General features: G+C 47.1%; 460 protein-coding genes, 2 tRNA genes, 1 other RNA gene, 10 pseudogenes, 3 riboswitches and 1 other annotated feature (1 of these 477 only partly in view). Of the genes and pseudogenes, 134 read left to right on the forward strand and 339 right to left on the reverse strand.

Annotated features, from left to right (window positions below; all coding sequences use genetic code 11):
• Nucleotides 1-217: 217 nt before the first annotated feature.
• Nucleotides 218-318, forward strand: a riboswitch (TPP riboswitch).
• 100 nt (nt 319-418) lie between these two features.
• Nucleotides 419-1,000, forward strand: a complete 582-nt coding sequence (gene thiT, locus NSQ37_RS00005; RefSeq protein WP_253612788.1) for an energy-coupled thiamine transporter ThiT — start codon at nt 419-421, stop codon at nt 998-1,000.
• Between the two features lie 30 nt (nt 1,001-1,030).
• On the opposite strand, the gene NSQ37_RS00010 is transcribed toward thiT, so the two are convergent.
• Together NSQ37_RS00010 and NSQ37_RS00015 are read right to left on the reverse strand one after the other, a co-directional pair.
• Nucleotides 1,031-2,560 (reverse strand): flotillin family protein, encoded by a 1,530-nt coding sequence (locus NSQ37_RS00010; RefSeq protein WP_326365049.1) that lies wholly within the window; start codon nt 2,558-2,560, stop codon nt 1,031-1,033.
• Nucleotides 2,561-2,579: 19 nt separating this feature from the next.
• Nucleotides 2,580-3,110, reverse strand: a complete 531-nt coding sequence (locus NSQ37_RS00015) for an NfeD family protein (protein WP_007410165.1) — start codon at nt 3,108-3,110, stop codon at nt 2,580-2,582.
• 146 nt (nt 3,111-3,256) lie between these two features.
• Here NSQ37_RS00015 and NSQ37_RS00020 point away from each other — a divergent pair, with 146 nt between their 5' ends.
• On the forward strand, nt 3,257-3,745 hold the full coding sequence (locus tag NSQ37_RS00020; RefSeq protein ID WP_043021198.1) for a DinB family protein: 489 nt from the start codon (nt 3,257-3,259) through the stop codon (nt 3,743-3,745).
• Here the strand turns inward: NSQ37_RS00020 and NSQ37_RS00025 are convergent, their stop codons facing one another.
• From NSQ37_RS00025 to betB, 3 genes are all read right to left on the reverse strand, one after another.
• Nucleotides 3,746-4,327, reverse strand: coding sequence for an MOSC domain-containing protein (locus NSQ37_RS00025; protein ID WP_003152182.1), 582 nt, complete (start codon nt 4,325-4,327; stop codon nt 3,746-3,748).
• Nucleotides 4,328-4,398: 71 nt separating this feature from the next.
• On the reverse strand, nt 4,399-5,607 hold the full coding sequence (gene gbsB / locus NSQ37_RS00030) for a choline dehydrogenase (protein WP_003152181.1): 1,209 nt from the start codon (nt 5,605-5,607) through the stop codon (nt 4,399-4,401).
• Between the two features lie 17 nt (nt 5,608-5,624).
• A complete protein-coding gene (betB, locus tag NSQ37_RS00035) occupies nt 5,625-7,097 on the reverse strand; it encodes a betaine-aldehyde dehydrogenase (RefSeq protein ID WP_032876872.1) in 1,473 nt (490 codons plus the stop codon).
• A gap of 200 nt (nt 7,098-7,297) precedes the next feature.
• On the opposite strand from betB, the gene cudC reads away from it, so the two are divergent.
• The 3 genes from cudC (at nt 7,298) to NSQ37_RS00050 (ending at nt 9,384) form a co-directional block, all read left to right on the forward strand.
• The gene (gene cudC, locus NSQ37_RS00040; RefSeq protein ID WP_007410170.1) at nt 7,298-7,852 is read left to right on the forward strand and encodes a choline uptake/conversion transcriptional regulator CudC; all 555 of its coding nucleotides are present in this window, start codon (nt 7,298-7,300) and stop codon (nt 7,850-7,852) included.
• 160 nt (nt 7,853-8,012) lie between these two features.
• Nucleotides 8,013-8,552, forward strand: a complete 540-nt coding sequence (gene bslA / locus NSQ37_RS00045) for a biofilm surface layer hydrophobin BslA (RefSeq protein WP_015240450.1) — start codon at nt 8,013-8,015, stop codon at nt 8,550-8,552.
• Between the two features lie 163 nt (nt 8,553-8,715).
• Complete coding sequence (locus NSQ37_RS00050) at nt 8,716-9,384, forward strand: potassium channel family protein (RefSeq protein ID WP_014418723.1); 669 nt, start codon at nt 8,716-8,718, stop codon at nt 9,382-9,384.
• A 33-nt stretch (nt 9,385-9,417) separates the two neighbouring features.
• Here the strand turns inward: NSQ37_RS00050 and NSQ37_RS00055 are convergent, their stop codons facing one another.
• Both NSQ37_RS00055 and hmpA read right to left on the reverse strand, forming a co-directional pair.
• Nucleotides 9,418-10,263, reverse strand: coding sequence for a glucosaminidase domain-containing protein (locus NSQ37_RS00055; protein WP_025285168.1), 846 nt, complete (start codon nt 10,261-10,263; stop codon nt 9,418-9,420).
• Between the two features lie 141 nt (nt 10,264-10,404).
• Nucleotides 10,405-11,580 (reverse strand): NO-inducible flavohemoprotein, encoded by a 1,176-nt coding sequence (gene hmpA / locus NSQ37_RS00060; protein ID WP_025285169.1) that lies wholly within the window; start codon nt 11,578-11,580, stop codon nt 10,405-10,407.
• 217 nt (nt 11,581-11,797) lie between these two features.
• On the opposite strand from hmpA, the gene NSQ37_RS00065 reads away from it, so the two are divergent.
• A complete protein-coding gene (locus NSQ37_RS00065) occupies nt 11,798-12,439 on the forward strand; it encodes a cupin domain-containing protein (protein ID WP_012118280.1) in 642 nt (213 codons plus the stop codon).
• 60 nt (nt 12,440-12,499) lie between these two features.
• Here the strand turns inward: NSQ37_RS00065 and NSQ37_RS00070 are convergent, their stop codons facing one another.
• The 5 genes and pseudogenes from NSQ37_RS00070 to NSQ37_RS21185 form a co-directional block, all read right to left on the reverse strand.
• A complete protein-coding gene (locus NSQ37_RS00070; RefSeq protein ID WP_015240452.1) occupies nt 12,500-12,820 on the reverse strand; it encodes a hypothetical protein in 321 nt (106 codons plus the stop codon).
• Between the two features lie 391 nt (nt 12,821-13,211).
• On the reverse strand, nt 13,212-13,634 hold the full coding sequence (locus NSQ37_RS00075; protein ID WP_043020773.1) for a hypothetical protein: 423 nt from the start codon (nt 13,632-13,634) through the stop codon (nt 13,212-13,214).
• Nucleotides 13,627-14,172, reverse strand: coding sequence for a type II toxin-antitoxin system PemK/MazF family toxin (locus NSQ37_RS00080; RefSeq protein WP_052495559.1), 546 nt, complete (start codon nt 14,170-14,172; stop codon nt 13,627-13,629). Before NSQ37_RS00080 ends, NSQ37_RS00075 begins: the two co-directional genes overlap by 8 nt.
• A 14-nt stretch (nt 14,173-14,186) precedes the next feature.
• The gene (locus NSQ37_RS00085; protein WP_162533099.1) at nt 14,187-14,444 is read right to left on the reverse strand and encodes a hypothetical protein; all 258 of its coding nucleotides are present in this window, start codon (nt 14,442-14,444) and stop codon (nt 14,187-14,189) included.
• A gap of 265 nt (nt 14,445-14,709) precedes the next feature.
• A pseudogene (locus NSQ37_RS21185) lies at nt 14,710-14,798 on the reverse strand (peptidoglycan-binding domain-containing protein); the annotation flags it as partial.
• A gap of 133 nt (nt 14,799-14,931) precedes the next feature.
• Here NSQ37_RS21185 and NSQ37_RS00090 point away from each other — a divergent pair.
• Nucleotides 14,932-16,800 (forward strand): ribonuclease YeeF family protein, encoded by a 1,869-nt coding sequence (locus tag NSQ37_RS00090; protein WP_043020771.1) that lies wholly within the window; start codon nt 14,932-14,934, stop codon nt 16,798-16,800.
• Nucleotides 16,801-16,806: 6 nt separating this feature from the next.
• Nucleotides 16,807-17,106, forward strand: a complete 300-nt coding sequence (locus tag NSQ37_RS00095; RefSeq protein WP_341123017.1) for a contact-dependent growth inhibition system immunity protein — start codon at nt 16,807-16,809, stop codon at nt 17,104-17,106.
• Nucleotides 17,107-17,151: 45 nt separating this feature from the next.
• Here the strand turns inward: NSQ37_RS00095 and NSQ37_RS00100 are convergent.
• The 5 genes and pseudogenes from NSQ37_RS00100 to NSQ37_RS00120 form a co-directional block, all read right to left on the reverse strand.
• A pseudogene (locus NSQ37_RS00100) lies at nt 17,152-17,391 on the reverse strand (peptidoglycan-binding domain-containing protein); the annotation flags it as partial.
• A 300-nt stretch (nt 17,392-17,691) separates the two neighbouring features.
• Entirely contained in the window at nt 17,692-18,243 is a 552-nt protein-coding gene (locus NSQ37_RS00105) for a tyrosine-type recombinase/integrase (RefSeq protein WP_253612787.1), read from the reverse strand.
• Between the two features lie 141 nt (nt 18,244-18,384).
• A tRNA-Ala gene (locus NSQ37_RS00110) sits at nt 18,385-18,457 on the reverse strand.
• 128 nt (nt 18,458-18,585) lie between these two features.
• Complete coding sequence (locus NSQ37_RS00115; RefSeq protein WP_007613337.1) at nt 18,586-19,416, reverse strand: undecaprenyl-diphosphate phosphatase; 831 nt, start codon at nt 19,414-19,416, stop codon at nt 18,586-18,588.
• 91 nt (nt 19,417-19,507) lie between these two features.
• Nucleotides 19,508-20,668: an AI-2E family transporter gene (locus tag NSQ37_RS00120; protein WP_007408629.1), complete on the reverse strand. Its 1,161-nt coding sequence runs from the start codon at nt 20,666-20,668 to the stop codon at nt 19,508-19,510.
• Nucleotides 20,669-20,847: 179 nt separating this feature from the next.
• Between NSQ37_RS00120 and NSQ37_RS00125 the strand changes: the two genes are divergently transcribed.
• Entirely contained in the window at nt 20,848-21,834 is a 987-nt protein-coding gene (locus tag NSQ37_RS00125; protein ID WP_040238957.1) for a Gfo/Idh/MocA family protein, read from the forward strand.
• Between the two features lie 31 nt (nt 21,835-21,865).
• Here NSQ37_RS00125 and NSQ37_RS00130 read toward each other — a convergent pair whose 3' ends face one another.
• The 5 genes from NSQ37_RS00130 to tlpB (NSQ37_RS00150) all read right to left on the reverse strand — a co-directional run bounded on the left by NSQ37_RS00130 (nt 21,866) and on the right by tlpB (NSQ37_RS00150) (nt 30,849).
• Complete coding sequence (locus NSQ37_RS00130; protein ID WP_003152143.1) at nt 21,866-22,390, reverse strand: type 1 glutamine amidotransferase domain-containing protein; 525 nt, start codon at nt 22,388-22,390, stop codon at nt 21,866-21,868.
• A 65-nt stretch (nt 22,391-22,455) separates the two neighbouring features.
• Nucleotides 22,456-24,558 (reverse strand): methyl-accepting chemotaxis protein TlpB, encoded by a 2,103-nt coding sequence (gene tlpB, locus NSQ37_RS00135; RefSeq protein WP_437339753.1) that lies wholly within the window; start codon nt 24,556-24,558, stop codon nt 22,456-22,458.
• Nucleotides 24,559-24,577: 19 nt separating this feature from the next.
• Nucleotides 24,578-26,563 carry a methyl-accepting chemotaxis protein TlpB gene (tlpB, locus tag NSQ37_RS00140; protein WP_059367948.1) on the reverse strand — a complete coding sequence of 662 codons (1,986 nt, stop codon included), beginning with the start codon at nt 26,561-26,563 and terminating at the stop codon, nt 24,578-24,580.
• A gap of 127 nt (nt 26,564-26,690) precedes the next feature.
• The gene (tlpB, locus tag NSQ37_RS00145) at nt 26,691-28,679 is read right to left on the reverse strand and encodes a methyl-accepting chemotaxis protein TlpB (RefSeq protein ID WP_047936064.1); all 1,989 of its coding nucleotides are present in this window, start codon (nt 28,677-28,679) and stop codon (nt 26,691-26,693) included.
• A gap of 184 nt (nt 28,680-28,863) precedes the next feature.
• Nucleotides 28,864-30,849: a methyl-accepting chemotaxis protein TlpB gene (gene tlpB, locus NSQ37_RS00150; protein WP_061581469.1), complete on the reverse strand. Its 1,986-nt coding sequence runs from the start codon at nt 30,847-30,849 to the stop codon at nt 28,864-28,866.
• 141 nt (nt 30,850-30,990) lie between these two features.
• Between tlpB (NSQ37_RS00150) and NSQ37_RS00155 the strand changes: the two genes are divergently transcribed.
• Nucleotides 30,991-31,728, forward strand: coding sequence for a protein-glutamine gamma-glutamyltransferase (locus NSQ37_RS00155; RefSeq protein ID WP_007408635.1), 738 nt, complete (start codon nt 30,991-30,993; stop codon nt 31,726-31,728).
• Between the two features lie 17 nt (nt 31,729-31,745).
• Here the strand turns inward: NSQ37_RS00155 and NSQ37_RS00160 are convergent, their stop codons facing one another.
• The 7 genes from NSQ37_RS00160 to NSQ37_RS00190 form a co-directional block, all read right to left on the reverse strand.
• Nucleotides 31,746-31,997 (reverse strand): hypothetical protein, encoded by a 252-nt coding sequence (locus NSQ37_RS00160; protein ID WP_007408636.1) that lies wholly within the window; start codon nt 31,995-31,997, stop codon nt 31,746-31,748.
• A gap of 25 nt (nt 31,998-32,022) precedes the next feature.
• A complete protein-coding gene (locus NSQ37_RS00165; protein ID WP_099567043.1) occupies nt 32,023-33,054 on the reverse strand; it encodes an NAD(P)H-dependent flavin oxidoreductase in 1,032 nt (343 codons plus the stop codon).
• A complete protein-coding gene (locus NSQ37_RS00170) occupies nt 33,047-33,469 on the reverse strand; it encodes a secondary thiamine-phosphate synthase enzyme YjbQ (protein ID WP_076424902.1) in 423 nt (140 codons plus the stop codon). Before NSQ37_RS00170 ends, NSQ37_RS00165 begins: the two co-directional genes overlap by 8 nt.
• A gap of 121 nt (nt 33,470-33,590) precedes the next feature.
• Complete coding sequence (locus NSQ37_RS00175) at nt 33,591-35,249, reverse strand: glycoside hydrolase family 13 protein (protein ID WP_122504164.1); 1,659 nt, start codon at nt 35,247-35,249, stop codon at nt 33,591-33,593.
• An 89-nt stretch (nt 35,250-35,338) separates the two neighbouring features.
• Nucleotides 35,339-36,628, reverse strand: coding sequence for a hemolysin family protein (locus NSQ37_RS00180; protein ID WP_052827778.1), 1,290 nt, complete (start codon nt 36,626-36,628; stop codon nt 35,339-35,341).
• 42 nt (nt 36,629-36,670) lie between these two features.
• Nucleotides 36,671-37,348, reverse strand: a complete 678-nt coding sequence (locus tag NSQ37_RS00185) for a zinc metallopeptidase (protein WP_003152125.1) — start codon at nt 37,346-37,348, stop codon at nt 36,671-36,673.
• 46 nt (nt 37,349-37,394) lie between these two features.
• Nucleotides 37,395-37,658: a hypothetical protein gene (locus NSQ37_RS00190; protein WP_015418085.1), complete on the reverse strand. Its 264-nt coding sequence runs from the start codon at nt 37,656-37,658 to the stop codon at nt 37,395-37,397.
• A 132-nt stretch (nt 37,659-37,790) separates the two neighbouring features.
• Here NSQ37_RS00190 and NSQ37_RS00195 point away from each other — a divergent pair, with 132 nt between their 5' ends.
• Together NSQ37_RS00195 and NSQ37_RS00200 are read left to right on the forward strand one after the other, a co-directional pair.
• Nucleotides 37,791-38,045, forward strand: a complete 255-nt coding sequence (locus NSQ37_RS00195; RefSeq protein WP_341123026.1) for a protein mistic — start codon at nt 37,791-37,793, stop codon at nt 38,043-38,045.
• Nucleotides 38,042-39,028: a potassium channel family protein gene (locus NSQ37_RS00200; protein WP_015240465.1), complete on the forward strand. Its 987-nt coding sequence runs from the start codon at nt 38,042-38,044 to the stop codon at nt 39,026-39,028. Before NSQ37_RS00195 ends, NSQ37_RS00200 begins: the two co-directional genes overlap by 4 nt.
• On the opposite strand, the gene NSQ37_RS00205 is transcribed toward NSQ37_RS00200, so the two are convergent.
• From NSQ37_RS00205 to NSQ37_RS00215, 3 genes are all read right to left on the reverse strand, one after another.
• Nucleotides 39,025-39,429: a YugN-like family protein gene (locus NSQ37_RS00205; protein WP_012118292.1), complete on the reverse strand. Its 405-nt coding sequence runs from the start codon at nt 39,427-39,429 to the stop codon at nt 39,025-39,027. The genes NSQ37_RS00200 and NSQ37_RS00205 overlap by 4 nt on opposite strands.
• A gap of 22 nt (nt 39,430-39,451) precedes the next feature.
• Nucleotides 39,452-39,805 carry a hypothetical protein gene (locus tag NSQ37_RS00210; RefSeq protein ID WP_059367934.1) on the reverse strand — a complete coding sequence of 118 codons (354 nt, stop codon included), beginning with the start codon at nt 39,803-39,805 and terminating at the stop codon, nt 39,452-39,454.
• Between the two features lie 65 nt (nt 39,806-39,870).
• Nucleotides 39,871-41,223 carry a glucose-6-phosphate isomerase gene (locus NSQ37_RS00215; RefSeq protein ID WP_015240467.1) on the reverse strand — a complete coding sequence of 451 codons (1,353 nt, stop codon included), beginning with the start codon at nt 41,221-41,223 and terminating at the stop codon, nt 39,871-39,873.
• A gap of 397 nt (nt 41,224-41,620) precedes the next feature.
• On the opposite strand from NSQ37_RS00215, the gene NSQ37_RS00220 reads away from it, so the two are divergent.
• Together NSQ37_RS00220 and ycaC are read left to right on the forward strand one after the other, a co-directional pair.
• On the forward strand, nt 41,621-42,187 hold the full coding sequence (locus NSQ37_RS00220; RefSeq protein WP_059367932.1) for an NADPH-dependent FMN reductase: 567 nt from the start codon (nt 41,621-41,623) through the stop codon (nt 42,185-42,187).
• Between the two features lie 124 nt (nt 42,188-42,311).
• On the forward strand, nt 42,312-42,956 hold the full coding sequence (ycaC, locus tag NSQ37_RS00225; protein WP_015240469.1) for an isochorismate family cysteine hydrolase YcaC: 645 nt from the start codon (nt 42,312-42,314) through the stop codon (nt 42,954-42,956).
• Between the two features lie 296 nt (nt 42,957-43,252).
• Here the strand turns inward: ycaC and NSQ37_RS00230 are convergent, their stop codons facing one another.
• Nucleotides 43,253-44,425, reverse strand: a complete 1,173-nt coding sequence (locus NSQ37_RS00230; RefSeq protein WP_341123028.1) for an iron-containing alcohol dehydrogenase — start codon at nt 44,423-44,425, stop codon at nt 43,253-43,255.
• A gap of 86 nt (nt 44,426-44,511) precedes the next feature.
• Nucleotides 44,512-45,675 (reverse strand): iron-containing alcohol dehydrogenase, encoded by a 1,164-nt coding sequence (locus NSQ37_RS00235; protein WP_025285178.1) that lies wholly within the window; start codon nt 45,673-45,675, stop codon nt 44,512-44,514.
• A 230-nt stretch (nt 45,676-45,905) separates the two neighbouring features.
• Here NSQ37_RS00235 and NSQ37_RS00240 point away from each other — a divergent pair, with 230 nt between their 5' ends.
• Nucleotides 45,906-46,142, forward strand: a complete 237-nt coding sequence (locus tag NSQ37_RS00240; protein WP_003152104.1) for a DUF378 domain-containing protein — start codon at nt 45,906-45,908, stop codon at nt 46,140-46,142.
• A 47-nt stretch (nt 46,143-46,189) separates the two neighbouring features.
• Here NSQ37_RS00240 and yugI read toward each other — a convergent pair whose 3' ends face one another.
• The 3 genes from yugI to NSQ37_RS00255 form a co-directional block, all read right to left on the reverse strand.
• Nucleotides 46,190-46,582, reverse strand: a complete 393-nt coding sequence (gene yugI / locus NSQ37_RS00245) for a S1 domain-containing post-transcriptional regulator GSP13 (protein ID WP_007408653.1) — start codon at nt 46,580-46,582, stop codon at nt 46,190-46,192.
• Nucleotides 46,583-46,779: 197 nt separating this feature from the next.
• Nucleotides 46,780-47,949: an aminotransferase gene (locus tag NSQ37_RS00250; RefSeq protein ID WP_151296143.1), complete on the reverse strand. Its 1,170-nt coding sequence runs from the start codon at nt 47,947-47,949 to the stop codon at nt 46,780-46,782.
• A complete protein-coding gene (locus NSQ37_RS00255; protein ID WP_088461329.1) occupies nt 47,950-48,450 on the reverse strand; it encodes an Lrp/AsnC family transcriptional regulator in 501 nt (166 codons plus the stop codon).
• A gap of 152 nt (nt 48,451-48,602) precedes the next feature.
• On the opposite strand from NSQ37_RS00255, the gene NSQ37_RS00260 reads away from it, so the two are divergent.
• Nucleotides 48,603-49,424, forward strand: a complete 822-nt coding sequence (locus NSQ37_RS00260) for an alpha/beta fold hydrolase (RefSeq protein WP_007408654.1) — start codon at nt 48,603-48,605, stop codon at nt 49,422-49,424.
• 24 nt (nt 49,425-49,448) lie between these two features.
• On the opposite strand, the gene NSQ37_RS00265 is transcribed toward NSQ37_RS00260, so the two are convergent.
• Nucleotides 49,449-49,709, reverse strand: a complete 261-nt coding sequence (locus NSQ37_RS00265; protein WP_003152094.1) for a DUF1871 family protein — start codon at nt 49,707-49,709, stop codon at nt 49,449-49,451.
• A gap of 86 nt (nt 49,710-49,795) precedes the next feature.
• Here NSQ37_RS00265 and NSQ37_RS00270 point away from each other — a divergent pair, with 86 nt between their 5' ends.
• From NSQ37_RS00270 to NSQ37_RS00280, 3 genes are all read left to right on the forward strand, one after another.
• Complete coding sequence (locus NSQ37_RS00270; protein ID WP_015240471.1) at nt 49,796-50,959, forward strand: MalY/PatB family protein; 1,164 nt, start codon at nt 49,796-49,798, stop codon at nt 50,957-50,959.
• 122 nt (nt 50,960-51,081) lie between these two features.
• Entirely contained in the window at nt 51,082-52,365 is a 1,284-nt protein-coding gene (locus NSQ37_RS00275; protein WP_015240472.1) for a sensor histidine kinase, read from the forward strand.
• 47 nt (nt 52,366-52,412) lie between these two features.
• Nucleotides 52,413-52,799, forward strand: coding sequence for a kinase-associated lipoprotein B (locus NSQ37_RS00280; protein ID WP_015240473.1), 387 nt, complete (start codon nt 52,413-52,415; stop codon nt 52,797-52,799).
• A 24-nt stretch (nt 52,800-52,823) separates the two neighbouring features.
• On the opposite strand, the gene kapD is transcribed toward NSQ37_RS00280, so the two are convergent.
• Nucleotides 52,824-53,441 carry a 3'-5' exonuclease KapD gene (gene kapD, locus NSQ37_RS00285; RefSeq protein WP_025285184.1) on the reverse strand — a complete coding sequence of 206 codons (618 nt, stop codon included), beginning with the start codon at nt 53,439-53,441 and terminating at the stop codon, nt 52,824-52,826.
• A gap of 151 nt (nt 53,442-53,592) precedes the next feature.
• Here kapD and NSQ37_RS00290 point away from each other — a divergent pair, with 151 nt between their 5' ends.
• The 3 genes from NSQ37_RS00290 to NSQ37_RS00300 all read left to right on the forward strand — a co-directional run bounded on the left by NSQ37_RS00290 (nt 53,593) and on the right by NSQ37_RS00300 (nt 57,236).
• Nucleotides 53,593-54,837 carry a multidrug efflux MFS transporter gene (locus NSQ37_RS00290; protein WP_007408659.1) on the forward strand — a complete coding sequence of 415 codons (1,245 nt, stop codon included), beginning with the start codon at nt 53,593-53,595 and terminating at the stop codon, nt 54,835-54,837.
• 89 nt (nt 54,838-54,926) lie between these two features.
• A complete protein-coding gene (locus NSQ37_RS00295; RefSeq protein ID WP_012118304.1) occupies nt 54,927-56,801 on the forward strand; it encodes a transglycosylase domain-containing protein in 1,875 nt (624 codons plus the stop codon).
• 21 nt (nt 56,802-56,822) lie between these two features.
• Nucleotides 56,823-57,236, forward strand: a complete 414-nt coding sequence (locus tag NSQ37_RS00300; protein ID WP_014305710.1) for a thiol-disulfide oxidoreductase DCC family protein — start codon at nt 56,823-56,825, stop codon at nt 57,234-57,236.
• A 14-nt stretch (nt 57,237-57,250) separates the two neighbouring features.
• Here NSQ37_RS00300 and NSQ37_RS00305 read toward each other — a convergent pair whose 3' ends face one another.
• Nucleotides 57,251-57,808: a YufK family protein gene (locus NSQ37_RS00305; RefSeq protein WP_007408662.1), complete on the reverse strand. Its 558-nt coding sequence runs from the start codon at nt 57,806-57,808 to the stop codon at nt 57,251-57,253.
• Between the two features lie 174 nt (nt 57,809-57,982).
• Between NSQ37_RS00305 and malK the strand changes: the two genes are divergently transcribed.
• From malK to nupQ, 6 genes are all read left to right on the forward strand, one after another.
• Nucleotides 57,983-59,584, forward strand: coding sequence for a malate sensor histidine kinase MalK (gene malK, locus NSQ37_RS00310; protein ID WP_012118305.1), 1,602 nt, complete (start codon nt 57,983-57,985; stop codon nt 59,582-59,584).
• Complete coding sequence (locus NSQ37_RS00315; protein ID WP_029326021.1) at nt 59,577-60,284, forward strand: response regulator; 708 nt, start codon at nt 59,577-59,579, stop codon at nt 60,282-60,284. The genes malK and NSQ37_RS00315 overlap by 8 nt, the downstream gene beginning before the upstream one ends.
• Nucleotides 60,285-60,685: 401 nt before the next feature.
• A complete protein-coding gene (locus tag NSQ37_RS00320) occupies nt 60,686-61,759 on the forward strand; it encodes a BMP family lipoprotein (protein WP_007408665.1) in 1,074 nt (357 codons plus the stop codon).
• Between the two features lie 141 nt (nt 61,760-61,900).
• Nucleotides 61,901-63,433, forward strand: a complete 1,533-nt coding sequence (locus NSQ37_RS00325) for an ABC transporter ATP-binding protein (RefSeq protein ID WP_341123034.1) — start codon at nt 61,901-61,903, stop codon at nt 63,431-63,433.
• On the forward strand, nt 63,426-64,472 hold the full coding sequence (locus NSQ37_RS00330) for an ABC transporter permease (RefSeq protein ID WP_012118308.1): 1,047 nt from the start codon (nt 63,426-63,428) through the stop codon (nt 64,470-64,472). Before NSQ37_RS00325 ends, NSQ37_RS00330 begins: the two co-directional genes overlap by 8 nt.
• On the forward strand, nt 64,473-65,432 hold the full coding sequence (gene nupQ / locus NSQ37_RS00335; protein WP_003152071.1) for a guanosine ABC transporter permease NupQ: 960 nt from the start codon (nt 64,473-64,475) through the stop codon (nt 65,430-65,432).
• A gap of 43 nt (nt 65,433-65,475) precedes the next feature.
• Here nupQ and NSQ37_RS00340 read toward each other — a convergent pair whose 3' ends face one another.
• Nucleotides 65,476-65,694: a hypothetical protein gene (locus NSQ37_RS00340; RefSeq protein WP_007408668.1), complete on the reverse strand. Its 219-nt coding sequence runs from the start codon at nt 65,692-65,694 to the stop codon at nt 65,476-65,478.
• 243 nt (nt 65,695-65,937) lie between these two features.
• On the opposite strand from NSQ37_RS00340, the gene NSQ37_RS00345 reads away from it, so the two are divergent.
• From NSQ37_RS00345 to mnhG, 7 genes are read left to right on the forward strand one after another with little or no spacing between them, the layout of a single operon-like run.
• Nucleotides 65,938-68,340, forward strand: coding sequence for a Na+/H+ antiporter subunit A (locus NSQ37_RS00345; protein WP_326365048.1), 2,403 nt, complete (start codon nt 65,938-65,940; stop codon nt 68,338-68,340).
• On the forward strand, nt 68,337-68,768 hold the full coding sequence (locus NSQ37_RS00350; protein WP_007408670.1) for a Na(+)/H(+) antiporter subunit B: 432 nt from the start codon (nt 68,337-68,339) through the stop codon (nt 68,766-68,768). The genes NSQ37_RS00345 and NSQ37_RS00350 overlap by 4 nt, the downstream gene beginning before the upstream one ends.
• A complete protein-coding gene (locus NSQ37_RS00355) occupies nt 68,768-69,109 on the forward strand; it encodes a Na(+)/H(+) antiporter subunit C (RefSeq protein WP_003152063.1) in 342 nt (113 codons plus the stop codon). The genes NSQ37_RS00350 and NSQ37_RS00355 overlap by 1 nt, the downstream gene beginning before the upstream one ends.
• Nucleotides 69,102-70,583: a Na+/H+ antiporter subunit D gene (locus tag NSQ37_RS00360; RefSeq protein WP_043020757.1), complete on the forward strand. Its 1,482-nt coding sequence runs from the start codon at nt 69,102-69,104 to the stop codon at nt 70,581-70,583. Before NSQ37_RS00355 ends, NSQ37_RS00360 begins: the two co-directional genes overlap by 8 nt.
• Before the next feature lie 5 nt (nt 70,584-70,588).
• The gene (locus NSQ37_RS00365; protein WP_007408672.1) at nt 70,589-71,065 is read left to right on the forward strand and encodes a Na+/H+ antiporter subunit E; all 477 of its coding nucleotides are present in this window, start codon (nt 70,589-70,591) and stop codon (nt 71,063-71,065) included.
• Nucleotides 71,065-71,349 (forward strand): Na(+)/H(+) antiporter subunit F1, encoded by a 285-nt coding sequence (locus NSQ37_RS00370; RefSeq protein ID WP_012118311.1) that lies wholly within the window; start codon nt 71,065-71,067, stop codon nt 71,347-71,349. The genes NSQ37_RS00365 and NSQ37_RS00370 overlap by 1 nt, the downstream gene beginning before the upstream one ends.
• Nucleotides 71,333-71,707, forward strand: a complete 375-nt coding sequence (gene mnhG / locus NSQ37_RS00375) for a monovalent cation/H(+) antiporter subunit G (RefSeq protein WP_003152056.1) — start codon at nt 71,333-71,335, stop codon at nt 71,705-71,707. Before NSQ37_RS00370 ends, mnhG begins: the two co-directional genes overlap by 17 nt.
• A 39-nt stretch (nt 71,708-71,746) precedes the next feature.
• Here the strand turns inward: mnhG and NSQ37_RS00380 are convergent, their stop codons facing one another.
• The 6 genes from NSQ37_RS00380 to degQ form a co-directional block, all read right to left on the reverse strand.
• Nucleotides 71,747-72,130, reverse strand: a complete 384-nt coding sequence (locus tag NSQ37_RS00380; RefSeq protein ID WP_012118312.1) for a hotdog fold thioesterase — start codon at nt 72,128-72,130, stop codon at nt 71,747-71,749.
• Nucleotides 72,131-72,151: 21 nt separating this feature from the next.
• Nucleotides 72,152-72,796 carry a response regulator transcription factor gene (locus NSQ37_RS00385; RefSeq protein WP_003152052.1) on the reverse strand — a complete coding sequence of 215 codons (645 nt, stop codon included), beginning with the start codon at nt 72,794-72,796 and terminating at the stop codon, nt 72,152-72,154.
• 80 nt (nt 72,797-72,876) lie between these two features.
• Nucleotides 72,877-75,186: a sensor histidine kinase gene (locus NSQ37_RS00390; protein ID WP_341123036.1), complete on the reverse strand. Its 2,310-nt coding sequence runs from the start codon at nt 75,184-75,186 to the stop codon at nt 72,877-72,879.
• A 19-nt stretch (nt 75,187-75,205) separates the two neighbouring features.
• Nucleotides 75,206-75,382, reverse strand: a complete 177-nt coding sequence (locus tag NSQ37_RS00395) for a competence pheromone ComX (RefSeq protein WP_007408675.1) — start codon at nt 75,380-75,382, stop codon at nt 75,206-75,208.
• Nucleotides 75,382-76,266: a polyprenyl synthetase family protein gene (locus NSQ37_RS00400; protein WP_032865221.1), complete on the reverse strand. Its 885-nt coding sequence runs from the start codon at nt 76,264-76,266 to the stop codon at nt 75,382-75,384. The genes NSQ37_RS00395 and NSQ37_RS00400 overlap by 1 nt, the downstream gene beginning before the upstream one ends.
• A gap of 184 nt (nt 76,267-76,450) precedes the next feature.
• Nucleotides 76,451-76,591, reverse strand: a complete 141-nt coding sequence (degQ, locus tag NSQ37_RS00405; RefSeq protein ID WP_003152043.1) for a degradation enzyme regulation protein DegQ — start codon at nt 76,589-76,591, stop codon at nt 76,451-76,453.
• Nucleotides 76,592-77,056: 465 nt separating this feature from the next.
• Here degQ and NSQ37_RS00410 point away from each other — a divergent pair, with 465 nt between their 5' ends.
• Nucleotides 77,057-77,398 (forward strand): hypothetical protein, encoded by a 342-nt coding sequence (locus NSQ37_RS00410; RefSeq protein WP_025285192.1) that lies wholly within the window; start codon nt 77,057-77,059, stop codon nt 77,396-77,398.
• 6 nt (nt 77,399-77,404) lie between these two features.
• On the opposite strand, the gene NSQ37_RS00415 is transcribed toward NSQ37_RS00410, so the two are convergent.
• The 16 genes from NSQ37_RS00415 to NSQ37_RS00490 form a co-directional block, all read right to left on the reverse strand.
• Entirely contained in the window at nt 77,405-78,628 is a 1,224-nt protein-coding gene (locus tag NSQ37_RS00415) for an EAL and HDOD domain-containing protein (RefSeq protein ID WP_007408678.1), read from the reverse strand.
• A gap of 129 nt (nt 78,629-78,757) precedes the next feature.
• On the reverse strand, nt 78,758-80,224 hold the full coding sequence (locus tag NSQ37_RS00420; protein WP_020954301.1) for a nicotinate phosphoribosyltransferase: 1,467 nt from the start codon (nt 80,222-80,224) through the stop codon (nt 78,758-78,760).
• Between the two features lie 17 nt (nt 80,225-80,241).
• Nucleotides 80,242-80,793, reverse strand: a complete 552-nt coding sequence (locus NSQ37_RS00425; protein WP_003152033.1) for a cysteine hydrolase family protein — start codon at nt 80,791-80,793, stop codon at nt 80,242-80,244.
• 96 nt (nt 80,794-80,889) lie between these two features.
• Nucleotides 80,890-81,288: a YueI family protein gene (locus NSQ37_RS00430; protein ID WP_003152031.1), complete on the reverse strand. Its 399-nt coding sequence runs from the start codon at nt 81,286-81,288 to the stop codon at nt 80,890-80,892.
• A gap of 65 nt (nt 81,289-81,353) precedes the next feature.
• The gene (locus NSQ37_RS00435) at nt 81,354-81,602 is read right to left on the reverse strand and encodes a YueH family protein (protein ID WP_003152028.1); all 249 of its coding nucleotides are present in this window, start codon (nt 81,600-81,602) and stop codon (nt 81,354-81,356) included.
• 72 nt (nt 81,603-81,674) lie between these two features.
• Nucleotides 81,675-81,896 (reverse strand): spore germination protein, encoded by a 222-nt coding sequence (locus NSQ37_RS00440; RefSeq protein WP_100001588.1) that lies wholly within the window; start codon nt 81,894-81,896, stop codon nt 81,675-81,677.
• A gap of 61 nt (nt 81,897-81,957) precedes the next feature.
• Nucleotides 81,958-83,064 (reverse strand): AI-2E family transporter, encoded by a 1,107-nt coding sequence (locus NSQ37_RS00445; RefSeq protein ID WP_015418110.1) that lies wholly within the window; start codon nt 83,062-83,064, stop codon nt 81,958-81,960.
• A 136-nt stretch (nt 83,065-83,200) separates the two neighbouring features.
• Nucleotides 83,201-83,437, reverse strand: coding sequence for a DUF2642 domain-containing protein (locus tag NSQ37_RS00450; protein WP_003152023.1), 237 nt, complete (start codon nt 83,435-83,437; stop codon nt 83,201-83,203).
• A 137-nt stretch (nt 83,438-83,574) separates the two neighbouring features.
• Nucleotides 83,575-84,105 carry an HD domain-containing protein gene (locus NSQ37_RS00455; protein ID WP_007408684.1) on the reverse strand — a complete coding sequence of 177 codons (531 nt, stop codon included), beginning with the start codon at nt 84,103-84,105 and terminating at the stop codon, nt 83,575-83,577.
• Nucleotides 84,106-84,268: 163 nt separating this feature from the next.
• Nucleotides 84,269-85,000, reverse strand: a complete 732-nt coding sequence (locus NSQ37_RS00460; RefSeq protein WP_061581460.1) for a (S)-benzoin forming benzil reductase — start codon at nt 84,998-85,000, stop codon at nt 84,269-84,271.
• A 60-nt stretch (nt 85,001-85,060) separates the two neighbouring features.
• Nucleotides 85,061-85,534 (reverse strand): type VII secretion protein EssA, encoded by a 474-nt coding sequence (gene essA, locus NSQ37_RS00465; RefSeq protein ID WP_341123042.1) that lies wholly within the window; start codon nt 85,532-85,534, stop codon nt 85,061-85,063.
• 7 nt (nt 85,535-85,541) lie between these two features.
• The gene (esaA, locus tag NSQ37_RS00470; RefSeq protein WP_160223247.1) at nt 85,542-88,667 is read right to left on the reverse strand and encodes a type VII secretion protein EsaA; all 3,126 of its coding nucleotides are present in this window, start codon (nt 88,665-88,667) and stop codon (nt 85,542-85,544) included.
• Entirely contained in the window at nt 88,664-93,139 is a 4,476-nt protein-coding gene (gene essC / locus NSQ37_RS00475; RefSeq protein ID WP_160223248.1) for a type VII secretion protein EssC, read from the reverse strand. The genes esaA and essC overlap by 4 nt, the downstream gene beginning before the upstream one ends.
• Before the next feature lie 54 nt (nt 93,140-93,193).
• On the reverse strand, nt 93,194-94,480 hold the full coding sequence (gene essB, locus NSQ37_RS00480) for a type VII secretion protein EssB (protein ID WP_015240490.1): 1,287 nt from the start codon (nt 94,478-94,480) through the stop codon (nt 93,194-93,196).
• A 14-nt stretch (nt 94,481-94,494) separates the two neighbouring features.
• Nucleotides 94,495-94,734, reverse strand: coding sequence for an EsaB/YukD family protein (locus tag NSQ37_RS00485; protein ID WP_007408690.1), 240 nt, complete (start codon nt 94,732-94,734; stop codon nt 94,495-94,497).
• 75 nt (nt 94,735-94,809) lie between these two features.
• Nucleotides 94,810-95,103: a WXG100 family type VII secretion target gene (locus NSQ37_RS00490; protein ID WP_003152013.1), complete on the reverse strand. Its 294-nt coding sequence runs from the start codon at nt 95,101-95,103 to the stop codon at nt 94,810-94,812.
• 315 nt (nt 95,104-95,418) lie between these two features.
• Between NSQ37_RS00490 and NSQ37_RS00495 the strand changes: the two genes are divergently transcribed.
• The 3 genes from NSQ37_RS00495 (at nt 95,419) to NSQ37_RS00505 (ending at nt 98,678) form a co-directional block, all read left to right on the forward strand.
• Nucleotides 95,419-96,648, forward strand: coding sequence for a PucR family transcriptional regulator (locus tag NSQ37_RS00495; protein ID WP_007408691.1), 1,230 nt, complete (start codon nt 95,419-95,421; stop codon nt 96,646-96,648).
• A gap of 103 nt (nt 96,649-96,751) precedes the next feature.
• A complete protein-coding gene (gene ald / locus NSQ37_RS00500; protein WP_003152011.1) occupies nt 96,752-97,882 on the forward strand; it encodes an alanine dehydrogenase in 1,131 nt (376 codons plus the stop codon).
• Nucleotides 97,883-98,000: 118 nt separating this feature from the next.
• Complete coding sequence (locus NSQ37_RS00505) at nt 98,001-98,678, forward strand: YukJ family protein (protein ID WP_007613467.1); 678 nt, start codon at nt 98,001-98,003, stop codon at nt 98,676-98,678.
• 44 nt (nt 98,679-98,722) lie between these two features.
• Here the strand turns inward: NSQ37_RS00505 and NSQ37_RS00510 are convergent, their stop codons facing one another.
• The 8 genes from NSQ37_RS00510 to NSQ37_RS00545 form a co-directional block, all read right to left on the reverse strand.
• Nucleotides 98,723-98,938: an MbtH family protein gene (locus tag NSQ37_RS00510; protein WP_025285196.1), complete on the reverse strand. Its 216-nt coding sequence runs from the start codon at nt 98,936-98,938 to the stop codon at nt 98,723-98,725.
• An 18-nt stretch (nt 98,939-98,956) separates the two neighbouring features.
• A complete protein-coding gene (locus NSQ37_RS00515) occupies nt 98,957-106,084 on the reverse strand; it encodes an amino acid adenylation domain-containing protein (RefSeq protein ID WP_341123044.1) in 7,128 nt (2,375 codons plus the stop codon).
• Between the two features lie 14 nt (nt 106,085-106,098).
• The gene (locus NSQ37_RS00520; protein WP_032867164.1) at nt 106,099-107,025 is read right to left on the reverse strand and encodes an isochorismatase; all 927 of its coding nucleotides are present in this window, start codon (nt 107,023-107,025) and stop codon (nt 106,099-106,101) included.
• Between the two features lie 17 nt (nt 107,026-107,042).
• Nucleotides 107,043-108,668: a (2,3-dihydroxybenzoyl)adenylate synthase gene (locus tag NSQ37_RS00525; RefSeq protein WP_032867162.1), complete on the reverse strand. Its 1,626-nt coding sequence runs from the start codon at nt 108,666-108,668 to the stop codon at nt 107,043-107,045.
• Between the two features lie 18 nt (nt 108,669-108,686).
• Entirely contained in the window at nt 108,687-109,883 is a 1,197-nt protein-coding gene (gene dhbC, locus NSQ37_RS00530) for an isochorismate synthase DhbC (RefSeq protein ID WP_032867158.1), read from the reverse strand.
• A 23-nt stretch (nt 109,884-109,906) separates the two neighbouring features.
• On the reverse strand, nt 109,907-110,692 hold the full coding sequence (locus NSQ37_RS00535) for a 2,3-dihydro-2,3-dihydroxybenzoate dehydrogenase (RefSeq protein ID WP_015240494.1): 786 nt from the start codon (nt 110,690-110,692) through the stop codon (nt 109,907-109,909).
• Nucleotides 110,693-110,827: 135 nt separating this feature from the next.
• Nucleotides 110,828-111,697 (reverse strand): alpha/beta hydrolase, encoded by an 870-nt coding sequence (locus NSQ37_RS00540; protein WP_012118332.1) that lies wholly within the window; start codon nt 111,695-111,697, stop codon nt 110,828-110,830.
• A gap of 175 nt (nt 111,698-111,872) precedes the next feature.
• A complete protein-coding gene (locus NSQ37_RS00545; protein WP_020956283.1) occupies nt 111,873-112,469 on the reverse strand; it encodes a sulfite oxidase-like oxidoreductase in 597 nt (198 codons plus the stop codon).
• 99 nt (nt 112,470-112,568) lie between these two features.
• Here NSQ37_RS00545 and NSQ37_RS00550 point away from each other — a divergent pair, with 99 nt between their 5' ends.
• Nucleotides 112,569-113,162, forward strand: a complete 594-nt coding sequence (locus NSQ37_RS00550) for a biotin transporter BioY (RefSeq protein ID WP_341123046.1) — start codon at nt 112,569-112,571, stop codon at nt 113,160-113,162.
• Between the two features lie 45 nt (nt 113,163-113,207).
• On the opposite strand, the gene NSQ37_RS00555 is transcribed toward NSQ37_RS00550, so the two are convergent.
• Entirely contained in the window at nt 113,208-114,536 is a 1,329-nt protein-coding gene (locus tag NSQ37_RS00555; protein ID WP_025285203.1) for a Na+/H+ antiporter NhaC family protein, read from the reverse strand.
• A 132-nt stretch (nt 114,537-114,668) separates the two neighbouring features.
• Entirely contained in the window at nt 114,669-116,159 is a 1,491-nt protein-coding gene (locus NSQ37_RS00560; protein ID WP_007613484.1) for a leucyl aminopeptidase, read from the reverse strand.
• 147 nt (nt 116,160-116,306) lie between these two features.
• On the opposite strand from NSQ37_RS00560, the gene NSQ37_RS00565 reads away from it, so the two are divergent.
• The gene (locus NSQ37_RS00565) at nt 116,307-116,783 is read left to right on the forward strand and encodes a divergent PAP2 family protein (protein WP_025285204.1); all 477 of its coding nucleotides are present in this window, start codon (nt 116,307-116,309) and stop codon (nt 116,781-116,783) included.
• Nucleotides 116,784-116,812: 29 nt separating this feature from the next.
• Here the strand turns inward: NSQ37_RS00565 and NSQ37_RS00570 are convergent, their stop codons facing one another.
• The 4 genes from NSQ37_RS00570 to NSQ37_RS00585 form a co-directional block, all read right to left on the reverse strand.
• Entirely contained in the window at nt 116,813-117,454 is a 642-nt protein-coding gene (locus NSQ37_RS00570) for a 3D domain-containing protein (RefSeq protein ID WP_341123047.1), read from the reverse strand.
• Between the two features lie 100 nt (nt 117,455-117,554).
• The gene (locus NSQ37_RS00575) at nt 117,555-117,875 is read right to left on the reverse strand and encodes a YuiB family protein (RefSeq protein ID WP_003151989.1); all 321 of its coding nucleotides are present in this window, start codon (nt 117,873-117,875) and stop codon (nt 117,555-117,557) included.
• A gap of 68 nt (nt 117,876-117,943) precedes the next feature.
• Complete coding sequence (locus NSQ37_RS00580) at nt 117,944-118,069, reverse strand: YuiA family protein (RefSeq protein ID WP_142302797.1); 126 nt, start codon at nt 118,067-118,069, stop codon at nt 117,944-117,946.
• A 173-nt stretch (nt 118,070-118,242) separates the two neighbouring features.
• Nucleotides 118,243-119,463 carry an NAD(P)/FAD-dependent oxidoreductase gene (locus NSQ37_RS00585; protein WP_012118337.1) on the reverse strand — a complete coding sequence of 407 codons (1,221 nt, stop codon included), beginning with the start codon at nt 119,461-119,463 and terminating at the stop codon, nt 118,243-118,245.
• Between the two features lie 311 nt (nt 119,464-119,774).
• On the opposite strand from NSQ37_RS00585, the gene yumC reads away from it, so the two are divergent.
• Entirely contained in the window at nt 119,775-120,770 is a 996-nt protein-coding gene (yumC, locus tag NSQ37_RS00590; protein ID WP_003151984.1) for a ferredoxin--NADP reductase 2, read from the forward strand.
• A 40-nt stretch (nt 120,771-120,810) separates the two neighbouring features.
• On the opposite strand, the gene NSQ37_RS00595 is transcribed toward yumC, so the two are convergent.
• Complete coding sequence (locus NSQ37_RS00595; RefSeq protein ID WP_003151982.1) at nt 120,811-120,954, reverse strand: hypothetical protein; 144 nt, start codon at nt 120,952-120,954, stop codon at nt 120,811-120,813.
• Between the two features lie 216 nt (nt 120,955-121,170).
• Between NSQ37_RS00595 and guaC the strand changes: the two genes are divergently transcribed.
• Nucleotides 121,171-122,151, forward strand: a complete 981-nt coding sequence (gene guaC, locus NSQ37_RS00600) for a GMP reductase (protein ID WP_015240502.1) — start codon at nt 121,171-121,173, stop codon at nt 122,149-122,151.
• Nucleotides 122,152-122,212: 61 nt separating this feature from the next.
• Here guaC and NSQ37_RS00605 read toward each other — a convergent pair whose 3' ends face one another.
• From NSQ37_RS00605 to NSQ37_RS00635, 7 genes are all read right to left on the reverse strand, one after another.
• Nucleotides 122,213-122,434 carry a DUF5970 family protein gene (locus NSQ37_RS00605; protein WP_003151978.1) on the reverse strand — a complete coding sequence of 74 codons (222 nt, stop codon included), beginning with the start codon at nt 122,432-122,434 and terminating at the stop codon, nt 122,213-122,215.
• Between the two features lie 16 nt (nt 122,435-122,450).
• Entirely contained in the window at nt 122,451-122,978 is a 528-nt protein-coding gene (locus tag NSQ37_RS00610; protein ID WP_025285208.1) for a stage II sporulation protein M, read from the reverse strand.
• A complete protein-coding gene (locus tag NSQ37_RS00615; protein ID WP_076424470.1) occupies nt 122,975-123,679 on the reverse strand; it encodes an ABC transporter ATP-binding protein in 705 nt (234 codons plus the stop codon). The genes NSQ37_RS00610 and NSQ37_RS00615 overlap by 4 nt, the downstream gene beginning before the upstream one ends.
• The gene (locus NSQ37_RS00620) at nt 123,672-125,327 is read right to left on the reverse strand and encodes a hypothetical protein (RefSeq protein ID WP_326365042.1); all 1,656 of its coding nucleotides are present in this window, start codon (nt 125,325-125,327) and stop codon (nt 123,672-123,674) included. Before NSQ37_RS00620 ends, NSQ37_RS00615 begins: the two co-directional genes overlap by 8 nt.
• A gap of 82 nt (nt 125,328-125,409) precedes the next feature.
• Nucleotides 125,410-125,745, reverse strand: a complete 336-nt coding sequence (locus NSQ37_RS00625) for an uberolysin/carnocyclin family circular bacteriocin (RefSeq protein WP_003151973.1) — start codon at nt 125,743-125,745, stop codon at nt 125,410-125,412.
• Nucleotides 125,746-125,812: 67 nt separating this feature from the next.
• Nucleotides 125,813-126,385 carry a hypothetical protein gene (locus NSQ37_RS00630; RefSeq protein WP_007408715.1) on the reverse strand — a complete coding sequence of 191 codons (573 nt, stop codon included), beginning with the start codon at nt 126,383-126,385 and terminating at the stop codon, nt 125,813-125,815.
• Nucleotides 126,386-126,643: 258 nt separating this feature from the next.
• Nucleotides 126,644-127,183, reverse strand: coding sequence for a GNAT family N-acetyltransferase (locus NSQ37_RS00635; RefSeq protein WP_043020742.1), 540 nt, complete (start codon nt 127,181-127,183; stop codon nt 126,644-126,646).
• A gap of 376 nt (nt 127,184-127,559) precedes the next feature.
• On the opposite strand from NSQ37_RS00635, the gene NSQ37_RS00640 reads away from it, so the two are divergent.
• The gene (locus NSQ37_RS00640) at nt 127,560-128,321 is read left to right on the forward strand and encodes an SDR family oxidoreductase (RefSeq protein ID WP_007408717.1); all 762 of its coding nucleotides are present in this window, start codon (nt 127,560-127,562) and stop codon (nt 128,319-128,321) included.
• A 142-nt stretch (nt 128,322-128,463) separates the two neighbouring features.
• Here NSQ37_RS00640 and NSQ37_RS00645 read toward each other — a convergent pair whose 3' ends face one another.
• From NSQ37_RS00645 to NSQ37_RS00660, 4 genes are all read right to left on the reverse strand, one after another.
• On the reverse strand, nt 128,464-128,826 hold the full coding sequence (locus NSQ37_RS00645; RefSeq protein ID WP_003151967.1) for a HesB/IscA family protein: 363 nt from the start codon (nt 128,824-128,826) through the stop codon (nt 128,464-128,466).
• Between the two features lie 78 nt (nt 128,827-128,904).
• Complete coding sequence (gene dapF, locus NSQ37_RS00650; RefSeq protein WP_012118345.1) at nt 128,905-129,759, reverse strand: diaminopimelate epimerase; 855 nt, start codon at nt 129,757-129,759, stop codon at nt 128,905-128,907.
• A gap of 123 nt (nt 129,760-129,882) precedes the next feature.
• Nucleotides 129,883-131,100, reverse strand: coding sequence for a NupC/NupG family nucleoside CNT transporter (locus tag NSQ37_RS00655; protein ID WP_012118346.1), 1,218 nt, complete (start codon nt 131,098-131,100; stop codon nt 129,883-129,885).
• 133 nt (nt 131,101-131,233) lie between these two features.
• On the reverse strand, nt 131,234-131,470 hold the full coding sequence (locus tag NSQ37_RS00660; RefSeq protein WP_341123052.1) for a YuzB family protein: 237 nt from the start codon (nt 131,468-131,470) through the stop codon (nt 131,234-131,236).
• A 266-nt stretch (nt 131,471-131,736) separates the two neighbouring features.
• Between NSQ37_RS00660 and NSQ37_RS00665 the strand changes: the two genes are divergently transcribed.
• Nucleotides 131,737-132,804 (forward strand): NAD(P)/FAD-dependent oxidoreductase, encoded by a 1,068-nt coding sequence (locus NSQ37_RS00665; RefSeq protein WP_025285213.1) that lies wholly within the window; start codon nt 131,737-131,739, stop codon nt 132,802-132,804.
• A 37-nt stretch (nt 132,805-132,841) separates the two neighbouring features.
• Here the strand turns inward: NSQ37_RS00665 and NSQ37_RS00670 are convergent, their stop codons facing one another.
• Nucleotides 132,842-133,168, reverse strand: coding sequence for a YuzD family protein (locus tag NSQ37_RS00670; protein ID WP_015240509.1), 327 nt, complete (start codon nt 133,166-133,168; stop codon nt 132,842-132,844).
• 79 nt (nt 133,169-133,247) lie between these two features.
• Here NSQ37_RS00670 and NSQ37_RS00675 point away from each other — a divergent pair, with 79 nt between their 5' ends.
• Nucleotides 133,248-133,583 carry a NifU family protein gene (locus NSQ37_RS00675; protein ID WP_169510385.1) on the forward strand — a complete coding sequence of 112 codons (336 nt, stop codon included), beginning with the start codon at nt 133,248-133,250 and terminating at the stop codon, nt 133,581-133,583.
• 40 nt (nt 133,584-133,623) lie between these two features.
• On the opposite strand, the gene NSQ37_RS00680 is transcribed toward NSQ37_RS00675, so the two are convergent.
• The 5 genes from NSQ37_RS00680 to yutH all read right to left on the reverse strand — a co-directional run bounded on the left by NSQ37_RS00680 (nt 133,624) and on the right by yutH (nt 140,206).
• The gene (locus NSQ37_RS00680) at nt 133,624-135,600 is read right to left on the reverse strand and encodes a S9 family peptidase (RefSeq protein WP_341123055.1); all 1,977 of its coding nucleotides are present in this window, start codon (nt 135,598-135,600) and stop codon (nt 133,624-133,626) included.
• A 102-nt stretch (nt 135,601-135,702) separates the two neighbouring features.
• The gene (thrB, locus tag NSQ37_RS00685) at nt 135,703-136,632 is read right to left on the reverse strand and encodes a homoserine kinase (RefSeq protein ID WP_341123056.1); all 930 of its coding nucleotides are present in this window, start codon (nt 136,630-136,632) and stop codon (nt 135,703-135,705) included.
• On the reverse strand, nt 136,629-137,687 hold the full coding sequence (gene thrC, locus NSQ37_RS00690; RefSeq protein ID WP_341124637.1) for a threonine synthase: 1,059 nt from the start codon (nt 137,685-137,687) through the stop codon (nt 136,629-136,631). Before thrC ends, thrB begins: the two co-directional genes overlap by 4 nt.
• Nucleotides 137,687-138,988: a homoserine dehydrogenase gene (locus NSQ37_RS00695; protein ID WP_003151938.1), complete on the reverse strand. Its 1,302-nt coding sequence runs from the start codon at nt 138,986-138,988 to the stop codon at nt 137,687-137,689. Before NSQ37_RS00695 ends, thrC begins: the two co-directional genes overlap by 1 nt.
• Before the next feature lie 201 nt (nt 138,989-139,189).
• Entirely contained in the window at nt 139,190-140,206 is a 1,017-nt protein-coding gene (gene yutH / locus NSQ37_RS00700; protein ID WP_020956292.1) for a spore coat putative kinase YutH, read from the reverse strand.
• A gap of 154 nt (nt 140,207-140,360) precedes the next feature.
• Here yutH and NSQ37_RS00705 point away from each other — a divergent pair, with 154 nt between their 5' ends.
• Nucleotides 140,361-140,861: a phosphatidylglycerophosphatase A family protein gene (locus tag NSQ37_RS00705; protein WP_003151934.1), complete on the forward strand. Its 501-nt coding sequence runs from the start codon at nt 140,361-140,363 to the stop codon at nt 140,859-140,861.
• A 27-nt stretch (nt 140,862-140,888) separates the two neighbouring features.
• Here NSQ37_RS00705 and NSQ37_RS00710 read toward each other — a convergent pair whose 3' ends face one another.
• The 4 genes from NSQ37_RS00710 to lipA form a co-directional block, all read right to left on the reverse strand.
• Nucleotides 140,889-141,659 carry a TIGR01457 family HAD-type hydrolase gene (locus NSQ37_RS00710; protein ID WP_007408728.1) on the reverse strand — a complete coding sequence of 257 codons (771 nt, stop codon included), beginning with the start codon at nt 141,657-141,659 and terminating at the stop codon, nt 140,889-140,891.
• Nucleotides 141,660-141,692: 33 nt separating this feature from the next.
• Entirely contained in the window at nt 141,693-142,127 is a 435-nt protein-coding gene (locus NSQ37_RS00715) for a DUF86 domain-containing protein (RefSeq protein ID WP_012118353.1), read from the reverse strand.
• Nucleotides 142,128-142,152: 25 nt separating this feature from the next.
• Nucleotides 142,153-142,428, reverse strand: coding sequence for a YutD family protein (locus NSQ37_RS00720; protein WP_003151928.1), 276 nt, complete (start codon nt 142,426-142,428; stop codon nt 142,153-142,155).
• A gap of 216 nt (nt 142,429-142,644) precedes the next feature.
• Complete coding sequence (gene lipA, locus NSQ37_RS00725) at nt 142,645-143,541, reverse strand: lipoyl synthase (RefSeq protein ID WP_003151923.1); 897 nt, start codon at nt 143,539-143,541, stop codon at nt 142,645-142,647.
• A 202-nt stretch (nt 143,542-143,743) separates the two neighbouring features.
• On the opposite strand from lipA, the gene lytH reads away from it, so the two are divergent.
• A complete protein-coding gene (gene lytH / locus NSQ37_RS00730) occupies nt 143,744-144,721 on the forward strand; it encodes an L-Ala--D-Glu endopeptidase (RefSeq protein ID WP_326365041.1) in 978 nt (325 codons plus the stop codon).
• A 37-nt stretch (nt 144,722-144,758) separates the two neighbouring features.
• On the opposite strand, the gene yunB is transcribed toward lytH, so the two are convergent.
• From yunB to NSQ37_RS00760, 6 genes are all read right to left on the reverse strand, one after another.
• Complete coding sequence (yunB, locus tag NSQ37_RS00735; RefSeq protein ID WP_020954305.1) at nt 144,759-145,517, reverse strand: sporulation protein YunB; 759 nt, start codon at nt 145,515-145,517, stop codon at nt 144,759-144,761.
• 126 nt (nt 145,518-145,643) lie between these two features.
• On the reverse strand, nt 145,644-147,038 hold the full coding sequence (locus tag NSQ37_RS00740) for a bifunctional metallophosphatase/5'-nucleotidase (protein ID WP_167340846.1): 1,395 nt from the start codon (nt 147,036-147,038) through the stop codon (nt 145,644-145,646).
• A 17-nt stretch (nt 147,039-147,055) separates the two neighbouring features.
• Entirely contained in the window at nt 147,056-147,877 is an 822-nt protein-coding gene (locus tag NSQ37_RS00745) for a sulfite exporter TauE/SafE family protein (RefSeq protein ID WP_007613562.1), read from the reverse strand.
• A gap of 19 nt (nt 147,878-147,896) precedes the next feature.
• Complete coding sequence (locus NSQ37_RS00750; protein ID WP_007408735.1) at nt 147,897-148,748, reverse strand: DUF72 domain-containing protein; 852 nt, start codon at nt 148,746-148,748, stop codon at nt 147,897-147,899.
• 26 nt (nt 148,749-148,774) lie between these two features.
• A complete protein-coding gene (locus NSQ37_RS00755) occupies nt 148,775-149,152 on the reverse strand; it encodes a YunG family protein (protein WP_326365332.1) in 378 nt (125 codons plus the stop codon).
• 72 nt (nt 149,153-149,224) lie between these two features.
• Nucleotides 149,225-150,589, reverse strand: coding sequence for an allantoinase (locus tag NSQ37_RS00760; protein WP_319936851.1), 1,365 nt, complete (start codon nt 150,587-150,589; stop codon nt 149,225-149,227).
• 180 nt (nt 150,590-150,769) lie between these two features.
• Between NSQ37_RS00760 and NSQ37_RS00765 the strand changes: the two genes are divergently transcribed.
• Nucleotides 150,770-152,365 (forward strand): PucR family transcriptional regulator, encoded by a 1,596-nt coding sequence (locus NSQ37_RS00765; protein ID WP_218791355.1) that lies wholly within the window; start codon nt 150,770-150,772, stop codon nt 152,363-152,365.
• Between the two features lie 452 nt (nt 152,366-152,817).
• Here the strand turns inward: NSQ37_RS00765 and NSQ37_RS00770 are convergent, their stop codons facing one another.
• The 6 genes from NSQ37_RS00770 to allC all read right to left on the reverse strand — a co-directional run bounded on the left by NSQ37_RS00770 (nt 152,818) and on the right by allC (nt 159,403).
• Nucleotides 152,818-153,948, reverse strand: a complete 1,131-nt coding sequence (locus tag NSQ37_RS00770; protein WP_099567065.1) for a Rap family tetratricopeptide repeat protein — start codon at nt 153,946-153,948, stop codon at nt 152,818-152,820.
• Between the two features lie 135 nt (nt 153,949-154,083).
• Entirely contained in the window at nt 154,084-154,263 is a 180-nt protein-coding gene (locus tag NSQ37_RS00775; protein WP_007410112.1) for a hypothetical protein, read from the reverse strand.
• A 118-nt stretch (nt 154,264-154,381) separates the two neighbouring features.
• A complete protein-coding gene (locus tag NSQ37_RS00780) occupies nt 154,382-155,515 on the reverse strand; it encodes a hypothetical protein (RefSeq protein WP_099567066.1) in 1,134 nt (377 codons plus the stop codon).
• A gap of 56 nt (nt 155,516-155,571) precedes the next feature.
• Nucleotides 155,572-156,768, reverse strand: coding sequence for an MFS transporter (locus NSQ37_RS00785; RefSeq protein WP_071181963.1), 1,197 nt, complete (start codon nt 156,766-156,768; stop codon nt 155,572-155,574).
• 121 nt (nt 156,769-156,889) lie between these two features.
• The gene (locus NSQ37_RS00790) at nt 156,890-158,101 is read right to left on the reverse strand and encodes a pyridoxal-phosphate-dependent aminotransferase family protein (RefSeq protein ID WP_301296503.1); all 1,212 of its coding nucleotides are present in this window, start codon (nt 158,099-158,101) and stop codon (nt 156,890-156,892) included.
• A 60-nt stretch (nt 158,102-158,161) separates the two neighbouring features.
• On the reverse strand, nt 158,162-159,403 hold the full coding sequence (gene allC / locus NSQ37_RS00795) for an allantoate deiminase (protein WP_099567068.1): 1,242 nt from the start codon (nt 159,401-159,403) through the stop codon (nt 158,162-158,164).
• Between the two features lie 199 nt (nt 159,404-159,602).
• On the opposite strand from allC, the gene NSQ37_RS00800 reads away from it, so the two are divergent.
• Nucleotides 159,603-160,472, forward strand: coding sequence for an endonuclease I family protein (locus NSQ37_RS00800; protein ID WP_007410107.1), 870 nt, complete (start codon nt 159,603-159,605; stop codon nt 160,470-160,472).
• A 49-nt stretch (nt 160,473-160,521) separates the two neighbouring features.
• Here the strand turns inward: NSQ37_RS00800 and NSQ37_RS00805 are convergent, their stop codons facing one another.
• On the reverse strand, nt 160,522-161,628 hold the full coding sequence (locus NSQ37_RS00805; RefSeq protein ID WP_163113448.1) for an ABC transporter ATP-binding protein: 1,107 nt from the start codon (nt 161,626-161,628) through the stop codon (nt 160,522-160,524).
• Between the two features lie 156 nt (nt 161,629-161,784).
• On the opposite strand from NSQ37_RS00805, the gene NSQ37_RS00810 reads away from it, so the two are divergent.
• A complete protein-coding gene (locus NSQ37_RS00810) occupies nt 161,785-162,513 on the forward strand; it encodes a GntR family transcriptional regulator (protein WP_150941389.1) in 729 nt (242 codons plus the stop codon).
• Nucleotides 162,514-162,537: 24 nt separating this feature from the next.
• Here NSQ37_RS00810 and NSQ37_RS00815 read toward each other — a convergent pair whose 3' ends face one another.
• The 5 genes from NSQ37_RS00815 to NSQ37_RS00835 form a co-directional block, all read right to left on the reverse strand.
• Entirely contained in the window at nt 162,538-163,392 is an 855-nt protein-coding gene (locus NSQ37_RS00815; RefSeq protein ID WP_007613586.1) for a PfkB family carbohydrate kinase, read from the reverse strand.
• A gap of 13 nt (nt 163,393-163,405) precedes the next feature.
• Nucleotides 163,406-164,290 (reverse strand): carbohydrate ABC transporter permease, encoded by an 885-nt coding sequence (locus NSQ37_RS00820; protein WP_218791356.1) that lies wholly within the window; start codon nt 164,288-164,290, stop codon nt 163,406-163,408.
• 3 nt (nt 164,291-164,293) lie between these two features.
• On the reverse strand, nt 164,294-165,184 hold the full coding sequence (locus NSQ37_RS00825) for a carbohydrate ABC transporter permease (protein ID WP_012118373.1): 891 nt from the start codon (nt 165,182-165,184) through the stop codon (nt 164,294-164,296).
• A 24-nt stretch (nt 165,185-165,208) separates the two neighbouring features.
• Nucleotides 165,209-166,474: an ABC transporter substrate-binding protein gene (locus tag NSQ37_RS00830; protein WP_038456488.1), complete on the reverse strand. Its 1,266-nt coding sequence runs from the start codon at nt 166,472-166,474 to the stop codon at nt 165,209-165,211.
• Nucleotides 166,475-166,547: 73 nt separating this feature from the next.
• Nucleotides 166,548-167,534 carry an SIS domain-containing protein gene (locus tag NSQ37_RS00835; RefSeq protein ID WP_032867108.1) on the reverse strand — a complete coding sequence of 329 codons (987 nt, stop codon included), beginning with the start codon at nt 167,532-167,534 and terminating at the stop codon, nt 166,548-166,550.
• A 196-nt stretch (nt 167,535-167,730) separates the two neighbouring features.
• Between NSQ37_RS00835 and NSQ37_RS00840 the strand changes: the two genes are divergently transcribed.
• Nucleotides 167,731-168,657, forward strand: a complete 927-nt coding sequence (locus tag NSQ37_RS00840; RefSeq protein ID WP_069007325.1) for a MerR family transcriptional regulator — start codon at nt 167,731-167,733, stop codon at nt 168,655-168,657.
• Nucleotides 168,658-168,690: 33 nt separating this feature from the next.
• On the opposite strand, the gene NSQ37_RS00845 is transcribed toward NSQ37_RS00840, so the two are convergent.
• From NSQ37_RS00845 to NSQ37_RS00855, 3 genes and pseudogenes are all read right to left on the reverse strand, one after another.
• Complete coding sequence (locus tag NSQ37_RS00845; protein ID WP_341123064.1) at nt 168,691-169,281, reverse strand: sporulation delaying protein family toxin; 591 nt, start codon at nt 169,279-169,281, stop codon at nt 168,691-168,693.
• An 84-nt stretch (nt 169,282-169,365) separates the two neighbouring features.
• A pseudogene (locus NSQ37_RS00850) lies at nt 169,366-170,182 on the reverse strand (sporulation-delaying protein SdpB family protein); the annotation flags it as partial.
• A 32-nt stretch (nt 170,183-170,214) separates the two neighbouring features.
• On the reverse strand, nt 170,215-170,745 hold the full coding sequence (locus NSQ37_RS00855) for an SdpA family antimicrobial peptide system protein (protein ID WP_025285231.1): 531 nt from the start codon (nt 170,743-170,745) through the stop codon (nt 170,215-170,217).
• Nucleotides 170,746-170,868: 123 nt separating this feature from the next.
• Here NSQ37_RS00855 and NSQ37_RS00860 point away from each other — a divergent pair, with 123 nt between their 5' ends.
• The gene (locus tag NSQ37_RS00860; protein ID WP_015240532.1) at nt 170,869-171,141 is read left to right on the forward strand and encodes a DUF1648 domain-containing protein; all 273 of its coding nucleotides are present in this window, start codon (nt 170,869-170,871) and stop codon (nt 171,139-171,141) included.
• 38 nt (nt 171,142-171,179) lie between these two features.
• On the opposite strand, the gene NSQ37_RS00865 is transcribed toward NSQ37_RS00860, so the two are convergent.
• The 3 genes from NSQ37_RS00865 to NSQ37_RS00875 all read right to left on the reverse strand — a co-directional run bounded on the left by NSQ37_RS00865 (nt 171,180) and on the right by NSQ37_RS00875 (nt 173,474).
• Nucleotides 171,180-171,554 (reverse strand): nucleotide excision repair endonuclease, encoded by a 375-nt coding sequence (locus NSQ37_RS00865; protein ID WP_007410094.1) that lies wholly within the window; start codon nt 171,552-171,554, stop codon nt 171,180-171,182.
• 65 nt (nt 171,555-171,619) lie between these two features.
• The gene (locus NSQ37_RS00870; protein WP_253612777.1) at nt 171,620-172,735 is read right to left on the reverse strand and encodes an NAD(P)/FAD-dependent oxidoreductase; all 1,116 of its coding nucleotides are present in this window, start codon (nt 172,733-172,735) and stop codon (nt 171,620-171,622) included.
• A gap of 37 nt (nt 172,736-172,772) precedes the next feature.
• A complete protein-coding gene (locus NSQ37_RS00875; RefSeq protein ID WP_132105871.1) occupies nt 172,773-173,474 on the reverse strand; it encodes a class I SAM-dependent methyltransferase in 702 nt (233 codons plus the stop codon).
• 77 nt (nt 173,475-173,551) lie between these two features.
• On the opposite strand from NSQ37_RS00875, the gene NSQ37_RS00880 reads away from it, so the two are divergent.
• Together NSQ37_RS00880 and csn are read left to right on the forward strand one after the other, a co-directional pair.
• A complete protein-coding gene (locus tag NSQ37_RS00880; protein WP_025285234.1) occupies nt 173,552-174,013 on the forward strand; it encodes a DUF2691 family protein in 462 nt (153 codons plus the stop codon).
• 136 nt (nt 174,014-174,149) lie between these two features.
• On the forward strand, nt 174,150-174,986 hold the full coding sequence (csn, locus tag NSQ37_RS00885; protein ID WP_015240537.1) for a chitosanase: 837 nt from the start codon (nt 174,150-174,152) through the stop codon (nt 174,984-174,986).
• 35 nt (nt 174,987-175,021) lie between these two features.
• On the opposite strand, the gene sufB is transcribed toward csn, so the two are convergent.
• The 19 genes from sufB to NSQ37_RS00980 all read right to left on the reverse strand — a co-directional run bounded on the left by sufB (nt 175,022) and on the right by NSQ37_RS00980 (nt 191,806).
• Nucleotides 175,022-176,419 (reverse strand): Fe-S cluster assembly protein SufB, encoded by a 1,398-nt coding sequence (gene sufB, locus NSQ37_RS00890; protein WP_007410090.1) that lies wholly within the window; start codon nt 176,417-176,419, stop codon nt 175,022-175,024.
• A 19-nt stretch (nt 176,420-176,438) separates the two neighbouring features.
• Nucleotides 176,439-176,882, reverse strand: coding sequence for a Fe-S cluster assembly sulfur transfer protein SufU (sufU, locus tag NSQ37_RS00895; protein WP_003151877.1), 444 nt, complete (start codon nt 176,880-176,882; stop codon nt 176,439-176,441).
• Nucleotides 176,872-178,092, reverse strand: coding sequence for a cysteine desulfurase SufS (gene sufS / locus NSQ37_RS00900; protein WP_007410089.1), 1,221 nt, complete (start codon nt 178,090-178,092; stop codon nt 176,872-176,874). Before sufS ends, sufU begins: the two co-directional genes overlap by 11 nt.
• Nucleotides 178,092-179,405: a Fe-S cluster assembly protein SufD gene (gene sufD, locus NSQ37_RS00905; RefSeq protein ID WP_015240539.1), complete on the reverse strand. Its 1,314-nt coding sequence runs from the start codon at nt 179,403-179,405 to the stop codon at nt 178,092-178,094. The genes sufS and sufD overlap by 1 nt, the downstream gene beginning before the upstream one ends.
• A 17-nt stretch (nt 179,406-179,422) precedes the next feature.
• Nucleotides 179,423-180,208, reverse strand: a complete 786-nt coding sequence (gene sufC, locus NSQ37_RS00910; RefSeq protein ID WP_003327022.1) for a Fe-S cluster assembly ATPase SufC — start codon at nt 180,206-180,208, stop codon at nt 179,423-179,425.
• A gap of 176 nt (nt 180,209-180,384) precedes the next feature.
• The gene (locus tag NSQ37_RS00915; protein WP_003151857.1) at nt 180,385-180,537 is read right to left on the reverse strand and encodes a hypothetical protein; all 153 of its coding nucleotides are present in this window, start codon (nt 180,535-180,537) and stop codon (nt 180,385-180,387) included.
• A 192-nt stretch (nt 180,538-180,729) separates the two neighbouring features.
• Nucleotides 180,730-181,107 carry a carboxymuconolactone decarboxylase family protein gene (locus NSQ37_RS00920; RefSeq protein ID WP_029973602.1) on the reverse strand — a complete coding sequence of 126 codons (378 nt, stop codon included), beginning with the start codon at nt 181,105-181,107 and terminating at the stop codon, nt 180,730-180,732.
• Nucleotides 181,108-181,200: 93 nt separating this feature from the next.
• Nucleotides 181,201-182,016 (reverse strand): methionine ABC transporter substrate-binding lipoprotein MetQ, encoded by an 816-nt coding sequence (gene metQ / locus NSQ37_RS00925; protein WP_012118382.1) that lies wholly within the window; start codon nt 182,014-182,016, stop codon nt 181,201-181,203.
• A 13-nt stretch (nt 182,017-182,029) separates the two neighbouring features.
• Nucleotides 182,030-182,698, reverse strand: coding sequence for a methionine ABC transporter permease (locus NSQ37_RS00930; protein ID WP_012118383.1), 669 nt, complete (start codon nt 182,696-182,698; stop codon nt 182,030-182,032).
• A complete protein-coding gene (gene metN / locus NSQ37_RS00935) occupies nt 182,691-183,716 on the reverse strand; it encodes a methionine ABC transporter ATP-binding protein MetN (protein ID WP_003151850.1) in 1,026 nt (341 codons plus the stop codon). The genes NSQ37_RS00930 and metN overlap by 8 nt, the downstream gene beginning before the upstream one ends.
• Before the next feature lie 105 nt (nt 183,717-183,821).
• Nucleotides 183,822-183,928: riboswitch (SAM riboswitch) on the reverse strand.
• A 110-nt stretch (nt 183,929-184,038) separates the two neighbouring features.
• Nucleotides 184,039-184,389 (reverse strand): SCP2 sterol-binding domain-containing protein, encoded by a 351-nt coding sequence (locus NSQ37_RS00940; RefSeq protein ID WP_007410085.1) that lies wholly within the window; start codon nt 184,387-184,389, stop codon nt 184,039-184,041.
• A 96-nt stretch (nt 184,390-184,485) separates the two neighbouring features.
• On the reverse strand, nt 184,486-184,806 hold the full coding sequence (locus tag NSQ37_RS00945) for a thioredoxin family protein (RefSeq protein ID WP_003151847.1): 321 nt from the start codon (nt 184,804-184,806) through the stop codon (nt 184,486-184,488).
• Between the two features lie 2 nt (nt 184,807-184,808).
• Entirely contained in the window at nt 184,809-185,174 is a 366-nt protein-coding gene (locus NSQ37_RS00950) for a toprim domain-containing protein (RefSeq protein ID WP_081211918.1), read from the reverse strand.
• A 69-nt stretch (nt 185,175-185,243) separates the two neighbouring features.
• Nucleotides 185,244-185,480, reverse strand: a complete 237-nt coding sequence (locus NSQ37_RS00955) for a YusG family protein (RefSeq protein ID WP_003151845.1) — start codon at nt 185,478-185,480, stop codon at nt 185,244-185,246.
• Between the two features lie 54 nt (nt 185,481-185,534).
• The gene (gcvH, locus tag NSQ37_RS00960) at nt 185,535-185,918 is read right to left on the reverse strand and encodes a glycine cleavage system protein GcvH (protein ID WP_003151844.1); all 384 of its coding nucleotides are present in this window, start codon (nt 185,916-185,918) and stop codon (nt 185,535-185,537) included.
• A 59-nt stretch (nt 185,919-185,977) separates the two neighbouring features.
• On the reverse strand, nt 185,978-186,334 hold the full coding sequence (locus NSQ37_RS00965; protein WP_003151843.1) for an arsenate reductase family protein: 357 nt from the start codon (nt 186,332-186,334) through the stop codon (nt 185,978-185,980).
• 113 nt (nt 186,335-186,447) lie between these two features.
• On the reverse strand, nt 186,448-188,232 hold the full coding sequence (locus tag NSQ37_RS00970; protein WP_007613612.1) for an acyl-CoA dehydrogenase family protein: 1,785 nt from the start codon (nt 188,230-188,232) through the stop codon (nt 186,448-186,450).
• 18 nt (nt 188,233-188,250) lie between these two features.
• Complete coding sequence (locus NSQ37_RS00975) at nt 188,251-189,426, reverse strand: acetyl-CoA C-acetyltransferase (RefSeq protein WP_003151841.1); 1,176 nt, start codon at nt 189,424-189,426, stop codon at nt 188,251-188,253.
• Between the two features lie 10 nt (nt 189,427-189,436).
• Nucleotides 189,437-191,806, reverse strand: a complete 2,370-nt coding sequence (locus NSQ37_RS00980) for a 3-hydroxyacyl-CoA dehydrogenase/enoyl-CoA hydratase family protein (RefSeq protein ID WP_038464257.1) — start codon at nt 191,804-191,806, stop codon at nt 189,437-189,439.
• Nucleotides 191,807-191,996: 190 nt separating this feature from the next.
• Between NSQ37_RS00980 and NSQ37_RS00985 the strand changes: the two genes are divergently transcribed.
• Nucleotides 191,997-192,137, forward strand: a complete 141-nt coding sequence (locus NSQ37_RS00985; protein ID WP_003151836.1) for a YuzL family protein — start codon at nt 191,997-191,999, stop codon at nt 192,135-192,137.
• A 29-nt stretch (nt 192,138-192,166) separates the two neighbouring features.
• On the opposite strand, the gene NSQ37_RS00990 is transcribed toward NSQ37_RS00985, so the two are convergent.
• Nucleotides 192,167-193,075, reverse strand: a complete 909-nt coding sequence (locus NSQ37_RS00990) for a proline dehydrogenase family protein (RefSeq protein WP_038459767.1) — start codon at nt 193,073-193,075, stop codon at nt 192,167-192,169.
• A gap of 89 nt (nt 193,076-193,164) precedes the next feature.
• Between NSQ37_RS00990 and NSQ37_RS00995 the strand changes: the two genes are divergently transcribed.
• The 4 genes from NSQ37_RS00995 to NSQ37_RS01010 all read left to right on the forward strand — a co-directional run bounded on the left by NSQ37_RS00995 (nt 193,165) and on the right by NSQ37_RS01010 (nt 195,982).
• Nucleotides 193,165-193,422 (forward strand): hypothetical protein, encoded by a 258-nt coding sequence (locus NSQ37_RS00995; protein WP_015418171.1) that lies wholly within the window; start codon nt 193,165-193,167, stop codon nt 193,420-193,422.
• A gap of 11 nt (nt 193,423-193,433) precedes the next feature.
• Entirely contained in the window at nt 193,434-193,766 is a 333-nt protein-coding gene (locus tag NSQ37_RS01000) for a spore coat protein (RefSeq protein WP_003151830.1), read from the forward strand.
• Nucleotides 193,767-193,904: 138 nt separating this feature from the next.
• Nucleotides 193,905-194,366: a MarR family winged helix-turn-helix transcriptional regulator gene (locus tag NSQ37_RS01005; protein ID WP_032868005.1), complete on the forward strand. Its 462-nt coding sequence runs from the start codon at nt 193,905-193,907 to the stop codon at nt 194,364-194,366.
• Nucleotides 194,367-194,386: 20 nt separating this feature from the next.
• Complete coding sequence (locus NSQ37_RS01010) at nt 194,387-195,982, forward strand: MDR family MFS transporter (protein WP_007410079.1); 1,596 nt, start codon at nt 194,387-194,389, stop codon at nt 195,980-195,982.
• Between the two features lie 114 nt (nt 195,983-196,096).
• On the opposite strand, the gene NSQ37_RS01015 is transcribed toward NSQ37_RS01010, so the two are convergent.
• Nucleotides 196,097-196,984, reverse strand: a complete 888-nt coding sequence (locus NSQ37_RS01015) for a LysR family transcriptional regulator (protein WP_218791358.1) — start codon at nt 196,982-196,984, stop codon at nt 196,097-196,099.
• Between the two features lie 121 nt (nt 196,985-197,105).
• Here NSQ37_RS01015 and NSQ37_RS01020 point away from each other — a divergent pair, with 121 nt between their 5' ends.
• Both NSQ37_RS01020 and NSQ37_RS01025 read left to right on the forward strand, forming a co-directional pair.
• Entirely contained in the window at nt 197,106-197,852 is a 747-nt protein-coding gene (locus tag NSQ37_RS01020; RefSeq protein WP_218791359.1) for an acetoacetate decarboxylase, read from the forward strand.
• A 13-nt stretch (nt 197,853-197,865) separates the two neighbouring features.
• Nucleotides 197,866-198,906, forward strand: coding sequence for a ketopantoate reductase family protein (locus NSQ37_RS01025; RefSeq protein ID WP_025285238.1), 1,041 nt, complete (start codon nt 197,866-197,868; stop codon nt 198,904-198,906).
• Nucleotides 198,907-199,098: 192 nt separating this feature from the next.
• Here NSQ37_RS01025 and NSQ37_RS01030 read toward each other — a convergent pair.
• From NSQ37_RS01030 to NSQ37_RS01045, 4 genes and pseudogenes are all read right to left on the reverse strand, one after another.
• Nucleotides 199,099-199,366: pseudogene (locus NSQ37_RS01030) on the reverse strand (YusU family protein).
• Between the two features lie 2 nt (nt 199,367-199,368).
• The gene (locus NSQ37_RS01035) at nt 199,369-200,193 is read right to left on the reverse strand and encodes an ABC transporter ATP-binding protein (protein ID WP_012118397.1); all 825 of its coding nucleotides are present in this window, start codon (nt 200,191-200,193) and stop codon (nt 199,369-199,371) included.
• 155 nt (nt 200,194-200,348) lie between these two features.
• Nucleotides 200,349-200,786, reverse strand: coding sequence for a YusW family protein (locus NSQ37_RS01040; RefSeq protein WP_205164376.1), 438 nt, complete (start codon nt 200,784-200,786; stop codon nt 200,349-200,351).
• Between the two features lie 118 nt (nt 200,787-200,904).
• Nucleotides 200,905-202,686: a M3 family oligoendopeptidase gene (locus tag NSQ37_RS01045; RefSeq protein WP_341123071.1), complete on the reverse strand. Its 1,782-nt coding sequence runs from the start codon at nt 202,684-202,686 to the stop codon at nt 200,905-200,907.
• 130 nt (nt 202,687-202,816) lie between these two features.
• On the opposite strand from NSQ37_RS01045, the gene NSQ37_RS01050 reads away from it, so the two are divergent.
• Both NSQ37_RS01050 and NSQ37_RS01055 read left to right on the forward strand, forming a co-directional pair.
• On the forward strand, nt 202,817-203,659 hold the full coding sequence (locus NSQ37_RS01050) for an oxidoreductase (protein ID WP_341123072.1): 843 nt from the start codon (nt 202,817-202,819) through the stop codon (nt 203,657-203,659).
• Between the two features lie 89 nt (nt 203,660-203,748).
• A complete protein-coding gene (locus NSQ37_RS01055; RefSeq protein ID WP_060561932.1) occupies nt 203,749-204,213 on the forward strand; it encodes a Dps family protein in 465 nt (154 codons plus the stop codon).
• 46 nt (nt 204,214-204,259) lie between these two features.
• On the opposite strand, the gene NSQ37_RS01060 is transcribed toward NSQ37_RS01055, so the two are convergent.
• Nucleotides 204,260-205,621 carry a S1C family serine protease gene (locus NSQ37_RS01060; protein ID WP_341123074.1) on the reverse strand — a complete coding sequence of 454 codons (1,362 nt, stop codon included), beginning with the start codon at nt 205,619-205,621 and terminating at the stop codon, nt 204,260-204,262.
• A gap of 276 nt (nt 205,622-205,897) precedes the next feature.
• On the opposite strand from NSQ37_RS01060, the gene NSQ37_RS01065 reads away from it, so the two are divergent.
• On the forward strand, nt 205,898-206,575 hold the full coding sequence (locus NSQ37_RS01065; RefSeq protein ID WP_032876594.1) for a response regulator transcription factor: 678 nt from the start codon (nt 205,898-205,900) through the stop codon (nt 206,573-206,575).
• Complete coding sequence (locus NSQ37_RS01070; RefSeq protein WP_007410068.1) at nt 206,572-207,927, forward strand: sensor histidine kinase; 1,356 nt, start codon at nt 206,572-206,574, stop codon at nt 207,925-207,927. Before NSQ37_RS01065 ends, NSQ37_RS01070 begins: the two co-directional genes overlap by 4 nt.
• 27 nt (nt 207,928-207,954) lie before the next feature.
• Here NSQ37_RS01070 and spxO read toward each other — a convergent pair whose 3' ends face one another.
• Entirely contained in the window at nt 207,955-208,119 is a 165-nt protein-coding gene (spxO, locus tag NSQ37_RS01075) for an anti-adapter protein SpxO (protein WP_003151811.1), read from the reverse strand.
• A gap of 178 nt (nt 208,120-208,297) precedes the next feature.
• Here spxO and NSQ37_RS01080 point away from each other — a divergent pair, with 178 nt between their 5' ends.
• Nucleotides 208,298-209,173, forward strand: a complete 876-nt coding sequence (locus NSQ37_RS01080) for a TetR/AcrR family transcriptional regulator (RefSeq protein WP_098081733.1) — start codon at nt 208,298-208,300, stop codon at nt 209,171-209,173.
• Nucleotides 209,174-209,209: 36 nt separating this feature from the next.
• Here the strand turns inward: NSQ37_RS01080 and fumC are convergent, their stop codons facing one another.
• Nucleotides 209,210-210,598: a class II fumarate hydratase gene (gene fumC, locus NSQ37_RS01085; protein WP_007410064.1), complete on the reverse strand. Its 1,389-nt coding sequence runs from the start codon at nt 210,596-210,598 to the stop codon at nt 209,210-209,212.
• Nucleotides 210,599-210,665: 67 nt separating this feature from the next.
• A complete protein-coding gene (locus NSQ37_RS01090) occupies nt 210,666-210,851 on the reverse strand; it encodes a YvzF family protein (RefSeq protein ID WP_003151806.1) in 186 nt (61 codons plus the stop codon).
• A gap of 116 nt (nt 210,852-210,967) precedes the next feature.
• On the opposite strand from NSQ37_RS01090, the gene NSQ37_RS01095 reads away from it, so the two are divergent.
• Genes NSQ37_RS01095 through NSQ37_RS01105 form a run of 3 tightly spaced genes read left to right on the forward strand, consistent with a single transcriptional unit; the run spans nt 210,968 to nt 214,594 of the window.
• Nucleotides 210,968-212,410, forward strand: a complete 1,443-nt coding sequence (locus NSQ37_RS01095) for a spore germination protein (RefSeq protein WP_012118404.1) — start codon at nt 210,968-210,970, stop codon at nt 212,408-212,410.
• Nucleotides 212,385-213,485, forward strand: a complete 1,101-nt coding sequence (locus NSQ37_RS01100) for a spore germination protein (protein WP_025285244.1) — start codon at nt 212,385-212,387, stop codon at nt 213,483-213,485. The genes NSQ37_RS01095 and NSQ37_RS01100 overlap by 26 nt, the downstream gene beginning before the upstream one ends.
• On the forward strand, nt 213,482-214,594 hold the full coding sequence (locus NSQ37_RS01105; RefSeq protein WP_012118406.1) for a Ger(x)C family spore germination protein: 1,113 nt from the start codon (nt 213,482-213,484) through the stop codon (nt 214,592-214,594). The genes NSQ37_RS01100 and NSQ37_RS01105 overlap by 4 nt, the downstream gene beginning before the upstream one ends.
• Nucleotides 214,595-214,636: 42 nt before the next feature.
• Here the strand turns inward: NSQ37_RS01105 and NSQ37_RS01110 are convergent, their stop codons facing one another.
• The 11 genes from NSQ37_RS01110 to NSQ37_RS01160 all read right to left on the reverse strand — a co-directional run bounded on the left by NSQ37_RS01110 (nt 214,637) and on the right by NSQ37_RS01160 (nt 224,472).
• Nucleotides 214,637-215,269, reverse strand: a complete 633-nt coding sequence (locus tag NSQ37_RS01110) for a response regulator transcription factor (protein WP_012118407.1) — start codon at nt 215,267-215,269, stop codon at nt 214,637-214,639.
• The gene (gene liaS / locus NSQ37_RS01115) at nt 215,247-216,329 is read right to left on the reverse strand and encodes a two-component system sensor histidine kinase LiaS (protein ID WP_003151796.1); all 1,083 of its coding nucleotides are present in this window, start codon (nt 216,327-216,329) and stop codon (nt 215,247-215,249) included. Before liaS ends, NSQ37_RS01110 begins: the two co-directional genes overlap by 23 nt.
• The gene (liaF, locus tag NSQ37_RS01120) at nt 216,326-217,057 is read right to left on the reverse strand and encodes a cell wall-active antibiotics response protein LiaF (protein WP_341123075.1); all 732 of its coding nucleotides are present in this window, start codon (nt 217,055-217,057) and stop codon (nt 216,326-216,328) included. The genes liaS and liaF overlap by 4 nt, the downstream gene beginning before the upstream one ends.
• Before the next feature lie 26 nt (nt 217,058-217,083).
• Complete coding sequence (gene liaG, locus NSQ37_RS01125; protein ID WP_341123076.1) at nt 217,084-217,953, reverse strand: LiaG family protein; 870 nt, start codon at nt 217,951-217,953, stop codon at nt 217,084-217,086.
• A 105-nt stretch (nt 217,954-218,058) separates the two neighbouring features.
• Entirely contained in the window at nt 218,059-218,736 is a 678-nt protein-coding gene (gene liaH / locus NSQ37_RS01130) for a stress responsive protein LiaH (protein WP_007410057.1), read from the reverse strand.
• Between the two features lie 13 nt (nt 218,737-218,749).
• Nucleotides 218,750-219,130: a protein liaI gene (locus NSQ37_RS01135; protein ID WP_007410056.1), complete on the reverse strand. Its 381-nt coding sequence runs from the start codon at nt 219,128-219,130 to the stop codon at nt 218,750-218,752.
• A gap of 166 nt (nt 219,131-219,296) precedes the next feature.
• Nucleotides 219,297-220,565: an MFS transporter gene (locus NSQ37_RS01140; RefSeq protein WP_007410055.1), complete on the reverse strand. Its 1,269-nt coding sequence runs from the start codon at nt 220,563-220,565 to the stop codon at nt 219,297-219,299.
• Between the two features lie 164 nt (nt 220,566-220,729).
• Nucleotides 220,730-221,299 carry a cob(I)yrinic acid a,c-diamide adenosyltransferase gene (locus tag NSQ37_RS01145; RefSeq protein WP_007613687.1) on the reverse strand — a complete coding sequence of 190 codons (570 nt, stop codon included), beginning with the start codon at nt 221,297-221,299 and terminating at the stop codon, nt 220,730-220,732.
• Complete coding sequence (locus tag NSQ37_RS01150) at nt 221,296-222,522, reverse strand: ABC transporter ATP-binding protein (RefSeq protein ID WP_341123077.1); 1,227 nt, start codon at nt 222,520-222,522, stop codon at nt 221,296-221,298. Before NSQ37_RS01150 ends, NSQ37_RS01145 begins: the two co-directional genes overlap by 4 nt.
• Nucleotides 222,519-223,565: a FecCD family ABC transporter permease gene (locus NSQ37_RS01155; RefSeq protein WP_341123078.1), complete on the reverse strand. Its 1,047-nt coding sequence runs from the start codon at nt 223,563-223,565 to the stop codon at nt 222,519-222,521. The genes NSQ37_RS01150 and NSQ37_RS01155 overlap by 4 nt, the downstream gene beginning before the upstream one ends.
• On the reverse strand, nt 223,528-224,472 hold the full coding sequence (locus NSQ37_RS01160) for an ABC transporter substrate-binding protein (protein WP_082998484.1): 945 nt from the start codon (nt 224,470-224,472) through the stop codon (nt 223,528-223,530). Before NSQ37_RS01160 ends, NSQ37_RS01155 begins: the two co-directional genes overlap by 38 nt.
• A gap of 187 nt (nt 224,473-224,659) precedes the next feature.
• On the opposite strand from NSQ37_RS01160, the gene NSQ37_RS01165 reads away from it, so the two are divergent.
• Nucleotides 224,660-225,451, forward strand: coding sequence for an SDR family NAD(P)-dependent oxidoreductase (locus tag NSQ37_RS01165; protein WP_160223267.1), 792 nt, complete (start codon nt 224,660-224,662; stop codon nt 225,449-225,451).
• 51 nt (nt 225,452-225,502) lie between these two features.
• On the opposite strand, the gene NSQ37_RS01170 is transcribed toward NSQ37_RS01165, so the two are convergent.
• The 5 genes from NSQ37_RS01170 to NSQ37_RS01190 all read right to left on the reverse strand — a co-directional run bounded on the left by NSQ37_RS01170 (nt 225,503) and on the right by NSQ37_RS01190 (nt 229,846).
• Nucleotides 225,503-226,381 carry an SMP-30/gluconolactonase/LRE family protein gene (locus NSQ37_RS01170; protein WP_138092918.1) on the reverse strand — a complete coding sequence of 293 codons (879 nt, stop codon included), beginning with the start codon at nt 226,379-226,381 and terminating at the stop codon, nt 225,503-225,505.
• A gap of 63 nt (nt 226,382-226,444) precedes the next feature.
• Complete coding sequence (locus tag NSQ37_RS01175) at nt 226,445-228,187, reverse strand: HAMP domain-containing sensor histidine kinase (protein WP_015240563.1); 1,743 nt, start codon at nt 228,185-228,187, stop codon at nt 226,445-226,447.
• Nucleotides 228,184-228,903: a response regulator transcription factor gene (locus NSQ37_RS01180; RefSeq protein WP_003151779.1), complete on the reverse strand. Its 720-nt coding sequence runs from the start codon at nt 228,901-228,903 to the stop codon at nt 228,184-228,186. The genes NSQ37_RS01175 and NSQ37_RS01180 overlap by 4 nt, the downstream gene beginning before the upstream one ends.
• Nucleotides 228,904-229,076: 173 nt before the next feature.
• Nucleotides 229,077-229,313: a sigma-O factor regulator RsoA gene (gene rsoA / locus NSQ37_RS01185; RefSeq protein ID WP_003151778.1), complete on the reverse strand. Its 237-nt coding sequence runs from the start codon at nt 229,311-229,313 to the stop codon at nt 229,077-229,079.
• Entirely contained in the window at nt 229,310-229,846 is a 537-nt protein-coding gene (locus tag NSQ37_RS01190) for a sigma-70 family RNA polymerase sigma factor (protein WP_087920805.1), read from the reverse strand. Before NSQ37_RS01190 ends, rsoA begins: the two co-directional genes overlap by 4 nt.
• A gap of 242 nt (nt 229,847-230,088) precedes the next feature.
• Here NSQ37_RS01190 and NSQ37_RS01195 point away from each other — a divergent pair, with 242 nt between their 5' ends.
• The 3 genes from NSQ37_RS01195 to NSQ37_RS01205 all read left to right on the forward strand — a co-directional run bounded on the left by NSQ37_RS01195 (nt 230,089) and on the right by NSQ37_RS01205 (nt 232,011).
• Complete coding sequence (locus tag NSQ37_RS01195) at nt 230,089-230,244, forward strand: YvrJ family protein (protein ID WP_341123082.1); 156 nt, start codon at nt 230,089-230,091, stop codon at nt 230,242-230,244.
• 117 nt (nt 230,245-230,361) lie between these two features.
• Nucleotides 230,362-231,522 carry an oxalate decarboxylase family bicupin gene (locus tag NSQ37_RS01200; protein ID WP_069007335.1) on the forward strand — a complete coding sequence of 387 codons (1,161 nt, stop codon included), beginning with the start codon at nt 230,362-230,364 and terminating at the stop codon, nt 231,520-231,522.
• 66 nt (nt 231,523-231,588) lie between these two features.
• The gene (locus tag NSQ37_RS01205; protein ID WP_218791363.1) at nt 231,589-232,011 is read left to right on the forward strand and encodes a regulatory YrvL family protein; all 423 of its coding nucleotides are present in this window, start codon (nt 231,589-231,591) and stop codon (nt 232,009-232,011) included.
• 37 nt (nt 232,012-232,048) lie between these two features.
• On the opposite strand, the gene NSQ37_RS01210 is transcribed toward NSQ37_RS01205, so the two are convergent.
• The 3 genes from NSQ37_RS01210 to NSQ37_RS01220 are packed head-to-tail and all read right to left on the reverse strand — an operon-like array spanning nt 232,049 to nt 234,918.
• A complete protein-coding gene (locus NSQ37_RS01210) occupies nt 232,049-232,852 on the reverse strand; it encodes an ABC transporter ATP-binding protein (protein ID WP_012118422.1) in 804 nt (267 codons plus the stop codon).
• Between the two features lie 18 nt (nt 232,853-232,870).
• Nucleotides 232,871-233,881 carry a FecCD family ABC transporter permease gene (locus NSQ37_RS01215; protein WP_020956329.1) on the reverse strand — a complete coding sequence of 337 codons (1,011 nt, stop codon included), beginning with the start codon at nt 233,879-233,881 and terminating at the stop codon, nt 232,871-232,873.
• A complete protein-coding gene (locus tag NSQ37_RS01220; RefSeq protein ID WP_031378357.1) occupies nt 233,881-234,918 on the reverse strand; it encodes a FecCD family ABC transporter permease in 1,038 nt (345 codons plus the stop codon). Before NSQ37_RS01220 ends, NSQ37_RS01215 begins: the two co-directional genes overlap by 1 nt.
• A gap of 247 nt (nt 234,919-235,165) precedes the next feature.
• On the opposite strand from NSQ37_RS01220, the gene NSQ37_RS01225 reads away from it, so the two are divergent.
• Entirely contained in the window at nt 235,166-236,104 is a 939-nt protein-coding gene (locus NSQ37_RS01225; RefSeq protein WP_012118425.1) for an iron-hydroxamate ABC transporter substrate-binding protein, read from the forward strand.
• A gap of 174 nt (nt 236,105-236,278) precedes the next feature.
• Here NSQ37_RS01225 and NSQ37_RS01230 read toward each other — a convergent pair whose 3' ends face one another.
• Together NSQ37_RS01230 and sspJ are read right to left on the reverse strand one after the other, a co-directional pair.
• Nucleotides 236,279-237,691: an amino acid permease gene (locus NSQ37_RS01230; protein WP_043020704.1), complete on the reverse strand. Its 1,413-nt coding sequence runs from the start codon at nt 237,689-237,691 to the stop codon at nt 236,279-236,281.
• A 110-nt stretch (nt 237,692-237,801) separates the two neighbouring features.
• Nucleotides 237,802-237,982, reverse strand: a riboswitch (Lysine riboswitch).
• 121 nt (nt 237,983-238,103) lie between these two features.
• Nucleotides 238,104-238,244, reverse strand: a complete 141-nt coding sequence (gene sspJ / locus NSQ37_RS01235) for a small acid-soluble spore protein SspJ (RefSeq protein WP_007410034.1) — start codon at nt 238,242-238,244, stop codon at nt 238,104-238,106.
• A gap of 183 nt (nt 238,245-238,427) precedes the next feature.
• On the opposite strand from sspJ, the gene NSQ37_RS01240 reads away from it, so the two are divergent.
• Both NSQ37_RS01240 and NSQ37_RS01245 read left to right on the forward strand, forming a co-directional pair.
• Complete coding sequence (locus NSQ37_RS01240) at nt 238,428-238,910, forward strand: metal-dependent hydrolase (protein WP_341123083.1); 483 nt, start codon at nt 238,428-238,430, stop codon at nt 238,908-238,910.
• A gap of 41 nt (nt 238,911-238,951) precedes the next feature.
• Complete coding sequence (locus NSQ37_RS01245; protein ID WP_119001916.1) at nt 238,952-240,808, forward strand: LTA synthase family protein; 1,857 nt, start codon at nt 238,952-238,954, stop codon at nt 240,806-240,808.
• A gap of 30 nt (nt 240,809-240,838) precedes the next feature.
• On the opposite strand, the gene NSQ37_RS01250 is transcribed toward NSQ37_RS01245, so the two are convergent.
• Nucleotides 240,839-241,765 carry a substrate-binding domain-containing protein gene (locus NSQ37_RS01250; RefSeq protein WP_119001917.1) on the reverse strand — a complete coding sequence of 309 codons (927 nt, stop codon included), beginning with the start codon at nt 241,763-241,765 and terminating at the stop codon, nt 240,839-240,841.
• 117 nt (nt 241,766-241,882) lie between these two features.
• Between NSQ37_RS01250 and modA the strand changes: the two genes are divergently transcribed.
• The 7 genes from modA to NSQ37_RS01285 all read left to right on the forward strand — a co-directional run bounded on the left by modA (nt 241,883) and on the right by NSQ37_RS01285 (nt 248,515).
• Nucleotides 241,883-242,680 carry a molybdate ABC transporter substrate-binding protein gene (modA, locus tag NSQ37_RS01255; protein WP_032869691.1) on the forward strand — a complete coding sequence of 266 codons (798 nt, stop codon included), beginning with the start codon at nt 241,883-241,885 and terminating at the stop codon, nt 242,678-242,680.
• Nucleotides 242,661-243,344, forward strand: coding sequence for a molybdate ABC transporter permease subunit (gene modB / locus NSQ37_RS01260; protein ID WP_014305804.1), 684 nt, complete (start codon nt 242,661-242,663; stop codon nt 243,342-243,344). Before modA ends, modB begins: the two co-directional genes overlap by 20 nt.
• A 94-nt stretch (nt 243,345-243,438) precedes the next feature.
• Complete coding sequence (locus tag NSQ37_RS01265) at nt 243,439-244,086, forward strand: response regulator transcription factor (protein ID WP_119001918.1); 648 nt, start codon at nt 243,439-243,441, stop codon at nt 244,084-244,086.
• A complete protein-coding gene (locus NSQ37_RS01270; protein ID WP_218791365.1) occupies nt 244,083-245,195 on the forward strand; it encodes a sensor histidine kinase in 1,113 nt (370 codons plus the stop codon). The genes NSQ37_RS01265 and NSQ37_RS01270 overlap by 4 nt, the downstream gene beginning before the upstream one ends.
• A gap of 119 nt (nt 245,196-245,314) precedes the next feature.
• A complete protein-coding gene (locus NSQ37_RS01275) occupies nt 245,315-246,250 on the forward strand; it encodes an ABC transporter ATP-binding protein (RefSeq protein WP_020956334.1) in 936 nt (311 codons plus the stop codon).
• 23 nt (nt 246,251-246,273) lie between these two features.
• On the forward strand, nt 246,274-247,368 hold the full coding sequence (locus tag NSQ37_RS01280) for an ABC transporter permease (protein ID WP_253612776.1): 1,095 nt from the start codon (nt 246,274-246,276) through the stop codon (nt 247,366-247,368).
• Between the two features lies 1 nt (nt 247,369).
• A complete protein-coding gene (locus NSQ37_RS01285) occupies nt 247,370-248,515 on the forward strand; it encodes an ABC transporter permease (RefSeq protein WP_012118435.1) in 1,146 nt (381 codons plus the stop codon).
• 33 nt (nt 248,516-248,548) lie between these two features.
• On the opposite strand, the gene NSQ37_RS01290 is transcribed toward NSQ37_RS01285, so the two are convergent.
• Entirely contained in the window at nt 248,549-249,379 is an 831-nt protein-coding gene (locus NSQ37_RS01290; RefSeq protein ID WP_007410023.1) for an aldo/keto reductase, read from the reverse strand.
• Between the two features lie 221 nt (nt 249,380-249,600).
• Here NSQ37_RS01290 and NSQ37_RS01295 point away from each other — a divergent pair, with 221 nt between their 5' ends.
• On the forward strand, nt 249,601-250,086 hold the full coding sequence (locus tag NSQ37_RS01295; RefSeq protein ID WP_341123086.1) for a stress protein: 486 nt from the start codon (nt 249,601-249,603) through the stop codon (nt 250,084-250,086).
• A 39-nt stretch (nt 250,087-250,125) separates the two neighbouring features.
• Here the strand turns inward: NSQ37_RS01295 and NSQ37_RS01300 are convergent, their stop codons facing one another.
• From NSQ37_RS01300 to NSQ37_RS01320, 5 genes are all read right to left on the reverse strand, one after another.
• Nucleotides 250,126-252,141 (reverse strand): Na+/H+ antiporter, encoded by a 2,016-nt coding sequence (locus NSQ37_RS01300; protein ID WP_012118437.1) that lies wholly within the window; start codon nt 252,139-252,141, stop codon nt 250,126-250,128.
• Between the two features lie 348 nt (nt 252,142-252,489).
• On the reverse strand, nt 252,490-254,205 hold the full coding sequence (cysI, locus tag NSQ37_RS01305) for an assimilatory sulfite reductase (NADPH) hemoprotein subunit (RefSeq protein ID WP_003151735.1): 1,716 nt from the start codon (nt 254,203-254,205) through the stop codon (nt 252,490-252,492).
• A gap of 27 nt (nt 254,206-254,232) precedes the next feature.
• Entirely contained in the window at nt 254,233-256,041 is a 1,809-nt protein-coding gene (locus NSQ37_RS01310) for an assimilatory sulfite reductase (NADPH) flavoprotein subunit (protein ID WP_332286435.1), read from the reverse strand.
• 174 nt (nt 256,042-256,215) lie between these two features.
• Nucleotides 256,216-258,531, reverse strand: a complete 2,316-nt coding sequence (gene helD, locus NSQ37_RS01315) for an RNA polymerase recycling motor HelD (protein WP_341123090.1) — start codon at nt 258,529-258,531, stop codon at nt 256,216-256,218.
• A 170-nt stretch (nt 258,532-258,701) separates the two neighbouring features.
• Nucleotides 258,702-259,310 carry a trimeric intracellular cation channel family protein gene (locus NSQ37_RS01320; protein WP_007410017.1) on the reverse strand — a complete coding sequence of 203 codons (609 nt, stop codon included), beginning with the start codon at nt 259,308-259,310 and terminating at the stop codon, nt 258,702-258,704.
• 221 nt (nt 259,311-259,531) lie between these two features.
• On the opposite strand from NSQ37_RS01320, the gene NSQ37_RS01325 reads away from it, so the two are divergent.
• Entirely contained in the window at nt 259,532-260,332 is an 801-nt protein-coding gene (locus NSQ37_RS01325; protein ID WP_007410016.1) for a zinc-dependent metalloprotease, read from the forward strand.
• 33 nt (nt 260,333-260,365) lie between these two features.
• Here NSQ37_RS01325 and NSQ37_RS01330 read toward each other — a convergent pair whose 3' ends face one another.
• The 6 genes from NSQ37_RS01330 to csoR form a co-directional block, all read right to left on the reverse strand.
• Entirely contained in the window at nt 260,366-260,785 is a 420-nt protein-coding gene (locus NSQ37_RS01330) for a disulfide oxidoreductase (RefSeq protein WP_007410015.1), read from the reverse strand.
• Nucleotides 260,775-261,446 (reverse strand): DsbA family protein, encoded by a 672-nt coding sequence (locus NSQ37_RS01335; RefSeq protein WP_327943355.1) that lies wholly within the window; start codon nt 261,444-261,446, stop codon nt 260,775-260,777. Before NSQ37_RS01335 ends, NSQ37_RS01330 begins: the two co-directional genes overlap by 11 nt.
• A 117-nt stretch (nt 261,447-261,563) precedes the next feature.
• Nucleotides 261,564-263,675, reverse strand: a complete 2,112-nt coding sequence (locus tag NSQ37_RS01340) for a heavy metal translocating P-type ATPase (RefSeq protein WP_327943357.1) — start codon at nt 263,673-263,675, stop codon at nt 261,564-261,566.
• 149 nt (nt 263,676-263,824) lie between these two features.
• The gene (locus tag NSQ37_RS01345) at nt 263,825-266,254 is read right to left on the reverse strand and encodes a heavy metal translocating P-type ATPase (RefSeq protein WP_341123095.1); all 2,430 of its coding nucleotides are present in this window, start codon (nt 266,252-266,254) and stop codon (nt 263,825-263,827) included.
• 83 nt (nt 266,255-266,337) lie between these two features.
• A complete protein-coding gene (copZ, locus tag NSQ37_RS01350) occupies nt 266,338-266,544 on the reverse strand; it encodes a copper chaperone CopZ (protein ID WP_015240581.1) in 207 nt (68 codons plus the stop codon).
• 75 nt (nt 266,545-266,619) lie between these two features.
• The gene (csoR, locus tag NSQ37_RS01355) at nt 266,620-266,925 is read right to left on the reverse strand and encodes a copper-sensing transcriptional repressor CsoR (protein WP_003151723.1); all 306 of its coding nucleotides are present in this window, start codon (nt 266,923-266,925) and stop codon (nt 266,620-266,622) included.
• 138 nt (nt 266,926-267,063) lie between these two features.
• Here csoR and NSQ37_RS01360 point away from each other — a divergent pair, with 138 nt between their 5' ends.
• Nucleotides 267,064-268,104, forward strand: coding sequence for an oxidoreductase (locus NSQ37_RS01360; protein ID WP_341123096.1), 1,041 nt, complete (start codon nt 267,064-267,066; stop codon nt 268,102-268,104).
• A gap of 44 nt (nt 268,105-268,148) precedes the next feature.
• Here NSQ37_RS01360 and NSQ37_RS01365 read toward each other — a convergent pair whose 3' ends face one another.
• Both NSQ37_RS01365 and NSQ37_RS01370 read right to left on the reverse strand, forming a co-directional pair.
• Complete coding sequence (locus NSQ37_RS01365) at nt 268,149-268,784, reverse strand: FMN-dependent NADH-azoreductase (protein ID WP_015240584.1); 636 nt, start codon at nt 268,782-268,784, stop codon at nt 268,149-268,151.
• 354 nt (nt 268,785-269,138) lie between these two features.
• Nucleotides 269,139-269,990, reverse strand: coding sequence for a helix-turn-helix transcriptional regulator (locus tag NSQ37_RS01370; protein ID WP_007410007.1), 852 nt, complete (start codon nt 269,988-269,990; stop codon nt 269,139-269,141).
• A 103-nt stretch (nt 269,991-270,093) separates the two neighbouring features.
• Here NSQ37_RS01370 and NSQ37_RS01375 point away from each other — a divergent pair, with 103 nt between their 5' ends.
• Genes NSQ37_RS01375 through NSQ37_RS01385 form a run of 3 tightly spaced genes read left to right on the forward strand, consistent with a single transcriptional unit; the run spans nt 270,094 to nt 272,516 of the window.
• On the forward strand, nt 270,094-271,311 hold the full coding sequence (locus NSQ37_RS01375) for an MFS transporter (protein ID WP_192452697.1): 1,218 nt from the start codon (nt 270,094-270,096) through the stop codon (nt 271,309-271,311).
• The gene (locus NSQ37_RS01380) at nt 271,311-271,727 is read left to right on the forward strand and encodes a carboxymuconolactone decarboxylase family protein (RefSeq protein WP_341123098.1); all 417 of its coding nucleotides are present in this window, start codon (nt 271,311-271,313) and stop codon (nt 271,725-271,727) included. The genes NSQ37_RS01375 and NSQ37_RS01380 overlap by 1 nt, the downstream gene beginning before the upstream one ends.
• A gap of 3 nt (nt 271,728-271,730) precedes the next feature.
• The gene (locus NSQ37_RS01385) at nt 271,731-272,516 is read left to right on the forward strand and encodes an amidohydrolase family protein (RefSeq protein WP_341123100.1); all 786 of its coding nucleotides are present in this window, start codon (nt 271,731-271,733) and stop codon (nt 272,514-272,516) included.
• A 201-nt stretch (nt 272,517-272,717) separates the two neighbouring features.
• Here NSQ37_RS01385 and NSQ37_RS01390 read toward each other — a convergent pair whose 3' ends face one another.
• Genes NSQ37_RS01390 through NSQ37_RS01430 form a run of 9 tightly spaced genes read right to left on the reverse strand, consistent with a single transcriptional unit; the run spans nt 272,718 to nt 279,776 of the window.
• The gene (locus NSQ37_RS01390; protein ID WP_341123102.1) at nt 272,718-274,046 is read right to left on the reverse strand and encodes an LLM class flavin-dependent oxidoreductase; all 1,329 of its coding nucleotides are present in this window, start codon (nt 274,044-274,046) and stop codon (nt 272,718-272,720) included.
• Nucleotides 274,043-274,330 (reverse strand): glutaredoxin family protein, encoded by a 288-nt coding sequence (locus NSQ37_RS01395; protein WP_012118454.1) that lies wholly within the window; start codon nt 274,328-274,330, stop codon nt 274,043-274,045. The genes NSQ37_RS01390 and NSQ37_RS01395 overlap by 4 nt, the downstream gene beginning before the upstream one ends.
• A gap of 11 nt (nt 274,331-274,341) precedes the next feature.
• Nucleotides 274,342-275,349, reverse strand: coding sequence for an LLM class flavin-dependent oxidoreductase (locus tag NSQ37_RS01400; RefSeq protein WP_012118455.1), 1,008 nt, complete (start codon nt 275,347-275,349; stop codon nt 274,342-274,344).
• Entirely contained in the window at nt 275,346-276,125 is a 780-nt protein-coding gene (locus tag NSQ37_RS01405; protein WP_069007347.1) for an amino acid ABC transporter ATP-binding protein, read from the reverse strand. Before NSQ37_RS01405 ends, NSQ37_RS01400 begins: the two co-directional genes overlap by 4 nt.
• Nucleotides 276,122-276,829 carry an amino acid ABC transporter permease gene (locus tag NSQ37_RS01410; protein WP_020956345.1) on the reverse strand — a complete coding sequence of 236 codons (708 nt, stop codon included), beginning with the start codon at nt 276,827-276,829 and terminating at the stop codon, nt 276,122-276,124. Before NSQ37_RS01410 ends, NSQ37_RS01405 begins: the two co-directional genes overlap by 4 nt.
• A gap of 15 nt (nt 276,830-276,844) precedes the next feature.
• Nucleotides 276,845-277,567 carry an amino acid ABC transporter permease gene (locus NSQ37_RS01415; protein WP_012118458.1) on the reverse strand — a complete coding sequence of 241 codons (723 nt, stop codon included), beginning with the start codon at nt 277,565-277,567 and terminating at the stop codon, nt 276,845-276,847.
• A 22-nt stretch (nt 277,568-277,589) separates the two neighbouring features.
• Nucleotides 277,590-278,402, reverse strand: a complete 813-nt coding sequence (locus NSQ37_RS01420) for an amino acid ABC transporter substrate-binding protein (RefSeq protein ID WP_012118459.1) — start codon at nt 278,400-278,402, stop codon at nt 277,590-277,592.
• Between the two features lie 25 nt (nt 278,403-278,427).
• Nucleotides 278,428-279,240: an amino acid ABC transporter substrate-binding protein gene (locus NSQ37_RS01425; RefSeq protein ID WP_069007348.1), complete on the reverse strand. Its 813-nt coding sequence runs from the start codon at nt 279,238-279,240 to the stop codon at nt 278,428-278,430.
• Nucleotides 279,237-279,776: a GNAT family N-acetyltransferase gene (locus NSQ37_RS01430; protein WP_003151702.1), complete on the reverse strand. Its 540-nt coding sequence runs from the start codon at nt 279,774-279,776 to the stop codon at nt 279,237-279,239. Before NSQ37_RS01430 ends, NSQ37_RS01425 begins: the two co-directional genes overlap by 4 nt.
• A gap of 151 nt (nt 279,777-279,927) precedes the next feature.
• Here NSQ37_RS01430 and NSQ37_RS01435 point away from each other — a divergent pair, with 151 nt between their 5' ends.
• Nucleotides 279,928-280,809, forward strand: a complete 882-nt coding sequence (locus NSQ37_RS01435) for a LysR family transcriptional regulator (protein WP_023357134.1) — start codon at nt 279,928-279,930, stop codon at nt 280,807-280,809.
• 51 nt (nt 280,810-280,860) lie between these two features.
• Here the strand turns inward: NSQ37_RS01435 and NSQ37_RS01440 are convergent, their stop codons facing one another.
• From NSQ37_RS01440 to NSQ37_RS01475, 8 genes are all read right to left on the reverse strand, one after another.
• On the reverse strand, nt 280,861-281,655 hold the full coding sequence (locus NSQ37_RS01440) for an SDR family NAD(P)-dependent oxidoreductase (RefSeq protein WP_015418226.1): 795 nt from the start codon (nt 281,653-281,655) through the stop codon (nt 280,861-280,863).
• Between the two features lie 114 nt (nt 281,656-281,769).
• On the reverse strand, nt 281,770-282,075 hold the full coding sequence (locus NSQ37_RS01445; protein ID WP_218791374.1) for a barstar family protein: 306 nt from the start codon (nt 282,073-282,075) through the stop codon (nt 281,770-281,772).
• A 77-nt stretch (nt 282,076-282,152) separates the two neighbouring features.
• Nucleotides 282,153-282,515, reverse strand: a transfer-messenger RNA (tmRNA) gene (gene ssrA / locus NSQ37_RS01450).
• Nucleotides 282,516-282,683: 168 nt separating this feature from the next.
• Nucleotides 282,684-283,154, reverse strand: a complete 471-nt coding sequence (gene smpB, locus NSQ37_RS01455) for an SsrA-binding protein (protein WP_003151688.1) — start codon at nt 283,152-283,154, stop codon at nt 282,684-282,686.
• Nucleotides 283,155-283,293: 139 nt separating this feature from the next.
• Nucleotides 283,294-285,627 carry a ribonuclease R gene (gene rnr / locus NSQ37_RS01460; protein WP_341123112.1) on the reverse strand — a complete coding sequence of 778 codons (2,334 nt, stop codon included), beginning with the start codon at nt 285,625-285,627 and terminating at the stop codon, nt 283,294-283,296.
• A gap of 18 nt (nt 285,628-285,645) precedes the next feature.
• Nucleotides 285,646-286,386: an alpha/beta hydrolase gene (locus NSQ37_RS01465; protein ID WP_341123114.1), complete on the reverse strand. Its 741-nt coding sequence runs from the start codon at nt 286,384-286,386 to the stop codon at nt 285,646-285,648.
• 118 nt (nt 286,387-286,504) lie between these two features.
• Nucleotides 286,505-286,735 (reverse strand): preprotein translocase subunit SecG, encoded by a 231-nt coding sequence (gene secG / locus NSQ37_RS01470; protein WP_003151681.1) that lies wholly within the window; start codon nt 286,733-286,735, stop codon nt 286,505-286,507.
• A gap of 123 nt (nt 286,736-286,858) precedes the next feature.
• Nucleotides 286,859-287,044, reverse strand: coding sequence for a helix-turn-helix domain-containing protein (locus NSQ37_RS01475; RefSeq protein ID WP_087920807.1), 186 nt, complete (start codon nt 287,042-287,044; stop codon nt 286,859-286,861).
• A 195-nt stretch (nt 287,045-287,239) separates the two neighbouring features.
• On the opposite strand from NSQ37_RS01475, the gene NSQ37_RS01480 reads away from it, so the two are divergent.
• The 3 genes from NSQ37_RS01480 to NSQ37_RS01490 all read left to right on the forward strand — a co-directional run bounded on the left by NSQ37_RS01480 (nt 287,240) and on the right by NSQ37_RS01490 (nt 288,505).
• Nucleotides 287,240-287,650, forward strand: a complete 411-nt coding sequence (locus NSQ37_RS01480) for a helix-turn-helix domain-containing protein (RefSeq protein ID WP_003151677.1) — start codon at nt 287,240-287,242, stop codon at nt 287,648-287,650.
• A 24-nt stretch (nt 287,651-287,674) separates the two neighbouring features.
• Nucleotides 287,675-288,106: a helix-turn-helix domain-containing protein gene (locus NSQ37_RS01485; RefSeq protein WP_003151674.1), complete on the forward strand. Its 432-nt coding sequence runs from the start codon at nt 287,675-287,677 to the stop codon at nt 288,104-288,106.
• An 81-nt stretch (nt 288,107-288,187) separates the two neighbouring features.
• Complete coding sequence (locus NSQ37_RS01490) at nt 288,188-288,505, forward strand: winged helix-turn-helix transcriptional regulator (RefSeq protein ID WP_003151672.1); 318 nt, start codon at nt 288,188-288,190, stop codon at nt 288,503-288,505.
• 84 nt (nt 288,506-288,589) lie between these two features.
• On the opposite strand, the gene NSQ37_RS01495 is transcribed toward NSQ37_RS01490, so the two are convergent.
• The 9 genes from NSQ37_RS01495 to NSQ37_RS01535 form a co-directional block, all read right to left on the reverse strand.
• Nucleotides 288,590-289,993 (reverse strand): sensor histidine kinase, encoded by a 1,404-nt coding sequence (locus tag NSQ37_RS01495; RefSeq protein ID WP_020956352.1) that lies wholly within the window; start codon nt 289,991-289,993, stop codon nt 288,590-288,592.
• Nucleotides 289,984-290,646: a response regulator transcription factor gene (locus tag NSQ37_RS01500; RefSeq protein WP_007613820.1), complete on the reverse strand. Its 663-nt coding sequence runs from the start codon at nt 290,644-290,646 to the stop codon at nt 289,984-289,986. The genes NSQ37_RS01495 and NSQ37_RS01500 overlap by 10 nt, the downstream gene beginning before the upstream one ends.
• Nucleotides 290,647-290,667: 21 nt before the next feature.
• The gene (locus NSQ37_RS01505) at nt 290,668-291,438 is read right to left on the reverse strand and encodes a lantibiotic immunity ABC transporter MutG family permease subunit (protein ID WP_015240598.1); all 771 of its coding nucleotides are present in this window, start codon (nt 291,436-291,438) and stop codon (nt 290,668-290,670) included.
• Nucleotides 291,435-292,169 carry a lantibiotic immunity ABC transporter MutE/EpiE family permease subunit gene (locus tag NSQ37_RS01510; RefSeq protein ID WP_015240599.1) on the reverse strand — a complete coding sequence of 245 codons (735 nt, stop codon included), beginning with the start codon at nt 292,167-292,169 and terminating at the stop codon, nt 291,435-291,437. Before NSQ37_RS01510 ends, NSQ37_RS01505 begins: the two co-directional genes overlap by 4 nt.
• Nucleotides 292,166-292,879: a lantibiotic protection ABC transporter ATP-binding protein gene (locus NSQ37_RS01515; RefSeq protein ID WP_007409980.1), complete on the reverse strand. Its 714-nt coding sequence runs from the start codon at nt 292,877-292,879 to the stop codon at nt 292,166-292,168. The genes NSQ37_RS01510 and NSQ37_RS01515 overlap by 4 nt, the downstream gene beginning before the upstream one ends.
• A gap of 111 nt (nt 292,880-292,990) precedes the next feature.
• On the reverse strand, nt 292,991-293,668 hold the full coding sequence (locus NSQ37_RS01520; RefSeq protein WP_015240601.1) for an ABC transporter permease: 678 nt from the start codon (nt 293,666-293,668) through the stop codon (nt 292,991-292,993).
• An 18-nt stretch (nt 293,669-293,686) separates the two neighbouring features.
• Nucleotides 293,687-294,604: an osmoprotectant ABC transporter substrate-binding protein gene (locus NSQ37_RS01525; RefSeq protein ID WP_015240602.1), complete on the reverse strand. Its 918-nt coding sequence runs from the start codon at nt 294,602-294,604 to the stop codon at nt 293,687-293,689.
• A gap of 14 nt (nt 294,605-294,618) precedes the next feature.
• Complete coding sequence (locus NSQ37_RS01530; RefSeq protein WP_069007593.1) at nt 294,619-295,272, reverse strand: ABC transporter permease; 654 nt, start codon at nt 295,270-295,272, stop codon at nt 294,619-294,621.
• A gap of 16 nt (nt 295,273-295,288) precedes the next feature.
• Complete coding sequence (locus NSQ37_RS01535) at nt 295,289-296,434, reverse strand: betaine/proline/choline family ABC transporter ATP-binding protein (RefSeq protein ID WP_014418902.1); 1,146 nt, start codon at nt 296,432-296,434, stop codon at nt 295,289-295,291.
• Nucleotides 296,435-296,719: 285 nt separating this feature from the next.
• Between NSQ37_RS01535 and NSQ37_RS01540 the strand changes: the two genes are divergently transcribed.
• A complete protein-coding gene (locus tag NSQ37_RS01540; RefSeq protein WP_003151660.1) occupies nt 296,720-297,253 on the forward strand; it encodes a GbsR/MarR family transcriptional regulator in 534 nt (177 codons plus the stop codon).
• 34 nt (nt 297,254-297,287) lie between these two features.
• Here NSQ37_RS01540 and opuCD read toward each other — a convergent pair whose 3' ends face one another.
• Genes opuCD through opuCA form a run of 4 tightly spaced genes read right to left on the reverse strand, consistent with a single transcriptional unit; the run spans nt 297,288 to nt 300,724 of the window.
• Entirely contained in the window at nt 297,288-297,962 is a 675-nt protein-coding gene (gene opuCD, locus NSQ37_RS01545; protein WP_012118473.1) for a glycine betaine/carnitine/choline/choline sulfate ABC transporter permease OpuCD, read from the reverse strand.
• 17 nt (nt 297,963-297,979) lie between these two features.
• Nucleotides 297,980-298,873 (reverse strand): osmoprotectant ABC transporter substrate-binding lipoprotein OpuCC, encoded by an 894-nt coding sequence (opuCC, locus tag NSQ37_RS01550; protein ID WP_087920808.1) that lies wholly within the window; start codon nt 298,871-298,873, stop codon nt 297,980-297,982.
• A gap of 37 nt (nt 298,874-298,910) precedes the next feature.
• A complete protein-coding gene (locus NSQ37_RS01555) occupies nt 298,911-299,564 on the reverse strand; it encodes an ABC transporter permease (protein WP_003151654.1) in 654 nt (217 codons plus the stop codon).
• A 20-nt stretch (nt 299,565-299,584) separates the two neighbouring features.
• Entirely contained in the window at nt 299,585-300,724 is a 1,140-nt protein-coding gene (gene opuCA, locus NSQ37_RS01560) for an osmoprotectant ABC transporter ATP-binding protein OpuCA (RefSeq protein WP_003151651.1), read from the reverse strand.
• Between the two features lie 260 nt (nt 300,725-300,984).
• On the opposite strand from opuCA, the gene NSQ37_RS01565 reads away from it, so the two are divergent.
• The gene (locus tag NSQ37_RS01565; RefSeq protein WP_007409974.1) at nt 300,985-301,542 is read left to right on the forward strand and encodes a GbsR/MarR family transcriptional regulator; all 558 of its coding nucleotides are present in this window, start codon (nt 300,985-300,987) and stop codon (nt 301,540-301,542) included.
• Nucleotides 301,543-301,562: 20 nt separating this feature from the next.
• Here NSQ37_RS01565 and NSQ37_RS01570 read toward each other — a convergent pair whose 3' ends face one another.
• Nucleotides 301,563-302,195 (reverse strand): NAAT family transporter, encoded by a 633-nt coding sequence (locus tag NSQ37_RS01570; protein ID WP_007409973.1) that lies wholly within the window; start codon nt 302,193-302,195, stop codon nt 301,563-301,565.
• A gap of 437 nt (nt 302,196-302,632) precedes the next feature.
• Here NSQ37_RS01570 and NSQ37_RS01575 point away from each other — a divergent pair, with 437 nt between their 5' ends.
• A complete protein-coding gene (locus NSQ37_RS01575; RefSeq protein ID WP_007409971.1) occupies nt 302,633-303,343 on the forward strand; it encodes a hypothetical protein in 711 nt (236 codons plus the stop codon).
• Nucleotides 303,344-303,384: 41 nt separating this feature from the next.
• On the opposite strand, the gene NSQ37_RS01580 is transcribed toward NSQ37_RS01575, so the two are convergent.
• A complete protein-coding gene (locus NSQ37_RS01580) occupies nt 303,385-305,175 on the reverse strand; it encodes a zinc ribbon domain-containing protein (RefSeq protein WP_099567096.1) in 1,791 nt (596 codons plus the stop codon).
• A 131-nt stretch (nt 305,176-305,306) separates the two neighbouring features.
• Between NSQ37_RS01580 and NSQ37_RS01585 the strand changes: the two genes are divergently transcribed.
• Nucleotides 305,307-305,768 carry a GNAT family N-acetyltransferase gene (locus NSQ37_RS01585; protein WP_007409969.1) on the forward strand — a complete coding sequence of 154 codons (462 nt, stop codon included), beginning with the start codon at nt 305,307-305,309 and terminating at the stop codon, nt 305,766-305,768.
• Between the two features lie 43 nt (nt 305,769-305,811).
• Here NSQ37_RS01585 and NSQ37_RS01590 read toward each other — a convergent pair whose 3' ends face one another.
• From NSQ37_RS01590 to NSQ37_RS01670, 17 genes are all read right to left on the reverse strand, one after another.
• Nucleotides 305,812-307,047, reverse strand: coding sequence for an MFS transporter (locus tag NSQ37_RS01590; protein ID WP_144463896.1), 1,236 nt, complete (start codon nt 307,045-307,047; stop codon nt 305,812-305,814).
• Nucleotides 307,022-307,942 carry a sugar phosphate isomerase/epimerase family protein gene (locus NSQ37_RS01595; RefSeq protein ID WP_053104518.1) on the reverse strand — a complete coding sequence of 307 codons (921 nt, stop codon included), beginning with the start codon at nt 307,940-307,942 and terminating at the stop codon, nt 307,022-307,024. The genes NSQ37_RS01590 and NSQ37_RS01595 overlap by 26 nt, the downstream gene beginning before the upstream one ends.
• 7 nt (nt 307,943-307,949) lie before the next feature.
• On the reverse strand, nt 307,950-308,627 hold the full coding sequence (locus tag NSQ37_RS01600; RefSeq protein WP_053104519.1) for a PIG-L deacetylase family protein: 678 nt from the start codon (nt 308,625-308,627) through the stop codon (nt 307,950-307,952).
• Nucleotides 308,590-309,348: a WbqC family protein gene (locus tag NSQ37_RS01605; RefSeq protein WP_007409964.1), complete on the reverse strand. Its 759-nt coding sequence runs from the start codon at nt 309,346-309,348 to the stop codon at nt 308,590-308,592. Before NSQ37_RS01605 ends, NSQ37_RS01600 begins: the two co-directional genes overlap by 38 nt.
• The gene (locus NSQ37_RS01610) at nt 309,321-310,202 is read right to left on the reverse strand and encodes a GNAT family N-acetyltransferase (protein WP_032867000.1); all 882 of its coding nucleotides are present in this window, start codon (nt 310,200-310,202) and stop codon (nt 309,321-309,323) included. The genes NSQ37_RS01605 and NSQ37_RS01610 overlap by 28 nt, the downstream gene beginning before the upstream one ends.
• A gap of 11 nt (nt 310,203-310,213) precedes the next feature.
• Nucleotides 310,214-311,470: an aminotransferase class V-fold PLP-dependent enzyme gene (locus NSQ37_RS01615; protein ID WP_341123123.1), complete on the reverse strand. Its 1,257-nt coding sequence runs from the start codon at nt 311,468-311,470 to the stop codon at nt 310,214-310,216.
• A complete protein-coding gene (locus NSQ37_RS01620) occupies nt 311,436-312,365 on the reverse strand; it encodes an NAD-dependent epimerase/dehydratase family protein (RefSeq protein ID WP_020956362.1) in 930 nt (309 codons plus the stop codon). Before NSQ37_RS01620 ends, NSQ37_RS01615 begins: the two co-directional genes overlap by 35 nt.
• Nucleotides 312,362-313,492: a DegT/DnrJ/EryC1/StrS family aminotransferase gene (locus NSQ37_RS01625; RefSeq protein ID WP_012118481.1), complete on the reverse strand. Its 1,131-nt coding sequence runs from the start codon at nt 313,490-313,492 to the stop codon at nt 312,362-312,364. The genes NSQ37_RS01620 and NSQ37_RS01625 overlap by 4 nt, the downstream gene beginning before the upstream one ends.
• A 48-nt stretch (nt 313,493-313,540) precedes the next feature.
• Nucleotides 313,541-314,875 (reverse strand): nucleotide sugar dehydrogenase, encoded by a 1,335-nt coding sequence (locus tag NSQ37_RS01630; protein ID WP_032867007.1) that lies wholly within the window; start codon nt 314,873-314,875, stop codon nt 313,541-313,543.
• Nucleotides 314,876-315,138: 263 nt separating this feature from the next.
• Nucleotides 315,139-316,419, reverse strand: a complete 1,281-nt coding sequence (locus NSQ37_RS01635; RefSeq protein ID WP_341123126.1) for a M20/M25/M40 family metallo-hydrolase — start codon at nt 316,417-316,419, stop codon at nt 315,139-315,141.
• Between the two features lie 168 nt (nt 316,420-316,587).
• A complete protein-coding gene (gene eno, locus NSQ37_RS01640; RefSeq protein ID WP_007409956.1) occupies nt 316,588-317,880 on the reverse strand; it encodes a phosphopyruvate hydratase in 1,293 nt (430 codons plus the stop codon).
• A 27-nt stretch (nt 317,881-317,907) separates the two neighbouring features.
• On the reverse strand, nt 317,908-319,443 hold the full coding sequence (gene gpmI, locus NSQ37_RS01645) for a 2,3-bisphosphoglycerate-independent phosphoglycerate mutase (RefSeq protein ID WP_007409955.1): 1,536 nt from the start codon (nt 319,441-319,443) through the stop codon (nt 317,908-317,910).
• The gene (gene tpiA / locus NSQ37_RS01650) at nt 319,436-320,197 is read right to left on the reverse strand and encodes a triose-phosphate isomerase (RefSeq protein ID WP_003151618.1); all 762 of its coding nucleotides are present in this window, start codon (nt 320,195-320,197) and stop codon (nt 319,436-319,438) included. The genes gpmI and tpiA overlap by 8 nt, the downstream gene beginning before the upstream one ends.
• Before the next feature lie 25 nt (nt 320,198-320,222).
• Nucleotides 320,223-321,407: a phosphoglycerate kinase gene (locus NSQ37_RS01655; protein WP_003151616.1), complete on the reverse strand. Its 1,185-nt coding sequence runs from the start codon at nt 321,405-321,407 to the stop codon at nt 320,223-320,225.
• Nucleotides 321,408-321,728: 321 nt separating this feature from the next.
• On the reverse strand, nt 321,729-322,736 hold the full coding sequence (gap, locus tag NSQ37_RS01660) for a type I glyceraldehyde-3-phosphate dehydrogenase (RefSeq protein WP_003151611.1): 1,008 nt from the start codon (nt 322,734-322,736) through the stop codon (nt 321,729-321,731).
• A gap of 33 nt (nt 322,737-322,769) precedes the next feature.
• On the reverse strand, nt 322,770-323,804 hold the full coding sequence (cggR, locus tag NSQ37_RS01665) for a gapA transcriptional regulator CggR (RefSeq protein ID WP_003151607.1): 1,035 nt from the start codon (nt 323,802-323,804) through the stop codon (nt 322,770-322,772).
• 264 nt (nt 323,805-324,068) lie between these two features.
• Complete coding sequence (locus NSQ37_RS01670) at nt 324,069-325,463, reverse strand: sugar porter family MFS transporter (RefSeq protein WP_003151605.1); 1,395 nt, start codon at nt 325,461-325,463, stop codon at nt 324,069-324,071.
• A gap of 256 nt (nt 325,464-325,719) precedes the next feature.
• Between NSQ37_RS01670 and NSQ37_RS01675 the strand changes: the two genes are divergently transcribed.
• Nucleotides 325,720-326,808, forward strand: coding sequence for a GntR family transcriptional regulator (locus tag NSQ37_RS01675; protein WP_007409953.1), 1,089 nt, complete (start codon nt 325,720-325,722; stop codon nt 326,806-326,808).
• 35 nt (nt 326,809-326,843) lie between these two features.
• Here the strand turns inward: NSQ37_RS01675 and NSQ37_RS01680 are convergent, their stop codons facing one another.
• Complete coding sequence (locus NSQ37_RS01680; RefSeq protein WP_007613877.1) at nt 326,844-327,851, reverse strand: LLM class flavin-dependent oxidoreductase; 1,008 nt, start codon at nt 327,849-327,851, stop codon at nt 326,844-326,846.
• 275 nt (nt 327,852-328,126) lie between these two features.
• On the opposite strand from NSQ37_RS01680, the gene NSQ37_RS01685 reads away from it, so the two are divergent.
• Nucleotides 328,127-328,534 (forward strand): hypothetical protein, encoded by a 408-nt coding sequence (locus NSQ37_RS01685; RefSeq protein ID WP_003151600.1) that lies wholly within the window; start codon nt 328,127-328,129, stop codon nt 328,532-328,534.
• A 33-nt stretch (nt 328,535-328,567) separates the two neighbouring features.
• Here NSQ37_RS01685 and NSQ37_RS01690 read toward each other — a convergent pair whose 3' ends face one another.
• A complete protein-coding gene (locus tag NSQ37_RS01690) occupies nt 328,568-329,446 on the reverse strand; it encodes a LysR family transcriptional regulator (protein ID WP_007613879.1) in 879 nt (292 codons plus the stop codon).
• A gap of 97 nt (nt 329,447-329,543) precedes the next feature.
• Between NSQ37_RS01690 and NSQ37_RS01695 the strand changes: the two genes are divergently transcribed.
• On the forward strand, nt 329,544-330,461 hold the full coding sequence (locus NSQ37_RS01695; protein WP_032876372.1) for a DMT family transporter: 918 nt from the start codon (nt 329,544-329,546) through the stop codon (nt 330,459-330,461).
• Between the two features lie 34 nt (nt 330,462-330,495).
• On the opposite strand, the gene NSQ37_RS01700 is transcribed toward NSQ37_RS01695, so the two are convergent.
• The gene (locus NSQ37_RS01700; RefSeq protein ID WP_007407366.1) at nt 330,496-331,836 is read right to left on the reverse strand and encodes an amino acid permease; all 1,341 of its coding nucleotides are present in this window, start codon (nt 331,834-331,836) and stop codon (nt 330,496-330,498) included.
• Between the two features lie 62 nt (nt 331,837-331,898).
• Nucleotides 331,899-332,138, reverse strand: a binding site (T-box leader).
• A 679-nt stretch (nt 332,139-332,817) separates the two neighbouring features.
• Here NSQ37_RS01700 and NSQ37_RS01705 point away from each other — a divergent pair.
• Nucleotides 332,818-334,125 (forward strand): N-acetylglucosamine-6-phosphate deacetylase, encoded by a 1,308-nt coding sequence (locus NSQ37_RS01705; protein ID WP_038459911.1) that lies wholly within the window; start codon nt 332,818-332,820, stop codon nt 334,123-334,125.
• Nucleotides 334,126-334,154: 29 nt separating this feature from the next.
• On the opposite strand, the gene NSQ37_RS01710 is transcribed toward NSQ37_RS01705, so the two are convergent.
• The 3 genes from NSQ37_RS01710 to NSQ37_RS01720 form a co-directional block, all read right to left on the reverse strand.
• Nucleotides 334,155-335,129, reverse strand: a complete 975-nt coding sequence (locus tag NSQ37_RS01710) for a LacI family DNA-binding transcriptional regulator (RefSeq protein ID WP_341123131.1) — start codon at nt 335,127-335,129, stop codon at nt 334,155-334,157.
• A gap of 68 nt (nt 335,130-335,197) precedes the next feature.
• A complete protein-coding gene (locus tag NSQ37_RS01715) occupies nt 335,198-335,866 on the reverse strand; it encodes a YczE/YyaS/YitT family protein (RefSeq protein ID WP_063094168.1) in 669 nt (222 codons plus the stop codon).
• On the reverse strand, nt 335,863-336,750 hold the full coding sequence (locus tag NSQ37_RS01720) for a Cof-type HAD-IIB family hydrolase (RefSeq protein ID WP_015240623.1): 888 nt from the start codon (nt 336,748-336,750) through the stop codon (nt 335,863-335,865). The genes NSQ37_RS01715 and NSQ37_RS01720 overlap by 4 nt, the downstream gene beginning before the upstream one ends.
• 491 nt (nt 336,751-337,241) lie before the next feature.
• On the opposite strand from NSQ37_RS01720, the gene NSQ37_RS01725 reads away from it, so the two are divergent.
• The 3 genes from NSQ37_RS01725 (at nt 337,242) to NSQ37_RS01735 (ending at nt 341,171) form a co-directional block, all read left to right on the forward strand.
• Entirely contained in the window at nt 337,242-338,099 is an 858-nt protein-coding gene (locus NSQ37_RS01725) for a MurR/RpiR family transcriptional regulator (RefSeq protein WP_015240624.1), read from the forward strand.
• 172 nt (nt 338,100-338,271) lie between these two features.
• Nucleotides 338,272-339,816 (forward strand): gluconokinase, encoded by a 1,545-nt coding sequence (gene gntK / locus NSQ37_RS01730; protein ID WP_007407372.1) that lies wholly within the window; start codon nt 338,272-338,274, stop codon nt 339,814-339,816.
• Between the two features lie 26 nt (nt 339,817-339,842).
• Nucleotides 339,843-341,171, forward strand: coding sequence for a GntP family permease (locus NSQ37_RS01735; RefSeq protein WP_007407373.1), 1,329 nt, complete (start codon nt 339,843-339,845; stop codon nt 341,169-341,171).
• Nucleotides 341,172-341,217: 46 nt separating this feature from the next.
• On the opposite strand, the gene NSQ37_RS01740 is transcribed toward NSQ37_RS01735, so the two are convergent.
• The 3 genes from NSQ37_RS01740 to NSQ37_RS01750 form a co-directional block, all read right to left on the reverse strand.
• Entirely contained in the window at nt 341,218-341,430 is a 213-nt protein-coding gene (locus tag NSQ37_RS01740; RefSeq protein WP_060562545.1) for a hypothetical protein, read from the reverse strand.
• 94 nt (nt 341,431-341,524) lie between these two features.
• The gene (locus NSQ37_RS01745; RefSeq protein ID WP_045208953.1) at nt 341,525-341,809 is read right to left on the reverse strand and encodes a hypothetical protein; all 285 of its coding nucleotides are present in this window, start codon (nt 341,807-341,809) and stop codon (nt 341,525-341,527) included.
• 118 nt (nt 341,810-341,927) lie between these two features.
• Nucleotides 341,928-342,698, reverse strand: coding sequence for a putative immunity/bacteriocin fusion bifunctional protein (locus NSQ37_RS01750; protein ID WP_060562544.1), 771 nt, complete (start codon nt 342,696-342,698; stop codon nt 341,928-341,930).
• 400 nt (nt 342,699-343,098) lie between these two features.
• On the opposite strand from NSQ37_RS01750, the pseudogene NSQ37_RS01755 reads away from it, so the two are divergent.
• A pseudogene (locus tag NSQ37_RS01755) lies at nt 343,099-343,583 on the forward strand (T7SS effector LXG polymorphic toxin); the annotation flags it as partial.
• 201 nt (nt 343,584-343,784) lie between these two features.
• On the opposite strand, the gene NSQ37_RS01760 reads toward NSQ37_RS01755, so the two are convergent.
• The 5 genes from NSQ37_RS01760 to NSQ37_RS01780 form a co-directional block, all read right to left on the reverse strand.
• Nucleotides 343,785-344,507, reverse strand: a complete 723-nt coding sequence (locus NSQ37_RS01760) for a LutC/YkgG family protein (RefSeq protein ID WP_060562542.1) — start codon at nt 344,505-344,507, stop codon at nt 343,785-343,787.
• Nucleotides 344,507-345,937, reverse strand: coding sequence for a LutB/LldF family L-lactate oxidation iron-sulfur protein (locus NSQ37_RS01765; protein ID WP_007407375.1), 1,431 nt, complete (start codon nt 345,935-345,937; stop codon nt 344,507-344,509). The genes NSQ37_RS01760 and NSQ37_RS01765 overlap by 1 nt, the downstream gene beginning before the upstream one ends.
• A gap of 27 nt (nt 345,938-345,964) precedes the next feature.
• Complete coding sequence (locus tag NSQ37_RS01770; RefSeq protein ID WP_060562541.1) at nt 345,965-346,681, reverse strand: (Fe-S)-binding protein; 717 nt, start codon at nt 346,679-346,681, stop codon at nt 345,965-345,967.
• 182 nt (nt 346,682-346,863) lie between these two features.
• The gene (locus tag NSQ37_RS01775) at nt 346,864-348,054 is read right to left on the reverse strand and encodes an aminotransferase-like domain-containing protein (protein WP_341123135.1); all 1,191 of its coding nucleotides are present in this window, start codon (nt 348,052-348,054) and stop codon (nt 346,864-346,866) included.
• A 30-nt stretch (nt 348,055-348,084) separates the two neighbouring features.
• Entirely contained in the window at nt 348,085-348,804 is a 720-nt protein-coding gene (locus NSQ37_RS01780; protein ID WP_015240627.1) for a FadR/GntR family transcriptional regulator, read from the reverse strand.
• 205 nt (nt 348,805-349,009) lie between these two features.
• Here NSQ37_RS01780 and lutP point away from each other — a divergent pair, with 205 nt between their 5' ends.
• Nucleotides 349,010-350,686: an L-lactate permease LutP gene (gene lutP / locus NSQ37_RS01785; protein ID WP_326365158.1), complete on the forward strand. Its 1,677-nt coding sequence runs from the start codon at nt 349,010-349,012 to the stop codon at nt 350,684-350,686.
• A gap of 37 nt (nt 350,687-350,723) precedes the next feature.
• Here the strand turns inward: lutP and rpoN are convergent, their stop codons facing one another.
• On the reverse strand, nt 350,724-352,034 hold the full coding sequence (gene rpoN / locus NSQ37_RS01790; RefSeq protein WP_225649650.1) for an RNA polymerase factor sigma-54: 1,311 nt from the start codon (nt 352,032-352,034) through the stop codon (nt 350,724-350,726).
• Nucleotides 352,035-352,111: 77 nt separating this feature from the next.
• On the opposite strand from rpoN, the gene yvfG reads away from it, so the two are divergent.
• Complete coding sequence (yvfG, locus tag NSQ37_RS01795; protein ID WP_003151570.1) at nt 352,112-352,330, forward strand: protein YvfG; 219 nt, start codon at nt 352,112-352,114, stop codon at nt 352,328-352,330.
• Nucleotides 352,331-352,343: 13 nt separating this feature from the next.
• Here the strand turns inward: yvfG and NSQ37_RS01800 are convergent, their stop codons facing one another.
• The 15 genes from NSQ37_RS01800 to NSQ37_RS01870 form a co-directional block, all read right to left on the reverse strand.
• On the reverse strand, nt 352,344-353,309 hold the full coding sequence (locus NSQ37_RS01800; RefSeq protein WP_341123137.1) for a polysaccharide pyruvyl transferase family protein: 966 nt from the start codon (nt 353,307-353,309) through the stop codon (nt 352,344-352,346).
• Nucleotides 353,288-354,460 carry a DegT/DnrJ/EryC1/StrS family aminotransferase gene (locus NSQ37_RS01805; RefSeq protein ID WP_007407381.1) on the reverse strand — a complete coding sequence of 391 codons (1,173 nt, stop codon included), beginning with the start codon at nt 354,458-354,460 and terminating at the stop codon, nt 353,288-353,290. The genes NSQ37_RS01800 and NSQ37_RS01805 overlap by 22 nt, the downstream gene beginning before the upstream one ends.
• A gap of 4 nt (nt 354,461-354,464) precedes the next feature.
• The gene (locus tag NSQ37_RS01810) at nt 354,465-355,112 is read right to left on the reverse strand and encodes an acetyltransferase (RefSeq protein ID WP_326365156.1); all 648 of its coding nucleotides are present in this window, start codon (nt 355,110-355,112) and stop codon (nt 354,465-354,467) included.
• A complete protein-coding gene (locus NSQ37_RS01815; RefSeq protein ID WP_012118505.1) occupies nt 355,109-355,717 on the reverse strand; it encodes a sugar transferase in 609 nt (202 codons plus the stop codon). The genes NSQ37_RS01810 and NSQ37_RS01815 overlap by 4 nt, the downstream gene beginning before the upstream one ends.
• Complete coding sequence (locus NSQ37_RS01820) at nt 355,714-357,231, reverse strand: MATE family efflux transporter (protein ID WP_341123140.1); 1,518 nt, start codon at nt 357,229-357,231, stop codon at nt 355,714-355,716. The genes NSQ37_RS01815 and NSQ37_RS01820 overlap by 4 nt, the downstream gene beginning before the upstream one ends.
• A complete protein-coding gene (locus NSQ37_RS01825) occupies nt 357,228-358,262 on the reverse strand; it encodes a glycosyltransferase (protein WP_124692717.1) in 1,035 nt (344 codons plus the stop codon). Before NSQ37_RS01825 ends, NSQ37_RS01820 begins: the two co-directional genes overlap by 4 nt.
• The gene (locus tag NSQ37_RS01830; protein WP_341123143.1) at nt 358,259-359,335 is read right to left on the reverse strand and encodes a polysaccharide pyruvyl transferase family protein; all 1,077 of its coding nucleotides are present in this window, start codon (nt 359,333-359,335) and stop codon (nt 358,259-358,261) included. The genes NSQ37_RS01825 and NSQ37_RS01830 overlap by 4 nt, the downstream gene beginning before the upstream one ends.
• 4 nt (nt 359,336-359,339) lie before the next feature.
• Nucleotides 359,340-360,377: a glycosyltransferase family 2 protein gene (locus NSQ37_RS01835; protein ID WP_025285316.1), complete on the reverse strand. Its 1,038-nt coding sequence runs from the start codon at nt 360,375-360,377 to the stop codon at nt 359,340-359,342.
• Between the two features lie 18 nt (nt 360,378-360,395).
• On the reverse strand, nt 360,396-361,499 hold the full coding sequence (locus tag NSQ37_RS01840) for an EpsG family protein (RefSeq protein WP_025285317.1): 1,104 nt from the start codon (nt 361,497-361,499) through the stop codon (nt 360,396-360,398).
• A gap of 3 nt (nt 361,500-361,502) precedes the next feature.
• Complete coding sequence (locus NSQ37_RS01845; protein WP_341123145.1) at nt 361,503-362,639, reverse strand: glycosyltransferase family 1 protein; 1,137 nt, start codon at nt 362,637-362,639, stop codon at nt 361,503-361,505.
• Complete coding sequence (locus NSQ37_RS01850; protein WP_012118512.1) at nt 362,632-363,474, reverse strand: glycosyltransferase family 2 protein; 843 nt, start codon at nt 363,472-363,474, stop codon at nt 362,632-362,634. Before NSQ37_RS01850 ends, NSQ37_RS01845 begins: the two co-directional genes overlap by 8 nt.
• Nucleotides 363,471-364,610: a glycosyltransferase family 4 protein gene (locus NSQ37_RS01855; RefSeq protein ID WP_136396634.1), complete on the reverse strand. Its 1,140-nt coding sequence runs from the start codon at nt 364,608-364,610 to the stop codon at nt 363,471-363,473. The genes NSQ37_RS01850 and NSQ37_RS01855 overlap by 4 nt, the downstream gene beginning before the upstream one ends.
• Nucleotides 364,611-364,625: 15 nt before the next feature.
• On the reverse strand, nt 364,626-366,443 hold the full coding sequence (locus NSQ37_RS01860; RefSeq protein ID WP_169509962.1) for a polysaccharide biosynthesis protein: 1,818 nt from the start codon (nt 366,441-366,443) through the stop codon (nt 364,626-364,628).
• A 221-nt stretch (nt 366,444-366,664) separates the two neighbouring features.
• Entirely contained in the window at nt 366,665-367,345 is a 681-nt protein-coding gene (locus tag NSQ37_RS01865) for a CpsD/CapB family tyrosine-protein kinase (protein ID WP_007407393.1), read from the reverse strand.
• Between the two features lie 5 nt (nt 367,346-367,350).
• Nucleotides 367,351-368,058, reverse strand: a complete 708-nt coding sequence (locus NSQ37_RS01870) for a YveK family protein (protein WP_031378299.1) — start codon at nt 368,056-368,058, stop codon at nt 367,351-367,353.
• A gap of 244 nt (nt 368,059-368,302) precedes the next feature.
• Here NSQ37_RS01870 and slrR point away from each other — a divergent pair, with 244 nt between their 5' ends.
• The 3 genes from slrR (at nt 368,303) to NSQ37_RS01885 (ending at nt 370,628) form a co-directional block, all read left to right on the forward strand.
• Entirely contained in the window at nt 368,303-368,758 is a 456-nt protein-coding gene (slrR, locus tag NSQ37_RS01875; protein ID WP_003151541.1) for an HTH-type transcriptional regulator SlrR, read from the forward strand.
• A gap of 80 nt (nt 368,759-368,838) precedes the next feature.
• A complete protein-coding gene (locus NSQ37_RS01880) occupies nt 368,839-370,287 on the forward strand; it encodes a carboxylesterase/lipase family protein (protein ID WP_341123148.1) in 1,449 nt (482 codons plus the stop codon).
• A gap of 140 nt (nt 370,288-370,427) precedes the next feature.
• A complete protein-coding gene (locus NSQ37_RS01885) occupies nt 370,428-370,628 on the forward strand; it encodes a hypothetical protein (protein ID WP_069007621.1) in 201 nt (66 codons plus the stop codon).
• Between the two features lie 31 nt (nt 370,629-370,659).
• On the opposite strand, the gene NSQ37_RS01890 is transcribed toward NSQ37_RS01885, so the two are convergent.
• Nucleotides 370,660-371,190: a dihydrofolate reductase family protein gene (locus NSQ37_RS01890; RefSeq protein ID WP_015240641.1), complete on the reverse strand. Its 531-nt coding sequence runs from the start codon at nt 371,188-371,190 to the stop codon at nt 370,660-370,662.
• A 79-nt stretch (nt 371,191-371,269) separates the two neighbouring features.
• Nucleotides 371,270-371,899, reverse strand: coding sequence for a YczE/YyaS/YitT family protein (locus NSQ37_RS01895; protein ID WP_015418276.1), 630 nt, complete (start codon nt 371,897-371,899; stop codon nt 371,270-371,272).
• Between the two features lie 133 nt (nt 371,900-372,032).
• Between NSQ37_RS01895 and NSQ37_RS01900 the strand changes: the two genes are divergently transcribed.
• A complete protein-coding gene (locus tag NSQ37_RS01900; protein WP_132105786.1) occupies nt 372,033-372,551 on the forward strand; it encodes a GNAT family N-acetyltransferase in 519 nt (172 codons plus the stop codon).
• A 41-nt stretch (nt 372,552-372,592) separates the two neighbouring features.
• Here the strand turns inward: NSQ37_RS01900 and NSQ37_RS01905 are convergent, their stop codons facing one another.
• The 4 genes and pseudogenes from NSQ37_RS01905 to NSQ37_RS01920 form a co-directional block, all read right to left on the reverse strand.
• Nucleotides 372,593-373,081, reverse strand: coding sequence for a phenolic acid decarboxylase (locus NSQ37_RS01905; RefSeq protein WP_007407400.1), 489 nt, complete (start codon nt 373,079-373,081; stop codon nt 372,593-372,595).
• Nucleotides 373,082-373,102: 21 nt separating this feature from the next.
• On the reverse strand, nt 373,103-373,261 hold the full coding sequence (locus NSQ37_RS01910) for a DUF3237 family protein (protein WP_007407401.1): 159 nt from the start codon (nt 373,259-373,261) through the stop codon (nt 373,103-373,105).
• 254 nt (nt 373,262-373,515) lie between these two features.
• Nucleotides 373,516-373,796 (reverse strand): annotated as a pseudogene (locus NSQ37_RS01915) (DUF1433 domain-containing protein).
• Between the two features lie 227 nt (nt 373,797-374,023).
• Complete coding sequence (locus NSQ37_RS01920) at nt 374,024-374,311, reverse strand: DUF1433 domain-containing protein (RefSeq protein WP_007407403.1); 288 nt, start codon at nt 374,309-374,311, stop codon at nt 374,024-374,026.
• Between the two features lie 241 nt (nt 374,312-374,552).
• Here NSQ37_RS01920 and NSQ37_RS01925 point away from each other — a divergent pair, with 241 nt between their 5' ends.
• The gene (locus NSQ37_RS01925) at nt 374,553-374,792 is read left to right on the forward strand and encodes a hypothetical protein (RefSeq protein WP_323740631.1); all 240 of its coding nucleotides are present in this window, start codon (nt 374,553-374,555) and stop codon (nt 374,790-374,792) included.
• On the opposite strand, the gene NSQ37_RS01930 is transcribed toward NSQ37_RS01925, so the two are convergent.
• Nucleotides 374,724-375,074 (reverse strand): DUF1433 domain-containing protein, encoded by a 351-nt coding sequence (locus NSQ37_RS01930; RefSeq protein WP_007407404.1) that lies wholly within the window; start codon nt 375,072-375,074, stop codon nt 374,724-374,726. The genes NSQ37_RS01925 and NSQ37_RS01930 overlap by 69 nt on opposite strands.
• Before the next feature lie 66 nt (nt 375,075-375,140).
• Here NSQ37_RS01930 and NSQ37_RS01935 point away from each other — a divergent pair.
• Nucleotides 375,141-375,251 (forward strand): annotated as a pseudogene (locus NSQ37_RS01935) (sporulation transcription factor Spo0A); the annotation flags it as partial.
• A 180-nt stretch (nt 375,252-375,431) separates the two neighbouring features.
• Here NSQ37_RS01935 and NSQ37_RS01940 read toward each other — a convergent pair.
• Nucleotides 375,432-375,746, reverse strand: a complete 315-nt coding sequence (locus NSQ37_RS01940) for a DUF1433 domain-containing protein (RefSeq protein ID WP_020954330.1) — start codon at nt 375,744-375,746, stop codon at nt 375,432-375,434.
• Between the two features lie 21 nt (nt 375,747-375,767).
• Here NSQ37_RS01940 and NSQ37_RS01945 point away from each other — a divergent pair.
• From NSQ37_RS01945 to NSQ37_RS01960, 4 genes and pseudogenes are all read left to right on the forward strand, one after another.
• Nucleotides 375,768-377,228: pseudogene (locus NSQ37_RS01945) on the forward strand (lipase).
• A gap of 16 nt (nt 377,229-377,244) precedes the next feature.
• Nucleotides 377,245-377,556: a hypothetical protein gene (locus NSQ37_RS01950; protein WP_015240649.1), complete on the forward strand. Its 312-nt coding sequence runs from the start codon at nt 377,245-377,247 to the stop codon at nt 377,554-377,556.
• A gap of 5 nt (nt 377,557-377,561) precedes the next feature.
• Nucleotides 377,562-377,717: pseudogene (locus tag NSQ37_RS01955) on the forward strand (DUF6262 family protein); the annotation flags it as partial.
• Nucleotides 377,718-377,812: 95 nt separating this feature from the next.
• Complete coding sequence (locus NSQ37_RS01960) at nt 377,813-378,664, forward strand: pentapeptide repeat-containing protein (protein WP_160242325.1); 852 nt, start codon at nt 377,813-377,815, stop codon at nt 378,662-378,664.
• A 269-nt stretch (nt 378,665-378,933) separates the two neighbouring features.
• Here the strand turns inward: NSQ37_RS01960 and NSQ37_RS01965 are convergent.
• The 5 genes and pseudogenes from NSQ37_RS01965 to NSQ37_RS01985 form a co-directional block, all read right to left on the reverse strand.
• Nucleotides 378,934-379,395, reverse strand: a pseudogene (locus NSQ37_RS01965) (tyrosine-type recombinase/integrase).
• 317 nt (nt 379,396-379,712) lie between these two features.
• Nucleotides 379,713-379,919, reverse strand: a complete 207-nt coding sequence (locus tag NSQ37_RS01970) for a hypothetical protein (protein WP_236659139.1) — start codon at nt 379,917-379,919, stop codon at nt 379,713-379,715.
• Nucleotides 379,920-380,111: 192 nt separating this feature from the next.
• Nucleotides 380,112-380,187, reverse strand: a tRNA-Arg gene (locus NSQ37_RS01975).
• 215 nt (nt 380,188-380,402) lie between these two features.
• Nucleotides 380,403-381,872 carry a glycoside hydrolase family 32 protein gene (locus tag NSQ37_RS01980; RefSeq protein WP_043020619.1) on the reverse strand — a complete coding sequence of 490 codons (1,470 nt, stop codon included), beginning with the start codon at nt 381,870-381,872 and terminating at the stop codon, nt 380,403-380,405.
• A gap of 14 nt (nt 381,873-381,886) precedes the next feature.
• Complete coding sequence (locus NSQ37_RS01985) at nt 381,887-383,119, reverse strand: MFS transporter (RefSeq protein ID WP_025285330.1); 1,233 nt, start codon at nt 383,117-383,119, stop codon at nt 381,887-381,889.
• A 390-nt stretch (nt 383,120-383,509) separates the two neighbouring features.
• Between NSQ37_RS01985 and NSQ37_RS01990 the strand changes: the two genes are divergently transcribed.
• A complete protein-coding gene (locus tag NSQ37_RS01990) occupies nt 383,510-384,484 on the forward strand; it encodes a LacI family DNA-binding transcriptional regulator (RefSeq protein ID WP_025285331.1) in 975 nt (324 codons plus the stop codon).
• A gap of 251 nt (nt 384,485-384,735) precedes the next feature.
• A complete protein-coding gene (clpP, locus tag NSQ37_RS01995; protein ID WP_003151513.1) occupies nt 384,736-385,332 on the forward strand; it encodes an ATP-dependent Clp endopeptidase proteolytic subunit ClpP in 597 nt (198 codons plus the stop codon).
• 43 nt (nt 385,333-385,375) lie between these two features.
• Here clpP and NSQ37_RS02000 read toward each other — a convergent pair whose 3' ends face one another.
• Nucleotides 385,376-386,236, reverse strand: coding sequence for a LysR family transcriptional regulator (locus NSQ37_RS02000; protein WP_043020617.1), 861 nt, complete (start codon nt 386,234-386,236; stop codon nt 385,376-385,378).
• Nucleotides 386,237-386,409: 173 nt separating this feature from the next.
• Between NSQ37_RS02000 and NSQ37_RS02005 the strand changes: the two genes are divergently transcribed.
• Nucleotides 386,410-387,540, forward strand: a complete 1,131-nt coding sequence (locus NSQ37_RS02005; protein WP_007407413.1) for a 2-methylaconitate cis-trans isomerase PrpF family protein — start codon at nt 386,410-386,412, stop codon at nt 387,538-387,540.
• A gap of 43 nt (nt 387,541-387,583) precedes the next feature.
• Nucleotides 387,584-388,960, forward strand: a complete 1,377-nt coding sequence (locus NSQ37_RS02010; protein ID WP_015240656.1) for an MFS transporter — start codon at nt 387,584-387,586, stop codon at nt 388,958-388,960.
• A gap of 243 nt (nt 388,961-389,203) precedes the next feature.
• Here the strand turns inward: NSQ37_RS02010 and NSQ37_RS02015 are convergent, their stop codons facing one another.
• The gene (locus NSQ37_RS02015; protein ID WP_015240657.1) at nt 389,204-389,779 is read right to left on the reverse strand and encodes an LOG family protein; all 576 of its coding nucleotides are present in this window, start codon (nt 389,777-389,779) and stop codon (nt 389,204-389,206) included.
• Nucleotides 389,780-389,894: 115 nt separating this feature from the next.
• On the opposite strand from NSQ37_RS02015, the gene NSQ37_RS02020 reads away from it, so the two are divergent.
• Nucleotides 389,895-390,215 carry a MazG nucleotide pyrophosphohydrolase domain-containing protein gene (locus NSQ37_RS02020; RefSeq protein WP_003151506.1) on the forward strand — a complete coding sequence of 107 codons (321 nt, stop codon included), beginning with the start codon at nt 389,895-389,897 and terminating at the stop codon, nt 390,213-390,215.
• 44 nt (nt 390,216-390,259) lie between these two features.
• On the opposite strand, the gene NSQ37_RS02025 is transcribed toward NSQ37_RS02020, so the two are convergent.
• Nucleotides 390,260-391,849 (reverse strand): SulP family inorganic anion transporter, encoded by a 1,590-nt coding sequence (locus NSQ37_RS02025; RefSeq protein ID WP_025285335.1) that lies wholly within the window; start codon nt 391,847-391,849, stop codon nt 390,260-390,262.
• Between the two features lie 2 nt (nt 391,850-391,851).
• Complete coding sequence (locus NSQ37_RS02030) at nt 391,852-392,433, reverse strand: beta-class carbonic anhydrase (RefSeq protein WP_003151503.1); 582 nt, start codon at nt 392,431-392,433, stop codon at nt 391,852-391,854.
• Nucleotides 392,434-392,833: 400 nt separating this feature from the next.
• Between NSQ37_RS02030 and NSQ37_RS02035 the strand changes: the two genes are divergently transcribed.
• Complete coding sequence (locus NSQ37_RS02035; protein WP_032867047.1) at nt 392,834-393,799, forward strand: 2-hydroxyacid dehydrogenase; 966 nt, start codon at nt 392,834-392,836, stop codon at nt 393,797-393,799.
• Nucleotides 393,800-394,003: 204 nt separating this feature from the next.
• Nucleotides 394,004-394,393: a ribonuclease gene (locus NSQ37_RS02040; protein WP_223204413.1), complete on the forward strand. Its 390-nt coding sequence runs from the start codon at nt 394,004-394,006 to the stop codon at nt 394,391-394,393.
• A gap of 59 nt (nt 394,394-394,452) precedes the next feature.
• Here NSQ37_RS02040 and NSQ37_RS02045 read toward each other — a convergent pair whose 3' ends face one another.
• From NSQ37_RS02045 to NSQ37_RS02140, 20 genes are all read right to left on the reverse strand, one after another.
• Nucleotides 394,453-395,199: an arylamine N-acetyltransferase family protein gene (locus NSQ37_RS02045; RefSeq protein ID WP_007407420.1), complete on the reverse strand. Its 747-nt coding sequence runs from the start codon at nt 395,197-395,199 to the stop codon at nt 394,453-394,455.
• Nucleotides 395,200-395,223: 24 nt separating this feature from the next.
• On the reverse strand, nt 395,224-395,481 hold the full coding sequence (locus NSQ37_RS02050; RefSeq protein ID WP_003151495.1) for an HPr family phosphocarrier protein: 258 nt from the start codon (nt 395,479-395,481) through the stop codon (nt 395,224-395,226).
• A gap of 23 nt (nt 395,482-395,504) precedes the next feature.
• Entirely contained in the window at nt 395,505-396,455 is a 951-nt protein-coding gene (gene whiA / locus NSQ37_RS02055; RefSeq protein ID WP_007407421.1) for a DNA-binding protein WhiA, read from the reverse strand.
• Between the two features lie 26 nt (nt 396,456-396,481).
• Complete coding sequence (locus NSQ37_RS02060; protein ID WP_007407422.1) at nt 396,482-397,435, reverse strand: gluconeogenesis factor YvcK family protein; 954 nt, start codon at nt 397,433-397,435, stop codon at nt 396,482-396,484.
• The gene (gene rapZ / locus NSQ37_RS02065) at nt 397,432-398,319 is read right to left on the reverse strand and encodes an RNase adapter RapZ (protein ID WP_012118535.1); all 888 of its coding nucleotides are present in this window, start codon (nt 398,317-398,319) and stop codon (nt 397,432-397,434) included. Before rapZ ends, NSQ37_RS02060 begins: the two co-directional genes overlap by 4 nt.
• Nucleotides 398,320-398,344: 25 nt before the next feature.
• On the reverse strand, nt 398,345-398,812 hold the full coding sequence (locus tag NSQ37_RS02070) for an 8-oxo-dGTP diphosphatase (protein WP_003151491.1): 468 nt from the start codon (nt 398,810-398,812) through the stop codon (nt 398,345-398,347).
• A 273-nt stretch (nt 398,813-399,085) separates the two neighbouring features.
• Nucleotides 399,086-400,036, reverse strand: coding sequence for a thioredoxin-disulfide reductase (trxB, locus tag NSQ37_RS02075; protein WP_007407423.1), 951 nt, complete (start codon nt 400,034-400,036; stop codon nt 399,086-399,088).
• 206 nt (nt 400,037-400,242) lie between these two features.
• Nucleotides 400,243-401,655 carry a C40 family peptidase gene (locus NSQ37_RS02080; protein ID WP_012118537.1) on the reverse strand — a complete coding sequence of 471 codons (1,413 nt, stop codon included), beginning with the start codon at nt 401,653-401,655 and terminating at the stop codon, nt 400,243-400,245.
• Between the two features lie 397 nt (nt 401,656-402,052).
• The gene (locus tag NSQ37_RS02085; protein WP_341123152.1) at nt 402,053-403,507 is read right to left on the reverse strand and encodes a tetratricopeptide repeat protein; all 1,455 of its coding nucleotides are present in this window, start codon (nt 403,505-403,507) and stop codon (nt 402,053-402,055) included.
• A 115-nt stretch (nt 403,508-403,622) separates the two neighbouring features.
• Nucleotides 403,623-404,684, reverse strand: a complete 1,062-nt coding sequence (locus NSQ37_RS02090; RefSeq protein ID WP_014418966.1) for a sensor histidine kinase — start codon at nt 404,682-404,684, stop codon at nt 403,623-403,625.
• Nucleotides 404,681-405,358, reverse strand: a complete 678-nt coding sequence (locus tag NSQ37_RS02095) for a response regulator transcription factor (RefSeq protein ID WP_012118540.1) — start codon at nt 405,356-405,358, stop codon at nt 404,681-404,683. Before NSQ37_RS02095 ends, NSQ37_RS02090 begins: the two co-directional genes overlap by 4 nt.
• Before the next feature lie 196 nt (nt 405,359-405,554).
• Nucleotides 405,555-407,324, reverse strand: coding sequence for an ABC transporter ATP-binding protein (locus NSQ37_RS02100; RefSeq protein ID WP_168984800.1), 1,770 nt, complete (start codon nt 407,322-407,324; stop codon nt 405,555-405,557).
• Nucleotides 407,325-407,535: 211 nt separating this feature from the next.
• Nucleotides 407,536-408,156 carry a bifunctional phosphoribosyl-AMP cyclohydrolase/phosphoribosyl-ATP diphosphatase HisIE gene (hisIE, locus tag NSQ37_RS02105; RefSeq protein ID WP_025285339.1) on the reverse strand — a complete coding sequence of 207 codons (621 nt, stop codon included), beginning with the start codon at nt 408,154-408,156 and terminating at the stop codon, nt 407,536-407,538.
• A complete protein-coding gene (gene hisF / locus NSQ37_RS02110; protein WP_099567117.1) occupies nt 408,153-408,911 on the reverse strand; it encodes an imidazole glycerol phosphate synthase subunit HisF in 759 nt (252 codons plus the stop codon). The genes hisIE and hisF overlap by 4 nt, the downstream gene beginning before the upstream one ends.
• Nucleotides 408,908-409,645, reverse strand: coding sequence for a 1-(5-phosphoribosyl)-5-[(5-phosphoribosylamino)methylideneamino]imidazole-4-carboxamide isomerase (gene hisA / locus NSQ37_RS02115; protein WP_020956401.1), 738 nt, complete (start codon nt 409,643-409,645; stop codon nt 408,908-408,910). Before hisA ends, hisF begins: the two co-directional genes overlap by 4 nt.
• Nucleotides 409,642-410,280: an imidazole glycerol phosphate synthase subunit HisH gene (hisH, locus tag NSQ37_RS02120; RefSeq protein WP_099567118.1), complete on the reverse strand. Its 639-nt coding sequence runs from the start codon at nt 410,278-410,280 to the stop codon at nt 409,642-409,644. Before hisH ends, hisA begins: the two co-directional genes overlap by 4 nt.
• Nucleotides 410,281-410,865 carry an imidazoleglycerol-phosphate dehydratase HisB gene (hisB, locus tag NSQ37_RS02125; RefSeq protein WP_015240671.1) on the reverse strand — a complete coding sequence of 195 codons (585 nt, stop codon included), beginning with the start codon at nt 410,863-410,865 and terminating at the stop codon, nt 410,281-410,283.
• Nucleotides 410,831-412,144, reverse strand: coding sequence for a histidinol dehydrogenase (gene hisD / locus NSQ37_RS02130; RefSeq protein WP_136396644.1), 1,314 nt, complete (start codon nt 412,142-412,144; stop codon nt 410,831-410,833). Before hisD ends, hisB begins: the two co-directional genes overlap by 35 nt.
• Complete coding sequence (gene hisG, locus NSQ37_RS02135; RefSeq protein WP_012118547.1) at nt 412,141-412,782, reverse strand: ATP phosphoribosyltransferase; 642 nt, start codon at nt 412,780-412,782, stop codon at nt 412,141-412,143. Before hisG ends, hisD begins: the two co-directional genes overlap by 4 nt.
• Complete coding sequence (locus NSQ37_RS02140) at nt 412,775-413,947, reverse strand: ATP phosphoribosyltransferase regulatory subunit (RefSeq protein ID WP_007407436.1); 1,173 nt, start codon at nt 413,945-413,947, stop codon at nt 412,775-412,777. Before NSQ37_RS02140 ends, hisG begins: the two co-directional genes overlap by 8 nt.
• Before the next feature lie 241 nt (nt 413,948-414,188).
• On the opposite strand from NSQ37_RS02140, the gene NSQ37_RS02145 reads away from it, so the two are divergent.
• Nucleotides 414,189-414,914 (forward strand): C39 family peptidase, encoded by a 726-nt coding sequence (locus NSQ37_RS02145; RefSeq protein ID WP_012118548.1) that lies wholly within the window; start codon nt 414,189-414,191, stop codon nt 414,912-414,914.
• Between the two features lie 20 nt (nt 414,915-414,934).
• Here NSQ37_RS02145 and NSQ37_RS02150 read toward each other — a convergent pair whose 3' ends face one another.
• The 4 genes from NSQ37_RS02150 to hprK are packed head-to-tail and all read right to left on the reverse strand — an operon-like array spanning nt 414,935 to nt 417,892.
• Nucleotides 414,935-415,450 (reverse strand): acyltransferase, encoded by a 516-nt coding sequence (locus NSQ37_RS02150; RefSeq protein WP_012118549.1) that lies wholly within the window; start codon nt 415,448-415,450, stop codon nt 414,935-414,937.
• Between the two features lie 3 nt (nt 415,451-415,453).
• Complete coding sequence (gene ppaX, locus NSQ37_RS02155; RefSeq protein WP_043020609.1) at nt 415,454-416,104, reverse strand: pyrophosphatase PpaX; 651 nt, start codon at nt 416,102-416,104, stop codon at nt 415,454-415,456.
• A gap of 25 nt (nt 416,105-416,129) precedes the next feature.
• Nucleotides 416,130-416,945: a prolipoprotein diacylglyceryl transferase gene (lgt, locus tag NSQ37_RS02160; protein WP_012118551.1), complete on the reverse strand. Its 816-nt coding sequence runs from the start codon at nt 416,943-416,945 to the stop codon at nt 416,130-416,132.
• Nucleotides 416,946-416,959: 14 nt separating this feature from the next.
• Nucleotides 416,960-417,892, reverse strand: coding sequence for an HPr(Ser) kinase/phosphatase (gene hprK / locus NSQ37_RS02165; RefSeq protein WP_003151456.1), 933 nt, complete (start codon nt 417,890-417,892; stop codon nt 416,960-416,962).
• A 169-nt stretch (nt 417,893-418,061) separates the two neighbouring features.
• Between hprK and nagA the strand changes: the two genes are divergently transcribed.
• The 3 genes from nagA to NSQ37_RS02180 are packed head-to-tail and all read left to right on the forward strand — an operon-like array spanning nt 418,062 to nt 420,719.
• Nucleotides 418,062-419,252, forward strand: a complete 1,191-nt coding sequence (gene nagA / locus NSQ37_RS02170; protein ID WP_059367727.1) for an N-acetylglucosamine-6-phosphate deacetylase — start codon at nt 418,062-418,064, stop codon at nt 419,250-419,252.
• Nucleotides 419,249-419,974: a glucosamine-6-phosphate deaminase gene (gene nagB / locus NSQ37_RS02175; protein WP_007407442.1), complete on the forward strand. Its 726-nt coding sequence runs from the start codon at nt 419,249-419,251 to the stop codon at nt 419,972-419,974. The genes nagA and nagB overlap by 4 nt, the downstream gene beginning before the upstream one ends.
• A 13-nt stretch (nt 419,975-419,987) precedes the next feature.
• Complete coding sequence (locus NSQ37_RS02180; RefSeq protein ID WP_012118554.1) at nt 419,988-420,719, forward strand: GntR family transcriptional regulator; 732 nt, start codon at nt 419,988-419,990, stop codon at nt 420,717-420,719.
• Between the two features lie 144 nt (nt 420,720-420,863).
• On the opposite strand, the gene NSQ37_RS02185 is transcribed toward NSQ37_RS02180, so the two are convergent.
• The 6 genes from NSQ37_RS02185 to NSQ37_RS02210 form a co-directional block, all read right to left on the reverse strand.
• A complete protein-coding gene (locus NSQ37_RS02185; RefSeq protein ID WP_341123155.1) occupies nt 420,864-421,439 on the reverse strand; it encodes a TetR/AcrR family transcriptional regulator in 576 nt (191 codons plus the stop codon).
• A gap of 166 nt (nt 421,440-421,605) precedes the next feature.
• Nucleotides 421,606-425,475 carry a metallophosphoesterase gene (locus tag NSQ37_RS02190; RefSeq protein ID WP_163113491.1) on the reverse strand — a complete coding sequence of 1,290 codons (3,870 nt, stop codon included), beginning with the start codon at nt 425,473-425,475 and terminating at the stop codon, nt 421,606-421,608.
• A 93-nt stretch (nt 425,476-425,568) separates the two neighbouring features.
• Entirely contained in the window at nt 425,569-425,928 is a 360-nt protein-coding gene (locus tag NSQ37_RS02195) for a phage holin family protein (protein ID WP_007407446.1), read from the reverse strand.
• Entirely contained in the window at nt 425,929-426,123 is a 195-nt protein-coding gene (locus tag NSQ37_RS02200) for a PspC domain-containing protein (protein WP_003151448.1), read from the reverse strand.
• 4 nt (nt 426,124-426,127) lie between these two features.
• Nucleotides 426,128-427,225: a DUF4097 family beta strand repeat-containing protein gene (locus NSQ37_RS02205; RefSeq protein WP_007614045.1), complete on the reverse strand. Its 1,098-nt coding sequence runs from the start codon at nt 427,223-427,225 to the stop codon at nt 426,128-426,130.
• A 24-nt stretch (nt 427,226-427,249) separates the two neighbouring features.
• Nucleotides 427,250-427,576, reverse strand: coding sequence for a hypothetical protein (locus NSQ37_RS02210; protein WP_003151444.1), 327 nt, complete (start codon nt 427,574-427,576; stop codon nt 427,250-427,252).
• Nucleotides 427,577-427,773: 197 nt separating this feature from the next.
• On the opposite strand from NSQ37_RS02210, the gene NSQ37_RS02215 reads away from it, so the two are divergent.
• Nucleotides 427,774-428,034, forward strand: a complete 261-nt coding sequence (locus NSQ37_RS02215) for a hypothetical protein (RefSeq protein ID WP_012118557.1) — start codon at nt 427,774-427,776, stop codon at nt 428,032-428,034.
• A 25-nt stretch (nt 428,035-428,059) separates the two neighbouring features.
• On the opposite strand, the gene uvrA is transcribed toward NSQ37_RS02215, so the two are convergent.
• The 3 genes from uvrA to NSQ37_RS02230 form a co-directional block, all read right to left on the reverse strand.
• Complete coding sequence (uvrA, locus tag NSQ37_RS02220) at nt 428,060-430,933, reverse strand: excinuclease ABC subunit UvrA (RefSeq protein WP_020954334.1); 2,874 nt, start codon at nt 430,931-430,933, stop codon at nt 428,060-428,062.
• A gap of 7 nt (nt 430,934-430,940) precedes the next feature.
• Entirely contained in the window at nt 430,941-432,926 is a 1,986-nt protein-coding gene (gene uvrB / locus NSQ37_RS02225; RefSeq protein WP_341123158.1) for an excinuclease ABC subunit UvrB, read from the reverse strand.
• A 175-nt stretch (nt 432,927-433,101) separates the two neighbouring features.
• On the reverse strand, nt 433,102-433,338 hold the full coding sequence (locus tag NSQ37_RS02230; RefSeq protein ID WP_003151438.1) for a CsbA family protein: 237 nt from the start codon (nt 433,336-433,338) through the stop codon (nt 433,102-433,104).
• A gap of 301 nt (nt 433,339-433,639) precedes the next feature.
• On the opposite strand from NSQ37_RS02230, the gene NSQ37_RS02235 reads away from it, so the two are divergent.
• The 3 genes from NSQ37_RS02235 (at nt 433,640) to NSQ37_RS02245 (ending at nt 438,149) form a co-directional block, all read left to right on the forward strand.
• Nucleotides 433,640-436,144, forward strand: coding sequence for a PEP/pyruvate-binding domain-containing protein (locus NSQ37_RS02235; protein WP_337681158.1), 2,505 nt, complete (start codon nt 433,640-433,642; stop codon nt 436,142-436,144).
• 71 nt (nt 436,145-436,215) lie between these two features.
• Nucleotides 436,216-436,839 carry a TetR/AcrR family transcriptional regulator gene (locus tag NSQ37_RS02240; RefSeq protein ID WP_015240677.1) on the forward strand — a complete coding sequence of 208 codons (624 nt, stop codon included), beginning with the start codon at nt 436,216-436,218 and terminating at the stop codon, nt 436,837-436,839.
• Nucleotides 436,812-438,149 carry an MFS transporter gene (locus tag NSQ37_RS02245; protein WP_341123159.1) on the forward strand — a complete coding sequence of 446 codons (1,338 nt, stop codon included), beginning with the start codon at nt 436,812-436,814 and terminating at the stop codon, nt 438,147-438,149. Before NSQ37_RS02240 ends, NSQ37_RS02245 begins: the two co-directional genes overlap by 28 nt.
• A 699-nt stretch (nt 438,150-438,848) precedes the next feature.
• On the opposite strand, the gene NSQ37_RS02250 is transcribed toward NSQ37_RS02245, so the two are convergent.
• The 5 genes from NSQ37_RS02250 to ctpB form a co-directional block, all read right to left on the reverse strand.
• Nucleotides 438,849-439,535, reverse strand: coding sequence for a thioesterase II family protein (locus tag NSQ37_RS02250; protein ID WP_341123160.1), 687 nt, complete (start codon nt 439,533-439,535; stop codon nt 438,849-438,851).
• Nucleotides 439,536-439,585: 50 nt separating this feature from the next.
• A complete protein-coding gene (locus NSQ37_RS02255; protein WP_327943406.1) occupies nt 439,586-440,653 on the reverse strand; it encodes a DUF3810 domain-containing protein in 1,068 nt (355 codons plus the stop codon).
• Between the two features lie 278 nt (nt 440,654-440,931).
• Nucleotides 440,932-442,122: a S1C family serine protease gene (locus tag NSQ37_RS02260; protein ID WP_007407459.1), complete on the reverse strand. Its 1,191-nt coding sequence runs from the start codon at nt 442,120-442,122 to the stop codon at nt 440,932-440,934.
• A 74-nt stretch (nt 442,123-442,196) separates the two neighbouring features.
• Nucleotides 442,197-442,550, reverse strand: coding sequence for a swarming motility protein SwrAA (swrA, locus tag NSQ37_RS02265; protein WP_012118562.1), 354 nt, complete (start codon nt 442,548-442,550; stop codon nt 442,197-442,199).
• Between the two features lie 372 nt (nt 442,551-442,922).
• Complete coding sequence (ctpB, locus tag NSQ37_RS02270; RefSeq protein ID WP_371833989.1) at nt 442,923-444,281, reverse strand: carboxy-terminal processing protease CtpB; 1,359 nt, start codon at nt 444,279-444,281, stop codon at nt 442,923-442,925.
• 209 nt (nt 444,282-444,490) lie between these two features.
• On the opposite strand from ctpB, the gene NSQ37_RS02275 reads away from it, so the two are divergent.
• Nucleotides 444,491-445,897: a right-handed parallel beta-helix repeat-containing protein gene (locus NSQ37_RS02275; protein ID WP_341123163.1), complete on the forward strand. Its 1,407-nt coding sequence runs from the start codon at nt 444,491-444,493 to the stop codon at nt 445,895-445,897.
• A 46-nt stretch (nt 445,898-445,943) separates the two neighbouring features.
• Here NSQ37_RS02275 and ftsX read toward each other — a convergent pair whose 3' ends face one another.
• The 17 genes from ftsX to flgK all read right to left on the reverse strand — a co-directional run.
• Nucleotides 445,944-446,834 (reverse strand): permease-like cell division protein FtsX, encoded by an 891-nt coding sequence (gene ftsX, locus NSQ37_RS02280; RefSeq protein WP_007407464.1) that lies wholly within the window; start codon nt 446,832-446,834, stop codon nt 445,944-445,946.
• Nucleotides 446,827-447,513: a cell division ATP-binding protein FtsE gene (gene ftsE / locus NSQ37_RS02285; RefSeq protein WP_007407465.1), complete on the reverse strand. Its 687-nt coding sequence runs from the start codon at nt 447,511-447,513 to the stop codon at nt 446,827-446,829. The genes ftsX and ftsE overlap by 8 nt, the downstream gene beginning before the upstream one ends.
• A gap of 218 nt (nt 447,514-447,731) precedes the next feature.
• The gene (gene cccB / locus NSQ37_RS02290) at nt 447,732-448,073 is read right to left on the reverse strand and encodes a cytochrome c551 (RefSeq protein WP_003151417.1); all 342 of its coding nucleotides are present in this window, start codon (nt 448,071-448,073) and stop codon (nt 447,732-447,734) included.
• A 35-nt stretch (nt 448,074-448,108) separates the two neighbouring features.
• Nucleotides 448,109-448,957: a YitT family protein gene (locus NSQ37_RS02295; protein ID WP_012118565.1), complete on the reverse strand. Its 849-nt coding sequence runs from the start codon at nt 448,955-448,957 to the stop codon at nt 448,109-448,111.
• Nucleotides 448,958-449,126: 169 nt separating this feature from the next.
• A protein-coding gene (prfB, locus tag NSQ37_RS02300; protein WP_099567126.1) for a peptide chain release factor 2 occupies nt 449,127-450,228 on the reverse strand; the annotation gives its coding sequence in 2 pieces (ribosomal slippage) (nt 449,127-450,155 and nt 450,157-450,228; 1,101 coding nt in all).
• Between the two features lie 74 nt (nt 450,229-450,302).
• Complete coding sequence (gene secA / locus NSQ37_RS02305) at nt 450,303-452,828, reverse strand: preprotein translocase subunit SecA (protein WP_253612763.1); 2,526 nt, start codon at nt 452,826-452,828, stop codon at nt 450,303-450,305.
• Nucleotides 452,829-452,994: 166 nt separating this feature from the next.
• The gene (gene hpf / locus NSQ37_RS02310) at nt 452,995-453,561 is read right to left on the reverse strand and encodes a ribosome hibernation-promoting factor, HPF/YfiA family (protein ID WP_003151413.1); all 567 of its coding nucleotides are present in this window, start codon (nt 453,559-453,561) and stop codon (nt 452,995-452,997) included.
• Between the two features lie 194 nt (nt 453,562-453,755).
• Complete coding sequence (locus NSQ37_RS02315) at nt 453,756-454,133, reverse strand: hypothetical protein (protein WP_003151412.1); 378 nt, start codon at nt 454,131-454,133, stop codon at nt 453,756-453,758.
• A gap of 9 nt (nt 454,134-454,142) precedes the next feature.
• A complete protein-coding gene (fliT, locus tag NSQ37_RS02320; protein ID WP_007407472.1) occupies nt 454,143-454,487 on the reverse strand; it encodes a flagella biosynthesis regulatory protein FliT in 345 nt (114 codons plus the stop codon).
• Nucleotides 454,487-454,888, reverse strand: coding sequence for a flagellar export chaperone FliS (gene fliS / locus NSQ37_RS02325; RefSeq protein ID WP_032869562.1), 402 nt, complete (start codon nt 454,886-454,888; stop codon nt 454,487-454,489). The genes fliT and fliS overlap by 1 nt, the downstream gene beginning before the upstream one ends.
• 19 nt (nt 454,889-454,907) lie before the next feature.
• The gene (locus NSQ37_RS02330) at nt 454,908-456,455 is read right to left on the reverse strand and encodes a flagellar hook-associated protein 2 (protein ID WP_025285350.1); all 1,548 of its coding nucleotides are present in this window, start codon (nt 456,453-456,455) and stop codon (nt 454,908-454,910) included.
• A gap of 251 nt (nt 456,456-456,706) precedes the next feature.
• The gene (hag, locus tag NSQ37_RS02335; protein ID WP_007614094.1) at nt 456,707-457,537 is read right to left on the reverse strand and encodes a flagellin Hag; all 831 of its coding nucleotides are present in this window, start codon (nt 457,535-457,537) and stop codon (nt 456,707-456,709) included.
• 143 nt (nt 457,538-457,680) lie between these two features.
• Complete coding sequence (gene csrA / locus NSQ37_RS02340) at nt 457,681-457,905, reverse strand: carbon storage regulator CsrA (protein ID WP_003151402.1); 225 nt, start codon at nt 457,903-457,905, stop codon at nt 457,681-457,683.
• On the reverse strand, nt 457,899-458,330 hold the full coding sequence (gene fliW, locus NSQ37_RS02345) for a flagellar assembly protein FliW (protein WP_007407475.1): 432 nt from the start codon (nt 458,328-458,330) through the stop codon (nt 457,899-457,901). Before fliW ends, csrA begins: the two co-directional genes overlap by 7 nt.
• 29 nt (nt 458,331-458,359) lie before the next feature.
• Nucleotides 458,360-458,929 (reverse strand): DUF6470 family protein, encoded by a 570-nt coding sequence (locus tag NSQ37_RS02350; RefSeq protein ID WP_007407476.1) that lies wholly within the window; start codon nt 458,927-458,929, stop codon nt 458,360-458,362.
• Nucleotides 458,930-459,019: 90 nt separating this feature from the next.
• On the reverse strand, nt 459,020-459,937 hold the full coding sequence (gene flgL, locus NSQ37_RS02355) for a flagellar hook-associated protein FlgL (protein ID WP_007407477.1): 918 nt from the start codon (nt 459,935-459,937) through the stop codon (nt 459,020-459,022).
• A gap of 11 nt (nt 459,938-459,948) precedes the next feature.
• Nucleotides 459,949-461,373, reverse strand: the 3' portion of a protein-coding gene (gene flgK, locus NSQ37_RS02360; protein ID WP_025285351.1) for a flagellar hook-associated protein FlgK. 93 nt of this gene lie beyond the right edge of the window; only the last 1,425 of its 1,518 coding nucleotides appear in the window; its start codon lies off the right edge, out of view; the stop codon is at nt 459,949-459,951.

Genomic DNA, 461,373 nt, shown 5'->3' on the forward strand with positions numbered 1-461,373 from the left:
ACTTTTTTTACGTTGTTTCCGAAGCTTTTTGTTGTTGTCTGCTGTTCATCAGCGACGTTTAATAATATAACACCCTTTTGAAAATATGACAATAGTTTTTTTAAAAAAATCATTAATTATTTTCTTTCATACTTATTTCAGTTTCTCTTCTATAGAAAGATAAGCTGTCTTGTGGTTTGGCATATTTTCTTGTATAGTAAGATTGAACTAAATACTTGATGACCACAAGGGGAGCATTAAAGCTGAGAGTGAACATTTTGTTCTGACCCTTTGAACCTGTTAGTTAACGCTGGCGTAGGGATGTGGCAAAGCCAAATGATTTGCAGTTTATGCAAGCAGCGCGCGGACCTTTTCCCATCCTTCCCCGCGCTGCTTTTTTGTTTATCCTTGTTACGGTTGTCTGACCAGGGGGAAAACTATGAATCATTCAACACGGCTTGTGCGCTTAATTGAAATAGCGATTATGACCGGGGCGGCTGTCATTCTGGACATTGTCTCAGGTATGTTTCTCCGGATGCCCCAAGGCGGTTCGGTCTCTATTATGATGATTCCGATTTTTTTGATTTCATTCCGCTGGGGAGTGAAAGCCGGGCTTACGACAGGCTTTTTGACAGGGATTGTCCAGATCGCCATCGGCAATTTGTTTTTGCAGCACCCGGTGCAGTTATTACTTGATTACATCGCGGCATTTGCAGTCCTCGGTTTCAGCGGCTTGTTTGCTTCCGGTGTACGGGAATCGGCATTGAATAAAAAAAGAGGCGCTTTAACGATGTATGTTATAGGCGGTGTTTTCATCGGCAGTGTGTTGCGCTATGCGGCGCATGTGGTCTCCGGAGCTGTCTTTTTCGGAAGCTATGCTCCGAAGGGCACGCCGGTATGGATTTATTCGTCCGTCTATAACGCGACTTATATGATTCCTTCTTTTATCCTTTCGGCCATTGTCCTTATCTTATTATTCATGACTGCGCCGCGGCTTCTTGAAGCTAAGCGGACGAACTGAAACAGCAGGCGGTTTACGCCTGCTGTTTTTTTATTCCGGGCTGTGCCGTTCGTTTGAATCACTCAGTTCTTTTGTAAGTTCATTTATACTTTGTTTTATGTTTCCTTTACCTGAAAAATTCTCAATAAGCTCTTTTACATTGATTCCGGAAGATGCTTTTAAGCTTTCCTGAAGACCGGCCATTAAATTGGTTGCGTAGCCTGTGACTTTATTGGCCCCGCTGTTTTCACCGCTTCCTCCCGTATCAACGACGGTTATTTTATCAATGTTGGAAAGAGGCGCTGAGACTTGCTTCGCATATTCAGGCAGCATTTTCACAATCATATCAAGGATTGCAGCCTGCCCGTATTTTTCGAATGCTTCGGCGATTTTTTCTTTAGCTTCCGCTTCTGCGAGACCTTTCAGGCGGATGACTTCCGCTTCGGTTTCTCCTCTCGCCTTTTCAGCCTCCGCTTTAGCAAGACCGTCAATTCTCACGCGTTCCGCTTCCACCTTGGCCATCGCTTCGATACTGTACTGCTCGGCATCCGCTTCCGCGAGCTGCTTCGCTTTTGCGGCTTCGGCCGCTTGTTCCACCGAGTAACGGTCGGCATCGGCTTTTTTCTTCACTTCAGAGTCATATTGGCGCTCACGGCGCAGAATTTCTTTTTCTTCCAATTCAATCTGCTTTTGCCGCTCAATAATTTTAATTTGCATTTCCTGCTCTGTCACCTGCTGGCGGGCTTTTGCTGTTTCAAGATCATATGCCTGGTCGGCATTGGCTTTTGCTGTATCCTGCTCTCTTCTGTATTCCGCCATTTTCAGCTGATTGATTTTTTCCGCTTCAGCTATTTCCGTCGCCCGCTCCAGCTCTGATTTTTTTGCGTCTTTATCAGCGGCCGCACGTTTAATCCTCGTCTCTTTATCCGCTTCTGCCGTGGCAATGTCCGCATCCCGCTTGACTTGGGCGATTCTCGGCTTACCTAATGATTCAAGATAGCCGTTTTTATCGCGGACGTCTTTAATCGTAAAAGAAACGATCACGAGCCCCATTTTAGCAAGATCCTGAGACGCGACCCGCTGGACTTCCTGAGAAAACTTTTCCCTGTTTTTATAAATCTCTTCAACGGTCATGGAGCCGAGGATGGAGCGCAGATGGCCTTCCAGCACCTCCCGCGCCTCCTGCTCACGGTCGTCCTTAGATTTCCCCAAAAATTGTTCAGCTGCTGTGGCGATTTCACCGATGGAGCCTCCGATTTTAATAATGGCGGTTCCGTCGGCCATTACCGGCACGCCTTGTTCTGTATAGACTTCAGGTGTAGAGACATCAAGTTTGCTTGACAGTAAACTGAGAGGTTCTGCCTGCTGGAATACCGGGAGCACGAACGTTCCCCCGCCCCGGACGATTTTCAGACGATTTCCGCCTTCATCAATGTGAACGTTCTTATTTCCCAAATAACTTCCGGTCACGATAAGGGCTTCGTCCGGCCCCGCCGTCCGGTACTTCGTAATAAATACAGCAATAAGTGCGATGAGTAAAAAGAATACGATTCCGATAACGATGATAATCGGCATAGTCATAACAGTTCCCCCTTAGATATCAGATTGGTTCATGCGGCGTCACAAAAAGCACACCGTCTTTCACGTCAATCACTAATACGGCAGTTCCGTACTTGATCTGTTCTTGATCAAAGCTGACGGCTGATTTAGAAATGGCGCCCCCTATTCCCTCTATGATCACTTCTCCATAGCCGTCTTTCGGGACGGAAGTAATGACCCTGCCGACTCTGCCCTTTAAATCCGTCTCCCGATAAGCGAGCGATTCTTCCGCTGATGAAAGCGGGACAAGGACGAAGAAGTGAAGCAGGCTGACCAAAAGAACCGAAAGAACAAATGAAAGCAACGCAATGACAGAACTTGATAGCGGAGCGGCGATTTCGCCGATATAACCTGAGGCTGAAAAGATTGTTAAAAAAGACAGAATCAATGCAGGGTTTAAAAATGAAACAGGAATGGCTTCCGAGAGGCCGTGAAACACATCTTGAAAAAACAGAATCAAAAGCGTGAGACTTCCCGAAATAATCAATGTGTAAAGATAGACCGTTTCAAGCGGCAGATGAAATATGTCCATCTTCTATCCTCCTTTCGGCTGAGGTGTCGGAGTGTTACTTTATATACGGATGTAAAGGTAAATGGTTTCAATTTTCTGATAAGGAAGGCTGATTACATGATTATCCAATCCGGATATGATATGTTTACTCTAAAGGAGGAGATAGGATGAGCATTTTTAATGAAGCCAGACAGCAGATCTGGGAAGAACTGAAAGGACTCTCTGATGAGGAATTCAACCGAAAGCCCGCGGCTGATGAGTGGAGCGTGCGGGAAGTCCTTGACCATTTAAAGAAAATTGACGAAACAGCGCAGACCCTTTTATCAAAGCAGGCAAAAGACGCACCGTTAAAAGAAATAGAAGAAAAACCGATGGAGTTTATAGAGGACAGAACAGATAAACGGCCGGCGCCGTCACACCTCGAACCTGAGCAAAACCGAATATCAGTCATTGAAGCAAAACAAGAATTAGATACGGCAAGACAACAGCTGACCGCAGTTATTTCATCATTAAACGAGGAAGACTTTGAACGTGTGCTTCCGCATCCTGTTTTTCAAGAACTGACGATCCGCCAGTGGATTGATTTTATCGGCCATCATGAAAAGCGTCACATCAATCAAATAGAAGAAATCAAACAAAAAATCAAGAAGGTCTAGTCAGACCTTCTCGATTTTTTTCTTGGCGCGTTTCGGTTCATAAGAATGGATGGTGACCGCATCGCCCGTGCATATGTCACCCGGGCGTTCAACAATACAGACAATTCCTCTTCTGCCCATCGCGTGCCTCACAAACGCCGCGGCGAGTTTTGGCTGATCCGGATAAAAGGATTGAATGACTTCTCCCGGCTGAATGCACGGATCATTTTCTCCCTCGCACAACAGAGACGCACCGCTTGGAAATATCATTCTGCTTCCTTCTTTAAGCGGCGTCAGTGCAGAAAAACCGCTGATTGCGATGTTAGCGCCGAGCCATTCGGGAAAGATATGAGAAATCCCCATCTTCTCCGCAATGTCATCACATTCCTCCATGGACACGATTGAAATCTGTCTCCGGTTAAAAATTTCTGTTCCTCTTTCATACATCGGCTCACGCGCGCCGGCCTTTTTTGTCAGTCCGAAATGCAAGTCACCGGGAAACCCGCCGTATTCCGCACGAAGCTTGTCCATCTTTTTGGTAACAAATTGTTCGGTATCCGCTATATATACGCCTTCCGTCTTTGCTGTTATGCGTTTCCACATCAGCCACCACCGCCTTTTTCTTGACATTATCCTTAAAAAACCCCGCTCTGTAAAGGAGCGGGGTTCATTTATTATACCGTTTTCGGCGTTAAGTCAAAGCAGCGTTTGTAAATCCAGTTGTATGCTTTCTCATTCAAATCTCTTGGATTCCCGAAAGTTTGTGGATCTTTCATGGCTTCTTTTGATAAACGTTCAATCATGTCCGGAGACACACCTTGTTCTTCTAAACTCGGCACCTCTAAATCTTTTACAAGATCATACATCCAGTTGACGGACGCTTTTGCCGCTTCTTCGGTTGTCATGTTGCTTGTATCGATTCCGAATGCTTTGGCGATGCGGGCGAATTTTTCCGGATAGCCTTTCCAGTTGTATTCCATTACCGGCCCCATCATAGCTGCGACGCATTGTCCGTGAGCGACAGGGATGATGCCGCCGAGCGTCTGGCTCATCGCATGCGCCGCGCCTGCTGATTCACTGCCGTATGAAAGGCCGGCAAGCATCGCCGCCTGCGCCATGCCGTATCTTGCTTCCAAATCCTCTCCGTCCGCAAACGCGCGCTTAATATAATGCGCCGCATATTCAATGGCCATTAAAGCGACGGCATCAGTGATCGGCTGCGCGAATTTCATCGTATAGCACTCGATGGCGTGCGCAAGTGCGTCAATACCTGTCATGGCCGTCACATGCGGAGGCATGGACGTGTGCAGCTCAGGGTCAATGACCGTTAAATGCGCGGCGATAAGCGGTCCGCCCGTATTGAATTTAAATTCTCTTTCCTCATCTGTAATGACCGCCCATTGTGTGACCTCTGAACCTGTTCCCGCAGTCGTCGGGATCGTTGTCAGCGGAGGAATACGGTTTTCCAGCGGCTTTTTGCCTTCCGCGGCTTCATAATCAAGCACGCTTCCTTCGTGTGTCGCTTCTACCCCGATGGCTTTCGCTGTATCCATGGAGCTTCCGCCGCCGACAGCCACAAGACCGTTGCAGTTTTCTTTTTTATACAGTTCTGATCCTTCGTTTACAAGACGTACAGGCGGGTTCGGCTCCACTTTGTTAAACAGGACGACTTCGATGCCCGCTTCCTGTAAAGATTCAATGACCGGGTTTGCCACTCCCGCGTTATAAATTCCCGGGTCTGTTACGAGCAGCGCTTTTGTGACGCCAAGCGCTCTGACTTCACTTCCCGCGTGCTGAATCGCGCCGATTCCGTGTTTAATGACTGTCGGGATTTCGAATGTATGGAATTTATGCATGCTTTCTACTTTCATATTTAATGTCATATTGTATCTCCTCCTCGTTATGCTTGAAACCAGTTCACAGCCGCAGGTTTCGTGTTGCGGTAAATATGTTTGATTTCCGTGTATTCTTCCAGACCGATTTTGCCGAGTTCGCGGCCGAAGCCCGATTGTTTGTACCCGCCCCATGGCGCTTGCGCGAAATACGGGTGGAAATCATTGATCCATACCGTTCCCATCCGCAGTTTGGCGGCTACGCGTTCGCATTTTTCAATATCCTTTGACCATACCGCTCCGGCCAGCCCGTAAATGGTATCGTTGGCAAGTCTGATCACTTCTTCTTCAGAAGAAAATGACTCAACTGTTAAAACGGGGCCGAAGATCTCCTCTTGGACTATCCGCATATCAGACTTGCAGTTTGAGAAAATAGTAGGTTCATAGAAGAAACCGTTTTGAAGGGCGGGATCATCAGGACGTTTGCCGCCTGTTTCCAGTTTTGCCCCTTCTTCGATGCCGATTTCTACGTATTTTTCGACTTTAGCCCGATGCTCGGCGGAAATCAGCGGACCGCTTTCCGTATCTTCATGAAAACCGTTTCCTAATTTTATGCGTTTCGTGCGCTTGATCAGCTCGGCTAAAAATTCATCATGAATGGCTTCGTCCACCAAAAGACGGGACCCTGCCGAACATACTTGGCCGGCATGGAAAAACACGGCGTTCAGCGCTTGATCTGCAGCTGTTTCGAGATCTGCATCTTGGAATACGATATTCGGATTTTTGCCGCCAAGCTCCAGAGCAATCTTTTTCACATTGCCGCTTGCCGCCTGCATGATTTTTTTGCCTGTTTCAATTCCGCCCGTAAAAGAGACCAAATCGACGTCGAGGTTTCTCGCCAGCTCGTCGCCGACAGAGGCGCCCGGCCCCAGCACGAGATTGGCGACCCCTTTCGGAATACCGGCTTCTTCTATTAATTGAAAGACTTTAATGGTTGTCAGCGGAGTAATCTCACTCGGCTTTAAAACGATCGTGTTTCCGGCCGCAAGAGCGGGAGCGATTTTCCAGCTCGCCTGAAGGAGCGGATAGTTCCACGGCGTAATTTGTCCGCATACGCCAATGGGCTCTCTGACGATTTTACTTACGGAATCGGGAATCGGAGATGAAATGACCTCGCCTCCGTCTTTATCCGCCAAACCGGCATAATATTGAAATACATTTGCGATATCATCCATATCGGCTTTACTTTCTTCAATCGTTTTTCCTGTATCAAGCGATTCCAGCTCAGCTAATTCGTTCAGATCGCGTCTGATTAATTCCGCAATTTTCAGAACAAATTGTCCGCGCTCGAGCCCGGAAAGCACCGGCCACTCCCCTTCATCAAATGCTTTTCTGGCTGCGGCGATGGCTTTCACCGCATCGTTCCGGTCTCCTTCGCATACCGTTGCAATTTCTTCTTGATTAAATGGATTAATGATACGGCGCGTCTGTTTTTTTTCTGCACTGATCCATTCGCCGCCGATATAAAGCGTTTTGCTCATAAGAGTCCTCCTTACCGAAAAGTAAGTTTGTTAAATAAAAATTTAATGTTTTTAACAATATTAATTTAACACATGTTTTTTTGCCTGTCAAAACCCGGTCAGTCCGTTTAGATTTTGACATTTTGTCATGATTCGTTAAGATTAAGAACATAAAGAAATGACTTAACAAATTTAAACTTCAAGAGGAAAAGAGGGACAGTATGGATGAGAATCCAGAATTCGCAGCTATAGAACAAGCCAGGGATCTTGTCATTGATTCCATTGCAGAGACGATGGATCTTTACGGAATCACACGGAGTGTCGGGATTTTATACGGAACAATGTATATGAGGGATGAAATGACGCTTGACGAAATGCGTGAGGAACTGCAGATGAGCAAACCGAGTATGAGCACAGGCGTCAAAAAGCTGCAGGATTTAAATGTGGTCAAAAAAACCTTTCACCGCGGCACACGGAAGCATACGTTTGTAGCGGAAAAAGATTTCTTTACGTTTTTCACGAATTTCTTCCCGCCGAAATGGGATCGTGAAGTTCAGGTGAATTTGTCCGCCATCGAACAGGCCCAGGCGGATTTGCAGTCCGTTTTGCTGGCCGAGGAAGGCAACGCGGAATTACAGGAAGAAGCGCGGCAGTTATATGATCAGCTTGAAAGTTCGAAAGCTTATTATCATTGGCTGAAGCGGCTCGCCGACTCGGTTCAGAGCGGGGAGATTTTTAAATTTATCCCGATAGAAACGGACGAAAAAAACGCCTGAATCAAAATCAGGCGTTTTTTGTCGTGTTTTGATTATTTTTGAGAAAATATAGGAACATAACCCCATTTACTTCCATTAAAATTGATGGTAAATTTTTATAGGTATGGTCGTTCTTTTTTAAGAACAATCAACAAATTTTTTTTTAGGGGGATTCATGAAAATGAAACAGAAATTTTTCTCAACTGTCATGGCAAGTTTATTCGGCCTGGTTTTGCTTCTTTCTCTGCCGACAGCGTCATTCGCCGCTGAGTCAGGCTCAACCGTTCACGAGCCGGAAATGTCCACGAAAGCGACTGCTACCTTATTTGCAAAATATACAGGTGCCAGCCAGCAGGAATGGTCATTTTCTGATATCGAATTGACGTACCGTCCGAACACGATCCTGAGCTTAGGCGTTATGGAATTTACCCTTCCTAGCGGATTTGCGGCTACAACAAAAGATACAGTCAACGGACACGCTTTGCGTGAAAGACAGATTCTGAATAACGGCAAAACAGTCAGACTTCCGTTAAACATTGATTTGCTCGGCGCAGCGGAATTCAAGCTTTCTCTTAATAATAAAACATTGCCTGCTGCAGGTACATATAAGTTCCGTGCAGAAAATAAATCATTAAGCATCGGCTCTAAATTCTATGCTGAGGACACAATTGTTGTTCAAAAACGCAGCACACCGCCGACACAGCCTTGCAACTGCAAATAATTGCGAAAAACGGACCGGCACAAGCCCATCGCTTGTCAGCCGGTCTTTTTTTGTGCTGTTTTCTTTCTTCCGGCCCTCGCATTGACAAACCCTTGAAACAGGAGTACATTCTTGTTTGTTGTATTTGGAGTGACGAAAACAGTTTCTTAAGGAGTTATGAGGATTGGGAAAAATCAAAAATAAACAATTTGCCGTCATCGGACTCGGCCGTTTCGGCGGAAGCATCTGTAAAGAGCTTTTTAAAATGGGGCATGAGGTGCTTGCGGTCGATATCAGCGAAGAGCGGGTCAACGCATACTCCTCTTATGCCACGCATGCTGTGCGGGCAAATTCAACGGAAGAAAGCGAGCTTCAGTCGCTCGGCATCAGAAATTTTGAATATGTCATCGTAGCAATCGGCGCCAACATTCAGGCAAGCACGCTGACGACGCTGTTATTGAAGGAGCTGAACATCCCTAATATTTGGGTGAAAGCGCAAAACTATTATCATCACAAAGTGCTTGAAAAGATCGGTGCTGATCGTATTATCCATCCCGAAAAGGATATGGGCGTGCGGATTGCGCAAAGCCTTTCGGATGAAAATGTCTTAAATTACATTGATTTGTCAGATGAATACAGCATTGTGGAGCTTTCAGCCACGAAAAAGCTGCATTTAAAATCCATTCTTGATCTCGGCGTCCGGGCCAGATTCGGCTGCACCATTCTCGCCGTGAAACATAATGGAGACATTCAGCTGTCCCCTTCTCCGGAGACTGTCATTCATGAATGTGACTGCCTTGTGCTGATGGGGCATAAACGTGATATTAAAAGGTTTGAAACTGAAGGAATGTAAAAAAGCCGGCGGGCTGCCGGCTTTTTTTGATGCTTATGTTTCTTCACTTAACTGGACGGCGGTTTGGTCAACCCAGCCGATCAGCTCATCTTTCACTTGAATTTGGTACCAGACGGATTCTCCGTTTTGTTTTTCAGATACGACTTTAATATGCTGGCCGGTAAACTTTTGCGCCGATGCCAGTTTAATAGAATGCTGCTCTTTTGACGGCTTGGACCACACGTCTTCAATGGCGTGGTCTTTGATGGCGCCTTTCATATCAACTGCCTTAAGAGAGGCATTGATTTTGTCATATTCATTCAGATTATAGGTTTCTATGACATCTTTAATTTTTTCAGCATAGCCGGGGTCTGTGGCGTAGCCGGATTTTTGAAGGGCAGCCGCCGCTGTTTTATAATTGTCCGCTTCAATGACGGGCTTATACTTCTTTTTATTCCAAGACGTTCCGTTGACAAATAATTTGGCATGGTCATCCATTGATTCAAAAAACGTGCTGTATTTACGGAATTTTGCCCGAATCGTTTTTCGTTTTCCTTTTTCAAATTCATCCGTTTTCATCGTGACGTGTTTTCCTTTATAATCACCTTTTACACCGAACAGGTTGCGCGCTTTCCCCGCAAGCTCACTGTTCCCCCAGTCCGATTCGAGAATGGCCTGTGCGAGGGTGATGCTCGGAAGGACATGATATTTCTCATATAAAATCTGAGCATGCCCGGAAAGGCTGTCAATAAAGACCTGCTGCTCGTCCACCTCTTCAGGCGGTTTTTCTTCCGTCACTATGAATTTCGAAAACACCATTGATACCAGAAATAATCCGAATATAAGAGATACAGCAAAAAGGCACCCAAGCCCCCTTTTGGTCTTTGCTTTCTTTTTCATATCAACCTTCCTTTAATTCCGGAATCACTAGATTTATAATTTTACTGGTCATTGATGAAAATTTCAATAAAATAGGGAAAAAGACGGAGAAAGAACACATTGTGCAAATAAAAAAGACTCCTCTTTGAGGAGTCTTTTTTGTTATGCCATGCTCAGCTGAGGGCCGAACAATTCATATTGAACGGAATCAGAGTCAAACCCGAGTGCAAGAATCATATCTTTCATTTGCGTCATAAACTGCGCTGATCCGCACAAGTAAAATTCAGCATCTTGATTCAGATGAAGCTGCTCCAAGAAGGTTTGATCAATCCTGCCGCTGTAAAAAGGCTTGTCTCCTGAGCGGTCTTGTTCTGCCGGTTCACTGTATACATAAATGACGTTAATATTCGGATGATTCTCCGCAGCTTGTTCAGCCTCTTTGCGGAACGCGGCGTACTCTCCGTTTTTTGCGGCATGAATAAAAGTAACGGAACGCTCCGGCTGTTTTTCGGCGGCTGTTTTCAGCATGCTCATCATCGGCGTGATTCCGGAACCGGCACTGATAAGAACAACCGGTTTTTCGGCAGAAGACAGCTTGAAATCCCCGGCGGGTGCGCTGACTTCAAGTTTATCTCCCTCTTGAACTTCATTGTGGAGATGAGAAGAAACCGCTCCGTCCTTTTTCACAGAAATCCGATATGCCCCTTTTTGAGAAGCATCAGACAGGCTGTACTGGCGAATGTGCGTATAAGGAGAATCCGCAATCCGCACTTTAATGCTGATATATTGTCCCGCTTCAAATCCAGGAAGCGAAGAACCGTCACTCGGTTTGATATAAAATGATGTGATATCTTTGCTTTCTTTCGTTTTCTGTATAACCGTAAATTCTTTATACCCCTGCCATCCGGCTTCATTGTACATGTCTTTTTCAATGCCGATGAAAGCCTCCGCAATCACACCGTAAGCTTTTTCCCATGCCTGCATAATCTCAGGAGTTGCGGCATCCTGCAGCACATCCTTAATTGCCAGAAGCAGATACTTTCCGACAATCGGATAATGTTCCGGTTTTACACCGATGCTTGTGTGTTTATGGCCGATCTGTCTGACCGCCGGAATGATTTGTTCTAATTGATCAATATTCGCCGCAGCCGCAATGACTGCATTTGCCAATGCTGCGCGCTGAGTCTGTTTCTTTTGGTTCGTTTGGTTAAACATATTTAACAGTTCGGGATGATCTTGAAACATCAGGTTATAAAAGCGTCCGGTGATGTTTTCTCCATGTGTTTGCAATACGGGTACTGTGCTTTTGATGATGTCTATTGTTCTCTCATCCAGCATGTTAATCCTCAACCCTTCTAAAGATGTATTTTCAATATATCTTTATAGTAAGAGATATTTTGAATAAAAGATATATTAAAAATGAATCTTTAAAAAAGTCGTCACAACATTGTGTTAGATTTGGAATTTATGGATTTTACCTCCTTTTTTATCACCCGGTGAAACAGGGACACATATATTTGGGAATATACGTTTAAAGATGAAAGCGGGGGAGTGCATGGTTTCCGATATCGATTACACGTCTCCGAATACACAGTTCACTTATAATGTGAATGAGAGCCGTTTTTTTACGAAAGATGCTCGGAACTTTATCAATGTATTGGGGATTAAACAGTTAAACACGCTTGAAAATATTTCATTATTAGATATCTTTCTGAGCAAAACAAATGTGATTGAACCGCATACCCATCAAAATGCCGCTGAATTGGTGTACTGTATTTCGGGTTCCGCGGTGGTGTCGATGCTGAATCCGTTCACCCAGAAAATACGGAATTATCCGATCTCTTCAGGACAAGTGGCGAATGTTCCGCAGGGGTGGTGGCATTATGAAGTCGCCACTTCAGACAAAACCCACCTTTTGGCCATATTTGACGCCCCTTCGCCTGAAGTGATATACGGCTCGGATATTCTCCGTCTGACGCCGCCTGAGATCATGGCACATACGTACTGTCTGAATGAGCATGAGTGGGAAAAAGCCGTTTCACCGATCCGGCAATCAACTGTGATAGGTCCCGATAAATACTGCGGACAGACTGAAAACACGGGGATTCATGATATGAATACGCCTTATCAGCCAAATACGCATTATCCGAATGATCCGTATCGGCATTATGATACGCCGTTATATTGGGGATATTAAACGGAGAGCCAGAGCGGCATCGACAGAAAGAGCCCCTCATTGGAGAGGGGCTCTTGATCATTACGGTCCGGTTCCGCAGCTTACTTTGTACTCGCCTTCGGACGATTTTTTTGAATAACATACGTGCGGCGTCTGTCCGGTATCATCTTTCCAATTGAACCAATTTACATAATAAAGGTTCCCGGCCTCTCCGCCGCCTTCTTCTTTTCGAAGAATCGCAAAGTAGCTTTGATACGGATATCCTTTTTTATAAATGTCATGCCTGATGGCTCCTTTTTCTGAAGCAGACGTGAAGACGACGGGAGAAAGAGCCGGGAGCGCTGTTAAAAGAAGTGCCAGTGCCGCTGAAAGAGTTAGTAGAAGATAGATTTTCTTTTTCATTTTCTCTCTTTCCTTTATTTTGAGTTGTTAGAAATGAAGCAGAACATAGAGGCTGCCGCAGAAGATGAAAAAACAAAAAAACCCTTATTTATAGAATAAGGGTTTAAAGGTATGGAGCCAAGGGGGCTCGAACCCCTGACCTCTACGCTGCCAGCGTGGAGATGCTTTTCTGATAGGAACAGACGTTTTATATTTAAACCCTATTTTATTAGGTTTTGCCGCTGATGATTCTGAAGAAAAATTATATACTCTGACCAAAAATGAATAACTTGGTCCCCAATTCGTCCCCAACTGTCCCCAAATTCCAATTCACCGACAACGAAACTTACGTTCGGTTGTCATCTTTGCAGAGGTTGAATCGCAATCACCAAATTTGAGCGTTTGGAGAGCTTCAATTATATAAGGAATCAACAAGATCAGCGATATTACGAGAAGCCTTGAATAAAAAATCTACTGCATCGTTTAATTCATAACCCTTTTTGTCTACGGATATTTCTTCGCCTTCGCTATCTTTCTCAATAAGATATAGAAAAATCTCAACGGATTCATTTAAATTTTCTAAAGCTTGTATCCAAGTATCAAAAAGAGCGTATTCACTCTTCGTTATGTTTGGGTCTAAATATGAACGCACTGGTGCCATGAATTTTTTTGTATGTATACTGAGTTTTCCTACTTTTAATAATAATTCTCTAGAAATTTTATTAGAGTTTTCAGCGTCTTTTGTTGCATTGATCATATCATTAACGGAATTTGTAAGTGGCGGTAATATTTCTAGCAGAGCATCTGCAATTGTTTCCTTTAGTTCTTTACTCATCAGAAGCACCTCCACTCCCTTTAGTCCCACAGTGTGGACAGAAATTGAAATCACTACTAATTTCCTCTGTGCAATTCCTACAAATTTCAACAAGAATAGATTTGCAATTTACACAGTGCTTTTTATTTGGCATTAATACATGAGAACATGTCGGACAAGTTTTTAATTGTAAACAAGTTTCAAGTGCAGCGTCTACCTTTTGCATCACTTGATCACTAACTTTCCCAACATAATCGCTTAATCTCTTTTCAATGTCGAGCACCCTTATTTGAAAGCAGTCAATTAATGCATCTTTGGTTTGCCCGTTTTCTGAGGACATTTTTAAGTCAACATACATGGGCATCCTTTTTCTTTTTTCAGTAACCTCACCAGTTATAGGAACTGCGATTACTACAGGTGATCTAGGATGACTATTTCCAACGTCATTTGAAATAATTAAGACCCTTCTTTTTTTGCTTTGTTCAGCTCCTAAAGAAGGGTCTAAGTTTGCTATAAAAATGCTGCCTCTTCTGAGTTTATCTCTATCTTTAAACGCCATAATTACTCACCAATTCACTCGAAGTGAGGATAATTATTAGAATTAACTTCATCTGCAGTAGCGTTTGATGAATCAGCTGTTTCTAATAATTCATTTTCATTCTCTTCAAAGTATGCTCCCATTAAGTTAAATGCTTCTTCGTCTTCCAGCATTTCTAACATAGGTTTTTTATGTTTTTCATAGTATAAATTCATTTTCTCTCTCGTTGTTTCTAATATTAATCCGGTTGTCATAAGCTTAAGATACAGGTTATGATCGTATTTGATTCTCATAAACAGATCCCCCTCCGTTACCATAATTTTCACCTCCTAATTGTCACTTGTCAAGAAGTAAACAATATATTTTATGTTTTTTAATAAAAGGGTTTCCTCTTTTGTCAAAAAACAAACTACTGAGCTTATTTTTCACTTAGACTTCCTACATCATTCTTCATCAGTAGCCTTGGTGAGCATAAACTCCAACCTCATAAAGGAGTTCTTAATTATAAGTGGCAACTGTAGGACACAAAAAACCTTTTTCTTATCAGAAAGCCATTTTTCACATCAATAATGCTTCAAGTTTCGCTTTTGTTTTCGGCCCATAAATCCATCAAGATTTAGTCCATTCATAAGCTGAAACCGTCTTAAAACAAGAATTTCAAATAGGAAAAATAGCACAGATCGAATTAATCATTTCATACTTTAGAATCACCCCCCTTCTGTTTCTTCATTTTCCCATGGTAAAATCTTGTTGAAGTATTTCGTATGAAAGGATATGGTCATGAAAGTTTTCGAAGCAACCACCCTCCTCGCCGCCGCCAAAAAGCGCGCGGGTGAATATAAAAAACTGCGCGGTCAAATGATCAATCTGAAAAAAGCGTTTCAAGGCATGGCTGATCTTGGTGACAATGATTTCTCCGGCCGGGGCGCAAATAATATCAAAGCTTTTTTCAAGGACCAAGCAGGCGTCACAGACAGCTGGCTTGATCTGATCGACATGAAAATCGCATTTCTCACAAGCCTTCCCGGCAAGGTCGAAAACGCCGGACTTTCCAATTCACATGTGGAGGAATCATTTCTGGAGCACGAGCTCACCCACGCCCTCAGTAAATCAAAGGCGATTATGGAAGAGCAGAAAAAGGACATGCGCTCCATCCTCGGAGAGATCGATGACATTATCTCGCTTGATCTGTTTTCAACCGAAAACACGGATCAGAAGCTCTCTTCAGCTGATAAAAAAAGAAGCGAAACGATACATAAACTCGGCAAGCTTGATCACGATCTAATGAAAGAATACGCTGAAACCGAAGAAAATGAACATTTTATCCAAGCCGACTTCCAGCAGCTTCAAAACGCCACAGGCAAAGGAAAAAGCGCCACGCCGCTTCACTACAATGCCAAGGCGTACCGAGAAAGTGACATCCATAAGAAAAAAGACGAGATTTCAAGACATTCGGATGCTTATTTGACGATTAAAAAGGAAGAAGCGAAAGAGCGGGAGATTAAGGATCTAAAGAAAAAGCTGGCTGATGGTGTCACCGATCCGGATGAGTATTTGGAAATAGCGAAGAAGATCGGCTATGAAAACCTTGAACCTGCTCAGGTGGAATATGTGATGCAGCTTGAACAAGCAAAACAGCTAGAAGAAGTCGGAGAAACGGCTTGGGACATCGTCAAAGGAGTAGGCGTCGGCCTTTATGATGTCGGGAAAGACACAATAACAGGCATCAAAGATCTGGCTGTCGGCGCATGGGATTTTTACCATCTCTCTGATGAACAAAAAGTCGCGAAAACCATATCGGCTGTATTGAACACACCCTCCTACGCAAAAATCATATGGACAAACCTGGCGGACTCATGGAATGATAAAATGGTTAACGGGGATGCGTATTCAAGATCACATTACATCACCTACGCCATCGGGAGCATTGTCGGGCTCAAAGGTTCCGGCTCAGCCGTAAAAGTATCAAGCAAGCTCGCGAAAACAGGCGCCGCCAAAGTGGATAACGTCTTGGAAGCCGGTGAAAAAGCGGCTGCAAAACATGTAAAAACCGGGGTTGAAAAAGGACAAAACTACATCAATTCCTTTTCGAAAAACAAGTACGAACCCGCGCTTGCCGGAATAGCACAGGATATTGAAAATACTCATAACGTGAAGAATACGCCTTTGTTGAAAAGTATTATTGAAGATCAGAAAGAGAATGTGCTCAGTAAGTCTGTGACTTCTGACAATAGCGGTATACATAGTGTTAAACAAGGAGACAACAGCCTTCTCGCACCTGGCGGGGGTCTAGCTGCTCATGAAGCAAAAGGCGGACACCTTATAGAAAGACATGTTGGTAAGACCAATGAAGAGTTATTACAGAGGCTACAGATAAACAAGAAGATACGTGCCTCTTCTAGTTTCACTGATAGGCCAACTGCAGAAAGAGTCGCTAATGAAACATTAACTAAACATAAAAAGGAAATTGAAGAGTGGTTAAAAAGTGATGTTAATGATCCATTACCGTTACCTTATAGAGGAACCGAAGTTATAGGTAGAGGAGTTCGTAAAGGTTCAAATGAAGTTAAAGATATGACTAATGCTAGAATAGTATTAAAGAAAAATGAAGATGGTAGCTTTATACTAACAGGCTACCCAACGAGGTGATATATAATGATTGAAATTAAAGTTTCTGATCCTGTATTTAGATTTCTCGGTGGACATTTCCACCAAGATATAGAGTCTCCGGAAAATGCACTTGATGAATATTTAAATGAAGCATCACAAAAACTAAAAGAAAGAGATTTAATAGCACTAACTGAGTTTGTAAATAGTGATCATTCAGAAGAAGACAAGAATGAATTTATAGAGGAAGCAGCGGATGGTATATACTTTCCTGAAGATGATATAACTCCATTAGAATGGCTTAAGCAAGTCACTGAACAAATTAAAAAACATCTTAAAACAATATAGTTAGAGAAAAAGAGCCCTCTTATAAGAAGGGCTTCTTTTATTAATTCAATTTCGCTTCAAGCTTGCTTTCGTTTTTGGTCCGTAAATGCCGTCAGCAGTCAGGCCGTACATGGACTGGAATCGTTTAACTGCATTTGCTGTCTTCGCACCATATGCGCCGTCTATTCCGAAATTCTTTGCGTTTTTATCCGGGTATTAATGAAGAGCCGCCAGCGCCGTTTGAATCTGTTTTACAGCCTCCCCTCGGGTCAATGGGCTTGTGACTTTAAAAATACCCTCCGGCAGACTGAATTTTGATTTTTGAGTGGTTTGAGGGTTTGAGGCTGTCACCTTCTTTTTGCCGCCGCTTTTCAGCTCGTTATCTTACAAACGGTAGTTTGTGGCTTGGCGATACGACAGCCAGAGCATCTGACACAGCAGAATTTACAATCAGAAAAATTCAAATAAGAGAAGGAGACGTCCGGAGAGAATTTGCTCTAAGCCCATATGATACTCAGCTGATTGATGGCTCTGTTACATCTTCCATAATTCAAGATGCAGCCATAACAAGTGCGAAAGTAGCTGAAGCGGCAATCGGGACAGCGGCTACCAGGTCAACGCAACGTAATCTCTAAATTCAACGAAAGATCGCTGATCCATCGCATTAAGAATCGCCCGCATCTCATCAGGAGAAAGGATATTTATCGGGCTCTCCGGGTTCGTGATTAACGTAACCTCTTCGAACGGGTTATCGTCGGCATACGCCTCTTTAATTGCAAAACGAAAGAACGTCCGTATGGTCTTAATATAGTCGTTAACTGACCGCGGAGATAACCCCTGCGTCTTATGCTCGTCTAATTTGAAACTGTGACCGTCGAACTTTATTTTATCGTTAATCAGCCACGATACAAAGCCGCGCGCAAAGTCAACGTCAATATGACGTATGTCTGCGGACACTCTGATCTCCTCCGCGTACTTCGTTAGATACCGACAAGCACGCATGTACTTATCAATCGTTTCCTGAACGACATTTTCAGCGCGCTTGGCATCGCACAGCCTATCGAATATGTATTCGAGATCATACGTACCTTTTCGCGTTGTCTTTACCGAGTCCCTTCCGGCCTTCACACGCTTACCTTTTCGATTTTCTGAATGCATAAAAAATCGCCTCCCATTTCGTATGGAAGACGATTGAAAAACGGTGCGCCACGCTGTCCGAATCGGAAGCGCTACGCTGTTTTAATCACCGGATAAGTCATCGTTTAGTCAACGTTGATATACCGCGGTTTCATTCGGGTATGGAGCCAAGGGGGCTCGAACCCCTGACCTCTACGCTGCCAGCGTAGCGCTCTCCCAGCTGAGCTATGGCCCCGTGCTGTAACGTCATGTTTTATTATAGACGACTCTTCTATGAATTTCAAGCAGAAAATTCAGTTTGCTCATATTTTCCTGAGACATTTTTCGAACATAAAAAGAAGACCCTCCGGGGGGCCTCTTCGTTTATCGCACGAGCATGATTAAAATGATGCCGAGGATGACACGGTAAATGGCGAACGGGACAAGCTTAATCCGGTTAATAAGCCGAAGAAAAAACTTGACGACTAAGAGGGCGACGACAAAGGCGCAGATAAAGCCGACAAGAAAAAATGGAATCATGTCATAAGAAAGACTGCTCCAGTATTTCACCAGCTTCAAAAGGCTTGCGCCCGCCATAATCGGAATAGCCATAATAAATGTGAAGTCTGCGGCTGCCCGGTGATTCAAGCCGACAATGACACCTCCGGCAATCGTTGAGCCTGAGCGGGAAAATCCGGGCCATAAGGCGAGACACTGGAATAATCCGACACAGAAAGCCTGTTTGTAGGTGATTCTGTCTACCGTATCGATCGTTTCTTTCCTTTTATTGATCCAGTCCGCTATAAGCATAAGCACGGCTCCGGCAATTAATCCGTAAGCGACCGTTCTGACGGAGAATAAATAGCGGTCAATGAAATCCTCAAATAAAAAGCCGAGCACCGCCGCCGGAACAAGACCAACGGCGATTTGCGCGATGGTCAGCCTGTATCCCTTCTGCTGATCGCGCGTGACGTTTTTTTTGAGGCCGAGTAAATGTAATATCCGATCCTTAAACACAATGGCCACCGCCAGAATCGAACCGAGCTGAATCACCACTTTGAAGGAATTGGCGGCTTCCGGATTCATCAGGCTTCCGGATTTCAGCCAGATGTCATCCGCTATGATCATATGTCCCGTGGAAGAAACCGGCGCGTACTCCGTCAGCCCTTCCACGATTCCCAAAACGGCTGCTGTGAACATCTCCCATAGTGTCATCCCATTCTTCCCTTCATTCATCATTTACAAAAGAGAAGCTCTCCTCTGAAGGAAAGCCTGTCTTATAATAAATATCATGTCCGTTCCGATTTTATGACTTCGATCCAGCATCATTTTTTTCTTCTTCATATAGATGCGAACGCATTTTGAACCAATCAAACAGATGGGTCGTGACCACTTTGATGACCGCATACCCCGGGATGGCTAAAATAATGCCGACAACCCCGAACAGCTTTCCGGCGGTTAACAGAACAAAGATGATGGTAATCGGGTGAATGTGAAGATTTTTCCCCATGATCTGCGGCGAAATTAATTTCCCTTCCACGAGCTGGACAACGGTCCATACAATCGCAAGCTTCAGCAGCATAAGGGGCGAAGTGACCAACGCGATAATAATCGCCGGCGTGATGGCAATGGTCGGCCCTAAATACGGAACAACGCTCGTACAAGCGGCAATGACCGCAAGCAGTGACGCATAATCAAGTCCGATAATCAGATAGCCGATAAATAATAAAAACCCGATGCAGAAGCTGACGATGACCTGTCCTCTGATATAGGAGCTTAATCTGTGGTTCATTTCACTAAGCATCGTATACGTTTGTTCTTTCAGACGGGTGGGCACAAACTTTAAGATATAAATCGGCAGTTTTTTGCCGTCTTTCAGCAAATAGAACAGAATAAACGGCACGGTCACAATTGAAATAATCACTTCCGTCAGCGCGCCGATAAAATTCCCGACTCCGGTAAATGTGCTGTTTGCAATTGTCGCCGCCTGCGCCGATACTTTATTAGCAAGATCGGAAATGTTGATATTCATCGTCTTTTGCGCCTGATTTACAAAATCGCTTCCGATCAGGCTTTTCGTCTGATCTTCAACGATATCCACATATTTCGGCAGATTGTCGATCAGGCTCATGATCTGTTCCTTTAAAAACGGAATAATTGAAACGACCGTAATCGTAATCAGCCCTATAATAATGAGGTAAAGGAGCAGGATGGAATAGACTCTTTTCACTCTTATTTTTTCCAATATATCTACGATCGGATTAAGCAGATAATAAACAATTCCTGTCAAAATGACGGGGAGCGCAATCGTTTTGAGCAGGACGATAATAGGTGTGAAAATAAATGATGTCTTCATAAAGACAAGGATATTGAGACCGATGAGCAGCAATACAAGCAAAAACAAGACAAATTTATTGTCTAAGAAAAACTGTTTAAATCTGCCGCCCCATGTTTGCAATGTTTCCACTATTGTTCCTCCATCATATGTATTTTACTTAAATTGTACACTATCGTTCCTGTAATGAAAAATAATAACCGGTCTCTATGGGAATTTTTCCTATCCCTTTAGCTGGCAGCCTTTTTTCCATTTATGTTTCTCAGAAAAAAAGCTATAATGTAAGCCAATACATAGAAGGAGCGATAGCAATGATTCGATTTGCAACAGTCGGAACGAATTGGATTACAGAACGATTTCTGGAGGCGGCTTCTGCTATTGATGATTTTCAATTAACGGCGGTTTATTCCAGAACTGAGGAACGCGCGGCGGAATTCGCCGGCAAACACGGCGCTGCTCATTATTTTACCAGCCTGAAAGAAATGGCGGAAAGCAAAGCCTATGACGCGGTGTATCTCGCCAGCCCGAATGCATTTCACAAAGAGCAGGCGGTCCTTTTTATGGAACACGGCAAGCATGTACTGTGCGAAAAACCGTTTGCGTCTAACGCAAGGGAAACGGATGAAATGATTCACGCAGCCAAAACGAACGGCGTTCTCTTGATGGAAGCCATGAAAACAACGTTCCTGCCGAACTTCAGCATGCTTCAAAACCACTTACATAAAATCGGACCCGTCAGGAGATTCACGGCAAGCTACTGCCAATATTCATCACGATATGATGCATATAAGAACGGTACGGTGCTAAACGCGTTTAAGCCTGAATTATCGAACGGTTCGTTAATGGACATCGGCGTGTACTGCATTTATCCGGCCGTCGTCCTGTTCGGCAAACCGAAAAACGTCATTGCGACCGGTCATAAACTCTCATCCGGCGTTGACGGCGAAGGCACGGTCATTCTGTCATACGACGGATTTGAAGCGGTGCTGATGCATTCGAAAATCTCAAATTCGTTTGCCCCGGCGGAAATTCAGGGTGAAGACGGCACGATCGTTCTGGACAGCATTCACGGACCGGAACGGGCGGAAATCCGCTATCGTGACGGCCGGACGGAAGACATTTCAGTCCCTGATCTGAAACCGTCGATGTACTACGAAACGGCTGAATTCATCAATCTTCTTCGAAACGGACAGCGGGAGTCTTCCGAAAATACTTTTGAACGTTCTTTCATTACGGCAAGCATTATGGAAGAAGCGAGAAAACAAATCGGAATTGTCTTTCCCGCCGATCAAAACTAAAAACATCCGCCCGGATTCGGGCGGATGTTTTTTATTTGGACGCTAACAGGTCAGCAAACGCTTTTGCATACTGCGGAAGGTCGGGCGGGCGGCGGCTTGATACAATGTGTCCGTCAGTTACGACAGCTTCATCCAGCCACTGTGCCCCTGCATTTGTCATGTCGTCTTTGATGCCGGGCGTGCTCGTTACTTTTTTTCCTGCGAGAATTCCGGCAGATATGAGCACCCAGCCCGCATGGCAGATCTGGCCGATCGGCTTTTTCTGCTCGTTCATCGTACGAATGATGTCCAAAACTTCGGGATATCTTCGCAGTTTGTCAGGTGCCCAGCCGCCGGGCACGAGCACGGCATCATACTCCTGAATAATCAGGCTCTTAAAATCGTAATCCGCCGTCGCAGGCACACCGTATTTTCCTTTGTATGAACGGCCCGCTTCTTCTCCTATTAAATGAACGATCGCGCCTTCCTCTCTCAGCCGGTAGACGGGATACCAAAGCTCTAAGTCTTCAAAATCGTCACTGACAAGCGCTATGACTTTTTTGCCTTCTAATCTCATCACTGCCACTCCCTTCTTTTATACTAGTGTATCGCTTTTTTAAAATGAGGAAAAGAAACAGCTCGCTACAGCTGTTCTTCGTCTTCAGACTGAATCGTAAATTTCCGTGTGACCTGCTGCAGTTCTTCAGCCATATGCGCAAGCGTTTCGGCGGATGAACTGATTTCTTCCATGGAGGCCAGCTGCTCTTCAGCTGAGGCGGCGATGTCTTGAATGCCGGCGGACCCTTCTTTGGCGACTGAGGTAATGTCCTCCACCGCGTTTGTCACATTTTGCGACCCGGCTGCAAGCTTCTCAAGCGTTCCGTTCATATGCTGCAAGGCGCCTGAAATCTGAGTCGTCATTTCTGAGATTTTTTTGAAGCTTTCGGCCGTCTGATCCGTAATATCGAGGCCTTCCTTCACATCTTGATTCACCGCTTGGAATACGGAAAGCGATGTGGCGATTTCTTTGACGATTTCCTGAATCAGCGTTTCGATTTCCTTCGCGGAGCCGGCTGATTGTACGGCAAGCTTTCTCACTTCTTCCGCAACGACGGAGAAGCCCCGCCCGTATTCGCCTGCTCTGGCCGCTTCAATGGCAGCGTTTAAGGCAAGCAGATTTGTTTGATCGGCAATGCCGTTAATGACGTTGAGGATGCTCTTAATGTCGTGCGACTTCGTTTCCAGCCCTTTTACGACCGCTTCCGCCTGCTGTACGGAACGATCAATTGTTTTCATCTGGCCGACCGTTTTCGCCACTAATTCTTCTCCGCTTCCGGCGGTTTCAGAGGTTTGGATGGCGGATTCAGTGATTTCCGCCGATACATTCGCCGTCTCGGCAATGCCCGCATTCATTTGGGAAAGGTGATCAGCACTTTCTTCCAATTTCTCGCTTTGTGATTCGTTTCCGTTTGAGAATTGTTCAATCGCCAGTGTAATATGCTCTGTCGCCTTGCTTGTCTGTCCGGCGGATGCCGTCAGCTCTTCGGATGAAGAAGCGACATGTTCGACGGATGACTGGATGACGCCGATGACAGACCGGAGTGACGCCGACATCTCATTGAAGCTTTGGCTGAGCTGCCCGAATTCATTTTTCGACTTGATGTCAATGACTTCCGTTAAATCGCCGTCACTGATTTTAGCTGATGTCGAAACAAGTTTTTTGAGCGGTTTTGCAATCGAGCGAATGATAAAAACGATTAAAATACCGCCGACGATAAGAGAAACCGCCAGGATGATCAGCGCCATTTTCATGACAGGCGAGGCTGCGTCATGGATCTCACTGACAAAAAATGTGCCGGCGATTTTCCAGCCCGTCAGTTTGTTTGTCGTGAAGGCCATTTTCTTCTGCTGTCCTTCAAACATGTATTCAAACGATCCGCTTGATTTGGAAAATACTTCTTCCGTCCACTCTCCGGAGCCTTCCGTTCCCGCTTTTATAGTCGGATGGGCGATGTATTTTTTATCTCCCGTTGTAATGAAGGCAAAACCTTTATGACCGATCTGGACGCGTTGGGAGGCATTCAGCAGGTCGCCCAGATTAATATCAAGCGCCACAACGCCTGATCCGTCTTTTGTCTGCTGGGCAATCGTAACGACCGTCTGTCCGGTTGCAGCGTCTTTATAAGGCTCGGTAAACACTGGCTGTCCGCTTTTTTCAACCGCTTTTGTATACCACTCGCGCGTGAGCGGATTATAATCGGACGGCATGTCAACGGACGGATATTTCACGAACGCTTTGTCGCGAGACGCGGCGTAAATTGACGCGACATCGTCATTTACGGTGACATACTGCTTCATTTTGTCAAGCAGTACCGATTTATTTTTCGTCTCCAGTTTTTCCTTTGTGATTGATTCGCTGTAGTAGTCAATCGCTTTCAGCTTACCCTCAAGCATGTTTTCCAGCACGCTGTTCAGTTCGCTGACATTTCCCTGGGCGCTGTGGGTCAGTTCGCTTTCTAGTGAATTCCCCGCCGTTTGGTAGCTGAAGTAGGCGAGTATGCCGACCGGAAGCACCAATACGGCTAAAAATGCCGCGATCAGCGGCTTGCTGATGGATGGCTGTTTGATCCAATGTATCAGTTGTTTCATTTTTTCAGTCTCCTTCTTTGAAAAGCTAAATCTAATATCGTCAGATAGGACAAAAGATTTATTAAAAAAACTAAAAAAAACACCCAAACAGCACATTTGGGTGTTCTATGACCTATTAATCTATTTTAAATCGTTTCGTCATATCACGTAATTCTTCCGCCATTTGGGATAACGTTTCCGAAGACGAACTGATTTCTTCCATTGAAGCCAGTTGTTCTTCGGCGGAGGCCGCAATATCCTGAATGCTGGCGGAGCTTTCTTTTGCGATGGACGCGATTTGCTCAGAAGCTCCTGAAATCTGCTGAGATCCTGCTGTCAGCTGTTCTACCGTCGCATTCATATTTTGAATTTCTCCGGCGATCTGGTTCGTCATTTCAGAAATCCGTTTGAAGCTCGTTTCGGTCTGATTCGTAATATCCAGTCCGCTTTCCACCTCTTTGTTGACGGATTGGAACATGCCGAGAGATGTATTGATTTCGTTGACGATTTCTATAATTAAGCTTTCGATTTCTTTCGCTGAATCGGCAGACTGGACCGCAAGTTTTCTGACCTCTTCGGCGACGACTGAGAAGCCCCGGCCGTATTCACCCGCACGCGCGGCTTCAATTGCCGCGTTCAGCGCAAGAAGGTTTGTCTGATCAGCGATTCCGTTAATGACACGGAGAATGTTTGTAATGTCTTTTGATTTTGTTTCAAGTCCGCGCACCACTTGTTCAGCTTCTTTCACTGACCGGTCAATGACGTTCATTTGGCCGACCGTCTGGTGGACGAGCTTTCCGCCTGAATTGGCGACTTCCGCTGATGTGGCGGAGGATTCGGTAATGACGGCAGATGCTTTCGCCATATCTTTAAGCCCGCTGTTCATTTGGTAAATATGTTCCGCCGCGCTTTCAATATTTTCACTTTGGCTTTCATTTCCGTTAGAAAATTGTTCGATCGCCAGTGTGATATGTTCGGTTGCCTTGCTTGTCTGCTCCGCTGAAGCCGTCAGCTCCTCTGAGGAAGATGCGACGTTATTCACGGAATCCTGGATGGCATGGATGAGAGACCTGAGCGAAGCGGCCATATTGTTAAAGCTTTTGCCAAGCTCGCCTAATTCATCTTTTGACTGAATCTCGATCGTTTCTGTTAAGTCGCCTTCACTGATCTGTTTCGATGATGTCACAAGCTGCTTGAGCGGTTTTGTGATTGAACGGATAATCAGCACCATGACGATGGTTCCGATCACAATCGCTAATACGAGAACGAGCAGGGACAGATGAAGGATCGGCAGGGCCGCTTCATGAATTTCGTCCAGATACATTGTTCCGGTAATCTTCCAACCTGTCAGCCCGTTTGTATCATAAGCCATTTTCTTTTCCTGGCCGTCGTATTTGTATTGAAAATCACCTTTTTTGCTGGTGAACAGCTGTTCAGCCCACTCCCCGTTTAATACTGTGCCTGACGTGCGGTTCGGGTGGGCGACCACTTTTTTGTCTTTCGTCAGGATAAAAGCGTAGCCGGATTTCCCGATGTTCACTTTCTTTGTCGTTTTCAGAAGCTCATCGATTTTCATATTGATGGCGACGACTCCTGAGCCGTCTTTCGTCTGCTGAACGACCGTCACGACCATCGTATTGGTGGAAGCCGTGCGGTAAGGATCTGTTACAACAACCTTCCCCTTATTTTCCACGGCCTTTTTGTACCAGTCTCTTTCAAGCGGATTATATCCTTTAGGCATCTGCAGATCCGGATACCGTGTGAAATGTCCTTCCGTGTCACTCGTATAAATGGATTCCACGTCTTTATTGATCCTCATGTACTCTGTGAATTTATCGGTAATTTGCGATTGGTTTTTCGGCTTGTACCGATCCTTTGTGAGCCAATCGCTGAAATATGCCGTTCCGTCTTCCTTTTGGCTGATGCTTGTGTTGATCATATCGTTAATCTGCTGCACATTATCTAGTGCGCTTCCCATCATCTGCCTGTCAAGCGTGCTTACCGCCGATTGATAGGCGATAAAAGCCAGCGTTGAAATAGGAAGAATGAGAATGGCCAAAAAAGAAATGAGCAGTTTTCTTGTAAGCGATCTCTGCTTGATGATTTGCACAATTTTTTTCATCTGCTATATCTCCTCTTGCGTGTTTACCCTTCATATCGGCAATTATGGGTAAATATACACATCCAAAAAGAAGAAATATAATGAAACATACTTTTTACCTATCGTAAAATTAGTCTTTTAGACTTAATTAAGAGTTTATCTTAAAACGCTTTGTCAGTTCGCGTAATTCTTCCGCCATTTTTTCCAGCGTGACGGCGGAGGAACTGATTTCCTCCATGGACGCAAGCTGCTCTTCAGCTGAAGCCGCGATGTCCTGAATGCCGGCCGCGCTTTGTCTGGAGACGGCCGCGATATCCTCTGAAGCGTTTGATACTTCCTGAGACCCGGCAGAAAGCTGTTCCACGGTTGCATTCATATTTTGCAGTTCACCGGCAATCTGATTTGTTTTAACGGAAATGTCCCGGAAGCTTTTTTCCGTTTCGTCCGTTAACTGAAGTCCGCTTTTCACCTCGTGATTGACGGATTCCAGCATTCCGAGCGAAGTATGAATTTCTTTGACGATTTCATGAATTAAGGATTCGATTTCTTTCGCTGAATCGGCGGATTGGACGGCAAGCTTTCTCACTTCTTCGGCAACGACTGAAAAACCGCGTCCGTATTCTCCCGCTCTTGCCGCTTCAATGGCTGCATTTAAAGCAAGGAGATTCGTTTGATCGGCAATGCCGTTAATGACGCGCAAAATGCTGGTGATGTCCTGCGATTTGAGTTCGAGCCCTTGTACGACTTGCTCCGCTTTACTTACGGATTGGTCAATGGCGCCCATCTGGCCGGCTGTTTTCTTGACAAGCCGCTCACCGGCGCCGGATATCTCCGCCGATTCAATTGACGTTTCCGTCACCACGGCTGCCGCTTCCGCCAGATCACTGAGCCCGTCTTTCATCTCATTCACTTGGGCTGTCGCTTTATCAATACTCTCACTTTGGTCTTCCGTTCCATTAGAAAACTGTTCAATCGCAAGGGTGATATGTTCCGTTGCTTTGCTCGTCTGCTCAGCCGAAGCCGTCAGCTCCTCTGAGGAAGAAGCGACATGTTCAACAGAGTCCTGAATTCCCTGAATAAGCGAACGGAGTGAATCTGTCATATGATTAAAACTTTTACCGAGCACGCCCAGCTCATCTTGAGAGCTGACATCAATGGTTTCCGTCAGATCTCCGCTGCTGATTTTTTCCGCTGATGCTACGAGACGTTTTAACGGTTTGGTAATTGAGCGGATGACAAAATAAATGAAAATCATCCCTGCGGCAATGGCTATCGCCAATATGATAACGGCCAGAGTCAGAACCGGTCTTGCCGCATCCTTGATTTCTTCCACGGACATGGTTCCGCTGATCTTCCAGCCCGTCGCTTCATTGGTCACGTACGCCATTTTTTTCGCTTTCCCGTTCAGCGTATATTCAAAGTCGCCTTTTTGCCCGCTGAATAATGTATCAACCCATTTTCCCGATACCGCCGCGCCGGCTTTTTCATCACTGTAGGCAACGGCTTTTTTATTTTTGCTGAGGATAAAGGCGTATCCTTCTTTTCCGATGTTCACTTCTTTTGTCATCGTGATGAGATCGTCGATTTTTATATCAATGGCGACGACGCCTGATCCGTCTTGCGCCGCGCGGGCCATGGTGACGACCATCTTTTTGTTTGAGATGGACTCATAAGGGTCTGTGATGATGGTTTGGCCTTTATTCTCCATAGCTTCCTGATACCAGCTTCTTTCAAGCGGATTGAAATCGGCCGGCATATCGGCATGCGGATAACGGGTAAACGTTCCTTCCTTGCTGCTTGAAAATACGGCGGATGCTTTATCATTGCTTTCAATAAACTGTTTGAACCTTTCTTGCATTTCCGTTTGGTTTTTTTCTTTAAATTTAGCGCTTGTCGCCCATTCGCTGAAATATGCTGAGCTTTTTGTAAACATTCCGATCCGGTCATCAATCATATTGTTTAAGATTTGCACATTTCCTTCGGCGCTTTCCATCATTTGCTTTTCAACGGATGAAGCCGCCGAACGGTAGGCGCCGGCAGCCAATACTGCTACCGGAATGATTAAGATCAGTAAAAATGAAATGATCAGTTTTTTGGCTATTGATTTTCTGGCGATTTTTTTTGCTGTTTTTTTCAATTTTGTAAACCTCTTTCAATCATTTACTGTTTATATCGGCTGACTCCCTTTTTATTACATTGAAAATTAAGTCATAAATGAAAAATAGTTCTATGTACTCCCTTTGTATGCAAGACTTTTTATTTAATTATCCGGCTGTCACTATAAAAAAGGACGCCTTCCATCCGGAAAGCGTCCTTTTTTACTAGTTGATTTTAAATTGTTTCGTTAATTCCCGCAGTTCTTCGGCCATTTGCGCCAAAGTATCGGCGGATGTGCTGATTTCTTCCATTGATGCAAGCTGTTCTTCTGCGGATGCGGCAATATCCTGAATGCTTGCTGCGCTTTCCCTAGATACGTCCGCAATATCCGTCACTGCGGCTGAAACGTGCTGGGAGCTGTCTGACAGCTGTTCAACCGTGCCGTTCATCGATTGAAGCTTCTCGGCGATATCGTTTGTCATGCCGAAGATATTCTGGAAGCTTTCTTTCGTGCGGTCCGTCACGGCAAGTCCTGATTGAACTTCTTCATTAACGGATGTGAACATGTGAAGTGATGTATTAATCTCAGCCGTGATTTCCTGAATGAGTTTTTCAATCTCTTTGGCAGAACCGGCGGATTGGACGGCAAGCTTGCGCACTTCTTCGGCTACTACTGAGAAGCCCCGCCCGTATTCACCGGCTCTTGCCGCTTCAATGGCTGCATTTAAAGCAAGCAGGTTTGTCTGATCGGCAATACCGTTGATGACTCTTAAAATATGAGTGATGTCTTTTGATTTGGCTTCAAGGCCTTTTACAACCGCTTCCGCCTGCTGGACCGATTGATTGATGAGATTCATCTGCCCGACGGTTTGCTGCACATATTCTTCCCCGGTGCCGGCAGCTTCCTTCGATTGTTTAGATGCTTCCGTAATGGATGATGATGTGCGGGAAACGGCGGTGAGTCCGTCATTTATATGATTCAGCTTGGCTGAGCTTGAATCGACTTTTTCGCTTTGCTCTTCGTTTCCGTTTGAAAACTGCTCAATGGCCATTGTAATATGTTCCGTCGCTTTGCTTGTCTGCGAAGCTGAAGCGGTCAGCTCTTCCGATGACGCGGCCACGTTGTCGACAGAGTTTTGGATCGCGCTGATCAGTCCGCGCAGAGATTCTCCCATTTCATTAAAGCTCGCGCCGAGTTCGCCCAATTCATCTTTCGAGCGGATATCAATGGTCTCGGTCAAGTCTCCGCCGCTGATTTGTTTAGAAGAGCGGACAAGCCGTTTCAGCGGTGACGTAATGGATCTGACAATCAACAGAATTAAAATTCCCCCGATGATAATGGATGCTGCAAGGACGATCATTCCCATCGTCAGCACCGGTTGTGAGGCGTCTTTAATTTCGTTGAGCTCCATGCTCCCCTCTATTTTCCATCCGGTCAGTTTATTTGTCGTAAACGCCATTTTTTTATTTTGATCATCGAGCTTGTATGAAATAATGCCGCTGTCTTTGCTGTATACCTCATTCAGCCACGGGGTTGAAACTTTGTCGCCCGGTTTGTGGTCTTTATGCGCGACATAGGTTTTATTTTTGGATGTGATAAACACGAATCCTTTTTGCCCGATTTTGATTCCCTGCATCTGCTTCAGCAGCTGGTCAATTGTAATATCCATGGCCACTACGCCTGTTCCGTCCTGCATCTGCTTTGCCACGGTAACGACCATGCTGCCGTCGCTTGCCGCGGTGTAAGGGTCGGTGACAACGAGCGTGCCGCCGGCCTTCACAGCGTCTTTATACCAAGTGCGTGTTCTCGGATCGTAATCGGCCGGAGTATTCTCCTTAGGCGCCTGTGCGTAGCTGCCGTCTTCGGTTCCTCCGTAAACGCGGGCTACGTCCTTATGAATAGACGTGTATTGCCCGAACTTTTCTTCAAGAGCAGACATGTTTTTCTTTGAGAAGGATGACCCTTTTAACGTTTCACTGAAAAATTCAATCGCCTTTGCTTTTGCGCCGATATCATTTGTAATGGTTGTGTTAAAAGATTCGATGTTATTTTTCGCGTTGCCTGAAATCTGATCATCCAGCGAATTGCTCGCCGTATGGTATGAACTGAATTCTAACACGAGAATCGGTATGATTAAGATCACGATAAATGAAATGATTAATTTACGTGAAATCGATGCCTTTGTGCACCAATTGATGAATTTTTTCATATTAAGCTGCTCCCTCAAGTGTGATACCTTATATATCGGCTCAGTCTTCACATTTTGTTAACATTTCCTCCTTTTTTATGTCTTGATTTTCATTGCCCAAGCTTCCTGCATATCTTATAAAAAAAGATAGGGGGCGCGCAGATGATTATCATATCCGGCCAAGTGCTTCGTCCTCAGGACATCGCGAACTGGCAGACGGAAGAAAGCCTTGTTCCGTATATAAATGAACTGCTCAATTCTCCCGTACAATTCGATTACGGGTCGATTGCTGAACTGATGTTCGAGGTGCGGCTGCGCCGCCATATTGTGGAAGCCGCAAGAGAACTGCACGGATCAGGTGTGAAATTTGCAACTTTCGCCAAAACATACGGAAATACGGCTTATTGGAGAGTGACGCCGGAAGGAGCCTTGGAGCTGAAGTACAGAATCCCCGCTTCAAAAGCGATTCGGGACATTATTGAAAACGGGGCGTTTTACGCATTTGAATGCGCTACCGCCATTGTTGTGATTTATTATCTGGCCGTCTTAAAGACAATCGGTGAAGAACGGTTTAACCGGCGTTTCCGGGATATCACTTTGTATGACTGGCACTATGAGCATCTGCCGATCTACACGGAAACCGGCAGCCACTTTTTACGGGGAGATTGTTTATATTTTAAAAACCCTGATTTTAATCCTGCAAAGGCTCAGTGGCGGGGAGAGAATGTCATTGTGATGGGGAATGATCAATATTTCGCCCACGGTCTCGGGATTCTGACCGCTGAACAAATCATCCAGAGATTGAATTCTTTAAGAAAAAAAAATGCCGTGCAGCCGGCTTATCTGCTTAACCAGGCAACAAGGCTTGATGCACCCGCGCTTTATCAGATCATGCATTAAAACAATCCCATCGTCTGTCATTGTGACGATGGGATGCGGAATGCTTTTCTTTTCCGGTAAAAAGCCGTCGTGCCGAGCGCTTGATTTGCAGCCCATTCAAACTTCTCTAAATCATGGCGGGTGACGGCTCTGTCCCGTCGGCTCCATTTAATGGCGCGGACAAAGTAATACCCTTTAATCGGCGCCATGGTGACTTTGGAATGCGGAAAATCTTCAAAGACAAACTCAATAGTCCCTCTTTTTTTGTAGGACATTTGAAGAATCTTCATCATCCATCACCTCACGATTTCTGAATTATGATTCGCACAATCTGTCCAAAACGGTTTTCACGTCTGTCGGCCCTTCAAGTTTCGCGGCGGACTGGCCGGCCCATAAAGACATATACTCCGCGTCTCCTGATTGAGCCGCGTGCCCGCGCATCGGCTTTGTCAGCGTATTATGCAGCGGATAAGGCAGCGTATTTCCCTCGTCAGCCTCATATGTTTTCATGAACTGATTCACGATTCCCCGCGCCTGTTTTCCCGAAAACAGGGTGGTCAGCCGCGTGTCGGCTCCTTTTGATTCGGCAATGGCTTTTTGATATGCCGGTGAGGCGCTGCTTTCTTCACAAAGGAGAAACGGTGTTCCTACTTGAACGCCGTCCGCACCCAAACACCGGGCGGCCTGCACGCCGCGGCGGTCAAAAATGCCGCCTGCCGCAATCACCGGGATATTCAGCGCGTCTTTAGCCTGCGGAATCAGCGCCATAAGGCCGAGAGCCGGTTCTCCTTTAACCGGCAGAAACGACCCGCGATGCCCGCCGGCTTCTATTCCCTGAAGAATAACGGCGTCCATCCCCCGTTCTTCAAAGACCTTCGCTTCCTCCGGCGTTGTCGCCGTGCCGAAAAGGAAACATCCGCTTTTCTTCAGCTTTTCCGCCGTTTCTTCCGGCGGCAGGCCGAAGGTGAATGAACACGCTTTGACTCCGTAACGGATCAGAAGCTCCGCTTTTTCCTCGAAATCATTCCATTCTTCTTTCAGATCAGAGAACGGCTTGGCGTCTTTTGCCCTCGGGATGCGGGCTTTCCATTTTTCAACAAGTTCCGCCTCAGGCATCTGCCTTTCTTCCGGAACGAAAAGATTTACTTGATAGGAGCGGTTCGTCAGCTCTTTCATCTCGATAAGCTGTTTTTCAAGCGCTTGCGGGCTGACGTATCCTGAAGCGAGGCTTCCGAGCGCCCCTTCATTTGATACCGCCGAAGCCAGACGCGGCGTGACCAGCCCGCCGGCCATCGGCGCCTGAATGACGGGCTTTGTTAATGATAATGCACTCATCCACTCACTCATTTGTGTTTTCCTCCGTTTCAGCCTGTATTTTGATATAACAGGTTCTGTTTCGCGGACCGTCAAATTCGCAAAAATAAACGCCCTGCCATGTTCCGAGTATCAGGCGCCCGTCTTCTATGATGACATGCTGGGAGGCGCCGGTTGTACTCGCTTTCATATGTGCCGCCGTATTTCCCTCCATATGCCGGTCCAGTTCGTGCTCCCACGGATATATTTCATCAAACCTTCTGAGCATATCCCTCTTCACATCCGGATCGGCATTTTCATTTATGGTAATGCCGGCGGTTGTATGGGGACAGTATATGAGCGCCAAACCGTTTTTCACGCCTGTTTTGCGGAGAAACGCTTCAGCTTCATGTGTGATATCGATCATTTCATCCCGTCTGTTTGTTTGAATCTGCAATTTTTTCAGTATATAAATGCCTCCTTTCTTTTTCTCTTCCTTTCCCATATTCGTTTCTGTATTTGTCTTTTCCTGTCGGATCGCGATGATAAACGCAGATCACAAAAAACTTCAGCCTCGGGACTGAAGTTTTTCACCATATATATACGCGGGCCTCATAAGGCTTTAAAAGAAAGGATGTCACATGCCGATGCGGTGGTGTTTCCATGCTTGCGAGCACGAGCGTATCGGAGTCAAGCGGATAACCGGGATGCCTGTATAAAGCGGGGGTTCGGGACAGATTTGTGATGATCAGGGCGGTTGTTGTTCCGTTTTTTCTTAGATAGGCATAAATCTGCCGGTCATTCGGAAGCAGCAATTCATATGTGCCGCTGATCAATACGCTGTGTTCTTTTCTGAGGGCGAGCAGCCGTCTGTAGAAATGGTATACGGATGTTTCATCCTGCATTTGTGATGCAGCATTCAGCCATGTGTGGTTCGGATTCACTCCGAGCCACGGAGAAGCATCAGAAAACCCGCCGTTCGCCTCACCGCTCCATTGCATCGGTGTCCGTGAATTATCCCGGCCCTTCTTCCAGATGATCTTCATCACTTTTTCATGCGGAACGCCGCGGGACGTCTCTTTTTCATACAGATATTTCATTGCGGCGTCATCATAATCTTCAATGGATGGAAACGAAACATTGGTCATCCCGAGCTCCTGCCCCTGGTAAATAAACGGCGTGCCTTTCATCAGCATATACATCGCGGCGAGTGCCTTGGCGCTTTCTGTCAAAAACCGTTCGTCACCCCATACCGAGACGGAACGGGGCTGATCGTGGTTCTCCATAAATAACGCGTTCCAGCCCTTTCCTTCAAGACTGTTCTGCCAGCCGGACAAGACGCGCTTAAGCGCCGGAATGGAGATGCTTTGATCATCTTCCGTATCCCAGAGGCCGAGATGTTCAAATTGAAAAATCATTTGAAAGACGCCGTGTTCTTCACCGGCCCAATCAGCCGCCTCCCAAGCCGCCACTCCGTTCGCCTCGCCGACCGTCATGATCGGATAGCGCGAAAATGTTTCCCGTTTCAGCTCTCTTAAGAGATCCAATATGCCTTCCCCATTCATATGATACGGGAAAGACGGGACGTACGGGAGACCGTCCGGATTCGGCATGTCAGGGAGCCCTTCTTTTTTCTTAATGTGAGAAATGGCATCCACCCGGAAGCCGTCTATGCCTTTATCAAGCCACCAGCGGACCATCTCATAAACGGACTGCCTCATCGCTTCGTTTTCCCAATTTAAATCAGGCTGTTTTTTGTCAAACAGGTGCAGGTAATACTGGCCGGTCTCTTGATCATATTCCCACGCTGATCCGCCGAAAATGCTTTCCCAATTGTTCGGCTCTTTGCCGTTTTTTCCGTCTCTCCAGATGTACCAGTCCCGTTTTTCGGAATCTTTCGCTGAGCGTGATTCGATAAACCAAGGGTGCTCATCGCTTGTATGGTTGATGACGAGGTCCATAATCAGCTTCATGCCGAGCGCATGGACATCCGCAAGGAGCCGGTCAAAATCCTCCATCGTCCCGAATTCGCCGGCAATTTGTTTATAATTCCGAATATCGTAGCCGTTGTCCGCGCCCGGCGAGTCAAAAACGGGACAAAGCCAGATCACATCCGCCCCCAACTCTTTTATGTAATGAAGCTTTGCTCTGATGCCGTTCATGTCGCCGATTCCGTCCCCGTTCGAATCCATAAAGCTTCGGGGATAAATTTGATAGACGGCAGCCGTTTTCCACCAATCCGTTTTCATACCGACACTCCTTTCTTTACATTATATGAAGGAGCGGGACGAAGAAGCATTTTTTCCATAAAAAAAGCCTCATTGCAAAAGCAGGAGGCTCAGAAATCAGTTTTTTTAATTTCAACGAAGCGGATATGATGGTCTTCCGCTTCCAGCACCTTAAATTCACACCCTTCGGCATGAAACACATCACCATTTTTCAGCTCCATTTTTTGTGTTAAGAGCCAGCCGGCGATCGTGTCAATGTCTTCATTTTCGATGGCGATATCAAGGAGATCATTCACCTCTTCTATGAGCGCCTTGCCGTCCATCACATAGTGGTGTTCGCCTTTTTTGACGATGTGGGGCATTTCATCCTGGTCATATTCATCACGGATTTCCCCGACGATTTCCTCCAATATGTCTTCGACGGTCACAAGTCCCGCCGTGCCGCCGTATTCGTCAACGAGAATCGCCATATGAATCCGCTCCTTCTGCATGCGGATCAAAAGCTCCTGAACGGGGATGCTTTCAATGACTCTGATGACCGGACGCATAATTTCTTTTAATTCAATGGAGCGGCCGAGAAAATACGCCTTAAATAAATCCTTATTGTTAATAATGCCGAGAATGTGATCTTTGTCTTCCTTAATAACCGGATATCGCGTATACCGTTCGTTGATGATCAAATGTATGGCTTCATCAACTGGCTGTTCAAGCGAGATGGCGGCGATTTCGGTGCGCGGCACCATGATTTCTCTGGCGACCCGGTTATCGAATTCAAATATTTTATTGACGTAACGGAATTCAGATTGATTGATTTGACCTTTTTTATAGCTTTCGGACAAAATCAGCCGCAATTCCTCTTCACTGACCACGACCTCATGTTCTTTCACCGAATGAAAACCGAACAGCTTGACCAAAAATCCGGCTGAACCGTTTAACAGCTTAATAAACGGATACATCACTTTATAAAACAGAATGAGCGGTTTCGCCGTCCACAGACTGACGGCTTCAGCTTTTTGAATGGATATCGTTTTCGGCGCAAGCTCTCCGATGACGACGTGCAGATACGTGACGGCGATAAACGCCGCAATAAACGTGACGACGTGCGTAATGGATGACGGCATTCCGATCAGGCTGAAAACAGGATGAAGAAGCCGCTGAATCGTCGGTTCACCGAGCCAGCCGAGTCCGAGCGCCGTAATCGTAATGCCGAGCTGGCACGCTGATAAATATTCATCGAGATTTGAAATCACCCTGTGCGCCGCGAGCGCCCGGCTGTCTCCGGTTTCAACCAGCTCCGCGATTTTTGAACCGCGGATTTTGACAATCGCAAATTCCGCAGCGACAAAGATGGCCGTTAATCCGATTAACAGCATAATGAGAATCAGTTTTAATATAAGCAAAAAAACCCCTACCGCAAACGGTAAGGGGCCACCTCCTTCGTGTTAATTCTCATCACGACCATTTAAGAAAATCATCACAAAACGAAGCAGCTCGAATAATGAAACGAGCGCCGCAGCCACATACGTCAGCGCGGCGGCGTTCAGCACTTTATTCACGCCGTGTTCTTCACTGTTGCGAATGAATCCTTCCGACACGATAATCCGCTTCGCCCTCGCGCTGGCATTAAACTCGACAGGCAGTGTGACAAGCTGGAAAAAAACAGCGGCCGAAAACAAAATAATGCCGAGTCCGATTAAGTTCAAGCTGCCCAGGAGCATCCCGCCCAAGAAAAGCAGAGGGGCAACCCCGGAGGCAAAATTGACGACCGGAAAAATTTTGTGCCTCAGCACAAGCGCGCCGTATGATTCCTGATGCTGCAAAGCATGTCCGACTTCATGGGAAGCGACGGAAATGGCGGAAATGGAGCGGCCGTAATATACCGGCTCAGATAAACGCACCACCCGCTCCGTCGGGTCGTAATGGTCTGTTAAAGTGCCTCTTACCGGTTCTACCGGCACATCATATAAACCGTTAATATCAAGAATCCGTCTTGCCGTTTCCGCCCCCGTCCGCTGACTGGAAGCTTCTACGTCTGAGTATTTCTGAAAATTGCTTTTCACTTTAAATTGTGCCCAAAACGACAATCCCAATGCAGCAATTGTTAAAAAGATAAACAGCATATTATCCTCTTCCTTTTTCTCTTATATCGTACGATTTGCTTATATATTATTTTAATGATTGTCCGCTTTCCTGTACAGAAATCCGCTTCTTTTTTCTGACAGGAATCAAACCTCCGAGCATGATGAGGATACACCCGGCCAATCCGATGTAAAACGGAAACGTGCCTGCGGTCTCTTTTGCAAAAACAAGCCATGAAAATCCGCCGGACATATGATTGTATCCATTCAAATCGAAAATAAGCAATACGGCCGCCGAAGCGAGCAGCTGCGCTCCGGCCAGCGCCGCCAGCAGTTTTTGAATGACTGTCATTTGACTCACCCTTTTTCGGTCCGCTTTCTTTATCATATGAAAAAATGAGGGTGAATATGTTTTCGGCGATTTTTGAAAGACATCAAACGAACTGGGACATACTGTATAAAAAAAGATACAGGTGTGATCGACATGAAAGTGACAAATGGCGAGAAAGAACAGCTGAGCAATGCGATAGACAGAATGAACGAGGGGCTTGACGCCTTTATCCAGCTCTATAATGAGGCGGAAAACGACGAACCTCTCATACAGTTTGAAGATGAGACGGCCGATTTAATCAGACATGCGCGTAACTCATACGGCCAGCAACAGCTGGACGAAAAACTAAACACCATTATTAAGCAGATTTTATCCATCTCTCTGACGAAAGAAGAGGCGGACGAATGAAATCAAACCGTATTTTTATTTCCTGGCTGAGATGGCCGTTATATGTTCGGATCGGACTGATCATTATCGCTTTGATTTTATTGTTCGGCCAACTCATTTACATGCTTGAGCCGAAGCAATTCACGTCTGTGTTTGAAGGGGTTTGGTGGGCGGTTATTACGGTGGCCACAGTCGGCTACGGCGATTACGTTCCCCAGACACCGCTCGGGCAGATTGCCGGCATGGTGCTTGTATTAAGCGGAGCGAGTTTTGTGACCGCCTATTTCGCCACGCTTTCTTCAGCCGTGTTCAGCAAACAGCACCGCTATGTCGAAGGGAAGGTCGCCTTTAAAGGCAAGGGGCACGTCATTCTTATCGGATGGAATGAGAAGTCGCATATGCTGCTGAAAGAACTGCAGCACATCGCGCCGTCAAAAACTGTCGTCCTGATTGATGATTCATTAAGGGAAGGGCCGCTTATTGAAAACGTCCATTTCATCCGCGGACATGCCGCTGATGACAGTACGCTCAATAAGGCGAATATTACGGAAGCCGATACCGTCATTTTGACAGCAGACCAGCAGAAAAATGAATCCGAAGCTGATATGCTGTCGGTATTAACGCTTCTCGCCATCAAAGGGCTGCATCCGTCCGTTTATTGTATCGTGGAAATTTTAACGGAACGGTATGTCAAAAACGCCGAGCGCGCAGGAGCCAATAAGATTCTGTGCACATCACGCCTGTCGAGCCGGGTGATGTTTGAGCATTACCGGGTCAAGCTGCAGCTTGCCAAACCGCAAACGCTGTCAGATCTGACGCTGGAGAAAAAGGTGCGCATCATTCCCGTCCCCGAGGAATTAAAGGGCTCATCTTATCATGACTGTGCGCTCTATTATCTCAAACGGAATACCACGATCATCGGCATACAAAAAGAAGAGGGGCCGATGCTGACCCCTCCCCTGTCATACCAGGTGCTCGATACTGATCTGTTTTTGGCTCTTTAATGCAGCAGGACGTCTTCCAGCTCTTTCACAAGCGAGATGCCGATATCTGTGTATGAGCGGTCAATTGCCGCATCCCGCCGTTTCGGCTCGGAGAATTGGTTGAATAATGACTCAAAAACACCGCCGCCTGCGTGATCATCCGTTTCCTCCTGATAGACGTGCCTCAGCAAAAAGGGTGTGCCGATTGTAACGGCGGCCCCCCGTTCATCCAGGTGTCCCTTATTTGCTTCAACAGGGATGCGGAGAAATAAATAGCCGTCCTGATCGGAAATTTTGTAATCAAAGAACCCGCGGTCATACTCCCAGCCGCCTCCGATGGTATAACCGATCGGTTTCAGCACCTGTTCCAGTTCGCGGAGTAAAAACGATTGCCCTTCAAGTGAAGATGGAATGCTGATCATGTGCATATGCTCCTTTTTGTCTTTAGCGTCCCCGCTCTGCGGCATCTTCATACGGCGCCCGGGAAGAATCGGGAGCGGCAGACAGACGCTGGAAAGAGGTAACGGCGCATTCAATCAGAACATACGTCACAATTGCGGAGAGAACGGCTTCCGTTGAAATATAGAAAACGGCGGCATAGAGACAGCACTTCGTGATCAGCGACTGCATCCGGCCAATCTTCAGTTTTTGCCGGACCATGTCCGTAAACAAGCCGAGAGGGAAAGCGAAAAACAGGATGGTTTGTAAGAGGGATTCAGGAGACAGTTTTAGTGCCGAATAGACAATAGCGGCGGAACAGACGGAAATGACGGCATGCTTACATAAGAGTCGTATCATTCATCATCACACCTTTCACAGTTTAAAAAAGGCTGACCCGTCATGCTGAGGGCCAGCCCTTCTTTTTATTTTTCAAGGCGTTTTTCAAGCTCTGCTTTTTTCTCTTCAAAGCCCGGTTTGCCGAGAAGCGCGAACATATTCACCTTATAGGCTTCAACACCCGGCTGATCAAACGGGTTGACTCCAAGCAGATAACCGCTCATCGCCACCGCTTTTTCAAAGAAATAGACGAGATATCCAAATGTATATGCATTAAGCTCCGGAATATTGACAATTAAGTTCGGCACTTTTCCGTCTGTATGGGCAAGCATCGTGCCTTCGAACGCTTTTTTGTTGACGAAATCGACCGTTTTGCCGGCTAAGTAATTTAAGCCGTCGAGATCATTTTCCGCTTCTTCAATTGTCAGCTCATGCTTCGGTTTTTCAACGTTTAATACAGTTTCAAACAGATCGCGTCTGCCTTCCTGCACGTATTGACCGAGAGAGTGAAGGTCTGTTGAGAAGTTAGCGGAAGAAGGATAGATGCCTTTTTCATCTTTTCCTTCACTTTCGCCGAAGAGCTGCTTCCACCATTCCGCAAAGTATTGCAGCGCAGGCTCATAGTTGATAAGCATTTCAATGGTTCTGCCTTTAGTATACAGAACGTTGCGGACGACGGCGTATTGGTAAGCCGCGTTCTCTTCTAATTCCGAGCTGGAAAAGTCTTTGCTTGCATCAAGAGCGCCTTTCATCATTTCATCGATATCAGCCCCGCTTACCGCAATCGGCAGAAGACCTACCGCAGTCAGAACGGAGAAACGTCCGCCGACATCATCAGGAATAACGAATGATTCGAAGCCTTCTTCATTAGAAAGCGTTTTTAAAGCGCCGCGCTCTTTATCTGTCGTCGCGTAAATCCGCGCTTTCGCTTCTTCTTTTCCGTATTTTTCTTCAAGAAGTTTGCGGAAAATCCGGAAAGCGATTGCAGGTTCCGTCGTCGTGCCTGATTTAGAAATGACATTGATAGAGAAATCAGCGTCTTCCAAAAGATCCATAACATCTTTCATATAAGTTGAGCTGATATTGTTGCCGATAAAGATAACTTGAGGGTTTTTGCGCTTGTCTTTCGGCAGAACGTTATAGAAAGAATGATTGAGCGCTTCAATCGCCGCTCGGGCGCCTAAGTATGAACCGCCGATACCCACGACGAGAAGCACGTCTGAATCTGATTTGATTTTTTCAGCGCTTTTTTTAATGCGCGCGAATTCTTCTTTATCGTAGTTTTCAGGGAGGTCCACCCATCCTAAAAAGTCGCTTCCGGCGCCTGTTTTTTCATGGATATTATGGTGTGCCGTTTTTACGAAATCACGTGCGTATGTAAGTTCATGTTCATTGAAAAAAGGTAACGCTCTTGAGTAATCAAAGCGTACATGCGTCATTTGCTTGTCCCTCCATCACGGTGAATTGTTTTCTCTTTCACTTTATATGAACTCACCCGCTAAATCAAGTCATGAAGAAGGCATGATGAATACGGGATTTGCGCTAAAGATGCGTTCATTTTTTATACAATATCCCGGATTCGATATGGTTATATTTGTAATAATTGTGAGAGGGGTAACGAATCGAATGTTGGTGATACAGGAACGTATCACCTTTACTTTGGAGCAGGATGACATCCATCGCCAATCCCGATGGGCCGGTTCTTTTTATATAGTACTCCTCTTGAGAGACTGCCACGAAGGCATATTAAGGCATAAATGTCCAATTTTAAAAATATTGTCTATATTTGGATTATCATGTTAAGATGAAAATAATTTTAAACCGGGAGGTGATTTTATGACTAAAACCATTGGTCTTATTTGTGGAAGTTTACGAAAAAACTCGTATAATCGAGCAATTGCTCAATCATTGATTGACTTCGATAATGCGGCTCAATTTCGTTGGGTTGAAATAGACAGTCTTCCTTTTTTTAACGAAGATTTAGAAATTGCCGGAGCACCAGACTCCGTAACATCCTTTAGAGCTGATATACAAGACGTTGACGGCGTCATCATTGTAAGTCCAGAGTACAATTCCGGAATTCCGGGAGTATTAAAAAATGCATTGGACTGGGCATCGAGACCGCGGACCTCTTCTGTTTTAAACAGAAAACCGGTTGGCTTAATCGGAGCAACCCCCGGAGGGTTCGGTACTGCCTTTGGTCAAACGCAAATGAGGGAAGTACTCGAAGCTATGCAAGTCAATGTTTTGCCCTTTCAAAAAATGCTGATTTCGCAAGTCCATGAGAAAATTGATTCCGCTCAAAACATACTTACGGATGAACAAACAAAACGTTATCTTCAACGCTATTTACAACAGTTTATCCATTGGATTGATCATGCTCCGGTTCCCATTCCAGATTAATTGAAGGATCATCCCCCTCACGAAAAGTCACCTCAGAAATAACTTTCTTTCTATACAGCATATGAATAGATTTACCGTTTTCAATTCACAAACTTACTTGCCTTAATTCAAGGAGGATGATAAAATGTCTGATCTTTATTCCCGTCTTTCAAAAGATGATGCTGCCGTGCTTTTAGTTGACCATCAAACCGGCCTTATTTCCGGTCTCGTGCGTGACTATGGCGTTGATGAATTTAAAAACAATGTATTGGCTCTCGGTGATACGGCTAAATTCTTTGATTTACCGGTTATTTTAACAACCAGCTTTGAAAATGGACCCAACGGACCGCTCATGCAAGAACTCGTTGATCTCTTTCCTGATGCGCCAAAAATAGCCCGTCCCGGACAAATTAATGCATGGGACAATGAAGACTTTGTTAAAGCCATTGAAGCGACTGGCAAAAAACAGCTGATTATCGCGGGGGTGGTAACAGACGTCTGCGTTGCTTTTCCTGCGCTTTCTGCCATTAAAGCAGGCTACGAAGTGTTTGTTGTGACAGATGCTTCGGGGACGTTTAATAAGCAAGTAGCAGATGCATCATTAACGCGTATGGCTCATGGCGGCGCGCATCTTATGAACTGGTTCAGCGTAGCATGCGAGTTACAACGTGATTGGCGCAACGACGTTGAAGGTTTTGGCGCATTAATCTCCAGTCATCTTCCCGGTTATCAAAACTTAATGGGAAGCTATATGGGGGCGCAGCGGGACCTTAGTACACAAAATGCATAAAAGGAGCGCTGATTGAATCAGCGCCCCTTTTTTAAATTCGAAGTATAGCAAGGCTCTTCATCTTCATGATTTAGATTTTGCGAAAATAGATGATCGGCAATCGCAAAGTCAATTGATCCTTTTCTGCTAAATGTACAGAAACAGGGAGTCAAATCCGCATCATGTGAGATTTCCATAGTTGTCTCATGGCAAGGGGTGTTTCACTTGCTCTTGATGCACTAATGAAGGGACTCCCAAAACGGTTACATCTGCAGCTTGAAAATCTATTTCATCTTCACCCCGGCCGGGAATGTATCTTACAGTGACGCCTTTAAGATGGCAAGTACGTCATCTTTGTTCAGTTTTTGGAAATTGCCGAATCCGCCGTATTCCATTTCTTTTGCGGCGATGTCTGCGATCAGCTCAAGCTTGTCTTCACCGATGTCATAATCCGCAAGGCGGGACGGTGCGCCGAGGCTTGTCCAGAACGCGGACAATTTATCGATCCCTTCAAGCGCAATTTCTTTATCCGTTTTGCCTTCAGTATCAATGTCAAACATGTTGAGCATCAGGTTTTTAAAACGGTCTACATTTGTATCCAGCGTGTATCTCATCCAGTTCGGGAACAGAATCGCAAGTCCTCCCGCGTGAGGGATGTCATAAACCGCTGATACGGCGTGCTCCATCGTATGGGAAGCCCAATCGCCGAAATAGCCCATTTGCAGCGTGCCATTTAATGCGATCGTACCCGCGTATAAAATCGTTTCACGATGCTTATAGTTCTCAAGGTCTTCCAAAAGTTTCGGCGCTGTTTCAATTACCGTCTGAAGGACCGCAAAACACATTCTGTCCTGAAGCGGCGTGTTTTCAACATTGTGGAAGTATTGTTCAAATACGTGGCTCATCATATCCACCATGCCGTATACGGTTTGGTTTTCCGGAACGCTGAAAGTATTCTCAGGATCTAAAATGGAGAAACGCGGATGAGTGACATTGCTGCCCCATACGAATTTTTCGTTTGTTTCCCAATTTGTGATAACGGAATCAGGGTTCATTTCAGAGCCTGTCGCCGCAAGCGTCAGCACCGTGCCGAACGGGAGCGCGTCCTGCGCCGTTACTTTTTTGCTGTAAATGTCCCATGCGTCGCCGTCATATTTCGCACCGGCCGCAATCGCTTTTGTACAGTCGATGACACTTCCGCCGCCGACTGCGAGAAGGAAATCAATCTCATACTTTCTGCACAGCTCAATTCCTTTATTTACCGTTTCCAGACGCGGGTTCGGTTCAACGCCCGCAAGCTCATGAACGGTTGCGCCTTCTTCTTTTAAGATGCCTGTTACTTGGTCATACAGGCCGTTTCGCTTAATGCTGCCGCCTCCGTATACAAGCAGCACGTTTTTCCCGTATTGCTTCAGCTCTTTTTTCAATTGGTCGATTTGACCTTTTCCGAAAATCAGTTTCGTCGGATTGTAGTACGTAAAGTTCTCCATTTATCATAACCTCCAAAAAAATCGTAAGGGAATTACTATAACACAGAAAAAAAGGAGCTGCCAATCCGGCCGCCCCCTTTATGTTATTACAATGATGCTTTCAGTATCGCAAGCACGTCTTCTTTCTGCAGTGACTTGAACTGTCCGAATGCTCCGTTTGCCATCGCTTTATCTGCAATCGTATCAAGCTTCTCATCAGAAATATCATAATCAGCGAGTCTGTTCGGAGCACCGAGGCTCGTCCAGAAATCAGACAGCCTGCTGATTCCTTCAAGTGCGATCTCTTCATCTGATTTGCCTGTCTCGTCAATATCGAAGACACGGACGGCAAGCTGTTTAAAGCGGGCCGGATTTTCTTTGAGCACATGTCTCATCCAGTTCGGGAACAGAATCGCTAAACCTCCGGCGTGCGGTATATCGTAAACCGCTGATACCGCATGCTCGATGTTGTGTGTGGCCCAATCCCCTCTTGCGCCCATTGACAGCATTCCGTTTAATGCGATCGTGCCTGTATATAAAATCGTCTCACGAAGCTCGTAGTTCTCCAGATCATTGATCAGCTTCGGCGCTGTTTCAATCACCGTGCGCAGAAGCGATTCACACATCCGGTCCTGATACGGCGTGTTTGGCGTGTGGTGGAAATATTGTTCAAACACATGGCTCATCATATCGACCATGCCGTAAATGGTGTGGTCTTTCGGAACGGTAAATGTGTTTACCGGATCGAGAATAGAGAATTTAGGGTAAACGAGCGGGCTCCCCCATCCGTATTTCTCTTGTGTCTCCCAGTTTGTGATGACTGATCCGGAGTTCATCTCTGAACCGGTTGCCGCAAGTGTCAGCACTGTTCCGAAAGGCAGCGCTTCTTTCGGCTGGTGTTTTTTTGTGACGATATCCCACGCGTCGCCGTCATATTTAGCGCCCGCCGCGATGGCTTTCGTGCAGTCAATGACACTTCCGCCGCCAACGGCCAATAAGAAATCGATGCTGTTTTCTTTACAGAGCGCAACACCTTTGTTCACCGTTGAGACACGCGGATTCGGCTCTACGCCTGCCAATTCATGTACGGTAACTTCCGCTTTTTTCAGCAGTTCGGTTACTTGATCATAAAGACCGCTGCGCTTAATGCTGCCTCCTCCGTATACGAGCAGCACGTTTTTTCCGTACGGTTTGATTTCTTCAGGAAGTTTTTCAACCTCTCCCTTTCCGAAAATCAATTTGGTCGGATTCCAATATGTAAAGTTTTGCATGACATCTCCTCCTTTGGATTTATATTATGCAGAAAGATGACGTTCAATGTAAAGCAATCCGCTTTTTTGACGGCGCATCACATGGTTTATAGACAGCGGCTTCCCGGGAAAGGCACTTGTACAGCTTGAAACAGTGTGTGATTTTCACGGCGGAGAATGTAGTATGCATAGATTCTTTGCTTTGTCACAATCTATAACTGTTTCACGAATTCATAGAGGAGGTTGTTTACATGAGTGTTATTCAGCGTATCTGTCTCGTATTAACGATTATCGGCGCTATTAACTGGGGACTGATCGGGTTTTTCCAATTTGATTTAGTAGCAGCCATCTTCGGCGGCCAAGGATCAGCTCTGTCGCGGATTATTTACGGCCTTGTCGGCATCGCCGGCCTGATCAATCTCGGCCTGCTGTTTAAGCCGAACGAAGAAACATCCCGCGAGGAAGCGGCAAATCCGGAAGTCAGATAAACATAAAAAAAGCACCGAACATACATATCCGGTGCTTTTTTTAATGATTATTTTTTGATAAGGTCTTTGCGGTTGGACTGTTCAATCCACTCTTCAAGCTTATCTTTCAATGTGTTGAAACCTTGCGGAGCAGATGTTTCTTCAGAAGCTTGTGCCGCTTTCGGTTTTCTTGGTTTGCTTTCTTTTCTTTCAGGCGCCGCTTGAGTTGCACGGATAGAAAGGCTGATTTTGCCTTTTTCTTCGTCAACCGCAAGTACTTTTACTTGTACTTCGTCACCGATAGAAAGGTGTTCGTTAATGTCTTTTACGAAACCGTGAGTGACTTCAGAAATGTGAACAAGTCCTTGAGTTTCTTCATCTAATGCAACAAACGCACCATACGCTTGTAATCCTGTTACTTTACCAGTGTAAACACTGCCCACTTCAAATTTTGCTGCCATTCATAACAACTCCTAAGTTAAATTAAATACAGATTATACGCAATTTAAAATTATATCATACAAGTTTGTTTTTCGCAAAGAGAACTTTTTTACATAATCAAGTTTAAGCACAGATAAAGGAGGGTATACTATGATTACGAAGGCTTTCTAGTATTCCCCCCCTTTTATTTGGATGCGAACCGGGTTCGTATCTTTTTTTATGCCCTTTTTTCAACAAACCGTTTGATTCTGACGAGCGCTTCCTGAATCTGCTCAATGGATGTCGCATAGGAACATCTGATGTAGCCTTCGCCGCTCGGGCCGAATACATTCCCCGGAACGACGGCTACTTTTTCTTCAATGAGCAGCTGTTCCGCGAATTCTTCTGAACTCATGCCGGTCGACTGAATGGAAGGAAAGGCGTAAAATGCTCCGCCGGGGTGGTGGCAGCCGAGTCCGATTTCGTTCAATGTCTCCACAATCAGGTTTCGGCGTCTCCGATAGCTTTTCTTCATTCTTTCGACGTCTTCCTGGCCGTTTTTCAGCCCTTCAAGCGCCGCGTACTGAGCCATGGAAGGCGCGCACATCATCGCGTGCTGATGAATTTTGAGCATCGCATCCCTGATCACGGGAGGCGCCGCCGTAAATCCGAGTCTCCACCCCGTCATGGCAAATGCTTTGGAGAAGCCGGAAATAAGAATCGTGCGTTCCTTCATGCCGCGGATGGCCCCCATGCTCGTGAATGGCTCATCATACGTCAGCTCGGCATAAATTTCATCAGCAAGCACGATCAAGTCGTGTTTTTCAGCGAAAGCAGCGATGGATTCAAGCTCTTCTTTCGAATAGACGGAACCTGTCGGATTTGACGGCGAGCATAGAAGCAGCGCTTTTGTTTTGTCCGTCAGGGCCGCTTCAAAATCGGCTGGGGATGCTTTGAAACCTTTTGCAGCGACAGTCTGAATCGGCACCGGCTTCGCCCCCGTCAAGGTCACGAGTGATTCATATGCGACAAAACACGGTTCGGGAATTAACATTTCCTCTCCAGGATTCATAATGGCGCGGACAGCGAGATCAAGCGCCTGGCTTGCCCCTACAGTAACGATCAGTTCACTGTCAGGCGAATAACTCAGGCCGAACCGCTGATCTAAGTAGCGGCTGATTTCTTCTCTCAGTTCATAAAGACCCGCATTTGCGGTATAAGCCGTATAACCCTGTTCTAAAGAAAGAATACTCGCTTCCCTCACGTTCCAGGCCGTCACAAAGTCAGGCTCTCCCACTCCCAGTGAAATGACGCCTTCCATCGTAGCGGCCAGATCAAAGAACTTGCGGATGCCTGACGGTTTAATCTGCTGCACGTAGTCAGATAAATAAGAAGTCTTCGTTTCCATTTACGGAGACACCACGATTCTTTTGTCATCGTCTCCGCTTTCAAAGACTTTGCCGTCATGCTTATATTTTTTCAGGATGAAGTGCGTTGTCGTGGAAACGACAGACTCAAGGGTGGACAATTTTTCAGACACGAAGCTTGCCACGTCTGACATCGTGTTGCCGCGAATAACGACAGATAAGTCATACACCCCTGACATCAGGTACACTGATTCAACTTCCTGGAATCTGTATATCCGCTCAGCGACTTCATCAAAGCCGACATTTCGTTTCGGAGTGACTTTTACGTCAATCATCGCCGTGACGCCTTCCAAACCGTCGACTTTGCGCCAGTCGATCATCGCCGCATAATCAATGATGACTTTTTCCTTTTCAAGCTTTTCAATGATGCTTTTGACTTCTCCAGCGGGAATGTTTGCCATTTTCGCAATCGTTTCCGCATCAACGCGGCTGTTTTCGTCTAAAATTTCTAATATTTCTGTTTCTTTTTCGGTCAGCTTCATACGTTTCACACCTTTGCATTATCAAAAATCTTCATGACATTATATCACGATTTTCGACAAATGCTAAGAAAAACCCGAAAGAAACCAGAGCTAAAATCTGACAATCAAAAAAGCCTTTACATTACAACAAAGAAAGGACGGCGAAGGCTCTCATGGAAGCTGTTTCACCGATTAAACGGGCCGCGATAGACGGAGTTGAGCTGTATTACGAGCATTATGAAAATCCCGGCAGACAGACACTCGTCTGCGTACACGGTTTTTTATCTTCGGCATTCAGCTTCAGAAAACTGATCCCGCTGCTCAGAAACCATTATGATATTATCGCCGTTGACCTGCCTCCTTTCGGGCAATCGGAAAAGTCACGGACTTTCGTATATACTTACGCAAACCTCGCCAAGCTTCTGATCGGACTTCTGGAAAAGCTCGGTATCAGCCGGGCCGCACTCATCGGCCATTCAATGGGCGGCCAGATTTCCTTATCCGCGTCTCTTCTCAGACCCGAGCTTTTTTCTAAAATCGTCCTGCTGTGCAGCTCGGGGTATTTAAAGCGCTCGCACCCGTCGATTATATTCGGGACGCATCTCCCTTGTTTTGACCTGTATCTTAAGTATTGGCTTTCAAAAGACGGCGTGCTGAACAACCTGTTAAATGTCGTTCACGACCGGACGCTTATCGATCAGGAAATGATTGACGGTTACGAAAAACCATTTACAGACCGCCAGATTTTCAAAGCGATGACAAGGTTTATCAGACACAGGGAGGGCGATTTAGAGCCCGAGGATTTGAAGAAAGTGCAAAACCCCGCTCTTTTAATCTGGGGAGAAGAAGACCGTGTCGTTCCGGTCTCAGTCGGAAAACGGCTTCATGACGACCTGCCGGATTCCATTCTATATTCACTCAAAGATACGGGGCACCTCGTACCTGAAGAGCGCCCGGAGTTTGTTTCGGAGCGGATTTTTGAATTTATTCAATAAAAAAACCGGCGAAACCGCCGGTTTTTAAGGGGTGCAGGAGCTGCTTTCTTTTATGAACAGAAGCTGCTCGGCGGCCTTTTGGCAGCCTTCGATCGGAAGCTTTTGCTCAAATGAAGCTTCAAAGATATCCTGAATGGCTGCTGCCAGCTTGTCGGCACGGTCTTCACTGTAGACGGCCTGAACGATGTCGACGGCTTCTGTCTCATAAAAATCTTCTCCATATTTAAACGGGTCCCACTTGGCAATGATTTTCATCATTTCCATGACCGCTTGGCTTTCTTCCATTTTCATCACCGCTTATAATAAAGTTTGCAATTCTATTTTATCATAGATACGCTGTGCAAAATAATGATACTACAGGAGTGACATACATGAACTTTGATCTTCGAGAAAACCGTCTTGGCACACAATCGGTGAAATGGGACAAGGCGGAAGCGTTATTCGGCGTATCGGATGCGCTTCCGATGTGGGTTGCCGATATGGATTTCCGCGCTCCCGAAGCGGTCACTGACGCCTTAAAAGCCCGCCTTGACCACGGCATATTCGGTTACACGTCTCCTGACGAAAACACAAGAGAAGCCGTCGCTTCATGGCTTGAGACGCGGCACGGCTACCGGCCCGATCCCGCAAGCATCGCGTTCAGTCCCGGTGTTGTCACGGCAATCAGCATGGCCGTACAAGCCTTTACCGAACCGGGCGATCCGGTGTTGATTCAATCACCGGTGTATACGCCTTTTTATCAGATGATCAAGGAAAACAAACGGCAGGTTTTACATAACCCGTTACGGGAAGAAAACGGCGTCTACTGTATGGATTTTGAGGATCTTGAGAAAAAGCTGAACGATTCTGAGGTCAAGCTGATGATTCTTTGTAATCCCCACAATCCGTCCGGCAGAGCATGGAGCCGGGATGAGCTTATGAAGCTCGGATCGCTGTGCGCCGCCCATAACGTCACCGTCGTTTCTGACGAGATACATTCCGACTTAATGCTGTACGGAAAGCCGCATACGCCTTTCGCTTCTCTGTCTGAGGAGTTTGCGCGGATTTCCGTTACTTGTGTCGCGCCGAGCAAGACGTTTAATATTGCCGGCATTCAGGCATCCGCCATTATCATTCCCGATCGGTATAAGCGGGCGAAATTCTCCGCCGCATTGCATCAGAACGGAATTTCCAGCCTCAACACATTTGCGGTTGCAGCAATCGAAGCGGCCTATACAAAGGGAGGCCCTTGGCTTGACGCGCTGATTCCTTACATTGAAGGGAATATGAAATTGGCTGAGGACTTTTTAAGAAAAGAATTGCCGAAAGTCCGCATGATGAAGCCTGACGCTTCCTATTTGATCTGGATGGATTTCAGCGAATACGGATTTTCGGATGCCGAGCTCAAAGAAAGAATGCTCAAAAAAGGGAAAATCATATTAGAGCCGGGAACAAAATACGGACCGGGCGGCGAAGGATTTATGAGACTTAATGTCGGCTGTTCAGCCGCCGCCGTAAAAGAAGGGCTTGAGAGAATGAAAGCAGCGCTCGCTTAGCAGCGGAAAGAACGCCTTTATCAGATGAGATAAGGGCGTTCGCTTTAGAGAAATATATACTTTTTTTTCCGGTAAAGATGTTATAATAGATTCATATTTACATAGGAAAGGATTTCGCATAAATGGAGATTGTAAAGGATTACCTGCTTCACTTCTCTTTTATTTTATTCCCTATTTTTCTTTATCAAGTCTTCTGGCTCAGCAAGCCCGATTTGCTTGTGCCGAGAGCGAACCGCCTGCTGGTCGCCGTATTTGCAGCGTCATCTTCCTTATTATGTACGGCTTTTCCCATCCAGGAGCTTCATTCCGTCCGTTACGGTTTGCAGCTGATTCCCATTATCGTCTGCCTGCTTTATTCCGGTACCGCCGCAGGACTTGCCGCAGGGGCGGCATCCGTTTTTTTTCAGCTCATATGGTTTGAACCTTCCGCTCTTTTTTTCTTATCCTTAATTCCTTTTTTAATCATCATCCCTATCCAGCTCCAAACGAAATGGCCTTTTTTTTCAAAGCGGAAGAAACTGCTTTTCGCTCTTCTCATCGGCTGCACTGAAACCGCCTTATTAACCGCATCTGTCTTCATCTATTCCGCGACCAATATTTTCAATTTTCAAAATCTATCTTCCGTTTATTATGAGGCGGCAGTATCTGTTTTTTTTCAAGTCAGCGCCCTTTTGCTGTGCATTTATTTGATTGAGATCATTGATGAGAATGCGTCCATGCGGGCAAGGCTGATTCACTCAGAAAAAATGGCCGTCGTCAGCGAGCTTGCGGCAAGCGTCGCCCATGAAGTCCGCAATCCGCTTACGGTCGTCAGAGGTTTTGTGCAGCTGCTGTTCAGCGGCGAGCAGCTTCAGGACAAATCCCACTCCGGATATCAGAAACTTGTGCTGTCCGAACTCGACCGGGCTCAGACGATCATTACGAATTATCTCGATATGGCGAAGCAGGATGACTATGAAAAAGAAAAGTTTGATATTTCTCTGCTCGTAAAGGAAACAGGTTCCTTAATGGAGTCTTATGCCAATTTTAAATCGGTGACCGTTACGGTTCGAAGCGAGCCTGATTTATATGTGTTCGGCGATGTAAAAAAACTGAAACAGGCCTTCATTAATCTGATTAAAAACAGTATTGAAGCCGTGCCCTCTGAAAACGGCCGAATCGAGGTCTCCGTCCAAAAACAGGAAGAGATGATTCTCATTCAGATTACGGATAACGGAATCGGCATGTCCGATGAAGAACTGCAGAAACTCGGCAAACCGTATTATACGCTGAAAACGAACGGCACCGGGCTCGGGCTTACCGTGACATTCTCGATTATTCAGCATCATGAAGGCTCCGTCTGTTTCACCAGCGGCGAGCACTCGGGCACAACGGCCTCAGTCAGGCTTCCGGCAGCTGTTCACTAGCCAACCGCGTTGATCTTTTATAGAATAACTAGAGAGAGGTGAACGCTATGAATACGTTTGAAATCGGCACAATCGTAAAAGGGTTTTATAAAACAGGAGCATACATAGGGGAAGTGACAGACGTCAGGCCCAATCACTATTTAGTGAAAATTAAAGCCGTTCTGACGCATCCCGCTCAAGGAGATCTTCATCATCCGAAGCAGGCGGATGTTCCGTTTTTTCATGAAAGAAGAGCGCTTGCATTCGGGGAACAGACAAACATACCGCATCAGATGGTCAAACCGTTTGATGGCGAGGTGCCTGATTATACGGCTTCCTTACAAGCGGCGTCTGCCCGGCTGAAAGATCAGCTTACAGCGGACGGCTCAGAATGGGCGGAACGTTCGCTCGACAACTTGGCCGCGTTAGAGCGTGACTATTTTAAAAGAACTTGACCCAGTCGGCATGATTGGGTTTTTTTATGTGGCCCGGCGAAACAGTTCAGTCAGATCGACGCGATCACCGATCGTCGGAGGTTTCGGTTTTTCAAGATATTGTTTATCCCGCTCGACAAGCTTGAATAATTTGTATGTCGTCAGCGCATCATCCAGCGCTTTATGATGCGTGCCCGTCCCTTTATCGCCATACTCTTCTGCCGCTTTCCAAAGGCCGGTCAATGTTCTGTCGCCGAAGAAGTTTTTGTATTCAAGGGACAGATCCCGAAGTTCTCCTTTGAACGGAAAAGGGATGTGGTTAAACATGCAATTTTGCTTTAACACTTTCATATCCATATTGCCCCAGGTGACGATCGTACAGTTTTTATCAGGATCAAGCTCATTTAATTTGCGGATGAATTCATTAAACGTGATTCCGCCGTCCACGTCTTTTTGGGTGATATTCAGAAAGGTTTTGCATCGTTTCGTCAGCTTCGGAAATTTTTTCGGTTTGATATAACTCGAAAACGTTTCAGTCACTTCATCATTCACCGTCTTGACAATCCCCGCTTCAATAATCTCGGGAAAGAAATTTTGCGGGCTGTATTTTCCGTCAGGCATTGTAAATTCAAAATCAATAATGAGCAGACTGCGCTGATCCACTTTTTTTACACCTGCCTTTCCTCCGATCAAAAATGATATTTTATGATAGTATATCAGTTTCCCCTCTGAAACTTTCTTCATTTTCTAAAAATAATGAATTTTCCTATATCCGCATCGAAAATACAAATACCGGATTCATTCCTATATACTAATGATTAGATACACGAAAAGTAAAGAAGGTGATGTTATTTCTGTCCGTAAGAAGAACTTCGTCGTCATTTGGATTACAAATTTCTTTATTTCCGCCAGCATGACCATGATTGTTCCGTTTCTTTCGTTATACATCGAAACGATCAGCCCCCATTCGGGCGGGTATGTGCAGAGATGGAGCGGGTATGTGTTCGGCGTCACGTTTTTAATGGCGTTTGTGATTTCCCCGTTTTGGGGCAGATTCGGCGATAAGCGCGGCTACAAAAAAATTCTCTTGATTACAGGAACCGGCATTGCCGTCAGCATTTTATTGATGGGGTTTGTGACATCCGTTTATCAGCTGTTTGTCCTGCGGCTGCTTATGGGTCTAGTAACAGGCTTTGTTCCCACATCGCTTGCCATGATTTCGGCGCAGACGCCGAAAGAGACTGCCGGGAAGACGCTCGGCACGCTGCAGATGGGTCAGGTGTCAGGCACTTTATTCGGACCGATGCTGGGCGGTCTGCTCGCTGACAGCTTCGGGTTTACGTACACATTTTTTATTACGTCTTTTGTCATTTTCGCATCCGTGCTTCTCGTTTTATTTCAGGTCAATGAGCAGCCGCTCGGCGAGAAACAAAACAAGCGGAAAACCTATTCCAGAAAACAGGTGCTCTCCTATATTTTTCACCAGCCCGCGCTTTGGGCGATGATGGTGCTTACTATGATCGTGCAGACCGGCAATTTCAGCATCCAGCCGCTGCTCGCTTTATATGTCAATGAGCTGCACGGACCTGTTAATTTAGCCTTTTTCTCCGGAATGGCGTTTTCAGCGACCGGACTCGGAAGCTTACTGCTTGCCCGGAAATGGGGGGACTTCGGCGACCGCTTCGGCCACAGCCGGATCTTAATCGTGCTTTTGATTGCCTCAGCGGTGTTTTTCATTCCGCAGGCGCTCGCCTCCTCCCTCTCCATTCTGTTAGTCTTCAGATTTCTGTTCGGCATGGTCATGGGCGGCACGCTCCCCTGCATTACGGCCGCAATCCGCGTCAGGGCGCCGGGCAGCATCCAGGGAGAGGTGCTCGGCTATAACGTCAGCTTTCGTTTTCTCGGAAATGTGCTCGGCCCTCTGCTCGGAGGTGCGGTCTCAAGCGGTTTTTCCATTTCGGCTGCTTTCTACGTCACCGCCTTTCTCTTTTTAATAGGCGCGGGGCTCTTATGGATGGCGGGACATCTGCAAAAGGATACAGCGTCAAATGCGGGCTGACCGGCAGCGATCACGATTTCTTCTAAATTTAACCTTCTCGTATTCTTAAAAGAATGATACGATATGGCTAGAAATCAGGAGAAAAGAGAGTGACCATGGTACGTAAAATAATCGGATGGATTTTGCTGCTCGGCATTATCCCGTTGTGTGCATTTACAGTTATTGCTTCCGGCAAAGAGGTAAAACAAATCAAGCCTTTTGATCAGGTGCTCGATAAACATATTGATTTAAAAGCGATCAACCTGGTTCAAAACAGTTACATGTATGACAGGGACGGAAGCCTTGTTTCTGAGATTGTCAGCGATCATGAGAACCGCGTGATCGTGCCCTTTAATAAAATACCGAATGAGGTAAAACAACTGTTTTTAACCTCTGAAGACCGTCATTTTTATGAGCATAAAGGGTTTGACTTTATGGGGATGGTCAGGGCGGCCGCCTCCAATTTCAAAGATCATAAAATTGATCAGGGCGCCAGCACCATCACCCAGCAGCTGGCAAGGAATGTGTATTTAAGCCATGAACGCACCTTCAGCCGAAAACTGACGGAGCTGGCCTATTCCTATCAGCTTGAGAAAAAATACAGCAAAGATGAGATTTTAGAAGGCTACTTAAATACGATTTATTTTAATAACGGCGTATACGGTGTCGGTTCGGCGGCACAATTTTATTTCAGCAAGCCGCTGAAATCTCTCACTTTGGGAGAAATGGCCTTTATCTGCGCCATCCCTAATAACCCTACATTATATGATCCTCTCAAGCATTTTGATTATACGAAAAAACGACAAGTCAGATTGCTTAACGGATTAAAAAAAGCAGGCGTTATATCCGGGAAACAGCTGAAAAAAGCCGAAAAGGAAAAGATCAAGCTTGATATAAACGAAAAAACAAATAAATATCCTGACTATGTTTCCTATGTAAATGATGAATTCACACAGCTTGTTTCATCATCCGAAGGCTATGACAAACGTCTTGAAAAAGCTTCCGGAAAGGCGAAACAAAAAATACAGAGTGAGCTTTCAGACAGAGTCAGCACATTGTTAAAAGACGGCGTGAAGATTTATACAGCGCTGAATCCGTATATGCAAAACCAGGTCGTCGCCCAAGTGAATCAAAATCTGCCGTATGCAGGCGTCCAAGGCGGAGCGGCCGTGATTAATCATCAGACACATCAGATTATCGCGCTTTCAGGCGGGAAAGATTACCATAAATATGATTTCAACCGTGCCTATCAGGCATACAGACAGCCCGGTTCATCCATTAAGCCGCTGCTTGATTACGGACCTTACATTGAAAAGACCGGCGCAACGCCACACAGCAAGATTGACGCAAGCAAATTCTGCAGTGCGGATTACTGTCCGCAAAACTACAATAACCGCACGTACGGTACGGTCACGCTGGAAACGGCGTTTAAATACTCGTACAACACACCGGCCATCAGAATCATGGACCGCGTCGGCGTCAATAAGGCGTTCAGCTACCTTGAACCGTTTCATTTCGCGAAGCTGGTCAGCGCGGATTACCGTCTGCCTGCGGCGCTTGGCGGTTTTACAAACGGCATGACGCCGCTTGAAATGACCAATGCGTACACCACGTTCGGCAACAACGGCGTTTATACGCCGAGTCACGCGATTACAAAAGTGACTGATTTAAAAGGAAAAACGATATTAAAATGGAAAGATGAGCCGACGCAGGTATTCAGCGTGCGGACCAACATGCAGATCAAAGAAATGATGAAAGCCGTCGTCAAGAGCGGTACAGGAAAGAAAGCGAACTTTAAAGCTCCGTACGTCGGCGGAAAATCAGGAACGTCAAATGACTATCACGATATGTGGTTTGTCGGCCTGACGGACGCTTATACGATGGGGGTATGGGTCGGCAAGGATACACCGTCAAGCGTCGAATACCTTCATGACGCAAGCCCTCAGCTTTCGATCTGGAAAAACACGCTGCAGGCAGCTTATTAAAGATAACGGAGGGGATCCGCTTTGAAACCAGCTCAGCTTCCGGACCGCGTACTTTTGTTTGACGGCGTCTGCAACTTATGCAGCGGCGCCGTTCAATTCATCATTAAACGCGATCCGGCCGGCAAAATCTCATTTGCATCATTGCAATCAGATACCGCCCGGGAGCTTTTGGCATCAGAAGGACTTCCGACAGAACAATTTGACAGCATGATTTTTATCGAAAACGGGCGGATATACAAAAAATCCGCCGCCGTGTTAAAGGTTTCCCGTCATCTCCGCGGAGCCTGGCGGCTGTCAGCGGTTTTTTTCGCAGTGCCCCGCCCCCTCAGGGATAGAGCCTATTCTTTCATCGCCCGGCGCCGCTACAAATGGTTCGGAAAAAGGGAAGCATGCATGCTCCCCTCCCCTGAGATCAAAAACAGATTTCTGTCTTAACAAAAATGGCTAGCTTACACAGGTAAGCTAGCCATTATGCTATTATAAAGCTTGATAAAGATGTACAAAATACCGATAACAAAAGTAAACCAAAACAGAATCTCAAGCAATATAAAACCGATCAGCGAAACGATCGAGAGTGTCGAATAGATTCTGTACACCATGAAAATCAAATAAACGAGCGTAACAACGGCAAATAACGCCGCAATCCAAAAACCATTCTGCACGAGCGCAAAGGAAAGAATTCCTCCGCCTACATAAATTAAAGAGCCTAATCTGATTTTTTTCAGATTGTCCCCTTCAGGGTCATTTGTGAAAAACAAAAGAGACAGCTCTGTCACTGTGTTTGCAATCAGCTTCAAAGCCGAAAAAAGCATAAAATACACAAGGGCGAACGCTGCAAAAAGCGCCAGTCTGATCCCTTTCTCAGAGAAATAATCCAGCATCCCCTGATACATGCCGAGCGTCTGAAGTATCTTCATGACATAAAGCGAGGTAGAAATGGATAATGACGAACTAAAAAGCAGAATCGCAACGAGCGGAAAATAACCCGTCCAATAAGTATTTTTCATATAAAAAGTCCCTTTCTGTAATCTACCTCACTTATTATGGAGGACTTAAAACACATTGACAAGATAAAAAATACCATTTTTCCTCACTTTTACGAAATAAGGGCCTGATCTTCACAAACCGGCTTTTTCGGAGTAAAGTAGAACGCGGGAATGATAAACGTAAGGAAGGCTGTTATGAAAAAAACATTAAAATTGCAAACCCGATTAACGATATTCGTCTGTATTGTCGTCCTTATCGCACTTTGTATCACCTTTTTCACGATCAGCGTCCAAACAGCAGACCGCGTGAAAGAAGAAGAACGGACGACCGCGCTGCGCACCGCAAAGCTGGTCGCGGAAACACCGAGTGTCGCGCGGGCATTGCAAACAAGAAAAGGGCTGAAAGAGCTCCGGGATTATACATTAGACGTCCAGCATACGACAGGAACCGAATTTGTCGTGGTGATGGATATGAACAGCATCCGCCTCACCCACCCCGACGCAAATAAAATCGGGAAGAAATTCACCGGCGGAGATGAACAGCCGGCGATGCACGGGCATATCAAAACGAGCACATCAGCGGGAACTCTCGGAAAATCCATGAGAGCCTTCGTACCGATCTATGGAAAAGATAAAAAACAAGTGGGCGTCGTTTCGGTCGGAATTTCGCTTAACAAAATACAGGATGTCGTCAGCCACAGTTTGAGACCGCTTTATTTCATCATCTGCGTAAGTATTTTTGTCGGCGTCATCGGAGCCGTCATTGTCGCCCGCACCGTCAAAAACATTATGTACGGTCTTGAGCCTTATGAAATCGCCACCCTCCTGGAAGAGCGGAGCGCCATGCTCGAATCAACGAAGGAAGGCATCCTGGCGGTTGACGCGCGGGGAAAAATCAAGCTCGCCAATGCGGAAGCGAAACGGCTTTTTATTAAAATGGGTATTCCGACTAATCCGGTCGATCAAGATGTGAACGATATTCTCCCGAAAAGCCGGCTGAAACAAGTGATTGAAACGAAAAAACCGCTTCAGGACAGGGATATCCGCATTAACGGGCTTGAGCTGGTCTTTAATGAGGTTCCGATTCATCTGAAAGGACAAACCGTCGGAGCGATCGCCACGTTCAGGGACAAAACGGAGGTCAAACATTTAGCAGAACAGCTGTCCGGTGTTAAAATGTATGCAAACGCATTAAGAGCCCAGTCTCATGAATTCATGAATAAGCTTCATGTCATTTTAGGGCTTGTCCAGTTAAAAGAATACGATGATCTCGGCACTTACATTAAAGACATTGCCATTCAGCAGAAGACGGAAACAAGCGAGATTATAAGTGATGTCAAAAGTCCGGTTCTCGCAGGGTTTCTTCTAGGAAAACAAAGCTACATACGCGAACAGGGCGCTGATCTGGACATTCAGCTCGGCAGCCTGATCCCGAATGCGGCAGATCCGGCCGTCATCCATGAGCTCATTACGATTATCGGAAACCTGTTAAACAACGCGCTCGACGCAGTGGCGCAGATGCCGAAAAAAAACATTACGTGCTCGATGCGGTTTCAGGATCGCCAGCTTGATATAGAGATTACGGACACGGGAGCCGGAATGTCTGCGGCAGACCAAGCCCGTATTTTTGAACAAGGTTATTCCACGAAAGGGACAAACCGGGGGTTCGGCCTCTATTTCACCCAGCAGGCAACAGAAAATTTAAAAGGCCATATGATTGTGACAAGTGAAAAGAATGAAGGAACGACTTTCAGTCTTCGCATTCCGTATGAACCGAAGGAGGAAAATGATGATTAATGTACTCATAGTTGAAGACGACCCCATGGTGGGTGAATTAAATAAGCGCTATCTCAGCCAGATTGAAGGATTTCAGCTGAAAGGGATCGCATCATCCTTTCAAAGCGCGCTGCACGTGCTGAGCGAGCATCATATCGATCTCATCCTTCTTGACATTTACATGCCGGGAAAAAACGGGCTTGAGCTTTTAACGGAAATCCGCAAACAAAACGAATCGGTTGATGTCATCGTCATTTCGGCCGCAAGCGAGCTGGACGTCATCAAAAAAACGCTTCGGTACGGCGCCGTCGATTATTTAATCAAACCATTTGAATTTGACCGCTTTCAAACCGCTCTTTCCGACTACAGACGCAAGCAGAAAGTTTATCAATCACACAGAAGCATGACACAGAAAGAATTGGATGCCGAGCTTTTTCAAAAGAAAGAAGCGGCGGAAAAGGTTCACCTTCCGAAGGGATTGACAAAGAGCACGCTTAAACTCATCTGGGCGAGCATTGAGTCTTTCGGGGACAGTTCTTTTACTACGGAAGATCTCGCCAAGCATACTGAAATCTCGCAAGTCTCCATCCGGAAATACCTTAAATTTCTGGAAGACATACAAGTGCTGAATGTAGAGATGGCGTACGGCACGATCGGCAGACCCGTCTTCCAATATCATATCAACACCGGCAATGTCAGCAGCATCAAACAATATTTATAATGTCAAAAAGCGCCGTTCCGCTGTGAACGGTGCTTTTTTACTGTCATATCCCGTGACAAAAGGCTTGAGATTCCTTTTTTGTATGCTATATAAGGATAATGACCCGGCTGATCCTCCTCTGTTTTATCCAGATGAGGAAGCCGATTCATAAAATTGATATTTTTTAAAAAATAAGCAAATTTCTATTTATTTATGGCGGGTAAAATGATAAATTATGATTGGTTAGCAGATCTTTTCAGATAAGTCATAAGTCCCGAACCCGAAAGAGACAGCCGCTCAAGGCGGGAAAAAGAGAGACGTCTCATCATTATTATCAGAAAGTTTTTTCGATTCTGCATCCGGTACGGGGACTCAAGTCTGAATTGAACGGCACAGCCATATTTTACAGGGGGGTTATATCTTTGAAAAAACGCAAAATCGGAATGGCGATGGCGCTCATCGCGGCGGCCGGAACCATATTAAGCGCATGCGGTTCAAGTGACAAAGCAAACGGCTCCGGCAGTAAAAACTTTACCGTCGGCATGGTAACGGACATCGGCGGTGTCGATGACAAATCATTTAACCAGTCCGCCTGGGAAGGTATTCAGGCATTCGGAAAAGACAACGGGCTTACAAAAGGCAAAAGCGGTTTTGACTATCTTCAATCAAAATCAGATGCAGATTATACAACGAACTTAAATAAATTAGCGCGGGAACACTTTGACCTGATTTACGGCGTTGGGTATCTGATGCAGGATTCCATCAGCGAAATCGCCGATCAGCGCAAAGACACAAATTTTGCGATCATTGACGCCGTTGTCAAAAAAGACAACGTGGCGAGCCTTACATTTAAAGAGCAGGAAGGTTCATTCCTCGTGGGAGCAGCCGCTGCGCTATCAAGCAAAACGGGAAAAGTCGGATTCGTGGGCGGAATGGAGTCTGAATTGATCAAAAAATTCGAAATCGGCTTCCGCGCGGGTGTACAAGCCGCAAATCCGAAAGCGACCGTCGAAGTGAAATATGCGGGCGGATTTGACAAAGCCGATGTCGGCAAGGCGACGGCTGAAAGCATGTACAAATCAGGCGTTGACGTCATTTATCACGCGGCCGGCGCAACGGGAACGGGCGTCTTCACAGAAGCGAAAAATCTGAAAAAAGAAGATCCGAAGCGGAACGTATGGGTTATCGGTGTTGATAAAGACCAGTACGCGGAAGGTCAAGTCAAAGGCACAAAAGACAATGTCACTCTCACATCAATGGTCAAAAAAGTGGATACGGCCGTAGAGGACTTAACGAAAAAAGCGAGTGACGGCAAATTCCCGGGCGGCAAAACATTAACATACGGTTTGGCGCAAGATGCGGTCGGCATCTCGGATCACAAGGAGAACCTTTCTGACGACGTCATCAAAGCAACAGACGATTGGAAGAAGAAAATTGCGGACGGACTCGAGATCCCTTCAACTGAAAAAGAATTGAAATCCTTCAAGGCTGAGTAAGAATCAGGGGATAAGGAGACTTCCGTGCTTATCCCCTCTCTTTTATGAAAAGAGCGGTGAAGGAAAAGCTGCATCTCTTGCAGCTTTTCTTTTGCCAAGCTCTTTCTCATCAAAGTATCTCTGAAAAGGAGCGTCAAATCGGTGGATTATATCATTGAAATGCTTAATATACGCAAGGAGTTTCCCGGAATCGTCGCCAATGATGACGTCACGCTTCAAGTAAAAAAAGGCGAAATACACGCCCTTCTCGGTGAAAACGGCGCCGGTAAATCGACACTCATGAACGTTTTATTCGGCCTGTATCAGCCGGAAAAAGGCGAGATCCGGGTGCGGGGCGAACGCGTACACATCAACAGCCCGAACAAAGCCAACGATCTCGGCATCGGGATGGTGCACCAGCATTTTATGCTTGTGGATACCTTTACCGTCTCAGAAAATATCATTCTCGGAAAAGAGCCGAAAACTTTCGGCCGGATTGACAGACAGCGCGCCGCCCGGGACGTGCGCGATATTTCCGACCGTTACGGCCTGCACATTGATCCTGAAGCCAAAGTTGCCGATATTTCCGTCGGTATGCAGCAGCGGGCGGAAATATTAAAGACCCTCTACAGGGGCGCCGACATTCTCATTTTTGACGAGCCGACCGCGGTGCTGACTCCGCACGAAATTCAAGAACTGATTCAGATTATGAAAAATCTTGTCAATGAAGGAAAATCAATTATCCTCATCACCCACAAATTAAAAGAGATTATGGAAGTCTGCGACCGTGTCACCATCATCCGGAAAGGAAAAGGCATTACAACACTCGATGTCGCACATACGGATCAAGATGAACTGGCAAGCCTTATGGTCGGACGCGAAGTGTCATTCAAGACTGATAAACAAGCGGCCGATCCGAAACAAGAAGTACTTTCACTTTCTGATGTAACGGTTAAGGACGCGCGCGGCGTTGAGGCGGTCAAACAGCTCTCCCTCTCAGTCAGAGCCGGTGAAATCGTCGGCATTGCGGGCGTTGACGGAAACGGCCAGTCTGAATTAATTGAAGCCATTACAGGTCTCAGAAAAACGAATGCCGGCACGATCACGTTAAACGGCAAACAGCTGCAAAACATGCCGCCCAGGAAAGTCACTGAAGCCGGCATCGGGCATATTCCGCAGGACAGGCATAAACACGGGCTCGTCCTTGATTTTCCGATCGGAGAAAATATCGTGCTGCAAAGTTATTACCAAAAGCCCTACTCTTCTTTCGGCATATTAAATAAACACACGATTTATGACAAAGCGCGAAGCCTGATTAAAGAATACGATGTCAGAACACCTGATGAATATATGCCTGCGCGCGCTCTCTCCGGGGGGAATCAGCAAAAGGCCATTATCGGCCGGGAAGTGGACAGAAATCCGGATCTTTTAATTGCGGCCCAGCCGACGCGGGGACTCGATGTCGGCGCGATTGAATTCGTCCATAAAAAGATCATTGAGCAGCGTGACGCCGGTAAAGCGGTGCTTCTGTTATCTTTTGAACTTGATGAAATAATGAATCTCAGCGATCGCATCGCCGTCATCTTTGAAGGGAGCATCATCGCAAACGTCAATCCGCTTGAAACAAACGAGCAGGAGCTCGGACTTTTAATGGCGGGAAGTAAGCAAATGGAGGCGGGGAAAACACATGATTAATCGACTTTCTCATCTGGCTGTGCCGCTGATTGCGATCATCCTTGGATTAGCTGCGGGTGCGGTCATCATGCTCGCCAGCGGCTACAATGTCGTAAGCGGGTATTCGGCTCTTTGGAGCGGCATTTTCGGTGAAGTGTATTACATCGGGGAATCGATCCGGCAGATTACGCCATATATTTTGTCCGGATTGGCCGTGGCATTCGCATTTCGGACCGGCCTGTTTAATATCGGGGTTGAAGGACAGCTCCTTGTCGGCTGGACCGCCGCGGTGTGGGTCGGCGCTTCCTTTGACGCCCCCGCTTACATCCACCTTCCGCTTTCGTTATTGGCGGCTGCGGCTGCGGGCGGCATTTGGGGCCTGATTCCCGGATTTTTAAAAGCCCGTTTTTTTGTCCACGAAGTGATTGTCACGATCATGATGAATTATATCGCTCTTCATTTAACCAATTATCTCATTTCCGATGTCATGACGGACCACCGGGACAAAACAGACAAAATTCATGAAAGCGCGTCGCTCCGCTCGCCGTTTTTAGAGCAGCTGACAGATTACTCCCGCCTTCACTGGGGCATTCTGATCGCTCTGTTTGCGGCAGTCCTCATGTGGTTTATCATTCATAAAACAAAAAGCGGATTTGAATTCCGGGCTGTCGGCTTTAACCAGCACGCCGCACAATACGCCGGAATGAGCGTCAGAAAAAATATGATGTACGCCATGATGATTTCCGGCGCCTTCGCGGGGCTTGCCGGCGCGATGGAAGGACTCGGAACCTTTCAATACGCGGCGGTTAAGGGCGCCTTTACCGGCGTCGGCTTCGACGGCATTGCGGTTGCGCTTCTCGGCGGCAGCACGGCAATCGGCGTTGTTCTGGCGGCATGTCTTCTCGGCGGCCTTAAAGTCGGGGCATTAAATATGCCGATTGAATCCGGGGTGCCTTCTGAAGTCGTTGACATCGTCATCGCCATTATTATTTTGTTTGTGGCATCAAGCTACGCCATCCGTCTCATCCTTGATAAATTGAAGAAAAAGGGGGCGAAGTAAGTGGACTTCCTGCAGATTTTATCCATTATTGTCCCGGCAACACTCGTATATGCGGCTCCGCTTATTTTAACTGCTCTCGGCGGCGTGTTTTCTGAAAGATCGGGAGTTGTCAACATCGGTCTTGAAGGACTGATGATTATCGGCGCCTTTACAAGCGTCATGTTCAACTTATTTTTCGGACGCGAGCTTGGCGCCGCCGCTCCGTGGCTCGCCTTGGCTGCGGCTATGATTGCCGGCGGACTGTTCTCACTGATCCACGCGGCCGCCGCGGTTTCTTTCCGCGCCGATCAGACGGTAACCGGTGTGGCGATCAATATGCTCGCGTTAGGAGCGACACTGTTTATCGTCAAGCTGATCTACGGAAAGGCGCAGACTGATAAAATCCCGGAGCCCTTTTACAAAACGAACATTCCCGGGTTAAGCGATATTCCGGTTTTAGGAAAGATTTTCTTTTCCGACGTATATTATACGTCGATTTTAGCTATCGTACTGGCCTTTGTTTCCTGGTTTATTTTATTCAAAACGCCGTTCGGCCTCCGCATCCGTTCTGTCGGGGAACATCCGATGGCGGCCGATACGATGGGAATCAACGTGTTCGGCATGCGCTATATCGGCGTCATGATCAGCGGGCTGTTCGGCGGGCTCGGCGGCGGTGTATATGCTTCCACGATCGCGCTTGATTTCACGCACTCCACCATTTCCGGGCAAGGCTTTATCGCTCTCGCCGCGCTGGTTTTCGGCAAATGGCATCCGATCGGCGCGCTCGGGGCGGCGCTGTTCTTCGGGTTTGCGCAGAGTTTGAGCATTATCGGCTCGCTTTTGCCCCTGTTCAAAGACATTCCGAATGTATACATGCTGATGGCTCCTTACATTCTGACCATTCTCGCGCTTGCCGGCTTTATCGGCCGCGCGGATGCGCCTAAAGCCAACGGCATCCCTTACATTAAAGGAAAACGCTGATTGCCACAAAAAAGAGTTCCGCACCCTGGTGCCGGAACTCTTTTCATCTATATACGATTCTGATATACTCACGCGGCTGAAACGGTGTTTGCATTGATTCAGCCGCACTCAGCTTGTCTTCCGCGTATTCCGCACCGAGAAAAAAACGCTCCCAATTATCTGCCTCCGTCTGCTGCCGCGTTTTGCAGAAATCGTCCGCTATGAATGTTCCTGCAATAATAGAACAAAATATTCCAATACAGGCCGCCGCCTTTCTCTTCATCTGACCAGCTCCTTTTTTAAAAGCTTGATCTGAAAGATAAATGTATATACAAAGATCAGGATATTTGATAAATTTATTTTGGGTTCAAAAGACCACAAAAATACAGAGAGGAATACATTATGCCGTAGCAGGGTAAAAAAAAGTGCGATATAATTTGTACTGGGTCCTATGACCGTGAATTGATTGATTCACTCTTACATAAAGCAGTTGCTTGATGAAAAAACAAGCAAAGGAGGTCTTCTGTTGCAGCTGTTACATTTCGCGATTTTGGCGCCTTTTTTATTTGCATTTATCGTTCCCTTTCTTTATAAACGGGTAAAACAAGTCCATACAGGCTGGTTTGTGCTGATAGTGCCCGTTGTGCTGTTTGTTTACTTTATCAGCAAGCTCCCTGTAACAATGGCTGGGGAAACCGTCCGGTATGCGGCCGAATGGATTCCGTCCCTCGGTATTAACTATACCGTTTATATTGACGGACTCGGGCTGTTATTCGCTTTATTGATTACGGGCATCGGCTCTTTGGTGACGCTTTACAGTATTTTTTACTTATCGAAGGACAAAGAAAAGCTCGGCCCCTTTTATATGTACCTGCTGATGTTTATGGGCGCGATGCTCGGCGTTGTGCTCGTCGATAACGTTATCGTGCTTTATATGTTCTGGGAGCTGACAAGCCTGTCATCCTTCTTATTAATCGGGTATTGGCATAAGCGGAAGAAATCACGCTACGGTGCGGAAAAGTCACTGCTGATTACCGTCGGCGGCGGGCTGTGCATGCTCGGCGGCTTTATCCTGCTGTATCTGATGACGGATTCTTTCAGTATCAGGGAAATGGTCAACCAGGTGCATATTATCGCAGGCCATCCGTTCTTTATTCCGGCGATGGTTCTCCTGTTATTGGGGGCCTTTACGAAATCAGCGCAGTTTCCGTTTTATATCTGGCTGCCTGATGCCATGGAGGCGCCGACTCCTGTCAGCGCCTATCTGCACTCGGCTACAATGGTGAAAGCGGGCATTTATCTGATTGCCAGATTCAGTCCGGTTTTTGCATTTTCACCCGTCTGGTTTTGGACGGTTGCCTCAGTCGGTCTGATCACGATGGTATGGGCTTCCTTTAATGCGATGAAACAAACCGATTTAAAAGCGATTCTGGCATTTTCCACAGTCAGCCAGCTCGGTATGATTGTATCGATGCTCGGCGCAGGAGCCGCCGCGCTTCATTACCAGCATTCAGAGTATTTTACGGCGGCTGTCACCGCGGCTGTGTTTCACTTAATTAACCATGCTACTTTTAAAGGAAGTTTATTTATGGCGGTCGGCATTATCGACCATGAAACGGGAACACGGGACATCCGCAGGCTCGGCGGACTGATGGCGCTTATGCCGGTAACGTTCACCGTTTCACTGATCGGAACGTTTTCCATGGCGGGCCTCCCTCCGTTTAACGGCTTTTTAAGTAAAGAAATGTTCTTTACAAGTATGCTGCGGATTGCTCATGCAGATATTTTCAGTCTTGATACATGGGGCGTGCTGTTCCCCGTTCTCGCGTGGATCGGGAGCGTCTTCACTTTCATCTACAGCATGAAGCTGTTTTTCAGAACGTTCAGCGGCGCGCGCAAACCTGATCAGCTTGAAAAGACGCCGCATGAAGCTCCGCTCGGCATGCTGATTTCGCCGGTGATCCTTGCCGCTTGCGCCGTCAGTCTGTTTTTTGCACCGAACGTTTTGTCTTACAGCCTGATTGAACCGGCGATGAACTCCATTTATCCGGCTCTGTTAACCGGCGGAGATACATTCCATGTCCATATTTCCCAGTGGCATGGGGTGACGGCTGAGGTAATGATGACCCTCGGCATCATCATTGTCGGCACGATCGGTTACGTAACGCTGTCTAAATGGGAGCGTTTGTACGGTCTGTTTCCGAAAAAACTGACGCTGAACAAGCTTTACGATGCGGTGACGGGCAGTATGGAAAAAAGATCTTACCAGCTGACGTCATCGTATATGACCGGATTTTTGCGGGATTATCTGCTGTATATCTTTGCGGCGTTTATCATTCTCATCGGAACGGCGTTCGTCACAAAAGGCGGCTTTTCCATGACAGCGAAAGGCATGGCTGAAATCGGCCTGTATGAAATCGTGCTGTCCCTCGTTATGGTGAGCGCAACGATTGCGACTGTGTTCGCCAAATCGCGGCTGACGGCCATTATCTCACTCGGTGTTGTCGGGTACACACTCGCGCTGTTTTTCGTGATTTTCAGAGCGCCCGATCTGGCGCTCACGCAGCTCGTCATTGAGACGATATCCGTCGCCTTGTTTCTTCTTTGTTTTTACCATCTGCCGAAAATGCGGCGAAAAAAGAAGACAAGAACATTCCGGATGACGAATTTTATCATTTCTCTCGGTGTCGGCGTCATCGTGACAATGCTCGGAATCGCGTCTTCCAGCGAAAAAACAAAAGACAGCATCTCCTCCTTTTTCACCGCTTACAGCCATAAGCTCGGGGGAGGAAACAATATCGTCAACGTCATCCTCGTTGATTTCAGGGGATTTGATACGATGTTTGAAATCACGGTGCTGTCGATTGCCGCACTCGGGATTTACGGCATGATCAGAACAAAAGTAAAAGAGGAGGGAGAAGAGCGTTGAGACAGCAAAACACAAACGACATCATCCTTCAGACGGCAACGAAGCTTGTATCTTTTATCATTCTGCTTTTCTCTTTCTATTTATTTTTATCGGGGCATAACGCTCCCGGCGGAGGATTTGTCGGCGGACTGATTACGTCTTCGGCCATCGTGCTGTTGCTTTTGGCCTTTGATTTAAAAACCGTCAAATCGATTTTGCCCGTCAATTTTATTTATGTGGCGGGCGCGGGTCTGCTTATCGCGATTGCAACGGGTGCAGGTTCGTTCTTATTCGGAGCACCATTTCTCACCCATACATTCGGCCATTTTCATCTCCCGGTGCTTGGGAATACGGAGCTTGCGACGGCCACTTTGTTTGATTTAGGTGTGTATCTCGTTGTTGTCGGCGTGACGATGACCATTATTCAAACGATTGGAGAGGAAGAATAATGGAAATCTTAATGTCTGTCATTGCCGGTATTTTGTTTATGGCGGCAACCTACCTGCTGCTTTCTAAAAGTCTGCTGCGCGTGATTATCGGCACCGCGCTATTAAGCCACGGCGTCCATTTGCTGCTCCTGACCATGGGCGGACTGAAAAAAGGCGCCCCTCCCATACTGGGCGGAAAAAGCACGTCGTTTGTCGATCCGCTGCCGCAGGCACTCATACTGACGGCGATCGTTATTTCGTTCGGCGTCACGTCCTTCCTGCTTGTGATGGCGTTTCGCGCCTATCAGGAACTGAAAACGGACGATATGGATCGAATGAGGGGAAATGATCAACATGAATAACTTTGTGATATTGCCTATTCTGGTGCCACTGCTTGCCGCAGTGCTGCTGATTTTTATGAACAGGCACGTGATGCTGATGCGGATATTCAGCACTGCCGCTTCCTGTGTCTCCATCGTCATCAGCGCCGCTCTCGTTCAGACGGTTTTCACACACGGGATTCAGACGCTGACACTCGGCGGCTGGAAAGCGCCGTACGGCATTGTGCTCGCCGCGGATCAGCTCGCCGCACTGCTTGTTTTGACAACCGCCATAATCGGGCTGCTCGTCACCCTGTACTCCTTCCGCTCCATCGGAGAAAAAAGGGAGCGCGCTTTCTATTATTCAGGGGTGCAGTTTCTTCTGGCCGGCGTAAGCGGAGCGTTTTTGACGGGTGACCTGTTCAACATGTACGTCTTTTTTGAGCTTCTGCTAATCGCGTCCTACATGCTGATCGTGCTTGGCGGAACGAAAATTCAATTAAGAGAATCATTGAAGTATATCGTGTTTAACATTGTGTCATCCGCGTTTTTTGTCATCGGCGTCGGTTACTTATATGCGGTGACGGGCACGCTGAATATGGCTGATCTAAGCGTAAAAATAAGTGAATCGGGCCAGACCGGGCTGATCACCGTCATCGGCGTCCTTCTTCTCGTCGTTTTCGGTTTAAAGGGCGGGATATTCCCGCTGTATTTCTGGATGCCGGGCTCTTATTACGCCCCGCCGGCTGCGATTTCGGCCTTATTCGGGTCTCTTTTGACGAAAGTCGGCCTGTACGCCATTTTAAGAGTATTCACCCTGATCTTTATTCACGATACGGGCTTTACCCACCAATTGATGATGTGGCTTGCGATGCTGACGGTGTTATTCGGCGTAATCGGATCTATCGCCTTTTCGGATGTCATGAAAATCGTCATCTACAATATTATTACAGCCGTCGGCGTGATTTTGTTCGGCATTGCCATGAACACGCCGGCCTCCATTCAAGGAGCGGTTTATTACTTGATTCACGATATGCTGATTAAAGGAGCGCTGTTTATGCTCGCCGGCACGCTTATCGCATTGACAGGCACTGCCAGCCTGCATAAAATGGGCGGACTGATCACCCGTTATCCCGTTTTGGGATGGATGTTCTTTATCTCAGCCATATCTCTGGCCGGCATCCCGCCGTTCAGCGGATTTGTGGGCAAGCTGAAGATCGCGGAAGGCGGGTTCGATAAGGGGGAAACTTTGTTTTCCGTATTGATTCTCTTATCAAGCCTGCTTGTGCTCTATTCCGTGCTGAAGGTTTTTACGACGGCTTTTTGGGGAGAAGAAAAAGAAATCCCGGGCGCCGGCAGACGGTCCGCAAAAGGACTTCTTTATCCGGCAGCCGCTTTTCTCCTTTTGTCGCTTCTGTTCGGGCTCGGAACCGAATGGGTTTCACCGTATGTCAATCAGACGGCTGAGAATCTGCTGAATCCGGAAAAATACATTGAAGCTGTTTTGAAGGAGTAGATGGCATGGCTTTTCAACTATTATTAAATGTTCTTCTCGCTGTTTGCTGGATGTTTCTCACAAACAGCCTCAGCGCGGCGGGTTTTATGACCGGATTTATCGCGGGCTTGGCGGCGCTGTTTTTTTTCCGGCGCTTCTTCTCGCGGCCGTTTTACATTTGGAAAATATGGTCAGTCATCAAACTGGCGCTGATCTTTATAAAGGAATTATATTTGGCCAATGTCAGCGTGCTGAAAACCGTTATATCGCCGAAACTGAACATCCGCCCGGGCATTTTCGCGTTTAAGACGGAATTGACGGAGGATTGGGAGATCACGCTGCTCTCGCTGTTAATCACTTTAACACCGGGTACGCTCGTGATGGATATCTCCGATGACCGGTCGATTCTCTATATACACGCCATGGACATTGAAGATGCGGAGAAAGCGATCCATGACATCCGCGTCTCTTTTGAGAAAGCCATTCAGGAGGTGAGCCGCTGATGTTTACGTTTATTCTGCAATTATCACTCGGCATTATGGCGGTTTCGACTCTTTTGTACGTCATTCGCGTCATAAAAGGGCCTACGATACCGGACCGGGTCGTCGCGCTTGATGGGATCGGCATTAATCTGATTGCCATGACCGCGCTTGTATCCATTCTCTTAAACACATCGGCCTTTTTGGACATCATTCTGCTGCTCGGCATTTTATCGTTTATCGGCACGATTGCCTTTGCTAAGTTTTTGGAGAAAGGAGAGATTATCGAAAATGATCGAAATCGTTAAATGGGCCGTCGCCGTTTGTATTCTGATGGGATCGCTGATCTGCCTGGTCGCGTCTTTCGGCACACTCAGGCTTCCTGATGTGTATACGCGCGCCCACGCCTCTTCAAAAGGCTCGACACTCGGCGTTAATTTGGTATTGCTCGGGGTGTTAGGCTACTTGTGGATGCTGACCGGAGAAATATCTGTAAAAATACTGCTCGGCATCATTTTTATCCTGCTGACGGCGCCGGTCGGAGCGCACCTCATATGCAGGGCCGCGTACAATTCGGGAGCGGCGCTTGATAAAAGAAGCGTACAGGATGATTACAAAGGGATCAGAAACTTTGTGATCAAACGAAAAGAAGATTCATATTTGTAAAAACAAACAGCCGGACGATTCAGGGTTCCGGCTGTTTGTTTATTTTGTTATAACAGCCAGCGTGCAGCGGGAAACACAGATCAGCCTTTCCCGTTCATCGAAAATGTTAATCTCGTACACAATGGTTGCCCTGCCTGTGTGAACGGGTTTCGCAATCGCCGTGACCGTCCCGCCCTCTTTCACGGATTTTAAATGATTGGCATTAATCTCAAGCCCGACACACGCCTGGTTCGACCGGTCGATAAAATGCTGGGCCCCGACACTAGCAACAGTCTCCGCCAGCGCTGCTGACGCGCCACCATGCAGATATCCGAAAGGCTGCACCGTCCTCTTATCCACCGGCATCACCGCCACGCATCTCTCCGGTGTGTTTTCAGTGATTTCAATACCGAGTGCGCCGAGCAATGTATTGTTCAGATTCATAGGTCATTCTCCCTTCAAGATTTATAGTACGTTATCTGACTTGGCGATCAGCACCGCTTCAGTTCGGGAGCCGACATTCAGCTTGTTAAAAATGGATGTCAGGCTGTATTCAATTGACCGCTTGCTTAAGTGAAGCGCATCTGCGATTTCCTGATTGGTCAAACCTTTTTCGACCTCTTGGAGAATATGTCGCTCTCTCGGGGTTAACCGATCCTGCTCACTTTGAGGGGAAGAAGACGTTTTTGTTTTTTGCTGGGTCATCAGCTGTTTGAAATAGGAGAAATCAACTAAAATCTGTCCGTTGAGCACGTGATATATGTATTGCATGATTTTCTCTTTAGATTCGGTTTTGCTGATGGCGCCATGCAGGCCCGCGCGGATGGATTCTTCAAAATAATCTTCAACCTCATAGCCTGTGTAGACAATGATTTTACAGAGAGGATTCTCTTTTAAGATTTTCTTGGAAAGCTCTATGCCGCTGATGTCATCACCCAGATTTAAATCCATTAATATGAGATCGTAAGCTGAAAAATCATGCCGGAGAACGAATTGTTCACTGGCATCAGGACTGAGGCAATCGACAGAAAGATTCGTGTCCGTTTCCAGAATCGTCTTGGTGCCCTCCATGACAGCCGGATGATCATCAATCACTAGTATCTTTTTCATGGTTTCCTCCCTTTTACTCACTCATTTCCATTTTATTAAAAAGACTTGGCTTCTGCCAAGTCGATTTGGTGATAAATTGGTTACAATTCCATTTCAATATCCGCTTTAAAACCGTTTCCTTCACTTGTGTCGATTTTCATCCGTCCGTCAAGCGCACGGACGCGCTCCTTAATACCTGAAAGACCCATACTCATCGACTGCCCGCCGCCTTCTTCCTGATTGAATCCGACACCGTCGTCTTCATAATGCAGAATCACTTTATTTTGAATGCTGATCAGCATAATCAGCACCTCATTCGCCTGTGAATGCTTCATGGCGTTCGAAAGAAATTCCTGAATAATGCGGTACAAATTCAGCTGCGTATCCAAATCCAGCGCCGCCGTAAACCGGCCCGTATTCAGACGGATATGAAACGGCGCACGCTCCTGCTGCTGTGCGGCAAGCTTGGATACCGCCTTGACCAGGCCCAAATCATACAGCAGCTGAGGCCGAAGCTCATGGCACGTCTCCCGGGTCATCAAAATGACATCGGACATCTGCTCATTCATCTGATGAAGCTTGTCCTGCACCTCTAACTGGCAAGGCTCCTCTTTCTTAAAATCGGCCAGAAACAGCTCACACTGGCGCTTCAAAGAAATCAAGTCCTGCAGCACTGAATCATGCAGATCACGGGCCAAATCCGAACGCTGCTTTTCCTCTATCGTAAACATCAGCTTTTTGAGCCAGACCGGGTTTGAGCCTTGTTGTTTTAGATCTTGTAAATGGTTCATGAGTTCTTCGATCTGTATCACGTTTTCCATAGAGACACTCGTATAGAAAGACAATGTTTTCAGCCAAGAAATCTCATCCCGTGTCAGTCTCGGTGTATTAATGGAGGACAAACAAAGCAAAACATAAGAACTTCCCCCGCGTTCTCCTATCTTGATTAAGAAACCGCGGTTTAGCTCAATGATTTTTCCAATCTCTGAAGTAACCTTCTTAAATTCTTTTGAATACATTTCCCAATCAGGTTCATTATCCCTTTTATCATGATATAAAATGTCACCCTCAGAGGTAACTTCAAAGACATAAGCTTTACTGACAAGTAGAACATCCAGAATCGTCTTTTTTAGTTCTTTAAACATTTGTTTTAAAGATGTTATACTTCTGATAAGCTGAGTATATTTGAATATACTATCTTGATAATTAAATTTTTCAGAAAAACGTTTTAAACGAAATTTAAAATCTATTATTTCTTTAAAGTAAAATACAGCAAACATTACGATAAAGATGAAAACAGTCTGTCTAATAGGATTCATTTGAAGCGCATTTGTTCCCGCCCAGACCGATAAAACTCCGACAATAACTAGCGTTGGGATTACAGCCAGTAAAGTATAATACCTCATTCTTCCTAATATAAATTCTATATCAAATATTTTATTTGCAACAAACTGATATACTAATCCAAATGGGATAAGGACAAGCAATGAGGCTGATGCCAGTGCTGGAAATATATAATCACCAGTTAAAATATTAGGTGCGACGTAAAAAAGTAAAAATGGAGCAAAAGAAAGTGTATTTGTCAGAATTAAAACTTTCAAAATATAAGCATGCTCTGAATATTTATATTTATATAAGTGATAGAACACGAGAACAAAACCTGAAAGAGTAACGAGAAAAAACGAGATAAGATTAAGGTTTGTTACAATGTTTTCAAAAGGTAATTTCTTACGGAAAAATTCCAGGATAATATTAAAAATCGGAAATATATATAAGAAATTGATTAGACGATTTGCAAACTTCTTTCCTAATTCCTCAAAATATTGTTGTATGAACTGAAGATAAAATATAGGAGAAGCTATAAATGTGAACAAATTGACATACCTGTTAAATGAATGTCCTCTAAATGGTCCTCCTGCGCTTATATAAGCAATTGAAATATCTAACAAAAACAAAATTAAAATGTATCCCGCAAACGATTTTCTTGTTTGATTCACCTTTAGAATGTAAAATATACATACTATACTTAAAAAATAAAACACAAGTGGAAGAACGAATACAAAAAAGCTATAGGATTTGTCTAAATTAACAATATCAAAATCATCTAAATGAATTTGCTTTCCATTTCTGCTTACATCTAAACTTTTGATATGACTAAGATTATCTCCTTTTAAAAATTTAGCAGATGGTTTTTCTTTGTTGATTTTTAGAATGATGTCACCTTTTTCTAAACCTACGAATTTCCCGTAAGTAGTTTCTGACATCTCTATTACTTGGAATTGTTTGTTTTTATTTTCAATAACTTTTGTCCCGATTATAATCCCATTTATGTTTATATATGAAACATAGCAAACATAAACGAGGCTTAAGATAATGACTGAAATAGTGAATTGTTTAATAAAGTTTTTCACATATTACACCACCGAACATTCATCCTTTTTCCCATTGCTCTATTTTTCCATCGTTTTTCACAATTGAAGATTCTTCAAATGAATTGATTAATATTTGAGTAATACCTGAATCATAGCCTAATAAACTTGCTTCATTGACTTTTAATTTTTTTAACACTTCCGGATATTTCAATATATAATTGATCAAATCCTGCATTATACTTCAATCCCCCTATTAACTACATATTTTTTCAATTTATCTATTTTACTGGTTTCAAGATTTAGTTTCTCTATAGCATTTTCACATTTTTGCTTATACAATTGGTGTAAAACTGAAACATACTGAGTAACACCTGCATCAGTTAATGTCTGAATAAAATTGTTTTTATCAGATATAAACTTAAGGTGTGTTTCTCTATGAGAAAACATACGAACCAATTTTTCAGAAGGCTCGTTAAACAGCCTCTTAAGGTACAAGTTGATTAACGTGTGTTTATCTTTTAAAATATCACTGCGTTTAGAGCTGAAAAGAGCCAGATAATCACTATATATCTGTTCAAACATTCCTTTGTAATAGGAATACGTTTCAACAGTTTCATTATACTTTCCAGTTGCTAACATAGTACCTGCCACATTGGATAGAGCGAATAGACTCCCGCATTTTAATCTAATGACCTCTAAACTTTCATCTTCTTTCTCTGGCTTATTGATTATATCATCGTGTTGTCCTTGCATAGCGTCTTGTGTATATTTCAGTATGTAAGAAAGAATAAAAGGATTCATGTTAATTGAATTAATCCCCTGCAGCCCTGCTGTGTATAATGAAAAAGCTGCGCTTAAAGCTTCTGAACGGTCTATCTTCATCCAAAGAGCTTGTTTGTTATCTTCATCTTCAAGATCATCAATAATATCGGCGGAAAGCGTAAGAATTTCAATTCCCGCCGCAAGTTTCTCAGCAGTCTTAAAATCCCTTCCGCCAAAAACTTCATAATGCAATAAAGCAGATTCAGCAAAGGTTAAATATTTTCTGGATTCAACAAACCCAAGAAGAAGCTGTAGTAAATGTTGATTGAATATGTTTTGCTCTATTATACTCTTCATTTTATTCTTGATTTGGTTGGCATCTAAACACATTTGCTCAATAATTGTCTTCACCCTCCCATTCTATTTTACTAAATGCAGGTGATGAAAGACAGCAGGTTTTTCGTTTTTTAACAATCGTATAATACTTTATCCATGAAATGGATAAAAAATGCACAAAAAAAAGACTTGTTTCCAAGTCTTTTTAAGAAATTTTCATTGCATATGAGAATTTATCGAGCTGATCAATGCTTTTGTTAATGTTTCGTAATGAGTCGGTTGTTTCTCTGATATCATTTTCAAGTCGGAATAATAATTGCTTTACTTCTTCTAATTTGTTTTCCACCGTTTCCACACTCCTTTTTTTGAAAGATCAATGAATTGTGTATGGTGAACGAGTCCTAGGTATTTGATCTGTTACTAATAGTGTAAACGTTTTTGCGGGATTTTTCACCGAAAAGTATGTGTAAAAGTATCTGCGTGACACCGCAAACCGGGGTAATCCCATAGTCCCGAACGGAGCATTTAGCGAACAGGACTATATAACTACCAGAAAGGCAGACGTTTAGGATGAAGCAGACCAATCTGGCGGTTCTGCTGTTTTTTTAACGGTTTTCCGACAAACCGGCAAGGACTATAGTCCCTGCCGTCGCAATTTCAAAACAGAATGGGCGAACAGCGTCGCATAACCACCGACAAACACCGAAAAGACCGCAACCCCCGCATTGTGGTCTTTTTGCATGTCATAACTCGTTATCACGCCGCCTATACTCATGTATAACGAATGTTTTCTCAGGAAGGAGGCCGCCGTATGCATTATGTGTATCCATGCTGTCCTGTTTTCGCCGCGCCATACCGGCATCCTGCGCCCAGTCCCCCGGTTCACGCAGATATTTTGACAGCGTCCGCAAAAGAGGCTGCGGGCATGCTGGAGGATGCCCGCCTGCTCCTTGCGCGGCTGTCGGCGTCAAAAGAGCTTGCGCGCCGTATCCTCACCGCAGCGCAATCATCTGACACCGCAGCGGTCAAGCGGCTCATTAAGCAGACCGGCATCAAAAATGACTTTGACGTGACGTATAATCCCGACGGCATCCGTGTCAGTCTGATCAGAGAGCAAAGCCGGTTTACCATCGCCCTCAGGTGGTCGGCTTAAAGCGGCTCAATCCACGATCAGCTGCCGGCACCATTCGATCGCCTGTAAGTAACATTCATACGCTTCTTCTTTGTTCAGTTCTTTTCCCCACTCGTCACAGTCCCAGTTGTTGCATTCAATGGCTTTGACGAACGCGAGCATCTTATAATAATCGTTTTCATAACCGAGCAGCGCCTGTCCGACTTCATCGATTAAAGGCAGTTCTTTGATGATATCCTCCAGCTCCCTGTGGAGAAGCGTATCGATGAGCGAAAACATGCCGATCAGCATGTAAGAAGAGGGCTGGGGCCTTCCGGTTCTTTTCGCCAGCAGTTCGCACAGTTTGGCCCTGATTAAGGAAATCTTAATGATTTCTTTTTGGCTTGAGTGGCTTTTCGCCGTTAAATCTCTAAATGAAAGAATGTAAATCAAGCGCTTAATCTCATTCAGCCCAAGCATCATGATGGCCTGCTGGATGCTGTCTATCTTTTTTTTCAGCCTTGTTTGCGATCCGTTTAAAAAACGCAGAATCTGATACGATAAGCTGACGTCCCGCTCTATGTATTCCGTCACACGCTGTATATTGGGCTGGTCATTGTTTAATTCGCTTAAAAGCTGGTAGTAAGAATGAAAATGAAACGTCAGATCATTTCCGCTGATGACACGCGGTTCACTGAAAAAATATCCTTGAAACAGGTGAAAGCCGTCTATGGCCGCCTGTTTATAATCTTTTCTCGTCTCCACTTTCTCCGCTAAATAAATCAGACTTTTACAGCTGTACGTCTGAATGATTTTTTTGCGCTCCAGACGCGAGGATTGCAAAAAGTCGATTTTTAAAATATCAATATATTTCATCAGCTGTTCCACTAACTCTTCATTTTCCGGATTGATGGCGTAAAAATCATCAAGTGCTAATGTATATCCTAATTTCTTCAGCTGTCTGCATCTTGAGATGAGTGCCGGAGTGATCGGTATGTCCTCAAGAATTTCGATAATAAGCTGGTCAGGATCAAAGGAGGTAGGGAGATCTGAAAACATCAGGCTTTCTGTAAAATTCACAAAGCAGCGTTTCCCCTCAGTCAGCTTTTCGATTCCGATGTTGATAAAGCTGTTAATAATGAGATCCGTCGTAGCCTTATCTCCGTCAGCGGCCGAATAACGGTTCTCTTCGCTCTCCCGGTAAAGAAGTTCATAAGCAACAACCTGTTCGTTTCTGTTGAAGATAGGCTGTCTCGCAACAAACACCTTCATTCATTTACCCCCTTAGATGCGGCCTTCGAACATAAGTATATCAAATAACTTGACGAAATTTGTCTAAATGTGAAAAATATTATCACAACAAAAAGGCCTTTCCAGAGAAAGGAAAGGCCGCTTTGTCTTCTATTCAAGTTCCCGTTTCAGCTCGCTTTTGATTTCATGAATCCGCTGCATCTTGTTGCTCCAGCAGTCTTCGCTTAAATCGACCGGATATTCTTCCGGCTTGCTGATCCGTTTGTATTCCTCCCACAGAAGTTTGAGGTTATCCTGCACGTATTGCTGGATGTCGGTAATTTCGGGATTATCATAGCATAAAACGCCGTTTTCAAATATCGGCTCATGCAAGTCTTTCGCATAGAAATCAGTGACGAATTTGCTGACGAACGTGTGGACGGGATGGAACATTTTTAAGCGTTTCTGATCATTTACCCGCTCGTCATAAAGCGCGATATAATCACCTTCCGAGTGGTGATTCAGCTTGTTGATAATCCGGTATACTCTCTTTCTTCCCGGCGTTGTCACTTTTTCAGGGTTTGACGAAATTTTAATGGTGTCGGTCAGTTTGCCGTCCTCTTCAATGGCAACAAGCTTGTAAACCGCGCCGAGGGCCGGCTGATCGTATGCGGTAATCAGCTTCGTGCCGATGCCCCACGTATCGATTTTCGCTCCTTGCGATTTCAGATTTAATATCGTGTGCTCATCAAGATCGCTTGAAGCAATGACCTTTGCGTCTGTGAAACCCGCTTCATCAAGCATTTCACGCGCTTTTTTTGACAGGTACGCCAAGTCCCCGCTATCCAGGCGGATGCCGATGAAGTTGATCCGGTCGCCGAATTCCTTTGCGACTTTAATCGCATTCGGCATGCCCGAACGGATCGTATCGTACGTATCTACGAGAAATACGCAGTCTTTGTGGGTCTCCGCATATTTCTTAAATGCCGTATATTCATCGCGGTACGCTTGTACGAGCGCATGAGCGTGCGTGCCGGATACCGGTATATTAAAACGCTTTCCGGCTCTTACATTACTCGTCGCGCTGAAGCCGCCGATCAAAGCCGCTCTCGCTCCCCACATAGCCGCATCCATTTCATGGGCGCGCCGCGTTCCGAATTCGAGGGCGTCTTCGTCACCGACAACGCCTTTAATGCGGGCCGCTTTCGTGGCGATTAATGTTTGGTAATTCACAATGTTAAGCAGAGCCGTCTCAATCAGCTGGGCTTCGATCAGGGGCGCTTCGACCCGCATAATCGGTTCGTTGTTAAAAACGAGCTCGCCTTCTTTCATGCTGTAAAGAGATCCGGTAAAAGAAAGATCCCGTAAATACTCAATGAAATCATCAGCATAGTGCAATTCCGTTTTTAAATAATTCAGATCGCTGTCGGTAAATTTGAAGTTCTCCAAGTATTCGATTGCTTTTTCTAAGCCCGCAAATACCGCATAGCCGTTTTCAAAGGGAAGCTTTCTGAAAAAAAGCTCAAAAATCGCTTTTTTCTCATGAATGCCGTCTCTCCAGTACGTTTCGGCCATATTAATTTGATAAAGATCTGTATGTAAAGACAAACTGTCGTCTTTAAAACCATGCTCCACCAAAATTGTTTTCCCCTTCCTTACTCTGCCACTTGCGCTCCGATGCTGTTCTTAAAATGGGACAGGGCCCATTCATGCCCTTCCGGATTAAAGCTGGCCACAGCGTTTTGATGAATGACGATCTGAAAGCCCTTGTTGTAGGCGTCAACCGCCGTGTGAAGAACGCAGATGTCCGTGCACAGGCCCGCAAGATGCAGCTCAGTGATCTGCCGTTCCCGCAGTTTCAGCTCTAAATCCGTTCCCGCAAAAGCAGAATATCTCGTTTTTTCCATATAATTTACGTTTTTTGCGTGTTTATGTTTCTCATAAAGAGGCGATAGCCTTCCGTACAGCTCTTTGCCCTCCGTGCCGTTGATATTATGCGGAGGAAACAGGCGTGTCTCGGGATGAAAATCATCGTCTGCATCATGCGAATCAACCGCAAAGACAACGTAATCACCGTTTTCTATAAATGCTTGCGTCAAACTGACAATCGTATCTTCAATCTGTCTCGCGGGTTCTCCGCAGGTTAATGCCCCGTTCTCTGCTGCAAAATCATTCGTATAATCAATGCATATAAATGCTTTTTTCATAGCCAGCCTCCCCGCCATTCATATGAAAACCATTATATCCTATCTCCACTTGTAAGTGAATTGGCATTGTAAAATGACAAACGGTGTTTTGCCCTTTTAAGATTTCAGGAGTGAGCGCTGAAAAATGTCATCCTGTACGTAAATGCCGTCAAGGTTCACGGCATAATCGGCGGCAAAAACCAGGCCGAGCGGCGTTTCGAATTGAAGATCCGATATGACGGAGCTTCGGACACCGGCAAGTGCGGCAAGCTTCATATATGGTGAATAAGCATGATACGGGAGCCTTCCGTTTATATAGAGCACCGCGTCTTTTCGGCTTTTCAGCGCCTGTTTCACTTCTTCATACGGCTGCTTTTGCAGCACCTGCCCCTTCGTCAGGGCAATGATGACTCTTTCACGCAGCGAGCCTAAAAATAAATGGCGTTCATCCGGTTTCGTCTGCAGAGGGCCGTACATCCCCTGCTGTAAATAAAGGTCAACCGTTTTGTCGCTCATCGGCCTGTCCCTCCTCAGCTTGTTTTACAATTATCGCCCCGGACGGGACGCGGTAAACCGCTTCGTTACATTTCAGCCACCCAATGGGAGATCTTGCCGGCGAGCTCTCCGGCGGGTTCTTCTTCAATCAGCTTGCTGAATGATTGTAAAAGCCGCTGCGCCAGCGCCTTTTTCTCTTCCTCATAGGAAATGATCGTGCTCCACTCAAGTTCCGGAACGGCTACAAGGGTATGCTGTTCTTTTTTATTTTCATGCAGATATACATCACCGATCATTCCGGACTGCACGGTAATATTCGCTTTTCTGATTTTCATAAAAAATTCCCCTTTTATAAAGACTGATTCTATTATACTACAAAAAAGCGACAGCCTCCTAAAAGGAGGCTGTCACGCGTTAAACCAATCAGGTTCGTCAAACACATCGATGTCTTCAAAGTGCGTTGTGCTGAATTTATTAGTGACTTTGACAAAATCTCCGGAATGAAACGCCCCTGCCCCCGCGCCTGAGTGGTCAACGGCTTTGGGAGAAATGGCAAACACGTCACCGAAGCTCGCCGCAGCGTCTCCGGCTAAACTCATAATATAAATCGGTCCCACAATTGCAGGCATACCCACACCTCCGCTTTTCTTTACAGCATTTTATGCGCTGCATCGGGAGTTGTGCCCGTTTTTATTTCGGCTTGCGGCTGTCTTCTAGCTTTGACCGCTGACGAAGTTTGATAAGCCGGACGATATTTAAGACGAAAGCTTTTAAAACCGCGTAAACCGGCACGGCCAGAATCATTGCGAGAATGCCGCCGAAACTGCCCGCTCCGATAAGCAGAAGAATAATGGTGAGCGGGTGGGTATTGAGCCGTTTCCCGATGACAAGCGGAGAAAGCAGATTCCCGTCAAGCTGCTGGACGACAACGACAACAATAACGGCAAACAGCGCCTTAGCCGGCGAATCCATAAACGCGATAATCACCGCGGGCGCCGCCCCGAGAAACGGCCCCAGGTACGGAATGATATTGGTGACGGCGATCACCATCCCGAGAATTAACGCATACTGCAGGCCGATGATCCAATATCCGATAAAGCATGCCGTTCCGACAAAGAGACAAATCAGCAGCTGTCCTTGGAAATAGGCGGCCAATGTGACATATAAGTCATTAAATATTTTGCGACCTTCCGCCCGGTAGGAAGTAGGCAGGATTTTAACCGCCAAGAGCGGAAACCGCCGGCCGTCCTTCAGCATATAAAACAAAATGAACGGAACGGTGATCACGACAAGCGTGATATTCGTAACGACGCCGAACACGGCCGACAGGCTTGCCGTAATATTTTGCGGAAGGCTTTGTAAAAATCCCGTCAGAGACTGCTGGATTTTTTCTATCGACACATAATCCTGCGTCATCATCCACGTAAACCATTTGGAATGGGATAATTGCGCCGTCAAGACTTGAATCTGATGAATGTAATCAGGGAAATTGTTAATCAGCCCCGTGACCTGGGAAGCCACAATCGGTCCGATGGCGGTGAACATAAAGGCAATCAGGCCGATGAAAACGAGATAAATGAGCAGGATCGCCAATGTCCGGGGGATTTTTTTCTCAAGCAGGCGCACGATCGGATTAAAAATGAAAAACAAAATGCCCGAGATCAAAATCGGAAAAAACAGAGTGGTGATAAAACCGAAAAACGGCTGAAAAATAAACGAGACTTTCGTTGATACGTAAATAATGAGCAAAACGAGCAAAATTTGCAGCGTCCAAAAATGGACCTTTGATTTCAACAAGCGGTTTCCTCCTATTGTCATGTGAACTTGTACTGTGATTGTACCAAAAAAAGCCGCCGTGCATCTATGTATCTCAAAAAAGAAGACGCACCGGGGTTCTATAGGGCCGCCTCCGGTTTGCGCCTTATTCGTGCTGTTACACGCGTTCGGTATAATCAGGCATGACGGAAACCACATGGCGGTTTCTGATATAAAATACACGGTCATGCGTTTCTTCAATGGCGATGTGATCCGGAGTGGCATCAATCAGCCGTCCTCTGACAATGCGTCTGACGGTTTGAATGATAAACCTTGAGCCGATAAGCTTATGGATGGTCTGATAAACGTAAGGATCCACTAACGAGACGATTTGCGGGCTTCCTTGATGGGCCATTTTCGCTGATCCCCTTTACTATGTTTTCCTTCAGCATATGCAGCGGACAAAGGCTTTGACACAGTACGTCTATCGGAGCGGAAAAGGTGTTAGTGAGCATGCGGAGTTATGTAAGCGGAAAAGGCCGCATGAGTGGCCTAGACTGAGCTTCTTAAGGGATATTGGGCTTGGTCAATTAACTGATCAAGCTTTTGGATTTGTTTGAGCGCGGCCGTGTGATCCATTTGGCGGTAATGGTGATGTCCGCCGGGTTCTTCATCGAGTTCATCCGCTTGTTTCACGATTTGCTGGAGCGTATTCTTGTCCAGTTCGCCTTCAGGCAGATAGGAATCGGTGTGAAGCAGAATCGCCAGCGCAATGTCCTTCGCCGCTTTCGGTTCTTCACCGAGCCGGATGAGCAGCTTATGCGCCCGTTCCGCGCCTTTAATGGCATGGATATCGTTTCTTCTGTACTTTTCATAATCCCATTTGCCGTCTGTGTACCATTCATAATGGCCGACGTCATGCAGTAAAGCCGCTTTCGCCGCAAGATCCGGGCTGACACCTGCTTTTACGGCAAGACGGTATGCATGAAACGCGCAGGCGATCGCATGGGCGACACCGGAACGCTGTAAATACTTTTGTGCGATTGGATGGGTGAAGACATCCATTAACGTTACATTTCTCATGGAAACCCCTCCTTAATATATTTTTAGAATCCTAACATAAATCGAGAAGAAACTCAATTCATCTGATACATTTCTTATACCCCTTATACGTTGTTTCATTCATCATATGCCGCCGGACCCCGAAGTGATTGTACAAACAAAAAAGAGCAGCGTAAAAGCTGCTCTACAAAAATTCTTTGATATCGTATATCCGTCCGTTTTCCGGCTCGCCCGCGATCAGTGAGTGAATGACGCCGGCGATGTATTCAGGACTTCTGAGGTTTTTCGTTTCTTTCAAATTGCGGAACCGTTCGATGTCATGGAAATCTTCTTTTGACGAAGAACGGATGACAGCCTGCATGTCTGTATCCATCACTCCCGGCGAGAATGAGATCATGCGGACCGGCAGCTCTTCATCTTCCTGTTCAAACCCAAATGTTCTCGTAAACATATCAAGCCCCGCTTTTGAGCTGCAATACGCGCTCCAGCCTTTATAAGGATTTTTCGCCGCGCCCGATGTGATGTTGACAATTGTTTTGCTGCCGCTGAACGCTTCGAAACGCTTTGTGAACATTTGGCTGAGCAAAACGGGCGCCGTCAGATTAAGGGTGTAGTGGCGGTTCAATTCTTCGGCGGAAGCCTCTTTCGCCCGCTTGATCGGTTCCACCATGCCGGCATTATTGATCAGTGTGACAGCGGAATACCGCTTCTTCTCAGCTTGATCAAGAATCGCCTTCATCTGCCGCCCGGTATCTGCCAGATCGGTTAAATCAACACTGTATTCTGTCAGCCCCTCGCGCTTTTCCCCGCTTATCGTTCTTGAAAGCGCGGCGACTTCGGCTCCTTCTTGAAGCGCCTGTTCCGTAAGCGCCCGGCCCAAGCCTTTTGACGCGCCTGTTATAAGAAAAAACTGCATGAAACTCCTCCTTTTTTTCTTATTTTACGGGCTGTCTTCCCGCAAACACAAGCGATCCGTTTACCGCTTTGCCTTTTCCTGCGCCGTGACTTTCGGGATCAGATAGATCATCGCCGCAATCCCGAGGAGGATCAAGACGGCATAAATGACAGGAAGCAGATAAGAAGTCTTTTTCTCTTCCGTTTCCACATCTGCCGAGGTATGCCGCACCGCAGGCTCGGCAAATGTGATACCCAGTTTTTTCGATTGCGCTTTGATCGTATTCGGCTCCGTGTCTGACGATGTAAACAACTTTGATATCAGTTTGTCATCCGGGTTTTCGGCCGGCTGATCAAAGGTAATATCCTTCTGTTCTTTCGGAAGCGCCGTTTTTTCCTCAGAGTAGGCATCGTCGTGCAGGTAATCCGTACGAATTTCAATGTCTTTCTTTTCATATTCATTCGGCTTGACATCAGTATTTTCCTCATTCGCGGCTGCGGCTTGGGGAAGGAGGAGGAAAAAGGAGAGAGCAAACAGCAGCAATCCTTTTTCCATGAACGTGTTACGCCTCATAAGACTGATCACTTTCCTCCGTTTTTTCCGCAAACAGCCGAATGACGAGCGGAAGCGCCGCCGCAATCAGCGTAATGATCGCAAGAACCGTTACCCCCATCGCAAACAGATGGCCCGTTCCGTATTGAATATCGATATAGACTTTCGAAACCGGACTGTCAAAGGTGAAGTTCGGCATAATCAGGTCGATCAAAGGCGCCACATAAAAGAGAATGAGCGCTGATGATGCGATCCATCCGGTAATCGAGCCGAAGACAAAGGCTGCCCGGATAAAAGCTGAACTCGCCGCAAGCAAGAGAATCGTAAAGACTGACCATTTAATCGTCTGATCGTCCGGAAGCGAGTAGATATTCAGACCGAACAGACTGATCATCAATCCGACCATAATGTTTAAAATCCCAAAGAGCGCGCCTTTGACAAGAAGCGGCGCCTGCTGATAATACGAGCTGAAATAGCCGATCAGAAGACTGCTGATCAGGACGATCACCAAAATGACGACCGGCGGAACATTCTGAACCCGGTCTTCCGGCACCTCTCCGCTGATTTTAAGCGGGTTGGCGAGATAATCGTAAACGTAGCCGTTTTCCTGTCCGTCAACGAGCGCGTTCCCTAAAATGCCGTACACGTCATTTCTGATCAATTTCGTGGAATCGACGTTTTTGCCCCAGTTGCTGTTCAGGGTGTCCGCTTTATGCTGGACGTCATTTACGCTTTGCTGCATATTGTTGGTATAGCTGATGATGCCGGACTGGCGTTCTGACAGATGGCCCATCGTGTCAGACATTTGCAGGACTTCGCGGCCGACGGTATCCTGAGCGCCGAGCGCCATCGTTCCGGTTAATCCGTCTCCGCTGAACGCGGCCGCTTCCTGCACAGCGCCTTCAGCCAGCTGATCGGATGCTTTCGCCGCGCTGTCTGAAATGCTGGCGAGCTCATCGAGCACTCCGGCTTGTTCATCTCTGATATAGGTACTGTAGTTATCCGAGAATTCGGTCATGCCTTTAATGAAATTGCTGATGTCTTCATCTGTCTGCATTTTGTTGTTTTTTAGATTTTCCCAGCTTGCTGTTTCTTCCGGTTTGATGGCGAGAACGGTTTGGACTTCGCCTTGCTGGGCTTTCAGCACCCTGTTTTTCACATCAGGCAGCGGGCCCGCGTCAAGAGAGTGATAGAGTGTCGCCTCATACAGGGATAAATCATTATAGTAACTCATTAAATCGGATATCTTTTTTGTATTAATGTCAGCGGCAAATATCTGTTCAAGAGCAGATTTGCGGCCGCCATCCAATGACGGGTAGTTCAGAATGTTCTGTTCTGTTCTTACAATCATTCTGTAAACGGTATTGAAGTCTTGTTCTCTCTTTTCTTCTGATTCTTCCAGCTTTTTCTTTAATTTTTCTGCGCGTTTTTTGACGTCATCAATCTGGTCTTTAAGGCCTTGGATTTCTTCATCAAGAGCATCGAGACGTTTTTTCAGTTCTTCATTATGAGTCTGCTGTTTCTCTTCCAGCTCTTTTTCAATTTGCTGAATCCGCTCTGCGGCTTGGTTCAGCCTTTCTTTCGCCTCAGATATGTCCGTGCCGCCGTCCCCTCCAGAATCGTTTGGATCGTCCGCCGGCTCATCAGCAGGCGGAGTGACGTTTTTAGCGGCTGTCGCGGTCTGGACGGTTTTTGGCTCCTGATCGCCTGTGTTATCGGAAGCAGGCTGCTCTTCTTTTGTGCCGTCTTCCGTTTTTCCGTCTTCTCCGGGATTCGTTCCGTTATTCGGATCGGTATCGCCGGAGTTTTCACCGTCATCGCCTTGGCCCGGTTTTTCAGGGGCCGGATTTTCTTTTTCCGGTTCTTTTAATCCGTCAGAAATGTGATTGATTTCAGCGGAGATGCGTTTTAACTCGTCACGCTGATCGTCAAGGTCAATTTTCAGATCGCCGGGTTTTTCTTCTTCCGGTTTTTCTTCTTCTTTCGGTTCATCCGAGCCGTCATCACCCGGGTCCTTTTCCGGAACGGTTAATGCCGGCCGATCCCTTTTCATAAGGGTTTGGATACTGTTCAGTGTTTCAAATCTTGCTTGAGCTTTATATTGAGTCAAATAATTGTCCAGTAAATTGGATTGAATATTCGCCATCCCGCGTTCCTGCTCAGGAACCTGCGCTTCTCTCACCTGTTGGGCGGCAAAAAGAGCCGATCCCGTCTGGTCAAGCTGTGTCTGCGCCCGGTTTATGCCTGAAGACAGCCCGCTCATCATCGTGCTGAACTGGTTGGCGGCCTGCTGTGCTTTAATGGCATTCAGTCCGGTTGTGATTTGCTTTTGATTTTGTTCCTGCGCGGCCATCAGCAGTTTTTTCTGATTTTCTTGATATTGTTTATAGCGCTCGACCGTGTCGGCAAAGTCTTTGAGCGTGGTTTTGGCTTCATCTGCCGAGGTCAATTTTTCTTTTGCCGCGCCCTGCGCTTCATTCATTGATTTTTTCAGTTCGTCAATCAGGTCTTTTTGCCGCTTGATTTCACCTGCCAAGTCATTGGAGCTCGGCTTGTAAAAGTTGTACATGACGTTTTGAAACTCTGATTCTTTATTGACGATCTTGTCAAAATCGCCTCGGACATTGTTCACTTTTTGCGAGACGAAATTCCAATATAATGCCGACATTTTTTTATTCATTGATTTTTGGGCGTCTTCTAGCTCACGCTGCACCTTTTCTTTGTTGACGGCGTTCAGGTTGCTTTGAATATTGAATGTCAGCGTGGCTTTTTGCGGACGCTCCTTGTCATAGCTTAAGATGTCTTTTGAAAAATCGGATGGAATGTAAACGACGGCGTCATACTTCTTAGCCGCCAGACCGTTTTCAGCCGCGCTCCTGTTGACAACCGTCCATGAATAATCCGGACGGCCGCCGAGAGCGGCCGCTACTTCTTTACCGAAATGGACGGATTCCTCTTCCTCATTTTCATCTGTTTGTAAGCCCATGTCTTCATTCACGACTGCGATTTGGCGGGTGGCGTTGATTTTTTGTTTTCCCGGGTCATCGCCGATAAACCGGAAAAACAGCACCGGCAGCAGCAGAATGATGACGACCGCGGCTATTAATTTGATCAGGCTTTTTCGTTGTTCAGTCATCTGACGGCCTCCCTTTCCGCTGAACATAAAGGTATTTGGATTTTTTGCTCCTTCCCGTTTTCAACCAAATAGCCGAAGCCCGGCTGAATGTCCGGTTCCTGCCTTTGGTAAGGCAGCGGAATGACATTTTGTTCGGATTTTTTCACAAGCAGCATCGCGTGGCGGATCTGTTTCATTTCCGTCGTTAAGGAATCATAGCCTTTTGAGAATTCGCTGTGATTGCCCGCCGGGATAAAACTGAAGCCCACATGCGCGTAAGATTTCATAAACAACGCCAGTTTGTCCTGAATGGCGGTGTCGATCGTCTGCTGGAATCTTGTAATGCCGTCGGCCATTAACACGACCGGAGAGAAACTGAGTTTGTGGACATCGCCATTTTTGACGGCCTGCGCATACTGAGCTTCGCGCTCTGTGAAAATGGCTTCTGCCGTTTCGATCCACTGCCGGACGTCTTCTTTTGTGTCCAGATAGCTGACCTTTGTTTCCTGCGCATACTGCGACAGTCCGCGGTCAATCGAGTCAAACAGCCCGACCCGTTCCGTACCTTCACGCAGCAGGTGATTCAACATCACTTTCAGAATGTTTGTTTTTCCACGCTGTGTCTGGCCTAAGATAAGGCAATGCTTATTTTTGCCCAGATCAAAGTACACAGGGCTGACCTTTTCCTCATGAAGCCCGACAGGAATGCGAAACGGCTCTTGATCCGGGCCGAGACGGAGTGAAAATTCGCCGGCCGTCAGCCTATCCGGAAGCATCGGAATCGGGTCTGGGCCGGCTGTTCCGGCATGGCGCTCAGCTAATGCTTTGACATCCGCTTTCAGCGCCTGGAACATCTCGAGGTCATTTTCCGCTTCAGCCGGAAGAAACATTTGCGCGAAATACAGTTCTTCTTTTTGGATCATGACGCGGCCCGGGATCGGTTCGAGACTGAACGGCGGACGCCCGTAAATGGAGTATCCTTCTGACTGATCCATTAAATAATGGACGACTTTCGTTTTTATGTTGTTTAACAGCGACTGGCGGACGGCGTTTACCCTCGTTGCGGTCAGCAGGAAGTAAATGCCTAAGCTTTGCCCGTCGCGTGAAATCTGGATAAATTCCGTTTCTAATTCATGCATTTCATCTTTTACGATGTCGAAATTGTCAATTGTGATAAATATAAACGGCAGCTCTTCTTCACTGAGCGAATTGTACATTTTGATATGGCTGACTTCTTTTTCTCTGAACAGCCGTTTCCGCCGCTCGATTTCTTCCTTGATGCGGATCATGAATTTTTCGATCTTTCTCATTTGATCCATTAAGAAATAGTCTGCGGTGTGCGGAAGCTTTGCCAATGGCAGAAGCGTGCCGTTTCCGAAATCAAAGATGTACATATGAAGCTCTTCCGGCGTGTATCCTTCCGCGAAGTTCATCAGGAAGGTGATGGCAGCCACTGACTTGCCGTAGCCGGATGAGCCGAAAATGCCGATGTTGCCGTCATCCATCATCGTATAAGCGAGAGGCGCCTGTCTTTGCTGATCAGGCTCATCAACGCAGGCGATGAAGAAGCGGTCTTTTTCCTGCGCAGGGTAAAGCGTGCGCGGGATACGTTCGGCAAGCGGCGGAAGCCACGGGCTCGGCAGCTTTTCAATGCCCATTTCATTTTGAATCCGCTCGATTTCTTCGACTACGGCTTCTATTTCTGCCGGGGCATCTTTTTTCGCCGCATCATCCGCATCCACCTCAGACAGCGGAATTAAGCCTGTGTCGGTAACGATGGCAATGTCATCCTCGGTGCCGTATACATCTTCCATATAAGGGGCGCCGCTCCAGGCAGACTGGAACTGCTCATACACTTCGTTATTTCCGACTTGCAAGTAGCCGCGTCCGGTGACCGTAATATTCGCCGCATCACTGTTTTTCAGGATTTCTTTACTGTCACTTGCATCCTGCACTTTCAGCGCGACCTTAAAGCGTGAGTTGCTCCATATTTGGTCGTCAATGATGCCGCCCGGCTTTTGCGTGGCGAGAATTAAATGCACGCCAAGGCTCCGTCCGATGCGGGCCGCGCTGACAAGCTCCCTGATAAAGTCAGGCTCTTCGCTTTTCAGCTCGGCGAATTCATCTGAAATCAAAAACAGGTGCGGCATCGGAATCTCCGTTTCTCCCTGTTTATACAGCTTTGTATAGTCATTGATGTGATTGACGCGATATTGATCAAACAGACGCTGCCGTTTTTTCAGCTCGCTCTTAATGGATGCAAGCGCCCTGATACTGAAGTTTCTGCTTCCTTCAATATTCGTGATGGTTCCGAGAAGGTGCGGCATCTTGCGGAACGGCTGGGCCATTCCTCCGCCCTTATAGTCAATCAGCAAAAACGCCGCTTCATGCGGGTGGAAATGAACGGCCAATGACAGGATGTACGTTTGCAGAAATTCACTTTTCCCGGAGCCGGTCGTTCCCGCCAGCAATCCGTGCGGCCCGTGCGCTTTTTCATGCAGGTTTAAATAGACGATGTCGTCTTTTCCTTTATAGCCTATCGGAACAGCCAGCGATTTTGCAGACTCACTTGTCTCCCACTTCTGTCTGATGCCGATTTCTTTTACTTCCTTCGCATGAAACAGCTCCAGAAATGAGACCGTTTCAGGAATGGAATTCGTCATCCCGACCTGATGGTGCAATGTCCGAAGCGTCCGGGAAAACCGCTCGTTGTTTGTCCGTTCATGCCTGTCCAGCTTAAACGGGATCTGCACCGCTTTTTTCTGCTGAATGAGAATGTCTCCCTCATCTTCATTAATGTAGCGGACGAGGGTGTGAATGTTTTCCGCCAGGCTTTCCTTCGTTTCCGCGGCGATGATTGCCGAGATGCCGAGATGCTCATGCCGGCCTTCGATGTATTCTAAAATGACGTGCTCTGCGATCAGCTGCTGATTTGTGATGACAAAGACAAAATGCGGCTGGAAGATCTTTTTTTCTTTATCTTCTTCCAAATCCCGCTCACGCAGCAGCTCGTAAATGGACGATAACAATTGATCGCGGGTCTGTTCATTGTAAATAAATCCTTTCGCATACATATGAGGCAGCTGAAATTGCGGCAGCCACTTCATCCATTCCCATTCCTTATATTCGTCCTCATGAAAGATAAAGACAAATCGCAGGTCATGGTAGCTGTTGAAGAACGCGAGCTGGCCGATCAGCTGATGAATTTCATTTTTGACGATCTGAGGTTTCCCGACAAGCCCCATCGGCCCTTCTTGTAAATCAACGGTCACGGGCGCATGGCGGATATCTTTATACACACGCTGCATGTGCTGCGACTGCTCCATCAAGTCATCCACATCACGGTTCGCAAGGTCTCCGCCGCTCATTGAAATCTCGTAGCTTGCCGGGACCGTGCCCGTTCCGAGCCGAAGCATCAGAAAATCCCTGCTTTCCAGCGATTTCTCCCAAATGCGGCCGCTGATTTCAGAAGTTAAATATTTCATTTTTTCAAACGGGGGAAAATGATGCGTCAGCACTTGCAGCTGTTTTTCCGACAGCATCTGAAGCTCTTTCCGCTTGCTTTCTAAATACTGCTTGTACACACGCTCCCGTTTTTCCTCCCGTTTTTTCCGCTGGTTTTTTTCACGGAAATACTGCACGGTGGAGGTAATGAGAGTCATCATAAACATCGCCAAAGAGACAAGGATGAATATGCCCCTCGGCTGTATAATGGCGACAACCCCCATTACAATCAGCATGACCAAAGGAGGCAGAATGACGAGCCACAGCCCCCGGTTATTCTGTTCGCTTTCCTGCGAGGGAAAGCTGAATGAAACGCGGTCTTCGGGAAGATCGTAGACCATGCGCGGCGTTCTTCGATATTGCGGGTATTTCTTTTTCGTTTCGGTGCTTGGTTTTACCGTTTTGGTTAAACCGGTTTGAAGCTTTTCGTGATGAACGACTTCTAAAAGGTCGTCCTCCGTCAGCCTCATACGCAGAAAATTCCACAGCAGCTCATCTCCCGTGCGGAGCCTTTCGGGAGCTTCTGCAAGTATTCCGTTCACATAAACGTCTTGGCCATCAGGGACGACAGACCAGCATCCTCCCGACTTTCGCAGATAAAAAGCCCCTGTTTGAGCGGAGGACGGCTCTTTGTATATATCCGCTTCCTCTGTTTCTGATGAGAAAACGATCTCATCCTTCCCGCCGATAAAATAAACGGAGGATTCTTCTTTGTCAGGGGTGAGCAGAAGCCGCATCGTCTCTTCTTTGATCCGGCAGGGCATTTCATTTCCTATTGTCAATTCGCCGGCATAGTTATTTCCCAGGAAAACTTCATAACGATCTGTTTCTTTTCGATAAAGGGTTGCGGCGTTTTGCCGTAACGGAAGTGTGCCGACCGTGATTGTATCTTTCATATCCGGACCGATCGTAATCGGCTGAGACGGTGGGAGTTCAGACAGCTGAATCTTTTGTACGTGCTCTCGGTAAAAGACCCATAACAGACTCATATGGCGAACCTCCTGACAGCCTGATCGTTACCTGCGGCCATTTGATGTGTGCTGTTATTTTTTTTCATCTTTTTTCTCATCTTTCTTGTCGTTCTCTTTGTTATCTTTTGCTTTGTCTTGTTTGCTTTCATCCTGTCCGGCGGAAGCTTCGGCGGTGTCACCGTTTTCCTCCGCTTCTTTATGCTGCTCCTCCGCCTCTTTTTTTGCCTTCGCAAGCTCGCTTTCCACGGCGTCCAGTTCTTTCTGCTTTTCGTCGTCTTTCATACTGTCATCCGCTAATAATTGCTGTTTATATTTTGTAAGTCCGAGCCAGATGTACGGGTTGTACTCAAGATTGCGGCCGATTTTGATGGCTTCTTCATTCTCCCCTCTGCCGATATCAATCCAATAAAGAAAATGCTTCGGGTCTGATTGCAGCGTGACCAGATTCCCGATGTTTTTCCGCTGTTCTTCTCTCAGATTTTCAACTGCCACATAAGAGGAAGCAAGCTCATACTGCACAGATTCCGGGAGGCTTTCCGCATCGTATTTGGCGAGTGTGTCAATGACTTTGCTGTACTGCTGATTTAAAAAATAGCGGTTGCTTTCTGTAATTGCCTCTTGCTTCGGCTGGGCGAAAAACAGAACGTATAAGGAGTAAAGAAGTGTCGGCACAAGGAGGACGGCAAGCGCCAGACCGGCGTATCTTTGGATTTTCCATTTCTTTTTCGGCAGTTTTATGTATGTCTTGTCCCTTTCTTCGAGGGAATCAATTGCGGTTTGAATGGTTTCTTCCAGTTCTTCAATCGTCTCCGCCTCTAGCACGCTTTTCACCTCAGAAGAGAAGTGAAGCGTCTCCTTGTACTTCAAATATTCATCGAAGGTGTACGCCCCGTCAGCTGCAAGCGCCGCACAGGCTTTGAGCTCTTTTAACACCCTTTCTCTATCTTCCTCATAAGGCGGAAGGCTCTCCTTTACGCCGTAATGAAGAAAGTAAGGCGTCAGCGCTTTATCAAACACGATATTTTCAGGGGCGGCAATCAGATTGAGACGTTTCAGCTTATGCTGTTTCACGGCTTGGACGAGACGGTAGGCAAATTGCCACCTGCTTTTTTTATCTTTTCCTTTTATATAGCGGAAAGCCTGATAAGAAGAAGGAGGTTTGATTGTGATGGTTACTTCGTCTTCTGAAACTGAAACCTCTTTTTGAAAAAAAGGATCAGCATCTTTAATCACGTTTGCTTCCAGCCCGTCAAGAAGCTTGATTTTTTCCCGCTGGAAGGTGAACGTGAAGCCTGATTCGGTTTCTTCCCGGACGGCGTCTAATTCTGTTTCTAAATAAGATCTGTTATGACCTGTCATTCCACCATGTCCTTTCATAAAATTTCAAGGCGGTCTCCGTTCGTAATGCCGCAGTCAGATAGCTTTTGTTCTCCGGAAAAAACCGCTTCTTTATTGACCACTCTGATCCAATAGCCTTCACGCGGCGGAACGGATACATGCTGAGCCTGCCGGGCAATATCAATGACTTTTTTCACAGAATGGTAATCTGACAATCTGAGATCGAAGACGCTGCCGTTATAATGTGTTAAATCTATTGTAATATCGATATACATATTCATATCACCCTTACATAGAAAGAGCGCCGTCTTCTTGATTGAATCAGGCGCTCCGTTTCTTCATTCATCTTATTATCCGCGAATTTGGTTAGCGATATCTTGGTCAGTAGACTCAAGCGTATTTGCCGTTTGATCGAGCTGATGATTCACATCTTGAAGCAATTCAGACATTTTAATAAATGAAGGTTTCAGCTGCTCATATTGATCTGCAAATGCTTCACTTGAAGCACCTTCCCACATGCCTTTCAAATCAGAAATCATGCGGTTCAGGCGGTCAACCTGATTCATGACTTCCTGACTTTCAACGCCATATTGCTTAGCCATCGCTCTTAGCTCTTCGGGTGTGACACGAATTAATCCAGACATATTCCTTATACCCTCCTGTGTCATCAGCCTAAATATGGGCTAATTCACTTATTTTTTGAACGTCATTATTATAAAAACAACCATTCGGCACAGTCAAACAAATCTGTTTTAATTTTACAAAATGAGTCTTATGATATATTGGATTTTTCGTCACATTTACACATTTTGTAAATTCAGTAGTATGATTTTCTTATTATTTTCGTTTTCATCGAATGATCTTATTGTCCTAGTCCATTTCCCTGCAAAGATGCCTTTCAGTCTGAAAAGCAAGATGGTAAGATCAAGATATGAAGCTATGAAAAAGTAGGGATACAGATGACCAATCCAAAGGATCCATTTAAGTACAGTTTCGACAGGCTTGAAGATGTTGCCGACCATATCAGTGAAGTTCTTCAATGCCCCATTACAATAGAAGACGTTAATCATAAACTGCTTGCATACAGCACGCACAGCGATTGTACAGATCCGGCCCGGACGTCGACGATTATCGGGCGGAGGGTGCCGGAAAAAGTCATCAACAAACTCTGGAAAGACGGAACCATTCCGGCCCTTTTAAAAACGGACCAGCCGATCAAAGTGAAAGAAATTGACGAGGTGGGCCTGAGCAACCGCGTGGCGATTTCCATCTGGAAAAACAGTCAGGTTCTCGGATTTATTTGGGCGCTTGAGATCAAAAAAAAGCTCAATGACGAAGATCTGAAGACACTTCAGCTGGCAGCCAAAGCGGTGCGGAACAAGCTTTTGCACCTGCAGATCCGCAAAACGAAAATCGAAGAGCGGGGCCAGGAGTTTTTTTGGAAAATGCTGACCGGCCATATTTATCAGGAAGCCGAAATGGCCGAAGGGTTTCATAAGCTCGGAATGGCGCTGCCGTCCGTGTTCAGCGTCATGATCATCCGTTTACATGATGAGCTGACTGAAAAGACGGAACAGCAGCTGCAATATTTGCAGGAAACGACACAGCAGATTCATGTCATGCTGGCGACTGTTGATTCAAATGAATTAATCTTATTAGCCGCGCCGAAAACCGATCAGCCTTTTAAAGATGTAAAGCACTTCGCCCTTCATATTCAAAAACAGCTGAAGGAACGATATAAAATTGAGGATGCGTCGATTGCGGTCGGCGGTATTTACGAATCGATTTCTTATGTTTACCGCTCCTATCAGGAAGCGCTTTCCGTATTAAAAGCGAAAGAGCGGTTTGTGAGAGAAACCAAACACCTTTTCAGCTTTTCGGAACTCGGCATTTATCAGTACCTGGATGTGTTGGATGAAAAACGCAAGCACAGCGGCTATATGAACTATTCCCTCTCAAAGCTTGAGCAGTATGACAGGGAGCACCAAGCCGATATGGTAAAAACGCTCGAACATTTTATTGATGCCGACAGCAACGTTAACACCGCCGCTAAAGCGCTTAACATCCATGTCAATACATTGAATTACAGGCTGAAAAGAATCAGCCAGATCGCAGAAATCGACTTAAAAAATGTGAATGAAAAGTTTACGATTTACCTTGATATCAAACTTCGCAGCATGGGTTCGTGAAATTTCACAAATCCGTGTTTTTTTATTTTCTGTTTCAAACAAAGAATTTTCGCAAAAATCGCGCTACACTTGAAGCATCACACAAACATTGGGGGAAACAGACATGATTATCGGGGTTCCAAAGGAAATCAAAAACAATGAAAATCGAGTGGCATTAACACCTGGAGGCGTTTCACAGCTTATCGGAAACGGCCATCGGGTTCTTGTGGAATCCGGAGCGGGACTCGGAAGCGGCTTTACAAATGAAGATTATGTATCAGCAGGGGCGGAAATTCTGGAGGACAGAAAGCAAGTATGGGATGCGGAAATGGTCATGAAGGTAAAAGAACCGCTGGCTGAAGAGTATGCGTATTTCCGTCAAGGTCTGGTCTTATTCACTTACCTTCATTTAGCTGCAGAGCCGGAATTAGCTAAAGCGCTTACAGAAAAAGGCGTGACAGCTATCGCGTACGAAACGGTAACGGACGGACGTTCCCTTCCGCTGCTTACGCCGATGTCCGAAGTGGCCGGCAGAATGGCCGCGCAAATCGGGGCTCAGTTTCTTGAAAAACCAAAGGGCGGAAAAGGAATTTTATTAGCCGGCGTACCGGGTGTATCCCGCGGAAAAGTCACGATCATCGGAGGGGGCGGCGTCGGAACAAATGCCGCGAAAATGGCTGTCGGACTCGGTGCCGATGTGACAATGATCGATTTGAACGCAGACCGCCTGCGTCAGCTTGATGATATTTTCGGGCATCAGATTAAAACCTTGATGTCAAACCCTGTAAATATTGCAGATTCCGTCGCGGAAGCGGATCTTCTGATCTGCGCCGTGCTCATCCCGGGAGCCAAAGCGCCGACTCTCGTTACGGAAGAGATGGTTAAACAAATGAAACCGGGTTCCGTCATTGTTGATGTTGCCATCGATCAGGGCGGCATTGTGGAAACCGTTGATCATATTACAACCCACGATAATCCGACTTACGAAAAACACGGCGTCGTTCACTACGCTGTCGCCAATATGCCGGGCGCCGTACCGCGTACGTCTACGCTCGCATTAACGAATGTAACCGTTCCTTACGCGCTTCAAATCGCCAATAAAGGCGCGGCACAAGCCATTGCAGACAGCCCTGCGCTTAAAGCGGGCTTAAATACGGCTAACGGACATGTCACGTATGAAGCGGTAGCCAAAGACTTAGGCTATGACTACGTGCCTGCTGAAAAAGCAATGCAAGGTTCGGCTGCAAAAGCTTAATAGATATGAAGAGGACAGCCTGATCAGCGGGCTGTCCTTTTTTTCTTTCTCATCAAAGGAAAAACGGCCCCCTGTCTCGAATATCAATTCATATCCCGGAAGAAAAAGGAGGATTCATATGGCTGTTCAGCACTATGGTGTATTAAAAGGCACTGTGTCAGATATGAAAAGGGAAACAGATGATGATTCTCCGCATTTTCAAGTCGAGGTGCTAGGCGAGCCTGATACGCGCTATCGCTGTGCGATCAATGTCATGTCAAGTTCAAAAGAATCAGAGGTTCTGTATGCGGCACGCGATCATTTTGACGCAAGCGCGATCACCCTGCTGCCCAACATTCCGTATGGATACACCCCAATTGATGAAACCAGCCGTGAGCTGGCGCTGGATTATGTCCGCGGCGGATTGTTTGATCCCCGGAACATGGTGCCCCTCCCGCATGAAGTCACCGGTCCGGATAATGACTTAAATGACTTTATTGAGACGTACATGCAAAAAGCGAAATCAGAAAAAGCCACCGTCTATATTTACGGCTCTAAATTCGGGCCGGAGCCGGGCGCTGATAAGATTTTCGGGTTCAAGCCGACAAACGGCATGCATAATATTCATATGAATCAGGGAAACCCAATTGATACACGCTGGAAGAAGGATAACGGAACGTGGCACGACGGAGGTATTTTAATCCAGTTTGCAGACCAGTGGGCCGCGGTCTTTTTGGCTTTTCTGTCTCAGTCATGGTGCACGAATGAAGAAGGCCACCCTTATACATTTTGTGATCATACACAGCTTAACGGCTGATGTCCGCATAAAAAGCCTGCCGAAATAACGGCAGGCTTTTCTTATTACATTTTAGCGGCTTCGGCCTGTTTCAGGCTTTCCGGCCTCATATCACGCCAGTTTGTTTCAATATATTCGAGACAAACTGGGCGGGTTTCATTCGTGAGGCGTATTTCCCAGCCGCCCGGCACATCCAGATAGGCCGGCCACAGTGAGTACTGGCCTTCAGCATTGACGAGCACATGGTATGAGCCGTCTTCCCGTTCAAATGGATTTGTCATATCATCTCTTTCCTTTCTTTACCGGACTGTACGCCGTCCGTTTAATTTCTCTGCCAGAATCGCGCCGATGTCGGCAAGCGGGCCCGGCTGGCACATATCTTTATGGCGGCAGTCTAAGTCATACCGCTCAATTTTCCCCGTAATATACGGTTTCCAAGTATCCGGCTCAATCGGGTCAAACCACTCCGGAATAATCGTTGATCTGAAGAACAGCACATCTCCGTGGAACGGCTTCGGCTTGTATGTTCCTAACAGCCCGACAGAATTAATGTACGTGTCTTTCAGATTCATCATCACTGACTCGTCCAGGCTGGCTAATGCGCTTCCCTCACGGCGGAGAATGGTCAGCGCGGTGTCAAAATCAAGCGGCTGATCCCCGAGGCTGTCCGGGTCGTACCCTCCCAGGGCAAGCAGCGCGAGGACGGCTTCCTCGTCATCAGGCGCATTTTTTATCGGCAGAAAATGATTCGGATACGCGTCAAGCATCACCAATAGCGAAACCTCTTCACCCCGGCTCTGTAATTGTGTCGCCATGGCCTGAATGACATTCCCTCCGAGAGACCAGCCAAGCAGACGGTACGGCCCTTTCGGCTGCACGGTGCGGATTTTTTCAATATAATCCGCCGCCATGTCATCTAGGCTTTGCGGAAGCGATTCTTTTTTTCCGATGCCTCTCGCCTGTAAGCCGTATATCGGAAAATCAGCCTCTAAAGAAGACATCAGCCCGGCATAACACCAGCTGAGACCGCCGGCCGGATGGACACAGAACAACGGTGTTTCTTCTCCTGCCGTTCTGAGCGGAAGAAGAACATCAAGCGCGCTTGCGCCCGTTCCTGACTCAAGTCTTTCAGCAAGACTTGCCACCGTAGGAGCTTCAAATAGTGTTCCGATACTGAGCTCGGCTCCCATCGCTTCCCGAATACGGCTCATTAAATGAACCGCAAGCAAAGAATGGCCGCCTAAATCAAAGAATCTGTCATCAATACCGACACGCGGCAGATGAAGCACCTCTGCGAACAGCTCACACAGCATTTCTTCCTGCGGCGTTCTCGGTCCCCGGCCGGTGACCTCCGTTTGGAAGTCAGGCGCAGGGAGCGCTTTTCGGTCAAGCTTTCCATTCGGTGTCAGCGGCAGTTCATTCATTTGGACAAAAGCTGACGGAATCATGTAATCCGGCAGGCTTTCTTCGGCAAACCGACGCATGTCCCCCGTGTCCAAGGTGCTGCCGGCAGATCGGACAAGGTAGGCGGCCAGCCGTTTATCTCCCGGCCGGTCTTCACGGACGACTACGGCGGCATCCTCAACATCCGGATGTTTGACGAGAACCGCTTCGATTTCTCCCAATTCAATCCGGAAGCCGCGGATTTTAATCTGGTGGTCCGCCCTGCCCATATAATCAAGAGAACCGTCCGTCCGCAGACGGGCTAAATCCCCCGTCCGGTACATTCTCGTTCCCGGCAGGCCGTACGGATCAGCCACAAAGCGTTCGGCGGTCAGGCTTTGCCGCCCTAAGTAGCCGCGTGCCACGCCTCCTCCGGCCACATACATTTCGCCCGTGATGCCCGGGGGCACAGGCTCCAGCCGGTCATCAAGCACATATACGTTCAGATCAGGAATGCCGCAGCCGATGAGGCTGTTTGCTCTCAGCTCGGCAATGTTTTTGTCTAATTCAAGGTAACTGACGTGCACCGTCGTTTCCGTAATGCCGTACATATTCACGAGCACCGGCTGATTGTCTGCGTGGCGGCTGTACCAATCCTCAAGCCGGCTCAGCTCAAGCGCCTCGCCGCCGAAGATGATATATCTGAGTGCGAGCTGACGCCCCAGCTCTTTGTGTTCTTTTTCCGCATGCATCAGCTGGTAAAACGCTGACGGCGTTTGGTTAAGCACGGTTACCCGCTCTTTCACGAGGAGATGTAAAAACGCTTCCGGCGATCTGCTGATGTCATGCGGCACGACGACGAGACGTCCGCCGTGAAGCAACGGCCCCCACATTTCCCAGACAGAGAAATCGAAAGCGTAGGAGTGAAACATCGTCCATACATCATCAGAATGAAAGTGATACCAATGCCGCGTCGACTCAAACAGCCGGATAACATTGCTGTGCGGAATGATGACACCTTTCGGCACACCTGTTGATCCCGACGTGTAAATGACGTAGGCCGGGTGAAGCGGCGACAGCGGCCGAATCCGGTCAGCGTCCGCAGGGTTCTTGACGGCATATCGCTCAAGTGTTTCTTTATTCTGCGGGTCATCCAAGATGAAGGCCGGCATGCCGCTTTCGATAGAGAGCTTACTTGCGCCTTCACGGTTGGTGAGCATAAATACAGGCTTGGCATCATGTAACATAAAAGCAATGCGGTCCGCGGGATAATCAGGATCAAGCGGCAGATACGCTGCCCCCGTCTTCAGGACGGCTAACAGCCCGACAATCATATCTAAAGAACGCGGCAGCGCCAGTGCGACAAACTGCTCCGGGCCGACGCCGCGGGCAATCATCATGTGCGCGAGCTGATTGGCTCTTTCATTCAGCTCTTTATAAGTGAGTCCGCTCTCTTCAAAAACTGCCGCCGTTTCAACCGATTTTGCGGCGGCCTGTATTTCAAACAGTTCAGGCAGTGTCTGCCGAGGCTGAATATGCTGTTTTGCACGTTTAACCGGCAAAAGCTTCCGGCGCTCTTCATCAGAAAGAATGGTTAAGCTTCCGATCGGTTTATCCGGATGTGATGCGGCATCTTCGAGCAGAAGAAGCAGGCGTCCGGCAAGTGCTTCAGCCGTTTCTTTTCTAAATAAGTCCGTACTGAACTCCAGCAGGCCTTCAATACCGGCAGGCGTGCCGTCGTCATGGCGCTGTTCAGCCAATTCCAGCGTCAAATCAAATTTGGACGATCCGACACTGCTGATTTGCAGGCTTGTTTCCATCTCAGGAAGACTGAGTACAGGGTCAGGCGTATTTTGGAATGCGAGCATCACTTGGAACAGCGGATGTCTTGACCGGGAACGAACCGGATTCAATTCTTCCACGAGACGTTCAAACGGCACGTCCTGATGTTCATATGCTGCGAGATTCATTTCCCTGACCCTTTCAAGAAGCTCACAAAAGCTCGGATCGCCAGAGGTATCGGTTCTCAGTACGAGTGTATTAATGAACATACCCACAAGGTCTCCTAATGCGTCATCACTGCGGCCGGCTATCGGACTGCCGATCGGAATATCGGTCCCTGCACCGAGCCGGGTCAGTAACGCGGAAAGCCCTGATTGAAGCACCATAAACAGGCTTACGCGCTGATTTCTGGCAAGTGAGAGAAGACGGGCATGAAGCTCTTGGCCGATGTTGACCGGAATGACGCCGCCCCTGTAGCTTGATTCAGCGGGACGCGGAAAATCAGACGGCAGCTCCAGCTGATCCGGTACATTTTCAAGCGTTTTCTTCCAGAAATCAAGCTGGCGCGCAATTAAGCTCTCAGAATCAGACGCGCTGCCTAAAAGCTGCTGCTGCCAAAGCGCATAATCCGCATATTGAACCGCCAGCGGCGCCCATTCTGCTTTTTCACCTGTTTGCCGGGCGATATAGGCTATGGATAAGTCACGCATGAGCGGATTCAAGGACCAGCCGTCACCTGCGATGTGATGCAGGAGAACCATCAGCGTATACTCGCCGTCACCATGATCAAACAGCTCAGCCCGGACGGCCGGCTCTTTAGCGAGATCAAACCGATATCGTGCCGCAGCGGCAAGCATGTCTTGGAGCTCGTTTTTGTCTGCACGTGTCACTGTAAACACAGGGCGGGCTTCTTCAGCAGATAAAATGAGCTGATGAGATGATCCCTTATTTTCCGGAAAAACGGTGCGCAGGCTTTCATGACGGCTGACAACATCGTAAAAGGCGTGTTTCAGCGCTGATTGGTCAAGCTTGCCTGACATGCGGACAATCACCGGAATGTTGTAAGTCGGGCTTGGCCCTTCAAGACAGTAGAGAAACCATAGACGCAGCTGCGCAAATGACAGCGGGATGTGCTCCGGCCGGTCAAACGGCTTGAGCTTAGGCCGCGCACTCTTTGCGGTGTCAAGCTGTGCGGCGAGCCCGGCAACGGTCGGCGTATCAAACAGACGGCCGATGCCAAGCTCTGCGCCCATCGTCTCCCGGACCCGGCTCATCAGGCGTCCGGCTAAGAGCGAATGTCCGCCCAATTCAAAGAACCCGTCATCAATTCCGACCCGCGCGAGACCGAGAACCTCGGCAAACAGATCGCATAATATTTCTTCCTGCGGCGTCCGCGGCCCTCTGTCAGACAGGACAGCGGAAAAATCAGGTGCAGGCAGAGCGCTGCGATCGAGCTTCTTATTCGGTGTCAGCGGCAATTCTTCCAGCTGTACAAACGCGCCCGGCACCATATAATCCGGCAGGCTTTCGCCCATATATTCACGAAGTCTGCCGATATCAAGGGGCTGATCCGCGACAGCGTAAGCCGCCAGCCGCTTATCTCCGGGCTGGTCTTCACGGACAATGACGGCGGCCTGCGAAATACCCGGATATTTCGACAGCACTGACTCAATTTCTCCTAATTCTATCCGGAACCCGCGGATTTTAATTTGGTGATCGGCTCTGCTGATATAATCAAGCGAGCCGTCCTCACGCCAGCGCACGAGATCTCCCGTCCGGTACATCCTCGCGCCCGCGGACCCGTACGGATCGGCAATGAATCTTTCAGCTGTTAAATCAGGACGGTTATAATAACCTCTGGCAAGCCCCTCGCCCGCTATATAAAGCTCGCCCGCGATTCCCGGCGGGACGGGCTGCAATGCGGCGTCCAGCACATATACCCGCGTGTTCCAAATCGGCTTTCCGATCGGAGGCGCCCCTGTATGGTCTTTTGCAAGCGGCTGTGCGGCCGACCAGATTGTTGTTTCAGTCGGCCCGTACAGATTCGTCACCGTACAGCCTGATTCAAGCAGAGCATGCATAAGCGCGTTCGGAAGCGCCTCACCTCCGACAAGCACCTGCAGCGCCCGGAGAGAATCCGGTTCATTGGTGACTAATGAATGCCACAATGTCGGCGTTGCCTGCATGATTGAAATACCGTATGAGTGAATCATGTGCGCAAGCGCCCGCGGTTCCTGAATCGTCTCTTTACGTGCGATGACGCACCCCGCCCCGCTGATGAGCGGAAGGAAGAGCTCAAGTCCGGAAATATCAAACGCCGCAGTCGTAACGGCAAGCAGGCGGTCTTGTTCGCCGATCGTAAACATTTCCCGCATGGATAAGAGGAAATTGCTTACGCTTTTTAATGTGACGACTACGCCTTTCGGTTTGCCCGTTGAGCCCGATGTATAAATGATATAAGCGGGGTGCAAAGACGAACATTCCGCCTGAGCGGGACAGTCAGCATTTTGAGCGGCAACGGTTTTTACCGTATCCGGGTCATCGAGAATGATCCTTTTTGCATCACTGTCTTCCGGCATGCGGCCGGATAATTCCATCGTTGTAATCAGGCATGCAGGCTGTGCATCTTTGAGCATGTATGTGATCCGCTCAGAAGGAAAATCAGGATCAAGCGGCAGGTATGCGGCTCCCGTTTTCAAAACGGCCAGCATGCTCACGGCCAACTCCTGTGACCGCGGAAGCAGCAAAGCGGCAAATTGTTCCGGTCCGAGCCCCTTTTCCTTTAGCATGCCGGCAAGCTGGTTCGCGCGCTTGTTCAATTCGGCATAGCTGAGCTCTTCGTTTTCGGTGATGATTGCCGGCCGGTCCGGTGTTTTTACGGCCTGTTCGTAAAACAGCTCCGGCAGACTTTTCTGCTTCTCGGCCTTGCGCGTGTCATTCCAGCTTTCCAGTACGCGGCGACGTTCACTTTCAAGCAGAAGGTTGAGTGTGCCGATTTTTTGTGTCTGGTCTTTCACAGCGGATTCCAACAGAAGCAGGAATCGTTTTTGATGATTTTCAATATCTTCGGCGCTGTACACTTCCGGATTCGCATCAAAGTCCACACGCATTCCGCTTCCGTCCGCTCTGTCGTAAACGTTAATTGACAAGTCATCAACGGGCCCTGCTGATAAGTTATGGACGGTGCCTGGCGCTCCGGCGAAATCAAGCGCGTAGTCAAACGGCATCACATTGACTTGCGGGCCGAACAGCCTGCGATTTTCTCCGAGCAATTTAAGGTCGCGGCGCATGTCTTCATGGCGGTATTTCTGATGGCGCCGGATGTTTCGGATTTCTTTTGCCACTTGGCTGACGGCCTCATGAAAATTCATATCCGCGCGGAGAGAAAGCCGCAAAGGTAGAAGATTCACGACTATACTCGGAATATTCAGTGAAATCGAGCCGATCCGTCCCATCATCGGCAAACCGAGCACGATATCCCCTGCGTTTGTCATCCGATGGACATATACCGCCGCTGCGGCCGTGACGGCTTCATGCCAGTTCGGAATCGCTTTTACATGCTGTAAAGCCGTTTTAGAAAGATAAGCCGTGCTCCTGTGAAAGCTTGTTGACGTTCTCGGCGCTCTTTCTGCCAAACTGACGACATCAGGTTCATCCGCAAATTTCTCCATCCAAAATTCCCGATCTTTCAGGAATTGATCAGACGCGCGGTACTCTTGATCTTCTTTTACCAGATCCTCCAAAGAACCGAAGGAGCGCCCGTTATCCGGACGTCCTTCCCGTATTGCGGTGTACATTTGCGCCGTACGCCGTGCCAGCAGTGAAAAACCGTAGCCGTCTATCGCTATGTGGTGAATGCGCTGATACCAGAAAAAGCGTTCCGGTCCCGCCTGAAATAAAATGTCGCGGAACAAAGGCCCGGCCGCCATATCAACGGGCTCAGCCAAATCTGTCTGCATGAGTCTGAGTGCGGCCTGCTTCGGATCAGCTTCTGAACTCACATCTATGACATCGATCGCAGCTTCAAATGGAGGATTGATGATCTGCTTCGGCCCGTCTGCTCCCTCCTCGAAGCGGGCGTGTAATGACGCGGCTTCCGTCAGCACGCGTTCGAGAGCGGTTTTAAATATGTTCACATCGATCGCGCCGTTTATCTCAACGTACTCGCCTGTATTGTAAATCGGATTATCAGGATCAAGCTGCTGCGCAAACCAGATACCGGCCTGTGCGCCTGTCAGAGGCAGCTGTCGTGTATCATGCATTCTATTCTCTCCCTTTATAAATAATCTGCGTTCGGCAAGACTTTTTGAGATCGGGAAGAAAGAAGTCTCCACCACTCTTCCAGCGTCGGGTTCTCCGCCAGTTCCACAAACGTCACTTCAGCTCCGTCACGGCGCCATTGTTCGACAAGGCTCATGATTCTGACGGAGTCAAGACCTCTGTCCAGCAGGTCTTCATGATCCGGAATATCAGACGGTGATTCTTGAAGAATCGCCGCAATTTGTTCCCGCACCCGGTCTTTTGTCAATACGGCGGAAGCCTTCTTTTCTCCTTCAGAAACCGGTGCGCCGCCCAGCAGCTCCAGCACTTCGTTTGTCAAAGCTGTGTAAGCGCAGCGCTGAGACGCATATTCGATGGCCATCTTATGTTTTTCTGAAGAAAAATCAGCAACGGCGTCTCCGATAAAGAAGCTTTGGATATCATCCATAAATGCTTCACAGGCTGTGACGAGACAGCCGATGTGTGCATAAATTCCCGTAATCATGAGCTGGTCTCTGCCGCTTTCACGCATGATCTCAAGGAGATTTGTCCGTTTAAACGCGCTGTATCTCCACTTTGTGAGGACAATGTCCTGATCATCCGGGGCAAGCTCCGGAATGACCTTTTCTTCATAAGGCCCGCTTTTTAGCCCCGGCCCCCAAAAATCCGTCAGCAGTGCACGGTCCGCCGGGTCTTGGCTGCCCGGCTGTGCGGTATACACCACCGGAATGCCAAGTGCTTTGCATTGCTCTTTTATTTTTTTGATATTCTGAGACGCCTCTGTGATCGGAGCTTCACCTTTCGCAAAAGCATCGACGAAATAATTCTGCATGTCATGGATCAGAAGCACCGCGCGTTTCGGATTCAGCGTCCACGATACTTTATTTTCAGGCATATCTGACGCTGTCGGCAGCGCATATGCGGGAATAGACGGTATAGCCAATGTAAACACTTCCTTTTTTAAGATTGTTTGATTTCAGCCGGCTTTACTTTTTGGGCGATCGTTTCGCGAAGATCCTTTTTACTGACCTTGCCGACGCCGGTTTTCGGGAAAGAAGCGATAAATTCAATCCGGTCGGGGATTTTATATGCCGCCAGTCCGCGCTCACGCAAAAATGCTTTCAGCTCTCCCGGTTTCGGCGCTTCTCCTTTCGGGATGACGAACACACAGGATCGCTCCCCGAGAAAATCGTCCGGCATTGAAACCATGGCCGCATCATGAACGGCAGGATGCGCAAGAAGGTGATTTTCCACCTCCTCAGCGGCTATTTTTTCACCGCCCCGGTTGATTTGATCTTTCGCACGTCCTTCGACGATGATATAGCCGTCCGCCGTCAGTTTGACGATATCGCCGGTCTGATAAAATCCGTCGGCTGTGAATGATCTTTCATTATGTTCAGGCGCTTTATAATATCCGCGAATCGTGTAAGGGCCGCGTGTAAACAAATGTCCCGCTTCACCGGGGGCGACATCCCGCCCGTCATCGTCTAAAACCCTTACCTCATCAAAAGGGGACATCGGTCTGCCTTGCGTATTGACAATGATCTCTTCAGGATCATCCAGTCTCGTATAATTCACCAATCCTTCCGCCATTCCGAAAACCTGCTGAAGGGTGCATCCGAAAGCGCTCTTTACGCGGCGGGCCGCCTCAGCGCTGAATTTGGCGCCTCCCACCTGCAGCACTTGAAGGCTTGATAAATCATCACTTCGCGAACCGGATGCGTCCATCCACACCATCGCAAGCGGCGGGACGAGCGCTGTAATCGTGACACGTTCTTTTTCAATTAACGGGAAGCAGTCATCCGGGCTCGGCGTCGGTGACAGAACAACCCGGCCTCCGGCATATAAAGTTCCCAGCACACCTGGCGAGCTGAGCGGATAATTATGCGCTGTCGGCAGAGCGGCCAAATAAACGCTGTGATGATCCAAGCCGCATATTTCCGCACTGATGCGCAAACTGTATATGTAATCGTCGTGTGTTCGCGGAATCAGCTTGGACAGCCCCGTACTGCCTCCTGAAAGCTGTAAAAAGGCGACTTCCGCCGGGCTTACATCTTCCAGCTGAACAGGCTCTCTATGCAGGCTGCTCAGTTCCTGAAACTCTTCAGCTTCGCCGGCCACAATGACATGCGCCAAATCCGGAAGTTTGTCTTTCACCTGTCTGGCAAGCGCCCTGTAATCAAAACCTGAATGCATATCAGGAATGATGTATGCTTTCGCCTCTGCAAACTCACAGAAATACGTAATCTCACTGCTTCTATGAGAAGGCAGCGCGAAAACGGGCAGCGCTCCGAGCCGGAACAGCGCGAAAATCACTTCAAAAAACTCAGCGATATTCGGCAGCTGAACGACAACGCGGTCTTCCTTTTGAATTCCGAGCTTATGCAGCCCCGCCGCTAAACGATCTGCCCTTTCATCTAATTCTTTGTAGGTCCAATGTACATCTTTACACGTCACGGCAGTTTGATTTCCGTATAAAGCCGCGCGCTCTTTCAGCATTCCTCCGAACGTCTCACCCTTCCAGCAGCCGCCTTTTCGGTATTTGTCAGCCCATTCTTCCGGCCATGGCGTAAATCCAGTCAGCACGATCCGTTCCCTCCTTTTTTACAACTCATCTTGGTAAAGCCCCATCGCCCGGAGCATGGTGCGGAATTTGGCCGAGGTCTCGTCCAGTTCATCCTGCGGCTTTGATCCGGCGACAATCCCGGCACCCGCAAAGAGCCGGAGAGACCTTGTTTCCGCTTCGGCGCAGCGGAGTGCGATAATCCATTCTCCGTCACCCTCACCATCACACCAGCCCGCCATTCCCGTGTAGAAATTGCGGTCAAACGGCTCAATATCCTGAATCGCTTCTCTCGCCGCATTTGTCGGTGTTCCGCATACCGCGGGCGTCGGATGCAGGGCGATGGCCAGCTCAAGTGATGTCGTTGACGGATCACGCAGCTCTCCCTTTACCTCGGTGGACAGGTGCCACATCGCCTCAGTTTTAATGAGTGACGGTTTTTCCGGCACATCAAGCACACGGCAGAACGGTTTAAGGGCGGCAGCCACGGCGGCCACGACTACGGCATGTTCATGCAGATCTTTTGCTGATTGCAGCAGTTCTTCCGCTCTTCTCTGATCCTCGGCGGGATCTGTGCTGCGAGGTCTGGAGCCTGCCAGCGGATTGGACAGAATCGATGTCCCGTTTTTGGACAGCAGCAGTTCAGGACTTGCGCCGAAAAGCGTTTTTCTTGTTTCTGACGTTCCCGTCACATCCGCAGCGAATGTATAGCCGCGCGGGTTGTGCTGCGCCAAATGCTTGACGGCCTGTGGAATGTCGATATCCTTTTCAGCGGTCAGATGAAGCGTCCTTGACAGCACGATTTTGCTGAGCGGACCGTCCGTAATGCTGAATACGCCTTGTTCCACACCGCTCATAAAGCCCTCAGGCTCCGGAACGGGACGGATGTCATATGTATTGGATTGCGGCTTTTCTGCGGAAGATTCCGCAAACGAAAGCGGGCCTGCCGTATGGACATTCTTCGGTACAAAAAGCCGGGAAGCTTTTCTGCCGTCAAAAGGAATGGCGCCGGCCGCAATCGGATGTTTGATGCCGGCTTGCTTTGCCTCAAGAAGCGTCTGTCTCACGCGTTCAGGCAGTGAATCCAGCTGATTTTCCGCGTCTGTATCAGGCACTTCCGCAAACATTCCTTCCGCAAGCATCGTACTTTTCGGGGAAGCTAAAAAGAACGCCCCGGGCTTGTAAGCGTCCAGCACCTCTTTTGCAGACACTTCCGCCAATAAATGTTGATTTGTCATGTTTGTCCCTCCTTCTCGTTACATCAAACGCCTAAAGTAGCGCCGCCATCAACGCATAAATCATGCATCGTAATATGGTTTGCCTGTTCAGAAGCCAGAAACAAAACGGCATTTGCAATATCAGAAGGCTTCGCCAGCTTTTGAAGCGGAATTCCCGTTTTATATGTATCAAGCGAACCTCTGATGACGTCCCGGGCTCCGTTCTCGTCCTGCCACAGCGCCCGCTGCATGTCGGTTTCCGTTGAACCCGGAGATACGATGTTGCAGCGGATATGATGGGCCGCAAGCTCCAGTCCGAGGCATTTCGTAAACATGACGGCAGCCGCTTTTGACGCCGCATAAGCCGCCATGGAAGCACGCGGAACGCCGGCTGCATTCGAACCGACCGTAACGATGGCGCCCTTTTTCCGCTCAATCATGTACCGGCTTACAGCCCGCGACACATGAAATACGCCGGTCGAATTAACTGAAAATGTTTGATCCCAATCTTCATCACTGAGGGATTGCACCGGACCCGGCCGCAGCACGCCCGCAACGTTCGCCAATATTTCAATAGGCCCCATGTCGCGTTCAACGGCGGCGATGATATCATCGACAGCCGCACTGTCAGATACATCTGCGGCAAACCCCTGCGCCTGCACGCCTTTTTGCCGAAGTCTGTCAGTAAGCCCGAGAAGCAGGTCTTCATTTGTATCTATAGCTGCCACATTTACGCCTTGTTCAGCAAGGGCAAGCGCTGTTGCTTCTCCGATGCCTTGAGCGGCGCCGGTGACAACGGCCGTTTTCCCTTTCATTCCCAATGCGTCCATATTATCATTCCCCTTCTATATTGATAATGATTATCATTATCAACTATGATTCAAGACAATCATATCCAAATCAAAACACGCAGTCAATTAGAAAATTAGAATCAGCCGCATTTAGTTCGAAGGGCCTGTTTTTTCTCATGCGGGAGAATACGGGGTATGCGGTCCTCCCGGATTCAGGCAGAAACGCAGGGCCCTGCTGATTAAAACGGGCAGGACAGAAATATGGCCCTCTCCTTCAAACTCGCTGTATTCAGCACGGACTCCATCATCTTCAAATCCGGATAATAAAGAGTACAGCGCCTCTGCGTGCTGCGGGATTCTGCTTTTATGTGTTTTTTCAATTTCTCCCGCAGCCAGCAATACGCTGACTTGAAGATTTTCCGCAGAGAGCCGGTCTGACAAACGCTCCGCTTTTTCCTGAATAAAACGCTTGTTCCAGTGAATTGACGGACTCCCGGCAACATAGGTCTGGAACATGTCCGGCCTCGTCAAAAGCACTTGCAGCACAAAAAGACCGCCCAGCGAATGGCCGAAAATCGTCTGCCTGCCTCTGTCGATCGGATAATCCCGCTCCATCGCGGGCTTTACTTCTTCTTCTATAAAACTCAGAAACGCTTCCGCCCCTCCCTGTTCGGGCCATGCCGCGCCGCGCGGGTGCACCGGCAGTTCTGATTCAGAAAGCGGCATCGTAAAATCACTGTGACGTTCGGCGGAAAACGGCTGATCTGTCGGGTAGCCGATTCCGACAATCACCGCCGGAACAACGCCTGTTTTTTCAGGCCGTCGGCTTTGCACCCGCAAAGCTTCGGCCATTGTGCCGAATACGGAATTCGCATCGAGCAGGTATATGACGGGGAAGCCGGATGCAGGCGGTTCTTCCTGAGGAAAAGAGACAAAGATACGATACGTACGGCCTCCTTTTGAGCGCATTTCTCTTACTTCTGTGCCCGGAACCGCGTATCGGCCGGCCGGCGCGAAACCCCGCTTTATTTGTTTTCCGTCCATTATGTGTTCATCCCCTTTGCGGCAATTGCTTTATCTATGCTTATTGATAATGATTTTCAATATCAAAAGACACCTCAAATAATAGGTTTTTTGCCAAACAAAGTCAATGGATTTTTGATATAAAAAAAGCACCTTATTTCAATAAGGTACCTAAGAACTATATAGTGATAGGGGCTTAATCCCATGTAAAGCGCTCATTCTTCCATGGATCTCCCCTCATATGGTAGCCGTTTTTCTCCCAAAAGCCGGGGTGGTTTTCCTTTGTGAACTGAATGCCGCGCAGCCATTTTGCGCTTTTCCAAAAATAAAGATGGGGGAAAACGCCTCTGAGCGGATAGCCGTGCTCTGGCGTTAACGGCTCGCCGTTATGCGCATATGCCAGCAGGGATGTTTCCCGCGCAAAATCAGAAAGCGGCAGGTTGGCCGTCCAGCCCTCTTCAGCGTGCAGAATGACGAATCCTGCTTCTTTGTGCACGCCCGCTTTCTCAGCGATGTCTTTGGCGCGTATTCCCTGCCAGATATTATCAAGACGGGACCAGCCCGTAACGCAATGAATATCATTTTTCACTTCGGCTTCAGGAAAGGCTTTGATATCTTCAAAGCTTAACAGCATAGGACGGTCAACAAGTCCGTACACTTGCAGATTCCATTTTGACATATCTTCATAATAAGGAACATTTCCGGCGTGAAGCACGGGAAACTTCGTTGTGACATTTTGGTTTGGCGGAATCCGTTCCGACTGTTTTGTTTGTTTCGTTTTCCCGAAAAACATATGGCTCCCTCCATTTAGTAAACCTGTATTAAATCTTTGTTGACAATCAATCACCCTTCGATTACGCTAATCTGGTACAAGTGTAAGGGGGAAAAACAAATGAAACAACGCAACCTTCGCGCGGGCGATATGGCGCTTATCGGCATGTTTGCCGCACTGATGGCCGTCGGCGCCAACATTACATCAATGGCTCCTTTTTTGCAAGTTGCGGGAATTCCGTTATCGCTGCAGCCTTTCTTTTGTCTGTTAGCCGCGATGCTTCTCGGCGCCAGACGGGCAGCCATTGCAATGACGGTATACGCATTGGCCGGACTCGCGGGGGCGCCTGTTTTCGCTCAATTCTCAGCAGGCTTTGCGCCGTTTATCGGAAAGAGCGGCGGATTTATTCTCGCTTATATCCCGGCGGCATTTGCAGCCGGATGGCTGCTGGAAAAAACAAAAAAACCCGGCCGCCTGCATTATGCATGGGCCTCTTTGATCGGTACCGCCGTCATTTATATCATTGGCACGACCTATACGTATATTGCGCTGAAATTATGGCTCTATGCTCCGATCAGCTACGGAATGGCCTGGTTTTACATGATATGGTTTTTCATAAAAGATATCATTTTAGCACTGTTATTGGCATCTATCGCGCCTGCCGTTTACAGGTCTATTCATAAAGCGACGGGGTTCAGCAGAAATCCGGCGTAAGATGTTCTCATCATAAAAAAGGCTCCCCTTCCCGGGAGCCTTTTTTTACAGAACAAGCGCGGCAATCCAGCCGAATATCACAAGCGGGATGTTATAGAAAATAAATGTCGGTACGCACGTATCCCAAATGTGGTGGTGCTGTCCGTCGGCGCTGAGGCCTGACGTCGGCCCGAGCGTACTGTCACTTGCAGGAGAACCCGCATCACCGACCGCGGCGGCCGCTCCGATTACGGCAATCGTCGCCATCGGACTGAATCCGAGCTGAGCGCACAGCGGGACAAATATGGTCGTAATGACGGGTACGGTTGCAAATGATGATCCGATTCCCATCGTGATTAATAAACCGACCACCAGCATCAGGAGCGCGCCTAATGATTGGCTGTGGCCGATAAAGCCTGTTGATGCTTTGACCAAGGAAGCCACATCACCCGTTTTATTCAATACATTTGAAAAACCGGCCGCAACAAGCATGACAAACCCGATAAAAGCCATCAGAATCATGCCGTCCGTGATCAGCTTATCCGCTTCATTGCGCTTCATGACTCCGCTGATAAACAGCGTAAACAAGCCGGCAAGCGCACCCATGATCATACCTTCCACTCCGAGCACTTGTGACAGATAGAGCTGAACGGCAAGCGACACGGCAATGGAGATCAAGGCGATGGCAATGCTTTTTTTCGTATAAGGAGAAGACGATAGTCCGGCAATCTCCTTCGTCTCATATTTCTTCGGTTTCCGGAAGACGATGACGGCTAAAATTAAACCGACTACCATCCCGGCCGTCGGAATGATTAAAGCATACGGGATATCACTGAGCGGCACCTTTAAACCGGCTGACGCCATATTATCTCTCAGCATCCCCTGGAAAATCTGTCCGAATCCGACAGGCAGAACGATATAAGGCGCAGTCAGTCCGAATGTCATCACACACGCGATCAGTCTGCGGTCTATTTCAAGTTCGTTAAATATTTTTAAAAGCGGCGGAATCAATACAGGAATAAACGCAATGTGAACGGGCACCACGTTTTGCGAGAAACAGGATATGATTAAAATAATCAGTACGATTAACACTTTTGACAGTGCTTTTTTCCGCGAATCTTCCTTTTTTCCGATTAGTTTGACAGACGCTTCCACCATTGCATCGGGAAGCCCCGTCTTTGTCAGCGCCGCGGCAAATGCTCCGAGCAGCGCGTAGCTGACCGCGACGGTGGCATTTCCGCCGAGACCGTCCGTAAAAGCCTTCACCGTCTCTCCGAGGCCTAAGCCGCCGGTCAGCCCGCCGGCAAGCGCGCCGATCATTAAAGCTATAATAATATTGACACGCAGCAGGCTTAAGACGAGCATAAGCAATACTGCGACAACAACAGCATTCATTGATGAGTCCCTCCAAAAATCCTTTAGTTTGCTAATGTAGTAGATAATTAAAGTTACCATATATTCTGCGCTTTAGTCAACTAAAGATTTTGGAAATCAAAAAACCCGCTGCATCAAGGCAGCGGGATGCTGTTATCTTTCGGGCGTAAAGCGCTCAGTCAAAACAGCCAACGTCCTTGCCATGACGCCTGTTGCGCCGGCAGGGCCGAAGCATGTCGCTTTATTCGCCGTTGCGGTTCCCGCAATATCGAGATGAACCCACGGCGTGTTTTCCGCGAATTCACCAATGAATGCCCCCGCCATAATCGCGTGGCCTTCTCTTCCCGGAGAATTGTTCAAATCAGCCATCTGACTGTTTCTCACCCGTTTTTTATCCTTTTCTGTAATCGGAAGCTGCCAGATCGGCTCGCCGGATTCTTTCGCCGATTCCGCCACCTGTTCATAAAACGCGGCATGATTGGTCATGGCGCCCGTCATTTCGTTCCCTAAGGCGACAATGACACCGCCCGTTAACGTTGCGACGTCTACGAGGACAGAGGCTCCGTGCTGCTTGGCGTATGTGATGCCGTCGGCAAGCACGAGACGCCCTTCCGCATCGGTGTTCAGAATCTCAATGGTTTTTCCGCTGAGCGAAACGATGACATCATCCGGCTTCATCGCATCGGACGAAATCATGTTGTCCGTAGACGGTATGACGGCGAGCACGTTTTGTTCAGGCCGCAGTTCGCCGATAATTTCCATCGCGCCCAATACCGAGGCGGCCCCTCCCATATCGCTTTTCATGCCGACGATGCCGGTTTTCGGCTTAATTGAATATCCGCCCGTATCAAAGGTAATTCCTTTACCGACCAGGCCGATGACGTCTTCCCACTGATCTTTGCCCTGATACTTCAGAACGATCATTTTCGGCGGTTCGGATGAGCCCTTGTTAACAGCAAGCAGCCCGCCCATGCCGAGCTCTTCCATTTCATCTTTTTCCAAAATTTCACACTCGAAATCGTATTTTGCCGCCAGCTCAGCGGCATATGACGCCAAATCAGTGGCCGTCAGCATATTACCCGGCATATTCACAAGCGTGCGGGCTGAATTCGTCCCTTGGCCGTATGCCGCTCCGACGTTCAGGCCGGCCTGCACTTCCCTCAGGTCTTCTTCGGTCACGGCGCAGACTGATTTCAGTTCCTGATCCGGCTCATTTGATTTATGTTTATAATCCTGCACTTCGTAAACCGCAAGCAGACAGCTTTCTGAAAGCGCATGAGCGGCATCGGCGGCAGGCACTTCCCCGGAGACGAATGTATCGAGCAAAACGGATACTTCCTGTTTTTTATCTTGATGAATCTGCTGAAATACTCGTGCAAAGCATTCTTTCGTATCTTCAAACGAATAATCCGCTTCTCTTCCCAGGCCGATAAAATAAATACGTTTCATACCGGTCGCAGCCGGAGGGTATACTTTTGATACACGATTGCGTTTGGCGGACACATCACCATCCTTTAACAGCTGGGTCAGATGACCGTCCAATTTATCATCCAATTCCTTCGTAAATCCGTTCAGCGTGCTTTTTTGAAAAAGACCGATGACCAGTGTTTCGGGATGCCGCAGTTGATCAGATGCATAAAACATGAGTACACACTCCTTATGTGGGTATTTGTTATGTAAAGTGGTATAATGAAAAAACATTTTTCATTGATTTTATTTTACCAAACTAAGGGCGTTTTCTGCAGTTTTTCGATACGATCGGAATCAGCAGATACAGAAAGGATGTTGCATATGGATGTACTTATGAATTTTCCTTTACTGGCGAGTTTTGCCGCCATTATTTTTGCCCAAGTTGTAAAAGTGCCTATTCAATTTATCGTATCAAAAAAACTTGACTGGTCTCTTGTGACGAGCACCGGCGGCATGCCGAGCTCCCATTCCGCCGCCGTCACCGCGCTGTCAACCGGAGTCGCTTTGGAACAGGGACTGGATTCGCCCCTGTTTGCAGTCGCCGCGATTTTCGCCGTCATTACGATGTTCGACGCTACAGGTGTCAGGCGGCATGCGGGTGAACAGGCGACGGTCATTAATAGACTGGTCATCGACTTTAATCGGTTTGTCAGCGAAGCGAAGGACTTTCAGAAAGCGGAAGAGAAGGAAAAACAGAAGAAACTGAAAGAACTGCTCGGCCATCAGCCGATTGAAGTCTTCTTCGGCGGCGTCACCGGTATTGTGCTGACATTGATTTTAGATTATTTCTTTATGTAAAAAACGCTTCAGCGGATGCTGAAGCGTTTTTATTCTTTTACCGTTTTGTATTGATTTCTGAACACTTGCATCGACTTGGTTTCGTTCAGCTTTACAAGTTCGTCCTCGGTCACTGTGCCGTTCCCTTTTTTAATCATGTAGACATCAAGTGTTTTTTTGCCCCAATTGTTATAGACGTCCTTGACGGTGTCAAAGTAGAGGTCAAGGCGGCTTCCTTTAATTTTTGAGCCGGTATCGGCGACAACCCCGTATCCGTAATTCGGTATAAACAGAATCGTCCCGATCGGGAAAACAGACGGATCGGCCGCAACAGTTGAATATAAATCGCGTTTGACCTTCACGCCTGAATATGTAATTCCGTACTGCGGATGCCCGGGAGATTTTCCGGTAGATTCCGCTCCGGCGGTATAACCGGTGGCCGTCACCTTTTGTGACGGATAGCGTTCCCAGTCAAAAGCTTCTTCCAGCGGTTTTATCCTGCCTGATGCCTTCTTTTCCGGCTGATTCTGTAAGGATTGAAACGGAGTGCCCATGTTTTTCAAAACGGCGCCGCGATGTTCCGTCATCCAATTTGTCAGATCCTTTGCTTCAACACCGGTTATGGAAAAGTATGTCGCATGGCATGCGCCCAAAAAGAGCACGATCATGAATACGCGTCTGATTATCGTCAATCTGAAATCACTCTCCTCCGAGTCATTGTTCCCAACTCGGTGGGGTGCTATACAAAAAGCGCCGCGGCACAAAAAAAGCTTTCTCGAATAAGAAAGCGGCTTAAAACATTTGATATCCTCTTTTTCTGAGCGCCTTTATGGCAATGCCTGACATGATGGCTCCCGCCAGTCCGCCCGCCAAAATCACGACATCCGCAACCGCTAATGACATGATGCGCTGAAACAGGCTTTGAAAGGATTCCCCCGGCGCCTGCACGTAACTGATCATCTTTTTATTGCTTATAATGAAAAGGCATACAATCGGATAGACAACAGCCATAATCCACGACATTCTAAGCAGCATGTTCAACAGAAAGCCTATGCCGAAAAACAGTACAAAAAATAGTACAATTGAGATCAGGACAACCGGCAAACTAATCACAAACATCCACCCCCTACAGCACTTTCAGTGTACCTCGGGGGCGGTAAAAAAGTCAACGTCTGGAAAAATCAGCGTCTCTCTTTGCCGCTTCCCTGGCAGGAGGGACATGTTTCGGAGCCGCCAAGAAGCAATTGAAAATACCCTTTACCTGAGCAGAACGGACACGCCGCCGTGCTTTGTGCTGTCGTTTTCATGCGGATCACCCTTTTTCTTAATTTTCTGATAATATATCATATTTACTTGTCAAGCACCAAGTCAGAATATGTAACAAAATAACTCATGTAAGCGAGAACATTTATTTTTTTCTTTTACATTCTTTTGATAGCGCTCTTTTTTAAAAGAAGAGAAAACCCGCGGCCGCGGGTTTTCAGAAGAATTTAAACTTCCCTTTTTTCAGCGTCAGGCCCAGCCCGCCGATCATAAAGAGCGAGCGGTTGTCAATGACCTTTTTCATAAAGGACGCCGGCGTGCCTTTGAGCTTCCTGCCGTATACGACTCCGACAGCGTTATGCTCACCGAGGGAGGCGACGGTTCCTTTAATGTCAGGCTTGAACTCTTCAAGCTGGCCTCCTTTAATCAAACCGCCCAGATTTTTGGCGACCGTTTCTCCTTGCTGCATCGCGATCTGAGCAGTCGGCGGGTACGGCCGTTCCGTCTCTTCATTGATAAAGAGCGAGCTGTCGCCGAGTATAAAAACGTCATCATGTCCCGGCGCCCGAAGATCAGGGTTGACCTTGACACGGCCGCGCATATTTTCAAAACCCGCTTCCTCCACGATCGGATGTCCGCGCACGCCCGCCGCCCAGACAACGGTCTGGGATTTGATTTCTTCCGGCTCTTCATCTTTCTTGCCGACTGTGACACCGTCTGCGCGGCATTCTTGAACCGCGGTGCCGATTTTAAATTCAACGCCTTTGCTCTCAAGGTATTGAACGGCGTAATCGACAAGCTCCGGATCAAATCCCGGCAAAACCGTCGGGGCGGCCTCGACACAGACGATCCGGACGAGACTTTCATCTATATCATAATATCTGCATAACTCCGGCTTGCGGTTCGCAAGCTCACCGAGAAATTCAATTCCCGTAAAGCCCGCTCCGCCGACAACGATGGTTAAGCGGTCAGGGCGTTTTTCGGCCTCCGTATTGTATGTCGCAAATTGGAGCTCAATATGGTCTTTCAGCTGGCGCGACGTATTAATATTCGCGATCGGAAAAGCGAATTCTTTTAAGCCTTTAATCCCAAATGTTTCAGGGACGGCGCCAAGCCCGATGACAAGATAATCATAAGGGATGTCCCCTTGTGAAAGCGTCACCTTTTTATTTTGCACATCTATTGCTTTTACGGTATCCTGCACAAATTTGACCCGTGATTCATTGATTACATCTTTTATTTGATATCTGCAGCGATCATGATGCAGCGTTCCTGCACTCGCTTCATGCATCCATGTCGTTTCATAATGATAATTGTGTTTATTGACCAAAGTAATGTCAGCGTCATTTGCCCCGATATGCTTCGGAAGCCTTGTTACTGTCATTAATCCACCATAACCTGCACCTAAAACCACGATTTTGGGTTTATTCAATGCCATCACATCCACCTTCTTTTTTTTGCTGTTAGACGCATAATCAAATCAACATTTGTATTAGCTTCAGCTTATTGGCGGGATTTTATGAAATGAAATATAAAATTTTTTAGAAAACCGCACATGTCTGCATATCACCATACTATCCGGAAGAATCAGAAAACATTCAGGAAAAAACAGATTGGAATTTGTCCCCATATTAGCGGCGGCCGCAATTTTTTTCAAGAATGAAGCGGCCGGGCAGTTTTCGGCACTCGTCATCCTTTTAAATTGTATGTTATAATTAATAACAATTTTCAATTAGGAGGCAATTTGGTATGCAAGAGGATTCAAAGGTTTATGATATTACGGTCATCGGCGGCGGCCCGGTCGGCCTGTTTACCGCTTTTTACGGGGGAATGAGACAGGCGAGCGTCAAAATCATCGAGAGCCTGCCTCAGCTTGGCGGCCAGCTCAGCGCGCTGTACCCTGAAAAATATATTTATGATGTAGCCGGATTCCCGAAAATCCGCGCCCAAGAACTTGTGAACAATTTAAAAGAGCAAATGGCAAAGTTTGATCAGACCATCTGCTTAGAGCAGGCCGTTGAATCTGTTGAAAAACAGGCGGACGGTGTGTTTAAGCTTGTCACGAATTCAGAAACGCATTATTCAAAAACGGTTATTATCACCGCGGGAAACGGCGCATTTAAGCCGAGAAAGCTTGAGCTGGAATCAGCGGAACAATATGAGGGCAAAAACCTTCACTACTTCATAGACGACCTCAATCAATTCGCAGGCAGACGCGTTGCCGTTCTGGGCGGTGGCGATTCCGCGGTTGACTGGGCGCTCATGCTTGAGCCGATCGCGAAAGAAGTCAGCATCATCCACCGCCGTGATAAATTCCGCGCGCATGAGCACAGTGTCGAAAACCTGCATAATTCTAAAGTCAACGTGCTGACACCGTTTGTTCCCGCTGAACTTGTCGGTGAAGATCGGATCGAACAGCTCGTTCTCGAAGAAGTGAAAGGCGACCGTAAAGAAATCATCGAAATTGATGACCTGATCGTAAACTACGGCTTTGTTTCTTCTCTCGGCCCGATTAAAAACTGGGGCCTTGACATCGAGAAAAATTCCATCGTCGTCAAAAGCACGATGGAAACGAATATTGAAGGCTTCTTTGCCGCCGGAGATATCTGCACATATGAAGGCAAAGTCAAGCTGATCGCCAGCGGTTTCGGCGAAGCTCCGACAGCCGTGAACAACGCGAAGGCTTACATGGACCCGAAAGCGCGCGTCCAGCCTCTGCATTCTACAAGCATGTTTGAAAAATAATATAAAAAAGAGTCTGTGTCATACCGGCACAGACTCTTTTTTATTTAAACATCCAAATATAATTCATGACGGTTCCGACAACGAGCGCAATGACAAGCGCCGACACGACCCAAATCGTGCCTAAAATAATCCGGTCCTGAATTTTCTGGGCTTTCGGGCTGTGCCCGGGCTGTTTTTGTTCCACACCGGCCCCTCCCTTCTTTGCAAATCTATCTATCGTAACAAATGTCTTACAACACCCAATACTACTATGATAACCAAACTGCAAATGGATGACAAGCTGACCGCATATGAGGCAGCATGAAATCATTTGACATTCCTGACAAAACAAAGTACATTATAAAAAGACGAACATTTTAATTTTATTTAATTCTATTATTCGCTTTTAGGGGTGTTATATATGGAAAATGTATTTGATTACGAAGATATTCAGCTGATTCCTGCAAAATGCATTGTGGACAGCCGATCTGAATGTGATACATCAGTTACATTGGGCGGACACACGTTTAAACTTCCGGTCGTGCCGGCCAACATGCAGACGATAATAGATGAAAACATCGCGGCCTGGCTCGCGGAAAACGGGTATTTTTATATCATGCACCGCTTCGAGCCGGAAAAACGCCTGGCTTTTGTCCGGGATATGAAAGTGCGCGGACTGATTTCTTCCATCAGTGTCGGCGTGAAGGAAAATGATTATGAATTCATCCGGGAGCTGAAAGCACAGGAGCTTGTGCCGGATTATATTACCATTGATATCGCGCACGGCCATTCCAATGCCGTGATCAGCATGATTCAATTTATTAAAGAACATGTCCCGGAAAGCTTTGTCATCGCAGGGAATGTCGGGACGCCTGAAGCCGTAAGGGAGCTGGAACGCGCGGGCGCTGACGCGACAAAAGTGGGAATCGGCCCCGGGAAAGTCTGCATCACCAAAATTAAAACCGGCTTCGGAACCGGCGGATGGCAATTAGCCGCGCTTCGCTGGTGCGCGAAAGCGGCGAGCAAACCGATCATTGCTGACGGCGGCATCCGCACGCACGGCGATATTGCGAAATCCATCCGATTCGGCGCATCCATGGTCATGATCGGATCATTATTCGCCGGCCACGAAGAATCACCGGGACAAACGATCGAAATCGATGGAAAGCTGTACAAAGAATATTTCGGCTCCGCTTCTGAATTTCAAAAAGGCGAAAAGAAAAACGTCGAAGGCAAAAAAATGCATGTCGAACATAAAGGGTCTTTACAGGACACGCTGGTTGAAATGGAGCAGGATCTGCAATCTTCCATCTCTTACGCCGGCGGCAATACACTCGAAGCCATTCGTAATGTCGACTACGTGATCGTAAAAAACTCTATTTTCAACGGCGACAGATTTTAACACGCAGCAGGGCCGCTCAAAGATAAAAAAATGACATTCAATATGAATGTCATTTTTTTCATTAAATACCGAAATAAAGAGCCGCACTGGCCAACAGATTAATCACAAAAATAAACAAAAAGATGTAACGAATGAATTTATTTTGCACCGGAGCAAATATAAAGAGATATAGTCCTGCCACCCCAAAAGTAAGAACAGGAAACAGCCACTCAAAGGATAAAGAAATGATATAACCGATAATCATAACAATCGGCACACCGATTAATGATAATTTACTTCTCATATGATTTCTGCCCCTTTTACTTAAAAATTGGTGTGATGTAAGCTTCAATAATGGCAGCGGCGATCAGCAGACAAATAATTATGAGCACCAATATTCCAATATGCCTGAACATTGAAGCCATTATCTTTTTTTCCTTAGAAAAACACAGCCTGATAACCAATTCAACGCCCTTAAAACCAATGGCGCCACTTAATAATAACGCGGGAACTTCAAATATACCATGAGGAATTAGCAGTAAAAAAATCTGATAAAAAGGAACCCCGCTATGCAGATTTTCTATAATAGAGCCGCTTAAAATAAACCCGTTGGTGAATAAATAAAAGATTGAGGTCAACCCAAAGGTAAAAAAACCCGCGGCTAAAAACAGACAAGCGATTGCATTGTTTTTCAGCAGTTCAACCGCGCCTGACGAGCCGTTGTAAGACGCGGTTGAAACAAAGTGATCGGAAAAAAACGCAGCGATCACACCGCCTGAAAAAAACAGCAATGACGCGGTTAACGGAATGACGGACGTCCTGATTGCCGGCAACATGCGGTTCATCATGTATAGATACTCTCAGCCAATTCTTCAATCTCTTCTAATGAATGCTCGGATGACTGATACTCCGCAGCAAAAACGCCTTCATGTATAATACCGATCGTATCACACAGCGAATGCGCCAGCTCCAACAGGTGGGTCGATAACAGGACCGTATGTCCCTGCTTGACGTACTCCTTTAATAACGTCCGTATCGTTTTACCGCTGATTAAATCAATGCCCGTCAGCGGTTCGTCAAGAATTAATATCTTTGGCTGATGAATGAGCGCGGCCGCAATTGATAATTTTTGTTTCATTCCATGTGAATATGTTTTAATCAGCTGATTTCCGTCTTGAGCAAGCTTCAGCGTCTCTAACATATTCTTTATATACTCATTTGTCCGCTGAGACGGCACTTGAAACATTTCCGCTGTAAAACGCAAGTATTCGACTCCCGTTAAATAATCATATAAAAAGGCATGGTCGGGCACAAAACCGATATCAGCCGATATTTGCCCCCCCTCTTCTGAATCCAGTTCCTTACCGTCAATCATGACGCTGCCTGAAGTCGGTTTAAGCAGGCCCGAAATGATTTTCAAAGTCGTTGTTTTCCCGACTCCATTAGTCCCCAGCAAAGCATAAATTGAGCCTTTTTTCACCTCAAACGAAATATCTTTCAACACCTGTTTTTCACTATAGTTTTTTTGTATATTCACTAATTTAATCATTGTTCGCAAACCTTTCCGCCATATTGATTCTGCGAAGAAACAGAAACATGACTCCATAGTTTAATAGTGTGAACAGGACAAAAATACCTGATGCAGAATGAATAAGCATCATTTCAAGTTCCGGCTTTTTATAGATAAAATACGACGTGATCGCAGCGATTTGAAGCGACACAATGAAAATGAAAGACCCGTATAAGTTGTTATACGTCTTTGCTTTCCCCGCTTCTCCAATTTCGTACAGATGCTCCCAGTTTTTCTTAGGATACAAGGCGGTGCTTGAAATCTGGACAAGACTGTATAAAAAACCCGAACATAAAAACACAATAAACAAGTAGATCGTCAGCGCCGCGGAATACGGAAAAAACACCGTAATCAAAATGGTGATGATGAACGAATAGATAAGAGCGGCGAGATTATAAATACATACTTTCGGAAACACCAGCTGCCACGCATGTTTGATATTTCGGTGAAACAGATGCTGATTTTTTATTTCTCCGTCAACTGATAATACTGTTTTGAGCGCATCTCCGACGAGCTGATACGAAAAGTTCGCAATGATAACCGCCGCAGACACGATGGCGGCTGCCGAATACCCGATAAAATGATGCGATAGAAGCGGAATACAAAAACCTAAAAACAGCATGAACAAATACAACATACTGCCGAAGTTCCTGATAAAAAACCCGTCAATTCTCGATAAAAACAGCAGATCCTTTTGAAAAACGGCATGAAATATTTTGTTATTTCTATATAATTTCAGCTTTGGCGCAAAATCTGCGTTTGTCAAAAACATATAAGGAATAAGGTCCATTTTCTTCAGCGTGGCCGACCACAGTTTAAACATCCCCGCCGTTAAAAGGACGGCGGCCGCAAACACCGCAGCGAAAACGAGCACGGAATGTGAGCGGAATGCTAACCATACATACGGCGTATTCATGAGGATGTTCCGGAAAGCCGGTGACTCCGTAAAGCTTGAAATATCCTTTGCGGTATACTCCCCAAACACGAGAAGATAAACGGCATACCCGACTGCAAGCGGAACCAGCAGGCTGACGCTGAATAAAATGCCTTTCATGATTTTCAAGTAAAACAATTTGCTCCACATATTTGTAAGAAGATAAACAACATAAGAAAACAGCATAGATAAAAATAAATTGAGAAGAAAATAAACGAAGCCCAAGAAAAATACGATGACCGCCGCAGACCCGGTCATGCCTGCGCTTGATAAAAACAAAAAGACCGGAAAAACAAAAAGATACCATACGAAAATGGTTTTTTTGATCGCCTGGCCGGCAAAAACAGAAAACAGCTGTAAAAAACGAACCTTTTTTAATTGATGAATGACCTTGCGCGTATCCAGCAGAAAGGCATTGTGGTGTTCTTTAAAGAAGCCGGCAGCCCAAAACAGCTGCTCAAGTGAAACGGCGATTAAAACAAATTGCCCCCATGCGCTGAGGGGCAGCTGAATCAGTTTTGTCCCGAATACAACACCGCATCCCAGGAAAACGAGATATAAACATAACAGAGAAATAATAATGGCAGACAGCAGTTTGCTGTTGAGTTGAGGAATGCCCCAATCTTCCTTTCTTTTTCGAAACGATGACAGGGTATTATATTTGATAAGAGCCGCAATTTGTTTGACTATCATACTTTCAATCCTTACATATGTATTTGGGAGAGAGGCTCTTTTTGCAGCTTGTACAAAAAGAGCAATTATTTATTGATCGATTTTACCAAGCAGCTGCGTATTTTTTGCCGTATTTCTTAATCATTGTTTTTGCTGTTGCAACGATTGCATAAGAAATCGCGCCTGCGCCTGTAACGATACCGATAAGAGAAATGATAGAAGCAATTGTTGATGCCGCATCAATAATATCAATTGCTTTTTTAGCTGCTGCTGTAGAGATGCCGAGAGTAGAAGCTAATTCAGCATTGGCTGAGAATGCATGAGCCGCCGCCACGTTTAATTCAGTTCCCGTTAATAATAGTGCATAAACCAATGTTGCTGCAGCAAGAGCCGCGCCAAACAAAATGAAAGACTTTTTATTAGATTTTACTAAGTTCATCATAACATCTCCCTACTCTGTTTTTTTAATTTATAATAAAATTCAGCTTAATTGACTCTCTCCCGAGCTAAATTTTATCCGCCATAAAATAGTTTAAGAAAATAGTAAAGAGTTTTAGTAAAACAAAACATCCAGTCAAAATGATTCTCTTGCCTTTACTGAGATCGGTCAGTTTTCCCGCAGCAGCATAAAGAGCCGCGATTGATATGAGCAGAAATGGATCCAGCAGCTGCAGACTCAAGCTGGTGCCGCCGGCAGAATATATAAGCGAGGAATCAGCCGTTAAGTAGTTAACAACTGAAAGAATCAACATTTTAAATGCCGAGATTAAAGAAGTCAGCGTATATAGAAGCAAATATATTTTTTTCGGTTTTTTTGTACCGAGAATAAAAGCGGCAACGAATAACAGAAATCCGCCTATCAGAATTTCCACAAAAGTTGTGAAGATCATAAACCCTTGCAGAAACATGACAATCGTACGAACACTTTTCTCCCCGATATCGTAGGTATTTTCTCCGACGGAAGAATAATACGACTGCAGAACTTTATCTGAAATACTGAATTGGAAGAGTAATGAACAGATCAAAATGATGAAAAAAGAACTTAAAAATATTTTTTTATTGCTCAATTGACCTATCATATTATCATCCTTTTCTTACAAAATAAATTAACTATTCTATACTTTTACAATTTAGTTTAATCCTATCAAAAAATCAATATCCTTTCGAAAAATATGACTTTAGAACGTGTTGACAAAGAGCACATCTTTCAGAGTTTTTGGTTCTATGTACCCTTTATTTTTTTTCGAATTTGCAAATAGTATGATTTAGACAATTGATTTGAAGTTTTAGGAAGAACCTGTCGAAAGAGACGAAGGATATAAAAAAGGAGGATATCGTCATGTATCCTCCGGATGTATGATCGCCAGCACCTGATGATCTTCCCATTTTCCATTTATTTTTACATTTTTTCTCGCAATGCCTTCTTTATGAAAGCCAGCTTTTTCGAGCACCCGGATTGACGCCTTATTGTGCGGCATGACTCCAGCTCCTATCCGATGCAGTTTCAGGTCATTGAATGCATAATCGACTGCCAGCTTGACAGCCTTCGTCGCATAGCCTTTCCCGTTATATTTGCCATCTAAAAAATAACCGATAAAAGCGCTTTGGAGGGAACCCCGAACCACCTGAAAAAGGCTGATCGTGTCAATCAGGGTCTGATCCTGAAGAAAAATGCCGAAGCTGTATTCAGTATCATTTTCCGCATTCTTCAGTGATTGTTCAATTCGTTTTTTCCGGCCTTCCAGCGTATAAAAATCCTCTTGTCTCGACATGGCAAACCGTTCAAAAAACATGCGGTTTTCCGTCTGCAAAACCAGTTCCTGCTCTGCATCATTCAAGCTGAGCGGCCTGATATCAACGCTGTTTCCTTCCTGCATATGCATCGCCGTCCTTTTGTTTTGATCAGAAACGTTTTTTTAATTGCCTCTCACCCATGTGATACGGTACGCTTTATCGCATCAAGAAAATTCCAAGACTTTACGTTCATCTTTCCTTTCGTGACCTATGTCTGATGTGAGTAACCGAAACGGAAGCACAAGGTTCTTTTGTTGACTTAAACCGTGCTTTAAGCCGTATCATCATATTGTGACAAGGAAAGAATAGTTTTGGCGGGTTTCCCGATGATCTAAAAATCAATTTTACAGAATCACTGCTGTCTTATTTCATGCCTATTTGCGGGATGAATATATTGATTGGATCAAAGCTGAAATGTTGACAAAGAAATGTAAAAACAATCGGAAAAGAGGAGATAATATGAAACTGACGGGAAATACAATACTGATTACAGGCGGAAATGCCGGAATAGGATTGGCTTTCGCAGAACGGTTTTTAAAAGCGGGAAATAAAGTCATCGTGACCGGACGGCGTGAGCACGCTCTTCAAAAAGCAAAGGAAACATTCCCGGATCTTATTACATATGTCAGTGATTTGAGCATTCCATCTGAACGTATATCACTGTTTGATTGGGTGAAAGAAAATTATCCGGAAGTGAATGTGTTAGTAAACAACGCGGGGATTCAACAACGTTTTCATGTACTGAAAGCGGATGCGAAGGACAATTGGGACTATTTCAATAAAGAAATCACAACGAACATTGAAGCTCCCTTCCACCTGTCTATGCTGTTCGCTCCGTTTTTTGCCGGAAAAGAAGATGCGGCTTTCATTAACGTCTCTTCGGGATTGGCTTTTACACCGCTTGCCATTGCACCGATCTATTCAGCAACGAAAGCGGCGCTTCATTCATTTACAATGAGTCTGAGACATCAGCTTTCTGATTCATCTGTAGAAGTGATTGAAGTTGCGCCTCCGGCGGTGAATACAGATTTAGGCGGAGCAGGGCTGCATACGCAAGGGGAACCGCTGGATGAATTCGCTGATGGGATTTTTAAAGGACTGAAAGAGGGCAAACAAGAAATCGGATATGGTTCTTCAGAAGAACGGCTGCGCATGTCACGGGATAAAGCCGATGAACATACGGCAAATATGTACCATGCGATGAAACATACAATCGAATAACCTCTTTGAAAAAGCAAAACCCGCTTCTGTTGAGCGGGTTTTCCTTTTATTAAACAGATAAACGCCTTTTTTAACAATGGTGCAAGCGCCACCGGAAAGAAAGACGTCATATTTTTTCATCCTAAGAATGGCGGGTTGACCCTTAGCACTCTTCCGGCGTACCGGCGTTTTTGGCCGTGCGGAAAGATGAACCGCAGCCGCAGGAAGCGATGGCATTCGGGTTGTCAATGGTGAAACCGCCGCCCATCATGGACTGTTTGAAGTCAATGATCGTGCCGGTCATAATATCAAGGCTTTCGCTGTCGACCAAAACGGTGATTCCGTGCTGTTCAAACATGCTGTCTTTTTCGCCTTTTTCGTGCTCAAATCCCATTCCGTAAGACAGGCCGCTGCAGCCGCCGCCTTTTACGCCCACACGGAGAAACGCGTTTTCTTCTTCATGCTCTTTCATCATATCTTTTATATGCAAAGCCGCTGCTTCAGTGATGGTTACTGGAACACTCATAGGTAGACCTCCTTTTTTTAAAAACGGATGCTGATATCTATTATAAACCTTGAGGAGAGTATTTCTCAAACGAGCTGTTTACAAATAATAGACGCCGCTGCATACGGTTTCGGCGGGTCCCGTCATCAGTACGTGCCCGTTGTCCTGCCAATTAATCACAAGGTCGCCTCCCGCTAAATGAACGGTGATATCCCGGTTTCGTTCGGAAACACCGTTCAATACGGATGCGACAGCCGCCGCACAGGCGCCTGTTCCGCAAGCCTGTGTAATGCCGGAGCCGCGTTCCCATACGCGGAAATGAAGTTCATCGGCGCTGACGGTTTCCACAAATTCGACATTGACGCCTTCCGGAAATCTCGGGTCTTTTTCAATGACGGGACCGAGCGTTGTAAGAGGTGCTTGATTGATATCCGCAACCGGAAAAACAATATGGGGGTTTCCCATTGATACGGCTGTTCCGGAAAGCTCCGTTTCTCCAAAAACAAAGGTTTCATCGATCGTCCGTTCATCTTCATTGCCGAGCATCGGCAGCTCTTTTTTGGTGAGGCGCGGTTCGCCCATATCAACGGCGACTTCACGCACAATCCCGTTGTCCTCTGTAATGTCTGCTTTCACTAGACCTGAAAGCGTCTCAATGAAAAAGGACGTTTCTTCTGTCAGCTTATGTTCGTATGCGTACTTTGCCACACAGCGAAGGCCGTTGCCGCAATTTTTCCCTTCTGAGCCGTCATTATTAAAAATCCGCATTTTGACGGGCGCTTTTTCTGACGGACAGATGAGGATCATTCCGTCAGAGCCGATGCCCGTGTGAATGCTGGACACTTTAACGGCAATCTCAGCCAGCCGTTCTTCCGGCAGCTGTTCTTCAAATTGATTTACATATATATAACTGTTTCCAAGACCGTGCATCTTGGTAAAACGGAATGAATTCATATCGGCCTCCAACTTTTTTTCTTTTACTTAGTATAAAAGCTCTTCTGCTCGGACACAATACAAATATCCCCCGTTTTTCATACATAAAAGCTCCCTGCATATGCAGGGAGCTTTTATCGTTTACTAAATAAACATGCCGGCAATCGCCGCGCTGAGAAGGTTTGCGAGTGTTCCCGCAATAACCGCTCTTAATCCGAGGCGCGCAATGTCCGAACGGCGGCTTGGGGCCAAACCGCCCAGTGTGCCGAGCATAATCGCAATCGAAGAGAAGTTGGCAAATCCGCACAGCGCAAAGCTGATAATCGTAGACGTTTTTTTAGAAAAGTCCGCAATATGCGGACCGAAGTTTGAATAAGCGACAAACTCATTCAGCACAAGTTTCTGTCCGATATAGCTTCCCGCTCCGAGCGCTTCATGCCAAGGAACGCCGATTACAAATGCGATCGGTGAAAACACGTAACCGAGAATGGATTCTAATGTAATATGTTTGAAACCGAACCAGCCGCCGATTCCGCCGAGAATTCCGTTCACTACGGCGATGAGCGCGACAAACGCAAGCAGCATGGCGCCGACATTTAGAGCAATCTGAAGGCCAGTGGACGCGCCTTTTGCCGCTGCATCAATCACATTAGCGGCGCCTTCGCCTTCTTCGTCCATATTAAAATCGCCTTTTATCGTCTGCGTTTTTTCCGTTTCAGGTATTAAAATTTTTCCGAACACGAGACCGGCGGGAGCCGCCATAAAGCTGGCCGCCAGCAAGTATTCGATCGGAATGCCTAACAGGGCGTAACCGAAAAGCGTCGAACCCGCTACAGCCGAAAGGCCGCTCGTCATAATCGTAAACAGCTCGGAACGGGTCAATCCCGCAATCAGCGGTTTAATGGCAAGCGGTGATTCAGACTGTCCGACAAAAATGTTCGCAGCCGCCGCAAGCGATTCCGTTCTGCTTGTCCCAAGAAGTTTTGACAGTCCGCCTCCGATGACGCGAAAGATGAGCTGCATGATTTTCAAGTGATACAAAACGGCAATCAGCGCTGAGAAAAAGATAATGACCGGCAGAACGCTCAGCGCAAAAGCCGGGCTGCTGCCCACTTTTAACAGCGGGCCAAAAATAAAGCTGATGCCTTCGTTCGCATAATCAATGAGAAGCTGCACACGGCTTGAGAACCATAAAAATACGGCCCGTCCGGCGTCCCACTTTAATACGATGAATCCGAAGGCCATTTGTAAACATAAACCGACAATGACGGTTCGCAGGTTAATTTTGCTTTTCTTCTCTGATAACAAAAAAGCAATGGCTAATATAGCAACTGCCCCGAGCAGCCCCCAAACGATATTCAATGAATCCACCTCTAAAATTTTATTTAAAAAAAGTCTTTATTAAGATAACAATATTTATTTTTGCTGTCTACAAATTTTTTATTTTGCAAAACCCGGGGCGCAATAAAAAAGAGACCCCATTCGGAGCCTCTGATTAAAACATCGGATTTTCTTCTATGAATGTATATATGTTGTCAACCAGTTCAGCAGGCGTGCCTCCCGTGACCACTTCGCCGTTGACCAGGGCGAACAGGGACTCCATGCATTTCCCGCAATAGCTTAAACAGCCGTATTCAAGCACGTCCAAGTTCGGATCCTTCTCTAAGATCTCAAGTGCTTCCTGGGAACCGCGCGCTAAATTGCTGACACAGAATTCAATCATCGGAATCATGCGGTTTCACCTCACATATGTACCTTATCCTAACGGAATTTCCTCTATTCGTCAAAGATCCGGTTTCACGCTCAATGTTATCGTAACATATTAATTCAGGTTAAAGGTTTTACTATTACGTGTTTTCTGGTCAATTTGTAGGTTATTTTAAAACTATTATTGTGGTTTTAGATCAAATTCGATATAATTCTAGATGTTATTTTACATAGTTCGTTATTTTGTAACAACATTGACTACCATATTTTTCGGGCAAAAGGGGAATCATTATGAAAAAATTGGTCTTGATCGGCGGGGGTTACGGAAACATGCGGGTGCTGCACCGCTTACTGCCGAACCAGCTTCCGTCAGATATATCCATCACGCTGATTGACAGAAACCCGTATCACTGCTTAAAAACAGAATATTATGCGCTCGCCGCCGGCACGATTTCTGATCATCATATCAGGGTGTCTTTTCCTGAGCATCCGAATCTGGATGTTCAATACGGTGAGGTGGCTTCCGTCGACACGAAAAACAAACAGGTTCTGTTTCATGACCGCGAACCGATTTCTTACGATGACGCGGTGATCGGACTGGGCTGCGAGGATAAGTATCATAACGTGCCCGGCGCGCCGGAACATACTTACAGCATTCAGACCATTGATCAGTCACGCGAAGCCTATCAAAAGCTGAACAACCTCGGCGCCAATGCATCTGTCGCTATCGTCGGAGCGGGATTAAGCGGCGTGGAGCTTGCCAGTGAATTAAGAGAGAGCCGTGACGATCTGAAGATTATGTTATTTGACCGGGGCGACCTGATTTTATCAAGCTTTCCGAAAAGACTCAGCAAGTATGTTCAGAAATGGTTTGAAGAACACGGCGTCGCCATTATCAATAATGCGAATATTACAAAAGTGGAAGACGGGATCGTTTATAATCATGATGAAGGAATAGCGGCCGATGCCATCGTGTGGACGGCGGGAATTCAGCCGAATAAAGCCGTCAGAGAACTGGACGCTGAAAAAGATCCGCAGGGGCGCATCATTTTAACACCGCATCACAACCTTCCGGGCGATGAGCATGTTTACGTCGTCGGTGATTGCGCGAGCCTGCCGCATGCGCCGAGCGCCCAGCTGGCTGAAGCACAGGCGGAACAAATTGTGCAGATCCTCCTGAAACGCTGGAACAATGAAGAGCTGCCGGAAACAATGCCGCAATTTAAGCTGAAAGGCGTTCTCGGTTCACTCGGAAAAAAAGCGGGCTTCGGTCTTGTCAACGACCGTCCGCTCATCGGGCGTGTGCCCCGTTTATTAAAATCAGGCCTTTTATGGATGTACAAGCATCATAACGGCTGATAAGAAAAAAGCCGCTGATTGCGATCAGCGGCCATTTTTAAGAGCCCGCAACATAGCCGCGCTTTTCCATTTCTTCATATATATCTTTTAAATGCGGATTCCCTTCCCCCACAATGACATCCTCCACCAGCACGAGCGGATAGAAAAATTCATCGTTTCTGATGCGCTCCGCAAGCTCTTCTGTCTCCTTTTGCTGAGGCGGTGCGTCAATATCAATATACCGCATGTGAAAAGGCTGCTCCGGATATTTCCGTTGCAGCGCCGCCTCCAGCCATTCAAACGTATCTTTGGCGCTCGGCATATTCACGCAGCTTGCGCAAAGCGTTTCAGCGCCGTAAACACTGAGCGTAACCGGCTTTGTCATGTATATCATCCCCTTTACACCAGTATACAAAGGACGGGGCAGCTTTTGTATAAAAAACGGTTTTTATGTTCAAGTTTAAATATGCTATAATGGGGAAAGCAGCTTTGCAAACCAAACATTAGATTTTTACCGTTACTGTGAATATAATGGTTTTATGTATATGAAAGGAGCGAATCTCATGACTGAGGTTGAAATGAAAGAGCAAGTACAGGAAGTATTGGATAAATTACGTCCGTTTCTGCTTCGTGACGGCGGTGACTGTGAGCTTGTTGATGTAGACGAAGGCATTGTAAAGCTTCGCCTCCTTGGCGCATGCGGCAGCTGCCCAAGTTCAACGATTACGCTGAAAGCCGGAATCGAACGCGCCCTTCTTGAAGAAGTACCGGGTGTCGTTGAAGTAGAACAAGTATTTTAATCATAAAACCAGGCTGCATGACAGCCTGGTTTTTTATTTTTTACAAATAGTCATCAAACCATGAACAAATATAACGGATGCGTTTCATCCGCTGTTCCGGATGGCCGCTTCTCGACAGCTCATGCGTGGCTTTCGGAAACCGGATGAACGACGTCGTTTTGTTCAGTTTCTTCAATGCGGTAAAGAGCTGCTCCGCCTGCTCTATCGGACAGCGGTCATCTCGCTCACCATGCAGGATCAAAAGCGGCGTCGAAACCCGGGACGCATATTTTACAGGAGAACGATCCCAAAGCTTATCCGCTTCCTCAAACAAATCATGTCCGAGCTGCCAGTCTGTAAAAAAGAAGCCGATATCGCTGACACCGTGGAAGCTGAGCCAATTTGAAATGGAGCGCTGCGTGACGGCTGCTTTAAAACGGCCTGTCTGCCCGACAATCCAATTCGTCATAAACCCTCCGTAGCTTCCGCCCGTCACACCGAGACGGCCGCTGTCAATAAACGGATACGCCTGAACGGCTTCATCCACCGCCTGCATGACATCACGGTAATCTCCGCCTCCGTAATCACCCCTGACACGATTGACAAAATCCTGCCCGTAGCCATGGCTTCCTCTCGGGTTGACATACACGACAGCATATCCTTGTGCGGCCAGCACTTGGAATTCGTGAAAATACGTATGGCCGTACATCATGTGAGGCCCGCCGTGTATGTATAGAATGAGCGGATAAGTTTGATCCTCTTCAAAAACGGCGGGCTTTAAAAACCAGCCGTTTACCGTCAGCCCGTCCTTTGTTTCATATTGCAGCTTTTCCGGCACGGATATGATGCGCTCCTCAATAAACCGATCATTGTCGGATGTCAATTGCTTCTCTTCCCCATCTTCGAGCGAAATGCTGTAAAGCTCGGAAGGCTGTGCGGGTTTGGCAATGACAGCGATACAGCTTTTCTGATCAGGATGAAAAGCAAAACCGTTCACGTACTCTTCTTCTAATCGGATCGGATAGACGAGGCCGTCAATCGAGATATAATAAATACCGGTGCTTCCCTGCTCGCTCCCGAGAACGTAAAAACCCTGCCCGTCGTTTGTCCATACCGGCCGGAGCGTCACTCCTCCTATGATTGAATCCGCAATCAGCGCATCGCTCAAATGAACATCCAGCATGTCGGTCAGGCAGGACAGCCGCTCAGTTTTCACGTCGTACAGCCACGCTTTCTCTAAAGTCGCATTGCGAAATTCATTTTCATGGCCCAGCATCGCGATATAAGAACCGTCCGGTGAAAACACGCAGGAACCGAAAGAACCGCGGTGCGGCGTAATCTGCTTCAGGCTTCCGTCCGCCAGATTCATCAGATAGACATCGCTCGGCTTTCCGGCGTCACCCGGCTCGCATAAATTGGCGGTAAACGCAAGCTGCCTGCCATCCGGTGAAAAGGCCGCGCCATAATGATCCGCTTCATGATCCGTCAGCTGCCGAATCTCCCCCGTTTCAAGATGAATCAGCACAAGCTGGGCCCAGCTTCCGTTCAGCAGGCCTTTCCCGTCACGTTTATATGTTAATGACTGAATGTCAACCGGCTCATACTCGTCATGCTTCTTTTTTTCTTTCTCATCGGCGCGCTCCGCTGATGTCAGACTGACGGACACAAGCACGGATCTGCCGTCGGGCGCCCATATCGGATCTGATACGCCCCAAGGAATATCGGCCGCCTGCTCCGCCTCTCCTCCGGCAGCGTTGATGATGTACAGCTGAGGGACGCCGTTCTCCCTGTCAGAAACAAAGGCGAGGCGCCGTCCGTCAGGTGACCACCGCGGACTTGTATTTCTGTTGTCCCCGAAAGTCCACGGGTTTGAGATGCCGGATTCTGTGTCATATACCATAATGGCTGAGGAATAGGAATCACGCTTATGATTGACTGTTGTCCGGACGTAAGCGGCTCTTCTGCCGTCAGGGGCATATTGCGGGTCTGTCACGGATACGAGAGTCGCAATGTCCTCCTCGGTTATGAGTTTTTTCAATCGTTTCTCCTCCTTTTCTTTTTTATTTCGCTTCCCTAAATAAAAATCCTTCTCCAGAAAAAGAAAGCGTCCTTCTCTGATGGGAAGAACGCTTTTTTATCATTATACACTTTTCACCTGTTCTAAAGGATTCCGTTCAATTACGCTTCCTTCTGACGGGACGGTAAGCGCCGCAATCTCACAGTGGGGGAAATGCTCAGAAAGCTGTTTTCTCAGCTCTTCTCCCTTTCCTTTTTCAATTAGGACAAGAATCGTCGGTCCCGCTCCGCTCAGCGCCGTTCCGTAAGCGCCTTTCATTTCGACCGCATGTTCCACCTTTGAAAGCTCAGGAACAAGCATGGCGCGGTACGGCTGATGGAGGATGTCTTTTCTCATCATTTTCCCGGCGAGCGCCCAGTCATTTGACATGATCGCAGCAACGAGAAGGTTGCTGACGGCGCTTGCTTTAACGGCGTGCCGGTAAGGCAGCTCTTTCGGGAGCACGTCTCTTGCGTCCCTGGTCAGAACTTCGTAAAACGGAATCACTGCCACAACGTCGATATCCGCTTCGGCAACACGCACGATATGTGTTTCATCTTCTTCGTGAAGGCCGATCACAAGCCCTCCTGCAAGAGAAGCAGCGGCATTATCAGGGTGTCCCTCTTCAAGACTGGCTAAGTGCAGCTTGTCGCTTTCAGACAGCTGCAGGCCGCATAACTCATCCGCAAGCTCAATGGCGGCGACGATAGCGGCCGCGCTGCTTCCGAGACCCCGTGCAAGGGGGATGTCACTCCACACTTTGACATGGGCGGGCGGCAGCTCTTTCTGATAGCGGTCAGCCGTCCGTTTGGCGACTTGGTAGATGAGGTTGTCCGTTCCTTGAGGGATGCCCGCGACAGTTTCGGTTTCCGCCGAGAACTGCCATTCATCGTTTCGGAAAACCGAAAGCTTCAAATATCTGCTGAGCGCCATCCCGACGGAATCAAACCCGGGCCCTAAGTTGGCGGTGCTTCCCGGAACCGTAATGGAAAACAGCATCTCCGCCTCATTCATACACGCGCCGCTCCATTTAAGTATTCCAGGATACTGTCCTCATCTGTCGGCAGCGTAATCGGTTTTATGTCAGATACGTCTACAGCCGTGTTCGGATCTTTCAGGCCGTTTCCGGTCAAAACTGCGACAACCTTGCTGCCTTTTGGAATTTCACCGGATTTTACCTGTTTCAAAACGCCGGCGATGGATGCACAGGAGCCCGGTTCGGCAAACACGCCTTCTTCACGGGCAATCAGCTGATAAGCGTGAAGAATGTCTTCATCTGTGACTTCATCAATTTTTCCGGCTGATTCTTCCGCAGCGAGCACCGCTTTGTCCCAGCTGGCAGGATTCCCGATTCGGATTGCCGTCGCAACGGTCTCTGGATTTTTAATGACTTCGCCGCGGACGATAGCCGCAGAACCTTCCGCCTCAAAACCGCGCATCTTCGGAAGTCCGGTGCCGTTTTTCTCATGGTATTCTTTGAACCCTTTCCAGTAGGCCGTGATATTCCCGGCGTTTCCTACCGGGATCGCCAGAATGTCCGGCGCTTCGCCGAGCTGTTCGCATACTTCAAAGGCCGCTGTTTTTTGCCCTTCAATCCGGTAAGGGTTTACTGAATTCACTAATGCAATCGGTGATTTTTCGCAAATCGACCGGACGATGGCCAGCGCGTCGTCAAAGTTTCCGTCAATCGCGATGATTTCCGCACCGTACATGACGGCCTGCGCAAGTTTTCCGAAGGCGATTTTTCCGTCCGGGATGATGACGATGCATTTCATGCCGGCTCTCGCCGCGTATGCCGCAGCTGCCGCGGATGTGTTCCCTGTAGAGGCGCACATGATGGTATCATTGCCTTCTTCTTTCGCTTTGGCGACCGCCATGACCATGCCGCGGTCTTTAAAGGATCCCGTCGGATTAACGCCCTCTGTTTTCACATGCAGTTCAATTCCGAGCTTTTCGGAAAGTTTCGGCAGGTAAATCAGCGGCGTGTTGCCTTCATGTAATGACAGGGCCGGCGTCTGATCCGTCACCGGCAGAAATTCTTTATATTGATGGATGAGTCCTTTCCACATTAGCTCCAACCGTTCCCTTCTACGCGATATGTGCTTTTCACTTCTTGTACGACTTCGAGGTCATTTAAGTTTTGCAGAATGTCACTGAAATCTTCTTCCGATGTATGATGCGTGACGATGACGATTTCCGCGAGGTCGTCATGGCCTTTGATCGGCAGCTGCAGAATTTTTTCAAAGCTGACGCCGCGCTCTGAGAAGGCCGATGTGATTTTTGAAAAAGAGCCGACCTGGTCTTTGACGTGAATTCTTAAAAACTGCTGGGCATAGATATCAGACGGCTGCTTCAGATTTCTTTCAAACTGCGGGGCGACAAAGCTGTTTCCGTTTACGCCGAGACGCATGTTTTTCATGACCGCGACGAGATCGGAAACGACCGATGTCGCAGTCGGCATGCTTCCGGCTCCGGGGCCGTAAAACATCGTTTCGCCGACAGCTTCTCCGTACACGTAAACGGCATTAAACTCGTTATGCACCGCAGAGAGCGGATGATGATCCGGCAGCAGTGTCGGCTGAACGCTGACTTCGATTTTATTGTCATCACGCTGGGCGATGCCGATCAGCTTCATCGTATAGCCGAGCCGTTTGCTGAAGCTGATGTCTTCATCCGTTATCCGAGAAATTCCTTTTACTTTGACATCGTCCAGATCGACATTCATAGAGAAGCCGAGACGGGCTAAAATCGCCATCTTGCGCGCGGCATCGAGCCCTTCTACATCGGCGGTCGGGTCCGCTTCCGCGAATCCGAGATCCTGCGCTTCCTTCAGCACTTCTTCATACGGGCTTTTTTCTTTAATCATTTTCGTTAAGATGAAGTTCGTCGTTCCGTTGACGATTCCCATCATTTTTGTGATCCGGTCAGAGGAAAGGCCTTCTTCGAGCGTGCGTAAAATCGGGATTCCGCCGGCGACACTCGCTTCATAATACAAGTCACAGCCATTTTCCTTTGCGGCGGCTAAAAGCTCTGACCCGTATACGGCGATCAGATCTTTATTTGCGGTCACAACATGTTTTTTCGCTTTCAAGGCATCAAGAAGATATTGCTTCGTCTGTTCGACACCGCCGATGACTTCAATAATCACGTCGACTTCAGGGTCATCGATCACATCATAGACTTCTGTCGTCAGCACTTCTTTCGGCAGGTCTGCGTCTCGTTTTTTATCAATATCTTTAACTAGCACTTTTTTGATCGTCACCGGACAGCCGACCTGGTGCATAAGCTTATCCTGATGATCTTGTATAATTTTGACGACTCCGCTTCCCACAGTTCCCAGTCCTAACAGTCCAATACGAATCGCTTCCAAAGAGAAACTCCACCTTTCTTCCTTTTGTCCACTAGAAAAGGACAATTGTTAACCCTTCACAGACATTTAAGTTACAAATATTATATAAGCCCGCATTTGTTTTGACAAGCGGCTGAATATTGTTTCTACGGATATGAAAACGCTTAACACACTGATATGACAAGATTCCCTATTTTCTAAATATTTTTACGTCATATTTTCTTACGAACTGATTCCTTTCCCGAGCCACGCCACAGGCGGGACAAAAACCTGCGCCGACCTGACATTCATCATGTTGTGACATGTCTGTAAAAACTGTTCATAGCGGGTGCAGTCGGCAAGAATGTAGTCAAGCTGCTCTTCGTAATACTGTTTTTCAGAATCATGAGAAATGTAATAGCTCTCCACCGTCTCGAAGAAATGGAGCGGAAACAGCAGGCGGCTGTAAAACAGGCGTTTGGAAAAGGAGGATAACGGCGTAACTTGCTCATATTCCTGCAGAAACAAAAACCCATCTTTGAGCAGGTCGTCACGATGATACAAATATGTGCTGCGCATATATTCCGCAATATCACGGGCAGCATGGTCGAATACCCAATCGCCCGGAATGCGGATCAATGATTCCTCCGACCAGGTATCCCGTTCCATCCGCTGATGGCAGATTGTCCCCGAGTCTTCTGCGCCGGGATTGTCATCCAGCTCCGTATCCACTAAATATTGAATGGCGTTTTCCGCTAAGCCTGAATAATAAGGAAATGCTTCGATCATTTTCTTTTCGAACGGTTCAAGCGGAGACATATGAATTTTTTGCATCCAGAATGATTCCAGCTGATCCACCCGTTTTCCCCATAAGTCCTTCCATTGGCCGATCCTGCCCGCTTCTTTCACTTCGTACGGAAAACCCCGCCCTTTTCTGTGAAATTCGGCAAGCTCCCCTCCGACGGAAAACGACCGGTTTGAGACGGGAATCGGCGCTTTTAAGAGCGCATACGTTTTGCCTTCGTCCTCAAAGGTCAGTTCTCCTTCCTTCGTAAAGATAAACACTGAAACGTATGGGTCACTTTGTTCTTGTAAATACTGACTCATGTAGTAAAGCTCCGTCAGCTCTGATTGCGAAAACCCGGAAACGGGAATTATAAGAAAGAAGGAATTAGGCGTCTGGAAGCATTGGTATTTCTGATAAACGGAAAGCTGTCTGACGTGGATGCCGTACTTTTCTTTAATGATGCTTTTCATCATAATCACCTGCCTGAAAAATTAGAGCTATTCACATCGTAGTCATACGCCGGCGGAATTATGAATACATATTGTAATCCTTTGAATCAAGTGGAGAAACATCGTACACATCGGAAGAGTGTTGTATAAACTAGTAAAAAAAGATTGGGTGAAGCAAATGTCAGAAAAGGAACAACTGAATCAGGTGGAAGCTGTCGCCAGGGCGCGTTTAAAAGAACGGGGGGTTGAGACGGACGATATTGCCGAGCTGGTGTATTTCCTTCAAAAAAAATATCATCCTGATTTGACGATGGAGGTATGCAGGCTCAATGTGGATCGTGTCATCGCAAAACGCGAAGTGCAAAACGCCATTTTAACAGGAATAGAATTAGATGTGCTCGCCGAACAAAAAAAGCTGTCTGAACCGCTTCAGACCATTCTGGCGATTGATGAAAGCCTGTATGGGGTTGACGAGGTGCTCGCCTTCTCTATCGTGAATATATACGGCTCAATCGGCTTTACGAATTACGGCTACATTGACAAAGAAAAACCCGGTATTCTCGGGCGGTTAAATGATAAATCTACGGGCGAATGCCATACGTTTCTTGATGATATCGTCGGCGCAATCGCAGCAGCGGCTTCAAGCCGGCTTGCTCACAGCGCAAGAAATACAGAATAAGGACGGCCGTCATGGCCGTCCCTTTTTTTATAGATGTTCAATCCATTCGGTTAAAGAGTCAATCGCATATGTCGGCTTTTGGCCGTAATCTGCCATATGCTCACGCTTTGTCACTCCGGTATGAACCAGCAGCGTATCCATGCCCGCATTGATGCCGGCCATAATATCCGTTGCATAGTTATCGCCGACCATGAGTGTTTCGGAAATATCCGTTCCGAGCACACGCATCGCCTGTTCCATAATAATGGATTCAGGCTTGCCGATAAAGACAGGCTCAACGCCCGTTGACACCGTCAAAACGGATGTGAGCGAACCGTTCCCTGGTAAAAGTCCTCTTTCAGTCGGAATGGCGACGTCGCCGTTTGTTGAAATGAACCGGGCGCCGTTTCTGATCGCAAGGCATCCCGTTGCCAACTTTTCATATGTAATGCCGCGGTCGATTCCCACAACGACAAAGTCCGCGTTTTCTTCTCCGAAGCTCAGCCCGTTTTCTTCAATGGCCTGACGGATGCCTTCTTCGCCGATCACATACACCGACGCGTCTTTTTTCTCCTGGGCGATATGCTGCGCAGTCGCCATGCTCGTCGTGAAGACCTGCTCTTCAGATGCCGGAATGTCAAAGCTCATCAGCTTGTCCGCCACCTGCTTCGGCGTCCGGGAAGAATTGTTCGTCACGAATAAATACGGAATGCCGCGCGCTTTAAGCGTTCTCACGAATTCACACGCTTCTTCGATTTTTTCCGTCCCGTTGTACATTGTGCCGTCCAAATCTATCAAATATCCTTTATAATCCTTCATACTCAACACTCCTGTGGATTTTCTCACTCGTTGTTATTTAAATGCGGAAACAGGCCCTAATTCTGTTTCCAGGTAGGTTCTTACACGGGCCGGAAAGGCTTTCAGCACATCTTTGTTTGACGTGATCAGCGTAAACAGCTCCTGATGATCGGCGTGCTGATATTCCTGGACAAGCTGCTTTCTGGAAGAGATCAGTTGCTTCAGCTTATTTCCTTCATCCTCAGCTACCACCTTTTCATCCGTCAGAATATCCATGATGTCGTCATAACTGCCCGGATCGCGCATGATAAAGCCGTCAATCATATCATTTCCGACATCGAGAATGCATTCGATCATAAGATGGCTGATCCGCTCAAGCGCCCTTTTTTCGATCTCGCTCTCCCATGCAGGCGTGCTGTCAAACAGCGCCAGCTGGGTCTCAAAAAAACGGAGTGTTTGTTCGATATTATTTCTGTCAACAAAATACACGTGACAGCATCCCCTTCTGCATCAATTATTTTCTGATTCGTTTTAAAACAAAATACGCGCAGCCGAAATTGCAGTATTCGTAAATGTATTCGTCCAATGTGCTGATTTTCGTTTCAAAGGTTGCTTTTTGATTCTGGTCATCAAAGAAGCCTTTGAGCCGCAGCTGACTGTATCCCCAGTCTCCCACAATGTAATCATATTTATTTAATATGTCTGAATAGCGGGCTTTGAACGCTTCTTCATTAAAGCCGTTTTTAAAATCGTGTACGAGTTCAAACTCGGCATTTTGAATAAGAATCATGTCTTCACCTCTTTTATCACTCTTTACTATCATAATTCATTGACTTCTGTCCATCAATTGCAAAATGAGACGGTTCGGACGGACGGAGAATTTTTCCTCTTTATATCCAGTGTAGCGGTTCAGACGATCCTTATTCAAGAATGATTTTTCCCTGCAAAAACGGCTCCATCACAAAAAACCCAAAACCTGCGGCGTTTTGGGTTTTTTCGGCTTATCTTATGCTTGGGCCTGGCGTTTTTTAGACGCTTCGTTCACTTGTTCATCCGCATGGTAGGAAGAACGGACAAGCGGGCCTGCTTCACAGTGGCTGAAGCCTTTTTGCATCGCGATTTCTTTCAGTTCGGCAAATTCGTCCGGATGATAATATTTTTGGACTTTTAAATGTTTTTTCGACGGCTGCAGGTATTGGCCGATCGCCATGATGTCGACATTGTTCGCAAGCAGGTCGTCCATCACTTCAATAATTTCTTCCTTCGTTTCGCCGAGACCGATCATAATGCTTGATTTCGTCGGGATGTCAGGCTGCATTTCTTTCGCACGGCGCAAGAATTCCAAAGAACGGTCATATGTTGCGCGGGCCCGGACTCTCGGTGTCAGGCGGCGGACGGTTTCAATGTTGTGGTTCAGAATATCAGGACGGGTATCCATTAATGTTTTCAGGTTGTCGTAATTTCCGCCCATATCGGATGGCAGCACTTCAATTGTCGTGAACGGACTTTTTCTGCGGATCGCCCGGACCGTTTCCGCAAAGACGCCTGCTCCGCCGTCTTTCTGATCATCACGCGCTACGGCCGTGATGACGGCGTGTTTTAAATTCATCAGCGCGACGGAATCAGCTACGCGTTCCGGTTCCTGCAGATCCAGCTCGGTCGGCAGACCCGTTTTTACAGCGCAGAAGCGGCATGCTCTCGTACAGACGGAACCGAGAATCATGAACGTCGCCGTACGTCTGACAGCCCAGCATTCATGGATGTTCGGGCATTTTGCTTCTTCACATACGGTATGCAGATTATTTTCACGCATTAATTTTTTCAGACCCGTATAGTTTTCATTCGTGTTCAGCTTTATTTTGAGCCATTCCGGCTTTCTCAGATGCTCGTCTTTCTTTGCCATTTCCCCATCATCTCCATTATCCCTTTATTCATGTTCGTGTGCGAAAAATTTCTATTTCACGATGGATATAAAACTTGCGGATTTCTATTCAATAGTCACTTTAACATAGGAAAAATTTCTCGACAAGGGAAGAGAATTACTTACATTTTCTCGGATTGTTGCCGCAAACTATTTGTATTCAATCCTGAAAGGAGATCATGTTGTGAAAGTTCTGTTATCTGCTCTTCTCCTTTTTTCAGTTTTCTGTCCGGCTGCAAGCGGGAAAGAACAATCGGCTCCTGTTTACGGCGAACGGATGCAGTTGTACCGCAAAGCCGAAGCAGTCACGCAGATTCCTTGGTATGTGCTTGCGGCAGTTGATCAATATGAAGAAAATGTCCGCTCAAACCGAAAGGATCTGCCGGAAAAAGCGGGAATCATCAGCATTTATATTCCGGATCATTTGTGGAGCGGCCCTGAAAATCCAAATCCTAAGGACGATGCGCCTCTCAGCATTAAAGTATTTGACGGGATCGGCCTGGACGGCGACGGCGACGGAAAAGCCGAGGTAAGCAATGATGAGGATATCCTTTATACATTTGCTCAGTATTTAGCGGGATTCGGAACCGATCTTGACCATATCCGCATCGGTCTCTGGAATTATTACCGCCGTGATCAGACGGTCGGCATTATCACCGAATTCATGATACTGTTTAAAACGTTCGGCCGCCTTGATCTCGGAGAGCACGCTTTTCCGCTTCCCGTGAAGACGGATTACAGCTACCGCAGCACATGGGGCGCCGCACGGGGTTTCGGCGGGCGCCGGATTCACGAAGGAACGGATCTGTTCGCTCATTACGGGCTCCCCGTCAGATCGACCTGCTACGGTATTGTTGAAATGAAGGGCTGGAACCGTTTCGGCGGCTGGAGAATCGGCATCAGGGATATCAATAACACGTATCACTACTTCGCTCACCTGAACGGCTTTGCAAAAGGTGTGCATAAAGGCCAGATCGTCAAACCCGGAGAGGTGATCGGCTCTGTCGGCAGTTCCGGGTACGGACCGCCGGGCACCGCGGGAAAATTCCCGCCGCATCTTCACTACGGGATGTATAAAGATAACGGCAGATCGGAATGGTCTTTTGATCCGTATCCCCATTTAAGGGCATGGGAACGAAAAGAAATCCGCAGGAAAAAGTAAACACACAGCCGCCAGGAAAGATTGCGGCTGTGTGTTTTTATTTATCTTTCTTCTGTTTTTCACTCGGCAGCTGGACGGAAGGCGTCACACCTGACCCGCCGCTTCCGTTATAAAACTGCGGCACCTCTCCTTGAATCGCTTTAATGGAGACCGGAATATTATTTGTCACGACTGATGTCTTACTGGCAAACGGAATAATGACCTTCACTTTTATTTCCACAAAAATACTGATATCGATCAGGGCATTGTTAATGCCGTACGGCTTTATTTTTGTTTTCACATCAGTTAACGCATCACCGATCAGGTTAAAGCGCACGGGGATTTTCGGCCCCAGATTTCCGAGAATGCTGTTTCCCGTGACCTGCCCTAAGGGAATATCGATCATAATTTCATCGGCCGTTTTCGCGCCTTTTTCTGTTTCATGCTGCTTATTGTTCGACTCAGCTTCCTTCAGATGAGCCTGAAGCTGCTTTGTCACTTTCGCCTTCATACTGTTGACCATTTGTGTATTAAAATCCATCGTTGTGACTTTTCCGTTTTCATCCGTTTTCATATCGACCATATCTTTCACATTGTCGCTGTGAGACATGTATTCTTCAATGGATTCCGTAATGACCTCTGTCGCCACCCGTTTGGTTTCCATTTCTCCTATGTTCATCAGCACCGGTTTGATTGAGGAGTTGATCATCCAAAGGCTGATGACCGTCGATATGATAAAAAAAGCAAACGACAGAAGAAGCACATATCGAAAAGGCAAAGGCCCTCTCTTGCGAAGAGCGCTCCGGTATCTAGGCAAGAAAAATCCCCCCTTACATATCACAATGTATGCTTGTAAGAGGGGACATAGTATTTTATTTTCACTCTTAAAAAGTCCCGCTTTCACTCATTCGGGTGAAATGGAACGGCGGGCAGCTACATGACATTACGGCTGCTGCGCGAGCTTCCAGGCGAGCAGATCCCTTAAAAACTCCGGCATAAAGTATTGCTTTTCTTTTGAATCGCGGATGTAAGGGAACAGCTTTCCGAGTGTAAACATATCGAGAACGGCAACCGAGTATATCCGCTCCGGATCAATCTCTTCTCCGTTCACTTTCACATTGAGGAGATGCGTCACACCGTCTTCAAGAATGCCGGCCTCTGCCTCCGCTCCGGCATATACCATCCTGCCCATCACTTCCCCGCGGAAGCCGAGGCCTTTTATCCGCAGCTGCTCCATTTGTTCCGAGGCGGCCTGGCTGATTGTTTCCTGAAGTTCTCTGCCTGAAAGACGAACGGCCACCGGATTGATCGGATGAGGGCAGATACGGTGCAGATCAAGCTTTGTGACAGGCCCCTTCTGTAAAGGCCCCAAAATGACGCCTGAATTCACCATGCTGACTTCACAGCCGCACCAGCTTTTCAGCGCTTCGGCTAATAGAAGCGGGAGGGGCGATTCCTCAAACCACTTCACGCCGGCTTCTTCATTCAGGTTGGCGACTTGTTCGGAGAGCAGGTTTTCCGCTTCCCGTTCTTTCTCTTTCAGAAAAGCCGCCGTATCTTCAGATTCCCCTTGCCAATCAGCCATTTTCTGTACAGACGCCTGTTTGCTGACAATGGTTCGTGATTCACTTTCTAATGTCAGCTCGACACAGCCGACATAGTTCCCGTATTTCTCCGCACATGCAAGCAATACGCCGTTTATGTCTTGTCCGTCCTCAAGAAGGTGGTGCGTATGTGATTCAAGAATGACATCGATATCGGGAAATTTTTCCGCTGCGGCCCGGTCATCGATCAGGCCTAAATGAGAAAGCAGAATGATGATGTCCGCTTTGCCCTTGATATCGTCAAGTGATTCTTGAATGCTTTTTTCCGCATCCGTCACCGTCCAGCCTAGTTTTTGATAGACGGGATAATACGGCACCGTGACGCCGAGTATGCCGGCGGTCATCCCATTTTTCAGCGTTTTGATCACGTAGGGCTCGGCCCATTCCGGGCGCTGTCCGTCCGCGTCAAACAGGTTAGACACAATGACGGGAAACGCGGCATGGGTATATAAATCCGCCAGCTCATCGTGAGGCAGCGTAATTCCTTCATTATTCCCGACGGCAGCCGCATCGATCTCAAGCCGGTTTAACAAGTCGACATTCGCTTTGCCGAAGGTCGCTTCCGTTATCATTTGGAATCGGTCCATATGATCGCCGATGTCGAATACGAGTGTTTCCTCCCCGTCTTTTTCATGTTCATTTCTCTTCTGCTCAATATAATGTACGATTTTCGGCCAATTTTCGAAATGGCTGTGCAAATCATTCGTATGATATAAACGGAGCTTCTCTAACATACCATCTCTCCTACCTTTTAGCTGAATATCCCTTGATAAATCAATTCACAGCCGATCAAAATCAAGACGACCCGCATGAAAAGCACGATCGTTTTCGTCTGCACCCGCTTATTGACCCACGCGCCCATTTTGCCGCCGAACCACGCGCCCGGAACGAGGCACAGCGCATACAGCCAATTGACATGGCCCTCTGCGATATGTGACACGGAACCCGTCACGGAGGATAAGAAAATAATGAGCATTGACGTCGCCACAGCCACTTTCGGCGGGAACAAAAATAACAGCATCATGGCCGGAACCATAAGAGAGCCGCCGCCAATGCCGAAAAGACCGCCCAATAAACCGACGAAAAAGGCAATCACGATACCGGTGAAAATACGGTACGAATATGTATAAAGCTCACCCGATTCATCCTCATATGTCCGGATCATGCCTTTATGCGCTTTATTGACCGGTTTTGCTTTCGCCTTCAGCATTAATGTAATGGAAATCAAAATCATAAAAAGTCCGAACCAGACGGAAAACGTATGCGCATTAAAAAGTTTAGACAAATACGCGCCGATGATGCTTCCCGGGCCGGAACCGATAAAGAAGATCAGTCCGCTTTTGTAGTCAACGGTTTTATATTTCATATAGGCCAGAGTTGATGACAGGCCCGTAAAAATAATCACCAAAAGGGACGTGCCGATGGCAGTCTGCGGTGTTACGTCATGGAAAAACGGAGTCATCGTGCTTAAATAGAGCATTGCCGGCACGATGATAATTCCTCCCCCAAGCCCGATCAGGCTGCCGACCGTTCCCGCGATAAATCCTAATATGATCAAAATAAGATAAGACATGTGTCTTGAAACCTCTTTTCTAGCTGAATAGGTCGAGCTGCTTCGGAGCAAGCCCGGTATATGAGATATTTAACATTTCAAGCATCTCAAGCCCGTTATCGGCGGCGTCTCCGCCTGAGTTATTGTTGAAGAGCACATACAGATTGCGCGACTGTTTTTTCAGCTCCTGAAGATTGTTTTTCCAATCTTTGAGCTCCTGTTTGTTATAGCGGTATAAATATCTGACCTCACGCCAGTTTTGTCCGCCGTCTGGTTTGATCCAGCCCTGCTTGTTCCGCCCGTGAAAACGGACAAGCGTTTTTTCTTCATCCGTTGCTTTCAGGACGGTCGGAATGCTGCCCTCGCCGATTTGCGGCTCGTCACATATGCTGTGAATCCAGCCTTCCTCCTTCATAAAGGAAAGCGTCTGTTCATAAAATGGCGGGGAAAACCAAGACCGGTTGCGGAATTCAAGCGCGCACGGAATATCGCCCATCTGCTGCCTGCACCATCTTAAATATGCGACGTTTTCTTTCTTGCAGTCAAACCACGGCGGGAATTGGAACAGCACCATGGCAAGCTTTCCATGCTCTATATACGGCGATAATGACAGCTTAAACGCCTCAAACATTTCTTCCTTCGATTCATAGGGAATATCGCCGCGCTGATGGCCCGTCATTCCTTGATATGCCTTAATGACAAATTGAAAAGATTCCGGCGTCTCTTTGACCCATCTTTCATTATTGCGGGCGGGCTGTATCGCGTAAAAGCTCGCGTCCAGCTCAACGATGGGAAAATGGGAGGAATACGCCTGCAGTTTTTGCGGGCCCGCTGTTTTAGGCGGATAGATGCTGTCATGATCCCCCCATCCCGTCAGTCCGATATAAATCACAATCCTTCACCTCTCACTCTAGTTTATCACAGGTGTTTTTCTCTTTCTGTTTCCATGTTTTTTCTGAATGCACTTTCCATGTTTTTTCTGAATGCACTTTTCAGGAACCGGTATTGATGTTCATTGGTGTCCGAAAATGCCTCATCCCTGGATGAAAGAATGTGCTGATAGACGATCGGCTCTGAAAACTGACCGCTCGTGAAATCATATATCTCCCCGTCTATCCGGTTATAAAAATGCCAGCTTGTGCCGGTTTTTGTTTTGAGAATGTCACCGCCGTAAACATCTTGGATGACTAAAGCCGTCACGCCGCACTGGCCTTTGGCCGGGCAATCTTCCGTCCATTTTGTACTAGTCTTGGGCGACCAGGATGCCGTTAATATGTTCAAGATTTGGTCATACAATGTGTTTTACTCCTTTTTATAAAAAGATACCACGAGACCCGCTTTCCAAACGACAAAAAAAACCGATTCTCATCAGAGAATCGGCTCTTTTATTTCAGAAGGCTTCAGGAATGTTCCGAAAGCCCCGCTCTGCTTACGGCCGCCATCCTGATACACACAGCGTCCCTTGCTGTAGGTCGCAGCAATTCGGTATGGAAAGGTGCGGCCTTCATACAGGCTTTGCTTATGTTTGGAAAACATCGTTTCTTTTGTGACGGTAAAAGGTTCCGGCCGGACGATGGCAAAATCAGCGTCAAATCCTTCTTCAAGCAGGCCTTTATTCGTTAAACCGAAGCGCTTGGCCGGTGCTTCGGCCGTCCATCGGGCCACATGTTCAAACGGAATCCCATGATCGATCGCTAATTGAATCATGCCGAGAAGCGTAAATTGGCCTCCGCTGATCCCGCCCCACGACAGAAACATATTATCCTCGCGTTTCAAAGACGGATGACAGGGAGAATGATCCGAAGACACCATATCAATCAGGCCCTCTGCCAAAACCCCGATCAATTCCTCTTTATCAGCCTCTGAGCGGAGCGGCGGAGCGCATTTGGCGGCCGCCCCTTTTTTGAGGAAGTCTTCAAAGCTGAATAATAAGTAGTGCGGACACGTTTCAACGGTGACATCCAATCCGTCTTTTTTCGCCTGCTGAATGGAGAGCACGGCCCGTTTCGTGCTGATATGTACAAAATGAAGCGCGCATCCCGTCGCTCTTGCATATTCAATCGCCCGCTGCACAGCCTCGCATTCGGCTTCTTCCGGACGGGAGGAAGCGTAAGCGCGGGCATCAATTTTCCCTTGGAGCGCGTACTCGGCTTCAAGGAATCGGGTGAGGGCGTCGCTTTCTGCGTGCAGGGCCAAAATCTTGCCGCACGCCGCGATTTCCTTCATTCCCTTTAAAAGAGTCCGTTCATCGGCTGATTGAAATTCATCCGTTCCCGATTTAGACAGAAACGCTTTAAACCCGATTGCCCCCGCTTCTGCCATCGGCCGGATATGTTCGGTATATCCGGGCATCAAACCGCCCCAAAGCGCAAAATCAACCGCTGACTTCCGTTCGGCGATTTCCGCCTTTGCCAGCAGGTTTTCAGCAGTTACCGTCGAAGGAATGCAGTTAAGCGGCATATCAAAATAAGCCGTACAGCCGCCGGCAGCCAGCATGTTTGAGCCGGTTTCAATGCCTTCCCATTCTTCTCGGCCGGGTTCATTGAAATGCACGTGACAATCGACCGCGCCCGGAAACACATACATGCCGTCCGCCTGCACCACTTGTTCCGCGTTTTCGTCAATGCCGGGTCCGATCAAGGCAATTTTACCGTCCTTGACGGCGATATCAGCCCGCTCTGTTCCGCCTTTTCGCACAGCTTTCGCACCCTTTACAATTACGTCATAGGCCATTTTATCTTCCTCCCTGTAAGGATGACGATTTTTCTGTCAGTTTTTATCACAACATGCGTCTATGATTGCCAGTTTACTGCTACTATGATCGTAATACATCAGTAAAACCGCTATAATTTTTGATGATTTTTATTCATATTAACCAATGGTTGTCTTTAGAACCTGAAAGGAGACTGACTGATGAACATTTATGACGTGATGAAGATTCCCGCTTATGAGCGGGCCGCATTAATCGCAGGCAAATCCGGCGGCTGGAGGGAGGTGCAGCACGTCAACATGATGGATGCGCCGGACATCGCTGATTTTTTACATAAAAACGAATTGCTCGTCACGACGGCTTACCACTTGAAGGACCGCCCGCAGCTGTTGAAAGATTTGATCCGCCTCATGGCAAAACGGGGCTGCGCGGGACTGGGGATCAAAACGAAGCGTTATCTTAATGTCATTCCGAAAGATGCCGCGGAGCTTGCCGACCGGTATGAATTTCCGATTATTGAGCTGCCGGAAGACATCAGGCTCGGAGATATCGTCAACGCCACACTGAGCCATATTCTTGATATGCGTTCAAATGAGCTCCAGCAGGCCATTTACGCCCATAAAAAATTCACAAACCACATCATGAGCGGCAAAGGGCTGCAATCCCTGCTTAAGAAGCTCTCAGACATTCTCCGGCTTCCCGTGCTGCTTTTGGATCAGCATACAAAACTCTTATCATCGTCCCACCGCATACCCATTGACACGTCTTTATTGAAAAACATCTGTTATTCCCTTTCCGGGCCTTATTTCACCTGCTTTTCCATGCTGTCCGACAGAAAGGCGTATTCTGTCCTGCCGATTCTGAATGTTGAAAAAAACTGCGGTTATCTGGTGATACCGGAGCTGGTGCAGACCGCTGATAAAGGCGTGATTTTGACTATTGAACAGGCGGCTAACGTCATTTCCTTTGAACTGCTGAAAGAAAATGCCGTCAAACAATTCAGCAGACGGGCACGCAATGAATTTTTCAGTAATTTCATCGACCGCTCGTTTACCGGCCATGAAGAAATCAAAAGCCGCGCCAAAGAATTCCGGCTCCGCTGGGATCAGAAATACATGTGCATTTGCGGAAAGCTTGACCGAAATGAGAAAACGATCAGCTTTACCGAAAATCAGCTCGTTTCCGATCATGTATTTGATCTGCTTGAAGGGGAGCTGTCATCCTTCCCGTTTCCCCCTCATCTCTTTATTAAAGGAAATGTCGGTATTCTTTTAATTGAAGCGACAGACAGCTGGAATGAAATGCACGCGTCTGTCATCAGCTTTTTGGAGCAGTTTCAAAAGCAGGTCCGGACGCAGTTTAAACGGACTGTCTCCTTCGGCATCTCAAACATATGCCAAAAGCTGATCGACGTCCCTGACGCTTTTACTGAAGCTTCAGACGCCATTTCATCCGGGCATTTGTCCAGAAGCGCGGAGTTTATTCAAATCTATCATGCCAAAGACGTGCCGGAGCTGCTCCGCCTGCTTCCGGCGGAAGATGTGAAGAAGTTTTACGAAGCCACCCTCCAAAGCCTGGCCGACCGGCAAAAGGAGGACCAAAGCCTGCTTCATACGCTGTCTGTTTATCTGGAGACCCACTGCCAGATTTCAGAAACGGCTAAGCGCCTGTACGTCCATCGAAATACGGTGATCTATCGTTTAGAAAAATGCGAGGAACTGCTCGGCAAAAGCTTAAAAGATCCGGAGACGACGATGCGCCTGCGGCTCGCGCTGAGAATGCAGCGGCTGATCGGTTAAGGAATCGTTAGAGACAGGGATGCGGGTGTTCTCCCGCATCCTATTTAAGGGGGATTGATTCAGCTTAATTCTCAAAAAATGCTGCCATCAACATCTGCTTCCATTGACATCATCAGCCGTTAGTTATGATTTTCAGCAGACTCTAATCTAAACTAAAAAAGCCTTTCCCGAAGAAAAGGCTTTTGCTGTTCAAGTCTGAAAACGATCCGAAGCAGTTTGAAAGGTATCATGTGTTTTTTCCACTGTGTTCACACCCAATCCGCATACTAAAGATAACGACAGACCCAAAATAATGAAGATGCTTTTTTTAAAATTCATACAGGCATTCTCCTTCTTAGGTTTGATTACGATCAGACGAAACTTGATATGATCCATCAAATGAAACAGCCGATGTTGCTAGACCGACCCCTGACATTAAAACGACAGCCGACACAATGATAAATACGCCTTTTCTAAAATTCATACAGGCATTCTCCCCTCTGAATTTGTTTTTGCGTTTGAATCATTTTTTGATGATAAAAATAAGATTTGTCATATTGCTTTGACTCTGCATAAACAGCAGCCGTATCAAGAGCAATATCTTCTACATACGAATAGTTTTTATGTTTCTCAAGGTAATCAATTGTTTTTTTGATTCCTATTTGGTCTATTGCATTAATATATAAAGCCTCCAAATATTTTTGCAGAGATTCAAACAGCTTATCTCCTTGAAATATCGCTGATGAAAGTCCCTTTTTGCTGATTTGAATCGCCTCGCTTGTTTTCCCTTGTTTAAATAGAAGCTTTGCGTATGTAAACAAGGAATGTGGAAGGTTACCCAATTTATACTTTTCAGATATCTCCGCTGCTTTTTTTAAGTAGATTTCAGCTTTACTGTATTCTTCTAAGTCTCCGTAATTCTTTCCTATGTTGTAATAAGCAGAACTGAGCAGCCTTTCATTATTGTTTACTTGTTTCGACAACTCTAAAGCTTTTTCTAAATGCGGCAAGCTTTTTTCATAACGTTTAAAGTCTACATAGTTCCCTGATACGACAAATAGACATTGAATTTTCCGGACCTTATACAACTCATACTGATCGTAAATATCGAGCGCTTGCTTTACGTGATGCATAGAGACGTGGCTTTGTTTCATACCGTAATATGCTTCAGCCAGTTTAAAATGAAACTCCGCTCTCTCAATTTCATCATGCACATGAACGAGTTGTTTTTCAGCCTCTCTATAAAAGCCGATCGCCTTTACATACTGCTTTTGATCAAATTCATACATGCCGCGGAAAAATAAAGAATAATAGCACAGCAGGCCGGAAATTCCTTTATTTGATGCTTCGATTTTTTCCAACAGCTCGTCAATTGTCGGTCTCACACGGGTAGTCACCGGTTCTAAATAATCCAGCATGAGCTGATGGCGGAATTTCATGAGGGTGTAGTAAATCAGTAGATATTCGTCTTCTTCCATCTCATTTATTTCTTGTTCCACTTCCGCTTTCAAAATCTCCGCATCCGGAACACTGAACTGACGTATCATTTTGTACCATTCATTAATCTTAACGCCAACCTCCGATGATGGTAAAACAGAACTCACAAGGCCACTCCTCCTTTTATATAATATTCTAACATTTCCAAAATTATGTATATCCGCAATAAAACCGCAAAATTTCATTCGTCTTGATCATAAATCTTGGTTTGAGTTTTAAGTCTACAACAAAAAAAGCAGTCCCTATGCAGCCTGCTTTTTTTTGAGAAATTTATCTAAGATGAACATAAATAATGTGAATAACAGAGACATAATCAACATGTCTAGTATAGTTACATTAGAATTTTCTTTTACTAAGAAGAACCAGAGAAGTTGTAAAACGAAAGAAATCACAAAATACAATATGTACCTGATACTATTTATGTCAATCCATCCCTTCGCTTATCTTATTGCCCTTTACACCTGAACCATGCTGGAATCTCCCGGTAATGATGAGTATAATATATGCAGAATGTAACTGAGTTGATCTAATCATCTCAACTTATTTTAAAATTTCAAAACGTGCAATTTCCCACTCTTTGTTTGCTTTTAGCGGGATTGTTTTTAGCTTTTTGCCTGATTTCAAATCATAAGACGTGATGTCTCCAAGCTTCTGATCGCGCTGGATATCAAAGTTTTTGAGTAAAACATACATCTCTCTGTCAGTGAATTGAACATCATTCATTAATTTGTTATCATCCCCCGCATAAAAATTGAAAGAGTTTTTCTTAACCATTTTTTTATCAAATATCTGCAGCTTCCCATCAAAAGAAACAGCTAAGATGCTATCTTTTAATATTTTCAATTTTGCAGGATGAAACCCTTTCTCCATCTCGACTTCTTTTTTTTCCTTAAGAGTCTCTCTGTCTATTAATATGAGCTTAGAATTCTCTTTCTCATTCACGTTATCATTAACTGCCAGTACAAATGTATTTTCATCTAGAGCTTGGAATGCATCCTTTTCATCCATGAAGTATATCCCTTTATTCGGTATGGATGCCTTGTTCTCTTGCTTATTTGTCTCTGGGTTAATTGAAAGGATGGACATACTTTCTTCATCACTTGAAATAACATAAATTTTATTTTTAGCGACGATTGCTGATCCAAGTTCTCCGTCAAGCTTTATTTGTTTCTTGTTTTTTCGGCTGTTCCCCTTCCAATATACCAGTTCACTTTCCAGCCCTTTGTCTGTATATCCAACGTTAATGTCATGGATGATATAACCGTCAGAACTATTTATAAAGAAAGCACCTTCATCCTCAGTTGTTTTTGACAAACTCTTTTCATTTATTTTGTTTATTTTTCCGGTTTTATTGTCTATCATCAAGTGATTATTGCTTCTATTTGATAGAAAGAACGTATTATTTTTGTTATGTGAAGACATCGTGAAATTTATACCATCTTTCAATTCCACGCTATCCATTTTAATACCATCTTCACCGTAAACCCCAATCTCACTTCCCCTATCTAAAGTGTTAGAAAAACCAACAATAAATTTTGCATTGTCAATATCCTTTAATACAGTCTTTTGATTGCTGCTTCTTTCCTCTTTTTCATTCCCAGTTGGGATGAGACCGCAAGAGGTTGTGACGATCAGTATGCAAATGAAAATAAACAGGGTTTTAAGTCTACTCATTTTTTTCCTCCCTATGAGATAGCAAAAAGCCTCCGGATACACGGAGGCTTTGATTCTTATCCTTGCTGCGTGAACGGCCGGGTCTGTGTCTTTTTGCCCCAGCCAAGCGCGGCCAGAAAACTGATGGCGAGAATGGCCGCTCCCAGCATATACGGAAATTCCATATTTACGTCAAAGAGAAAACCGGCGGCTGACGGTCCGGCGATATTCGCTAAGCTGATGAATGAGGTGTTCATCCCGCCGGCAAACCCCTGCTGGTCACCGGCGAGCTTCGACAGCATCGTATTAACGGCCGGCCGGAGCAGCGATGTCAGCGTCAGGAAAAAGATTGCCGCGGCAAAAACGGCCCAATATGAACCCGCAAACCGGCACCACACAAGTCCTGCAGCAGCCCCGATCAACGTCACGTTAATGACGCGCTTTTCCCCGAACCTGCGGACGAGATAACTGACGCCGACCGCCTGCACAAACACGCCGATGAGACCCGCAGCCGTAATAATAAAGGCAATATCAGAGGCTTTAAATCCGTGTTTATGGTCAACGTAAAGGCCGAAAACGGATTCAAAGTTCATAATTCCGAAGTTCAGCACAAAAACCAGAATCAGCATAAACGCGAACGGCGATTTGAGCGCGCGTGACATTTGCTTAAACAGATGCTCACGTTTTTCCGTTTTTGCCCGGGCTTCCAGCTGCTTTTCACGTCCCAGCGTTTCAGGCAGAAAGAAAAATGAAAGCACCGTTGAAAAGCAGGCGAGACTTGCAGACACGATGAACGGCACAGACATGCCGTAATGAACCAAATAGCCTCCGACACCGGGCCCGATGACGACACCGAGCGTCATCGCCGCGCTGAACAGCCCCATTCCTTTCCCGCGTTCTTCTTCGGTCGTAATATCCGCTATGTAAGCGAACATTGACGGCATTAAAAACGCCGCGCCCATTCCGCCCAAAAGGCGGGATGCGAACAATTGCCACAGGCTTCCGGCAAAAGCGAAGATCAATTGTGACACGGCAAAGGCGGCGATGCCGAAAATAATCAGTTTCCGCCGTCCGTATTTGTCGGTTATTTCCCCGGCAATAGGCGCGAATAAAAGCTGTGTAAGCCCCGCCGCCGCAACAAGCAGACCCATCGTGCTGCCCGTCGCTCCAAATTCGGTAATATAGGTGGGCATAATCGGAATAATCAATCCGATTCCAAGCATCGCAATAAACATATTCAGCATTAAAATTGACAATCGGCCTATGTACGCCATGATTTCTTACCTTCTCCCCAGACAAACGGATGATTATTCCATATTTGTCATTTTTTATACCATTCAGTATAACGGGGAAAAGGGAAAAAAGTCCAGATGATTTCAATCTCGTTTTCATGTCTCATGACAGCACACCGGTTTCAGCCGGCAGATCATATATGTTAAGGGCCGCCTGCAGCGCTTCCCCGGCTTTAACGACAACACCGTGTCTGATCAGAACCGCTTCAAGTCCGGCCAGCACAAACAGCACATTTTCCTTTCTGCAGCTGTAGCCCATCGTTCCGATTCTCCAAATTTTCCCCTGCAGCGGACCGAATGAGCTGGCGATTTCAATTCCGAATTGAGACAAAAGCATCCTTCTGATCGATTCGCCGTCTGCTTCCAGCGGAATCTTCACGCATGTGACGACAGGCAGCTTCGCCTCCGGATCGCCGAATAAATCAAGTCCCATTGCTGCAAGTCCCGCCGTAAGCGCTTTTTCATGACGCCGATGCCTGCGGAACCGCTCTTCAAGTCCTTCTTCCAGGACAAGACGCACACCCTCCCGCAGCGCATAAAGCATTGCTGTCGCTTCTGTATGGTGATTTAGCCTTCTTTCACTCCAATAATCCTCGAGCTGGCTCAGATCAAAATAGTTGCTCGTAATCGGCCGATGACCGGACAGCATGTTGCCGTCAGCTGCCGTCGCAATGCCCCGTTCTACCTTTTTACGCGCGGCAATGACAGCTGCCGTCCGGTCATTATAAGTAATCGGAGCCATTCCGGAGGGGACCGATAGGCATTTTTGCGTTCCCCCGATGACTGCGTCAATCTTCCATTCATCCGTTTTTACGGCGCAGCCTCCGATCGTGGCCACGGCATCCACGATAAAGAGTGCGTCTTGGGCGCGGCACGCTTCCCCGATTTCTTTCAGCGGGTGAATCCGCCCCGTTGATGTTTCTCCGTGCACCATAGCGACGATTTTCGGGGAAATCTTTTTCATCTCGCTGATAATCTCTTCAGGCCGGAAGACCGTTCCCCATTCACACTCGATCGTATGAACGTCCGCTCCGTACCGCTCGGCGATTTCAGTCAGCAGGTATCCGAAGCGTCCGTATATCGGAACGAGCACGCTGTCGCCCGGTTCTATCACACTTGCGAGAACAGCCTCAATCCCCGCTCTTGATGTGCCGTCAATCGGATAGGCCCAGCGGTTTTCCGTTTGAAACAATTCACGGAGCATTTGCATCGTTTCGTTCATGATGCCGGTAAATGCCGGGTCAAACTGGCCGATGATCGGAGCGCCCATCGCCCTCAGCACTCTCGGTTCAGCTTCTGTCGGTCCCGGTGTCATAATGGTTCTTTGCGGAATGCACAATTCTTTTCTGGTCGGCACGCCGATTCCCCCTTTACGTTAATAGGCAAGTTTATGTAATACATTCGCCAGCGTAAGGACGCCGGTTTCAAGCTGATGTGCGGGTGTGAATTCAAGCGGCGAGTGGCTGATTCCGTCACGGCTCGGCACAAACAGCATGCAGGCCGGAAAGGTTCTGCCGAGCATCTGGGCGTCATGTCCCGCTCCGCTTACGATTTTCTCCGGGTCCGCCCCCTGTTCTTTTGCAGCCTCCGCTGCGGTTCGCGTCAGTGTCTGATTCATTTGAACCGGCTCTATCCTCATATATTCATCAATAACGGGCCTGACTCCTTTGCTGCGGCTGATGTTTTCAACAATCGATACCAGTTTCTGATGGAAGGCTGCCAGCACGTCTTCCTCCGGGTGGCGAATATCAACGGAAAACTGGATACGGCCCGGAATGACATTCGCCATATTCGGTTCAACCGTCATTTTCCCGCACGTCAGGCGGAGCTCTTCCGGCTGTCTTTCCGCTGAGAGCATCAGTTCGTGGATAATGCTGCTTCCCGCCGCGAGCGGGTCTTTCCGCCATTTCATTGAAGTGGTGCCGGCATGGTTGCATTCACCGTCAAGCGTAACGGTATAGCGTCTCTGTCCGGCAATCCCGGTGACAATCCCGATATCCCTTCCCGATCGTTCAAGCGTTTGCCCCTGTTCAATATGAATTTCCAGAAAGGCACTAATATCAGTGCGCAGCGGTGCTGGATAACGGCCTGCACCGAAGCCGTTCTGCCGCATGGCTTCTTTCAGAGAAATGCCGGACGCGTCTTTCGGCGTTTCCGCATCTGAAAGCGAGAAAGCACCGGTGATATTGCCTGAGCCCCAATAGGTGATGGGAAAACGGCTCCCTTCCTCTTCACAGAGCGACACAGCCTCCAGCGTTTTTTTCGGACGCCCGCACGTCTCATGCAAATGCCGGATCGCCAGCATGCCCGCCAGCACGCCGAACGCACCGTCATATTTGCCGCCGTCAATAACGGTGTCAATATGCGACCCGGTCAGAATCACCTCATCAGGTGATTCTGTGCCGCTCAGCCGGCCGAACACGTTACCGACATCGTCAAATGCCGTTTCCAGCCCGAACGCCTCCATTTTCTTTTTGACGGCAAGCTGGGCGTCCATCCATTCTTTCGTATATAAAAGCCTCGTCACTCCGCCGGAAGCGGAAGCGCCGAATTGAGACAGCCATTGTATGTCATCGGAAATCCCGATATTCGCCGACGAAAGCTGCTGATGTTCCATACACGCCCTCCTTTTAAACTGAAAAACTGACAAGATGATCTTCATTATAGAAGGAGCGCATAACGAGTTCATTATCATATCCTCTAAAAAATCAATGATTTTCCGGATACTTTGACCAATAAGTCGAAGGAACCATTTTTCAAAAAAGATAGAATATTAGATTTATTTTTTGGATAATAGAGGTAAAGGAGGGCAAATCATGACAAAAAAACTTTGGTTTCTGCCGATTGTCTGCCTGTTTTTCATTTTTGGATGGGCCGCGCCGTCAGCCTCTGCGGGCGCGCCGGCTGACACGAATCTGTACAGCCGGATGGCGGTTTCAACTGCCGGCGGCACAACTCTTTTTCCGCAAACTGCCTCAGCTGTCATCACTCCGTCTGCGGATACGGACACATATTACAAAGAAGCTTCCGGAAAAAGCGGAACAGCCTTAAAGAGCGCCCTGCACCGCATCATCAGCGGACATACAAAGCTGTCTTACAGCCAAGTATGGAATGCATTGAAGGAAACTGACGAAGATCCGGCAAATCCGAACAATGTCATCTTGCTCTACACCCAGGAATCACGGGCCAAAAGTAAAAACGGCGGCAGCGTCGGGGACTGGAACCGCGAACACGTGTGGGCAAAGTCACACGGAAACTTCGGAACAGCTGCCGGCCCCGGGACGGACATTCATCATCTGCGCCCTGCAGACGTCCAGGTGAACAGTGCCAGAGGAAATATGGATTTTGATAACGGCGGCTCAGAATACCCGAAAGCGCCGGGCAATTATTACGACGGTGATTCCTGGGAGCCGCGCGATGAGGTTAAAGGAGACGTCGCCCGCATGCTGTTTTACATGGCGGTGCGTTATGAAGGAGACGACGGGTATCCTGACCTTGAGCTGAATGATAAAACCGGAAACGGCTCAGCTCCTTACATGGGAAAACTGTCCGTTTTGCTCAAATGGAATCAACAAGACCCCGTCGACAGTAAGGAAAAACGGCGGAACGAAATCATTTACGAAGACTATCAGCATAACCGCAATCCGTTTATCGACCATCCGGAATGGGCGGACGAAATCTGGTAATCGTATCATAAGAAGTGATAAGGGAGCCCCGATCATCAGGCTCCCTTTTTCAATATACGGCGTTTTCAGTGTCGGCATCAAAAAAGACGGCCCGGTTCATATTGACCGCAAGCAGAATGGCATCGCCGGGTTTCACCTGTGAAGCGCCGTCAAGACGGATCGTCATGCGGTCATCTCCGCTCACCGCATGAACGTACATCTCCGCGCCTAAGTTTTCACATACTTCCGCCACAGCGCGGCACACCGCTTCAGCCGGGTGCTCTGATTGTCCGGCAAGCGTCAAATGCTCCGGACGCAGCCCCGCAATCATCTCCTTACCGCTGTATCCTTTCTGCACAAGAACGGCCGCTTTTTCTTTCGGAATGGGCAGACGAACGGACGAACCGGCAAAATACCATTGCCCGTGACTTTCTTCAATGGCGCCTTTTATAAAATTCATACTCGGAGAACCGATAAAACCCGCCACAAACAGATTCGCCGGATAATGATAAATCTCATGGGGGCTTGCGGCCTGCTGAATATCTCCTTCATTCATCACGACAATCCGGTCGCCCATTGTCATCGCTTCCGTCTGATCATGCGTCACATAAACGATGGTCGCTTTCAAACGCTGATGGAGCTTGCTGATTTCGGCGCGCATCGTCACTCGCAATTTCGCGTCTAAGTTGGAAAGCGGCTCGTCCATCAGAAACACTTTCGGCTCCCGCACGATCGACCGGCCGAGCGCAACCCGCTGCCGCTGTCCGCCTGAAAGAGCCTTCGGTTTCCGCTTGAGCAGATGCCCGATTTCCAAAATATCAGCGGCCGTCCGGACTCGCTCTGCGATTTCTTTTTTCGGCAGCTTTCTGAGCTTCAAACCGAACGCCATATTATCAAACACCGTCATGTGGGGATACAGCGCGTAATTCTGAAAAACCATCGCGATATCGCGATCCTTCGGGGGCAGATCGTTCACCGCGTCTCCATCGATATAAAGCTTCCCTTCAGAAATGCTCTCCAGTCCGGCAATCATTCTGAGTGTCGTAGATTTGCCGCAGCCGGAGGGCCCGACTAGCACCAGCAGCTCCTCATCTTTTACATCTAAGTGAAAATCCTTCACTGCCGCCGATTGGGCGCCGTATGTTTTTTTGATATGGTCAAATGTTAATGATGCCATTCGAAAAACTCCTCCAATACTGGAAACCGCCACATCTTTCTGTTATGTTAAAAATGTTCGGGGTTTCTGACAGATTCATAAATGAAAAGCAAATTTGTATTATAACGTCATAATACATATAATAGTACTACTACTTGACAAAGGAGGTCCGTCCCATTGTTAAATAACGGGAGCTCGAAACCTTTATATATTCAGCTGAAACAAATTATCGCGGACGATATCAAGAAGGGCGTTTATTCGCCGTCCGTAAAACTGCCGACCGAAAATGAGCTGTGCGAAACGTACAACGTCAGCCGCATAACGGTCAGGAAGGCCATCCTTGATCTTGTGGAAGAAGGCTGGCTCGTCCGGCAGCAGGGAAAAGGAACGTTCGTTAAAAGCCCTAAACTGAAGCGGGAGCTCATCGCGGTCAACGGCTACTCTGAATTTATGGAATCAACGGGGAAAAAACCGAAACACCAGATCCTTTCCTATGAAATCATTGAAGCGCCTAAATCCATCGCCCAAAAACTTCGCGTCGCTTCCGAAAGTCCCGTTCTTGAATTAAAACGCATTTTATTTCACGACGACCAGCCGCTCTCATTCGAAATCGCCCACTATCCGCTCAGTTTATTTCCCGACATCGGCAAGCATATTAAAGGCGGCGTGTCGATGCATGACATTTTGAAACAGCACTATCAGGTGGTGCCCACCCATAATACGAAGCTGTTAAATGTCGTATACGCCAAGCAGGAAGAAAGCCGCTATCTGGCTTGTGATATCGGGGATGCGCTTTTTGAAATTGACAAAACCGCTTTTATGTCAAAAGACCAGCCGATATACAGCTCGCTGTTTGTAATGCATACCGACCGCGTCACGTTTACCATTAACAGTCCCTATGCGTAACAAGTATAAAAAACGAGACAATGCTTATCGTATTCTCGTTTTTTCACTGCTTTTCCCGCCGCCCGGCCTGTAGGGATGCCCGTAACCGAATGCTCCGAACCCTCCGCATGTTTTGGCAGCCGTCCCGGCGGCCGCAGTAAGCGCTCGCCGAATATCCTGATGCTCGAAAAAATCGGTAAGAAACCCGGCGATAAAAGAATCACCCGCGCCCAATGTATCTATTATATCAGCTCTTACCACCGGCTGATGATAGACGCGTTCCCCATCCGATAACACCGCGCCATATTCTCCCCTTGTCAGACAGACGATTTTCGCTCCGAAACCGCGGGCTTTTTCGGCAAGCCGCACACATTCACTTTCACTCAAATCACTCCCGGAAAAAAACGCATACGTCACGTACGGGCAGACCGCTTCTAAATAGGCTTCGTCACGTTTTACAGAGAAGTCAAAGGAAATCGGCACATGGCCGCTCAGCATCGGGAGGTCACGTTCTATCCTGCTGTATACGCTCGTATGCAGCAGATCATGTCCGGCGATAAATGAGATGTCATTCTCCTGAAAAGCGAGCGTCAGACGCGATTGCACGCCGCCTTTATTTGATCCGGCAAATATCCTGTCCCCTCTTTCATCAAGCGTGACGACCGCCATCCCGTTTTCTCCGTATGCCCGGCGGATCAGATCGGCATTCACCTTTTCCAGTTTCAGCACATTCAATACGTGATCCGCCGCTTCATCACTGCCGAGAATCCCGATATAAGAAGTTTCGTGGCCTAAGCGCCGGGCAAGCACGGCTACGTTTAACGCATTTCCGCCCGGGTAAAACGTTTCCTGATCCTGATAATAATCTACTACATTATCTCCGGCCGCTATCAGTTTCATCTTTTCATCCTCCTTATCCTTTCACGCTTCCCGCAGCAATGCCGCGGATAAAATATCTCTGCATCAATAAAAACAGCGCGATGATCGGAGCAGCAGAAATCGTCAGCCCGGCCAGCAGCACGCCCCAATCCGTCTGCAGCGCATCTCTGAACTGCATCAGCCCGGCCGGAATCGTCCGTAAATTTTCATCATCGATAAAAATAATCGCAAACATAAACTCATTCCATGTATGGTAAGCCGTCAAAATGCCTGATGTCACCAGAATCGGCACGCTCATAGGTAAGAATATTCTGAAAAATATTCCGAAACTTGTACATCCATCCAGATAGGCAGCTTCCTCAAGCTCTTTGGAAATCGACAAAAAATAGGACCGGATCAGAATCACGGTAAACGGAATACGGTAGGCGGCGTACGGAAGAATCAATGCCCAATACGTATTGTACAGTCCCAATGACTGGATAATGGAGTACAGCGGCACAAGACTGACCTGCGGCGTCAGCATCAAGCCGCCAAGACAAATGATCAGCACAAACCCTTTTCCTTTAAATTGAAAACGGGCCAGCCCGTATGCCGCCCAGGCGCTCACAAATACGGTGATGAGACAAGTCAGCACGGTCACAATGACGCTGTTCATAAAATAAGCGGAAATCCCTTGGTTCCATGCGGATACGAAGTTTTCGGGATGCCAGACAGAGGGCAGCGACCAGCTGTGCTCAAAAATCTCATCCGAGCTTTTAAAGGCGCTGACCGCCATCCATAACAGCGGATATGCAACGGCAATGAGGTAGATAAAGAGAAACAGCCACACAGACGTTTCCCCGACATTCCATTTTCTCGGTTTTCCGCCTGTTCTGACGGCCTGATGGGCATGACGCAAGTCCGTCTTTTCAGGAAGCATCGGCTACTCCTCCTTTCCGGTCTTAAAGAATTTCATCTGAATAAGCGACAGAGCAAGCGTCAGCAAAAGCACCACCGTCGCGATCGCAGAAGCGTAGCCCATCATATCCTTTGTAAAAGCACTCTTATACAAAAATGTGCTCAGCACTTCTGAAGCATTGCCCGGCCCTCCGCCGGTCAGAATATACGGTTCATTAAATACGGTAAATGCGCCGGTCAGCGTCATCACCACGGCAACAAACGACATTTCTTTCGTCTGCGGCACCGTAATGTGAAAAAACTGCTGGATTTTTCCGGCTCCGTCCAGCTGCGCCGATTCATATAATTCAGCGGGAATGCTCTGAATCGAGACAATGTACAGCATGGCGATGTAACCGACAGACTGCCATTGAGACACAAAAATGACAGACAGCATAGCGGTGTTTTCATCGCCCAGCCACGCGCGGGTCAGTTCATCAAGTCCGACGGCTTCCAGCAGCTGATTCAAAAGCCCGATTTCCGGGTTATAAATAAAATCAAACAACAGCGCAATGACGGTCATGGAAATGACGACCGGAAGAAAAAAGACCGTGCGGAAAAACGGCGACCATTTTCTTACCAGTCTGTCTTCCAGCACGGCCGCCAGAATTAAGCCGCCGCCAACCTGGCAAATCAGCGATATGACCGCATACAGCACATTGTTGCGGAGCGCTGTAAAAAATACGGGATCGTGAAACAGGTCAATATAATTTTTCAAACCGATAAACGTCTTTTCGGGTTGAAATGAGCTCCATTCAAACAGACTGAAAAACACATTCTCAATAATCGGAATGTAAACGAACAGCAGAAAAATCAGCGCGGGCGCGAGAAACAGATACGGAATGAAACGTTTTCGGCTGACCAAGGAAATCCTCATCTCCTTTCTCCAAAGAAATCTGTTCTATTCAGATGACGCTTTGACCTGACGCGCCGCTTTCTGCACGGAATTCATCACCTCGCGCGGTGTCATTGTGCCGCCGAGCATCTGCTGAACGCCTGCCGCATACACATCGGCGATTTCAACGTCAACATCCATATCAAACCACGGCACCATTGTTTCGGCGCGGACGATATCCTGCACGGCTTCACGCTGGATCGGGGCGGAATTGTTTTCTGTCGCCGTTCCTTGAACCGCGCTGTATTTACCGACGTCTTTTATCAGCTTCTCTCCCATTTTTTTCGAGGTTAAAAACTGAAGAAATTCCATGGCTTCTTTCGGGTGCTTCGTTTTTGAGGAAATCATAAATCCTTCCGGAGATCCGGTCAGTGCACGGGGAGATCCCTTTTCGCCGCTGATTTTCGGGAAAGGAAACAAGCCCAGATTGACCGGTTCGACGAGCTTAATTTCTGCCGTTTCCGCATAAATCATCGCCGCTTTTCCGCTCGTAAACTGCTGGCGCACGTATTCGTGATCGACGGAGTTCACGTGCTTTGTAAAGTACGGCAGAAGTTCCTGAAGCTTTTCAAGCGCTTTGACATAGCCTTCGTCCGTAAACTCCCCGGTTTCCGGGCTGTAATCTTTCGCCCGCGTTTTTTCATCCACCATACGCTGGTTCAGCGTCCCGATATAATGAGAAATGGTCCAAGGCGCTTTTGTGCCGAAACTGATCGGAATATATCCGTTCTCTTTCAATTTCTCAGAGACTGTGATCAGTTCATCCCATGTCGCCGGGGGCTTCAAATGTAATGAATTAAAAATGTCCTTATTATAAAAGAATGATTTAGCGTCCATTTGCCACGGAACACCGTACTGTTTTCCGTCATGCGTAAAGGGTTTGATTTGTGACTGCACCAGCTGTGAGGACCAATCTTTATCCTGCTGATAGTAAGACGACAGATCGAGGGCTTTGTCTCCTTTGATGAATTTATAAGCAAACCGGTCGCTCCATGAAAAGAAAATATCAGGGGGGCTCGTTGTTCCGAGCATGACTTTCACCTTGTCTTTATAAGAATCGTTTAAGACCGCTTCCGTTTGGATATGAATATCCGGATGAGCGGCTTCAAATTCTTTGACCGCTTCTTCAAAATAGCTTTTTTCCGGCTCCTTCGGCCACCTGTGAAAAAACTTCAGAGTCACTTTTCCGTCAGAGGAACTGCTTTGGCTTGAACAGGCGGCGGCTGACAGACATACGGCTAACAGAACGAACAGGCAGATGAGCTTTTTCAGATGCTTTTCCTCCTTTGTCACCGGACTATAACGTTATATATCATTATAGTCCGGTGAAATATAATGCGCGTTCTTAATATTCGACTTTCCACATGTAACGCCGCTGGCTTAACGGATGGTTCCTTGCTTCCGCCAGCGCATCCGCATAGCTTCTGAGCACCCGGTTTAATACGAGAGGAGCCAGATAGCCTTTTACAGAATCGTCAATTCCGGAAAAATCATATGCTGCCGCATCAAGCACAGTCAGTTTTTTGCCGTATCTTTTTGAGAAGGAAAGCGCCCGCTCTTCAAGGGGTCTTGTTTCGTCTAAGCCGAGCAGGATAATAAATGGAACGGATTCATCAATGATTTCGAACGGTCCGTGAAAATATTCTCCGGCATGAATGGCGTGGGAATGAATCCATTGCATTTCCATGAGAATGCAGATGCTGTAGGAGTAAGCGACACCGTAGTTCGCACCGCTTGCCATCGTGTAAATGATATCTTCTTTTTCGTGGGCTTTCGCGAATGCCTTTGCGTGATCCGCTTCTTGTTTAAGCGCTTTGTCATATACGGTCTGGAGCTTATTGAGTCCGTCGATCGCCGGCTCAAACGCGGGATGGTTTTCCAGCACGTGTAAAGCGCCGAACACGATTTGATACAGAACCCCGTAATTCGTATTTATCGCCTGTGCGTTCTCACCCCAGTCATACACCGCGACATATTCGGCTTCTTTCGCTAGCGGCGAATCAGGCTCAAAGGTCATCGCAATCGTAAGCGCGCCTTTTTTTCTGGCGAAACCGGCGGCTTTCACCGTTTCCGGCGTATTGCCTGACTGAGAACATAAAATCACGAGAGAGTTCTCTCCGAGCTGAACGGGATTGCGCTGAATAAATTCATTTGAACTGTAGAGATCAGAGCTGATGGCTTTCGCCTCTCTGTCAAACACGTACTTGCTCGGATACATAATGGCTGAAGAACCCCCGCAAGCGACGAAAAAGACGTGGTCAATCGTTTTTCCTTTCAGATCATCCAAGAAAGCCTGAACCTTGTGATTCACTTGTGCGGCAGTTTGACTCAAATCCTTCACTCCTCAGTGTTTTATTATATAACGTTATATAACATTATATAACGTTATATTAATCGCAGCAAAGGTGCGTTGTCAATCATATTTTCTGAAATTTCTAAAATATAAAATAAACCCGGCTTATTTCCCGCCCTCTCTTGACCTGACCCTTAGAGACACGTTTAGAATGAAAAACAGGGAGTGATTCAGAATGAATATAAAAGAAGCCGCCAGACAGACGGGTCTCACGAAAAAAGCCATCAAATATTATGAGCAGGAAGGTTTAATCACCGTCAGCAAAAACCCTGATAACGGATACCGTGAGTATTCCGATCAGAACGTGAATACGCTGAAAATGATTGCCGCCCTCCGAATGCTGGCACTGTCTGTAAGCGATATTAAAGCGTTCCTCTTAGAGGGCAGCAGTCTGCATGATATACTGCGCCGGCAGCATCAAAAGCTCAGCCGGCAGATTGAAGAGCTTGAGCAGGAACGGAAACTGACTGAAATGCTGATCAAGCGCGTGGAAGATGCGGAAAATGTCGATTCAATTCTGCATGATATCGGCGAGGTCAAAATAGATGAACCGAAGTATATGGGACTTCAGCTGAAAAAACTGTTCCCGGGAGATTTCGGAGAATTTATCGCCGCGCTGTTTGAACCGTTCCTCGACTTTTCTATTGATACAGATGAGAAAAAAACGATATGGGCGGAGCTTATTAAAGTATTGGATGATATGGAAGAAGTTCCGGCTGCACACCCGATGATGCAGCTGGTCGGCAAGGAGGATCCGGCTCAGCTTCAGCAGCACAAAGTCCAGCATGATCAATTTATCGAGCGGATTTTAGAGAGAGACCCCGCCACTTGGGACACTCATAAAAACATCATCATTCAGCTTGTGAAAAGAGTGCAGACAGATGAAGAATACAGGGAAAGCCTGATCAAGGTCGGAGAATCAGCTTCTGATCTGCCCGCGCTGAAGGAGGGATCGCCTTTCAGCAATCTTCTTCAAAAGCTCAGCCCGAAATATGACACATACGTGCGACTTCAGCTTGAACTGAAAAAAGAAGCCGACGAGGAACTCGGCTTTGATTCAGAAGCATATTTAAAACAGATGCTTCAATCAAAAAAACGCTAAGGTTCGTTTCCTTAGCGTTTTCTTTCTTCAGCCTCAGTGCTGCGCGTTAATGCGGTCAACGACATTAGCGATGAGCTGCTCTTTTCCTAAGTCGGAATCTTCGTCAACGCTTGCTACTGTCAAAATGATGGCCGCTACCGCAAGAGCGATCGTCTCAATGGCGGCCGCCGCGTTTAAAAATACCCATACAGCCGTTGCGCATTGGCCGATGGCCGTTGATTTTCCTTTGTCCATGCTTTTTTTGTCAAACTCTTCTTTCAGCACTTTCGCCATAATCTGCGAACCTTGATCAATGACGCTGTTCACTTTTTCATAATCGCCGCTGTAGACCGCCGCGTTTAACTCTTTAAAATAATTCGGCGATGACTTTTTAATATCAGCGATCACCTGATCGGAAACTTGCTTTAATTCATCCTGATCAATCTTTTTGACAGCCTTGGTATCCCATACTTCAGGAAGGAGCTTTGCGACCTCACCTTGTCCGAAAAAGATGCCGGAAAAAATGTCTTCACCCGAATAAGAGACGGATGGCTCAGTTTTCGCCGCGGCATGCGGGCCGACTAATGCAACCATTAAAACAAACACCAGCATCATGGCGGCAGCAGACCTTTTGCTTTTAACCATATAATTTCCTCCTTTTCCTTTTATTGAAAAAATTGTATCTGATAAAAAGGGGATTGTAATGGTTCAAAGCTACTGTTTTCTCTGCCGGCACCAAAAACAGGACCAAAATACCAGCCACCGTAATGGAAAACGAGGTAAGCCCCAGCATAACGGCAAAGATTTCGTGCATAAAAATGGAGATAAACAATATCAGACGCCAATATGTTTTCGGAGCAAACAAAGCGCAGAACATAATGGTTTGCACAATAAGCGTGCCCCACGTCGGGATGATGACAAGCTTGGACTGCAGGATAAAGTCAAACAGACCGTGAAGCGCATCCGGCAGACCCAGCATCGGATCGTTCAAATAGTAATAAACGGCAGTTCCGTTCTGCCACTCTTCTTCCATCAGTTTAGCAATGACGGAGTTAAAATACAGCATTGCGACCTGTATTCTGATGATTGTCAGCGTCGCCCAGCACAAGGAGCGGTAATAAGGCTCAAGCGGCCTTTTCTCAAAAGACGCCTCGTACGGAGACCAGTGCCATTTCCGCGGATCGGTTAATGTCAGCGGGAGCAGCAGCAGTGTAAAAACGGCAGCCACCTGATCTCCTCCGTCAAGGGTAACGGCGGAGTTTTGGAAGCTGTACGAAATCCACCAGTGAAAAAAACCGGTGATTCGCGGCCGCCAGCCAATGACGACAAGGATTAACATACAGATACAAACGGCTTTGACGATCTCAATGTAACGGAAATCGGGAAACAGCAGAAACAGGCTGAACGTGTCGGAAAAACTGAGCATTTGATTTTGCGTTTTGAAGAAGACAGACGCCGGATTGAACAGCAATGTCAGCAGCGTGCCGAGCGCGATTAAGCTTCTGGCAAGCCCGTACACATTTGTCCAAGGCGGATTCTTCATCATCCATAAGGTGAGCTGCTTTTTTGCATCCTGAATCAATTGACATCCACTCCGATGTATTTTTTGATGGTTCTTTTCGTTTCGGTATGTTGGCTCCATGCCCATGGGGTAATGCGTTCATATGTAATGATCATTTTCCCTTTCAGCCTTGGGGAGGGAGACTCATTTTTCATTTTCAAAAATGTGGTATCCTTAATGTCTTGGCCAGTCGTGAAGTCGTTCCACTTCTCTTTGGAAGGCAGCTTTTCCAGCATAAGGCCGAGCTCTATCCCTTGCGTCCGGCCGTAGCGGTTTAAGCCGATGACATTTTTCAGAGAATTATTCGGCCATCTGAGCTCCTCATCGGCATCAAGAAGATAGATGTTCAAGCTGTCTTCTCTCGGATCTTTACTGAAAAATCCCCAGCTTTGCGGATAAATCATGGAAACGGTTTTGGATTGATGCTTGGTTAATTGGATGGCGGAGCTTGGCAATGCCGCGATGATGGTAAAAAACAAAACGATGATCCAGGCGGCCATGATAAAAAGAAAGAATGAAAACATGCTGGTTTGCTTCTTGTCAGTCAATTGAAACCCTCCTAGCGGATGGAAATTTCATTGACATGATTATACACCAATCAACAGGTAAAATATTGATAAATCAGATTTTTCGGACTAATATACTATTATATGTAAAAAGGGAGTGTTCATATGTTTTTGATGAATGATAAAGTGCTGTGGGGAGCTGTGGTTCTCGCCTTTATTCTGTCGATTGTGTTTTATCCGTTTCTTCCTGCTGATATGGCCATTCACTATGACGTGTCGAACCGTCCGAATACATCAATCAATAAAACGGCCGGCGTCCTGATTTTTCCCGTGCTCATGATGATCTGCATGTTATTCAGAAAAAAGGTCGTCCAGCTATTCCTCATCGTTTACTGTCTGCTGATCGTGCATATTGCCGTGATGTGGCTGGCACTGTAAACATAAAGAAAACCGGAGCCCTTAAGCTCCGGTTTTTCTTATTTATAAAATACTTTCTCAATGTTGTATTTCGACTGAAGGGTATTGATCGCGTACGTTTCGTAAATCTCCCTTTCCATGGGATCATTTACGACACATACTTCAATTTTATACACTTCGTCCCTGTGATGTTTAACAGGCGACACATTGTCTTCAAAATGCTTTTTGATTCTTTGTCTTAATTTACGGGCTTTCCCGACAAACAGCAGCTCATCATGAATGTTATAAAACATAAAGATGCCGCCTTTGTCTCTCGGAATTTGGTGAAAATCAATGAAACCGTAAATCGCTTTAATCGCCGGTTCATTCTCCGACGGTGACTGCTGCCGTTCCGTAATGGTTACATCAGGAGCAGGAAGGTTTATTTTTATCAAATGGGTCACGTCCTCTTATTCATTAAAGCTCCATCCTATCATAAGAATGCGCCAAAAGCTATTTTTTATTCAAGCGCCCCGGCCGGATCATAAAGGCTTAAATCAATTTCCGTCTGCTGCCCGAGCGCGAGTTTCGCCAGTTCAGCCCCCAGATACGGCCCGCTCGTCAGTCCTGAGGCGCCCAGCCCGTTGGCAACGAGGAGTCCGCTGATATTCGGCACTTTGCCGATGACGGGAAGAAAACCGGGAGTAAACGGCCTGAAACCGACTCTTGTCTCTATTACAGTACTGTCTGAAAGCCCCGGCGCCACGGTTAATGCTTTGTCAAAAATCTCGCGGAGACCGCCGGCCGTCACCCGCAAATCCATGCCGGTATCGTTTTCATGAGTCGCGCCCGCTATGATTCTGCCGCTGTCAAAGGCGAGAATGTATTGATCGTTTGGGGGCATGACGACGGGCCAGCCGCCCGTCTCCTCTCCCTGAAGCTCTAAATGAACGATCTGCGCCTTTTGAAACGATACTGAAAAGCGGATGCCGAGCGGCTCAAGCAGCTCTCTCGCCCAAGCACCGGCCGTTACGAGAACCTGATCGGCAGTAAGCGTGCGTTCTGCGGTTTTCACACCGATGACGGCACCGTCCTCTGTCAATATTGACGCTTCTTCATTGTAAACCGCCGCGCCGTGCTTAACGGCCGCGTTCAACAGCGCCTTACGAAGCGCCCTCCCGTTCACCCGGGCCGCGCCGCTGACATGAACCGCCCCGTATTCCTCCGACAGCGCGGGGAACAGCGCCTTCGTTTCTTCCGGAGTCAGTCTTGTAATGTCACCGATTTCAGGGGCGTCCTCTCTTCTTTTATAAGCTCTTTCCTCCATTTGGCTGAGCTTTTTTTCATCCGTATGGAGGCTGACGGCTCCGACCTTTTGATAACCGGTTTCTGTTTCTCCGTCCGCTTCAAGCTGCTGTATCAATCGTTCATAATAACGGGCTCCGCCTTTTGCGATCGCATACCATGCCTGATTGCGGCGCTGTGACAGCCACGGGCAGACGATCCCCGCCGCGGCGTCAGTCGCCTGCCCCGGGTGTTTCCGGTCAATGACCGTTACATCCGCCCCGGCCTTTGCGAGATGATAAGCCGCGGACGCACCGAGAATGCCGCCCCCGATAATTATATAAGACTTCATGTGTAACACCTTTTCTATCTGTTTTGTCTTATTTATTTTAACAAATGGAGCGCCCGGTTCCTACCGGAGTCCTGACGGCAATGATGAGTTTCGAAAACGGAAACGTATAATAAAAGGAATACGTTCTTGTCTGAAAGCCGTTTTCCTCAAGAATTGCTCTGTATTGTGATGTATTTTTTATATCTGACACGGCCAATGTGCCGCCAGGCTTCAGCACCCTCACCATTTCCGCAATCGCCCGTTCCCTCTTTTTTCTGCCTGAAATGTTGTGTACGGTAAAATGCGAAATGACAAGGTCAAACGTCTCATCAGGAAACGGCATGTCTTGCGCCAGTCCGTCATACAGATCAATTTCCGGCGCTCTTTCAGCCTGTCTGTTCTTTTCAAATGCGTCTCTTCCGTTTCCGACCAGGTCCCAGCTTGACCATTTGTCAATCGCTGAGACGTCAGCGCCTTTTTGAGCCGCGGCGATGGCTAATAGCCCCCGCCCCGTACCGACATCAAGCACCTTCATGTCCGGCTTTAAACCGGATAGCGCAAGAATACGATGGCGGTGTAAAAGTTTAATGGCCGTTGAATACAAGAGCATCCAAAGACCGAGCAATAAAAACAAGGTGCCCGTCAGCCAGCCCCAGTAAGGAGGAATCATACCGCATAACGTGGCTGCAGCATAAAGGAGCGCAAGAAAGATAAATCCAAACGCTCCATAAGGCGCATCAATTCCGTATCGTGCTGTCATAACACTCACCCCTTTCAATATTTATCCAAATGGTATACCATATTATTCTAACAAAAGCTGAAAGGAGATACGACCATATGAAACGCGGCATTACATTTAACATCCCAAATCAATTCGGACGGTTTGCGGCAGATATATTACAACCGTTCCCCATCTCTTCCTATACGTGGTTTATCGGTGATGGAGAGGCGTATACTGAATTCAAAGAAGACACCGATACAGACCTGTTTCCGCAAAATCAGCGCATCATTCAGGGTCAAGAACTCCGTCAGCGTCTGGAAGGAAACCCTTATTATATGATTTTTGCTGAATTGAAAGCTTTCCCGGGCGGGATGGTAACGGAAATCAATACGTACGAGGAGTATTTGGAGAGTTCCTGTGAGCTTGTGCTTCTCATTGCAGATTGCTCGTATGTAACGTTATATTGCAAAGATCCGGATATGCTCGAAGCCCTTTATCAGCAGGCTGTACAATGCGGATTTCTCCGCGTTGACTATGTTACAGATGAGAATGATGCGAGAACGGGATTGTCTGTCTGATGAAGGTGCGTTCTTTTTATGAAGCGCCTGATAGGGCTTAGGATTCAAAATATTAACAAATTCGTGTGTTTTCAACAAAAAAACAACCCTCTCATGTATACTGAGTGCGTAACTTACATATGAAAGGGGTATGGCAATGAAAATCAGCTTGAAGAAAAAAGCAGATTTTTGGAAGAAGACGGCGGTTTCGTCACTTATTTTCACCATGTTTTTTACCCTGATGATGAGCGGTACGGTTTTAGCGGCCGGGCTGAATAAGGATCAGAAGCGCCGGGCGGAACAGCTGACCAGCATCTTTGAAAACGGAAAGACGGAAATCCAATACGGATATGTTGAAGCGTTGGATGACGGAAGAGGTTACACTTGCGGGCGGGCCGGCTTTACGACGGCTACCGGAGATGCGCTGGAAGTAGTCGAAGTATACACGAAAGCGGTGCCGAATAACAAATTGAAAAAGTATTTGCCTGAATTGCGGCGTCTTGCGAAGGACGAAAGCGATGACATCAGCAATTTGAAAGGATTCGCTTCTGCCTGGCGCTCACTTGGCAATGATAAAGCCTTCCGCGCTGCCCAGGATAAGGTAAATGACAGCTTGTATTATCAGCCGGCGATGGAACGTTCAGAAAATGCCGGACTGAAAACGGCCTTGGCAAAAGCAGTGATGTACGATACGGTGATTCAGCATGGCGACGGCGATGATCCAGACTCCTTTTATGCCCTGATTAAACGCACGAACAAAAAAATGGGCGGGTCACCGAAAGACGGAACTGACGAGAAGAAATGGCTCAATAAATTCTTGGATGTGCGCTATGACGATCTGATGAATCCGTCAGATGAGGACACCCAGGATGAATGGAGAGAATCGGTTGCCCGTGTCGACGTTTTCCGCGATATTGTCAAAGAGAAGAACTACAATTTAAACGGGCCGATTCATGTCCGGTCAAGCGAATACGGTAATTTCACTATTCAATAAACAAAAAAACCCCGCCATATGGCGGGGTTTTACTATTAACCGATGGAGCCTTCCATTTCGAACTTAATCAAACGGTTCATTTCAACTGCGTATTCCATCGGAAGTTCTTTTGTGAACGGCTCGATGAAACCCATAACGATCATTTCTGTTGCTTCTTCTTCAGAAATACCGCGGCTCATCAAGTAGAAAAGCTGTTCCTCAGAAACTTTTGATACTTTCGCTTCGTGCTCCAATGAAATGTTGTCGTTCAGGATTTCATTGTAAGGGATTGTATCAGAAGTTGATTTGTTATCCATAATGAGCGTATCACACTCGATGTTTGAACGGGCGCCGTCCGCTTTCCGTCCGAAGTGGACGATACCGCGGTATGTTACTTTTCCGCCCTGTTTCGAAATCGATTTTGATACGATTGTGGATGACGTATTCGGTGCAAGGTGAATCATTTTCGCGCCTGCGTCCTGATGCTGTCCTTTACCCGCAAGAGCGATAGAAAGCGTCATTCCGCGCGCGCCTTCACCTTTCAGAATGACAGCCGGATATTTCATCGTCAATTTAGAACCGATGTTTCCGTCAACCCATTCCATCGTCGCGTTTTCTTCACAAACCGTACGTTTCGTTACTAAGTTGTAAACGTTGTTCGCCCAGTTTTGAATTGTTGTATAACGGCAGTAGCCGCCTTTTTTGACGATGATTTCAACAACCGCGCTGTGAAGCGAGTTTGTTGTGTACACAGGAGCCGTACAGCCCTCTACGTAATGAACGCTTGCTTCTTCGTCAACGATGATCAGCGTACGTTCGAACTGACCCATGTTTTCAGAGTTGATGCGGAAGTAAGCTTGAAGCGGTGTTTCAACCTTCACGCCTTTAGGCACGTAGATGAAAGATCCGCCGGACCAAACAGCTGAGTTCAGCGCCGCAAACTTGTTATCAGTCGGCGGAATGACTTTCGCCCAGTGCTCGCGGAAAATGTCTTCATTTTCTTTCAGCGCGCTGTCTGTGTCTTTGAAGACGATGCCTTGCTCTTCAAGATCTTCTTTCATATTGTGGTAAACAACTTCGGATTCGTACTGTGCAGAAACACCGGCAAGGTATTTTTGCTCAGCTTCAGGAATACCGAGTTTGTCGAATGTCTGTTTAATTTCCTCAGGCACTTCATCCCAAGAACGCTCTGAACGCTCAGACGGCTTTACGTAATACGTAATTTCGTCAAAGTTTAAAGAGTTTAAATCCCCGCCCCACTGCGGCATCGGCATGTTGTAGAAATGCTCAAGAGATTTCAGGCGGAAATCAAGCATCCATTGAGGCTCTTCTTTCATGCGTGAAATTTCTTCTACGATTTCTTTTGTCAATCCGCGCTCTGAACGGAAAATGGAAACGTCCTTATCGTGAAAACCGTACTTGTATTCACCAATTTCAGGCATTTTTTTAGCCATCCATTTTCACTCCAATCTTTTAATTGCCGCCTTTTTCGCCAGCGACTCCTTTTTCAAGTGCTTTCCATGAAAGGGTGGCACATTTAATCCGGGCCGGGAATTTCGAAACGCCTTGAAGAGCTTCAATATCCCCGAGATCTATCGAGTCGTCATACTCTTTCCCTTGCATCATGTCTGAGAAAATCTTAGACATGGAAAGGGCGGTATCAATATCTTTTCCTTTAATCGCCTGCGTCATCATGGAAGCTGAAGCCATGGAGATAGAACATCCTTCCCCTTCAAACTTCGCTTCCTGAACGGTATCGCCGTCAAGCTTCATTGTCAGTCTGATCCGGTCGCCGCAAGTCGGGTTGTTCATATCGACGACGATGCTGTCATCCAAAACCCCTTTGTTGCGCGGATTTTTGTAATGATCCATGATCACTTGTCTGTATAATGTATCTAAATTTGCATTAAAAGACATTTGTAAAGTACTCCTTTGTCTTTTGGAGGGCTTCCGCGAGCTTATCGATCTCTTCCTCTGTATTATACAGATAAAAACTCGCTCTCGCAGTAGCAGATACATCCAGCCATTTCATGAGCGGCTGGGCGCAATGATGTCCGGCTCTGACCGCAATGCCCTCAGCATCGAGGACAGTCGCGACATCATGAGGGTGAACCTCATCAAGATTAAATGTCACAAGTCCCGCCCGCTCTTTCGGACCGTATACCGTCACGCCGTCTAGCTGCTCGAAACGGTCAAGCGCATAGGCTGCAAGCTTATGCTCATGCCGGGAAATCTCGTCGAGTCCGATCTCTTCAAGAAAATCAATCGCAGCTCCCAATCCGATCGCGCCTGCGATAATCGGCGTGCCTGCTTCAAATTTCCACGGAAGCTCTTTCCAAGTTGATTCATAAAGCCCTACAAAGTCGATCATTTCGCCGCCAAATTCGGCCGGCTCCATATTCTCAAGCAGTTCTTTCTTGCCGTACAGCACGCCGATTCCCGTCGGGCCGCACATTTTATGGGAAGAAAGCGCGAAGAAGTCGCAATCCAAGTCCTGAACGTCGATTTTCATGTGCGGTGTGCTTTGCGCCCCGTCCACCACGATGACCGCGCCATTGTCATGAGCGATTTTGGCGATCTCTTTAATCGGGTTGATCGTGCCGAGCACGTTTGACACATGAGCGACTGCCACGATCTTCGTATGGCTTGTGACAGTCTGCCGGACGTCGTCTAACGAAAGCGTGCCGTCTTCCTGCATCGGGATATATTTTAAAGTCGCGCCGGTTGCTTTTACTGCCTGCTGCCACGGAATGATATTCGCATGATGCTCCATTTGGGTGATGACCACTTCATCACCGGGTTTTAAGCTGGCGCGGGCATAGCTCAGCGCCACCATATTCAGTGAAGTTGTCGTGCCTTTTGTGAAAATGACCTCAGCCATTGATTTCGCATTGATAAACTTACGGACTTTTTCACGCGCACCTTCATAGCCGTCTGTCGCTCTCGTGCCAAGAGTATGAACGCCTCTGTGGACATTGGAATTGTATTTGCTGTAATACTGATCCACTGCTTCAATGACAGCACGCGGCTTCTGGGAAGTCGCCGCGCTGTCAAGGTACACGAGGTCATGTCCGTTCACTTGCTGATGAAGGATCGGGAACTGTTCACGAATATCGGTGATATTCATTATTTTACTTTCCTTTCGATGACGGAGACGAGCTGTTTCTTAACTCCTTCAATCGGAAGCTCTTTTACCACCGGAGCAAGGAATCCGTAAATGACTAAGCGCTCCGCTTCTTCTTTCGGAATTCCGCGGCTCATTAAGTAGTAAAGCTGGATCGGGTCCACACGGCCGACAGATGCCGCATGTCCTGCAGTTACATCGTCTTCATCAATTAAAAGAATCGGGTTTGCATCTCCGCGTGCTTTCTCACTCAGCATCAGAACGCGGGATTCCTGTTCAGCGTTTGCTTTAGACGCACCGTGCTCGATTTTGCCGATTCCGTTAAAGATGGAAGATGCGGCATCTTTCATGACTCCGTGCTTCAGGATATAGCCTTCAGAAGCCTTACCGAAGTGGATGATCTGCGTCGTAAAGTTTTCCGTCTGTTCTCCTCTTCCGACAACTACGGTTTTCGTATCGCCGTATGTGCCGTCTCCGTAGAGGTTTGTCGTGTTTTCAGAAATCGTGTCGCCGTCGTTCATCAGTCCGAGCGCCCACTCGATTCTGCTGTCGCGTCCGCGCGCGGCTCCGCGGCGGTTGACGTATGTCGTGACGCCTGCTGACAGGTTGTCAACGGCGCCGTACGTCACGCTGGCATTATCACCTGTGACCACTTCACTGATAATGTTGAATACAGCTTCTTTCGGATTCACCGTGCTGATGTAGTTCTCAACGTAAGTGACGGAGCTGTGGTCTTCAGCGACGATCAGCACGTGGTTGAACAATGCCGTGTCATTGCTTTCATGAACGTAAACGGCCTGAACAGGCGTCTCCACCTGAACGTTTTTAGGAACATAAAGGAATGCCCCGCCGTTCATTAATGCTGCATGAAGCGCAGTCAGTTTATGTTCGTCGACCTTAACGCCGTCTTTCATGAAATACTTCTCAACGAGGTCGCTGTGCTCACGAGCAGCCGTTAAGATGTCCGTAAAGATGACGCCTTTGTCTTTCAATTCTTTAGAAAGAGAAAGGAAAGCGGGCGTTTGGTCACGCTGCACGTATAACGTTTTGTCTTCGTTTTCGATATCGATCAGCGCTTTTGCTTCATCAGCTAAATCTTCTAAAGAAGCAAGCGGCGCATTTTCTACTGTATGCTTGTTGAACTTTGTAAAGTTCCAATTTGTGATTTTTGTTTTATCAGGCTTAGGCAGCGGCAGATCGTCAGCTTTTTCAAGAGCCTGTAAGCGCAGGTTTTTCAGCCAGGCAGGTTCTTGATGCTTTTCGGAAAAGCCTTTGACATATTCCTGATCTACGGATAGTTTCGTTTCCAATGTCATGATTATCCCCCTAACGCTTACGCTTCTTGGCCTACAGTTTCGTCTTCAATGCCTAGTTCTTGTTTAATCCAGTCATAACCTTCCGCTTCAAGGCGCTGTGCAAGCTCCGCGCCGCCGGATTTCACTACGCGTCCCTGCATCATAACGTGAACGACATCAGGCGTAATGTAGTTCAGAAGGCGCTGGTAGTGAGTGATCATTAAGCAACCGAAGTTTTCGCTGCGCATTCTGTTGATTCCTTTAGAAACGACTTTAAGTGCATCGATATCAAGACCTGAATCGATCTCGTCAAGAATGGCGATTTTCGGCTCGATCATCATAAGCTGAAGGATTTCGTTGCGTTTTTTCTCCCCGCCTGAGAAACCTTCGTTCAGGTAACGCTGCGCCATTTCAGGGTCCATTTCAAGGAACTCCATGTTTTCGTCCATTTTGCGGATGAATTTCATAAGAGAAATTTCATCGCCTTCTTCACGGCGGGCGTTAATCGCAGAGCGAAGGAAATCGGCATTTGTCACACCGCTGATTTCGCTTGGGTACTGCATCGCCAGGAAAAGACCCGCCTGAGCGCGCTCGTCCACTTCCATTTCCAGTACATCCTTGCCGTCAAGCGTGATGCTGCCTTTTGTAACTTCGTATTTCGGGTGTCCCATAATCGCTGCTGAGAGCGTGGATTTACCGGTACCGTTCGGCCCCATGACAGCGTGGAATTCGCCGCCTTTTATTTCAAGGTTTACACCTTTTAAGATCTCTTTTCCTTCGATTTCAACGTGAAGATCCTTGATCGTTAATGTTGAAGCAGCCATATCTATACCTCCAAAATATATAATCATTATTCTCAATTTATTCTCATTCTAATTTTATAACAAATGAAAAGTAAATACAACTTTTTATATTACCCGGAACATTCCTAAAGTTTATCAAAGATCAAGGCGTAATTAAAGCTGTTTGAAACAGAAAAAGGGCGGAAATCCACCCTTTTTTACTGACCGATTTTCTCATTAAGCTGCGCTGCGAGGAACTTGCTTTTTTGATATTCAAGCTCCCTCTGCCGTTCGACTTCCATCCTTTTTGAAAGACGCCGTCCGTATTCCTCGTAGCCGATGCCGTGTGACTTCTGCATCGCTTTTTCCATTTCAGGCGTATAGTCAAGGTCCAGTCTCTCGTGGCTGGTGCAGATAATGAATCAATCCCTTCATCTATTTGTTTCTATTGTAACAATGATCCGCTGCTCCGGCCAAAGAGAGTGTGCCCCTGAATCCTTTCGAATGTGCCGGAATCCGGCGCTCGCTTTATCTGAAAAACGGTATTCACACGATTGCTCTTTCTAATGCGTCGTATGTCCGAATTCCTGAATACACTGCTGCACGAGGGTCACTCCCTGACTGAGAGCCGCACCGCCCCCGAATGCCGCCGCGACGCCGATGACCTCAAGAATGTTTTCTTCTGTCGCCCCTTGGTCAAGGCAGCCCTTCGTATGATAAATCATGCAAAATTCATCTTGAGCGCTGATGCTGATGCCCAGAGCGATTAATTGTTTCTCTTTTTCAGTTAATGAATCCGCTGAGAAACACTGTTCAGTAAATTCATTAAACTTCCGCCCCATCATCGGCATTTTTTGCTCGAATATGCCTAAACCTTCTTTATATTGTTTCAATGCGTCATGCACGCTTTTTCCGTTATCCTGGTATTGAGCCACTGCCATTCCCTCCAATAAGTTAACCTTCCTTTTTATTATGGACAGTTCTCTGATTAATACCCGAAAAAAACCCCGGATGATTCATCCGGGGTTTTCGTTTTATTCAGATACGGGAAGCACGGCTCCGTCGTATTTTTTCTCAATAAAGTCTTTGATTTTCTTAGAGTGAAGCACTTCCATAAGCGCTTTGATTTTCTCTGATTTTTCGTCACCTTTGCGTACGGCGATGATGTTTGCATATGGGTTGTTTTTCGTTGATTCCACTTGAATCGCATCTTTTAACGGATTCAGTTTGTTTTGAATCGCATAGTTGACGTTAATGAAGACTGCATCGCCTTCTTCTTCATTATATGCTTTCGCCGTTAATTCAGGGGCGATTTTTTTGAATGTCAGGTTTTTCGGATTTTTCGTAATGTTCTTCGTAGTGGCTTCAATCGTTTTTACCTTCGGATCAAGTGTGATCAGTCCGGCTTTTTCAAGCATCGCCAGCATACGGCCTTGTTCAGCGACATTGTTAGTCATGATGATGGTCGCGCCTTTAGGCAGGTCTTTCAGTGATTTGTATTTTTTCGTGTAAATTCCGAATGGCTCAAGGTGAACGGCTCCTGCATTCACGAGTTTGTAATCTTTATTTTCTTTCATTTCCTGTTCAAGGTAAGGAACGTGCTGGAAGTAGTTCGCATCCACTTCATTATCAGCTAACGCTTTGTTGTACATTTTGTAATCGTTCAGCACTTTTACTTTTAATGTATAGCCTTTTTCCTTCAAGAGCGGTTCCGCTTCTTTTAAGATTTCAGCATGCGGTGTTTTTGTCGCGGCGACGACGATTTCCTTTTTATTTGAGCCGTTTGATCCGCAGGCCGCCAAAACTCCCGCGAACACAAGCAGCAGCGCACTTAATACAATCTTTTTCAATGTAAATCCTCCCTTATCTTTTGTCTATTATATTTGTAATTACATCACCGATAATCTGAATGATAAAGACGATGATGAGTATAAATACTGTCGCTACAAACGTTACATCCGTATTATTGGACTGGTAGCCTTCTACATATGCAAGGTTTCCGAGTCCGCCTGAACCGATGGCGCCGGCAATGGCGGTAGATCCGATCAGGGCGATGGCCGTAACGGTGATGCCTGAAATTAACGCAGGCATTGATTCAGGAATCAGCACTTTGAAGATAATCGTCGATGTCTTTGCTCCCATTGATCTGGCAGCTTCGATGACTCCTTTATCGACTTCCCGCAGCGCAATTTCCGCAAGACGGGCGTAAAACGGCGCGGAGCCGATAATCAGCGCCGGCAATGCGGCGTTCGGTCCTAAAATCGATCCGACCAAAATCTTAGTAAAGCCGAGAAGCAGAATAATTAAAATAAGAAACGGAATAGACCTGAAAATATTAACGACCGCCGCAATCACGGTGTTAATGATTTTATTTTCCCATAAGCTTCCCTTGCCCGTTAAAAAGAGCAGAAGACCGAGAATCGCTCCAATGACAAATGAAAAAACTAATGCGATGACCGTCATATAAAGGGTCTCGTATGTGGCCGTCCACAGCTCGGTTATATCAACGTTCGGGAACCATTTTTCAAACATTTGTGATCACCTCTGCTTCTACCTGTTTGTCTTTGATGAACCGGATCACGTTTTCTACTTCTTTTTCCTGACCGTCAATATGAATGAATAAAGAACCGTAGGCTCCGTCCTTCGTCTGTGAAATTTTCCCCTGCAGAATATTGACGTCCACATCAAAGTTTCGGATCATTTCCGTAATGAGTGGCTGCTCGGCGGCCTGCCCGACAAATGAAAGCTGAATCGTTTTTCCTGTCGCTGTTTCCTGCAGAAAATGCTGGATGGTTTCTTTCGTCTCCTCCGGTTCTGTCACCTGCTGAACGAAACGCTTGGTCATCGGTTCGCGCGGGTTTCTGAAAACTTGGAGTACTTCGCCTTCTTCAACGACTTTCCCGTTTTCCATGACGGCGACTCTGTTGCAGATTTTTCGGATGACGTGCATTTCATGGGTAATGAGCACGATCGTCAGGCCGAGTCTGTCATTTATATCGGATAAAAGATCCAAAATTGAATCGGTCGTCTGCGGATCAAGCGCTGATGTCGCTTCATCGCACAGAAGGACTTTCGGATTATTGGCGAGCGCCCGGGCGATGCCGACACGCTGCTTTTGACCGCCGCTCAGCTGCGACGGATAAGATTTTTCTTTCCCCTCTAATCCGACCAGTTTAATCAATTCATCAGCGCGGCGGACCCGTTCGCTTTTTTTCACGCCGGCGATTTCCAGCGGGAACATAATGTTCTCCCGAACGGTGCGCGACCACAGAAGGTTAAAATGCTGGAAGATCATGCTGATTTCCTGGCGCGCTTTTCTCAGCCCGCGGCTGCTTACTTTATTTAATTCCGTCCCCGCGACTTCCACGGTTCCCGACGTCGGCTTTTCAAGGCCGTTCAGGAGACGGATTAAGGAACTTTTACCAGCTCCGCTATATCCTATAATTCCAAATATTTCGCCCTTTTTGATATCAAGAGTGACATCTTGGACAGCATTGACATCCCCATGCTTCGCTTTGTAAATTTTTGAAACATTTTGAAGATGGATCAAAGCAATCACCCGCCTTACACTATTCTAAGAAATCTTCCGGGTTTCTCCGCAAAAGAAAAGCCTTTCTGCAAAAATGAGCAGAAAGGCTTATTGAAAAAGGCCTTTCTCTCATCTTTCAAAGCAGACCGCTTCGAGTGAATTGGCACCATTTCAACATTGTTGATGGTTGCCGGGCTTCATAGGGCACTTCCCTCCACCTCTCTTGATAAGAGAAAACATATCGTATTTTCGTCCGGAAATTCTTACTGTAGAATAGCACGGCGAATGATAAAAAGTCAATAAAATAAATATTGGAAGCTATTGTCACATAGTAGATTGGCAGTTACGGCCGTTTACTGATCGCCTGAAAAAATCCGTTTGTCAGCCAGAGGATGGCCTCCAGCTTCAGCAGAGCTCTGAATGATCCTTTCACTTTGAGTTTTCCGCTTTGGATAAGCTTTTGCAAAGAGACATCACCATGCAGGAGATGGATGATTTCCGTCTGGTTTCCGTAAAAGGTCAAATTAGATTTTTCCTTTGAAACCGACGTTTTTCTCATTTCTCCCTGTCCGTTAATTGAGACCGTTAAGGCTTCTGTTTCTCCTTGGAATGTAATCAGCAGCGTTGAGGCGTTTAATAGCGGTTTCAAAAACAGATGCTGTCCGTCATTCTCTGAAACTTCTATTTTCTCCACTCGTATAACCTCCCGTTTTAATGGCCATACATACACTTTCTCTTTTTAACGGACAGAACCCTTTATAAACCGCACGACATTTTCCTGTAAATATTGTCACATCGGGAACGTTTGCGATGTTTTTTGTTTAATCAGCTCATATAAATAGGAAACGGAGCGGAAGGCGTATCCTTTCTCAACAAGCTCTCCGCCTTTAAACAGCAAAAAGCACGGAACGCTTTCAATCTGATAGGCTTTGGCGAATGCGGGGGAATAATTCACGTTGTTTTTATAGAAGGCGGCGCCGGGCAGCATTTCTTCGACGACAGTAAGCATTTTGGACGCCAGCTGGCATGTGCCGCAAAACGGGGTGTACAAATACAGGAGATAAACGTCATCCTGAATCGATTCGAGTTCATTTTCTTGGAGTTCTTTCATGATTACCACCTCAGGTCGTTCTTTTTCAAAAATACAGTGTCAGCATCAAAGCCGGCTCTGAGCAGCACGGATGCGAGATGATGGCCCGGGCACGACTCGACTTGCCTGTATGTTCTGTCTATATAAATATGGCGCGCTTCGGGAAGCTCCCGTTTCAGCTGTTTTCTTAATTTTTCTCCGGAGTCATCTGCGTCCGTTAAAATATAGACGTCTCTGTCAAACAGGCGGTCCGCCAAATCTTCCAGTTCGGTTTGGCCGATCGTCCCGTTTGTACAGATGATTTCCGCGGGTTCGATGAGCACTTCCCTGACTTTGATTTTATCAGATTTTCCTTCTACGATAATGACCTTTTCATCTCCGTTGTACATAAGCGCGTCACCTGCCGATTGTTTTAGCGTCAGATTGAAAAAGAAGGCAGTGAAATTCACCGCCAACTGTTAACACCAGCCATTCTCATAATCGCAATCGACATATTTCGGATCGCTGCCGTTTATGACATCGGCTGTTTTATAAAATTTTTGATTTTCAAATGAAAAGCCCTGTTTGAGCTCGTACTGGTCCATGCCTGTCATCTCGCCGATGGCTTCATTTTCATGAAATAAGGAAAACCGGCCGTTTTGAAAGCGGCCCGTAACGTTCTCCGTCACATCGACCTTTTGTTTATCAAAAGCCATTTTAGACACCTCCCGTTACAGATAGAATGTCCAAATGGCCCCTTTGCTATCCGATCAGTCTTCCTGTGTCATTTCGTCATATTGCTCGGAAGTCATGAGGTTTTCGATTTCTTCAGCATCAGCCGGTTCCACGACGATCATCCACGCTTTTTCATACGGAGACTCGTTTACGAATTCAGGACTGTCATCAAGGTCTTCGTTCACTTCCGTCACCGTTCCGTTAATCGGTGCGTACAGTTCGGAAACGGTTTTGACGGATTCCACGCTGCCGAATGGCTCGTCCGCTTTAATTTCGGCGCCGACTTCCGGAAGCTCGACAAAGACGATGTCGCCAAGTTCGGCTTGCGCGAAATGTGTAATCCCGATGCGGGCTTTTCCGTCCTCAACTTTGACCCATTCGTGCTCTTTGGAATAACGCATATCTTTCGGTGTGCTCATCTAAATCCCTCCATTTTTTTCTTATAATAAGAAGATACCATAATTCTTTGAACCTGGCATTACATCCAATATTTTTCGAATTGGTCTTCTTTAAAGCCGACAGTGACTTTTTCGCCGTCTGTCGTAATCGGGCGTTTCAGGAGCATACCGTCTGATGCCAGGAGTTCAAGCTGTTCATCCTCTGACATGTGGTACAGTTTTTCCTTTAAGTTCAGCTCGCGGTATTTCATTCCGCTCGTGTTGAAAAACTTTTTGAGCTCAAGACCGCTCTTTTCATAAAGGTCTTTAATTTCTTCTTTCGACGGAGTTTCCTCCGCGATATGTATTTCGTTTATTTCCTTACCGCGGTCTTCCAGCCATTTTTTCGCATTACGGCACGTTCCGCATTTAGGGTACCAGTAAAAATTTAACGACATCTTCTTCACCCCTTGTAAATGATCGTCGTTATTTTAACACAATCACTTGTAAAAACCTATAACGTTGCTTCATGAAAAAGCGCCCCTGATGAAGGAGCGCTTTCAGCATGTGATCAGACCGTATATTTTTCTTCACGGAAGACGGCGGCTGCCGCTTCACGTTTTTTCTGAATGAGGTTTTTCGGCGTCAGGCGCGTCAGTTTGCGCAGCACGGAAAGCATCATCCGGAGGGAATCTCCTTCCTCCATGGCGATCAGTGATTCTTTGGCGTGCGCTTCAATGTTCTGAAGGGCTTCCTGGGCAAAGATTTCCGTATATAACAGCTTCTGCGCGGCTTTTTCGGCACCGTCCGCCGCAATTGCTTTTTCCGTTCTGAGGACGGCTGATTCCAAAGCGTACAGCGCGCTGACAATATCGGCAATGTTCACCATGATTTCCTGCTCGCCTTCGATCTCTTTGCCGTATTTCTGCGCCGCGAGACCCGCTGTCAAGAGGGCGATCTTTTTCGCCTGTCTGACAATGTATTTTTCCTGTTCAAGAGGTTCTGAGCCCGGCTCTTCAGGCATCAGCATCATGAGTTCTTCTTGGAGCGCTTTTGCTTTTTCAAAGAGCGGCAGCTGACCTTTTACGGCTTTTTTCAGGAACGTGCTCGTGACGATCAGGCGGTTGATTTCATTTGTGCCTTCAAAAATTCTGTTGATTCTTGAGTCGCGATAAGCGCGCTCCACTTCATATTCCTGCATAAATCCGTAACCGCCGTGAATTTGAACGCCTTCGTCGGCAATATAATCAAGCGTTTCAGAACCGCACATTTTGTTGAGCGAGCATTCAATCGCGTACTCGGCGATTGACTTCGCGACTTCGCGTCCGTCTTTTTGCTCCTCTTCCGTCAGTCTGCTCATATTATCTTCGAATAAGCCCACTGTTCTGTATACAGAGCTCTCCATCGCGTAAAGCCGAGCTGACATCGTCGCAAGCTTTTCCTGAGTGAGCGTGAAGCTTGAGATCGGCGTTTTAAATTGCCGGCGCTGGTTCGCATAAGCGGCAGACAGCTCAATCACCCGTTTTGAAGCGCCGATTGTGCCGACGGCAAGCTTGTAGCGCCCGATATTCAGAATATTAAAGGCGATGACATGTCCTTTTCCGATTTCGCCGAGAAGGTTTTCTTTCGGGACTTCCGCCTGATCTAAAATCAGCGTTCTTGTCGATGAACCCTTAATCCCCATTTTTTTCTCTTCCGGGCCCGTTGACACGCCCGGATAGTTCTTTTCTACGATAAATGCGGAAAATTTATCTCCGTCCACTTTAGCGTAGACGACAAAGACATCTGCAAAGGCGGAGTTTGTAATCCATTGCTTTTCTCCGTTAAGAATATAGTGTGTGCCCGCTTCATTCAAAACAGCCGTGGTTTTCGCGCCGAGGGCATCTGAACCTGAACCGGGCTCAGTTAAGGCGTATGCCGCGATTCTTTGTCCTGAAGCCAAGTCCGGCAAATAGGTTTTTTTCTGTTCTTCCGTTCCGAAGAACACGATCGGCAATGAGCCGATCCCGACGTGGGCGCCGTAAGACAGCGAAAAGCTGCCGGCACGTGAAAACTTTTCCGTAATGAAAGCTGAACTGATTTTATCCAGGCCGATTCCGCCGTACTCTTCAGGCACGTCTGCTCCGAGGAGGCCGAGATCTCCGGCTTTTTTCAGCAGTCTGACCGAATGCTCGAACTGATGATTTTCAATTTCATCGATATAAGGAAGCACATCGTTTACGACATAGTCTTCTGTCGTTTTGCCGATCATTTTGTGTTCGTCTGTAAAGTCCTCCGGAGTGAATATTTGATCATATCCCGTCTCTTCAATCAGAAAGCTGCCGCCTTTTTTGACGTTGACCGTTTCCTGTTTCATGTTCGTTTCCCCCTTTTTTTAAATGAGTTCAAATACGCCGGCAGCTCCCATGCCGCCTCCGATGCACATCGTCACCACGCCGAATTGCTCGTTTCTCCGTTTCATTTCATGAATGAGTGACAGGGTCAGCTTCGTTCCCGTGCATCCGAGCGGATGTCCGAGCGCGATGGCGCCTCCGTTGACGTTCACTTTTTCTTCATCTATCCCAAGCGATCTGATGACTTGAATGGCCTGTGAAGCAAAGGCCTCATTCAATTCAAAAAGCCCGATATCCTGTAATTCGAGTCCGGCAAGCTTGAGCGCCCGCGGAATGGCTTCAATCGGACCGATCCCCATTACCTCAGGCGGAACGCCCCCTACGGCAAAGGAACGGAATTTGACAAGCGGCGCCAATCCGAGCGACGAAGCTTTTTCGCGATCCATCAGCATGACAGCCGCCGCGCCGTCACTTGTTTGTGAAGAGTTCCCGGCCGTCACGGTTCCCGTTTTAGAAAAAGCCGGACGGAGCTTCGCCAAGACATCAGCCGATGTGCCGGGACGAACGCCTTCATCTTGAGAAAAGGTAAATTGTTTTTTCCGCGGCTTATGGTCATCACCGACTTCTGTCAGCGATACTTCAACCGGCACGATTTCGTCATTGAATTTCCCTTCTTTAAGGGCTTTTGCGGCATTCTGATGGCTGCGGACGGCAAATGCATCCTGGTCTTCTCTGGATACGCCGTACGTTTCGGCTACCTGCTCCGCTGTGTGCCCCATGCTCATGTAATACTCAGGCGCATGCTCCGCCAAAGCGATATTCGGCCGTGTCACATGCCCCATCATCGGAACTTGCGACATGGATTCCGCACCGCCCGCAATGACGGTGTCACCCGCGCCGATCATGATTTTTTCAGCACCGTAAGCGATGGATTGGAGCCCGGAAGAGCAATAGCGGTTCACCGTAATGGCCGGCACCGTATGAGGAAGCCCCGCCAGCGCACCGATATTCCGCGCCATATTTAATCCTTGTTCGGCTTCAGGTGTTGCACATCCGATAATTAAGTCATCGATATTTCCTTCATAGCCGCCTGCCCGTTTCAGCGTTTCTTTTACACAAAGCGCTCCTAAATCATCAGGACGAACGGCTGCAAGCGATCCTTTTTTCGCTTTACCGACCGGAGTTCTCGCACCGGCCACAATGACTGCTTCTCTCATAAACACCCTCCTAGTTCCGTAAAGGTTTGCCTTTGACGAGCATATGCTGCATTCTCGCTTGAGATTTCGCCTCGCCAGCGAGGCTTAAAAAGGCTTCTCTTTCAATCTCGAGTAAATATTCTTCTGAAACCTCCGTGCCGAACGGGACTCTTCCGCCGGCAATGACATGGGCCAGCTTCTTCGCAATCTTCATATCGTGATCGGATAAATAACCCGACCGTCTCATTTGGTCTGCTCCGAGCAGTAATGCCGCACACCCGGTTTCCCCGGTGACTTTCACTTTTTTGCGGGCAGGCGGGCGGTATCCGCTGTCATATAAGGAAGCAGCCAGCTGTTTCGCATCGTGCAGCAGGTGATCCTGATTCATGCTGATACGGTCTGCCGCGGACAAAATCTTCATATCACGGGCTTCGTGTGCCGAACCGGACACTTTGGCAAGCGCGATTGTTTCGAAGGTTTTAATCGCTGCGTCCATCAGTTCACTTCCGCCGTCCAAATAATTCATGTACAGCTCTTTGTTTCCTCCGCCGCCCGGAATAAGGCCGACGCCGGTTTCAACAAGACCCATATACGATTCGCTCGCCGCCTGAACGCGTGCCGCCGGGAGACAGACTTCCGTGCCGCCGCCGAGTGTCATCCCAAATGGCGCCGCGACAACGGGTTTAGCGCTGTATTTGATGTTCAGCATCGTCTGCTGAAAACGGCGGATGACAAAATCGACTTCCATGAAGTTATCATCCTGAGCTTCCATCAAAATCATCGCAAGGTTTGCCCCCGCGCAGAAATGTCTGCCTTGGTTACCGATGACAAGACCTTTATAATTCCGCTCCGTTTCCTCAAGCGCATTGTCAATCATCTGAATAATGTCTAAGCCGATCGCGTTGCTTTTCGTATGAAATTCCAGCAGCGCGACATCATCGCCGAGATCAATCAGACTTGCTCCGCTGTTTTTAGTGATAACGCCTTTTGTTTCTTTTAACGTTTGCAGGCTGATCCGTTTCGGATTTTCTTTCACAGCCCTGTATTGGCCGTCTGAATAGTAAAATGGTGTTCCGTTTTCCTTCATATAAAATGTTTCATGGCCCTGATTAAGCATTTCTTTCACCCAGCCGGGGAGTGCTGCGCCTTCTTCTTCGAGCCGCTCCGCTGATTTTCTGACGCCGATGGCATCCCACATCTCAAACGGTCCGAGCTCCCATCCGAAGCCCCATTTCATGGCGTCATCAATTGCTTTGATATCATCAGCGATCTCACCTAAAAGCCGGGCTGAGTATAAGAGTGTTTGCGATGTAATATTCCAAAGCAGGCGCCCGGCGCGGTCATCAGAGTATATAAGCGCTTTCATTTTGCCTTTGGCACCCTTTGCCTGTTTGGCGGCTTCTAAAGCGGGTGTCTTCATTTTCGAGCGCTCACCGTATGTCATGGTCAGCGGATCGAGTTCATATATTGTTTTACCTTCTTTTTTGTAAAAACCTTGGCCTGATTTGCTGCCCAGCCAATTGTTTTTCAGCATGTCATTCATAAATTCAGGAAGCTTAAACATGTCTTTTTCAGCGCCATCGGCTTTATCATACACATTTTTTGCCACATGGGCGAAAGTATCTAGCCCCACAACGTCAAGGGTTCTGAAGGTCGCGCTTTTCGGTCTGCCGATCAAAGGCCCGGTCACCGTGTCCACCTCGCCGATGCGGCAGCCGGAAGAAAGCATTTCTCTTACCGTGACCAGCAGGCCGTACGTACCGATGCGGTTGGCGATAAAGTTAGGCGTGTCTTTTGCGATGACGACCCCTTTCCCGAGCGTGTTTTCTGCAAATGAAGTCATAAACTCCAGCACGTCAGGATCTGTTTCCTGAATCGGAATGATTTCCAGAAGCTTTAAGTAGCGGGCCGGATTAAAGAAATGGGTTCCTAAGAAATGAGCTTTAAAATCGGCAGATCGGCCTTCCGCCATTTTTGTGACGGAGATACCGGACGTATTGCTCGACACGATGCTTCCCGGTTTCCGGTATTCATCAACGAGTGAGAAAATCTGTTTTTTTACGTCAAGATTTTCGACGACGACTTCAATAATCCAATCAGCATCCTTCAATTGAGCTGCGTCATCTTCCAAATTCCCCGCCGTTATATAGTCGAGATTGGCAGCCGAAGTCAGCGGCGCCGGTTTTTGCTTCAGCAGCTTTTGCATGGCCGATCGGCTCAGTCTGCTGCGGACCTCCGGGCTTTCTAATGTCAGCCCTTTTTTCATCTCATCCTTTGTCAGCTCGTTTGGCACAATATCAAGCAGCAGGACGGGAATTCCGATGTTAGCCAAGTGCGCGGCAATTCCGGACCCCATGACGCCTGATCCGAGAACGGCTGCTTTCTTTATAAACTTGTGCATGAGTCATCCCCCTTGAACTTTGAATGAATAGTCATTCATTTTTTCGGCAAAAAAAATGAAACCCTTTTCTTCTTACATCTTAAAAGATTTTCAGGATGACTTCAATAGCAAATATGGAATTTTTTTAAATTTTTCTGCTTCCGCATGTTCCATGGCTCGGGCGGGAAACTTAAACCCGGAGGTGAAGGGAATGGTGCGAGGGAGAAAAGATCCGTCTTCTGCCGCAGTGAGCGCGGCCAGCATGAAAGGAAATGCGGGACCGAAGCAAAAATACGGCGGCGGCAAACGGACGAGCCAAAATCAGCAATATAAAAAAGACAACATGGAATAACATGCTGCGGCTGCTTTTTGGAGCAGCCGTTATTTTTTGAAGATCCCTTTCAGCACAAATGCCGCATTTGCCGGGCGCTCGGCAATTCTTCTCATCAGGTACCCGTACCAATCGGTTCCGTACGGGACATACACCCTCATCCTGTATCCTTCTTCGGCAAGCTCCTTCTGGCGCTCCGTTCTGATGCCGTACAGCATTTGGAATTCAAACTGCTCCCGGGGAATCTGATGTTCGCTGATGAGTGTTTTCGTAAAAGAAATGATGTCATCATCATGTGTCGCCACCGCCGTTTCATGGCCGCTCAAAAGCTGCAGCTTAATCAGCTGCTGAAAATGAAGATCGGTTGCACTTTTATCAGGGAATGCAACGGCCGCCGATTCTTTATAAGCGCCTTTTACAAGCCTGAGCCGCGGCTTGTATGGCATCAGACCGCTGATGTCTTCAGCTGCGCGGTACAAATAAGCCTGAATGACGGTGCCGAGCATCGGGAAATCCGGCTTGCACCGCTTATACAGCTCAAGCGTACGGCCGCATCTTGAATAGTCCTCCATATCAATCGTTACAGGCACGCCGCGTTCTTTTGCCTCCGTCAATATGTCTCTGACATGCTGTTCCGCGAGCTTCTCGGAAATATCCAGACCGATGGATGTTAATTTCAGCGACAGCTCACAATCCAGTTGATTCTCGGCAATCGCCCTGATTGCTTTTTTACATTCTTCCGCCGTCCTTCTCGCATCCTTCTCTGAACCCGCATATTCACCTAGATAATCAATCGAAGCCGACAGCCCTTTTTGGTTCAGCCGCTTTACCGTTTTCACAGCTTCCGTGAGTGTTTCCCCTGCAACGAACCTTCCCGCACCGAAGCGGATTCCGTAAGCCTGGGCGAATTTTGTAAGCATTTTATTTTTCGACAAAAATAAACATATGCTCCGCAGCAAGGATGAACTCCCTCCTTTTTCTTTTATTCGTGTATGAATTTCCGGTCGCAGAGAAAGCTAAAAAGAACAGAATTGAAGGAGGCGTTTATATGAACAACCAAGAGCAGCACGGAAACTTGCCGCCTGCCGTCATCTCAACGAAAGACCATTTGTATCTTGAGGACATGCTGAACTGGAATCTGCTTGCCATGAAAAAAGCGCATTTTATGGCGGAACACTGCCAGAATCAGACGTTAAAACAAGAGCTTGATCAGATCGGCCGGATGCATCAGAAGCATTATCAGCACATATTGGGCCGCTTGAACCCCGATCAAGGCGGACAGACAACAACAGGCTATATGCAATAGGAGGACAATACATGGAACAGCAAAACCAAAAAATCACGAATCCGCAAACGCCCGTGCCCAATACGGCGCAAATGAATGACAGAGACTTGGTGAATGAGCTGCTGACGACGGAAAAATACATCACGGCTTCATATTGCACAGCCCTGCACGAGTTCAGCCACGAGTCTCTTTATCAAGATATTCAGGCGATTTTCGATGAGTCACAAAAAGCGCAAAGAAGATTATACGATGTGATGTTTCAAAATGGCTGGTATTCCATTGAAGCAGCCGATACCCAAAAGCTTCAGCAATCGTATCAGAAGTTCCGGCAGACCATTCAGCAGCAGTCTCCCTACCAGCAGTAAAACGAAGAAGGATTTGATGTTTTCGACAAGCATCAATCCTTTTTTTATTTTTGCACAAAAAGATTGACTTGTCATTAATCCTTATTTATATTTAACTAATGTTAATTATTTTCTCGAGGAACAAGATGAGGAGGAGTTATGAAAAACGCGGATCAATATGTGTCTGATATCCAGAAATCTCTTCAGACGCTGCTGCAAAACATACAGCCCGAAATGGTGGAAAGCATGGCAAAACACGAGGTGACGCCTGCCCAATTATTTGTTTTAGCCAGCCTGAAAAAACACGGGAGCTGCAAAGTTTCCGAAATTGCGGAACGCATGGAGGTAAAGCCGAGCGCAGTGACGCTGATGGCCGACCGCCTCGAACAAAAAGGACTTATCGTCCGCAAACATAACCAGCAGGACAGACGCGTCATCGACATCAGCCTCACCAAAAAAGGCGAAACAAAATTCGAAGATGTTGTGGAAGGACGGAAAGCGATACTGGCGCGAAACCTATCCGTTCTGACTGAAGATGAACTGATTCAGTCCGTGAACATCATCCGCAAAGTAGCGGAAGCCGCCGAGAAATACGCGGCTGAGCAAAAAGAAAACGAATAGAAAAGAGGAGCTGCCGAAACATGAGCATTGAAAAGAAAGATCCAAAACGCACATTATTAATAACCGGCTTAATCATCGCCATGTTTTTCTCAGCCCTTGACGGCACCATCGTAGGAACGGCGATTCCTAAAATCGTGGGTGACCTCGGGGGATTAAGCATGATGACGTGGCTGACCACGGCATATCTTTTAACTTCGACGACGATCGTTCCGATTGCGGGGAAACTTGCAGATTTATTGGGGCGCCGCGTCGTCTATGTATCAGGTTTATTGATTTTTATGGGAGCTTCCGCACTGTGCGGAATGGCCAGCAACATGACGGAACTGATTATTTTCCGCGGACTTCAGGGAATCGGCGGCGGTGTCATGATGCCGATGGCTATGATCGTCATCGGGGATTTGTTCACAGGGAAACAGCGTGCCAAGTTCCAAGGGCTTTTCGGGGCGATTTACGGGCTTGCTTCCGTGATCGGCCCGCAAATCGGGGGCTGGATTGTTGACTCATTAAATTGGAAATGGGTTTTCTATATCAACCTGCCTGTCGGAATTTTAGCCGTGATCTTTATCGCAAGAGGACTTCAAGGCAGAAAACAGACCGGGCCGATTAACTTTGACATCGCCGGCATTTTCACAATGATCGTCGGAATCGTCAGCCTCCTCCTCGCGCTCAGCTTCGGAGGAAAGGATTACGCATGGGGCTCTTGGCAGATTCTCGGTCTCTTTGCGCTTGCACTTGCCGGGATTGTCGGATTCATTTTCGCTGAAATCAAAGCAAAAGAGCCGATTCTGCCGATGTACCTGTTTAAAAACAGAACGTTTACCGTACTGAATCTGATCGGCTTTTTCATGAGTATCGGCATGTTCGGCGCCGTTACGTTCGTTCCTTTCTTTATGCAGGGAATTATCGGAGTCAGCGCCACCGCTTCCGGCACGATTATGACGCCGATGATGGTATCTATGATTATCACAAGTATTATCGGAGGCCAGCTGGTTTATAAGATCGGTATTAAACCGCAAATCATGATCGGCATGCTGATCATGGCCGTCGGCTTCTTCTTATTAACGACTTTGCAGCTGGATACAAGCAAGCTCGCGGCTACATGCTATATGGCCGTGATCGGTCTGGGAATGGGGCTCGTCATGCCGCTTCTCACACTCGCTCTGCAAGAAACGTTTTCAAAAGAAGAGCTGGGTGTTGTGACCTCTTCAAGCCAATTTTTCCGGATGATCGGGGGAACGTTCGGCATTACGGTGCTCGGCGCTGTCATGAATGCCAGATCAGGAAGCCTTTTAACCGACAGACTGGTGCCTTACTTAGACTCACTCCCGAAACAGGCAAGTGCCTTTGCCGCCCAGTTTAAAGGTATGATTGACAAGAATCCTGAAGGGCTGCTTCAATCCTTGTTCAGCCAGGAATCGATTAAGCAGATTCCGGCCGCATTTTCTTCCCATATCGTGCCGGTTTTGAAAACGTCACTGATGGATTCGCTTCACAGCGTGTTTTTCACAGGCCTGGCCTTTATCGCTGCCGGATTGATCCTCACGCTGTTTGTTAAATCAATTAAGCTGACAAATAAAAAGACAGGCAAACAAGAAGAAAAGGCGAAAGCCGTTTAACAAAGAAAAATCCCGCGGATGCCGCGGGATTTTTTTATATCATCTGGGAATGACCAGTCTTCCGCCTCATTGGAAATGGGGGGTGAAAATTCAAAAAAATAGTGATGGAATTCTTTAATAAACCTTAAACATTTCATAGTTATCTTTATAGTACGACATAATAAAGTCACGAAAATTTCTTACCGAAGAAGATAATAGCTTATGTCTCAACCAAGATAAGCCGACTGGATATGAAGCAGAGTGATCAGTCACTTTTATAAAATTCAGCCCCAATGTTCTGCAAACTGAAATAGGAAGCAACGCCACACCTTGATCCAGCTTTATAATCTCGACCAGTAAATGAGAATCTGCCTCAAATGCAATATTTGGGGTGAAACCAGCTTTCTCACAAAGCGAGGCTGTGAAACCTCTATACTCTTCATTATTAGCAAGGGTAATAAATGGTTCATCGGCGACAAGACGTAAAGAAATTTCAGTTTTACCCGTAAATCGGTGGTTTGAGGGCAAAGCCAGAACGATATCTTCATTTACCAGCACACAACTCTCTATCTCTTCATCTTGAATCGGATGACCTGTTATTCCTAAATCAATGTCCCCTTTTTTTAAACTTGTTATGATCTCGCTTTTAACTCCGATTGCTTGGAGAATTTTTGATTGAGGAGAGCGGTTGATATATTCACTCATCAGTCCTGCAAGGAATCTTGGATTGGAAATAGATATTCTGATGGTGCCAGAAATTTGATGTTCCTCCAATTGAATTTCCGTTTGTGCATTTTCAATCTCAGTAAAAATCCTGTTTACATGTTTTAAAAGAATTTTCCCTGCTGAACTCAGCTTAATATTTCTGCCTTTTCTCTCAAACAAGGTTGTTCCCAGTTCATTCTCAAGTCTTTTTATAGTGAGACTTAAAGAAGGCTGGGCAATCTTTAATTGTTCTGCTGCTTTAGAAATATGTTCAGTATAGGCAACTGTCTGAAAGTATTTTAGCTGCAGCAATTCCATCTGTCTGCACCCCCCTCATTTATTTCAATAAATATATATATACCTTATTATGTATTGGATTAAATGTAAATGCGAATGTAAGATAATAGCATAGTTAAAGAAAAGGAAAGGGTGTCATTCAATGAAAATTGATGTGAAAGATATAGCAAAAAATTTAAGTACGCCACTAACAGCCCCTGCTTATCCTATCCCAAATTATCAATTTGTTAACCGTGAATATTTAAATATTATTTACCGAACGGATGAAAAAGCTTTACGTGCGGCAGTGCCGGAACCTCTTGAAATTACTGAACCTTTAGTGAAATTCGAAGTCATGTGGATGCCCGATGTTTCCGGACTTGGTGCCTATACAGAGGCAGGACAAGTCATCCCTGTCAGCTTTAATGGTGACGAAGGAGATTATGTACATTCTATGTATGTTGACAATTTCCCGGCTATTGCAAGCGGACGGGAACTTACTGCATATCCAAAGAAATTGGGTGCCCCTAAGCTGTATATAGACTCTGATACTCTTGTTGGCACATTGGATTATGGCAGTCTTCGTGTGGCAACTGCGACTATGGGATATAAACATTTCGAAATGGATAAGGAAAAAGCGAAAAGGGAAATTTGCCGACCTAATTTTATGGTTAAGATTGCCACTGATTACAATGGTGATTTAAGGGTTTGTGATTTGGTGCGGACGCAAATAACGAATATAGAAGTTAAAGGTGCCTGGACTGGACCGGCGCGGCTTCAATTATTTGAACATGCTCTGGCACCTCTTGCAGATTTGCCTGTATTAGAAGTCGTTTCAGCATCTCATATTATTACGGATTTAACCTTAAATGCAGCACAGCCGGTTTATAACTACTTAGAGGAAAAATAAGGAGACGTTTACAATGAGAATTGCAGTTTTAGGAGCAGGTTCTTTAGGAACCATTGTTGGAGCATATCTGTCTGCTGGCGGAATGGATGTCGAATTGATTGATTCGTACAAAGAACATGTAGATACTCTAAATCAAATTGGTGCTAAAGTAGTTGGTACAACGGAATTTCAAGCAAAGGTGAAAGCCATCACCCCTGAAAACAAATCAGGCAAGTATGATTTAATATTACTTCTGACGAAACAATTATATAATGACTCCATCCTTAAAGAGTTGCTGCCTTTTTTAAAGGATGACAGTGTAGTATGTTCCTTGCAAAACGGTATACCTGAACAGAAAGTTGCTTCGATCGTTGGTGATGAACGTGTTATTGCAGGTTCTGTTGAGTTTGGTGCCACGTTTATTGAACCAGGCGTATCCAGACTTACAACTGAGTATACTCAATTTAAAGAGTACGCTTTTCAAATTGGAGAATTACATGGTGAAACAACAGAAAGAATCCAGCGTATTAAATCGGTTTTAGACCTTATCGGCGGAACACATATTTCCGATAATTTAGTTGGAACGAAGTGGTCAAAATTACTTATCAATAATGCATTCAGTGGTTTATCGGCTGCATTAAACGGAGAATACGGAGACATTCTTGACCATGAAATCGGCATTGTTAGTGCAGTCCATATCGCAGATGAGACGATTAAGGTTGGACACGCCAATGGTGTCAAATTTGCGAAAATGGGCGGCCTTGATTTAGAATCTTTGGAATTAAGAAGTGAAAATGATATTCCTGAACGTATCCAAACATTTAGGTCAGCCATGGAACCATCTAGGCTGCTAAGAGCAAGTATGCTCCAGGATCTTGAGAAAAAACGCAAAACTGAAATTGATTATATTAATGGAGTTATTCCCAAAATGGCAGAAGGTACTGGCATTTCAACACCTTTTCATGATTTGGTTGTAGCACAAGTCAAATGTGCCGAGGAATCTCAAACAGTGCCCAATTTTGATACAAATATAAAAGCATTTGAAGAGTTATTACGTATCCGAAAGGAAATGTGATATATAGGAAAGAGAGAAAGGGATTGCTGCGGCGGTCCTTTTTTCTTGGTTCAGCGAGCGGAAGAAATATACGTTAACAAACGGGTGCATTAGTTACATTAATGTTCTTCGCTATGAATTGAACGGCGCCTTTATTGATTCCTTTTCAGCAAAAAAAGCTTCCGGCACCTCTCTTTGATGCCGAAAGCTTTTTTATTGTTTTTTTCTGTGTGCTTCATTGAGCTGTTTAATATGCTGTATCGCAGCTTTGATGCCCTCTTTGGCGTCCGGGTAGGATTGATTCCAATGTTTGACGAGCGGAGGCATGCTTTTTGCGATATGTGTATACAAAATCCACTGCCTGACTTCTTCCTTTACATCCGGGTTTGTTTCGCCAAGCAATAGTTCCGTGTATTTCTCAAGCAGGCCGTCCAGCTGCTGCTGCAGTTTTTCTTCCATACCGTTCCCTTCCCTTTTTCATGATTATGACAATCGGGCGGTGAGGGCCGCTTCCTGCACGATACATCTGCCGCGTCCGTGCGGAATGCAAAGCGGCGTGCCGAACAGCGGGTCTTGCGTTACCTGGCAGTTCATCGCAAAGACCTGCTGTACAAGCTCGCAAGTGATGACTTCTTCGGGACGGCCCTCTGCGTAAATCTGTTTATCCTTAATGGCGACCAGATAATGGGCATAACGGCATGCCAGATTCAGGTCGTGCAGCACCATGACGATTGTGCGTTTTTCTTTTTCATTTAATTCAAACAGCAAATCAAGAATTTCAATTTGATGCGTCATGTCGAGATAGGTTGTCGGCTCGTCAAGCAGAATGATATCCGTATCCTGAGCGAGTGTCATCGCAATCCATGCGCGCTGGCGCTGTCCGCCTGACAAGGAATCCACCGGACGGTCGGCCATTTCCTCAAGCTTCGTCGCTTTAAGCGCTTTTGCCACTGCGTCTTCGTCCTCTTTGGACCATTGCTTCAGCCAGCTTTGATAAGGGTATCTTCCCTGCTTCACAAGCTGATGCACCGTCAGGCCTTCGGGAGCTGACGGACTCTGCGGCAATATAGCGAGCTCTCTTGCCACTTCCTTCGTCGGAAGCTTAGCGATGGCTTTTCCTTCTAAAAGCACAGAACCGCCCCTCGGTTTCATCAGCCGGGCCAATGAACGTAAAAGTGTCGATTTTCCGCAGCCGTTGCTTCCGATCAATACAGTTATTTCGCCTTTTGGAATCGCGACATCCAATTCGTCAATGATAACAGTTTCTCCGTACCCTAAGCTCAGCGTCTCTGTAGAAATTGCACTCATACCGCTAACCGCTCCTTTTTTGAGTTTCCCAACACTATGTATATAAACAAATTGCCTAAACATTCAACGTGAGATCATGATTATATTGTAACAGAAATTAATGACTCTGAATATCATTATCAATTAGTTTTGGGCAAAAAAGCAGCGGACGGCGGTTATTTTTTTATTTCCGTCATTTCTCCATCGTTCTTTATCAGTTTCAGATAAAAATGGTCATAGCGGCTGTCCAAATTAAAAGCAGAGAGCACCTGCCGGACGACCTCGCCTTCCTGCATCCGGCTGTTTACGGCAAGTTCTCCGAGGATCATCTTCATTTCATCAAGCGCTTCCTCGCCCTCTCTGTGAACCCCTGAGAGCTTGTCCCGGATGTCAGCCTTTTCATGACCGCCTTTACTTTCATACAAACCTTCATAGCGGTTATGCTCTCCGGCTCCGTAGCTGACGCGTAGTGCAAAGCTGCTGTAAGGAACCGGCTTCGCGGATGATACGGGTGTGCTGTCTTGTTCCGCTTCCCGTTTTTCTTCATTCAATCGGCAGCCGGCAATCAGCATCAGCGTAAGACATAAAACGCCCGCCGTTCTGATCCATTTCATGCGGTTCACTCCCATTCCATTCCGATCGTTTTTAGGTATTTCCAAGGGAGGCGGCTGTCATTCATTAAACAAAAAAGAACCGGAGCGATAACACTCCGGCCGGTTCATCTCAAGATTATCATTCAGTCAGCTCTAAAAATTCCTGCACATCCTGTACGGCAAGGCGGACCGCGTCTTCCCAAAACGACCGTTCCGTCAGATCCGCTCCAAGGTGCTTCATCGCCAAATCCTCAACAGTCATCGAAGCCGTGTCACACAAAAGCGCGATATATTTTTCTTCAAAATCCGCGTTTCCCCGAAGAGCTCTTGCATATATTCCAAGCGAAAATAAGTAACCGAACGTATACGGAAAGTTGTAAAACGGCACTCCCGTAATATGAAAATGCAGTTTCGACGCCCAGAAATGAGGGTGGTACTCCCCTAATGAATCGCAAAACGCTTCTTTCTGCGCCGCTTCCATCAGTTCATTCAGTTTCTCAGCCGGAACGACGCCCTGCTTGCGCTCTTCATAAAAACGCGTTTCAAATAAAAATCTCGCATGAATATTCATAAACATGGCTACGCTTTTTTGAATTTTATCTTCAAGCAAGAACAGCTTTTCATCCTTTGTCTCCGCTTGTTTCAAAGCGGCGTCGGCGACGATCATTTCCGCAAAGGTCGAGGCTGTTTCAGCCACATTCATAGCGTAGGCTCTGTTCAGCTGCCGCACTTGAAGCATGGCCTCCTGATGGAACGCGTGACCGAGCTCATGCGCCAGCGTCGATACATTCGAAGCGCTTCCGGAAAACGTCATAAAAATCCGGGATTCTCCGCTGTCGGGAAAGCTGGTGCAGAAACCGCCGACCCGTTTGCCGCTGCGGTCTTCCGCTTCTATCCACCGATCACGGAACGCTTTTTCCGTAAATGCGGACAGCTTTTTGCCAAACGTCGAAAATTGGCTGACGATCAGATTGGCCGCTTCATCATATGTGTATTCTTTCGGAACCTCGCCGATCGGCGCGTCCACATCATACCAGTTCAGCCGCTCAAGCCCTAAAAGAGACGCCTTTCGATTCAGGTATTCGGCAAAAGGCTTTTTATGATCGGTAATGACCTGCCACATGACATCCAGCGTTTCTTTTTTCATCCGGTTGATCGCAAGCGGTTCTTCCAAAGCGCTTTTCCAGCCCCGCGCTTTATAGATTTCCGTGCGGAAGCCGGCCAGATGGTTCAGCGTGCTGCCGAAAAGCTCCTCTTCTCCTTTCCACGCTTCATTAAGCTCTTTGAACACTTGACGTCTGATCCGCCGGTCCGGGTGCGCCATCATATTTTCCGCTTGGCCGACCGACAGCTCTTTATCCTCAAACGGAATCTTCATTCTGCCGACAGCCGCATTATACAGGTCGCCCCATGCGTGATAGCCGTCAACGGCCAGGCCTTCAATCAGCCTTTCTTCTGAAGCGCTGAGCTTCTCTTTGACACGGTCTCTTCTCTCATTTAAAACATATGTGAGATCCTGAAGTTCCGGTTTTTGCAGCAGCTCCTCCCAGACCCGCTCGTCAATCCGGGCAAGTGTATCGTCAAGGGTGACCAGAGCGGATTTAAAATCACTGCTCAGCTGATTGATCCGCGCCCTCCATTCATTCGCTTTCTGATCATGAGTGTTCTGAGCCTGAAGACAGCCGACGAACGCTCCCGCCTGCCTGATCATGATCGCTGACCGTTCAAACCTATCAATCAGATTGATCAGCTCCCGGCTTTCATCCGCATGCGTCGGAACTGTAAATGCTTCAACCGCATGTTGAAAAGCGCTTAGATGCTTTTTGAGCTCTTGTATGTATTGCTGAAACTCTTCCGACCGGCTCCCGCCCTCAAAAATGGAGTTTAAATCCCATGTTTCCTTCAATCCCTCTAATGCCATCTTTTCTTTACCCCTTTCTATCCGAAGCTGACTCCATTATAAAACAATTCTGACATATTTCCGAACGATTTCTCCTTCTTTCCGCGAGATGTTATACACTATGAGATAAGAACAAACGGGGAGGATTATTATGAACAGAAAAATTGCCATTGTAACCGGCGCGACGAGCGGATTTGGGCTGCTGACAGCGCTGAAGCTCGCCCGGTCTTATCACGTCATCGCAACAGCCAGACAGCCGGAGAAAGCTGAAATACTGAAAGAGGCCGCCGCTCAAGCGGGTGCATCCGAACATGTTACGGTCGTTTCTTTAGATGTGACAAATGAGCAGTCGGTGTCTGACTTCGGGAACACCATCAGCGGTTTCGGACCGATTGACCTGCTCGTCAATAACGCCGGCACTGCGTACGGGGGGTTTATTGACGATGTGCTGATGGAACATTACAGACAGCAGTATGAATCAAATGTATTCGGTCTGATTCACGTCACAAAAACCGTGCTGCCTTATATGCGAAAACATAGCGGGGCGAAAATCTTCAATATCAGCAGTATCAGCGGACTGACCGGTTTTCCGGCTCTATCTCCGTATGTCTCTTCCAAATTCGCGGTTGAAGGGTTTACAGAGAGCCTGCGCCTCGAACTGCTGCCTTTAGGAATTGATGCCGCTTTAATAGAACCGGGCTCCTACAAAACATCTATATGGGAAACGTCTCTCTCCAATCATCTTACGGTACCCGGCAAAGATTCGCCTTATTACCGCTATTATCAGCAAATAGAAGCTTACTTCAAAGCCAACGCATCCAAAAGCGGCGATCCTGATGACGTAGCGGAGCTGATTTATCAATTGGCACAAAGGAAACGGCTGAAGAAACTGCGGTATCCGATCGGCAGGGGCGTTAAGCTGACATTGGCTTTCCGCTCACTCTTTCCGTGGTCTGCCTGGGAATCGATTATAAAGAAAAAGCTGTTCACTTAAACCTAAATTATAATTATTATAATTTAGTATTGATTTTTATTTAATACGTGATATAATTAAATTATCAGATCACAGGGAGGACGATGGATATGAATACACAAAACGCGAAAAAAACTGAAACTCTTGTTGAGAAATCAATGAACACACAATTATCAAACTGGTTTATCCTTTACTCTAAACTGCACCGCTTCCATTGGTATGTAAAAGGCCCTCATTTCTTTACGCTTCATGAAAAATTTGAAGAGCTGTATAACGAAGCGGCGGAAACGGCGGATGCCATCGCAGAGCGACTTCTGGCCATCGGCGGACAGCCTGCGGCGACTTTACACGCTTACCTTGAACAAGCTTCCATTACGGATCAAGGTCAGGAAAAAACGGCTTCTGAAATGGTGGAATCACTGGTTCAAGACTATAAACAAATCAGCCGCGAATCAAAATTTGTCATCGGCATCGCCGAGGAACAAAATGACCCGTCAACTGCCGACCTGTTTGTCGGATTAGTTGAAGAAGCGGACAAGCATGTGTGGATGCTGTCAGCCTACTTGGGAGAATAACGAAAAAAGCTGAACCTCAGTTGCAGGTTCAGCTTTTTTTATGCGTTCAGCTTGCGCTTTCGGTTTGTTTTGTTAATGTGACGTTCAGCGTCTTTTTGCTTCCGCTTCTGAGCACTTGAACAGTCGTTTTATCGCCGATTTTCAGCTGGTTATATAAGATCTGTCTGATATCGGCGCTGCTGCCGACATCTTTGCCGTTCAATTGTACAATGACGTCATTTGATTTGATGCCCGCTTTCGCAGCCGGCGAGCCGGACTGCACTTCTTTTACGTAAACACCCTTAGACAGCTGGTCGCCGAACAGTCCGAGCGTGTTTTCCTGATAGGTTTCCGGCACTTGCGCCATGTCAATCATCTGCACACCTAAAAATGGGCGCTCGACTTTTCCTTTTGCAAGCAGCTGGTCGACTATCGGTTCTACATCATTGCTCGGAATGGCAAAGCCGAGTGACTCCACGCCGTTTTCACTGACTTTCATGCTGTTGATCCCGATAACTTGGCCGCTTGAGTTGATTAACGGGCCGCCGCTGTTTCCGGGGTTAATCGCCGCATCCGTCTGAATCACGTTCATTTCCACTGTGCCTTGGGATGTATCGGCGTCTACCGTTCTGTTCAGCCCGCTGATGACACCTTGTGTGACGGTGCCGGAAAACTGCTGGCCGAGCGGGTTGCCGATGGCAATCACTTTATCGGCAATGCGGAGCTTGGAGGAATCCCCGAAGCTGGCCGCTTTTTTGACATTGGACGAGCTGATTTCCAATACAGCCAAGTCACTGATGGCATCCTTTCCGACAAGCTTTGCCGTTTCGGTTTTCCCATTGTAAAGAGTGACCGACAGTTTGTTCGCCCCTTCTACGACATGATTGTTTGTAATGATGTACGCTTTTCCGCCGTCTTTTTTGAAGATGACGCCTGACCCCGTGCCGCTTTCCGTTTCAGAGCTTGAACCGCCGTCAAGTCCGAACTGGCTGCTTTGCGAAGCTTGGTAGTTGGACACTCCGACAATCGCGGGCTCCAAGTCTTCCACCATATCCGCTACGCTTGAGGTATTTTTCAAAGGCGTTGACGTAAAATTCGAAGACTGAACTTGTTTCGTATCAGAAACGGCTTCTGTCTTATGCTGCTCACCCGGCAGGTTTGGCACAATGCCAAGCACGAGGCCGCCGCCGATAATGCCGCCTAAAATCGGGCTCAGCCAAGCGGCTCTCCGTTTTTTTTCTTTTTTCACGGCAGCCGTTTTTTCAAATTCCGTACCGGCCGCCGTCTCGTTTTCCGCTTCTTTCGAGACGGGCCCTTCGAGTAGCTCCGGCTCCTGATGGCTGATCTGCTGCTGTTCATTTCTGTTTTGTTCCGTATGTGAAAGATCTGACTGATCGCGGCTTCTGCCGTCATCTCGATGATCATTCATATTCACGCACACTCCTTCAGCATGTTTTCATTCTATCGATTACATATTCATCGCATGTACAAGTTCTATTGTCCCAATAATAAGGAGAAAAGCAAAGCTCCAAAACAAAATGTGTTTGAACATGTTATCTTCCCCGCTTTTTTTCTTCCTTTCTTCCCTTATACACATCATAAACAAACATTGTGGGATAAAAATGAAAAGAATATGTGAAATTATGAAAATGCGGCTTGAGTGTGTTAAAACTAGTATAATGACGTTGAAAGGATGTGAAATGCCTTGTCATACACCATTTATCTAGTTGAAGATGAGGATAACCTGAATGAACTGCTCACAAAATATTTAGAGAATGAAGGCTGGAACATTACATCTTTCACAAAAGGCGAAGATGCCAGAAAGCAGATGCAGCCGTCTCCCCACTTGTGGATTCTTGACATCATGCTTCCGGATACGGACGGCTATACATTGATAAAAGAAATAAAAGAAAAAGATCCCGATGTGCCGGTCATTTTCATTTCCGCGCGGGATGCCGATATTGACAGAGTCCTCGGATTAGAGCTTGGAAGCAATGATTATATCGCCAAGCCCTTTTTGCCGAGAGAACTTATTATACGGGTCCAGAAGCTGCTCCAGCTCGTGTATAAAGAACAGCCCGCTCCCAAAAAAACCGGCATCACCGTTTCTTCCTACAATGTGATCGAAGATGCCCGAGAGGTTTATGATGAAACCGGCAGCCTGGTCAATTTGACGTCTAAGGAATTTGATCTGCTGCTTTTATTTCTTCATCATAAAGGACACCCCTTTTCCAGGGAAGATATCCTGCTGAAAATATGGGGCCATGATTATTTCGGCACTGACCGGGTGGTCGATGATCTTGTGCGGAGGCTGAGAAAAAAAATGCCCGGGTTAAAGGTTGAAACCATTTACGGATTCGGCTACAGGATGATGACGTCATGAAAAATAAGCCGCTTGCTTTTCAAATATGGGTGGTCATTTCAGGCATCCTCTTAGCCATTTCGATTCTGCTTCTCGTGCTGTTCTCAAATACGCTGCGTAATTTTTTCACGGATGAAACGTATACGACCATTGAAAATGAACAGCATGTACTGACGGAGTACCGGCTGCCCGGATCGATCGAGCGGGGATATTACAGCGAGGATGCGACCGCGCCGACGACTTTCCGATCCGTTCAGCACGTTCTTCTGCCGGAACGGGAGGAATCGGCCAGTGACAAAGACTTGAACTACTTTTCTTCTTCCTTTATCCATAAGGTGTACAAGCTCGCGGGCCGCCAGCACAGCGTCACGAAACGATACAGCGCGGATATCAGCGGTGAAAAAGTATTTTTCGTCATTAAAAAAGGCCTCACCATTAACGGCCAGGATGCGATGATGCTGTCTTACGCCCTTGATTCTTATCGTGATGATCTGGCATTCACCCTGTTCAAGCAGCTGCTCTTTATCATTGCCGGCGTGATTTTGTTAAGCTGGATTCCGGCGATTTGGCTTGCCAAATATCTCTCGCGCCCGCTCGTTTCCTTAGAAAAGCATGTCAAACGGATTTCAAAACAGGATTGGGATGATCCGGTCATCGTCGACAGAAAAGACGAAATCGGAAAATTAGGCCATACCATTGAAGACATGCGGAGCAAGCTGGTGCAAAAGGATGAAACGGAAAGAACGCTCCTGCAAAATATCTCTCATGATTTAAAAACGCCTGTCATGGTGATAAGGGGCTATACTCAATCAATAAAGGACGGGATTTTTCCTAAGGGGGATCTGGAAACCACAATTGATGTCATTGAAGGCGAAGCAGAAAAACTCGAGAAGAAAATTAAGGATTTATTATATTTAACGAAGCTTGATTATTTAATGAAGCAGCGGGTGCACCATGAGACATTTGACATTGTGAAGGTCACGGAAGAAGTCATTGAACGGCTCAAATGGGCCCGGAAGGAATTATCGTGGACCGTTGAAACAGAAGATGCATTAATGATGCCCGGTGATCCGGAGCAATGGAGCAAACTTCTTGAAAACATTCTCGAAAATCAAATCCGCTATGCAGAAACGGCGATTCACATTCGGATCAGCCAAAATCAGCAGCAGATTGTCATGACGGTTAAAAATGACGGGCCTCCGATTGAGGATGAGATGCTATCCAGCTTGTACGAGCCTTTTAATAAAGGGAAGAAAGGCGAGTTCGGCATAGGACTCAGCATCGTAAAACGGATTTTAACCCTGCATAAAGCATCAATTTCAATTGAAAATGACCAATCGGGTGTAATCTACCGAATTATCATACCAAAGTAGACTGTAGTGTTTCATTGCAGTCTTTTTTTATGTGAAGGAATAGCCGTTAAAATCTCTGTAGTTTGCTTTCAGCGGTTTTTGGCATTGATGAACCCATTTCTTTTCACAAATTGTCTTTTTCGGATATTTCACCTTTTCGACTTTAATTCCTCTGTTTCGCAAGCGGCTGATCATTTCATCTAATTCTTTCATTTTCAGATTCACCCTTTCGCCAGAACTTTGACCATTCGGTCAGCTCACTTTATAATATAAATAAAACAAAACAAAAAAACAAGTTACAATCAGGTTAAATTTACGGAATATCAATATGACCATATAGTCATACATGAGAAGCACAAGCCAGCCTCCTGGCTCCGAAAGGGTGGAACCATTGAAGGAAAAAGAAAAGCTGATCATTGAAGCAGCAATTAAACTGTTTGCCCGAAAAGGGTACAAATCTACATCGGTTCAGGAAATCGCCGATGAATGCAAAATCTCAAAAGGCGCTTTTTATCTTTACTTTCCTTCCAAAGAAGCACTGCTTCTATCCATGCTGAATTACTACTATGATAAAACGTTTACCCGAATCACGACGATCCAAACGGAGGGTGACAGTCCGAGAGCCGCTTACCAAAAACAGCTTGCGGTGTTTTACGAATCGATTCTCGCCCATCAGGATTTTATTACCGTGCAGATGAAAGACGGTTCACTTCCTTATACCGAAGAAGCGGCGCAGTGCGGAAAGAGAATCCGCCGGTCGATCCTGCAGTTTCATATCGACAGTCTTCTTGCGATTTACGGAGAAAAAGTTGAACCATACACAGCCGAGCTTTGTTTTTTAATAGAAGGAATCAGTCAGATGTATCTTGAATATCTCATTCTGACCGGCCGGTCCGTACAGCCTTCGCTTTTGGCAAATACCGTGATTCACAGAATTGATGACATCGTAAACGGAATGGCGGACAGACATGATGAAGCGTTTATTTCTCTTGATGAGGCAAGCTCACTGTTTGGCCCCCTTCATAACGGGCAGCCCGATCCTTTAAGCCAATCGATCTTGCAGACCCTCCGCACGCGCATCGGCACGATGGACAAGACGCAAGCATCTGAATTCACCGAGAGCTTGGATATTCTGGAAGCGGAAATGAAGAAAAAGTCGCCGAAACCGGCAATCATCAAAGGAATGATTTTGAATTTGAAGGAATCCGACCTGCTGGCTGAAGATGCAGAACAGCTCAGATTTTTACTGAAACAGCAGTTTATTTAGAAGAACGGCCGCAATGACTGCAGCCGTTCTTTCTTTTTATGCTTTCGGGTGCACCATATCTTCCGGACGCACCATTTCATTAAATTGTTCTTCTGTCAAAAGGTTCAGCTGTAATGCCGCTTCTTTCAGCGTCAGGCCTTCTTTGTGGGCAAGCTTGGCGATTTTCGCGGCGTTTTCATAACCGATGTGCGGGTTAAGCGCCGTAACAAGCATTAATGAGTTAGAGAGATTTTCCTGAATCGTCTCTTGGTTCGGCTCAATACCGACAGCGCATTTGTCATGGAAGGAATTCATTCCGTCACTGAGCAGCTGCACGGTCTGCAGGAAGTTATAAATGATAACCGGTTTGAAGACATTCAGCTCGAAGTTTCCTTGGCTGGCCGCAAATCCGATTGTCGCGTCATTTCCCATCACTTGCGCGGCGATCATTGTCAGCGCCTCACTTTGCGTCGGGTTGACTTTGCCCGGCATGATAGAGCTTCCCGGCTCATTTTCAGGAATGACGATTTCGCCGATTCCGCAGCGCGGGCCGCTTGCCAGCCATCTGACATCGTTGGCAATCTTCATCAGGTCGGCAGCCAATGCTTTTAACGCGCCGTGAACGTGAGTGATTTCATCATGACTTGTGAGCGCGTGGAATTTGTTAGGCGAACTCTTGAATGTCTGCCCCGTTACTTTTGTGATTTCTTCCGCGACGAATTCACCGAACTGCGGGTGGGCGTTGATTCCCGTGCCGACTGCCGTGCCTCCGATGGCAAGCGCGCGGATTTTTTCCGTTGACTCAAGAATCATTTCTTTCGAACGGTCAAGCATGTATACCCAGCCGCTGATTTCCTGTCCGAGCGTCAGCGGAGTGGCGTCCTGCAAATGCGTGCGTCCGATTTTCACAATATCCTGATAAGCTTTCGCTTTTTCATCAAGCGTCGCGCGCAGCTGATCAAGCGCCGGAACGAGCTGCTCATATACGGCAAGAACCGCCGCAACGTGCATCGCCGTCGGGAATGTATCGTTTGAGCTTTGGCTGCGGTTGACGTCATCATTCGGATGAATCTTCAGCTCGGAATTTTTTTCTTTCAATAAAGCAGTCGCGCGGTTGGCCACCACTTCATTCATGTTCATGTTGCTTTGCGTGCCGCTTCCCGTCTGCCAGACAACGAGCGGAAAGTTATCGTCGTATTTGCCGTTTAAAACATCGTCACATACAGCAGCAATCGCCTGTGCTTTTTCAGACTCTAAGTTGCCGAGGCGTTCGTTGGCGATCGCTGTGCTTCTTTTCAATATTGCAAACGCCTTCACAACACGCTGAGGCATTTTTTCTGAACCGATTTTGAAGTTCTCTTTGCTGCGCTGTGTCTGAGCGCCCCAAAATTTATCTGCCGGAACTTTAACTTCTCCCATGGTGTCTTTTTCAATTCTGTAGTCCATTTATGTATCCCTCCATAACAGTTGCTTCACCCTGAGTATTATTCGCCAGTAACAGATGAAACCCTTTTTATTTTTCGGCCTTGGCCGTTTTTAATTTCAGCTCAAGATAGACGCGCGAATCCTTAGAGTATTTATACTTCGGATTTGTTTTACGGTATTCTTTCGACGTGTAAGCCACTTCGTAATGCGCTTCAAATGATTTGATGAGCTGTTCAATTTCTTCGGCATTTCCTGCCAGTCTGACTTGTGCCACATCTCTCCTCCGCTTTCATAAAAAAACTTGTACCATTAAATACTTTATCATAGTATATCATTTTTTTAACAGGAAAAGATAACCTCAATTAAGGATTGGAAGGCGGGTGACTGTCGATGGCGCAATCGGAATTCAAGGAATACATACACGTTAATCTGGCACTGGTGCTTCCCCACGTAGAGCAGAATGATGACCTGGTTCAAAATAAAAAGATGCTTCCGAACGGGCTTGTTTTTTATTATATGTATCTGAGTGAAATGAACGACGAAGACAAAATAAAAGAGGCGATTGAAACGCTGCTTCAGGAGGAAGACACTCTGACGCTGGATACGGTGACGAAACGTCTTGATAAGATCGACGCCCGTCCCGTCTTTACGTCGAAGGAAGCCGTCATCTCCATTCTGCGGGGAAAATGCGCCGTGTTTATTAACGGACTTGACAGCGTATACATTTTGTCCACGGGAAAAAGAGAAAAAAGAAGCGTGAATGAACCCACATCCGAAAAGGTCGTAAGAGGTCCGAAAATCGCCTTCATAGAAGATTCTGACACAAACGTCGCCATGATCAGGCAGCGCACGAACCATCCGAAGCTGAAAACGAAAAAGGTTCCGATCGGAGAAAATAAGTTAAAATACGCCACGGTCATGTACATAGATGATAAGGCGGACCCGTCTGTCGTCAGCGATGTTGTAAAGCGCCTCAGCGAAGTGAAGATGGACGACATCCAGGATTCCGGAACGCTTGAGGAGCTTATTGAGGATAATAAGTATTCGCCCTTTCCGCAAATACAAAATACGGAACGGCCTGATAAAGTCTCTTCCGCCTTGTTCAACGGCCGCGTCGCCATCCTTGTCGACAACTCGCCGTTTGCGCTGGTGGTTCCGGCTTCTTTAGGAATTTTAATGCAGTCTCCCGATGATTATTATGAACGGTGGATTTCCGCCTCGCTCATCCGGGTGCTGCGGTTTACGTCTATTTTTATTACGCTGTTTTTTTCGTCCATTTATATCGCCCTCGTTTCGTTTCACCAAGGGCTGCTGCCGACATCGCTTGCAGTCACCATCGCGGCGAACAGAGAAAACGTTCCCTTCCCGCCTATCATTGAAGCGATGGTAATGGAAATTACGATAGAGCTGCTGAGAGAAGCGGGCTTGAGGCTTCCCAGCCCGCTCGGCCAGACGATCGGATTGGTGGGCGGAGTCGTCATCGGCCAGGCGGCCGTTGAAGCGAATATTGTCAGCTCCATCATGGTCATCGTGGTCAGCATTGTCGCGCTCGCTTCATTTACGGTGCCGCAGTACGGGATGGGTCTGTCGTTCCGTGTGCTCCGTTTCATTTCGATGTTTACCGCGGCAGCTTTCGGGCTGTACGGCATGATTTTATTTATGCTGGCGATCTACACTCATTTATCGAGACAGCGAAGCTTCGGTTCTCCGTATTTCTCGCCGAATGGATTTTTCAGCTTAAAAAACGCAAACGACTCTATTCTCCGTCTCCCTATTAAAAATCAACCAAAAGAGGCGAAAAACGTAAATGAGCCAGAAAACAACTCACAATAAGCTTACAAGCTATCAAGGGACAGCATTGATTTCAAACACGATGCTCGGCGCGGGACTCCTCACCATGCCGCGGGCGCTTTCATCAAGGGCAAATTCGCCGGACGGCTGGATCGCGTTATGTCTGGAAGGCGTCATCTTTATCTTTTTGATTTATCTCAATACGCTCATTATGAAAAAGCATCAGTACGGATCATTATTTGATTATATGAATGAAGGACTCGGCAAATGGGCGGGAAATATCGTCAATCTTATGATCTGTCTCTATTTTATAGGAGTCGCCAGCTTCGAAGCCCGGGCGATGGCGGAAATGGTCAAGTTCTTTTTATTGGAAAGAACGCCCGTGCCGGTCACGCTGTTTATCTTTATCGCCTGTTCCGTTTATTTAATTATCGGCGGCATGAGCGATATCGGCAGGCTTTTTCCTTTCTATTTAACGATTACGATCATTATTTTGCTGGTGGTGTTTTCTTTCAGCTTTAAAATATTTGATCTCGATAACCTGCGGCCGGTGCTCGGGCAGGGGTTTTCTCCCGTTATGGCTTCCTTGACCGTCGTTTCTGTTTCCTTCTTGGGAATTGAGATTATGCTGTTTCTCCCCGAGTACCTCAAAAATAAAAAGCACACATTCCGCGTGTCGGCCATGGGCTTTGGCATCCCGATTATTTTATACATCATTACCTACGTTCTCGTCGTCGGCGCCTTAACCACCCAAGATGTCAAAACAATGATCTGGCCTACGATCGCGCTCTTTCAATCATTTGAAATCAAAGGGCTTTTTATCGAAAGGTTCGAGTCCTTTTTGCTTGTTGTCTGGATCATCCAGTTTTTCGCCACCTATGTATCATACGGATATTTCGCGACTTCAGCTCTTAATAAAATTTTCGGGCTGAAGCAGAAAAAGGGCGTCATCTTCGTAGGCATCGCGACATTCCTCGGATCATTGATGCCAAAAGACGCTAACAAGCTGATGCTGTTCAGTGATATTCTCGGCTATATCTTCTTGGTTTTCTTTTTGCTGCCTTTACTGATGTTTGGAGTCGTCGCTGTGAAAAGGAAGGTGAAAAAAGCGCAATGAAGACATACATCGTAATCATCCTTTGCACATTGCTTTTGGCCGGCTGCTGGGACAGCCGCAATTTAGAAGACTTGAGCCTCGTAATCGGAGTCGGGCTCGATAAACCCGAGGAAGAAAACGTGGAAGTGACACAGCAGATTCTGGTTCCGCAAAAAGCAAGTTCCCAGCAGTCGTCGTCAGGCAATACGACAAAGGTGACTTCCACTCCCGGGGAAACCGTCCATCAAGCTTTAAGGACGGCATCGTTAAAAAATCACCCCGCATTCTCCCAGCACTTGCGCATCATGCTGTTTTCCGAAGCGCTGTTAAAGGATCACATCCCGCTTGACGCATTGATGAACCAATTTATCAGGGACAACGGTACGAGAAGAAGCTGCAATGTGATGACGGTGCCGGATAAAACGAAAGATATTTTCAAAATCAGTGACCAGGGAGAACCTGCGTCAAATACGATCTATGACTTAACGGAGAATAATTCGGTCACCATCCGGATGATGGCGCCCGTGACATTGGGGGAAATATCAGAGAAAATCGCCAAGGGCGAGACCTTTGCCCTTCCTCAAGTGCGCCAAGTGGGCAGCAGACTGGAAATCTGGGGCGCTACCATTATTAAAAATAAATTCTGGTATGCGAATTTAACGCCTTTACAAGTCCAGAATATGAACCTGTTCACAGGCACGGTAAAGGGAGGCGTCACGTTTGCAAAGCATGACAATCATTATTTATCCTTCGAAGTATTTTCCAGCAAATATAATGTAAAAACAAAATATAAAAATGGAAAATTCAAGTTTATCGTAACCCGGTTTGTTGAAGGCCGTCTGTCTGAGGATTGGAACCCTAAAGAAGATTCTTTCAAGGAGTCCTATATAAATGAAATCAAAAACGCGGTAAAACGCAGCATTCATTCAGATGTCATGGCATTCATTGATTACATGCAGCATGAGTTGAAAGTGGATATTACCGGGTTAGGCGATCAAGTCCGGATTCATTATCCCGATAAATGGAAAAAGATATCCTCTGACTGGGATCATCACTTCAGTGAATCGGATATTGAATACAAAGTCAAAGTCGCCATCAGGGATTTCGGAACAAAGGGAATGTCCCAATGACCCCGTCCCTCGGGAGAGTGTGCTGGCGCCGCTCTCCTTTTCTTATGTCACGAGATGATTGCGGTGGGCATATACGGCTGCCTGCGTGCGGTCACTGACATCAAGCTTTGACAATATATTCGTAATGTGGGTTTTCACCGTTTTAATCGTAATGAACAGCTCTTCACCAATCTCTTTATTCGTCTTGCCTTCCGCGACGAGACAGAGGATTTCCAGTTCTCTTTTTGTCAGCGTTTCATGCGGAAGCTGATTCTCTGAATGGCGCAGCCTTGACAGCACTTTTCCAGCCACCTTCGATTCAAGCTTCGGTTCGCCCTTGGCAGCCGCTCTGATGGCTTCGGCTATTTCTGCCGCCTTGGACGTTTTCAGCAAATAGCTGAGCGCTCCCGCTTCGATCACCGGATACACTTTGTCGTCATCAATAAAGCTCGTCAGCACGATGATTTTCGGGTCATTGAGTGTCGCGCAGATCTGTTTTGTCGCTTCGATGCCGTCCATGCCGTCCATGACAAGGTCCATTAAAATCACATCCGGCAAAAGCTCTGCGGCCAGATCGACGCCCTGCTGCCCGTCTGATGCTTCACCGGCGACTTCAATGTCCGGCTGTGCTTCTAAAAACGCGGCCAGACCCATCCTGACCATTTCATGATCATCAATCAGTAACACTCGAATCACTGTCGTTCTCTCCTTTTGTTTTCTGATAAATCGGGACTTTCACGTCGATCTGCGTGCCTTTTCCCTTTACGGAGATAATTTCCGCTATGCCGCCGATTTCACTCGCTCTTTCCTTGATGGAATGCAGGCCGTATGAGGATGCTTTCACTTGATCCATCGTAAAACCCGCCCCGTTATCAATGACTTTAAGCTGAAGTTTTTGATGTTTCGCGCCGAGCCTGACGGTGACCTTGGTCGCCTTTGAATGTCTGAAAACGTTGGAAAGCGCCTCCTGCACGATGCGGAACAGATGGTCTTCAACGCCTTTTGACACACCCGTATCGCTGATGTCCCACTCAATATCCAGCGGCTGCTTCGCTTTGAACTCTTTTAACAGCTCAATCAGCCCTTCTTTTAAGCCTTTTCCTTCTAAAGTGACGGGCCGCAAATGCAACAGCAGCGCTCTCATCTCGTTTTGCGCTTCCCCCGCCATATGTTCAACCATGCGAATCCGTTTGACGATTTTGTCATCCGCATCTTTCACCTGCTCTAAGACGGCGGATGTCATCATAGAAATGGCAAAGAGCTGCTGGCTGACGGCATCGTGCAGATCGCGCGCCAGCCGCTGGCGTTCTTCAGTGATGACTGATTTTTTCATTTGATCCTGCCATTCCGCCCGCTCGTTGGAGAGCTTTTGCAGCGATGTGACCTGGAGCTCGACCCGCTTGGCCATTTCGTTGAGCTGGTCTGCCGCCAGACCGATTTCATCATCGCCGAGCGGCGGCACCCGATAAGCAAAATTGCCGTTTTCAAATTTCAAAACCGCTTCAATCAGTGTATCCATTCTTGTTTTAAGGCGGCCGCCATATACATAACCGGAAATCAACCCCGCCGAAAGAGACGCCAGAAGCAGGATCACCACAAACGGAATACCGAACCAGCCGGAAGAAAACAGCAGCATCGGGTCAAGCCCGTAATACAGCAGCATCAGCGTAATAAACACCGCGCAAAGGAGCAGACTGAGTCCCGCGGTCATCCGCATGGCACGCCACTGAATATTGGCGAGTAATTTTTTCCTCATAAATACTTCACATCCACATCGCCGATGAATAACGAAATTGAAATTTTAATCCGCCGCGGCGAGTCGCCGTACTCAGACGATACTTTATACAGATTCGGGCTCATGCCGCTTTTCTTAGAGCCGAGCAGGTTCATATCGCCGATAAAAGCCGATGAACTGACGGACACTTCGATATCCGGCGGGATGTACACATCGACATTGCCGATGACACCGCTGATGGTCATCGTGCTTTCTCCTTCGGGAATCATCGCTTTTGACAAATCAATTTTCACATCGCCGATGAATCCGGAAACATTTAAATCATTCAGCTCAAACGGGTCCTTCATCATCCGGAGCTCGCCGATAAAAAAGCTGCGGAGGTCCGGCTGTCTGCTTTCCGTCTGGGCGGAAGGCTTTGGCTGCTCTTCTTTTTCAAGATTGATTTTCTTCTCTTTATGTTCATACACGCGCTTTCCTTTCAGGAGCCTGTAGCCCGCGTATATGAGAAAGGCGGCGAAGGCATAGCCGAACAGGTTAAAGGTGGCGCTGAACAGGTTCCTCAAAAATAAAAAAGCGGCGAAGATATACAGGACGGAGCCGAGCCAGCCGCGGGAATATTTATTAAAAATATAACCTGTGATCAGAAAAAAGAGCGGCCAAAACAAGAAGTCGCCGATGCCGATAATACGCAAAAACATGCTGATGCCTAATAAGGCGATGATAAGTCCGAGAATCTGTTTTTTTGCCATCAGCTGCTTGCCCCTCCTTTCCTTGACTATTGCAGTGCAATATTGCCGCTCGTCACTTTTATATCAATCGGCCTGGCGCCGCTGCCTTTCATGCCGGTAAATGCCCCGCCTTCCTTACTCGTTTTCTCAAAGGAATAAGACGGCCGGATCCTTCCGCTTGCCGTCTCGGCGTTCACCGTAAAACTTCCGTCTTTCGGCAGGCTGATCGCTGCGCTGCCGCTCGCAAGCCTGACGGATACGGGAGCATCCGCCGTCTCAAGCGAGGCATCGACACTGCCGGAAGCGACCCGCACGTCAAGGGCGCCCGCCACATGTTGAAGCCCGACATGCCCCGAGGATAAACGGACAGCCCCCGTTTTTGCCGCAAGGCCTGCTGCTGTGAGATTGCCCGACAGCCCCTTCGCTTCAAACACATCCGTCTTCACGTGCTTCAGCGACATGTTCCCGCTTACAGAACGGACGCCGAGGTGCGCAAGAGACAGCCCCTTGTTTCCGTCGACGGCAATGCTGCCGCTTGATGTATGGACGGTGATGTCCCGATGATAATCATACGGAATGCGGACAATCAGCAGAGGGCGCTGAAAGAGATTCAGAAATTGGAACCCTTTCTCCTTCGCTTTAAGATTGAGGGTCTTTCCCCTGCTTTGGACAAACATTTTCCCCGCCGGTCCCGTCATGTTTGCCGCGATATCATTCCGCGCTTCCGCGATGATTTTTACATCCGTCTGTTCCGATGAAACCGACAGGCTGTTGACGGCACGCGGCGGTATGCTTGCCGATTCCGCTTCTGTTTCGTACAGCGGAAAAAAACGCCCGGCAAACACTTCTTTCACCAAAAACAGACAGCAGATCAGAACGGACGCCGCCATCAGTCTTTTGGCAATCTTACGCTTCATTACGTTCCATCCTTTTTCATTCATTTTATTATAAAGGAAAAGCCGGAGAATTGATACGTGCGTATAGGGAAGAGGCGTAAACGCGCCGATCTTCCCTTGTGCACATTATTCATGAGCCGCTTTTTGACGCTCTGTTTTTTCCAGAGAAAGCGAGCGCATTTTTTCAATCTCAGCTTCCACCTCGTCTGAATATTGGGAGCGGCTGTATTCTGTGTTCGCCTCAGCTGAAGTGCCGTATTTGACGCGGACTTCCATTTCTTCAATGCGGCTTTCCATTCGAAGGAACTCTCTGTAGGCGCTTTCGCTGTCAATTTTGTCGAAAGAAGCGTTCATATGTTCCTTCGCATTTGCCGCGTTCGCGCGGGCGATGAGCGCCTGTTTTTTATCCTTTACGTCGCGGAGGCGCGTTTCTAAAGTTTCCAGCTGCTCTTTCAGCTCTGCCAGCTGTGTTTTCGCCTGCTCATACGCTTTTTCATGTTCGGCCGCTTTTCCCTCAAGGTATTTCATTTCAGTCAGCGCCTTTTTCGCCAGCTCCTCTTCCCCGGCGTCAAAAGCAAGCTGAGCTTGGTTTTTCCGTTTTGCCGCCGTTTCGGAGGCATCTTCCTGTTTTTTCTTAAACTGATGGACGATCGTATGCTGTTTGACAATCGTTTGTTTCGCTTTAGCGATGTCACTTTCCATATCACGCACATATTGATTCAGCATGACTTTCGGATTTTCTAATTTATCAAGCCCTTCGTTAACAGATGCGACGAACATATTTCTTATTCTTTTTAAGACCATTTTGTCTTCCTCCTTATTTTTTCTTCAGAAATTCTTCCCATTCAGAGTCAAATCCGGATTGATAGCCCGGTGATGCCGCTTCCGGTTCATACTGGCGGGAAGCGGTATCTGAGCCGCCCTGCTTCATCATCTTCCACCCGAAATACACCATGGCGCCGGCCAGTCCGATCGCAACGATAAATGGAAGCGAACCGACGAGAATCATAGCTCCGATGACGCCCGCGATGATACCCGATACCGCCCGGCCTTTTGAAAAACGTTTGATTCCCCAGTAAAGCATCAGGCCTCCGATCGCCAGCGGTATGATAAATGCGAAATGGCCTCCTCCGAAAAAGACAGAAAGTCCGAACACAATCAGCAGAAAGCCGCCTGCCGTTTTACCATTTATATTCATGCAGATCCTCCTTTCGTTTTCCTTGTCTTTACTATAAACAAATCCCGCGGCCGGCAAAACGAGTCAGAGATTGATTTTCATATCAGACCGGAGTCGTATAAGCCCCCGGACCTTCGCATAAAAAAACGCCGCTGCACCGGACGGCGCAGGGCGTTTCACGAAAAATCTATATTCTGATACTCGCTTCTTTTTCCCTGATGAGATCTGAGCGTTCGGCTTTGGCCAGCTTCGTAAAGAACAATATTCCGAGACCGGACAGGACTTCAACGAGACCGCCGGCGGCAATGACTTTTCCGGGACCGAAGGCGTTAGCCGCGTATCCGCAAAGAACCGCGCCGAGCGGAATGGATATGTTTGAGATCATATGGATGACGGCATAGACTTGCGGCTGGTCATCATGGTCCACAGATGTCTGAATAATCGTATATTCCGGCACATTAATAGCGCTGACGGCAGATCCGAACGCAAATGCGGCGAGGAAGACGAGCGGCAGAAAAGTGTTGAGGCCGGTGATGAAAAATGCCGCTCCTTCTATGATTCCCGCTGACACAAACAGGAGACCGTATTTGTTCACCTTCACCTTAGCCAAAATAAAACCCATTAAAAAGGCTCCGCCCGTGCCTGTCGCTTTCAAAAGCGAGTAGATGATCGGCGGCATGTTTAAATCTTCGGCGACATAAACGGCAGAGAGCGCCTCCCACGGAGCGGCCGCAAAATTCATGAAGATACAATAGATGGCGAGCGGGTATAAAATCTGGTGTTTCCTGACAAGAACGAAACCCCGTTTGAGCCTTCCGAAATACGTCCCGCGCTGTCTGACGGCGACTGTATCCTGTTTGGCATGCTGGACTTGGTATGACATAAAGAGTACGAGAAAACCTGATAGAAGATAGAATATAAGAGCGATAAACAAAGAATAAGCGGGACTGATAAATGTTAAGAACACCCCGCTCAGCGTAATGGCGGCAAGCCTGACGATCTGGCCTGATGACTGGATGACCGCATTCGCTTTCTGCAGGCTGTTTTCTCTGACAATATTGGGGATTAATGAGATAGATGCAGGATTATAAGCGGCTCCCGTGGCTGAATGCACAATCATGAGAAGCATGACAAACCACAAAGGAGAAAAACCGTTAAAGTAACAGACCGGAATGATCAACACGACCGCCGCGCGCGTGAGGTCGGAGAAATACATCCAGAATTTCAGCGTATGCTGCTTCATAAAAGGCCCGGTAATCGGCGCCAGCATCGCCTCCGGAAGGAACGTGACCGCAATGAGCAGGGACGTGCCGATCGCGCCTTCCCCGTCAAAAATCAAAAACCACAGAATGGAATTAAAGGCAAAACCGTCGCCTGACAATTTAACCAGCCTTGAGATAAACAGAAGGGTGAAATTTTTATTCCAGATGCTCTCGCTCTTATTATATGTATCCATCTATCAAATCCCCCATTATTTTACAATGTTTCTTATAATATCTCATTTTTTAATTTTTCAGTCAATAATGCATAAGATACATTTTCCTCCTGTCAATAAAGGTTCAATTGATGGATATCTCTATAAAAAAACAGCCGGCTTGCTGATGCCGGCTGAACAAAACGTTATTCATCATCACGGAATACCGCGGCGCTTCTTTCATATTCTATATCCTGAACGCCCTGTCTTGCGTTAACTGCTCTTGCCGCCGCGAAAAAATAATCAGACAGGCGGTTCAAGTAACGCATCACTGTATCGTTTATCTCTTCTGTTTTGCCGAGTTTCACGACGAGACGCTCAGCCCGTCTCGTGACGGTCCGCGCGATGTGAAGCTGAGCAGCCGCCTTATGCCCGCCCGGAAGAATAAATTTCTCAAGCGGGGGCGCTTCAGCCGTGTAACGGTCTATGCAGTCTTCCAATGCGGAAATAGATGTCTCTCTTAATGTATAGCTTCTATGTTCAGTGACCGTCGCCAAGTCGCCGCCGCAGTCAAACAGCTCATGCTGAATGTTTCGGAGTTCGGCTTTCACATCACCGCAATTCTCACAATCATCAAGCTCCGCAAGCGCAAGCCCGATAAAGCTGTTCAGCTCATCAATCGTCCCGTAGCTTTCAACCCGCAGACTGTCTTTATCCGTTCTGCCGCCGATCAGGCTTGTCTGTCCTTTATCGCCGGTTTTCGTATACAGCTTCATCGTTGTATTCCTCCTTCTTCCGCCGCTTTTACACATGCCGCGGTTCCTCTTCTGACGGCTCTTTCCGCGTGAGGGACGTCCATCGCCTCTCCTGTCTGCAAGGCACAAATGACAATGTCGCCTTTTGCCTGTCTGCCGGAAAGAGCCTGCATTCTCGCTTCAGTCGCTGCCGTTAACAGCCGTACAAATCCCTGTTCCGATAAACGTCCGCTGATCAGCACCCAAACGGTAAGCTGCGCAGTCACGGCAATTGTGACCGAATCAAACGTACGGCAGATCAAACCAGCGGCCGCTGAGCTGGAAAGCCGGCAGCTCCACGAAAAGCCCGGGCCGTCAGATGCGGTTGACAACATTCTGAACGGCCGTTCTGTATGAAGCGTTACGGTATTTCCGCTTTTGTTTATCAGAGAGGCGAACGGAACGTTGACAGGCTCTCTTTCCTCCTGCGCTTCCGGCATGAAAGCGATCAGCGGTTTCGGCGACGATTGCTGGGCAACAGCGCTGACGGTGATGCCGTAAATGTCTTCAATCGTCTCTTTTTTCAAAGCCTGATCCGGCGTCTGCTTCGGAAAAGCGCGTCCGTCTTTCATCATCAGGAGCTGATCACAATATTGGCCTGCGGCGTTTAGGTCGTGAAAAATACTGATGACCGTCAGGCCTCTTTCTCTCGTCAGCCGCTTCACCGTATCAAGCAGGTCTTTCTGATATTTGAGATCAAGAAAGGTCGTCGGCTCATCCAGACACAGTACCTCAGGCTGCTGAGCCAGCGCCTGCGCCAGAAAGACGCGCTGCCGCTCCCCGCCGCTCAGATTGCGGACGGATTGCTGCGCATATCGGTCGATGCCCGTCATTTCCATCGCTTCCCGGACAATGTCTTCGTCATGTTGATCCATCTGTCTGAAGAGTCCTTTTTGATACGGGTATCTGCCGAAAGACACTGTTTCCTTAACGGTAAATGTAAAAGCCTGCTCCGTATGCTGCGGCAAAACGGCCATGATTTTCGCAAGTTCCCGCGGCTTGTATCCGCCGACGGGCCTGCCTGCTACGAGCGCCTCGCCTTTTGACGGAGAGAGCATTCCCGTCAGCAATTTCAACAGCGTTGTTTTTCCCGAGCCGTTCGGACCGAGTATGCCGACAAATTCACCTTTTCCGGCGGTAAAGCTGACATCTTCCACAATCATCCGGCCTCCGTACCCGCCGGACAGGCTGCTCACCCTGATCATAAGCGTTTCCCTCCATGATGCTGGCGAAGCACAATCAAGGCAAACACAGGCGCTCCCGCCAAAGCCGTCATAATGCCGATCGGCAATTCGACAGGCTCAATGACGGTGCGGGAAAACAAATCCGCCAAAATGAGAAACCCGGCGCCCGTCAATGCTGACAGCGGCAGTAAATGGCGATGATCCGTCCCCCACAAAAGCCGTGTCACGTGGGGAATGACAAGGCCGACAAATCCGATCGTCCCCGAGACGGCAACCGCTCCTCCCGTCAGCAGAGATCCGGCGGCGATCATCAGCCATTTTCTTTTTCCCGTACTGACGCCTAACAGCCTTGCCTTTTCTTCTCCATAAGTCATAATGTTTAATTCTCTGCCATTGATAAGCAGAAGCGCCGTCCCGGCCAGAAAAAAAGGCAGAAACAGCGCGACATAGCCCCAGCCCCTCATTGACACGCTTCCTAACAGCCAGCGGACAATCGGGAGCAGATCATTGCCCGTTAAAGCGATCACAAGCGAAATAAGAGCCCCGAGAAAAGAATTCATGATGATGCCTGTCAAAATGAGCGTCGAAACCGACATCGACGCATGAACGAGGCGGCTGAAAAACAGAACCGCCGCCATGACCGCAATGGCTGCGGCGATGCTGACAACCGGTAGTGTGAACCGGCCGATGACGGGAATCTGAATGCCGAAAAACAAGGTGATAACGGCTCCCGCCGAGGCTCCCGAAGATACCCCGAGTGTATAAGGGTCGGCGAGCGGATTTTTCAGAAGTCCCTGAAACGCCGCTCCCGCAATGGATAACGCGGCTCCGACAAGGGCAGCCAGAACGACTCTCGGCAGGCGGATATTCATCATAATATTTACATTCATAGGGTCAGCCGAGGATGTCCGGCCGATCCCGATCCAAAAAACGTCGGATAAAGGAATATGCAGACTGCCGATTGAAATGCCGAGTGCCGTACAAACGGCTAAAAACAGCAGGCTGACCGTGTAGGCCAGCGGGCGGTTACTTTTTAAACGTTTCAGGATAAACGCTTTCTGCAAGCTTCTCGACCCCTTTGACAAGGCGCGGGCCTGAGCGTGTGACAAGGTCGGGATCAACAGAATAGACATTGTGGTGTTTGACCGCATTGACGGCACCCCAGCCGGCGCGTTTTTCCACTTCAGCGGCCTTTACGCCGTCTGTCGTAATGATGACGTCCGGATTCATTTTGACAATCGCTTCATCCGTAAGCTGAACCCAGCCGGTCTGGCTGCCGGCGGCGTTTTTCGCGTGTATATCTTCAAGCATTTCGTTCATAAACGTGCCTTTCCCCGTCGTGTAGCCGTCAGGAGACACTTCGACGAATACTTTCTTTTCGTCTTTTTCAGAAATGGCCGCCGCTTTCTTTTCTATGCCGGAAAGGTCGGATTTCATCGATTTGATCAGCTTATCCGCCTGCTTTTCTTTGCCGGCCGCTTTCCCGATCATGCTGATAGATTTGTACACGTCTTGGAACGATTGCGCATCATTGACCGTTAAGACGGTGATGCCCGCATCTTTCAGTTGCTTCATCGCATCGGCGGAAGCGGACATAGAGGACGCGTGGGCAAGCACGAGATCCGGCTTCAGCGCGATGACTTTTTCAGCGTTCACATTCATATCTCCGACTTTCGGTTTTTTTACCGCTTCTTTCGGATATGTATCATTTGTCGTGACGCCTGCGACCTTATCTCCCAGTCCGAGCGCGTATGTAATTTCCGTATTGCTCGGCATGAGGGAAACGATTTTTTCCGGTGCCTGCTTTATGGTTACTTTTTCGTTCGCGGCATCCTTAATGGTTACCGGGAATGCTTCGGTTGAGACGGCTTTTTGTTTGGCCGCGCTTCCTTCTTCCTGTGCGCCGGAACAGCCGGCGATCACAAGGGCGGTGACCAAGAGCGCCGCCCAGACGGCAGTGATCTTCTTCATTCTTTTAACTCCCCCTGATTATGGTAAACGATTGTCTCTTTGACATTCGTATCCTTTTTTCGCAGTAATTATACTATAAGTCTTTAAGGCTTGTATATCCGGCCTTTTTGCATGAAAGCAAATTGTTCGTACACACTAAAATTCATCATGTATACTGTTACACAATGGTGTGAAAAGGAGGATTATTATGGAATTACAGCTTGAACGAAAGCTCGTGTTGATTACAGGATCAACCTCAGGCATCGGAAAAGCTGCGGCAAAAAGCTTTTTAGCCGAAGGCGCCGAGGTGATTATAAACGGAAGAAAAAAAGAAACTGTGGAACAGACGGTTGAGGAGCTTTCCGCTTACGGAACGGTTCACGGCATCGCTGCGGATTTATCGCGTCAGGATGAGGCGGATGACTTGATAAAGCGCGCCGGCGGAATCGGGGAAGTCGATATTCTCGTCAATAATCTCGGTTTTTTTGAAGTAAAGGACTTCACTGAGGTGTCTGATGACGAATGGACTCGGTATTTTGAAGTGAATGTTATGAGCGCCGTGCGCCTGTGCCGGCGTTTTCTGCCGCAAATGCTCGAGAGAAACAGCGGACGGATTCTGAACATCTCCAGTGAAGCCGGTGTCAAACCGCTTGCGCAAATGATTCCGTATTCAATGACGAAAACGGCGTTAATCAGCTTGTCCCGGGGAATGGCGGAAATGACGAAAGGCACAAATGTCACGGTCAACTCCGTGCTGCCGGGACCGACATGGACCGAAGGCGTCGCTTCTTACATGGAAGGAGCCGCAAAGGCTGCCGGAGAAGACACAGACAGCTTCGTCCGGGATTATTTTAAAGTGAATGAACCGACATCATTGATTCAGCGCTATGCAACCCCGGAAGAAGTCGCCAATACGATTGTATTTCTCGCTTCATCAGCGGCTTCTGCCATTAATGGCACCGCACAGCGGGTTGAAGGCGGCATCATCCGCTCCATTTAACACAAAAAAGCCCGGCACAATGGGGACTTCCCCATATGCCAGGGCTTTTTTTTACATCATGCCTGCAAACGGAACCGGCTCCCAGCCGCCCGTCTCAAGCTCTGCTGAAAACAGGCCGCCCGCATGCGGCTGCTCAAGTCTTTCGGCTTCCGTCAATTTTTCCGTCGCGGTCGTAATGTATAACGTGTTCAAGTCTCTGCCTCCGAACGCGCAGCAGGTGACGTATTTCGCCGGAACTTCGATAGATGCAATTTCCTTATGCAAAAACGGGTCAATCCGGACGGCACGGCCGCCTCCGAACAGAGCCACCCACAGCATTCCGTCACGGTCAATGGTCATTCCGTCGGGAGATCCTTGCGACTTTGGAAAGCGGTAGACCGTTTTCGGATCTGATACGGCTCCGGTTTCAGGATCGTATGCATAACAGACGATTTCCTGCGTCGGAGTGTCGATATAGTACATCAAGTTTCGGTCCCGATCCCAATCCAAACCGTTCGAGGTGGAGACCTGGTCTTTTATTTTGGCAAGGCTGCCGTCCGTATTCAGACGGTACAGCGAAGCCTCCTCTTCTTTGCCTTCCATGCTCGTCGTTCCCGCCCATAATCTGCCGGACGGGTCGCATTTTGCGTCATTGAAACGGATATCTTCCCGCATATCTTTCGGCTGCTTCATCTTCGTCAATGTGTCTTCCCGAAGATTGTACAGGTAAAAACCGTCTTTCATCGTCATCACCAGCTCTTCCTTTGAATACAAGGCCAGAGCCGTGACAAATGATTTGAATTTAACGGAACGGTTGATTCCGTCAGCCGGAGTGAAGATATGCAGCTGGCTGCCCAGTATATCCACCCAGTACAGGCATTGCTTGTCCTTGTCCCATAAAGGGCCTTCTCCGATAACTGCTCTCGTATCTGCTCGTAATGCTGCTTCCATGTGTGAACACCTCTTTTGCTTGTCAGTCTTCTATTGTTATTCCCGACAAAGCGGCGTCCAAACTCAATCTTTTTTAAAAAGAATCGTAATCACCGTTCCGGCGCTGATTCTGCTGTTGACATGGATGGTTCCGTTATGAAGGTGAACCAGCTCCTTGGCAATGGCGAGCCCGAGTCCCGTTCCTTCTGACGGGCCTTTCGTATTCGTTCCCCGGTAATAACGGTTAAACAGCTGGTGAATCGTTTCGTCGTCCATTCCTCTTCCGTTATCTTTCACCTTCAGAATGAGCTGTTCGGCTGATTCCTCAAGCACGACCCGAATGGCGGTCCCTTTCTTATTATGCTTAACCGCGTTTGCCAGCAGATTCTCCAGAATACGGCGGAACCACGCTTCATCAATGGCGAAAAGAATGTCTTCCTTTTTGGTTTCAAAGGCGATGTCATATCCTTCCGAGAACGTGTTTTTCGTGAAATCGTTCGTGACGTTTCTGATAAACGGCACGACGTTGATCAGCCGCCGTTCGATCGGGAGGGCCGCGTTTTTGAGACGGTATGTTAAGTTTAAGTCCTCAATCAGCTTGGACATATATTCTGATTTTTCCCGGACGATCTGCCCCATTTCTTTGACTTCTTCCGGGGTCCAGTCGTATTGCTTCGATTCAAGCATCATGCTGTAGCCGTAAATCGTGCTCAGCGGGGTTTTTAAGTCATGGCTCAGCCCGGCGATCCATTCTTCCCTTGTCGCCTGGATTTTTTCTCTGTTTTTCTTATCCCGCTTCAGCGTGTCGGTCAGCTGATCCATCGATTCGAAAATCTCGGCGAAAAAGCGGAACGGCTGCTTTGTTTTGCCTTTTTTGTTTTTGCTGACCGGCTGTCCTTTGCGGTTCTTCGGCTCTTCAAGCCGGCCCTTTGATAAATTGACGAGCCATTTGATGGTATGAAACAGCGGCCAGCCGAAACGGAAAGAGTACCAGATGGTCAGGATGCAGATCATAAATACTAAGATTCCGATCAAGAGGAAGAGGGTTTTCATCACATTTCTCAAAAATGATTTGTTAAACTCGTGATCGGGGATGTACACGGGGTTCGGCACCGACGCGACCATCCATTTCGTTTTATCGAGTCTTTTAAAAGAAATTTCCCGTTTGTAATTCCACGGCTTGGAACTGTATTTCAGCAATTCAAGCTCATTGACGGTGTTCCGTTCTTTTTTCGTGCTGTTGATATCCCCGAGCAGTCTGCCGCTGTCTTCGAGAAGGTAGACCGCCCCTTTTTCCCGTTTAATATAATCAACCGTGCTCTTTTTATATTGAGAAAGGGAAGCGAGGGATGGCTCCTGTGATTCGATGTAAGTGAGAAGCTGCTCACTGGCGGATTTCCAGCCGAACAGAATCAAATAGGTCTCATCATTTATCGTGACCGTCCAGTAATTCAGCTTGTAGTTGTCAAAATTCCGGTACTGGTAAATGGATAAGAGATCTTTTCTGCTGTAATGGCTCGGGACGTCTTTCGGCACTCTGTACGCGTAGTCCGTTTTTTCATTATCATTAATGATCTGCAGCCAGCCCTTCTGCTTTCGGACCGACATCTTTAAAAACTCATCGACATCCCATGTGCCGTCTTCATTTTTATCAAGCCACGCTTCAAACGAGTCTGCCGTCGCTTTGGTCAGTCCCGCATTGGCTTCCGCTTCGCTGAAACGCCAATCCAAATAGAAGAAAGAAGCGACGGCCAAAACGGACATCAGCAGGATGACAAGCAGCAGCTGTCCGAAAAAGTGGAGCAGAAATTTCCCGCGCATTCTCATGAGCGGGTTCCTTTTTCTCCTTGATCGGGAATAAACCGATAACCGAGGCCGCGCACCGTTACAATATAAGACGGATTGCTGGGGTCTTTTTCAATTTTTTCTCTGAGCTTGCGGATATGCACCATGACGGTGTTGTTGTCGCCGTAAGACGGATATCCCCATACTTTTTCATAGATCTGATCTTTTGAGAGCACCACATCAGGGTGTTCACAGAAATATTGAAGCAATTGCAGAAGCTGTGCGGAGCAGCTGACGGGCTCGCCCCCGACGATCAGCTCGGCGTTTTGCGGTGAATAGGAAAAATGACTGTATGAATACGTCTTTACCGCCGTTTTCTCTTCGCGCTTATAGGTTCTCTTTAACGTCGCTCTGATCCGCGCCGCCAATTCGAGCGGATTAAACGGCTTTGTTATATAATCGTCAGCTCCCAATGCAAATCCTGACAGCTTATCCGCATCAGAAGAACGGGCGGTCAGAAAAAAGATCGGAGCGTCGGTATAGTTCCGGATTTCGGTGCATGCTTCAAAACCGGACATGCCTTCCATCATCACATCCAGCACGAGCAGATCCGCGGTTTCATGTTTAACAAACTCGATCGCTTCCTCAGCGCTTCCGGCTGTCTTAATGTTGTGATAGCCTTCTTTGACGAGAACGCGTTTGACCATATCAACGATCGCCTTCTCATCGTCTACAATTAAAATTGACGCATTTTCCACCTTGGACGTTCCTTTCTCTTTGTTTTTTTCATCATATCATTATATGGATAAGATTTGGTACTTTTTTAGTGCGGAGGTCTTGCGGGGAAACAGAAAAGAAAAACGAGACCGGACATCTCTTCTCGTTTTTCTCATGTTGTCAGAGCGGAATATCCATCATTCCGCCGCTTTTGTCAGGAGCTTTCATTTATAAGATGAAGAATAAATTCCCAAAAACCCGGCACTTCCTGGCATAACAGCATGTCCGCTTTTTCAACTATTTTAATCTTCAATTCTTGTTCAAGATCTTCTCTTTCCTGGTATGATGTATTGCTCAGTTTTTTTTTTATCATTGGCGAAAAACGCGAAATCAAAAGTTCCATTTCGTCGGTATCTGTGTTCTCTTTGTTGAAGTCAAATGGCCCGTTCACTGCTTATTTTCCCCCTTTTTTTGCTTGTCCAGCTGCTTTCTGAGATTATCGAGCCCTTTTTTATGAATATTGGAAATGTTCTGCCGTGATTCACCCAGCGACTCGGCAATCTCCTTCATCGTCGCTCCGTGAAGATAAATATTCGTCAGCACGCTTTTTTGTTTATCGGTTAACGTCTGAAGCGCTTCGTATAAATCACGGTTTTGGACATGCTGGCTCAAATCCCCCTGCTTCCGCAGAAACTCTTCATACGCGTCTTTTCCCATTTCATAGGGAAGCGCTTCACCTCCTTCCGGCTGGTCCACCGTCAGCGGATAGCGCTTCTGATTTTTACGGATGCGCTTGTCAAAATCGATGGAGAAAATCCGGATCATAGAGTTCATATATTTGATGATCCGGATTTCCTTATAAAACTGTTTAAAATGGTCGTCCAGTGATTTTGCATCCTTCTCGTCTGAATGTTCCAGCACATTTTTAAATTTCTCGTAATGCTTTGGGTCACTTAAAAAATGTTTAACGATCGGATGTTTCATAATTTCCTTGCATTTTGACCGTAAAAGAACTTGATAGTCCATAAAACCGCCCCCTATTTAAATTAAATGAAAGAAAGCAAAAAAAAGTAAACTACTCCTTTCCGACTAAGATTCCGCACTCCTTATGTCCCGGTTTTGCCGGAACAAAAAAAAGACCCTCAACTGCGATATCAGGTTTACAGGAGCCGCTCTTTCTTTCACTTATATACATGACTGCAGGTCAAGTCAGGAGGTGGCTGATAATGGATCAGGTTTTTATAGAAGAAGCGGTCAGACAGATCGGCAATCTCGGCTTTCCGGCTCTGATTGCCATGTGTCTTCTCACACGGTTTGAGAAGAAGTTTGACGCCCTGATCGAACTGATGACGGAACTGAAAGATCAGAAAATGAAAAATTAATTTTCACACGAAGTTGACTTTTCATCGGAACGCATCACTTAACAAAGCAGAAGGGAAAACGAAAGGCCTTTCACATTCTCTTTCTGAAAAAACAAAGCTTGAGAGGAGACGATTTACATGTCAAAAGAAAATAACTGCAATATCCCGCAGCCGATCAGAGGAGACAAAGGGGCGACCGTCACGATTCCGCGCAACCTTGAAAGAGACCGCCAAAATCCGGATATGCTGACGCCGCCGGAAACGGATCACGGCACAGTGAATAATATGAAATTCTCTTTCTCAGATGTGCACAACCGGCTGGAAAAGGGCGGATACGCGCGTGAGGTGACCGTTCGCGAGCTGCCGATCTCTGAAAATCTGGCATCTGTCAACATGCGTTTAAAACCGGGCGCCATCCGTGAGCTGCACTGGCATAAAGAAGCGGAATGGGCATATATGCTGACGGGCAAAGCGCGGGTCACGATTGTTGATGAACAGGGACGCAGTTTTATCGATGACGTGAAGGAAGGAGATCTGTGGTACTTCCCGTCAGGCCTGCCGCACTCCATTCAGGCGCTGAAAGAAGGCTGTGAATTCCTCTTGGTTTTTGATGACGGTTCTTTCTCAGAAAACAGCACATTCCAAGTGACTGACTGGCTTGCCCACACACCGCTTGATGTCATCGCCAGCAACTTCGGGGTTTCAGAAAAAGACCTCGCCGGCCTGCCCGGGAAAGAAAAATATATCTTTGAAGAGCCGGTTCCCGGGAAGCTGAAAGATGACATTGTGGAAGGCCCGAACGGTGAAGTGCCTTATCCGTTCACTTACCGCCTGCTGGATGAAGGCCCGACTGCTGAGACGGATGGCGGCAAAGTATATATCGCGGATTCCACAAACTTCAAAGTGTCCAAAACGATCGCTTCAGCGCTTGTCGTGGTCGAACCGGGCGCAATGAGAGAGCTGCACTGGCATCCGAACACGCATGAATGGCAGTATTATATTTCCGGTAAAGGGCGGATGACGGTTTTTGCATCGGACGGCCATGCAAGAACATTTAACTATCAGGCCGGGGATGTCGGTTACGTTCCGTTCGCAATGGGCCACTATGTGGAGAATTTGGGAGATGAGCCGCTCGTCTTCCTGGAAATCTTCAAGGATGACCACTATGCCGATGTGTCCCTGAACCAATGGCTTGCCATGCTTCCTGAGAAATTCGTCCAGCAGCATCTGGATCTGGGCAAAGACTTTACGGATATTCTTTCGAAAGAGAAACACCCTGTCGTCAAAAAGAAATGCTGAAGATACACACCGGCTTGCAGAGTTCCGTCTCTGCAAGTCTCCTCTGTGTGAAAAGGAGCTGAACAGATGATCAATCAAAACGGGACGAAAATGTTTTTTCTTCATGTGCTCCGGTATGCCCTGGCAGCCGCTGCCGTATTATTCGGGTATTTTATCGTGATGATGGCCGTATTTTCATTAGCCGGGACGAGCTACGGATCGATAGCGTACGTCCTGCTTTTTTCCGTGCTTTTTATTCTTCTCGGTTTATGTTTTGAACCGCTTGAGCGGCTGATGATACATAGCTTTACCTTTTTTGGGACGGGCAGGCTGCCTTTTCTCCTTTTAGCCAGCACCGTTCAGCTGCTGTTCCTCTGGATGACCGCGTATACGACGGATAAACTGATTGAAAAGATTTGGCTGTCAACGACGGAGGAGCTGATTGTGGCGGGGGTTTTTTTCGTTTTGGATAAATGCGTCTCCGGACAAAAGCAGCCCCGGGCGCAATAAAAAAACGCAGGCCGGAATGGCTCTGCGTTTTTTTTCATCATACCGTTGCGTTTTCATGCCGGATTAAATCGTAGGTTAAGCAGACCGGTTTGTTCGTGCGCGGATCTTTTACAATCTGTGCGTCAATTTGGAAAACGTCTTTCAATATGCCGGGAGTCATGACTTCCTCCGCCGTTCCTTCCTTGATGACGCGTCCTTTTTTCAGGGCGATCATGTAATGGGAAAAACGGGCGGCATGGTTCAGATCATGAATGACCATTAAAATGGTACGGCCCTGCTCCTTGTTTAATTTGTCCAGCAGCTGCAAAATTTCAAGCTGATGGGCGAGATCTAAATAAGTGGTCGGCTCATCAAGAAGCAGCAGCTCCGTTTCTTGAGCGAGCGCCATGGCGATCCACACACGCTGCCGCTGCCCACCGGAAAGCGCTTCGATCGGCCGGTCGTAAAATTCGGCCATCCCCGTCTCTTCCAGCGCCCATTTGATCATGTCACGGTCTTTATCACTCAAACGGCCCATTCCGGACTGATGCGGAAACCTGCCGTAAGAAACAAGTTCGTACACCGTCAGCCCGCTCGGCGCTTCAGGCGTCTGCGGAAGAATTGCCATTTCCTTGGCGATGTCTTTCGTGGATTTTTGCATGATCGCCTGTCCGTTTAAATAGACGGCGCCGGATTTCGGTTTCATGATTCTTGACATCGTTTTGAGAACCGTCGATTTTCCGCAGCCGTTCGGACCGATCAGCGTTGTAATTTTTCCTTTCGGGATGGCGATATCCAATTCTTTCGCTATCAAACGGTCGCCATAACCGACAGTAAGCTGTTCCGCCGATAATGAGTTCATCGCGGCAGTCTCCTTCCTCTATTTCGTTTTCATCAGCAAATATACAAAATACGGCGCTCCGAGCACGGAAATCACCAGGCCGACGGGAACTTCGGACGGTGCAAGCACATTTCTCGCCAGCGTATCGGCAAGCAGAAATAAAAATGCTCCGATTAAAGCTGAAACCGGGATAAGCGTCTGGTGGCGCGGTCCGGTAAGCCTTCTGGCCAAATGCGGCGCAATGAGTCCGAGAAAAGCGATTCCGCCGGCTGCCGCAACACATGACGCGGTCAGGGCAACCGCGCACATCAGCAGAACGCGCCGCTCCTTTTCAACCCGGGTGCCAAGCCCCGCCGCCAGCTGATCACCGAGCTGGAGCACATTTAAATACCTGGCTTTATAGAGGCTGAACGGTAAAAGAACCAGCAGCCACGGCAAAATGGACAGCACCATTTTCCAATTGGCGTTCCAAATCGAACCGGAAATCCATACAAGCGCCTGCATGAAATCCCGCGGGTCCATTTTCAGCTGAAAAATCAAGAGCAGCGCATTAAACCCCGCATTGACGCCGATCCCGACCAAAACGAGCCGGACAGGTGAAACGCCTTTTTTCCAAGCCAGCACATAGATGAGCAGCGCAGCCAGAAAAGCCCCCGCCAAAGCGCTCACCGGAAGCAGCCATGTACCGGCCATGCTTAAATCAACAGCTGATCCTTGGAAAAAGAAGATAAACAGAACGACCGCCAAAGACGCCCCGGCGTTAATACCGAGAATGCCCGGCTCCGCCAAGTCATTTTGAGACACGCTTTGAAAAATCGCGCCTGAAACTGCGATTCCGGCGCCGACCAGCAATGACAGCACCATGCGCGGCAGTCTGAATTCAAATAAAACGAGCTGATCCCGGGCATCCCCCTGTCCGAAAAAGACACGTAGCGTATCAAGAGGCGCAATCCGGATCACGCCCATGTTTAAGCTGATAAAAAAGACGATGCATATGAGCAAAAACGTAACGGCCATGACCGCCAGCGGTTTTTTCGATTTTACATTCATTACAGCCCTCTCCTTTCCCTGCGCGCCAAATAAAAGAAAAAGGGAACGCCGATAAGGGCGGTTAAAGCGCCGACCGGTGTTTCAAACGGCGCATTGACGAGTCTTGCGGCAATATCACTGAAGACTAACAGAACGGCGCCGAATACCGCCGAACAGGGAATGATCCACCTGTAATCTACCCCGACTAAAAATCGGGTGATATGCGGAATCACCAAGCCGATAAAAGAAATGGCTCCGGCGACTGAGACTGAAGCCCCCGTCAAGAGGACAACGACAAACATTCCGATTACTTTCACAAGCGATGTGTACTGCCCGAGCCCTTTGGCCAGCTCCTCACCCAAGCTCAGCACCGTCACTGAGCGCGCAATCAGAAATGCCAGCAAAAGTCCGATAACCCCGACCGCCAACAGCAGCTGCACGCCTTCCCATTTCACGGAAGCAACTCCTCCGGCATACCAGAACTTCACATCCTGGGCGACATCAAAACGGATCGCAATCGCGCTTGAAAGCCCCGTTAAGAAATAGCCGACTGCCGTACCGGCCAGCGCGAGCTTCACCGGTGTCAGACCGCCTTTTGAAAACAGGCCGATGCCAAACACAATAAGCGCTCCGATTCCCGCTCCCGCAAAGGACCACAAAACAAGCCCAGCGGCAGAGAGCCCCGGAAAAAAAGCAAACGCCAATGCGATCGCAAATCCTGACCCCGACGTCACGCCCATAATGGAAGGCTCAGCAAGCGGGTTCCGCGTCAGCCCCTGCATAATCGCCCCGGACACAGCTAAAAAAGCCCCGACGAGCGCGGCGGCGGCGGTTCTCGGCAGCCTCAGATCGCGTATGATTTGATGAGATGTATTTTGCGGCTGAAAGTGAAAGAGAGCATCCCACACCGTCCGCAGATGAATATCGGCAGCTCCGATGGAAACAGACAGAGCCGCGCCGATCAATAAAACCGCAATCCCGGCACACAGCAGCACAGCCGCTCTGAATGAACGCGCCGTCCACTGGATTTCACTCCCTGATGCCCCTAGAGCCGTCATTGTCTGTTTCTTTTTCAATAGACCCAACACTCGTTCTTCCTTTCTCAAAACAAGAATGGTAATGATAATGATTATCAATGACTTGTTTCAGTATAGCACTTTTATCTTCTCTTTTAATAGACCTAATTTCATATAAAAAAAGAAAGTTTTTCTTAAAAAAGAGCGTGCTTCTCTATGAAAGCAGTGATATAATCACACTGATAATGATTCTCTTTATCACTAATTTTCATGAAAGAAGGAATGTCAGATGTTCCATACATACAAGAAAATCGGCGCAGCGCTGATTGCCATGCTGCTCATCGCCGCTTTGGCCGCATGCGGCAATTCTTCAGACACGAAAGGTTCTTCTGAAAAAGAAGAAACCATCACGTATAAAGCCGAAAACGGCAATATTAAAATTCCGAAGCACCCGAAACGGGTCGTCGTCATGGCTGACGGCTACTACGGCGACTTTAAACAGCTCGGCATCAATGTTGTCGGCGCGCCGCAAAACGTATTTAAAAACCCTTATTACAAAGGGAAAACAAAAGGTGTGACAAACATCGGCGACGGCACGTCCGTTGAAAAAATCATTGACTTAAAGCCGGATTTAATCGTTGTCTGGACGACACAAGGCGCCGATATTGAAAAACTGGAAAAAATCGCGCCGACCATCGCCATTAAATATGACAAGCTCAGCAACATTGATCAATTCAAAGAGTTTGCGAAAATGACAGGCACTGAAGATAAAGCAGACAAATGGCTGGCTGAATGGGATAAGAAAACCGCTGCCGCTAAAACAAAGGTTCAAAAAGCGGTCGGCTCAAAAACCATCTCCATCATGCAGACAAACGGAAAAGACATCTATGTATTCGGTAAAGACTTCGGCCGCGGCGGAAGCATCATTTATGACAAACTCGGGCTGAAGGCCACAAAACTGACGCAGGAAAAAGCCATTAATCAAGGGCCGGGCTACGCCAGCATTTCACTCGAGAAACTGCCTGACTTCGCGGGAGACTACATCTTTATGGGGCCATGGCAGGCCGGCGGTGACGACAAAGGCGTGCTTGACAGCTCAATCTGGAAGAACCTCGATGCCGTCAAACAAAACCATGTCTACCGCATTGATCCGATCGGCTTCTATTTCTCAGACCCGATCTCACTTGAAGGCCAGCTCGACTACATCACAAAAAGCTTAACGAAGTAACCCCGAAGCCGCTGTCACAGCGGCTTTTTATTACGCTTTACACTTGACCGTTTTTTCAGCGGACGCACTGACCATTTAACCGCATTCGAGACCATTCATTATATACACGCCGTCAAAACGTAACCCGCTGCCGCAAATAAAAAAGACATCTCACAGACGTGAGATGTCTTTTTGTCATACCGATTGTCTGTTGTTTGCAAATTTCTTTGAGACGAAAGGATATAACAGCAAACCGACGAAAAACAGCCCGATACCGAGAATAAAGGTCGTTAAATCGGCCGTTCCGGTAATAATGACATAAAAAGAATAAATGCAGGCAAGGATGGCGATGATACCGTCTCTTACTCTTGAACCCTTTATCTCGTCATACGTTTCACCCGTAAAAATGAGCTTCAGGCTGTAAAACGCTGACACGAGATACGGAATCAGATAAGCGAGCGTCGCCGCCGTCGTTAAAAACGTAAACGCGTCACTGATCGTCCGGGAAATAACTGAAAAGATAAAGATCTGTGACATCACGTTCGTTACGATTAACGACACAACCGGGCTGCCCTGTTTATTCGTTTTTGCAAAAGCAGCGGGAAAGTCTCCTGATTTCGCCGCTTGATACGGAACTTCAGAGCCGAGAAGAATCCAGCCGAGCATCGTTCCGAACAGACACAAAATCGCCAGAATCGCCATGATGACGCTTCCCGCATTGCCGACGATCGCGTACAATACGTCAACAAACGGTTTTTCCGAGCCGACAAGCTTACCATGCGGAAGCACGCCCATCGTAATCAATGTCACGATGATATAGATGCTGAGCGCGATCAATAATCCGGTAATGGTGGCGCGTTTCACGTCGCGCTGCGAACGGGCGCGCCCGGATAAGATGACTGCCGATTCAATTCCGACGAACGCCCATAATGTTGAAATCGCCGCATTGTGGATCTGTCCGCCGATTCCCTCAACTGTGTGAGGACCTGTTTGAACCGGAAAATAAAAATGATCGAAAAACGACGTTTGAAACACAAATAAACCTGCAATGATAAAGAAGATAAATCCTAATACTTTTGAAAACGTCGTGACAAAATTTAATTTACTCGCACCGTTAATGCTGGTGACGAGAATCGTGTGAGTGCCCCATAATAAAACCGTACATACGGCAAACGTCAGCAGCTGGCCAAGCGTAACCGCCTGACCGCCGATCGAAAACATTTCACGCTTATCCGTTAAAATCGGGAAAAATGATGTTAAATATCCGGCAAGGCTCGTGATGATCGCCACGTTGCTGATCCAGCTCGCCACCCAGTAGCCCCACACCATCGTGAAGCCCGCTGCATTCCCTTTTTTCCGATCGCTGAACAGCGCACGCGCATAGCTTTGCGGCCCCGCCGTCAGCTCAGGCTTGCGGATGGATAAGTGGCCGAAGACCAGCGCGATCATTAACACACCGGCTCCCGTTAAAAGCCATGCCGATGTGGCGCCGAACGGGCTCGCGATTTTTGCGAGCGAACTCGGAAGCGAAAAGATGCCCGAGCCTACCATATTTCCTACGACAAACGCCGTTAATAACCAAAAACCCCATTTTTTCGTCTGTTCCATTCCTGTACCTCCTGGTTGTTCATTCGTACGGACCAGACCCCGAGATCATATTTACACGCAAAAAAAGCCTGAACAAAAGTCCATGCTTAAAGAAACACACACACCCTTGATCTCCGGATAGCCCTCCGCGAAAAAGCACGCGGCAGTCCTGCACTTATTCAGATACAGTCCCAGCATAAAGAAGGATCGGCTTTCTTTACACTTCGGCGCTGATGCCTTTAACACATGTTTTGCGGCCCCTATCAGCCTGGCATGTGCGACTCATCATCAAGCGCAACCTCTACCTCACCGAGAAAGAGTGAGGATTTTTATCATTCAATTCTACTCAGAGGTTATCAGAGATAAAAAGATCTGTCAAAGGGAAAAATTAGATGAAAACGGATAGAGCGTTCGCCCTACCCGTCTTATATGGTCAGCGGTTGTTTTTTTTCTTTTGAACAGCTTCTTGAAGCGGATCGTCTTTTAGAGCTGCACCGGCGTCTTCAAGCGCGCCTTGAATGACGTTTTTGTTTTTATCGCTGTTTTTTCCTTTTTCTTTGTTAAAGAAAGCCATCTGTATCACCTCTTTATCAAATATAGGTACACCTATAATGTGTCTTTTTCCGCGGCAGAATATGCGGAATCCGCGTCTCCTTCCTTTTGGCGGAACAGGTAAAGTTTGTTGATCAAACATGCATTCTCTTGATATATTTGTAATTCAGGGGATTTTGGCAAAAATAAAAAGGAGAAGCGAAAAATGACAGGAAAAACACACATCATGGGAGGCATCGCTTCTTGTTCCGCAATTGCGTATTATTACGGGTATGATCCGGTCCTTATGACCTCAGCGGGTGCCCTCGGGGCGCTGATTCCCGACATATGCCATACGAAAAGCAAAATCGGCAGAACGCTGCCCGTTCTGTCCAAAATCGTAAGCACGGTGTTCGGCCACAGAACGTTTACACACAGCCTGCTGTTTATGCTTATTATGTTTTTCATTACGGCAACTTATATTCCGAATCCGAGCATTTCCGCCGGACTGATGATCGGAATGGTGAGTCATCTTGTGCTTGACGCATGGACCGTCAACGGCATTAAACTGCTGTTTCCGTCCGCCATCCGCTTCCGTCTTCCCCTTTATATGAGAACGGGGAGCTTTTCGGAGCAGCTTGTGCTGGCCGGCTTAACGATTGTATCCTGCTATTATTTATACGAACTGGTTCACGGCCGCATCTCTTAAACAAAAAGCATCTTTCGCTTTTAGGGTGAGGAGTCATACATATGAAGAAAACCTTTTTCAGCAATCATCGGTTTTTATGCCTGTCCATCCTGTTCATGTGGATGAAAACCTATGCCGTTTATAAGCTCGGTTTTGATCTGCAGAACAATTCGGTTCTTGAGGAATGTCTGCTTCTCATTAATCCGCTGAGCTTCATTGTGCCGCTGTTCGGCATCGCCCTGCTGCTGACGGAAAAAAAACAGCGGATCTTTCTGCTTTCGGCGAATGTGATGCTGACGGGGATTTTAATCGCGAATACGGTGTTTTACGGGTTTTATATTGATTTTATCACCATACCGGTTTTGTTTCAGGCGAGCAATATGGGCGATATGGGAAGCAGCGTCCAAGAGCTGTTTCACCCGCTTTATATCGCTTTATTTTTGGATATTGCGGTTTTGTTTTATCTTGGTAAAAGGCATAAAGCTGGTAAAGGAAAAGCGGGCGCCCGTACCGTTAAAGCATATGCGTGGGCATCAGCCGGCCTCATGCTGTGCAACCTTGCGCTGTCTGAGGCTGAGCAGCCGAAGCTGTTCAAGCACCCTTTTGATCGTGAAGCGCTCGTAAAAGGAATCGGCCTGTTCCACTTTCATTTGTATGACACCATTTCGCAGACGCTGAATGCAGGGGCTAAAGCGTTTGCCGACGAAGACAGCCTTGCGGCGGTCGCAAATTACACTCAAGCCGACTACAGCAGGCCGTCCGAATCAAAGTTCGGGCTCGCAAAGGGGCGCAATGTGATTTTTGTTACGCTCGAATCAACACAGCGTTTTGTAATGGATGAGCGGGTCAACGGGCGGGAGATTACCCCGTTTTTAAATAAACTGCGGAAAAAAAGTTATGACTTCACTCATTTTTATCAGCAGACTGAACAGGGAAAAACCTCAGATTCAGAATTCATTACTGCGAATTCGCTGTATCCGTCTTCAAGCGGCGCCGTTTTTTTCACAAAAAGCGGCCACCGGTTCAATACGATGTACCATATGTTAAAAGACCGTCAATACTATTCAGCCGTTCTGCATGCCAATCATAAGGCCTTTTGGAACCGGGATGAGATGTACGGGGCATTCGGAATCGACCGTTTTTTCGACGCGGATGAATTTAAGGTGACACAGGAAAATTCAACAGGCTGGGGCCTGAAGGACAAGGAGTTTCTCGAACAGTCAGCGGAAAAATTAAAGAAGCTTCCGCAGCCGTTTTACGCGAGCCTGCTGACTTTGACCAACCATTTTCCTTTTGAAATTGATAAACAGGATCAGCTCATTGAGGAACCGGACACAAGCAGCGAGTTATTAAACCGCTATGTGACGACGGTCCGCTATGAAGATGAGGCCCTGAAACACTTTTTCAAGAAGCTGAAAAAAGAAGGACTGTATGACAACGCGATGATCGTCCTGATGGGAGATCATTACGGTATATCCGAAGCCCATAATCAAGGACTTGCCGAATTCTTAGGGAAAGAGGAAATCACTCCGTTTGATACGGTTCAGCTTCAGCGCGTGCCGTTTATCATTCATATTCCCGGGGTGACCGACCGTGCGCCGGAAACGATTGCTTCGGCCGCGGGACAGGTTGATGTAAGACCGACGCTGCTTCACCTGCTCGGCATTGAAACGAAAGGCAGCATTCAGTTCGGCAATGATCTGTTTTCCGGAGAGCGGACGCCGTTTGCGGTGCTGAGAAACGGCAGCTTTATCACGGATGATCATATTTATACGAAAAATACGTGTTACAGCCGTAAAACGGGTGAACCGCTTTCTGACATGAGCGGGTGCAGCGATGAGAAAGAAAAAGCGGAACAAGAGCTGATGCTTTCCGATAAAATATTAAACGGCGACCTGCTGCGGTTTTATAAGCAATAAAAAAATCCCTCCGTTATTTGGAGGGATTTTTCATGTTTCATATATGAGCCGTCCGGTCATTTTCGTATCATATCCGGATAATTGAGAAAGCTGAGACTTGAATTCCTCAGAATTAAGAATGTCCTGCACGCTTTGAACAAGTTCCCGGTTTTGTTTTAAGACGACCACATCGTACTGCTCACTGATCACCGGGATAAAATCCGTTCCTGCCATATGCGCCGCATGCTGCGACCCGACTCCGATATCCGCCTTTCCGCTTGATACTTGTGAAGCCGCTGACAGATGATCCGTGACAATGTCATGATAGCCGGCGACATCATTCGGCGTAATGCCGAAAGATCTGAGCTGTTCATCCAGCAGCACCCTCGCGCCTGATCCTTTTTCGCGATTGACGATGCGGACATCTTTTCGGCTCATGTCCTGAAAGCCCTGAATGTTCAGCGGATTGCCCTTTTTCACATATAATCCGGCTTGCCGCAGCACGACATGAAAAAGCGCAAACGGCTCCCCTGAAAGAATGCGCTTGACATACGGGATGTTATACTGCCCCGTCTCCCCATCGTACAAATGCAGACTGACGATGTCACAAGCTCCGCGGTACATCTCGATCAGGCTGTTCAAACTGCCGCTATACTTGCGGAGCGGAGCCGCCTGTATTGTTTGTTCCAGCTGTTTGCTGAGGAGGTCCATCGACACATCCTGCCCGCTGATGATAACGGACTGCCTTTTTTCCGGCTCCCGCCCGCGGGACGGGTCAGGCGCTTCTGCTGCGGATGGCTTTTTTGACATTCTCATGTTTGCTTTATATTGTTTTAAGTCCTCTTCATCGACCCTCATCTGTCTTCCGACCCTGTACGCCGGAATGAGTCCTTTTTTTATCAAATCATATACTGTCAGTTTGGAGACCTTCAAAAGGCCCGCAACTTCTTCTATTGTATAGGAAGTGGCTTCTGTCATATTATCACGCTCCGTTTTTATTATAACTGTTCAGATATTGAAAAAAAACCGCACCATCACGTACAATTGCGTTATAATTAGTTTGATCTAATGATATTTAGCTATAAGGGGTGCACAATGTTGAAAAAGAAAGCGACACTACTCACAACTGCGGCTATGGCCGTTTTCCTGGCAACTGCGGGCTGCTCATCCGGACAATCGTCCAAAGGCGGACAAAACGAAAAAGTCACGCTGACCGTTTCTGCGGCAGCCAGCGCTCAGGATGCACTTGAAGAAATCCAGACCAACTACGAAAAATCACATTCAAACGTAACCATTCAAGACAACTTCGGATCATCAGGCACATTGCAAAAACAAATTTCACAAGGCGCGGGAGCTGATTTATTCTTCTCGGCAGCCGAAGATAAATTCGAAAAGCTCGTTCATGACGGAGATATCGACAAAAAGGACAGCACGGATCTTTTGAAAAATGATCTCGTCATGATCGTACCTGAGAAAAACAGCGCACACCTGACACATCTGAATGACCTGAAAAAAGACAGCGCGGAAAAAATCGCGCTCGGCACGCCTGAATCCGTTCCGGCCGGACAATACGCCAAACAGTCATTGACGGCATTATCCCTGTGGGACAAGGTAAAAGATAAAGTCGTCTATGCAAAAGACGTTCGCCAGGTGCTTTCTTATGTTGAAACCGGAAATGTCGATGCCGGGCTTGTCTATAAAACAGACGCGCTGATTTCGAAAAAGGTGAAAATCACCGATGAAGCGCCGGCGAAAACGCACGATCAGATCGTTTATCCGCTCGGCATCGTCAAGGATACAAAGCACCGTAAAGAAGCAGAAGCGTTTTATCAGTATCTGCAGTCAGATGAAGCAATGAAAGTGTTTAAGAAATATGGATTTACTGCCAAGTAACATTACGGCTTCGGAATTTTTCACCCCAGTCGTATTGTCTTTTGAGGTGGCTTTGGCATCAGGCATCGCCGTCATCATTCTCGGGACGCTTGCCGGCGCCTGGATGGCGAAAGCGCGATTTCCCGGAAAAACGGCTGTGGAGACCCTGTTTATGCTCCCGCTCGTTCTTCCGCCTACCGTTGTCGGCTTCATTCTCATTATTATTTTCGGGAAACACAGCTTTATCGGCCGGGCGATTGAGCGGATTTTTCACCAGCCCGTCATTTTCACGTGGTCGGCCGCGGTGATCGCTTCGGCCATTGTTGCCTTCCCGCTTATGTATCAGTCCGCTAAAACGGGCTTCGCCGCGGTTGATGCTGACATCGAGGGAGCGGCGAAAGTAGACGGAGCCGGCAGATGGCAGGTGTTCACCCGTATTTCCGTCCCGCTTGCCTTTCCCTCCCTCTTGACCGGAAGCATTCTCAGTATTGCAAGGGCGCTAGGTGAATTCGGGGCGACTTTAATGTTTGCGGGAAATATTCCCGGCGTCACCCAAACGCTGCCGACAGCGATTTACGTCGCGATGGACTCCGGCAATGAAACACTCGCCTGGGTGTGGGTGATCTGTATTGTGATCATTTCTTTCCTGATGCTGTTTTTCATTCAATTGAAAAAACCCGCTTGACCGATCCGCCTTCCGCGCACCTTTCGCCGGAAGGCTTTTTGATTTAAAATCGGATGGTATATAATGAAACAAAAAACACACAAAGGGTGCGGCCATGAAGATTAATGTCATTATCGCGGATGATAATTCTTTCATCAGAGAAGGAATGAAAATCATTTTGCATACATATGAGGAATTTACTGTATCGGCAACGTTGGAAAACGGACTCGAGGCGGCAGAGTATTGTAAACACAATCCCGTCGATATCGCCTTGCTGGACGTCCGCATGCCGTTGATGAACGGTGTCGAAGCCGCAAAACGGATCGCGGAGGAAACGGATACGAAGCCGATGATCCTGACGACATTTGACGACGATGAGTATATTTTAGAAGCGATTAAAAACGGCGCGAAAGGATATTTATTAAAAAATACCGAACCGGAACGGATACGCGATGCGATCAAAAGCGTTTTCAACGGGCACAGCATTCTTCAGGACACCGTGCTGGATAAAATAAAAGACAGCCTTTTCCGGCCGGCGGAAGCAGCGCATCAGATTGATGAAAGCCAGTTTACTGAAAGAGAGCTCAGTATCATGTCGCTTATTGCGAAAGGACTGTCGAACAGGGAAATTTCAAAACAGCTTTTCATTTCTGAAGGGACGACGGCCAATTATATTTCATCTATTTTAGGGAAAACAGGGCTTGAGCACAGAACGCAGATCGCGATTTATTATATCACCGGGAAGGTGGATAACGGGCGTTGAACGGTATGGATTTTTGGATGCTGATGAGCAGACTGATCGCCATTTTTTATACGGCTTTTTTGTTCGTATCGGCAGACCGCCCTTACACGCCGTACGCCGTCTTGTTTCTGCTGCTTTATCTGTCTTTGGGCATTGCGGTCTGCATGATCAGGCCGCCCGCTTGGAGGCGCGGGATCATCCTCATGACGCTGGTATTGACCGCTTGGCTTTCCGCCTTAGGCCATCCGGCGTTTCTATTTCTTTTGCCGCCCGCCATTTTTGCCGTTCTTGCCGAATATCCGGTTCACCGCTATGTGTTCTGCCTGCTCGTGTTTTTGCCGTTTTTATTTATCTCGTACGGCGACCTTCCGACTTATATCGTCATGACCTTGTTCTGCTTGGCGATATTCGTTTTGGCCGCCCGGTCCAGCGACCGGCTGAAAAAATATGAAGAGCAGTCAGACAATATGCGCTCAAGCATTGAAAAACTGACGAAACAGCTGCACAGCAGCACAGAATATATCAAACAATCGGAGTATACCGGCAAACTCGAAGAAAGAAACAGGTTGTCCCAAGCCATCCATGACAAAATCGGCCATTCCATGACAGGCGCGCTCATTCAGATGGAAGCGGCGAAGCGGATGCTCGGCTCCCATCCGGACAAAGCGGCTGAACTGCTCCAAAACGCCATTACCATTTCCAAAGAAGGCATAGAGGATATCCGCATTACGCTTAAAAATATGAAACCGCCCGCTGAACAAATGGGCATTCACAGATTAAGAACGTTTATTGATAAATTTTCGGCCAAAAACGGGATGCCGGTTCCGTTTACGCATCAAGGCGATTTGGACAGACTGACGCAAATGCATTGGAGAGTCATTCAGGAAAACGTAACCGAAGCCTTGACCAATGCAATGAAATACGCCGATGCCACACAGATCTTCATTGATATCCATGTGCTGAACAAAGCCGTGAAAGCGGAAGTGAAAGATAACGGAAACGGCGCCGTCCGCTTTAAAAAAGGCCTCGGCATGCTCGGTATGGAAGAACGGGCGGCCGTTTTGCACGGAACCGTTATTTTTGACGGCACGGCCGGTTTTTCCGTCACGACATTGCTTCCGGTTGAATAAGTGAATGTTTTCATGTGAAAAATATGAAGATTCTCATGTCAAAGGAATGAACAGCTGCACTAACGGCCGTTCATTCTTTTTTTTATAATAAGAGCATCATAAGACATAGAGGTGGAAACATGAACATTTTGGAGCTCAAACAGCTGAGTAAGAAATTCGGTGATTATGCCGCCGTTGACCAGATGTCGCTTGCCGTAAAAGAAGGTGAGATTTTCGGGTTTCTCGGCGCAAACGGAGCCGGAAAAAGCACGACGATCAATATGATCTCAGGCCTTTTAAAACCTTCAGGCGGAGACATTCTGTTTCTCGGAAAAGATATTTTCAAATATAGCAAAGCAACAAAAATGAATATCGGCATCGTCCCTCAGGACCTCGCGATTTACGAAGAATTAAACGCCTATGAAAATGTGAAGTTCTTCGCCGGGCTGTACGGCCTGAGAGGGGCCGCTCTGAAAGAACGGGTCGAGGAAGCCCTGACATTCGTCGGCTTGAGCGATAAACACAAATATTTGCCGAAGCATTTTTCCGGCGGAATGAAACGCCGGCTCAATATCGCCTGCGCCCTTGCCCACCGGCCGAAACTGATCATCATGGATGAACCGACAGTCGGCATTGACCCGCAATCAAGAAATTATATTCTGCAATCAGTGAAAAAGCTGAATGAAATGGGCTGCACGATCATCTACACGAGCCACTACATGGAGGAAGTGGAAGAAATATGCACGCGCATCGCCATCATCGACCACGGAAAGGTCATCGCAGAAGGCACAAAAGAACAGCTGACCTCCATCATTACCGACACGAAGGACGTCGTGATTGAGCTGTCATCCGGAAACGGCATCAGCCTCGGCGACATTCAGGAGCTGCCCGGCGTCAGAGCCGCCACACTGGAAGAAAACAGCGTGAAAATCAGCTCTGACACAGGGGTCAACAATTTAAACCGCCTGATCCGGTACTTCATGGACAAAGGAATTGAAATCCGCTCCTTGCAGGAACAGGCCCCTGACTTAGAAACGGTATTTCTCACGCTGACAGGCAGAAGCCTGCGCGACTGACCTCACTGAAAGGAGGATTGCAAATGAATATTCTGCACATCGCCGGGAAAGAAATCAAAATCAGTTTCCGCGACAGACGGACTTTTATTTTCATGCTTGCTTTTCCGATCGTCTTCATGCTGATTTTCACTGCGGCATTATCAAACGCCTTTGATTCAGAGGTGACGGTCGGAAACATCAAGGTGGTATATACGGACCAGTCAAACGGCCCTCTTTCTCATGATTTTACTAAGTTTATGAAAGCCGCAAAAAAAGAGCATGTCTATTTTCAAAAAGCGGACACGGAGGCAAAAGGCAAAAACGAGGTTCGAGAAAATCAGGCGGATGCTTTCGTCACTGTAAAAAACACCGGTTTTCAAGTCTATACAAATGACCGGAGCGGCATAAACGGCACGATCGTCCAAGGCATGCTGACCGCTTTTACCAATCAATACAAAGCAGGCGCCGCCGCTTACAAGGCGCATAAGGCACCTTCCGCCGGACAAATCAAAAGCGATTATATGAAGCAGACGTCTTTACACAAAGCGAAAGAACCGAAAGCGAAAGATTTTTACGCGATATCCATGACGACGATGATCGGGCTGTACGCCTCGATTTTTGCAAGCACCTTATTCCGCGGGGAAAGAATACGGCACACCGCGGATCGCCTGATCGCCGCCCCGCTCCGGAAAAGCGATATCTTTCTCGGAAAGATGCTCGGCATTTTGGCTGTGAATGTTCTGACGATTCTTGCCGTTGTCGCCTTCAGCAAATTTATCTTAAAAGCGAATTGGGGCAGCCACATGGGACTTGTGCTTTTGATTCTCGTTTCTGAAATTCTTTTGGCCGTCAGCTTCGGACTCAGCCTGAGCTATTTGACCAGAAAACCCGAAAGCGCCAGATTAATCACCGTCATCATCGTTCAGGTGATGTCCATTATCGGCGGCGCCTATTACAAATATGAAGGCGGAGGAATTTCCGCCCTGTCGCCCTTATCCTGGATCAATAAGGCGATTAACAGCATCATTTACGCAAATGATGTATCAGCGGCATGGCCTGCACTCGGTTTAAATACAGCATTGGCGGCACTCTTTTTGCTGATCGCCGCATTTACGTTTCAAAGACGGGAGGGACTGTAATATGAAAAACTTCTGGTGGCTGTTTGCGCACACTCTCAAAGGGATTACAAAAAGCAAAAAACAGCTCATTCTTTATATCGGGGCTCCGCTGATCGGCGTCTTCCTCTCCTTCATGACCAATGCCAACGGCGGAGCCGAAACGCTCAATATCGGCATTCTCGATCAAGACGGCGGAGAAGTGGCGCAGGATACGGCCGCGTTTTTAAAAGGACTGGATCATGTGAAGATTTCGGAGGAAACAGCTGCGTCCGCCACATCAAAAATCGCTTCAGGAAAAATGGAGGCGCTCATTACGTTTGAAAAAGGCTTCTCCCAAAGCGTAAAAGACGGGAAACCGTCTCACATCGGCATGACCTCGCTGAAAGGCGCCCAGGTCACCGGATATGTCAGCTCTTATTTGTACAATTATATGAACAGCATCGCCTCAATCGGCAAATCCTCCGGCGGAGACGCAAAGGCCTTTCAGGCGATGTACGCCGATTTCAAGCATTCTCCCATTCAAACGGAGTCCGCTGTTTTACAAGATACATCGAACCATAAAGAAATGACTTACTCAGTCATCGGGTATCTCATTATCATTATGCTCTATTCCGCCGGCAACCTGACGGAACTAATGATTAAAGAGAGAGAAAACAGGACATACTACAGGCTTCTGTCAACGCCGATCACATCAAAGCAGTATGTATTGGCGAACGCGGCGGTGAATATCATTATCATGGCCGTCCAAATTCTATTCGCCGTTCTCTTTATGGGCGCCGCTTTTCATATTCATCCGTCATTCCCGCTGTGGCAGCTGTTCGTCCTGATGATGCTGTTTGCATTAAGCGCGATCGGGGTCGCCTTTATTGCCGTCGGTTTTTCCAATAGCAGCGCTTCGGCATCGGCGCTTTTGAATTTGATCGTCGTGCCGACATGCTTGCTGGCCGGCTGCTTCTTTCCGGGCAATATTATGCCGAAAACGGTGCAGACAATCGCCGAATTTCTGCCTCAGCGCTGGGTGCTCGATACGGTGGATCAATTGCAGCAAGGCCGCACGTTCCAAAGCCTGATGCTGAACATCATCATTTTGGGAGCCTTCGCCGCCGCCCTGTTATTAATAGCCGCATACAGGTTCAGCGTAAAACGTCAGACACAGACATTTATGTAAAGAAAAACAGCCCCGTAAAGGGCTGTTTTTTTCTTAGAACAGAAGCTCGTCCGGATTCGGGCCGACACGCTCGTCTTTGTTCAATGCGCTGATCTTTTCCATTTCTTCCTGTGACAGTTCGAAATCAAAAATATCGGCATTTTCTATGATGCGGTGCTCTTTAATCGATTTCGGAATGGTAACGACTTCGTTCTGAAGATCCCAGCGCAAAATCACTTGAGCAACCGATTTGTTATGTTTTTCCGCAATTTGTGACAGCACTTCGTTATCGAGGAGCTGTCCCTGCATCAATGGAGACCATGCTTCCACTTGAATGCCCTGCGCTTTGCAGAAATCTCTTACTTCTTTTTGAGTCAGGCGCGGGTGGAATTCAATCTGGTTGACCATCGGCTTGATTTCAGCATCTTTCAGCAGTTCTTCTAAATGATGCACTTGGAAGTTGCTGACGCCGATGGCGCGGATTTTGCCGTCTTTGTACAGCTTTTCAAGAGCGCGCCATGTGTCTTTATATTTATCCTTGCCCGGCCAGTGAATCAGGTAAAGGTCGAGGTAATCGAGGCCGAGGCGCTCAAGGCTTTTCTCAAACGCGTCAAGTGTCGTTTCGTATCCTTGATCTTCATTCCACACTTTTGACGTGATGAACAGCTCTTCTCTGGCAACGCCCGCAGCTCTGATGCCTTCGCCGACACCCTCTTCATTTTTGTAAATAGCCGCCGTATCAATGCTGCGGTAGCCGTTTCTGATTGCCGCTTCGACGGAGTCCGCCGCTACGCTTCCGTTTTCCACCTTGAAGACGCCAAGGCCGAACCACGGCATTTCAACGCCATTATGAAGCTTTACAGTATCTTTTAAGCTTTTTGCCACGTTGAACCATCCTTTCTAGTCATTATGTAAACGGTTATTATTATCTCACATTTCCGCCGTAAGAAACCAATTATACGCTCATCGTCATCACAAAAACCATCTTTAGTGCCCAAGCACCACTTCCGTTATTATTTTCCTATTTTTCAAAAATTCCGGTTAACCGGGTAACTGTCCGGGTAAATCGCTACTGTAGCCACCACACAATTGAAGGAGGAAATCATATGAAACGTATGCGTATCCCGATGTCCGTTGCCCTTGGCGCCGCTTTGTCTCTGACTCCTCTGTCCTTTGTATCCGCAAAAGAAACCCCGGTCCCTCAAAACATGGCACAGCAATCATCAGATGCCTCAGCAAAAGATGTCGGATTAAACATTGACGTTGACCTGCTCGGCATCGGCAATTCGATTGCTGACGCGATTAAGTCGGCGCAAAACCGTGACGGCTTCGTCAAAAACTTAATGGAATCTTCATTCTACGCTTCCGGACAAAAATATAACGTCATGGTGTTTAATTTAAGCCAGGAATATGAAGATCATTTTAACGGTGTTCAGTTCTACGGTTCCGCCGTTTATGACGGCATCACGTACGGCATTTGGGTGTTTGAAGACGGAAGCTTCACCAATAAAGGTGATGGCGGCTGGATCAACTGGGCCTTCAGAGGCTGGTTTGACCGCGAGGGCGATCACGTCGAATTCCATCGTCCGTAATCAAAAAAAGTCCGGCGACAGATGCCGGACTTTTTTGATTTATTCATCTCCGTCAAGCATGGCCGCTTCCACATCATTGATGTATTGGCGAAGCTCATGTGACATATCGCGGGAAATTTCCCGCTCTTCGAACAATGTTTGGATTTCGTTGCGGATGGCCTGCACGGCCCGCAGTTTGATTTCGAGTTTTTGATTTTCAAAACGGCGGCTCGGATTCTGTTCGTGATACGAGTGCCCCAGCCTGAAAATCAGGTGATTGTAAAAGGAAATGACGGCAAGCGTCACATCTTTATTTTCTTCAGTCATGTGTTTTTTCAGGCTTTCAATGGCCGCTTTTGCCGTTTTAACCCTTGTGGCGCGGATGAGGCCTTCTTCATTTAAAATCGTCATTTCCGGCTTTTTTTGTTCACCGAAAAAGATCCAGTACATCAGGCGTTTCAGCTTTTTCTTAGATAAGCCGACTTTAAACGGATTCGTATACAGCACTTCCAGTTCATCAAACCGTTCCTGAAGGCTGTCAGCCGTTTCTTCCGGTATGTCGCCCCGCTCAATCAGCCGCAGCAATTCTTCCTGTTCAGCCTGTATCCCTTGGGCGCGGACTTTCCGCTCATCTTTTTTCGTGCGGTTTTTTACGGTGAACTGCTGAAACCTGAGATTTTTCATTTTCTCATTGTATTCGGCAATAACCGCAAAAGAAGCCGTTTTGTTTGTCTCATTCATATTTTCTTTAATGGCGGTTAAGGCTGCCTTTATCAGCTTCCGTCTCGCTGTCAGCAATTTGACTTTCTTCTCTTTCACATTGTCTTCCGGCTTATCTGTCAAAATCGGCAGTACGATTGTCGCCAGCACCAATGTGCACATAATAACACCCGCGGCTAAAAAGAGAATCAAATTCCGTTCAGGAAACGGTGAGCCGTCAGAGAGCACGTAAGGAATGGAAAAGGAACCCGCAAGCGTGACCGCTCCCCTGACGCCTGAAACCGAAATCAGCAGGGTCGAGCGCAGGCCGGGTTTATAAATGCTCTGATCCTTGTTAAAAAACCACTTGCCGTTCCAAAAAAACAGCACCCACAAAAACCTGAGAATCATTAACGTCAGCGTAATGACGATAATGTACCCGATGACCATCATATTGTTAAACGCGGTATCATTAAAGATGACGGAAACCACATCCGGTATTTGCGCCCCTAAAATAACGAAAACAAGACCGTTCAGAATGAACAAAATAATATTCCACGTACTTGAAGAGACGATTTGCAGTTTGACCATCGTTGATTCAAGACGGTCCTGCTCCACCGCATGCGTGATGCCGCCGGCCACAACAGCTAAAATGCCGGAAACGCCGATTTCTTCAGCCGCGAGATAGATGACGAACGGCGTCAGAATTTGAATCAGCATATGCATCGTGACATCCTGCATGCCGAGGCGGCGCAAAAACAGCCGGAAACGGATAATCAAAAAAGAAATGACGACACCGCTGAGTAAACCGCCGGCTGAAATCAGAACGAAACTGAAGGCGGCCTGCGCCAGCGAAAATGCGCCCGTCACGGCAGCCGCAATCGCAAATTTAAAAGCGACCAGGCCGGATGCGTCATTCATCAGTCCTTCTCCTTCAAGGAGACGCAGAATGCCTTTTGGCATCTTCACTCGCCCTGACAGCGCGCTGACCGCGACAACGTCAGTCGGTGACAGAATCGCCGCCAGCCCGAACGCGGCAGCCAGCGGAATGCTCGGAATCATCCAATGAATCGTGTAACCGCCGACAATCACCGTGGCAAACACGAGCCCGAGCGCAAGCAGCAGAATCGGCGCTCTTAAATTCCAAAGTTCCGCACGCGGCGTCCGTTTTCCATCGTTAAAAAGCAGCGGAGCGATAAACAAAACAAAAAACAATTCGGTATTCAGTTCAAAATGAAGTCCCTGCGGAAATGACGCCGCAATGATACCGAGCGCCACCTGAATCAAAGGCACCGGGATAAAGGGGACAAACCGATTTACGATATTTGAGATCGCGATGATGGTTAAAAGTACGAGTACGACTAAAAATATGTCCAAAGCATGACCTCCTTCATCTGCTGCATCATATCATTATTGCCTGTTCTCTGCCTTTGCCAAAGGCCGGAGCCGATGATCGGGCAGATTCAATATATTTTCCGCACGCAACCATTCTTCTTTTATTTTACCCGTTTTTATTTAAAATTTCTCATAACGTGCTCACGGCGAACTTTTTTTGCCTTCAGCTACATTTTTTCTAGAAAAAGAAAAAGCCTGTTTTCTCTGAAAACAGGCTTTTTCGCAAGCTGCGTCATCTGTTTCATGACGCGGTGCAGCGTTTATGCTGCTTAGTAAAGGATAGAGAACGCACCGTCAGTGTGTCTCTATCCTTGGTTTTAAGTGCTCATCTTATTCGTGAAAATTCGTGCCGTCTGTCGTCGCTTTAATGATGCCCGCGCGGATGACGAAATCGCCGAAGTGTTCGCCTTCCTCACGCTCTTTCGCGTAGCGCGGGAGAATGGTGCGAAGCTCATTCAGAATTTCCTCTTCACCGATATTTTCCCGGTACATTTTGCTCAAACGGCTGCCGTCAAACGCCGCTCCTAAATACATATTATATTTTCCGGGCGCCTTTCCGATAAATCCGATTTCGCCGAGCGCATGGCGGGCGCAGCCATTCGGGCACCCGGTCATACGGATGGTGATTTCTTCATCCCGCAGCCCGTTTTCGTCAACAATGTCTTCAATCTTATCAATCAATTTCGGCAGATAGCGCTCGGCTTCGGCCATGGCGAGCCCGCATGTCGGAAGCGCGACGCAAGCCATTGAACTGCGGCGGAGGGCGGAATGCTGCCGGCCGTCTGTCAGACCGTATTGTTCGATTAATGCGCTGATTTGTTTCTTTTTCTGGCTCGAGACATTGCCGATAATCAGGTTTTGATTAGAGGTGAGACGGAAATCTCCCGTATGGACTTTGGCGATTTCACGTAATCCCGTCATCAGCTTATAATTCTCATAGTCCGTGACGCGGCCGCCTTCGATAAACATCGTAAAGTGCCATTTACCTTTTACACCCTTCACCCATCCGTAACGGTCGCCGTTATGGTCAAAATGATAAGGTTTCGCTTCATCCAGCTGCCAGCCGAGGCGGTTTTCCAGCTCGGCTTTTACGTTTTCCAGCCCGAGACGGTCAACGGTGTACTTGAATCTGGCATTCTTTCTGACGGAACGGTTTCCGTAATCGCGCTGAATCGTAATGGTTTTTTCCGCTACATCATACAGCTGCTCCGGTTTGCAGAAGCCGATGACTTTTGAAAGCTGCGGATAAGTGGCCGTATCGCCGTGCGTCATTCCCATACCGCCGCCGATTGCCACGTTGAATCCGATAAGACGGCCTTCCTCCACGATGGCAATGAAGCCGAGATCTTGAGAAAAGACATCGATATCATTGGACGGAGGCACGGCGATTCCGATTTTGAATTTCCGCGGCAGGTACAGCGGCCCGTACATCGGTTCCGTTTCCGTGTCAGGAGTGCCCGCCACACGTTCCTCATCAAGCCAGATTTCATGATAGGCTCTCGTGCGCGGAAGAAGGTCATCGCTCAATTTCTTCGACCATTCGTATACTTCCGCATGAATTTCAGACTGGTGCGGATTTGAAGCGCACATGACGTTTCGGTTGACATCTCCGCAGGCCGCAATGGTATCAAGCAGCGCCGCATTGATTTTCTGAATCGTTTTTTTCATGTTCCATTTTAAAATTCCGTGCATTTGGAACGTTTCACGCGTTGTCAGCTTCAATGTATTGTTTCCGTATTTTTGCGCCAGTTCATCCATGACAAGCCATTGTTCCGGAGTTGACACGCCGCCTGGCATCCGGACGCGCAGCATGAACTGATAAGCCGGTTCAAGCTTTTGTTTTTGACGTTCATTACGGAGATCGCGGTCATCCTGCAAGTAGCTTCCGTGATGCTTCATCAGCCGGTTGTCATCGTCCGGGATGCCGGCTGAAATCCGGTCGAGCATGACTTCTTTCAATGTGCCGCGCAAATAATCACTTTTTTCTTTAATTTCCTCAACATCACTTGGAGGGCCTTCCGGCGCTTTTAAAATGTTATTCACCATGCTGAATAAGCTCCTTTCAAACCAAAATCAATATACGTCACGCTGATAGCGTTTTTTCTGCTGCATGTCTGCCAGGAAGCTTTCCGCTTTTTCACGGCTCATGCCGCCTTCTTCCTGAATGATATCGAGAAGCGCCTGGTGCACGTCATGCGCCATATGCTGTTCATCACCGCAGATGTATACGGCGGCTCCCTGCTGCAGCCATTCATACAGCTCTTTGCTTTGTTCTTTCATGCGGTGCTGCACATATACTTTTTCCTCCGAATCCCGGGAAAAAGCGACGTCCATTTTTGTGAGAACACCGTTTTGCAGCCATTTTTGCCATTCCGTCTGGTACAGAAAATCAGTGACAAAGTGCTGATCCCCGAAAAACAGCCATGTTTTCCCTTCAGCTCCGGTTTCTTCACGCTCCTGCATAAAGGAACGGAACGGCGCGATGCCTGTCCCCGGCCCGACCATAATGATCGGTGTATCCGGGTTTTCCGGCAGCTTGAAGTTTTGGTTGTGCTGAATGTAAATCGGAAGCGTATCTCCCGGCTGGAGTCTTTCCGCACACAGAATGCTGCAGACGCCTTTTCGTTCTCTGCCGTGCGCGTCATATCTGACCGCTCCGATTGTCAGATGCACCTCTTCCGGATTCGCTTCTAAACTGCTTGCGATCGAATAGAGCCGGGCCGGCATTTTACGCAGGATGGAAAGAAAGTCTTCCGCTGTCGCTTCCCACGGACCGAAATCCCGGACGAGATCAACCAGATCACGGCCGTTGATGTACGCTTTCAGCTGCTCTTCGTTTCCTTCGGCCAGAAGTTCACTCAGCTTTTGGTCAGCCGTAAACTGTGCGGCCTTTTGCAGGAACGGTTTTGTTAAAACGGTTATTTCAAAATGAGAAGTAAGCGCATCTTTCAGCGGGAGGCGCTCTCCTTGTTTATTCACCGCCACTTCCTGTTTTGGGTCCCATTTCAGCTCATTGATCAGCTCATCAACGAGCGCCGGATCATTTTCCGGATAGATGCCGAGGCTGTCTCCGGGCTGATACGCGAGGCCCGATCCTTCAAGCGAAAGCTCGAGATGGCGTGTTTCTTTATTCGAACCGCGTCCGTTCAGATTGATGTTCTCAAGAACCTCCGCCCGAAACGGGTTCGTTCTGGAATAAACGGATTCACCGAGAGCCGGCGTCTCGGCAGGCGCTTCGGCTGTTTGATTTCCCGCTCCTTCGTTCAAACCGCCGATGACCGCGTCAAGCCATTCAGAAAACGGCTCATCATAATCAAGATCGCAATCAACCCGCGGCGCAAGCTGTGTGCCGCCGAGCTCTTGAAGACGCTCGTCAAACTCTTTGCCGGTCTGGCAGAAAAATTCATACGAGCTGTCCCCGAGCGCCAAAACGGAGTAACGGAGCGCTTCAAGCTTCGGCGCGCGTCTGCCGTGAAGAAATTCATGAAAGGCCAGCGCGTTATCCGGCGGATCGCCTTCTCCGTGCGTGCTCACAACGATCAGTAAATTGTTTATTTTTTTCAGATTATTCGGCTTAAAATCGTTCATCGACGCGACGGTGACCTGGAATCCCCGTTCCTCAAGCGTCTTTACCGTCTGTTTCGCAAGACCTTCCGCATTTCCCGTTTGCGATCCGTATAATACGGTCACTTCTCTTGAGACTGCCGGGCTTTCTGCAGGAGCCGGAGCAGCGGGTGCGGCTGTTTCACCGGATTCGGACCGGGCCGCAGCCAAATAACCGCTCAGCCAGATTTTCTGTGATTCTGTCAAGGTCGGCAGAAGGCGGTTAAGGAGCTCTGCCTGCTCCTGATTAAACGGACTGTTCATGACCTGAAGTTGCAACGATATCCACCTCACAAGGAATTAAACGTAACGTACGTTATTTCTATAGGAATTGTCAAAATAATATTCTAATTGAAACTTTACCGAAAGTTTGTATGTAAGTAAAATATATAATCATGATGACAACGATTAAGATTACTAATGATAAAAAGCCCTTTGCACTTGGCAAAGGGCTTACACGAATAAGCCGGCGGGCACTTCTTTAATAAAAGGAGAGTGTTCTCCCGGAGACAATACGGTCAGATGATGCATCGCCCGCGTACAGGCCGTATATAACAGCTTACGGTCATGTTCGCTTTTGTACTGGGCAGCAGAGGCATCAGCGGCAATGACGGCGTCAAACTCAATGCCTTTTGCCAAATAAACGGGAATGACGCATACCCCTTTTTGAAAAGGCTGGTTTTCTTTATTGATCAAGCGGACACCGCTCTCGGCGCTGACCGCCTGAAACACTTTTTTGGCTTCCGCGGCCGTTTTGCAGATGACGGCGACCGTCTCCCAGCCTTTTTGTCTGAGCTCCCGGATTGTATCCGCCAATTGTTCCTGCCGCGCATTTTCTGTATCCGTCCGCAAAACACGCGGTTTTTCCCCGTTCCGGTTAAAAGGCTCAATGTCATCGCCGTCAGCCAGCAGCGCTTTCGTAAATTCAACAATCTGCCGCGTCGATCTGTAAGTCCGCTTCAGGCTGACATACTTTTCTGCACCATTGCGAAAGCAGCCGGCGAGGGAAGAAGGGCCCGTAATGGTGTGGGCATAAATCGACTGGCTGACATCACCGAGAACCGTCATCTTTGCCGCTGGGAAGATGCTTTGAATATACGTGAGCTGAAATGGGGAATAATCCTGCGCTTCATCAATGAAGACGTGCTTCATTTGTGTGTTTTTTCTTTTTCCTTCTAACAGATCCTGCAAATACAGATACGGAGCGGCATCTTCATACGGAAGTGACCGTTCTGCAAATGCGTTTCTGGTCAAAGCGCCGATGCTCTCCCAATGATCGGGCTTTTCATCAGCTCCCCAGTCTGAAAACAGCCGGAGATACATCCGTTTTATATCGAGAAAGCCGAGCCGTCTGACGGCCTGCTTAATCGGTTTAAAGGCTTTGCCGACAATAATGGCGCCAAGCAGCCGCTGTTCGCGCTGATGGTCGTCAAATGCAGGTTCATCATCTGCCGCCTGCTTCTTGAGTGTTTGATAAACCTCAGCATAGTCTTCCTTATCAAGCAGCTCGCTCTCCTGCAAGACCCATTCCTTCTTACGCTCCTTTTTTTCGAGAGCGCTGATTTCCGCGAGAAGCCATTCCGCTGTCAGCTCCGCTCTGTTCGGAATCGGCAGCTGCTGATCAAGCGAATAAAAATAGGCTTCAATCCGTTCTTTTGAAATCAGGATGTCTCCCCGGAAGCTGATCTGTTTACACATCAGGCCCGAGCCGGAAAGCGAGCAGGCGTAGCGGTCAATCATGGCCCGGAAAGCTGATGACGCTTTGTAAGCAATGGCTGCGAGCCTTACGGAAAGTGCGTCCTGATTTTGTTCAGTCAGGCAATATTCAAGCTGCTCGTACGGGCTTTCACAATCAAACTTTCGTCCGAGCCGGCGGATGATATATTCCTGAAAGGTGGCCTGCTCCATATTCTCTTCTCCCAATTCCGGCAATACGGCGGACACATAACTGTTGAACAAAATATTCGGGGAAAACAATACAATCTGACGGGCATCAAGCACCCCGCGCCCGCGGTACAGCAAGTAAGCGGCCCGCTGAAGCGCCGCGGATGTTTTCCCGCTTCCGGCGGCTCCCTGAACGATGAGATATTTGCTTTTTTCATCCCGGATGATTTCGTTCTGTTCTTTTTGGATGGTTGACACGATGTTTTTCATATGCTGTCCGGAATGCCCGCTCAGCACCTCTTGCAGCATTTCGTCACCAATCGTCATATCCGTGTTAAACATCGCTTTAAGCGTCCCGTTTTTAATGATAAACTGCCGCTTCAGTGTGATGTCTCCTTCTATCGTTTCTTCGGGAACTTCATAGCGGGCTTTTCCCGGGGAATATTGATAGTAAAGAGAGGAGATGGGCGCGCGCCAATCATAAATGAGAAATTGCTCGTTGTTTTCATCCATCAAAGAAGTCAGCCCGATATAAATCCGCTCGGAAGAGGGCTCCCCTTTTTCCGTAAAATCGACACGGCCGAAGTAAGGAGAGGTTTTCAGCTTTTGGATTTTTTGAAGATGCCGGTATTGAAGCCGATGCGTCCGTTCACGTTCTGAAAGCATTTCTGCCTGCTGTTTAATGCTTGAAAATGTCTCAGCCGCTTCGTGGGCGTCATCCATATTCACGGTGACATCATCCCAAAACGTTTTTCTCAGCCCGACAATATCCTGCTTCAATCCGCCCGATGAGGCTTCAAGATGAGTTTGTTTCTGTTCCAGTTCCTTCATGACAAAATTGATTCTTTCCTGCTCTTCTTTCCACTCTTTATCACGTTTTGCCATCAGCGGCACCTCCGACATCAAGCTGACAAATCCGGATTTCATCATACAAACATATATGCAACATATTATTCAGCATTATGGTCAAATACCCTTTTTCTTATCATATCGGGCGTCTTTTTTTATCAGAAGCCGTTATGAAAAAAAACCGATTTCTTTATGAAATCGGTTTTTTACTGATCTATATGATAGGAACGATTCGGCAGGCGCCACCTGAACACATAACTGCAGATGCGGCATGCCACAAGCACAAGAAACAGCACATACAAACCGGCGGCATCCCCGGCCCAGCCGAGGCCCACGATTAACCCTCCGAGCGCGGCCCAGACTGCATAAATTTCCGCCTTGAGCACAAGCGGCTTCCTGCCCGCGAGCAAATCCCGTATGATGCCGCCCCCGCTGCCGGTGAGGACCGCTGCCGCAATCACCGCACTGAGCGGATGGCCCATTTTCACGGCATATAAAGCGCCTTGGATGGCAAATGCCGAAAGCCCGATGGCATCGGATAGGTTGCCCCATTTACTCCAATGCCTTAACAGCAGCTTCGGAAACAAAAAGACAATCGTAACTGATGCGAGAGCGATTTGAAAAAACGCGCCTTGCTCCCACAAGGCGGAGACCGGAACACCGATCAGCAGATTTCGGATCGCTCCTCCGCCGAACGCCGTTACAATCCCCAAGATATACACGCCTAAAATATCATACTCCTCTTCCATCGCAACAATCGCTCCGCTGACCGCAAACGCAATGATGCCGATTACACTAAGCAGCTCCCAGGCCATTCCATATGCTCCTTTTTATTTGTTAAATTTTCTGACGACCATTAGATTTTATAATCGCTTTCTCTTAAAATCAACCTTATTTTTGAAAGATTCTGATTCCAACCCGGGACAACCTCACTCGCAACGGCTGGGAGCAAGAACATTTACCTATTTTATACTATTTTGGGAGGTTTATTGGAAGTTTCATTGAATACTTTCTCTAACAAAAAGGGGGTTATGAGATGAAAATCAGTTCACTTGTTTTTCCTGTTTTATTGGCCGCCGGATTAATTCCCGGCCTGCCGTCAGCCGAAAGCCATACGCATTCGCACACTCATGCGGAGCCGGCGAAAACGGTGTATACGGACCCGCTTCCGAAAGCCGATCATTTTAAAGATCTGAAGGGCCCGGTCCAAGTCGAACAGACGGTTGACACAAAAATTCTGGATGAAAACGGCAAGCAGGTCGGCACGAAACGATTCAATGCCAATGTCAGTCAGGATAAAGCCTCAACTAAAGCCAGCACGGGCAGCCAGAAGGTCAGAGTGCTGGCGGTGGCGGACGCTGAATACCGCGCCAAATACAGCGACTGGCAAACGCGAATCGTCCAGATCGTGGAGCAGGCGGATGTTGCTTTTAACCGTGATCACAACATTGATTTCGTCGTACAGGCCGTGCAGGCTTGGAATTCCTCGGGCTCAAACAGTTCTCAGATTTTATCGAATCTCCAAGGCAGCTTCAGAAATCAAAATTATCATTTTGTCGTCGGTTTTACCGCAAAATCAAGTTTTGATGCCGGCGGTATCGCGTATGTATATAACGGCAAACCGAGCGGCCCGGCTTTCAGCGTGAACCTTGATCAAGGAACGGCCAACACGGCGAAAGCGGCACAGCACGAGTTTTCCCATAACTTCGGACTTCAGCATGACGCCCAAGGCAGCGGCATCCGCTGCGTCATGAATTATGATTATGCCTATTCCGTGGATATTTGGGACAGCTCCCATAACAGACAGATTGCGACAAACAAAGCTTGGTACAAATAATAGAAAAAGAGCCGCTCCCATGGAGCAGGCTCTTTATTTTGCCGTGCGTTCCGTTTTGACAAAACACATGCAGATAATAATGAGAATAAATGCCGTCAATGCCAGGAAAGGAATGGTAATGAAACCGAACCAGTTAATATATTCAGATGAGCAAGGCACGCCGTAAACACACGGCTTGATGCCGCTGAAACCGGGCACCTTCTGCTCAAGGTAATGCATGATCGATATAAACGCGCCGATGACGGCCATCGGCAGCACATATTTTTTCACGCGCGTGTCACCCTGGAAGGTGGCGATTCCTAAAATCAGGACAAGCGGGTACATGAGAATTCTTTGATACCAGCACAGCTCGCACGGTATGAATTTTCTGATCTCGCTGAAATATAGGCTGCCGAGCATGGCAGCAAGAGCTATCACCCAAGAAGCATATAAAAATACGATTCTATTTTTCATTTTCCAGCTCTTTCTTAATCGTTTTTGAAATCTCATCATAATCAGAGAAGTCTTTAATCACTTTGTCATTTACGTAAATCGTCGGTGTCGCCGTAATGTTTAATTTATCATTCAGGTCAGTGTCAGCTTTCAGCTCTTTTGCAAATGTCTCTTTATCAAGGTTTTCCTTCAGCTTGTCAGGATCAACCTTTTTCGCGGTGCTTTTGACCGTTTTTTCAAGCAATGCAGGCGTGACCCATTCCTGTTCGCTTGACGGCTGCTGTTCAAACAGCTTTTCATGGAATGCCCAGAATGATGCCGGGTCTTCTTTCCACACCTCTTCTGAAGCAAGAGCCGCCAGACGCGAGCCGCTTCCGTGGTACATGACGTTCACAAATGAAAATTTCACGTCGCCTTTATCGATAAAATCTTTTTTGATTTTCGGAAAGATATCGCTGTTAAATACTTTGCATGACGGACACTTGTAATCTCCGAATTCAACTACCGTAACAGGGGCGCTGTCTTTGCCAAGCACGGGCTGTCCTTTAATGGAAGGCTGTTCGGCGACTGTTTCGCCCGCTTTTTCCGTTTGGTTGTTAATAATTACGATGGCCGCAAATAAAACGACAACGATTAACGTCAGAATCACCGCAAATTTCGCAGACGATTGTTTCTTTTTCACTCAGACACCTCATTGTTTTTAAAATAAAAAAGAAGCGGATGCCGGATGGCCCGCTTCTCTATTTTACCAAGACAACCTTGTTTAAGAAAACCCTGAAAAACGAATTATCTTTGACAATTATTCCGCTTTCACTCTCATGACGCGCATCGCGTTGGCAACGGCGATCAGCGTGACGCCTACATCTGAAAAGACCGCTTCCCACATGGTGGCGAATCCGAATGCGCCAAGCAGGAGAAAAATGATTTTTACGCCTAAAGCAAATCCGATGTTCTGCCAGACGATCCGGCGTGTTCGGCGTGCAATCCGGATGGCTTCGGCTGCTTTTGACGGCTGGTCTGTCATCAGGACGACATCGGCCGCTTCGACGGCGGCATCAGAGCCGAGAGCCCCCATGGCAGCTCCGATGTCAGCTCTGGCAAGCACAGGCGTATCATTAATCCCATCGCCGACAAACATCAGTTTTTCATTCGGTGAAAGCGCCGCTTCAAGTTCTTCGACGCGGTCTACCTTGTCACCCGGCAAAAGCTCTGTGTACACGTCATCAATACCGAGCTCTCGGCCGACAGCTTCTCCGGTCTGCTTTGAATCACCCGTCAGCATCACTGTCCGCTTCACGCCGAGCGCTTTTAAATTGGCAATGGCCTGTTTGGCGTCCTCTTTGATTTCATCGGCGATCACGATCGCCCCCGCATACTGCTGATCAACGGCGACATAGACGACGGTTCCGTTATTTTCAGCTGTGCCGGAAGCGATTTGTTCTTTTGCCATCAGTTTTTGATTTCCGGCCAAAATCGTTGATCCGCCGGTTTTCACCCGAATGCCGTGTCCGGGTATTTCTTCATATTCTTCAATCTCGTCTGCCGCGAGCGGTTGATTGTAAGCTTCACGGATGGAAGAAGCAATCGGATGATTGGAATGGACTTCCGCAAGCGCGGCCGCATGAAGCAGGCTGTCTTTCGTAAATCCCGCCGCCGGCTTGATATCAGTAACGGCGAAATTGCCTTTCGTTAAGGTTCCCGTTTTATCAAACACGGCGTATGCCACCTGATTGAGCGCTTCTAAATAGTTGCTGCCTTTCACGAGCACCCCTGCTTTAGACGCAGCTCCGATACCGCCGAAAAACCCGAGCGGAATGGAGACGACGAGTGCGCACGGACAAGAAATCACAAGGAAAATCAGCGCGCGGTACACCCAGTCGGATAGCGCGGCTGAAGGCACGAGAAGCGGCGGTAAAAAGGCGAGAAGCACCGCAACAATGACAACGGCCGGTGTATAATACTTGGCAAACTTCGTAATAAAGTTTTCCGTTTTCGCTTTGCGTCCGGCCGCATTTTCGACGAGATCCAATATTTTTGACACGGCAGAGTCTTCATATCCTTTAGAGGTTTCAATATGAAGCACGCCGTTCTGATTCATAAATCCGGCCATCACATCTTGCCCCGGCTCCGCTTTTCTTGGCACGGATTCGCCCGTTAAAGCGGATGTATCAACCATCGAAGAACCGCTCAGCACCTTTCCATCCAACGGAATCCGTTCTCCGGGATTCACGACGATGACCTGTCCGACTTTGACGTCCTGCGGCGAAACGGCAGTCATGCCGTTTTCCGTTTTCACATTGGCGTACTCAGGACGGATGTCCAATAACGCGCTGATCGATTTTCTGGATCGGCTGACGGCCGCTCCCTGAAACAATTCACCGATTTGGTAGAACAGCATGACCGCGACGCCTTCCGGATACTGATGAATCATAAATGCGCCGATCGTGGCAAGCGCCATCAGAAAATGCTCATCAAATACCTGGCCGCGGACAATGTTTTTTCCCGCTCTGGCTACGATATCGCCGCCGATAATCAAATATGAAGCAAAAAAGAGCAGAAACTCAAGGACGGCGCCCGTGTGCGCGAAGTAAGCGATGACGGCCAAAACGGCTCCCGCAGCCAGCCTCACTAACATCAGCTGCAGCTTTTTGCGGTACTCATCCTCGCCGGGTTTGTCTTCGTGCTTCGAACGAACGGTCACATGAGGATCAATGGACTTTACTTTTTTCACAACCTCATCTTTCATCCATTGTTCGTTTTTGCCGCCGGCTGAGACCGTGATGGTGCTTGCCGCAAAATTGACAGCACAGCCGTCTATGCCGTCAATGGCTTTTACGCCGTTTTCTATTTTTTTTGCACAGTTGCTGCAATCAAGTCCGTCTAATACAAATTCAACTTTGGCTGCTTTCATTTTCGACTCACCCTACTTTCCGTAATAGGATTCCCATAACATCAATACAGCTAAACGAATTTATATATATGAACATATACTCATATATGTGTTTTCTCTATTATATGCAGGCTTTGAATAAAGTGTCAATAAAAAAGACAAAACAGGCCTCAACCTATTTTGTCTTTTTTTACCCTCTGTAAACGCAAAGCATTAAGGACGACCGATACTGAGCTGAACGCCATGGCAGCGCCTGCCACCCACGGGGCCAGAAAGCCGGACGCCGCAATCGGAATGCCGATGCTGTTGTATCCCAATGCCCAGCCTAAATTCTGCTTGATGTTTCTCATGGTCAGCCTGCTCATGCCGATGGCGTCGGCAATGCCGTTCAGGTCACCGCGGATCAGCGTAATATCCGCCGCTTCCATTGCGATATCTGTGCCGGTGCCGATGGCCATTCCGATATCGGCCACAGCCAGCGCCGGAGCATCATTGATGCCGTCACCGACCATCGCCACGCGCCGGCCTTCTTTTTGCAGCCGGGAAATTTCCGCCGCCTTTTGTTCGGGAAGCACTTCAGCGATCACGCTGCCGATGCCCGCGGCTTTTGCAATGGCTTCCGCGGTCTTTTTGTTGTCACCGGTCATCATGATGACGTCAAGCCCCATATCATTCAGGCGTTTCACCGCGGCCGGAGATGTGTCTTTGATTGTATCGGCGACTGCGATAAGGCCCGCCGCTTTGCCGTCTGCCGCAATAAGCATCACCGTTTTTCCTTCCGCCTCCAAGCGGGCCATGTGAGGAAGCAGCGCCTCATGTTCGATATGTTCCGATTCCATCAGCCGTCTTGATCCGGCAAGAATCGTTCTGCCGTCAGCCTCGGCGTATATTCCCGAACCGATCCGGGCTTGGAACCGGGTGATTTTTGGGATGGCAATCCCCCGTTTTTCGGCTCCTGACACGATGGCTTCTCCAAGCGGGTGCTCTGATCCCGTTTCGGCGGCCGCCGCCAGCCGCAGGAGTTCCTCTTCGTTCATTCCCTCTGCCGGTACGGCATCTGTCAGAACCGGTCTGCCGTTTGTCACCGTTCCTGTTTTATCCAGTACGATGGTCGTCAGACGCTTTGTTTTTTCTAAATGCTCTCCGCCTTTAAAAAGAATGCCGAATTCAGCTGCACGGCCGGAGCCCGCCATAATGCTCGTCGGAGTGGCGAGCCCGAGTGCACACGGACAGGCAATGACAAGCACGGCGATGAATTTGCCGATCGCTTCAGAAAACTGTCCCGGCGCCGCCCATACATACCAAATGAGAAAAGTCAGCACGGCCAGCCCCAGCACAATAGGGACGAAAATGCCTGAAATGTGATCCGCGAGCCGCTGAATGGGCGCTTTTGATCCTTGGGCTTCTTCTACGATTTTAATAATGTGTGCAAGCGCGGTATCTTTCCCGACATTCACCGCTCTGATTTTGAGAAAGCCGTTTGCATTGATCGTCGCCCCGGTGACGGTGCTTCCGGGAGACTTATCGACAGGCATGCTCTCCCCCGTAATCATCGATTCATCAATTGCGGAATGGCCTTCAATCACTTCGCCATCGACAGGAACACGTTCTCCCGGTTTCACATATACGATATCCCCCGTCCGGACCTCGTCAATCGGAATCACCTGTACCTTCCCTTCCCGCTCAACCGCCGCCGTCTTCGCCTGAAGCTTCATTAACTTTTTAATCGCTTCTGATGAGCGGCCTTTCGCTTTCATCTCTAAAAGCTTTCCAAGCAAAATCAAAGTCAGCAAAATGGCGCTCGTTTCATAATAAAGCCCCTCTACATGTCCGTCTCGTCCGAGAGACGCAATCGTCATGTACAGGCTGTATGCGTAAGCGGCCGTCGTTCCGAGCGCAACGAGAACATCCATATTGGCGCTTTTGTTTCTCAGCGCCTTATACGCTCCCATATAAAAAGGCCAGCCGATGACGAGCTGCACCGGGGTGGCAAGCGCGAATTGCAGCCACGGATTCATCAGGATATCCGGCATCCAGATAAAAGAAGTAAAAGAAAAATGGCTGACCATCGACCATAGAAGCGGAAAGGAGAGAACGGCAGAAAATATCAGCCTGATCAGCTGCTTTCGCTGCTCTTTCTCCTTTTGGGATAATCCGCCATCTCCATCAACCGCTTGCTTCTCGTCTAATCTGTAGCCGAGTTTTGCCACGGTCTCTTTCAGCTCTTTCGGTGTCACCTCTTTCGGATTGTATTCAACGGTGACCGTTTCCAAAGCGAAATTCACCGGTGCGCTGTCAACTCCCCCTACTTTGTTCAGGCGCTTTTCAATCCGATTGGCGCAAGCGGCGCACGTCATGCCTTCAATCTGAAACTCGGCTTTTTCCGTCACAACATGGTAGCCGAGTTTTTCAATTTTATCCTTTATGGCGCCAGCTTCGATTTTGTCAGGCTGATAGGAAATATTTGAGGTCTCAAGCGCAAGATTGACGGAAGCGTCATTGACGCCGTCCATCCGTTTCAGCCCTTTTTCAATTCTTGAAGCGCAGGCGGCGCATGTCATGCCTCCCACTTGAATGGTCATCTCTTTCGGTTCACTCAATGCCCTCACCTCTTCTCACAAACCCCCAGGGGGTATCATTTTCATAAAAGAAAACCGCGCCTGTTTCCGCAGCGCGATAAATCCTATACGACGTCATAACCTTGATCTTCAATCGCGTCTTTTATATCTGATACGGAGACTTTGTTCTCATCAAACGTCACATCCACCTGTCCGGCTTCCAATTTCACCTGAACCGCCGTCACTCCGTTCAGTTCTCCTACTCCGGTCTCTACTGCTTTGACGCAGTGCTGACATGACATGCCTTCGACTTGCAGTGTTTTTTGTTCCATGATAATTCCCTCCACGTCTTGTTTTTTCTTTTTTATGTTACCATACCCCTGTAGGGTATTTCAAAACATTTTATTTTATGATTTTGCGATTTTTTTCACAACATCAAGCAGCTCGGCAATCGCCTGCTCCCCGTTTCCGCTCTCAATGGCGCCGGCTACGCAGTGATGGGCGTGATCTTCCAGCAGATGAAACGCGACTTTCTGCATGGCCGCCTGTACGGCTGAAATCTGCACGAGAATATCCACGCAGTATCGTTCGTTATCCACCATATTCTGAATGCCCCTGACTTGGCCTTCAATCCGTTTCAGCCGGTTCAGGATCTGGTCTTTTTCTTTGGCGCTTTTATGATTTAACGATTGATGCTCGGTATGTTTGTCCATTTTCCACCTCGGTTTTTTTCTTCGTTATCTTCATTATACAGACTTGAAAATCCGGTGTAAAAAATTTTCAACACACAAGTTTTACCAGTACACCCGCGGGGTATATAATGTTATCACTTATCAAGAGGGGGAAACTCATTGAAAACGATACAAGTCGGCATATTGGGATATGGTTTGTCGGGTAAAGTTTTTCATGCGCCGCTTTTGGACGTCCTTGATGATTATCAGATCAAAAAAGTCATGACGTCCAGAACGGATGAGGTCAAACGTGATCTGCCGGGAGTTGAAGCCGTGCGCGCGATTGAAGACATTACCGGTGATCCTGACATTGATCTCGTCATCGTCACGACACCGAGCGGAATGCATTATGAATCAGCGATGAAATGTCTCCTGGCGGGAAAACACACCGTCGTGGAAAAACCGATGACGGCGACTTCAGCAGAAGCGGAGGAGCTGAGAAGAACGGCTGAAGATAAAGGCGTCTTGCTGAGCGTGTATCACAACCGGCGCTGGGACAATGACTTTTTAACGATACAAAAGCTGATTCGGGACGGGGCGCTTCAAGACATTCATACATATCAAGTCAGCTACGATCTATACAACCCGGTTGTACAGGAAAAATGGCGCGAAAAGAACGGACCCGCCACGGGAACGCTGTATGATCTCGGTTCACATATTATTGACCAGACACTTCTGCTTTTCGGAATGCCGGAATCCGTCACCGCACATGTGATGAAACAGCGGGACAACAGTGAAACCGTTGATAATTTTCTGGCCGCGCTCCATTACGGCAAACTTCAGGTCATTCTTCAATCCGGCTCCATGAATGCGGCAAGCGGCCCGCGCTATCAGATTCACGGACGGAATGCAAGCTTTATCAAATACGGAATGGATGGACAGGAAGATGCGCTTTCAGCGGGCAAAAAGCCGATTGACGACAGCTGGGGCGCCGATGATCCTGACAACTTCGGAGAGCTGACAATCGCAGCGGATGAAAAACGGTATACAGAAACAATCCCCTCTGAGAACGGCTCTTACCTTACGTACTACAAACTGCTGGCAGACAGCATTTTAAACGGAAAACCGCTTCCCGTTACGGCAAAAGAAGGCATCGATGTCATCCGTGTCATTGAAGCGGCGATGAAAAGCAGCGAACAAAAACGGACGATTGCCCTTTAATATGAAAAACCTCCCAGCCGTACGGCGGGGAGGTTTTTTTAAGATCAGAATGATTTTCCGGCTTCTTTCGCGCGGGCAATCGCATCTTCTTTAATTTGCTGTGCTTTATTCGGTTCAGCATTATGGCCTTCAACGATTAATCCGTCGAAAGAAGGAACGCCGAAGAAGTTCATCATGATGCCGATGTAACGGTGGCCCATTTCCATGTCAGCCGCCGGTCCTTCAGAGTAATAGCCTCCGCGCGCCTGAATGTGGAGCGCTTTTTTGTCTGTCAACAGACCGATCGGGCCTTGCTCTGTATATTTGAATGATTTTCCGGCTACAGCCACAGAATCAAGGTACGCTTTCATAACAGGCGGGAATGAGAAGTTCCAAAGCGGTGTGACGAATACGTATTTGTCAGCTGCCGCGAATTGATCGCTCAGCTCGTTCAGACGGCTGACTTTCGCTTTTTCGTTTTCAGAAAGCTCTTCAAAACCTGTGCCGGATTGAAGTTTTCCCCAGCCGCTGAATACATCCGCGTCGATATGAGGAATGTTCTCCTTGTAAAGGTCGATATGTACAACCTCATCATTCGGGTTTGATTCTTTATAAGAATCGATAAACGCTTTTCCTGTCGCCATGCTGTAAGATGTCTTTTCATCATGAGGATGAGCAGTGATATAAAGTACTTTTGCCATTGTAAACAGCCCTTTCGTTTTCAGATTACACACACATTTATTATGAAATATGAATGTTTTTTTATACTGATCAGTTCTGTAATAATTATAGTTACAAAAAAATCTTTTCGCAACAATAATATCTCGAAATCAGTATATTTTTTTGAAAAGGCTGCAAGAAGTACCTCCAGCAAATCGAAAAAAACCCGCGTTAAGCAAATTTCGACAAAGAAAAGACCGATTTTGACCATGTTAAGCCTAAATCGGCTGTTTCATTTCAGACAGTTGTGTGGAATTTATCCATGCAAAATGTTCCTGCTCTTATATTAGAGACAAACGAATTCCGCTTCATACGTTCGAATTTATCACACTCTTTTATTGCAGGTCTGCTTGCCAGTTTAACAAATGCTTCATTTTCTGTTCTGTTTCACCTTCTTGGCGAGGTTGGTAAATGGTTAATTTTAGTTCAGGGGCATCGTACACTTGAAGAGTAATATGATCCATAATCATTTCTCCAACTAAAGGATGCAGCAGTGTTTTTTTGCCGCAAGGAGTACCTAGAACTTCATGTTTGGACCACCAATTACGAAACTCAGGGCTCTTATTGGTAAGTTCTTTAATGATATCTTTAAACCACTCATCACCGACAAAACGTGTATAGGCTAAACGAAATTGAGCAATCAAGCGTTGCGCATGATCTTCCCAATTAAGAAAGAGGTCTCGGTATTCTTTAGACGTAAAACAACGCCAGACTGCATTACGATCTCGATCATTCATTTTATTAAAGTCACCAAAAACCACGGCAGCAGCTTTATTCCAGCTTACTATGTTCAATTTTTCGTCGGTTACATATGTAGGGCAGTATTCTAATTGACTCAATACATTTTTCAGGACGCTATTTACACTTTCAACGAGAGGTCTTCCCACCTTAGATAGCAATGGCCGATTTGCTAATAAAAATAGATGCTCTTTTTCCTCTTCATTTAACCTGAATACACGCGAAATAGCCTCCAATACGTCTGAAGATACCTGTATATCACGCCCTTGCTCTAACCATGTATACCAGGTTACTCCTATTCCTGCCAGCTGAGCTGCTTCTTCTCGGCGCAGTCCTTCTGTTTTTCTGCGCGGACCAATAGGTAAACCAAAGTCTTGAGGAGATAATCGCGCCCGTCGTGTTTTTAAGAAATCCCCTAGTTCTTTCCTTCTTTCTTTGTCACTTAACATGAACATCTCCCCTTATAAGTAGTAGTTTTAATAATAGGATAAACACACTCCTATTCCCATTATAAACCTTCATCTATTCTAATAAATGAAGGAGGTGAGTTTTATGGTTTTCAAAAATAGGGCTGAGCCTTTCCCAAAAGGATTAGTTCTCCTCATGGCTGCAGCATGTGGTTTTACAGTAGCTAATGTCTATTTAAATCAAACGCTCTTAGTCAGTATGGCAAATACTTTTCACGTTTCTGAAAACTATATAGGAATTGTAGCAACTTTAACTCAAGTGGGATATGCATTGGGAAATCTTTTATTGGTACCATTAGGTGACATTTTTGAACGGAGAAAATTGATCCTAAGTTTATTATCTATTGTATGTATAATTTTAGCCGCAACTGCTTTATCAATGAATGTAACGTGGCTGATTGCAGCAAACTTAATTCTTGGATTTGTTACCATAGTCCCTCAAATTATTGTTCCTCTTGCTGCTAATTTAGCTTCAGAAGAGAACAGAGGAAAAGTGTTAGGGAATGTTGCCATTGGCTTAGTGTGTGGGATTTTAGGCGCTCGATTTATCAGTGGTTTTGCAGATTCCCATTTTGGATGGAGATCAATGTATTGGGCTTCTTTTGCTGGCACAATGATAATGATCATTTTAATGGCAATGTATCTTCCAAAAAGCAAAGGAAATCATGCAATGCAGTATAAAACATTACTTGCATCTTTAGGCCCGTTATTTAAAAAAGAAAAAGTGTTGCAAAAAGCTTGCCTGAGTCAAGGAATGATGTTTGGTTCCTTTAGTGCCTTCTGGACAACTCTTATTTTTTTATTAAATACTTCTCCTTATTCTTATGGGAGCACCGCGGCAGGTTTAATAGGTTTAGTGGGAATAGCTGGAGCCTTTGCAACTCCCATGATTGGCCGGGTGATCGATAAAAAAGGATCAAAATTTGCTAATACCTTATGTATGTTTATTTCTTTAATCGCTTTTCTGACCTTAATATTCTTAGGATATTGGTTACCGGGATTACTCCTTGGCGCACTATTAGTAACAGTTGGCACGCAAGCAAATCAAGTTGCTTGTCAAGCTGCTATCTTTCAACTATCTTCTGAAAAGAGAAGCAGATTAAATGGTTTATACATGGTATCTACATTCTTAGGCGGATCTTTAGGATCATATCTAGGTGTACTTGCTTGGAGCAAATGGCATTGGTATGGAGTATGTACAGTTGGGATACTCATGATAGGTATTGCTTTTAGTTCCTTATTTAGCTTACCTAAAAAAAGAACAGTAAAAAATAGAGAATTCGAGAAAGGAAGTCATATCTAATGTCTGAAAATACAGAAAACTACAAAAAGGGATTGGAAGTCCTATCAAAAATAGATCCGCACAACTATCAAAATATCGTGAACAGTTTTAAAGATTCAGCAGCACCTGACTTGGGAACTTTGGCTGTGGAATTTAATTACGGTCAAATTTTTTCCAGACCGGGATTAGATTTAAAATCCCGCCTTCTTGCAGCAGTTGCTGGTCTGACTGCTTTAGGAAATACAGAACAATTAAAGTTTTATATTAACGGAGCTTTAAATGTCGGATGGACCGAAGAAGAAATTGTGGAAGCTATGATGCAAATGTTAATTTATGCAGGCTTTCCTGTCGCATTAAATACCATTTTAACAATAGCTACTGAAGTATTTTCTAAAAGACGAAATCAGCTGTCATCCAATTTATTGGAAGAAGAGTAAAAAATGATCATTGATAGTCATGCCCACGTAGTTCTACCTGTAGAAAAACACATTGAAATGATGGATTCAAGCGGGATAGATAAAACTATTTTATTCTCTACGCTTGTTCATCCAGAAAAAAGTGAAAGCTACGATGAATTTATTCAGGAAATGGATGTACTGAATCAAATTTTAAATAACGAAATAAATCCCCTAGAAGCACGATCAAAAGCTCTAGAAGAATTAAGGGATGCTATCGCAAAATATCCTGACCGTTTTATTGGATTTGGATCAGTTCCCCTTTTAAGTTCCTCCGGAGAACTGCGTGATTGGGTTGAGAAGATTGTAAAAGATTATAAAATGAAGGGACTTGGAGAATTCACCCTTGGTTCAGGCCAAATTAAAATGCTTGAGCCTGTATTCCAGGCAGCTGGTGTTTATAATTCCTTTCCGATTTGGGTGCATACATTCCATCCACTCAATTTAAATGATATTCAGGAATTGTTCGCTTTAACTCGTAAATATCCCACTGTCCCTGTAATCTATGGCCATTTGGGAGGGATTCATTGGCAGCAAGTTATTGCATTAACAAAAGAAACAAAGAACGCCTACCTAGATATTTCTGCATTTTATACAACCTATGCATTATCTTTGGCTATAAAAGAACTCCCAGAGAACACTTTATTTAGTTCTGATTTTCCATATGGTGATCCATTCCTAAATAAGTTGGCAGTTGAACGCCATGCTTCAAGTGAAGAAGTCGTACAACGAGTACTAGGCGGAAATATTGCTAACCTCTTAAAGATTTAACTTATTTTTATAACAATTTCTTAGGGAATATAAGTTTGAAGGATTGCATTCAGCAGGTTTTCATTCCTTACGTCTTTTAAATAATAAAGAGCCGATTTACTCTTAACGGTTAACGGGGTAAACCGGCTCTTTTCTTATCCAAAATGCTGGCGGGATCCCTTTAATGACAGGAATGGCAAGCAGCAGAAAAAGCAGAAACATTTAGTTTCTGCTCAAAATCGGGTTTGATTTACAGACCGGAATATCCAACCCGAGATTCCCCCGCAGTGTATCGGCCGGATAGCTTTTTCGGTACAGCCCCTTTTCCTGGAGGATCGGTATGATTTGATCCACAAAGGCTTCAAGCATGCCCGGAATGTCAGAGTGAATGATAAACCCGTCCGCCGCTTCCCGCTGAAACCATGTTTCAATTAATGATGCCACACGTTCCGGTGTCCCGATAAAGTTGGTTCGCGGAAACGCGGCTTCGCGCGCCACTTGACGCAGCGTAAGATTCCGGGCTTTCGCCTCTCTTTTGATACGGTCTGTCGTGCTTTGAAACGCGTTTTTCCCGACGTCGCCCAAATCAGGAAACGGCTCATCCAGCGGAAAACGGCTCAGATCATAATCGTCAAAAAATCTGGCCACATACTTAACAGCGTTCTCTATCGGAATCAGCTCGGCGAATTCTTGGTATTTCGCTTCCGCTTCTTCTTGTGAGCCGGCTATAATCGGACTGATTCCCGGAAAGATCCGCAGCTTGGTAGCGTCCCGGCCGTAATCCGCCGCCCGCTTCTTCACATCATCATAAAAAGCCTTCGTTTCCTCAAGTGAATTGGAGTGCGTAAAGACTGCATCTGCATTCCTCGCGGCAAACGACCGGCCGGTTTCTGAAGACCCCGCTTGGAAAACGACCGGCTCTCCCTGTTTGGACCGGCCGATATTCAGCGGGCCCTCCACTTTGAAATACTCGCCTTTGTGATACAGGCGATGCAGTTTGTCAGGGTCAAAAAACTGCCCGGTTTCTTTGTTGCGGACGAAGGCATCTTCTTCCCAGGAATTCCACAGACCGCGCACCACGTCCACATGTTCCTGGGCGATGGCATAGCGCCGGCTGTGGTCGGGAAGGCTTTCTTTGCTGTGATTGCGCGCGGCTCCCGCCTGCGGAGAGGTGACGAGATTCCAGCCCGCCCGGCCGCCGCTGATATGGTCAAGAGACATCAGCTGTCTTGCGATGGTGAACGGCTCAGTGAACGATGTGGAAAATGTGCCGATTAAACCAAGATGGGTTGTAGAGGCGGCAAGCGCCGATAAGATAGTGATCGGCTCAAACCGATTTAAGAAATGCGGGATGGACTTTTCAGAAATGAACAAGCCGTCCGCAATAAAAGCAAAGCTGAACAGCCCTCTTTCAGCAGTCTGCGCTTTTTGCCTGTAAAACGCCGCATTCGTGCTTGCTGTCGGATCGGCGTCGGGATGACGCCAGCCGTCCGTTGTGCCGCCGACACCGTGAATCATGGCTCCGAATTGAATAAGATCCGTCCGGCTCATTTTCTCTCCCCCTTTTTCCCCTCGTAATCGGCAAGCGCCCGTTCTACATGTTCAATGCCGACTTGAGTAACGGCCTGATACACACGGCTGTCACCGCTGCCGATTTCAACGACGGGAACATGACGGATGCCGTACTTCGTCTGCAGCACGTCACGCAATTCGTCCCGTTCTGTCACATCAATTGTTTCGTATGCAACGGCATTTTCCCGCAAATATCCTTTCACTTCATCGCAATAGGAGCAGCCCTGTTTGCTCCAGACCACAACGTTTACTTCATAACTCATGTTCATCCCTCCTATAATTGTGGGGCCGGCTGCACCGCTTCGCTTAACAGCCGGTAAGACAATCGTTTTTCCTCAGCGTTTTTGATAGGCGACAAAATCACAAAATCAGTAATGCTGTATTGAACGGATAATCGTCGCAGCTCGGCGGCAGTCTCTTCTTTTGTCCCGGCAATCACACCCGTCTTTTGTGTAATCAGCTTATACGGCTGCGTGACTTGTTCAAGAAACGCTTCCGCTTGTTCCCGGGAACCGACATTCACCTTTTTGCCGTCTTCGAGAATGATTTTGACCGACTCACGCGATACCACGTGTTTTTCCGCTTCTGCTTTTGTATGCGCGGTAAAGACCATCGGCGCAAGGTGAAACTCCGCCTTCGATCCTTTCGGCAGATGCTCGTCAAAGGCGTGGCGCGCTTTTTCTAACGCAGCCTCTTCACCGTTTATGAAATAGGCGAAAACGAAGGAAATGCCGAGTTTGGCCGCGGATATCGCGCTTTCCGCGCTGCCGCCGAGCAAAAAGAGGTCAGGCGCATACTCAGTATGCGGCGCCGGCCGCAATGACGCATAGCGGTGCGAGTCCGGAAAATCATTTCGGATGAAATGAGTCAGCTCCTCAAGCTTTTCTTCAAATAAACGGGCGGGCTGGATAAGCTCCCGCTGCAGCGCATCGGTTGACAGCTGAAATCCGCCGGGCGCTTTGCCGACACCAAGCGCCACACGGCCGGGAGCAAGAGCGGACAGAACCCGGAACTGCTCTGCCACTTTATAAGGACTGTAATGCTGCAGCATCACCCCGCCGGACGCGAGACGGATTTTTTTCGTGCTTGCGGCAAGATACCCCAGAACAATTTCCGGCGCTGATCCCGCTATCTCTTCATTGTTATGATGCTCCGCCGCCCAGAAACGGTCATATCCGTATTGTTCGGCCTCCTGAGCCAATCTCACCGTTTGCCGCAAGGCTTCTTCTGCGGTTTGGTTTTCCGCGGTGACACTTTGGTCTAAAATGCTTAAACGAATCATACGACAGGCTCCTTTATGCGCTCTTTTATGTCATAACCGTAATCAGGCAGCACGCGGCGGAGGAACTTCTTCGTTCTTTCTTTTTTCGTCTTGTAAAAGACTTCCTCAGGCGTTCCTTGTTCCACGATTGCTCCTTCATCCATAAACACAATTTGGTCGGACACTTTTCTGGCGAATTCCATTTCATGTGTGACAATGATCATGGTGGCGCCGGTCCGCACAATGTTAAGCATCACCTCGAGCACCTCGCCGACAAGCTCCGGATCAAGGGCTGCGGTCGGTTCATCAAACAGCATCACATCAGGATGAATGGCAAGCGCCCTGGCAATTCCGACCCGCTGCTTTTGGCCTCCCGACAGCTGATTCGGATAGGCGTGCAATTTATCCTGAAGCCCCACCTTGGCCAGTTCCCGCTCGGCAATGGCGTACGCATCTGGTTTTTTCATTTTCCTTGCGACCGTCAGGCCTTCCATAACATTTTGAATCGCCGTTTTATGCGAAAACAAATGATATTGCTGAAAAACCATCGCCGTCTGTTTCCTCAGTCTGAGAATGTCTTTTTTGGCAGGCTTTTTGCAGTTAATGACTTCACCGTGCAGCGAAATGGCGCCCTCATCCGGCCGCTCAAGTAAATTAAGGCAGCGCAGAAAAGTGGTTTTCCCGGAACCGCTCGGGCCGATGATGGTCACGACTTCTCCTTTCCGGACACTTAAATTGATCCCCTTTAGCACGTGATGACTGCCAAAATGTTTCTGAATGTTTCGGATTTCGATCATAATGCGCCTCCTTGATATCTGGCCGCCCTTTTTTCCGCCAGACTGTTTACAGCTTCGAGAATCAGCGTTAATCCCCAATAAATCACGGCAGCCCCGATAAATGCTTCCAGAAATGCATAGTTATCGGATGCCGCAATCGTCGCCGTTCCTGTAATTTCAGGCACCGCAACAATTGCCGCGATGGAAGTGGTATGCAAAAAGCCGATGCCTATGTTGGTGAAGTTCGGCAGCGATATCATGAACGCCTGCGGCAGAACCACGCGCCGAATCATCTGTCCCCGCGTCAAGCCGATTGAATATGCCGCCTCCGCCTGCCCCGTATCGACGGCCATGATCCCGGAACGGAGAATTTCCGTCATATAAGCGCCTGCCGTTAATGACAGTGCCATGATGACAAACACGGCGACCGGAATCTGATTGGCCGACCAGCCGAGATGAAACGCGCGGCTGAATTGATCGGCAATCAGCGGAACCCCTAAATAAATCAGCATAATATGGAGAATCGCCGGGGTGCTGCGGAAAAAAGACACGTAAAACGCTGAGCAGGCCAGCAGCCATTTGATGCGGAATATACGCACCGTGATATTGCCGAGAGCTATGAAAAATCCGGCAATAATCGGAATGACCGTCATCGCCAATGTAAGCGGAACGGTTTTCATCATTTGTTTGATCGCAGTGCCGATAAATGGAATGTCCAGCTCCACTGTTCTCCCTCCTTTTCAGCCGTGCGCGCTCATGTCAAAAACCGTCACAAGGCGCGTCTCATCTTTCTTGATTCGTTTTTCGGCCCATCTGAAGACACATTCAAATAAAAGGGCGGCCGCATAATACAGAACAGAAAGCGAGATATACACTTCTAAAGAATGATTGCTCGATGTAATCAAGGTCTGTCCTCTGCCCGACATATCCATCACCCCGATCGAAAAAGCGAGTGATGTATCTTTTAAGAAACCGATCACCATATTTCCGATGTTGGGAAAGGCCTGCACAAGCGCCTGCGGCAGAATGATGCGCCGGAATGTCTGCCCCCCGTTCAGCCCGATGCTGAAAGCCGCCTCCGCCTGCCCGCGGTCGACGCTGTTCACACCTCCCCTGATGATTTCGGCCGCTCTTGCCGCGCTGCTCAGCGCGTACGTGGCGATGGCCGCATACAAAGGGTCCATTTTGGAGGTATCAATCCCGGCGAGCGCCGTGAGCGCCGGAATACCGTAAAATACAATGAACAGCTGCACCATGATGGGCGTTCCTCTGAAAAAAGAGATATACAGCTTCGCAAACTGATTCAAAACGGGAATACGATAGATGCGGAGCAGCGCCAAAAGCAGCCCCAATAGAAAGCCGAACAGCAAAGACACCGCCAATATATACAGCGTGACGGGCAAATACCCGAGCAATGTCGGCACAAAGGACGCGATCATACTGATATCAAACGCTTTTTCCATTGCCGATCCCTCTCTTTTTCACTTAATATTGCTCCTTTGAATAATCAGCGCCGAGCCACTTTTCACTCAGCTTTTTAAGCGTGCCGTCATCAATGATTTCCTGCAGGGCTTTATCAATGTCATCGCTCAGCGTTTGTTCATTTTTGTTAAACATAAAGAACACTTTGGCATTTGACAGCACCCCGCCGACCGTTTTTTCTTTGATCGCGCTCGTTTTGTTTTGGAAATCGACGGCAAACGGCGTAGAAATCGTCGCATCGGCGCGGCCGGATTTCAGCTGATTTGCCGCATCGTTGGAGCCTTGGCCGGCATAAGCGATTTCAAACGGACTGCCGTGTTTTTTATTCCATTTTTTCAGCACAAGCGCGCCGTTTGACGTCGGACTTGTAATGACCCGCTTTCCTTTCAAGTCATCAATGCCGTGAATGTTCCCGTTTTCTTGAAGCACCGTGATTTTCAGCGGGAAGTTGTTATACGCGACTTGATTGAACAGAAATTTTTTCTCCCGTTCGGCGCTTTTCTCCATTTGATGGGCTACGATATCGACTTTATGCTGGCCGAGGCTGACAAGCAGGTTGGAGAAATCCATCGTTTTAAAAGTGAAACGATAGTCCGGCAGGCGCCTGTCAAGCTCTTTCACCAGCTCAACGTCGTAGCCCGTCAATTTGCCTTTATCATCAATAAAGCAAATATTCGGAAATTGAGTTCCCGTGCCGACCGTGATGTTCTTCACGTTTTTCTGATTGCCTGATGCCGCCTCCCCGCCCGCGCCGCAGGCTGATAACGCCGCCGTTGCGGCAATTGTTAATGACATGACCGCCAATCTTATTTTCATGTGATCGCCCCGTTTTCTGCTTCAATTATTTCGTGAAACTTGATTTTGAATAATCCGCGCCGAGCCATTTTTCACTCAGTCTTTTCAATGTGCCGTCCTTCTCAAGCTTTTGAATCGCCCGATCCGTATCGTCGGCCAGGGTTTGGCTGTTTTTATTGAACATAAAATACACCTCGGTATCCAGCAGCACATCACCGACCGTTTTTTGTTTGAACGCGTGCGTCTTATTTTGAAAATCGACGGCAAACGGCGTGGATACGGTGGCGTCAGCGCGTCCTGTCTCCATTTGGTTTGCTGTATCACTGCTGCCCTGCCCGGCGTATTTCAAATGTATCGGGCTGCCGTGGGTTTTGTTGTATGCCGTCATATAATCCGCCGCGTTTGACGTCGCGCCGACGATGACGGTTTTCCCTTTTAAATCCCGGAGCGTGTGTATCGCGTCATTATCCGCCTTCACCGTGATGTACATCGGCGAGTAGTTATACGGGATTTTGTGATACAAAAAGCGTTTCTCCCGTTCCTTATTTTTCGCCATATTGTGCGCGATCACGTCAATTTTCCGGTTTCCGAGACTTGTAAGCAGATTCGAAAAATCCATCGTCTTAAAGACAAATTTGTATTGCGGCAGCTGTTTATCAATGGCTTTCATCACTTCAATGTCATAGCCGGTCAGCTCGCCTTTTTCATCCATAAAAGCAATGTTCGGAAAATCAGTTCCCGTGCCGACAATGACGGTCTGCACGCCGCTCCCCGCTTTTGTGCTTTCTCCTTGCCCGCACCCGGCCAGCACGCCGAGCAGCAGAAGCAGACAGCCGGCTCTGATCCGTTTTTTTATCATTGCGCCCAGCTCGGTGTGCCTAACAGCGACGCGTCAAACCGCTCCGGTATGAGCACCTTTCTCATCATGACTCCGATGTCTCCGTCTTTCTCCTGCTCAAAATACACTTCATACCCCCTCCGTCTGTACATATCTACAAGCCAGGGATGCTTGCGCGCCGAAGTGCCGAGCGTGATGGCCGGGGCCTTCAGCGTATCCCGCAGCACGTGTTCCTCCACATAAGTCAAAAGTTTGCTGCCGATGCCCTGCCCCTTCAGCTCAGGAAGCGTCGCAAACCACCAGACGAACGGATATTTTGACGGAGGCGTGTCACTCTCCCACGGAAAACGGATCGTAATTGTTGAAAGAAGCCGTCCGTCCCGTTCGAGCACGACGGCTGAATGATTTTCAATATTTTCTGTTACCATATCGATGTCGGCCCGCGCCGACGGCCAGTCAATCTCCAAATTGCGGATCGGCTGAAATGCGCTGTACAGCAGCTCTAAAAACTCCGGCGCATCCTTTTTTTCAGCCAATCGAAATATGTCTTCACTCATTCCGGTCACTCTCCCCGCAAAAATATATAATTCCAATTTGTTTACTAAGCTTTGATTGTTTATACTATAAAGCAAACTGATTTATTTGACTAATCAAAAAAAGTAAAGGAAAGGTTCAAGAAAATTAATGAACAGCCGGGAGGGGATTTCGTTGGAATTACGCACCATTAAAACGTTCCATACGATCGTACAGTCAGGCAGCTTTTATAAAGCCGCCGAAATTCTGAACTACTCACAGCCGACGATTTCAATGCGGATTAAACAGCTGGAACAGGATGTAGGCGCGCAGCTGTTTGAACGGGGAAAGAAGCTGAAGCTGACAAGGGCGGGGCGGCTGTTTCATGAGCGGGCCGGGCAGCTTCTCGCGCAATACGAGGTGCTTGACCATACTCTGGCCGACATCAGACAGGGGCAGGCCGGCCTTATTCACATCGGCATATCCGAACCGACGGCAAGCCTGATCTTCCCTGCCGTACTGCGGGGGTTTTTAGATGATTATCCTGACATGTCGGTCAATGTCAGCGTGGATGATGCCAATACATGCAGCCGCAAACTGCTGGAGGGCGCCATTGATTTTGCCGTATGCGGCGAGCCGGAGCTGATTCTGGAGAATTATTTCGATCCGTTTTTCCATGACTCGCTCAATGTCATCGTGTCCGACAGACATCCCCTTGCCGCCAAAGCAAGCATCAATCTCGAAGACTTAGAAAATGAATGCCTGATTTTTACGCCCGCCAATTGCCCGATCCGGATTCAAATTGAACAGCACCTGCAGCGGTCCATCGGCAGCCGCTATCGAAAAATGGAGCTGACCAGCAGCATGGCTCACCAATACTATGTCAGGGAAAATATCGGCGTCTCAATCTTTACGGCGACGGCGCACTCAGAACCGATCGAGGGCACGAAGGTCATTCCGATCCATAACTTAACAATTTCACCGCCGGTCGGGCTGTTGACAAACCAAAAAGAAGAGCATTTTGACTGCGCCACAAAAGATTTAATCAGCAGGATCATCGGCCGGTTTTCAGCGTGATCCGCATTACAAAAACCCCCGCCACTTTGCGGGGGTTTTTGTATATTCATCTTATATAATGCTCCGCACCAAGCCGCCGTCGATCCGCAATGCAGATCCGTTAATGGCAGACGACAGCGGGCTGCTTAAAAAGGCGACAAAGTGGGCGATTTCTTCCGGACGGATCAATCGCTGAATGATCGACGTCGGACGATTTTCCTTCATAAATCGTCTCTCCGCCTCCGCCGCGGTCAGGTTTTCACCGGGATAAAGCGACTCGAGCATTGTTTCGACGCCCTCTGTTTTCGTGGAGCCGGGCATGACCGTATTCACCGTCACATTCGTCCCTTCCGTGAGCTCGGCCAGACTGCGTGACAGCGACAGCTGCGTTGTTTTCGTAGCGCTGTAATGGGCCATTTCCTGAGAAGGCATGACGGCCGCTTCACTCGCGATAAAAATCACCCGCCCTTCCTTCCGTTCAATCATCCGCTTTGCATACCGGCGTGTCAGCCTCACGCCGCTCATGATATTCACCTCGAAAAACCGGAGCCACTCTTCGTCAGGAATATCAAAGTATTCCGCAGGTTCAAAGATTCCTAAATTGTTGACGAGAATATCCACATCAGGGTACTGCTGAAAAATCGCGCCGCATCCTTCCGCCGTGCCTAAATCAAATGCGGCCGGATAGAGACGGGCATCCGGCGTCTGTTTTTCTAGTTCCCGGATCGTTTCGTTCACCTTTTCTTCACGGCGGCCGTTAATGATCACGGCCGCACCTTCTGCAATCAGCGAAGCCGCAATCGCCTTCCCGATGCCTGACGTAGATCCCGTCACAAGCGCCGTCTTTCCTTTCAACTGCAAATCCATCATCCATTCCTCCCTATCGCAAGTCTCTTCTTATATATGGACAGAAATCGAAAGCCTGAAACCTTCCGTCCCTATTATCGGATAGAAAAATAGATGAGGGGAAGTACGCACTTTTTAGTGCCTGTCCGTTGTCCCGGCTGACGGCTGATCGATTTGAATGAAAAATTCACCATCTAATTCTGCCTGAGCCTTTTTTAATATCCTTAATACATTATCAGCATCCGAACCCAATTCCTTCTGACTGATCTCAAAATTCTTCCACACCAAAGTCAGCGGAAGTTCGATCCAGCCTGTCAGACAATCCCATAAGGCATTCAGATTTTCACCATAAAAGTCCGGGAAATCTAATTGATCTTTTAAGATTCGGTGTAAAGCTTCTGTGCTTGTAACATCTTTTCCGTCTATGATGACGATTTCCATTTACATTCACTCCTTGATTTTTCGGCATGAAAAAAACCGCAGTGCGTCATGTGACAGCACTGCGGTTCCTCTGTTATGTATGGAGACGGTGGGAGTCGAACCCACGTCCAGAAACATCGATTACTTAAGCGTCTACGAGCGTAGCCTGCATATTTCGTGTTTCACTCGTCTTCGTGCCTGCGGGCGGGCCTTCCGAGAGCTAGTCTGTCAGTCTCTTCTTACGTTCTCAGACGGGAACGCAAGCGTAGCCTACTTGGATGTGCTCTTCACGGACACATAGGCAATGTCAGGAAGAGCTCGCTGCGTTTATTAGGCAGCTAGTGCTAAGTTTTGGTTAAAACTTTTAGTTTTGCCAGTTATATTTAGGTGCGTGTTAACGAGATCGCCTCTCGGCTCGCAGCTCAAGCTCGATCCATCCCTGTCGAATCCGTAACGTCCCCTTGTTAAGGGTATACGGGAGATCTATCAAGCTCTTGCTTAACTGGCTGTACTGTTATTATATCATGATCACAGACAAATTCAATTGGGAATGTCTTCAATAAAACAGCCTGTGAATCTGATGTGTGAACAGTATAGCATACGGCAGTTATCACATCAAGGCTCAGGCATCAGAAGCCTTTTTGTCTGTCTCTGAACGCTCTTTCGATTTCTCTTTTGGCGTCTTTTCGTTTTAAATCTTCGCGTTTATCGTATGTTTTCTTCCCTTTTCCGAGGCCGATTAACACTTTGGCAAAGCCGTTTTTCAAATACAGCTTCAGCGGCACGAGGGAATAGCCTTTCTCTTTTGTCAGGCCGATCAGCTTATTGATTTCTTTCCGGTGCATCAAAAGCTTTCTCGTCCGGAGCGGGTCGTGGTTATAGCGGTTTCCCTGCTCGTACGGGCTGATGTGCATGTTGTGGAGGAACACTTCGCCGCGCTCGATTTTCGCAAAGGAATCCTTCATGTTTACGCGGCCGGCGCGGATGGACTTAATCTCTGTTCCCTGCAGCACGATGCCTGTTTCATAGGTTTCTTCTATAAAGTAATCATGGTTTGCTTTTTTGTTTTGCGATAATACTTTGCCTGATCCTTTTGGCATGCCTTCTCCTCCTCTCTCCGCAAAAACCGTTCATGTGTGCGATACGCTTTATTTTAGCAAATGGAGCGTTCCGCGACAATGAAAATGCGGCTTGCGAAAGAAAGCAAACAGAGCATTTTGCCCCATTTGCTTTTCGCATTTACTTCTTCTTTTTGCGTTTTTGTTTCGGCGCGTTTTGGAAACCCCGTTTTTTCTTTTTCTTCTTCGGTTTTGTAAACCATTCCCCTTTTTCCTCCGATTTCGGCGGTGAAGCCGGGGTATTGCTGTTTAACACACGTTTCCGCGCCGGTCTGCCGCGTTTTCTGCGGTCGCCTGTCGTTTCTCTCGGACGGCGGGTGCCTTTCATGCCGACAATTTCAAAGTCGATGTTTCTCTCATCTTTATTGACGTCGACGACTTTGACCGTGATTTCATCTCCGATCCGGTAAACGTTGCCCGTGCGTTCGCCGATCATGGCGAAATGCTGCTCGTCAAAACGGTAATAATCATCCGTCATAAAGCTGACGTGCACAAGACCTTCAATCGTATTCGGCAGCTCGACAAACATTCCGAAATTCGTGACAGAACTGATCATGCCGTCAAATTCCTCGCCGATTTTATCAAGCATATATTCCGCTTTTTTCAGATCGTCCGTTTCCCGCTCTGCATCAACGGCGCGCCGTTCCATTGTTGACGTATGGTCAGCGATTTCCGGAAGGCGTTCGGCCCACTTTTCTTGAGTCGCTTCGTCCGATTGTCCGTTGATCAAATACGTTCTGATCAGCCTGTGAACGATTAAGTCAGGATAGCGGCGGATCGGCGATGTGAAGTGCGTATAAAATTCAGTCGCCAGCCCGAAATGGCCCAAGCTGTGCGGGTCGTATTTCGCCTGCTTCATGGAACGGAGCATGACGGTTGAAATCACCGTTTCTTCCGGACGGTCCCGCACTTCATCAAGAATGCTTTGCAGCGCGCGCGGATGAATGTCTCCGGCTTTTCCTTTAACGATATAACCGAATGTCGTGACGAACTCCAAGAACTTTTGCAGTTTTTCGGCGTTCGGCTCTTCGTGAATCCGGTAAATAAACGGCACGTTCATCCAATGGAAGTGCTCGGCCACCGTTTCGTTTGCGACAAGCATGAATTCTTCAATCAGCTTTTCCGCTACTGAGCGCTCTCTGATGACGACGTCTTTAACGGCGCCTTCCTCATCGACGAGCACTTTCGCCTCTTTGAAATCAAAATCCACGGCGCCGCGGTCCATCCGTTTCGCCCGGAGAATTTCCGCCAGACGTTCCATGTCTTTAAACATCGGGACGAGCGGCTCATATCTTTCTTTCAGCTCGGCGTCGTCTTCTGTGAGTATCTGGTTGACATCTGAATAGGTCATTCTTTCCGTCGTTTTAATGACGCTTTGGAAGATCTCGTGCTCTGTCACCTGGCCCTGCTGGTTGATTGTCATTTCGCAGGAAAGCGTCAGCCGGTCGACCTTCGGATTTAAAGAACAGATTCCGTTAGACAGTCTGTGCGGAATCATCGGAATGACCCGGTCAACCAAGTACACGCTTGTCCCTCTTTCCAGCGCTTCTTTGTCAATCGGGGAATTCTCCGTGACGTAATGGCTGACGTCCGCAATATGGACGCCGAGCTTGTAGCTGCCGTTATCAAGCTTTGTCACGGTGACGGCGTCATCCAGATCCTTCGCATCCGCGCCGTCAATGGTGACAATGACCTGATCGCGGAGATCACGGCGGTCTTTGATGTCTTTTTCATGGATGGTATCCGGCGTGCTTGTTGCCTGCTCCATCGCTTCAGCCGGAAAATCTCCCGGCAGGCCGTGCTTATGGATAATTGATAAAATATCGATGCCCGGATCATTTTTATGGCCGAGTATTTCAACGATTTCTCCTTCAGCGTTCATTCTGCCTTCAGGGTAGCTTGTCAGTTTGACGACGACTTTATGGCCTTCCGCAGCGCCGTTATTGGCATGTTTCGGAATAAAAATATCACTCGTGATTTTCTTATCATCCGGGATGACAAAACCGAAGCTTTTCGTTTCTGTGTATGTGCCCACGACGCGGTCGATGCTTCTTTCCAAGATGCGGATGACCGTGCCTTCCTGTCTCGATCCGCTTGACTGGGAATTGAGCCGCACCATGACGATATCGCCGTTCATGGCCGTATTCAGCTCATTCGGCGGAATAAACACGTCGCTTAAAGAGGTATCCTCCGGCAATAGAAACGCGAATCCCTTTGCATGCGCGGAAATTTTTCCTTTTACTAAATTCATTTTTTCCGGAAGCCCGTAGCGGTTGCTTCTGGTGCGGACGATCTGTCCCGTCTCCTCGAGCGCCACCAGCGCTTTTACCAGCTCTTTAAATTCATCTGCTTCCGTGATGTTCAGCATCTCCTCAAGTTCCTGAACGGTAAGGGGCTTGTACGCCTCTTCCTTCATAAACGCGAGAAGACGGTCCATAAACGCTTCTTTTTCCATTATTCGACCTCCTGTTTGTTACCAATCGAGTTTCTCTAAAAATTCGTACACATCCTGATGAACGAGATCCCGTTCTTTATCGAGCGTAATGACATGGCCTGATTCTTCATACCATTTCAGCTGTTTGTCGTCCGTTTCCACCTCGTTGTAAATGATGTTCGCACTTTCTGTATTAATCATATGGTCATGCCGTGCCTGAACCACAAATGTCGGGGAATAGATCATGTCGACGTTTTTGCGCACATCGGCAATCAGCTCCTGAAGCGATTTGAGCGTATTCATCGGTGTTTTTTCAAACTCCTTCATTTCCTTTTCAATCTGCTCCGGCTGTTTTCCTTCGAATTTTTTATAATTGCGCGCGTAGGAAAGAACTCCTTCGTACATAACCTCTTCACTTTTAATGTGCATCGGCGCACACATAGGAACAATTCCCTTTATGGGTACAGTGTAACCCAATTTCAATGAAAAAACCCCGCCAAGCGACAGTCCGCAGGCCGCAATGTTTTCATAGCCTTCAGACCGTAAATATTCATAACCGTCCATGACGTCTTTCCACCAATCTTCAGGCCCTGTAAGTACCAGCTCTTCCGGCGGAACGCCGTGCCCTTTATATTGAGGCGCGTGACAAGTGTAGCCGCGCTCATTCAAGTAGCGGCCGAGCATTCTGACGTCTGCCGTATTTCCCGTAAATCCGTGCAGCAGAAGCACCGCTTTGTCTCCGCCTTTAAATGTAAATGGTTTTGGTGTCACAATTTTCATGCTCATAACCCCTTTTTTGCACATTCAATTTAGTTTTCCACAGTTTTGCGAGAAACAAACGCCGTCTCTCAACAAGAAAAAGGCCTGATATTAAATCAGACCTTATACAAACATTGCCTTATACGATATACGCCAGCGAAATCGTCAACACGAAAAACAAGACTGCCAGCACAACGGTTGTGCGGTGAAGAATCAGATCAAGGCCCCTTGCTTTCTGTTTTCCGAAAAGCTGCTCCGCCCCGCCTGAAATTGCACCCGATAAACCGGCGCTTTTGCTGGTTTGAAGCAATACGACAATAATAAGTGCAATACTGACGATGACCAATAAGGTAATCAATAATGTGTGCATCCCATACACCTCCAGACTGACTGGCCTACATTGCTTCTATTTTACATGAAAAACAAAGGCATGTCACGCCGTATCGGTGCACATCATGTCAGAAAAACGGAAATGCGTTTGAATCTTCCATCATCATTGACTTTTGTCAACAAAGTCGTAGTAAAAAAGATCTTCAAATTTCATGTCAAAGTAATAGAGCATTTTTCCGATGACCAGCTGGCCCGGCCTCCGCTCTCCATTCAGTACACGGCTCAGTGTGGCGGGAGATATTCCGATCTCCAGGGCGAGCTGGTTTAACGAGTAGTCATTATTGACCATATACTGCAGCACATAATCTCTTCTGATCTGTATCTTTTCGACCACTTTCTTCACCTTCCGTTCTGTCAAATACTTTCTTTCTTATACATAAGATACGGCTTTTGTTAACTTTTGTCAATACTTTTCCAGCCTGGCTATTCCCTTTAGTCAATAAACATACTAGAATATAAATAGACCGCGGGAGGGGGAGAGACTGTGGAAAGCTTCGGGAAACAATTGCGGACATTGCGGGAAAAAAGGCATCTGACAGTGAATCAGCTGGCAACGTATTCAGGCGTCAGCGCCGCGGGAATCTCGCGGATTGAAAACGGCAAACGCGGGGTGCCGAAACCTGCAACCATTAAAAAGCTCGCAGATGCGTTAAAAATCCCGTATGAGGAACTGATGCAGACGGCGGGATATATAGAGACCGTTCAGGAAACGAGAGCCCCGTACGACACGGGTTGCACCTTGCTGGAAAAAGCCGAAACGTATGAGCTGCATGATTTATCCCTATTGGAGCGGGAGAACTGGCGGCACCTGTCGAAAGAAGACTTGGTTCTGCTTGATAAATACTTTGCGTTCTTATCGGCTGAAGCCAAAAAAAGAACAAATGAAGACTCATGACTTTGCACATGTGAGGCGATCTTATTGAACACATTCGGAAAGCAATTAAGAGAGCTGCGCCGCGCCCGGAAGCTTACCGTCAATCAGCTTGCCGTCTATTCCGGCGTCAGCTCGGCGACCATTTCCAGAATTGAAAACGGGCACCGCGGCATTCCTAAACCCGCGACCATCCGAAAATTGGCGGACACATTAAAAATTCCGTACGAGGAGTTAATGGCGCGGGCCGGACACATCAAGGCATTTCAGGAAGAAATCCGCGAAACCTCCGAAAGCTATCAATCCATCTGCGCCATCTATCAGACCGCCGTTGACAGAGGCGCGGAGCATCTGCCGCTGTTTGACAGCAAAAAGTGGCAGCATTTCACAAAAGAAGATATTGAAAGCGTCAGCAAATACTTTGATTTTATCGCGGCTGAAGCGAAAAAGCGCTCCCCGGATTCCTCATCCTCTTTTTGATCCTCTCCTCAACTTAACAAGCGCCAGACGTACGTTCCCTCCGATTTTGCGGTATAATAGCAGAAGACGAGGTGAAAAAGCATGAACCAATCAGAAATGTGCCCCAGATTCGAAAAAGCGGTCGACATCCTAAGTAAACGCTGGGTGGCTCTAATCGTCTTTCAGTTATTGAACGGACAGCAGCGATTTAGCGAAATTGAAGCGGCGCTTCCGAATTTAAGCGGAAGAGTCTTGTCAGAACGTCTGAAAGAACTTGAAACAGAAGGTGTCATCAAACGGGATGTTATCCCCGAAACGCCTGTCCGCATTGAGTATTCTTTAACGGAAAAAGGCTGCGCATTAGCCCCTATTTTAGAGGAAATTTCCAAGTGGTCTTCAACATGGATTGATCCTTCCTGATAAACTCTTTTCCTCATAAGCGGCTGATCTCTCAAACGGACAGCCGTTTTTATTTTTGCTTTTCTTAAACAGAAAAACAAGCCCTCAGGCGTGCAGGGCTTGTTTTTGTCTGACGCCTTCCAGCGGAATTCGAATCTCCGCCCGGGCTCCTCCAGACTCCTGATTTTCAAGTATTAATTCGCCGTGGTGAAGATGTACGACATGATGGGCGAATGTAAGCCCCATGCCGTGATGCCCCGCCGAATGTCTGCTTTTATCCTCCGTGTAAAAAAGCTGTGTCGCTCTTTTCAGCGCTTCCGGCGAGAACCCGCTTCCGCTGTCGGATACGGCGAGATGGAGGGCGGAATCGGTGCACAGGACGTCCACACGGATTTCCCCTCCTTCCGGCGTATAGTCGACGGCATTTGCCGCGATATTCATGACCGCCCTGTGGAGCAGCTCATGATCGATCGGCGCTTCTTTTCTGTCAATTCCCCGTTCGCTGAGGACGAGATCAATCTGTTTCGGCCCCGCAAGCGCCGCCGCGTCACGATATATGTTTTGAATCCACTCTTTGAGGTCGGTATATTCCACATGAACGGCAACTGCCTCCTCCGCTTTAGAAAGCTGGATCAGCTGTCCGACATAATGCTCGATTTTGTTTCCGGCATCCAGAATATACTGCGCATATTCCGCCTGCTCCTCATCAGGCTCTGTTAACTGAAGCAGTTCGGCATTTCCTTTAATGATCGTTGCCGGAATTTTAATATCATGCGCAAGCGCGCCGATTTGTTCTTTCTTTATCCGCTCCGCCTCCCATTGCGCCGCCAGAGATGCCTGAAGCGCGTCTTTCATTTTCAGCAGAGAGTCAATGACATCGTCAAATTCTTTTATACGCGACCTTTTTGGATTGATATTTAAATTCTGTTTTTGAATGCTTGCCGTAATGGAGCTGAGTGTGCTGAAATGCCGTCTCAGCTGATTGGCGAAACGCGTCGTCACAATAAAAACGGTCAAAAGAAGCAAAGTGATCAGAATCGTAAGACCCGTCCATTCATAATTCGGCAGATAGCGCCTTAACAGCGGCGACTGAAATTCCGACCTGAGTGAATATTGGAGAACGCCGTATTCATCTTTCCGATTTATCACCATGAATCCTTTTTGAGCATAATTAAAATACGGCTGATGCTGAATCTTTTTTCTCGCGTTGGCCGCATCTTGTTCCGTCATCGTTCCTTTTGTCATCCGCTTTGTTTTTTTATCAAAAACGGCGTATGTCATACCTGCGGGGATCATGTCTTCTGTTATCTTTTCCGCTGATTTCAGGCGGGGTTTGATCTGTTCCGCCTCATGCTCGCTGTAGTTTGCGGGCAGGATCGCTCCGGCATTCATAGCAATGGCATTTAAGGCGACACATAATGCCGCCACCCCCATCGTGCTCAGACACAGTGTGATCGTAAATTTGACAAGCTCTTTGCGGATGCTGGATTTTCCTTTTGCTATTCCCATTTGTATCCGACACCCCACACCGTTTTGATCGGATCAGCCCCGTGTTCTTTACATTTTTTCCGGATGGTTCTGATAAACTCCGTAATGGTTGAATAGAGCGCATCGCCGTCCAAGCCGTACACTTCCTCGTAAATCTGCTCCCGTGAGAATGTTCTGTTTTTATGCTGTGCCAGACATTCAACGATTTTATATTCGTTTTTCGTAAGAGGCAGTTTCCGGTCATCAATCCATACTTCTTTATTGTCAAAATCAAACATGAAGCCTGATATCAGCCGTTTCGTCTGATGCTTTTCCCGCCGTTCCCTTCTGACATGCGCGTTTACCCTTGCCATCAATTCCTGTACGCCGAACGGCTTTGTGATGTAATCATCAGCGCCTGTCATGAGGCCTTTCACAATGGATTCTTCGTCAGACTTTGCCGTTAAAAACAGGATCGGGCTGTCCACCAGCGGCCGAATCCGCCGGCAGAGTTCAATCCCGTCCGTTCCGGGCATCATGACATCAAGAAGAATCAAATCATAGCCTTGAAAAAAATCCAATGACTGATCCTCCGCTTTTTCCAGAATCGTTACTGTATGCTGATCACGCTGTAAAATGTTTCTGATCAGAACGAGAATATCTTTTTCATCATCAATTGCTAAAATGTTTGCCACCGGCCGAATCGCTCCTTGCCTTTATTCATATGAACGCCGCCCTTCCCATCTTCTGCACCAATAGAGGCCGGCCAGACATAATATCACTATAGAAAAATATAACATTATTTCTCCGAATCTCATATCGTATCTTACATAAGGGAGGAACTCTTTTTTGACTTTGTCAAAATGCAGCAGTCCTGCAAGGCCTGAAAGCCGTACGCTCCATGCCCACGGGAAAAAACGCCAGATGGTATCGCCAAGTCCCGTATTCATGAGCGCCGCCATTAATAAACCCGCTCCCCCTAAAAGCCCGGACGGTCCCATGCCGTACTTTATGCCGACAAAAAAAGACATCATATAAAGCGGAATACTGCCGGCAATCAGCCACGCCCCTCCTTTTAAAAAGAGAAGATACGGGAGATCATTGATGTGAAGAACAAATTTCATCCCCGCCAAATAAAGACAGATGGCGAGACCTACCGATAACACATTCAATAGGAGCAGCAAAAGCAGCTTACCCGCAAAACTGATGATTTTAGAATGCGGGACCGCCAGCATCATCTGAAAATGGCCCGCCTGTTCCTCAACCGAGGCAGACATGCCGCAGACAATACTGATGATTAAAGGGTATAAAACGGCAATCGCGCTGAAAAACACACTGTACAGCATATAAGGCTCCTGAACCCTTCCATACATATACAACAGGAAAAATCCCGCGCATAAAACCGGCGCCGCAGCATGCATCCATATGAGCGGCGTACGCTTCATTTTTAATACATCGGCCCACATATATCGTAAAAGCACGGTCATGACCGGTTTCCCCCTTTTGAAAAAGACACGGCGGAAACAAAACTTACCGCGATAAAAGAAAGAATAGAAAGAATAATAGCCGGAATGATCACGTTTCCGTTTAATAAGCCGCTGTTTGCAGGAAGCGGAATTCCGTTCGGATGGATCCCGAGAATCGGTGACATCAGCCGGACTGACCAGCTCCATGGACTCAGCCACCACAATGAGCCTGACGCCGGCACAATGCCTAAAACAAAGGCGGCGATCATATTCATGAGGATCACTGCCGTAAACCCGAACTGTCTGGCAATCCATAAGCAGAACGGAATTTCCCAAAGCGTAGACAGCCACAGAAGGGAGCTTGCTTCAATACCTTTCAGCTGAACCGCAGCAATTGCCGGAAACACAAGGCCAAGAAAAAACATGATGACTAAAAAGACGATTTGCGACAGGAGTGAATACAGCGCGATCAAGCTTATTTTTGAGAACCATATGCTCTTCAAGTCAGCCGGCAGTGAGTACACCGCACGGTCATTCGCTGATTTTTTCTCTTTTTTAACAGATAAACCGCACATTAGAGCAATCATGAGCGGCATGAAAATAACCGCCCACCAATTGAACGTGCCCGTCATAAAATAGGCGGCATTCAGCAGAAAAGAAAAAGCCGTGTTCAGAAGCGGGATAAGAATGATCAGCTTTCTGATAAATGTTCTTTTAGATGTAAGATGTTCCGCCTGCATGTACTGAATCATTTCCCAGTCCCCGCTTTCTCCCGTGTTGATTTGACAACCTCCAGAAACAGCCGCTCCAGATCGTCTTCCCGGCTGATTTCTCCCTGATATCCTAAAACGCCGTCACTGATGATTCCGATATGGTCTGCGATCTGCTCGACTTCTGATAACAGGTGGCTAGATAAAATAACCGTCATTCCCTGTCCGGGCAGAGAGCGGATAAATTCCCGCAAATCCTGAATTCCCATCGGGTCCAATCCGTTTGTCGGCTCATCAAGAATTAAGAGCGACGGACGGTTTAATAATGCTAACGCAATGCCGAGACGCTGCTTCATTCCCATAGAAAATTGTCCGGCGCGCTTTTTTCCGGTTCCCGTTAATCCCGTGATTTCCAGCACTTCCGCAATTCTTGAATCAGGCAGTCCGAGCATCACGCAGCGGACTTTCAGATTTTCAGCGGCTGTCAGGTTGCTGTAAAGCGGCGGCGCTTCAATCAGGGAACCGATGCTTTTCAAATCTTCGCGCTTCCATGTATGTCCGTCGAACAGAACCTCGCCGGATGTTTGCTGCAAGATTCCGGTCAATATTTTAAGTGTCGTTGATTTTCCCGCGCCGTTCGGACCGAGCAGGCCGTATATACTGTTGCGTTTTACTGATAGAGACACATCAGCCACTGCCTGTTGTCTGCCGAATGATTTTTGCAGCTGTCTCGTTTCTATGATGTTGCTCATTTGATTACCCCTCTGCTTTGTTATTTGATAAGTAAGACTTTACAGCGCAGTTATCAAAATTTAATCAAGAAATCAAAAAAAAGCATCCTTCACGCGGAAGAATGCTTTTTTTCATGAGGCTGAGCGTACGATCAGCTTTCTTTTTTGTTTTTTCACCGGGCTGAGGGCTCGTTCCAGCCACGCCATCAGCAGGTCTGCGGCTACCGCCATCAGCGCGGTCGGGATGGCGCCCGCCAAAATAATGGCGGTTCCGTTTGTCGCGTTCGACCCTCTGACGATCATATCGCCGAGGCCGCCCGCCCCGACGAAGGTGCCGATCGCCGTGATGCCGATCGCAATGACGAGCGCCGTTCGGAGACCCGCCATAATGACGGAAAGCGCAAGCGGCAGCTCCACCATACGAAGGATTTGGTATTTCGTCATGCCCATCGCTTTTCCCGACTCGAGATAAGCGTGCTCGATATTGATAATGCCCGTGTGCGTATTTCTGAGAATCGGCAGCAGTGAATACAAAAACAAAGCCGTGATGACCGTATTGGCGCCGAGTCCCATGACGAGCATCAGGACGGCGAGCATCGCAAGCGCCGGAACGGTTTGAATCACGTTCGCCACAGCAAACACCCAGCCGGCGAGACGCCCGTGCCTTGCTGTCACAATTCCGGCCGGAATGGCGAGAACGGCGGCGAAAACGACGCCGTACGCCGACATGAGAAAGTGCCGCCAGCACTCATACAGAACATAACTGCCGTTTTGAGCATAATACGTAAACAGCTCCTTCATCGTGTCCATCCGCACATCTCCTTTCCGTTATTCAAAGTAATGATGTTTTTCTAAATATTCCTTGGCCACGACGGACGGCTCTTTTAATCGGCCGTCAACTTCGTAATTCATTTTCTGCATCATCTTTGTATCAATCGCGCCGATCATTTTATTGATCACGCCCTCCAGTTCGGGATGCTCTTTTAATACTTGATCCGGAACGACGGGTGAACAGTCATACGGAGGAAAGAACCGCTTATCATCCTTCAGCGTTTTCAGTCCGTAAGCGATGATTCTTCCGTCGGTGGAATAAGCGAGCGCGATATCCATCTTTCTGCTTTTCAGCGCGTCGTAAACAAGGCCGATCTGCATCGGATACGTACCTTCAAATGACATTCCGTATGTGTTCATAAAATCCTGATATCCGTTGCCTCTCAGCTTCATCCAGTAGTTATCGACGCCGAATTTCAGATGAGACGCTTCTTTTTTGACATCGGATACCGATTCTAAATGATACTTGCGGGCAAGCTGTCCGGAAACGGTAAAGACGTATGTATTATCAAAGCCGTAAGAATCAAACCATTTCATGTCATATCTGTTTTGAAATTCACGCTGAACGAGCCGCAGCGCTTTGTCCGGGTCTTTTTCCGGCTCCATGCGAAGCGTGCCCGTCAGCGCGTCTCCTGTATAGCGCGTCGCGGCGATATCAATATCACCGTTTATCAAGGATTGCTGCTGTACGGCATTGGAGCCGAGATTTTTAATAACCGTTGTCTTCAACCCGCTGTGATGTTCGATCATCTGTCCGAGCATGCTCGCGATGATTTCTGATTCGGTCATGCTTTGCGCGCCGATTTTAATGGTGTCCTCCGATGCGGCGCTCAATCCCGGGAGCGAGCATCCGCCAAGGAGCAGCATGCCGATACAGGCGATTGCGAGCAGCCGTTTTTTGCATCTATTCCCCATGAGAGACCTCCTCCTTATGAAGCGTCCTTTATGCTTTTCAGCCCGTCAGGCGTGACTTTCCGTTCTGTCATCCCCAGCATGTAATCGACGGCTGCCGCAAGCACTGTGACCGGAACGGCGCCTGCGATAATATACTCCGGCTGATAAAGGTTTAAGCCGATAAAAATGTAATCTCCCAGCCCGCCTCCGCCGATAAAGGAGGCGAGCGTCGCCCAGCCGATTAAATAAATCGAAGACGTCCTGATGCCCGCCATGATGACCGGAGCGGCAAGCGGGAGCTCTACAAGCCTGATCTGCTCCCATGCCGTCATGCCGATTCCTTTTCCCGATTCCAAAAGATGCCGATTGACGCCGAGAATCCCCGTATACGTGTTTCTGAGAATCGGCAGCATCGAATAGAAAAACAGCGCCGCAACGGCCGGGATCTTTCCTACGCCTAAAAGCGGAATAAAAAACGCAAGAATGGCAAGGCTCGGCAAAGTTTGAATGATGTTGACGATGCCGATGACGGCGCCGGCTCCTCTTTTCATCCTCGTCAGCAGGACGCCGAGCGGAACGGCGGCGAGAATGCCCGCCATGACGGCGATTAATGAGATGTACAGATGCTCCCATGTTTTATAAAGCATCTCTCCTCCATTTGCCTGTAAAAATTGCACGGTCAGATTCATATCAATTGAAGCCTCCTCATGACATCACCGCGAGCTGATTCTCTTCTCCCCAGATGGAGTCATAGACGATGTCAACGAGGCTTGCCCTTGTCACGATTCCCGTTAGCCGGCCGGCTTCATCAAGGACCGGCACAAATTTCATGCCTCTTTTTAAAATTTTATGGACGGCGTCGCGAAGCAGAGTGCCGCTTCTGACCGTGTACAGATCCCGCTCAAGCACTTCCGCGACGGTTACCGCTTGTCTTCGTTTGCGGTCAATCATCTCCACATCGACATAACCTTGTAGAACGTTCTTTTCATCAATGACGAGCAGCGAATCCACCCGCTCGGCACGCATCAGCTGAATGGCGGCTGACAGTGTTTTCTCAGGTGTTACCGTCACGGGATCGGGATTCATGATCTGCTCCACCCGTTCAATATCAGGGCTGGATGATTGGATCAGCCGTTCCTTGCCGATAAACTCCTCAACAAATTCATTCGCCGGAAATCTGAGAATCTCATCAGGCGTTCCGGCCTGGACGATTTCTCCCGCTTTCAGAATGACGATTCTGTCCGCAAGCTTGATGGCTTCGTCCATATCATGGGTAACAAATACGATGGTTTTATGTAAGGTTTTTTGCAGTTTTTTAAATTCTTCCTGAAGGGAATCTCTCGTAATCGGGTCAAGCGCCCCGAACGGTTCATCCATTAAGATGAGCGGCGGCTCTGCGGCAAGTGCCCGTAATACACCTATTCGCTGCTGCTGTCCTCCGCTCAGTTCATGAGGGTAACGGTCTAAATATTCAGGCCCCATATCAACGAGCTTTAAAAGCTCCCGCGCCCGTTCCTTCCGTTTTTCGGCAGGATGCTTTAAAAGCTTCGGAACGAGCGTAATGTTCTGCTGAATGGTCATATGCGGAAACAGCCCGATCTGCTGGATGACATAGCCGATGCTTCTTCTGAGTTCCACCGGGTCTTGTTCCATAATGTTTCGGCCTTCTATCAGGATTCTGCCTTCTGTCGGTTCAATTAAGCGGTTGATCATTTTCATCGTCGTCGTTTTGCCGCAGCCGCTCGGCCCGATAAAACAAATAAATTCGCCTTTGGCGATATTCAGGTTGATGCTGTTGACGGCTTTTTTCCCGCCTTTATACATTTTCGAGACATTTTCTAATGTCAGCAAACACTCACACCTCCACGATTAAGTTTATTCAATTCGTTAAATTCAAATTTAACTTTTCAGACAATTGAACGTTTTCCATTATAAATTAAACTTTGTAAATTAAAAAGTTTACAATTTGTCCATATTATATATAAAGGTTGTGTAAGCACTGATTAACCCGTATTGACCGGCAAAGTTCTTCTTATTGCTCCGGATTACTGCCAAATTCTCTCGGAAGAGCATTTCCGCCGGTTTAAAAATGTGGTATATTGACATCGGAATTGCTGACTGAAAGGATTGAAACTGTTGGAGAAAGATCCGTTACACGTAATCGAACAAGCTGAAGATCATTTGATAGAACGAATCGCTGAAAATATGCATACATTCGGAATGCCCGCGACGGTGGGGCGCATTTTAGGCATTATTTATATGAACCGCAAGCCGATGACCTTAACTGAATTATCAGAAGCGACCGGCATGAGCAAGACGAGAATGAGCCAGGCGGTCCGTGAAATGCTTGACGTCAATCTGGCGGAAAAAGTGTTTGAAAAAGGCGTCCGCAAAGATTTATACGACGTCGAGCAGGATTATTACCAAACCTTTATTACGCTGTTTACGGCCACATGGAGCAAGGTCGTCAGCAAAAATAAAATGATGCATAAAAAGCTGAACCGCGAACTGACGGCCGTCCTTGAAAACGGCGTGCCGGAAGAAGCTGAGGAAAAAATCAACGAACTGCTGAAAGAATTAAAGGATTGGCTTGATTACTACAACTGGATCAGCCGCCTGATCGAGTTTTTTGAAAGCGAAGAAATTTTCAAGCATGTTCCGAAGCCATAAGAAAAAAACGCCCTGACCCGCAAGGCGTTTTTTTTCATGCCGCATTCGGCGCTTTGGTTCGTTTTTTCTTTCTCACCGGACTCAGCGCCCGCTCCAGCCACGCCATCACAAGATCTGCGATAACGGCCATCAGCGCTGTCGGAATGGCGCCGGCCAAAATAATCGCGGTTCCGTTCGTGGCGTTTGAGCCCCTGACAATGATGTCACCGAGCCCGCCCGCGCCGACAAACGTACCGATTGCCGTAATGCCGATCGCGATGACGAGCGCCGTCCGCAGCCCCGCCATGATGACGGAAAGCGCAAGCGGCAGCTCCACCATGCGGAGCACCTGAAATTTGGTCATGCCCATCGCTTTTCCCGATTCAAGATAAGCGTGTTCAATACTGGCGATTCCCGTGTACGTATTCCGGATGATCGGAAGAAGCGAATATAAAAACAGCGACAATATCACCGTATTGGCGCCGAGCCCCATGACGAGCATCAGCACCGCAAGCATCGCAAGCGCCGGCACGGTCTGAATCACGTTTGTCACCGCGAATACCCAGCCGCTTAATGTTCTGTGCCTGGCAATGAAGATGCCGAGCGGGACACCGACGATCGCCGCAAATAAAACGCCGTATACCGACATGAGAAAATGGCGGTAAAACTCCTGAAGCACATAGGCGCCGTTTTGAGAATAATAAGTGCCGAGCTGCTGCAGCACTTCCATTTGCCCCACCTCATTTCTTATTCAAAATAATGATGTTTCTCCAAAAATTCTTTAGCGACGACGGACGGTTCTTTCAGCTTGCCATCCACCTCGTAATTCAATTCCTGCATCGTTTCCGTATCGATTTTGCCGATCAGTTTATTCACAATGCCCTTCAGTTCAGGATGCTGCTTCAGCACGCTGTCGGGAATGACCGGCGAACAGTCATACGGCGGGAAAAATTGCTTGTCGTCTTTTAAAATTTTCAGATCGTACGCTTTAATCCGTCCGTCCGTTGAATAAGCGAGGACGGCGTCCATTTTCCCGTTTTTCACGGCATCGTATACAAGTCCGATCTGCATCGGATAGGTTGTGCCGAATTCAAAACCGTACGTGTCGGTAAAGCCTTTATAGCCGTCACCTTTTCTTTTCAGCCACGCATTGTCTACACCGAGCTTAAATTGATCCGCATGCTTCTTAATATCGGACACTTTGTCTAAATGGTCTTTTTCCGCAAGCTCTTTCGTGACGGTAAAAGCGTATGTGTTCTCAAATCCGTAAGAATCAAACCATTTGTAATGGAAGCGTTTCTCAAATTCTTTCTGTACGATGGATAATGCTTTTTTCGGGTCTTTTTCCGCTTCCATGCCGAGGGTGCTCGTTAAATCCGTTCCCGAGTAGCGCGTCGCGGCGATATCGATTTCACCGCCGAGCATCGCTTGCTGCTGGACATAGTTCGATCCGAGGTTTTTAATTAATGCCGTATTCAAGTCTGTATTGTGCTCAATCATCTGTGCGATCATATTGGCGATAATTTCTGATTCCGTCATGCTTTGCGCCCCGATTTTGATCGTATCATCGGAAGCCCCGCTCAGGCCGGGAAGGGAACAGCCGCCTAGAAGCAGAGCAGCTGACAGCGCCAGTGCGCACATCCATCTCTTTTGGTTTTTTTTCAAAACAGCCAACTCCTTATGATACTTCCTTCAGTCCTTTCAGCCCTTTCGGCGTCACCTTCCGTTCCGTCGCCGCTAGCAGATAATCAATGATAATGGCTAAAATGGTGACCGGCACGGCGCCGCCGATAATATATTCAGGCTGATAGAGATTCAGGCCGATAAAAATATAGTCTCCGAGCCCGCCGCCCCCGATAAAGGAAGCAAGCGTCGCCCAGCCGATCAGATAAATGGTGGATGTGCGGATGCCCGCCATGATCACCGGAACCGCAAGCGGCAGTTCCACAAGCCTGATCTGCTCCCAGACCGTCATGCCGATGCCTTTTCCCGATTCCAGCAGATTTTTGTTTACGCCTTGAATGCCGGTATACGTGTTCCGGAGAATCGGCAGCACCGAATAGAAAAACAGCGCGACGATCGCGGGCACCTTTCCCACGCCTAACAGCGGGATAAAAAACGCCAGTATCGCGAGACTCGGCAAGGTCTGCACAATGTTGACGGCGCCGATGACGGCGCCTGCGCCCTTTTTCATTCTCGTCAGCGCCACTCCGAGCGGAACGGCGACGACAATGCCTAATATGACGGCGATGATCGAAATGTATAAATGCTCCCACGTTTTATATAACAGTTCTCCGCCGTTCGTCTGCAAAAACTTGATCATTTCATTCATTGTAAGCGTTCCTCCCCTTGTCAGCCTGTCACCAGCTGGTCTTCCTCGCCCCAGATTGAATCGTAAACGATGTCGACAAGGCTCGCTCTCGTGACAATTCCGACTAAATGCCTTTGTTCATCAACGACGGGTACATATTTCATTCCGCGCTTTAAAATTTTGCGTACGGTATCGCGCAGCAGTGTCCCCTGCTCGACTGTATACAGATCAGAGCGGAGCACGTCGCCGACAAGGCTCGCTTTTTTCCGGTTCTGATCAATGATCTCGACATCCACATACCCTTGCAGCACATTCAGGTCATCAACGACAAGCAGGGAATCGACACGGTGCTCCCGCATCACCTGTATCGCCTGTGAAAGCGTTTTGTCCGCCGTAACGGTGACAGGCTTTTTATTCATCATCTGCTCGACGCGTTCAATATCCGGTCTTGATTGCAATAACCTTTCTTTGCCGATAAATTCTTCGACAAACTCATTAGCCGGATTCCGGAGGATGTCATCAGGAGTGCCGGCCTGAACGATCTCTCCCGCTTTTAAAATGACGATCCGGTCAGCCAGCTTAATGGCTTCATCCATATCGTGGGTTACAAACACAATCGTTTTATTCAATGTTCTTTGCAGTTTTTTGAATTCTTCCTGAAGGGAATCCCGCGTAATCGGGTCAAGCGCTCCGAACGGTTCATCCATGAGAATAAGGGGAGGTTCCGCTGCAAGGGCGCGCAGCACGCCGATTCTCTGCTGCTGTCCCCCGCTCAGCTCGTGAGGATAGCGGTCTAAATATTCCGGGCCCATATCGACGAGCTTCAAAAGCTCCCGCGCCCGTTCCTTCCGCTTTTGTTCCGGCCATTTCAGCAGTTTCGGCACGAGGGAAATGTTCTGCTGAATGGTCATATGAGGGAAAAGTCCGATCTGCTGAATGACGTAGCCGATTTTCCGTCTCAGCTCCACCGGGTCCTGCTCCATAATGTTTTCGCCATCGATAAAAATCTTTCCGGATGACGGCTCAATCAGTCTGTTAATCATTTTCATCGTCGTCGTTTTTCCGCAGCCGCTCGGCCCGATAAAACAAATAAACTCGCCTTTTTCGATATTTAAATCAATGCTGTTGACAGCTTTTTTTCCGCCTTTATAGACTTTTGATACATTTTCTAATCTCAGCAATCCGTGCACCTCCGAAGGGTTCCGTTATTTTTCTGAAAAGTATAATCTTTATTATAAGATGAAATTTGTAAAATAAAAAGTTTACAATGTGTTGAAATTATATACAATATACGTATTTTTTCATGTTATCCCGCTGACAATGCGGATGTCCTTACAATCGCTCCCGATAGCTCGCATATCCTGCCGCATCATCTTTTTCATCAACTGTAAAAAATATGATATATTGTCAGCATGAAAAGCCAGTGAAGGGATGATCAGCCGTGGAAAAAAACGCTCTTGATATCATCGGGCATGCTGAAGAGCATCTCATTGAGAGAATCGCCGAGAATATGCATACATTCGGAATGCCGGCCACACTCGGACGTGTGCTCGGTATTATTTATATGAACCGCAAGCCGATGACGTTAAATGAGCTGTCAGAGGCGACCGGGATGAGCAAAACGAGGATGAGCCAGGTGGTCCGCGAAATGACCGATGTCAATCTGGCTGAAAAAGTGTTTGAAAAAGGCGTTCGGAAAGACCTTTATGACGTCGAGCGTGATTATTACCAGACGTTTATCTCCCTGTTTACGGCAAATTGGACAAAGGCGGTCAGCAAAAACAAAATGCTCTATAAAAAGCTGAACCGCGAGCTGACTGAGCTTCTGGAATCGGAAAATCTCAGTCCCGATATTGAAGAAAAAGCCCGTCAGCTTTTGGATGAACTGACGGATTGGCTCCATTATTATGACTGGCTGAGCCGTTTGATAGAATTTTTTGAGAGTGAAGAAGTGTTTCAGCATGTGCCGAAAATAGAAAAAAGCAGCACCCGAAGATAACCGGGCGCTGCTTTTTTAAGTCAGGAAACCAATATCGGGAACATGCCTTTCAGACCGGCGCCGATCATGCCGATGGCCACCACCGCCAAAATCAGCCCCATCAGTCGGGTAATGACGTTCATTTCGGTTTTCCCGAGCTTATTGCTGATGAAAGATGAATAGTGAAAGAAGATGAACGTCATCGCGATGACGGCCGCAATGCCGATAAGCACGCTGATGTAATGGAAGATGCCGCCATGGCCGGCCGACAGACTCATCACCGTCGCGATCGTACCGGGTCCGGCGATAATCGGAATCGACAAAGGCGTCACAGATATATCGGCTTTCTCCTTGCTCTCCCCTTTCTCTTCATGATGGAGAGACTGTACATGAGATTTCTTCGCGTTCAGAAGATTATAAGCGATGCCGAAAATAAAAATGCCGCCCGCGATACGTAAGGCATGAATGTTAATGTCAAACAGTTTAAAGATCAGATGGCCGAAGATTAAAAAAGCCGCCAAGATGATAAACGACAGCACGGAAGCCTTGCGCGCGATCGCTGTCCGTTCTTTCTCCGAGTACCCTTCCGTCAGTGAAAGAAAAATCGGCACGTTTCCGATGGGATTGGAGACTGCAAACAGTGAAATGAAGACATGAATGATGAATGAAAACATGCGTACCTCCTTATGACTTGCCGTTATTGAGTTATGTTTTGTTCTCCGCTGTTTCTTATGCATGGTTTTTACCCCGGGGTCTGCTTTTTATAACCTCAGCCGGACAATCCGGAAACAGAAAAAACCGTCCTTGTAAGGACGGTTTTTTCTGTTTGCTATCTCCATAAGCCTTTTCCGAATTTCAACAGCCGATAAAGCATTTTCAATTTTTTTAGCATGCGTTAATTTCCTTTTTCACTCTGAATCAATGCGCCGAGAGACATGATATCTATCAGCTCCAATAAAATTCTACCATAAAGGGTACTTTTTCTCTATTATCAATTCATAGAGAAGGTGATTTGTATATCTTTAGAAAACTCCGTTACATCCGTCCTATTTTCTTTTATAATGTAAATATTGAACAAAATCCCTATATTACTTGTAAAAGGAGTTTTAGAATGTATTGTTCTCAATGCGGCCATCATACTGATGGCGGAAAGTTTTGTGAAAAGTGCGGGGCGCCCCAGCCCGGGCAGGGAGGCGCAGGCCAAACGCAGGGCCAGGCCGCTCAGGCCGGCGCCGCGGCTAAGCAGGCTTCAAAGCAATTTGCCTTATTCGTGCTTGATGTGTTAAAGCGACCGTATCAAACATGTAAAACGACAGGAGGCGAACAGCTTGTCAGCAGCATCATCAACATGGTGCTTTTCTGCCTGGTGACGCCGATTATGTTTTATATTCTCTTATCAGACGGCTTTCGTGACGTCAGTTTTACCGCGATTGTGGTCAAACCGGCGCTTACCTTTGCATTATGCGTTTTTTGCCTGTATCTCTTGATTTTTATCGCTTTGAAGGCCGGCGGCGCGCAGGTGTCATTTAAAGATTCGCTGTCCAGATTCGGGGCATTTTTGATTCCGTTTACAGCTATTTTGCTTCTTGCCCTCATTTTTATGCTGCTTCATACAACCGTTTGCTTCACCATTCTGGCTGTCGGTCTTTTAGGAGCGGCGTTTGCCGTGCCTCCGCTCATGCTGGCGAGCTATCAGCATCAGCTCACTACTAAGGCGGATATCATTTATTCTGTTATCGTCATCTATTTGATCATTTGCGTAACGTTTCAATTCACGATCAAGCATTATATAAAAGAACTCATGAATTATTTCTTCTTTTAAAAACGGAAACCCCCGCCGCCTGATTGGCGCGGGGGTTTATTTTATTGAATGGATGTTAAATAAATTCTTCCGTCTTTAACAATGCCGCCATACGTCCAATTGTATGTTCTGAGCTTCGGACTGCCGCCGGCTTTCGTAATATAAAACTCCTCGTACGTATGAATCGTCAGATGAGAGCCTTTCTGTGAAAAGCTTTTGACATTCACTTCATTAAATACTTCGGTCGTCCCCTCGCTGTGCAGTTTTTTGACCAGTTTCTGCTGATCAGCATACAAAGGGCTTCCCTCTTCTAAATTACCCTCCATGATCGCGAAATTGTTAAGGCTGACGGCGCTTGATTGGTTTGTCAGGTAATCAGTCATAAACGATGTGACTTGTTCATTCGTGAGGCTGCCTGAAGCTGTATTTCCTTTGGATGATGCCCATGCGGATGTATAGGTTTTCGGCTGGTCGTTTTTTATTTTTTTTACATTTGTCCCAGAAGAATCTGAGGCAGGGTCAGCTTTTTCGAAAACCCATTTTTTATGTTTTGTATCATATGAGAGTACATAGTGAAAGCTCGGCTCAGCCTCTTCCATATCAGGCTTCGTATTCCCGTCGAAATAAGCAGACTCATGAAGCTCTTTACCCGTAACAGTTACTTGCCAGCGGCCGTTCTCTTGAGAAATCGCAAATGAATCCAGATCAAAGCTTGTCTCTTTATACTGATCCTTCAAAAAGGTGCCGGAACTCTTCATGCCGGATACCACTTCTTTCGTCTGCTCTTTCCAGGCGGAACCAGCCTCGGTCATCTGATCGGTATTTCCGTCTGCCATCGCTTTTGTATACTGCTTCGTTGTTTTGACAATCGTGTCCATGATTGTTTGTTGTGTATCTTGATCCGGGATAAGCGTTAAGTCCACATCAGTACTGTTGATCGGGACATCGGCAGTTTTCATTTTCCCCCAAGGAAAATCAGCCTCCACGGCGGCTGTCATGGAACCGTCAGTTAAGAGCGGACCATATGTAACGGATGTAAACGGATCTTTATGGACAGACTTGCCGTTTATCAGCAGATCGCCTTTCGCGCTTTTGAAGCTGTCTGCCGGAGTGAATGTCACATCCTCGGCGTCTAACGGCAGGTCAAACTCAACATTCCGGCTGCCGGCCGCCTCTGCCTCTTGCTTTTTGACAACGTCAACCGTCTCATTTTTAAGCTTGGCTTCCGCCGTGTAGACACCGGGTGCATACGGGCCGAAGATTTGGGTTTCATCGGCTTTTTTGACCGTACCTGTTTTCTCGCTGTTGATATAAAGATCGGCGCCTTTATAATTGCTTGTGACCCGGAAATAAACCGGATCGACTTTCAGTTCGTAATGGTCAAACAAAAGAAGGGTTTTTCCCTCTTTTTTGACGTATACCGCATCTGTTTCTGATGAATTGCCGCGAAGCGATGCCAGCAGTTCATCGTGTTTCTTTGCGTATGCAAGGAGCGGTTTGACATTGGTCTCATTCAGCTTCAGTTTTTTGTCTGAAGGAGTGAGCAGGGCTGCGAGCTTTTTCGTGTCCCCGTCATGAACCGCCTGTTCGAATTGATCCGTGAGCCTTTTTTCAGATGTCAGCCAGGCTCCGGTTTTATATGCGGCAATCAATAAGATCAGCGCTGCGGCAATGCCGCCCCACATGAAGAGCGTTTTTTTAGGGATCGGCTTTCTCATTTGTGAAGCAGGTTCAGCCGCTTTTACAGCCGCCTGCCGCTCCAGCCGGCTTCCTTTCCCGATCGGTTTTCCGCATTCTTTACAGAAATGCGCTTCTTCATTGTTCTGCTGGCCGCAATGCTTACAAAAAAACATGACTTTCCTCCTATTCAATCTGCAAAACTTGTATAACTTTTCCTATGTTTCATATTTTATAATAAAGTAGAATGATTTTGGAGTTATTTTCAAAAATAGCTGTCGATCATAACGGAGGAGGAGAAACGGACATGCAAAAACTGAGCATCCGAAAAGCCGCGGAGCCGGATGAAGCGCTGTATGAACTATTGCTGCTGGCCGATCCGTCGAAAGAGATTGTCGATGATTATCTTGTAAGAGGAGAATGCTATACGGCTTGGACGTCAGACGAGCTTGCAGGGGTTTACGTTTTATTGCAAACAAGGCCTAAAACGATAGAAATCGTAAACATCGCGGTAAAAGAATCGCTGCAGAACAGGGGATTCGGAAAACAGCTGGTGCGGGATGCCATTGAAAAAGCGAGACAATCGGGAGCTGACACGATTGAAATCGGCACCGGAAATTCCAGTATTCATCAGCTGTCACTCTATCAAAAATGCGGATTCCGCATTCAGGCTGTCGACCATGATTTTTTTATCAGACATTATGATGAAGACATTTTTGAAAACGGCATTCAATGCCGGGATATGATACGGCTTTATTTGGATTTATGATAAAAAGGGCGCCGGCTGACATCGGCGCCCCTTCGTTTACCATTCAGACGGATTGATCCGCTTGTTTCTCTGTATTTCTTTGACTCCCTTGTCTGACTGAAAAAATAGCAAAAACGATCGTAAGGGTCAGTCCGACCGCCGCGAAAATATAATCCGCATTCATCAACAGCAGAAGCCCTGTGTAGACAGCGGCCGACAGCGGTTCACCCATTTTGACAATGGAAAAAATCAGTGCAAAGACCCTTCCGAAATATGCGGCCGGAACCGTCTTTTGGAAATACAGCACCGTTTGCACATCAATATACGAGATGATGATGCCAAGCACCAGGAAGATGATGCACTCAAACCCATGAAGGGGAAAAAACAGCAGCATAATGAGCAGTCCCGCTACCGTTAACGTCCGCGGGTACAGCCGGTTCAAGCGTTTTGTATTCCATTTGAAAAATACGGCCAGATTGCCCAAAAGCATCCCCGCCTGAAACATTGAATACATGACGGCAAACCATACAGAATAGTTCTGCTGAAAACGCTCCACAGCAAGAATCGGCCCCATTACTGAAATAAGGCCGGCAATGACGAGATTTACGACGAAAAAGTATCCGACCGATGTCAGCCATGCCGCATTTCCTTTCAGCATTCTGTAACCGGCTTTTACATCTTCAGTTCCGTTGCTTTTTTCATTGGGCTGTTCTGAAATACGAATGAACGCGATAAATGCCGCAGAGATCAAAAAAGCAGTGCCGTTTAGGGCAAACAGCATCCCGAACGGAATAGCCGCAATCATGATCCCGCTGATCAATTTTCCGACGATGAGTCCGATCAAGTCACTCGTATTGATCAGAGATGTCGCCTGATCAAGATGCTGTTTGCGGACGAGCAGCGGAATGATCGCGACTTTCGCCGGCGCAAACAGCATCGATTGCAGAGATAGACAAAAGGCGCACACCCCGGCTATCCACACGGTTAATAAATCGTTCGCGCTGAGCACCGCCAAGAGGATCATAATGGCGGCCCGGCCCGTATTGCACAAATACAAGATCGACTTTTTTCGGAATAAATCAATCAGCGGCCCCGCCAGCACGCCAAATGTCAACGGCACGAGTTCGATAAAAGAAATAACGCCGACTAGAATTTTGCTGCCGGTCAATTCTAACACTAACAGCGGCAAAGCAATGAGCCAGACCCCATCCGCTGCTGAAGAAAACACCTGTGCACACCAAAGCTTTGCATAGTTCGGTGTTCGATATGTCATATCAGACCCTTTTTTGATCCTCGTCATCAGAAACACCGCCGAACCATTCCAGCGTTCTCCATGATTCCCGTCTTTCCGTATAATCCTCTTCCATCACCTCAAATACAATGCCGGTATCTTGAGTCCGATAAAGCTCCTGCAAAGTATCTGCAGCACGTCTCAGCAGCTCCTCAGCGATTGTCCCTTCACTCGGATGGCGGCCCTCAAAACAGCGGACGCCGCCATGCGGGAACGCAAGCTGGCGAAATGAGCTGAAGTGATAATGCTTAATGCTCTCTTTTATCGAAAGAAACTGAAAGAAATCGGGATATTTCAGCTGATCATTTCTGAACATAAGGGCGGAAGACAAGTGAGTCTGATAGGTAATCGCCCAATGGCACAGATCCCACGTAATACCGACATGCTTCAGATCCAGCTCCACCAGCTCTGTAAAATCCTCAGGATAAATGAAAATCGGATCAAAATCCTCTCCCAGATTCCCGATGATCGGAAGGTTTTCCACACCGATCCAAATGTCTGTCCCTTTCAGCCGCTCATCAAACTCCGCGAAAAACTCAACGATTTTTTTACGGTTTCCTTCCAGGTCATAGACTTGAAATTCCTCAACCGTCATAAATTGATTCGCATGAACGGTTATGCCTTTGGCGCCGTATTTCACAGCTAGCTCCGCAAAGTGATAAAGCTGTTTTTTGATGTGATCTTCATGCACATAATCGGCATGATCTGTCGGGAAATGCAGCGTCAATAATGAAGGATCAAGCTGTTTCGCATATTCCAGCGTCTGATTGAATGTTTTGAGATAATCCGTTTCCCCAAAGGAATGGCCGTCAAAAATATTCGCTTCCAGACCGTATCCCGCTTCCACCCATTTCTCATCGATTTGCTTCGGATCAAGTCCGAAAAACGGAATTTGAGCAATCATAGGACAGTCACCATGTTCCTCTCACAAGCATAAACGCTTCCGCAGCCGAAAAACCCGCTTTTGCTCCCCACACACGGGCATTATGTTCGATCGCCTGCAAAGAGCGGGGATGAGGGAAGTCTCTGAGCTCGGAACCGTAACACGCCATCGATTTCAATTTCGTTTCAAGCTCGTTTTCAATATTAACGAAGAAATTGGCATGAAACTGATCCTTCTGACAGTAATTCCATTCCGTCGAAGACAATGTTTCATAGGCAAAAACCCGTTTTACCGTATGACCGGGAAGCGGACGGGTTGCCGTCATGACCGCTCTGAATACGACGGAGTGGTCAATATTAATGTCACCGCCGTACTGGGTATACACAATGTCAGGCTGAAAACGATTGATTTGTTTCTCCGCTTCCTTCACGACATCCAGCAAATCCATTGAATCCATTCTGTTATCAGGAAGGTTCAGCCTGACAAAATCATGGATGCCCAAAGTGCTGAGCGCCTGCTCCGTTTCTTGATTAGAATGCTCCATAACGGAATCTTCAGGCTTTTTGTAATCCGTTTTTCTTGATGACTTGCCTTCCGCCATAATGACTGCCGACACGCTGTCACCTTGGCGGACATGTTTGGCGAGCGTGCCGCCGACGCCGATAATTTCATCGTCGGGATGCGCTGCAAATACCATTACTTTCATCATATTGCCCTCCTTTAACTAACATTTCAGCTGTATCCGCTCCGCAGTTCATCAGCATATCGAGCATGGAGAGGTGAGGGATATGCTCCCCGAATAATTGAGGATAGCCAAAATGTCGGATCTGCTGATACTCAATGACAATTCCGTTTCTTTCAAAATCGCTTTCTATTAAATAGTCGGAACCCTGACTGCCTGAATAATAACGGTCCGCCCCCAGCTCCTGACAAAGCGCTAAAACAAAATCGCTTTTTTTCTCCTTCCGGCATTCAAGCTCAGAGACATAACAGAGCGGCGTTTCAATTCGGAGCTCTTTTCGGAAAAATTCAATGATGTGCATATTCAAATCATGGAGATATTCCCACTCCCGCTGATAGACATCTTGAAAAAAATGCTGGTATCGCTCAAAATAGGGAGCTTTCGCATAGTTCATTTTAATCGCCATCCAATGTTTTTTCCGCCAATCCTGTGTCTGGTCGATTTTCATATGCCGAAGCTCTATGTCTTTATATTGTTTCATCTGCAAAGGCACTGTCAGCCATCTGGGGCCTTGCGGCGTTTTGATTCTGTTGCGGTTGAGGAATCCTTTTTTCTCAAATTGGGCTGTGTCATGAATGGCAAACAGATCCGACTTATACATTTTTTCAAAAAAACCGTACCACGGCAGATAACTGGATTGATGGCCGCTTATTGTTTTCATTCCGGTTTCGTAAAAAGTCGGCATTGTTTTTCTTCAGCTCCCCAATATCGTTTCGGTCTCGCGATTTCTTTACTGTGTGAATAGCCAAAATCAGCCCATTGAAGCTTGCGGCAAATGGCGAATTGCAGGGCGTCACGCATCAATAAGTAAGAGGCCTGCGCTTTTTTTCCCGCCAGGCTGTTTACATTCTGCCAATAATAGAAATGAGAGCGGTCATAGAGAAAAATACTGCTGCTGATCAGCGTCTCATCCTGATATGCTCCGATCCAAAACATCCGGTCCGCAAACGTGTCAAGCAGCTTTTGGAAAAAGCCCTGGCTCAGCACATAAGCTGCGCCGATTGACGCTGTATGCTCTTTGTAGAGGTCATAAAACGCGCCAAGTTCTTTTCGCCCGATCAGCCGGGTGACAATATTCTCTTTTTCAGCGTATCTGACTGCCGTCCGGGCTTTTCCGGAAATGCCCGTCCAAAGCTCGTCAAACGTGTCCGGAAGCGAAAGAATCCGCGTTGCCTTTTCCGTCCATCCTTCCCTGATTTCTTCTGTAAAAGAAGTCTGACCGTACGGCAGCAGCATCCGGGATATGTTCCGACCGAATATGGCCTGGATTTCACTTTGAAGCCATTCAAATGAGATGGGGCGATCTGAAATAACGCCGCCGTATCCGATCATGTTGCCGGATAATACGCCCTTCTGTTCAAAAAGCGGAAGATAGATGACCTGTCCTCCGTCCGTTGTCAGTCTGACAGGGTGAAATGACGTGCCGGGAAGCTCTTCCATGAGGATTCCCCAATCATAGCTTTGAAACAACCCCGCCTGATACATGTCAGCGGCCCGATCCCATGCCTGGCGGGTCGTGCATACTGCTGTTTTTTGCATAGTTATCACCACTATTCAGTCTTATTCTTTTGCTCATAATATGATAAAACGGATTCGGCTATATATCTGACTTGCTCCTTTTGAAGAGGAGGTTTAAAAGGCAGAGAAAGAACTCTCTTCCAAAGCGGGTCTTCCCCGCCTTCCCCCGCGTATGTTTCATAAATCGGAATACGTTCGAGGGGAAGGTAGTTCCAGCATGTTTGGATGCCTCTTTCGGCTAAATAAACGGAACACCCGTACCGCTCTTCATCCCGGGGAAATACAATTGTTAAATAATTCAGATGTTCTCCTTCTTGGGGCTGGATCATTCTTATGCCGTTTGTTTCTCCCGCCTTTGCAAAGATTTCTCCCGCCGTCTCTAAGTTTCGAAGCGAAGCTGTTACAAGCTGATCCATACGTGAAAGCTGATCATCAATAATGGCTTCCCTTGCCGGATGCATGCGAAGCACGGGTACAACAGCCGGTTTATCCGGCAGAGCTTCGAGCTTTGTGGCTTTCATGGAAGGCATGGCGCCCGCTTTTCTAAACATATATGAAATAGGATGATGCCGTTTCCGTTTCATTACAGCTTGGATTCTTTGATTTCTGATATAGATTCGATAGTCAGCTGCCACTTGGCTGCGCTGTTCCATCGGGAGATTTGCTTTTTGCCGAAGCCATTCTTTCGGCGCGATTAACGCGCCGCCTCCGATACTCGCAAGCGGCTTTGAGGGGCCGAAGCTTAAAATGCCGAAATCGCCCAAACCGCCGGCAAATGTATCCGCTTGTTTTGTAAACATGGCTTGAGCGGCATCATCAATGACAGCAATTCCGTTTTCCTTCGCCCAGTCAATGATGGCGGTATTTTCTCTCCGGCCGTATACATGTGTGAGGATAACCGCACACGTACGCCTCGTCACTTTTTTTTTGACATCCTCAAAAGATAAGAATAGATGCTCATCCAGCTGCGCAAACACAGGCGTCGCACCGGATTGCAGTACGGCATCAATGACATTCGGGCAGCTGAAGGATGAGAAAATCACTTCTTTCCCCGGCCCGGCCCCCGAATAAGTTAATGCGAGCACCAGTGCCGCACTGCCGCTGGAGGTCAGCACAACCCCTTTCCCGTAACGTTTTTCCAGTTTTTCAGTCAGTCCGCTTTGTCCGGCAGTAAGCAAGTGTTTCACTGCGCGCAGACGGCCGCTGACGGAAAACTGTCCGGGATAAACGGGATATTTGACCACTTCCGGGTTTTTAGGAAAGTGAAAGTTTGTGCTTTTGTCTTTCATCTTTTATGATCTCCAGGCCTTCATTCAGACTTACTTTCGGAGCGTAACCGAGCAAACGTTTCGCCTTCTCGATTGACGGCGCCCGTTTAAAAATCTCGATGTCTTTTCCCCTCACGCCGTCTTCGCCCAGCTTTTTAAACAGATAGTTATCCTTCTCTCTGCCTGAGAGCACATTGACTTTTTCAGCCAGTTCTTTTATCGTGATCGGCTGGTCGTTCCCGATATTGAAGTCTTCAAAGACGGCTCCTTCATGAATGAGAGCGAGATAAGTTCCGGTGATGATATCACTGATGTAGCTGAAGCAGCGTATTTGTCCGCCGTCCCCGTAAAGAGGCAGCTCAGAGCCATTCTCGGCCAGGCTGAAAAACTTGTTGATGACAAAATCCTCGCGCTGTTTCGGCCCGTATACATTAAAGTACCGGACGACCCGAATATGAAGTTCGTCGGAAGCCTGTTCTCTCAAATATTCCTCTGATTGCAGTTTGGCTTTTCCGTAAGCCGATTTCGGAAGCTTTCTGCTTGTCTCGGTATAAGGAAAATCCGGTGAATCTCCGAACACTTCTGAACTCGATGAGAAAAGAAGTGTGCTGATTCCCAATTCACCGCATACCTCAGTGACGTTTTTCGTTCCTTCAAAATTGACCCGTATGACGTCTTCTTCATTGCTTCGGCAGCTGTCCACTCCGACCATTGCCGCCAAATGGACAACCGCATCCGCTCCCCGCAGTGATTCGCGGAGGGACGTCCGGTCAAGGATATCCGTTTGGCGGTATTCAGTGTCAAAAGCCGGCTTCTTTTGGTCTGCAATGATGGTGTGATAACCTTTAGCCTGTAATAATGCCGCCAGTTCGCTTCCGATAAAACCGGCCCCTCCGATAATCGCAATATGTTTCATGATCCTACCTCCTGGCTGATAGTCAAAACTTCTTTTATAGACTTGACAATATAGCTGCAATCCTCATCTGATAACTGGCTGTAAAGAGGCAGTGATACGATCTCCCGGAAAACACGTTCAGTTACCGGAAGCTCGGCAGGAAAATGTTTTTTATAGTAAGGATGCAAATGCACGGGAATAAAGTGCACGCTCAGCCCGATTTGTTTTTCTTTCATTTTCTCAATAAACAGATCTCTGTCCATACCGCCGTTTTCTCGAATCCGCAAAATAAATAAATGCCATGAGTGCGTTATGCCGCTTGGAATGTCAGAAAGCGGAAGCGCCGCTTTGTCAGATTGACCTGACAGTTCACGTACATAAAATTGAGCGATCTGTTCCCGTTTTTCTTGAATGTCGTTTGCGCGCTTCAATTGAACCAGACCGAGCGCGGCCTGAATATCCGTCATATTATATTTAAAGCCCGGCAGTAAAACGTCGTATCTCCAGCTGCCTTTTTCACCGTACCGGTTCCAGGCATTTTTTGTGATGCCGTGCCATCCGTACAGCCTCGCTCTTTCTGCGGCCTGTTCGTCTTTCATAACGAGGGCTCCGCCTTCCCCCGTTGTAATATTTTTGGTGGCATAAAAGCTGAAGCACACGGCATCGCCGTGAGTGCCGATCATGCTTCCGTTATATTTTGTACCGAGCGCATGAGCGGCGTCTTCAATCAGATACAATCCGTTTTCTTTACAAATGGATTGCAAGTTTTCCAGATCAGCCGGATAGCCGGCAAAATGAACCGCAATTACCGCTTTTGTGCGCGGCGTTATTTTCTTCCTGACATCTTCAGGATCGGCACATAGACTTTTCTCGCATATATCCGCAAACACCGGAACGGCTCCGGCGTGCAGGATGACATTGACACTGGAACAGAACGTGAAGCTCGGCACGATGACTTCATCGCCTTCTCCCACACCGAGCGCCAATAAAGCCATATGTAATGCAGCGGTGCCTGAATTACAGCTGATGACGTGTTCGGCTCCTATACATTCTCCCAGCTTTTTTTCAAAATCGATTACCTTCGGGCCTTTCGAAATCCAGCCCGATTGAATCGTTTCGGTTACGCTTGCGATTTCTTCGTTTGTCATATCAGGTCTGTGAAAAGAGATAAATCGATTACTAATGACCGTTCCCTCCTATAAAGTGACAACTCTGCAATTGTCGGCTGATTTTTCCTTGCATACATTTCTTGTGTCAAAGATAATCGGTGAGGCATCCTTCAAAATACTGTAGTCGATTACATCGTGATCTGTATGAATGATGATGACGTCGTACTGATTGATTTGTTCTTTTGTGAAAGGGACAGATTGTTTGCGGCTTCCGTCATTCAAGCGGATCTCGCTGATAAACGGATCATGATAATCAATCGCGCATCCCTTGTCCATCAATTCTTCCATTATCGTAAACACTGAGGATTCACGCGGGTCATTTGTATTTTTTTTATAAGCTGCCCCTATTATTAAGATGCTGCATTTGTCTTTGCCCGCCAGTTTCAAAGCATACTCAGAGACAGAAATCGGCATGTTGGAATTGATTTCGTCCGCGAGATCAATTAATTTTGTCTGCAGCCCTTTTTCATTCGCGATCCATTTGAAGTAAAAAGGATCAATCGGGATACAATGGCCTCCGACTCCGGGGCCCGGGATAAATTTTTGAAAGCCGAACGGCTTCGTGTCCGCCGCGCAGATGACTTCCCATATATCAATATCAAGTTCACGGCAATTAAGCGCCATTTCATTGATAAGAGCTATATTGACATAACGATAAGTATTCTCTAGGAGTTTAGCTGTTTCAGCTACTTCGGGTGAGGTGACCGGGTGAATGCTTGTAACAATGGTGCTGTAAAACGCTGAGGCAAGTTCTGTGCAAGTCTGTGTGGTTCCGCCGACTACTTTAGGAATATCTGAAACTTCATATTGCCTGTTGCCCGGATCGATTCTTTCCGGAGAATAAGCCGTAAAAAAGTCTGTTCCTATTTTCATGCCGCGGCTTGATGCCATTCTGTCGGCAATCTTTTTTTTCGTTGTTCCGGGATAGGTGGTGCTTTCTAAAATTAAAAGCTGATGCTGCCTTCCATAAGCAATCATGCTGTCAACTGCACTGTCGATGTAGGTTAAATCGGGGATCTTGTCTTTTTTGTTCAGGGGTGTCGGCACACATATCACAATGATGTCGCATTGTTGGATGAGCGACATGTCGGCGCTGATTTGAAAGCGTTTTGTTTGTAAAGCCGAGTTCAGTCTGTCGTCCTCTATATCTTGAATATGGCTGCTTCCGGCGGCTAACAAGGAAACCTTTTCACTGTTTTTGTCGAATCCGATAACATTGTATCCTTTATCGACACATTCCAGCGCAAGAGGGAATCCCACATATCCCATGCCTAACACGCCTACAATCGCCTGCTTCGTTTCAATCAGATGTAACAGCCGTTTTTGACCAAGGTTGCTGGCTTCTTTTGTGACAGTATTCATTTTTCGCCCCCTAATAGATAGAAAAGAGTATTGTTTTTTACAATTTAAAACAAATATCGATCGATATCGCAATTATAACAAAAGTTAAAATTTGATAAATGAGTTTTACATCCTTTTATAAATTAGGTATTATCTATTTATTTTTCTTTTATTTGTAAAATAAAATCCTGTCAAATGGTATATATCTGGTAACGAGTGAGAAAATCTCCCTTAATTGAGAGAATATACAGAAAATAATAAAAAAACAGGCCGAAGCCTGTTTTTTATTCTTTCACTGCCTCAGTTACAGCCGCAGAAACGAGTGATCCCGCTTTCTCTAATCGTTCTTTGCTGATGTGTTTCATATTATCATTCTCAGTGTGATACCAGGGCCCCGGCTCCTGTGTATCGGGGCTGAGCCAAATCCAGTTAGCCGACGGAATCCCTGCTTCATAAAAAGAGACATGGTCTGAGTAACCGAGCTGAATCAGGTTTGGCTTGACCAACCGGGATTTTTCAGCGGCTTTTTCAGCATACCGGACGCTCGGGTTTTCCTTGCCGTCAGGAGTCGTGACACACATTTGACTCGCTTCTTCCCAGTCAGTCGCAATCATATCGGCATTAAAATTGGCCTGGCTGTGCTTTCTTTCATTGTTCGTGAGTGTACTGACGTAATAAGATGAACCCGCAGACCATAATTCTTCTGCACCGAACAGGATAAAGCGGATCTCTTTGTCTTTCGGTATGTGTTTGAGTTGCTTGCTGATTTCCAGAACGGCAGATGTGCCTGAGGCGTTATCATCCGCTCCGGGCGCGCCTTTTACGCTGTCATAATGCGCTGTGACATAAATAATATCAGCATCAGAAGAGTTGGCCTGTGCCGCTTTGCGCGTTCCTATAATATTTTGTGAGGTGCGGTTTTTATAGTTTTTAAATTGAATGACTGCCTGCTTTTCCTGCAGCAGTGCTTCACCGTCTTCTTTTTTCATACCCGCCGCCGGTATCGTGATTCCTTTATCGGTATGCGGACGGACGGCGAGCGGTTTTGTTGTCTGATTATAAATAATGACTGCTTTGGCTCCCGCTTGTTCGGCATGTTTGATCTTTTGAGAAACGGGGATCTTTCCTTCGCGTATCACTGCAATCTTTCCTTTGGCTCCTGTTACGTCATCGCGTGATCCGCAGCCGCCGTCAAAAATCCCTCCCTCAATTCTCAGCTCTTTTTCAACAGCGGATTGATCAGCGGAGCGGAGCGGGAATTCATGATCTCCCGCTGTGACTGAACCTGAAAAGTACTTTTTCAATGGAAATGACTGTACTTTGACACTGGCGCCCTGAGCCCGCAGGCGATTCGATATGTATTCAGCCGCTTCCTTGTCTTTCGCAGTTCCGGTTTCCCGCGGTCCGATGGTTTCACTCAGATCATGCATCGTGTCCAATGCCTCATCAGCATCAAAAACCGGCGCGGCCACGGCTGAATAAGCATGAGTTTCGGACAGCGGCCCGGCAGACGCGCCCCATATGACGCTTGCTGCCACCGCGGCTGACATAAATGAAAATTTCATCATAATCCCTCCTCTTATTAACACCTCTTCCCTTTCGATTGAAGAACACTGATTCCTTTAAAAAGGGGAAAAATGAATATTATTGACCAAATGAAGATGATGAAAAAGGAGGGAAAAGCCCGGGAGCATAAAAAAACGCCGGGAGAATATCTCCCGGCGTCCATTCCATTACTTATTCAAGTTATAGAAAGAGTTGATACCGTGGTATTGAGCAGTTTCAGCCAACTGATCTTCGATGCGAAGAAGCTGGTTGTATTTCGCAACACGGTCCGTACGGGACGGAGCACCTGTTTTGATTTGTCCTGCATTAGTTGCCACAGCGATGTCAGCGATTGTGCTGTCTTCAGTTTCACCTGAACGGTGAGAGATAACGGCAGTGTAGCCCGCGCGTTTCGCCATTTCGATCGCATCGAACGTTTCAGTCAATGTACCGATTTGGTTTACTTTGATCAGGATAGAGTTGCCTACGCCGTTTTTGATACCTTCAGCAAGCTTTTTCGTGTTTGTAACGAAAAGGTCGTCTCCGACAAGCTGAACTTTTTTGCCAAGACGCTCTGTAAGAAGTTTGTGGCCTTCCCAGTCGTTCTCGTCAAGTCCGTCTTCGATAGAGATGATTGGGTATTTAGAAACCATTTCTTCGTACCAGTCAACCATTTCAGCAGATGTTTTCACAACGCCTTCGCCAGACAGATGGTATTTGCCGTCTTCTTTGTTGTAGAACTCAGAAGATGCAGCATCCATCGCAAGTTTCACTTCTTCGCCAGGTTTGAAGCCGGCTTTTTCGATCGCTTCAACGATTGTTTGAAGCGCTTCTTCGTTAGAACCAAGGTTCGGAGCGAATCCGCCTTCGTCACCTACAGCTGTGTTCATTCCTTTAGCAGAAAGAACTGATTTCAGGCTGTGGAAGATTTGAGCGCCCATGCGAAGCGCTTCACGGAAGTTAGGCGCGCCTACAGGCATGATCATGAATTCTTGAATGTCTACGTTGTTGTCAGCATGCTCTCCGCCGTTTACGATGTTCATCATCGGTACAGGAAGCGTTTTTGAGTTGAATCCTCCAAGGTATTGGTAAAGAGGAATCTGTAAGAAATCAGCAGCTGCGCGCGCACAAGCCATAGATACGCCAAGGATTGCGTTCGCACCGAGTTTGCCTTTGTTTTCAGTTCCGTCAAGCTCGATTAAAAGCTGATCGATTGCGTTTTGTTCAGTTACGTCAAAGCCGAGAAGCTCTGGAGAAATGATTTCGTTTACGTTGTTAACAGCAGTTAACACGCCTTTTCCAAGGTAACGGTCTTTGTCGCCGTCACGAAGCTCAACCGCTTCGTATTCACCTGTAGAAGCTCCGCTTGGCACTAATGCGCGGCCGAAAGCTCCTGTTTCTGTATATACTTCAACTTCAACTGTTGGGTTGCCGCGGGAGTCAAGGACTTCGCGTGCATAAACATCAACAATGTATGGCATGAGTTTGTCTCTCCTTTTGATTTACGCTTATTTTTGAATTAAAGATGTTCCGGTCATTTCTTTCGGTTTTTCAACACCGAGAAGGTCTAATAACGTTGGTGCGAGGTCGCCTAGGATTCCGCCTTCGCGCAGCGTCACGCCTTCTTTCGTCACAATGACAGGGACTGGGTTTGTCGTATGGGCAGTGTGCGGTTCGCCTGTTTCTGTAATCAGAATGTCCGCATTACCGTGATCAGCGGTAATGATGGCATGTCCGCCTTTAGCGATGATGGCGTCAACCACTTCGCCTAAGCATTCATCCACTGCTTCAATTGCTTTAATCGTCGGTTCGACCATTCCGGAGTGGCCGACCATGTCAGGGTTTGCAAAATTCAGGATGATCGCGTCGTGCTTGTCAGCCGCGATTTCTTTTACAAGAGCATCCTTCACTTCATACGCGCTCATTTCAGGCTTCAGGTCATATGTCGCGACCTTCGGCGAGTTAATGAGGATGCGCTCTTCGCCCGGGAATTCTTCTTCGCGGCCGCCGCTCATAAAGAACGTAACGTGCGGATACTTTTCAGTTTCTGCAATGCGAAGCTGTTTTAACCCGTGCTGTGCCAATACTTCACCGACTGTATTGTCAAGGTTTACCGGTTTAAAAGCCACATATCCGTCAACAGATTCACTGAAGTGAGTCAGGCAGACGAAATACAGGTTTTTCGGATGATTTTCACCGCGGTCGAAATCGCGGAAATCTTTGTTGGTAAACGTGTTTGAAATCTGGATGGCGCGGTCTGGTCTGAAATTATAGAAAATCACAGAATCGCCGTCATGAATTTTCGCAACGGGTTCACCGTTTTCTTTTGTGATGACGGACGGAATGACGAATTCATCATGAATGCCGTTCGCATAAGAATCGTCGACTACATCCATCGCGCTGCGGTAAGACGGGCCTTCGCCGTAAGCCATTGCGCGGTACGCTTTTTCCACACGGTCCCAGCGTTTGTCGCGGTCCATGGAGTAGTAGCGTCCGGAAATGCTGGCGATTTCGCCGACACCGATTTCTTCGATCTGCTCATTCAGCTGCTGAATGTAAGTTTTCGCCGTTTGCGGACCTACATCGCGGCCGTCGAGGAAACCGTGAATATACACCTTCGTCAGTCCTTCACTTTTCGCAAGCTTCAGTAGCGCGAATAAATGATTGATATGACTGTGTACGCCTCCGTCAGAAAGAAGGCCGAACAGGTGCAGCGCTCTGTCGTTGTCTTTCGCGTTTTTGATGGCGTCAAGGAACGTTTGATTGCGTTCGAATTCGCCTTCGCGGATGGCAACGTTCACGCGTGTTAAGCTTTGGTACACAATACGTCCTGCGCCGATATTCAAATGACCGACTTCAGAGTTCCCCATCTGTCCTTCAGGCAGTCCGACTGCTTCGCCTGATGCCGTCAGCGTCTGATGAGGGTATTGGTTCCAATAACGGTCGAAATTCGGTTTTTTCGCTTGTGCGACTGCGTTTCCGACTGTTTCATTGCGTAATCCGAACCCATCAAGAATGATGAGTGCAGCTGGTTTTTTACTCATATTGACCTTCCTCCAATAATTGAACGAATGACTGCGGTTCAAGGCTTGCGCCGCCGACCAAAGCACCGTCAATATCGGACTCTGCCATATATTCTTTAATATTTGCAGGTTTTACGCTGCCGCCGTATTGAATGCGGAGCTTGTCAGCAGTTTCCTGGCTGAAGCTTTCAGCAACGACTTTACGGATATGCGCGCAGACGTCGTTAGCATCTTTCGCTGTAGAAGATTTGCCTGTTCCGATTGCCCAGATTGGCTCGTACGCAATAACAGAAGCAGCAACTTGCTCTTCAGAAAGACCCGCAAGACCTTTTTTCACTTGATCGGCAACAAGATCATTTGTTTTTCCGGCTTCGCGCTCTTCAAGCGTTTCACCTACGCAAATGATCGGCACAATGCCGTGTTTGAAAGCGGCATGCGCTTTTTTGTTAACTGTTTCATCAGTTTCAGCGAACATTTCACGGCGCTCAGAGTGGCCGATGACGCAGTAATCCACGCCAAGGTCTTTCAGAGCGACCGGGCTGATTTCACCTGTGAACGCACCGTTTTCTTCAAAATGCATGTTTTGGGCGCCGACTTTCAGGTCAGTTCCTTTAACAGCAGAAGTCAGCTTTTCTAAGAAAAGAGCTGGTGCGCAAACAACGGCTTCCGCTTTGTCTGCTGCTGGAATGGAAGATTTCACTTCTTCAACGAAGCTGACAGCTTCGCCGAGTGTTTTGTTCATTTTCCAGTTACCGGCTATAATTGGTTTTCTCATCTGTTCCACTTCCTTATAGCAGTTTTTATTTATCGTTCAGCGCAGCTACACCTGGAAGCTCTTTGCCTTCCATGAATTCAAGGGATGCGCCGCCGCCTGTTGAGATATGGCTCATTTTGTCAGCAAGGCCGAATTTTTCAACGGCTGCCGCAGAGTCTCCTCCGCCGATGACAGAGTATGTATCGTTTGCCTCTGCCAATGCTTCAGCCACTGCTTTTGTGCCTTGAGCGAACAAGTCGATTTCGAATACGCCCATCGGTCCGTTCCATACGACAAGTTTGCTGTTTTTGATAACTTCAGCGTACGTTTCGCGGGTTTTCGTTCCGATGTCGATCGCTTCTAAATCACTTGGGATCTCAGAGATCGGCACGATTTGGACGTTTGCATCGTTAGAGAAATCATCAGCAACGAGAACGTCTTCCGGCATATAGAATTTAACGCCTTTTTCTTTCGCGCGGTCCATGAATGATTTTGCAAGTTCGATTTTATCTTCTTCAAGAAGAGATTTACCGACTTCATAACCAAGCGCTTTTACGAATGTGTAAGCAAGACCTCCGCCGATGATCAAGTTGTCCACTTTATCAAGCAGACTTTCGATTACGCCGATTTTGTCTTTTACTTTCGCGCCGCCGATGATTGCCGTAAACGGGCGCTCAGGATTTGTCACGGCTTTGCCGAGAACGTCAAGCTCTTTTTCCATCAGGAATCCTGCAACCGCCGGCAGATGCTCGGCAATTCCGGCTGTAGATGCGTGAGCACGGTGGGCAGCACCGAATGCGTCATTGACATATACATCCGCAAGCTCAGCAAATGCTTTAGCAAGCTCAGGATCGTTTTTCTCTTCACCAGGGTAGAAACGTACGTTTTCCAATACAAGAACGTCTCCGTCCTTCATATCAGAAATTTGTGCTTTTACAGCATCGCCGTAAGCTTCATCCGCTTTTTTCACTTCTTTGCCGAGCAGTTCGCCTAAGCGTGCAGCGACAGGAGTTAAACGAAGCTCCTCAACCACTTCGCCTTTCGGGCGGCCTAAGTGGCTCGCAAGAAGGACTTTCGCGCCTTGGTCTGCAAGGTGTTTGATTGTTGGAAGCGCAGCGCGGATACGAGTATCGTCTGTTACTTCCCCGTCTTTCATTGGAACGTTAAAGTCAACGCGGCAGAATACGACTTTGCCTTTTACGTCGATGTCTTTTACTGTTTTTTTATTCATGCCTTAGGAGATCCTCCTTCAAAATGGTTTGCATAGCACGAAAAACGTGAAACGTGAAACCGCCTCATGATGCTTCCGCCGCGGGGCAGATTGCAGCTTCCGGGCACGGGGCAGATCGTCTTCTGAGCCAGGGCAGGCGGCTCAGAAAACGAAAGTGCCGCGGAAACTTCAAAACGCGGACGTTCTGCAGCAATCCGGCGCTTTCTGAAAGCCGGTTCTCATGGAAAAAGGGAAAGGGAGTCCGTCCCCTTCCCTTGTCCGCTTTCATTATAGCGTTTCTGTCCGAAAGAACCAAGTCCGGCCCTTTCCGGGAGCTATGAATTAAAGACCTTGTTTTGCGATGTAAGCTGCAAGGTCAACAACGCGGTTAGAGTAGCCGCTTTCGTTATCGTACCAAGAGATTACTTTTACCATGCTGCCTTCCATAACCATTGTAGAAAGAGCATCGATTGTAGAAGAGTTAGCATTGCCGTTGTAGTCTCCGGATACTAATGGCTCTTCGCTGTAGCCAAGGATTCCTTTAAGATCGCCTTCAGCCGCTTCTTTAAGAGCTGCGTTTACATCTTCAGCCGTTACGTCTTTGTTCAGTTCAGCAACTAGGTCAACAAGAGAAACGTTTGGAGTCGGCACACGCATAGCTCCGCCGTTCAGTTTGCCTTTCAGTTCAGGAAGAACAAGGGAAACTGCTTTAGCAGCACCAGTTGATGTAGGAATGATGTTTTCAGCTGCTGCACGCGCACGACGGTAGTCTTTGTGCGGAAGATCAAGAATTTGCTGATCGTTTGTGTAAGAGTGAACAGTTGTCATCATACCGCGTTTGATGCCGAATTTGTCGTTAAGTACTTTTGCAAACGGCGCAAGGCAGTTTGTTGTGCAAGATGCGTTAGAGATAACATGGTGGTTAGCCGCATCGTATTTGTCTTCGTTAACACCCATAACGATTGTGATATCTTCTTCGTTAGCAGGTGCAGAGATGATAACTTTTTTCGCGCCTGCTTCTAAATGTTTCGCAGCGTCTGCGCGTTTTGTGAAGAAACCAGTAGATTCAACTACGATTTCAACGCCTTGTTTGCCCCAGCTGAGTTTCGCAGGATCGCGCTCAGCAGAAACTTCGATTGTTTTGCCGTTAACAACAAGGTTGCTGCCGTCAACTTTAACTTCTGCATCTAATTTTCCGTGTACGGAATCATATTGTAAAAGATGAGCAAGCATGTTAGCGTCTGTTAAATCGTTAACCGCTACTACCTCAACTTCAGGATTGTTTAATGCTGCGCGGAATACGTTACGTCCAATACGACCAAAACCGTTAATACCGACTTTTACTGCCATGATTATTTCCTCCTTTAAATAAGTGAGAGATATTTATATTGAGGGACTGTTATCCCTTAATAACTTCTTTGCGGCTCCTTCGTCCGTGACGAGAACCGTGTTTCGCTGCTTTTTAAAATAAGCTTCGATTGCTTCTGCTTTTGATGATCCGCCCGCTACCGCGATAATGTCGGGAATGGCATCGAGGTCATCAAGCTGCATTCCGACTGAATGCACCTTGTGAACGACTTCTCCGTCCGCATTAAAGTAGTAGCCGAATGCCTCTGTCACCGCATGATTGTCATCTATTTTCTTCAAATCTTCCAAAGGCGTGTTTCTTCGCTCCGCCATTGTTCTAGCTTCGCCGATTCCGTGAACGAGCATACTCGCTGATTTAATCGTGTGAAGCACCTCTTTTACGGAAGGTTCTTCAATAATAGATGAGTAGGCGCCTTGTGACAGCTGTCCGGGAACGAACAAAAGCCGATAAGTGCCTGAAGCCTTTTCCGCCATATGCGCGCATATGGTGTTCGCCTGGTTTTTCACATCTTCGCCTAAACCGCCTCTTGCGGGCACAAACAGGAGCTCGCGGTTTTTTGAATCCGGCGTCATCATATCGGCGACGGCTTCAATTGTCGTACCGCCGGTTACAGCGACGATATTTTTGCCTGAAAATCTCTTTTTCATACATGCAACGGCCGCTCTCCCTAATTCTTTTTTGACCCAAGGAGATTGATCGCTGTCACCGGAAACGATAATGGCGTCTTTCAGATTAAGCCGCTCTTTTAATGTCTTTTCCAAAAGCGTCAACCCTAAAACATCCTTCATCGTATCTTCCAGAATCGAAAGCAGTGAATAGCCCTCTTCCGTCATTGTCATGCCGTTTGTTTTAATATCGATGAGATTCTGTTCTTTCAAAAACTGAACCTCGCTTCTGAGAACGCGCTCGGTCAATCCGAGGCTGGCTGCAAGACTTCTGCGGCCGATCGGTTCGGTAAGCCTGATATACTGCAAGATTTCAAATCTTTTCTGCATCACAAGCAAAAGATCAGGCAATAATTTTTTTTGAGCTTGTATTAACTGGTTCATGACTCAAACGTTCCTTCCTATTCATACTGGACAGAAAATGTCCCGCTATGACAAAAAACGTCCCATCATAGCCAAAAAAAATTATGTCTGCTTTCTTTAATTATTTTAACAGGATGACTTTGTTAATTCAACTGTTAAAGGTCAATTCCTCGACATTCTTCGCAGGATTTACCAGTATCTCCTTTATACAGTCATTATATACAGAAACGGAATGAAGGTGACAGACAAAAGCCCGCCGGAGCGGACTTTTGTCGTAAAACGCTTTCATTTTATCCAGAGTTTTTCTATTTCTTCTAATGATTTATTTTTCGTCTCAGGGCAGATCGTCACGACAAACAAGAAACAGAGAATATTAATGACGGCGAATATCCAGAAGGTGTACGCGAGCCCTAACCCGCTGATCATCATCGGCACGAACTGGCCGATCGCCCAGTTGGCCCCCCATAAGAATATCGTCGCAATACCGGCGGCGCGTGCGCGGAGGTGATTCGGAAAGATCTCCGAAATCATGATCCACGTAATCGGCCCGACTGATACGCAGAAAGCGGCGACGAATCCCAATATGATGACGACTAAAGCCGGACCGCTCGCCAGCTGAAAATAAAAGGATGCCCCGATTAAGATCATGAACAGCGCCATAAAGGCAGATCCGACCCCCATCAGCTTTTTCCGGCCCACCTTATCGACTAAAAGAACCGCGATAATGGTGAAAATCACTTCAACGACACCGACGATGCATGTCGTGATAAACCCCGCATTCTGTCCGAAGCCCATCATTTTGAAAATTTCCGGCCCGTAATACGTAATTGCGTTCATGCCGATGACCTGATTGAATAAAGCCAGCAGAATCCCGATCACAAGCGCTTTTCTCAGCCCCGGTTTAAACAGCTGAGACAATGACCCCATTTTTTCTAATTGTAAAGACGTTTCGATTTGTTTGATTTCTTCTTTCGCGGTCTGCTCGCCGTTAATGCGCGTCAGCACGGCGAGGGCTTCATTCCGGCGCCCCGCTTTCGCAAGCCAGCGCGGACTTTCCGGCACGATAAGCAGTACGATAAAAAAGATGACGGACGGAATCATGCCGTAAGCGAGCATCCACCGCCAGCCGGTGTGCACCCCCCATTCATACGAGCCGGACTGCTGGACGGCAAGGTTAATAAAATAAGTGCCGGATATCCCTAATATCGTAAACAGCTGATACAGTGAAGACAGACTGCCGCGTATGGCCGGCGGAGCCGCTTCGGTAATATACGTGACAGAAAGCGAGGAGCCCATGCCGATTCCCAGACCGCCGATGACTCTGGCGATCACTAAGGAAGACACACTTTGAGAAAGCGCAGAGACAACCGCTGACACCGCAAACAACAGCGCCGCTGCCATCAAAATCTTTCTCCGTCCGAAACGGTCACTCAAAAATCCGGAAATCCCGACGCCGAAAACACCGCCGATCATAATGCTTGAAATCACGAGCCCTTCCATAAAAGGACTTAAGCGGTACAAATCTTTCAGGAAACCGATAGCGCCGGAAATCACCGCCGTGTCATAACCGTACAAAAGCCCTCCCAGTCCGGCCGCGCATGAGATGAGAATGACAAACCACTTGGAATGCTGCCGAGTGACAGGTACATTTGAGCCAATTGGTGCCGGGTGATTCTTCATGAATTTTACCCTCCCGCGAATAATAGAATAAAAACGCTTACAAATCTGAGTGCGGCGCTTGATGTTGCTTTGTTTTCTTCAGAACCGCCACATTTGTACGTACTTATAAAGAATTTTATCTAAAAATAAGGGAAATTAGTACGTACAAATAAAGAATAAGCAGTTTTTCATAATCTGTCAATTATTTTTACAGCTTGATGAAAGGGCTTACTATGTTATACTGGAATTTGTCCGTATACATTTTGGAGGAATTGATATGCTACCGAAATATGCTCAAGTAAAAGAAGAAATTTGTTCATGGCTGAATCAGGGAAAAATACAGCCGGACGAAAAGCTGCCTACGGAAAATGAGCTGATGCAGCAGTTCGGCGTCAGCCGCCATACCATCAGAAAGGCGATCGGAGATTTGGTCTCGCAGGGGCTGCTGTACAGCGTTCAGGGCGGAGGCACCTTTGTCGCTTCACGCACGGCGAAATCAGCCATGCATTCAAACAAAACGATCGGCGTCATTACAACGTACATATCAGACTATATTTTCCCGAGCATCATCAGGGGAATCGAATCTTATTTAAGCGAACAGGGCTATTCCATGCTGCTGACGAGCACCAACAACAATACAGAAAGTGAGCGGCGCGGTCTTGAAAACCTGCTGTCCAAAAATATAGACGGGCTGATTGTCGAGCCTACGAAAAGCGCGCTGCAGACGCCCAACATCGGCTACTATCTCAATCTGGAGAAAAACGGCATTCCGTTTGCCATGATTAACGCCTCTTATGCGGAGCTGGCCGCACCAAGCTTTTCCGTCAATGATGTCAAAGGCGGCATGATGGCTTGCGAATACGTCATGTCCCTCGGCCACACGCACATTATGGGAATCTTTAAAGCGGATGACACGCAGGGCGTCAAACGGATGAACGGCTATCTGCAGGCGCATCGGGAGCGCGGGATTTTCCCGTCTCCGGACATGATCGTCACTTACACGACTGAAGAAAAAGAAACCGTGCTTCTCCAAAAAATTAAGCATACCCTTGAGCAAAACAGCGGATCACACCCGACGGCCATTCTTTGCTACAATGACGAAATTGCGCTGAAGACGATTAATCTTCTCAGGGAATTCGGGTTAAAGGTACCTGATGACGTATCGGTCATGGGCTATGACGATTCACATTTCGCCCAGATTTCCGAGGTGAAGCTCACCTCTGTCAAGCATCCGAAATCCATTATGGGGAAAGCGGCGGCAAAATACGTCATCGACTGCTTAGAACATAAAAAACCGAAGAAGGACGACGTCGTGTATGAACCGGAACTCGTCATCCGGAATTCAGTCAAGCGGATCGGCGAATAAAAAAAGCAATGTGCGCGGCACATTGCTTTTTTTGCTCAGCTGTTTTTTAATTCGGCAATGATTTCAAATGATCTCATTCTGTCGGCATGCTCAAAGCTTTCTGAATTCACCATGATTTCATCCGCCTGTGTTGTCCGGATGAAGCTTTCCAGCTTTTCCTTCACACGCTCCGGTCCGCCGACGATCGTTGAACTGAGCTGTTCATTGACCATCGCTTTTTCATACGGCGACCAGATTTGATCCATGTCTTCAACAGGAGGCTTCAGCTGGTTCGGCGTGCCGCGGACGAGGTCTAAAAATCTTTGATAATGCGATGTTGCCAGATGCTCCGCCTTTTCATCCGTATCGGCGGCAATGACGGTGACGCCGACCATCGCGTACGGTTGATCCAGTACGTCTGACGGACGGAAGGAGCTGCGGTACAGCTCGAGGGCGGGCACGGTGTTTTTCGGTGAAAAGTGAGCCGCAAAGGCGAACGGAAGCCCGAGCTCTCCCGCAAGACGCGCGCTGAATCCGCTTGAGCCCAGAAGCCAGATCGGCACGTCCAGCCCTTCGCCCGGAATGGCGCGGACTTGATTGCGCACATTGCCGGACGGTTTGAAGTAATTTCTCAATTCTTCAAGCTGCTCCGGAAAATCTTCCCCGCTGTTTATGTTTCTTCGTAAGGCTCTGGCCGTTAATTGGTCGGTCCCCGGCGCGCGTCCGAGCCCCAGGTCAATCCGCCCCGGATATAACGTTTCAAGGGTTCCGAATTGCTCCGCGATCACAAGTGAAGAATGATTCGGCAGCATAATACCCCCAGAACCGACGCGGATTTTTTTCGTGCCGCCGGCGATGTGGCCGATCAGCACCGCCGTTGCCGAGCTGGCAACTCCTTCTATATTATGATGCTCCGCAAGCCAATAGCGGTTATAGCCCCACTCCTCGGCGCGGCGCGCTAAATCCATGCTGTTGCGGAACGATTCAGCAACCGTTCCCCCCTGTACGACCGGCGATAAATTCAATACGGAAAACGCAGTATCTTTCAATGTATGTTCAGCCATCGTTTTCTCCTTTATGGTTTAGTGTAAGCAGATCTTAAACAAGGTCTCTACCACACACCTTACCACAGCTTTTCCCGTGAGTTAAACAATTTGATTCGATGATATTCGAACAATCAGTCAGCGGTCGTCACTAGTGAACTCTGTATGAATGAATCTATTACATTCAGATATGATGAGCTTTTCATCCTATAAAAGTGAAAATCTATCGTTGAAAGAACAAACCCAATAATGTTAAGATATGTATGATATTGAATAGGAAGGAAGTCATTGTCTATATGCGTAAAAAAATCTTAATGGCACTCACAACAGCTTTACTGGCAGCAATCTTCTTTACAGGAAACACCGATAAGGCATATGCCGCAGACTTTTACTCCGGCACTCAGCAGCATTTAAATGTAAGCGGATTTACCGATGCCTCCTACTACACGAAAAAAGCGAAAAGTGTCGATTTTACTCTCAGTACAGCGTATCCGTCAGATCGAACTTTTAAAGGAAACCTATACTTACAGCGAAAGTCCGGAAAGAAATGGACGACTTGTAAAAAAACAACCTTTTCTTTCTCAGTAAGGGTGACTAAGTCATTCTCTTTAAAAGGATGCAAGACAGGTTATTATCGTGTCAAAGCCACGTTCAGCGGTTCAAAACTTGTCAATACGACAAACTCTTTTAAAATTAACCGATAAGATTCAGGGCCCTATGATTATTAGGGTCTTTTTTTATTCGTTCTTTGTGAGTTCCTGCGCGATTTGAATAAAAAGTTTTGCCGCCAATGAAGCCTCCTTTATAGAAGGAACGGCAAGCAGAACATCTCGGTACACCGCCTGATTGAGTTCTCTTGTCACGACATTTTCCGGCAGCGATATTCCCGACATAGACATTTGTGATAATATCGCAATTCCCAGCCCCTCTTTGATCATGCTGATGGACGTATTGACGTTGTAAACAGTGAATGCGGCAGTCAGCACAGATCCTGCCTCCTTAAACATATCAATAAACGGTGATTCGTATCCTCCGTCACAGATGATCATCGGCTGGCGGTCAAGATCTTTCAGAGTGATTGACTCACAGCTGCAAAGCGGATGATCATTTCTAAGCACGACGGCCATTTTATCTTTTTTCAGCGGCAGATATTCCATGTCTTCCGTAGGAAAAAGAGTGATACCCACATCTATTACCCGGGAGCGGAGCCATTCCTTTACTTCGTTAACCGTTCCTTCATGAAGCACCAACTCAAGCTTCGGATACCGTTTTTTAAACACGCTGATCAGCTTTGGAATGAAATAAGCGGAAGCGGCCGGAAATGTGCCGATGTGAATCGTTCCCTGTTCAAGCCCTCTTTCCGCGGCCGCCAGCTGCTCGGCTTTTTCTATCCCTTTGAGCACCTCTCTGATATGGACGAGAATTTTTCCGCCCGTGTCCGTGAGCCTTACGCCGTTGCGGCGCTCGCGGACGATCAGCTTGATGCCGAGCTCTGACTCAAGCGCAGAGATGGCATGGCTGACGGCGGGCTGCGTCATATTCAGCGCCTGCCCCGCTTTTGTAAAGCTTCCCGTTTCAGCGATTTGAACAAAAACCCGCAGTTGTGTAATCGTCATAACGTTTTACTTATGCTCCTTATAAAAAAGATTCATTTTATTTATCTTACTGATTACCGTATCATATGATGGAATTGTTCTACAAGGAGTGAACGACGTGAAACAGCTTTCGAAAATACAGACGGCTCTTATGCTGGCGTTTCTAGTCACGGTGTGGGGAATTAACTGGCCGCTGACAAAAGCCGCGCTTGCCTATTCGCCGCCTCTTCTGTTTGCCGGAATCCGCACGCTGATCGGCGGACTTCTATTATTAATGGTGGCGTTGCCCCGTTTTAAAAAGCTGCGTTTTAAAGAAACGTGGCCGATCTATCTTATTTCTGCCATTTTAAATATTACTTTATTTTACGGCCTGCAAACGGTCGGCTTGAATTACCTGCCTGCCGGCTTATTTTCAGCCATCGTGTTTTTCCAGCCGGTGTTAATGGGCGTTTTTTCTTGGCTGTGGCTCGGGGAATCGATGTATCCTTTAAAAATAGCCGGTCTTATTCTGGGCTTTGCCGGTGTCGCCGTCATCAGCGCAGCCGGTTTCGGAGGCCATATTTCCATCGCCGGCATTCTTTTGGCCTTAGGCTCTGCGGTCAGCTGGGCGCTCGGCACGGTATATGTGAAAAGAACGGGCGGACGCGCGGACTCTATCTGGATGGTCGCTCTGCAGCTTCTGATCGGCGGCGTGCTGCTTGTCAGCTCCGGCCATTTTTCAGAAAGCTTTTCAGCGATTCAATGGAAAGCTCCGTTCATTCTCAGCCTTCTGTTCATTTCAGTTTTTGTTATCGCGCTCGGCTGGCTCGCCTTTTTTACGCTTGTCGGTTCAGGGGAAGCAAGCAAGGTTGCCTCTTACACCTTCCTGATCCCGCTCATATCCATTACCGTCAGCTCGATATTCCTGCATGAGCCGCTGACCGTCAGCCTTTTAGCCGGACTGCTTCTGATCGTCACAAGCATTTGTTTTGTGAATATAACACCGAAGAAACTGAAAACACCTGCTCTGGCCGCAGAAAAAAAGGCCGTTCATTAAAAAAACTCTTGCCGCGGGGCAAGAGTTTTTTTATTTATTGTCGTCTCCCTTTCACGAGATACGCAGCCGTAATGAGGAGATAGATGGCCGCAGTGATGCATGTGATGACAATGGATGTCGTCGCAATTACGCCGATCAGGATGGCCAAAAGCGCAAGCACCGCAAACCATGTCGTGTACGGGAACCATTTGACGTAATAAGCCGGCTGTTCTGTTGAATGTTTTCTTGATTTCAAATGGGCGAATCCGATAATCAGCCAGATGAACAGCACGGTATAGCCGAGGGAACCCATCAAATAATTAAACGTCTGGCTTCCTGCGAATAAAGAAATCAGGACGCCTACATATAAAAATGACGTACAAGTCAGAATCGCATAAACGGGAACCTTTTTCTTCGACAGTTTTGAAAAGATTTTCGGCAACCGGCCGTCAGAAGCCTGTGTAAACAAGACGCGGGATGATCCGTACAGTCCCGAGTTCATAGACGAGATAATCGCAAGAAGAATGACGGCATTCATAATATGGTCGGCACCCGGAATCCCGATCATCTTAAATACTATGACAAACGGGCTTTCGGGAACACTGTTGACTTGATTCCAAGGAATCAGGCTGACGATGATGAAAAACGGCAGCAAGTAAAAAGCGACAATCCGCGTTAACGTGCTTCGGACAGCTTTCGGGATCACCTTTTCGGGGTTTTTTGTCTCCGCCAGCGTGACGCCGATGATTTCCGTTCCGCCGTATGAGTAGATCACGACGAGCATCGCCGTAATGACCCCCCCCGCTCCATGCGGGAAAAACCCTCCGTGATCCGTTAAATGAGACAGCCCCGGCGCCGTGTGATTGCCGAATGAGAAAAATAAAAGCAGAATCCCGCATAAAATAAAGATGACAATCACTGTAATTTTAATGAGCGCGAGCCAGTACTCCGTCTCGGCAAACAGTTTCACAGAAAGCATGTTTACGACCGTCACCACGATGGAAATGATCAAAGCCAATATCCATATCGGACATTCCGGCAGCCAATATTGAATGAAAATGGCGGCTACGACCGCCTCAGCGGCAATATTGAGCACCCACATTTTCCAATAGATCCAGTCTAAAAAGTATGCAGCGTACGACCCGAGAGACTGCTGAACCAAATCACGGAACGTCCTTGCATGTTTGTTTCTGACAGCCATTTCGGCCAGCCCCTGCATAATAAACAGCAGAATGATTCCGCCGAGGAGGTAGGCCAGCAGCACGGACGGCCCCGCTTCATCAATCGCCGTGCTGCTGCCTTTAAAGAGCCCGGCCCCGATTGCGCCTCCAAGCGCCATCATCATAATGTGTCTGGACGACATCGTCCGTTTTAACGTTTGCTTGTCCTTTTCCATCTATCACACGCCCTCTCGCAAAAAGTGTTCATCACATAAAAAAGCACGCCGCCTCTTTTTAGAAAAGAGACGGCGTGCCTCAGGCAGCCGCGGTACCACTCTTGTTGATCCCGAATATCCGGAATCCAGCTTAAAAACCTTTTAACGAAGGTCAGCCGTTAGGACATAGGGAATATTTCGATAATTCCGTTCCGCCCTGCCACTTCCGGGCGAGTTCAAAGAACAATCAGTCCGCGTTGCACCAACCCGCGGCTCTCTTTTTCTGATTGGATTCTTTTACTGCTCCCGTTCACAGTGTTTTATGTTAAATGAATCTCTTGAGTTTTTATTTTCTGAATATAGTAACATAATATACAGTCTTCTATTTTCAAAGTCAATACTAATTTTTTCCGCTGGTTTTCTTATCACCTATTTAAGACATTTTGACTGACCATGTTTATATTCATATGCGGGGTGAGCCGGCCCCTAATATAGCGTAATCAGCACTTTATGTATATTGTTCAAACAGAAATTCCGACGAAAGGTTTTCTACGATATATGGACTGAGCGGCAAAAAGTTAGCAGAAATATGAAAGGTTTTACTCTTATGCTGGTATCCCAGCTTAGTAACTGCATATCATTTCTAATCGTTCAACTCCAATGACTCCACAAGGTTCTATACCCGGAAGTCATATTCCATTTATTAAAGCTATTGACATGAAACCAATTCCACAAATTAAACTCGTGGAGAACACTAGTTGGAGTAACACGAAACAGTATAGAAGCATTTGTGGCGTTACAGCTAGTGTTTTTGAGTGTTTAAAGGAGATTTTCAGGATACAAATAACAATAACGAGAACATCAGGTGTAGAAAGTTGAATAAAAAACCTATATTTTTACAAAAATTGATAATAAAAGGTTGATATGGTACGGGTTTCATACTTTAAGATGATGATGTGTCTTCACTGAATACTAAATAAACATTTCCAGGAGGAGTTTCCTATGCAGTCTAGCACATCATTTAATAGCCCAGCTTACCTTGAAACAAATGGAGTAATGAAAATCGCTGATATAACCTATAGTAATAACGAATGGCTGAACTTCGACATTGGAGGAGAAGGAATTTTCAAGAAATCAGGTTCTTATTTAGTTCCATCTCTTCCAGTAGAATTTCATTGTCATGGAATCGGTCACTATGATTTTAGCAATTTAGATCAATTAGATATTGAAAAGATCAATACACTAGCTGAAATAGAAGGGATTTTCTGTGTACCCTCTATTTTTCTTCCTCATAATCAATTAGATCAATTTGCAGCCTTTATGAAAGAGTTCCATACACAAAAGAGAAAGGGACGTTACCGTAATATTTTAGGTATTTCACTAGAAGGACCATTATTGGCCAGCTTTGCAGGCACACCGGAAAAAGGGAATTGGGCACCCTTAAAAGAAGAATGGGAAAAGATCGCTTCTTGCGGAGAATACGGTCTTATTTATACTGTACTGTCCCCAGATGCTATGACTGAAAACTCCTATCTAAAGAAATATATCACCGAAGAACATCCGAGTTTAGAATGGATTGTAGATACACTTGTGGAGGCTGGAGTAAAACCGGCGCTGGGTCACTTCCAAAAAGCATACCCGGAGGAAACCTCTGAACTTATAATGAAAGTTATAGATACAGCGCAAAAACGCAGCAATTACACTGGATCAGATGCCGTTTTAACAGATCATTTGTTTAATGATATGCCGAACAATTTTAAACACACCTGGAGAACGCCCCAAGAAAGAGTACATAGATTAGAGGGGTTAAAAGATGCTCGGTTAGATAAATGGAACATAGATAATATAAACACACTTGTCGGAGAAGTTCCCGGTACTTTGATGAGAGCCGCGAAAGAAGGTTTATTAACCATTTGTATGAATTTTGATAGTGAACATGTAGACTTAGAAGTTGCACGGCGGGTTGTAGAACTTGTTGGCTCTAAGGGTATTATAGCAATGACAGATCGCATTGACACAGATTCCATGTGCGGCCAATCACTGGAGAAAATTGAAGGGAATAATCTGTGGTATCAAGGAAAAGGGTATGTAGCAGCAGGGTCTTACACAATTGATCGGCTTATGCATAATATTCGTGCTATAGGTTTTAATGAGAAAGTTGTATGGAATATGACATCATTTGTGCCATTAAAAGCTTGTCATTTCCTAAATGAACTTGAAAACCTATCCATGAAGCCCTTCAGTTTTATAGATGAAACGAAAAAAAGAGCTCATTTCAAAGCGCCTGCCCCAGAGCTAATTCTGCGCTAAGCAAAAAAGACCACCATAAAGTGGTCTTTTTAAGTTGACTTTCTTTTCATAAGTTTTAGGTTCAACTTATTTATATTGGGGACATCTTTGTTATTCATTAAGTTATATAATAAATTTGCTGCTGTTTGTCCCAACTCTTTAATAGGTTGATGTATCGTTGAAAGTTCTATTACCTTAGATATCGGCTGATTATCAAATCCTATAACCGCCAGTTCTTCAGGTATTCGTATTCCCTGTCTTTTCGCTTCATAAATGATCCCTGCCGCAACATAATCACTTCCTACAACCATTGCCTCAGGACGAGGTGACTTATTTAGTAATAATTTTGCTATTTCTATACCATTCTCAATAGTGTACTGTTCCTCAAAGTACCAATTATCACTCCATTTCAATCCGTATTCATTTTGAAAGTGAAAAAATGATTTTTTTCTGCTTATGCCAACACCGCTCTTAGGATTTCCTATACACAGACCAATGGATTGATGTCCTTGATTTCGCAGATGATCAATTGCCATTTTGATTCCTGACTCATGATTAATAAATATATGTGCAACCTGTTTGCTTGCAGAAGCTTCACAGGAAACAATATTGCCAAACTCAGATATCTCGTCGAGTACGTGATGGGGGCTTACACAGGATCCCAAAATAAGACCGTCAATCAGTTTGTATTTCAATCTGTTAAAAAACTCCATTTCTTGTTCAGGATCGTTATTTGATTGGTGCACAAGTAAACTATAATTATGTTTATTACACTCTTCGCCTATTCCGGCAATCAGTTTACTGAAAAACGGATGGTTGATTTTAGGAACAATGACTCCGAATACATTTGTCTTCCCCCTGGATAGGTTAATCGCGTTGAAATTTGGTACATAATTTAATTCCTTCATAGCTTTTAACACAGCGTCCCGCTTCTCAGGTTTTACATAAGGATGATTATTGAGAACTCTGGAAACTGTTGTCCGAGAAACGTTCGCTTTCTTTGCTATCTCTGTAATGTTTGTCATTACTGTTACTCCTTCTTAGACAGCGTTATCAGGATTTCACACTGAATAACACAAGGGGAAAAAAGCATTTAATGAATAGTTTTATCATGGCCTGCATGAATATGTGCGCCTTCATGTCCCACACTATAAATAGAACGGGGCTTCCCCATCTTGTGTAATAGTTTGTCAAATAAACCTACTAATATCCCCAGACATAGCAACACAATGATGGTTCCTATCCCAATCGGCCCCTGAAGAATGATTGCAAGCACAAAAGCTAAAGCTTCCCCTATCGTCTTTGTAATATTAATACCCCAACCTGTGCGTTCAGTAATAGCCAACATTAATTCATCATTCGGTATCGAAGGAAAAGATGCTCTTAAATAAATAGCGATTCCCATAGCCAATATACACAACCCTATCAAAAATAAACTCCATTGAAGAATTACAGAATCTGTTTTTAAGAACGAAAGAACCTTTAAGTTTAAAAGGTCAACAAAACTTCCAATAATAACAATCGGAATAAAACCGGCTAGATTAGGAAACCGCATTTTTATGAGGCTGTTTATAAAGATAAGGATTCCTCCGACAATGAAAACCCATGACCCGATTGTAAGGCCAATGAGTTCTGATAAAGCCACGTTTAGAGCATCCCAGGGGGCAATCCCGGTATTAGATTTAATCATACATACAACCCCTACGGATAAAATAAACAATCCGACAATATAGATTAAACATCTTTTCACAAAATGGCTCATGGCTGTATACTCCGCGGTTTAGGGTCTTCTTCTTTCGTCAGAATGTAATGATCAAAAGCATAAGATACACCACACTCATCATTCGATAACGTTTTAAAAGCAGCCAATTGAATAAGCTTCTTATCTGCATTTCCCATGGCTATCCCTATTCCTGCTGCATGAAACATAGGCAGATCATTTAAATTATCACCTATTGCGATTGCATTCTGCGCATCCGTTCCATAATGTTCACAAAGTTTATTTAATGACGCTCCTTTATCTACTCCTGCACTTGTGATTTCAAGATTGAATGCTCCTGAACTCGTTACGGCACACTCCTTCAGTTGTCCAAAATATTCTTTAGCTTTTTTTAATTTTCTTTGGTTTGGCGAAACGATCATACATTTTATGACATACCGATAATCGATAGGGTCAATTGTACCCGGTATTTCCTCTAACCCGTATTGATGGATTTGAGCTTTAATAGAACTCCAAAATACTTCTTGATTAAAATGAGGTTCTTCCATTACCGTATTGTAAAGTTCTTTTTCAAGCTGCTGAATTCCTTGATTTGATACGACAATTTTGTCAGATAAGTAAAGCTGATAATAGATTTCCTCTTTATTTAACCATGTTATGATAGGTTGGATTACATCTGAATCCATAAAATGTTCGAATATTACCTGATTTCCCACATCAATTTGAGCGCCGTTTGAAGCAATAATCGGAAAATCCAAATCATATTTATTGATGATGTGTTTTGCATCAAATAAAGCTCTCCCTGTAGCGATTGTTACAAGATGACCTTGTTTTTGTCCGAGCTTTAAAGCTCTTACATCTTGTTCTTGGATAGTTAAGTTCTCTGATAACAGCGTGCCATCTAAGTCAATTGCAATTACTTTCATGTGAATTTCCTCCTCAGAGTTTAAAAATCATTGAAAGTATAATGTATGGTACGCGTTTCAGAGCAATTAGATTATTATATTAATTTGAAGTTTTTCTCCAGAAGCTGATTAGACCTGTGCTTCTCAAGTGTTCTCCTGCTTAATGATCCTTCTCTTTTGATCAATCCAATTAATAAAGAACTGACTGCTAATGGCGGAACACTAATTTGAAGAAATTCATCTGGAACTTCAAGCGCTGGCAACTCACTAGAAATCGGACTGTAGCAGGACAGCTTTCCATCATGTGTTTGACTTATGGCCGGCGACTTGGGCACCGGCACTTTTCAGTTTTTGTAAAAATCGGATGTATGAAGTGTCATTGAGGCGGTGTCCCCGATATACTTTTCTCTTTTCTTTCATTTGCAGTAAAGAAAGCAAAACCTGATTCCCTTATGACAGAACTTGCTTTATCATAAAAGTATGCGTTTACATTCGAGTAGGGAGGTTATAGCATGACCCCTGTGAATTCAAGCAGCATCGGGAAGATTCAGGCGGCCAGCAAAGGTTTGTCGCCAAAATTGAGAGCGATTGCAGACCATATCGTGAAGGAACCGAAAGACGTGATTCACCTTTCCATCATTCAGCTGGCGGAAAAAACGAAAAGCTCTGAAGCGACGATTTTCAGGCTGTGCAAACGGCTCGGTTTTTCCGGCTATCAGGATTTAAAAATCGCGCTTGCTCAGGAGATCGTTCAGGAGCCGGTGCAGCACATTCATGAAGAAATGAGCCCCGACGACGATATCGAAGTCATCATCCGGAAAGTTTTCCGCACAAACATTTCCGGTCTGACCGATACCTTTCATTTATTAGATCCGGCCGACGTTGAAAAAGCGGTAGAAATGATCCACCGCGCGGACAGAATCGAATTTTACGGAAACGGCGGTTCCGGACTGATCGCCACAGACGCATATCATAAATTTATGCGTACGGGTATAAATTGCATCGCGCACACGGATTCTCACTTTCAGGCGATGTCAGCGGGTCTTCTCGGTCCCGAAAGCGCAGTCATCGGCATTTCTCATTCGGGAAGCAACAAGGACGTGCTCGACGCGGTGAAAACGGCCAAATCGCTCGGCGCCGGCACGATCGGCATTACAAGCTACCAAAAGTCGCCGCTCACCCAGATTTCCGACGTGGTGCTGTATACATCAACAAGGGAGACGGCTTTCAGAACGGAAGCAATGTCCGCAAGGCTTGCCCAGCTGTCGGTCATTGATACACTGTATTTCGCCACGGCCCGGCTGCGGCAGGAGAAAACGCTCGCCAACTTGCAGCAAATCAGAAAAATGATCGCGCACAAACGTTTGTAATATTTATTTTTCAAAAGAGAGAATGCCGATACAGCGGGAATTGAGGCAATTTTATGAAAAAAATTTTCTTCTTCATCGTTGATTTATAAAAAAATTATTCCTATAATTGACTTTGTAAGGGCATACATTATTAATCTATCTTATTATTCAATCAGATTAGGCGGGATATATTATGAAGGAAACCCAAGCTGTTATCGGTCTGGATATCGGCACGACCAGTACGAAAGCCGTTCTGTTCGGACCAAGAGGCAAAGTATTAGCCAAGCATTCGGTTCACTATGATTTAATACAGCCAAAGCCGGCATGGGCCGAGCAGGATCCTGAGCACATTCTGGAAGCGGTTATCGGAAGCATCAGGGGCGCCGTCACAAAGGCCGGACTGAGCCCTGACAATCTGCTTGCAATCGGCATCAGCACCGCCATGCACTCATTGATAGCTGTCGATCAAAACGGCGGCCTGCTGACCAAAAGCATCATTTGGGCGGACAACCGCAGCGCCGAGCAATCAAAACGGATTTTAAAAGAGATGAACGGTTTTGATATTTATAAAAGAACGGGTACGCCGATTCACCCGATGTCTCCGCTTTCCAAAATTGTGTGGATGAAAGAACAGGACAAGGAGACATTCGCGAAAACCGCCAAATTCATCAGTATTAAAGAATATATTCTGCACGAGTTTTTCGGGACTTATGTCGTCGATTATTCGATCGCTTCGGCAACAGGGCTGTTCCGTTTAGATACGCTTTCCTGGGATGAAGAAGCGCTCCGGATTGCCGGAATCCGGGAAGATCAGCTGTCGGACATCGTGCCGACCACTCATCAGCTGCGCGGCCTTGCGCCGGAAATCGCTGCACGGATGGGCATTCATGCGGATACACCGTTTATTATCGGCGCAAATGACGGCGTGCTCGCCAACCTTGGAGTCGGCGCGATCGGCAAAGGCGAAGTGGCCGTTACGATCGGAACAAGCGGAGCCGTGCGTTCGGTGACGGATGCGCCGATTACGGATGAAAAAGCGCGGACATTCTGTTACGCGCTGACTGACAAGCATTGGGTCATCGGAGGCCCGACGAATAACGGAGGCATTATGCTGCGCTGGCTTCGAGACGAATTCGCTTCTCCGGAAGTCGAAACGGCGAAGCGGCTCGGCATTGATCCGTATGATTTAATGATTGATATCGCTGATAAAGTGCCCGCAGGCTCTGAGGGATTGCTGTTTCTGCCGTTTTTATCAGGGGAGCGCGCGCCGTTTTGGAATCCGAATGCCCGCGGAACGTTTTTCGGCATCAGCCTCCGCCATAAACGGGAGCATTTTATCAGAGCGGTGCTGGAAGGCGTCATCATGAGCGTCTTTTCAATCGGTGTCGCACTGAGAGATTTGGCGGGCCCCGCAAAAGACGTGCGGGCTTCGGGAGGATTTGCGAGGTCGCCGCTGTGGAGGCAGATTTTGTCCGATACGATGGGACGGGAAGTCCTCGTTCCGGAAAGTTACGAAGCCTCGGCGCTCGGAGCGGCCGTTCTCGCTTTGCACAGCCTTGGCGAAATGGAACGGATCGAGGATGTTCAGGACTGGATCAGAATTTCTCACCGCCATGAACCGAACGTCAAAAACAGCGAAACATATATTGAGCTGTTTTACTTATACGAGCGGCTGTATGACAAGCTCAAAGATGAATTTGACGTCATCAGTGAATTTCAGCTCAAACAAAGCCGTTAATTCTTCTTTGAAAGGGTGAAAAGGTCATGTTACTGTTTATTGTCATTGCCGCTATTATCGTTTTACTCTTATTGATTACGGTCGCTAAATTAAATCCGTTTATCAGTCTTTTGATTACATCCATCCTTGTCGGTTTCGCAACGGGCATGAATCTGCCGGACATTATCGCTTCGATGAAAACCGGGCTCGGCAATACGCTGTCGCTGCTTGCGATCGTGCTGGCCCTCGGTACGATGCTCGGAAAAATGATGGCTGAATCAGGCGGTGCGGAGCGTATCGCCCACACCCTGATCGGCCGCTTCGGCAAAAAGAAAGTGCATTGGGCGATGATGGCCGTCGCTTTTATTGTCGGCATCCCGGTCTTTTTCCAGGTCGGCTTCGTCCTGCTCGTGCCGCTTTTGTTTACGATTGCGATTGAAACCGGGGTTTCATTAGTGACGATCGGAATTCCGCTCCTTGCGGGACTTTCCGTCGTGCACGGATTGGTTCCGCCCCACCCGGCGGCGATGGCGGCTGTCGGCATTTATCACGCCAATGTCGGAAAAACGATTTTGTTTTCTTTAATCGTTGGGATTCCGACTGCCATCATCGCGGGGCCGCTTTACGGAAAATGGATTGGTAAGCGCATTCACAAACCCGTTCCCGAACTGTTGAAAAAACAATTTATTGAACGGAATGAAAAACGCAAGCTTCCGGGATTCGCAAATACATTGTTTACGATATTGGTACCGGTGATCCTGATGCTTATGGCAACGCTTGCCGAAATTGCGCTTCCGGAAAAAAGCACGCTCTATGAAACTTTTAAATTTATCGGCGACCCTGTCACGGCGCTTTTAATCGCAACGGTTTACTCCTTTTTCAGCCTTGGTTTTTATCAGGGCTTTGACAGAGAAAGCATTTTAAAATTCAGCAATGACTGTCTGGGACCGATTGCTTCCATTCTGCTTGTGATCGGAGCCGGCGGCGCTTTTAACAACGTCCTGATTGATTCAGGCGTCGGCACGTATATCGCTGACATGGCGAAGCATTCAAGCTTCTCTCCCGTTCTTTTAAGCTGGACGATCGCGGCGGTCATCCGTGTCGCCACAGGTTCAGCGACTGTCGCCATGATGACGGCGGCCGGCATTGTTGCACCGATTGCATCTGTCATGCCGGGCGTCAGCAGTGAGCTTCTCGTATTGGCAACGGGAGCGGGCTCTTTGATTCTGTCACATGTCAATGACTCCGGTTTCTGGCTCATTAAAGAGTATTTCGGAATGACGGTCAAAGAAACATTCCTGACATGGACGGCGATGGAAACGATTATTTCTGTCAGTGCAATCTGTTTTATCATGATCATTAACGCGTTTATATAAAAACAAACCCCGGCCGAATGAAGTGACCCCTGTCAAGCAGACAGTGTTAAAAAGACACGAAGCAGCCTGAGTCCTGTATTGATATGGGCTCAGGTTGTTTCACTTCTTTTGGAACCGTTGATGATTGGTAAAAATGAATATATTTACATACTGCTTCTTGAACTGCTTCAGCTGTCTGATAACCCATCCTATCATTTAGGCGAAGATCAACAACTTTTTTCTTAAAGTGAATATCATAAGTTTTACGTGTTTTCCCCATAAAAAATCCCCTCCATTGCAGACAGATCAGTATGCTTTCTTTTTTCTGTCTGCTATGAGGGGATCATATCAATATGAGCTGGGCTCTTCTTTCTTTAACGAAACAAAAGAACAGCTAATATCCCTAGATTAATTATTCCTAAAAGGAAGGAAACGACCGCTATCCCTTTGTTTTTCTGCATAAAATAAAGACCGTTTATAACCAAGATACAGCTGATCAAAGCATCAAATAATCGGAGAGCCATAACGTTAAAATCAACTTCCGACTCAAAAAAGCTAAATATCGATACTGCTATTAAAAAGATTACTGATACTGTGATATAAATCAACCAGTCCCTAGATGCATTGCTCTTTTCAGTTTCTTTTTGAATACTGTTCATGAGTTGTTCAAAACCACCTTATAACAATATTTCCTAAATCTTATAATATGCGCCTAATCATTTTCAATGCATCGTTATAATGATAAAAAAGAGGGGTATTTCTTCCCCCCCTCCTTAATTATCCGCAAATTAATTTTATTGCTTTGCTTTTTGAGTTGTGCTTGATAATAACACAAACTGTTCCGCAACCAATACCAATTGCTAGGTTGATGGCCGCAATTCTTAAGCAAGAAAGAGCACAAGAGCCTCCATTTGCTATATCATATAACCAAGATACAGCCGCTCTGCAGCTCATCATAGTTGATGCTTTTGTTTCTTCCGCAGAATCTTTTGAATCCTTTAAGTACTCTTCTACAGAAACTTCTGTTCCATTATCCAGTTTGACTTTTCCGCCTTCTGTTAAGTTTACATCTTCGACAACTTTACCGGATTGTTTTATTTGTAAATTAAGAAGTTTTTCTGATTCATCAAATATAATGTAAGTTTCAATGGTATCGAATATTTGTTCAGTTTTCAGATCAACAAAATATTGTGCTGATGTTAATCCAGACTCCATATCATCAACAGGAATTGTTACCACAGCCATGCCTTCTTTTACATTTACAATCTCTTCATTTTGTTCATTTGAAAGTCCAAAGAAGCTGTTTTTTGGTTTTTTCACCAACTTGTTTTGTTTGAATTCCTTTGAGGCATAGACAATTTCTTTTGCTTTTTGTTGATCTTCTAATGGTCCCGATGACTCAGGAACCCCTGATTGGCATGACGTACAATTTGTTTTTGCTTTCCCTAAAACATTTGAATTAGCTTTAACACTAGTATTAAAAGAAAAAATCGTTACTAATGTAAGTGTGAAAGCCATTAACAGTGAAAAAAAGCCTTTCTTACCCATCAAATACCTCCCCCTTTTCCATATTTTAGGTGATCACATGAAGATTGTAACTTATTCCCAATTTTAAATCAACAAAAAAACAGATAATTCTATTAAATTTTCAAAAATGTCTCTTTTAAAATAAGCGGACTTTATTTTCACTGTCAAAAAACTGTCTATATGCACTTTCTTTTCGTTCGTAAATACAATCATAGAAAACCCATACATCAGGTGAAATTGCTGAGACATCGGCGTCGGTTTCAAAACAAAAGATCGCAAAAGATAAAATAACACGGATCAAATTGATCATTTCTTACTTTTGTATCACATTTCGTCTGTTTCTTCATTGCCCCATGGTAAGATCTTGTTGATCCATTTAAACAAAAGGATATGAATATGAAAGTATTGGAAGCCAAAAACACTGCTATCAGAGGCAGATAAACGGGCAAAAGAATACAAAGAATTAAGAAGCCAGATGGTCAATCTTAAAAAAGCCTTCAAAGCCGTAGCTGACTTAGATGACAGTGAGTTTTCCGGAAAAGGCGCTGACAACATCAAAGTATTTTATCAAGATCACGCTGATGTGGCTGACAATTGGATTGATCTAATTGATATGAAAATTGCTTTTTTGACAAGCATTTCAGGCGCTTTAGAGGACGCCAGCTTGTCTGACGCATACAAAGAAGAATCTTGCTGGAACACGAGCTGGCTAACGCCTGCACCAAGTCAAAATCCATTATGTCTGAACAGAAGAAAGCGTTGAAAGGTATCCTGCTTGATATCAATGATATTCTTCCGCTTGAATTGTTCTCGACAGAAGACTTCAAAGACGAACTTGCAGATACAGAGGACAAACGTAAAAAAACAGTCGATAAATTAGGAAGCGTGGACGAAGCACTTGTTACTTCAATGTTCATTTCTCTGGCGATTGTCTGATAACCCATCCCATCATTTAGGTGAAGATCAACAACTTTTTTCTTAAAGTGAATATCATAAGTTTTACGTATTTTCCCCATAAAAAATCCCCTCCATTGCAGACAGATCAGTATGCTTTCTTTTTTCTGTCTGCTATGAGGGGATCATATCAGAAAACCGGGGTTTGTTTTTTTATCGGTCATTCACGAGGATATAAGCGGCTTTAACGGGTCCGTGGACGCCGACAACCAAATCCATTTCGATATCGGCCGAGTTGCTCGGTCCAGTAATATAGTTGATGCAGGAAGGAACGGTGACGCCGTCTCTGATCTGCTGTTTCAGTATATCGCTGGCCTGTGTCATTCTCGGCACAATGGAAGATTTCGGGATGATTGCGATATAGGTGGTCGGAAGCAGGCTGACAGAACGGCCGGCATGCTCTGACGCATACAAAACGACGGTGGCTGATTCCGCAAGCGTGATCTCGCTGAATGTGATGCCCACATTCGCTTGTTCCGCTTTTTCAATATTTTTCGCTCCTTGTTCCGCGTCCCATTCCCAAACGGGAATCCCTTCATCCGGCCACTCTTCTGTCATAAGGGTCTGCAGGCCGTACGTTTCAAAGCGGCTGTCCTTCGGAATGATGACAGGCCCTCCTTCAAAGCGGTTCACCTGCGTGCGCAAAGCGTCGTAAAGCCCGGCTGCATCCGTTTCGATCAGTTCGGTATGAATGTTGACGCAGTGGTCTTTGAGCATCGTGACAAGATCGTCTTCCGTACAGCCCGCATGCGTTTGATATTGAGGCTGATACTTCCATCCAGGCAGGGACACGCCTGATTTCCTGCGCTCTCTGCCCAGACTTTCGGCGATCCGGTTTAAAAAGGATTCCTGATGTGTAACCGTCCCTTTCATCATCATTCTTCCCCCTTTTGTTTTTCCCGGTCTTTAAACCAATCTCTGAATCTCGATTTATGCGGCGCCGGGAAGTCCCGTATTGCCGTCCATTCTTTTAACGGCCCCGGCCCTTTTGATATTTTGTCATCTTCCGTAAACGGCGTCATGGCGGCAGGCGCCCATTTCGATCCCATTTTATAAAGGGACGGGGATGACGAGCCGAGCCCGAAGGCTTTCATCGCCAGTTTTTCGCTGATCGGCGCTTTGCCCTCTTTTTCCACGATGTTCTGCCGATGCTTGAGCAGCAGCTCGTGCAACGGAATTTTAACGGGACATGCTTCCGTACAGGCCGCGCATAAGGAAGATGCGTACGGGAGCTCCTTGTATTCGTCATATCCGCCGAGAAGAGGCGATAAGACGGCGCCGATCGGACCCGAATAGATGGACCCGTACGAGTGTCCGCCGACATGCCGGTACACGGGACAGACGTTGATGCAGGCGGCGCAGCGGATACATTGCAGCACCGATTGGAATTCCGTGCCGAGTATGCGGGAACGCCCGTTGTCCACAACCACGAGGTGGAATTCCTCAGGCCCGTCAGCTTCTCCTTGCTGACGAGGACCCGTCAGCGCCGTAATGTAACTTGTAAGCCGCTGGCCGACGGCGCTTCTCGTCAGCATGCTGACAAGTACTTCAAACTCAGAAAATGACGGAACGATCCGCTCCATTCCCATCACGGTGATCTGCGTCTTCGGCAGCGCGGACACAAGGCGGCCGTTTCCTTCGTTCGTCACGAGACTGACCGATCCGGTATCCGCGATCGCAAAGTTGCAGCCTGTAATGCCGACATCCGCTTCGAGAAATTTTTTCCGGAGAACGCTGCGCGCGTGCATGACGAGCTCTTCCGGTTTTTCCGTCTGTTTGTATTCGAGTCTCTCTTTAAATACGTCACGGATCTGCTCTTTGTTTTTGTGAAGAGCGGGAGCAACGATATGTGACGGCGGATCGTGATCGTCAATCTGGAGAATGTATTCGCCGAGATCCGTTTCTGTGACTTCACAGCCCTCTTCCTCAAGCACTTCGTTCATATTGATTTCTTCTGTCACCATGGATTTGGATTTTACGATTTTTTTGGCGTTTTTCTGCCGGATGACATCGCGGATATAGGAGGACGCTTCTTCCGCCGTTTCGGCGAAAAAGACGTGTCCGCCTCTGTTGGCGACATTTTCGGCGAGCTGTTCCAAATAGAAATCAAGATTGTCCAGCACATGCTGTCTGATTTCTTCCGCATGAGAACGCCAATCCTCCCAGTTTCCCAATTCTTCGGCCGCCTGAAGCCTTCTTGTCCTGAGCCGTTCCTGCGCTCCGGAGACGGCTCCTCTCATAAACTCATTATCTATTCCTTCTGATACCCGCTCTTTAAAAGCGGCGGTACCGATTTTCATCGCCATGATTTTCCCCCCTTGTTGTTTCTCGTGTTATCTGCTGTTCAGCACTTCGGCGATGTGCATGACTCTGACGTTTTTATCCTTACGGTCAAGACGCCCGCCGATATTCATCAGACATCCGCAATCCGCTCCGATCAGCACCTCGGCCTCCGTGTCTTCCACGCAGGCGACCTTCTCATCCACCATTTGTTCAGAGATTTGCGCCATTTTCACAGAAAACGTTCCTCCGAATCCGCAGCATTGGTGCTTTCCGGGAAGCGTGGTCAGCTCGAGCCCCTTGACATGGCGCAAAAGCTTCATCGGCTCCTCCGACACGCCGAGCAGCCTCGTCATATGGCACGATGTATGGACTGTCGCTTTTTTATGCAGCACCGCCCCGACATCCTCCACCCCGAGAACGTTGACGATAAAATCCGTTAACTCATATGTTTTGTCCGCAAGCTGCTGCGCTTTTGCCGCCCACTTCGGATCGTCCTGAAACAGATGCGGATATTCACGGAACATCGTCGTACAGGAACCTGACGGACTGACAACGTACTCCGCTTCTTCAAACGCGGCAATCATCCGCTTCATCGCTTTTTTCGCATCCGTCACATACCCGCTGTTGTATGCGGGCTGCCCGCAGCAAATCTGCCCCTCGGGAAAATCCACCTCACACCCGAGCCGTTCCAGCACCTCAACCGTCGCCTTTCCGACATTGGTCTGGAACATATCCACAAGGCACGTGACAAATAATGAGACTTTCATGATGAACCCCTCTTTCATCCTCAATATGTGATCCGGTCATCTGATGACCTGTTTTTGGGAAAGCTCTATGAATATCCTACACTATTCTGAATATGGATTGGAAGGTTTTTCTGAAAAATCCTTTCGTCCGATGCGCTGAAGGGGACAAAAAAAAGAGAAGCCCGAAAGCTCCTCAAGCTGCTCTACATCCCGTTTTCCAGCAGACGTCCCAGTTTTTGCACACCCTCTTTTATCGCGGCTTTACCGGCATAACTGAACGACAGGCGAAGATATTCCGCACCGTCTTCCTGATGCAGAAAAAAATATTTACCGGGTACATAGGAAACGCCGTGAGACAGAGCCCTCGCCAGCATTGCGGATGTATCCGCTCCCGGCACTTTCACCCATACAAAGTAACCGCCTTCAGGCACGTGCCAGGATGCGGATTCCGGAAGATATCGAGCTGATGCGGCGAGCAAAACGTCACGTTTGCTTTGATATGCTTCCCGCAAGACGGCGAGCCGTTTTTCAACATTCGTTTGTTCCAGATAGACGGCGGTCACCGCTTGGGAAAACGGGTGGCCTAAGTCTTTTTTTAACCATGACAATGCCGTGATGAATGCAGCGTTCCCTGCAATCCAGCCGATCCTCATACCCGGGGCGATGACTTTTGATAATGAACCGGCGTACAGCACCCGGCCGTTTTGACCCATGGCTTTCAAGGGCGGCGGAATATCGGTGAATCCGAGCTCGCCGTATGCATCATCCTCCAAGATGAGAAAATCATACGTTTCGGCAAGCTGAAGCAGGCGGGTTCTCCGCTTCGCTGACATTACGGTTCCCGCAGGATTCTGAAAAGCGGGTATCGTGTAGAGAAGACGGGGAAGCAGAAGCCCTTTTCGTTTTCTTTCCTCAAGCATGAACGCTAATGTTTCTGTTTGCAGGCCCTCTTGATCTGTCGGAACGCTCATGATATGCGGTGTGTAATTTTTAAAAATCTCGAGCGCTTCCATGTAGACCGGAGCTTCAACGGCAGCGGCGGTTTGTTCATCGAGGAAAACCCGTGCAGCCAGATCTATCGCCTGACAGGCGCCTGACGTCACGAGCAGCTCATCGTCCCGACAGTGAATGCCGCGGATGGCTAACCGTTCTTGAATCTGCTTTTTTAATACGGCCATCCTCGGGCTTCCCATATAATGCAGCGGCAGATCGCGCTCCTCATCCAGAAGGCGGGCGGCGGCTTCTTTCAGCTCCTTATCAGGAACGAGTGCGCGATCGGGATAGCCGGAATGCAGGGGGATGCACGCTTTCGGAACTGCCGGCATCCATTCCCCGGGAGGATCGTTTGTCAGAGCTTTCTTTACATGGTCAGAAAAAAAAGATTCGGCCTGCATGTGATGTTATCCCCTTTCACAAGTCAGCTTCTATACATTTTCTTCAAAATAAGCCCCCAGCACTTCTTCCACATTCGTCAGGTGCGCGGTCATCGCGGCTTCCGCTTCATCCGCGTCTTTGGCGGCGACGGCGCTGTAAATGCGTTCATGCTCTTCATACAATCGCTGCACGCTCGTTCGTTTAGAAAACAGCCAAATTTTTCTCGTTTCTCTCATCGTTTCCAAAAGGAGCGCGGAGACATGATTCATGAGATGCTTGAGCAGCCCGTTTTGTGATGCTTCCGCCAGCGCCATGTGAAAGGAGAAATCCGCTTTTTCGCCCAATTCTTCGTCTCCGTCAATGTCTTTCATCTCCAGGAGAGCTTGGCGGATTTTTTGTAAATCGTCTTCCGTGCGTTTTTCAGCGGCCATGGCGGCGACGCCGAGTTCAAGCAGCTTTCTGACTTCGAGCAGCTGTTTGACGTCCTCTTTTTTCATCAAGAGGGCGGAAGAAAGCGGCTGGGAAACATGAGACGGCTCAAATTCTCTTATGTATGTGCCTTCTCCCTGCTTCATGTCGACGAGCCCCATCGCTTTCAAAGCCGACAGCGCTTCTCTGACCGCCGAGCGGCTGACCTGAAAACTCTCAGAAAGCGCCTGAACGGAATCAAGCTTTTCACCCGGCTTAAGCTCGCCCGCTTTTATCTTCTCCAGCAATGCGTCAGCGACTTCCTCGTAGATTTTTTTCGTTTTAATTTGTTTATATTTCAACGCGATCACCCCATCACTTGTGAATCTTGATGTTTATCGTCTATTATACTTCTTTTTTCGCACCGCCGACAGGTTCAGACAATTTGTTCAAGAAAAGTATTGTACTTTCAAAACTTTCAAAATATAATGCTAATTAACCCGGTCATCAGATGACCTTATCATAAAAAGTAATCGCTTACATGACATAAGGAGGGGTTTTTTAGGGATGCAATGGACACAGGGGTACGCTCCTTTAGGGGGAAATTTGCTTTTATCGGCAGCTTGCGCGCTCGTGCCGATTATCTTCTTTTTTTGGGCGCTTGCGGTGAAACGGATGAAGGGGTACATCGTGGGGCTTTTAACGTTAGCCGTTTCACTTTTAATCGCTGTATTTGTTTACGGCATGCCGGCTGAAAAAGCGGTGATGTCCGCTTCTCAGGGAGCGGTGTACGGGCTGCTTCCGATCGGCTGGATTATCGTCACATCGGTCTTTCTGTATAAAATCACCGTGAAAACGGGACAGTTTGAGATTATCCGGAGTTCGGTGCTCTCAATTACAGATGACCGGCGTTTGCAGGCGCTGCTCATCGCCTTTTCATTCGGGGCGTTTTTAGAAGGCGCCGCCGGTTTCGGCGCTCCCGTCGCGATCTCGGCCGCTTTGCTCGTCGGACTTGGTTTTCAGCCGCTGTATGCGGCGGGAATTTGCCTGATTGCCAATACGGCGCCCGTTGCCTTCGGCGCGATCGGCATTCCGATTACCGCCGTCGAAGGTCCGACCGGGATACCGGCAATGGAAATTTCTCAAATGGTCGGCCGGCAGCTTCCGTTTTTATCCGTCTTTATTCCGCTGTACTTAATCATTTTGATGAGCGGGTTTAAAAAGGCTTTTGAGATATGGCCGGCCATTCTTGTTTCCGGCGTCTCCTTTGCGGCCGTGCAGTACGCAAGCTCGAATTTTTTAGGGCCTGAGCTTCCGGATGTGCTGTCGGCGCTTGTTTCCATGGCCGCGCTCGCTGTGTTTTTGAAATTTTGGAAACCGAAAACGGCCTTTCGTTTCGCGGCAGAACGGGAATCAGCAGCGGCCGCTGACCGGGCGCCGATCAAGTACGGGGGCGCCGCGGTGTTTAAAGCGTGGTCTCCTTTCCTTCTTCTGACGGCCATGATATCCGTTTGGGGGATTCCCGGCGTGAAGGCTGCCTTAACCGGTCATTATGAAGGAACGTCAATGTGGCTTTCCTGGCTGAATGCAGCCGGGCGTGCATTGACCTTCACGCCTCCCGTCCCATTTGTAAATCAGCAGATTCTTCAGGCGGACGGCACGCCGATTGAAGCCGTGTACAAACTTGAGCTTTTCGGTTCAGCGGGGACGGCGATTCTGATTGCCGCCGTCATCTCCAAGTTCGCCCTCGGCATGTCGTGGAAGACATGGGGCGAAGCGTTTATAGAAACGGTGAAGGAATTAACGCTTCCGGTCGTGACCATTGTTTCTGTTGTCGGCTTTGCTTATGTGACGAATGCTTCCGGCATGAGCACGACACTCGGTCTTGCGCTTGCCATGACGGGCGCGATGTTTACCTTTTTTTCGCCGGTGCTCGGCTGGCTCGGCGTATTTATTACCGGCTCTGATACGTCGGCCAATCTATTGTTCGGCGGATTGCAAAAGGTGACGGCGCTCTCTGTCGGGATGGACCCGGTTCTCTCCGTTGCCGCCAATTCATCAGGCGGTGTCACCGGAAAAATGATTTCTCCGCAATCCATTGCGGTTGCCTGTGCCGCTGTCGGTCTGGCGGGCAAGGAAGCCGACCTTTTCCGTTTTACGATTAAGCACAGTCTGTTTTTGCTTCTGCTCGTCTGTCTCATTACATTTTTACAGCATCATCTGTTTTCATGGATGATCCCGTAACACGGAGAACCTCCCCGGGGTTTGGCTCGGGGAGGTTTCAGCTGTACCGTTTTCTCGCCGATGACGGCGGAATATTTAATTGGTCACGGTATTTGGCGACGGTGCGCCTTGAGATTCGGATGTCATATTGTTCATGCAGCAGATCGGCAAGCTTTTGGTCTGAAAAAGGTTTCTTTTTATCTTCTTTACCGACCAATGCCTCCAGATGCGCTTTTACGGCATAATTGGAGGCGCCGCCGTCCCCTGACGATTCAGCTTTCGCCGAGAAAAATGTTTTCATTTCATACAGTCCGTACGGCGTCTGAACGTACTTCCCTTTGATGGCCCGGCTGATCGTTGATTCGTGGAGCTCCAGCGTTTCCGCCACCTCTCTTAAGGTCAGCGGCTGCATTCCGCTTTTTCCTGTGAGAAAAAAGGATTCCTGCCGTTCAGTCAGGACGCCGATAATTCTCGTGATCGTTTGTTTTCTTTGCGACAAAGCCCGGTTCAGCCAGCGCCATTCCTGATATTTTGCCGACAGATAATTTTTCGTGTCACGGCACCCGGCAGCTGACAAGAGCGGCTGATAATGGGTATGAAGCTGGATGTCAGGAAACGAACGGCTGTTGAGCCGTGCTTGAATGATGCCGTTTTTCACTGTGATGAAAATATCCGGTTCCACGTAAAAACCCGGCTCCTCATGCGCATAACGGAGCCCCGGCCTCGGATCAAGGGCGCTGATCATGTCAGCGATGTCCTGAATGGCTTTAAGCGGAATGCCCGTTTTCAGTGTAAGCGCTTTCCAGTTCTTTCTTGCAAATAGCTCAAAATAGGCGCCGGCAATCCATTCCGCCTGTTCGTTCCGTTCGGGAAGACGGCGGAGCTGAAGAAGGATGCATTCCTGCAAAGACCGGGCGCCGATTCCCGCGGGCTCAAGGGACTGGAGCTTTTTCAGAACCGCTTCCGTCTCCTCTTGTGAAGCGGATACATGGTCGGCGGCAGCTTGTATGTCCTCTTTTAAATATCCGTTTGAGTCCAATGAATGTATCAGATAATTGAAAATCTTTTTCTCATCATCGGACAGCTTCATATCTAAGGCTTGCTGTTTGAGCGAATCCTGCAGCGTTTTGCGGGTATGTCTGATCTGCTGGCTTCCGTCCCGTTCTTTCATCCTGTTTTTACTTGTTTTATGGTAAGATAGTGGCGGCGTGTCTGTTTCCTTTCGTTCAATCAGAGGGTTTTCCAGTGAGAGCTCATCAATATATCCGGCCAGTTCCGCGGAATTGTATCCGAGTAATGTGATAGCCTGTTTAAGCTCTTGCGTTAATTGAGGCTTTAACATTTGTGTTTGCTGAAGTTTGATATCCATCATGCTCACTCCCCTTTTTTCATTGTACATGATTGGTTTCATACCGTATATACTTATTAAAAGGAGTTGCTTTATAGATGTCAGAACTTTTTTCTGTTCCTTATTTTATTGAAAACTTTACACAGCACATTGAAATGAATCCGAATGAAGACCGAATTCATGCGATGAACAGCTATTACCGCTCCGTCGTCTCAACCCTTGTTCAGGATCAGCTGACGAAAAACTCGGTTGTGCTCAAAAGAATTCAGCATTTGGATGAGGCGTACAACAAAGTAAAACGCGGAGAAACAAAATAAACCTTCCGCTCATTCACAGCGGAAGGTTTTCCTTCGTGCCGGCGGTTTCCCCGATCAGACGGACATCCGGCGCTTCGTGCATCCAGGTGTAATAATAGTTGGCGTTTTTCCCGTATGAATTATCAATGACGGTATTCGGTTTCCCGAGAAGCGAGGACAGAATGTGGCCGTGAAGCCTTGACGTTTCCACCGATTCGTACCTGCTGAAAAACAGGACCGATTTCTTCGTTAAGAAATCGGAATAGCGTTTCCAAAACCGCGCAATCGGCAGCGGGTTTCCCGCTTTTTTATTCAAAACATTCAGCGTTTGGAAAAAAGCGATTCCCCTGCGGTCGCTTGCTGACAGCACATCCTGCCAGTCGCAGCTTTTAACGGAAGAATTGTTTTGCAGCTTCGGATTGATTTCCCCATCCGTGCGGATAAAATGAAGCCTGCCGCGTGACGGAGCCGCTGACGCCGCCATCGGATACAGCTGATGGGCCATATCAGGCATAAGCCCGATATGATTCGCCGACAAAAAGCGTTTCGCAGTCTCGTATGACACATGATCTCTCGTAAACAGGTGGAGATCCTTGTGCTCCGCAAAAAGCGCCGCTGTCTTCTCAAGCCGTGTCTCATCCTGATAATAGATGGATTGCGGCAGGATGACGATCCTTTTTTCCGGAAAGGATTTGACGATTTTTTCCCTGAACGTCTGATAGTACGGATAGAGATCCCCGAAATTTCCGCCACCCTGACAGACGATGATCGTCTTTTTGTCCGCCCGGCGCCCGAATGGAAAATTGTCGGGATTCCAGCGCTGTCTGACGCGGATGCCGTGCGCTTTAAAAAACGCCTCCGTCCCTTTCATAATCAATAAATCCCCTACATTTCCGTAGAGGGGATAGTCGGCATAAATGATGTCAGATTGCGGCGGTATAACGCTGAGCAGACCCGTCAGCGTCTCTTTTAATCGGTTCATAACATGGCGGCTGTCCATGTTTTCTCCCCTTTCGTTTCAAACAATTGCGCAAGTGCGTCAATGACACGCTGCTGCTCCTCAGAAGACAAGTCAGACCCGGACGGCAGACAGATGCCCCGGCTGAAAAGGTTCTCAGAGACACGCTCATGTTCGCTGTGAGGATAAAAGACGGAAGATGAGAAAAGCGGCTGCGTATGCAGCGGTTTCCACAGCGGCCGGGCCTCAATGTTCTGTTCCGCAAGACAGGCGACGGCTTCTTCCGGCGTCACGCCGTTATCAAGCGTCAGAGCCGTCAGCCAGCGGTTTGAAACCGTTCCTTCAAGCTCCGGCATCATGCGGATGCCCGGATATGTTTCCAGCGCTTCCCGATACCTGTGAAAGATTTCTCTCCTCGCCCGAACGCGATCTTCGAGCACTTCCAGCTGCGATATCCCCACGCCCGCGAGAATGTTGCTGAGCCTGTAGTTATACCCGAGCTCGCTGTGCTGGTAATGAACGGCGGCATCTCTCGCCTGGGACGCAAGAAACCTCGCTTTTTCAATCGCGGCTTCATCGTCAGACACGAGCATGCCGCCTCCCGATGTTGTAATGATTTTGTTGCCGTTAAAGGAATAAATGCCGAAACGGCCGAACGTGCCGCTCTGCCTGCCTTTATATGTTGATCCTAAGGACTCGGCAGCGTCTTCAATCAGACAGACGCCGTATGCGTCACAAAGGCTCATTAATTCATCCATTTTCGCGCTTTGGCCGTAAAGATTGACGGCGATCACCGCTTTCGGGAGTCTGCCGCGCCGCTTTGCATCCCGCAGCGCCCGCTCAAGCGCATCGGGCGACATATTCCAGGTCTCCCATTCCGAATCAATAAAAACGGGCTCAGCCTGCTCATACACAATCGGATTCGCCGTGGCGACAAACGTAAAGGAAGGACAAAATACAACGTCTCCTTTTTTCACACCCGCAAGCCGCAGGGCAAGATGGATGGCGGCCGTTCCCGAGCTTACGGCCGCCGCGCTTTTCACTCCCGCATATTCCGCGAGCCGCGCTTCAAACGAATTGACGAGCGGACCGAGCGGGGCAATCCAATTGGAACGGAAGGCTTCTGCGATGTATTCCTGTTCTTTTCCGCTCATATGAGGCGGAGACAAATAAATCCGTTTGTTTGTTTGCATGAAATCATCCTTTTTCATTATGGATAGGGGAGATGACGCGGGCCGGAACGCCGACCGCCGTCACATGGCCGGGAATCCGGCTGATGACCGCAGCCCCCGCGCCGATAACGGACCAAGGGCCGATGTCAATCTGCGGTATGACGGACGCGCCGATTCCGAGGTGCGTTCCTTCCCCGACTTTCACTCCGCCGGCAAGCGCCGCGCGCGGTGAAAGATGGACGTAATCTCCGATTGCATTGTCATGATCGGCAACCGCCCCCGTATTGATGATGCAATGGGCGCCGATGTCAGCGCCCGCCTGAATGACGGCGCCCGCCATCACAACCGTTCCGTGTCCGACGGAAGCCGTTTCACTGACGATCGCCCCGGGGTGAATGAGTGCGGCATAATCGTCATCTTCAAGCCCAAGCGTTTCAGCGAACTGCTTTCTGACGCCGTTGCGGCCGATGCATATCGTGAATACGGCCTCGGGGACGAGTTTCCGAAGCATGGGCACGTCTTTCGTCCGACCCGTATATAAACCGTTCCGAACGGCAAAACCGCTGAATCCGTCATCCAATACGCCCGCAAGCTCCATATCGGAACGGGCCTGCACGATTTCCTTCACGACTTTTCCGTGTCCGCCGTTTCCGATCAGCACGACCTTTTTCATGATGACATATCTCCGCTGCCTGTGAAGCGCTTTGCCGTCACATGGCCGGCTTGATGTATGCCTTCTGACACGAGAACTTTTTTCACTGTTAAAAGCAGAATCTTTAAGTCGAGAAGAAATGTGCGGTTGTCGACGTACCACACGTCGAGCTTGAATTTTTCCTCCCATGAAATCGCGTTTCTCCCGTTAATCTGCGCCCAGCCCGTAATCCCCGGCTTCACCTCGTGGCGCCGCGCCTGCTCCGCCGTGTAAAGCGGCAGATAATCCATCAGCAAAGGGCGGGGGCCGACAAGACTGATATCTCCTTTGAGCACATTAAAAAGCTGGGGAAGCTCATCGATGCTCAGTTTTCTGATCAACCTTCCCGTTTTGGTCAGACGGAGATGATCCGGAAGCAGCACACCGTTTTCATCACGCGCATCCGTCATCGTTCTGAGTTTATACAACGTAAACGGACGACCGTTATGCCCCGGTCTCGTCTGTTTGAACAATACCGGAGACCCGATGGCGCATCTGACGGCTGCCATGGCGAAGAGAAGGATGACGCTCGCGCCGCACAATAACAACATCGCGGCCGCTATATCAAATACACGTTTCGCCTTCAAATCTGAACAGCTCCTTTCACTTTTCGGCATTTCTGTAAAGCAAGCCGCCTTTCTTCTTTCGTACAAATGAAGAAAAAAGCGAATGCGGCATAGCTCATGCATACGGCAAGCCCCGCGGCGATCAGGCCGGCCCAGCTGTCAAGCGGTGAAAACAGCCGGATACCCCGGCAGACAGCCCAGGCAAATACGGCCGCCGCCAACGGGCCGAACATGCCTTTGTAAAACGCGGTTTTCTGAAAGCCCGTAATATACGAAACATACAGCGGCGTGAAGACAGCATTTTTCAAAATGAGAGAGACTGCACCGGCGATGGTGATGCCGTACAGCCCGAGATGTGCCGGTCCGCTGAGAACCACGGCCAATATGACATTCAGTCCGCCTAAACATAAAGTAACGACGGCGGGCATTTTTTGTTTATTAAAAGCCGTCCATACGTAAAAAAGCGGCATGACAGAGAGACTGACCGCCAAATACGCGGCGTGAATATATAAAAGCGGCGCCGTCTGCACAAACGACGGGCCCAGCCAAATCGCCAGAAACGGTTCGGCAAGCCCTCCTAATAATGCGGCGGGAAGCGCGAGCAGAAGCCCGTTCATCCGCACAGCCTTATTGGCGTAAGACAGGAGACCTTCCATATCCCCTTTTGAGTAATAGGAAGTCAAAACCGGCGCAAACAGTGAAGCAAGCGTCCCGGCAAGACTTCTGAGCAGGAGCGGGAATTGAATAATCGCCGCATAGACACCCGCCTCAGACGGCCCCAGCACGAGGTTGGCCGTCATGAGGTCAATCTGCAGAAACAGCAGCACGCCGATCTGGTTGACAGAGCTCCAGGCACCGGCTGAAAACAGCACTTTGCTCGTCTGTAATGACAAGGTTTTACGGCTGAAAGAAAACCACGGAATCAATTTCTTAAAAAAGAAAAAAGTCAGCACGGCCGCACAGACGGCTCCCGCTAATGCCGAAAGCTGGATCTGCCAGATTTTCGGCGGCAAGCACGTAAATAGAGCGAGCACACACAGCACCCTGACCAGCATTTGCACGGCCTGAATGGAGCTTGTGATATAAAGCTTGTTGGCAAAAAACGGCCCCGTCGCGAAACCCGCCATAAAAAACGTCAGCATAAACAGCACGCTGCCGATTACAATAGAGAGCCTCACATCCGTTAAGAGCCCGGCCGGCACATTCATAATCTTGTCAATAAAAAAAGCCGTCCCGGCGAGCGGCACAGCGAGTAATAGAGATATCACGACAGACGCGGCTAAATAATTGCTTACATACGCATTGGCCTCATCCCTGTTCCCCCTGTGGGCGGCGACGGAGAAAAACCTCACAACGACAGAGCTCAGCGCAACGGTAATAATAGAGAAATAGTTAATGATATTCTGTGTCAGATGGACAAACCCAAAAGCCTCCACACCTAATGTTTTCACAATAAAGGGCGTCATCCACACTGATAAAAACACCGATAGTAAAAACGCCGTCACATTGGCGCCGAAATTAATGGCAAATTTCATGCTCCTTCCGCACTGCCTTTCTCTTTCGATTTCCGTTCGAAAAACGCATGCAGAAGAAGAGGAAGGCGCATTTTGCACAGGCCGAGCACCACGCGCTCCCCCGCCAGCAGCTGTTTATGGCGGCACGGCGTCCTGCGCACCGCCGTTTTTACCATGTCATACGTTAAGATTCTGCCGATGTGCGCCGTAATCTGATGTGACGGCTGCGGGGCGGCGCATGCGTTGGCGATCAGCATCGGAATCTGATGCTTGCACAAATATGTATCGATATCGCTCCGGCAGGCGTCCGTCAGCCCGTTTTCCTCATAAAAAGCCATTTTCGCTTTATATTGCCTTTGCAGTTCGTGATCTAAGTGGGGCTTAAACGGTGTTTCTGTAAGACTTTGCGGATTTTCCCGGTAGATATACAGCCCTTCGTCTATCACTTTGATACGCGCGGCTTGGCGGAACGCTGCCAAATTAAACGGAGAGTCTTCGGCAAACCGGATATCTTCATGGAACAACAGCCCTTGCAATGCTTCTCTCCGGTATATATAGCGCCACACATACCAAATAAACCGATGTTCGTGCGCGCGGGTCAGCAATGCAGTCATTTCATCCGCTGTGAAGACGCGGCCCGGCGGAAGGGACGGCGGCATATATGTTCTTTTCTTAGACGGCGTTTCCTTATAATAGCCGCATCCGGCGATATCCAGCCGGTTCTTCTCCGCTTCTTCATAAAGCCGCTCGAACATCGTTTCCGTCACATAGTCATCGCCGTCCGCAAAACCGATATAACGGCCGCGGGCGGCTTTTATTCCGGCATTGCGGGCCGAGCTGAGGCCGCCGTTTTCTTTATGAATCACCCGGATTCTCGCATCTTCTGCGGCGAATTGTTCAGCAATCCGCCCTGACTGATCCGGTGAACCGTCATTGACGAAAATGATTTCGATGTCTCTCAGCGTCTGTTTTGTTAAAGAAACCGCGCATTCTTTCATAAAAGGCTCTGTCTTATACATCGGCACGATCACGCTCACAAGCGGCGCGGTCATTGGGCATCACCGCTGATTTTCGAGCGCAGCCCGGCAAAATAAACACTGCGCAAAGAACCGCCTTCCTCATGCTTGCCGCTGATCAGCCGGTTTACGGCAGACGTTACGGCTTCAGGGTCTGGACGTTCAAGCAATGTCATGTTCGGTATGTTTTTCAGCCATTGATAGCCTTCCATCACCTTATGATCAAACGAACGAATGACGACACAAGGCGTTTTCGTCAGCGCACAAAAAATCATCCCGTGAAGCCTGTCAGTGACGACAGCTTCCGCGCCTTTCAGCGTATTCCAAAGCGCCTCCAGCTCCTTTTCACGCGTATGGCGGCTGACCCTCCGGCCGACCGTCGTCGTAAAGGAATACAGCTCTCCGTACTCTTTTGCCAAAGCTTCTTTTACCATCGTTCTGTCCTCAGCCGTCAGCGCACTCTCCTTATCCTCCCGTAAACAGAGGTAGATCCCTTCCCGCGGGATGCGCCGCTCGCTTTTATCCAAATATAAGACCATGTCAGGCTGTTTGAGCACTTTTTTTCCGGGAAAATGACGCTTCATCCATTGATACGTCGTCTCATCTCTCGCCATTAACAAAAGGTCGGGATGCGCATTGTACACTTTTCGGGCGCGCTTCAGTTCCTTCCGTCCCTTTTTTGATTCAGAAAAGTGAGCCGTCGCCGGAAGCTGAACGATCCGATATTGCCGGAATGTTTTGATGATAAAGCGGCGCGTCCATTCCTCATACCGGTACAAATCCCCCATGTTCCCGCCGCCGATGATGAATACCATATCATCGGGGTGGCGCTTTTTGATCAGCGCTTTTGCCGATCTGTATATATCCTTCATATCCACTTCGACAATGTCAAAATCGGGATACTCCCGTTCAAGAAACGTTTTGCTTGCGTAGGCGATGGCGTGATCGCCGAGATTATCGTGGGACGGGAGCAGCGTCAGAATGATCTTTTTTCTTGCCGCTGTAAGCCCCGCCCCATCCGCTGCCGTTCCGAAATGAAATTGGGACGGGTATTTGACCTTAAGCAACAGCCATTCCGCGAGATTGATTTTTAAAGATTGTATCGACATGTCTTCACCCTCTGATTTTCATTTTGTACTCGATTGCCCGCTGATACGCGGCTGATGCCAGCGACACGAACGGAATCAGCTTCAGCTTCGCCAAAAGCAGAAGGCATGAGCGTTTGGCGTCAAACGGCGCCGTTCCGGTTTTGGAAAGGCTCAGGCGAAACACGGGATCAGCGCATATCCGGCTGATATTCTTCCACTTCTCAGAAAACCGGCCGCCGTTATTCCGCTTCCATTCATTCAGCAGGCAGACTGTTCCGTGCTGAACGATGAAAAAATCCAGCTCCTGCCGGTATTCCTGTAAGCAGCCGTTTTCACGCAAAAAAGCCTCGTTCAGCCGATAGAGAACGAGACCTGAGTCAAACAGCTTTTTCTGATAGCTTTGCACAATGGAAGTCAAGTGAATCCGATAATGATAGAGCGGCTGATCCACGTACGAGACCGCACCTGCGAAAACATGCGCCCTGAGGCTGAAGTACTGATCCTCCACGTGCTCCAGCTCATCACGAAGCGGAAAGCGCAGCTGATGATGCTCGATCATGGTTCTTTTGTACAGCTTGTTCCATGAAAAACCGCTGACCCTTCCTTCAAATAAATCTTTCAGGTACAGTTGTTTCGGGCGCCCCGCGTAGGCTGAAGCGATCGTTGAAACGGCGGTTTTCCCCGTATCCGCAAACTCGGCCGCATATTCGCAAATCACGAGATCAGCCTGATCAGCCTTCGCTTTTTCATACATGCGCAGGCAATAATCAGGTTCAACCCAGTCGTCCGCATCAATAAAAGCGATAAATTCGCCGCGCGCCGCCGCGATCCCCTTGTTGCGGACCGCGCCGAGCCCACGGTTTTGCTGATGAATGACCCGGATTCTCTCATCCCGCTTCTGATAGGTTTCAAGAATCGCCGGGCTTTGATCCGTTGACCCGTCATTAACGGCCACGATTTCGATATTGGCGAGCGACTGATTGAGCAATGAATCTAAGCATCTTTCTAAATAAGTTTCCGTATTATACACAGCAATTAATAAACTGACCGCGGGTGTTTCCATATAAACCTCCAATGTCCATTACCGGGAAAAAATCGTTCTGTACGGAAGCACAGACGAATCGACCGGCATAAGCAAGTAACTGTAAAGAAAATAACAGACAATAATGGCGATATAAATCAGCGCATTTGATTTTTCATCAAAAATTCTCACAAAATAAGGGATCAAGATCATTTGGTACAGGCCGAAATATATATTAAACCGGGCGAAAATAACATCCTTTGTCGCCAAAAGACCGAAGAGCAGGCCGAGCAGACAGAGATTCACGATGACATCAATGTCAGGCCAGAGCTTCCGCAGCCGCTCCCGATAGCAGAAAGCCAAAAACAGCGGCAGAAGCAGCACCGCGATTTTTACGACGTTCATCCCGTTCGTATTGGTCATCAGCCATTTCTCATAATGGCCGTATGAGCTGTTTTCCAGCACGACGACAAACAGCGAAATGAACTTCTGATACAGAAACGTCATAAGAAGAAACAATGCCGACAGTCCGAAAATCGCGGGCGACCAGGCTTTTTTTCTGACGAGAAAATAAACCGGAATCATAATCAGCGCTGAGGAATGAAAAAGCGAACACAGCAGCACGATTGACATATAACGCTTCCAGCTTCCGCTGATCACGTAGCGGACTGCCCAAAACAAAACGGCCGCCACCATATACTGCCTGATCCCGTTAAAGGAAGCGTAATAGTGATACGTGCCCAAAAACAAAAACACACTCAGCTCAAACGGACGGCCGAACTCAACGAGCCCCTTTAAAATAAAGCTGCACGTCACGACCGCCACGGTGAAATACATGATTTGCGGATCTTTCGTGATAAAATTCATGAGCCAGATAAGAGCCGTAAACCCCGGATCAACGGCTGCTTTTTTCGCTCCGAACCCGAAGATCTCCCAAATGCTGCCGTAATTTCCCGCCAGCTTGTACATCAGCGCGTACGTCTGAAAATCCGTCCCGACTCTGTAGCGCAAACCGGAGACCAATACGAGCGAAAGCAGCGGAACGATCATGACGAGCTGATTCGGCCGGTATCCGGTCGAAAGCGATTGATCACGCCCGCCGCACATTTTCGCGAACCATGACCAAATATACACAATTCCCATATTGACTACGTATACAATCATTCGTTACTGTTCCTTTTTCCAATTCATATTGTAAAGCTTCATAACAGCCCCCGCATTTTCTTCCGCGTCATATCCCTGCCGTCTGAGGGTTTCTTTAATGCGCGCCCCGTCAGGCTTTGCCGCCTCTGCTGCCCGTAAAACCGCGGATGCCCATTGTCCGGGCGGTTCTTTGAGGCTGAGCCTTTTGACCAGCCCGAGCCCTGCATCGGCTTCTTCCGTTATGCCGTCTGATATCACGCACGGCACCCCGGAGGCCTGCGCTTCAACGAGCGTGACGGGCAGCCCTTCATAAAGAGACGGCATGACAAATACATCCAGCGTTTTCAGCAGGGCATGAACGCGGTCTTCTATGCCGATAAAACGCACATCATCATCAAGCCCCAGCTTCGCCGCCAGATTTTCCATGTCGGTGCGAAGCGGACCGTCTCCGGCGAGAATCAGCTGTAAACCGATGTCCCGCTCTTTCATATCAGCGGCCAGCCGGAGCAGAAATTCGTGGTTTTTTTCTTCTGTAAAGCGGCCGATATGGCCGATCACCAAACGGCCGCCTGCAATGCCCCGCTTCCTTTTTTCAGCTTCTGTGTCCGCGCACCCGCCGGCAAATAAGTCGAGATCAATGCCGTTCGGCAAAAGATGCACGTCTTTTTCTTTCCCGAATAAGAAACGGCCCGCGTCTTCTCCGCAGGCGCACAGTGCCGTGGCGTTTGCCGTGATCAGCCGTCTGAAAACAAACAGCTGCATCCCGGCAAGCCGCGACGCCCGCCCCCGCCACGACGTACTATGCGAATGGCAGATCCGCACCGGGACGCCGGCTAAACGAGCGGCAAGCGCGATGAATCCCGACTGAAAATCGGTATGGGCGTGCACGGCGGCAAACGGGCCTTTTTCCTGAATCACCCGCTTGACCTGTTTTACAAATGTAACTGGGTTTGTGCTGCCGATGCTCGGCACATAAAAAAGCCGTCCGCCGAGGGCGAGAATTTCCTCATCATAAGCGCACGGATCGTTCCTATGGGTTAAAAAATCAAACTGCACCTTCGTTCTGTCCATCTTCCGGTACAAATTCATCATCATCGTTTCTGCGCCGCCCCTGTTCATCCCGCTGAAGATGTGCAGCACCCGCATCGGTTTGTCAGTCATGTTCGGCAAGCCCTTCTTTTTGGCGGATGTCCCTGTTTTTATGATAACGGTTCATGACCGCGGGCGGCGTAATGGCGCGGATGAGCGGCTTTGCGATATACGCGTAATGGGAAAGCGGCAGCTTCAGCCGTCTGCATGCCTGAAAAACGAGGACCGCGTTATCAATGGAATACGTAAACGATCTCCTTTTAAACGCATCACTGTCCTCTCTGACTTTATACAGCGTTTCTTGGAGATTGTACCCCCGGAAACCCGCTTCAAAAAAGCGCAGCCACAAATCGATATCCTCCATCCGCCGCGTCCGCCTGACTGACCGGTAGCCGCCAAGCGCTTTGTACGCTTCAGCCCGCATCATAATGGTGCCGTGGCAGAATGGTGTGCCTTTCGCCATAATTCCCGGTTTCGGCACGGGCGGCAAAAGCCGGGCGCCCCTTACACCGAATTCGTCAAATACGAGCATGCCCGTGCCTACGACTTGATAGTGGGCGTGCTTGTTTAAGAAAGCGGCCTGTTTTTCCAGTCTCCTCGGGTTGGAGATGTCATCACCGTCCTGCCTGGCGATATAATCCCCCGTTGCGTATGTCAGACAGCGGTTAAGCGAAGCGGCAAGCCGTTGATTTGTCTTATTTTGAATCAGCGTAATCCGGTCGCCGTAATGATCCGCGTAACGGCGCGCAATCTGATACGTTCCGTCAGTTGACGCGTCATCACACATAATCAGTTCCCAATTCTTATAAGATTGGCTCAGGATGGATTCAATACTCTCCGCTAAAGTCTCTTCGCAATTATAAATTCCCATGATGACGGAAATTTTCGGTTGTGCTCCTGCATTCATACGCTTTTCTCCTTTTTATCCATATAACCGGCGTAAATGTGCGCCATTTCCTTTACCGTACGTGTTTCTGAAAAACATTCCGCCGTGCTGCGCCCTTTTTGCCCCATTGCTTTTCGCAGACACGGTGAGCGGTACAGCTTTTCAATCCGATCGGCAAACGCCGCGCTGTCCCCGGCCGGCACGAGAAAACCGTTCACACCGTCTTCGATGATCTCACGGTGCCCCCTGTTGTCCGCGGCAACGGCCGGCTTTTCGGCAGCCATTCCTTCAAGCAGATTCATGCCGAGCCCTTCGCGGATGCTTGAGGCGACAGACAGATCGGCAAGCTGAATCAGTTCATGAATATCGCGGCAAAAACCGTAAAACCGCACCATGTCGGATACACCGAGTGATTCAGCCTTTTTTCTGTACGGCGCTTCCATCACGCCTTCTCCGGCAAATACGAGTTTCAGCTCCGGGATGCGGTTCTTCAGCAGTGCCGCAGTCTCAATGAGAAGTCCTTGGTTTTTATTTCCGTTTAATTCAGCGGGGTATACGAGAATAAATTCCCCGGCGCCGAAGCCGTGTTTTTCTCTCAGACGTTCACTCTCTTCCCGGCTCACAGGGCGAAACCTGTCTGTATTCACCCCGATGCCGTGTATTTTTTTCGCGCCGCAAGCTGTTTTTTTCATTTGCTTGGCCCGTTCGTAATCCTCTTCATTAATCGTAATTAAACAATCCGTGTAAGAAGAAAGAAATTTTTCGATCGGGTAATAAAGAAGCCAGTTTTTCAGGGGCGCTCCGTCGCAGAAGTGAAAGCCGTGCGCGGTGTACAGCACCTTTGTCCCTTTTTGGCGCGCTTGTCTCGCCGCAAGGCGTGCGAGCACGCCGCCGACCGGCGTATGGCAGTGAATCATGTCGTAGCCGTTGTCCTGAATGAGCCGTTTCAGCCGCCTGTAAACAGAAAGATTTTCGGGATGAAACGGCGAGCGCCGGATCGGAATGGAAAACTTTTCATCAACGAACGGAAGATTCATATTGCCGCCTGCCGCGACGTGCACCTCCCAGCCCATATCCTGAAACCATTGAAAATACGGAAGATGAAAGGCTTTAAAATGATAATCGACAGTGGCGCAGAATAATACTTTTTTCGTCATCTTTCTGTCCTCCCATCACACGCCTGCGGCCGCTTCTTCATGTACTGATTCGATCGCCTCAAACAGCCTTTTTCTCAGCTCTTCTTCAGGCAGACGGCTGAATTCCTCCATAAAACGGATGAGCACGGCCCAATTCCCGTCCACCGCTTTCCCGATATGGATTTTCGGAAAAATCTGCTCCGTATGTACTTCATTATGATTCAGCAATTCTTCATACATCTTTTCTCCCGGGCGGATGCCGGAGAATTCGATAGGAATCTGTTCTGTCGTATAGCCTGATAAATGAATCAGGTTTTTGGCCAGATCGACGATTTTGACGGGTTCTCCCATATCCAGAACGAAAATCTGCCGCCCTTTTGCAAGCGCCCCGGCCTGAATGACGAGTCTTGACGCTTCGGGAATCGTCATAAAATATCTTGTCATCGCCGGGTGCGTGACGGTGACGGGTCCGCCTTTTTCAATCTGCTTTTTGAAAATCGGAATGACGCTGCCGCGGCTTCCGAGCACATTTCCGAAACGGACGGCGGCGAATTTGGTGCGGCTGACCTTTCCGAGGTTCATGATGACCATTTCCGCAAACCGTTTCGTCGCGCCCATGACATTGGCCGGATTGACCGCTTTGTCAGAAGAAATCAGCACGAATGTTTCCGTTCCGCACATGTCGGCGGCTTCGGCGACATTTTTCGTACCGATAATGTTGTTTTTAACGGCTTCTTCCGGATTATGTTCCATTAACGGCACATGTTTATGGGCAGCCGCATGATAGACGACGTGCGGCTCGTATTTTTTCATCAAAGTAAAGATTTTATCTCTGTCCTGAATATCGGCGATCTCCGCGTGAAAGAGGACCTCTTTGCCGAAGCGTGCGGACAGCTCGGTATGTACGGAATGAATGCTGTTCTCCCCGTGGCCGAGAAGGACGATTTCCCGCGGAAGAAACGCGCTGATCTGGCGGCAGATCTCAGAACCGATTGAGCCGCCGGCGCCTGTGACCAGAATCGTTTTTCCCTTGATGCTGTCAGAAATTTTGCTCGTATCAAGGGTGACCGGCTTTCTGCCGAGCAGATCTTCGGCTTTTACATCTCTGATGTGTCCGGCAGCCTGCGTTCCGAGCAGGATCTCATCAAATTGCGGCATGATTTTAATATGGGCGCCCGTCTGCACACATTCTTTGTATAACGTCTGAAGCTCATGGGTGCAAAGAGACGGAATGGCAATGATAATATGGTGGATTCTCAGCCTCTGCACCGCCGGCATAATGCTTTCTTTTCCGCCGATGACGGGCAGGCCCATGATTTCGAGCTTATGCTTCGTCTGATCATCATCAATAAAAGCCACAGGCATGATTCCGAGATCGTTTTTCTGGGTAAGCTGACGGACGAGCAGCGTCCCCCCCGCACCTGCGCCGACGATCAGCGCCCTGGAAGAGTCATTTTGCTTCCTGCCGATCGTTTCTTTCAGCACCCGTGAAATCATCCGGCTTCCTCCGATGAACAATAACTGAACCATCCAGCTGACGGCCAACAGCCGGAACAAAATCGTGTGGAACACCCCGTATTGGACGGCGGCTGTCACAGCTGCTGACAGCGTGATCCCCTTCATTAAGGCAAGCAGCTCGCCTATTCCCGTGTACGTCCATACCTGCTTATACTGGTGAAACATAAAAGCGCATACATGATGGCTGATCAGCATGCTCACGGCAGTCAGCAGCAACGCTCCGGAGTCATAAAAGTGATAAGAATCCTCAAAAAATTGATATCCTATAACAACGGAAAGTAAAACGAGATACGTATCCAATGCAAAAATCATTGAAAGTCTTCTCCGGTAAGTCAATCTTTCCCCTCCTCATTTATCGGTTTAGCTGATACGGTTTTCGTAAAAACAGACATAACAGCTAAGCCGATAACAATGCATCATCTTAAGATAAAATTGGGCATTTAACCCGTCCTCACACCCCGCCACCGACGACCAGCATCTAAGGCGGCGAAAAACGCCGCCCACAGCAGAGCCGAGTGCCTCCGTTGATAAAGGTAAGGAGACATCACCTGCACCGCTCAATACGAGTAGTGCTCCGTTTTTTTGATTTTCTTTTTATTCAGCAGCGCCCCCAAAAGCTTTGCCTTTGACTGCTGGAGAGCGTCTCTCGCCTTTTGGACGGTATCCATTTTCGTTTTACCGCTCAAGACGACGAGAACGCTTCCATCTGTCTGGTTCGCTAAAATCTGTCCGTCCGCCACAGCCAAAAGCGGAGGTGAATCGAAAATAACCAGACTGTACCGGCTGTACATCTCCTGAATCAGCTCTCCCATCGCCTTTGAAGATAAAAGCTCAGCCGGATTCGGCGGCGTCGGCCCGCTCGTTAAGACGTAAAGGTTATCAATCAGCGTTTTTTGCACCGTTTCGCCGAGGGAAGCGTTTCCGACTAACACATTCGTAAGGCCTTGTACATTTTCAAGCTGATAGGTCTCGTGTATCGTCGGTTTTCGTAAATCCGCATCGACGAGCAGCACCTTTTTTTCCTGCTGCGCAAATACCGCGGCAAGGTTGGCGGCGCTGAATGATTTTCCTTCTCCCGGAACGGAAGAAGTGACGAGAATAGAGCGCAAATGGGTCTGAACAGAGGAGAACTCAATATTTGTCCGAATGGTGCGGTATTGTTCAGCCACCAATGATTTGTGATGTAAAACGGATATTTGAGCCAGTCCCCTTCTTGATTTCTTTTTTCTGAATCCCAAACGCCTCACTCCCCGAAATGTTTTTCATCAGACCGTGTCTGCTGATTTTTGATGTCATACACAACCCCTAAAACAGGCAAGTCTGTTTTTTCGCTGAGCTGCCGCTCGCTTTTAACGGTTTCATCAAGAAAGTGGAGAAAAAACGCAAGCGTCACACCCGCCATGAGAGCCGCACCGAACGCCATCATGATATTTCGGATGCGCGAAGGCTTGACCATCGGGCTTTCCGATGCTTTTGCCTCAGACAAAACAATGACGCCTTTTATATTCATCCTGTCACGGACTTCTTTTTTAAATGTCTTCATCAGCGTGTTCGCTATAGCGGCGGCCTGTTTCGGATTCTCGTCCTGCACCGCTACGGTAATGATCTCTGAATCGGTTTCGCTGCTTGTCGTGATCTTTGCTTTTAAAGCGGATGCCGTCTCAGAAAGATGCAGCGTCTGCTTCACTTTCTCAAGCACAACCGGGCTTTTCATTATCGTTTGAAACGTATTGTTGTAATGAAGATTCAGCTGAACGTCGCTGAGATTAGAATTTTTTTCACCGCTTGTTTCATGAATGAGCACTTGGGTCGATGACTGATAAACGGGCGAAATCACCCGGAATTGGATGTATCCCGTCACCAGCGTTACAACTGCTGTCATGATAAAAATCAGTAAAAATCTGTGTTTAATAATGTCAAATAATTCTTTAAAACTCATATTCTCATTCATGTAATTACAGCCTCATCCTTATTGCATCAGGCTTAAACGCCCCCTTCTGTTAATGATTGGATTATAAAAGAAAAGGTCGAAATTTGAAAATTTCAAATTAAGCCATTTAGTTCTTTTTAAAGAACATTATCATGATTTTCCTCTTATTTACTGCACTTACCTTATAATTTTAAATTTTATAAAGAACGAAAAATTTCTTATAATGAACAAAAAAATGCCAGTATACAGGGGAGAATTCAGCACAATGATTGGAAGAATAATTCGTTTATACCGCAGAAGAAAAGGCTACTCTATTAATCAGCTAGCAGTTGAAGCAGGTGTCTCTAAATCTTATTTAAGCAAGATAGAACGGGGGGTTCACTCAAATCCGTCCATCCAATTTCTGAAAAAAGTATCCGCCACCCTGCAGGTCGATCTGACGGAGCTTTTTGATGCCGAAACGATGCTGCATCACATGGGAGGCACGGAAGATGAGTGGCGCATCCACCTTGTGCAGGCCGTGCAGTCAGGCATGCCGAAAGAAGAACTGTTCACCTTTACGAACAAATTGACTGAAAAACGCCCGGAGCCCGCACCCTACCGCAACAGAAAACTGACTGAATCCAACATTGAGGAATGGAAAGCGCTGATGCAGGAAGCCAAAGAACTCGGCTTGTCCGTTCAGGAAGTCAGATCATTTTTAGAACGGAAGCGTTACTGATGATATGCTGATGAAAAGGCTTTTATTCGCTTCATGTCTTCATCTCTGTTTATAATGAAAAGAAAAAAGGGGATGAAATCATGACAAAACTTACCGTTCAAACCCGCTCCGGCGCACTGAAAGGAACTGCCGGCCGCGGTGCCCGCACATGGAAGGGCATACCGTACGCGAAGCCGCCCGTCGGAGAGCTGAGATTTAAAGCGCCGGAGCCGCCCGCACCTTGGGACGGCGTAAAACATGCCGACTCGTTCGGGCCGATTTGTCCGCAGCCGGATGATATGCTGTCTATATCGTTTTCCGGAGATGTACCGGCTCAATCTGAAGATTGCCTTTACCTCAATGTTTTCGCCCCCGATTCAGAGGGCGAAAAAAAGCCTGTCATGGTATGGATACACGGCGGGGCATTTTATTTAGGTGCCGGAAGCGAACCGCTTTACGACGGATCTGCCCTTGCCGCTGACGGAGATGTCATTGTAGTGACACTCAATTACAGGCTCGGACCATTAGGCTTTTTACATTTGTCTTCTATTCATGACACGTATTCCGCCAATATCGGGCTGCTCGATCAGATCGCCGCGCTGCGCTGGGTGAAGGACAATATCTCCGAATTCGGAGGAGACCCGGATAACGTCACGATATTTGGTGAATCGGCAGGCGGCATGAGCATCGCTGCGCTTATGGCAATGCCTGACGCAAAAGGCCTGTTTCATAAAGCCATTTTAGAAAGCGGCGCCTCCCATACGATCCCGGCGGACATGGCAAAAGACATCGCGGCGGCATTTATTCATGAAGCCGGCACTGATCAATTGCAGGAGCTTTCCGTTAATGACCTGCTTAAGACTGCGGATAAAGTGCGGCGCTCACTAGATCAAAACATTTTTCAGCTTTTGTTTCAGCCCGCCATCGATCCGGCCACATTGCCTGCGGAACCGGTGAAAGCCATAGCAGACGGGGCCGCAGAAGGCATACCTATGATCATCGGAACCAATCGTGATGAAGCATATTTGTTTTTCACCCCTGATACAGACATTCATTCCGAGAAAAAGCAGCAAGATTATTTGCATTATTACCTCGGAGAGAACTGCACCGAGCAAGCAGCAGATTTATATCCGCATTCATTAAAGGGACAAATCGATATGATGACGGATCTGATTTTCTGGCGGCCGGCTGTCGCTTTCGCACAAGGACAGTCGCAGCACGCATCGGTCTGGATGTACCGCTTTGATTGGCATGGCGAAACACCGCCGTTTCATAAAGCCGTTCACGCTCTGGAATTGCCGTTTGTGTTCGGAAACTTTGATTCTTTGAGAAAGACGCTGCAAGAACCGCTCGGTGATAACGCAGAACAGCTTTCCAAACAAATCCAATCCGCATGGCTCGCTTTTGCAAAAACCGGAAACCCGAACACCTCTCACTTCAATTGGCCTGAATATGATACCGATTCACGCGAAACTTTGCTTTTCAACACGGATACCGCTGTCGAAAGTGATCCCGATTCAGCAAAACGCCGCTTCTTGTTTCAAGCATAAAAAACGCCAAGGGAGCCGGCTCCCTTGGCGTTTCGTTTTCATCTTACTTCAGACATCGCAGAAAATCCATTTCCGCATTACCCTGATATGTTATATTCTAACCCAATACGTTAACCAAACATTCATAAAGGAGTTTTTATATGGAGAAATCAAGTATTATCGGCACAGCTGCCGTTATAATCGGGGCGCTTATGACCTTAGTTTCATTAATATTCCTGCGCGACACTGATTTCTATGCCGTGAGGTGGATAGGGGTTGTTATCATGGTTGCAGGATTTTCATGCGGGCCGGCCCACACCATTTCAAAACATAAAAACAAACATGAAAAAGAAACCCGGTAACCTTTACTGGGTTTCTTTCATACACTTCATTTTATCTCACTTCATAATGCAACTCCGCAAATTGCTTATAGCGCCTGACATCAGTCAGCTTCAGCCCTGTCTCCCGGTCTCCGGGTTTGAACAAAGAAATTCCGCGGCCGAGCAGAACGGGGGCGATCTGAATGATAAACTCATCGACAAGTTTTTCCTCCAAAACCGGGTGCAGCAGATCACTCCCGCCGACAATCCAAATCCGCTTGCCTTCTCGGCGTTTCAATGCTTTTATAAAATCGGCAGGCTCTTCATGAATAAACCGCACATGTTCAGTGCCCCCGGTCAATGTCCGCGAAAACACATAGCATTCTTTACCTTTGTACGGAAATTCCTCAGGCAATAAAACCAATATGTCCTCGTATGTTTTTCTGCCCATGATGATCGTATCGACAGATTCATAGAAAGCTTCATAATCGGTGCCGTCTTCACCTTCAGTTCCGATTAACCAATCTAAAGAGTGATTTTCCCGCGCAAGATAGCCATCTGCGCTGACAGCTCCGTAAAAAACGAGCTTTCTTTGACCGCTCATAAAAATCCCTCCCCCTTTTTTATTATACCTTGAACATGCGGATGAAATGAAGAATGATAGAATCGGGTAAAAACCCCCGCTACCGGGTTTTCGTTTCTTCCTGTTTTGGAGATGCTGTTAATATGCCGTCTATCCATCTTCCGGTAATCGGCATAAAGAAATGGAGAATGACCCCTCCTAAACAAACGGTTAATAACGTTCCGATGCCTACCGGACCTTTTAGCATCACGGCCAGTATGAAAAATATGAAGTAAATGACCGTTCTTGAAAAAAAGATGCTTCTCCCGGTTAATTCGCGGACAATTAACGTTAACCGATCAACCGGGATCGGTGCGAAATTTGTGTGCAGATAGGTTGCGGTTCCTATCCCTATCACAACTAAACCGATTGCAAAACAGCCCGCTTTTCCGTACCATAGTTCAGGCGTTATGATTCGGTGCAGAAAAAAAAGCCACATATCAATCCCGATTCCCGTTATAAACGCCGTAATCATCCCTGTAAATTCCGGTCTTTGTCTTTTTAACATTGAATTACAGCAAATTAACAGGAAAGCGATGATGATTTCCCAGCTTCCCACGGTAAGCCCTGCATGGACGGATAATCCCACAATAAGCGCATCAAAAGGAGACGTTCCAAGATCTGATTGAATCGTGACAGAAATACCAAAGGTCAAGATCATGATTCCTAAAACATAAAAAACATATTTCACTTTATCGTCCTCATTTTCTTATTTTATGTTGCAAATACAACAAAAATACGGTATGTTTACTATACGGTATTTTCATTGCAAATACAACAAAAAATCAGCTGATATGATAAATGAAGAAAGGAGCTGTATGACCATGAGTATTAAATTAAAAAAGTGCAGCCTTAACGATATAACAGAGCTCCGGGAGATAAGCATTGAAACATTCAATGATACATTTAAGGATCAAAATTCACCAGAAAATATGAAAGCTTATTTGGAAAATGCATTCCGCTCTGAACAGCTGAAAAAGGAATTATCCAATCTGTCTTCTCAATTCTATTTTGTTTATTATCACGATGACCTTGCGGGGTATGTAAAAGTCAACATGAACGAAGCACAATCAGAAAAAATGGGTGAAGATTCTCTTGAGATTGAGCGAATTTATATAAGAAAAAACCACCAGAAACACGGACTCGGCAAATATCTGCTGAATGAAGCTGTGAAAATCGCAACAGCACACAATAAAAAGAAAATCTGGCTGGGCGTATGGGAAAAAAACGAAAATGCAATCGCCTTTTATCAAAAAATGGGGTTTGTCCAAACTGGAGAACACTCTTTTTATATGGGGGATGATAAGCAAGTCGACTTTATCATGACCAAAACCCTGTCGTAAAAGGATACAAAAAACCCGGCCAAGCTGCCGGGTTTTTTCTCTTATTTTAATTTTCCCGCACGGATATCATCGGTCATTCCTTCGTACGGCGCTTCTGAAATCAGTGCTTCGTTATTGATTCCCGCATTGTTGAGATACGTAATATCCGCAAACTCGGGAACGACATATTTCGGATACGTTTCATATTTCTCACGTGACTCTTTCATCACGTCAATGTAATCATTTTGGTAGCACACCGTGATTTCCGGATGCTCATGCACCCATTTCGGGAAGAAAATAATTCCGTGCATCCGTTTTTCATTCGGCATAAAGTTTAAGGAAACGTCTGTGCCTGTCGGTTCAGTCCATGACACTTTGTATACGCCTTCTGTCAGTTTGACGATATTCACTTCCTGGTCGCGCACCCAGCGGCCGCCCACCATTCCGCTATGAATCCGATAGTCGATGGTATGATCATTTTTAATATAGATTTCATACTCCCAGCCGTTTTCATACGTGTAAATCATATGGCTTCCGATAAAGTTTTCCATGTTGACTCACTCTCCATCTTATTATTGAACTTCATAAATATCTAACCGAATGTCATCCGGCAATCTGACCGCAGCCCCGATAAACAGCCGGTCCTGCAGATGCTGATATGCCTCGCTGCTTGTTTCAAACACAGGCACAGTGCGGAAATACACGTGCTCGGGATCAATGATGCGGTTCACTGACTCATAAATGACTTTTTTAAAGAAGGTTCATTCAAGGACGTATCACCTCCCGAGATATTATGTTTATTTAAACATGTAACTATTTACATGTTTAATTGTAACGCTGTTAAAATGGACTGTCAAATAATGAGCTGTTCCGGTTATGTTTTTCAGTGTTCAATAAAAAAAGACAAGGGCGGCACATGCCGAAACCCTTGTCTTTTTCATTTGCTGTATACTCATATATCAAAAAACGCCAGACGAGCGTCTTCTTAGTAATCGCAATCTTTATCTCTGCATTCTTTCTTACAGCGTCTATTGAGTGCCCCATGATCTTGTCATTTGCCTTATCGTAAATACCATCGAATTTATTCGATGTATCACCGTTGTAATAGCCAAATACCTCTATCCCGCCCATTGGATCTATTTCGTATTTATCTTTAAATGTAACGTTATGTATGCCTTCATAATTCGATTTGATAAATTTCTCCATTCGTTCTTGAGCAATCTTTATCTCTTCAGCCTGAGCATTTTTATCATTACTATTCTTCATTATAAAACTTCCGGCTGCTATTAAGATAATGAACATAATAATATATTTTTCACAGAAACATCCGTATCATCAGTTATGATGAAGCTCGCGGACTAAACGACCGGTGACATCCGGTGCATTAATTCATACAAAAACAGACGCCATTTAGGCGACTTAAAGTTTTTCTTCAATGTTCACAGCGGATCATATAAACCGGCAAACAAGAGAACTTCTTTATTTTGCGTCTTTTAGTATTCACATTCTTTTTCCTGACATTCGGGTTTCTCTTCCGCATCGACTGACGAAACTCCTATTTCATCATTCGTTTTGTCATAAAGTCCGAAAAATTCTTTTTCCTTATTACCATTCAAGTACCCCTTCACGGAAATACCACCCATAGGATTTATTTTATAATCGTTAATGTATGTAATTTGCTTTATATCTTTGTGATTAGCTTTTATATAGCTTTCCATTTTATTTTTCGCTTGGTTAAAAAGTTCTTGCTCTGCTTCTTTTTTACTATGGTGGTACCTCATGTAGGTACTTCCTGACGCTATAGTTATTACAAATATCAGGACAATCATGTATTTCTTCACAGACTCATCCTTTCTTAGATTAAATTTACATCAACCTCAGAGTGTTGTACATGTCTAAAAAACATCAATGTATCAAATATCAGTGATCGAGATTACTTTTATATAAGCGTTAGTTAGACTAGCCTAAAGGGTGTGTGAATTTCTAAAAAAGTTTATAGTCAGATCTAGATTTAATAAAGTTATGAAGGAGAAGGGAATTCAAAGCCAGAAGGAATTGGCTGATTTAGTTGGTTCAACTGATGTTACGATAAGCAGATTTAAAACAAATACAAGATATGATATCACAACACTATTCATTATTAAATTAGAGGAAGAGCAATACAACAAAATTAGTCCAGCTCGATTGAGCAGGCTAATTTATCTTGTACAAAGAAAGCTTATCTTTACATTCTTCTTTTGGTTCGGCATCAACCGTATATGATAATATTTCTTTATTGCCTGGATCATACAGACCTTCAAACTCTTTTTCTCCGTTAGTATAACCCTTAACACTAATACCATCCATTGGATTAATATAATAATTCTCAGAAAAATGGATATCATCCGCATTTTTATAGTTCGTTGTTAAAAACTTTTCCATATGATTCTGGGCTTCTTCGAGTAGAGCAAACTCTTTTTCCTTTTGATCATACCGATGCTTCATAAAAAGTCCCCCAACTGCTATAATTATTAAAATAAGGATAATTATGTACTTTTTCTTCATTTGGAAATCAACCCCTTCCTATAAATAACTGTCGTTCTTAAGTAAACGAAATGAGCGAAAACTCGATATGAATATACTTTCAGCATGTCAAAAGCAAAGCTAACCAATTCAGAATTCATCGCGATTGTTGCTGACAAGTTAAGATTGGAACTTAAAGCGAGTGAAATGCTGATCTGACGTTTTTCCTATCGTTGAGTTGTCATGATATTTGTACCGTTAATATCGGGGATACCTCGACAAATGAGACGGTAGAGGCGATTGATCTCAGGAATAGGTTTGAACTGTATGAGAAACATATCTCGAATCTTGTAAGATAATTAAACAAAATAAATACCCACTCATCCTGAGGTGGGTATTTTACCTTTCTTCGGCATTGACCACTGAAATCCCTATCTCCTTGTTCGTTGGATCATATATACCGGAAAATTCTTTTTCTTTATTATTATTTATGTAGCCTGAAACTTCAACTCCGCCTGTCGGATCGATATTGTAGTCTTTTGAAAAATGAACTTCCTTTACATTTTTATAGTCTTTTTTCAAGTAATTCTTCATGTGCTCTTGCGCCTCAATCACAAGTTTTTCTTCGTTTTTATGTTTATCATATTGATGCTTCACGAAAAAAACTCCCACTGCTATAATTATAACAATTAGGATAATAATGTATTTTCTCATGCGTATCATCCTTTCGGAACTATTTTACAATATAAGAAAGGTGATGTATATTTCACAAAAGGAAAAGAAATAACCGTCTCTGATGTCACAGATAAAGAATATTACCGTTTGTTTGAGTCAAGCAGCTTACAATTATAAAATGTTAGCCCTGCATATGAAATATAAAACTCCTTACAAAATAAGTAAGCGTCATATTGGTACGTTGAGAAAGCGCAGCAGGGTTCTGATACGGGGCTTGATGCCTTTGTATTCTCAAAAGGCATCAAGACAAAAAGCAGAAAATGGATCAAATCAAAAAACCCCGAAAACGTGGTCGTCGCCTTTGCGGGAACCGATATCGCAAAAGATCCGATCAATGACGGCGCAAAAGCGGACGGCAGCAATATTGTTTTCGGAAATGATCCGAAAAAAGAAGTACATTATATTGTAAAAAAAGACGCAAAGGATACATCAAAAACACTCGGAACCTATCACGGAACGCCCTCTCAAGACGCCATGCTCACAACCGGAAAGTATAAGCTGATGACGAAAACATCGCAAATCGATCAAGCCGATCAGCTGGTACGCAGCGTAAAGAAAAAGTATGCCGGAACGTCAACGATTATTTCAACAACCGGCCATTCACTCGGCGGCGCTGAGGCCGAATACAGCGCGGTGAATAATGATGTGTATGCCGTCGCGTTTAACAGTCCTTCCGTCGTGAAACTGCACGATGAGGAAACACAGAAAGACATCAACAGCGGCATTTACGATCCTTACATCCGGTCAATTATCAATCCGGACGACATGGTCGGGGCGGGTTATTGGAACGAATATGACCGCCACAACGGGACAACGATTTATACGAAAAACCCCTCGCTCTCACAGTTCAGCCGGAAGCAGCGGCTTGATGGGAACTTAAACGAGCAGATCAGCAAGAATCTCGCTTATTTCTTCACTACCGTCATTCTGAGAAATCCGGATACACACGGCTTAAACGAAGCGAATTTCATATTTGACAGAAACGGAACTATCGCAAATCCGAACGGAGATGAATTAGTCTTTGACAAAAACCTCGGCGCTCTTCTGCCGGCCGGTGCGATCGGAAGCGGAGACGCGATAAAAGTAACGCCGACAAACGCAAAGAAGCTGGCTGAAAAGGTGCAGGCCATGGCTGAGGATTTGCGGACGATGAAAAAAGAAGCGCAGAACGCCTATCAGGAGCACGATGAAAAAATCGCCGAGCTGAAAACAGAATTCTACGGTCAAGTCGGACACGGCTTGTTTGACCAGCTTCAATCACAGGACGTGACCAATACCATTGAAGATATTGCGCTATCTTACGAGAAAGGCCCGATTTTTTACGACACTCAGGCTGAGCAGGCGTTTATTGATTCTTTGCAGGCGGCGATCACGGACCTAGAAGAGATCGGCGGATTCTTACATAAAATAGCAGACGAATTTCAGGAAAAAGACCAGATGCTCGCAAACTGGTTAAGATGATAGAGGTGGATACATAATGCCGACATTAGACGAACTTTTAGAACACAAGGACGACCCGATGAAGAAAAGGCTGCAGCGGCAGATGCTGAAAACCGTCATGACACAGGCAGCGGGGACAAAACTGGAGACAGTGCGCCGAACGCTGAAACCGACATTCGAAATGGATACGTTGAAAGATGAATTATATGAAGTGTATTCAGCACTATTGAACAGCTTTGAAGGTAAGGCGCAAAAAGCTCTCGCACAGCGGATCAGTGAAAGTGCCAAGCTTATTGTTAATGTGGAGAACGACGGAGAAACTTTCGTTAATAGCTTTAAAACGAGATAAAAAGCCCCTCTGCAAAGCAAGTTAAGTATGAAATGAACGAAAATAATAAAGATGCGATTATCGAGTCATTAAAGCGGAAAGTTAAGCGCCTAGAGCATGAGAACAAAGATTTTAGAAACCAATTAAAAGTAGCGTATGCAGAAGTCTACAAAAAGTTCTAGTTGACAAGGTATTTATTATTTAACAATCAAGATTGTTTAGGAATCTCGTATATTAAACTCAAAAGTTATTTAACTAAAGATAAGAGGGTATAAAAATGGATAATGAAACAGCCAAAAATATTAGAGAAAGTTTAACGGCTGATTGTACGAAGTGCTTTGGACTTTGCTGCACAGCGCTTAATATTGTAGCATCAAGCGATTTTCCAATTAACAAGCCAGCAGGTGCACCTTGTGTTAATTTACAATCTGATTATGGTTGTCAAATTCACAGCAACTTACAAGAGAAAGGTTTTAAGGGCTGTACAGTGTTTGACTGTTTAGGTTCTGGACAAGTTGTTTCTCAAATTACTTTTAAAGGTCAAAGTTGGCGAGATAATCCTGAAATTCGAGAAAAAATGTTCCGAGTGTTTCCGATCATGGAACAAATACATGAAATGATTGCGTACACGGCAGAAGCCTTGTCGTATGACATTCCCCATGATTTGTCTGATAAATTGAGTGTGCAGTTAAAAGAATTGCAGAACTTAACAAAACTCGATGCTGAAGAATTATTATCTCTTGATCTAGTGGTGTACAGATTTCCATTAAACAAATTGCTTTCGGAAACCAGCGAGTATATTCGGGAAAGCTTAATTTCAAAGTTACCTGACACTAAAAATGCCAAGAATTATAATTACGAAAGAGCCGATTGGATTGGCAAAAAGTTAAGAGGTAAAGATTTAAGGGCGTTAGATTTAAGGGGAGCATATTTAATTGCTGCAGATATGAGGAATGCAGATTTAAGAGGTGTTGATTTTATTGGCGCTGATTTGCGTGATGCTGATTTAAGGGGAGCAGACTTATCTACGAGTATGTTTTTAACTCAAATGCAAATTAATTCGGCTAAAGGTGATGTAAAGACAACATTCCCCTCTCATATACAACGACCTTCCCATTGGATTAACTAATTTTGTTCAGTTTGAGTATTGAAGGAAACTTTTTGAAGATGGTCTTACTATCAGTCTTAGGAAAGCACATATTAGTCATGAATAATATATGCTTTATGCTTTCCTTTATTTTTGAGGATTTTTATAATTTAGGTCTTGATAATACTGTGCCACCCGGTATCTGTAGCGTGTGGAGTTCGGGGAATTTAGCTTTCCGATATAATAGACGTAGGCTAGGACGTTCTTTCTTTCGGATTTATTTCCGCTGGATGGCGTTCTTTTTTTTGTTTTTAAATCTTTAACGTGTCGTTTCGACTTGCTTTTCTGTATTGCTCGATTACGATATCGTCTACATAATGGAGATATATTTCTGTAGAAGCGAGGTCAGCGTGCCCCATTATTTTTTGTAGGGAACGTATATCACCGCCGTTTCTCAGATAGTTAATCGCAAAGGAATGTCGTAAGCTGTGAAGGCTCGGTCGGCATTCCTTTTTTTAATCCGCCATTTCCCCGTACTTCGCAGCTCTCTTCCGCAAGTGATCTTTCGCAATCTTCTCTCCGTATTGATTAACGAAAACATGCGTAAAAGTACCGAAATACTCCGTCATTTCCGTTAGTAATTGCCGCAACTCTTCCGCGACCTGTTCAGTCATCGGTACCATTCTGTTCTTACGGTTCTTGTTGACGGCGCCCGGCAGCATAATAACGAGGTTGTCAAAGTCGATATCTTCCAGTGAGTCCTTCAAGCTCATTCGAGCGAAGCCCGCACTTCAGCGCAATAAGGAACGCTACATAATCGCGAAAGCCCGGAAACGTATCTTTATCGATCATTTTAAAGAAACGCCGCACTTGACTATCCGTGAGCATTTTTATTGTCTTTTCATCGACTTGCAGCTTCGTTACTCTTTTCGCTGGATTCTCGTTTAGAAGTCCGCGCTTAGTCATTCGGCTAAGGATCGACTTTATGCCGCCTAAACGGATATTTATCGTTACAGACGAAAGATCTCGTATGTTTAGCATCGTTGTAATATAAGACCGCAGATGATCTTCCGTGAGGTCCGTCACGTTATCAGACGGCATGATACCGACTACCTCCGTGAATTCGGCCCAATACTTGATAATCATTGATCGTTCTATCGCGATAGTTCTCCGTTACATATAATTCGCAAACGATTTCCAACGCTTCATGAACGGTCTTCACCGCTTTGAAGTTCTTCACTATTCCGTCAGTCTCGCGCCGATTCCTGACGCCTTGCCTCCGCTTTAAAACCGCCATAACAAAAAACCTCCCGGATTTATTTATCCGCGAGGTTACGTTTGCTGAATCGGACTATTTCGTTTTAGGAGAAGCGAGCCGACCGATTAAAGCCAGGCCCGTTCTTTACCGGTTCGCGTCCTTTCGGACACTTTTCGTACACTTAACGGACCGTCGGAAAACGTTGATATGACGGGGTTATAACGTATTGGACGCGCTCGGAGGGATTCGAACCCCCGACAGACGTGGTACCGGAAACCACCGCTCTATCCAACTGAGCTACGAGCGCACGTTTTTTCAATCAGATACCTTTATATTATAATAAAGAAACGCGCAGAAAGCAACTCTTTTTTGATAATGCACAACAGGATTATGCAGCGTCCTCATGCAGCATAATCCTGCATCGTTTACCGGCATTGATTTTCACAAAAAACTCATTTCAGGCGGACTGCCCCCGGCTCGGTACATTTTCAATCACTGCGGAAAAAGCGGTAATCACCCGTTTCAGCTTTTTTTCCAAATATCTTTTAACGTCCAATAGGTGAATTCCTCAACTTTTACGGCGCCTTTCTCAGAAAACAGCTCAATCCCCAATCTGCCTTCATTCGGATAGATACGGCTTGTCATCGTTGTTTCTCCATGATTGGCGAATACTTCAATCGAGGATCTGTCAATAAAGATACGCAGCGCCAGCTTGCCGTTTGTATCCGTCTGCACCCTTCTCACACCGTCTTTCGCTTTCCCCATCTTGGTGCAATCAAGCGTCAGCTTTTTATCCGTTAGATTGTATGTCAGCACAAGTTCTTCTTCATCAAGGCCGCGAATCTTAAAACCTGCCGTTTCGGCATCGGAATCGTTCACATCAAACACGGCCCGGACTTCAAGCAGGTCTTCCGACGTCTTTGCCAAGTAACTCCCTGAAAGCGATCGTCCGGCACATTCCCGGTATTCCATTTTCCGCAGCTGCTTGGTTTCTTCCACGGGATTCATCAAAAGTTTATGATCATCACGCAAAGTCAGTTCTCGCGGCAAAGTCAGTGCACCGCACCATCCGTCCGCTTTTGTCGGCATCTCAGATTCCCACATATCCATCCAGCCGATAGCAATTCTGCGTCCTTTATCATCTAATAATGTTTGCACGGCGTAAAAGTCATGTCCGTGATCCAGTTCTTTAAAAGCGCCGTGTGTAAATTTGTTTGTTTCATCATGATAGTCACCGATTAAATAACCGGTTTGATGTAAATTTTGATATGAATCACCGTCCGCCTCGATCCCCTGGGGCGAAATCAGCAGGACATGCTTGCCGCCTAATTCAAAGAAATCAGGACATTCCCACATATAGCCGAGATTACCGTCACTTTGGGCGAGAACCCCCGCGTATTCCCAATCACGCAAATCAGGTGAACGGTATAAAACGACCCGTCCGACGTTTTCTTTTGAAGAGTTGCCGATGACCATATACCAAACATCGCGATGCTTCCATACTTTCGGATCGCGGAAATGACGGGCGCTGTCTTCCGGCGGTTCCGCAATAACAGGGTTTTCCTGAAGCTTTTCAAACACGGTTCCATCTTGGCTGACAGCGATATTTTGAGTTTGATAGAATAGGTCTTTCTCTTGATCAATTATATTATGTCCTGTATAGATGAGGGCTAATCTTCCATGATCATCGACCGCGCTTCCCGAAAAACAGCCGCTTTGGTCGAATGCATCGCCCGGAGCTAAGGCAACCGGCAGGTGCTCCCAATGAATGAGATCTTTACTTTTTACATGTCCCCAATGCATCGGCCCCCAATGCTCATCATACGGATGATGCTGAAAAAAGACGTGGTATTCTCCTTTAAACTGAATAAGCCCGTTCGGATCATTCATCCAATTCGCCCGGGGCATAATATGGTACCCCAATCGATACCTTTGTTTCACTTTACCCTCGGCTTCCTTCAAAGCTTCTTCCGCCTGCTGAATTCTATCCATTTGTAACATCCTCTCTATCCGATTTTTTGCAGACGCTGGACACGCCTGCTGTTTTGTTTCGGGCCCAATAAAGTAAATATGGAGATGACGGTAAAACCGAAGACGACGATTCCCATGATGAGATAGGTTTGACGGAACCCCGCACTGTCATATAATCCTCCCGCAAGCGGCGACAGAATCGACGCGCCTGCCTGAGATGCGAATTGAAAACCAACGAGATAAAGGACGGACGACAGACGCGTATCAAAATTGGCAGCCAAATATTTAAAAACGGCGATCAGCATAATCGGCAATTCCAGTGCGTGGATGAGTTTCATTGATGAAATGCCTACAGGCTCAACTGCAATTCCGGACCCGACGATGCGGAAAGCCATTAAAAACCCCGCTAAAATCAAACTGTTTTTCGCCCCGAACTTATTGACGATAAAAGGCGCAAGAAACATCATGCCGGCCTCCAAAAACACCTGGAATGAATTAAGATAGCCGAATACTTGGTTACCCATCGACACTGAAGGAAACAAAGACGCATAGTAGATCGGGAACTGCTGATCATATACGCCGTAAATGCAAGTCACCCCGATAATGTACATCATAAAAAACCAGAAATCTCTTAGTAAAAAGAGCCGCCCCACATCTTTTAACCGGACCGAATCCGCTCTGTTTTTCTCATGATCGGTCATTTCTATTTTCACGGACATGATAATGGCCGTTAATATGACGGCGGAAACAGACGCGATCCAGAAGTTGATATTGGGATTGATATTGAAAAGCTGCCCTGCAAAAAATGCAGCCGCCGCCCAGCCCAGCGAGCCCCACATTCTTGATTTTCCATACTCGAAATCATACTTACGGCTGACCTTTTCAATGTACGTTTCAATCGCGCCTATCCCCGCCAAAAAAGCGGCTCCCAAATATAAGCCTCCGACAACGGCGCCAAGAAAGACGTTGTATTGTAAAAGCGGCCCATAGACGAAGATATAAAATGGACCCGTGAATATGAGAAGACAGCTGATCATAAACAATATCTTTTTCTTCAGCCCCAATTTGTCAGAGATAAAACCGTAAAGAGGCTGCATGCAGAGAGCAAATACGGCGTTTACAGAAAAGATAATGCCTGTCGCTGATCCGTTTAAATTGATTTCCTGTCCTAACCAAATCGCAAATAAAGAATAGCTGGAAGACCAAGTAAAAAAGAAAAAGAAGAAATAAGCACTCAGTTTCCAATACAGACTTTTTGAGCTTTTCATTTGCACCGCTCCTTTAATAGGACCTTTTAATAGCCGTTTTAGAGCCGCATACTTCCTTCTTCATTTTCATCACATACATGCGATCTCTGAGTAAGCGCTTACTTTCTATCGCTGCTTAATTCTTTCACTTTATTGCCGCCAGCCATCTCTCCATACCCGTCACTTCCCTTCACCCTTTAAATAAAGCGCTTTCAAAAAGAATTGTATGTCAACCGGTTCCATATGTCAATCGGTTGACATATAATTTTCTGATTATTTTAATCAAACAAAACGCACCCTCTTTATATGAAAACAGAAACACGGAATGTCCTTGCACATGTCAGCCTGATTCTCTAAAATAAGTGCGTGACGGAAATTGTAAGCCATTTCAGTAAGCAGGAGGGCACGGGAATGAAGCCTAACATTCATGATGTTGCGAAAATAGCGGGAGTTTCATCTACAACCGTTTCGCGGGTATTAAATAACCGCGGCTATATCAGCGAAAAAACAAAAGAAAAAGTGTACAAGGCGATGGAAGAAATCAATTACTTTCCAAACGATCTGGCCCGCTCTTTATTCCGAAAACGAACCAATTTAATAGGGCTTATCATCCCAAACTCCAGCAATCCGTTTTTCGGCGAACTCGCCTTTCATATTGAAAGCATTTGTACGTCCATGGGCTACAAACTGCTGCTTTGCAACAGTTTACATCGAAAGGATAAGGAAGAAAAATATTTGGAGATGCTGATAAGAAACCAAGTGGACGGCGTGATCGCCGTGACTTACAACCGGGGAATTCTCAATTATCACAAGCAAAATCTGCCGATTGTCGCCATTGATCATTACTTATCGGACACGATTCCCGTCGTCGGCTCAGACAACTATGACGGCGGAAAAAAGGCGGCAGAACTGCTGATTGAAAAAGAGTGCCGGCACATCGTCCATATCAACGGCCCGATTGAACTCGAAACACCGGCAAACCTCAGAAGAAAAGCATACGAAGACGTCATGCATGAACACGGACGGAAGCCTATTACATATGAAGTACCCTTTTATCAGCATTACCATGACATTATTTCTACATTATTCGATGAACAGCCCGACACCGACGGAATTTTTGCCAGCGATGATATCATGGCGGCTGCAGTGATGACCGAGGCCAAAAAACGGGGAATAGACATCCCGAATCAATTAAAAGTGATCGGTTATGACGGCACTGAAACCGTTCAATCGGTTCTGCCGGACTTAACGACCATCCAGCAGCCGATTGAATTGATTTCCAAAACAGCCATCGAGATTTTAGCAAAAGAAATTGAAGGCGAATTTGATGATTTGCCGCTGGAAACGTATTTGCCGGTACGGCTTTTGGAAGGGCGGACAACGTAGTCAGACCCTTCCAAAAGCAGTACGTAGCGACGCGATTGCGGTCTATTTTGAGCGCTCCGGCCATATCATTTTCTCAAGGCTCCGGCATTGATCATCCTCATTTTCACTTTGCTGTTTGAACTTTTTGTTTTATGGGAAAAATGGTGTTAGAAGAAAAGGTTGGCATTTTGGTCAGCGTTTTGTTTGACCTTTATTGACCAAAAATGTATCATGTAAATACATACTTACCTAAAAGGTGAAGGAGGAGCATTATGAATTTAATACCTACAGTCATTGAACAAACGAACCGCGGAGAAAGAGCTTATGACATTTACTCCCGTCTTTTGAAGGACCGTATTATCATGCTTGGATCTGCGATTGATGACAACGTTGCGAACTCCATCGTGTCACAGCTTTTATTCCTTGAAGCGGAAGACCCTGAAAAAGATATTTCCATTTATATTAACAGCCCTGGCGGATCAATCACTGCCGGTATGGCAATCTATGATACAATGCAGTTCATTAAACCGAAAGTATCCACGATCTGCATCGGTATGGCCGCTTCTATGGGAGCATTTTTACTTGCAGCCGGAGAAAAAGGCAAACGTTACGCGCTTCCTAACAGTGAAGTTATGATTCACCAGCCGCTTGGCGGAGCGCAAGGACAGGCGACAGAAATTGAAATCGCGGCAAAACGCATTCTCTTGCTTCGCGACAAATTAAACAAAGTGCTTGCTGAACGTACCGGCCAGCCGCTTGAAGTCATTGAGCGCGATACAGACCGCGACAACTTCAAATCAGCTGATGAAGCCTTAGAATACGGCTTAATCGATAAAGTGCTGACACGCAATACAGAAGACCAGAAGTAATGCCAAAAAAACCTGCAAGAGCTGATGTCTCTTGCAGGTTTTTTTATGCTTTATTCCCATTCAAAAAAGTAATGAATGCTTTGACGACAGATAATTCTAACGCTGAAGAATTATACATAAGCCAAGTATCGCGTATCACAGGCTCGTTATTTTTATAGGATAGCGCCAATGTGTATAATTCATCAGAAGGCTGAAGACAGATTTCTGGCACAACAGAATAACCGAGACCGTTTTTCACCATCTCTTTACAGGTTTCCTGCCTGTCTACCTCCATCGCAATGAAAGGCGGTTCAGTAAATTGGTTATTCCACCATTTTTGAATCAAACTTTTCAAAGAAGCATCAGTTTGATAATAAATCATCGGCAATTTGGGAAGGTCCTCACTGTTGATTTCAGTTTTTGAAATAAGGTACAGTCTCTCTTCATTTAGCAGTTGTTTTTCCCCTTGCCAATCATAATTTCCCCTCATAATCCCTAGGTGTACCCCCGAATGATGAAGCAGATCCATCACCTTCGCACTCCATCCCGTATTGACGTGGAATTGAACAGACGGATACTGATCAGAAAACCGTTTTAGAATCGCCGGGAGCTTATACTGAGCAAAATTGCTTGAGACTCCTAATCTGAGAACCCCGCTGACTTCATGGCTCATATTGAGCATATCATCCTTCACTCTTCTGAATTCCTGCAGCATCTCTTTCGAATAATCAACCAGATGTTCACCTTCTGAAGTGAACTCCATCCCTTTTTTTCTTTTATAAAAAAGGCGCACTCCGAATTGTGCTTCCAGGTTTTTGAGCCGATAACTTAACGCCGGCTGTGTCATATATAATCGCTCTGCCGCCTTCGTCATATTTTTTTCTTCGAATAATGTAATGAGCACAATCCAATCCTTTTCATCCATATGAAATCCCCCAAAATATTTTTCTGCTATAAAATTTCCTCATATTATAAAAGTTTTTTATTCAACTTTATAAAAATTATATGTTTTACTTATAATCCTTATTTATCATACGATATTTTCCAAAGGGACCGGTACCTTTTTATCCACACAAAATGATGTAAGGATGAGACAGCATGGAAAAAGTTCCTGTAACCGTCATGAGAGGCGGCACCAGCAAAGGCGTTTTTATTCATCAAAAAGACATGCCAGACGATACAAACCTATGGAGCGATTTTCTTTTAGACATTATGGGGAGCCCTGACGAGAGACAAATTGACGGTCTCGGCGGCGGCCATTCTCTCACAAGCAAGGCAGCCATTATTAAGAAATCCGCCAGAAAGGATGCAGATGTTGAGTATACGTTTGCTCAGGTCAGTTTGACTGACCATTTTACCGACTTCAAAGGCAATTGCGGAAATATCTCTTCTGCCGTAGGCCCTTATGCTATTGAGAAAGGGCTCGTTCAAGCTGAAGAGCCGGTTACAAAAGTCAGAATGTTAAATACAAACACTCAAAAAGTGATCGTAGCAGAAGTTGAAGTCAGAAATGGAACATTTCATTACCAGGGGGACTGCTCTATCCCCGGGGTTCCAGGTACAGCTTCTCCTATTTATCTTTCATTTCACCAGGCTGAAGGAGCGGTGACCGGTAAGCTGTTTCCCACTGGTCAGCCTATTGATGTTCTCGATACACCGTATGGAAATATCTCGGTCTCGATTATTGATTACGCTAATCCGCTTGTCTTTGTAAAAGCAGAGGACACGGGGCTTACCGGCTTAGAACTTCCGGATGAATATACTCCGGATATATTGGAAAAGCTCGAAATGATCCGATCGATTGCAGCCGAGAAATGCAGATTCGCTCCGAGACATGAGGCTGCTGCAAAATCACCGGCCGTACCAAAACTAACATTAATCTCATCTCCAGCGGATTATATCGATACAAAAGGGATAAAGAGACACGCAGAAGAGATGGATCTTGTCATTCGTATGATGTCCATGCAAAAACCGCATCAAGCTTTAGCCATTACAGGGGCGGTTTGTACGACTGCCGGCATGCTATTGCAGGATACAATATTATCTGAATTTTCATTCTATGGAAGAACAATTCGATTGGGACATCCAAGCGGCATTTTAGAAACCGAGGCAGATGTTGATCCGGATGGAACAACGATTAAAGTAGTACGCACAGCAAGAAAAATCTCTGAAGGCTATGTGTTTACAAAGCAAAGTTACAACCTGAATACGCTGAATCACATTGGTTAATACCAGTCTTCAGACAAGTCAAAGATAAACGGAGGAATACGAGATGATCAATGTAAATGCGTCTAATCGATTAAACAGACTGCCTTTTTCAAGGGCCCATCAAGCAGTGCTCGTTATCCTTTCATTCGCTTACTTTTTTGATTTTATCGATTTAAATACGTTTTCATATGCGGCGCCTTCACTTTTAAAGGAATGGAACATTTCGACTCATACCATCGCTTTTATTACGTCTGTCTCCTATTTCGGAATGTTTATCGGCGCCTCTGCCGGAGGATGGTTTTCAGACCGTTTCGGAAGGAAAAAAGGTTTAATTCTGGTTGTCACTTTTTTCTCTTTCTTCTCCCTCCTCTCTTCTCTGGCTTGGAACCCAGAAATACTCGGTGTTTTTAGATTTCTTACGAGTTTAGGTATCGGCGCCACAACGATTGTGGCAAGTACGTATATCAGCGAATTTTTCCCATCCGCAACTAAGGGTAAGTACCAGGCAATCTGTATTACAATCGGCATATGCGGAATTCCTGCAGCCGGCTGGGTGGCTAAATTGGTCGTGCCGTCCGCCTCTTACGGCTGGCGGTTTATCTTTCTATTCGGCGCGGTCGGTATTTTTTTTCCGCTGATCGCCAGAAAACTGGAAGAATCACCGAAATGGCTGGACACGAAAGGAAAAAGCGAACAAGCACACCGCATTCTGCTTGAACTGGAGGCAAAAGCAGAAAAAGAAAAGGGTGAACTGCCTGAACCAGCTCCGGCTCTGCGAAGCAGACAAACCGCTGTAAAATCCGTTCCATATCGGACGTTATTTCAAAAGCCTTTGGCAGGAAGAACTTTTGTTTTAATGACGATGTGGGCAGCTTCCACGATTGCAATTCAAGGCTTTGGCACGTGGGTTCCCACCCTTTTGGTAAAAGAAGGCGTATCAATGGATGAGTCTATCGTATACGTCACTCTGGGAACGATCGGTGCCCCACTGGGCGCTCTCATTGCGTCGCAAATCTCTGACCGTGTGGATCGAAAGTGGGCCATTTCTGTTTTATCGTTAATTATTATGGCGCTTGGATTCTTTTATGGCATCAATCCTTTGCCGATGGTCATTGTCATATGCGGATTTCTCATGCATATGTTTGAGCGTACTTTCAGTTCGATCGCATATGCCTATACGCCGGAATTATATCCGGTTGAAGCCAGGGCATCTGGAAATGGCCTCACTTACGGCGTAGGACGTCTTGCGAATGTAGCCGGTCCCTTTGTCGTCAGTTTCCTGTATTCAGGCTACGGATTTTTAAGTGTTTTCTTGTTTTTTACAGGCTGCTGGTTTCTTTGTGCACTGACAGTCGGTATATTTGGAATCAGTTCAAAAAAACAAAAGATGCAGCAGGATGATTTCATATCGGAGGAAACATTCGTGCAACAAAAGTTGTAAACGCATACAGTCTGCAAACCGCAAAACATCCATCTCCTCTGAGGAAATGGATGTTCTTCTTTCAACCCCAACAGCATTCTCTTTCTCATCTTATTCTCATACATATGTCTTATCCTGAAGAAAGGTGTGATACGCATGAGAAAGAGAAAACGATTTCCAGAAAGAAAAGGTATTCTATAGGCGGAGAATTTTCCATCAGAATAGATTAGATGCAACCGCCGAAACATATTTCAGACCTCTGACTTACAATTCCCGCCATTTCTTATCTAAAATCGGGTATGTATACCGATTCATCTGCTCAATCAGCTCATCCGGCCGGGAGGAACTGTGTATCAGCTTCAAATGAGACTCATTCGAAAATCCTTCCTGAATGCTGTACTTGACCATCTTCATCATCGGCTCAAAATACCCGTTCACATTGTACAGTCCGATCGGTTTTTGATGAATGCCGATTTGCGCCCAGCATAGCACTTCAAATAACTCTTCATATGTTCCGAAGCCGCCGGGCATGGCAATGTACCCATCGGCAAGTTCACTCATTTTCGCTTTCCGCTCATGCATGCCGCTGACTTCAATCAGCTCCGTCAGATTCTGATGAACAACCTCTCCGCTGAACAGCCCGCTCGGCATGACGCCGACAGCTTTTCCGCCGCCTGCCATTAACGCGTCGGCGACGGTTCCCATCAGACCGACCCGTGAACCGCCGTAAACAAGGCCGATTCCCTGCTCCGCCATATATTCACCCAGTTCGGCCGCTTTGCGTTTGTACTCTTCATTTACCCCCGGGTTTGACCCCGCAAATACACAAATGGTTTTCATTTTTTCATCTCCATATCTATATATGTACATCAATAAATCAAAATACACTATATATTGTCCCATCTCTATATGATAATATCAATAAGAATCATACAGGACATAAGGAGTGTTTCACATGCAGATGGCTGAAGCAGAACAATGGACGAAAGATTTTTATGAAAAACGAGGATGGACGGCGTACGGGCCATTTATCAGAATCGGTTTTTTAATGGAAGAGGCGGGTGAGCTCGCCCGGGCGGTAAGAGCATATGAAATCGGCAGAGACCGGCCGGATGAAAAAGACGCGACCCAGGCTGAACGCAGGCAGGAGCTGATTGAAGAAATGGGTGACGTCCTCGGAAATCTGGCCATCCTTGCTGATAAGTACGGCATCACGTTAGAAGATGCGATGAAAGCCCATCAGGAAAAACTGATCAAGCGCTTTGAAACCGAATAAAAACACGGCCTGTCCGCTTTTTCATGGACAGGCCGTATCTGAATTTATCCCGTTATCTCGTCCTGATGCTCAAAGAAATGCTGTTTCCCGATTTTATGAAACAGCCCCGTCTTCCGGATGAGCTCTCTCGGCTGTGATTGCAATCCGACGATCATCAATCTCCCGTTATGCCGTTTGATCCGGTTCATCACATTCCCCAGCACCGCTTCTGCGGAGGTATCCATGTAATGTACATTATTCATCAGCAGAATAAGCGTCTTCGGCTTTTCCTGAAGCCTCTCCAGCAGCGATGTTTCCAGTGAATCAATTGAACCGAAAAACAGCGGCCCTTCAATGGAATATGTGCTGACGGACGAATCATTTTTAACCGATTTGACAGCGGCATGCGGTGTTTTGATACGTGTTGATTCGCTCATTTTTCTGATAAAGAAAACAAAAGCGAGCACGAGACCGGCAGAAACGCCGATGATTAAATCAAACAGAACCGTCAGCAAAAAGGTTGCCGCCAGTACGAATGAATCAGTGTTTTTCAGCCGCATCATATTGGCGACTTCCCTCCGCTCACTCATGTTCCAAGCCACAACCATCAATACCGGCGCCATGCTTGCCAGCGGTACGTGAACGGCAAGCGGGGCGAAGACGAGCAGGACGAGGAGGACGGTGACTCCGTGGACAACACCGGAAATCGGAGAAACTGCGCCGTTTTTAATATTTGTTGCGGTCCGCGCAATCGCTCCCGTTGCCGGTATACCGCCGAAAAGCGGCGCTGCCATATTGGCGATGCCCTGCCCGACAAGCTCCCTATTGCTGTCATGCCTTGATCCTTTCATATTGTCCGCGACCATCGCCGATAATATGGACTCAAGTCCGCCGAGAAGCGCAATGATCAGAGCCGACGGAAACATCATGATCATGTTATCGATTGAGAAATCAGGAAGCTGGAAAGCCGGAAGCTGCCGCGGGATTTCCCCGTAAGCAGAACCGATTGTCGCCATTTTGTCAGGAAAAAACACGACCGCCGCGGCTGTAGAGACAAGCAGCGCCACAAGCGCGCCCGGAATCTTCGGCATCAGCCTGGCTGATAACAGCAAAATGGCCAAAGCAATTCCCGCGATGAGGATGCTGTACAAATTAAAGGTTCCGAGCTTCTTGCCGATTTCCGCAATGTTGAGGATAAAGCTTTCATGCTTTTGGATATCGCGCAGACCGAGAAAATGGGCAATCTGCTCCGAGAAAATCAGCACCGCGATTCCGGCCGTAAATCCGACGATCACCGGCTTCGGCACGAATTTCATAATCTTTCCGAGCTTAAATACGCCAAACAGGACGAGCATGACGCCTGCCATAAAACCGGCTACGAGTAAATTCTCAAAACCATACTGCATCACAATGGCAAATAAAATGGGAACAAACGCCCCCGTAGGCCCGCCGATCTGATATTTAGAGCCGCCCAACAGCGAAATCAGAATTCCGGCCACAATAACGGTGTAAAGCCCGTATTCCGGACCGACCCCCGAGGCGATGGCAAAGGCCATTCCCAGTGGAATCGCTACAATTCCGACCACAATTCCCGCGACTAGGTCTTTCTGAAATTTCTGCAAATTGTATCCCTGATATCTGCCGGTAAATTGCATCGTCAGCTGCATCCTCCTTTGACTGTTTCATAACCGTCAACGACAACATCCAACGTCCCCGTCCCCGGATCAATCACCAGCCCGTGCACCGGCACTTCTTCAGGCAAGAGCGGATGATGCCTGACCATATTCACGCTGTGGGCCACGCTTTCTTCGACGCTGTGAAAGCCGGTCAGCCATGTTTCCAAATCGACTCCCGCATGCTGCAGAAGGCTGAGACATTTGTCTTCCACGCCGCGCTCTTTCGCTTTATTTAATATGGAAGCCGCATTTAATCCCGACATTCCGCACTCGCGGTGACCTATGATGCAGACTTCCTCTGCCTGCAGTTCATAAACGGCAACCAAAATGCTCCGCATGACACTTCCAAATGGGTGAGAAACAATGGCTCCCGCGTTTTTTATGATTTTGGCATCGCCGTTTCTGAGTCCCATCGCCTGCGGCAGAAGCTCCGTCAGCCTTGTATCCATGCAGGATACGATGACAAGCTTTTTTTTCGGGAATTTTGTCGTTTGGTAAGGTTCATATTTCCTTTCTTGGACAAACTGCTGGTTGTGCTCCAAAATGCTTGATAAAGAAACCATTTTTCTATTCATCTCCCATCCGATTGTATTGCAAGCCTTCTTACCCAGCTTACAGTAAGGAATTATAGCACAGAAAAAGGCCTCAAAAGCGCTTTCAAAAAAAGACACGATAATTTAACTGTAAATTCAGATTATGTTCATTTATATCTTTCAAAAATAATAAAATTTATCTTTACACCAACCTATAAAGCTTTTAAAAACAGCGGTTCCGCTCATTTTGCCTTCAGAAATATAGGCGGATTCTGTTATTGTTTGGAGAAATCAAGCATGTACATTTCTTTTTCTTTCATTTTAAGTTCAAAAGAACCAGAAATTTATCGTAATGCGTTTGAATATTTCTCACGTTACCGCTTCTCTTATATAATAAAATAGAGAAGAAAGACAAAGGAGGAGAAGCCCGTTGAAACCCTATGTATTCATCGCGAAACCGATACCGCCGGAAGTCGAACAAATGATAGGCGAGCATTGCCGGTATGACATCTGGAAAGCAGATACCATTCCAAAAGAGGAACTGTACGAAAAAATGAAAGATGCTGAAGGGCTGCTGACATCCGGAACGGCGATTGACAGTGATTTACTGGATCACGCGCCGAAGCTGAAGGTCGTCAGCAATAATTCTGTCGGCTATGATAATTTTAATATTGAAGAAATGAAAAGACGCGGGGTTGTCGGCACGCATACGCCGTACACCTTAGATGACACTGTCGCTGATCTGGCTTTTTCATTAATTCTGTCTTCCGCCAGACGGGTTGCCGAATTGGATCGATTCGTCCGCGCCGGCAAATGGGGAACCGTTGAGGAAGAATCTCTTTTCGGTATGGATGTCCACCATCAGACATTAGGAATTATCGGCATGGGCAGAATCGGTGAACAAGCTGCCAAACGGGCAAAATTCGGCTTCGATATGGACGTGCTGTATTATAATCGCAGCAGAAAACCGGACGCTGAGAAGGAACTCGGGGTTACATATGCCGACTTAGATACACTGCTGAAAACATCAGACTTTGTGCTGTTAATTACGCCGCTTACTGACGAAACGTATCATATGATGGGAGAGCGGGAATTTAAATTGATGAAAGATACGGCATGTTTCGTCAATATTTCCCGGGGAAAGACGGTTGATGAGAAAGCGCTCATCCGCGCATTGCAGGAGGGCTGGATAAAAGGCGCCGGTTTAGATGTGTTTGAAAAAGAGCCGATCGCCGAAGACAATCCGCTCCTGCAGCTGGAAAACGTCACATTGCTTCCGCATATCGGGTCAGCAACGGCAAAAATCCGTTTGAATATGTTCAAGCAAGCCGCACAAAACATGATTGACGCCGTATACGGAAAAACGCCGAAAAACCTCACGAAGGAATTTCAATGAGATGAAAAATCCCGGCCGTTTCAGCCGGGGTTTATTTTTTGCTAGATCAAAAGAACTATTTTTAAATTCTTTCTATTCCTTTCTCTCGATGCTGATACAATGAAAAGGAATCAGCTTCACATGATAAAAATGGGAGGTATTGCTTTGAAAAAACGATTATCGTGGATTTCCGTTTGTTTGCTGGTGCTGTTCTCCGCGGCGGGGATGCTGTTTTCCACGGCTGCCAAGACGGATACATCTTCTCACAAGGCGCACACTGAAGCACAGGTTATCAACACGTTTGACGGGGTTGCGGATTATCTTCAGACCTATCATAAGCTTCCTGATAATTACATTACAAAGTCAGAAGCGCAGGCCCTCGGCTGGGTTGCATCAAAGGGGAATCTTGCAGACGTCGCTCCGGGGAAAAGCATCGGCGGAGACATCTTCTCAAACAGGGAAGGCAAACTCCCTGCCAAAAGCGGACGGACGTGGCGTGAAGCGGATATTAACTATACATCAGGCTTCAGAAATTCAGACCGGATTCTTTACTCAAGCGACTGGCTGATTTATAAGACGACAGATCATTATAAAACCTTTACAAAAATGAGATAAACACATACAAAAAACGGCTTCCCTGCGGAGGCCGTTTTTTTGCAGAGAACCTGCGAGCTTCATATAAAATGAGCAGTAAATTTTTCTTCAAACTCTGACCGGTCTATTCTGCTGTTTTCCGCCGTGCCATCGTGTTTTTTTATTGTTATATTGCGTTCAGACAGAACCATGTGCCCTTCCGGTGTCCGCTTAGAAGCAAGCAGGCGTTTGTTGAAAGGAGAGCGTTCATGTTCAAAGATTGTTTGTTTCATAGACTTGAGGTCCTTTTCATCGATTTCTTCAAGCGAAAATGCGTAACCTGTCTGCCAGCCGTCCCCTTTGTTCATTTCAAGCAGGTATGTCCCGAATTCCGTCTCTTCTATCCTCACGCGGAACGCTCCGGCCGCTGATACCGTCTCGTCTCCCGACATCGGCACAGGCTGCATGGCGAGATTGAGGCCGAAGCCTGCATCAGCGATGTACTCATTCCCCCCGGCGGAAAGAAGTACGGCCGCATGTGTGCCGGGCAGCGCCCAGCCGTTTTTCCAGACCGTTCCGCGGATCAATTTGACATCAAATCCGGCATCTTTCAGGATGAAATAAAGCAGTCCGTTCAAGTCATAACAAAGGCCGCCATGAGGTTCCTTCACCATGTGCCGCCACAGTCCTTCTTTCGTGACGTCATATTCTTTTTTGGACAAAACCGCGCGATTTTCAAACGGAAACCGATATGCGAGCGCCTTTAAAAACTCCGGCAGGTTGCTGAAATCGAGGGAATCCTTTTCCCAGCCTATCGTTTGATAACAATCTTTCAGAAACTCATTCATCGTTCCGTCCCCCTTACAAAGTGTTTACACTTCTTCCTGCACATAAGCGGACAACTTTTCCAGCGCTTCCTTTTCATCGTCGCCTTCAGCGATCAGAGTGACTTCCGTCCCCGTGCTGACCGCCAGACTCATTAATCCCATAATGCTTTTGGCATTCACTTTCTTGCCGTTTTTCTCAAGAAACACATCTGATGCAAAACGATTTGCCTCCTGTACAAACAATGCAGCGGGACGCGCCTGCAATCCCGTCTTTAAACGCACTTCCACTTTCCCCTGAACCATAAGATCTCCCCTTTTCTGTACGGTTATTTCAAAGTGATGCTTTGTCCTGTACGCAGCTGTTCTGCGATTTCATCGAGCTTTCTCAGCCTGTGATTGATGCCGGATTTGCTGATTTTCCCGCTTGCAACCATTTCCCCCAGTTCTTTCAGCGTGACCTCCTGATAATCAATCCGCAGCTGCGCAATTTCGCGAAGCTTTTCCGGCAGCGCTTCAAGACCGATCCGTTCATCAATGTATTTAATATTTTCCACCTGTCTGAGAGAAGCACCGATGGTTTTGTTTAAGTTTGCTGTTTCACAATTGACGAGGCGGTTCACTGAGTTTCTCATGTCTCTGACAATCCGCACATCTTCAAAACGCAGCAGTGAATTGTGAGCGCCGATGACATTCAGAAATTCAGTGATTTTTTCCGCCTCTTTTAAATACGTAATATAGCCTTTTTTCCGTTCAAGCGTTTTGCTGTTCAGATGAAATTCATTCAGCAGCGCGCATAATGAATCGTTATGTTCCTTATAAAGCGAGAAGATTTCCAAGTGGTACGACGATGTTTCGGGATTATTCACAGATCCCCCCGCCAAAAACGCCCCTCTCATATAAGAACGTTTGCAGCAGCGTTTCGCCACCAGTTCCTCAGAAATATTCCGTTCAAATACAAAGTTCTCTCCGAGGATTTTCAATTCCTCTAAAATCAGCTTTGCATTTTCAGAAAAGCGCACAATATAAACATTGTTTTTTTTCAGCCGCATTTTTTTTCTGACTAACAGTTCGACCGATACATCATATTGTTTCTTCAGCAATGTATAAATGCGGCGGGCAATCGCCGCATTTTCGGTTTGAACGTCAAGCACGAGATGGCGGTTTGAAAATGACAGGGAACCGTTCATCCGAATCAGCGCGGACAGCTCAGCCTTGGCGCAGCAGTCCTTCACTTCCAGATTCGTCAGTTCTTTTTTTGTTTCCGATGCAAATGACATATTAGCCACCTCATTTCAAAAGGCCTCTAGTCCCTTAATAAATCGACAAGAAGAGAAGCCACTTTATGTGTATCGTGACGGATTACGCCATTTTTATACGTGATAATCTGATCCCTGATGACCTCAAGCCCCATGGATTTCAGCTTTTCAACATTGAAGTCGACGGGCCGGGCCAGCTCTTTCGCATATTTGCTTTTGATTTCGTCAGGGATCTCCTCATTGTTGATTAAGATCGTGTCGATAAACGGCTGCTCCATATGATCGTTCAGCGCCTTGACATGGTCGGCCGCACTGTATTGCAGCGTCTCTCCGGGCTGCGTCATGACGTTGCATATATATACTTTTTTGGCCGCAGCCTTGACGACTTCCTCTCCGATTTTCGGTACGAGCAGATTCGGAAGAATGCTTGTGTACAGGCTTCCCGGACCGATAATGATTAAATCGGCCTGACGGATGACGTCAATCGTTTCCGGGAGCGGATCAATTTTTTCAGGCGTAAGAAACACCCGTTTAATCCGCTGGCCGTAAGAAGGGATTGTCGATTCTCCGGAGACGACCTGCCCGTCCTCCATTTCAGCGTGAAGAACGACACTGGTGTTGGCAGCCGGCAGCACTCTGCCGCGGACATTCAGCACCTTGCTCATTTCGGTGACAGCGTGAAAGAAATCACCGGTTATATTTGTCATCGCTGCCAAAATCAAATTGCCGAGCGAATGTCCGGTTAAGTCGCTTCCTTTGTTGAAACGGTGCTGAAACAGATTTTCAACGAGCGGCTCAACATCTGACAAAGCAGCCAGTACGTTACGGATGTCACCCGGCGGCGGAATTTGAAGTTCATCCCGCAGACGGCCTGAACTTCCGCCGTCATCAGCAACTGTCACAATCGCCGTAATATCAACGGGCTTATGCTTTAACCCCCGAAGCAGCACGGACAGACCCGTTCCGCCGCCGAAGATTGCGATTTTCGGCTTCTTATTCATTTCCGGCTTCTCTTTTCAATGTCCCGGTGGGTGACATGAGTATAGAAATCTTTTTTAAAATAGTCAGCCAAATACTCAGCGAGCGTGACGGAGCGGTGCTGGCCGCCCGTACAGCCGATCGCGATGACAAGCTGGCTTTTACCTTCCCGCTTATAAGACGGAAGCATAAAGCCGAGCAGATCAACAAGCTTTTCAATAAACTTTTGTGTTTCGTTCCACTTCATCACATAGGATGACACTTCCTCATCTTTCCCCGTAAGCGGCCTCATGCTTTCAATGTAGAACGGATTCGGCAGAAACCTTACATCAAACACGAGGTCGGCATCTATCGGAAGCCCGTATTTGAACCCGAATGACATTACGTTCACTGTAAATGTTTCACCTTGGTTCGTGGCGAAATGCGCCACGATTTTTTCACGCAGATCACGCGGTTTCATATCCGATGTGTCATAGATCAGCTGAGAGCGCCCTTTCAATTCTTCAAGCAGCTGGCGTTCCAGCGCGATTCCTTCGAGAGGAAGCCCGGTAGCGGCCAGCGGGTGAGAACGCCTCGTTTCTTTGTATCTCGTCACAAGGATGGAATCCTTAGCGTCTAAAAAGAGAATGCGCGGTGTAATCCACGGATTTTCCGCCATTTCATCCAGCGCCTCAATCAGCCTGTCAAAAAATTCACGTCCCCGCAGATCCATGACAAGCGCGACCTTGCTCATTTTTGAACTTGATTCTTTCATCAGCTCCAAAAATTTCGGCAGCAAGGAAGGCGGCAGATTGTCGACGCAAAAATAGCCGAGATCCTCAAAGCTTTGAATGGCGACGGTTTTCCCCGCTCCAGACATTCCCGTAATGATGACGAGCTGAATATCATGGTTTTCATTCATACTCATCTTTCTCCCCCCTGCGGTCTTTCTTTTATTTGATAAGCTGCGGATCTAAACGATAGCTGAGCAGCTCGAAGTCCGGCGTATACGTAAAGGTGCCGTGCAAAAGCCCTTGGCCCTTGATCATAAAATCAAGGATATGTCCGTCTCCGGGGGCCATCGGAAGGCTGTGGATATCTTTTACGTCATGCCACTTCAGAACGCCTTCCTCTGATTCAGCGACATTTCGCCCCGTGTACGAGTCGGCGACGAAAGTAAACATCATCCACTCTGACACGATTTGTTCCTGTTCCTTAATAATAAAGGTAAACACGCCTTTTAACTGCGGATTTAGTATATAAATGCCCGTCTCTTCTCTGTACTCTCTGATGACGGAATCTCTGACGGATTCGCCGCTTTCCATCTTCCCGCCGGGCGCGACCCACCAGCCCCGTCTCGGCTTTTGGAGAAGGAGAACCTGATCATCTGTCTGCAGCACACAATTTGTCACTCTTTGCACAAGTACGTCACCTAACCTTCTCAACAAATCATCGTCTCTTCATTATACCGTTTCGGCATGTCTCTCACAATGCAGAGACACCGACATCCTTTTCTTTTATTTGACAGAAAACAGAAAATCGCAAAAAAAGGGCACGGATACTGGAATCCGTGCCAAAGTGTATTCATTAAAAAGGGGGTCAATTACTACATTCATCTTAAAACATCAGTATTTCACCCGTGTTACAGCGTAATTAAAACACAGTAACGATTCAAAAACTGAACATTACAGTGATTATTTAACGGTTTTGAGCGTTTCCTCAAGCTCTTCCACATAATGCTGAACGCTTTGAGCCGCAATACTTCCGTCGCCTGTCGCCGTTACGATCTGGCGGAGCGTTTTTTCACGGATGTCTCCCGCGGCGAAAATGCCTGGAACTTTTGTTTCCATTTGAGCGTTTGTTTCAATGTAGCCTTCTTCATTTGTGATGCCCAAGTTCTCGAACGGTTTAGAAAGCGGAAGCATACCGATATAAATAAAGACGCCGTCAGCTTTGAATTCTTCCTCTTCTCCCGTCACGGTATCCACAAGAGTAAGTCTGCCGACTTTTCCGTTTTCCTCATGGATTTCTTTTACGGTTTTGTTCCATTTGAAGTCAATTTTCTCATTGTCAAAGGCACGCGCCTGAAGAATGCTTTGCGCACGCAATTTGTCACGTCTGTGAACGATGGTGACTTTTGAAGCGAAGCGTGTCAGATAGACGCCTTCTTCAACGGCGGAGTCTCCGCCGCCGACAACGACAAGCTCTTTATTTTTAAAGAACGCGCCGTCACAAACCGCGCAGTACGATACACCGCGGCCGCCCAGTTCTTTTTCGCCGGGAACACCGATCTTTTTGTATTCCGCTCCGGCAGAAATGACGATGGCACGCGCTTTATATTCTTTTGAACCGGCTTTGACCGTTTTATATTCTTTACCGTCAACGATTTCTTTAATATCGCCGTACGCATATTCCGCACCGAATTTTTTCGCATGTTCAAACATTTTATTAGAAAGTTCAGGGCCGAGAATGCTTTCAAAACCCGGATAGTTTTCAACATCCTCCGTGTTGGCCATCTGGCCGCCCGGAATTCCTCTTTCGATCATTAATGTGGATAAGTTCGCTCGTGATGTGTAAACAGCAGCGGTCATCCCCGCCGGACCCGCGCCGATAATGATCACATCATAAATTTTTTCTTCTGACACCATGATTCACTCCTTTTCGAAATGGGGCGCACCCTATATGACTAAGAATCCCCATCAATCGTATTCCTTACCCATATCCTATTAAATCTGAAGGCAATTCGCTATTTTTTTGCTCATTTTTCTAAAAAACCGTGATTAGGCAGCTCCTGAGCGGGTATACAAATAAAGAAAGAGCCTTCCGGGATAGAAGGCCCTTGTCTTATTCATTATTGCACGACACGTCTTACATTGCCGTTGAATGCTTTCTTCCAGTAAGGGTTGCTCATAGAATCAATGGATACACCGTGTGATGTATTATCGTTCAGGAACGTTCCGTTACCTAAGTAGATGCCGACGTGGCCGTTTGTTTTATACGTGTTGAAGAATACTAAGTCTCCGCGTTTCATGTCAGACGCGCTTACTGCCTTACCTCTTCCGATTAATGTATCTGTGTTTGTGCCGCTTGCAGGTCCGAGATTAACGCCTGCGTTAGCATAAGCCCAGCGTACGAATGAAGAGCAGTCAAAAATACGGTTGTCAATATCGGATTGAGTGCGTCCGCCGCCGAACTTGTACGGGGATTGACCCACAAGGCTTGATCCTACGCTGATGGCGCCTTCAATACCGCCTGAATTTGAAATAACAGATCCGCCGTCAGAATCATCTGAACCGCCGCTGTTATGAGATGATCCGCCTGAAGTGCTCTTCGGTTTGCTTGAGCTGTCAGATGAATCAGATGATGTTGAAACAGCCGCTTTTTTCACAGTTTTAACCGCCGGTGCCGGCTGGCTGTCATCTTTTTGGTTTTGGTCTTCAGAAGCTTTTTGCGCTTCTTCCTGTTTTTTGATCAGGGCAGCCGCTGCAGCCTGCTCAGCTTTAATGCGCTTCTGTTCTTTTTCAGTGTCAGCTTTTTCGTTTGCAAGCTTTGATGCTTCTTTTTTCAGATCAGAGATAGCGGAAGCCGCTTTTTTCTGGCCGTTTTTCGCTTCGTCGAAAAGCTTGTCTTTCTGATCAAGCTGTTTGTTCAGGTCTTTTTGCATAGACTCGAGTTTCGCAAGATCATCTTGAACTTTTTTCAGCTTCACGTTAAGTTCAGCTTCTGCGTCTTCGAGTTTCGCTTTATCCTGCTCCTGCTGTTTGATCAGGTCTTTATCCGCATCAACGATAGAAGATACCGCAGTCGCACGGGAAATGAAGTCTCCGAAGCTTGTCGCCCCTAAAAGAACATCTATGTATCCTTGAGAACCGCCGTTTTCCTGTAAAGAACGAACGCGTTTTTTTAGGATTTCATTGCGTTTTTCAATACGCGCTTCTGTTTCTTTGATTTCTTTTTTCAAATCAGCGATCTGCTTTTTCGTTTTTTCGTTTTCAGCTTTTTTATCTTCAATTTTATTGCTTGTATCCAACGCTTTAGCGTTAATGTCTTTCAGTTCTTTTTCAATCTTAGCCTGCTTGTCCTGAAGCTTAGACAATTCTCTTTCTTTTGCTTCAAGGCTTGAAGCCACCTCAGATTGCTTGCTTTCAATTTTCGCTTTTTTGCTGTCTAATGTTTCCGCCGATGCAGTTTTTGTAAACGGGATCAAAAAACTGCTTGTCCCGATGACGGAAGCCAAACCAAGTGTTAATAAACTCTTTTTCACTTTTTCTTTCCTCCCTTTTACTTTAAACCTGTTCTCATTTGGAATTCTATTATGAACATCAAAGTTACGCTCCCTCACATACCCGTGAGGCTGATGATTTTTATGTATGAATCTTTAAATCTTTTAAATTGGTATAGATTATACAGCACATGTAAAATAAACTAATCTCTTATGTACGAGACTCATTATACCATCATGTTTCGACAATTTTTATTACAGTTATATTTCAATGTGATTGCAAATCTCATATTTTGCAAAATAAACGGTGATTACGGCCTGATTTCATATTCGAAAAGCAAAAAAATACGTATGAATACCTCTTTTTTCGGCGGTAAAGTTCTGTTTTGCCCCTTTCTGATAAAAAAAGAACCGACTCTTTATATAGAAAGAATCGGTTTTATTCTAATATATCATCTATTTGTCTGATGTATTTCGAAAGTGTTGCCGGGGTTATACCGAAAACGGCGGCCGTTTCTTTTTTCGTCGTTTTTTCGCCGTTTGCTTCTTTCCATACATATGCGATGGCTGCGGCCCATGCCCGCTCATTCTGTACGGCAGCGGCGGCGCGGATGTGCTGAATGACGTGAAAAACCCAGCAGCTCATGACGTCAGTTTTTAAACTGTCGGCTTCCGCTTTCTCCAGAAGCTTGACCGTCCGATACGTGAACAGCGCATCACCGGAGACGCCTGAAACGCCTTTTTCACCGGAAAGCAGCAGGCTGACGAAATCTTGTTCAAACGGTGAAACGGCGCGTTTTGCCGTCAGAACTTTTTCAAGCTGGTTCCGCTCTCCTTCAGCGCTGCTGATATAATAGGCGGCAAGCCGCTGTTCAAGTGAAGCAGGCAGCGGTTCCTGCCGCTCCGCCCAAGGCGCGGGCCGGTCTGATTCGGGAAATTCGGCTTCGGCCTTTTTCCAAATGGTTTCCGCAAATTCTATGCGGCCTGTCCCGTAGGCTGAGGCGGCCAGCCAGTAATAAAACGTTTCGTCGCCTTCGAATCCGCTTTTGTAAAGAGAACGGAGCCATTTATAACCGAGATCATGTCTGCCGACAAGCGCAAGCGTCGCCCCCAGCTTATAGCGCTGTTCGAATAAAATCGGATACACATTGGCGAGTTTTCCGCTCAATTCTCCGACTTTTTCATCTTCCCTCTCGTAATAGCAGAATACAAGGAGGTTGCACAGGGCATGGAGATTGCCTTCATTTTTCTCAAGCACTTCGAATACCGTTTGTTTCGCTTTTGTGACATTGCCTGAGTAAAAGTAAGCGAGCGCCAGGTTGTTGTATGCAGACCAAAGCTCGGGGTAATCGGCCGTAATCTCTTCAAGCATGACAACCGCTTCATGAAGCTGGCCGCTCTCAAGAAGCGCTTTTGCCCGATCCTGCCTGATCAGCAGCTCATCCTGGTCATAGAGCGATTCGTTTTCACCCGCTTCGCCGAAATCCAATAGCTCCATCAGATTTTCAATCTCTTCGCTGAATTCCCCGTCCGGATCGGCATCTGAATAAGCCGCCGCTTCTTTGTATGCTTCCTGAAAGAGCCCCAAATGCGCGAAATTATTCGCTTTAAAATAATGACACTCGGGCATTTCTTCTTTCAGGTTCACCAAAATAAAGTCGAACAGCTCATTTGACTGCTGGTAGTGGCCCATTTCAGAATAAATGACGGCCAGCCGGGACAGCATTTCGGAATCATTCGGCTCGAGGTGGACGGCCCGCTGAATCAGTTTGCTGGCCCGCTTTAAATTCCGCTCTTTATATGCTTTTAAGCCTTTATGAAAAAAATATTGTCCATCCTGAAGCAGCTGGACAATTTGCGCGTGCTTTTTCTGTTCAGAAGTGTGTTTTCCCACAAATATCCTCCGTTTTATACGTATTACCGTCAGTAGTATACCATAAAACGGTTTCACCTCAATAGTTCAAAAGACAGGATCGGCTTCGTTTTTTACTGGCTGGTTCGACCAGATTTTAGCTGTTTTTTTCACGAGGCTCGGCTGGAAGAATGACACGGAAAAGGGTTCCTTCGCCGCGCTTGCTCTCAACCTCTATCGAACCGCCGTGCAGCTCTGCGATTTTTTGGGCGATGGACAGGCCGAGCCCGCTTCCTCCTGCGTTTCTCGCCTTGTCCGCTTTATAAAACCGTTCAAATACACGCTCCGCCTGTTCAGGCTCCATTCCGATTCCGTCGTCGGCGATTTCGACAGCCGCCGCTCCCGGCAGATCTGCAATTTTAACGGATATGCGGCCGCCTTCACCGGTAAATTTCACGGCATTGTGAATCAGATTCATCCATACTTGGCTGAGCAGCGCTTCATCTCCGTACACATACGACTCCTGTAAATCAATGAGAAACTCAATCTGTTTGGCGGACCATTCAGGCTCACAGGTCAATATGGTGCGCCGCAGCTGTTTGTCAATGCGAAACGGTTTTTTTTGTATCGGTTCGGTTTGGCGTTCGAGCGCAGTGAGCTTCAGCAGATTTTCACTGATTTTTGATAATCGTTCTGTTTCTGTTTCGATGATGTGTAAGTAGCGCCCCCGCTCCTCATATGATAAATCCGGTTTTTTCAGAAGATGCGCGTAGCCCTTTAATGAAGTGAGCGGGGTTTGGATTTCATGGGAAACGTTCGAAATAAATTCTTGTTTCAGTTTTTCCATTTCACTCAGTTCCGCGGCGAGTGTCGACAGTTCATCAGCCAATTTCGTCACGGGATGGTTCCGCTCAATCTTCTCCATTTTCCGGGAAGCGGCCGCTGTGAAGTTGCCGCTCGACATTTGCTTGATCGTGGCGGTCAGCGAATCCCAGATCGCATGATGCCTTTCACGTGCTGACTTTGAAAAAATAAACATCGTTACAAACAGCAGGCCGAAAACAAGCCAAAGCGTCACAATCTGCTCGGCGTACGGCACAAGCAAAATCGGCCATATGAGACCGAATCCCTGAACAATCAGGTGAGCCGCCAGCCATAAGAATGCGGTGACGGTGAGAAGGATGATGATTTTTCCAGCCGTTCTGAAGATCCGTTTCATCCTGTCACCACAAACCGATACCCGAGCCCCCGCACCGTATGGATGGCAAACGGATAGTCTTTTTCCGGAAACCGTTCTCTCAGCCTTTTAATATGCACATCAACGGTACGCTCGTCACCTTCATAATCAAAGCCCCAAATATCTTCTATTAATTGTTCTCTTGAAAACGTCTTATTCGGATAACCGGCGAGCTTAAATAAAAGCTCAAATTCACGCCGGGGCAATGTCAATCCCGCTCCGCCGCCACGCGTTACGGTGCGGGATTGCTTATCTAATGTGACCGTTCCGATGGTCAGCAGTTTTTCAGCGGTGATCCGGTACCGTTTCAGCAATGCTTTGACCCTTGCTTCCAGCTCAAGCGGCTCAAACGGTTTGACGAGATAATCATCCGCTCCGGAAGTAAAACCTTGCACTTTGTCCAGCGTTTCGCCTTTTGCCGTCAGCATCAAAATCGGAATGTCCGTAAAGCTGCGGACGGCTTCACTGACTTCAAACCCGTCCATTTTCGGCATCATCACATCCAGTATGATGAGATCTATAGGTGCTGATTCGATCAGCCGCACCGCCGCTTCCCCGTCTTCCGCTTCTGCGACGTCAAAACCGCTCTGCTCCATCATAAGGCGGACAAGCTCACGGATATGGCGGTCATCATCCGCAACCAATATGACAGCCATGAAAATCCCTCCTTCTGCTTTTTTCTTTTCATGAATCGACATGATGTCTATAAAACGGAATTTTTTCATTGTCTCCTGTACCGGCATACACGCTTATGGCTTTGCTCTTCACCGACCGTACACCCGTATGAACAGGACTCCGGCTGCAAAATAAAAAGCAGCTTTTTCAGCTGCTTTTTATTCATAAAGTCTTGCTTTACACAGCTTTGTTTTCTAAGTCGGCATTCAGCTTCAGCTGCTGCTCCGCAAAATCGCGGTACAGCGAATGGGATGCCATTAATTCATGGTGTGTGCCCCGTCCGGTGATTTCACCCTGTTCGACAAAGAGAAGCTGATCTGCATCCACAACCGTGGATAAACGGTGGGCAATCACGATGGTGGTGCGGCCTTTCATTAGAACTTCCAGCGCCTGCTGCACCCATTTTTCAGATTGGCTGTCCAGACTTGATGTCGCTTCATCAAGCATCAGAATGCTCGGGTTGCGAAGGAGCGCTCTGGCAATGGCGATGCGCTGGCGCTGTCCGCCTGACAGCATAATTCCCCGCTCACCGACCTCTGTTTCAAATTTCTTCGGTAAGTCTTCAATAAATTGCAGGGCGTAGGCCATGTCAGCCGCTTGCCTCAGTTCCTCATCAGTCACCTCGCGTTTTAATCCGTAGCAGATATTCTCGCGGATGGTGCCTGACATTAACGGGCTTTCTTGCGACACGTAGCCGATATGCTCCCGCCATGACTCAAGGGAATACGCATCAATCGGTTCATTTCCGAGCAGGATGCTGCCCGCAGTCGGATTGTAGAATCGTTCAAGCAGCTTAAATAACGTTGTTTTTCCGCCGCCGCTCGGTCCGACGATCGCGGTGACTTTGCCGGCTTCAATGGTTGCAGTAATGTCTTTTAAGATGGTTTGATCTGTTTTGTAGCCGAATGAGACTTGTTCAAGTTTAATCGGCTGATCCGCATTTTCAATGGCTTTTCCGGTTTGGATATCTTCTTCTTTTTCTGCAAGAATATGAATCATCCGTTCCGTTGCGCCGACGGATTTTTGAAGCTGTGTGAAAAATGAAGTGATCTGGCCCATCGGCATAATGATCTGAAACAAATACAGGATAAAGGCAACGAGTGCGCCGGCTGTCAGTTCACCGGATGACACCTGCATCCCGCCGTACCCGATGACAGCGACCAGCGCCGCCATTAATACAAGTGTAATAAGCGGGCCTACGAGCGACTGCACCTTCGCTTCACGCAGCCCGAGTTTAAAGAGCGCCATGATGCCTGCTTTTCCGCGTCCGTATTCCGCTTCTTCAGCGTTTGACGCTTTTACAAGCCTGATTTCCGGGAGGATGTGGTTTAATAATCCGGTGAATCTCGCCGTTTCATCCTGTGTTTCCCGAGAAATTTTAAACATTTTCCGGCCGATCGGCACTAAAATCACCGCAGCCAGCGGCACGACGATCAGCACGAGCAATGTGAGCTTCCAGTTCATGAAAAATAAGATCGTCAGTGACCCGATAACGGAAATGATTCCGGTAATAAATCCGCTGATATTGTTTGTTATCAGCTCTTTTACCACCATTGTGTCATTGGTGACACGGCTGATCGTTTCTCCCGTGGCGTTTTTGTCAAAATAAGAGACGGGCAGTTTAATTAATTTCTGCCACAACAAATCACGCAGTCCCGAGATGATTTTCTGGCCGCTGTAGTTCAGGGCGTAGGTGGCGTAGGCGCTTAATGCGGCCTGTACGATAAACACGGCTGCGATGATTCCGATTTGCACGCCTGACAGCGACGACATGGAAAAGCCGTCAACGAGCTGCTTTGTCAACAGCGGAATCAGCAGGCTGACGAGCGTTGTCACAATACTGAGAGACAGCGCGAAGGCCAGCATACCGTATGATGGTTTTGTTTTTTTGACTAATGAAAAGAATGAGCTGAATTTCCCTTTAGGTTTTGGTTGTTTATTCGGCATATGTTTTCCTCCTATATCACTGTTTATACTATAACGGATGTGCATGAACGGAATATGAACAAAACGTATATTTTTGATAAAAACCAAAATAAACTCTATTAGTCAATATTATCAAATTCATCTGCCTCCGGTTGCGGAAATAAGGAATATTTAATTGAATGTTTAAGTTTGACAGATTAAAAACCTCACGGATCTCTCCGTGAGGTTTGTTTTACTCAGATGCTGAATGGCGTTTCGCAAGGACGTCAAGCACGTCGTCCAAAGGAAGCGACTGCTCACGCAGAAGAACGAGCAAATGATACAGCAAATCCGCCGCTTCCCATTTTAATTCTTCTTGGTCGCGGTTTTTCGCGGCGATAATAACCTCTGCGGCTTCTTCGCCGACTTTTTTGAGGATTTTATCGACGCCTTCCCGAAACAGATACGTTGTGTAGGCTCCGTCAGGCATCTCCGCCTGCCGTTTGGCGATTACGCTTTCCAGTTCATTTAAGATGCCGAAACGATCCTGCGCGTCCGCTTTTTCCGGAGAAAAGCAGCTGTAACTTCCCTTATGGCATGCGGGTCCTGAAGGCTCCGCAAGCACGATGAGGGCATCTTGATCGCAATCATAGCGGATGGCTTTCACCTTTTGGGTATTCCCCGACGTCGCTCCTTTATGCCACAGCTCCCCGCGTGAACGGCTGTAAAACCAGGTTTCTTTCGTTTCTATCGTTTTTTCGTAGGATTCACGATTCATATAAGCCAGTGTCAGTACTTCTTTGCTTGCCGCATCCTGCACGATGGCGGGAATCAGTCCGGCCTCGTCAAACCGCAGTTCATCTGCCCGTTTCATCTCACATTCACCCCGTGTTTCTTCATATAATCTTTCACTTCTTTTATAGATGTCTCTTTGTAATGAAAAATGGAAGCTGCAAGCGCGGCGTCCGCTTCACCGATCGTGAAGGCTTCAAGCATATGGCGCGCGCTGCCGGCTCCCCCTGACGCAATGACGGGCACCGGGACGGCACGTGTGACAAGCTGTGTGAGCGTATGATTAAAGCCTGTTTTCTCACCGTCTGCGTCCATGCTTGTCAGCAGGATTTCACCCGCTCCCCGGCTGACGGCTTCTTTTGCCCAGGCCGTGACTTCCCACTCGGTTTTCTGTCTGCCGCCGTGTGTGTACACTTTATAGCAATTCGAATCTTCGTCATACTTTGCGTCAATCGCCGCTACGATGCATTGCGAGCCGAAAAAATCCGCTCCTTCCGTAATCAGCTCGGGGCGGAGAACGGCCGCTGTATTAACGGATACTTTATCAGCGCCGGCGCGAAGCATTCGTTTCATATCGCTTAATTGATTAATTCCGCCGCCGACCGTAAACGGAATCGCCAGTTTTGCCGCAACCTGTTCTACGACGTCTGTCATCGTCTTGCGGCCTTCGTGAGAGGCGGAAATGTCGAGAAAAACAAGTTCGTCAGCGCCCTCCCTGTCGTAAGCTTCGGCCAGCTCGACAGGATCGCCCGCATCTTTCAGCCCGAGAAATTGAATGCCTTTGACGACGCGGCCTTCTTTCACATCGAGACACGGAATGATTCGTTTCGTGATCATGCGTCCTTCACCCCGCTGAGCGCTTCAGCCAATGTAAATTGTTTTGTATACAGCGCTTTTCCGATAATCGCTCCCGATACGCCGGCGTCTTTGAAGCGGGCCAGTGCTTTGAGGTCGGCGACTGAGCTGACTCCGCCTGAAGCGATGACGGTTTTTCCCGTTGCTTTTGCGAGCTGAACGGTGCTTTCGATGTTCGGTCCTGACAGCATGCCGTCAGTTGCAATATCCGTGAAAATGAAGGTTTCCGCTCCTTCGGCCGCCAATTCACGGCCCAGATCGGCCGCTCTTACCGAGGATGTTTCCAGCCAGCCTTCCGTCGAGACATATCCGTTCCTTGCATCAAGACCGATCGCGATTTTGCCGCCGTATTGTTTCAGCATGCTCTTCACAAATGCCGGATCGGAAACGGCCGAGCTGCCGAGAATAACGCGATCAACACCTTGTGATAAATAACCGTACACATCCGCTTCAGAACGGATCCCGCCGCCGATCTCGACTTTGGCATCAAGCTGCCGCGCAATGTCAAGAACATGCCTGTCGTTTACTTTCCTGCCTGCTTTCGCGCCGTCAAGGTCCACGAGATGAATCCATTCGGCACCTTCGTTTGCAAATTGCGCCGCCATGTCTAAAGGAGAGTCACCGTATATCGTTTCCTTGCCGTAATCGCCTTGGATGAGGCGGACGCATTTGCCGTTTCTCATATCGATTGCCGGATATAATGTAAAAGCGTTCATTTCTTCACCTTCTGTTCCGCTGCCATTTTTGTAAATTGCGTTAAGATCGCCATTCCGGCCGTACCGCTTTTTTCCGGGTGGAACTGTGCACCGAAGACATTGCGTTTCCCGACGACGGCCGGAACACGAACGCCGTGCTCAGCGCTTGCCAGAAGATCGCCGTCTTCCATCCCGTCTATATAATAGGAATGGACAAAGTAAACGAAGCCTTCTTCCGCTTCCGAAAGCAAAGGAGACGTTTGGTGAAACGTCAGCCGGTTCCAGCCCATATGCGGCACCTTCAGCTTGTTTCCTTCGGCATCTCTGTCTTTGAGTCTCACAGCTTTTCCGGCTAATAAACCGAGTCCTTTTGCAGAGCCGTTTTCGGTGCTTTCTTCGAAAATGAGCTGCATGCCGAGGCAGATGCCGAGGAGCAGCTTACCCTCGTCAACCATACGGTGTATGAATTGATCAAGCTTTGCGCTGCGTAAATTGTCCATGGCGTCACTGAATGATCCGACACCGGGGAGAATAAAAGCATCCGCTTTTTCAAGCTCTTCCGGCCGGTCTGATACGACATACGGGACGCCGACGCGTTCCAGCGCCTTCGACACGCTGAATAAATTGCCCATACCGTAATCAATTACACCGATCATTTACAGCATTCCTTTCGTAGACGGCACACCCTTGACGCGCGGATCAATGGATGACGCTTCATCAAGCGCTCTGCCAAGCGCCTTAAATACGGCTTCTATCATATGATGCGTATTCGTGCCGTAATGAACGATGACGTGCAGATTCATTCTCGCTTCCAGCGCCAGTTTCCATAGGAATTCATGTACCAGCTCGGTATCAAACGTTCCGACTTTCGCTTGCGGAAATGCACCGCGCATCTCAAGGTGCGGCCGGTTGCTCAGGTCTACGGCGACTTGGGCGAGCGCTTCGTCCATCGGTACTAGCGCTGATCCGTACCGTTTGATCCCTTTTTTATCACCGAGCGCCTCCAAAAAAGCCTGCCCTAAGCAGATGCCGATGTCTTCAGTCGTGTGGTGATCATCTATCTCCGTATCGCCTTTTGCGTCAACAGTTAAATTGAATTGCCCGTGCTTTGTGAACAAATCAAGCATATGAGTCATAAACGGCACATCCGTGCTGATGTCGGCTTTTCCTTCTCCGTCTATTTCGAAAGCCAGCTTAATATCGGTCTCATTTGTTGTTCTGGCGCGTTCCGCTTTTCTCATCGGTCATTCCTCCGTTTCTCGCTTCAATCGATCTTGCGTGCGCTTCAAGCCCTTCCAGTCTCGCGAAGGCGGAAATGCTGTCCGCGTGCGTTTCAAATGCCTTCCGGCTGTATGAGATGATGCTCGATTTCTTTTGAAAATCTGTTACATTCAACGGGCTTGAAAACCGCGCCGTTCCGTTTGTCGGCAAAACGTGATTCGGTCCGGCAAAATAATCGCCGACCGGTTCAGCGCTGTATCGCCCTAAGAAAATCGCCCCCGCGTGTCTGATGCTTCCAAGCAAAGCCTCCGGCGAATGCGTCATGATTTCTAAATGCTCGGGCGCCAGCGCATTCACCGTGTCCACTGCATCTTCCATCGATTCCGCGATATAAATGCGGCCGTGATCCTTGATCGACGCTTCGGCGATTTCTTTGCGCGGCAGGGTCTGAAGCTGTTTATCCACCTCATCTGATACGGCTTCGGCAAGCTTCCGTGAGTCGGTGACAAGCACGCTTGAGCTGAGCGTATCGTGTTCGGCCTGTGAAAGCAGGTCAGCAGCGACTTCTTTGGGCACCGCCGTATCGTCTGCCAGGACCACGATTTCACTGGGCCCGGCAATCATGTCAATATCCACAACGCCGAAGACTTCGCGCTTCGCGAGTGCTACAAATATATTGCCGGGGCCCGTGATCTTATCAACAGGCTGTATCGTTTCGGTTCCGTAAGCGAGCGCGGCAATCGCCTGCGCGCCTCCCGCTTTGTAAATTTCCTTTATGCCGAGCTCAGACGCCGCCGCCAGAACGCCCGGCGAAAGGCGGCCGTCTTTTCCCGGAGGACTGACGAGAACGATCCGTTCCACTCCCGCAGCGAGAGCGGGGATGACATTCATTAAAACGGAAGACGGATAAGCGGCCGTCCCGCCTGGCACGTATACGCCCGCGGAATCGAGCGCCGTTATTTTCTGCCCGAGCATCGAGCCGTCTTTGCGATGGTAAAACCACGAGGATTGCAGCTGGCGTTCGTGATATTCTTTAATATTGGCAATCGCCTGTCTGATCACTTCCAGCAGCTGATCATCAAGCAGACGGTACGCCTCGGTGACTTCCTCTGCACTCACGGCCATTTGGTTCAGGCTGATGCCGTCAAATGTTTTTGTATAGGCCAAAACGGCTTTGTCACCGTTTTGTCTGACGTCTCCAATAATCCCCCTGACGGTTTTCCGCTGCTCTTCGGTTCCGCTGTCGATGGAACGCTTCAGTGAGAACCGCTCGCTTCTATTTACTGCGGTTATTTTCATTGTGCCGTTTCTCCTTCCACAACCCTGGCCAGCCTGGCCGCCATTTCGTCAATTACATCATCCTTCATACGGTAGCTGACCGGATTGACGATAAAACGCGATGTGATGTCACAAATATGTTCTGATTCAACGAGACCGTTTTCTTTTAATGTCCGCCCGGTTGATACGATATCTACGATTCTGTCAGCAAGCCCGATTAAAGGCGCCAATTCAATGGAACCGTTCAGCTTAATGATTTCCACCTGCTCGCCCTGCTCTCTGAAATAACTTGACGCAACATTCGGATATTTCGTCGCAATCCTCGGGGCGACTCCGTTCCAATCCGCTCCGGGAAGCCCCGCAACGGCGAGATGGCATTTGCTGATTTTCAGATCGAGCACCTCATACACGTCACGCTCTTCCTCAAGCATGACATCCTTTCCGGCAATACCGGCATCAGCGACGCCATGCTCGACATAAGTCGTCACATCCATCGGCTTTGCCAGAATAAAGCGGAGATTTTCTTCAGGAACGTCAATGATCAGCTTTCTCGATTCTTCAAACTCCTCGGGCAGCCTGTACCCGGCCTGCCGCAGCAACCCGGCCGCTTCTTCGAATATCCGTCCTTTTGGCATTGCCATTGTGAGTACCTTACCCATTCTGCTCTTCCTTTCTGGCACCGATAAAGTATGTGACGTTTGCAAATGATTTTGTCATATGATCGATATTTTCAATGCCCGCCAGATCCTGCAGGACGACTTTTCTGCCTCTCGCCCTTTCTTCCTCCGCGAATAAAATGGCCTGCGCCCGCTGCTCCTTGCTGAAAATCACGGCGTCCGCTTCACTAGTTTCTTCCTGGATGCCGAGCGCTTCAATCAGCCTGTCGATACGGAGCCCGAAACCCGTGGCGGGAGCGGGACTGCCGAAATGGCCGAGAAGATTGTTATAGCGTCCGCCGCTTCCGATGACAAAACCGACATTTGCCGCATACACTTCGAATAAAATTCCCGTGTAATAACTCATATGGCTTACCATATTCAGATCAAGGCGAATATGCTCGGCACATCCGTAATCCTCAAGAATGTCCCACAGGTCTTCCAGCTCCTGAATCAAGCTTTGTCCGGAGATGCCGATGATCTCCTCCGCTTTGGCGCATATCTCTTTCCCGCCTCGCAATTCCAGAAGTGCGAGCAGCCGGCTTTTGTCTATTGAAGAAAGCGGAAGCGATTTGACATGTTCCCTGTATCCCACGTAATTCTTCTCAAAGAGAAAGCGCCGCAGAACATCCGCCCGCTCAGCATTGCCCAGAACCTCGACAAACAGCTCATCAGCGAGTCCGGCATGGCCGATCGCGATTTTAAACCGGTGCAATCCCGCGTTTTTCAAAGCGCCGGCCGCCAGCGCAATCACCTCGGCGTCCGCGCTTGTTGATCCGTCGCCGATCAGCTCCGCGCCGACCTGTTCGAATTCTGCCGGACGTCCGCCTTCCCGCTCCTGAGCGCGATAGACGCTTGCCGCGTACCCCGCTCTGAGCGGATGATTGTGTTTGTGCAGCTTAGACGCCGCCACCCTGGCAATCGGTCCGGTCATATCAGGCCGAAGCACAAGCGTTTTCCCGTCCTGATCGAGAAGCTTAAACAGCTGCTGTTCTTCAATGGCTGACTGGACGCCTACTGTTTCATAAAATTCCAGGGTCGGCGTCTCCATAAACTGATAACCCCATTTATCAATTAAATCCGTCAGTGTGGAACGGACTTTTTTCTTGGCTTCGTATAAACCGGGCAGCGTATCTCTCATGCCATGCGGTTTCTCAAACATAAACATTTGCCTTTTACACCTCCGCTTTGTCTGAAGGAAAATTCCGAATCCTTTAGTTCGCTAATATGATAATATGTTAGCAGATAAAAGAATGAATTGCAACGCCCAATGTCCGCCTATTCTTTTCCATAAACATGGCTAAAGAATGAACAAACCTGTAAACATATCGGAACGATCGAATCATATTGAGCAGAAGTGCTATAATACATAGAATAGCTTCAACAGAAACAAGGGAGAAGAATTGATAATGAAGACGCTTGGAACATTATGTGTGCTGATTCTGACAGCCGTCCTTGTCTATCTGGGATATAACATCTATACAAACGATATTCATTTGAATTTTTTCAATCAGCAGTCCGACGAGCCTGATGAGAAAACACCGTTAAAAGGGAGCGCGTCACCGCTGAATGTCGTTCTGTACAGACAGATGGATTCTCCCAGACTTTACAATGGCTGTGAGGTGACAAGCCTTGCCATGATTTTGAACAATGCCGGATATCATGTATCAAAAAATACATTGGCGGATAAAATCAATAAAGTTCCGCTCACATACAGCAGCGGGCTGAAGGGAGATCCGAATGAAGGATTTGCCGGAGATATGGAAAACGGCCCGGGTTTAGGCGTTTATCATGAGCCGATTGATAAACTCGCCAAAGAATATGCGGGAAACAAAGTATACGATCTGACGGGAAAAGACATTTCTTCAGTGTACCGCCAGCTTGAAAAAGGGCGGCCGGTCTGGGTGATTACCACCACATCCTTTAAGCCGGTTGATAATATGCAGACTTGGAATACGCCGAACGGAAAGATCGACGTTACGTTCAGCATGCATAGCGTAGCCGTCACCGGTTATGATCACGATTATGTATACGTCAATGATCCTTACGGCTATAAAAACAGAAAAACAGATCGGTCTGACTTTGAAAAAGCCTGGAAGCAGATGGGCAGCCAGGCCATTGTGATCAAGTCATAAAAAAACCCCGCTGACGTTAATCAGCGGGGTTTTCCCATTCGTTCTTTCATTTCTTCGTCCGTATAGATCACCTGCATCGGATTTCCTCCGACAAACGCCCCGGCCGGGACATCTTTGTGCACCAGCGTGCCGGCTGATACAACGGCTCCGCTCCCGATGGTGACGCCGGGCAGAATGGTTGTGTTTGCCCCGATCATCACCTCGTCACCGATTGTGACAAAACCGGTCCGGTACTCATGTATTAAATATTCATGAGCCAAAATCGTCGTATTGTAGCCGATGATACTGTTTTTTCCGACAGTGATTTTTTCGGGAAACATGATATCCGGCATCACCATCAGCGCGAATGACGTCTGTTTTCCGACATTCATTTTCAAAAAGGTTCGGTACAGCCAGTTTTTCACGCTTAAAAACGGCGTATACCTTGCGATCTGAATGATGATGAAATTTTTCATCACCTTCAGAAAGGGAACCGTCTGATAAACATGCCACAATGAATTTGCACCTGAAACCGGATGGCGGTCTGTTTTTCTCACGGATTACTTCACTCCGGTGATGTGCAATAAATCACTCATTTTCTCGAGCATATAATCGGGTTCATAGGCGGAAAGCGTCTGTGCGCCTTTAATCGTCCACGCGACGCCGGCTGTTTTCGTGCCGGCGTTTTTTCCCGCCATGACATCGTGATAATTGTCACCGACCATTATGGCTTCCGACGGATCGCACCCAAGCCGGCTGAGCGCAAGCCGCACAGGCTCGGGGTCAGGCTTCGGATGCTTTACATCATCAAGCGTGACGACAGTATCGAAAAACGCCCCGATGCCTGTCAGCTTCAATCCCATATTGACTGTATCCCTCAGCTTTGTGGTGACAATCCCGAGCCGATAGCCCGCTTTTTTCAATTCATCCAGCGTTTCATAAACCGTTTCGTACTCCGTGACGAGCTCATCGTGCTTTTCATGGTTGAATGCTCTGTACATGCTGATCATCTCATCGCACTTTTCAGCATTAATGCCTGAAAACGTTTCATACAGAGGCGGGCCGATAAACGGAAGCACATCTTCCCTTTTAAACTGCCCCGGGCAATAATGATCAAGCGTATGAAGGTAAGAAGCGATAATCAGTTCATTCGTGTCAATCAGCGTGCCGTCGAGATCAAATAAAATGGCGGTTACACGTTTATCAGTCATCTTATGTCCTTTCCGATTTCAGGCGTCAGTCCGTGTCGGCATACCGCTTATCGGCATACCCCTTCATGCGTCTGAAAATCATTAAAATAATCGCAAGTACAATCAGCACAATGGAAATGACCTGCGCGATCCGAAGCTGGCTCGTAAGCATCAGGCTGTCCGTCCGCATTCCCTCAATAAAGTATCTGCCGATCGAATACCAGATCACATACGTCAAAAACAGATTGCCCCTGCGCAGGTTCACGCGGCGGAGCAGAAGCAGAATCACGACGCCCGCAAAACTCCACAGCGATTCATACAAAAACGTCGGGTGATAATATTGTCCGTCTATGTACATCTGATTAATGATGAAATCCGGAAGATGCAGACTTTCCAAAAATGACCGGCTGACCGCTTCACCGTGAGCCTCTTGGTTGATAAAGTTCCCCCAGCGCCCGATGGCCTGGCCGAGCAGAATACTCGGCGCGGCAATATCCGCCAGCTTCCAGAATGAGATGCCTCTTACTTTTGAAAAGACGATTCCCGTCGCGATCGCGCCGATTAATCCGCCGTGAATTGCAATGCCTCCTTTCCAAATTTTAATGATTTCCCCGGGGTGTTCCGAGTAATAGCTCCACTCGAAAAGCACATAATATGCCCTTGCGCAAATGATTGCGATCGGGATGGCGAAAAGAACAAGATCAATAAAAATGTCCTTTTTCAGCCCCCGCTTTTCACTCTCCCTCATGGCCATCCAAAGCCCTAATAACGCGCCCGCGCCGATTATGATTCCGTACCAGTGCACGGATAATGGCCCGAGCTGAAAGGCAATCGGATTGATTGGTGTTCCTGCTTCATTCATATCATTGCCAACTCCTATTCGTCTTGTTCGCCGTCCTCAATGACATCCGCCAGCTTATTCGTAAATTGCTCGGCAGCATTTAAGCCCATCCGCTTCAATCTGAAGTTCATCGCCGCAACTTCGATAATAACGGCGAGATTCCGCCCCGGGCGAACGGGAATGGTCAGTTTTGTAATTTCCGTATCAATGATTTTCATTTTTTCTTCTTCAAGTCCGAGACGGTCGTATTGTTTCCCTTGCTCCCAAAGCTCAAGGTCCATGACGATTGTAATTCTTTTATTGCTTCTGACGGCGCCCGCTCCGAACAGCGTCATGACATTTATAATGCCGAGCCCCCTGATTTCGAGCAGATGCTCAATCAGATCAGGCGCGTTCCCGACAAGGGTATCCTGATCCTCCTGCCGGATTTCAACGCAGTCATCCGCGACAAGACGATGGCCTCGTTTGACAAGCTCCAGCGCTGTTTCACTTTTACCGACGCCGCTTTTTCCCGTAATGAGCACGCCGACGCCGTATATATCCACAAGCACGCCGTGAATGGCCGTTGTCGGCGCGAGACGGCTCTCAAGAAAATTCGTCAGCCTGCTTGACAGCCTGGTTGTTTTCAGAGGGGATCTGAGCACAGGCACACCGTTTTGCTCGGAAGCTTCTACAAGCTCCGGCGGGATCGGCATATCTCTGGAAAGTATGATAGCCGGCGTCACATCGGTGCACAGCGATTTCATCCGCTGTTTCTTATCTTCCTCGGGAAGCTGATCGAAAAATGACAGCTCCGTTTTTCCTAAAAGCTGCACCCGTTCTCTCGGGTAATATGTAAAATAACCGGCGATTTCAATACCGGGCCGTGATAAATCACTCATCGTAATCGGGCGGTTAATCCCTTCTTCTCCGCTGATCAATTCTAAATGGAACTGCTCCATTACGTCTTTGGTCCGAACCTTTGCCAAGATATGTTCCTCCTGTTCTGGGATGTTCCGAGCTTTGAACAGTTATATTTTATCACTTTACCGTCTGAACCAAAACAGATTTATACAATTCCGGCATAACTGGTCTAGATAACTAGTCTGAAAAGGAGTAAAATAAAACTAACAACTAACCAGAAAGGCGTGTTTTAAAGTGGCTGAAAGCTTGTTAATCAGCGGTGCGGACATCGTAACAGAAGAAGAAATCATCCGAAACGGATTTCTCGGTATAAAGAACGGCATCATTTCTTACGCGGGGAAAACAAGACCGCAAGAAACGTATGAGAAGGAATGGAAGGCGCCCGAGGGTTCATATGCGCTTCCCGGAATGATTGATATTCATATTCACGGCGGATACGGCGCGGATACGATGGATGCTGATGTTGCAGCACTTGATACAATGTCCGCCCGGCTGCCCGAAGAAGGAACAACCTCTTTTCTAGCGACAACGATCACACAGCAGCACGAAAACATTGAAAAAGCGCTCGTCAACGCCAAAGAATGGACGTCTTCCTCACCGCAGGCCCAAAAAGGCGCTGAGTTGATCGGCATTCATTTAGAAGGACCATTTGTCTCTCCGAAAAAGGCGGGAGCACAGCCGAAACAATGGATTACTCCTGCTGATGCCGGGCTCTTTCAGAAATGGGAGCGGCTCTCGGGAGGGATGATCAAAATTGTGACGCTTGCGCCGGAAGAAGATCCTGATTTCAGCCTGATCCGTTATTTAAAAGACCAAAACATCATCCCGTCAATGGGACACACAGACGCAGGAGCCGAGCTTTTACAAAAAGCGGCGGATGCCGGGGCAGTGCATATGACGCACCTCTTCAATGCCATGAGCTCCTTTCATCACCGTGAGCCAGGGGGCATCGGTACGGCTCTCGCCTGCGGCCGCATCACGGCGGAGCTGATCACCGACGGCATTCATTCCCATCCTTTGGCCGTTAAGCTTGCCTATTTGGCGAAAGGAAGCAAAAACCTGATCATGATTACAGACTCCATGCGGGCAAAAGGGCTTAAGGACGGAGAATACGAATTCGGCGGACAAAAAGTCACCGTTCGCGGGGACACGGCGCTTCTCTCTGACGGGACGCTGGCCGGTTCCATTTTAAAAATGAATGAAGGCGCGGCGCTCATGCGCAGGTTTACAAACTGCTCATGGCTGGATATAGCAAATATGACATCGGCAAATGCGGCCCGCCGCCTCGGCATATTCGACCGTAAAGGAAGCATCGCCGAAGGAAAAGACGCCGACGTTGTTCTGACGGACGGACAGTGCGGCGTGCTGGCAACGATTTGCCGCGGAAACACCGCATATATCTCAAGGGAGGCTGATTGGACATGAACGTTATCACATGCAGACATTATGAAGAATTAAGTGAAAAAGCCGCATCGATTATCGCTGAAACAGTGAAACAAAAGCCGGATGCCGTTCTCGGCCTTGCGACGGGAGGCACTCCTGAAGGCGTATACAAAGAACTTGTGCGGATGCACCGCTCAGAAGACTTGTCATTCCGGAATGTCACGACGATCAACCTTGATGAATACGCCGGGCTTTCTCCCGAGGACAAAAACAGCTATCATTATTATATGAATACACATTTTTTTGCACATATCGACAGCCGAAAGGACCGCCACTTTCTCCCTGACGGACGGGCAGACGATCTTGATGCCGAATGCGGACGATATGACCGATTGATTCAAACACTCGGCGGAGCGGATATACAGCTTTTAGGCATCGGACACAACGGCCATATCGGCTTTAATGAACCCGGGACGCCATTTGAATCCCGAACCCATGTCGTTGAGCTGAATGAAGAGACAAGACAGGCGAATGCGCGGTACTTTCCGTCAATTGATCAAGTCCCTGTAAAAGCCCTGACAATGGGGATCGGGACGATTTTGTCCGGCAAACGGATTTTGATCATGGCATCCGGAAAAAGCAAGGCCCAAGCGGTGAAGCAGCTTCTGGACGGGCGCATCAGCGAAGCATTCCCCGCCTCCGCCCTGCACGCGCATCCGGATGTGACGGTCTTGATTGATGAAAAGGCTGCGGGCGGCGATTGAAAGGATTTGACCTATGCAGATTGATAAACAATCTCCGATTCCGATTTACTTTCAGATTATGGAACAATTAAAAACACAAATCAAAAACGGCGAGCTGAAAGCGGATGCGCTGCTTCCGTCGGAGCGGGAATACGCCGAACAATTCGGCATCAGCCGAATGACGGTCCGCCAGGCGCTTTCCAATCTGGTGAATGAAGGATTTTTATACAGGCAGAAAGGCCGGGGAACGTTCGTCAGCAAACTGAAGATGGAACAGCCGCTTCAAGGGCTGACAAGCTTTACGGAAGATATGAGAAGCCGGGGCATGAAGCCGGGGAGCAGACTTGCCGAATACCAGCTGATTCAGGCGACGGAAGAATTATCTTCTATCCTGGGATGCGGCTATCCGGCAACGCTTCATAAAATCATCCGCGTCCGGCTGGCAAATGATATCCCGATGGCGATTGAGGCCTCGTACATCCCGTTTGACAAGGCGGGAAAACTGGACGCCTCCCATTTTCAATCATCCATGTATGAGCATATTGAAGCGTACAATCAGATGCCGATCTCACGGGCAAAACAAGAGCTTGAACCGGGAGCCGCTTCCGAGGAAGAAGCTGAGCTGCTCGGTATCCAGCCCGGCGCCCCCGTCCTCTATATCAAGCGGACCACTTATCTGCAGGACGGCACTGCCTTTGAGCACGTCAAATCCGCCTACAGAGGCGACCGCTACACATTCGTGCACTATATGGACAGGGTGAAATGAAACATCTCCAACCGTTACGGGTTGGAGATGTTTTTTTGATCTGCCATTTTCAAATCAAGCCGGGGAATATTCTCTATGACTCTGTCAAAACGGAGAGGCTGGGGTTCTGGTATCTATTTTTATAAAGAAAAGAGTAATAAAATGCTACCCTCTGTTTTGGACAATATACGGAACCTGCTTTGAAATCAGCAGCAGCGGTTCTTTGTTTTTATGAGCCAGTGAAAACATGATTGCGCCTTCAATCATCGAGTTGATTGTCACCCCGAGCTTCTCCGCTTCCTCTTGTTCAAACCCATGCTCAAGAAATTTTGCCGCAAACACATCCGTCCACTTCTTGAACACCTCAACACATGTGCATCTTAACGTTTCATTGATCAGAGCGGTCTCACCCGCCAGCAATCCAACCGGCACGCCCTCAATATTCTGCAGATCATTAAACTGTTCAGCCGTTACATGAATAAAGTGCTGAATCGCTTCTACAGGGTCCGCGAATTGAGACATACTATTCTGTATTTGCTTTTCAACGCATCTTCCCGTATATTTGATCGCCGCAATGGCGAGTTCTGCTTTTCCGTTTGGAAAGTGATGATACACAGACCCCCTGGGTGCTCCGCTCTCTTTTATAATTTGATTCAAACCAGTCGCATGGTATCCCTGAATCTGAAAAAGATATGCAGAGGTTTGAATAATTCTTTCTTTTGTCCCGGTTTTACTGTTCATTATGTTTCCTCCTGCATATTACGAAAACCAATCGATTTTAGTATAGAAAAGGGACATAAAAAAGTCAAAAGCACTTATCACAGCAGGGCGCCGCCATTTACGCACAGAAAAAATCCTGCTGACCGTCAGATTTTCTTCTGAGCGATCAGCAGGCTGTATGTTTTCGTTATGGGTTTGAGGCATGCCTGAAATCAAACTGATCCGGAGCCGGGCGATACGGCGTATTTCCCGTTCTGAACATCCACAGCGGTGATATTGTTTTGCCGTTGTAAGGGTCCTTAACAACGGTGTACCAGTAATAAACGGAATCAGGCTGCAGGCCGTCCCAGACCCAATTTGCGGTTTTTCCGCTTTTTACGTGTTTTTTATGACCGAGCAGTTCGTTCGTATAGACGTTGCATTCAAAATAATCGGTCGCTACCCTTTTCCTCTTCGGCTGTAAATCCATTTCTGCTGAGAATTCGTCTTTATCAGCGAACAGATCGGTGTCATAGTAATTGATGTCATCCGTGTACGGCGAGTAGGAGAACATGTGAACCTGATTGGCGGCCTGATCGAATTGCATCATGCGCATAAAGCCCTGCCCCCCTTCCGGACCGTCCTGGTAGTCGGTCAGAATCTGGTGGACGAGGCGGTCCGGTTTTCCGTCCCTGTCATCGTCAAGCGCATCGGTTTTTTTCATGGCGTTATGGTAATGGCCGCTTAATACCATCGCCACATTGCGATTCGGCTTGACGACTTTTCGATAGATCGTCTCCCCGATCGGGCTTCGATTTCCGCTCACAAGCAAGTACTCATGAAAGCATAAGATGGCGGTTCGGTCCGGATACCTCTTCAGCACTTGATTGATCCAGTCAATCTCTTGTTCCGCAATGCCCCAGCCCATATAAATCATAATAAAATCGTTCCCGCTTGCCGACAGCAGATCATAATGCCCGCGGTTATTTTTGTATGATCCGCCGTAATGCATGTTCTGTTCAAACCGGCGGCTCCCGAAGAAATCCCCGAATGTTCGGTATGTGCCGTCTTTATGGCCGACGTCGTGATTGCCTGCAAGCACTCCGTACGGAATTCCCGCCTTGTCAAGCGTCCGCATGGAGTGATCGGCGTTTTTCCACTGTTTCATCACCATTGAATCATCGACGATATCACCGGTATGAAAGACATATTTAATATTGTGCTTTTCCTTATTTTCTTTGATCCACTCCGTCATTTTGTCAAAAATGTGCGGGTGCCCTTGTGCGTAATACTGTGTATCCGACATCCAGACAAACGTGTAATTGCCTTTCGCCGGTATTTGATCCTGCACGATGACATTCATTTTTGAGTTCTTCACCACATCCGCTGCGGAAACGGCTGCTTTTAATGTAAACGGCTTTTTATCTTTGGCAAGAACGCTGTCCGCCTCCTGCCAGCGGCTTGTCCGGTAATTCCAAATATACATGGTTACCTTTCGGCCGGGCAGAGAGCTTCCTTTCCAGACCGCCTCGGCCAGATCCGTTTCGTCGATAGACGGGTCAACGGAGACTTCGAACCGGTGATAAGGAAAACGCTCCATACTTTCCGCCGAAACGGTTTTTCCGTCATTTGCCGAGATGCGGTTCATTTCCGGCAGGGTAAACGGCATTTCATTTTCTTTTATGCCCCTCGGCGGTTCCGTTAATGAGGCGTGTTTATACACTTTCACGCTGCCCGGATTCCGCGCGGTATAACGGAAGCCGCGATAAAATGATACATTCATGTCATCCTTCGTCGGGTCTTTTACCCGGACGGACAGCTTTGCTTTGTGGGCGCCGATTTTTTGATCGGCAAGCTCCGGCTGGTTCGGCTCCTCCCGTTTGATATGGAAGGTGCGGACGGACCTTGTTTCATTTCCGGCAAGGTCTGCCGCAATAATGGTAAGGGTATGTTTTCCGGGCTTGAGATCGGCTGATGACGTGTGATGCGGGAGCGTAATGCTTTCTCCGTCCAAAAACGCTTTGACCTCTTCCACTTTGCTCCATTTGTCACGGATGTCCGCATTCAGCTCAACATTACCTTTCAGCGCCGCGCCTTCTTTGATACCCGGGACAATCTTCGGCCCCGTATTGTCCACCCGCACAGATTGGCTCAGCTGCTCCTCACCGTCGCTAACAAAAATATGGTGATAGCCTTCAGAAAGCTTCGCCGTGTTCCACGGCAGCAGCCGTGACGTAAACAAATGATCCGGCAGGCTGAATGAGAAGGTCTTCTGCTGATTCGCCCGCCTGCCGTCACCGATAAACAGCTGCTCAGCCGGATCCGTCTTCCCGTCTTTGATCACCGTTCCGTCCGAAAGCACCAGACGGGCATGTTTCACGACAAAATCATCCCGATTCTCTCCCGTGTCATACGGAGAAACCTTTGAGCCCGAACGGATGGATACTTTCTGCGTTTTGCCCCCTTTTTGCAGCAGACGTTCCGGAAGGAGAACCGAGTGCGTTCTGTAGCGGTGAGACGGATCGTCAAAAATGTGCAGCACCTCATTTTCCATTATGACGGTGTTTTGAAAATAAAGATTCGTTTTCCGGGCATCGAAGGCGAAATAGACCTCTTTTTCCAGCGCCGGCCGGGTCTCCTGCCGCTTGCCGTCAATCCACAGCTTGATCTTATCGGCGCTGACGTCGGAAGTCGCTTTGAGCAGATAGGTGCCGGATATCGTATCTTCGGGTTCAACATTCATTCTGAGTCCGTGTGATTTGCTCGTCTGTTCAATGTCAATCATCTTGACGGGCGTTTTTGCTTCATTTTCTCCATCACTGGCTGCGATATAATACTCAAGCTGATCCTGGCCGAGCAGTTCCGGGGAATAAAGAATGTGATGGTATAAGCTGTCGTTGCGGTCTTTTTCGGCCAGAATTCGTTTGAATGTTTTTTTCTCATTGGTCCGGTAATAAAACGCAACTGTTTTGACAAGGTTTTTGTCTTTTATGTCAGCCTTTAATTCAATGCTTTCAGCGGGCCGGACGGGCTTTCTGTCTGTAAGGTCTTCGATGACCGGTTTTTCCTTGTCGGGTTTGATCACCCTTTTCTGCTGCGGGATCTGCGCCTGAAAAACGGAGCCCGGTGACGGCTTGTGCTCGCTCGTGGAGATCTTCAGCAATTCTCCCGTTCCGTTCAGCGGATATTTGTACAGTAAAGAAGTCAGCCGGCGGAAAGCGTGTTTCCGGTATTGCGCTGAGGCGATATCCTTGCCGGTATTTGCCGACAGCACCACCGTACGCGGGCGGCCGTTGGACATTCCGTCCGTCCCTTCGATGACGGCGAGATGTTCTCCCTCCTTCAGGCGTGTCCCGTAATAGCGGTTGAAATCATCTATCGTCAGTTCTGATGCGGCGCGCCTCAGCCAAAACACGTAAGTCCCGCCTGACGGAATGACGGTATCTTCTTTCGGCCTCCATATCATGTCTGATTCCGGCCCTTCCTTCGGATAGCGGTAGCGGATGTGATAGTCTTTAAAATGAATGGGCCTGTCCGTCGTGTTATACACCTCGATAAATTCATAGGCATCAGCGCCGTCTTCATTTTTCGTATCAACCGCAAGCTCCGTAATCATCAGCTCGGGAATATGATTCAAATCGGCTTGATAGCCGTCCAGCTTCAGCCGCTTTTTCTCCGATTCCGCCCGCTGTCTGCCGTTGGTGAAAACGAGGTAATATTCCAATTCTCCATTCCAGATATCCCGTTTTGAAACCTGGGCCGTAAACAGCCGGATTGCGCCTGGCGCGGGCTCCATCGGCACCATTTTAAACCCCAGCTCATTGCTTTGTTTATAAAAAAGAAACGCCGAAAACGCTTGATAGTCAGCATTCCGTACATGAGCCTGTATGAACAGGTTTCTTTTCATTTCCGCCTTTACTTCGATTTGGGGAGGATTCTCCAGAAGCGGTATGTAATGAGGCGGCTGTCCGAATTCCTGCTGATTCACGGGGATTGCCGATTCTTTGCGCGCCGCATCCGCAGAAGGACTCACACAAAGCAAACCAATCAGAAAAAAGAGCGTCATCACAAGTTTCATCTCATTACCTCCCTATGCATTATGTTGCGTCAGGAGGCTGCCGCTTATGTAAATCACACATAAAAAAGCTGCCCTCTCGGGACAGCTCGTTTTTTACCTTTTTCTAAGCGGCTCCAATATGCCTTTTTGGATCAGCAAGTGGAAAACGGACAGCACGACGGATGCCCAAATGGCGGTGCCGAACCCATCAATCTGAAAGCTGTCTCCCATCAAGGCTGCGGTCATCATTAACGTAATGGCGTTGATGACAAACAGAAAGAGGCCGAGGGTCACAACCGTGACGGGCAATGTCAATATGACGATGATCGGCTTGATCAGCACATTTAACACAGAAAGAATCACACTGGCGATGACAGCCGCTCCGATACTGCTGATATGGACGGAATCAAAATATCCCGCGATAACGATTAATAATAAAGCATTTACTAAAATGCTGACTGCCCATTTGATCATTTATTTCAAATCTCCTTCTAAAGGTACAACAAAACACCAGATAATATATACAATCGGCACGATTCCGCTCGTGACAAGCGCTAATACAACGGTTATAATGCGCAAAAGCGACGCATCCATATTGATGTACTCCGCCAAACCGCCGACGACGCCGGCGATTTTACGGTTTTTTTCTGAACGGTAAAGTCTTTTCATCCAATCACCTCTGAGTATGCTTGAGCTTAATGGCTCCTGTTAACGATTCTGAGAAAATCGAGAGATGCTGATCATGGCCTTGATTTGATGCCAGCATCAGTTCTTTTTGAATGGTATCATTCTTTTCCTTTAAAATTTCCGCATCAATCAGCTCATGGCTGAGAGAGCCGAGATTGCTTTTCAGCTCCGCTTTCACCGCCGAATCATCAGGCAGAGCGATATCCACGTTTCCCGTCGTCGTTTTCGTGTAGATGGAGCGGCAGTGCGGCGCTGTCACGGTAAGCATGATATTGCCGTTAAAGCTTTGAACGTCAATGGATTCACTCGATCCGCGCAAATCAATCAAGCCGTTGATCGTTTCCGCTTCAATCGCGCCGCATTGATGTCCGGCCAGCTTGATTTGTCCGTTAGCCGTTTCCGCCGACGCTTTATCAGCCGTCAAATGAGAGAATGACAGAACGCCGTTTGTCGTTTTCGCCGAGAATTCTTTTACATGTAAATGTTCCCCTCTGATCGGTCCGTTAAACAGCTTCACTCTTATCTTATCGTACTCTTTCTGGGGAACATAAAGCGTGACATTGGTTTTCATCGTTTTCTTTTCCGTGCGGACAAAAAACTTATTGCCCTTCACTTCACACTCAATGTGCTGAAGAAATGCGGTGCGCGCCGCCTCCTGACTGTCCGCCCGGTACACTTTCGCCTGGCACTCCGCTCTGATATCTTCATCCGCCCACGGCACGATATTGACGCTGCCGTTTGCGATCTGCATATCAATGGCCGAGAATTCACTGTCTTTAAATTGAAAAATATGCTGCACTTCGTGTGCGTGGCCGAAATTCAGATCAAGATCCGCTTCCTTCACTTTTTTGACGGCAGAATCAATCCAGTCGAACAGCTTCGCCCCGAGCGACGGCTTTTGGCTTCCTTTTGCCCCGCTTTCGAAATCTTCCGCAGGTTCCTGGACCTCCGCAGATAATGCGGTGATCTGCTCTTCTTTTTCTTTATATTCATGATCCAGTTTTTCAATGAGCGTCAGTGCTTCCTGCGCCGTCAGCATGCCGTCTTCCACAAGCTTTAAAATCCGTTCTTTCTCCTGTTTCATACAAAACTCCTCCCCCGACTTTTCTTACACCTGGCGTAACACCTTAATTCCCTGCACGATATTCCAAATGACCATTCCGATGAGGATCAGAAAATAAACAGCTGCTCCTGTTATCATAACAAAAACGGGCACCATACTCTCCCCCTGAGCCGTAATCAATCCGCCGACAACACCCGCGGTCACAATCAGCAATCCCGCAAACGGAATGATATGGGAAATCAGAGCTCGCATGGCATGCCGCTTCGTCTCTTTTTCATCGACGACAAAGTAAGCCACAATCGGAAGAATGAGCGGCGCGAGAAACACGCTGAAATAACAGATTGATGCGATAATCGCTTGATTTCGGTTCAATAAAAACACTCCCTGTGCCTTGATGTAAAAACCCTTCCTTATACATACGTATGACGAATGGGCGGGTTTCATTTTCATGCTAAGGACATGCTTCGTTATACGTAATTTTTGATTTCAGAGATTTCACTATAGAATCTTTTCCCCGAACCGATTACAATATGTAACAAAGCCTGACCGTATGCAAGGAGGACATACAAATGGAGAAAGATCCCGAAAACGCCCAAGTAACGGAAGAGAGTCTGCGAAATTTAATTCGCGAACAGAAAAGAATGAACAGCGAAATGCTGGCTGAATTGGAACAGATCAAAGCAGCCCCTCTTCCCATTTCCCATGATATCCAATATATAAAAGTGCTGCTGGACAGCAGCAGCACCCATATTCTGCAGGACTTAATGCATTTAAGCAAACAGCTTCCCCAACAGAAAAAAGCCTGTAACACAACAGCCCAAAACCGGTGAGTTTTGGGCTGTTTTTATTGATCTATTATGTGGCTGCCGTTTCTTTTTCAGCCAGCAATGTTTTCATCCGTTTTTTATCACGTTCCATTACCGGTTTCAGATAGCGGCCCGTATATGATTCTTTCACTTCGACAACTTCTTCAGGCGTCCCGGAGGCTACGATCGTGCCGCCGCCCGCTCCGCCTTCAGGTCCCAGGTCTACGATGTAGTCCGCCGTTTTAATGATGTCGAGATTGTGTTCAATGACCAAAACGGTATCACCGTTATCGACGAGTCTTTGAAGCACAACCAAAAGCCTTGCGATATCATCAACGTGGAGGCCTGTCGTCGGTTCGTCCAGAATATACAGCGTCCGGCCGGTGGATCGCTTATGCAGTTCGGAAGCGAGCTTAACGCGCTGCGCTTCTCCGCCTGACAGCGTCGTCGCCGGCTGGCCGAGCGTCACATACCCGAGTCCGACATCGGCAAGCGTTTGAAGCTTGCGTTTGATTTTCGGGATATTTTCAAAGAAAGACAGAGCATCTTCCACCGTCATATCCAGAACGTCAGAAATGCTTTTTCCTTTGTATGTGACCTCCAGCGTCTCCCGGTTGTAACGTTTGCCGTGGCACACTTCACACGGGACGTACACGTCAGGAAGGAAATGCATCTCAATTTTGATGATGCCGTCGCCGCGGCAGGCCTCACAGCGCCCGCCTTTTACATTAAAACTGAACCGGCCTTTTTTATAGCCGCGCACCTTTGCTTCATTTGTCTGCGCGAATACATCGCGGATATCATCAAACACGCCCGTATAAGTTGCCGGGTTTGATCTCGGTGTCCGGCCGATCGGCGCCTGGTCGATGTCGATCACCTTATCAAGGTGGTCGAGGCCTTTGATTTCTTTATGGCTTCCCGGTTTCGCTTTGGCTTTATGAAGCTTTTGCGCAAGCGCCTTATGCAGAATTTCATTCACAAGCGTGCTTTTTCCGGAACCGGACACACCTGTCACCGCCGTAAAAGTGCCGAGCGGGAATTTGGCGTTCGCTTTTTTCAGGTTGTTTTCTGAAGCGCCTTTGATTTCAATGAACCGGCCGTCAGGCTTTCTTCTCTCCGGAGGCATCGGGATGAATTGAGCCCCTGACAAATAGCGTCCGGTCAGAGAGTCCGCATCATTCATCACTTCTTCTGGCGTCCCCGCCGATATGACGCGGCCGCCGTGAATGCCGGCGCCCGGACCGATATCTATCAAATAATCGGCAGCCATCATCGTATCCTCATCATGCTCCACGACAATCAGTGTGTTGCCGAGATCCCTCATGTTTTTCAGCGCGCTGATCAGACGGTCATTGTCACGCTGGTGAAGGCCGATGGACGGCTCATCAAGAATGTACAGGACGCCTGACAAACGGGAGCCGATCTGCGTCGCAAGCCTGATGCGCTGGGCTTCTCCGCCTGACAGCGTGCCCGCCGCCCGGCTCAGCGTCAGATAATCAAGACCCACTTTATCTAAGAAGCTGAGCCGCTCTACAATCTCTCTTAAAATTAAATCGGCAATCTGCATATCTTTCTCAGACAGCGTCAGGTTTTTGAAAAATTCAAGCGCGTCGCCGACAGAAAGCTCCGTAATGGTTCCGATATGGCGCCCGTTGACCAAAACGGCAAGCGCTTCTTTCTTCAGCCGGTAGCCTTTGCACGTCGGGCACGATTTCTGTGACATGTACTGCTCCATCTGTTCACGGATATAATCGGAGCTTGTCTCTTTATACCGTCTCTCAATATTACGCAGCACACCTTCAAATTCAATTTCATTTTCGCGCACTTGTCCGAAATCATTCTCGTATTTAAAGTAAATCCGTTCATTGCCGCTGCCGTACAGCACTTTATCAAGCTGATGCTTCGGCAGGTCTTTGACCGGAGTCTCCATATCAATGCCGTAATGGCGGCAGACCGCCTGAAGCAGCTGCGGATAATATTGTGAACTGATCGGCGTCCACGGCGCGATGGCGTGTTCCTTTAATGACAGCTCGGGATTGGGGATGACGAGCTCAGGGTCCACTTCCAGCTTCAAACCGAGACCGTCGCAAGTCGGACAGGCGCCGAACGGGCTGTTAAACGAAAACAGCCGGGGTTCAAGCTCTCCGATAGAAAAACCGCACAGCGGACAGGCGTGATGCTCGCTGAACATCAGCTCCTCCTGACCGATGACATCTATCATGACACGGCCTTCCCCTAAGCGGAGCGCGGTTTCCAGCGAGTCGGAAAGCCGGGCGGCAACCCCTTCCTTGACAACGATCCGGTCAATGACTACTTCAATGGAATGCTTTTTGTTTTTTTCAAGTTCAATATCGTCGGAAAGCTCGGCCATTTCTCCGTCAATCCGCACCCTTACGTAACCTTGCTTTCTGATTTGGTCAAGCACTTTGACATGGGCGCCTTTTCTGCCTGAGATGATCGGCGCAAGCACTTGAAGCTTCGTCCGCTCCGGATATTCAAGAATCCGGTCAACCATCTGTTCAATCGTTTGCGACGTAATTTCAATGCCGTGCTCCGGGCAGTGCGGTTTCCCGACTCTCGCGTACAGCAGCCGGAGATAATCATAAATCTCCGTTACCGTTCCGACGGTTGACCGCGGATTGCGGCTTGTCGTTTTCTGGTCAATGCTGATCGCCGGAGAAAGCCCTTCGATCGCATCAACGTCCGGCTTATCCATCTGCCCTAAAAATTGGCGCGCATAGGCAGAAAGCGATTCAACATACCGCCTCTGTCCTTCCGCGTAAATGGTGTCAAAGGCAAGGGATGATTTTCCCGATCCGGACAGCCCCGTCACGACGACGAGCTGATCCCGCGGAATCGTTACATCAATGTTTTTTAAATTGTGCGCCCTTGCGCCTTTCACCTCGATCCGGTCAATTGCCATGTGTTCATCATCCTTCCGCTTTAAGCTCTAACAGTAAATCACGAAACTCTGCCGCCCGCTCGAAATCAAGCGCTCTGGCCGCTTCTTTCATTTCGTGCTCCATTTGCTCAACGACTTTCTGGCGTTCTTTCTTCGTCATCTTCGCCAGTTTAGGCGCGGCTTTTGTTTTATATTCTTCTTTATCCTCAGCGGCCTGCGTCGCGCGGATCACATCGCGGATTTCCTTATTGATCGTTTGCGGCGTAATGCCGTGAATTTCGTTAAAGCGCTCCTGCTGTTCCCGGCGGCGCTTCGTTTCATTAATCGCGATTTCCATCGAATTCGTGATTTTATCGGCATACATGATGACGCGGCCTTCCGCGTTTCGTGCCGCCCGTCCGATCGTCTGAATCAGCGAACGTTCAGAACGGAGGAAGCCTTCTTTATCCGCATCGAGAATGGCGACAAGTGACACTTCCGGAATATCAAGCCCTTCCCTCAGCAGGTTGATGCCGATTAACACATCATGTTTTCCGAGGCGGAGATCACGGATGATTTCAATCCGTTCAAGCGTCTTAATCTCGGAATGCAGATAATTGACCTTGATACCGATTTCCTTGAGATAATCGGTCAGATCCTCTGACATTTTTTTCGTTAAAGTCGTCACGAGAACGCGTTCATTCCGTTCTATCCTCGCCTGAATCTCACCGATCAGATCATCAATCTGTCCTTCGATCGGCCGGACGTCAATGAGGGGATCGAGGAGTCCCGTCGGTCTGATGATCTGCTCGATCATTTCCGGCGTATGCTCAATTTCATACGGTCCCGGAGTCGCCGACACGTACACGATATTGTGCATGTGTTTCTCAAATTCCTCGAAACGGAGCGGACGGTTGTCAAGCGCTGACGGCAGGCGGAACCCGTGATCGACAAGCACCTGTTTTCTCGCCTGGTCACCGTTGAACATGCCGCGCACCTGCGGAATCGTCACATGTGATTCATCAACGACAATCATAAAATCGTCCGGAAAATAATCAAGCAGCGTATATGGCGTAGAGCCCGGCGGACGGAGTGTCAAATGTCTTGAATAGTTCTCGATCCCTGAGCAAAAACCCATTTCCCGCATCATTTCAAGATCGTATCTCGTCCGCTGCTCAAGCCGCTGCGCTTCAAGGAGCTTGCCGTTTTCGTGCATCACTTTCAAGCGCTCCTCAAGCTCCTGTTCAATATTCAGAATCGCTTTTTCCATCTTTTCCGCCCGGGTGACGAAGTGGGAAGCCGGGAAAATCGCGACATGGTCACGGTCGCCGAGAATTTCTCCTGTCAAAGCGTCGACCTCTCTGATCCGCTCAATTTCATCTCCGAAAAATTCCACTCTGATACAATGTTCGTCACGGGAAGCCGGGAAGATTTCCACAACGTCTCCGCGCACGCGGAACGTCCCGCGCTGAAAGTCGATATCATTGCGGGCATACTGGATATCCACAAGCTTTCTCAGCAGCTCGTTCCGCTCAATCTCCATTTCCGGTCTGAGCGACACAACCATCTCCCGGTATTCTTCAGGCGAACCGAGACCGTATATGCATGACACACTTGCGATAATAATGACATCTCTCCGTTCAAACAGAGAGGATGTCGCGGAGTGTCTCAGTTTATCAATTTCATCATTAATGCTTGCGTCTTTCTCTATAAAAGTATCCGTTTGAGGCACGTACGCCTCCGGCTGATAGTAATCGTAATAGCTGACAAAATATTCGACAGCGTTGTTCGGGAAAAACTCCTTAAACTCGCTGTACAGCTGTCCGGCAAGGGTTTTGTTATGGGCAATGACCAGTGTCGGTTTATTCACTTCTTTAATCAGATTGGACACGGTAAAGGTTTTGCCCGTCCCTGTCGCACCCAGGAGAGTCTGGTGTTTTCTGCCTTCCTGTATGCCTTTGACAAGCTTCTCAATCGCTTGCGGCTGATCTCCCTGGGGCTGATATTTCGAGACTAACTCAAAACGATCTTTCACAAAAAAGCCTCCGTTTCTTTACGAAATCTTCCTATTGATATAGTAACACAATGACGGGCAAAATCACTAAAAATACGAACTAAAGTTCGATGGTTTATTTTTACCAAGTCAATTTTTGTATAAAAAACCTGCTTTTATGGCGTAAAAGCAGGCATTCTATTTCATATTCACCATGTCAGGCATTGTCTTTCTTTTTGTCTGCTTCTTTTTTGGCCATGTACAGCCCTCCGGCCACCAGCGATACGACATCCAATCCAACGATAAAATACGTTTCGGTGTAACCCTTTAAATAGGATGCGAAAAGCAGTGCGGCTGTGAGAGCGATCGCCACATAGTGGTTAAACGTGACGCGCGTAAAAAGGACGACCAGCATAAAAGGGAAACATAATGCAAAAACGGCTTTTGTAATCACAAAAACCCTCCTCGGGAATTCTTCATCTCATCTGATTATAGTAAAAAATGAAGAATCGGACAATCGTTCCCCTGCTATCACAATACCCTTTTTCAGCAGTCTTCAATCATCTGTCAAAAAAAATGTGAATATAAATCCATTGAACCATTAACCAGATGAACCGAATTACCTTTCTTCAGCCGAAAGGATGAGAAGGTTTAGGTCTTTGTATCTTTGACAGTTTCTTCCTCCCTCTTTACAATGTAATGATAGTGTTTACTATCATTTTTCTTGGATGAAGAAAAAAAGGGGGTCATGCCGCATGTATTCAGTGCGATTTCAAAAAGCGGAAGAATCGAGCCGCTCTGCAGGAGCAAAAGGAATGAACCTGATTAAACTGACGAAAAACGGGCTGCCCGTTCCCGGCGGTTTTATCATTCAGACGAATGCCCTGACACGTTTTATGGAAGACAACGGGCTTCAAGCAGATCAGGAACAGATGGAGCGCGCCATTATGAACGGCACGTTTTCAAAAGAGCTTCGGGAGGAACTGACCGCGTCGTTTTATGAATTGAGAGAATCATACGCCTCTGTCGCCGTACGTTCCTCCTCCGCGTCCGAAGATCTTGAAGGGGCTTCTTTCGCAGGCCAGTACGAAACCTATTTAAATATCAAAACAGAAGAAGAGTTTCTCGGAAAAGTGAAAGAATGCTGGGCTTCCTTCTTCTCGGCGCGGGTCAGCGGCTATAAAGAGAAAATGAACAATGACACCGCAGAACCGTTAATGGGCGTTGTCGTGCAAGGGCTGATCAATTCCGAGGTTTCAGGAGTCATTTTCAGCCGCAACCCCGTCACACACGATGACGGAGAACTGATGATCAGCGCGAGCTACGGTCTCGGAGAAGCAATCGTCTCCGGCAGCGTGACGCCCGACACATTTATCGTCAATAAAGACACATTTCAGATTGAAAAAGAAATCGGCTTAAAAGAAATGTATATCGTTTCTAAAGACGAAGGCGTGACGGAAAAAGAGACGACCGCTGACATGAGAAGCCGCTTCTGCCTTGATGACGAGAGCATCAAAGAGCTTGCCATGCTGACGATAAAGACGGAAGAACTGTACGGTTATCCCGTGGATCTTGAATTCGGATTTGCCGAAAATAAGCTGTATCTGCTTCAGGCCAGGCCGATTACAACGATCGTGCAGGATCAGAAAGCGGCAGACGAAGAACGGGAATTTATCATGACGCCCCGGGATCAGAAAGATTTTTGGCTCAATATGGAGGCCAATATAGAAGGCCCCGTCAGCCCGTTATTCGCCTCACTCATTGTGCCGGCTTTGGAATACGGCCTCAAAGAGAGCACGAAGGCATTCCCTGTAATGGGCATCGAAATCGAGCGTGTCAAACTTCATCAGGGCCGTGTTTTTTCCAGACAGCATAAGACGGACGACAAGCTGCCTGCAGAACAGTTAGAAGCGCTTTTCCCCGTTTTGGCTGACCGTATGTACGATATTATTCAGGAAACCTTTCTGCCTTTTTATCAAAAGCTGGACGAACTGGCGCATACAGACCATCATACGCCGGAGACTGCCCTTGATGCGTTCCGAAACCTGCAAGACTTCTATTTAAAAGGATACGCAGAACATTTCAATATTATCTTTCCGCAGGTTGCGTTAAACATGATGCTGGAATCTATGTACGGACAGGTTGAGAAAGAAAACACCTCCCTTCTGTACGAAATGCTGGCTGGCGTCATGAATAAGTCATTGGAGACCGACAGACAGCTCTGGCTGCTTTCCGGACAAGTAAAAGACAGCCCTGAGCTGCAGCGCGTCTTTACGGTTTCTCATGCCGATGAGCTGCATCAGACGCTTCTGCAATCAAATGAGGGAAAACGCTTTCTCGAACAAGTCGGTGAATTTTTACAGGAATACGGCTGGAGATCTGTGAAAAGTCATGATCTCATTGAAGAAACTTGGGCGGAAAACCCTTATTTCGCTTTGGCCAACATTCAGAACTATGTCCGGAACGGATACGATTTTGACAGTGAGTTTCATAAAACGATAGAAAAACGAAAACAGCTCTACGCCGACTTTATGGATAGAATTGAAGATGACGGCTTCCGGGAGACGTTTGACCGCTATTATCAGTGGACATTGTCTTCATCCGTCATCAAAGATGATCACCATTTTTATATTGATGCGATGCTGGACGCCAAAGCGCGCCTTTGCCTTCTGAAAATCGGCGAGCTGCTTCAAAAACAAGGCGTAATCGATGATCGGGAGGATATGTGGTACTTATACAGCGATGAAGTCGAGAAAGCACTCGTGTCGCCGGTTCCGATGCAGGAAAAAGCCGCTGAACGAAAACAGCTCTTCCAGCAATATCAATTGCTTGAAGCCCCCGCTTATCTCGGGACTCCGACTTCGGAACAGCTGAAAACGGCTGAACAGATTACCGGCTCCATCACAGAAGATGAAAAAAACACTGAACATCAAATTTACGGACTTGCGGCGTCAAGCGGAATCGCAAGCGGCCCGGTGAAAGTCATTCGTGACGCAAGTGAATTTTCCCGTTTTTCAACAGGAGACGTGCTTGTCTGCAAAATGACGACACCGCTGTGGACCAGTCTGTTCCAGGATGCAAAGGCCGTCATTACGGACACGGGCGGCATCCTGTCACATGCGGCGATCATCGCGAGGGAATACGGGCTCCCGGCCGTTCTCGGCACACGTGCCGCGACTGACAGGCTCAACGACGGAGATATCGTCACGGTGGACGGGACAAACGGCAAGATTACGATTGTCAAACGCGCTTCATGCTAGGTTTCCCTCTTTATTGACGGGCAGGGCGGGTGTATACTTGTCCTGCCAGTATTTACGCGAGGTGAAACATGTTGAGAACGACGAACAAGAGAATTATTGACGCCGCGATGAATTTGATCATCCAAAAAGGATACCGCGCAGCGACAACAAAAGAAATCGCAGAAAAAGCAAAAGTAAGCGAAGCAACGATTTTCCGTAATTTTAAAAACAAACAAGGATTAATGAAAGCCATGATTGAACAGCAGACGCCGGTTCCGGAAAGCATGATCACTAAGGCGGAAGGCGATCTGTATGAGGATCTTCTTCATTTCGCGGCGACCCTTCTTCAGCAATTGGAACAAAAAAAAGAAGTGTTCCGCATCTGCCTGCGCGAACCGGAACTGTTCGAAGACGTCCTGCAGGATATTGTCGTATATCCGCAATCCGTGAAAAAGCATTTAATCGTTTACTTTAAGGAGCTGACAAAGAAAAATATGATAAGCCCCGGCAGTGAAGAAGCTAATGCAGACGTCTTTATGACGATGATTTTCGGTTATTTTATACACCGGCTGCAGCTGGGGAAAAGAGTCATTACTCTCTCTGAGGAAACGATGCTGAAACACAGCACTGAGATTTTCATGAAAGGCATTACCGGCCGGTCATTTTCCGGCTCCAAGGAGGATGAAGGATGGGTTCAAAGAAAGAATGGGCGCTGATCGTTTCGCTTTTGCTGGGAGCCATACTCGTTCCTATCAATTCTACGATGATCGCAGTCGCCCTTTCATCCATTTCCCGCTCATTCAGCGAATCAATTGCCAGCATCACATGGGTAGTGACCGTGTATTTAATCGTGATGGCCGTGACACAGCCCATTGCCGGCAAACTCGGTGATATGTACGGAAACAAAAAAATGTATTTATGGGGCGTCGGCCTTTTTCTCATCGCATCATTGGGGTGCGCCCTCTCGCCAAGTCTTTTCTTATTGATTTTCTTCCGGGCGCTTCAGGCTGCCGGCGGCGCTTTGCTTACGCCAAACAGCATCGCCATCATCCGCCATGTCGTGTCTGAAAAACGGCTTCCGAAAGTATTCGGCTTTTTCGGCCTCGGTGCCGGGCTTGGCGCGGCTCTCGGTCCGTTTATCGGCTCTCTTTTAATTGAGAGCTTCAGCTGGCATTCGATCTTTTGGGTCAACATTCCGTTTCTTGCAATCGCACTTGTGACGGCATTAGTGATGTTTCCTAAATATAAAGAAGAAACGTCTGACGCTCCGCTTGATATCATCGGGTCCGTTTTGCTTGCCGGAAGCATTGTATCTATTATTCTTCTGACGAAAAATGAAAGCTCTTTGGGCTATTGGGTGTACGCACTGCTCATTCTCGTATTTGTTCCGCTATTTTTCAGGCGGGAGCTGCGCACGAAACATCCGATTATTGATTTTGACCTGTTTAAAAACACGACCTTTACGAGCGCCAATCTGTCGGTTCTGTTAAGCAATTTAATGATGTACGCCGTGTTATTGATTATGCCGCTCTTTATGACCGGCCACTTCAGCATGAACACGTCGCACAGCGGCATGGCGCTGTCAGTCTTTTCTGTTTTCATGTCCGCCAGCAACTGGGGCGGAGCTCAGCTGCATCAGAAATGGGGCGCGCGAAGAATGATTTTTCTGTCCTTCGGGCTGATGGCCGTAGCCAATCTCTTATTTTTGCTTTTGGTTTATTCCCATTCCGTTCCGTTTCTTATGGCATCGCTTATAGTCGGAGGCATCGCGTTAGGTGCGGGGCTGACGAGCATGCAGGTATCTTCTCTTGCGACGGTAGAACCGGGCATGTCCGGCATCGCATCCGGGATTTTCTCCACCTTCCGTTATTTCGGAAGCATTATTTCTTCAGCACTGATCGGTTTAATCTCCGGGTTTCATATTCTGTTTATCATATTGATCGGAGTTTCTGTGATCGGCTTGTTCGTATCGCTTGGAATTAAATCCGGCGAAACCGTTGATACGAAAAAAAGCCATTCGGCGTAAACAAAAAAGGTTCCGTGAGCACCCGCTTTCCGGAACCTTTTCTAGTTTTCCTTCTTCATTTTCTCTCTCAAAGTGTCACCGCACTCCCCGCGGCATAGAGTATCGCAACGCCGTTTGCTCTATGAGAATCTTTTTATTTAAAAGAGAAAAGGGAAATGTAAATCGCTAAGAGCTCAGATCAAGTTCGGCCGCTTGCGCCGTAATCCGGCCGTAAAAAAAGCCCGGCCGCTGTGTTGTTAGCGGCACCGGGCTTTTTATATGTGATTTTTCATAATTAATAAAACTGAAAGCTTATTATTTCCAATGTTTTTTCTTAATTTTTTTCATAATTCTCCTTACTAAAACCTACCTAAAACAATTATTGAATATTACTTTTATAATTAAGCAAAATTAAGTAACAATCATTGAAGGATTCTCAGACTGATAAAATTTATTTTAAATATAATATTTCAAAACACATTGATCCTCCTTCTAAAGTTGAGTCGCGTCACTTTAGTAGAATCATACCGTGGCTTCCCTTGTCAAAAGGCACAGTTCTTTTTTACACCACTACTTGAGACTTTAACGTTTCTCTCATTTGAATTAATTCAAAATAGAATTAATGGGGGAGATTACCCCCGTATTTCCAGGCGATCCAGGTGGGTGGCCTGGTAAATATTTTGAGTCTCTGTATCTTTAACAATAGTATTTACAATATCATTAGGATACCGATTCAAAAAAAAAATGTTCTCCTTTAAACTTATGAAATTTCACGTTTCCTTCAACAACTTCACTCCATTTATGCATTTCATTGATATGAGTCGAAAAATCGCTATCCGCATAAAAAACGCTTACTCCACAACTTATTTTTTCTGCTTTGGGCTGAAACTTATAATTGTCCAAAATTATAAAATCTGCTCGCAAAATCGGAAGAAACATATCCATAATCTCTTTTGTATAAAACTCCTCTGGTATTCCCCCATATTGTTCCACCTTTGTCAAGAAAGTTTCATTAGTCATATTTTCAATGTCTTCTCTCTTTTCAAAAATATGTGGAGCATCTCGCCCAGAAAAAAACAGATGCCTTGGTTCCTTAGTTCCCATTTGCTTAAGTTTATAATATATCTCATAAGTCAATAAGGCTCCCATGCTGTGTCCAAATATAACATATTCATCGTCATATTCTAATTGTTCACTTATTCTTTTGGCGATATCTTCACTTGCTTCACCAACAGACTGGTAACAAGGCTCTGTGAATCGAGTTCCTCTTCCAGCCAATTCACATATACACAATTCATATCTATCCGGCAGTAGTTTTTTCCATTCATAATATGCATTTACCGACGCTCCAGCATATGGAATAGGAAATACTTTTATTTTATTTATTTCACTCACTCCTATGTTCAACTTGAGCCCACTATCATTACTATATAAACCTATAAGTATTCAAGATACATTTAATTGTGCTTCTCTATCTCTCGCTGCTCTGCCAGCAACAAATTCACCATATCACTATAGCTATTCAAACCGTCTGTCTGATTATTTGCCTTCAGATATACATCATTTACATTTCTTGAAATACTTGAAATAACACCCTCATACTTATCCCGGTACTGCTCATTTTGTTCTATATCATGCCGCACCGCTTTGGACAGACTGGACATTATATCAGACGCCTTATCTGGATCCACTTTCTTTAGCTCAGATATAGAATAATCAAATGCCAGAAATAAACCACTGTATAGTATCATTGGATCATCCTGCTGCTTACATGCCAGATAAGCTATAAAATTAGCCTCATCCTCATGCATGAAACCACTCTGATGTGCCAATTCATGCGCCATAGTAGCAGGCACCAAAAAAACTGGCACATTAACATTGATATTGGATTCATAAGTAAAAGGGACAAAAATACCATGTATCCCTGCATGCGACATTAGTTTTGACATCACCACTGGTTTTGGTGTTGAATATGAATGCTCCAAAACAGGATATTTCTTTGATAACATTTGCATCGAGAACACTGCGTGTTGTGCATAATAATCAAAAACCTCTGGTACATGAGCCAAAAGATCAGTATCCGCTAACTTTCCCCTTGCCAATTCCATTTCAACGGCAAGCGACTTACTCAATTTAACCAGTTCTTCCTTGCTGTAGTTCTCTTCTTTATATTCGGTATGAGACAAAAAAGAATATCTGTGATAGTTTATTCCACCCAAAATAGTATAACAAAAATATATCACGCTACAGATCGTAACGATTCCTAGAGCACCACGATAAACTACCATCCTACGTACACCTTTACTCATGATAACCTTGCGCACATAATAAACGATATAAAATAGAAAAAGTAACACAACCAACACGACGAGCCATTCACTAACAGAAAACTTGACCCAAGAAGGTACAAATCCTACTATTTTTGACAATAACGGATATACAGACCTACTGTATTTTTCCGCCCAATCCTGATGGTTCTGCGCGTATTTTGTCAGTATGTAAGCTATAACTCCAAGTGAAATCAATGGTAATCTCTTAAGTAAAAGCTTTTTTATAATGTACTCCCCCTATCCAACATAACCATTATAATCAGTTATTCTTAATATATATCCTGCTAAAGATTCATCTTCTAAAGGTTTTGGAGTTAGCAATAACCTTTCCAATAAGCCATACCTCTCCTTCATTTATTTTTTTATTATTTCAAAATAAAACAGCTAAGAAAATATAATTTTCTTAGCTGTTTTATTTTGAAATCTAGTTTAGGAGTTCTTGAAACTATTCCGAATAATTATGAAAAATCACATTATAATGCTGTCATTTCTTCGTGCTCGTGTTCATCCTGCACGAATAAAATACCTAATTCATGATGTTCGCCTTCATAGGACGCGCGCTGATCAAACCGGATCTCACCGTTCAGGCCGATGATCTCCATTTTTACAAATGCGCGGTTTTTTTGAAGTGCTTCATAAAAATCCGACACATGCTTCACGGGGATGCCGTTTACTTTCGTAATAATCTCACCGATCTTCAGCTCAAGATCGTCCGCGGGTGTATTCGGAATGATGCCGAGCACCATTAAGCCCTGATCCCGCTTAGAGAAATAAAACGGAGCCGCGTTATCGTTCAGCCGCTGTCTTAATGATAAAAACAGGCGTCCGAGCACCGCAATACAAGCGGCAGCTCCGGCAAGCGGAGTCCACCAAAGGGCCGCTGCCCCGAATGCGGTCACGATAACCCCGAGAATCATGACACGTTTCGCCGTTATCCTTATGCTGACTTCCGGAAGTGACCCCTGCACACGCTGTCCGAAGCCGGCGATATAAGGAATCCAGATCAAATGGAAAGAGCCGCCCGGCACGGTAAAGACAGGCCACCAAGAAAGGTGTGACTCAAGCCCGCTGCCCGGCACCAATAAGAAAAGCGGAAGCAGCCATGCGCGATTCGCCAATTGTCGGCCGATGGGCAGTCCTCTGCTGCTGACGACAAGCGCCGGAGATGTTTTCAGATGCGCTGAACGGCAGGCAGCCGCTCCCTCCGTGATAATCAAAAGGCCCATAAACACGGCCGCCGATGCCCAATTCACGCCGAATGCCTGCGGAAACCGATCCGCAAACGGCACTGTGTGGGTATACTGAAGGAGAAACGCAATGAACATGCCGGCGCTGACAATATAAGCTGATGACAGCCAATTCATACGGAACGTCAGCGAAGCTAAAGCCGTCACGGCCGCGATTATGCCGAGAAGACCGAATGGAATCGAAATTCCCAGTCCAAAAAATAATATGGAGAGAAGAATACCCGGTATAAGTCCTTTTATGTATGTAAAGATAAGCTCGTCATACATATCCGCGATTTTTGTATGAAACGTATGGCGTTCACGTTTGATCCGCAAATATCCGCATGCGAGACTTATGATGATAAAAAACCAGAACATCGGGTGCAAAAAAAACAGACCGATACTTTTCAGAAGTTCAATTCCCCATTGAACAGACATTGCTTTCACCGCCTCAAGCCAAACATTTTAATTCTATTCTACCAAATAATCATTGGCTTGAATATCTCAAACGTCTATCTCTCTTCCGTCATCCACAACGTCACATTTGAGAGAGAGAAATCTTTCAGATAGTGGTCGACTTCCACCTCGATTACGCCGCTGATCAGAAGCATGGACCGTTTAATATCCGTCAGATTGATTCCTAAACGTTTATGGTTTTTCATTAAGTAGGTGAAATAATGCTTCGCACACTCCTCATTGATATCGTGAACACATTCAACATTTGTGTAATTGACCAGGTATCTGCTGAACAGCATAAGAAGACTTAGTGCTTTTGTTGATGAAAATGTAACGTCTTTTGTTCGGTCTTTTAGTTGTTCCACTAATTCATAATATTTTTTTTCACGCACAATACTTGCCCTCTTCAATTGTGAACCCCCATTTTTTTATCCAGATAAGCACGGGTGATTACAGCTGCCGTGCTGAAGCGCCGCAAACACTTCTGCTTTCGATACTGAAATGCAGCTGCCAAACTAAAACTGTTCTCTATTAGAACCTTCTTTTATTGTAAGAACTAAAACTGACTGAGGCAACTTTCAAAAGTTTCATTTTGAATACATATTAACTCGGCATAAAGTCTCTCTTCTCTATAAATATCGGGTAATGTTTGTCCTTTATAAATGTTTAAATGTGAAAATTTTTTTAATATCTTGTCAAAACCGACATTATTATATGTCTTTTAGTTCATTTTTAGGGTATGACAAAAGAAACAGGAGACGAAAAAAACGCCTCCTTTTCATTTATTTTACAAATAATGATTTTAACGCCATTTGCAGCTGTAAATCATTTTTTTCGTCAGATTTCTGTTCATTCATCAGCTGATTCATTTTTTCCGCTGTCTTTTTATCAATGACCGCTGTTTTATCAAGCTTGTACCGGTCTTGAAACGCCAGAACGGCTTTTTTCATTGTTTTGCTGAAATAGCCGTCTGCTCTGCCCGGGTCGAAGCCTAGGCCTTTCAGCAGGATTTGGGCGTGTTTGACATCCGCGCTGTTCATATCAGGCTGAAGCGGCTGTTTCAGCTGAAGCGGTCCCGCCGCAAAATAATCCGGCTGGCTCACAGCGATTGTCGGAGCAATGCCTTTTTTGTGGATCCAATTGCCTTTCGGTGTCAGCCATTTGTAAAGCGTCAATTTAATGTTGCTCCCGTCTCCCATAGGCACGGCCTGCTGAACCGTTCCTTTACCGAAAGAAGTGTCACCGACAACGTCATAATGTCCCGCTTCTTTTAACGCACCCGCAAGAATTTCTGAAGCGGAGGCGCTTCCTTTATCCGTGATGACATTGACGGGATACGGCTTCTTATGTTTTAAGGTTGAGAAATATTGTTTTTTATCGCCGTTACGCTCCGCAATTTGGATATACGGCATGTCTTTTGTGATGAAATGCTTTAAAATTTGTTCGACGCTTTGAAGGTAGCCGCCAGGATTCCCTCTTACATCAAGGACGAGACCGTCAATCCCTTGTTTTTCAAGCTTTTTCAGCGCCGCGGCGAAGTCCTGGGCGGTATGCTCGGAAAATGTCGATATGCCGATGTAGCCGACATGATGACCGCCTGATTCTTTGCGGGAAGCAAATACGGTTTCAAGCGGGATTTCCGCTCTTTTAATCCGGAATGACAGCTGTTTATCAGTACCCGGACGCTGTATTTTAATAGAAACCTTCGATCCTTTTTTTCCTCTGATTTTCAGCACGGCTTCGTTTAAACCTTTCCCGTTCATTGACTCGCCGTTTATGCTGATGATTTCATCATTCGGCTTGAGTCCCGCTTTTTCCGCCGGAGATTGCTTAAACGGTGATACGATAATGATTTTATTGTCCTCCATACCGACTTCAGCGCCGATCCCTTCGAAAGAAGAATCAAGAGAATCGGAAAACTGCTTAGCGGTCTGCTTGTCCATATAAACGGAATAAGGGTCGTTTAATGTAGACAGCATCCCCTGAATCGCTCCTTCAAGAAGCTTTTCTTTATCTACATTTTCCACGTATTCGTTCGAGATCAGCTCATATGCTTTTTCGATTTTTTCCATTGCCCGGCTTCTTTCTGCGTCTGATGAATTCGGCTGTACTGCCCCGGCAATATGAGCTCCGCCGCACATGATGCTGACGGCCGCTATCACTGCGATCATTTTCTGCTTCATCGTTTACCTCCTCTTAGTCCTTTTACGAAAATCTGGAGATAGTATGTGTAAATTGCAAAGAATTCATGTAACGGCAACAAAAAAATGAAAACGCGAGATTGTTACATATATATGGGTAACGTATAATATTTTGTATGCAATTCATTAAATATACAGGAGAATGCGATATGAAAATAAAATTATCGATTTTATCCGCGGCGATTCTGGCCGCAGGAATTACCGCCTTTGTCTGGCCAAAAACAGAGGCCAATGAAAAAACGCAGACGGACGCCTTGTATGTTTCCCCCGCAGGCAGCGACCAAAATGAAGGAACGTTAGAAAAGCCGTTCCGCACATTAAAACATGCGGCTGAAAAGGCAGAGGCCGGGACAACCGTATTGATTCGGGGAGGGACGTACGATGAAACGTTTGAAGTAAAGCACAGCGGCACGGCCGAAAAGCCGATTACATTTCGGAACTATCAGAATGAGCATGTCTCAATCAGCGGCAAATCTGCGCCAAAAAGCGATTCTGAAACTCCGTTAATTCAAATCCGCAATAAACAGTACATTACCATTCACGGCGTTACGCTTGAGAATCTCTCCGTATCATCAGAAGATGCGACGGCCATGGGGATCTGCGTCACCGGATCAAGCAGTCATATCAACATTGACGGCAACCATATCCGAAACATTAAAACCACGGCTGATGAGGGAAATGCACACGGCATCGCGTTTTACGGCACAGACGCCATGAAGGATATCAGCATCACAAATAATACGGTTGAAAAACTGACGCTCGGCGCAAGCGAAGCGGTCGTGCTGAACGGGAATGTTGACGGATTTAAGATTGCCGGCAATACCATTCGGGACAATAACAATATCGGGGTTGACGTGATCGGATACGAAGGAACGTCCAAGCAAAACGACTATGCGCGAAACGGCGTCATTGAAAACAATACGGTGAGCCATAACTCTTCTTACGGAAATCCCGCTTACGGAGATGAATATTCAGCGGGCGGTATTTACGTTGACGGCGCAGAACATGTGGACATTAAGAAGAACACCGTTTACAACAATGACCTCGGCATTGAAGCCACTTCCGAACATAGAGGGAAATACGCACGAGATATCCGGATTACGGATAACAAGGTGTACGGCAATGCTTACACCGGTATTTCAATCGGAGGCTATGACACGAAACGCGGCGGCACCATCAATTCGGTGATCGCTCATAACATTATGTATCGAAATGACACGAAGGACCTTGACGGCGGCCAGCTGCTGCTGCAGTACGGCACAAAAGGGAACACGATCGAAAAAAACATCATGACGGCAAGCGGTTCACGGATTTTTATCGCAAATGATTATACGAAAAACGAAGGCAATACCGTTAATCATAACGTCTATCACAAAGAAGCGGGAAAAGACGGCATTTGGAATTGGAAGAACAGAGAATATGATTCATTCACAGCGTACCAAAAAGGAACGGCAAACGATTCGGATTCCATTTATGCGGACCCGCTGTACCGTGACGAATCGTCTTATGACTTTACATTAAAGCCCGGATCACCGGCCCTTCCCGTCATTCAGTAACGAAACCATTAAAAAAAGCCAGTCTATATCAGACTGGCTTTTGTATTTATACACGAAGGAATTTCCGGATGGAAGTCAGACTTCCCCATACTCCGATAACCGCGCCGATCAGAATGAGCACAAGTGATACTTGGAACACAAACGGACTGTACGGCAGAAGTGAAACAAATGATCCCTGAACTTTCGGGGCCACCCAAGCGACCATCGATTGGTACGTACTCAGCACGAGAGCGATCGGTATGATAGAACCGAATACCCCCAGCAGCAGCCCTTCCAGGAAGAACGGCCAGCGGATAAACCAGTTTGTCGCGCCGACAAGCTTCATGATTTCAATCTCTTTTCTTCTGGCGAAAATCGTGATTTTAATCGTATTTGAAATTAAGAACATCGCCGTGAACAGAAGGCCGATGATTAACGCAATCCCGATGTTGCGTGACACCCCGACGATCTTAAACAGACGGCTGACTTCTTCTTTCCCGTATGTCACTTTATACACATGATCAAGCTTCTCAATTTTTTTCGCGACTTTCGGCGTATCATGCGGATCTGTCGTTTTGACGATAAACGCGTTGTTCAGCGGGTTTTCCTGATCTTGCATTTTCATGGCCTTTCCGCTGTCGCCGAAGCTTTTGACCAATTGATCAAGCTCTTTATCTTTAGATGAAAACTCTACGCTTTGGATTCCCGAGATGTCTTTAATCTCATTCTGCAGCGTATCCTGCGTTTTCTTATTAGACGTCAGATCGATTAATACTTTAATTTCCACTTCTTTTTCAGCATTTTTAGCCATGTTGTTTAAATTCAGCATAATGACTAAAAACACGCCGACCAAAATCAATGTAACGGTAACGGCGCTGATGGATGCAAATGTCATCCATGTGTTTCTTCCGAGAGATTTAAAACTCTCACGCAAATGGCGCCCGAGAATTTTAATCATAAGAACCATACTCCCCTCTTGACTCATCACGCACAATAATTCCGTCTTCGATCGCGATGACCCGTTTCTTCATGGTGTTTACTATTTCTTTATTGTGTGTCGCCATCACGACGGTCGTTCCGCGGTTGTTAATCTCTTCCAGCGTCTTCATGACTTCCCATGATGTTACCGGATCAAGGTTGCCCGTCGGTTCGTCAGCTATCACGACGTCAGGATTGTTGACGATAGATCTTGCGATGGAAACACGCTGCTGTTCTCCTCCGGAAAGCTGGTCGGGAAACTGCCGCGCTTTATGCTTCAGCTGCACAAGATCGAGCACTTCGAGCACGCGTTTTTTAATGACTGACTGCTGCTCTCCGATCACCTCAAGCGCGAACGCGACATTTTCAAATACCGTCAATTTCGGAAGAAGTTTGAAGTCTTGGAAAACAACACCTATTTTACGCCGCACGAAAGGAATCTCTTTTTCTTTTACAGACGCGAGATCTTTATGATTAATCAATATTTGCCCTTTTGTCGGTTTTTCTTCTCTGTAAATCATTTTAATAAAAGTAGATTTACCGGCTCCGCTCGGTCCTACGACATATACAAATTCTCCGGGATGAATCATGACTGACAGCCCGTTAATCGCTTTTACACCGTTCGGATAGGATTTATATACTTCTTTCATCTCTATCATGAAATCACCTAATCTTTTAATTATGTCTTGCAGCCATAGAGTTCGTAAAAATACTGCGGTTTATGGCCGATTTACCAGGAAACAGATGAAAAATCTGAAAGTTCCTTTTCCTCAGTACACTTCATTATACGTCAAATTTAGACATATTACTATTACAGTTTCTTTTCATTCCCAGACCGTGAAAAAACCTTGCCCCTATAACAGGCAAGGTTTTTCTGTTATTTTTTCTGTGACAGCCATTTTGCGATCTTCGCGGCTTCCTCATCATTTACAAGATGGCTCGGCATATTGCCGCGTCCGTTTTTAATGATGCTTTCAATTTTAGCTTCATCATACTTCCCGCCGACTTCCTGTAAATTCGGGCCTCCGCCGCCTTCTAAGTCTTTTCCGTGACAGCCGATACAGCTTTGCTGATAAAGCTCTTCTCCTGCTGACGCAGATGCTTTTGATCCGCCTGAGCTGTCAGAGCTTTCTTTTTTCGATTCATTGGATCCGCCGCATGCCGCCAGCAGGACGGACATGGTCAGAACCAGCGCCAGCAGCGCCCATTTTGATTTCATATGTAAGATGCACCCCTTCGCTATTATAACCCCGTTTACGCGCGTTTGAAACCCTCGCCGAGCACCTCGCTTGCGTCTGCGACAATGACAAAGGCTGACTCATCAATTTGTTTGACGATTTGTTTCAGTTTTGTGAATTCGGTCTGGCCGACGACACACATTAAGATCGGCCGGTCATGTTCCGTATACCCGCCGACTGCGGAAATCTTCGTCACGCCCCTGTCGATTTCTTTAAACACAGCCGATCTGACGGCTTCTTCATGCTGCGTAATGATTAAAGCCATTTTGGAGCGGTTGAACCCGACCTGCACGACATCAATCGTTTTGCTTGAAATAAATACCCCGAGCATCGCATACAGTCCCTGCTCCACTCCGAAAACGAGCATCGCGCTCAGCACAATTAATCCGTCCATGATGGCAAGGCACGTTCCCAGCGACAGCCCCGTGTATTTGTGAATGATCTGCCCCGCCAGAGCCGTTCCCCCCGTGGAGCCTTTGCCAAGATACACGATGCCGATTCCCGTTCCGATCCCGACGCCTCCGAAAATCGCCGCCAGCAGTTCATGGGTCGTCGCGGCAGGCAGATCTCTTGTTAAATAGACGGCGAGCGGCAGAACGATGGAACCGACCAGTGTCTTCATTCCGAACTTCCCGCCGAGAATGATCACTCCGGCGATAAACAAAGGGATGTTAATAATCCACTGCACGTAAGCCGGTTCAAAACCAAACGTTTCTAAAATGGTGCTGATCCCGCTTACTCCCCCCGCTGCTATACGGTTCGGCAGCAAAAATACGTTAAACACGATCCCCGTAATCGCCGCGCCGATCATGATGTATATATAATCTTTGATCAGACGGAGCGGCTTATTGTGATTCACATCCATGCAAAATCCTCCGTTCTCCGATTTTCTCTCGATAGCATTTTAAGTCTTCCCGGCTTAGAAGTAAATAACAGCCAAATACCGTATTAATTTGCTAAAGCGCTGTTGTGAAAAATGGAAAAAGAGAACGGATAAAAAAACACACCTTGCCAAAGGCAGGTGTGTTCCCGGATTACGACAGTTTAGAACGTAAATAGGCGTCAATGAAGATATCGATATCTCCGTCCATAACCGCCTGCACGTTCCCCATTTCCGTATTGGTGCGGTGATCTTTCACCATGGAGTACGGATGGAAGACGTACGAGCGGATTTGGCTGCCCCAGCCGATTTCTTTCTGTTCGCCGCGGATTTCGTCAAGCTCCGCCTGCTGTTCTTCAATTCTGCGCTGATACAGCTTCGCTTTGAGCATTTTCATCGCCCGGTCGCGGTTTTTGATTTGTGAACGTTCCGTCTGGCACGTGACGACTACATTTGTCGGGAGGTGGGTGATCCGAACGGCTGAATCAGTCGTATTGACGTGCTGTCCGCCGGCACCGCTCGCCCGGTACGTATCAACTTTAATATCTTCGGTACGAATATCAATGTCGATTTCTTCATTGAATTCAGGCATGACTTCACATGACACGAATGACGTGTGACGGCGGCCTGATGAATCAAATGGAGAAATCCGCACGAGACGGTGTACGCCTTTTTCCGCTTTTAAGTAGCCGTATGCATTGTGGCCTTTAATAAGCAGTGTGACTGACTTAATTCCTGCTTCATCTCCTGGGAGATAATCAAGCGTTTCAACTTTGAAACCGCGTCTTTCCGCCCAGCGGGTATACATTCTGAGCAGCATGGAACCCCAGTCCTGGGATTCCGTACCGCCGGCCCCCGGATGAAGTTCTAAAATCGCGTTATTTTTGTCGTATGGTTCACTGAGCAGCAGCTGAAGCTCAAATTCATTCAATTCCTTCGTTAATGACTTCAGCTCTTTCTCAAGCTCTTGCTGAAGGTCCTGGTCAGGTTCTTCTTTTAAAAGATCATGTGTCATTTGCAGCTCTTCGTGAGACTCGCTCAGCTGATGATAGGAGTTCACGTATTCTTTCAGACCGTTCGCTTCATTGATGACGGTTTGGGCCTTCTGCTGGTCATTCCAGAATTCCGGTTCCGCCATCTTTTCATCTAATTCTGCAATGCGGGCTTCCTTTGTTTCGAGGTCAAAGAGACCCCCTGAAGTCCGCTAAACGAGAAGCCATATTTTCGAGCTCTGCCCTGATTTCTGATAATTCCATTCCATTCACCTCATTAAAAGATCCGGGGCGCCATAAGACGCAGACCCGGTCATGTTCGCTTCATACAGTCGAGACTATTCTGTCCGGCCGCAGCAATTTTTATATTTTTTTCCGCTGCCGCAATGGCAAGGCGCGTTGCGTCCGATATCCACAACTTTTCGCACCGGCGCTTTTTTCGCTTGTTTGGCCTCATCGCCGTCCTGCGGCTGATGAGCCGTCGTTTGGCCCTGAACAACTTCTTCGCGTTCCAGATTGCTTTCAATCTCGGCCTTCATGACGAATTTCGCAACTTCGTCCTCAATGGACTCAATCATGTGCTCAAACATGGCGAAGCCTTCCATTTGATATTCACGCAGCGGATTTGTCTGCGCATAAGCGCGGAGGTGAATCCCTTGACGCAGCTGATCCATCGCATCAATATGATCCATCCATTTTGAATCAACGGCACGCAATACGATGACTTTTTCAAATTCACGCATCTGCTCTGTGCCGAAATTCTCTTCTTTTTCATTATATTTTGTCATGATGCGGTCCATGATCATCTCATGCATTTCATCCGGTTCTTTTCCGAAGATATCGCTCTTTTCAAGCGCGCCTTCATCAAGATACGTTGAATTCACCAGCTCCACGAGGCCGTCAAGATTCCATTCTTCCGGAAGCTCCTCTTTCGGCGTATAAGCGGCAATCGCACGCTCCAGAGAAGACTTGACCATGCCTTCCACAATGTCACGCAGGTTTTCAGAGTCAATGACTTCAAAACGCTGCTTGTAAATGACTTCGCGCTGCTGACGGAGCACGTCGTCATATTGAAGAAGCTGTTTACGTGAATCAAAGTTGTTTCCTTCGACACGTTTTTGAGATGATTCCACGGCGCGTGACACCATTTTGCTCTGAATCGGCGTGGAGTCATCCATACCGAACCGGTCAAGCATCGCCATCGTCCGTTCAGCTCCGAAACGGCGCATCAATTCATCTTCCATTGAAAGATAAAATTGTGTGATGCCCGGGTCTCCCTGACGTCCTGAACGTCCGCGGAGCTGATTGTCAATCCGGCGGGATTCGTGGCGTTCCGTACCGACGACTGCAAGGCCGCCAAGCTCTTTTACGCCTTCGCCGAGTTTAATGTCGGTTCCGCGTCCCGCCATGTTGGTCGCAATCGTGACAGCGCCTTTTTGTCCCGCTTCTTCAATAATCTGAGCTTCACGCTCATGGTTTTTGGCATTCAGCACCTGATGCGGAATCCCTTTGTTTTTCAGAAGTTTAGAAATCAATTCAGACGTTTCAACGGCAACCGTACCGACAAGAACCGGCTGTCCGGTCATGTAGCGCTGGGCGACATCCTCCGCCACCGCCTTGAATTTCCCTTCCATTGAGCGGTAGATCAAGTCCGGACGGTCGTCACGGATGACCGGCTGGTTGGTCGGGATGGATACAACCTGCATGTTATAAATATTGCGGAATTCTTCCTCTTCCGTTTTTGCGGTACCGGTCATACCGGCCAGCTTTTCGTACATACGGAAATAGTTTTGGAACGTAATCGTCGCCAATGTCATGCTTTCATTTTGAATCTCCAGGCCTTCTTTCGCCTCAATCGCCTGGTGAAGACCTTCGCTGTAGCGGCGTCCTTTCATCAGACGGCCGGTGAAGGAATCAACGATGACGACCTGGCCGTCCTCAACAACATAATCCACGTCTTTCTGCATCGCCGCATGGGCTTTTAAAGCCTGGTTGATATGGTGGTTCAAGGCCACGTTTTTGACATCAAACAGATTGTCGATGCCGAACGTTTTTTCAGCCTTCGTCATTCCTTCTTCCGTCAGCTGAACGCCCTTCGTTTTGACGTCATACGTATAATCCTGATCTTTCTTGAGTGTGCGGACAAACGCATTTGCCTGCACGTACAGTTTTGTGGACTTCTGAGCTTGTCCGGAAATAATCAATGGCGTTCTCGCTTCATCGACTAAAATTGAATCGACTTCATCAATAACGGCAAAATGAAGCGGGCGCTGCACCATCTGTTCTTTATAGAGCACCATGTTGTCACGCAAATAATCAAAACCGAGTTCATTGTTCGTTGAATACGTGATATCGGCTGCGTAAGCTTCGCGCTTTTCGTCTTTTGACATCGAATTCAGGTTCAGGCCGACTGTAAGCCCGAGAAACGCAAAAATCTCTCCCATTTGCTGGGCATCACGGCTCGCCAGATATTCGTTGACCGTTACGACGTGAACGCCTTTTCCCGTCAACGCATTTAAATACACAGGAAGCGTGGACGTCAGCGTTTTCCCTTCCCCTGTTTTCATTTCGGAGATGTTCCCTTCATGAAGGGCGATGCCCCCCATCAGCTGTACTTTAAACGGGAACATGCCGGTTACGCGGCGGGAAGCTTCACGAACGACGGCAAACGCTTCGACAAGAAGGTCATCCGTCGTTTCTCCTTTTTCAAGCCGCTCTTTAAATTCTGCCGTTTTATGTTTAAGCGCCTCGTCAGAGAGATTTTCATAATCTCCTCTTACGGCATCAATGTCATTTGCTATTTTTTCGTATTTGTTCAGCGCACGTTTGGTCGGATCAAACATTTTATTTAAAATCCCAAGCATCTATAACGCTCCTCTATGTTCACATGCAGATTTTGCATGGAATAAATGATAATTTTCTGTCCATGTATACCTCTCATTATCATAACATACCTTTTGCTATTTCCAAAGAATTTGCAGGTAAAGATAGAGAAAAACCTTCCGCGCGTTCACGGAAGGCTGGATGGGTTTATTCAGTCGGTTCAATTAATCCGTATTTGCCGTCATTTCTGCGGTAAACGACGTTTGTGAGATTCGTCTCCGCGTTGGTGAATACGAAGAAATTATGTCCGAGCATATTCATTTGGAGAATCGCTTCTTCATTATCCATCGGTTTTAAATTAAAACGCTTTTGACGGACAATTTCCGGGCTGTCATCTTCAATTTCGTCCTGAACCGCTACGCCCGTATCAGCAGCGCTGCCGTTCTCGAAATAATGTTTCGGAAGACCCTGCTCGCGGAATTTTCGGTTGACTTTAGTTTTATGCTTTCGGATTTGACGTTCCAGCTTGTTTGTTGCGAGATCAATTGCATTGTACATATCCTCGTTATGCACTTCAGAACGAAGCGCCAGATCAGTCATCGGAATGGTGACTTCAACTTTGGATTCCTTATCATTATAGAATTTTAAGTTGACGTTCACATCGGCATTGACGCTCTGCTCGAAATATCGCTCCAGCTTGCCGATTTTTCTCTCCACATGATCCTTTAACGCAGGTGTAACCTCAATGTTTTCTCCTCTGATATTGTAGTTCATCAAAGAACGCCTCCCTTTATCTAAGGATATGTAACTATTTCTCTTTTACCCCTTCTGATCCCTGCTGAAACGTTAAAATAATGTGTAAATTCGGTGAACGATGACGAATGGTGTCGGTTTTATCCGGCAGCTTCCGCCAGGATTATAAGTATATGCGGAGGACGCAGGCAAAAGACCTGCCGCTTGCAGCAGGTCTAGTGAAGAACATACGGTTTGATGCAGTCGTGCGTCTGCTCCATCCACAGCTTATAATGCGGCAGAAAGATGGTTTTTAAAAACTCCTGAAAAGGGGCGGACGGGAAATCATAATCATTTAACATGCTGAAATCCTGAAAGATCTCGTCAAATGAGCGGATCGCCGTCTCCACGCATCGGCACTCAATGATAGACAGCAGAAGCGCATGAGAGGAATCGAGATGAAAAAAAGCCTGAATCAAATCGTTGTAAATCCGCTCGCCCTCCGTCTTAAAAAAATCATCCTGCGTGTCCAACAGGTAGCAAAGCCCCTCATCAATCGTAAAAAGAAGCTGGTAATAGGCTGACACCAAATGGTAATCGTTCAAACTTCTCAAAACACTCACCTATTTGCGTTTGTCGTAATAACGGCCGTCACTTGTCGTTTGATGATACGGATTGAAATACGTATTATGGTAGATTCGTTTTTTCTTAAGCGTTTTTATTTCATTTCGGATACCATCCTGAATCCGTTTTACTTCGCCGGTAATCAGGCGGTCCATCGCGGCCACCTGCTGAAGCAGCGTTTTTTCTTCTTCGGAAAAAGGCGGCTTTATGCCCGCAAGCATCTCCTCCCTTTTCTCCGTAAATGCCGTAACGCTGCTGATGAGACCGTCGCTTTCCGGGGCATCCTTCAGTGCGGCGTACATGTTCTTCGTTTCGTTATACAAAGAAAAGACATTGCTGTTCATCAGGCAAGGCCGCCCGCGCCGTGGCTGTTTTTCCGTTCACTCTGCATGGCCTGCTTCCACGTGTCGCGAAATTCAGTAACGAGCTTTTCCGCTTCATCTAAAAACTCTTCGTTATTCTGCACGTTCGCATCGATCAGTCGGCGGCGGATGTAATCATAAATGGATGACATCTGTTCAGATATCTCAATCTCCCGGTTTAACGTGATGCTGAGCTCTTGAATGATGTTTTGCGCCTTTACGATATTTTCATTTTTGGCTTCAAGGTTGTTTTGCTTCATCGCCTGCCTTGCCAGCTTAATGAATCGCAGGCAGCCGTTATAAAGCATAAGGGTCAGCTCTTCCGGAGCGGCTGTAAAGACGGATGTCTGCTGATAAGCAGCAAAAGGATTATTTATTGCCATTTTTATAAAACCTCCAAGGTTATGATGTTGAAGATCCTAACATTGACGTGAGATATGAAGATTGGCTGTTCAATTTCTCCAATGCCGTATCCAGTGCGCTGAACTTTTTATAATATCTCGATTCGATGTCATCCAGCTTCGTTTTCATATTGGAAATATTTGTTTCTATTTCATTCAAACTTTTTCCGATGGCAAAGCTGGATGATACCGAGCTTTCTGTACCCGCCTGTTTTGAAATTTGAGTCTGCATTTTGTTTAATGTGTCTTTTAATCTCCGGGCAATCCCCTGCTCCTCCGGGTTTTTGATAGTCTTACCGGTTGAGCTGTCTGTAATCGTACTTGTACTGTCTGCATTAAACAGCTTAGCCACGAGAGAGGGGTTCTCGGTAATTTTCTGTTTCAGTTTCGCTTCGTCTTTAATGACGAGCTTTCCAAACTTTCCTTGATCCTCATAACTAGACGTCTCTATACCGAAATCGGCAAGCTGATATTTTTTTCCGTCAATCGTAACCGTTGAGTACAGATCAAGCCGCATTTCAGCCAAACCGTTCTGCAGCGTGCTGTCGCTCCGTAATAACCCGCTTTTGGCCTTTGCCTCCCACTGCTCAATCTGCTTATCGGTCATCGCTTCTCTTTGTTCATCGGTTAGCGGCTTATAATCGCGGTATTTTGATTCTGTTACCTTCTCGTTTGCACTTTTAATTAACGTATTGTATTTATCAACGAAATCTTTAATGTTGTCAAAAATGCCGTCCGTATCAGTCGTGCTGTTAATCGTAACCGTTTTATTGCTGTCCGTCACGCTGTTCAGCGTGTATTTGATGCCGTTGATCGTAAAGTTATTTGACGTTTTTGTCATTTCAAGCCCGTTGAACGTAAACTTCGCGTTTTTCCCTTCGGCATTGGCCGTCAGTTCATTTGTTGCATCATCAACGGCAAAACCGAGCTGATCTTTCAGAAAGCTTTTGGTTGCGTCATCACCTGCGGCAAGGGTAAATCCTTCCCCCGTTTTATTGGAAGTGAACGCAATCGTGTCCACATAATCCGTGCCGTTGGAAATTTTCTCTTTTAAAGCCGTCACTCCGAGACCCGAGCTGTTCAGTTTGGAAATGACATCGTCAATCGTATCGGTTGCGGCGATCGTGACGTTTACCTCAGTCGGCTTCGTTTCACCCGGATTTGTGACATTGAATTTCAATGTTTGGCTCTGACCCGAAGTGAAATTGATGGCCCCTGATGATTTATATGTCGTCGAAGTGGCCAGCTGCTGTACAGACATACTCGTTGAAATATTCTGCTCAGCACTGACGGCCACCGCGCTGACACTGGAATCCGAACTTGTTACTGTTTTTTTATTCCAGTTTGTGGACATCAGCATATTATTAAATGTCGTAGAATACATGTCGGCAATCTGGGTATTCACTTCCCGATAAGCATCGCGCTTCCATTCAAGCGTCTGCTTTTGCTGGTTTAATTTATTAAGCGGCTGCTTTTCGGCATCCATCATTTTTTTCACCAGAGAATCTACATCAAGACCGGAATTAAGGCCTGTGATTCTTGTGACCATATGTACCCTCTCCTTTTCGGCGTTTAGTCGTATACGGCTCTATGACAACAGTGAGTTTCCGACTGTTTATCATATCACAGCTCCATAAATGTATGATCTTATTCTTATATCGGTCATATTAAAAGGTTTTCAATAATTTAACTGCAAAATATAATGTTTCATTTTGTCAATAGGGTTCTTTGGCTTGCTGAAGGGGGAGATAGCTGAAGAAATAAAAAAAAAGACCCTGGAGAACCAGGATCTTTCCGTCATTAACCTTTCAGCAATTGAAGAACTTGCTGAGGCTGTTGGTTAGCTTGCGCAAGCATAGCTTGAGAAGCCTGAGTAAGGATGTTGTTTTTCGTGTACTCCATCATCTCAGAAGCCATGTCTACGTCACGGATACGTGATTCAGCAGAAGTCAGGTTCTCAGAAGAAGTACCAAGGTTGTTGATTGTGTGCTCTAAACGGTTTTGAACCGCACCAAGTTTAGCGCGCTCGCTTGAAACTGTGTCGATAGCTGTTTTGATTGTTGTAAGAGCAGTAGATGCTGCATCTGCGGAAGTAGAGATATCAATTCCTGCAGTAGCAGTCCCAACAGCAAGACTTTCAGAATCCATTTTATTAATTGAAAGTTTCATAGTTTGACCTTCATTGGCACCGATTTGGAAAGTCAGGTCAGTTGCTGTACCATCAAGTAATTTCTTTGTGTTGAATTCTGTGTCTGTAGAAATTCTAGTTACTTCAGAAGAAAGCTGATCCATTTCTTTTTGTAACTCAGCACGGTCAGAAGTAGTGTTCGTGTCGTTAGCCGCTTGTGTAGCAAGCTCGCTCATACGCTGAAGAATGCTGTGAGTTTCGTTTAATGCACCCTCAGCCGTTTGGATAAGAGAGATTCCGTCTTGAGCGTTTTTAGAAGCCATGTCTAAACCGCGGATTTGGGAACGCATTTTTTCAGAGATCGCAAGACCCGCAGCGTCATCACCAGCGCGGTTGATGCGAAGACCTGAAGATAATTTTTCCATGTTTTTTGCAGCAGAGTTTGAACCTGCATTCAGCTGACGGCTAGTGTTAAGAGCCGCGATATTGTGGTTGATTCTCATTTTGTATTTCCTCCCTGAATTGTTTTTCGCACGTCCTTGTGCATTTGCGCAGCGTCATTCTGAAGAAAATTTTTCCTCTCATTGGCTACACTATATATATCGGATGGCCGTTTCTATTGTTTATATTGAAAATAAAAAAATCCTCACTTTTTTTGTGAGGATAAGTTAAGTAATAAATCAGTATTAAAAGATACAGCTCTGTTGTTCTCTTCCAGGATCGACAAGTAGATTTCTTTCCTGTGAATATCTACGTGCTGAGGCGCTTCAATTCCCAGCTTCACTTGTTCTCCTTCGATGGCGATCACCTTTATTTCAATATCCGGCCCGATCTGAATGGACTCATTCACTTTTCTTGAGAGAACTAGCATGATCCTCCTCCTATCAGATGTTTTGTTTCATAGGAAGCATCATGTAAAATGATTTGTTTCGCCTTCATTTCCTTTTTATTGACGATAATCGGCGCTTTTAAATTGGCGGTCGTGTTTTCAAAAGGCTCTTCCAGCGTTAAAATCGCCATCACTTCGACGTCCTCTATATCTTCAATATGCAAAAGTTCAAGCGTCGCATGGTCAATGTCAAATTCGTACCCTTTAAAGAAAATAAACGGACTGGCGACAATAAAGGCGATGTGCTCCTGTTTGACAGACTGCAGCGCCAAAAACGGTGAATCTTCCGACAAAGGAAGAACAACAAATTGAGTCTCGTCATTAAATCCCGGCAGGCCGTTTTCAAATGAGATAATCTGCCCTTCGTCTATTCTGATTTCTCCGTGATATTTTGTTTTAATTATCATGCTTCACAATCCTTTACCACTTTCATCTTTTATTCTGCGTTGCCATCGTCTACCGAAATCGTCACCTTAGGGTCTTGCATCATATCAATCTGAACTTTCCCCGGCGTATAATTCCATACAGGTTTATTGACGGCTGCTTCAATTGAAGGTTTGCGGGCTTCAATATCAATCGTAAGCTTTGAAGGAATGCAGTCAATGTCGACGAGAAACTGCGCAGGCAGAAAGTCGCTGAATTCGCCGAATGGATCGGGCGGTCTGACATCTGCTGCCTGCCGGGCCATCACATTGCCCGTTTTCTTTTCGATAGCCGCCATTTCCTTCCCTTCCCTGACTGTTTTTGCAATAAACTCGCTGCAGGCTTCCGCACCTTTCTGGGCGGCTTCAGCGTTCAGCTTTTCAAATGATTTGAGATTCAAGTTCTCCCACGCCCTCGTCTGGTCAATCGTCAGTTTGGCCGGCGTGCTTTCAATGTTCAGCTCTGCCGGCGGCTGCTCGATTTCCAGGTCAGCGGGCGGCTGTTCCATCTCGATTTCTTCCTTTTGAAAGGTTATACCGATTTTAGCAGGCACACTGTCAATAATCAATCTCGGCATCTGCACAGAGACCCCTCCTGTTTATAGTATTTTAGTAAAAAAAGCGATCTCCCTGGTGTGAGTCGCTTTTTTATATATTGAAGACGATCAGTTATATTATTTCAGAAAGTCAATCAGTGACGGCTGAATGATATTCGCATTCACTGACAGCGCTGCTCTATGAACCGTCTGTTGAGATAAATAATCAACAATTACATCTTCCATTTCTACATCTTCATTATCGGACAATACTTTTTCAGCGGTTGCCGCTTGTGATTCCAATCTTGTCTGAATGAGTTCCAACCGGTTTGTGCGTGCGCCGATATTGGATTTTTCAGCATTCATTTTATCAGTAAAACCGTCAATATCTGACAGAATTTGATCTGAATCTGCTTCGGACAGCGTGCCTTTGCTTAAAGAAGCTTCTAAGGAGTTAAGAAATTCAAAAACATTATCTCCATTTTGTGCGACGCCTCCGAAAGCTGAGTTTGGATCAGAATTCACTTTCAGCACTGCTCCGTTCGAGATGTTGATGTTAACATCCGAAGCACCTGTATAATTCTCATAGTTGTACGTATATGTGCCGTCGGCATTTTCAGTGATCGGCGGGACGTCTGAATTTGTTCCGTTAAACAGATAACGTCCGTTTACCTGAGTATTCGCGACAGAAACGAGCTGCTTTTTCAGCTGGCCGATTTCTGTACCGATTGCTTTCAATTCTGTTTCACCGTTCGAATCACTTTTCGCCTGAACCATCAAGTCCCGGATTTTCCCCATAATATCCGTTTCCGAGTTTACGCTTGATTCCGAGTTTTCCAGCCATGTAAAGCCTTGCGAAACATTCCGCTGATACTGGTTTACCTGCGCAAGCTGAGTACGGTACTGCATTCCCTTCATTGCAACGACCGGATCATCAGAAGCTTTCGTGATTTTTTTCCCCGTAGACACTTGCTGCTGAAGCCGATCGAGCTTGTCATAACTTGAGCCGATAAATCGAAGAGAATTTTTTGCGATCATCCCTTGAGTTACTCTCATTTACTTATCTCCTATCTTCCTCCGGTGCCCATACCGTTAATAATTTTATCGAATATTTCATCCTGCATCGTTATAATCCGCGCAGCCGCATTATAAGCGTGCTGAAACTGAATCATATTTGTCATTTCTTCATCTAAAGACACTGCACTGACTGATTGTCTCCGTTCATCGGCTGAAAGAGTGTTGCTTTCAGAGTTGTTCATAAGATTGGCCGCTTTTTGTGAATTAACGCCCAGCTTTCCGATAAGGGATTCATAAAAGTCATTAATTGTAGTGGTTTCACCGTTAATAGTCAGCTTGCTGTTCTGTACGGCTGCAAGATTTGTCGCGTTTGTGCCGTCACTTTTTTCTCCGTTTAACGACGCTGCGATATTATCAGTAGACGCAAGGATTTTGTCACTGACTTTTATTTTCGCTGCCGCACCTTTTGCCGGCACCGCTTCACCACCGCTGAAATCAAAAAATGCTGCACCCTGTTCGCCTGTATAGGTCTTCCCTTTTTCATGAACTGCATTAAACGCGTCAGCAAAGGACAGCGCCATATTGTCAAGAGCCGTCAGCATTTCAGGATAAAGACCTTTTTCTTCTCCGTTTGACATATAGCCGTATGATTCAATAAGACCTAAAAGTGAGCCTTTTCCGGTAAATGCATCCGCATTCACCGTACTGCTGCCGACTGACACACTCGACACGAGGCCGCTGTCCTTGTCGTAGTTGATTTTCATTTCTGAAACTGTTTTTGTTTTACCGTCGAGCAGCGTACCGAGAGAATTGTTGTTCCCGTTCAGCAATTCGACGTTAACCGTGCCCTCAGCAGTCGCCAAGGCATGTCCGCCCGACTTATTATATGAAACTTTTATATTTGCCATAGAAGATAATTGATCAATCAATCTGTCTCTTTGGTCATACAAATCATTAGGGAGCATACCGCTCGGCTCAACTGCCGCTATTTGATTGTTAAGGTCATTCAGCTGATTGAGAATGGAATTGACCTGATCCGCTGTGTTATCCAGATTCTTTTTAATATCACCCTGAATGTTAGTCAAAGAGGTAGATATATAGTTAAAACTTTCGGCAAGAGATTTCCCCTGCTCCTGCAAAACTGAGCGCGCTCCCGTATTTTCCGGATTCGTCGCCAGATCCTGAAGGGCATTCCAAAACGAACTGAGCGATCCGTTTAATCCGTTATCGTCAAGCTCTTTCATGACGCCTTCCATTTGCGACAAGGAATTGGAACGGGCTGTATAGTACCCTAATTTTGTATTTTCAGTTCTGTACTGATAGTCTAAAAAACTGTCTCTGACGCGCTCAACTGAACCGGCTTTTACTCCTGTTCCGATTTGGCCGGCCGTCAGATCACTGTTTTTTGATACTGCGGGATAAGGGCTTGTCGATTGTAATGTGACGCGCTGCCTCGTATATCCTTCTGTATTTGC

This window comes from Bacillus sp. FSL P4-0334, assembly GCF_038004825.1.
In the GTDB taxonomy this organism is placed as follows: domain Bacteria; phylum Bacillota; class Bacilli; order Bacillales; family Bacillaceae; genus Bacillus; species Bacillus velezensis.

Coding starts and splice junctions, on each gene's coding strand:
- thiT (WP_253612788.1), top strand. CDS start 419: ATGAATCATTCAACACGGCTTGTGCGCTTAATTGAAATAGCGATTATG.
- NSQ37_RS00010 (WP_326365049.1), bottom strand. CDS start 2,560: ATGACTATGCCGATTATCATCGTTATCGGAATCGTATTCTTTTTACTC.
- NSQ37_RS00015 (WP_007410165.1), bottom strand. CDS start 3,110: ATGGACATATTTCATCTGCCGCTTGAAACGGTCTATCTTTACACATTG.
- NSQ37_RS00020 (WP_043021198.1), top strand. CDS start 3,257: ATGAGCATTTTTAATGAAGCCAGACAGCAGATCTGGGAAGAACTGAAA.
- NSQ37_RS00025 (WP_003152182.1), bottom strand. CDS start 4,327: ATGTGGAAACGCATAACAGCAAAGACGGAAGGCGTATATATAGCGGAT.
- gbsB (WP_003152181.1), bottom strand. CDS start 5,607: ATGACATTAAATATGAAAGTAGAAAGCATGCATAAATTCCATACATTC.
- betB (WP_032876872.1), bottom strand. CDS start 7,097: ATGAGCAAAACGCTTTATATCGGCGGCGAATGGATCAGTGCAGAAAAA.
- cudC (WP_007410170.1), top strand. CDS start 7,298: ATGGATGAGAATCCAGAATTCGCAGCTATAGAACAAGCCAGGGATCTT.
- bslA (WP_015240450.1), top strand. CDS start 8,013: ATGAAACAGAAATTTTTCTCAACTGTCATGGCAAGTTTATTCGGCCTG.
- NSQ37_RS00055 (WP_025285168.1), bottom strand. CDS start 10,263: ATGAAAAAGAAAGCAAAGACCAAAAGGGGGCTTGGGTGCCTTTTTGCT.
- hmpA (WP_025285169.1), bottom strand. CDS start 11,580: ATGCTGGATGAGAGAACAATAGACATCATCAAAAGCACAGTACCCGTA.
- NSQ37_RS00065 (WP_012118280.1), top strand. CDS start 11,798: ATGGTTTCCGATATCGATTACACGTCTCCGAATACACAGTTCACTTAT.
- NSQ37_RS00070 (WP_015240452.1), bottom strand. CDS start 12,820: ATGAAAAAGAAAATCTATCTTCTACTAACTCTTTCAGCGGCACTGGCA.
- NSQ37_RS00075 (WP_043020773.1), bottom strand. CDS start 13,634: ATGAGTAAAGAACTAAAGGAAACAATTGCAGATGCTCTGCTAGAAATA.
- NSQ37_RS00080 (WP_052495559.1), bottom strand. CDS start 14,172: ATGGCGTTTAAAGATAGAGATAAACTCAGAAGAGGCAGCATTTTTATA.
- NSQ37_RS00085 (WP_162533099.1), bottom strand. CDS start 14,444: ATGAGAATCAAATACGATCATAACCTGTATCTTAAGCTTATGACAACC.
- NSQ37_RS00090 (WP_043020771.1), top strand. CDS start 14,932: ATGAAAGTTTTCGAAGCAACCACCCTCCTCGCCGCCGCCAAAAAGCGC.
- NSQ37_RS00095 (WP_341123017.1), top strand. CDS start 16,807: ATGATTGAAATTAAAGTTTCTGATCCTGTATTTAGATTTCTCGGTGGA.
- NSQ37_RS00105 (WP_253612787.1), bottom strand. CDS start 18,243: ATGCATTCAGAAAATCGAAAAGGTAAGCGTGTGAAGGCCGGAAGGGAC.
- NSQ37_RS00115 (WP_007613337.1), bottom strand. CDS start 19,416: ATGACACTATGGGAGATGTTCACAGCAGCCGTTTTGGGAATCGTGGAA.
- NSQ37_RS00125 (WP_040238957.1), top strand. CDS start 20,848: ATGATTCGATTTGCAACAGTCGGAACGAATTGGATTACAGAACGATTT.
- NSQ37_RS00130 (WP_003152143.1), bottom strand. CDS start 22,390: ATGAGATTAGAAGGCAAAAAAGTCATAGCGCTTGTCAGTGACGATTTT.
- tlpB (WP_437339753.1), bottom strand. CDS start 24,558: ATGTGCTGTTTGGGTGTTTTTTTTAGTTTTTTTAATAAATCTTTTGTC.
- tlpB (WP_059367948.1), bottom strand. CDS start 26,563: ATGAAAAAAATTGTGCAAATCATCAAGCAGAGATCGCTTACAAGAAAA.
- tlpB (WP_061581469.1), bottom strand. CDS start 30,849: ATGAAAAAATTCATCAATTGGTGCACAAAGGCATCGATTTCACGTAAA.
- NSQ37_RS00155 (WP_007408635.1), top strand. CDS start 30,991: ATGATTATCATATCCGGCCAAGTGCTTCGTCCTCAGGACATCGCGAAC.
- NSQ37_RS00160 (WP_007408636.1), bottom strand. CDS start 31,997: ATGAAGATTCTTCAAATGTCCTACAAAAAAAGAGGGACTATTGAGTTT.
- NSQ37_RS00165 (WP_099567043.1), bottom strand. CDS start 33,054: ATGAGTGAGTGGATGAGTGCATTATCATTAACAAAGCCCGTCATTCAG.
- NSQ37_RS00175 (WP_122504164.1), bottom strand. CDS start 35,249: ATGAAAACGGATTGGTGGAAAACGGCTGCCGTCTATCAAATTTATCCC.
- NSQ37_RS00185 (WP_003152125.1), bottom strand. CDS start 37,348: ATGCTGTTTATCTTTTTAACAATTGCTGCATTGGGATTGTCGTTTTGG.
- NSQ37_RS00190 (WP_015418085.1), bottom strand. CDS start 37,658: ATGACAGTCATTCAAAAACTGCTGGCGGCGCTGGCCGGAGCGCAGCTG.
- NSQ37_RS00195 (WP_341123026.1), top strand. CDS start 37,791: ATGAAAGTGACAAATGGCGAGAAAGAACAGCTGAGCAATGCGATAGAC.
- NSQ37_RS00200 (WP_015240465.1), top strand. CDS start 38,042: ATGAAATCAAACCGTATTTTTATTTCCTGGCTGAGATGGCCGTTATAT.
- NSQ37_RS00205 (WP_012118292.1), bottom strand. CDS start 39,429: ATGATCAGCATTCCATCTTCACTTGAAGGGCAATCGTTTTTACTCCGC.
- NSQ37_RS00210 (WP_059367934.1), bottom strand. CDS start 39,805: ATGATACGACTCTTATGTAAGCATGCCGTCATTTCCGTCTGTTCCGCC.
- NSQ37_RS00215 (WP_015240467.1), bottom strand. CDS start 41,223: ATGACGCATGTACGCTTTGATTACTCAAGAGCGTTACCTTTTTTCAAT.
- NSQ37_RS00220 (WP_059367932.1), top strand. CDS start 41,621: ATGACTAAAACCATTGGTCTTATTTGTGGAAGTTTACGAAAAAACTCG.
- ycaC (WP_015240469.1), top strand. CDS start 42,312: ATGTCTGATCTTTATTCCCGTCTTTCAAAAGATGATGCTGCCGTGCTT.
- NSQ37_RS00230 (WP_341123028.1), bottom strand. CDS start 44,425: ATGGAGAACTTTACGTACTACAATCCGACGAAACTGATTTTCGGAAAA.
- NSQ37_RS00235 (WP_025285178.1), bottom strand. CDS start 45,675: ATGCAAAACTTTACATATTGGAATCCGACCAAATTGATTTTCGGAAAG.
- NSQ37_RS00240 (WP_003152104.1), top strand. CDS start 45,906: ATGAGTGTTATTCAGCGTATCTGTCTCGTATTAACGATTATCGGCGCT.
- yugI (WP_007408653.1), bottom strand. CDS start 46,582: ATGGCAGCAAAATTTGAAGTGGGCAGTGTTTACACTGGTAAAGTAACA.
- NSQ37_RS00250 (WP_151296143.1), bottom strand. CDS start 47,949: ATGGAAACGAAGACTTCTTATTTATCTGACTACGTGCAGCAGATTAAA.
- NSQ37_RS00255 (WP_088461329.1), bottom strand. CDS start 48,450: ATGAAGCTGACCGAAAAAGAAACAGAAATATTAGAAATTTTAGACGAA.
- NSQ37_RS00260 (WP_007408654.1), top strand. CDS start 48,603: ATGGAAGCTGTTTCACCGATTAAACGGGCCGCGATAGACGGAGTTGAG.
- NSQ37_RS00265 (WP_003152094.1), bottom strand. CDS start 49,709: ATGGAAGAAAGCCAAGCGGTCATGGAAATGATGAAAATCATTGCCAAG.
- NSQ37_RS00270 (WP_015240471.1), top strand. CDS start 49,796: ATGAACTTTGATCTTCGAGAAAACCGTCTTGGCACACAATCGGTGAAA.
- NSQ37_RS00275 (WP_015240472.1), top strand. CDS start 51,082: ATGGAGATTGTAAAGGATTACCTGCTTCACTTCTCTTTTATTTTATTC.
- NSQ37_RS00280 (WP_015240473.1), top strand. CDS start 52,413: ATGAATACGTTTGAAATCGGCACAATCGTAAAAGGGTTTTATAAAACA.
- NSQ37_RS00290 (WP_007408659.1), top strand. CDS start 53,593: ATGATTAGATACACGAAAAGTAAAGAAGGTGATGTTATTTCTGTCCGT.
- NSQ37_RS00305 (WP_007408662.1), bottom strand. CDS start 57,808: ATGAAAAATACTTATTGGACGGGTTATTTTCCGCTCGTTGCGATTCTG.
- malK (WP_012118305.1), top strand. CDS start 57,983: ATGAAAAAAACATTAAAATTGCAAACCCGATTAACGATATTCGTCTGT.
- NSQ37_RS00315 (WP_029326021.1), top strand. CDS start 59,577: ATGATTAATGTACTCATAGTTGAAGACGACCCCATGGTGGGTGAATTA.
- NSQ37_RS00330 (WP_012118308.1), top strand. CDS start 63,426: ATGATTAATCGACTTTCTCATCTGGCTGTGCCGCTGATTGCGATCATC.
- NSQ37_RS00340 (WP_007408668.1), bottom strand. CDS start 65,694: ATGAAGAGAAAGGCGGCGGCCTGTATTGGAATATTTTGTTCTATTATT.
- NSQ37_RS00355 (WP_003152063.1), top strand. CDS start 68,768: ATGGAAATCTTAATGTCTGTCATTGCCGGTATTTTGTTTATGGCGGCA.
- NSQ37_RS00360 (WP_043020757.1), top strand. CDS start 69,102: ATGAATAACTTTGTGATATTGCCTATTCTGGTGCCACTGCTTGCCGCA.
- NSQ37_RS00365 (WP_007408672.1), top strand. CDS start 70,589: ATGGCTTTTCAACTATTATTAAATGTTCTTCTCGCTGTTTGCTGGATG.
- NSQ37_RS00370 (WP_012118311.1), top strand. CDS start 71,065: ATGTTTACGTTTATTCTGCAATTATCACTCGGCATTATGGCGGTTTCG.
- mnhG (WP_003152056.1), top strand. CDS start 71,333: ATGATCGAAATCGTTAAATGGGCCGTCGCCGTTTGTATTCTGATGGGA.
- NSQ37_RS00380 (WP_012118312.1), bottom strand. CDS start 72,130: ATGAATCTGAACAATACATTGCTCGGCGCACTCGGTATTGAAATCACT.
- NSQ37_RS00385 (WP_003152052.1), bottom strand. CDS start 72,796: ATGAAAAAGATACTAGTGATTGATGATCATCCGGCTGTCATGGAGGGC.
- NSQ37_RS00395 (WP_007408675.1), bottom strand. CDS start 75,382: ATGCAGGATTTGATCAATTATATATTGAAATATCCGGAAGTGTTAAAA.
- NSQ37_RS00400 (WP_032865221.1), bottom strand. CDS start 76,266: ATGAAGAGTATAATAGAGCAAAACATATTCAATCAACATTTACTACAG.
- NSQ37_RS00410 (WP_025285192.1), top strand. CDS start 77,057: ATGCATTATGTGTATCCATGCTGTCCTGTTTTCGCCGCGCCATACCGG.
- NSQ37_RS00415 (WP_007408678.1), bottom strand. CDS start 78,628: ATGAAGGTGTTTGTTGCGAGACAGCCTATCTTCAACAGAAACGAACAG.
- NSQ37_RS00425 (WP_003152033.1), bottom strand. CDS start 80,793: ATGAAAAAAGCATTTATATGCATTGATTATACGAATGATTTTGCAGCA.
- NSQ37_RS00430 (WP_003152031.1), bottom strand. CDS start 81,288: ATGAGCGACAAAACGGTTGACCTTTATTTACAGCAGGGGATGTACGGC.
- NSQ37_RS00435 (WP_003152028.1), bottom strand. CDS start 81,602: ATGAAAATCAGAAAAGCGAATATTACCGTGCAGTCCGGAATGATCGGT.
- NSQ37_RS00440 (WP_100001588.1), bottom strand. CDS start 81,896: ATGCCTGCAATTGTGGGACCGATTTATATTATGAGTTTAGCCGGAGAC.
- NSQ37_RS00450 (WP_003152023.1), bottom strand. CDS start 83,437: ATGGCCCATCAAGGAAGCCCGCAAATCGTCTCGTTAGTGGATCCTTAC.
- NSQ37_RS00455 (WP_007408684.1), bottom strand. CDS start 84,105: ATGAGAAATGTAACGTTAATGGATGTCTTCACCCATCCAATCGCACAA.
- NSQ37_RS00460 (WP_061581460.1), bottom strand. CDS start 85,000: ATGCAGTTTTTTCTTATAACAGGCGCGTCAAAAGGCTTGGGCCGGGCG.
- essA (WP_341123042.1), bottom strand. CDS start 85,534: ATGGAAAAAGGATTGCTGCTGTTTGCTCTCTCCTTTTTCCTCCTCCTT.
- esaA (WP_160223247.1), bottom strand. CDS start 88,667: ATGACTGAACAACGAAAAAGCCTGATCAAATTAATAGCCGCGGTCGTC.
- essC (WP_160223248.1), bottom strand. CDS start 93,139: ATGAGTCTGTTATGGGTCTTTTACCGAGAGCACGTACAAAAGATTCAG.
- essB (WP_015240490.1), bottom strand. CDS start 94,480: ATGACAGGTCATAACAGATCTTATTTAGAAACAGAATTAGACGCCGTC.
- NSQ37_RS00485 (WP_007408690.1), bottom strand. CDS start 94,734: ATGTATATCGATATTACAATAGATTTAACACATTATAACGGCAGCGTC.
- NSQ37_RS00490 (WP_003152013.1), bottom strand. CDS start 95,103: ATGTCTGGATTAATTCGTGTCACACCCGAAGAGCTAAGAGCGATGGCT.
- NSQ37_RS00495 (WP_007408691.1), top strand. CDS start 95,419: ATGACCAATCCAAAGGATCCATTTAAGTACAGTTTCGACAGGCTTGAA.
- ald (WP_003152011.1), top strand. CDS start 96,752: ATGATTATCGGGGTTCCAAAGGAAATCAAAAACAATGAAAATCGAGTG.
- NSQ37_RS00505 (WP_007613467.1), top strand. CDS start 98,001: ATGGCTGTTCAGCACTATGGTGTATTAAAAGGCACTGTGTCAGATATG.
- NSQ37_RS00510 (WP_025285196.1), bottom strand. CDS start 98,938: ATGACAAATCCATTTGAACGGGAAGACGGCTCATACCATGTGCTCGTC.
- NSQ37_RS00515 (WP_341123044.1), bottom strand. CDS start 106,084: ATGCATGATACACGACAGCTGCCTCTGACAGGCGCACAGGCCGGTATC.
- dhbC (WP_032867158.1), bottom strand. CDS start 109,883: ATGACAAATCAACATTTATTGGCGGAAGTGTCTGCAAAAGAGGTGCTG.
- NSQ37_RS00535 (WP_015240494.1), bottom strand. CDS start 110,692: ATGGACGCATTGGGAATGAAAGGGAAAACGGCCGTTGTCACCGGCGCC.
- NSQ37_RS00540 (WP_012118332.1), bottom strand. CDS start 111,697: ATGGACGGAAAACAAATAAAGCGGGGTTTCGCGCCGGCCGGCCGATAC.
- NSQ37_RS00545 (WP_020956283.1), bottom strand. CDS start 112,469: ATGTTTTTCGGGAAAACGAAACAAACAAAACAGTCGGAACGGATTCCG.
- NSQ37_RS00550 (WP_341123046.1), top strand. CDS start 112,569: ATGAAACAACGCAACCTTCGCGCGGGCGATATGGCGCTTATCGGCATG.
- NSQ37_RS00555 (WP_025285203.1), bottom strand. CDS start 114,536: ATGAATGCTGTTGTTGTCGCAGTATTGCTTATGCTCGTCTTAAGCCTG.
- NSQ37_RS00560 (WP_007613484.1), bottom strand. CDS start 116,159: ATGTTTTATGCATCTGATCAACTGCGGCATCCCGAAACACTGGTCATC.
- NSQ37_RS00565 (WP_025285204.1), top strand. CDS start 116,307: ATGGATGTACTTATGAATTTTCCTTTACTGGCGAGTTTTGCCGCCATT.
- NSQ37_RS00580 (WP_142302797.1), bottom strand. CDS start 118,069: ATGAAAACGACAGCACAAAGCACGGCGGCGTGTCCGTTCTGCTCAGGT.
- NSQ37_RS00585 (WP_012118337.1), bottom strand. CDS start 119,463: ATGGCATTGAATAAACCCAAAATCGTGGTTTTAGGTGCAGGTTATGGT.
- yumC (WP_003151984.1), top strand. CDS start 119,775: ATGCAAGAGGATTCAAAGGTTTATGATATTACGGTCATCGGCGGCGGC.
- guaC (WP_015240502.1), top strand. CDS start 121,171: ATGGAAAATGTATTTGATTACGAAGATATTCAGCTGATTCCTGCAAAA.
- NSQ37_RS00605 (WP_003151978.1), bottom strand. CDS start 122,434: ATGAGAAGTAAATTATCATTAATCGGTGTGCCGATTGTTATGATTATC.
- NSQ37_RS00610 (WP_025285208.1), bottom strand. CDS start 122,978: ATGATGAACCGCATGTTGCCGGCAATCAGGACGTCCGTCATTCCGTTA.
- NSQ37_RS00615 (WP_076424470.1), bottom strand. CDS start 123,679: ATGATTAAATTAGTGAATATACAAAAAAACTATAGTGAAAAACAGGTG.
- NSQ37_RS00620 (WP_326365042.1), bottom strand. CDS start 125,327: ATGATAGTCAAACAAATTGCGGCTCTTATCAAATATAATACCCTGTCA.
- NSQ37_RS00625 (WP_003151973.1), bottom strand. CDS start 125,745: ATGAACTTAGTAAAATCTAATAAAAAGTCTTTCATTTTGTTTGGCGCG.
- NSQ37_RS00630 (WP_007408715.1), bottom strand. CDS start 126,385: ATGATAGGTCAATTGAGCAATAAAAAAATATTTTTAAGTTCTTTTTTC.
- NSQ37_RS00635 (WP_043020742.1), bottom strand. CDS start 127,183: ATGCAGGAAGGAAACAGCGTTGATATCAGGCCGCTCAGCTTGAATGAT.
- NSQ37_RS00640 (WP_007408717.1), top strand. CDS start 127,560: ATGAAACTGACGGGAAATACAATACTGATTACAGGCGGAAATGCCGGA.
- NSQ37_RS00645 (WP_003151967.1), bottom strand. CDS start 128,826: ATGAGTGTTCCAGTAACCATCACTGAAGCAGCGGCTTTGCATATAAAA.
- dapF (WP_012118345.1), bottom strand. CDS start 129,759: ATGAATTCATTCCGTTTTACCAAGATGCACGGTCTTGGAAACAGTTAT.
- NSQ37_RS00660 (WP_341123052.1), bottom strand. CDS start 131,470: ATGATTCCGATGATTGAATTCTGTGTCAGCAATTTAGCGCGCGGTTCC.
- NSQ37_RS00665 (WP_025285213.1), top strand. CDS start 131,737: ATGAAAAAATTGGTCTTGATCGGCGGGGGTTACGGAAACATGCGGGTG.
- NSQ37_RS00670 (WP_015240509.1), bottom strand. CDS start 133,168: ATGACAAAGCCGGTTACGCTCAGTGTTTACGGCGCTGAAACGCTTTGC.
- thrB (WP_341123056.1), bottom strand. CDS start 136,632: ATGAATGAGGCGGAGATGCTGTTTTCCATTACGGTTCCGGGAAGCACC.
- thrC (WP_341124637.1), bottom strand. CDS start 137,687: ATGTGGAAAGGACTCATCCATCAATATAAAGAATTTCTGCCGGTGACG.
- yutH (WP_020956292.1), bottom strand. CDS start 140,206: ATGATGAAAAGCATCATTAAAGAAAAGTACGGCATCCACGTCAGACAG.
- NSQ37_RS00705 (WP_003151934.1), top strand. CDS start 140,361: ATGTCAGAAAAGGAACAACTGAATCAGGTGGAAGCTGTCGCCAGGGCG.
- NSQ37_RS00710 (WP_007408728.1), bottom strand. CDS start 141,659: ATGAAGGATTATAAAGGATATTTGATAGATTTGGACGGCACAATGTAC.
- NSQ37_RS00720 (WP_003151928.1), bottom strand. CDS start 142,428: ATGATTCTTATTCAAAATGCCGAGTTTGAACTCGTACACGATTTTAAA.
- lipA (WP_003151923.1), bottom strand. CDS start 143,541: ATGGCAAAGAAAGACGAGCATCTGAGAAAGCCGGAATGGCTCAAAATA.
- NSQ37_RS00740 (WP_167340846.1), bottom strand. CDS start 147,038: ATGTTAGAGAAGCTCCGTTTATATCATACGAATGATTTGCACAGCCAT.
- NSQ37_RS00745 (WP_007613562.1), bottom strand. CDS start 147,877: ATGTCTTATCTTATTTTGATCATATTAGGATTTATCGCGGGAACGGTC.
- NSQ37_RS00760 (WP_319936851.1), bottom strand. CDS start 150,589: ATGGCCTATGACGTAATTGTAAAGGGTGCGAAAGCTGTGCGAAAAGGC.
- NSQ37_RS00765 (WP_218791355.1), top strand. CDS start 150,770: ATGAACATTTATGACGTGATGAAGATTCCCGCTTATGAGCGGGCCGCA.
- NSQ37_RS00780 (WP_099567066.1), bottom strand. CDS start 155,515: ATGAGTAGACTTAAAACCCTGTTTATTTTCATTTGCATACTGATCGTC.
- NSQ37_RS00785 (WP_071181963.1), bottom strand. CDS start 156,768: ATGGCGTACATAGGCCGATTGTCAATTTTAATGCTGAATATGTTTATT.
- NSQ37_RS00790 (WP_301296503.1), bottom strand. CDS start 158,101: ATGACACCGGGACCGACAGAAGCTGAACCGAGAGTGCTGAGGGCGATG.
- allC (WP_099567068.1), bottom strand. CDS start 159,403: ATGGAACATCAGCAGCTTTCGTCGGCGAATATCGGGATTTCCGATGAC.
- NSQ37_RS00800 (WP_007410107.1), top strand. CDS start 159,603: ATGACAAAAAAACTTTGGTTTCTGCCGATTGTCTGCCTGTTTTTCATT.
- NSQ37_RS00805 (WP_163113448.1), bottom strand. CDS start 161,628: ATGGCATCATTAACATTTGACCATATCAAAAAAACATACGGCGCCCAA.
- NSQ37_RS00815 (WP_007613586.1), bottom strand. CDS start 163,392: ATGAAACTGATAGCGGCCGGAGATAATGTAGTAGATTATTATCAGGAT.
- NSQ37_RS00820 (WP_218791356.1), bottom strand. CDS start 164,290: ATGCTTCCTGAAAAGACGGACTTGCGTCATGCCCATCAGGCCGTCAGA.
- NSQ37_RS00825 (WP_012118373.1), bottom strand. CDS start 165,184: ATGAGGATTTCCTTGGTCAGCCGAAAACGTTTCATTCCGTATCTGTTT.
- NSQ37_RS00840 (WP_069007325.1), top strand. CDS start 167,731: ATGAATATAAAAGAAGCCGCCAGACAGACGGGTCTCACGAAAAAAGCC.
- NSQ37_RS00845 (WP_341123064.1), bottom strand. CDS start 169,281: ATGGTTAAAAGCAAAAGGTCTGCTGCCGCCATGATGCTGGTGTTTGTT.
- NSQ37_RS00860 (WP_015240532.1), top strand. CDS start 170,869: ATGTTTTTGATGAATGATAAAGTGCTGTGGGGAGCTGTGGTTCTCGCC.
- NSQ37_RS00870 (WP_253612777.1), bottom strand. CDS start 172,735: ATGAAGTCTTATATAATTATCGGGGGCGGCATTCTCGGTGCGTCCGCG.
- NSQ37_RS00875 (WP_132105871.1), bottom strand. CDS start 173,474: ATGACAGCACGATACGGAATTGATGCGCCTTATGGAGCGTTTGGATTT.
- NSQ37_RS00880 (WP_025285234.1), top strand. CDS start 173,552: ATGAAACGCGGCATTACATTTAACATCCCAAATCAATTCGGACGGTTT.
- csn (WP_015240537.1), top strand. CDS start 174,150: ATGAAAATCAGCTTGAAGAAAAAAGCAGATTTTTGGAAGAAGACGGCG.
- sufB (WP_007410090.1), bottom strand. CDS start 176,419: ATGGCTAAAAAAATGCCTGAAATTGGTGAATACAAGTACGGTTTTCAC.
- sufU (WP_003151877.1), bottom strand. CDS start 176,882: ATGTCTTTTAATGCAAATTTAGATACATTATACAGACAAGTGATCATG.
- sufS (WP_007410089.1), bottom strand. CDS start 178,092: ATGAATATCACCGATATTCGTGAACAGTTCCCGATCCTTCATCAGCAA.
- sufD (WP_015240539.1), bottom strand. CDS start 179,405: ATGACATTGGAAACGAAACTATCCGTAGATCAGGAATATGTCAAAGGC.
- sufC (WP_003327022.1), bottom strand. CDS start 180,208: ATGGCTGCTTCAACATTAACGATCAAGGATCTTCACGTTGAAATCGAA.
- NSQ37_RS00915 (WP_003151857.1), bottom strand. CDS start 180,537: ATGGAAAAAGCGATGCAGAAGTCACACGGCATCGGCTACGAGGAATAC.
- NSQ37_RS00920 (WP_029973602.1), bottom strand. CDS start 181,107: ATGGCAGTGGCTCAATACCAGGATAACGGAAAAAGCGTGCATGACGCA.
- NSQ37_RS00930 (WP_012118383.1), bottom strand. CDS start 182,698: ATGTTTGAAAAATGGTTCCCGAACGTTGATATAACCGAGCTGTGGACG.
- NSQ37_RS00945 (WP_003151847.1), bottom strand. CDS start 184,806: ATGAAAGAACTCCAAGAAAATGAACTCGAATCGATTCAGGATGACGTT.
- NSQ37_RS00950 (WP_081211918.1), bottom strand. CDS start 185,174: ATGTACAACGGAGATGAAAAGGTCATTATCGTAGAAGGAAAATCTGAT.
- NSQ37_RS00955 (WP_003151845.1), bottom strand. CDS start 185,480: ATGGCTTTTGATAAACAAAAGGTCGATGTGACGGAGAACGTTACGGGC.
- gcvH (WP_003151844.1), bottom strand. CDS start 185,918: ATGAGCACACCGAAAGATATGCGTTATTCCAAAGAGCACGAATGGGTC.
- NSQ37_RS00965 (WP_003151843.1), bottom strand. CDS start 186,334: ATGTCGTTAAATTTTTACTGGTACCCTAAATGCGGAACGTGCCGTAAT.
- NSQ37_RS00970 (WP_007613612.1), bottom strand. CDS start 188,232: ATGAAACAGGAAACGGTCAACGTCAAAAAAGGCGGCAGCTTTCTGATT.
- NSQ37_RS00975 (WP_003151841.1), bottom strand. CDS start 189,426: ATGAGAGAAGCAGTCATTGTGGCCGGTGCGAGAACTCCGGTCGGTAAA.
- NSQ37_RS00980 (WP_038464257.1), bottom strand. CDS start 191,806: ATGCACAAGTTTATAAAGAAAGCAGCCGTTCTCGGATCAGGCGTCATG.
- NSQ37_RS00985 (WP_003151836.1), top strand. CDS start 191,997: ATGGTGCGAGGGAGAAAAGATCCGTCTTCTGCCGCAGTGAGCGCGGCC.
- NSQ37_RS00995 (WP_015418171.1), top strand. CDS start 193,165: ATGAACAACCAAGAGCAGCACGGAAACTTGCCGCCTGCCGTCATCTCA.
- NSQ37_RS01000 (WP_003151830.1), top strand. CDS start 193,434: ATGGAACAGCAAAACCAAAAAATCACGAATCCGCAAACGCCCGTGCCC.
- NSQ37_RS01005 (WP_032868005.1), top strand. CDS start 193,905: ATGAAAAACGCGGATCAATATGTGTCTGATATCCAGAAATCTCTTCAG.
- NSQ37_RS01010 (WP_007410079.1), top strand. CDS start 194,387: ATGAGCATTGAAAAGAAAGATCCAAAACGCACATTATTAATAACCGGC.
- NSQ37_RS01015 (WP_218791358.1), bottom strand. CDS start 196,984: ATGGAATTGCTGCAGCTAAAATACTTTCAGACAGTTGCCTATACTGAA.
- NSQ37_RS01020 (WP_218791359.1), top strand. CDS start 197,106: ATGAAAATTGATGTGAAAGATATAGCAAAAAATTTAAGTACGCCACTA.
- NSQ37_RS01025 (WP_025285238.1), top strand. CDS start 197,866: ATGAGAATTGCAGTTTTAGGAGCAGGTTCTTTAGGAACCATTGTTGGA.
- NSQ37_RS01035 (WP_012118397.1), bottom strand. CDS start 200,193: ATGAGTGCAATTTCTACAGAGACGCTGAGCTTAGGGTACGGAGAAACT.
- NSQ37_RS01040 (WP_205164376.1), bottom strand. CDS start 200,786: ATGAAATGGATCAGAACGGCGGGCGTTTTATGTCTTACGCTGATGCTG.
- NSQ37_RS01045 (WP_341123071.1), bottom strand. CDS start 202,686: ATGGCATTAGAGGGATTGAAGGAAACATGGGATTTAAACTCCATTTTT.
- NSQ37_RS01050 (WP_341123072.1), top strand. CDS start 202,817: ATGAACAGAAAAATTGCCATTGTAACCGGCGCGACGAGCGGATTTGGG.
- NSQ37_RS01055 (WP_060561932.1), top strand. CDS start 203,749: ATGAATACACAAAACGCGAAAAAAACTGAAACTCTTGTTGAGAAATCA.
- NSQ37_RS01060 (WP_341123074.1), bottom strand. CDS start 205,621: ATGAATGATCATCGAGATGACGGCAGAAGCCGCGATCAGTCAGATCTT.
- NSQ37_RS01070 (WP_007410068.1), top strand. CDS start 206,572: ATGAAAAATAAGCCGCTTGCTTTTCAAATATGGGTGGTCATTTCAGGC.
- spxO (WP_003151811.1), bottom strand. CDS start 208,119: ATGAAAGAATTAGATGAAATGATCAGCCGCTTGCGAAACAGAGGAATT.
- fumC (WP_007410064.1), bottom strand. CDS start 210,598: ATGGACTACAGAATTGAAAAAGACACCATGGGAGAAGTTAAAGTTCCG.
- NSQ37_RS01095 (WP_012118404.1), top strand. CDS start 210,968: ATGGCGCAATCGGAATTCAAGGAATACATACACGTTAATCTGGCACTG.
- NSQ37_RS01100 (WP_025285244.1), top strand. CDS start 212,385: ATGAGCCAGAAAACAACTCACAATAAGCTTACAAGCTATCAAGGGACA.
- NSQ37_RS01105 (WP_012118406.1), top strand. CDS start 213,482: ATGAAGACATACATCGTAATCATCCTTTGCACATTGCTTTTGGCCGGC.
- liaS (WP_003151796.1), bottom strand. CDS start 216,329: ATGAGGAAAAAATTACTCGCCAATATTCAGTGGCGTGCCATGCGGATG.
- liaF (WP_341123075.1), bottom strand. CDS start 217,057: ATGGCAAAAAAACAGATTCTCGGACTTATCATCGCCTTATTAGGCATC.
- liaG (WP_341123076.1), bottom strand. CDS start 217,953: ATGAAGCGTAAGATTGCCAAAAGACTGATGGCGGCGTCCGTTCTGATC.
- liaH (WP_007410057.1), bottom strand. CDS start 218,736: ATGGTCTTAAAAAGAATAAGAAATATGTTCGTCGCATCTGTTAACGAA.
- NSQ37_RS01135 (WP_007410056.1), bottom strand. CDS start 219,130: ATGAATATAAATGGTAAAACGGCAGGCGGCTTTCTGCTGATTGTGTTC.
- NSQ37_RS01140 (WP_007410055.1), bottom strand. CDS start 220,565: ATGGATACATATAATAAGAGCGAGAGCATCTGGAATAAAAATTTCACC.
- NSQ37_RS01145 (WP_007613687.1), bottom strand. CDS start 221,299: ATGAAGCTGTATACGAAAACCGGCGATAAAGGACAGACAAGCCTGATC.
- NSQ37_RS01150 (WP_341123077.1), bottom strand. CDS start 222,522: ATGATCAGGGTGAGCAGCCTGTCCGGCGGGTACGGAGGCCGGATGATT.
- NSQ37_RS01160 (WP_082998484.1), bottom strand. CDS start 224,472: ATGAAGAAGATCACTGCCGTCTGGGCGGCGCTCTTGGTCACCGCCCTT.
- NSQ37_RS01165 (WP_160223267.1), top strand. CDS start 224,660: ATGGAATTACAGCTTGAACGAAAGCTCGTGTTGATTACAGGATCAACC.
- NSQ37_RS01170 (WP_138092918.1), bottom strand. CDS start 226,381: ATGGAAGCAGCATTACGAGCAGATACGAGAGCAGTTATCGGAGAAGGC.
- NSQ37_RS01175 (WP_015240563.1), bottom strand. CDS start 228,187: ATGAGAATGCGCGGGAAATTTCTGCTCCACTTTTTCGGACAGCTGCTG.
- NSQ37_RS01190 (WP_087920805.1), bottom strand. CDS start 229,846: ATGAAACATCCGATCGTTAAACATTTTTTAAGTGACCCAAAGCATTAC.
- NSQ37_RS01195 (WP_341123082.1), top strand. CDS start 230,089: ATGGATCAGGTTTTTATAGAAGAAGCGGTCAGACAGATCGGCAATCTC.
- NSQ37_RS01200 (WP_069007335.1), top strand. CDS start 230,362: ATGTCAAAAGAAAATAACTGCAATATCCCGCAGCCGATCAGAGGAGAC.
- NSQ37_RS01205 (WP_218791363.1), top strand. CDS start 231,589: ATGATCAATCAAAACGGGACGAAAATGTTTTTTCTTCATGTGCTCCGG.
- NSQ37_RS01210 (WP_012118422.1), bottom strand. CDS start 232,852: ATGAACTCATTATCGGCGGAACAGCTTACTGTCGGTTATGGCGACCGT.
- NSQ37_RS01215 (WP_020956329.1), bottom strand. CDS start 233,881: ATGAATGTAAAATCGAAAAAACCGCTGGCGGTCATGGCCGTTACGTTT.
- NSQ37_RS01220 (WP_031378357.1), bottom strand. CDS start 234,918: ATGACGGCTCTAGGGGCATCAGGGAGTGAAATCCAGTGGACGGCGCGT.
- NSQ37_RS01225 (WP_012118425.1), top strand. CDS start 235,166: ATGTTCCATACATACAAGAAAATCGGCGCAGCGCTGATTGCCATGCTG.
- NSQ37_RS01230 (WP_043020704.1), bottom strand. CDS start 237,691: ATGGAACAGACGAAAAAATGGGGTTTTTGGTTATTAACGGCGTTTGTC.
- sspJ (WP_007410034.1), bottom strand. CDS start 238,244: ATGGCTTTCTTTAACAAAGAAAAAGGAAAAAACAGCGATAAAAACAAA.
- NSQ37_RS01240 (WP_341123083.1), top strand. CDS start 238,428: ATGACAGGAAAAACACACATCATGGGAGGCATCGCTTCTTGTTCCGCA.
- NSQ37_RS01245 (WP_119001916.1), top strand. CDS start 238,952: ATGAAGAAAACCTTTTTCAGCAATCATCGGTTTTTATGCCTGTCCATC.
- NSQ37_RS01250 (WP_119001917.1), bottom strand. CDS start 241,765: ATGACAGAAGCCACTTCCTATACAATAGAAGAAGTTGCGGGCCTTTTG.
- modA (WP_032869691.1), top strand. CDS start 241,883: ATGTTGAAAAAGAAAGCGACACTACTCACAACTGCGGCTATGGCCGTT.
- modB (WP_014305804.1), top strand. CDS start 242,661: ATGGATTTACTGCCAAGTAACATTACGGCTTCGGAATTTTTCACCCCA.
- NSQ37_RS01265 (WP_119001918.1), top strand. CDS start 243,439: ATGAAGATTAATGTCATTATCGCGGATGATAATTCTTTCATCAGAGAA.
- NSQ37_RS01275 (WP_020956334.1), top strand. CDS start 245,315: ATGAACATTTTGGAGCTCAAACAGCTGAGTAAGAAATTCGGTGATTAT.
- NSQ37_RS01280 (WP_253612776.1), top strand. CDS start 246,274: ATGAATATTCTGCACATCGCCGGGAAAGAAATCAAAATCAGTTTCCGC.
- NSQ37_RS01285 (WP_012118435.1), top strand. CDS start 247,370: ATGAAAAACTTCTGGTGGCTGTTTGCGCACACTCTCAAAGGGATTACA.
- NSQ37_RS01295 (WP_341123086.1), top strand. CDS start 249,601: ATGAAACGTATGCGTATCCCGATGTCCGTTGCCCTTGGCGCCGCTTTG.
- cysI (WP_003151735.1), bottom strand. CDS start 254,205: ATGGTGAATAACATTTTAAAAGCGCCGGAAGGCCCTCCAAGTGATGTT.
- helD (WP_341123090.1), bottom strand. CDS start 258,531: ATGGCAAAACGTGATAAAGAGTGGAAAGAAGAGCAGGAAAGAATCAAT.
- NSQ37_RS01320 (WP_007410017.1), bottom strand. CDS start 259,310: ATGGCCTGGGAGCTGCTTAGTGTAATCGGCATCATTGCGTTTGCGGTC.
- NSQ37_RS01325 (WP_007410016.1), top strand. CDS start 259,532: ATGAAAATCAGTTCACTTGTTTTTCCTGTTTTATTGGCCGCCGGATTA.
- NSQ37_RS01330 (WP_007410015.1), bottom strand. CDS start 260,785: ATGAAAAATAGAATCGTATTTTTATATGCTTCTTGGGTGATAGCTCTT.
- NSQ37_RS01340 (WP_327943357.1), bottom strand. CDS start 263,675: ATGAAAGCAGCCAAAGTTGAATTTGTATTAGACGGACTTGATTGCAGC.
- copZ (WP_015240581.1), bottom strand. CDS start 266,544: ATGGAACAAAAAACACTGCAAGTCGAAGGCATGTCATGTCAGCACTGC.
- csoR (WP_003151723.1), bottom strand. CDS start 266,925: ATGGACAAACATACCGAGCATCAATCGTTAAATCATAAAAGCGCCAAA.
- NSQ37_RS01365 (WP_015240584.1), bottom strand. CDS start 268,784: ATGGCAAAAGTACTTTATATCACTGCTCATCCTCATGATGAAAAGACA.
- NSQ37_RS01370 (WP_007410007.1), bottom strand. CDS start 269,990: ATGTTAAGTGACAAAGAAAGAAGGAAAGAACTAGGGGATTTCTTAAAA.
- NSQ37_RS01375 (WP_192452697.1), top strand. CDS start 270,094: ATGGTTTTCAAAAATAGGGCTGAGCCTTTCCCAAAAGGATTAGTTCTC.
- NSQ37_RS01380 (WP_341123098.1), top strand. CDS start 271,311: ATGTCTGAAAATACAGAAAACTACAAAAAGGGATTGGAAGTCCTATCA.
- NSQ37_RS01385 (WP_341123100.1), top strand. CDS start 271,731: ATGATCATTGATAGTCATGCCCACGTAGTTCTACCTGTAGAAAAACAC.
- NSQ37_RS01390 (WP_341123102.1), bottom strand. CDS start 274,046: ATGAGCCGGACGGATCTTATTCAATTCGGAGCCATGATTCACGGTGTC.
- NSQ37_RS01395 (WP_012118454.1), bottom strand. CDS start 274,330: ATGAGTTATGAAGTAAACGTTGTGGTCTGGAGCAAACAGGGCTGCTCC.
- NSQ37_RS01400 (WP_012118455.1), bottom strand. CDS start 275,349: ATGATTCGTTTAAGCATTTTAGACCAAAGTGTCACCGCGGAAAACCAA.
- NSQ37_RS01405 (WP_069007347.1), bottom strand. CDS start 276,125: ATGATCGAAATCCGAAACATTCAGAAACATTTTGGCAGTCATCACGTG.
- NSQ37_RS01415 (WP_012118458.1), bottom strand. CDS start 277,567: ATGGAAAAAGCGTTTGATATCAGTATGATCGCGTCCTTTGTGCCGACA.
- NSQ37_RS01420 (WP_012118459.1), bottom strand. CDS start 278,402: ATGAAAATAAGATTGGCGGTCATGTCATTAACAATTGCCGCAACGGCG.
- NSQ37_RS01425 (WP_069007348.1), bottom strand. CDS start 279,240: ATGATAAAAAAACGGATCAGAGCCGGCTGTCTGCTTCTGCTGCTCGGC.
- NSQ37_RS01430 (WP_003151702.1), bottom strand. CDS start 279,776: ATGAGTGAAGACATATTTCGATTGGCTGAAAAAAAGGATGCGCCGGAG.
- NSQ37_RS01440 (WP_015418226.1), bottom strand. CDS start 281,655: ATGGATTTGCAGTTGAAAGGAAAGACGGCGCTTGTGACGGGATCTACG.
- NSQ37_RS01445 (WP_218791374.1), bottom strand. CDS start 282,075: ATGGAAATCGTCATCATAGACGGAAAAGATGTTACAAGCACAGAAGCT.
- smpB (WP_003151688.1), bottom strand. CDS start 283,154: ATGCCAAAAGGATCAGGCAAAGTATTATCGCAAAACAAAAAAGCAAAC.
- rnr (WP_341123112.1), bottom strand. CDS start 285,627: ATGGAAAAAGAAGCGTTTATGGACCGTCTTCTCGCGTTTATGAAGGAA.
- NSQ37_RS01465 (WP_341123114.1), bottom strand. CDS start 286,386: ATGAAAATTGTGACACCAAAACCATTTACATTTAAAGGCGGAGACAAA.
- secG (WP_003151681.1), bottom strand. CDS start 286,735: ATGCACACATTATTGATTACCTTATTGGTCATCGTCAGTATTGCACTT.
- NSQ37_RS01475 (WP_087920807.1), bottom strand. CDS start 287,044: ATGGTCAATAATGACTACTCGTTAAACCAGCTCGCCCTGGAGATCGGA.
- NSQ37_RS01490 (WP_003151672.1), top strand. CDS start 288,188: ATGAACCAATCAGAAATGTGCCCCAGATTCGAAAAAGCGGTCGACATC.
- NSQ37_RS01495 (WP_020956352.1), bottom strand. CDS start 289,993: ATGGGAATAGCAAAAGGAAAATCCAGCATCCGCAAAGAGCTTGTCAAA.
- NSQ37_RS01505 (WP_015240598.1), bottom strand. CDS start 291,438: ATGACCGTGCTTTTACGATATATGTGGGCCGATGTATTAAAAATGAAG.
- NSQ37_RS01510 (WP_015240599.1), bottom strand. CDS start 292,169: ATGATTCAGTACATGCAGGCGGAACATCTTACATCTAAAAGAACATTT.
- NSQ37_RS01515 (WP_007409980.1), bottom strand. CDS start 292,879: ATGAGCAACATCATAGAAACGAGACAGCTGCAAAAATCATTCGGCAGA.
- NSQ37_RS01520 (WP_015240601.1), bottom strand. CDS start 293,668: ATGGACACGATGAAGGAGCTGTTTACGTATTATGCTCAAAACGGCAGT.
- NSQ37_RS01525 (WP_015240602.1), bottom strand. CDS start 294,604: ATGGGGAATAGATGCAAAAAACGGCTGCTCGCAATCGCCTGTATCGGC.
- NSQ37_RS01530 (WP_069007593.1), bottom strand. CDS start 295,272: ATGAATCTGACCGTGCAATTTTTACAGGCAAATGGAGGAGAGATGCTT.
- opuCD (WP_012118473.1), bottom strand. CDS start 297,962: ATGGAAGTGCTGCAGCAGCTCGGCACTTATTATTCTCAAAACGGCGCC.
- opuCC (WP_087920808.1), bottom strand. CDS start 298,873: ATGTGCGCACTGGCGCTGTCAGCTGCTCTGCTTCTAGGCGGCTGTTCC.
- NSQ37_RS01555 (WP_003151654.1), bottom strand. CDS start 299,564: ATGAATGAAATGATCAAGTTTTTGCAGACGAACGGCGGAGAACTGTTA.
- NSQ37_RS01570 (WP_007409973.1), bottom strand. CDS start 302,195: ATGTTTTCATTCATCATTCATGTCTTCATTTCACTGTTTGCAGTCTCC.
- NSQ37_RS01575 (WP_007409971.1), top strand. CDS start 302,633: ATGTATTGTTCTCAATGCGGCCATCATACTGATGGCGGAAAGTTTTGT.
- NSQ37_RS01580 (WP_099567096.1), bottom strand. CDS start 305,175: ATGTTTTTTTGTAAGCATTGCGGCCAGCAGAACAATGAAGAAGCGCAT.
- NSQ37_RS01585 (WP_007409969.1), top strand. CDS start 305,307: ATGCAAAAACTGAGCATCCGAAAAGCCGCGGAGCCGGATGAAGCGCTG.
- NSQ37_RS01590 (WP_144463896.1), bottom strand. CDS start 307,047: ATGACGAGGATCAAAAAAGGGTCTGATATGACATATCGAACACCGAAC.
- NSQ37_RS01595 (WP_053104518.1), bottom strand. CDS start 307,942: ATGATTGCTCAAATTCCGTTTTTCGGACTTGATCCGAAGCAAATCGAT.
- NSQ37_RS01600 (WP_053104519.1), bottom strand. CDS start 308,627: ATGAAAGTAATGGTATTTGCAGCGCATCCCGACGATGAAATTATCGGC.
- NSQ37_RS01605 (WP_007409964.1), bottom strand. CDS start 309,348: ATGCCGACTTTTTACGAAACCGGAATGAAAACAATAAGCGGCCATCAA.
- NSQ37_RS01610 (WP_032867000.1), bottom strand. CDS start 310,202: ATGCAAAAAACAGCAGTATGCACGACCCGCCAGGCATGGGATCGGGCC.
- NSQ37_RS01615 (WP_341123123.1), bottom strand. CDS start 311,470: ATGAAAGACAAAAGCACAAACTTTCACTTTCCTAAAAACCCGGAAGTG.
- NSQ37_RS01620 (WP_020956362.1), bottom strand. CDS start 312,365: ATGAAACATATTGCGATTATCGGAGGGGCCGGTTTTATCGGAAGCGAA.
- NSQ37_RS01625 (WP_012118481.1), bottom strand. CDS start 313,492: ATGACAAACGAAGAAATCGCAAGCGTAACCGAAACGATTCAATCGGGC.
- NSQ37_RS01630 (WP_032867007.1), bottom strand. CDS start 314,875: ATGAATACTGTCACAAAAGAAGCCAGCAACCTTGGTCAAAAACGGCTG.
- NSQ37_RS01635 (WP_341123126.1), bottom strand. CDS start 316,419: ATGAAATTTTCATTTATGTCAGCCGCGGTGGCAGCAAGCGTCATATGG.
- eno (WP_007409956.1), bottom strand. CDS start 317,880: ATGCCATACATTGTTGATGTTTATGCACGCGAAGTCCTTGACTCCCGC.
- gpmI (WP_007409955.1), bottom strand. CDS start 319,443: ATGAGTAAAAAACCAGCTGCACTCATCATTCTTGATGGGTTCGGATTA.
- tpiA (WP_003151618.1), bottom strand. CDS start 320,197: ATGAGAAAACCAATTATAGCCGGTAACTGGAAAATGAACAAAACACTC.
- NSQ37_RS01655 (WP_003151616.1), bottom strand. CDS start 321,407: ATGAATAAAAAAACAGTAAAAGACATCGACGTAAAAGGCAAAGTCGTA.
- gap (WP_003151611.1), bottom strand. CDS start 322,736: ATGGCAGTAAAAGTCGGTATTAACGGTTTTGGTCGTATTGGACGTAAC.
- cggR (WP_003151607.1), bottom strand. CDS start 323,804: ATGAACCAGTTAATACAAGCTCAAAAAAAATTATTGCCTGATCTTTTG.
- NSQ37_RS01670 (WP_003151605.1), bottom strand. CDS start 325,463: ATGAAGAATCACCCGGCACCAATTGGCTCAAATGTACCTGTCACTCGG.
- NSQ37_RS01675 (WP_007409953.1), top strand. CDS start 325,720: ATGCTACCGAAATATGCTCAAGTAAAAGAAGAAATTTGTTCATGGCTG.
- NSQ37_RS01680 (WP_007613877.1), bottom strand. CDS start 327,851: ATGGCTGAACATACATTGAAAGATACTGCGTTTTCCGTATTGAATTTA.
- NSQ37_RS01685 (WP_003151600.1), top strand. CDS start 328,127: ATGCGTAAAAAAATCTTAATGGCACTCACAACAGCTTTACTGGCAGCA.
- NSQ37_RS01690 (WP_007613879.1), bottom strand. CDS start 329,446: ATGACGATTACACAACTGCGGGTTTTTGTTCAAATCGCTGAAACGGGA.
- NSQ37_RS01700 (WP_007407366.1), bottom strand. CDS start 331,836: ATGGAAAAGGACAAGCAAACGTTAAAACGGACGATGTCGTCCAGACAC.
- NSQ37_RS01705 (WP_038459911.1), top strand. CDS start 332,818: ATGCAGTCTAGCACATCATTTAATAGCCCAGCTTACCTTGAAACAAAT.
- NSQ37_RS01710 (WP_341123131.1), bottom strand. CDS start 335,129: ATGACAAACATTACAGAGATAGCAAAGAAAGCGAACGTTTCTCGGACA.
- NSQ37_RS01715 (WP_063094168.1), bottom strand. CDS start 335,866: ATGAGCCATTTTGTGAAAAGATGTTTAATCTATATTGTCGGATTGTTT.
- NSQ37_RS01720 (WP_015240623.1), bottom strand. CDS start 336,750: ATGAAAGTAATTGCAATTGACTTAGATGGCACGCTGTTATCAGAGAAC.
- NSQ37_RS01725 (WP_015240624.1), top strand. CDS start 337,242: ATGACCCCTGTGAATTCAAGCAGCATCGGGAAGATTCAGGCGGCCAGC.
- gntK (WP_007407372.1), top strand. CDS start 338,272: ATGAAGGAAACCCAAGCTGTTATCGGTCTGGATATCGGCACGACCAGT.
- NSQ37_RS01735 (WP_007407373.1), top strand. CDS start 339,843: ATGTTACTGTTTATTGTCATTGCCGCTATTATCGTTTTACTCTTATTG.
- NSQ37_RS01740 (WP_060562545.1), bottom strand. CDS start 341,430: ATGGGGAAAACACGTAAAACTTATGATATTCACTTTAAGAAAAAAGTT.
- NSQ37_RS01745 (WP_045208953.1), bottom strand. CDS start 341,809: ATGAACAGTATTCAAAAAGAAACTGAAAAGAGCAATGCATCTAGGGAC.
- NSQ37_RS01750 (WP_060562544.1), bottom strand. CDS start 342,698: ATGGGTAAGAAAGGCTTTTTTTCACTGTTAATGGCTTTCACACTTACA.
- NSQ37_RS01760 (WP_060562542.1), bottom strand. CDS start 344,507: ATGATGAAAGGGACGGTTACACATCAGGAATCCTTTTTAAACCGGATC.
- NSQ37_RS01765 (WP_007407375.1), bottom strand. CDS start 345,937: ATGGCGATGAAAATCGGTACCGCCGCTTTTAAAGAGCGGGTATCAGAA.
- NSQ37_RS01770 (WP_060562541.1), bottom strand. CDS start 346,681: ATGAAAGTCTCATTATTTGTCACGTGCCTTGTGGATATGTTCCAGACC.
- NSQ37_RS01775 (WP_341123135.1), bottom strand. CDS start 348,054: ATGCAGGCCGAATCTTTTTTTTCTGACCATGTAAAGAAAGCTCTGACA.
- lutP (WP_326365158.1), top strand. CDS start 349,010: ATGCAATGGACACAGGGGTACGCTCCTTTAGGGGGAAATTTGCTTTTA.
- rpoN (WP_225649650.1), bottom strand. CDS start 352,034: ATGGATATCAAACTTCAGCAAACACAAATGTTAAAGCCTCAATTAACG.
- yvfG (WP_003151570.1), top strand. CDS start 352,112: ATGTCAGAACTTTTTTCTGTTCCTTATTTTATTGAAAACTTTACACAG.
- NSQ37_RS01800 (WP_341123137.1), bottom strand. CDS start 353,309: ATGGACAGCCGCCATGTTATGAACCGATTAAAAGAGACGCTGACGGGT.
- NSQ37_RS01805 (WP_007407381.1), bottom strand. CDS start 354,460: ATGCAAACAAACAAACGGATTTATTTGTCTCCGCCTCATATGAGCGGA.
- NSQ37_RS01810 (WP_326365156.1), bottom strand. CDS start 355,112: ATGAAAAAGGTCGTGCTGATCGGAAACGGCGGACACGGAAAAGTCGTG.
- NSQ37_RS01820 (WP_341123140.1), bottom strand. CDS start 357,231: ATGAAATTTGCCATTAATTTCGGCGCCAATGTGACGGCGTTTTTACTA.
- NSQ37_RS01825 (WP_124692717.1), bottom strand. CDS start 358,262: ATGACCGCGCCGCTTGTGAGCGTGATCGTGCCGATGTATAAGACAGAG.
- NSQ37_RS01830 (WP_341123143.1), bottom strand. CDS start 359,335: ATGTCGATACAATCTTTAAAAATCAATCTCGCGGAATGGCTGTTGCTT.
- NSQ37_RS01835 (WP_025285316.1), bottom strand. CDS start 360,377: ATGGAAACACCCGCGGTCAGTTTATTAATTGCTGTGTATAATACGGAA.
- NSQ37_RS01840 (WP_025285317.1), bottom strand. CDS start 361,499: ATGATTGTATACGTAGTCAATATGGGAATTGTGTATATTTGGTCATGG.
- NSQ37_RS01845 (WP_341123145.1), bottom strand. CDS start 362,639: ATGACTGACAAACCGATGCGGGTGCTGCACATCTTCAGCGGGATGAAC.
- NSQ37_RS01850 (WP_012118512.1), bottom strand. CDS start 363,474: ATGAATGCAGGAGCACAACCGAAAATTTCCGTCATCATGGGAATTTAT.
- NSQ37_RS01855 (WP_136396634.1), bottom strand. CDS start 364,610: ATGACGAAAAAAGTATTATTCTGCGCCACTGTCGATTATCATTTTAAA.
- NSQ37_RS01870 (WP_031378299.1), bottom strand. CDS start 368,058: ATGAATGAGAATATGAGTTTTAAAGAATTATTTGACATTATTAAACAC.
- slrR (WP_003151541.1), top strand. CDS start 368,303: ATGATTGGAAGAATAATTCGTTTATACCGCAGAAGAAAAGGCTACTCT.
- NSQ37_RS01880 (WP_341123148.1), top strand. CDS start 368,839: ATGACAAAACTTACCGTTCAAACCCGCTCCGGCGCACTGAAAGGAACT.
- NSQ37_RS01885 (WP_069007621.1), top strand. CDS start 370,428: ATGGAGAAATCAAGTATTATCGGCACAGCTGCCGTTATAATCGGGGCG.
- NSQ37_RS01890 (WP_015240641.1), bottom strand. CDS start 371,190: ATGAGCGGTCAAAGAAAGCTCGTTTTTTACGGAGCTGTCAGCGCAGAT.
- NSQ37_RS01900 (WP_132105786.1), top strand. CDS start 372,033: ATGAGTATTAAATTAAAAAAGTGCAGCCTTAACGATATAACAGAGCTC.
- NSQ37_RS01905 (WP_007407400.1), bottom strand. CDS start 373,081: ATGGAAAACTTTATCGGAAGCCATATGATTTACACGTATGAAAACGGC.
- NSQ37_RS01920 (WP_007407403.1), bottom strand. CDS start 374,311: ATGAGGTACCACCATAGTAAAAAAGAAGCAGAGCAAGAACTTTTTAAC.
- NSQ37_RS01925 (WP_323740631.1), top strand. CDS start 374,553: ATGAAGGAGAAGGGAATTCAAAGCCAGAAGGAATTGGCTGATTTAGTT.
- NSQ37_RS01930 (WP_007407404.1), bottom strand. CDS start 375,074: ATGAAGAAAAAGTACATAATTATCCTTATTTTAATAATTATAGCAGTT.
- NSQ37_RS01940 (WP_020954330.1), bottom strand. CDS start 375,746: ATGAGAAAATACATTATTATCCTAATTGTTATAATTATAGCAGTGGGA.
- NSQ37_RS01950 (WP_015240649.1), top strand. CDS start 377,245: ATGCCGACATTAGACGAACTTTTAGAACACAAGGACGACCCGATGAAG.
- NSQ37_RS01960 (WP_160242325.1), top strand. CDS start 377,813: ATGGATAATGAAACAGCCAAAAATATTAGAGAAAGTTTAACGGCTGAT.
- NSQ37_RS01970 (WP_236659139.1), bottom strand. CDS start 379,919: ATGGCGGTTTTAAAGCGGAGGCAAGGCGTCAGGAATCGGCGCGAGACT.
- NSQ37_RS01980 (WP_043020619.1), bottom strand. CDS start 381,872: ATGGATAGAATTCAGCAGGCGGAAGAAGCTTTGAAGGAAGCCGAGGGT.
- NSQ37_RS01985 (WP_025285330.1), bottom strand. CDS start 383,119: ATGAAAAGCTCAAAAAGTCTGTATTGGAAACTGAGTGCTTATTTCTTC.
- NSQ37_RS01990 (WP_025285331.1), top strand. CDS start 383,510: ATGAAGCCTAACATTCATGATGTTGCGAAAATAGCGGGAGTTTCATCT.
- clpP (WP_003151513.1), top strand. CDS start 384,736: ATGAATTTAATACCTACAGTCATTGAACAAACGAACCGCGGAGAAAGA.
- NSQ37_RS02000 (WP_043020617.1), bottom strand. CDS start 386,236: ATGGATGAAAAGGATTGGATTGTGCTCATTACATTATTCGAAGAAAAA.
- NSQ37_RS02005 (WP_007407413.1), top strand. CDS start 386,410: ATGGAAAAAGTTCCTGTAACCGTCATGAGAGGCGGCACCAGCAAAGGC.
- NSQ37_RS02010 (WP_015240656.1), top strand. CDS start 387,584: ATGATCAATGTAAATGCGTCTAATCGATTAAACAGACTGCCTTTTTCA.
- NSQ37_RS02015 (WP_015240657.1), bottom strand. CDS start 389,779: ATGAAAACCATTTGTGTATTTGCGGGGTCAAACCCGGGGGTAAATGAA.
- NSQ37_RS02020 (WP_003151506.1), top strand. CDS start 389,895: ATGCAGATGGCTGAAGCAGAACAATGGACGAAAGATTTTTATGAAAAA.
- NSQ37_RS02025 (WP_025285335.1), bottom strand. CDS start 391,849: ATGCAATTTACCGGCAGATATCAGGGATACAATTTGCAGAAATTTCAG.
- NSQ37_RS02030 (WP_003151503.1), bottom strand. CDS start 392,433: ATGGTTTCTTTATCAAGCATTTTGGAGCACAACCAGCAGTTTGTCCAA.
- NSQ37_RS02040 (WP_223204413.1), top strand. CDS start 394,004: ATGCTGTTTTCCACGGCTGCCAAGACGGATACATCTTCTCACAAGGCG.
- NSQ37_RS02045 (WP_007407420.1), bottom strand. CDS start 395,199: ATGAATGAGTTTCTGAAAGATTGTTATCAAACGATAGGCTGGGAAAAG.
- NSQ37_RS02050 (WP_003151495.1), bottom strand. CDS start 395,481: ATGGTTCAGGGGAAAGTGGAAGTGCGTTTAAAGACGGGATTGCAGGCG.
- whiA (WP_007407421.1), bottom strand. CDS start 396,455: ATGTCATTTGCATCGGAAACAAAAAAAGAACTGACGAATCTGGAAGTG.
- NSQ37_RS02060 (WP_007407422.1), bottom strand. CDS start 397,435: ATGAATAAGAAGCCGAAAATCGCAATCTTCGGCGGCGGAACGGGTCTG.
- rapZ (WP_012118535.1), bottom strand. CDS start 398,319: ATGAGTATGAATGAAAACCATGATATTCAGCTCGTCATCATTACGGGA.
- NSQ37_RS02090 (WP_014418966.1), bottom strand. CDS start 404,684: ATGAAACGGATCTTCAGAACGGCTGGAAAAATCATCATCCTTCTCACC.
- NSQ37_RS02095 (WP_012118540.1), bottom strand. CDS start 405,358: ATGGCTGTCATATTGGTTGCGGATGATGACCGCCATATCCGTGAGCTT.
- NSQ37_RS02100 (WP_168984800.1), bottom strand. CDS start 407,324: ATGCCGAATAAACAACCAAAACCTAAAGGGAAATTCAGCTCATTCTTT.
- hisIE (WP_025285339.1), bottom strand. CDS start 408,156: ATGAAACGGGCAGATGAACTGCGGTTTGACGAGGCCGGACTGATTCCC.
- hisF (WP_099567117.1), bottom strand. CDS start 408,911: ATGATCACGAAACGAATCATTCCGTGTCTCGATGTGAAAGAAGGCCGC.
- hisA (WP_020956401.1), bottom strand. CDS start 409,645: ATGAACGCTTTTACATTATATCCGGCAATCGATATGAGAAACGGCAAA.
- hisH (WP_099567118.1), bottom strand. CDS start 410,280: ATGATCGGTGTAATTGATTACGGTATGGGCAATTTATTCAGCGTGTCG.
- hisB (WP_015240671.1), bottom strand. CDS start 410,865: ATGAGAAAAGCGGAACGCGCCAGAACAACAAATGAGACCGATATTAAG.
- hisD (WP_136396644.1), bottom strand. CDS start 412,144: ATGAAAATAACCGCAGTAAATAGAAGCGAGCGGTTCTCACTGAAGCGT.
- hisG (WP_012118547.1), bottom strand. CDS start 412,782: ATGGGTAAGGTACTCACAATGGCAATGCCAAAAGGACGGATATTCGAA.
- NSQ37_RS02140 (WP_007407436.1), bottom strand. CDS start 413,947: ATGTTTATGTTTGAGAAACCGCATGGCATGAGAGATACGCTGCCCGGT.
- NSQ37_RS02145 (WP_012118548.1), top strand. CDS start 414,189: ATGAAGACGCTTGGAACATTATGTGTGCTGATTCTGACAGCCGTCCTT.
- ppaX (WP_043020609.1), bottom strand. CDS start 416,104: ATGACTGATAAACGTGTAACCGCCATTTTATTTGATCTCGACGGCACG.
- lgt (WP_012118551.1), bottom strand. CDS start 416,945: ATGAATGAAGCAGGAACACCAATCAATCCGATTGCCTTTCAGCTCGGG.
- nagB (WP_007407442.1), top strand. CDS start 419,249: ATGAACGTTATCACATGCAGACATTATGAAGAATTAAGTGAAAAAGCC.
- NSQ37_RS02180 (WP_012118554.1), top strand. CDS start 419,988: ATGCAGATTGATAAACAATCTCCGATTCCGATTTACTTTCAGATTATG.
- NSQ37_RS02185 (WP_341123155.1), bottom strand. CDS start 421,439: ATGAACAGTAAAACCGGGACAAAAGAAAGAATTATTCAAACCTCTGCA.
- NSQ37_RS02190 (WP_163113491.1), bottom strand. CDS start 425,475: ATGAAACTTGTGATGACGCTCTTTTTTCTGATTGGTTTGCTTTGTGTG.
- NSQ37_RS02195 (WP_007407446.1), bottom strand. CDS start 425,928: ATGATCAAATGGGCAGTCAGCATTTTAGTAAATGCTTTATTATTAATC.
- NSQ37_RS02200 (WP_003151448.1), bottom strand. CDS start 426,123: ATGAAAAGACTTTACCGTTCAGAAAAAAACCGTAAAATCGCCGGCGTC.
- NSQ37_RS02205 (WP_007614045.1), bottom strand. CDS start 427,225: ATGAAACAGGAGAAAGAACGGATTTTAAAGCTTGTGGAAGACGGCATG.
- NSQ37_RS02215 (WP_012118557.1), top strand. CDS start 427,774: ATGGAGAAAGATCCCGAAAACGCCCAAGTAACGGAAGAGAGTCTGCGA.
- uvrA (WP_020954334.1), bottom strand. CDS start 430,933: ATGGCAATTGACCGGATCGAGGTGAAAGGCGCAAGGGCGCACAATTTA.
- NSQ37_RS02235 (WP_337681158.1), top strand. CDS start 433,640: ATGTATTCAGTGCGATTTCAAAAAGCGGAAGAATCGAGCCGCTCTGCA.
- NSQ37_RS02245 (WP_341123159.1), top strand. CDS start 436,812: ATGGGTTCAAAGAAAGAATGGGCGCTGATCGTTTCGCTTTTGCTGGGA.
- NSQ37_RS02260 (WP_007407459.1), bottom strand. CDS start 442,122: ATGTCTGTTCAATGGGGAATTGAACTTCTGAAAAGTATCGGTCTGTTT.
- ctpB (WP_371833989.1), bottom strand. CDS start 444,281: ATGTGCGGCGGAGCTCATATTGCCGGGGCAGTACAGCCGAATTCATCA.
- NSQ37_RS02275 (WP_341123163.1), top strand. CDS start 444,491: ATGAAAATAAAATTATCGATTTTATCCGCGGCGATTCTGGCCGCAGGA.
- ftsX (WP_007407464.1), bottom strand. CDS start 446,834: ATGATTAAAATTCTCGGGCGCCATTTGCGTGAGAGTTTTAAATCTCTC.
- ftsE (WP_007407465.1), bottom strand. CDS start 447,513: ATGATAGAGATGAAAGAAGTATATAAATCCTATCCGAACGGTGTAAAA.
- cccB (WP_003151417.1), bottom strand. CDS start 448,073: ATGAAATCAAAATGGGCGCTGCTGGCGCTGGTTCTGACCATGTCCGTC.
- NSQ37_RS02295 (WP_012118565.1), bottom strand. CDS start 448,957: ATGGATGTGAATCACAATAAGCCGCTCCGTCTGATCAAAGATTATATA.
- secA (WP_253612763.1), bottom strand. CDS start 452,828: ATGCTTGGGATTTTAAATAAAATGTTTGATCCGACCAAACGTGCGCTG.
- hpf (WP_003151413.1), bottom strand. CDS start 453,561: ATGAACTACAATATCAGAGGAGAAAACATTGAGGTTACACCTGCGTTA.
- fliT (WP_007407472.1), bottom strand. CDS start 454,487: ATGAACAGCAATGTCTTTTCTTTGTATAACGAAACGAAGAACATGTAC.
- fliS (WP_032869562.1), bottom strand. CDS start 454,888: ATGGCAATAAATAATCCTTTTGCTGCTTATCAGCAGACATCCGTCTTT.
- NSQ37_RS02330 (WP_025285350.1), bottom strand. CDS start 456,455: ATGGTCACAAGAATCACAGGCCTTAATTCCGGTCTTGATGTAGATTCT.
- hag (WP_007614094.1), bottom strand. CDS start 457,537: ATGAGAATCAACCACAATATCGCGGCTCTTAACACTAGCCGTCAGCTG.
- csrA (WP_003151402.1), bottom strand. CDS start 457,905: ATGCTAGTTCTCTCAAGAAAAGTGAATGAGTCCATTCAGATCGGGCCG.
- fliW (WP_007407475.1), bottom strand. CDS start 458,330: ATGATAATTAAAACAAAATATCACGGAGAAATCAGAATAGACGAAGGG.
- flgL (WP_007407477.1), bottom strand. CDS start 459,937: ATGAGAGTAACTCAAGGGATGATCGCAAAAAATTCTCTTCGATTTATC.